The following is a 445,726-nucleotide window of genomic DNA, read 5'->3' as shown; positions in this document are numbered from 1 at the left end:
CGGCCGCGACCGCCGCCACGTACGCGTCGCCGCGCTGGACGCTGCGGCCCTCGGCCCGGGACGCGGCGACGGCGGCCGCGAGGTCGACATCGGCCGGGCTCGAGGACGACAGCACGCTGGGCGACGCGGCGGTGGCGAGGGTCCGGCCCTGCGCGTCGAGCACGAGGAGCAGGCCGTCGAGGATGTCGACCAGGTCGGCGGCCACGTCCTCGACGCCGCCGCCGCGCAGGACCAGGGCGGTCATCCGGTCGTGCGCGGCCGCGGCCCGCTCGACCGACGCGCTGTGGGCCTGGATCACCTCGTTGGCGGCGGACAGCTCGGCCAGCGCGGCCTGGGTCTCGGTGAGCAGGCGCGCGGTGTCGATGGCGATCGCGGCGTGGGCGGCCAGGGAGGCGAGCAGGGCCACCTCCTCGCGGGCGAACGGGCGCTCGGTGCGGTTCGCGGCGAACAGCACGCCGATCACCGTGGATCCGAGCAGCAGGGGCACCCCGAGGATGGCGACCAGCCCCTCGTCCCGTACGCCCGAATCGATCTCCTGGGTGTGGTGGAAGCGGGGATCCTTGCCGTAGGCGGCGGTGGAGTAGGGCGTGCCGGAGACGGCGACCAGGCCGCCCAGCCCGGCCCCGGCCGGCAGCCGCAGCGACTGGAAGCTGGCCGCGACCGAGCCGTCGGTGATCCGCATGTACGTGTCGCCGCGCTCGGGGTCGTCGAGCGTCATGTACGAGACGTCGGCGCCGAGCAGCGTGCGGGCCCGGTGCACGATCGCGCGCAGCACCGCGTCGAGGTCCCGGAGCCCGGCGAGGTCGCTCGCCGTGTCGTACAGCGCGGAAAGCTCCTCCTCGCGGCGCCGTCGCCGCTCCAGAAGCTCGCGCACCCGCAAGGCCGCGATCTTGATCTCGTCGATCGCGGCCAGCTCGGACGCGGGCGCGCCGGACTGCCGGGCGGCCAGCAGCGGCCGCTCGAACTCGACGGGCGCGGCCTCGCGGGCGAGGAGGGTGAGGAACTCGAGCATGAGGAGAAAACTAGTGTGCGGTCCACCCACCGTCGATCGTGATCGACGAGCCGGTGATCAGGCGGGCGGCGGGGGTGCAGAGGTAGGCGAGCAGCTCGGCCACCTCGTCGGGCTCGATGAGCTGCTTGATGGCGGCGCGGTCCAGCATGATCTTCTCGATGACCTCGGACTCGGGGATGCCGTTGATCGCCGCCTGGTCGGCGATCTGCTTGTCGACCAGCGGCGTGCGGACGAAGGCGGGGCAGATGCAGTTGGAGGTGACCCCGTGCGGGGCGCCTTCGAGGGCCGTCACCTTGGACAAGCCCTCCAGTCCGTGTTTTGCCGAGACATAAGCGGACTTGTACGGCGAGGCCAGCAGCCCGTGCACCGAGGAGATGTTCACGACGCGGCCCCAGCCCTGCTCGACCATGTGCGGCAGCACCCGCTTGGTGAGCAGGAACGGCGCGGTGACCATGACCTGCTGGATCAGCGCGAACTTGTCGTCGGGGAAGTCGGTCAGCGGCGCGACGACCTGCAGCCCGGCGTTGTTGACCAGCACGTCCGCCGCGGCCGGGATCGACGCGATCGCGCCCGGGTCGCTCAGGTCGGCGACCACGGCCTGCCCGCCGACCTCCTCGGCGACCGCCTCCGCCGCCGCGGCGTCCACGTCCACCACGATCACCGAGGCCTTCGCCGCGGCGAGCCGCACGGCGCAGGCCCGCCCGATCCCGCTGCCGCCGCCGGTCACCAGCGCGGTCCGGCCCGACAGATCCAGTTCGACCACAGTCGTCATGTCCGCGAACCTACGACCACGCGCGGGCCGCCGCACATGTGTGCGCGCCACACACCCGGACGGTTGCCCCTGTGCGGTAGTTTTCAGCCCGCGATGAAAGTCTCCCGACGCGCCCTGCTCGGCGCCGCGCTCGGCTCGCTGGCCGTCACGGCGGGCGGCTGCACCCGGCCGGTCGACCCGGCCACCGGCGGCGCCGACCCCGGCCGGACGCTCGACCTCGGCATCCTCTGGACCCAGAGCGGCGCGGACCGGCGGCCGATCAACGAGAGCATCCGGTTCGAGCAGGGGCTGCGCGTCGGCATGCTGTGGGTGACCAGCCGCACCAACCAGATCGGCGTCCGGACGATCACCGAGGTGAAGGCGGACGACCGGGGCGACCCCGCCGCCGCCGAGGCCGCCGCGGAGGACCTCGTCGACCGGGGTTGCCGGATCCTGGTGGGCGGCTTCACCGACGCGGTCGCGCTGCGGCTGGCCGGGGTCGCCGAGCGCCGCAAGGTCCTGTTCATCGCGGCCACGGCGACGGCCGACGAGCTGACCGGCAGGAACCGGTACACGTTCCGCTCCGGGCCGGAGATCACGCAGCTGCTGCTGGCCGCCAGGACGTACGTGAAACCGGGCGGCCGCCTCGTGGTGCTCGCCGCCGACCGGGCCCGCGCCGCCAAGGCCGCCTCGATGCTCGGGGCGGCCTCCACGATCGTGCTGCCCGCGACGACCAAGGACTTCGCGGCGGTCAGGCGGATCAGGGCCGGCCAGATCTACGTCGACTGGCCCAAACCGGAGCCGAAGCTGTGGGCGGCGATCCCGGCCGGGGTCCAGCCGATCACCATCCTCGGCGCCCGCAACACGTGGTTCCAGTACGGGACGCAGGCCCAGGCGCTGCGGTTCGTGACGCCGTACGTGGACGGCGCCTCGAACAACAACGCGTACCAGGCGCTGCGGCTCGCCGTGCTGAACCGGCGCAGCGACACCGGCCACGCCGAGGGGTTCGCGGCCGCCCAGATGGCCGTCCGCGCTTTCCAATACGGCGCGCAGAGCACCGATGACATGATCGAGTCGCTGGAGGCTCTCGAGTTCGCCGGCGTGAAGAGGGGCCTGACCGTCCGGCCGCGGGACCACCTGCTCGAGCAGGGCGTGTGGGGTGGCCGGCTGACCTGGGTGGGCGCCTCCAGCGCGCTCGCCGCCGTTCCGGAACGCGAGTTCACTCCCGACGAGACCACACCGGCGGTGTCATGAGCGACGACAACCGGCCCGCGACCGTCGCGGACGTGCACGAGATCGCCGAGGCGATGCCGCACGTCACGGTCGAGTGGGGCAGCGGCGACAACCCGGTCTACCAGGTCGGACGTAAGTCGTTCGTGTTCTTCCGCAACCCGCGGCCCGACGCGTTCGACCCGGAGACGGGCGAGCGCTACCCGGATGTGATCGTCTTCTGGGTGGAGTCGCAGGGCGACAAGGAGGCGCTCGTCCAGGACGAGTCGACGCCGTTCTTCACGACGCCGCACTTCAACGGCCACCCGTCGGTGCTGCTGCGGGCGAGCCGGATCCACGAGCTGACCCGGGGCGAGCTGGCCGAGATCATCCAGGACGCGTGGCTCTCCCGGGCGTCGGCCCGCCGGGCGGCCGACTGGCGCGCCGCTAACCAGGTGGAGCCGTGAGGTTGGCTCGTACCGCCTTGCGCAGGTCGTTGAGCAGCCGCCCGCGCTCGCCCGTCCTGGTCGCGAGGACGACGTGGGTGGGCTCGACCCCGTGCAGCGGGATCTCGGTGAGGTCGGGGCGGTAGGACGCGGACCCGGCGGGCACGATGGCCACCACCTCGCCCGACGCGATCAGCTCGGCCTTGTCCTCCAGCGAGGTCAGCACCGGCCCGGTGGCCATGCTGCCGGCCCGCCAGAAGTCGTTCCACGCCGGGTCGGCGGCCATCCGCGGCAGCGGCTCGCCGGCGATGTCGTCGAGGGTCACCGACTCCTTGCCGGCCAGCCGATGGCTCACCGGGATGAGCAGCACCCGCGGCTCGGCGTACAGGACCGTCACGTCGAGGCCGTCGGCGACCAGCGGCAGCCGGCACACCGCCGCGTCCACACGGCGTTCCAGCAGGGCCGTGCGCGGCTCGTTCCAGGCCAGATGCTGGGTGCGCACCTCGGCCTCCGGATGCCGGCGGCGGAGCTGGGCGACGGCCGGGGTGACGATGATGCCGTGCAGGTAGCCGACCGTCAGCCGGGCCGGTGAGGCGGCCGCCCGGGTGTCGGCGACCGCGACCGCGGCCGCCTTCAGCAGCGCGGTGGCGTGCGTCAGGAAGACCTGGCCGGCCTCGGTGAGCCGGGCGCCCTGCGGGGTGCGGTCGAACAGGCGCGCCCCGACCTGCTGCTCGAGGGACCGGATCTGCCGGCTGAGCGACGGCTGCGTGATGTGCAGCGCGAGCGCGGCCCGCCCGAAGTGCCGGTGCTCGGCGACCGCCGCGAAGTACCGCACGAGCCGCAGGTCCACGTCCATGCCTCAAGCGTATTGCGTGATGCGGAACAGGCGTTGGCGCGCACCGGGCCGGTCAAGCCACGCTGGGCGGCATGAACGAGATCTGGGTGCTGGGCGCGGCGGGCCGTACCGGGAGCGCGATCGCGGAGCTGCTCAAGGGCGAGGACCTGGTGCTGGTGGGCCGTTCCGCCGGCCGTCTCGCGGCGGCCACGGGAGGCCGCATCGTTGTCACCGGCAACATCGCGGCCACCCTGGCGGCGGCGAGGCCGAAGGTCGTGGTCAACACGATCGGCCGGCCGCTGCTCGACGGCGGCTACCACTACCTGGACCTGGCCAACGACGTGACGACGATCGGCGACGTGCTCTCCCGCGACGCCGCGGCCAAGAGCGCCGGGCGCACGCTGGTGACGGGCGCGGGCTTCGGGGTGGTCGCGGTCGAGTGCACGGTGTTGCGGCTCTGCGAGGGCAGATCACGGCCTTCACACGTACGCGTCGACGGTCTTGCCATGATCGAGCCCGTCCCCGGGAAGGTCGGTGAGGCGCTGGCCGGGACGCTGGTCGACGCCCTGTCCTCGGGTGGGCGTCGCTATGCCGGGGGCCGGATGGTCCGCAGCCGGCTGGGCGGCCACCACGCCCGCCTGACGCTTCCCGACGGCACAACCGCATCGGTCGTCTCGGTGCCGACCGGCGATCTGATCGCGGCCCATCGGGCGAGCGGCGCGCCGTCGGTCATCGCCGGCAACGCCGAGGTCCCTTCCGGTCTCGCGGCCCGCGCCCTGCTGCCCGCTGCGGCCGCGTTGCTGTCGATCCCGGCGGTCTCGCGGTTCGCCAAGCGCCGCCTGGCCGAGATGGACCCGCCATCCCGGCCTCCGGCCCGCACGCGCTCGTGGGCACGAGCCCAGGCGACCTGGCCCGACGGCGCCATCCGGGAGGCCTGGCTGGAGGCGCCCGAGGGCATGGTCTTCACCGCCGCCGTCGCGGCCGAGGTCGCCCGCCGCCTGGCCCACGACGAGGGCACGCCGGGCGCCTATACGCCGGGCGCGCTGTTCGGCGCTTCGCTGGCCGAGGCCGCAGGTGGCCGGTTCATCGTGTGACACGGGGCTGCAGGGAGCGATGGCGGTCGATACGATCCGTGACATGACTGCCGAAGCTGTGGCGACGCCGGTGGTGCGGGGGCTCCCCCTGGTGGGGAACGCGCTGCGGATGGGGAAAGATCCCGCACAGTTCTTCGTGGACTGCTATCGCGAGTACGGCCCGGTGTGCCGGGTCAAGGTCCTGGGCCGTGAGCACGCCATCCTCGCGGGCCCGGAGGCGGCCGAGTTCATGGGCACCAAGGAGGGGCGCGAGTGCCTGCGCTCGCGGGAGTTCTGGCGCGGGCTGGTCGACGAGTACGGAGCGACCCGCACGCTGCCGGGCGAGGACGGCGAGAGCCACAAGGAACTGCGCGACATCATGCGCCGGGGGTACTCGCGCGAGGCCATCGCGGACCGGCTCGACGAGGTCGTCGCCATCACCGATCGCAACATCGACCGTACGTGGCGGCCGGGCGCGACGGTGCCGGTCGTGCGCTCGATGCAGTTCCTGGTGACCGATCAGCTGGGCGAGCTGATGACCGGCGCCTCCCGGCCCGAGTACGTGAAGGACATCCGGCGCGCGACGGCGTACTTGTTGAACGTCCTTGTCACCCGGCAGCGGCCACGGCTGATGCTGCGCGACCCGCGCTACAAGCGGGCCAAGGCGCGGGTCGCCGAGCTCAGCCGCACGATGATCGACGACCGGTCGGACCCGGGCGAGGACGCGAAGCCGGCGATCCTGATCGACGACCTGGTGCGCGCCAACCGGGAGAACCCGGCGGCGATGCCCGACGAGGACCTGATGATCTGCGTGACCGGACCCTACGTGGCCGGGATCGACACGGTCGCGAACACGACGTCGGCCTTCGTCTACGCCGTACTGAAGCATCCTGAAGTCCTCGAACGGGTGCGCGCCGAGGCGGACCGGCTGTTCGCCAAGGAGAGCATCACCGAGAAGGATCTTCGTGGCATCCCGGCGATCCGCGGGGCGCTGATGGAGACGATGCGCCTCTACCCGACCGCGGTGGTGCAGATGCGCACGGCCACCCGGGACTTCACCTTCCAGGGCCACCGGATCGCGGAGGGCGAGGCCCTCTACGTGGCCACGACCGTGCCGCACTTCCTCGAAGAGTTCTTCCCCGAGCCGATGAGATTCGACATCGATCGGTACGAGAAACCGCGCGCCGAGCATTTGCAGGCCGGCGCCTATTCGCCGTACGGACGCGGGCAGCACGTGTGCCTCGGCAAGACGCTCGCCGACGTCCAGATGCTGGTGACGCTGGCGCGCATGTTCCACCGGCTCGACCTGCGCCTCGAGTCGCCCGATTACGTGCTCGCGCGCCGCACGACGCCGACGCCCGGGCCGGCGATGTCGTTTCGCGTGACGGTCGGCGGTCACCGCAACGGGTGACCCGCATGGACGGGTGTCGCTATGCTGCCGGGGATGTTCGACGATCAGTCCTTGGACGCGGCGCTCCAGCGGATCGACGAGTGGGAACGGTCCGCGACCCAGCGCGCCGAGCAGGCTCAGGAGCTCGCCCGGCGGGCCGCGCAGATCTCCGCGACCGCGCGCAGCCGGGACGGGCTGGTCGAGGTCACGGTCGGCGCCGAGGGCCAGATCCAGCGGCTGCACCTCGACGAGCGGATCCGGCAGCAACCGGCGTCCGAGACCGCCGACCAGATCATGGCGATGCTGCGCGACGCCCAGGGCCAGGTGATCCGGCAGTTCGGCGAGGTCACCGCCGAGACGGTCGGCGCCGAGAGCGAGACCGGGCGGATGCTCATGGAGTCGCTGCGCAAGCGCCTGGGCAGCGAGCCGCATGAGTGACCACTTCCAGGTCAACTCGGCCTCCCTCACCGCCCACGCCGGCGAGGTCGACGGCATCGGCGACGGGCTGAGCGAGGCCGCGTCGGCCGCGCACACCGTGCAGACCGGCACCGGCGCGTACGGGCAGCTGTGCCAGTTCGTGCCGGCCCTGCTCAACGGCCTGCAGCAGGCGATGGCCGACGGCATGACCACCGCCGCCGACTCGGCGCACGACACCGCCGACGCGCTGCGCGCCACGGCCGCCGACTACGACGGGAGCGACGCGGGCGCCGCCGAGAAGATCCGGAACACCCGATGATCCCGAGGCCGCCGCTGGTCGCCGTGGCGAACCCGGGCATCTCGGCCGACCCGTGGGCCGGCGTGTGGATCGCCGAGGACATCGAGACCATCCTCGCCGGGGTCAAGAGCGGCAGCTGGATCGACGTCACGCTGGGCGCGGTGTCGGCCGGCCTGGACGCGCTCGCGTTCGTCTCCGACCCGATCGGCAGCCTCCTGCAGTACGGCGTCGCCTGGATCATCGAGCACGTCAAGCCGCTTTCCGAGGCGCTCGACTGGCTCGCCGGCGACCCCGGTCAGATCTCCGCGCACGCGCAGACCTGGCGCAACATCGCGGGCTCGCTGCGCGACCGGGCCGCCGACCTCGACCGGGCCGTGCGCTGGGACACCGAGGAGTGGAAGGGCGCGGCGGCCGACGCGTACCGGACGTGGACCGGCCAGCAGAAGGACGCCGTCGGCGCCCTGGCCGGCGCGGCCGACACCATGGCGGCGATCACCGAGGGCGCCGGGATGCTGGTGGCCGGCGTACGCATGATGGTGCGCGACGCGATCGCGGTGCTGGTGTCGCGGCTGATCACGTACGCGGCCGAGGAGGTCTTCAGCCTGGGGCTGGCCACCCCGCTGGTGGTCGAGCAGGTCACCACCCTGTGCGCGTCGTGGGGCGCGCGCATCGCGAAATGGCTCAAGGGCCTGATCCGCAGCCTCGAGCACCTGCGCGGGCTCGGCGCCAAGATGGGCGAGGCGATCGAGGCCATCAAGAAGCTGCTCAGCAAGCTCCGGCGCGGCCGGGAGGGCGGCACCGTCCCGTCCGGCACGCCCAACCCGGGCAACAAGCCGCGTGGCCGCCGCACCGACGCCCACCCGACCCGCAAGAAGGATCAGCCGCTGCGCCGGGAGAACGAGTCGGCCGACACGCTCTCGCAACACGGCTACGACGTCGAGCAGAACCCGCCGCCGAAACCGAACGGCAAGGAACCCGATTACAAGATCGAAGGCGAGTACTTCGACAACTACGCCCCGCAGACCGGCAATCTCGACAACATCCGCGGAAAGATGAGCGAGAAAGTTTCCGAGGGCCAGGCCGACCGGCTCGTCCTGAACATGGACGACACGCCCGCCACCATGGACCAGGTCGCCGACATGTTGCGCCGCAAGCCGATCGCGGACCTCAAGGAGGTCCTGGTGGTCAAGGACGGTAAAGTCATCCCCTTCTTCCCGTTCAGTGAGTGACCGAGATGGCTACCGAATACACCTGGTACGGCGACGCCGACGTCGACACGGATTCCTTGCGCGCTTTCATCGCGACCACCACGGGCGGAGAGCAGCACGCCGACGGAACCGTGTTCTTCCCCGGCATGTATGTCTCGTCCGCCCGCGCCGAGGGCGACGACGTGAACCCGGCGGTGGAGCTGTTCGGCTTCAAGGAGCGCTTCAGCGCGACGTTCCGGCTCTCCAAGCAGGCCGACGAGCCGGCGCAGCAGCACGCCACCGCTCTGATGGCGCACACCCTGATCGCGTTCGCCACGCGGTTCGGGGGCCACGGCGTGCTGCTGTTCAACGGCGAGGACAACATCCTGCAGTACGGCGAGGGCACGGTCACCTTCGGCGCCGAGTGGGAGGACTGGGCGGAGAACCCGGAGACGGCGCCCCTGCTTACGCAGTTCCCGAGCCGGGTGCTTCCGCAGCCTCTGCTCTGAGCAGTGGCCGCACCAGGGCGGCGAAATCGTCGGGGCGCTCGATCTGGGGCATGTGGCCGGTGCGCTCGAAGAGGTGCCACTGGGCCTTGGGCAGCGCCACCCGCGCCGCCGCGAGGTGGGCGCACGGCAGGATGTGGTCGCGGTCGCCCCACACCAGCAGGGTGGGCTTGTCGTGGCGGGCCACCCGGGGGAGCAGCTCGGAGCGCCAGCCGGCGGCGATGCCGCGCAGGCCGCCCAGGGCCCTGGCGATCTCGAGGTAGACGGCGGCGAAATCGGGCTGGCGGGCGATCTTGATGGCCATCTCTATGCGTTCCGGGGTGACCATCGCGCGGTCGGCGAAGAGGTTGCGCTCGACGCGCGGGGCGGTGCGGCGGTCGATGTGCGACAGCAGGGTGCGGCCCATGCCAGGGATCGCCAGCATGCGCAAGGCGAAAGTCACCTCTTTGCCGAAGCCGGCGCTGTTGACCAGGGTCAGCGTCGACACCCGATCGGGCTCGTCGACCAGCATCTGCATCGACACCGCGCCGCCCAGGCTGTTGCCCATCAGGTGGATCGGGTGCGCCCGGTCGACGCCGAGCGCGTCGAGGGTCGCCCACACGCCGTCCGACAGGGTGACCAGCGTGGTCGAGTCGGGGTGGCGCTGGCTCAGGCCGAAGCCGGGCATGTCGATGCTGATCACCCGGTGGGACTCCGAGAGCAGCGGGTGCTGGGCCGACCAGTCCTCGAGGCTGCGGCCGATGCCGTGCAGCAGCACGATCGGCGGCGCGGACTCGTCGCCGGTGGCCTCGTAGCGGATCCGGGCGTGGCGCACGTCGACATAGCTCATCGGGCCACTCCCTGCGGCGTGGTGGTGCGGGAACCCCGGGACGCGCGGGCCGACGTCGCGGCGCGCACGATCCGCTCGTGGCCGACCGGCAGCAGCCGGGCCAGCAGGTCGGGAACTTTCGCGCTGGAGGCGATGAGCACGCGGGCCTTGCGCTTGGCGACGCCGTCCAGGATCTGCCGCGCGGCCTTGTCCGGCGGGTAGGTGAGAAGTTTCGCGAAAATCTTCCGGTTGGGCTCGACCTCCTCGGCCGGCACGCCGCTGCCGACCGGGGCGTTCTCGGCGATCCGGGTGCGGATGCCGCCGGGATGAACCGTGGTCACGCCGATCCCGTCGTCGGCGAGCTCGGAGTGCAGCACCTGGCTCAGGCCGCGCAGCGCGAACTTGCTCGCGCTGTAGGCGGACTGCCCGGCCGGCGCGATCAGCCCGAACAGGCTCGACACGTTCACCAGGTGCGCGCCGGGCGCGGCCTTCAACGCCGGGAGCAGCGCGTGGGTCAGCAGGAAGGGCGCGCGGAAGTTCACGTTCATGACCTTCTCGAACTCCTCGACCGTGACCTGGTCGAAGCGCCCGCCCAGCGCCATCCCGGCGTTGTTGATCAGCAGTCCGAGGGCGGGATGCTCGGCGAGGACCTGGGTCGCGACACCTTCGACGGCGGCGCGATCGGACAGGTCGGCGACGAGAGTCTGCACCGACCGGCCGGGGTGCACGCGGTCGATACGGCCGGCCACCTCGCGCAGGCGGACGGCGTCGACGTCGATCAGCACCAGATCGCTGCCGCGCGCGGCCAGGCCGTAGGCCAGCTGCTCGCCGATGCCGCTGGCCGCGCCGGTCAGCACCGCGGTGCGGCCGGGGAAGAGGTACGGGGTCATGAGGCGATCTCCTCCAAGGGGGCGGGGGCGGGCCGGCGGGTGAAGGTCATGTCGCGGGTGACGTCCGCGCGGGGCAGGCTGAGGGCGTCGCTGAGATAGTTCTGGCGAACCAGCCACGGGTCTTTCTCACCCTGCCGGGGAAACATGTCGAGCGCGCGCTGCACGTACCCGGAGGAAAGATCGAGCAAGGGACGGCCCTGACCACCGGTCTCGCGCGGCTCGGCCACCGCGTAGCCGTGCCGGTCCATGTGCTTGAGCAGGCGCATCACATAGCGGTGGACCAGGTCGGCGCGCAGCGTCCAGGAGGCGTTCACATAGCCGATGCAATAGGCGAGATTGGGTACGCCGCTGAGCATGATCCCGCGGTAGGCGGTGTGCTCGCCGATCGCGACCGGCGCGCCGTCGACGGTGACCCGCACGCCGCCGATCGGCACCAGCGACAGTCCGGTCGCCGAGACGACGATGTCCGCTTCGAGCACCTGCCCCGAGCGCAACCTGATCCCCTCGGGCACGAAACTTTCTATGTGGTCGGTGACGATCGACGCGCTGCCGTCCCGCAGGACCTCGTACAGGTCGCCGGACGGGATCACGCAGAGGCGCTGATCCCACGGCTCGTAGCGCGGGTTGAAGTGCTCGTCGACATAGGCCGGATCCTTCAGGGCGCGCACGGCGAAAGAGCGCAGGATTTTCCGTACGCGTGCCGGCCGTCGCCGGGCGAGCTGGTAGAAGCCTTGGGTGAGGAGGATGTTCTTGGCCCGCGCGATCCGGTTGGCCGCCCCGGCCGGCAGCACGCGGCGTAACCCGTTCGCGATGACGTCGCGTCCCGGCAGCACCGTCATGTAGGTGGGGGAGCGCTGCAGCATCGTCACGTGCCCGGCCTCGCCGGCCATCGCGGGGACGAGAGTGACCGCCGTGGCGCCGCTGCCGATGACCACGACCTTCTTGCCGGCGTAGTCGAGATCCTCGGGCCAGAACTGCGGGTGCACCAGCCGCCCGGCGAAGTCGGCCATGCCCGGGAAGTCGGGCTGAAAGCCGGTCGCGTAGTCGTAGTAGCCGGCGCAGGCGTACAGAAAATCGCAGGTCAGCGTCGAGCCGTCGGTCAGGCGCAGCGTCCAGCGGCCGCCGGCCCAGTCGGCGGTGACGACCCGCGAACCGAAGCGGATGTGCGGCATGATGCCGCCCTCGGCCGCGGTCTCCTCGATGTAGCGGCGGATCTTGTCGCCCGGCGCGATCGACTCCGGCTCCCGCCAGGGCCGGAACGGGTAGCTGAGCGTGAACATGTCCGAATCGGATCGGACGCCGGGGTAGCGGAACAGGTCCCACGTCCCGCCGATCGCGTCGCGGGCCTCGAGGATCGCGTACGTCTTGCCGGGCAGCCGCTCCTGCAGCCGCCACGCCGCGCCGATCCCGGACAGGCCGGCGCCGATGATCAGAACGTCGAAATGTTCGGCCATGGTGGGAGTCTCGTCAACCGCCCCGCTCCCGGACTTGCCTTCGCGCGACACTGATTTATCCTTTCGCGACATGGGATCGATGGTGCGGGCCGCCGGGCTGCGCGGACTGCCCGGCCTCATCGACGAGCTCGAGGGCGACGGCCGGGCCCTGCTGGCGCGCCACGGCGTCGACGCGGGCCTGCTCGACACCGACGACGCGGTGATCCCGTCGCTGTCGGCCGGCCGGATCCTCGAGGCGGCGGCCGCCGACCGCGACTGCCCCGACCTCGGCCTGCGGCTGGCGGCGCGGCAGGACATCGCGGTGCTGGGACCCCTGGCGATCGCGATCGAGAACTCGGCGACCCTCGGCGAGGCGCTCGACTGCGCGACCCGGTTCCTGTTCGTGCACTCGCCGGCCCTCACGATCACCCAGGTGCCGGACCCGTCGGGCCGCCCCGGCGTGGTCGCGCTGCGGTACGGCTCGACCGACCTCGACCCGCTGCCGCCGCAGGTGTGCGACAACGGGCTCGGTCTGCTGCACCGCATCACCGTGTTGCTCGCCGGTGGCCGTTACGGACTGCGATCGGTGCACCTCACGCACCGCCCGCTCGCACCGGTGGCCCGTTACACGGAGTTCTTCGGCTCGGACGTGCGCTTCGGTCAGGAGGCGGCCGTGCTGCGGGTGCCGGCCACCATCCGGGACGCCAAGGTGAGCGGCGCGAACCGGGTGCTGCGCGAGGTCGCCGTGGACTACATGCGCACCCATTTCAAGGCGCCCGAGCAGCCGCTCGCCGACCGGGTCCGGCGGCTGATCACGCAGTCGCTCGGCTCGTCGCCGGTCGACATCGCCGCGGTCGCCCGGCGCCTGCAGGTCCACCCGCGCACGCTGCAGCGCCGCTTGGCTGAGGACGGCACGACGTACGAGAAGCTCTTGGACGATGTGCGGCGCGTGACGGCCCATCGCTTGATCTCCACGACGGACATGCCCTTCACCCAGATCACCGCGATGGTGGGCCTGACCGAGCAGTCGGCGCTGACCCGCGCGGTGCGCCGCTGGTACGGCCGCAGCCCACGCGACCTGCGCCGGACTCAGTGAAACCACGGCGGCGTGCCCGTCCCGGAGAGCCGCACGCCGCCCCACGGGTCCGGTTCGCTCAGCCGCACCGAGGTCTCGGCCGAGCCGGGGATGGTCAGCAGGCCCTCGCGAAGGCCGCCGCCGACCCGCTCGTGCAGCGCGGCGTCCGGCGTCGTGCGGCCGGCCCACCGGAACCGGCCCTCCACCGGCTCGAAGTGCGCCGACATGCGGATCGAGACCGCCAGGGACTCGTCGCCGACGCGCAGGGTGGCCGGGCCGCGGTACTGCTCGTCGGGAAGGTCAGCTTCCATGCGTGGTCTCCTCCTGGTACGCGGCCAGGCCGCCCGGGATGTCGGCGGCGTGCTTGATGCCGGAGACGCCGCCCCACAGGAAGGTCGTCAGATAGTCGCCGAGGGCCTCGCGGCTGATCGGCTGCTGCTGGCGCAGCCACCAGTCGCCGACCGCCTGGACGTAGCCGACCACCCCGTACGCCCAGGGCAGCGCCGCCCCGGAGTCGAGGCCGCGCGCCCGCAGCCGGTCCCCGAAGATGCGGGCCAGGCCGCTGGCGACCGTGTCGACGACGTCCGCGACCACGTCCCGGTGCCGGGTCACGTCGGGCTGGTGCACGACGAACTGGTATAGGTTCGGGTCGGCGGCGATGTGCGCCAGGTACGCCTCGATCGCGGCGGCGATCACGTCGCGCTCCTCGCGCACCCGGGCCACGGCCGGGACGATCGCGTCGAGAACCATGCCCGCCGCCTCCTGGCCGACCGCGAGCCACAGCTCGGACTTGTCGGCGAAGTAGCGGTACAGCACCGGCTTGCTGACGCCCGCGTGTGCGGCGATCGCATCCATCCCGACCTCGGGGCCGAGCTCGCGGATCGCCTCGATCGCGGCCGCCGTCAGCTCGGCCCGCCGCTGCTCGCGGTGGCCCGCCCAGCGGCCCTTGCGCCCGTCGATGTCTCCCTGCATAGTACTAGGAGTAACTGTTACTTCGGGTAACGTCAAGTAGGTCACAAGGGGCTCTTATGACGACGACGGACCGCGACCGCACCGCCAGCCGCCTCCTGCGTTCCTCCGCCGAGCACTCGTACGACCCCGAGGTGGAGATCGACTGGGAGGCGCCGTTCGCGCCGGACCTGTACTTCGTGCCCCCGCACCGCTCGAGCCTCTACGGCACGCAGCTGTGGGAGGGGCTCACCGAGGAGCAGCGGATCACGCTCACCCGGCACGAGGTGGCGAGCATCGCCGGGCTCGGCGTCTGGTTCGAGACGATCCTCATGCAGCTGCTCATCCGCGGGTACTACAAGCAGGACCCGACCGCCGCGCACGCGCAGTACGCGCTCACCGAGGTCGCCGACGAGTGCCGCCACTCGGTGATGTTCGGCCGGATGATCGACCGCCTCGGCACGCCCGTCTACCGCCCCGAGGGTGTCGACGCGTTCCTCGGCAAGTGGATCGCCACCACCGGCACCGGCCCGCGCATGTTCGCCGCCATCCTGATCTGCGAGGAGATCCTGGACACCCTGCAGCGCGAGGCGATGGCCCACGAGCAGGTGCAGCCACTGGTGCGCATGGTCAGCCGGATCCACGTGGTCGAGGAGGCCCGCCACGTCCGCTACGCCCGCGAGGAGCTCGCCCGCCAGGTGCGCGCCGCCGGCAAGGGCCGGCTCGCCTTCGACCGGCTGGTGATCGGCCGCGCGGCGTACCTGTGCGGCACCCGGCTCATCCACCCCGGCGTCTACCGCTCGGTCGGCATCGATCCGCAGGCGGGCCACAAGGCGGCGATGGCCAACCCGCATTTCCGCGAGACCCTCCGCTGGTCGGGTGAGCGCGTCGTGGCGTACCTCGACGACCTCGATTTGATCGCCGGCGCGGGCAAGCAGCTCTGGCGTATGTCGGGCCTGCTGCCGGCGGCGTCCTGAGGGGAGGCCCGTCACACGTTTTTGTCCGGTAGGCGGGTTGACCTGGGATATTACTCAGAGTGACAGTGGTTCTCCTGACGCAGAGTAAGGAGAGCCCGGCATGGACGACGCACTGGCCGCGTACGGCACCGGTCACGCCGACGGGATGGCCGGCGTGCGGGACGCCACCCGGGCCGAGGACCCGCAGACCGGCCCCGACTACCTCGTCGGCGTCGGCGACGGGCAGATGGCCGCGTTCGAGGAGGCCCTGATCGCCGCCGTCCGCCGCGCGATGGGTGACAAGCTCGATGGATGACGAGTTCGAGGCGTACGAGGCGGGCCGCAAGGACGGGCTGGCCGCCCAGCGGGACCCCGCGCGCGCCGGCCACCCCGCCCTCGGCCGCGACTACCGGATGGGCTTCATCGACGGCCGCATGGAGATCTACCGCATGCACGCCGACGTCCGCAAAATCGTCGAGGACGGCCAGTAATCCCGTCATCTGGGAGCCTGGCGCGCCGATTTGGGATCTCACAAGCAGGTGGGCACCGTTGTGAAAGCGCGTTGACGCCGCCGAAACGCCGGCTCGACGAAGCGGTAACCGCAGGTAGCGACGCTTGCGGGAACAAAGGCGTGTGTGAGAGGGAGCGGATGACGACCGAGGGCGTGCTGACGGGCTTCACCGTCGCGGTGACCGCTGAGCGGCGCCGGGACGAGATGACGGCGCTGCTCGAGCGCCGCGGGGCCCGGGTGTTCACCGCCTCCGCGCTCACCATCGTCCCGCTCGCCGACGACGAGGCGCTGCGCGCGGCCACCGAGGCCTGCATCGGGCTCGCCCCCGACCTGGTCGTCGCCACCACCGGCTTCGGCTTCCGCGGCTGGATCGAGGCCGCCGAGGGGTGGGGTCTCGGCGACCGGCTGCGCGAGGTGCTCGGCCAGGCCCGCATCCTCGCCCGCGGCCCCAAGCCGTGCGGCGCGATCCGGGCGGCCGGGCTCACCGAGGAGTGGGCCGCCAAGACCGAGGCGTCCGAGGAGATCCTCGAGAAGCTCCTCGCGGAGGGCATCGCCGGGCACCGCATCGTCGTGCAGGAGCACGGCGAGCCGCAGACCGAGTTCGTGGCCGCGCTGCGGGCGGCCGGCGCGGCCGTGGTCGAGGTGCCGGTGTACCGCTGGGTGCCGCCGCCGGACACCGCGCCCGTGCGCCGCCTCGGCGAGCTGATCACGGCCGGTCAGATCGACGCGGTGACCTTCACCAGCGCGCCCGCCGTCAAATCGTTCTTCCAGCTGGCCGGCGACGGCGTCCTGCCCGCCCTCAAGGACGGGCCGCTCGTCGCGTGCGTCGGCCCGGTCACCGCGGCGCCGCTGATCGAGCGGGGCGTCCCGGTGGTGATGCCGGAGCGGTTCCGCCTCGGCGCCCTGATCAAAACCGTGACCGACGAGCTGCCCAAGCGGGCGGTCCGGCTGCGGGTCGCGGGCGGGACCCTGGAGGTACGGGGTCACGCGGTCCTCATCGACGACGAGCCGGCCCGCCCGCTCGCCCCCGCCGCGATGGCCATCCTCAGCGCGCTGACCGCCCGGCCCGGCGCGGTGGTCTCCAAGGAGCAGCTGATCGCCGCCCTGCCCCGCGGCAACGACGGCCACGCGGTCGACGTGGCGGTGGCCCGGCTGCGCACCGCGCTCGGGTCCGGCAAGCACATCGAGACGGTCATCAAGCGCGGGTACCGCCTGCGCGTGGACGAGCCCGCCTGAACAGGGCAAACCCCGGTCGACGCTGCCCGGACACCAGCACACGAGAGGCAGCGCCCATGAAACCCACCCTGCTCGCCGTCGCCCACGGCACCCGGTCGGCGGCCGGCCGGCGACAAATTCGCGACCTGGTCGCGAAAGTTGCGCGCCGCCGTCCCGACCTGGACGTCCGGCTTGCCTACGCCGACGTCCAGCGCCCGCACGTGAAAGAAGTGGTGGCGGGCGTCCGGGACGCGGTGGTGGTCCCGCTTCTGCTTTCGGCCGGTTATCACGTACGGGTCGACATCGCCGACGCCGTGGCGGGCACCGGTATCCCCGTCACCGCGACGCTCGGCCCCGACGACGTACTCGTGGAAAGCCTGGCCCATCACCTGCCCGCGGCCGACGCTGTGGTCCTGGCCGCCGCCGGTTCGTCGGATCCGGCCTGGCGGCAAAGCATTCACGAGATGGCCGCGGGGCTCGGGGCCTACGTCGCCTACGCGTCGGGCAGCGACCCGAAGGTGGCGGACGTCGTCGCCGATCTGCGCCGGCGCGGCGCCCGCCGGATCGCGATCGCCGCCTACCTGCTCGCCGACGGTCTCTTCTACCGCACTCTGCACCGCGCCGGGGCCGATTCCGTGACTCCACCGCTGTGTCTGGGCCCCGCGGCGGCCGCGCTGGTTCTGCGCCGATACGAGTCGGCGATTCTCACAACGGCGGACCGTCTCTTGTAGGGTTTTCCGAACGTTCGCGCAATCGCGACGGTCACGCCGTAAAACAATGGCCCGGAAACATCACCTTCGTGAACAGACAACGCCTGGTGGTCATTGGAAATGGCATGGCCGGCGCCCGGACGGTGGAGGAGATCCTCGCCCGGGGCGGCGATTTCGACATCACGATGTTCGGGGACGAGCCCTACGGCAACTACAACCGGATCATGCTCTCCAATGTGCTCGCGGGCGTGGAGGACGAGTCCGGGATCTTCCTGAACGACCTCTCCTGGTACGCCGACAACGGCATCACGCTGCACGCCGGGGTGCGGATCGACCGCATCGACCGGTCGAAGAAGACCGTGCACGGCTCCGACGGCAGCGTCACGCCGTACGACAAGCTCGTCGTCGCCACCGGCAGCTCCGCCTGGGTCCCGCCGATGAAGGGCGTGCACGTCCCCGGCCGCGGCTACCACCAGGGCGTCTTCGTCTTCCGCACGCTCGACGACACGCGCGCCATGATCCGGTACGCCCGGGAGCACGAGCGCGCGGTCGTCATCGGCGGCGGCCTGCTCGGCCTCGAGGCCGCCCGCGGCCTGCAGAACCACCTCGGCCACGTGACCCTCGTGCACGCCATGGGCCACCTGATGAACACGCAGCTCAACGAGCGCGCCGGGCGAACTCTGCAGGCCACCATCGAGAAGAAGCTCGGCATCGACGTGGTCGTCGACGGGATGACCACCGAGATCCTCGGCAAGCACGCGGTCACCGGGGTGAAGCTCGCCGACGGCCGGGTCATCGACTGCGACGTCGTGGTGGTCGCGGCCGGCATCCGCCCCAACTCGCAGGTCGCCGCCGACAGCGGGCTGACCGTCGAGCGCGGCATCGTGGTCGACGACCAGATGCGGGCGGCCGGCGAGGACGACATCTACGTCGTGGGGGAGTGCGCGCAGCACCGCGGCGAGGTCTACGGGTTGGTCGCGCCCCTGTGGGACCAGGCGAAGGTGCTCGCCGACCACGTCACCGGGGTGAACGCCGGCGTCGTCTACGAGGGATCGCAGGTGGCCACCAAGCTCAAGGTGGCCGGCGTGGACGTCGCCGCGATGGGCCTGCAGAGCCCCGAGCGCGAGGATGACGAGCTGCTCGAGTTCGCCGAGCCCAAGCGGGGCGTCTACAAGAACGTCATCATCCGCGACGACCGCCTCGTCGGCGCGACCCTGGTCGGCGACAACAGCAAGGCCCTGGCACTGATCAAGGCGTTCGAGAAGGGGCTGCCGCTGCCCGAGGACCGGGCCTCGCTGCTGTTCGACCTGGGCGGGCCGGCGGCCGAGGAGAGCGTCGCCGACATGCCCGACGACGAGCAGGTCTGCAACTGCAACGGCGTCTCCAAGGGCGCTATTTGCGGTGTCGTGCAGGACGGTTGCGGCACGGTCACCGGCGTCATGGACAAGACCCGGGCCGGCAAGGGCTGCGGCACCTGCAAGAGTCTCGTGCAGCGGATCGTCGAGTGGGCGAACGGCGGCGAGGCCGAGGAGGACCCGGCCGCCTCGTACTACGTGCCCGGCGTGCCGATGCCCAAGCCCGAGCTGATGGACGCGATCCGCCTCTACGAGCTGCGCAGCGTCTCGTCGGTGTTCGCGAAGCTCGGCGGCGAGGAGGACGCCAAGAGCAAGATGGGCCTGGCGTCGCTGCTCAAGATGATGTGGGGCGACCGGTACGTCGACGAGCGCGACGCCCGCTTCATCAACGACCGCGTGCACGCCAACATCCAGCGCGACGGCACGTTCTCGGTGGTGCCGCAGATGAAGGGCGGCGTCACCACCCCGTCCGACCTCAAGCGCATCGCCGAGGTCGCCGAGCGGCACGGGGTGCCGATGGTGAAGCTCACCGGCGGCCAGCGCATCGACCTGCTCGGCATTCCCAAGGAGAAGCTCCCGCAGATCTGGGCCGAGCTCGACATGCCTTCCGGATACGCGTACGCGAAAAGTTTCCGCACCGTGAAGACGTGCGTCGGTTCCGACTACTGCCGCTTCGGCGTCGGGGATTCCACGGCCCTCGGGATCGCGCTCGAGGAGCGCTATCAGGGCATCGAGGGGCCCGGCAAGATGAAGCTCGCGGTGACCGGCTGCCCGCGCAACTGCGCCGAGGCGTACGTGAAAGACCTGGGTGTTGTCGCTATTGACGGCGGCAAATGGGAAATCTATGTCGGCGGCGCGGCCGGCGCTCACGTGCGCAAGGGCGACCTGCTGGCGACCGTCGACTCGGCCGACGAGGTCATCCGGCTGACCGGCCGGTTCCTGCAGTACTACCGGGAGAACGGCAACTGGCTCGAGCGCACCTACGCCTGGGTGCCGCGCGTCGGCATCGAGAGGATTCGCGCGGTCGTCGTGGACGACGAGGACGGCATCGCCGCCGATCTGGACGCGCGGATGGACGCCACGGTCGGCGCCTACCGCGACCCGTGGAAGGAACGCGCCGAACCGGTGACGCCCGGACAGTTCCGTACCTCGCTGCCCCTGACCGTGCTGCCCCAGGTTCCGGTGCGCGCATGAGGACCCTCGGTTTCGTCCACGACATCCCCCTCGGGGAGGGCCGCACTTTCGCGGTCGACGGCGAAATGATCGCCGTGTTCCGGCTCCGCGACGGCTCCGTCCGGGCGCTCTCCGCCGTGTGCCCGCACAAGGGCGGCCCGCTCGCCGACGGGCAGATCGACCTCAAGCAGGTCGTCTGCCCCCTGCATCTGTACGCCTGGGACCTGACGACCGGCTGCTCGCTCAGCGGCCAGTCACCGGTGACCTCCTATCCCGTCCGTGTCGACAACGAACAGCTCATCCTGGAGATGTGAATGACAGCCACGCTGCCCGTTGCCCGCCCGGCATCTTCCTCTTTACGCGGACATTGGATCGACGACTGGAGGCCCGAGGACCCCGCCTTCTGGGCCTCGACCGGCGCACCCATCGCCCGCCGGAACCTGATTTTCTCCATCCTGTCGGAACACATCGGGTTCTCCGTGTGGTCGCTGTGGTCGGTGCTGGTGCTGTTCCTCGGCCCCGCGTACGGCATCGACCCGGCCGGAAAGTTTCTGCTCACGGCGGTGCCGACGCTGGTCGGCGCGGCGCTGCGCATTCCGTACAGTTTCGCGGTCGCCCGCTTCGGCGGCCGTAACTGGACCGTCTTCAGCGCGTCCCTGCTGCTGATCCCGGCCGTGCTGGCGGCCTTCCTGATCCGGCCGGGCGTCTCCTACACCACGCTGATCATCATCGCGGCCGTGGGCGGCGTCGGCGGCGGAAACTTCGCGTCCTCGATGACGAACATCAACGCGTTCTACCCCAACCGGCTCAAGGGATGGGCGCTCGGCATCAACGCCGGCGGCGGCAACCTCGGCGTCGCGGCGGTGCAGCTGGTCGGCCTGTTCGTGCTGGCCGTCTTCGGCGCCGGCCACCCCGGCATCGTGGCCGGCATCTACATCCCGCTGATCGTGATCGCCGCGGTCTGCTCGGCGCTCTACATGGACAACCTGACCCAGGCGCGCAGCGAGAAGCGGGCCATGCGCGACGCCCTTGCCGAGGGGCACACGTGGGTCATGTCGCTGCTCTACATCGGAACCTTCGGCTCGTTCATCGGCTTCGGCTTCGCGTTCGGCCAGGTGCTGCAGGTGCAGTTCCACGCCGAGTTCTCCACGCCGGTCAAGGCCGCCTACCTGACCTTCCTCGGGCCGCTGCTCGGCTCGCTGATCCGCCCGCTCGGCGGCGCGCTCGCCGACCGGCTCGGCGGCGCCCGGGTAACTTTCGCGAACTTTCTGGCAATGGCGGTGGGCGCCGGGATCGTGTTGCTCGCCGCCCAGCAGCAATCCCTGCCGCTCTACATCGTCGGCTTCATCGCCCTTTTCGTGCTCAGCGGCCTCGGGAACGGCTCGACCTACAAGATGATTCCGGCAATTTTCAAGGCCAAGCATCCGTACGACGAAAGCAAGGCGCGACGGCTCTCGGGCGCCGTCATCGGCATCGCCGGAGCGATCGGCGCCCTCGGCGGCGTGCTGGTCAACCTCGCCTTCCGGCAGTCCTTCCTGGAGACCAAGAGCGCGGACGCCGCCTACGTAGGGTTCATTGCCTTCTACGCGCTGTGCGTGCTGGTCACGTGGGCCGTCTATCTGCGGCCCGGTGCCCGCACCGCCGGCAAAGTTTGATCCGTCCGGAGGCCGTCCGGCCGGATTTCCGGCCGGGCGGAGGGCTACTGTGTGCGCCCATGGAACTGAACACGGATGTTCCGCACTCGGCCCGCATCTACGACTACCTGCTCGGCGGCAAGGACCATTTCGCCGCCGACCGTGATGCCGCGGCCGCGATCACCGCCGACTGGCCGCATCTGGCCATCTCGATGCGGGCGAACCGCAACTACATGGCCCGCCAGGCGCGTTTCATCGCCGCCGAGCTCGGCATCCGGCAGTTCCTCGACATCGGCGCCGGCCTGCCGACGTCCCCCAACCTGCACGAGGTCGTGCAGCAGGTGGACCCCACGTCCCGGGTGATGTACGTGGACAACGACCCGATCGTGCTGGTCCACGCGCGGGCGCTGCTGACCAGCGCGCCCGAGGGACAGACCACCTACCTCGACGCCAACCTGCGTGATCCGTCGGGGATCCTCGAGTCGGCCGAGTTCCGGGGGACGTTCGACCTGTCGCAGCCGGTCGCGCTGAGCCTGATCGCGATCCTGCAGTTCGTGGTGGACGACGACCTGGCCCACCGGATCATCGACACGCTCATGGAGCCGCTGCCGGCCGGCAGCGTCCTGGCGATGTCGACGGTGACGGCCGACAGCGCGCCCGACGAGGTCAACAAGGGCGTCGCGGCGTACGTCGCCCGGGGCATCAACGAGAAGGCGCGCGACCGGGCGGAGTGCGAGGATTTGTTCCGCGGCCTCGAGCTGATCGACCCGGGCGTGGTGCTGGTGAACCACTGGCGCCCGGACGACGCCGCCCGCGCCGTGCCCGACGAGCACGTGCACATGTACGGCGGCGTCGCCATCAAGCGCTGAGCTAGCTCGAGTACACCTCGAGCGTCGAGAGCTGGCCGGCCGGCCAGCCGGTGTTCCCGCTGACGGTGACCTTGACATAGCGGACGCTTGTCGGCGTCGCGGTGAGGGTCACCGTGTTGGCGCTGCCGGGATCGAAGACGCGGGCCGCGCCGGCGACCAGCGTCGTGAAGCTGGAACCGTTGGCGCTGCCCGAGATCGCGAGCGTCTGGGTGCGGGCGCCCCAGCCGGGCGGGAGCTTCAGGACGACGCGGCCCACCGTGGCGGCGGCGCCCAGGTCGACCTGGACCCACTGGGGAAAGGCGTTGTTCGTGCTCTCCCAGTAGGTGCCGGCGTCGCCGTCGACCACGTTGCCAGGGCCGTAGGACTGGGTGTAGCCGCTCGTGGACGTCGCCTTGCCGCGGGCCAGGTCGGTGACCGGCGGCTGCGGCGGTGCGCTGTTCGCGTACGCGCTGATCTGGGAAAGTTGCGCCGCCGGCCAGGCGGTGTTGGACGCGAAGCTCAGCCGCAGGTTTCGCACCGCCGTGCCGGGGAGCGTGACGGTGACCGCGTTGCCGGTGGCGGGGTCGAAGACGTAGCCGGTGGCGGCCTTGAGCGTCGCGCCGGTGCTGCCGTCCTGGACGGTGATGGTCTGGGTGCGTCTCTCCCAACCGGCGGGGAGTCTCAGCACGACGCTGGTCAGGGCGGCCGCCGCGCCGAGGTCGACCTGGAACCACTGCGGGAAAGCGTTGTTGGTGCTTTCCCAGTAGGTGCTGACGTTGCCGTCGGTCGCGTTGGCGGGCGCGAAACCGCCGTTGCTGCTGCTGGCGCCGGCCGGCTTGCCGGCCGCGAGATCGCCCGTGGCCGGGGGCGGCGTCGTGCCGGTGGTGGGCTGGGTCGGTCTCGTCGCGGTGAGGGCGATCTGTCCCTTGAGCATCTTGCCGCCGTCGGTGGTGATGCGCAGGTAGTAGTCGGCGTCGCAGCGGGTGCCGTCCTCGTCGAGCGCGCGGATGCCGGTGCCGGCCGGGATCGACGCCTGCGTCTCGGCGGTCTTCGCGATCTGGTTGCCCTCGTTGAACTCGTCGAACATGGAGACGTAGAGGCCCTGGGCGCCCAGCCGGACCATGTTGTAGATGCTGCGCCAGTAGTAGTCGCCGTGCCGGCGGTGGCCGGAGGACAGGTCGCCGGGGAGCACGCAGGGCTGGTAGTCGATGCCGTGCGCGTTGCAGTCGGCCTGGTCGGCGGTGTTCACGTTGGTGTAGAACCAGTCGAGCCCGTCGAGGTCGCCGGTGCGGCCCACCATCCACGGCGAGATCGCGTGGAAGGCGTGGTAGACGTCGAGGTATCCGGCGCGGCTGTCGTTCTTCCCCTCCCGCCAGTAGGTGGGCACGCCGCCGATCACGTAGCAGCCCTGGCCCTTCAGCCAGTTGATGACGTCGAGGCACGCGGCCGGCGAGAACGTGTGGTTCTCATCGTTGAAGCCGAAACCCCAGATACAGACGACGGGCTTGCCGTTCTGCCGGGCGTACGCGGAGGACGCGGTCAGCGCGGAAATTTTCGTGGACCAGTCGGTCTTGATCTCCGGCTGCATGTTCGGCCAGCCGCTGACGTCCCACATGATGTAGAACTTGCGGCCGGTCGCCTCGGCGGCGGTGCGGACCTTCTGGTACATCGCGTCGCGGGTCGGGCCCTCGTCGCCGAACGGGTTGAACCGCTGCAGGGCGGCGGTGTCGATGCCGTACGTGCGCATCCAGCCGAAATGGGTGTCGACCGTCTGCTGGTCGTAGGAGGAGAAGAGCGACGCGGGGCCGCCGCCGCCGAGATTCGGGTACGCCGTGGGGTAGGCGTGGGTGTAGTCGCGCATGTCGGGCCACGAAACGATCGTGGTGTTGCTGGGGGACGGCGGCTGGAAACGATCGCGGCTCCAATGCCACCAGCCGCCGATCGGGGCGCCGTCGCCCGGGCAGGAGAACCAGCCCTGGTAGCCGACGGTGACCTTCCCGACGACGTCGCCGGGCGGGGAGGCGGCCTCGGCCACGGTCGCTTCGGTGAGGACGGCGGCGGCTGGGGAAAGTGCCGCCGCCGAGAGCAGGGTGCGCCTGGAGAGAGGCATGGGGACTCCTGGCTCGTGGGGGGATATCGACGGTCATCGTGACAGCACGCGTCACAGGATTGCAATAGTTGGACTGGTTGTGGAAATTTCGTGGTAGCCCTCCTGTAATTGCCCGGCGTGATTGACTTCGGGCATGCTGCCATGGAGTTACGACCTCGCCGGCCGGTTGCATCACGAGACGATCGAGTCGGCGCTGCTACGCGACAACCCGCTGGGCGATCCCCACGTCCGCCCGCTGTGGGTGTACACCCCGCCGGGCTACACGGAATCCGGCACCGAGCGCTACCCGGCGATCTACGTGATCCAGGGGTACAGCGGCCACGTCGGCATGTGGTCCAACCGGTCGCCGTTCCGCCAGCCGTTCACCGAGACCGCCGACGCGGTGTTCGCCCAGGGCGAGGCGCCGGGCTGCATCGTGGTCTACGTCGACGCGTGGACCGCGTACGGGGGCTCGCAGTTCGTCGACTCGGCGGGCACCGGGAAGTACCACTCGTACCTGTGCGACGAGGTCGTCCCGTGGGTGGACGCGCGCTTCCGTACGATCGCGGCGCCGGCCTCCCGCGCGATCAGCGGAAAGTCCTCCGGCGGTTTCGGCGCGATGATCACCCCGATGCTGCGGCCCGACCTGTTCGGCGCGCTCGCCACCCACGCCGGCGATGCCCTGTACGAGTACTGCTACCTCAACGAGTTCGCGAAAGCCGCGCGGGGTTTGCGCGACTACGACCACGACATCCAGAAGTGGTGGGCCGACTTCCGCAGCCGCACGGCGTTCACCAAGGAGAGCGACATGCTGCTCCTGCTGGTGCTCGGGTGCTCGGCCGCGTTCAGCCCCGGCGCCGACGGCACCCCGCAGCTGCCGTTCGACGCGCGCACCGGCCAGATCATCCCTTCGCTCTGGGACAAGTGGCTGGAGTGGGACCCGATCCGGATGCTCGACCGGTACGCGGACGCGATGCGCTCCCAGCGCGCGATCTGGATCGACGCCGGCAAGAGCGACGAGTGGTTCCTGGACCTGGGCGCCGAGTCGTTCCGGGCCGGCCTCGAGCGCATCGGCGTGCCGGAGGACCGGATCCACTTCGAGCTGTTCCCGGGCGCCCACGGCGGGATGGACTATCGGTACCCGCAGGCCCTCGCCTGGCTGGCCAACCGCCTCGAGCGCGACTAGGAAACTTTCGCGGCGGCACCACCGGGCCCGGTGGTGCCGCTCCGGAGGCCCACGACGCGTGGGCGGAAGATCGTCGGGAGGTCAATGCCATTCTCCCGGTGAATGCTCCTTGGCGGACGTGCTTACTCGGCAAGCACCAGTCTCGTTGAGGGGTCGGCGATGGGCGAGTCGCAATCGATCAACCTGTTGGCTCTTATTGTCGCGCTGGCCGCCGTGGTGACGTCGTCGATCCTGGCTTGGCGCGCCCTTCGCCTGAATCACAACGCCAACCATCTCCCCGTCGTGCTCGAGGCGCTGAAGGCGCAGCGATCGGGCAAATTCACGCGCCAGGAAGCAGAACTCTGGGACGAGCTGCCCAAGCACGACGTCTCCCTCGGCTTCACCAATCTGCCCGAGCCGATTCGCGGCGACGCCTTCGAAATAAGCTGCTATTACCAGCACCTGGGCTGCCTCGCGGAGTACGGCGTCGCCGACTGGGATTTCATCGCCGTGCAGATCACCTATCGCATGCTGCGAACTTGGGACTGCATCAAGCCGTACGTCGACGCCGAGCGGCAGTATCGCGGGTCGCAGAACTCCTTCCTCAACTCCTACGAACGTTTCGCGGAGAAAGCGAGGGTGGCCGATATCGACGCCGCGACCGAGCGGCTCTACCGCCGGGGGAGGAGCTCTCCGCAAATCCGGCTGGCGTCGATTTCCCTCCGGCGGCGGAATGCGTCGCTCGGCGAATCCCCGTGAATCCCCGGCCGGGTTCGCTAGGCCTCCTCGAAATGCCGGATCAGGGTCCCCAGGCTGCGCAGCCATTCGCGCGCCCGCGTGTTCCACCCCTCGCCGCCGAGCAGGAAGACCGCCTCGCCGCCGAGGAAGGCCATGCCGATCAGGCCGGCCACGTCCTCGGCGCGCAGCGGGCCCAAGGAGCCGAATCTTTCCTCCGCCTCGCGGGCCACCCCGACGAGCACCTCGAACCAGGCCTCGAGCAACCCGAGCACCTTGGCCGCGACCGTCTCGTCCGACCAGCCGGCCGCGATCATCTCCTGCAGGACGCGCACGTAGCCGGACCGCAGGTCGTCGTCGAGGAAGTCGCATGCCTGCTCGTATCGCTTCCACAGCGGCATGTCGGTGCCGTACATCTGCCGCTGGCGCGAAAGTAGCGCGCGGTTCTCGTACTCGAGCAGCGCCAGCAGGACGCCCTGTTTCCCGCCGAAGTGGTAGTGGATCTGGCTGAGCGGGACGCCGGCCTTCTCGGCGAGGCTCCGGGTGGAGAACCCGGCGTAGCCGTGCGACTGCAGACGGACCTTGGCCGCCCGCACGATCTTCTCCGCTGTCGGATTCATGTCTCCCACCCCCTTTCCTCGGTCGGTCGACCGAATCATACTGACATCGGTTCGGTCGGTCGACCGACCGAATGAGTTGAGGGAGGAAACATGGTGCGCAAGATCTACGCCGTCGTGGTGTATGCCCTGTTCGCTGCCGCTTTCCTGTACACGGTGGGCTTTCTCGCCGACGCGGTGGTGCCGAAGGGCATCGACGACGGCACGGTCCGGCCCGCCTGGCAGGCGATCCTGGTGGACCTGGCCTTGCTGGGCGCCTTCGCGGGCCAGCACACGGTGATGGCGCGGCCCTGGTTCAAGAGCCGCTGGACGCGGATCATCCCGCCGTCCGTCGAGCGCAGCACGTTCGTCCTGGCCGCGACGGCCCTGCTGATCCTGCTGCTGTGGCTCTGGCAGCCGCTGCCCACCTCCGTCTGGACGGTCGGGCCGGGCTGGGCGCGCGCCCTGCTGTGGACGCTCTACCTGGCCGGCTGGGGCTTTCTTTTCTTCGCCACTTTCGCGCTCGGCCACTTCGACCTTTTCGGCGTGCGTCAGGCACTTTCGCGGAAATATTCGGAGCCCGAGTTTCGCGAGCCGTCGGTCTACCGCTACGTCCAGCACCCGATCATGGTCGGCTTCCTGATCGCGTTCTGGGCCGCGCCCGACATGAGCGCCGGCCGGCTGCTCTTCGCCGGTGCCTCCACCGCGTACATCATGGTGGGTGTGCGCTTCGAGGAGCATGACCTCAAGCAGCAGCTCGGCGCCCCCTACGCCGACTACGCCGCCCGGGTGCCGCGGTTCATCCCGCGCCCGCCGGCCAGGACTGTGCAGGGGACGGTGACCGATGACCGCGCTGCGGCCGAACGCTGACGGCTTCGTCGAGCACAAGGGCACAAAAATCAATTTCCACGTGTACGGCGAAAGCGGGCCGACCATCCTGCTGCTGCCGACGTGGACCCTGGTGCACAAGCGGATCTGGAAGATGCAGGTCCCGTATCTCTCGCGCCATTTCCGGGTCGTCACCTACGACGGCCCCGGCAACGGCGGCTCCGACCGGCCCCTGGAAACTTTCGCGTACAGCCAGGAAAGCCAGGTCGCCTACGCGCTCGCCGTGCTCGACGCGACCGGCACCGGCAAGGCGGTGGTCGTGGCGCTGTCCCGCGCCACCAACTGGGCGCTCGAGCTCGCCGCCGAGCATCCGGAACGCGTGCACGGCACCGTGACCATCGGCCCGGCGATCGCCCTCCCGCCGCAGGCCGCACGCTCGACCAACCTCGACATGGCGGCCTCGGCGCCGCAGCTGCCGCCCACCGCCGTGAACCGGCTCGGCACGGATCCGCAGGCGCACTGGGCGAAATACAACTGGCAGTACTGGCTGGACCACTACGAGGATTTCGCCTGGTTCTTCCTCGGCCAGTGCCTCCCCGAGCCGCACTCCACCAAGGCGATCGAGGACGGCGTCACCTGGGCCCTGGAAACCACGGGCGAGGTGCTGGTCGCCGAGAGCCGCGCCCGCCGCCCGAGCGAGGAGACGATCCGGGACTGGTGCTCGCGGATCGGCAGCCCGTTGCTTGCCCTGCACGGCACCGACGACCGGGTGTCCCCGCTCGCCCGCAGCGAGTTGCTGAGCGAGCTGACCGGCGGCGACCTGGTCACCATCGAAGGCGCCGGGCATGTTCCGCAGGTGCGCGATCCCGTACGCGTCAATCTCTTGATCGGTGAATTCGCCGCCCGTTTCCGGAAACTTTCGCCGAGCCGGCGCGTCTGGCCGCGGTGGAGCAGCCGGCCGAAGAAGGTGCTGTACCTGTCCTCGCCGATCGGGCTGGGCCACGCGCGGCGAGATCTGGCGATCACGCGACAGCTCCGCGCAAGGCATCCGGGCGTACGTGTCGACTGGCTCACCCAGGACCCGGTGACCCGGATGCTGGCGGAGGAGGGCGAGCGGGTCCATCCCGCGAGCCGTCACCTGTTCAGCGAGTCCGCGCACATCGAGGACGAGTCCGGCGAGCACGACCTGCACGCGTTCCAGGCGCTGCGCTCGATGGACGAGATCCTGATGAACAACTTCATGGTGTTCCACGACGTCGTCACCGAGGAGCAGTACGACCTGGTCATCGGCGACGAGGCCTGGGACGTCGACCACTTCCTGCACGAGAACCCGGAGCTCAAGCGGTTCCCGTACGCGTGGCTGACTGATTTTGTGGGTTTTCTTCCCATGCCCGGCGACGACGAGCGCGCGACCCGGGTCGCCGCCGACTACAACGCCGAGATGATCGAGCGCATCGCCCGCTTCCCCCGCCTGCGCGACCGCGCGATTTTCGTCGGCGACCCCGGCGACATCGTCCCCGATCGTTTCGGCCCCGACATGCCGTTCATTCGCGACTGGACGCAATCGCACTTCGAGTTCGCCGGCTACGTCACCGGCTTCGACGCCGTCGACCGTTCCGCGCTGCGCGACTCGCTGGGCTACCGCCCCGGCGAGCCGGTCTGCGTCGTCACCGTGGGCGGCTCCGGCGTGGGCGGCGACCTGCTCCGCCGTGTCGCCGACGCGTACCCCGAGGCCGCCCGGCGCGTACCCGGCCTGCGCATGATTCTCGTGACCGGCCCGCGCATCGACCCTTCCACCGTCCCTGCCCGCGACGGCTTGGAGGTGCACGGCTACCTGCCCGCCCTGCACCGTCACCTGGCCGCCGCCGACCTGGCCGTCGTGCAGGGCGGCCTGACCACTTGCATGGAGCTGACCGCGAGCAACAGGCCGTTCATCTACGTCCCGCTGCGGCGCCACTTCGAACAGAACCTCCACGTGGCGCATCGCCTCCGCCGCCACGGCGCCGGTCGCCGGATGGACTACGAGACCCTCGACCCGGATTCGCTGGCCGAGGCCATCGCCGAGGAGATCGGCCGCGAGGTCCGCTACCGCCCTGTCCCGGCGGACGGCGCCGACCGGGCGGCGGCGATGCTGGCCGACCTGCTGTGAGCCCGCGAACCTCTACGGTCGAAATCGTGATCCAGGAGGAGGAGCCGGGCGCAGCCGATCACCGGGACGTGGAGCGGGAGCTTCTCGCGGCCGGGTGGACCGCCTGCGGCGCCGGGGACTGGGCGATCGCGCTGCGCTCCCCGGACGGCACCGCGGCCGCCCGGATCAGCCCGTTCGACCCGACCGGGCCGTACACGGTCACGCTGTACCGGCTGGCGGCGCGGACCGGGCAGGTGCCGCGGCTCTTCGAGCACCGTCGCCTGGCAGGGGGTGGCGATCTGCAGGTGATGGAGTGGCTCGGCCCGGTGCCGGAGGACGAGGCCATGGCGTTCCAGCGGGCTCTCGCGGCGGGGGAAGCCTCCGTCGCGAGACTTGCCGGCATCGTGCGCGAGGTCCACGACCGGGCCCGGCGCGAGCTGCCGTGGTGCGGTCCGCTGGACCACAACCCGGCCAACGTCATGCGCGCCGCCGACGGCCGGCTCGTCGTCACTGACCTGTTCTACGCCGACGGCCCCGACCTGTACCGCACGGCGGCGAGCAATCCCGATCTGGTTGTCGCGCGAATACCCGAGGACGAGCGGCGTTTCATGACCGAGATTCCGCTCGCCTCCTCGGGCCCGTGGCAGCCTGGGGAGAAGGAGGCGATGCGGGCCGCCCTGGCGGCCGCCGACGAGCGGAGGCGGACCATGGACGTCAAGGCCATCAACAAGCGGGTGATCGAGCAGTTCCGGGCCGGCGGCGAGATCGAGGGCATGCACCGGGAGGGCCTGCTGCTGCTCACCACGACGGGCGTGCGCACCGGGCAGACCCACACGACGCCGATGATGTTCTTCCGCGACGGCGACCGCCTGCTGGTGATGGCGTCGAACGCGGGAGCGCCGGCCGACCCGGACTGGTACCGCAACCTGGTCGCGCATCCGGCGGTGAAGGTCGAGATCGGCGAGGACGCCTACCCGGCCACGGCCACCCCGCTGGCCGGTGGCGACCGCACCGAGGCCTGGGCCGCGATCAAAGAGGCGTACCCGTTCTTCGCCGACCACGAGGCCAAGGCCGGCCGCGAGATCCCGGTCGTCGAGCTCGCCCGCGCCTAGCGGCCGATCGCTTCCTCTCCGGTGCTGCCGTCGACCAGCCGGCGCGAGCCCAGCGGCGACGACAGGTCGATCGGGAAGAGACGCAGCGGCGGGTACGCGTGGTCGCGGTTCTTCTGGTCGCACATGATCGGCGGCGCCGACGGCGAGCACGCGCCGCGCAGCGTGACGGTGACCTGGTCGGCGGTCTCGTCGACGGTCATCGCGCCGGCGTCGAAGGCGCCGTCCACCGCGATGATCAGGTCGGCGCCGGCCGGGGTGCCGCCCAGGTCGGCGAGGAAGCGCCGGTCGGGCGTGGCGTACCGCCAGATCGCCACCGGCGTGCCGGTCTTGGCCGGCGGCGGCGCCGCGGTGAGCTTCGCCGACGAGATGCCGAAGAGCTGCTGCCGGGCTTTGCGGGCGTCGGCGGCGTCGTGCTCGGGCGAGTTGTCGTTGCGGATGATGACGAAACCGAGGACGATCACCAGCACGATCGTGCCGACGCCGGCCGCGCGGCCGAGGTTGTAGGAGAGGTCGCTCGGCTCGTTGGCGTCCGGGTCGCGGTAGCGCCAGGCGTTCAGGATGCGCCACTGCTGCCGCGGCGCGATGACGGTCCACAAGGCGAAAGCGATGAGCAGCACGCCGCCGATCAAGAGCCCCACAAGGTCACTCTCGCACGATCATGCAAGCCGGTCGCGGGGTCGGTGGCGGCGATCAGGGCGGTTCGCTGGTCGGGGAGAGGCGGTCGAACCAGGGCGGCGGCCACGTGCCCGCGGGGATGCCGCCGGCCAGGCCCAGGTCGGCGCGGGCGCAGCGGTAGAACTCGCGGCGCGCCTCCTCGAACTGGTCGAGGGCGTCGGCCCAGGCCTGCTCGCCGGTGAGGACGCCGTGGGCGAAGAACTCAAGCTGCCAGACGGACTGATGCCAGATCCGGGCGGCCGTCAGGGTGTCGGTGTGGCCGAGCAGGAGCACGGTCTCCCACTTGGCGGTGTGGTCGGCGACGGCCAGGAGCAGTTCGGCCTGGCCCTCGCCCTGGGGGATGGGCTCGGAGGCGTGCCGCAGTGGTCGCCGATGAGGGCGCCGATGAGGGCGCCGAAGAGGGCCGCGAACTGCTGCACGGGAACATCATCGGCAACTGCCGCAAGGGTGAAGATGCCAAGATCAACTGGTAGTTCACCTGTTTGAAACCGCGGCGGAGTCCGTAGTAAGTAGAGTGCCAGCATCCTCGACGACATCGACCCGTTCATCGGCACCGCCGCGACCGACCTGCCTCGTGCGCATGGTCTGGCCGCCAGCTGGTGGTGGCCGAAACCGCAGGTGGGCAACACGCATCCGGGAGCCACGTCGCCGTTCGGGATGGTTTCGGCGTGTGCGTACTCGGGGGCCTACCCGACGGGATACGGGCGGTATGCGAAGAATACCGAAGGCATGCCGGAGGAGATGTACGACCGGCTCGAAGCCTCGGGGTTCACGCATTTTCAGCAGTCGGGAACGGGGGCGATCCGGAAGTATTACAACTATGTCCGGGTGACCCCGATGGTCCAGCCGCTCGACTCGCTGGGCGAGTCGTGGGAGCTGCACGACGAGGTGGCGGAGGCCGGCTACTACGCGGCGACGCTGGACACCGGCGTGCGCTGCGAGATCACGGTCGGCGGCAAGGTGGCGGTGCACCGGTACACGTTCCCGGAGCACCGCTCGGCGCGGGTGGTCGTGGATCTGTCGTGCGGTGGGCTGAACATCGATCTCGGCCGCACGGTGCCGCTGCGCGCGCAGGTCGAGAGCATGGGCCGCGGCCGCGCGCAGGGCACCGTCGTGATGGAGGGCGTGCCGCTGTCGGTCGCCGTCGAGGCCGACTCGCCGGGGTGGCGGCAGATGCTCTGGTACGACCGGCGCCTGATCGACGGCGGCACCCGGCTCGACTTCGACAGCATCCGGCACACCAACCTGCGCCCGTTCGGCATGCTCTTCCTGGGTTCGGCGCGGGCCGGCCAGGTCGTCGAGGTGCGGATGGGCTTCTCGCTGCGCGGCTGCGACCAGGCCTGGCAAAACCTCGAACGCGAGTGCGGCAGCGACGCCCCGGCCTTCAATGTGGTGCGCTCCCGCACCCGGGTGAGCTGGCGCGAGCACGTCGACCGGGTCCAGGTCGAGGGCGGCACCAAGGCCCGCCGCCAGGTGTTCTCGACCGCGCTGTACCACTCGCTGATCAAGCCGTGCGTGGCCGACGACGAAAGCCCGTTCTGGCCGAACTCGGGGCCGTACGCGTTCGACGTCTGCACGATGTGGGACATCTACAAGACGCAGCTGCCGCTGGTCGCCGCGATCGCGCCGGACCGCTTCACCGACCTGCTCGAGTCGCTGATCCGGGTGTGCGAGGAAGAGGGCAACTTCCCGATCGGGTACCGCATGGCCCGCGGCGCCGACCGGTTCTTCCGGCAGGCCAGCGCGCTCGCCCACACCGCGCTCGCCGACGCGCACGTGCTCGCCCGGCCCGGCATCGACTGGAGCTGGGCGCTGGTGCACATGGTCGACGACCTGCGCCGGATGTACGGCGAGGACTTCTTCGAGCACGGCGTGGTGCACCCGATCACGCACACCCTCGATCTCGCGTACGCCCACCACTGCACCGCCCAGGTCGCGCGCGCCCTCAACGACCGCCGCCTCGCCGACGACCTGGAACGGCGCGGCCGGCAGTGGGTCAACGCCTTCGACCCGGCGACCGGGCTGCTGCGCGACAGCGAGTTCTACGAGGGCGGTAAATGGAACTACTCGTTCCGCCTGCTGCACGACATGGCCGGCCGGATCGCCCTGGCCGGCGGCGACAACGCGTTCGCCGGCATCCTCGACCGGTTCTTCGGCTACGGCGCCGACCCGGTCAAGCAGCCCGGACGCTGCCCGGCGCCCACCGAGATGGCGGCCGGCTACGCGCTGCACCGCTTCGAGGGCCTCAACAACGAGCCGGACATGGAAGCGCCCTGGGCCTACCACTACGCCGGCCGCCCCGACCGCACCGCCGAGGTCGTCCACTCCGCGCTGACCTGGCAGTTCGGCACCGGCCGCGGCGGCCTGCCCGGCAACGACGACTCGGGCGGGCTGAGCTCCTGGTACGTCTGGGCGTCGCTGGGCCTGTTCCCGGTCGCCGGCCAGAACCTCTTCCTGATCAACGCGCCCGCCTTCGACCGCGCGGTCCTGCAGGCCGGCGACGGCGAGTTCGTCATCGAGACGAGCGGGCACCGCGACACCCCGATCGGCGTCGACGGCCTCGACCACGACCCGCCGCCGCAGTACGTGCAGTCGGCGACCCTCGACGGCGAGCCGCTGCACGCCGCCCACCTGTCCGCCGCCCGGCTTCATCGGGGCGGCCGGCTGCACCTGAAACTGGGACCCGAGCCCAGCACCTGGGGAAGCGGCAAACGCCCGCCCTCCCTGTCCTGAGCCCCTCCACCCCCGAGGAACGACGATGAACCACCCCAGCCGCCGCCTCGTGATCGTGGTCCGAGCCGACCCGGTGATCTGCGGGCACTCCGGCGAGGCGCGCAACCTCGCCGAGGTCGCCCTGACCCGCGGCTTCGACGACGTCCGGTTGCTCACCTGGCCGATTCCCACCCTGGAGGCGGCCGGCCTGCCGCTCAAGCCGCTCGACCGGCTGCTGCCGTACAGTCCCGGGATCACGGTGGAGCGGCCGGAGGCGGTCGGCGACTACCGCGTACCGGACGGCCGTCACCTCGCGGGTCTCACCGGCCGGCTGGTCGAGCTGCTCAGCGAGCCGGTGCCGACCGTGTGCCTGTCGATGTACCTGGTGCCGCACACGACGGTGGTGGTCGACGCGGTCAGCGCGGCGCGGGCGGCCGGCTTCGACCCGCGGGTGCACACGATCGCGAAGGCGGTCGGCTCGGACGTCACCAACGTGATCCGCTCCTGCCTGCGGGAGGGGCGGTTCGGCGCGGCGACGGTGCTGTTCACGACGTTCCTCGCCAACGACGAGGTGGTCGCGGTCTCCGAGTACACCCGCGACGAGATCATCGCGTCGGCCGCCGAGGTCGACGCGCACTGCGGCACATCGTTTGCCGCGCAGTGCCGCGACCGGGTGCGGGTGAGCTATCCGCCGATCGACTCGTCGGCTTTCCTGGACGTCACCGACGCGGCCGTCGAGACGGCGCTGGCGCGCCGCGGCCTCTCCCGCGACGGCTACATCCTCTTCCTCTCGCGGGTGGCGCGGGCCAAGGGCATTTACGACCTGGTCATCGCGTACGGGCAGATGCGCTGCCGGGATGACGTGAAGCTCGTGGTCGCGGGCACCGGCCCGGCTCTCGAACACGTCCGCGCCATGGCGAAGGAGGACGACCGCATCATCTTCCTCACCGACGTCGACGACGAGGAGAAGCCGCTGCTGATGGCGGGCTGCGCGGCGTACGCGTTGCCGACCAAGCCCGAGCCGGACTTCGTGGAGACTTTCGGGATCGCGCTCGCCGAGAAGATGCTCGCCGGGGGCGGCCCGATCGTCACCACGCTGACCGGCGGCACCGGCGAGGCGGTCGGGAAAGCGGCGGTGATCGTCGAGCCCGGCGACATCAACGGCCTGGCCGACGCGCTCGACCGGGTGGTCCTCGACATGTCGACGGCGCAGCGCGCGGACTACGAGCTGCGGGCGCGGGCGACGGCGATGGCCTTCGACCGGGCGGCGGTCTTCGACGGACTGTTTCCGCAGGAGGCGGGCATCCACTGAGTACGATGCGCGCATGGCGCCGGCCGCGGGACCGCACTACCGCACGTGGGTGCGGATCTCCCGGCTGGCGCCGTTCGCCATCCTCAGCCTGGTGTCGCTGGCCGGGTGCCTGTTCGCCCTGCTGAGTCCATGGTTCCTCCTGTTCCTGGCGCCGCTGGGGATCTTCGGATACATCACGCTGATCCTCGGGCTGACGGTCTACCGGCTGGGTCCGGGCGGCTACCAGCGCCGCATTCATGAGCTGGTCGCCGCCACGGTCGCCGTGGCGCCGACCGGCCGGGTCCTCGACGTCGGGTGTGGCAGTGGCAGCCTCGCGGTGAAGCTGGCTCAGGCACACCCCAAGGCCGCGGTGACCGGCGTCGACTCGTGGGGCGGCGATTGGGAGTATTCGAGGGATTTGTGCGTCCGCAACGCGGCTGCCGAGGGCGTGGCGGTCGAGTTCGGGAAAGAGAACGCGGCGGCCCTTTCCTTTGCCGATTCTTCGTTCGACGCCGTGGTCAGCTGCATGACCTTCCACGAGATTCGCGATTTCCCGGACAAGTCGGATGGGGTGGCGGAGGCGTTGCGGGTCCTCCGGCCGGGCGGATCGTTCGTCTTCCTGGATCTCTTCGGGGACCGGGCGTTCTATCCGTCGCGGGATCGGCTGCTCTCGCTGACCGGCGTCCCGGGGCGGCCGCTCGCCGAGCTGATGCCGCTGCCGTTCCCGCTGCGGCATCCCAAGGTGCTCGGCCACGCCATGCTGCTGGCGGGGGAGTTGCCGCCCCTCAAGCGGGCGGCCTAGGCGTTATCGTCGGCCCATGTCCGACCCTGGAGACGTGCCACCGGAGATCCTCGACCGGCTGCGGCCGATCTGCCGGTCGCTGCCCGAGATCTACGAGGAACCGGCCTGGATCGGCGTGCGCTGGCGGATCCGCGCGCGGACGGTCGCCCACGTCTACACGCCGGACCCGGAACGGTTCCCGGTCTACGCCGAGCATGTGGTCGACGGCGAGGCGCCGACCGTGATGACGTTCCGCGTGCCGCTCGACGACCTGGCCGGCCTGACCGCCGCGGGCTTCCCGTTCTTCCGCGCCCCCTGGGGCAGCAACGTCGCCGCCGCCGTCCTCGGCGACCACACCGACTGGACCGAGATCGCCGAGCTGATCACCGACAGCTACCGCGAGATGGCCCCCAAGTTTCTTGCCGCCCAGGTGGGGTCAGAAGCCGCGCAGTAGGTGCTGCAGGCGCTGCAATTCGGCCGGCGACAGGTCGCTGCGCACGCGCCGGGGGTCGGACGGGCGGCGGCCCCACAGCAGGAGCAGGCGGGCGGCCGGGTCGGCTTCCAGGGCCGGGCTGTCGTCCGGGTCGACCAGCGCGAGGTGGCCCTTGCCGTCCCGCATCTCGACGAGGAGGTCGGGCTGCCGCGGCGAGCGGATGCGGGCGGAGAAGTCGTCGCCGTCCTTGGCCAGCAGCGAATCCTGGAGCATCCGCACGGAATGCCCGAGCAGCTCCGGCCGGGCCAGGACCTCGTCGGCCCGGGCGTCGTCGCCGGTGAGGTCCCAGCGGTGCACGGCGAACTCCTGGCGCATGTGCAGGACGATCTCGCCGACCGGCATGCCCCAGCCCAGGCCGGGGATCACGGCGGCGGGGTCGGCCGCGGCGAAATGGGCCAGCAGCTCGGTCATCTCGCGCTCGCCGGTCTCCAGCCGGCGCCGGAGCAAGCGATCGTCCATGGCCTGGTAGGGGAGGTCGCGCACCGCCCAGTCGTCGACCACCGGGGCGGGTGTGCCGTCGAGATGGGCCCGGGCCTGCTCGGCGAGCAGGTCGGCGCCGGACGCGAGGTGGGCCACGACCTCGTGGGCGGTCCAGCCGTCGCAGGCGGTCAGGCCGCGGGGCGGCACGCCGTGCAGCGCCTCCAGGAACACTTCGAACTCGGACGGCGGCGACGGGATGCGGTCCATGCGCTCTCCTCTGCTCCGGTGACTTGACAGCGCTCCCGCCGACTGAGCTGCGCGATCAACCGCGGGGACCGGACCGGCGGGGCGGGCGTGTCGCCCGATCGGAGGCAACCTTGTCGCCGGACTTGATCGCCGTTCCGGTCGGCCGGGTGTCCGTTGTCTCCCTCGGGTTCCCCCGGACAACCGCTGGTTCGCGTGCCGGACTCGTTGCGATGCTGTGGCCTGGCTATGAACCGTACTAAAGGGATCATGTGCGTGAGGGGACGCGGCCTTGTCATCGGTGCAATTCCAAGCCGGCTACGACCCCGCCAGTAACGAACCGGGCTATCCGGTGGTGGAATCGGCTCCCCTGAGCCCGCTTCCGCGGCGGCTGTTCCGGCGCACCCAGCGACGCGTCCAGGAGCTTCCGGAGCTGGTCGGCGGTTCGGTGCTCGTCTTCCAGTCGAACGAGCGGTTCGCGCTCGCCCCGGAGGGCAGCCGGCGGCTGTCGTCCGACATCGTCCTCAACGCGAGCATGGTGGCCGTCGTCCTGATCAAGAAGCAGCTGGTTCCGGCGGTGGCCACGCTGCCCACGATCACCCCGGGACGCCGGGTCGCGGTCCGGGCCAGCTACAGCTGCCAGGTGATCGACGCGGTCCGGGTGCTCGAGGAGGGCTGCTGGGACGTCCGCCCGGTCCTGGTCGAGTACCTGCTCGAGGACGCCAAGGTGCAGATGCTCGGCGCCCGCGTCGACATCTCGGACAACCCCGAGGTCCAGCAGAAGATCCTGGCCCGGGCGCTGGCCCGCAAGGCCCTGGAGCCGCCCGAGATCCCCGGCATGCGGGTGCAGCTCGTCGACGTCTCCCTCGACATCTACGCCGAGGACGGCCGCGTCCCGCTGGGCTCCGGCGGCGACTATCCGGAGGGCGGCTACGGCCACGACCGCTTCGACGACCGCCGCAACGGCTACCACGGGCCCGACGACCAGGACGACTCCTACCCGCCGGACGGTGACGGACGATGACGCACCCGCAGACGCCCGAGCTCGGCCTGATCCCGCCGGAACCCCCGCGGTGGGGACCCGGCCGCCTGTTGCGCATGGCCACCGGCGTACGGGAGGACCTGCTCGACCACGTGCCGAGCGAGCGGGCCCGCTACACCTCGATGGGCGGTGTCGTGGTCGGCACCGCCATGATGGCGATGCTGTCGATGGCCGCGGCGCTGTACTTCATCTTCGGCGGCTTCCAGCCGTTCATCGTCTTCGCCGTGCCGGTCTGGGGCATGTTCATCCTGAGCCTCGACCGCTGGCTGATGTCGTCGACGGTGAGCCGCAACGGCCGCATGATGACCAAGCTGCTGCCCCGGCTCGCCCTCTCGATCGCCCTCGGCGTGATCGTGGCCGAGCCGCTGCTGCTCGGCATCTACCACACCGCGATCGAGGAGAAAGTCGCCAAGGACCGCCAGCAGGAGCTGGTGTCCCGCGAGAGCGACCTGCGCACCTGCAACCCGATCCCGGGCACCGCGGCGGCGAGCGGCCCGGAGGCCAGGGACCCGCGCTGCGCGGAGCTGCGGCTGGCGGTGGGCGGCAAGTCGCCCGAGGCGCTGGTGATCCAGCAGCAGACGCTGAGCCAGCAGGCGGTCGACCTCAAGAAGATCGTCGACGCCGACGCGAAGGCGTACGCCGAGCTGCAGCGCAAGAGCCGGCTGGAGTGCAACGGCACCGACACCCCGGAGACCACCGGCAAGCCCGGCGTCGGCATCAACTGCGTACGCCTGCGCAACGAGGCCGACCAGTACCGGCGGGACCACAAGATCGACCAGAACGCCGCGAAGCTGACCGAGCTGAACAACAAGATCGCGGCGCTGACCGGCCAGGTCGGCGACTCGCGGATCTCCTACAGCGACGCGCTCAACGCCGAGATCCGCAAGGACCTCGACGAGGTGCGGCAGCGGCAGGGCGCGGTCGGGCTGCTGGAGCGGTTCCGGGCGCTCGACGAGCTGGTGGCCGCCAACACGTACGTCCTGGTGACCCTCTGGGCGATCCGGATCTTCTTCATCCTCGTCGACGCCCTGCCGGTGATCCTCAAGGCGCTCAGCGGCCGCGCCGCGTACGACCGGATCCTCGAGCTCTGGGTCACCCAGCAGGAAGGAGTGCAGGCCAAGCGGGCCGACGAGGAGACGGACAAGCACGCCCGCTACGGCGACGTGGTGCGCCGGCGCACCGAGACCTGGCTGCGCGGCAACCTCGACCTGGTCGAGGAGGAGAGCCGCATCCAGCGCGCGCACGTCGAGGAGCGGCGCGACGAGCTGATCGAATCCATGGAGAAACACCTGATGAACATCGCGATCGGTCCGGCCGGGCAGGGCTGGTCCGGCCACTCCCGGGTGCTGGACGCCGACAACGCCCCCCACGCGCACAACGCGGGCAACGCCGACAACGACGAGACCGCCGAGTTCCGGCCTGGGGCGAGCGGCTGGGAGCGCCGGTGACCACTTCCTTCGAGAACGTTCCGGCGCCGTCCGTGCAGGCGTACATGATCTATCTGGTCCTCGACACCTCGAAGTCGATGTGGCTGCCGCGGCCCCGCGGCGGCCCGGAGTCGGCGCCGCTGAAGCAGTTCGAGCGGCTGATCCCCCGGATGCTGCGGGTGCTCGCCGACCACCCGGTGACCAACAAGCTGGCCTCGATCAGCGTGGTGGCCTTCAACGACCGGCCCGAGATCCTGCGCCCGATCAGCTCGCTCGAGCAGGCGGCGACGATCGCGAAGCCGTCGAAGGGATACGGCACCGACTACGCGAGCATGCTCAAGTTCCTGGTCGGGCAGCATCGCAAGGACGTGCGCGAGGTCAAGAAGAGCCGGTCCCGCCAGGACTACGGCGTCGACATCGCGCGGCCGTGGATCTTCGTGATCACCGACGGCCGGGCCTACGCGCAGCGCCAGAACCAGGCCGACTCCGAGTGGCTGAAGGAACGGGACCGGCTGATCGCCCCGCCGATCGAGGCGCGGGTCGTCACGCTGGGCCTGCCCGGCGCCGACGACGACGCGCTGTGGCTGCTCGCGACCGGCGACGAGACGGGCAAGCGCAACGCGTTCATCGCGCGCGACACCGAGCACTCCGACGAGCTGTCGAAAAGCGTGATCGACGCGATCGGCAGCAGCATCTCCACCTCGGCCGGCTCGGGCACCCTGACCATCAAGACCCCGGTCGGGATGGACCGGGTGGAGGGGCCGCGCCATGCTCGCGACTGAGAGCGCCGCCGCGTCCTCGGGGCTGCTCTCGGCGGTCGTGGGGATCGGGATCGTGCTGGTCGTGGTCGCGGCGGGGCTGATCGTGGTCCGGCAGCGCAACGGCCGGGACCGCCAGCGCATCGCGGTCGGCAGCGACCTGCGCCCCGGGGAGTCGCGCCCCTCGGCGCATCCCGGAGCGCGGCCACGGTCGCGCGACCGGGTGCGGCAGGTGCTGCCGCGCAAGCGGGCGAAGACGCCGCCGGAACCGTGGCTGAACGACGAGGTGGTGCTGTACGGCCCGTGGTTCTCCACGGTCTGCCACGGCTACTGCGGACCGCGGGACGACAGCCGGCTGGCGGTGCGGGCGGCGACCCTGCGCGGGCTGAGCCACCGCTACGACGGGACCCCCGGGCAGGACGTGCTCGGGGTGGTGTGGAACCCGCGGCGGATGTCGCTGTTCGCGGTGGTCGCCGACGGGCTCGGATCGCTGCCCGAGTCCGGCGAGGCGGCCCGCTTCGCCGTGCAGGCGGCCCTGCGCACCGCGCGCCGGCTGCCCGACCGCGCGAACCCGGCGATCATCCTGGGCGAGGCGGGCGAGGCCGTGCGGCAGTACAACGGGCACGGCGAGATGAAGGGCACCGCGACGATGGTGGTCGCGGAGATCCGGCGTACGCGATCGGAAGCGCACGTCACGACCTGGGGCGTCGGCGATTCCGAGGCCTGGCTGCTGCGCGGTGGCCGGTGGGGAGCGCTGCACCACGAGCGCCGCGCCGGCCGGGAGAACGTGACCCGCCACCTCCCGCACGACGAGTCGAGCCGGACCGAGCGCCGGGTCCCGGCGGGGACGGTCGTGCTGCTCGCCACCGACGGCTTCGCGAGCGCGCTCGGCTCCGGCTCGCCGCTGGGCGCGGAGCTCGCCGAGAGCTGGCAGCGGCCGCCGGCGCCGCTCGACTTCCTCGCCCAGGTGGACTTCGAGGACGACCATTTCACCGACGACAGGGCGGCAGTGGCAGTGTGGATACGGTAACCGACTACTGGGTGGAGGCCGCCGAGCTCGAGCGACAGCACCCGCTGCACTGGGCCGACGCCGGGAACTCCCGCCTGTTCCGCGTCGACTTCGAGGGCCAGGAGTACCTCTACAAGGAGTACACCGAGGCCTTCCGGTCGGACGCCGACCAGCACGCGCTGGGCCGGCTGATCGCCTGGCGGGACACGCTCGCCGCGCACGATCGCGCCCACCTGGACGGCGTGGCCGCCTGGCCCCGCTTCCGGGTGCGGCACAACGGCCTGCTGCTGGGTGTCCTGCTGCCGTTCGCGCCGGAGCGGTTCTACGAGAAAGGCCGGGACGATCCGCGGCCCCGGATGCTCGCCCAGCTCATCCGGCTGAAGGCCGACGGCCGGATCCGGCCGGGCGCGGAGCCTGAGGTCAAGCACGCCGCGCTCGGCCACGCCGTCGAGGTGCTGCTCTGGTTCCACAGCCACCGGGTGGTGATCAACGACGTGCGCGAGCTGAACGTGCTCTGCGCGAAGTTCGGGACGGACGTCTTCTACGTCGACTGTGACGTGATGGCCGGCCCGTGGCGCGGCGTGGGCCCGGCGGCGGCGCCCGGCTACATGGCGAAGGCGATCCCGGGCCTCGACCGGCCGACCCGGGAGACCGACATCGCCCGGCTCGCCTGGATGGCGGCGGCGATCCTGCTGGACGATCTGGCGCTGCCCGAGGTGCGCGAGGACCAGCTCCGCAAGGTCACCGACCCGGCCGCGGCGCGGTTGCTCACCACCGCGAGCCGGCCCGGCGCGATCGACGAGGACGGGTGGCGCAAGCTGATCGACCGGTGGACCGCGCCGCGCTGGACCGCGACCGCCAAGGTCGGGGGAGCGGCCGAAGCCCCGCCGGCGCCCGCGCCACCGCTGCCGCCCACCCGCCCGGTGCCGATGTTCCAGGCGGAGTCCGTCGGCTCGACCTTCAAGGTGCCGCCCCGGTTCCGGCGGCCCGATCCGGTGTACGGGCTGCCGCCGGCCCCGATGCTGCCCGCCGTCGTCGCGCCACCCGGCCCCCTGGAATGGCTCCGCGGCCGCGGGCGGGTGCTGCTGGTCGGCACGGTGATCGCGGTGCTCGCGCTGTGCGGGCTGGTGACGCTGTCGATGTCGTTGCGAGGAAGGGCCCTTTGAGCTCGCTGCTGCTGATCCTCGACGACGGGGAACGCCGACTGCTCGAGCAGGACGCGCACTACATGTGGATCGAGGAGGACGCGCTGCGGGTCTCGGCGAACCCGCCCAGCCGGCCGTTCTGCATCGGCCACTTCGTCTCCCAGTTCGGCCTGTGGACGTTCTACGCCGGACCCGGCGACTGCCCGCCCGAGCTGCGGATCAACGGCCGGCCGGTGGAGGGCGGCGAGGTCGAGCTGCCGTCCGGGCGGGCCGAGGCCCGGCTGGCGGCGGAGCCGTTCAGCCAGAGCCCCGGTCAGCCGTCCGGCTCACCCCGGCGGACCCCGGCCGCCGCGCCGGAAAGCCCGCGCCAGCACGTCATCGGCCCGCCGGGCACGGGCGCCGACCTGGAGCTCGACGACCCGTCGGTGCGGCCGCGGCACGCCACCTTCGAGGTGGACTCCCGGGGGGCCTGGTGGATCACCGCGGTCAACGGCGACGTGCTGGTCGACGGGAACCCGGTCGCCTCGGTGACCCGCGAGCCGGGGACGCGGTTCGCCGTCGGCCGCCGGGTGGTCACCGTTCCCACCGGCGTACGGGGCCGGCGTGGCCTCCCGGTCGAGTTCCGCGACGTGACCGTGCGCCGGGGCGGCCGCCGGATCCTCGACCGGGTGAGCTTCACGCTGCCCGCCGGGGATCTCGTCGCGGTCACCGGGCCCGAGCCCGCCTCGACCCAGCTGCTGCTCGGCCTGATCGTCGGCGGCTACCGGGCGGACAGCGGCTCGGTCCGGGTCGCCGGGTCTAGCCGCCGGTCCGACCCCCTGGCCCGCTGGGTGCCGGCCACCGACGACCTGCACGGCACGCTGACCGTGGGCGAGACGCTGCAGTTCGCGGCGGCGCTGTGCCACGAGGCCGTCACGCCCGAGCGGATCGACGAGGTCCTGGCCTGGGTCGGGCTGGACGACCGCCGCGCCGCGTGGGTGCGGACCCTCGACGACGGCGACCGCAAGCGGCTGGCGATCGGCGTCGAGCTGCTCGGCCGGCCGGCGCTGCTGGTGATCCTGGAGTCGGCGACCTCGTTCGCGGTCGGTCAGGACCACGACCTGATGTCGCGGCTGCGCACGATCGCGCGGGACACGAACTGCACCATCGTGGTCGCGGCCGGCGCGATGTCGCAGCTGGAGGTGGCGGACACCGTCGTCGTGATCGACCGGGACGGCCGGCTGCGGCACGCCGGGCCGCCCGGCCGCCCGCCCGCGTCCGGGCGGCAGGGCACCTGGGCGGAGTTCCTCGCGACCCTCGAGTCGCCGGCCGGGGACCGGCCGGTCGCGGTGGCGACGCTGCCCCGCTGGGACCTGGTGATCGAGCCGGAGAGCCCCCTCGACGGGCTGCCCGCGTTGCTGCTCCGGCAGGCGAAGCTGTTCCAGCGGCGGGGGCCGGGCGCGCTGGCGGTGTTCGGGGTGGGGCCGCCGCTGGCCGCCGGGGTGGCCGTGCTCATCTCGGCGCGGGCGCCGATGCTGGTGCTGGTCGCCGTGCTCACCGGCCTGCTGGCCGGGCCGCTCGACCTGGTCACCGATCGCGGCCCGCTGACCCGGGACCGGCGCGCTACCGGGTACGGCACGGTGGTCGCGGCCCGATTGGCGGTGCTCGGCGCGGCCTGCGCGGCGCCGTTGCTGGTCGTGGCGTTGCTGGCGGAGCTGGCCGGCACGACGCTGCCGGTGGTGCCGGGCTTCGCCCCGTCGATGTCGCACTGGCTGGAACTGTGGCTGGTGGCCGTCGCCGGGATCGAGGCGGGAACCCTGGCGTGCGCGTACGGCCGGGTGTTGCGCCCTTCGCTTGTGCTTCTCGGCCTGTTCGGCCTCGCCGTGGTCCTGCTGGGTTCGGTGCTGCTGAGCCTCGGCGGGGTGCTCGGGCTGCTCGGGCTGACCGCCCTGATCGCGATCGGCGCGCCCCTGACGGCCTCGGTTCTCGACCAGCGCGCCGTCTACCCGGCGTCCGCCGCCCGATAGCCGGCCGGGGGCAGCACGTCCGGCGCCTCCACGCCGTCCGCCGCCGCCCGGCCGCAGGCGACCACGTGGTGCCGCAGGAAGTCGGAGAACTGGATGATCGCCTCCGCCGGATCGCCGTCGGCGACGAAGCCGAGGTCGGGATACGACGCGAAGTCCGCCATCTGCGCCGCCGTCGCGCCGCCCACGCCGATCGCGACGACCTCGGCCCGCCGCAGCTTGCGCAGGAACGCCCGGCGCGGCTCGGTCCACGCGTCGTCGCGGGCCGGCGCGGCGCACAGCAGGACGATCAACGGGTCGCGGACCGACCGGTGCTCGTCACGCAGGTCGGTCACCTCGCCGGGGATCTGCTCGGCCAGCTGCCGGAACAGCCCGGCGTGATCGGCCTCGCCCCGCGACAGCATCGGCGACAGCTTCTTGCCGGGTTCCGCGGCGGCGAGCGGCTGCCGCACCTGCACCGAGTCGGCGAACCCGAGCACCGACAACCGGACCGGCAGGCCCTGGACGGCGTCGTAGAGATCCTGGGCGGCGTCGCTGAGCTCGTCCGTCCACCGGGCCGCGGCCGGTGACTCGTCCACCACCAGGTACACCGGCAGCACGTTGACCGCGCCGGGCGGCTCGGCGACCTCCCCGGAGAGCGGGGCGTCCCAACCGAGCGCGGCGGCCGGCTCGGCCGGGGGCGGGGGAGCGGGCTGCTGCACGGTGGCGGTCGTGCGGACCACGCTGTCGGCCGAGCGCTCCAGCCGGCGCAGGTTCGCGTCCAGCAGCGCCTGCACGTCGGTGTGGGTGAGGTGCCCGGCCGCGGCGAGGCCGTTGATCAGCTCCTGCGCCTGCTCGTCCTTGCGAACCCGCTCGGCGCGCTCCGCCTCCTCCAGCTCGGCCGCCATCTTCGCCGCGCCCAGCGTGTCCCCCGGATTGCGCTCCAGATGCAGCGCGATCATCGTCGCGGTGTCCATCGCCCGGCCGGCCAGCCGCAGCCGCTCCCGGTCCTGCCGGGTGTGCTCGCCACCCTGGCGCAGCAGGCTGATCTCGTTCTCCCGGTTGACGTCGCGCACGCTGCTCTGGTGCTTGACGGTCTTGACCTGCTCGTCCCGGTCGACCTGCTGGATCTCCTGCAGCCACGCCCGCCCGGCCTCGTCCAGCGACAGCCGCGCGTTCACCGCGTGGATGGTGATCCCGCCGTAGATCAGCGCATCGTTGCGGAACCGCTCATGGACCGCGGCCTCGGCCTCCTCGGCCTCCTGGATCGAGTACATTCGGGTGATCGGCCGGCACGCGGTCAGCAGATGCCCGCGGACCAGCGCCGCCGCGTCGGTGACGTTGCGCCGCACCACCTCGGCCGGATTCGTCACCCGGAACGCCACGCTGATCTCGGCGTGGAAGTGGTAGATGTCGTCCTGCGTCGGCAACGGCTGCTCGTCGAACCGCACGGTCAGGTGGTGGTCGCTGATGTCCACCTCGTAGCGCCGCCGGTACTTCGTGAACATGCTGTCCGACCAGCGCATCGGCTTGCCGCCGTCGAGCACCTCGAGGTCACCGTCGCGGGTCGAGTAGACCACCGCGACCGACGGCGAGCGCCCCTTGCTCACGATCGCCACCCGCTTCACCGGCTCGGACCCGACGATCAACGGAATCACCTCGGCCAACGCGGTCAACTCCTTCGGCAGTCGAGCTGGGCGACGATCGCGTCGCGCGCGCGGGGCAGCGGCACCAGCCGGGCGGGATCGACCCAGTCCTCGGCGATGTCGAGCAGGATCCTGCAGACGCGGTCATTGGCCGAGCCGATCGCGCGCACCAGCCGGGTCAGCACCACCAGCTGCTCGCGGTCGTTCTCGGCGAGCCCGGCCCAGGCGGTGAGCACGCCGTGCGCCTGGTCGTTGAGGACGGTCTCGTTGAGCACCTTCCACCACAGGGTGATGAGCGGCGCGCGCAGGTCGTCGACGGTCCGCGCCAGGTGCAGCAGCGTCGGCCACCGGACGTCGCCGCCGGACGCGCTGGGCTCCCAGGTCACCAGGCTGCTGGCCAGGATCAGGAACGCCAGGTGGGCGGGCCGCCGGCGCAGGCCGTCGTCGAACCACGACATCAGCGCGCGGCAGGCGGCCGGCGCCGCCTCGGCCGGGGACTGCAGGATCAGGTCGGCGAGCGCGTCACCGATGGCGACGGCGACCGGGTACGAGTCGACGGTCGCGAGCCGGCCGAGGCGGTCCATCGCGGCGGCCCGGCCGAGGCCGCCCACCCCGACGCCGTACGCGCGGGCCGCCGTCGCCTGCGCGCGCGGCCGGTCCAGGCTCGCGAACCAGCCCGCGACGACCGTGCCGACGCTCCCGGACAGCTGGTCGTCGCCGGTCGGCTCGAGCATCGCGTACGCCACGGCCTCCCGTACGCGATAGTCCTTGCTGTCCGCCCACCGATGCAGAGCGCCGGTGCACAGGTAGTCGAACGAGTATCGGGCGAGCACGCCCAGCGTGCTCGCGGCGAAGAAGCGCACCGGCTCCGACGGCGAGAGGACCAGCTCGCCCAGCCAGTCCACCAGCGTCGGCTGCACCTGGTAGCCGCGCCAGATGCGCTCGATCACCTTCCGCGGGTAGGCGCTGTCCTTGTAGCCGACGGTGTGCACCGGCACCATGCCGTACGCGTATCGCACCAGCTCGTGCGACTGCTCGGCGCGCAACGTCTGCAGCAGCCGCGCGGTCGGCGTCCGCAGCCGGTCGTGCGGGGCCATCCGCAGCTCGTTGCCGTCGCCTCCGGCTCCCGGCGAAATCACCAGCGGGCGGCCGGTCTCGAGCTTGCCGCGCAGCCGCCGGGCCGCGGCCGAGACTTCCTCGTACGGCAGGCCGTCGAGCACCGCGAGGGCCACCGCGAAGCTCCGCTCGTCGGCGTCGCGCAGGCTGTCGAACCACAGATCGAAACTCGCGTCCTGCCGCCGCCGGAGTCGCTCGCGGACGCGGACGACGTTGACCTGCCCGTCGTCGGTGCACTCCGAGCTGATGATCCCGGCCAGGTCGGCGGCGGCCCGGCAGTTCAGCCCGTCCAGCAGCAGCTCCTCGTAGAGCTCGCGGACCGCCGGGTTCTGCTTCAGCGTGGCCGCGAGCGCGTCGGAGCAGCGCCAGCTCAGATGCCCGGCGACGATCTTCCAGCGGTCGACCGGGTGCGCGTCGAGGTCGACGATGTAGCTCTCCAGCTCGTCGTCGGCCGGGCGCACCTCGGGCGGCAGCGTGATGACCAGCCGGGCCCGCGCCGCGTACAGCACCTCCTCGAGGGTGTGCAGGGTGAACCCGCGCAGCTTGGCCGCCCCGGCCGGCTGGCAGAGCAGGAACCCGACGCGCCTGCCGTCGCCGCCGAGGGTCGTCACCTGATCGGCCACCGAATCGGCGAGCCCGGCCACGTCGACCTCGGGATCGATCTGGTAGATCACGTCGGTCTCGGTGCCGAGCAGCCGGATCGCGCAGGCGTCCTTGCCCTGGCCGGCCCGGCCGCGGACGATCGTGGACCGGCTGCGCCGGAACCGCTCGACGACCGCCGGCCAGCCCTCCGGGTTGACGAACGCGTGCTCCACCGGCTCGGCGAGGTCGATCGACAGCGGGCGCAGCGGGATGATGCGGTCGGCGATCCGCATCTCGAACTTGTCTCCGGCCACCTTGTCGCCGGAGACGTGGTCGCCGTGCGCGTGCTGCGCGGCCCGCCAGTGCTCGCTGCGGGCCGTGCCCTCGCCGGACCGGGCCGTCGCCTCGCCCGCCTCCGACCAGGAACCGCCGTCGCCCTCGCCGGCCTCGGCGGTGGTGGTCGTCGTGGCCGGCGGCGACTCGGGCGGCGCCGTGCCGGCCGGCGCCTCCGGGGTCACGATGGTGGTGGTGTCCGGGGCGGCGGCGTCGGTCATGGGCGCCAGACGATCTTGTCGCCGCTGACCTTGTCGCCCATCACGAGGTCGCCGTGCAGGTCATGGAAGTGGGCGCTGCGGCCCGCCGCCGGCGGCGCCGACGGGGCCGGAGCCGGCGCGCCGAGCACGCCCTCGACCGCGGTGAGGACCCCGTCGACATCGGCCTGGGCGCTGCGGGCGTGGATCCGGCGGTACTGCCGGCGCCGCAGCGGGCGGATGTCCTCGGGCAGGTCCTCGTCCATCGGCAGCGCGACGTCGCCGACCAGCACCGGCATGACGTCGATGCCGTGCGCCAGCGCGAAGGCGATCTCGCGGCGGACGTAGTCGGCCTCGCTGTGCAGCCGCTCGCTGAGCCACCGCGGGCCCATCACCACGATCATCAGCGAGCAGCCGGAGAGCTCGTCCCAGATCCGCCGGTCGAAGTCCTTGCCGGGCGGGATCGCCCGGCTGTCGCGGAAGACGTTCTCGGCGCCGAGCCGCTCGCACAGGCGGTCGTCGAGGTGCACCGCCGCGAAGCTCTCGTCGCCGGTGCGGTAGTTGATGAAGACTTTTGACATCGGCTCCAGATTCGCGGCTCCCGGGGTGGCGCGGCAAGCCGTTGTCCGTCTCCCGTGGAAGGGACAACCGGAGGCCGCGGATGGCCTGTCGGACTAACCCTTCCGGGGCTGACAAGTCGGATATCTGCCAGCATGCGGGGTGGCGAGGCCGGGCGGGGACCGGGCATGGTCGAGAAAGGATCGTGCGTGGATTCCACACGGGGGCCCGATGTCAGGGGAAGCGGACCCGCACGCTCCCGTGGCCCTGCGGCGGCTGGATCTGCTGATCGCCGGGGTGCGGGCCGGACGGGGCGGCGCGGTAGCGGTGACCGGCGAGCCGGGCGTCGGAAAGTCGGCGCTGCTGGCACGTCTGGCGGCACGTGCGCCCGGGATGACCGTGCTGACCGCCGCCGGAGCGCCGGGTGAGGCGGCTCTGCCGTACGCGGCCCTGGGTGATCTTCTGCGTCCCCTGCGCGACCGGATCGCCCAGCTTCCGCCACCGCAGGCCCGAGCAGTGGGTGCGGCCTTCGCTCTGCGTGCCGGCGACCTCAACCCGTACCATGTCTGCCTCTCGACCTTGAATTTGATCTGTGTCGCGGCGCCGGCGCTCGTGATCGTCGACGACGTGGATCTGATCGACCCGCCGTCGGCGACCGCGCTGTTCTTCGCCGCCCGCCGGATCCGCTCGGACGGGGTGGGCATGGTCTTCGCGGCCCGGCGGAAACCGGAGGTGCCCGGCGTCGGCGAGCTGCCGCTGTGCGCGCGGCCCGAGGTGCTCGACGGGCTGACCCAGCGCGAGACCGAGGTCGTTCGGGCGATCGCCGGCGGGCTCAGCAATCCCGAGGCGGCCACGGCGCTGCGGCTGTCCCGCAAGACCGTGGAGACGCATCTTTCCAGCGCCTACCGGAAACTTGGCGTGCGCTCCCGGACGCAACTTGTGCGGTACCTGGCCGCTTTTGTCGCTTTGCCGTCACCGAGGGAGTTCCCCGAGGCGGCCCCGCCCGGTCTGCGGCACATTGGCAACTTCCGAACGGGGGAGAAAACGTGAAACGAAACGGTCAGCCCAGCACGATCATCGCCCACATGGGACACGGCGCCCACGCGATCGCCGACAACGCGCCGGACGCCGAGGAGCTCAGCCACAAGGGCTGGACGAAGCTCAGCGACGCGGCGCAGAGTCTCGGCGCCGGCACCACCGATTTCGACTACCTCTTTCCGGACCTTGTCGGAAAGCCCGACGCGCATCTGCCCGCCGGCAGCGAGGACGAGGTGAACACGACGGTCGCCGCGCTCAACGCCCTGGGCAACGCGATGATCGACCAGGAGCCGCCGGCCGACGACCGCAGCTCGCCGATCCCGCCCGTCTACACGTACTGGGGCCAGTTCGTCGACCACGACCTGACCGCCGCGACCGACAACGACGCCGTGATCAGCATCCGCGACACCCCGCTGCCGCCGCTCGACCCCGACCAGGTCCGCGACCTGCTCAAGAACGCCCGCAACCCCGCGCTCAACCTGGACTCGGTCTACGGCGACGGTCCCTTCGCCCCGCCGCCCGCCGATCCCGCGCGGATCGCGGTGCCGTACCAGACCGAGGACCGCGCGAAGCTGCGGGTCGGCGCGCTGACGCCGGTCGAGATCGGGGTGCGCATCCCGCCGGTCGACGACCTGGCCCGGGACCTGCCGCGCCGCGACGACCGGGTGCCGCTGGTCGGCGACGCGCGCAACGACGAGAACCTCGTCGTCGCGCAACTGCATGTGGCTTTCCTGCGGTTCCACAACGCGGCGGTCGATTGGGTACGGGTCAACGAGCCGCAGCGCACCGGCCTCAGCGACGTGTTCCTGCGCGCCCGCGACCTGACCCGCTGGACCTATCAGTGGCTGTGCGTCCACGATTTCCTGCGCACCATCACGGTTCCGGACGTCGTCGACCTCGTCCTCGGCGGCGAGACCGGCCTGCTCGACCGGGTGTACATGCCGCTGGAGTTCTCGGTGGCGGCGTACCGGTTCGGCCACAGCATGGTCCGCGGCGCCTACGACTGGAACCGCAACTTCGGCCGCCCCGGCAACAACACCCTGGCGAACGCCTCGCTCGGCCTGCTGTTCCGCTTCACCGGCGTCGGCGGCCTCGGCGGCACCCCGACCCTGCCCAGCAACTGGCCGGTCGAGTGGAACCGGTTCGTCGACAAGGACAGCCTGTTCGCCGACCGTTTCGCCCGCCGCATCGACACGCACCTGTCGCTGCCGCTGAGCCAGATGGTCAACCAGTCGGCCGGCGAGACCGGCGACGAGCTGATCGCGCTGCTGCGCCACCTGGCCCGCCGCAACCTGCTGCGCGGCTACCGCCTCAACCTGCCGACCGGCCAGGCCGTCGCCGACGAGCTGGGCATCCCGCAGCTGACCGCCGACGAGATCGCCGGCGACGACCCGCTGGCGACGGCCGTGCGCGACGGGGGCTTCGACACGCGTACGCCGTTGTGGTTCTACATGCTGCGCGAGTCCGAGGTGCGGGCGCAGGGCAACACGCTGGGCGCGCTGGGCAGCCGCGTGGTCGCGGAGACCCTGATCGGCCAGCTGCGCCAGGACCCGGGCTCCTACCTGCGGCAGGGGAGCTGGTCGCCGAGCGAGGGCGTGCGCCTGCCGGACGGCTCGACGGTCGACACGATTCCCGCTTTCCTGCGGTTCGCCGGTGTTCTCTAGGCATTGATCGGCGTCACCCGAGGGTGAATAGTCGGGCCTCATGGACTTCCGGGTCATCAAGGTGCCGGGCCACGGCGCCGAGGACGTCGTCGTGGCCCCCGGCGGAGCGGTCTTCACCGGCACCGAGGACGGCGTCATCCATCGCGTCGACCCGTCCTCGGGCCAGGCGCGGGCGGTGGCGGACACCGGCGGCCGGCCGCTGGGCATCGAGCTGCTGCCCGGCGGCCGGCTCCTGGTCTGCGACGCCCGCCGCGGGCTGCTCTCGGTCGACCCGTCGGACGGGAGTGTCGAGGCCCTGGCCGGCGACATGCTCTTCTGCAACAACGCCGCCGTCGCGACGGACGGCACCTTCTACTTCTCGGACTCCTCGACGGTCCACCCGATCGACCGGTGGAAGGCCGAGGTGGTCGAGCAGACCCGCACGGGCCGCCTGCTGCGCCGCACCCCCGACGGCACGGTCACTGTCCTGCGCGACGGCCTCAACTTCGCCAACGGGGTGGCGCTGGCTTCCGACGAATCCTTCGTGGCCGTGGCGGAAACCGCCGCCCGCACCGTCGCGCGCCACTGGCTGGCCGACGGGCGCGACGATTTCCTGGTCGAGGACCTGCCCGGCTACCCCGACAACATCGCCCGCGGCAGCGACGGCCTGATCTGGGTGTCGATCGCCAGCCCGAAAGACCCGACGGTGGAGCGCATCCAGCGGGGTCCGATGTGGATCCGGCGCGGCGTCACCCGGATCCCGGACCCGCTGCAGCCGGCCCCGAAGCGGACGATCCGGGTGCAGGCGTACGACAACGAGGGCAAGCTGATCCACGACCTGTCGGTCGACAGCCCCGACTACCACATGGTCACCGGCGTCCGCGAGCACGAGGGCCGGGTGTGGGTCGGCAGCTTGCACGAGCCCGCGATCGCCGTGATAACCCCCTAGGCCTCAGGGCATGCGGTAACTGCCGGATTTCGCGCGCCAGGCCGGCGGCGGGTCCTCGCCCGTGCGGCCGTCGATCGCCTCGCGCAGCAGGTCGGCGTGGCCGGTGTGGCGGCCGTACTCCTCGAGCAGGTCGCACAGCAGCCGCCGGAGGTTGGCGTGGGTGCCGTCGGCGCGGGCCGCGTGGATCGGCTGGCCCAGGTCGCCCCTGGTCAAGGCATCGGCCAGGCGGGAGCGGGCCCGGTCGACGGCGCCGTCGTACAGCGAGTACAGGGTCTCCGGCGCGTCGGTGGCGGCCGACTCGAACTCCCAGTCGTCGTCGCCGGTCCAGCCCGTCGACTCCCACGGGTCGCCCATCGGGACGCCGTGAAGTTTCGTGGTCGAGTAGTAGTCCTCCATGGCGGCCAGGTGCTTCAGCAGGCCACCCAGGGTCAGGGTGGAGACGCCGAGCCGGGCGTTCAGACCCGCCGCGTCGAGGTCGTCGGCCTTGAAGCGGAACGTGGTGCGCAAGCGGTTCAGGGCGCCGACCAGCTGCTCCGCCTCGGTGCCGGCGAGCGGTGGCTCCCACGGGTAGTCGTCGGTCATCGGCACAACTTAGCGTCCCGGTTCAGAGTTGTGGCGACCGTCGCGAAAGCGTGCCCGTCCCCGGACCCCGGCCTACGGTGGGGGACGGGAGGTGTCGGGATGCTGGAGCTCATCGACCGGTTCGGCTATTTCGGCATCGGCGGCATCGTTCTCGTGGAAAGTTTCGGCGTTCCCGCGCCCGGCGAGACCGCGATCATCGCCGGCTCGGCCTACGCCGGCAGCGGGCACCTCAGCATCGTCGCCGTGGCGATCACGGCGTTCTGCGCCGCGGTGATCGGCGACAGCATCGGCTACTGGATCGGCCGGCGCGGCGGGCGGCCGCTGGCGCAGCGTTTCGGCCGCTACGTGCGGCTGACACCGGAGCGGTTCGATCGGGTCGAGGGCTTCATGTCCCGGCAGGGCCCCAAGATCGTGGTCGTGGCGCGGTTCGTCGAGGGCCTGCGCCAGTTCAACGGCATCGTCGCGGGCATCACCGGCATGCCGTTCCACAAGTTTCTCGGCTGGAACGCCCTCGGCGCCGCGCTCTGGGTCGGCGCGTGGTCGACGGGCGGCTACTTCGCCGGCGACCACATCGAGGAGATCTCCAAGGGGATCAGCAAATACCTGGTGGTTGCGGCGGGCGCCGCGGTCCTGCTGGTCATCGCGTACGTCTGGTGGCGGCGGCGCCGGAAGAAGCGGCTAACGGCGGCGTGAGGCGATCTTCGCGCGCACCCGGGCCAGCCGGATCGCCTCCTTGAGCGTGTCCACGTCGTAGGCGCCGTAGTGCCGCTGCCCGTTGATGAAGAACGTGGGCGTGCCGGAGACCCCGCTGAGGTCGGCCGACTCGAGATCGTCGGAGATCCGCTCGGCGGCCGTGCTGCGCATCATGTCGTCGTGGAACTGTTCCTCGTCGAGCGCGATCTGCCGGGCGTACGTGAGCAGGTCGGTGATGCGCAAGTTGTCCTGATGCGTCAGCAACAGATCGTGCATCTCCCAGAATTTGCCCTGGATTCCGGCCGCCTCGGCGGCCTCGGCCGCCAGACGGGCCTGCGGATGCACATCGGTGAGCGGCAAGTTTCGCCAGACGAAGCGCAAATCGGCGTCGGTGAACAGCTCGCGTACGATCGGCTCGGCGCGGCCGCAGTACGGGCACTGGAAGTCGCCGTACTCGACGATCGTGACCGACGCCTCGGCCGGCCCCCGCACGTGGTCGCGCTCCTCGTCGACCTCGGGGATCAGGTCGGTGAGCTGGTCGGCGTCGCCGAGCAGGGCGACCGCCCGCTTCGCCTTGGGCAGCATGAAGGTGATCCGGAACTCGGCCCAGGTCAGCACCGCCGCCGCGACGGCCGCGGCCAGCACGCCCAGTTTCGCCTCGGCCAGCGCCGGGCCTTCGAACGCAAGATTCGCGATCAGGAACGAAACCGTGAAGCCGATCCCGGCGATCGTGCCGGTGCCGAGCACCGATGCCCAGCCCGCGCCCGGCTGGACCCGGCGGCCGCTGAGCTTCGTGATGAGCCACGAGATGCCGGTGATCGCGATCGGCTTGCCGCAGACGTACGCGACGAAGACGCCGATCGTCACCGGCGACGTCACCGCCCGCCGCAGGAAACTCGCGTCGATCGCGATCCCGGCGTTGGCCAGGCCGAACAGCGGCACGATCAGATAGCTGCTCCAGCCCTGGTAGGTGCGCTGGAGCCGGTCGTTCCAGGAGAACGAGTTGACCACGCCGACCCGCAGGCCGCGGGCCAGCTCCGGCGTCGGCTGCTCGCGGAACAGCCGGAACAGGTCGCTGGCCTGCTCGAGGTCGCCGCGCGCCGGCGTGTAGGCGGCCGCGGCCAGGCCCAGCGCGAGGCCGGAGACGACCGGGTCGATGCCGCTGGCCAGCATCGCCCCCCAGATCGCGATGCCGAGCGGCACGTACGCGTACCCGCTGCGCACCTGCAGGCGCGCGAGCACGAAAGTTCCCAGGTACAGCACGATCGCGATCGCCAAGGGCATGATCTTGATCTCGTCGGTGTACGCCACCGCGATGACCAGCAGCGCGATCAGATCGTCGACCACCGAGACCGTCACCAGGAACAGTCGCGCCTGGTCGGGGACCCGCCGCCCGACCAGCGCCAGCAGCCCCAGCGCGAGCGCGGTGTCGGTCGACATCGCCACGCCCCAGCCGCCCGCGCCGGGCCCGCCGTGGTTGATCGCCAGGAAGATCGAGACCGGCAGGATCATCCCCGCGATCCCGGCCGCCGCCGGCAGGATGAACCGCCGCCGGTCCCGCAGGTCGCCCAGGTCGAACTCGCGCCGCGCCTCCAGGCCCACCACCAGGAAGAACAGCGTCATCAGGCCGCTGTTGACCCACTCCCGCAGGGTCAGCGAGACGCCCATGTCGCCGAGGTGGATCGACAGGTCGGTGTGCCAGAAATTCTCGTACGATCCGTCCGCGACGTTCGCCCAGATCATCGCGACGACGATCGCGGTGACGAGCACCGCCGCGCTGCCCGCCTCGGTCCGCAGCAGCAGGCGCACCGGGGTGGTCAGGCGGGTCTTCCAAGCGGTGGTGCCCTGCATCTGGGTGGCCTGCGAGTCGCTCACGGCCCTACCCAATCACCTCCGGCGCTGTCGATCTACGGTCTGTGACTCTCGTCCGAGCTTGCGCCCCGCCGCTCGGATCGCCGGTGCCGGGCTGTCGATCTCCGCCCATGCTCGCGACCCCAATCTTGGCGAACCTTTAAATCGACCCCCATGCATGGACTGTGACCGGGCGGCGACGTATCGTGCATCTGCCCACCCACTATCGGAGGTCCTCGATGCGTCGCGCCGTTTTCCCCCTGCTGCTCGGTGCCGTGCTCCTGTTGCCGGCAGCCTGCGGGACGGTGTCCGGCCCCACGCCCGGCGCGACGGCGGCGGCCATCCCGACCGCGGCCCCCGAGCTCAAGGCCGCCTGCGAGGCGATCGGTGAGGCGTACACGAAAGGCATGGCCCCGTTCGCCGAGGCCGTCGCCAAGGCCGCGGGCAGCGGCGCGCCGGCCGACCGGGCCCAGGCCCAGAAGAAGCTGGGCGAGCTGGCCACGTCGATCCGCACGGCAACCGCCGCCGCCAAGGACCCCCAGATCGTCGCCGACGGCAAGCAGGCCGCCGACCAGCTGCAGAAGAAGGCCGCCGACGCGAGCGTGTTCGCCGCCCTCAAGACCCCGGACGACGCCAGCAGGCTGCTCGGCCCGCAGCTGAAGGAGTGGCTCTCGCCGGTGACGAGCCACTGCTCCTGACGACGATCATCACTGCGCCGGTGTCTAGCCTGGCGGGATGTCGGCAAATCCGTTGACCTTCGGCGCCGAGTTGCGCCGGCGCAGACTGGCGGCCGGGCGCTCGCTCGCCGGCCTGGCGGCCGAGGTGCACTACAGCAAGAGCCACCTCAGCCGGGTGGAGTCGGGCGCCAAGCCGCCGAGCGCCGGCCTGGCCCGCCAGTGCGACACGGTGCTGGAGGCGCGGGGCGCGCTGATCGCTCTGCTGGCGTCACCCGGAAGGGACCCCGAAGGGGTGATTCCGCGGCACGCCGACCACTGGCGGCTGACGATGGCGCCCGACGGTGGCGGCGAGTTCGTGGCCACGGCGGGCGACGCCGGCGCGACCGTGCTGACGAAATGGGCGCGCAACTCGCGCCGCGCCGACGTCGCCGGGACCGTGGAAAGTTTCGACCGGATGTTCCGGGAGCTGCGGGTGCTCGGCCAGAATGCGGCGCCGTCGGCGATGGTGCCGCTGCTGATCGGCCACATCCACGTCCTGCGGGCCCAGGCGCTGTCGGCGCCGGCCAGGTCGCGCGGCCGGGTGCTGCTGACCGCGGCCCGCTACGCCGAATACACGGGCTGGATGTGCCAGGAGGCCGGCGACGAGCACTCGGCGCTGTGGTGGACCGGGACGGCGGCCGAGTGGGCGGAAGCCGCGGGCGACCGCGACCTCGGCCCGTACGCGCTGGTCCGGCAGGCGCTGGTCTCGCTGTACCGGGGCGACGCGGTCAGCACGGTGGAGCAGGCCCGCGCGGCGCAGCAGGCCGACTGCTCGGCCCGGGTCCGCGGGCTGGCGGCGCAGCGGGAGGCGCAGGGTCTCGCGCTCGCCGGCGACCACGACGGGTGCCGGCGGGCCCTCGACCACGCGGCGGTGCTGCTCACCGCGTCCGGGGACGCCCCGGAGACGATCGGCTCGTGGACGGTCGAGGATCCGGTGGCGCTGGCCCGCGGCTGGTGCCTCTACGACCTCGGACGGCCGGCGGCGGCAGCCGAGGTGATCCGGGGCGAGCTGAAGCGGATCCCGCTGAGGGCGACCCGGGCGCGGGCGCGGTTCGGTGCCTGGCTGGCGCTGGCGTACGCGGAGGCCGGAGCGGTCGACGAGGCGTGCGCGGCGGCCGATCCGGTGCTGGCGACGCTGCCCATCGTGGATTCGGCGACCGTGCGCAACGACGTCCGCGACCTGAGCCGGGTCCTCACCCGGCGGCACCGCAACAGTCGGGCGCGCGAGTTCCTGCCCCGCCTGAGCGCGGCCCTGAACGAGCGCCGCCGATTCACGCCGCCCGTCGGCACGCCGCGGTCGCCGGCGTAGTCGGCGTCGGCTCGCGGCCCGCGTTGGCTCGCGGCCCGCGTTGGGTCGCGCCCCGCGTTGGGTCGCGCCCCGCGTTGGGTCGCGCCCCGCGTTGGGTCGCGCCCCCGCGTTGGGTCGCGCCCCCGCGTTGGGTCGCGCCCCCGCGTTGGGTCGCGCCCCCGCGTCGGCTCGTGCCCGCGTCAGCTGGCGTCAGCACGCGCCGGCGAAGAAGGAGACCATCACTCGCGCGGGCGGGCGGCCGTTCTCGGAGATGTCGAAGGGCACGCACCGGCGGCCGGTCACGTGGAAGCCGCCGATGAAGGCCGTGTCGGAGTCGGCGCAGGCGTGGAACCTCACCGACTGCGCGGGGGAGTAGCCCCAGCCCTGCCCGTATTTGAGCCCTGCGATCGCGGCGAACGAATCGGGGATCGAGACCGTCACGATCGCGCCGGCCTTCACCTCGGCGCCGAGCTTGTAGTCGCCGGTGGCCGGGTCGCCGTTGGTGGTGGGGGAAGCGGTGGCCCAGGTGCGCAGGCCGGGCCAGCCGATCGAGCCGGCCACCAGGTCGCCCGCCGCCCGCGAAGAGGTGATTTTGATGTGGGCCTCGTGGGTGCCGCAGGCGATGTCACGGGGCGCGCCTGGGGAGGCATGGGCCGCCGGAGGAGAGGACGACGCGGAGGGCGCAGGTGAGACGGAGAGCGCGGAGGAGCCGGGGACGGCGGGGGCGGCCGGGCCGGCGGTGGCATCGGCGAGCGCTGTGGCATCGGCGAGCGCGGGGGAGGCCGTGAGCGCGGGGGGAGCCGTGAGCGCGGGGGAGGCCGTGAGCGCGGGGGAGGCCGGAGGCGCCGGGGAGGAACAGGCGCCGAGGGGAAGCGCGGCGGCCAGCGCCAGCGATGCGGTAGCGAGCGCGAGCGGTCGGGGCCGGCCGGGCAGCATGGGCTGATCATAGGCGGGTCGCGCGAAGTAGCAGGTGCGCAATGGCCGGACATGGGCCTGGGTCGTGGGCCTGGGAACCGGGGGCTCCTGGGCGGCGTCGAAGGCTTGTGCACACTTCACGAAGGCGTAGGGGAATCGTGGCTTTGATCGCCGCGGGGGCGATGCTGGTGAGCGGATGCGGCGGCGGGGTGCCGGGCGACGCGGGGCGGATCGACGCGAAACTTGTCAGCGAGCTCAAACCCGGGGACGCGCAGGCCGTGGCGCAGGGGATGAACGCGTTCGGCTTTGACCTCCTTCGCGAAATTTCCGACGGCAAGCAGAACACGATCACGTCGCCGCTGTCGGTCTCGGTGCTGCTGGCGATGATTCTTGCGGGCGCGGACGGCGACACCGCCACGAAAATGGCGAAAGTTCTGCACCTGGACGAGCGCCGCGATGTGCGGGTCGGGGCGCTGCTGCGGACGCTTGCCGACACCGATGAGGTGAAGTTGTCGGTCGCCGACGCGTTGTGGGCCGACGAGGGCGCGCCCCTCGAGCAGGACTATCTCGATTTCGTGCGCAAGACGTTCGGCGCGACGGTCGAGCAGGCCGATCTCGGGCAGGCCGAGGCGGCGAAGGCCATCGACGAATGGGCGAAGAAGAACACCGGCGGCCGCATCGACCAGATCGCCAGCGATCTCGGGCTGCCCGACCCGCAGGCGATGCTGGTCCTTCTGAACGCCGTCTACTTCCTCGGCGAGTGGACGACGAAATTCGAGGACACCTCGCCCGGCGCTTTCGCGGTGGGTGGCGCGAAAGTCGACGTCCCGATGATGCATCTGAGGAGCGAAACCTTCGGGTACGCGGAACGCGACGGTTTCCGCATGTTGCGGCTTCCCTACGGCGAGGACGGCCGCTACGCCATGGAGGTCATGCTCCCGGACGAGGGAAAGACGCTGAAACTCGACGCGGAAACGTGGCGCGACGCGGTCGCGAATCTCAGCGAGCAGGAGATCGACGAGGTGGCGCTGCCCCGCTTCGAGCTGCGCTGGTCGGGCGACCTGACCGGGCCGCTCGTCAAGATGGGCCTGCCGACGACCGGCTTCACGGCCATGTCGAAAGCCGATCCGGCGCTCGCGAAAGTTGTGCACAAGACCTACATCAAGGTTGACGAGGAGGGCACCGAGGCGGCTGCCGTCACGGGCGGCGTCATGGCCACCTCGGCCCGGGCCGGCCAGACCACTTTCGTGGTCGACCGGCCCTTCGCCTTCACCATCTCCGACCAGAAAACCGGCGCGATACTTTTCCTCGGCGAGGTGACCGATCCGCGCAGCTAGCGCCAGGTGTCATTTACCGATTGCGTGCAGGCGGCGCCCGTGGTGAGGGTCCGGTTCGCGCCGGACTCCCACGTCACCGCCGAACCGTTCTTCTTCACGTACTTGTACTCGACCGACGTGTTGACCGGCAGGTTGACGGTGCCCCGCCACACCGGGTAGGTCGCCGACGACAGGGCCACGCCGCCGCTGGTGTTCCAGTTGCTCAGCTCGGCGCGGTTGCCCAGCACGTAGATGTTCTCGCCCCAGACCGTCGTCGCGTTCACCGCGAAAGTGACTGCCACCGACGTACAGGAGCCGGGGGTTGAATTTGTGCGGGCATTGAGGTGCAAGGCGATCATCGAGTTCGCCGGAACCGACGCCGTGAACGTGCCCGACGCCGAGACGCTGTAGGTCGCGCCCGTGCAGGATCCGTTGCTGAAGTCGCCGTTGGCGACATCGCAATAGGTTCCGGCGGGCAGGCTGGTCGTGAAGGTCCGGCTCAGCGTGCCGCCATCACGATTGAAGACCGCGTACGCGGAGGAGCCGCGCCCGAAAGCGATCTGGCTCCCGCCGTTGGACCACCAGTTCGTGACCGGCGTGCCGTAGGCGGCGTTGTGGAAGCCCACCATGTTCGCCGTGGTCCGCCACCGGTGCTCGCAGGCCCAGCCGGATGAGCAGTTGACCGCCGACGTCGTCCCGTTGGAGGCGGCGGGCGGGCCCGCGTCCGCGTTGCTGAACGTGAAGCTCGACATCACCGACGGCGTCCCGTACGGATACGCCAGCATGAACGCCTCGGCCAGCCCGTACGTGTTTCCGTCCTTGTAGGTAAGTTTCGCGCGCCCGTTCCGCTGGGTGTCGTGGTTGTCGATGAAGGCCACCGCGTCCCCGCTCGCCATCAGCATCTGGCCGGGCAGGTTTTGCAGCCCGGAAAGATTCGCGCCGCGGAACGCGTTGCCGACCACGTCGCCGTACCGGAACTCGGTGACGTCGCCGAGCCCGGTGTACTCGGTCGGGCTGACCTCACCGGCCCCGCCCTCGATCGTCTCCTGGAAGATGTACGGCGATCCGCTGAGCTGCCCGTAGATGGCCTGCAGATCGGACGCGGGAATGTGCTTGGCCGCGTCGACGCGGAACCCGTCGACGCCCAGCGAGATCAGGTCGTTGAGGTACGCGACAAGTTTCCCGCGCACGTAGGAGGACTCCGTCGCGAGGTCGGACAGGTCGACCAGCTCGCAGTTCTGCACCTCCCATCGGTCGCCCCAGTTGACGATGTCGTCGTTGCCGTTGCGCCCGCAGTGGTGGAAATCGTTGTTCCCGTACGCGACGGCGGGGTACGAGTAGTGGCCGTACGTCGAGCCGCCGCTGCCGGTGCCCGTCGACGCGCCGCCGGCCATGTGGTTGATCACCGCGTCGACGTAGATCTTCACGCCGGCCGCGTGGCAGGTGCTGACCATCGACGCGAACGCCGCCCGGTTGCCGCGCCGCGTCGTCAGCTGGTAGCTGACCGGCTGGTAGTCCTGCCACCACGGATATCCGCTGCTCGGCAGCACCACGTGCTCCTGCGGTGGCGAGACTTGCACGCCGCCGAAGCCCTTGGGCCCGAGAACATTCGTGCACTCGGACGCGATCGACGCCCACGGCCATTCGAAGAGGTGGACGATGACGTCCCGTGGTCCCGGGTTCGCGTCGGCCTTGGCGTCGGCCTGGTGCGGGCGGCCGATCGCCACGGTGATCGCGGCGGTGAGCAGGACCAGGACGCCGGGGATCGCCCAGCGGCGGGTTTTCATCGGTGACCTCCTGACGGGCCCTGGCCGGGATGGGGCGGGGCCACGGACTTCGCGGACAGGGAATTCGGTGGCGCTTCGAAGGGACGTCTTTCCGGGCGGGGCAGCCGGAAATCAGCGGAGGTAGGGTCCATCGGTTCCGACCTTTCCGGGAGCGGGGTTGCCGGGCAGCGCGAGCACGTACACCCGCAGGTCGCCCTTGGCGCTGACACTCGCGGTCAGCGTGCCGTTCGTGACGGTCCGGACATCACCGGTGACGGCGTCGGTGTACGTGCCGTTGGGGATGCCGGAGAAGGTTGCGCTGCTCGAGACGGTCACCAGCGCGAAACTGTCGGTCGCGCCGGACGTGTAGCGGCGCTTGTAGGCCATGTCGCCGCTGACGCCGTCGGTCGAGTACTGGCCCATCTGCAGCGCCGGGACCGCTCGCCGGATCTGGTTGAGCCGCTGCACGTGCTTCACGAGCGGCTGGGTGAGGGTGGTCGCCACCGTGCCGCTGGCGCTGCTGACCACTCCGTAGTCGGAAGCCGTCACCGAACCCTCGACCTTGTCGCCGTAGTACGCACGCCCGGTAGTCGCGAGCGGGCAGGTCGGGCCGCAATCGATCTGCCTACCGGCCTGGAACTCGATCTCCGAGCCGTAATAGAGCGTCGGAATGCCGCGGAACGTCCACATCAGCGACATGTTCTCGGCCCACGCGTCGGTGCCGCCGGAATAGCGGGTCGACGACTTGTTCGGCCCGTAGTCGTGCGAGTCGACATAGACCGCGTTGTAGGTCGCGTCGTTCACCGAGTCGTCGGAGTCCTTGCCGTTGTGGAAGGCGTTCGGAGCGTCCGAGAAGTTCATGTGCATCCGCATGTCGATGATGTTCATGCCGGAGAACTGCGAACGGTCCGGCGCGTGGTAGAGGTTGCCGTTCAGGAAGGCGTTCGTGCTCGTCGGCTGCTGGCCAGTGCCGAGCTGCTCCTCGTAGTTGTACTGCTCGAGCGCGGCGGTCACGTCGTCGGCCGCATACTCGCGGCGCTCCTTCCAGGTGAAGAACTGCGCCGAGTGGTTCACCGAGCCGCGGTTCCACTTGTCGTTGACGAACGCGCCCACCTCGCCGAAAACGTAGAAGTCCTGCGCCTTCGCCGCCCCGTACTTCTGGGTGAGGTGTTGCTGGATCGCGGGGAGGAACCGGCGGTTCCAGGTGACGCGCGGAATGTGCACGGCGGTGTCGACGCGGAACCCGTCGACGCCCATGTCGATGTACTTGTTGTACGCGTCGATCAGGTATTTCTGGACGACCGGGTTCTCGGTGTTGAAATCGGCCAGGTCCTCGTGCAGCCAGCAGGACCGCGAGTCCTCGCCCTCCCAGTTCCCGATCCAGCACTGGTGGTACAACGTGGACGGGAACATGCCGCTCGTGGGCGAGGGCCATTGGCAGTTGTGAATCGCGTATCCCTGGGCGCTGTACTGCCCGGTCGGCGTACCCCAGCTGCGGCAGGTGTTGCCGGCCGGCTCGGTCGTGCTCCACAGGTCGCCGTTGTAGGGACGCCCCTGGGCGAGCGCGTTCTGCTGCGCGGTCAGGGCCGGATCGGTGCCGTGGAACTCGGTCAGCGGGTCGTATCGCTGCCCGTCCACCTTGGTGCTGTACAGCCCATCCCACTGACCGTCCTTCGCACCCCAGACCTTGGGTACGAAGAGCCCGTTCGCGCCCCACCGCGAGGAATGGTTGTAGACGACATCCTGGTAGATCTTCAGGCCCTTGGCGTGCGCCTTGTCGATCAGATCCTGGTAGGTCGAGCCGGGAGACTCGAGCCGCGGGTCGACCCGGAAGAAGTCCCAGCCGTGGTATCCGTGATAGTCGTAGTCCGATCGGTTCAGCACCACCGGCGTGATCCAGATGGCCGAGAAGCCGAGCCCCTTGATGTAGTCGAGCTTGTCGACGAGCCCCTTGAAATCGCCGCGAAACATCGGGTCGTGATTCGCCGCGTTCCCGGAGGCGATGTCCTGACTGCCGCCGCGGTCGTTCGAGGTGTCCCCGTCGTAGAAGCGCGCGGTCAAGACGAAATAGATGCTCTCCTTGCGCGGATCGCCGCCGAGCATCGCGCCGCCGGCCGCCTGCGGCGGGGCATCTCCGGTGGTCACGCTCTTGCTTTGGCTCACGGCCGATTGATTGCCGGCGGCGTCGACCGCGCGGACCGCGTACGTGTAAGTGGTCTTCGCCGCGAGACTGCCGTCGATGTACGTGTTGTAGCCGCTGGTCAGTACGACGGTCCCGCCGCTGCCGCCACTGCGCGTGATCTGGTAACCCGTCACTCCGCGGTCATCGGTCGACGCGGTCCAGCCGAGCGTGACCGTCACATGATCGACCGACGCGGTCAGCGCGCCCGGCGTGCTCGGCGCGGTGGTGTCGGCCGGCACGGCGCTGCACGGGTCGGTGGCGTCGGCGGTGACCACGCCGTCCTTCACGGTCGAGGTGCCCGCGCTCAGCCGATAGTTCGCGCCGTTGTTGTTGTCCCACGTGCCCGAGCCATTGTTGAAAGTGGCCTGCAACGAGGTGGCCGCCCCCAGCTCGACGGTCTTTTTCGCCCATCCGGTGCAGGCGTTCTCGTTCATCGCCACGCCCGGCACGGTCGTCCAGGCCTCGCCGTCCGGCGCGTAGTGCAGGTAGACGGTCGCCCATCGGCTCGGGTAGAAGACCGTCGCCGTGTTGTCGCCGGCCGGGGGCGTGGTGACGCTGCACGGATCGGCGCTGGTGACCACCCCGCCGGTGATCGTGACGACGCCGGCGCCGACGCTGTAGTTGCGGCCGGAGTTGTTGTCCCACGTGCCGCTGCCGTTGTTGAAGGTGGTCTGCATGCCGGTCGCGGCGCCGAGGTCGATGTCCTTGCGGTACCAGCCGGCGCACGAGGCGGCGCTCATCGGCATGCCCGGCACGGTGGTCCACGAGCCGCCGGTGGGCGCGTAATGGATGTTGACCCTGCTCCACGCGGACGGCGGCTTGTAATAGACGGTCACGGTGCTTGCGGCCGCGGCGGCGGGGCCGACCACCAGCAGGGGGATGGCGGCGAGCGCCGCGAGGACGGCGGTGAGCCACTTTCTGGGCACGGGGACTCCTCCAACGATCTTGGGGGCGTTGCGATCGCGGACGGATGCGTGGCAAAGCCTGTGACACGGGTGTAATCCCGCGTTCATATTGGTCGAGACGCTAGCAACGACTTGCATCGATTGGAAGACTTTCCATGGATTTTGCAAGGCCATGCTGAGACGTACGTCGATGCGCGCTCGCCGTCGCGTAGCCTGACGGATCATGCAGCTGTTCGGCCGCGACGACGAGCTGCGGACGGTCCTCGAGACGGTCCGCGCCGGCGGCAGCCTGCTGATCGCCGGCGACCCGGGCATCGGCAAGTCCGCTCTGCTGGACGCGGCCGCCGAGCACGGTCACGACGACGGGCGCCGGGTGCTGCGCGCGGCCGGCGTCGAGTTCGAGGCCGACATCAGCTTCGCCGGGCTCAACCAGCTGCTGATGCCGCTGGTGCGCGAGCGTGCGCCGGCCGATCCCGCGCCGGTCGATCCCGTGCCGCGAGATCACGCGCCGGTTGAACCCGCGCTGCGCGGGCGAACGCCCGTTGACCCCGCCCTGCGCGTCGCGCTGGGACTCGCCGACGGGCCGGCGCCCAGCTTCCTGGCCCTCGCCAACGCGATCCTGGCCGAACTCGCCGGTGCCGCTCCGGTTCTGCTCGTGGTCGACGACCTTCCTTGGCTCGACCGTTCCAGCGCGATCGTCCTCGGCATGGTCGCGCGCCGGCTCAGCGGCCTGCGCGCCGCCCTGATCGGCGGGCAGCGCACCGGCGACACCGGCTTCTTCGAACACGGCGGCCTGCCACGGGTGACGCTCCGCCCGCTCGACGACCGCGCCGGCGATTCGCTGCTCCGGACGCGCTTTCCCAGGCTGACCCCGCGCGCCCGGCAGCGCGTGCTCGGCGAGGCCCAGGGCAACCCGCTCGCGCTGACCGAGCTGCCCGCCGGGCGCCTCTCCGGGCCTGGACCCGCCGGCTCCTTCTCCAAGCCTGGACCCGCCGGCTCCGTCTCCGGGCCTGCGCCCGCCGGGCTCTTTTCCGGGGCCGTTCCCGCCGAGCTATCCGGTGCGTCGGCTGCGGCGTACCTGCCGATGAGCCGCAAGCTCCAGGACGTCTTCGCCGCCCGGATCGACGACCTGCCCGCCGCCTCGCGCGAGCTGCTGCTGCTGGCCGCCCTCTCCGGCCCCGCCGACCTGCGCTCGGTGGCGGGCGGCGACCTGGCCGGGCTCGATCCCGCCCTGCGCGAGGGGATCGTCATGGTCGACCCGCGCTCCGGCCGGCTCGGGTTCCGGCACCCGCTCAGCCGCCTCGCCGTCGTCGAGCTGGCCACGCCCGGCGAGCGGCACCGGGCCCACCGGCAGCTCGCCGACCGGGCGCCCGACCCGGTACGGCGCGCGTTCCACCTGGCCGAGTCCACGGTCGAGCCGGACGAACAGGTCGCCGGGATCCTCGAGCGGGCCGCCCACATCGTGCTCGCGCGCGGCGACGCGGTGGCCGGCGTCGAGACGCTGACCCGGGCGGCCGAGCTCAGCGCCGACCACGACGCCCGGCTGCGCCGGCTGGCCCAGGCGGCGACCATCGGCGCCGAGGTGGTCGGCGAGCTGGGAAGCGCCGAGGAGCTGGTGCGGACCGCCGGCCTGCCGAGCTCCACGGAGCGTTCCGCCGGGCCGCCGGGCGCGCCGGGGTTGTCCACCGGCTCGTCGAGCTCGCTGGAGCTGTCCGCTGGCCCACCGAGCTCGCTGGAGTTGTCCACCGCCGCGGCGAGCGTGCTGTTCAACCGGGACTCCGTGGTCGACACCCCGCACCGGCTGCTCACGCTCGCGTTGCGGGCGCACGCCGGGGACGCTTCCCCGGAGAGCCTGACCGAGGCGCTTCAACTGCTGCTGGTGGTCTGCTACTTCGGCGGCCGGGCCGAGCTTTGGCCGCCGTTCCACGAGGCGATGCGGTGGCTCGGCGACCAGGCGCCCGCTTCGCTGGTGGTGCTCAGCGCCATGCACGGCGACCCGGCCCGCCGCGGCGTGGACACGTTGCCGCTGCTCGAAGAGGAGCTGCGCCGCTTACCCGGTCTCGAGAACCCGGCCGAGATCATCCAGCTCGGCGTGGCGTCGGTCTTCGCCGACCGCATCGGCGACTGCCGGCCGGCTCTGCTGCGCGTTGTCGAGGACGGCCGCAAGGGCGGCGCGGCCGCGGCGGCGATCAACGCGATCGTGTCGCTCAGCGTCGACGCCTGGAAGCACGGCCGCTGGGACGAGGCCGCACGGCTCGTCGCGGAGGGGCAGGAGCTGGCGGCCGGGCTCGGCTACCTGCGGTACGTGTGGTGCTTCGAGGGCTACGTGCTCAACCTGATCAACGCGGCCCGCGGCGTGGCGGCGGCGGAGGCGGCCGCCGGCGAGCTCGACCAGTGGGCCCGTTCGCGCGGGGCGCTGGTCGTGCGGGCGATGGCCTTCGAGATCCACTGCATGGCGGCGCTGTCCCGGGGCGACTTCGAGGCTGCCTACCGGGCCGCGGCCGAGATCAGCCCGGCCGGGGTGCTGCGCTCGCACATGCCGCACGCGCTCTGGGTCGTCTTCGACCTGGTCGAGGCCGCGACGCGCACCGGCCGCCACGACGAGGCGCGGGCTCATGTGGAGGCGGCCCGGTCGGCGCGGCTCGAGCAGTTGTCCTCCCGGTTGGCGCTGGCGGTGCGCGGCGCCGAGGCGTTGGTGGCGGCGGACGACGACCGGGTCCGGTTGTTCGAGCGCGCGCTCGCCGTGCCGGGCGCCGACCAGTGGCCGTTCCTGCTGGCCCGGGTGCGGCTCTGCCACGGCGAGACGCTGCGCCGGCGCCGGCAGGTCACCGAGGCACGGCGACAGTTGCTGGCGGCGCAGGAAACTTTCGCGCGGCTGGAGGCCGAGCCGTGGTCACGGCGGGCGGAGAGCGAGCTGCGGGCGGCCGGCGTGGCAGGGGCCGAGCCGCGGAGTGCGCTAACCGCCCAGGAGCGGGAGATCGCCCAGCTGGCCGCGACCGGACTGACCAACAAAGAGATCGGCGAACGGCTTGCGCTGTCCCCGCGCACGGTGGCGGCCCACCTGTATCGCGTCTATCCCAAGCTGGGCATCACCTCCCGGGCGGCATTGAGGGACGCGCTGTCGTCGCGACATGAGGGGTAGCGCGGGTCAGGAGGGCGGCGTGAAGGGAGTCGGGGGCGCCGAGTGAGCGCGCCGCCAGCCAGGCTGCCGCGGCGGCGGGGTCGTGACTTGTTCCGACGGTGATGCCTCGGGCGTAGAGGGCGGCGAGTACGCCGGCGCGCATGGGTGTGTCCGCGATCAGGAGGCCGCCGCCAAGGACCACGGGACCGGAAGCCGCGACCGAGTCCAGGGTGGACAGCAGGCGGGTGACGCCGTCCGCGACGATCGTGGTGGCGACGGGATCTCCGTAGCGGGCCGCCGCGCAGACGATCGGGGCCAAGGCGTCGATGTCGGCCAGCGGCAGCGCCTGAGCCCAGCGGACCAGCGCGTCAGCTGACGACACCCCGGCGTGAGCGGCTACGGCTGCTGCGAAGGGAGAGGACCAGGCGCGGACGGCGTGTCGCAACGCTTGCAAGCCCATCCAGCGCCCCGACCCCTCGTCGCCGAGGAGCCAGCCCAGCCCGTCGGCCACGGAGACGATCTCGTGCTGCTCGATGCGGGCCGCCACCGCGCCCGTGCCGGCGATCAGGGCCTCCCCGGACGGTGACGGGGTGCCGGCGGCGAAGGCGGTGACCACGTCGCCGACGATGCGCATCGGGCAGGTCAGGCCCAATGACGCCCACATGCCGTCGAAGGCGGCGGCGATCGCCGGATCGGCGACCGCGCTGGTGCCGGCCACCCCGAGCACCCCGCCGGCCACCCGGTCGGGATCGCACCCGGCCAGGGCCTCCCGCAGCGCTTCCCCGATGGCCTCGACGGCGGCCGGACCGCGGGACAGCGGATTGCCCGGCCCGGCGACTGCCCGGCCGGCGACGACACCCCCGAGGGTGGCCACGACGGCCCGGGACGCGGTGCCGCCCGCGTCCACCCCCACCACCAGATCCATGGTCAGGATCGAAACATAGAAAGTTCTTATTGACTAGCGCCGTCCACGGTCGTAATTTTCATCGCCAACAGCATCTGATGAAAAGGACGACCACCGTGACGGGTGAGAGCGGCGGGCTGCTCGGGCGGCTCCGCATCGAGGGACCGCAGATGCCGGAGGCGCTGGCGAGGATCGCCGAGACGATCCTGGCCGATCCGGAGACGGCGGCGCACGCCAGCATCGTCGACCTGGCCGAGCGGTCGGGCACGTCGACGGCGACCGTGACCCGGTTCAGCCGCACGCTCGGCTTCAAGGGCTATGCGAACCTGCGCGTCGCCATCGCCACCGAGACCGGCCGGGCCGAGCAGGCCCGCTGGGAGACCGACATCAGCGGCGACATCGCCCCGGAGGACTCGCTCACCGACGTGCTCGGCGTGGTCACCGCGGCCGACACCAGGGCCATCCAGAGCACCGCGGCGGGGCTCGACGTCGCCGCGGTCGAGCGGGTCGCCGCCGCCATCGCCGAGGCGAAACGGGTCGAGATCTTCGGGCTCGGCTCCAGCGGCACCGCCGCCCGGGAGATGGCGTTCCGGCTCGAGCGCATCCGGGTCCCGGTCTGGCACCGCACCGACTCGCACACCGCGCTGACCAACGCCGCGCTGCTGCTGCCCGGCGACGTCGCGATCGGCCTTTCGCACTCCGGCCGCACCCGCGAGGTGATCGAGACCCTCGCCGAGGCCGCCGACCACGGCGCGCTGACCGTCGCGGTGACCAGCTTCAGCCGCTCGCCGCTGGCCGAGGTCGCCGACGTCGTCTTCACCACCAGCGTGCAGGAGACGACGTTCCGGCTGGCCGCCCTCTCCGCGCTGCACTCGCAGCTGCTGGTGCTCGACCTCATCTACGTGGCGGTCGCCCAGCGCACCTACGAGCGCACGGCCGAGGCGCTCGAGCTCACCGTCCGCGCCGTGGACGCCCACCGCCTCCCCGAGAAGATCCCGTCCCGCAAGCGCGGCCGCCCGAAAGGACAACCGTGAGCGTCACCCATGACCCACCCGAAGGCCAACTGGCGAAGATCCCGACCGGCAGCGAATACCTGACCGTCGTCCAAGCGGTGCTGGAGAAGGTCGGCACCGGCCAGGCCGCCGCCAAGCAGAAGGCCGCCGAGATCCTGGCCGAGAGCGTCCGCAACGGGGGAGTGATCCAGGCCTTCGGCTGCGGGCACTCCGAGGCCCTCGCGATGGAGATCGCCGGCCGGGCCGGCGGCCTGGTCCCCACCAACCGGATCGCGCTGCGGGACATCGTTCTCTACGGCGGCGAACCGCTCGACAAATTGAAGGACCCGATGGTCGAGCGAGGCACCGAGATCGCTCACCGCCTCTACGAACTGGCCCCGATCAAACCCGACGACGCTTTCGTCATCGCCTCCAACTCCGGCATCAACGGCGCGGTCGTCGAGATGGCGCTGCTGGTCAAGGAGCGCGGCCACCGGCTCGTGGCGATCACCTCGGCGCAGCACTCGGCCGGCGTCGAGTCGCGCCACCCGAGCGGCCGCAAGCTCGGCGACATCGCCGACGTGGTGCTCGACAACGGCGCGCCCTACGGCGACGCGGCGCTGGCGCTGCCCGGCGGGGGAGCGGTGGGTGCCGTCTCGTCGATCACGGCGGCGCTGCTGGCCCAGCAGATCGTCACCGAGGTCGTCGCCACCCTGATCGCGGACGGCGTCACGCCGCCCATCTACCTGTCGGACAACGTGCCCGGCGGCAAGGAACACAACGCACAGATTGAGGCGCGGTACGCCGGGCGCATCCGGCGCACCGCATAAGGGAAGAAGGCCCACGCGATGAACCTTGAACCCCAGCTCAGACCGTACCCCACCCGGAGAACCCTGCTCAGGACGGCCGCGGCCGCGGCGATCACCGTGCCCACCCTCGCCGCGTGTGTCACGTCCGGCAAGAAAGAAGCCGCGGAGATAAAGAGCGGCGACAAGACCGCCGACAACCCCCTGGGCGTCAAACAGGACGCGCCGCTCGAGGTGGTCGTCTTCAAGGGCGGGTACGGCGACGACTACGCGATCAAGGCCGAGACGCAGTACACGCAGCGCTACCCGAAGGCCAAGGTCGACCACAAGGGCCTGCAGAAGGTCGGCGAGGCGATGCAGCCCCGGTTCGTGGCCGGCAACCCGCCGGATGTCGTCGACAACACCGGCGCCGGGCGGCTCGACATCGCCACGCTGGTCGGCGCGGGCCAGGTGGCGGACCTCGCCGAGCTGCTGGACGCGCCCGCGTTCGACGTGCCGGGCAAGAAAGTTCGCGAAACTCTGCTTCCCGGTGTCGTGGAGGACGGAACCTTCGCCGAGAAAACGGTCGCGCTCAATTTCACGTACACGGTCTGGGGTCTCTGGTATTCCAAGCCTTTCTTCGAGCAGAAAGGGTGGAGCTATCCGAAGACGTGGGCGGACATGCTGGCCCTCTGCGAAACCATCAAGAAAGCCGGCGTGGCACCCTGGACCTACCAGGGCAAATATCCGGAGTACATCAACGACCCGCTGCTGAGCATGGCCGCGAAAACGGGCGGCAAGGACCTCATCAAGGCGGTCGACAACCTCGAGCCGGGGGCCTGGAAGCAGCCGGGCCTGGTGCAGGCGGCGACCGCTTTCGCGGAACTCGCCGGCAAAGGCTACATCATGAGCGGCTCGGAGGCGCTGTCGCACACCGAGGCGCAGGCCGCCTGGTGCCAGAAGAAGGCGGCGTTCATCCCCTGCGGCTCGTGGCTGGAAAGCGAGCAGAAAGAGGTCGCGCCGGCCGGTTTCGACATGGTGATGGGCGCGGTTCCCGCGAACAATTCCGACAACCTGCCCGGGACGGCGGTGCAGGCGGCCAGCAGCGAGTCGTTCATCGTGCCGTCGAAGGCGAAGAATCCCGCGGGCGGCCAGGAATACCTGCGGATCCTCTTCTCCAAGGCGTCGGCGACCGATTTCGCGAAAGCGAACAGCACGCTGCCGGCGGTGGCCGGGGCCACCGACGGTCTCACGCTTTCCAGCGGGCTGGGCTCGGTGCGCGACGCGGTGGTCGCGGCCGGCGACAACACCTTCACCTACCGATTCCGTACGTGGTACGCGCCGCTCGCGAAAGCAGTCGACGACGCCACCGGCGAGCTGGTGAACAAGCGCATCTCCCCGGCCGACTGGTCCACCCGGATCCAGAAGGCCGCGGACGCCCTCGCCAAGGACACGACCGTCACGAAGTACACACGCTGATGAGACACGGCCGGTGGCGGTTCCTGCTCGGCGCACTGGTGCCGGCGCTGGTCCTGCACGTCGTCTTCGTGCTCTCGCCGTACGCGCAGGCGTTCTACCTGTCGCTGACCGACTGGACCGGCGTGGCCGGCGAGGCGCGTTTCGTCGGGGCGGGCAACTATGCCCGCCTCGGCGGGGACTCCCTGTTTCTCGACGCGGTGCGCAACAACGCGGTGATGCTCGTCGTCGTCCCCCTGGCCACGATCGCGCTCGGCCTCGGACTCGCTTCCTTGTTGCGCACCCGGCGAGGCTCGTCCGGCTACCAGATCGTCTACTTCTTTCCGCAACTGCTGTCGCTGGTCGTGATCGGCGTGCTGTGGAGCTTCGTCTACAACCCCAACACGGGACTGCTCAACTCGGGGCTGCGGGCGGTGGGCCTGGGAACTTTCGCGAAATCCTGGCTCGCCGAGCCGAAATTCGCGCTCGCCGCCGTGATGGCGGTGCTCATCTGGTCGTCGGTCGGGTTCTACGTGGTGCTGTTCCGCGCGGCGATCGACGGCATCCCGGCCGAGCTGTACGAGGCGGCGCGGCTCGACGGCGCCGGCGAGTGGACGACGTTCCGGCGGCTCACCCTGCCGCTCGTCCGCGAAACCGTCCAGGTGGCTTTCGTGTACCTCGGGATCGCGGCGCTGGACGGATTCGCCGTCGTGCAGGTCATGACGGTGGGCCCGGGCGGGCCGGACGGCGCCACCGAGGTGATCGGGCTCTCGCTCTACCGCAACGCCTTCACGTACGGAAAGTTCGGCTACGCCTCGGCGATGGGGGTCGCGCTCTTCTTCGCGACGTTGACCCTCGCGGTCCTGGCTCTGCGGGCGGGCCGCAAGGAACGGCTGGAGCTGACATGACCCTCTTGCGAGAACGCCCGGCCACCAGATCCGAGCAAACGCCTTCCACAACGACAAAACGGGCCAACCCGCTCCCGCAGATCGCCATGCTCTGCTGGGCCGTCGTGACCGCGCTCCCGCTGCTGTGGGCGGTGGTCTCCTCGGTCAAGTCCGACGACGAGATCCTCAACGAGCCGTGGTCGCTGCCGTCGACGCCGCATTTCGACAACTGGGCCCGCGCCTGGACCTCCGCCAGCATCGGACGATATTTTCTGAACAGTCTTATCGTCGTGGGCGGGGCTCTGTTGCTCACGATGCTGCTGGGCGCTCTCGTGGCGTACGCCTTGGCGCGGTACGAATTCCGCGGCAACCGGCTTATCTACTACACCTTCGTCGCGGCGATGTTCTTCCCGGTTTTCCTCGCCCTGGTGCCGCTGTTCTTCGTGGTTCAGCAACTGGGACTGCTCGGCACGTACCCCGGCCTGATCCTCGTTTACGCCGCTTACGCCGTACCCTTCACGGTCTTCTTTCTTCATGCTTTCTTCCGCACTCTGCCGAGCGAGATCGCCGAGGCCGCGTTCCTCGACGGGTGCTCGCACGGCGCCGTCTTCTTCCGCGTGATGCTGCCGCTGGCCCGACCGGGCCTCACGGCGGTCGGCATCTTCAATTTCCTCGGGCTCTGGAACCAATATCTGCTTCCGCTGGTTCTCAATCCCGACCCGGACCGGTACGTCCTGGCGCAGGGTCTGGCCGCCCTGTCGGTCAGCCAGGGGTATCGCAGCGACTGGGGCGGACTGTTCGCCGGCCTGACCATCGCCATGCTGCCGGTGCTCATCGCCTACGTCGCTTTCCAGCGCCACATCCGAGCCGGAATGACCGCCGGCGCGGTCAAGTAGTTCCAGGAAACTTCGAGAACGGGAGGAGTATCCCCATGCTCATCGACAAGCGTCGATTGGCAGCACTTTCCGTCGCCTTCCTCGCGGCGACCACGGCGGTCGTCGTCTCATCGCAGACCGCGGCGACCGCCGCCGACTGTGGCTATCTGTTCGACGATTTCCATTACGCGAACTCGTCCGATTCGTCCCTCACCCAGCACGGCTGGACCCCGCGTACCTATTCCGGCGGCCCCGGCGTGCCCGGCGCGACGTGGTCGGCCAACAGCATCACGTTCCCGACGTCGGGCAGCGACAAGGTCATGCAATTGACCGCGTCGACCGACGGCACTTCGGGCGGCACCAACCAGGCCGAGCTCTACTCCACGCAGAAGCGGTTCCTGGACGGCACCTACGCCAGCCGCATCCGGTTCACCGACGCTCCGGTCAGCGGCAACGACGGCGACCACATCAACGAAACTTTCTTCACCATCAGCCCGCTCAACGGCGACCTCGACCCGACCTACTCGGAGCTGGACATCTCCGAGTACCTGCCGAACGGCGGCTGGGGCGAGACCGGGCCGATCAACTACCAGACCAGCTGGTACACCTATCGCAACGACCCGTGGTACGCCGACAACGTGCACTCGGAGGAGCGGCGCAGCTTCGACGGGTGGCACGACCTGGTCGTCCAGGTCGCCAACGGCCACATGATCTACTTCATCGACGGGGCGCAGGTCGGCGACCACTCCGGCAAGTTCTACCCGCGCCAGACGATGACCATCAACTGGAACCTGTGGTTCATCGACACCGCCGCGCACACCGGCGGCCTCTCGACCTACATCCAGCAGGTCGACTGGGTGCTGTTCGCCAAGAACCAGGTGCTGTCGCCGTCCCAGGCCACCTCGAAGGCGGCCGCCTACCGGACCTCGGGCAGCGCCTTCACCGACACGGTCGACTCGACCGGCGGCTGCTCGACGCCGACCACTCCGCCGACAACGGCACCGACGACGACTCCTCCGACAACAAATCCGACAACTCCGCCCGCGACGGATTGCTCGAACGCGCCCGAGTGGGCCTTCGGCACCGTCTACACCGGCGGCAACCTGGTGAAACACGAGAAGAGCAAGTACGGCGACCCCAGCGGGCCGCCGTCGGGCCAGGGCAAGCACCTGTGGAAGGCCAGATATTGGACGCAGGGTTCCGAGCCCGGATGGACCGAACAGTGGCAGGATCTGGGCCGCTGCTAAGCGTGACGTAAAAATGACCGGGGGACCGGGGCGGCCGAGCCCCGCCCCCGGTTATTCTGTCGCGCCGAAAAGATCAAAGAAGGAGGATGCGTGGGCGCCTCGGGGTGGGACTACTCAATGCCCTACCAGGAAGACCGGTACGTCGCCTTCGTGACCCTCCGGACCCTGGTCTTCGAGGCCGGTGAGTTCCTGTGGGCGGTCAGCGGCAAGATGGCCGTCGACGACCCCGGCCGGCCCACGACCGAGGACGAGCTGTGGGCCGACGAGACCGTACGGCTCAAGGGCACCCACTCGATCCTCGACATGTATCGCGTGCTCCCCGACGACGAGGCCCCGAACTACGGGTACCTGCCGTACTCATACGAGACCTTCGAGGAGTACATGGCGCTGGTCAAGGAGCACGGCAATCCCGAGTACGGCATCATCGTTCCGGTCGGCGAAGCCGAGGCGTACGAGACGGCCGGCGACACGAAACTCACCCGCGACCACGTCGAGGCGATCATCCCGCTCGCGAAATATCCGGGTATCGGCCGGATGGCCGTCCTGCACGACGAGCAGGGCGCCCCCGCCGAGCTGTATTTCTGGGGCTTCTCCGGCGACTGAGGTCACAAGCGCTGGCCTCCGGTTGACCATGTTTGTCAGGATCGCGGCGTGGCCCCTCTCAAGTCCGAGCCGCGGCCCGACGCCGCGCCGGTGACGCGACGTAGCCGGTGGCGGCGCCTGCGCCTGCCGCTGCTGTTCGCCGCGGGCCTCGGGCTGGCCGCGCTGGGCCTGTGGGGCCGCCTCCCCGACCCCCGCGAGTTCCTGCGTGCGCTCGCCGACGCCGACTACGGGTGGGTCACCCTGGCTGCCGCGCTGCAGGCCGTCTCGCTCGGCGCGTTCGGGTGGCAGCAGCGGGTCCTGTTGCGCGCTTTGGGCGTACGCCTGACGGCCCGGCGCGCCGCGGCGGTGACCCTCGCCCGCACCGCCATCTCCATCGCCATGCCGGCCGGCGCCGCCGTCTCGGCGGCCTATGCGGTCCGCGAGTACCAGCGCGGCGGCGTCAGCAAGGAGCACTCCGCCGCCTCGATGATCGTCTCCGGCCTCGCCTCCATCGGCGGCCTCACCCTGCTGTACGTGGCCGGCGGCGCGGCCGTGGTCGGGCGCGACCCCGCCCTGCTGCTGAGCCCCCGCCCGCTCGCCGTGGTCGGCGGCCTGGCCCTGCTGACCACCGCGGCCGTCGTCGCCGGCCGGCGCATCCCCGCGGTCAAGGCCACCGCCACCGGCAACGGCCGGGTCCTGACCTGGATCCGCAGGACCCTCGCCTCGGCCCACGAGGCCTGGCAGGCCGGCGCCGCCCTGCGCCCCCGCGACTGGACCGTCGCCGTGCTGTTCTTCGCCGTCAACTGGCTCACCGACCTGCTCTGCCTGGCCGCCGCCTGCCGTGCCGTGGGCCTGCCGGTGGGCATCACCACGCTGGCCGGCATCTACCTGGGCGTGCAGATCGTCCGCCAGGTGCCGCTGACCCCCGGCGGCGTGGGTGTGATCGACACCGCCCTGGTGGCGGGGCTGACCGCGGCCGGCGCCACCGCGGTGACGGCCGCGGCCGCCGTACTCATCTATCGTTTGATCTCCTGCTGGCTGCTGCTCCCGGCCGGCGGCGCGGCCGCCCTGGCGCTGCGACGCCGGATCACTGTTCCTCGACCGCGCTCCGGATGAACTCCCGCCACCGCACCACCGCGGCCGGGTCCGTGACGCCGTGCTCGCCCGGCCAGGCGATCAGCTCCTTCTGACCGCTGCCGATCAGCTCGAACAGCCGCTTCTGCCCGTCGAGCGGGAAGAGCGTGTCGTCGAGCTGCACGTGGTAGAGCACCTTCGCGGTGATCCGCCCGGCGTCGGCCGCCACCCGCTCCGGCACGTTCAGCCTGGGATCGATCTCGGCCGGGTCCAGCCCGAACTTGCCCAGCACCGCGCCCTTGGCTCGATCGCCCAGCGCCGCCAGCAGCGGCAGCCCGAACCGCGCGCCCATCGACATCCCGAGGTACCCGAGCCGGTCCCGGTCGACCGGCAGCGTGTCCAGCACCGCCAGCCAGTCGCCAGTCATCCGGTCGAGCACCACCTCGAGGCCCTCCGCGGCGATCAGCGCCTGATATTCCTCCGGCGGCATGGGCCGCTCGACCCGGTCCCCGTGGTACGGCCCGTCGATCGCCACCGCGGCGATGCCCTCGCCGGCGAACCAGCGGCCCAGCGCGACCACCCGTCCGGCTCGCTTGCTCCCGCTGCCGCCGTGCCCCAGCAGCACCAATGGCGAGCCGGTCGCGGGCGGCAGCCAGGCCAGCCCGGGCACCACGCCGGCGCTCCCGCGGCGCAGCCGGAAGGGCAGCTCGGTCGTGGCGCCGATCGTCCGGCACTCGCCCCACGAGACTTTCGGGTCCATGGATGGATCCCATCACGTCCGGCGACGTCAGGCAGCGCGGTGCGTCACGTGCCGGCTCGGTGGGGCGGACAGCAGGCCGGTCAGGGGCGCGGTGTCGCCGGCTCGGGCCGCGCGCAGGAAAGCGCCGAGCAGCCGATCCCGCTCGGCCGGATCGACCGGGTGGTGGCGTTCCTGCCGGACACGGTGGCGTGCCCGGAACGCCAGTTGCCGCGCGTTCGCCTCGCTGAGCCCGAGCTCCCCGGCGATCTCGCGGAACGAGTGGCCGAACGCCTCGCGCAGCAGGTACACGGCGCACTCGATCGGGGACAGCCGTTCCATCAGCAGCCGCACCGCCGCCGCGACGGCCTCGCCGCGCTCCGCCTCCCGGGCCGGCTCGTCGCCCGCGGGAGTGAGGTCCGGCAGCCAGCCGCCGGCACACACCTCGCGACGCGCGTAGGCCGAGGTCGCCGCGTTGAGCGCCAGCCTCCTCGTGACGGTCACCAGGAACGCGACCGGCGTCCGTACCTGCTCGCGGTCCGCGGTCTGCCAGCGGACCCAGGCGTCCTGCACGACGTCCTCGGCGTCGGCCGCCCGGCCCACGATGTGGCGCGCGACGCCGAGCAGCACGGAACGGACATCCTCGAACTCCGACAGCTCGTCTACGTCTTCGACAACTCCGACGACCATGGTGTTCAGCCCCTTCTTTTCTCTCCCAGGCCGAGAATCGCCGCTCGCGCGCGCGGTCGAGTCCGCCGATACGCCAGCCGGGGTCGCTAGCCGGTGCCGACAGTCACGACAAGGGAGCTGAGCAGCGGATTGCTCGCCCTGCTGGAGCTGCCGCGCGGCCTGACCCTCGGCCGGCGGCGCCGCGAGATTTACCATGTTCGACATGAAGCGCCCGATGACCAAGGCTCTACGAGCGGCCTGCGCCGCGTTGCTTGCGGTGCTGACGGCCGTGCCCACATTCGCGGCACCCGCGGCGGCACACCCCGGCCACCCCGTCCGGCACTGGACCGCGACCTGGTCGACAGCGAACATCGCCGCGGCCCCGGACCCCTTCGGGGGCACCAACTGGGCGGACGGCTTCGAGAACCAGTCCCTGCGCCAGCCGGTCCGCGTCAGCCGGGGCGGCTCCGAGGTGCGCATCCGGCTGTCCAACGTGTACGGCAGCGCGCCCTTGCGGCTGGCCGGCGCCTCGATCGCGCGGTCGGCCCAGGGGCCGTCGGTGGAGCCGGGCTCGCAGCGGGCGGTGCTCTTCGGGGGCAGGCGCTCGGCGGTCGTCCCGGCGGGCCGGCAGCTCAGCTCGGACGCGGTGGCCCTGCGCGTCGCCCCGCTGGAACGGCTGACCGTGACCCTGTACTTCGCCGGCCGCACCGGACCGGCCACGTTCCACCCGTTCGCGCTGGCGACCGCCTACCGGGCCGCCGGCAACCATCTGCGGGACGGGTCCGGCGGCGCGTACACGGAGACGTCGCAGTCCTGGTACTACCTGTCCGGCATCGACGTGTCGGGCGGCTACGGCGGGACGGTCGTGGCGTTCGGTGACTCGATCACCGACGGGGCGTTCTCGACGCCGGACGCGAACAACCGCTACCCCGACGAGCTGGCCGAACGACTGGTCGCGGCCGGCAGCGGCAAGGCCGTCGTCAACGCGGGGATCGGCGGCAACCGGGTCCTGACCGACAGCCCGGGCTTCGGCGACCGGGCCACCGCCCGGTTCGGCCGGGACGCGCTGGACCAGCCGGGGGTGCGGACGGTGATCGTGCTCGAGGGCATCAACGACATCGGGCTGGGTGTCGGCGCCGAAGCGCAGCCGGTCACCGCGGAACAGCTGATCGCCGGGCACCGGAAGCTGATCCGGGCCGCGCACGCCCGCGGGGTGCGGATGATCGGCGCGACCATCCTTCCGTTCGCGGGGGTGACGTACCCCGGCTACTACACCGAAGAAGGCGAGAAGGTGCGCGACGCGGTGAACCGCTGGATCCGCACCGGCGGCGAGTACGACGCGGTGGCCGACTTCGATCGCGCGCTCGCCGACCCGGCCGATCCGGACCGGTTGAACCCGGCCTACGACGGCGGGGACGGCCTGCACCCGAACGACGCCGGGATGCGAGCCATGGCCGAGGCGGTCGACCTGCACCGGCTGTAGCAAACGCGCCGGGCGGATCCTGATCCGCCCGGCGCGCTGCGGGCTTCACGGGCCGGACACAGGCTGCGAGAATGCCGGCATGGACGAGACGAGAGCCGATTCGGCGCAAGAGCGGAACACTCCCGAGGCGACGATGAGCCGGCGCGGACTCTTCGGGCGGGCACTTGTCATCGCCACGGCCGGGACCGGCCTGATGGCACTCGCGGGCTGCCCGGGCGGCGACGGCGACGATGACGATGATGACGACGACGATGACGATTAGCAGGACCGGCAGTACAGCGGGAAGGTCGCGAGAGATTTAACATTCTCGACATGAAGCGCCCGACGATCTACGACGTGGCGCGCGAGGCCGGGGTGTCCGCGTCGACGGTGTCGCGGGCCTACGCACGGCCGGGGCGGGTGAACGCGGACACCGCGCAGCGGATCTTCCAGGCCGCCGAGACGCTCGGGTACCGGGCCGGGAACGCCGGGCTGCCGTCGGCCGGCGAGCGGCGGCACGCGATCGCGCTGGTGGTCGCGGACGTCACGAACCCGTTCTACGGCGACATCATCAAGGGCGCGTACGAGGCGGCCCGCGAGGCCGGCTACCAGCTGATGCTGTCGCACACCAACGAGTCGCCCAAGGTGGAGCGGCAGACGATCGAGCAGGAGCTGGGCCAGGTCGACGGGCTCGTGATCGCGAGCTCGCGGATGACCGACTCGGCGCTGCGCATGGTGGCCAAGCAGAAGGCCGTCGTGCTGCTCAACCGCAGCATCCCCGAGGCGAACTGCGTGCTCAACGACGCCGAGCGCGGCATCCGGCGGTCGGTGGAGCACCTCGCGCAGCTGGGGCACGAGCGGATCGCGTACGTGGCGGGGCCGGAGACCAGCTGGTCGGACGGGGTGCGCTGGCGGGCGATGCGGCGGGTGGCGGCCGAGCTCGGCATCGAGGCCCGCCGGATCGGGCCGAACGAGCCGACCGTCCTGGCCGGGCTGAGCGCGGCGCTGCGGGTCGCGGAGCTGGACGCCACCGCCGTGCAGGCGTACAACGACCAGCTCGCGATCGGCATCGTCAAGGGGCTCGGCCGGCTGAGCATCACCGTGCCCGAGCAGGTCAGCGTGGTGGGCTTCGACAACATCATCTTCGACGAGCTGGTCGAGCCGCAGCTCACCACCATCGCGTCCCCGCTGTACCGGATGGGGTTCACCGGGGTGCGCAACTGCATCGCGGTGTCACAGGGCGCGCAGCCGAGCGGCGACCCGCTGATCCTGCCCGTGCGCCTGGTGGTGCGCGGCTCGACGGCTCAGCGCAGGCGGCCGGCCAGGGCTTTCACGGCCCAGTCGAAGGACATCCGGTGGGATTCCCGCTTGGAGTCGACGCTCGGCTCGTCCACTTCGATCATGAAGTCGCCGTCGTAGTCGGCGGGGATCGCGTCGAGGACGGCCGCGAAGTCGACGACGCCGAGCCCGGGCTCGGCCCACAGGCGCTTGGTGCGGGCGGCGTCATGGTACGAGAGATCGTTGCGCCCGAGGTGGTCGGGGAAGACGTCCTTGATGTGGATCCCGCCGAGCCGGTCGGCGTAGCGCCGGATGAACCCGGCCGGCTCGATCCCGGCCCAGCGCAGATGCCCGGTGTCCGGCCCGAAGCCGATCACCTCCGGCCCGAGGTCGTCGAGCAGTTTGGTGATCTCGTGCTCGGTCTCGAAGATCCCGCCGACGTGCGAGTGGTGCAGCGGCCGCAAGCCTTCGCTCCGCAGCACGCGGCACACCTCGCCGCACATCTCGATCGCCTGGTCCAGTCTCGCGGCGTCGAAGCCGGCGCCGGCGGCGGGTTGCGCCAGGCGTTCCGGTCTCGCCATCGACGAGATCATCGTACGGTCGAGCCCGAGCGCGACCTGATCGCCCGCAAACACGCGAGCGCGCTCGATCTCGGCGCCCAGCGCGACGGTTTCGTCGAACGGCGAGTTGAACAGGCTCAGCGACGGCGCCAGCCCGTAGCCGCCGATCCAGTCGCGATACTCGGAAGCGGTCATGCCCTCGGGCACATCGGCTTTCACGGCGGTGAACCCGATTCCCTGGAAATCCGCGAAAGCTTCCGCGAAAACCTCACGGGTCTTGCCGGCCGAGGCCCAGTAGGGAATCGGGTTGGCGGCGAGCAGGCTCATAGCGACACCGGCTTTCCCGTGCGCGCCGACTCGTAGGCGGCGGTGATGACGGCGATCGACTGCCGGTTGGTCTCCAGGTCGACGCGCAGCTTCTCGGTGCCGGCGAGCGCGCCGAGAAAGTTGAGGTACTGCAGGCGGTGCGCGTCGGAAAGTTGCCCGGGATTCGCGGCCGCCGCGGTGTCGCCGCTGCCGCCTGAAATGGACTGCGTCCCGCCCATCATCATTTCTGAAGGGGCGGCCCCTACCGGCGTGGAGTGGAAGAACGCCATCGTGTCGTTGTCGATGACGGCCGACCCGCGATCGCCGTGCACCTGCAGCCGCGCGCTCAGCCCCGGGTAGGCGGCCGTTGTCGCGTGCAGGATTCCCAGGGCCCCCGACTCGAACCGCACCACGCCGGTCGCGACGTCCTCGACCTCGATCCGCTCGTGCGCGAGGGTCCCGGTGTAGGCGAAGACCTCCACCGGCCGCCCGAGCGCCGCGACGAGCAGGTCGACCGTGTGGACGCCCTGGTTCATCAGCGCGCCGCCGCCGTCGAGCTCCCAGGTGCCGCGCCAGCCGCCCGAGTCGTAGTAACTCTGCCCGCGCCACCAGTCGATCGACGCGATCCCCGACGTGATCCGCCCGAGCTCGCCCTTCTCGATCGCCTCCAGGGTCCGCTCGGTGGCCGGGTCGAACCGGTGCTGCGAGATGACCGTGACCAGCGTGCCCGCCTTCTGCCGGGCGCGGATGATCTCGTCGGTGCGCGCGACGGTGATCTCGGCCGGCTTCTCGATGATCACGTGCTTGCCGGCCTGGAGCGCCGCGATCGCGATCTCGCCGTGTTTCCCGGTCGGCGTGCAGACGACCACCACGTCGACGTCCTGCCCGGCGAGGGCCTCGTCCAGCGACGAATAGGGGTGGCCGCCGCGCTCGGCCGTCAACGCCGAGGCCCGTTCGAGGTCCACATCGGCGACGGCGACCAGTTCCAGCCGGTCGGTGAGCTGGCTCATCACCATGCCGTGGTGCTTGCCGATGACTCCGGCGCCGACGAGGGCGAATTTGGGTGCTGTGCTCACGCGTACTCAATCTCCTCGGTCTGCAGAATCCCGGTGAAGGCGCGCCAGGCCGTGCGGAAGAGCTCGGGACCGCTGAATCCGCCGGTGGCGTGGCCCGCCGCGAGGTGCGGTTCGAGGGAGAAGAAACCGTCGAATCCGTCGTGTCGCAATGCGCGGATCGTCGCCGCCACCTCGCCGTCGCCCTCCCCGGCGGGCACCACCGTGCCGTCGGCGAGAAACGCGTCCTTGATCTGGATGTATTCGACGTGCGGGCGCAGCATCGCATAGGCGTCGGTGTAGGGCCGCACGCCGACCTGCACGAAATTCGCCGGGTCCCAGGCCAGCTTCAGATAGGGCGAGCCGACCGAGCGGATGAGGTCCAGGCATCGCGCCGGCACATCACCGTAAATCTGTTTCTCGTTCTCGTGCAGCAGGATCAGGTCGGCCTCCTCGGCGACCCGCACCAGCGCGCGCATCCGGTCGATGACTTCCTCGCGATGGTCCGCGGGATCGGCGCCGGGCCGCAGGAAGAACGAGAAGATGCGGATGTACGGGGCGTCCAGCTCGTGCGCCACCTCGGCCGCGTGCCGCATGCGGTCCAGATGCGGGCCGAAATCCTCGTCGATGAAGATCTTCCCGATCGGCGACCCGATGCTGGACACCTTCAACCCGTACGTGGAAAGCGTTTTTCGCATGGTCGCGAGCTGATCGGGGGACAGGTCGAGGATGTTGACGTCCCAGGCGCTGCGCACCTCGATGTGCTTGAGGCCGAGCCCGGCCGCGACCTCACATTGTTCGGTGAGATCGGGGGAGATCTCGTCGGCGAATCCGGAGAGAGTCCACATCGGCGGTGCCTTTCAATTGTTCCGGCGGTAGACGGCGTCGATGATCAGCTGCGACTTCAGGGCTTCCCCGGGACCGATCCAGAACGGCTCGGGATCGGCGAGGGAGCGGTAGAAGTCGGCGATGATGAGCTCGTGCGAGGCGCCCCAGTAACTGCGGCCGCCGCTGCTCGCGCGGCGCTCGGCGATCACCTCGACGGTGCCGTCCTGATGCGTGATGGTCAGGTCGCCGCGCAATAGCAGCGTGGCCTTGTCGGTGACTATCTCGATGGTGACGGGGGAATCGACGGCGTTGGTGACGGTGGCGAAAAGGACGCTGCGGGCGCCATTTTCGTGGTCGAGGATCAGGCTCGCGGTGTCCTCGACGTCGATGTCGTAACCGCTGTAGGTGCCGGCGTCACCGTTCACCGTGACGACCTCGCCGACCAGCCACTGCAGCAGGTCGACGGTGTGGATGGCCTGATTTATCAGGACACCGCCGCCGCTGCGCGCCTTCTGCCCGCGCCACGGCTTCGCCTGGTAGTACTCGGGCGTTCGGTGCCACATCACCGTGGCGGAGGCGCCCTTCACCGAGCCGAGACTCTTCAGCCTCTGCCGGGCCACCGAGGACGCCGTGTTGTAGCGGTTCTGCAGGCAGACCCCGACCTTCAGGTGCGGAAAGTCTTTCGCGGCCGCGACCAGGCGCTCGGCCTCCTCGACGGTGTGCGCCACCGGCTTCTCGAGGAAAACATGCGCGCCACTTTCCAGCGCTTCGATGGCGAGCGGCACGTGCTGGTCGTGCGGAGTGCAGATGTGCACGACATCGGGCTGCTGATCGGCGCCGACGAGCTCGGCGCCCAGCTTCTCGATCGCCGCGAGATGCACCACCGAAACGTCACCGCGGCCGACGACCGCCACCCGGGTCACTTGACACCGCCCGCCGTCAGCCCGCCGACCAGGTAGCGCTGGAACACCAGGTAGAGGATGACCACCGGGGCCGCGCAGACCAGGGCCGCGGCCATCATCTGCGAGTACACCGGCAGCGCGCCGCCCTCCTGCGACGACCCGAAGATCTGCAGCGCCACGGCGGCGGTGTGCGTCTCGGGCCGGGTCAGCACCGACGCGAACAGCACGTCGTTCCAGCCCAGCAGGAACGCGAAGATCGCCGCCACGACGATCGCGGGCAGGCTCAGCGGGAAGATGATCCGCCGCAGGATGACCAGCGTGGAGGCGCCCTCGGTGCGGGCCGCCTCCTCCAGCTCGCGGGGCAGCCCCCGCAGATAGGTGACCATCACCCAGGTCGAGAACGGCAGCGCGAAGGTCAGGTACGCCACGAACAGCCCCCACCTGGTGCCGACGACGGTCAGGCCCAGATAGTTGCCCGCCGAGGAGAACAGCACGAAAACCGGCAGCAGCATCAGGGTGCCCGGGATGCTCTGCAGGCCGACCAGCCCGCGCAGGATCGTCAGCCGGCCGCGGAACTGGTAGCGGACCAGCACGTACGCGGTGGTGGTGCCGAGCAGCGCCGAGAAGACCGCGGTGAACCCGCAGACGATCAGGCTGTTGACGATGCCGGTGGACAGGTCGGCCGTGGTCCAGATCTTCGAGTAGCTCTCCAGGCTGAACGAGCTGGGCCAGAACTCGCCGGCCGCAACGCCCACGTCGGTGTTCAGCGACGCGAGGACGATGTACGACAGCGGCACCAGCACCATCGCGCACAGCACCACGGTGATCGTCACCAGCAGCGGCCGGGGCAGCAGCCGCGTGGCCTCGGCGTGCGCGCTCATCGCCGTACCCCCTCTTCATGGACGTCGAGACGGACGGCCCGCAGATAGACGAAAAGCGGGATGAGCACCAGGATCAGCGACACCACGGCCATCGCCGCGCTGAGCCCGAACCGCAGGCTCTGGAAGCTGGTGACGTAGACCAGCATCGGCATCACGTTGACGTTGTCCGGGGCGGGCGCGCCGAACAATACGAACGGCAGTGTGAAGTTGTTGATGTGGTTGAGCGTCGCCAGCAGGCAGGCCAGCAGCACCGGCCCGCGCAGGTAGGGCAGGATCACCTTGATCAGCTTCGGCCACCAGGTCACGCCGTCCACCGCCGACGCCTCGTGCACCTCGTGGTCGACCGACTGCAGCCCGGCCAGCGACATCAGGTAGATGAACGGCCACGCGGCCCAGATCTCGACGAGGATCAGCGTCCAGTAGGAGTTCGGGCCGCTGAGCCAGAGCGTTCCGTCCTTGCCGAGGATGCTGTTCACGATGCCGTCCGGCTGCAGCATGGTTCGCCACACCGACGCGACGACGAACGACGGCAGCACGTACGGGATGAGAAAGACCGCCCGGATGATGCCGCGGCCCTTGTACGCGTTCTGCGTGACCAGCGCGGCCGCGATCCCGATCGGCACGGTCGCGACCGTGGAGATGACCGCGAACGACACGCTGATCCAGATCGAGTGCAGCAGCCCGGAGTCGAGCGACTCGGCGTAGTTCGCCAGGCCGATGAACGGGGCCTCGACCCAGCGGCGCAGCGTGTACTGGTCCAGGTCGATCAGCGAGATCCACAGCGCGAGCACGAGCGGGATCAGGATGACCACGACCATCAGCAGGCCGCCCGGCGTCAGCAGCCACAGCGGGCGCTGGCGCTCGGTCACACCCTTGCGCTTCGGTTCCTTGGGCGCCGCTTCCTTCCGCGGCGCCCTGGCAAGTGTCGTCATCTCACTGCGCCCTTTTTCACTTCGCCCTGTCCAGGGACGACTGGGCGGCCTTCTGGGCGTCGGCGACGCGGGCGGAGATCTGCGCCGGGGTGAGCGATCCCTTGGCCAGGTCGGGCAGCGACTGCACGGCCACGTTGGTGAGCGCGAGCTGGATGTCGCTCCAGGCGCCGGTGAACGGCGTGGCCACCGACTTCTTGGCCGCCTCGGTCACCGGGCCCAGCTTCGGGTCCGACGCCAGGGTCTGCAGCGCCGAGGCGTTCGCGGGCAGGTTGCCGAACTTCTTGTAGTAGTCGAGCTGCACGTCCGGGTCGGTGACCAGTTTGACGTACTCGAAAGCCAGGTCTTTGTTCTTCGAATAGTCCGCGACCAGGAGGTTGTCGCCGGAGAGGATGCTGGCCGCCTCGACGCCGTTGGCGGGCCTGCTCGTGGCGCCCGGGGGCACGGTCGGCAGCAGCGTGAACGCCCACTTGCCCTTCACCGCGCCCTGCTCGAGGGAGTTCGTCGCGGTCGTGGTGGTGAGCAGGAAGTAGCCGGTCTTGCCCTTCGCGAACGACGCCAGGGCCTGCGGGTTCGTCCAGCCGACGGCGGCGGGGTCGACCACCTTGTCGTTGGTCAGCCAGCCGAAGTACGTCTCGTACGCCTTCTGCACGGTCGGGTCCTGCAGCTTCGCCGTCTTACCGTCCACGAGGGGGTTGCCGGCCTGCACCGACATGCCCCAGACGAACTTCCACGGGTCGAAGTTGTCCTTGTACGCGACCGCGAGGCCGTACTGGCCGTCCTTGGTGAGCTGCTTGGCCTGCTGGGTCAGCTCGTCCCAGCTGGTCGCCGGCTTGTCGATGCCGGCCGCCTTGAGCAGCTCGGTGTTGTAGGCCATGACGAACGGGCGGCTCACCCACGGGATGCCGACCTGGTTGCTCTCGTCCGGGCCGGAGATGCCGAGCGTGGCGGGGTTGAACTTCTCCTTGCCGCCGATCTTCTTCCACTCCTCGTCGCCCAGCTTCACGAACGCGCCGGTCGAGTAGGCGGTGGGGGTGAAGGTGGTGCCGACGGCGTACACGTCGGGCCCGGAGCCGGACACCACCGAGGTCTGTATCTTGGTGAGCTCGTCGTTGGCGCTGGCGAACGTCTCGAACTTCACCGTCGCGCCGGTCTGCGCCTTGAACTTCTCGCTGATCGACTTCTGCCAGGCCTGGAACTCCTCGGGGTACTGCGTGTTCGCCCCGATCAGCACGTCGAGGGTCTTGCCCTCGCCGCCGCCGGCGCTGTCGTCGTCGCCCCCGCAAGCGGTGAGCGCGGCGGCCAGCACCGTCGCACCGACCAGCGCAATGATCTTTCCGGTACGCATGTTCGTCTCCTTCGGTGCGTGCCGCGGATGGAGTGATGACGGTCACTGTTCGCTCCGCTGCTCGCGGCAGGCAAGCGGTTGCCAGTTGTTGCCCCGCCGGTCAGGCAACAAGTGGCAACAGCTTGCTTGTCACAGCTCGCGCCGCTCACGCTCGGGCACATGGCTGCCCCGCACCCCGACCGCCTGCTGCCCGCCGACCCCGGGGTGCGCTCAATCGCGCGCCGCCTCTACGACGAGGTCCGGGAGTTGCCGATCGTCAGCCCGCACGGCCACGTCGACCCGCGGATCCTGCGCGACGACACACCGTTCGCCGATCCGACCAGCCTGTTCATCCAGCCCGATCACTACGTGACCCGGCTGCTGCACGCCGGCGGCGTGTCGATGCGCGATCTGGGCGTGGGGGAGGGGCCGCTGCCGGACGACCGCGCGCGGAAAGCCTGGCGGCTGCTCTGCGAGAACTGGCATCTGTTGCGGGGGACGCCGGTGCGGTACTGGTTCGAGAGCTCGCTCGCCGACGTCTTCGGGATCATCGCCCGGCCCTCCTCGTCCAATGCCGACGATCTCTACGACCGGATCGCGTCGCTGCTGGTCTCGCCCAGCCGGCGGCCGCGGGCGCTGCTGCGCCAGTTCGGCATCGACTTCCTGGCGACGACCGACGATCCCGCCGACGACCTGGCCGCGCATCAGGCTCTGCGCGACGACCCGCAAGTGGCGACGACGGTCGCGCCGACCTTCCGGCCCGACCGGTACTTCGCGGTCGACCGGCCCGGCTGGGTCTCCGACGTCAAGGAACTGGGCGGGGATGTCGGCGACTACGCCGGTTTCATCGCGGCCCTGGAGGAGCGGCGGCGCTACTTCATCGCGCACGGCGCGGTCTCGGCCGACCACGGCGCCGTCGACGCCGGCGCGGCGCCGCACGACCACCCTGACCGGCTCTATCGCGCGGCGCTGGCCGGCACGATCACGGCCGCCGAGGCGACCGCCTTCCGCCGCCACATGATCTTCGAGATGGCCCGCATGTCCTGCGACGACGGCCTCGTCATGACCCTGCATCCCGGCATCCACCGCAACCACCACCCGGCGACGCTGGCCGCCTTCGGCCCCGACACCGGGCACGACATCCCGGTCGCGGTCGAGTTCACCCGGGCGCTGCAGCCGCTGCTCGAGCGGTTCGGCACCCACCCCGGGTTCCACCTGGTGCTGTTCACCGTGGACGCGACCGTGTACAGCCGCGAGATCGCGCCGCTGGCCGGGTTCTATCCGTCCGTGTACGCCGGGGCGCCGTGGTGGTTCCTCGACAATCCGGCCGAGATCCGGCGCTACCAGCAGGCGGTCACCGAGATCGCGGGCTTCTCCCGCTTGTCGGGCTTCATCGACGACACCCGGGCGTTCTGCTCGATCCCGGCCCGCCACGAGATGTCCCGCCGCCTCGACGCCGGGTTCCTGGCCTCCCTGGTTGCCGAGCACCGGCTCGACGAGGAGGAGGCCGTCGACACGCTGACGGCCCTGGTGACCACGCAGCCCCGCACGGTCTTCAAGCTCTGAGCCGCGCCCGCCCTCGCGGTCTTCGCCGTCTTCAGTCTTTGAGCTCGTCCGGAACTGCGGCGCCCACCACGAGTCCCTCCGCGGCCGCGGCCGTCATTGCCTCCTGGAGCACGAGACGTTCCGGGCGGCCGGTGCGGCGGGCGAGCGCGGCCACGTCCCCGAACTCCGGCATCACCTGGACCAGCACACCCTCCCGGTGGCCGACTTTCACCGTCACCCGGTCCTCGCCTATCGGCACCTCGACGAAGCCGCGCTCCAGCGCCACCCGCCCGCGCGTGCTGTGACGGACGCCGAGCGTGCTCGTATCCCGAAATATCCGCTCACGGAGGGCATCGGCGTTGCCGGCGCGGCCGAGCACGCTCAGCAGATGCGCCGGCCGGCCCTTCTTCATCAGGATCGGCGTCAGCCACGCGTCGGCCGCGCCGAGTTCCAGCAGTCCCTCCAGGACTCCGGGCCACAGCCGCGGGTCGAGATCGTCCACGTTGGCCTCGAGCAGCACGAGCGTCTCGGCGGCCTCGTGCGCGGAGCCGGTCGTCCGCGCGCCGGTGGACATTTGCACGGCCGCCGCTTTCTCGACCCGGCTCCCGATCATCACCCGGACGACGTTGGCGTTCCCGGCCGGGTCGCGGCCGCCCGCACCCACGCCGACCGTGTCCAGGACCATCGGTGGCAGCGGCTCGCACACCCCGGCGAAGGTGCGCAGCAGCGCCATCCCGGTCGGCGTCGCCAGTTCGCCGTCGCCGCCCGCGGACACCTGCCAGCCCTTCGCCAGCTCGGCCACCGCGGGCGCCGGCACCGGCAGCCGCCCGTGCTGCGTGCGGACGCTCCCGGAGCCGAGCGCCACCGGCCCGGCCGACACCGTCGTGATCCCCAGGTCGTCGAGCGCGGCGCAGCACCCCACCACGTCGGCGATCGCGTCGAACGCCCCGACTTCATGGAAATGCACTTCGTCCGGTGACACGCCATGCACCCGGGCTTCAGCTTCGGCGAGCGTCTTGAACACCGCGACGGCGTTGCGGCGGACCGGCTCCGGCAGCGACGCGCGGCCGAGCATGGCGCGCACGTCCTGCCAGGTGCGCGCGGGCGGCTGTCCGGCCAGCGCTTGAACGTCCACCTTGAGGGCACGCAACCCGGCCCGGGTCACCGGCCGGAGGCTCACCCAGACGCTCGGGCCGGGGCCGGCCACGGCGGCCGCCGCCCGGTCCGCGTTCCGCGCGTCGGTGGTGTCGGCCGCGGTCTGGTCCGCGTCAGAGACGTCGGTGATGTCGGCCGCCGTCCGGTCGGCGACGGCGCTGACCGCGGCTCGCACCGCGGCGAGGCTTGCGCCGGCGTCCAGGAGGGCGCCGAGCAGCATGTCCCCGGCGACCCCGGCGGAGGCGTCGATCCAGGCGTGCCGTTCGGTCATGCGGGGGCGGCGATCTGGGCGGCGAGGTGGCCCGCGCCGTAGCCGTTGTCGATGTTCACGACCGCCACGCCGGGGGCGCAGGCGTTGAGCATCGTGAGCAGCGCCGCCAGTCCTTCGAAGGCGGCGCCGTAGCCGACCGACGTCGGCACCGCCACCACCGGCGCGGAGATCAGGCCGGCCACCACCCCGGGGAGCGCGCCGTCCATGCCGGCCACGACCACCACGGCGCGGGCGCGGCGCAGGAGGTCGAGGTGGCCCAGGATGCGGTGCAGGCCGGCGACCCCGACGTCCACCACCAGGTCGGCGTGGCGGCCGAGGTAGCGGGCGGTCAGCAGCGCCTCGCGGGCCACCGGCAGGTCGGAGGTGCCGGCGGCCACGACTGCCACCGGGCCGCCGGTCGGCGCGGGCGGCGTGGGTGGCCAGGCGAGCAGGCAGGCCTCCTCGTCGTGGAGGGCGTCGGGCAGCTCTTTCCGGACGGCGGCGGCGTGGGCCTCGGTCGCGCGGGTGAAGAGGGTGACGACCTCCGGGTGGGTGCGCATCTCGGCGGCGATCCCGGCGACCTGGGACTCGGTCTTGCCGGCACAGAAGACAGCCTCGGGGTAGCCGCGCCGCCGGGCGCGATCGAGGTCGAGATCGGCGAACGCGGAAAGGTCGGTCACCGGGTGGCTGCCCGGGTGAAGGCGCCCGACTGGATGCCGGCCAGGTCCAGCGTCACGTAGCGGAAGCCGGCGCCGGTTACCGCGGACACGACGGCCTCGCGCAGGGTGGTCGCCGCCCGGGCCAGGTCGTCGGGCGGGAGCTCCAGCCGGGCGATGTCGCCGTGGTGCCGTACGCGAAAATCGCCGAAACCCAGCCGGCGCAGCGCCGCCTCCGCGCGCTCCACCTGGCTCAGCTTGACCGCGTCGACCGGGATGAAATGCGGGATGCGGGACGCCAGGCACGGCGCGGCCGGCTTGTCGGCGCTCGGCAGGCCCAGCGAGCGGGCGATGCTGCGGACGTCGGCCTTGGTCAGCCCGGCGGTGGCAAGCGGGGTGAGCACGTTGTGGTCGGCCGCCGCGCGCGAACCGGGGCGGTCGGTGCGGCGCACGTCGTCGGCGTTCTCCCCGTAGGCGACCGCGTCCAGGCCGTACGATGCGGCCTCGATGCGGGTGAACAGCTCGTCCTTGCAGTGGAAGCAGCGGTCGGGGCCGTTCGCCCGGTACTCGGCGCGCTCGCCCTCGTGGGTCTCGACCTCGGCCAGCCGTACCCCGACGTGGCGGGCGACCTCGTGCGCCCCCTCGCGTTCGTCGGCGGCCAGGCTCGGCGAAACCCCGAGCAGAGCGACGACATGGGACGGGCCCAGGGCGCGGGCGGCGAGCGCCAGCAGCACCGACGAGTCGACGCCGCCGGAGAAGGCCACCCCCAGCCGTCGCACCCCGTCCAGTTGCGTCTCCAGGGAGGCGGTGGCGCGGTCGAGCAGGTCGCTGGTCATGATTGCCATTCCATGCCGTCCACCCTGCCACGCGCCAAGCGGTTGCCAGATGTTGCGCCGCGTCGCCACGCCCCGGGCGGCACCCCGAAGGCCTGCCGGAAACGGGCGGCGAACGCGCCCTCGGAGGCGTAGCCGACGCGGGCGGCCACCGCGGCGACGGTCAGCCGCTCGTCGCGCAGCAGGCGCCGGGCGTGGTGCAGCCGCAGCGACTGCAGGTAGCGCATCGGCGGCTCACCGACGGCGGCGGCGAACCGGGCCGCGAACGAGGTCCGGGACAGGCCCGCCGTGGCGGCCAGCGAGCGGAGGGTCCACGGGCGGGCGGGATCGGCGTGCAGCGCGCCCAGCGCGGCGGCCAGGTGCGGGTCGCGCAGGCCCGCCAGCCACCCGCTGTGGTCGGCGCTCTCGCCGTGCCAGCGCAGCGCCCGGGCGATCAGCGCGTCCGACAGCCGGGCCATGACCACGTCACCGGCCGGGCCGGGATCGAAGGCCTCCTGGCGCAGCGCTTCCACGTACGGCGTCAGCCAGCGCGGCGGGTCGCCGCCCACGCCGGGGATGTGCAGCACCCGGGGCAGGCCACGCAGCGCGGGATGCTCGGGATCGTCGGTGACGAACGCGCCACACACGATCGTCGCCGACACCCGCGCGCCCGGGCCGCCGCCCCGCAGCCGGGCGCCCGGCGTACGCGCCGCCAGCTCGAAGCCCGAGGTGGCCATCGCGCGGCCGGAGCGCAGCTCGTGGTCGTCGCCGCGCGGCAGGATCACGCTGTCCCCGGCGCTGAGCGGGACGACCTCGCCGTCCGGGAGCGCCAGCTCGCACGCGCCGGCCGCGATCAGGTGCACGCCGCGCAGCCCCGGCCGGTCGAAGACGAGCCGGAACGGCGCGGTCATCTCGATCCAGCGGTACGCGGCACTGGTGAACCGCAGTTCGCGCAGGATCGCGCCCAGGACGTCCGAGGTGGTTTGCGGGACGGACACGCCTGGATTGTCCCGCCGCGCGTTCCTAGCGTCGAGGTATGGACAAGGTGCTGGTGACGGGTTCGACGGGGATTGGTGGCGCGGTCGCGGCCGCCTTGGGGGAGCGGGCGGTGACGGTGGGCCGGAGCCGGGCCGACCTGAGTTTGCTGAGCGAGACCGTCCGCGCGGCCGCGGAGGCGCCGCGGCGGCTGGACGCCATCGTGTGCTGTGCCGGGGTGTTCTCGCTGCGCGCCGAGACGACTGCCGAAGGGCTGGAGCGGTCCTTCGTGCTCAACTACCTGTCGCGGTTCCTGCTGGTGCGGCTGCTGCTGCCCCGGCTGGCCCCGGACGGGCGGGTGGTGCTGGTCGCGGCGGCGGGCCGGTACCCGGACACGCTGGGAGACGCCCGGGCTCTTCGCGGCGGCCGGGGGCTGCGGATCTCGGGGCGTACGCAGTTCGCGAACGACCTGTTCGCGGTGGAGCTGGCGGCGCGGTATCCGGGCCTCGCGGTGAGTTGCGTGTATCCGGGTCTGGTGGCGACCCGGGTGTTCCGGGATGCCCACGGCGTGCCGGGGCCGCTGCGTGGGATCCTCGACGCGGCGCAGCGGAGGTTCGGCGCCGACCCGGCCGTCGCGGCGGAGGTGCCGGTGCGACTGGCGACCGGGCCGCGCCTGCCGTCGGGCTTCTACGGGCCGGGCGGCCGCCCGTTGCCGATCCCGGCCCGGGTCAGCGCCGCCCGGCGCGCGGAGTTGTGGGCGGCGAGCGAGGACCTGACCTCGGTCAGTCGTTGTGGTGTTTCTCGCTGATCCGCACGTCGATCTCGGCCACGGTCACGGCGTCGGCCCAGCCGTCCGGCAGGTTCGCCGGTCCGGAACGGGTGCGCTCGATCCGATCGCCGACGTGCAGCCGCATCCGGGTGGCAGCGAGGGCGCCGTCGCGGAAGGTGCGAGCCACCTCGATCCGGCGCACCTCGCCGAGCGGGTAGGTGACGGCGCCGCCGCCCACCCGGATCAGGGTCAGCTCCCCGCCGGCCAGCCGCATCTCCACCACCGTGCGCCGGTCGAGCAGGAACTCCCAGGCCGCGACGGCGATCGCAACCGGGACCAGCGCGCAGCAGAGCAGCAGCGGCAGGGCGGGCGCGCCGTTGGCGGCGCCGGCGCAGAGCACCAGCAGGGCCGGCAACAGGAAGCACGCCACGATCGGGCCGCCACTGTGGCGCAACGTGTAGTAGGGGTCGTCGCTGTTGGCGTACCAGATGATCGGTCGCTCGGCCTCGGCCACACCGCCGAGGCTACTTGAGCCCTTCACGGGCGCGGGCTTCCGTCGGCGCGAGGGCGGCGCCGAGGGTGCGGGCCGTGTCGATCAGGGGAACGTGGCTGAACGCCTGCGGAAAGTTTCCGACCAGCCGGTGCTCGGTCGTGTCGTACTCCTCGGCCAGCAACCCGACGTCGTTGCGCAACGACAGCAGGCGCGCGAAAGTTTCCCGCGCGTCGTCGCCGCGGCCCATCAGGGCGTAGTTGCTGGCCAGCCAGAACGTGCACGCCAGGAAAGCGCCCTCGCCCGGCGGCAGGCCGTCGACGTCGGTGCCGGGGTGCTGGGTGTAGCGCTGCACGAAACCGTCGGCCATCAGGTGCTGCTCGATGGCGGCGACCGTGCCGATCACACGCTCGTCGTCGCCCGGGAGAAAACCCACCAGCGGCACCATCAGCATCGCCGCGTCCAGCTCGTCGGAGCCGTAGAACTGGGTGAAGGTCTTGCGGGACGGGTCGTAGCCTTTCGCCAGGATCTCGTCGCGGATCTCGTCGCGCAGCGCGGTCCAGCGGTCGATCGGCCCGTCCAGATCGAACTCCTCGACCGCCTTCACCGCCCGGTCGGCCGCCACCCACGCCATCAGCTTCGAGTGGACGAACTGCTTCGGCCCGCCGCGCACCTCCCAGATCCCCTCGTCGGGGTCGCGCCAGTGCTCCTCGACGAACGACATCAGCTTCACCTGCAGGCCCCACGCCGGGTCGTCGGCCTTCAGACCCGCCCGGCGGCCCTGGTGCAGGGCGTCCATCACCTCGCCGTACACGTCCAGCTGGAACTGCTCGGCGGCGGCGTTGCCGATCCGTACGGGATTGCCGTCGTAACCGGTCAGCCAGTTCGCGACGTACTCGTCGAGGCGGCGCTCGCCCGCCACGCCGTACATGATCTGCAGTTCCGCCGGGTTTCCGGCGATCGCCCGCAGCAACCACTTGCGCCAGGCGATGGCCTCGCTCTGGAAACCGGAGTAGAGCAGCGACTGCAGCGTGATGGTGGCGTCGCGCAGCCAGCAGAACCGGTAGTCCCAGTTGCGCACGCCGCCGAGCTTCTCGGGCAGGCTGGTGGTGGCGGCCGCGACGATGCCCCCGGTGGGTGCGTAGGTCAGGGCTTTGAGGGTCAGCAGCGACCGTACGACGGCGTCGCGGTACTCGCCCTCGTAGGTGCACGCCGATACCCAGCCCCGCCAGTAGCCCTCGGTCACACCCAGCTCGTGCATCGCGTCGACCGGCTCCGGCGCCGGCAGGTGCGAGGGCCGCCAGGTCAGCACGAACGGCACCCGGTCGCCGGTCGTCACCTCGAACTCGGCCCGCGTCGCCAGGTTCTCCCCGCGCGTCCCGACCGGCGTGCGCAGCCAGGCCGCGTCCGGGCCGGCCACCGCCACCAGGTCGTCCTGCTCGCGATACACCCACGGCACCACGTGCCCGTAGTCAAAGCGCAACCGCAAGATCATTTCCATCCGTACGGCGCCGCGCACGCCCTCCACGATCCGGATGATGTCGGGCGCCTCCCCGCGCGGCGGCATGAAATCGATCAGCCGCGCGATGCCGTCCGCCGTCTCGAACTCCGTCTCCAGCACCAGCGTGTCGTCCCGGTAGCGCCGCCGGATGGCCACGACGTCGCCGGCCGGCCGGACCGTCCAGTGCCCGTTCTCCTCGTTGCCGAGCAGCGCCGCGAACACCGCCCCCGAGTCGAACCGCGGCGCGCAGAACCAGTCGATCGACCCGTCCCGCCCCACCAGGGCCGCGGTCTGCGTGTCCGCGATGATCGCGTAGTCCTCGATCCGAAGCGCCATGCCCCGGTTCTTACCCGGGCGGACGTGCGCTGATGCCTCAGGCCAGGTCGCAGAGTTTCGCCCCCGACCGCAGGCCGGCCAGGTGCTCCCTGAGCGCGGCGGTGCGGGCCTCGGCCTCCGCGATCAGGGTCTCGGCGACCCGGCCCCAGTCCTCCGGCTGCGGATCGTGCGGGAGCGCGGCGAAGACCCCGGCGATCTCCCGGACGGTCAGGCCCACCCGCTGGGCGACCTTGGCCACCCGGATGCGGCAGGCCGCGCTCTCGTCGAAGCGGCGCTGATCGCCCGAGGTGCGCACGGCGCCGATGATGCCGTGCTGCTCGTAGAAGCGCACCGCCGACGCCGCCACACCGGCCTCGGCGGCCACCTCGCCGACCGATTTCGTGAACATCACCGTCATGCCGCCATCCTGCACCGCCGCGCGGCTTGACTTCAACATATGTTGAAGTCCGAGGCTCGGGACATGACCGAAGCGAACTACGCGGTGATCGCCGCGAGCCTGCGCGGCGAGCGGATGGGCCGGGCCGTCGCGGACTGGGCCACCGGCCGGATCGCCGCCGTGGGCATGACCGCCGACCTGATCGACCTCGCCGAGATCAGCCTGCCGGACGACGAGCTGCTGCAGCCGGGCGGCGCCGGGCCGACCGAGATCGCGCCGCGGATCGATCGCGCCGACGCGTACGTGATCGTGACGCCCGAGTACAACCACAGCTATCCGGCCGGGCTCAAACGGGCGATCGACTGGCACTACCGGGAGTGGATGTTCAAGCCGGCCACTGTGCTCTCCTACGGCGTGCAGGGCGGGCTGCTCGCCACCGAGCACCTGCGCGGTGTCCTCGCCGAGCTGCACGTGGTCACCACCCGCCGCGGCGTCGGCCTCACCACGCCGTGGTACGACCTGGGGCCGGCCGGCTACGCGCCGCCGGACGGCGTGGCGAAGGCCTTCGACCTGGCCCTCGGCGAGCTGGCCTGGTGGGCCGAGACGCTACGCCACGCCCGCCGCGACCGGCCCTACATCCAGCGGTGAGGACCGGGCTGCTGCTGGCCCTGGGCGGCCTGATGGTCGTGGTCGACACGACCGTGACCGCGGTGGCGGTGCCGGCGATGGTGGCCGGGCTCGGCTCGACCCTGACCGCCGTCCAATGGGTCACCACCGCCTACCTGCTCGGCATCGTCGCCGTCATCCCGGCCGCGGGATGGCTGGTCGCCCGGTTCGGGGCCCGCCGCGTCTACGTGCTCGCGCTGCTCGGGTTCACGCTGTTCTCGGCCCTGGCCGGGCTGGCCCCCGGCGCCCTGTCGCTGGCCGTCTTCCGCGCGCTGCAGGGCCTCGGCGGCGGGCTGCTCAACCCGGTCGGGCAGACGATCGGGCTGCGGGCGGTGCCGCGGGAGCGGCGCGGCCGGCTGATGAGCCTGCTCGGACTGCCCCTGATCATCGGGCCGGTCCTCGGGCCGCCGCTGTCCGGCTGGCTGGTCGACACGGCGTCCTGGCGCTGGATCTTCCTGATCAACGTTCCGATCGGCTTGCCGGCGGCGGCGTTGTGCGCGCGGCTGCTCCCGCACCAGAGCCCCGAAGCGAACCCCGGCCGCCTCGACTGGGCCGGCTTGGCGCTGCTCTCGGCGGGCGCCGTCCTGCTGGTGCTGGGTTGCACGCTGACCGCGTGGCCGGTGCTAGTGGCGGGCCTGCTCCTGGCCGCGGTCGCGCTCCGGCGGCGGATCCTGGACCTGAGCCTGCTGCGGCACCACGAGTTCCGGAGCGCGCTGATGGTTCTCGCCGCGTTCGGGGCGGCCTACTTCGGGGCGCTGTCGATCCTGCCCATCGTCGTGCAGGTGGTCCGCGGCGACCCGGCAGCCGTCGCCGGCGCGATCGCCGTCCCGTCGGCGCTCGCGGTCGGCGCGACCGTCCAGATCGCCACCCGGCTGGTCGACCGGGTGCCGCCGCGCCGCATCGTGGCGACCGGCGTCCTGACCGCCTTGACCGGCGTCGCGACCTTGCTGGCGACCACCGCGACGAACACCGGCTATCCGGCGGTCGTCGCGGGGTCGGTGCTGCTCGGCGTCGGCTCCGGGGCGACCCTGATGCCGGCGATGACCGTGGCGCTGCGCGACCTCGACGGCCGCGAGACGCCGCGCGGGGCGACCATGCTCGCGCTCGTGCAGCAGCTGTCGGCCGCCCTCGGCGTCGCGCTGGTGGCCACGGTGATGACCGCTCAACTGAAACGCCCGATGGCCACCCTCGTCGCCGAGGCCGGGCCGCATCCGGACTCCGCGTGGCCGGTCGCCGTCCCGTACGTGTGCTGCTTGGTCTTGATCGCCTTTGCCGTCGCCGCGGCGACGCGGATGGGTCAGCGGGTCAGGACCGGCGCCAGCACCTCGTGGACGTAGGTGTTGGGGTGTTCGCCGGTGAAGCGGCCGGCGAGCGGGCCGTAGGCGGTGATCGGCACGTTCTGGCTGGTGTGCGAGCCCGTGGTCCAGTCGAGGTTGAAGCTCAGCGTGCTGCCGTGGACCGGGAACGGGCCGTCCTCGGCCGAGACGCCGTCGCCGGACTCGTCGGTGGTGGCGGTGTCCTCGACGGCCAGGCCGCCGGTCTCGTGGTCGCCGGTCACGATCACCAGGGTGCCGCGGTGGGTGGCGGCGTAGTCGCGGGCGACCGCGACGGCCTTCTCCAGTTCGCCCATCGCCTGCAGCACGCGCCCGCCGTTGTTGTCGTGCGCGAACTCGTCGACACCGTCCTCCTCGACGAACAGGAAGAACCCGTGGCGGCCGGTGTCGAGCGTGCCCAGCGCCTTGCGGGTCATGGTGGCGAGGCTGACCGGCGGGTCGTAGACGTCGCCCTCACCCTCGGGGTTCTGCTGGAACAGCTCCTCGTTGGCGAACAGGCCCAGAAGCTTCCCCCGGCGGGCGGCGGCGAGCTGCGCGGCGGTGGAGACGTACTGGTAGCCGTCGGCGCGGGCCCGGGCGATCAGGTCGCCCTTGGTGCCGCGGCTGCCCTCGGTGGGGTCCTCGGCCGGCTGGTCGGGGTACGCGCCGGGATCGCCGGCCGGCAGCCACCAGTCCTCGCCGCCGCCCAGGATCACGTCGGGGTGGCTGACCTCGAGGTACTGGCGGGCGATGTCGTCCTGCGCGGCCCGGTCGACGCTGTTGGCGAAGAACGCGGCCGGGCTCGCGTCGGTCACCTGCGCGGTGGTGACCAGGCCGGTGGCCTTCCCGGCCGCCTTGGCCTGGGCGCCGAGCGTGGGCAGCGGGTTGCGGTCGACATCGACGCTGATGGCGCCGTTGTAGGTGCGCACGCCGGTGGCCCAGGCGCTCGCCCCCGCGGCCGAGTCGGTCACCGCGGTCGCGGGGTCGTGCGGGCTGGTGGTGAGCTGTCCCGACACCGGCAGCGAGTCCATGATCAGCTGCCCGTCGAGGCCGGCGTAGTACAGGCGCGCCGCCTCGCGGTGCGCGGCGGCCATGCCGTCGCCGTTGATGAAGATGACATTGCGTACGGCGGTCCGGCCGTCGCTGTTTGCCCGGGCCGCGGCGACCCCGGCGGCCGAGACGGCGACGGCGACCACGGGGGCCAGCCACTTCACGGTACGGACGTACATGTCTCCTCCTCATCACCCGACGACGTTGTCGCGGAGATCGGCGGTCGCGAATCCTCCCAGTCCAGAGGCGAGCCGATGTCCTCGACCCCGAGTAAACGCCGGATGGCCGCCCGACAGGAGGCGCGCGCCGGAAATGCCGGATGCTCCCGAAATTCAAGAGGCGCGCCGAAGGCCGGATCGTCACAGCTGGACCGACTCGGTGAGGTCGATGACCGTGCTCGGTCCGTCCCGCTGTTCGCGGGGACGGCGGCGGCCGGCGGCAGCGGCGGCGACGGCTCCCAGCGCGGCCGCGACCAGCATCTGCGTGGCCTCGTCGCCGAAGTCGTCCACCGGCACTCTCACGGGCCGCTCGACCACTTCGACGGCGGGCCGCAACTGCTCGGCTCCCTCGCCGGCCGGCCGGTCCGGCACGGCCGCGGCGGGCGCCGGCAGGATCAGCGCGACGGCAGCGGTCCCGACGATCCCGGCGAGATAGAACTTGATGCGCTTCATGGTTGCCTCCGTGGCGTCGTGTGTCTTCGACGCTGCTCCGGTGGCCTCCACGGCACATGGGGGGCCGATCCTCAGATTTCCGGGCCGGACCCTCAGTTTTCCGGCTCGCCGGCCCAAGTACGGCGATGCGCGAGCTCGGCCAGCTCGACCCGGCCCGTCGTGCCGGTCTTGCGCAGCATGTTGGAGATGTGCGCGCTCACCGTCTTCTCGCTCAGCACGAGCGCGCGGGCGATCTCTCCGTAGGTGCGGCCGGCCACGACGTGCGCGAGGATCTCGCGCTCCCGCCGGGTAAGGCCGGGGATGGCGCCGGCCGGCGGCGGCGCGGCGTCGACCGCGACGAGGATGACGCGCGCGTTGCGCGCGAGCAGCTCGAGACTTCCGATCAGCGGGTCCGCTTCAAGATCAATGGCCATCCCGTACGCCTGACGAAGGGCGGCCACCCCCGGCCGGCGCGCCGACCGCTCCCGCAGCGCGGACTGCGCCTCCCGCCATCGGCAGTAGGTCTCCTCCCACGGCGTCCCGGCCTCCGCGCAGGCGTCCGCCGTGGCGTGCCAGCGCCCGGCTTCGTCGTGGTCGCGTCGGCACCGCGCGGTCTCGGCGCCGGTCAGCTCCCGCATGGCGCGAAACCAGAGCCGTTCGTGCCGGGTCGTTCCCGGGCCGTCCGCGACGATCGCGGGATACTTCGCCCGGAGCTCGCGCATCCGGGCGAGCTCCGACGCCGGTTCCTCGCCATTGTCCCGCCTGGCCTGGGCGAGATCGGCGATCGCCCGGGCCGCCAGCGGCAGCAGCACCTCGCAAGCCTGGGGCTGTGGGTCGAGTTCCAGGCCGTGCCGCGCGCAGCCGATCGCTCGCTCGGCGTCCCCCGCGGCCACCGCCAGTTCCGCGCGCACGGCATCGAACGGGAACAGCCAGAACTCGCCGTTTTCCATGATCAGCTCCTCTGCCCGGGTCGCGTGTGCCGCTGCCTCGGCGTGCCGCCCTTGCCGGCTCGCCAGCAACGCCGCGGTGTGGCGGGCACGCACGTCGGCCCGGATGCTGGGCCGGGCGCCCAGGGCCACCCACAGGCGCTCCCGGCACGCACGCCAGTCGCCGGCCCAGAGGAGGATGTCGGCCTCCACCGAGCAGAGCTCCGAGACCTGGCTGTGCGGGGCACCGATGCGCTCGAGGTCTTCGCGGCACCGGCGGACCTCCCCGGCGAGCACCGGCAGCGATGGCGCGTCCACGGTGTTCGACACCCAGTAGGCCGCGCTGAGCGCCAGGTCGGGATCGCGGGTCCGGACGCCGATCTCCTGCGCCTCACGGGCCGCCCCGGCCGCGCTGGCGAGATCACCGGTCGTCAGGTGCGCCATGGAGCTGGCGACCAGGGCGTACCCGGTCGCGTCCGGCCAGCCGCCGGCCCGGGCCAGTCGCAACGCCTCGCCGGCCTTCGCGACGCCCGACGCGTCCTCGTGCCAGAGCAGGTCCCGCGCTAGCTCGGCGGTCGCCAGCGCATGCTCCCGGCTGTCCGGCCGGCCGGCGGAGAGACGCTCGGCCTCCCGGGCGTCCGCGACGCCGGCGAACTCGATGCCGAGCGCGAAGCGCAGGAAGGTGCGCCGCGCCAGGAGCTCGGCCCGGGCGAGCGGATCGGCCTCGCGACCAAGGAGCTTCTCGATCGCGGACAGCTCGTCGGCGGCCCGGCCCGACCGACGGGCGGCTCGCCGGATGCGGTGCTGCAGCTCGACGGGCGACGCGTGGGCGCCGGCCGGGCGGAGCCGGTAGGCCCGGCGCAGTAGTTCCACCGCCTCGGCCGCGCCGCCGGTCGCCTCGGCCGCGTCGGCGGCGCGCAAGGCCCATCGATACGCCGGCCCGGGCATCCCCGCCCGGTGGTAGTGGTCGGCGCGGTCGATCGGATCGCCGGTGGATTCGGCGAGCTCGGCGTGCAGGGCGCGACGCTCGTCGGGGAGGAGGGTCTCCACCAGGACCTCGGCCAGCAGGGGATGGACGAACCAGTAGCGCTCGTCGCCCTGGACGCGCAGGACCCCCGCGTCGACCGCCTCGCGCAGCAGCGGCAGGCCGGCGCCGCTCGCCGGCTGGGGGCGTCCCGCCACCGCGATCCGGCTCGTCAGCGCCCGGGCGCCGGCGGAGAGGCCATGCCACGATCGGGCCAGCGCGTCGCGCAGCTCCGTCGGCAGATGCGGAGGCAGCGATCGCGCATCGGTGGGAAGGCCACGGACGAGCAGGCTGGTGAGGTACGGGTTGCCGCCGGAGCGGTCATGGACCTCATCGACCAGGGACTCGTGCGGCGGACGGCCGAGCAGGGCGCCGATCTGTTCCCCGGTCGACACGCGATCGAGCCGGCCGAGCCGCAGCTCGTGCACGCGGGGGAGCCGCCGGACGTCGGCGAGCCAGCGGTGCAACCGGTGCTCGTCGCCGGTGCGCAGAGACACGAGGACGGCCAGGCGTCGCTCCGGCCGGCCCGCGATGACGTACATGAGCACGTCCAGGGAGCTCTGGTCGGCCCACTGGACGTCGTCGACGGCCAGCACCACGAGCCGGTCCCGGGCCTGCCGGTCCAGCCAGGCGTCGAACTCGAGGACGGCGTCGGCTGCACCCATCGACGGCGGCTCGGCTACGTCGCGCAACGCGGTACGCAACGGGAGGAGCGGAGCCGCCAGGGACGTCAGCGGCAGGCACGGCGCCCACAGGACCAGCCCGCGAGACTCGGTGCAGATCTCGCGCAGCAGCGAGGTCTGCCGATGCCGGCCTCGCCGGACGCCATCACGGTGGCAGCCCGGCCCGTCGCGGCGTCATGTACCAACGCCAGCATCGGCGCGACCTCGTCAGCACGGATCGCCATGTCCCGAGCATTCCCGCTCGCCCCTGCGGGCGGAACCGGGCGACGGTGCCGACAATCCGCAAGGGTGAGGCCGCGCCCGCGGAGAGCGGAACGCGGCCTCGCGAAACGCGCGAGCTATCCCTTGACGCTGCCGGCCAGCAGGCCGCGGACGAAGTACCGCTGCAGCAGCAGGAACACCAGCACCGGCACGGCGATGGAGACGAAGGCGCCGGCCGACAGCAGCTGCCAGGCGGTGCCGCGGGTGCCGCTGAGGTTGGCCAGGGCCAGGGTGATCGGGGCGACCTCGTTGCCGCCGCCCGCGAAGACCAGGGCCACCAGCAGGTCGTTCCAGACCCACAGGAACTGGAAGATGCCGAACGCCGCCAGCGCGGGGGTGAGCAGCGGCAGCATCACCTTGAAGAAGATCGACACGTGCCCGGCGCCGTCGACCCGCGCGGCCTCGATCAGGCCGGCGGGCACCTCCCGCATGAAGTTGTGCAGCAGATAGATGGCCAGGGGCAGGGCGAACGTCGAGTGGGCGATCCACAGCGTCCAGAACGTGCCGGTCAGGTGGATGTCGACGAAGATCTTCAGCAACGGGAGCAGGGTGACCTGCAGGGGAACGATCTGCAGCGCGAAGATCGCGATGAACAGGAAGTTCTTGCCCTTGAAGTCGATCCAGGCGAAGGCGTACGCGGCCAGCGACGCCAGCGCCAGCGGGATCAGCACCGAGGGGATGCAGATGACCAGCGAGTTGACGAAGAAGTCGGCCATGTTGACGCCACCGTCGGCGCCGAAGACCGACCGGTAGTTGTCCAGCGTGACCTGCGGGTCGGAGAAGAACGTCCACCAGCCGGTCCGCTTGATCGCCCGCTCCGGCCGGAACGAGGAGATCAGCAGGCCGAACGTCGGGATCGTCCACAGCACCGCGATGACGATCGCGAACAGCGACGCCCACGGGGAGCTGAGCTTCTTCTTGGCGACCTCGGCCGCCGACACCTGCTTCGGGGTGACCTCGGGACCGGTCGTCAGAGGAGTTACGGCGGTCATCGTGCCTCCGATTGACGAACCTGGCGGATGTTGTAGGCGACCACCGGGATGACCAGGATGAACAGCAGCACCGCGAGCGCGGCGCCGAGGCCCTGGTTGTCGGCCCGGAACGTCTGGCTGTAGAACTCGTTGGCCACGACGCTGGTCTTGAAGTTACCGCCGGTCATGGTGCGGACGATGTCGAAGACCTTCAGCGTGCCGATGCCGATGGTGGTCAGCACGACCACGATGGTCGGCCGGACGCTGGGCACCGTGATGTTGCGGAACATCGTCCAGGCGTTGACGCCGTCGAGCCGGGCGGCCTCGACGATGTCGTCCGGGATCGCCTTGATGGCCGCCGACAGCACGGTCATGGCGAAGCCGGCCTGGATCCAGATCATCACGATGATCAGCAGAAGCGTGTTGAGCGGCGACTCGATCAGCAGCTGGACCGGCTTGCCGCCGAGCCAGACGATGATCTGGTTGATCAGGCCGATCTGCTTCACGTTGCCCTGATCGGGGCGGTACTCGTACATGAACTTCCAGATGACCGACGCCGCCACGAAGGAGATCGACATCGGCAGGAAGATCAGCGCCTTGGCGAACGACTCGAAGCGGGACTTGTCCACCAGGATCGCGTAGACCAGGCCGATCGCGGTCGCCAGGAACGGCGTGATGACCACCCAGATGACCGTGTTGCGCAGGACCGTGAGCTGGTCCTTGTCGGTGAAGATGGTCTTGTAGTTGTCGACGCCGACGAACGCCTTGCCGGCGGCGTCGAAGAACGACTCGTAGATGGTGCGGAGGCCGGGGTAGACCAGGCCGACCAGCAGCAGCAGGACGACCGGGAGCAGGTAGAGATACCCGACCCACTTGTCGCCCTTACGGCCGCCGAGCCGCCCGGCGAAGAACAGGACGATGCCCATGACCGCTGCGAACAGCAGCAGCGCCGCGAGCATCTGCAGGAGCTTTTCAGGGGTGGTGGAGGCGGTGTTGAACACGCGACCCGTACCTCCTTCACTTCTTGGAGAGGAAGAGGCTGAGGGCCGGCCAGGAAGGGGATGCCTTCCCGACCGGCCCCGATGGAGCTAATCAGATCACTTGGGCCAAGACTTTTCGATGTTGTCCACGGTCGTCTTGGTGTCCTGACCGGTGATCCACGCGGTCGCCTGCTTCCAGAACGAGTCCGAGCCGACCGCGGCGGGCATCTGGTCGGAGCCGTCGAACCGGAACTGCGAGGCCGGGTCGAGCAGGATCTTCGCCGACAGCTGGTCGATCGGGTTCGTCAGGTTGTTCGGGTCGAGACCCTTGTTGGCGCTGACCCAGCCGCTCGACAGCTTGGCCTTGGTGTTGGCCCAGGTGTCGGAGGACAGGTAGGTCTGGAACGCCTTGACCTCGGGCCGGTCCGCGAAGGCGAGGGTGAACTCGCCGGCGCCGAGCACGGGCTTGGCCGAGGCGTCCTTGCCGGGCAGGTAGAACGCGAAGACGTCGCCGTCCTCGGCCACCTTGGTGCCCTTGGGCCAGTTGGCCGCGTAGAAGCTGGCCTGGCGGTGCATCTCGCACTGGTCGTCGAGGATCGGGAGACCGGCGTCCTGGAAGGTCGTGGTCGCGATGCTCTTGACGTCGCCGAGACCGCCGTTGACGTACTTGTCGTTCTTCAGGTACCCGCCGACCGCGTCGAAGGCCGCGGTGGACTCGGGGCCGTTGAACGGGATCTGGTGGTTGACCCACTTGTCGTACGTCTCCGGGCCGTAGAGCCGGAGCATGAAGTCCTCGACCCAGTCGGTGACCGGCCAGCCGGTGGCGTCACCGGAGTTGATGCCCGCGCACCACGGCTTCTTGCCGTCGGCGACCATCTTGTCGGTGAGCGTCTTGAGCTCGTCGAGCGTGGTCGGGACCGCGTAGCCGGAGTCCTTGAACTCGCCCGGCGAGTACCAGACCAGCGACTTCACGTTCGCGCCGAGCGGAGCGGCGTAGAACTTGCCGTCGACCGTGCCGTACGACTTCCAGTCCTTGGACCAGAACTTGTCGACGTTGGCCTCGGTCTCGGGCGGCGCGGCGACCGCCTTGCCGGTGGCGACCAGCTGCTTGAGCAGGCCGGGCTGCGGCACGTACGCGATGTCCGGCGGGTTGCCGGCCTTGGCGCGCACCAGGACCTGCGTCTCGAAGGACTTGTCGCCCTCGTACTTGATCGTGACGCCGGTGCACTGCTCGAAAGGCTTGTACGAATTGATCTGCGGGGTGTCCTCGGGGGTCACGATGCTCGTGTAGACCGAGACCGTCTTGCCCTTGAGATCACCGAATTTCGTGTATGGCGAACAGTCGATAGCCGAAGCCGACGCGTCCGTCGACGCGCTGTCGCCGTCGTCGCCGCTGTCACCGCAGGCTGCCACGCTGAAGACCAGCCCGGCGCTCAGCGTGCCGGCGAGCACGGCCCGAAAACGCGGGCTCGTAGGTTGACCGAACATACCGCTCCCTATGTCAAATCGCGCCTCCGACGTCCAAAGACGTCGCCGTCCGAAGCGCTACTTGGCTCACAGTCAAGAGGTAACCGGGACGTTGCGCAATGATTTCCGCTTGATCGACTCGGTAACGATACGGCTGCGGCCCCATATCGGGCTTAACCGGTTAAGGAAGAAGTGCTGGTCAGGCCCTCAAAGCACCCTAGTCGCAAAGCGGCCGCCCCGCAGGGATATCTGGGATATCCCGGGGACGGCCGGTGTGTCGGGTCGAAAGCGGACTATCCGGGCCTACGTCTCAGGCGGGCGCCGCCGAATCTTGATGACCTGCCGTTCATGGCGAACGCCAGGTCATCAACGCCGGCGCGGGCGCGGCGCCACGCCCGACATAAACGGATATTTCCGGGCGGGAGCGGGCGCGAGGGGCGCGGGGCAAGGGGCGGGCCGCGACGGGCCGCACGCAGCCTGGCCACGCACGGGCCCGGGCCATGGCGCCGCAGCCCAGCCATCGACCTGCCGCGACGGGCCGCACGCAGCCTGGCCACGCACGGGCCCGGGCCATGGCGCCTCAGCCCGGCCGCGCGCCGGGCCGTGGCGATCCAGCTCAGCCGGCGATGGCGAGGTACTTGTAGCCGAGGCGGCCCATGCGGTCGGCGTCCAGCACGTGGCGGCCGTCCAGCAGGATCGGGGTGCGCATCAGGCCGACGAACTTGCCCCAGTCGAGCTCGAGGTACTGCGCCCACTCGGTCACCAGCACCACGGCGTCGCAGTCGTCGAAGAGGCCGTCGAGGGTCTCCGACAGGTACGGCGCCAGCTCCGGCTGCTCGCGGCGGAACCGCTCGGCCGCGATCGGGTCGTGCAGGCGGACCCGGGCGCCGCGCGCCAGCAGCAGGTTGGCGATGTCGAGGGCGGGGGAGTCGCGCAGGTCGTCGGTGTTGGGCTTGAAGGCCAGGCCGAGCAGGCCGATCTTGCGGCCCTTGAGGATGCGCAGCTCGTCCTGCAGGCGCTCGACGGCGACCAGGCGCTGCCGCTCGTTGACCTCGCGGGCGGCCCGCACGATCGGCATCTCGTAGTTGTACTCGCTGGCGGTGGCGATCAGCGCCTTGGTGTCCTTGCCGAAGCAGGAGCCGCCCCAGCCGACGCCGGCCTGCAGGAAGCGCGAGCCGATCCGCTGGTCGAGGCCCATGCCGCGAGTCACCTCGGTGATGTCGGCGCCGACCTTGGCGGCCAGCTGGCCGATCTCGTTCGCGTAGCTGATCTTCAGGGCGAGGAAGGCGTTGGCCGCGTACTTGATCAGTTCAGCGGAGGCCAGATCGGTGGAGACCAGCGGAACCGCGCCGATGTCGTCGGGGCGCGGCGAGAAACTGGGCGCCGTGAACGTCTGGTTGATGATCGGCCGGTAGAGCTGGTTGAGCACCTCGAGAGCGCGCGGATTGTCGGAGCCGATCACGATCCGGTCGGGGAAGAGCGTGTCGTGGATGGCGTTGCCCTCGCGCAGGAACTCGGGATTGGAGGCGACCGAGAATTCGCAGCCCTCGGGCCGGTCCTCCCGCTGCGCGAACGACTCGCGCAGAATCGCGTCCACCCAGTTGCCGCTGCCGATCGGCACTGTCGACTTGTTGACGACCACGGTGAAGTCGTGGTCGAGGTGCTGCGCGACGCTCTCCGCGGCCGAGTTCAGGTAGCGCAGGTCGGGGCTGCCGTCGGCGGCCGACGGGGTCTGCACCGCGACGAACACCACGTCGGCGCCGGGCACCGCCTCGGCGTAGCTGGTGGTGAAGGTCAGGTTGGCCGTCGCCTCGGCGAGCAGGTCCTCCATCCCCGGCTCGTAGATGGGGCAGCGGCCCGCGTTGAGCATGTCGACCTTGCGCTGATCGAGGTCGACGCAGGTCACGTGGTGGCCGAGGAAAGCGAGGCTGACCCCGGTCGTGAGCCCGACATAGCCCGTCCCGACAACGCAAACCCTCATAAAACGCTCCTCAGCCGACACCAATCAACGGCACATCGTACACAGCTGTGGAAACGCTACCCCGGCACTTAAGCGTCCGCCCGGTTGACGGTAAGTGTTCACCCCATTTCGGGGCGTTGCTGAACGTTTTTAAGCAATTTACGGCCGCCAATTAGTAAATAGGCACCATTGTCAACGGCCGGTTTCAGGGTCTTGACAGGAACGTGACGCGGGGCCGACGCTTCTGGGAGCGCTCCCATGTGAACGCCCATCGATGGAAGGTGCCGGATGAGGAGTAAAGCCATCGGGGCGGCCGTCTTCGCCCTGTTAGCCGGGGCGATGGCGGTCGCCCTGGCGGAGCCGACCACAGCGTCGGCGGCGGCCGCCGACCCGTACAACTGGAAGAACGTCCGCATCGACGGCGGCGGCTTCGTCCCGGCCGTCGTCTTCAACCCGGGCGAGAAGAACCTGATCTACGCGCGCACCGACATCGGCGGCGCGTACCGGTGGAACGAGACCGACCAGAGCTGGACGCCGCTGCTCGACTGGGTGGGCCAGAACAACTGGGGCTACAACGGCGTGCTGTCGATCGCGCCCGACCCCGTCGACACCAAGCGGGTGTACGCCGCGGTCGGCATGTACACCAACGACTGGGACCCGAACAACGGCGCCATCCTGCGCTCGTCCGACAAGGGCGCGACGTGGCAGGTCACCACGCTGCCGTTCAAGAACGGCGGCAACATGCCGGGCCGGGGCGTCGGCGAGCGCCTCGCGGTCGACCCGAACAACAACAAGAACGTGTGGTTCGCGGCCGAAGGCGGCAACGGCCTCTACAAGAGCTCGGACTACGGCGCCACCTTCAGCAAGGTCACCAGCTTCCCGAACGCCGGCGACTACGTGCAGGACCCGGCCGACACCAACAACTACCTGAACCAGAACCAGGGCATCGGGTGGGTCACCTTCGGCGCGGCCAACCGCATCTTCGTCGGCGTCATGGACAAGGCCAACCCGGTCTACACGTCGGCCGACGGCGGCGCCACCTGGACCCGGATCGCCGGGCAGCCGACCGGATACCTCCCGCACAAGGGCGTCGTACAGGGAAATTTCCTTTATATCGCGACAAGTGATACCGGTGGCCCCTACGACGGCGCGAACGGCGGCGTCTGGAAGTACGACATCACCACGGGGGCCTGGACCAACATCACGCCGACGGCGGCCGCCGACCAGTACTACGGCTACTCCGGGCTCACCGTCGATCCGCAGAAACCCGGCACGCTGATGGTCGCCACCCAGATCTCCTGGTGGCCGGACGCCATTTTCTTCCGCAGCACCGACTACGGCGCCACGTGGACGCGAGCCTGGGACTGGACGAGCTACCCGAGCATGTCCAAGCGCTACACCATGGACATCTCCGCCAACCCGTGGCTCGACTTCAACACCAACCCGCAACCGCCCGAATCCACGCCGAAGCTCGGCTGGATGAACGAGACCCTGGCGATCGACCCGTTCAACTCCAACCGGATGATGTACGGCACCGGCGCCACCGTCTACGGCACCACGAACCTGACGAACTGGGACGCCGGCAGCACCATCACGATCAAGCCGGTGGCCAAGGGCCTCGAAGAGACCGCGGTTCTCGATCTCGCGAGCCCGCCGAGCGGCGCGCCCCTGGTCAGCGCGCTCGGCGACATCGGCGGCTTCTACCACGCGAGCCTCGACGCCGTGCAGGCAAGCTTCCACGACACCCCCGCGCTGGGCAGCAACACCAGCCTCGACTTCGCCGAACTCACGCCCACGGTGTTCGCGCGAGTCGGGAACGCGGACGCGGCCCCGCACATCGGCATCTCCTCCGACGGCGGCAAGAACTGGTACCAGGGCCAGGAGCCGTCCGGCGTCACCGGCGGCGGCACCATCGCGGTCGGCGCCGACGCCGGATCCATGGTCTGGTCGCCCCAGGGCACCGGCGTCTACTACTCCACCACGCGCGGCAGCTCGTGGACGGCGTCCTCCGGCCTTCCGGCCGGCGCCGTCGTCGAGTCCGACCGGGTCAACCCCAAGACCTTCTACGCGTACGCCGCCGGCAAGTTCTACACGAGCAAGGACGGAGGCGCCTCGTTCACGGCATCCTCCGCCGCCATGCCGAGCTCGGGCCGGCTCCATTTCCACGCGGTTCCGGGCGTCGAGGGCGAGGTCTGGTTCGCCGGCGAGTCCGGGCTGCTGAAGTCCACCGACTCCGGCGCCACCTTCACCAAGGTCGCCTCGGTGACCAGCGGCATCAACGTGGCCTTCGGCAAGGCCGCGCCCGGCCAGTCGCATCTGGCCGTTTTCCTGGTCGGCACGGTCGACGGCGTCACCGGTGTCTTCCGTTCCGACAACGCCGGCACCTCCTGGGTGCGGATCAACGACGACGCCCACCAGTACGGCAACATGGGCGACGCCCTCGCCGGCGACCCGCGCGTCTTCGGCCGCGTCTACCTGGGCACCAACGGCCGCGGCATCCTCTACGCCGACCGCACCACCACGGCGACCACACCCACCGGCGGCACGTCGTCGCCCACACCGAGCCCGACCACGCCGTCCCCGTCGCCGACGACCCCGAGCCCGAGCCCGACGACGCCGAGCCCGAGCCCGACGACGCCGAATCCGACCGGCGGCTGCACGGCCACCTACAAGATCACCGGCTCGTGGAGCGGTGGCTTCCAGGGCGAGGTCACGGTCGCCAACACCGGCAGCGCGGCCACCAGGAGCTGGGCCGTCGGCTGGACCTACACCGCCGGGCAGACCGTCACGCAGCTCTGGAGCGGAACGGTCACCCAGACCGGAACGACCGTGCGCGTGACCAATGCCAGTTACAACGGCGCGCTGTCCGCCGGAGGCACCACCACCTTCGGATTCCTCGGCAGCACGACCGGCACCACCAACCCGGTTCCCTCCCCGATCACCTGCTCGGCATCGAGCTGAGCGGGGCAGCTCCCCGTCCCCACCCCTCGGAAAGGAAACCCCGTGCGACCACACAAGCATCGCCTCCGCCGCGGATTGGCGGTGGCCGGCACCGTAGTCCTCGGTGCCGGCATCGCCCTCGCGGCCGGCGTGCCGGCCCAAGCAGCGGCCGGCTGCACCGTCGTGTACAAGGTGGCCAGCCAATGGCCCGGCGGCTTCACCGGCGACATCCAGATCACCAACTCCGGTGACCCGGTGAGCAGCTGGAAGCTCGAGTACGACTTCCCCGACGCCTCGCAGAAGGTGTCCCAGGGGTGGAACGGCACCTACTCGCAGAGCGGCCAGCACGTCACCGTCACCAGCGCGAGCTGGAACGGCGGCATCCCCACCAACGGCACGGTCGGCACCGGCTTCAACGGCACCTTCGGGTCGGCCAACCCGGTTCCCACGGCGTTCAGCGTCAACGGCACCGCGTGCAACGGCGCGGTGGCCGGGCCTACGGTCGCGATCTCCGCGCCGGCGGCGAACACGCGCTACACCGCGCCGGCGTCGATCCCGATCACGGCCACCGCCACCGCGGCCACCGGGCGGACGATCAGCAAGGTCGAGTTCTACCACGACGGCCTGCTGCTCAACACCGACACCGCCGCGCCGTACACCTACACCTGGGGCGGGGTGCCGCAGCAGACCGCGGCCTACCACCTGCAGGCCATCTCGTACGACAGCACCGGCGCCAAGAGCAGCACCGCCGACGTGCCCGTCTTCGTCGACGCCAGCACCTCGCCGGCGATCGTCGCGGACGCCACCTCGGTGACCGTCTCGCCCGGCGAGAGCTCGACGTTCAAGCTGGCTCTCTCGGCGGCGCCGACCGCCAACGTGACGGTCGCGATCGCCCGCAGCGCCGGCTCCACCGCGGTCTCCGCGACGCCGGCCTCGCTGACGTTCACGCCGTCCAACTGGAGCACCGGGCAGACCGTCACGGTCGCCGCAACCAGCGCGGCCACCGCCGGTTCCACCGCCACCTTCGCGGCCACCGCCAGCGGCTACACCGCCGCTTCAGTCCAGGCGAACGTGGTCGTCCAGGGCGCGGTCGACGCCCGGTTCACCCAGCTCTACAACGACATCAAGAACCCGTCCAACGGCTACTTCAGCCCCGAGGGCGTGCCGTACCACTCGATCGAGACGCTGATCGACGAGGCGCCGGACCAGGGTCACGAGACCACGTCCGAGGCGTTCAGCTACTGGCTGTGGCTGGAAGCCGAGCACGGGGCCGCGACCGAGGACTGGGCGCCGTTCAACTCGGCCTGGTCGACGATGGAGAAGTACATCATCCCGTCGCACGCCGACCAGCCGACCAACGCCAACTACAACGCGTCCAAGCCGGCGACCTATGCGGCGGAGTACCCGCTGCCGTCGTCGTACCCGTCGCAGCTGGACACCAGCGTGTCGGTCGGGTCGGATCCGCTCGCGTCGGAGCTCAAGAGCGCGTACGGCACCGACGACATCTACGGCATGCACTGGCTGCTCGACGTCGACAACACGTACGGCTTCGGGCACTGCGGTGACAAGACCACCCGGGTCGCCTACATCAACACCTTCCAGCGCGGGCCGCAGGAGTCGACGTGGGAGACCGTCCCGCAGCCGTCCTGCGACACCTTCACCGCCGGCGGGCCGAACGGCTACCTGGACCTGTTCACCAAGGACGCCAGCTACGCCAAGCAGTGGAAGTACACCAACGCGCCGGACGCGGACTCGCGCGCGGTGCAGGCGGCGTACTGGGCGTACACCTGGGCCACCCAGCAGGGCAAGGCCTCGCAGATCTCCACCGCGGTGTCCAACGCCGCCAAGATGGGTGACTACCTGCGGTACTCCTTCTACGACAAGTACTTCAAGCAGCCCGGCTGCACCAGCACCTCGTGCGCGGCCGGCACCGGCAAGAACGCCTCCAACAACCTGATGTCGTGGTACTACGCCTGGGGTGGCGCCTACGACACCAGCGCCGGATGGGCGTGGCGCATCGGCTCCAGCACGAGCCATTTCGGCTACCAGAACCCGATGGCCGCGTACGTGCTGAGCAACGTCAGCGCGTTCGCCCCCAAGGGCGCCACCGCGAAGGCGGACTGGCAGGCCAGCCTGAACCGGCAGCTCGAGTTCTACCAGTGGCTGCAGTCGTCCGAGGGCGCCATCGCCGGCGGCGCGACCAACAGCTGGAACGGCAACTACTCGGCGCCGCCGGCCGGCACGCCGACCTTCTACGGCCTGTCCTACGTCGTGGCCCCGGTCTACGCCGACCCGCCGTCCAACCAGTGGTTCGGCATGCAGACCTGGTCGCTGGAGCGGCTGGCCGAGTACTACTACACGACCGGTGACACCAAGGCCAAGGCGGTTCTGGACAAGTGGGTCCCGTGGGCCCTCGGCCAGAGCACCATCACCGCTACGAGCTTCTCCATCCCGTCGGACATGTCGTGGTCGGGCGCTCCCGCCACGTGGAACCCGTCGAGCCCGGCCGCCAACACCAACCTGCACGTCACCGTGACGAGCAAGGGCCAGGACCTCGGCGTGGCGGGCTCGTTCGCCAAGCTGCTCACCTACTACGCCGCCAAGTCGGGCAACGCCGCGGCCAAGACGGCGGCCAAGAACCTGCTCGACGCGATCTGGACGAAGAAGGACGCCAAGGGCGTCTCGGTGACCGAGACCCGCGCCGACTACAACCGGTTCGACGACGTCTACAACGCCTCGACCGGCCAGGGTCTCTACATCCCGCAGGGCTGGAGCGGCAAGATGCCGAACGGCGACGTGATCGCCCCCGGCAAGTCCTTCCTGGACATCCGCTCCTGGTACAAGAACGACCCGGACTGGCCGAAGGTCCAGGCCTACCTGAACGGCGGCGCGGCGCCGACATTCAACTACCACCGCTTCTGGGCGCAGGTCGACGTCGCCACCGGCTACGCCGACTTCGCCCGCCTGTTCCCGAACGGATGAGGGGAGGAGACATGAGAAAGAAACTGCTCGCGTACGCCGCGGCGGCCGTGATGGCCGCCGGGCTGGGGGCGGTGGTTCTGCCCGGTATCGCCGAGGCGCACGGCGCCATGATGATGCCCGGCAGCCGCACGTTCCTCTGCTACAAGGACGGCCGTAACCCGAACACGGGTGCGATCGAGCCGAAGAACGCGGCCTGCGCGGCCGCGGTCGCGCAGAGCGGGGCCACCTCTCTGTACAACTGGTTCGCCGTGCTCCGCTCGGACGGGGCGGGCCGGATGGACGGGTTCATCCCGAACGGCCAGCTGTGCAGCGGCGGAACCGGTGGGCCGTACGACTTCACCGGCTACAACCTGGCCCGCAACGACTGGCCGGTCACGCACCTCACGTCCGGCCGGACCATCGAGATCGACTACAACGACTGGGCCAAGCACCCGGGAACGTTCTCGTTGTACATCACCAAGGACTCGTGGAGCCCGACCCGCGCCCTCGCGTGGAGCGACCTCGAGTCGACGCCGTTCTCGCAGGTGACCAACCCGCCGGCGAACGGCGGGCCGGGCACCGACGACGGTCACTACTGGTGGAACGCGACGCTGCCCTCGGGCAAGTCGGGACGCCACCTGATCTACTCGGTGTGGTCGCGGTCGGACTCGACCGAGACGTTCTACGGCTGCTCCGACGTGGTCTTCGACGGCGGCAACGGCGAGGTCACCGGTGTCGGTGGCGGCGGGACAACCACCCCGCCGACCACCCCGCCGACGACGCCGCCCACCACGCCACCGACGACGCCGCCCACCACTGCGCCCACCACGCCGCCGACCGGCAACCCGGGCTCGGGCTGCACGGCCATGTACAACGTGACCGGATCCTGGACCGGCGGCTTCCAGGGGCAGATCATGGTGCACGCGCCGAGCAACGCCGCGATCGGCAAGTGGACGGTCACCTGGACCTGGCCGGGGTCGCAGACCCTGACGCAGCTCTGGAGCGGCACGGCCACCAGCAGCGGCTCGCTGGTGACGGTCAAGAACGCCAGCTGGAACGGATCCATACCGGCCGCCGGCGACACCACGTTCGGGTTCCTCGGGTCGGGCACGACGCCGACCACGGTGAACAACCTGACGTGTAGCACCGCATAAAAGAGAACCGGGCGGCGGCGCTTTCCGCGCCGCCGCCCGGCCTTTCCCGGTTCAGAGGAAAGCTCTAGCCGGCCAGTTGGAACGTCTCTTTCAAGGTGTCGTAAGCGGGTTTCGGCTGCAGTTGCTCGTCCATCGGCGTCGCCGAACCCTCACCGGCGAAGACGCCCGGAACCCAGTTGTACTTGTCGGTGAAGCCCCACACGGTGTAGGAGATGCAGTTCTTGACCAGCAGGCACGCCCGCAGCATGAGACCGAAACCCTCGGCCTGGGCCTGCGTCCGGTACACGTCGGTCGGCAGGATCATGCGCACGTCCACCTCGGTGAACGCGGTCTTGACGCCGAGCGCGTCGAAGCGCCGCACGTTCTGCAGGACGTCGCCCGGCAGGCCGTACTGGATCCCCAGGTGACCCTGCATGCCGAAGCCCTGCACCGGCACGCCCTGGCGGCGCAGGTCCTTGACCATCTGGTAGTACGCGTCGGTCTTCGGGCTGAGCCACTCGGCGTTGTAGTCGTTGAGGAACAGGATCGCCGACGGGTCGGCCTGGTGCGCCCAGCGGAACGCGTCGGCGATGTAGCCCGGGCCGAGCGCCCGCAGCCAGATCGTGTCGCGCAGGGTGCCGTCCTCGTTCAGCGGCTCGTTGACCACGTCCCAGGCCCAGATCTTGCCCTTGAAGTGACCGGCCTCGGCGAAGATGTGCCGCCGCAGCAGGTCGCGCAGCTGAGCCTTGGTGAAGTCGGTCTCGTTTATCCATGACGGCAGCTGGCTGTGCCAGACCAGGGTGTGGCCGCGCACCGCCTGGCCGTTCTGCCGGGCGAATTTGATCAGGTCGTCGGCCGGCCCCCAGTTGTACGTGCCCTGGGTGGGTTCGACCTCCGACCACTTCATGACGTTCTCGGGGGTGACGGTGTTGAACTCGCGGGCGACGGCCTCCCGGTAGGCGGCGTCGTTCGCAAGGGCGTTCATGTCCACGGCCGTGCCGATCTTGGTGCCGGTGCCGCGGGCCGCGCCGCGCAGCCCGGTGTCATGCGCGACCGCTGCGGCGTTGGGCAGCACGGTCACGCCCAGAACTGTGATCGCGGCTAGAGCCGCCGCGCCCAGTCCTGTTCGGAATCGAATCATCAGACGTTCCCTCCGGTGGTGGATCCGAAAGTTCCGGTAACTTGCGGAAAGCTTCGTTGTCCGCGCGCCCCTAGTCAATGGGTCTTTCTCATTGAAGATCAACAGCGCAGTGTCTTGACGGCATAGATCGGCCCCTCTACGTTCGGGGTGTTCCACCGACATGTTTCCGAAACTTCCGATCCACCACGGAGGATTCCGCGTGTCCCGCTTCTTGTCCTTGGCTGCCGCTCTCACCGTGGCCGGCACCCTGCTCGCGGCCAGTCCCGCGCAGGCTTCCGGCCGCGCCACCCCCGTCATCGTCGACACCGCCCGCGGCCACGGGAACGTCGTGAGCTTCACCTTCGACGACGGCCCCAACCCGCCCGACACGTACAACCTGCTCAAGGTGCTGCGCAAGCACCACGTCAAGGCCGTCTTCTGCCTCTGGGGCGATCACGTGCGCGAGCACCCCGAGGTGGCCCGCGCGATCGCCCGCGAGGGTCACGTGCTCTGCAACCACTCGCTGCACCACGACGACATGTCGGCGTGGACGCCCGAGCAGATCCGGGCCGACCTCGAGGCGACCAGCGCGCTCATCCGCGACGCCGTCCCGCACGCGCGGATCGCGTACTTCCGCGCCCCGTACGGCGCCTGGGGGCAGAGCCCGCAGGTCGCCGCCGATCTGGGCATGCAGCCGCTGGGCTGGAGGTTCGACATCGAGGACTGGGTCCCGCCCGGCACCGACGTCCTCGTCCAGCGCATCCACGACCGGATCACTCCCGGCGCGGTCGTGCTCATGCACGACGGCGGCGGCGACCGCAGCCAGACCGTAGCGGCCGTCGACCAGGTCATTCCCGAGCTGCGCGCCGACTGCTGGCGCCTGACCCTGCCGAAGGCCCGCGGCTGACCACCGCGGTCCCCGGCCGGCCCGCCGCGAGGCGGGCCGGCCGCGGCTGAGAGGAGAAGCAATGTCCACCACCAGACGTGAACTGCTCGCCCTCGGCGCCGGCGCGGCCGTCGGCGCCGCGACCGCGGGCACGCCCGCTTTCGCGCATGGGCCGAGTTCGGAACAATGGGTCGCCACCTGGGCGGCCGTGCCCACGACCATCCCGTCGCGGGGCGCGCCGGCCGTGCTGGAGAACCAGACCGTGCGGCACGTCGTGCACTGCTCGACCGGCGGCGACGAGCTGCGGATCCGGCTCACCAACGAGTTCGGCGCCGAGGCGCTGCACGTCGACGCGGTGCACGTCGCGCTGCGTGACGGCAGCGGCGCCGGCACGGCGATCGTGCCCGGCACCGATCGGCGGGTCACCTTCAGCGGGCGGCCCGACCCCACCATCCCGGCCGGAGCGCCCGCGGTCAGCGACCCGGTCCGGCTGCGGCTGCCGGCCGGGGGAGACCTCGCGATCAGCCTCTACTTCCGGCAACGCACCACGGTGACGACGCTCGCCGCGTTCGCGTTCCAGGACAACGTGATCGCGGCCGGGGACGTGACCTCCGCCCGTACGGTGACGGCCACCGCGACCCTCGCGCAGGACCTGTTCCTGTCCGGCGTCGCCGTCCGCAAGGGCGGCGCGTCCGCGATCGTGACGCTCGGCGATTCCATCACCAACGGCGCGAACACGCAGAACAACCTGAACCACCGCTGGCCGGACCTTCTCGCCGCGCGGCTGCGGGCCGCCCACCTCGACCGGGGCATCGCGAACCTGGGCGTGTCGGGCAACCGGCTGCTGCACGACCCGAACCCGCCGGCCGGCAGCGACGCCGAGACGTTCGCCAACTATTTCGGCGTCAGCGGGCTCAAGCGCTTCGACCGCGACGTCCTCGCTCAGCCCGGCCGGCGGTTCCTGGTCGTGCTGCTCGGCGTGAACGACCTCGGGCACCCCGGAACGGTCGCGCCGCCCAGCGAGGTGGTCAGCGCCGACGACCTGATCGCGGGACACCGGCAGTTGATCGCCCGCGCGCACGAGGCGGGCGTCGTGGCGTACGGCGGGACGATCCTGCCCTTCAAGGACGACACGCTGGGCTTCTACTCGATCGAGAACGAGCGGAAACGGCACCGGCTCAACCGGTGGATCCGGACGAGCGGCGAGTACGACGGGGTGGTCGACTTCGACCGGGCCATGGGTGACCCGGCCGATCCGATCCGGCTCAACCCCGCGTACGACAGCGGGGACCACCTGCATCCCAATGACGTCGGCATGGCGGCCATGGCCGCGGCGGTGAATCTGAGGTTCTTCCGATGAAGGCGGCACTCGCACTCGTCCTGATCGCCCCGCTGCTGGCGATCCCGTCCTCGGCCGCCGCGCACGGCGCCGAGACCACCAACGACTACATCTCCACGCACCCCGGGCCGGGTCGTTTCGCGTTGGCCGGAGCGCCGGTCATGGTCGACAGCGCCGACTACGCGGGTGTCATCCGCGTCGCCGACGACCTGCGCAACGACATCCACAACGTCACCAACGCCGGGGCCAAGGCGAAGAACGACCCGATCATCGTCGGGACGGTCGGGCACAGCCCGATCCTCGACAAGATCATCGCGCGCGGCAAGCTCGACGTCTCGTCGATCCGCGGCAAGTGGGAGACGACGATCGAGCAGGTCGTCGACAACCCGCTGCCCGGCATCAGGCGCGCCTTCGTCATCGCCGGAAGCGACCAGCGCGGCACCATCTACGGCGCCTACGACGTCTCGCGCAACATCGGCGTCTCGCCGTGGTACTTCTGGGACGACGTCCCGGTCGAGCACCACGACAACCTGTACGTGCTGCCGGGCCGCCACAGCCAGGGCACCCCGGCGGTGAAGTACCGCGGCTTCTTCATCAACGACGAGAACCCGGACACCGGCACCTGGGCGCCCGAGCACTTCGGCCCCGGCAAGGCGCCCGGCTATCCCGGCGGCCTCAACGCGGACTACTTCGCCAAGGTCTTCGAGACCATGCTGCGGCTCAAGGCCAACTACCTGTGGCCGGCGGTGTGGGGCCGGGCGTTCGCCGAGGACGACCCGCTGAACCACGCGACCGCCACCAAGTACGGCGTGGTCATGGGCACGTCGCACGAGGCGCCGATGATGCGCGGCATCGAGGAGTGGAACCGGCACGCGGTCAACGGCACCGACCCCTACGGCGGCAACGGCGTCTGGAGCTACCGGCAGAACCAGGCCGCGATCGAGGCGTACTGGCAGGACGGCGCCGAGCGGATGCGCGATCAGAACATCGAGGGCGTCATCACGCTCGGCATGCGCGGCAACGGCGACGTGTCGCTGCCCGACGGCGACGGCATCGACCTGATGAGCTCCATCATCGACAGCCAGCGGGAGATCCTGCGCGACACCGGCCTGATCGACCGGCCCCAGGTGCAGACCCTCTACAAGGAGGTCCAGCGCTACTGGGACAAGGGCTACCGGCCGCCGGACGACGTGACGGTCGTGTTCTGCGACGACAACTGGGGCAACATGCGGAAGCTGCCCGATCCGTCGCTTCCCCCGCGCAGCGGTGGTTACGGCATGTACTACCACTTCGACTATGTCGGCGATGGCCGCAACTACAAGTGGGCCGACACCGCGAATCTCACGAACACCTGGGAGCAGCTGCATCGGGCGTACGCGTCGGGTGTCGATCGCCTTTGGGTGGCGAACGTGGGCGACCTCAAGAACGAGGAGCTGCCCACCCAGTTCTTCCTCGACTACGCGTGGAACCCGGCGGCCTGGCCGGTGGAGAAGCTGGGGGAGTGGACGCGGCGTTACGCGGCGCAGAGCTTCGGGGAGCGACTCGCGCCGGCGATCGCTTCGATTCTTGACACGTACGGGCATCTGCAGTCCCGCCGCAAGCCCGAGCTGCTGAACCGTCGCATCACCGTGGACCCGGCCAAGGACATCACGACCGACCCGAGCGCCGTGGTGTACGACGACCAGCAGACGCCGTTCAGCCTCACCGATTACGCCGAGATGGACCGCGTCACGAACCAATGGCTCGACCTGGCCCGTCGCGCCTCGGTCGTGAAGAGCCGCGTGCCGGCCGCCTGGCAGGACGCGTTCTACCAGCTCGTGTACTACCAGGTGAAAGACACGGCGATCGTCTACGACCTGCGGCGCGCGGAGTTCACCAACATCGCGTACGCGGCGCAGGGCCGGGCGGCCACCAACGCGCTCGCCGACCGGGCCGAGGCGCTGTTCGCCGAGGACCAGGCGATGAGCGACTACTACAACAACACCCTGGCCGGCGGGAAGTGGCACAACTGGCAGCTGCAACCCAAGATCGGGTACGGGAACGTGGCCCGCTACGGGCCGAACGCGCCCTGGCAGCAACCGGAGCTCAACAACGTGGCGCTGCCGGACGAGATCTTCCCGTACCTCAAGCGGGTCGAGATCCCGGCGGGCTCGTCGATGGGCGTCGCGCTCGACGGGGGATCGGCCACCACGCTGCCCGCGTTCAGCCCGTGGCAGAGCCAGTCGCAGCAGTACATCGAGGTCTACAACAAGGGCGCCACGCCGTTCCCCTACAAGATCAGTAGTGGCGCGCCGTGGCTGTCCGTGACCCACGCCTCGGGCACCGTCACCGACCAGATCCGCTCCTACGTGACGGTCGACTGGCGGCGTGCGCCCGCCGGGACGACCAGCGTGCCGATCACCATCACCGGCGCCGGCTCGTCGGTCGTCGTGCAGGCGCCGGTCACCCGCCCGGCCTTGAGGCCCAGCGGGTTCCTCGAGGCCAACGGATATGTCGCGATCGAGGCCGACCATTACACCCGCAAGACCGGGCAGTGGCAGCTGCTGCCGGGGATCGGGAAGACGGGCAATGGGCTCACCCCGCTCTCGGCATCCGCCAGCCTCGAATATCCGATGACACTCACGTCGTCCGGGCCGGTGCAGGTGACGGCGTACCTGTCGCCGCGCAACAACGTGCTGCCGACCGACGGCCTCAAGTACGCGGTCTCGATCGACGGCGCGACCCCGCAGGTGGTCAACGTGACCACGGCGACCGGCGCCAACGACACCACGATGAACCGGCAGTGGGCCCGCAACACCAGCGACAACATCAACCGCACCACGACCACCCACACGATCGCCGCGCCCGGCAAGCACACGCTGACCTTCTGGGCCGTCGACCCGACCGTCATCGTCCAGCGGCTCGTCGTGGACACCGGTGGCGTCAAGTACAGCTACCTCGGACCGCCCGAGAGCCGGAGGGCCTGACATGCGACGTCGTTCCGTTTTCGGCCTGGGCGGCGCCGCCCTGGGAGGGGCCGTCCTCGGCGGTCCCGTCCCGGCCGGCGCGCACGGCCGCTCCCGGTGGATGCACACCTGGGTCGCCATGCCCCAGCTGACCGAGCCGGGCAACCTGCCGCCGGCGCCGTTCACCGGCGCCTCGTCCACGCTGGTGGACACCACGCTCCGGCAGACGGTGCACGTCACCGTCGGGGGCGGGCGGCTGCGGGTGCGCTTCTCCAACGCCTTCGGCGGCGCCGCGTTGCCGATCACCGCGGCGGCTGTCGCCCTGCCGGCCGGGGGCAAGGCCGGTGTATCGGCGATCGTCCCCGGCTCGTCGCGCCCGCTGACCTTCGGCGGGCGTCCATCGGTGGTCGTCCCGGTCGGCGCCAACGTGGTGTCCGACCCGGTCGACCTGCCGGTGGGGCCTGGCGTCAACCTGACCATCAGTACCTACCTGGCGGCCGGGCAGCAGACGCTGAACCTCACCTCGCATCCGGGCTCGCGCACGACGACCTACCTGGTGAACGGAAATTTCGTGTCCTCACCTGATTTGTCGGGCGCGGCCTCGGTGGCCCACTGGTACCTGATCAGTGGGGTCGAGGTGCTCGGCAACGCGCCGGCCATCGCGATCGTGGGTGACTCCCTGACCGACGGCCGGGGGTCCACCACCGACGGCAACGACCGCTGGCCCGACCAGCTGTTCGCCCGCCGCCCGCGCACCGCGATCCTGAACCAGGCGGCCGGCGGCAACCGGGTCCTCAACGACGGGCTCGGCCCGAACGTCCTGGCCCGGCTCGACCGGGACGTCCTCGCCACCAGCGGCGTCGACCGGATGCTGATCTTCGAGGGCGTCAACGACATCGGCACCGCGCCGGCCACGGCCGCCGACCAGAAACAGGTGACCGACGACCTGCTGTTCGCCTTCGAACAGGTGGTGCTGCGCGCCCACGCCCGCGACATCACCGTCTACGGCTCGACGATCACCCCGTTCGGCGGCAACACCGGCTACGACGACCCCGACGGCCTGCGTGAGCAGTCCCGCCAGGCCGTCAACGCGGTCCTCCGCCGCGGCCGGCTCTTCGACGAGATCGCCGATTTCGACGTGGCCGCCCGCGACCCGGCCGCGCCGCGCCAGCTCAACCCCGCCTACGACACCGGCGACCACCTGCACCTGAACCCGGCGGGTTACGGAGCCCTCGCCGCGGCGGTCCCGTTGCGCTGGCTCTCCTGAAACGTCCCGCGCGCTCCTGGGCTTACGCGGACCCGGGGGCGCGCGGGACCCTCATTCGAAGCGGGAGACGTCGCCGGCGCCGACTCGGATGATCTCGGGCTCGCCGTCGGAGAGGTCGATGACCGTGGTCGGCTCGACGCCGCACTCGCCGGAGTCGACCACCGCGTCGAGCACGTGGTCGAGCTCCTCCTTGATCTCCCAGCCGACCGTCTCCGGCTCCTCCTTGCCCGGCAGCAGCAGCGTGCTGGAGAGCAGCGGCTCGCCGAGCTCCGCGAGCAGCGCCTGCGCCACCACGTCCTCGGTGATGCGCACGCCGACGGTCTTCTTCCTCGGGTGCAGCAGCCGCCGCGGCACCTCCTTGGTGGCCGGGAGGATGAACGTGTACGGGCCCGGGGTCGACGCCTTCACCAGGCGGAACGACGCGTTGTTGATCTGCACGAACTGGCCGAGCTGGGCGAAGTCGTGGCACATCAGCGTGAAGTGGTGCCGGTCGTCGAGGTGCCGGATCTCCCGGATCCGGTCGAGCCCGTCCTTGTTGCCCATCCGGCACCCGAGCGCGAAGCATGAGTCGGTCGGGTAGGCGATCAGCCCGTCGTCCCGCACGATGTCCACGATCTGGCGGATCGCCCTCGGCTGCGGATTGACCGGATGTACGTCGAAATACTTCGCCACTCCGGGCAGCCTATTGCAAGCCACGCCCCGCCAAGTGGCCATCCCCCGGGCGCGTCACCGCTGGCAGGCTCGAAGTCGTGCGGAACGTTGCCGTGTTGACGACGTCTACGGTTCTCCCGTTCGAGCTGGCCGTCTACTGCGAGGTCTTCGGGATCGACCGGACCCATCGGGGTGTGCCGGCTTTCGACTTCGCGATCTGCTCCGAGCACCCCGGCGTGCCCGTGCCTATCCCGGGCGGCCTGCACGTCACGCCGACCGAGGGGCTGGAGCGGCTCGCGGCGGCCGACCTCGTCGCGGTCGCGCCGCCGATCTCGCCCACCCGGGAGGTCAGCCCGGCGGTCGCGGAGGCGCTGCACGCCGCCGCCGCCCGCGGCGCCCGGGTGGTTCCGGTGTCCGCGGCCGGAATCGAGCTGTGCCTGCGTCTGATCCGCGAGGATCACGGTTCGGTGGTCGCCGAAGCGGTCACCTGCGGCATGGTGCTCGGCCCGCGTCCGGCCCGTCCGGCGCCCCCGCCGCTGCGCCGCCCCGACGACGGCATCGACAAGCTGCTCGACTGGGCCCTCGGCAACCTGCACGAGGACCTGTCGATCGACGTCCTGGCCCGCCGGGCGTTCCTGTCCACGAGGTCGTTCGCCCGCCGGTTCCGGGCCGCGACCGGCACCACCCCGTACGCGTGGATCCTCGAGCAGCGCGTCCGCCTGGCCCAGCAGTTGCTCGAGACCGACCCGCGCGTCGGCGTCGAGGAGGCCGCGGGCCGCGCCGGCTTCAGCTCGGCGGCCCTGCTGCGGCAACACTTCCAGCGTCGTTTCGGCTGCTCCCCGTCGGAGTACCGAGCCCGCTTCGCGACCACATCGCCCGGATGACCGCGGCCATGTCCTCCCCGCCGAAGCCCTGCTGCTCGGTCTCGGCGTAAAGCTCGCGGCACACGTCCAGCAGCGGCGCCTCGATCCCGCGCTTGGCCGCGGCCTCCACGATGAGCCGGTTGTTGTAGTGCACGTCCCGGATCGAGGCCTGCGCCGCGAAGTCCCCGTCCACGATCTTCCCCGCCTTGCCCCGCGACACGTAGCTGGCCATCGGCCCGGCGTCGAGCACGCTGCGCAGCGTGCCCAGGTCGAGCCCGTGCCCCTCGGCGAAGTGGAACGCCTCGGCCAGCCCGGTGACCATGCTGATCAGGAAGGTGTTGACCGCCAGCTTCATGAGCAGCCCGTTCGGCGCCGTCCCGCAGTCGACCACTTCCCGGCACATGGGCGCCAGCAGCGGGCGCACCTGCTCCCGATCCTCGGGCTCGCCGGCCAGCATGGCGACGAGTTGTCCCGCCTCGGCCGGTCCCCGCGATCCCGACACCGGCGCCTCGACATATCGCCCGCCGGCAGCGACAACCCGCTCGCCGAGATCCGCGGAGTACTCCGGCGCGGTGGTGCCCATGTGCACCACAGTGCGCCCTTCGACGTACGGCCCGATCACGCTGTCGATGGCCTCGGCGTTGGCGAGCATGAGAAAGACGACTCCGGCCTGTTCGAAGACCTTTTGCGGGCTCTCCGCGAAGCGCGCGCCGTCCAGCGGCACGCCGGACCGCGTCCAGACGACCAGATCGTGGCCGGCCGCCACCAGGTTCGCGGCCATCGGCCGCCCCATCACCCCGAGCCCCAGAAATCCCAGCACCATGCCCACAAGATAGGGCGGCGGACGTCGGCCGACCGCCGCGATCGTGCGCAATGATCCCGCCATTCGCGGGGGAGTCCTCAGACGGCGTTCCGCAGGCCGCGGTCGGTGAGGGCGAGGAGGCCGGCGAGCGCGCAGGCCGCCGCGCTGCCGGCCAGCACCAGCTGGGGCGCGGCCACCGAGGCGAGCAGCGCGCCGGCGGCCGCTCCCAGCGGGGCGGCGGTCGCCAGCAGGCCGCGTTGCAGGCCGAAGACGGCGCCGTGTGCCGACGGGTCGGTCCAGCGTTGCAGGGCCGAGGTCTCGATCGTCGTGTACGGACCCCAGATCGCCCCGCTCACCAGGAACAACCCCGCCGCCACCGTGGAGTCGCCGACGACCAGCAACGGCAGCATGCTCGCGCCCCACAGCGCGGCCCCGGCGGCGTTGACCCGGCCCGGCCGGTCGCGGGCCAGGCGAGGCGCGGCGGCCAGCGAAAGGATCGCCCCGAGGCCGAACGCGGCCCAGATCATGCCGTAGGCGCCGGCGTCGCCGCCCAGCCGCTCCCGCACGAACGCGGGCGTGACCGTCTCGAACGGCCCGTACAGGAAGTAGTAGGCCGTCGACAGCGCGATAAGCGCGACCACCCGGCGGGGCATCCGGCGTGACCCGCGTGCCGGCACGCCGGCGGCGCGGGCGCCCGTGCCGGGCAGCGATCGCACCACGAACAGCGCGGCGAGCAGCAGGCCGGCCGGCACCACGACGGCGTACACCGGGCCGAGCAGGGCGAACGACGGCCCGACCAGGACGCCGGCGGCGAGCAGCGGCAACTGCTCGCTCAGCCCGATCACGGTGTTGGCCCGGCCGAGCAGGGGCGCGCCGACCAGGCGGGGGATCGCCCACCGGGTGGCGGCGTACGTGCCGGGGCTGGTCGCGCCGCACAGACCTCCGGCCACGAGGACGGCGGCGATCGGCAAGTTGCCCGCGACCGCTCCGCACGCGATCAGCGCGAGGAGCGCCGCACAGCGCACGGCGAGGTCGCCGGCGGCGACCCGGCGCGCACCCCATCGGTCGACCGCGCGCCCGGCCGGCCGCCCGGTCAGCAGCGTGGGCAGCCGCATCGCCAGCACGACCAGGGCGGTCTCGAGGCCGGTCCAGCCCTGCGGGCCGGCGATCCAGAGCACCAGCAGCAGCACGATGTTGTCGGCCGCGGCGGCCAGGAAGCCGAGCGCGCCCACCGCCCAGACCGGTGCGGGGATCCGGAGGGCGGGCGCGATCGTCACGGCGTCACGCTGCGGTCGACGGGGCAGTCCGCGCCGCAGGCCGGCCACGTGCAGACCCGGCAGGCGGTGTCGGCGTGGCGGCGCTCGCGGGGCTGGGTGAGCAGCGCCTGGGCCATGCCGTCGACGAGACCGGTCCGGACGTCCGGAGCCAGCGCGTCCAGCATCGCCGTGATCGCCGCGTCGCGCCGCGCGCCCCACGAGGCCAGCAGTTCCTGGCCGCCCGGTGCGAGGTGCAGCGGCACGCCCCGGCCGGTGGAGGCGCCGCGCGTGAGCAGCCCGCGGGCGGTGAGCCGGTCGACGAGCCGCACCGTGCCGGACTGGGTCAGCTCGACGCGCGGGCGCAGCCAGTCCTGGGAGCAGCCGTCGTAGGCGGCGACCAGCGTGAGGGCGGCCAGGTCACGCGCCTCGACGCCGAGGTCGCGCATCTCCGCGCGCAGCCGGTCCTGCATCGCGTTGAGCCAGGCGACCACCACGTTCGCGGTATGCATGACTCATTCATACCGGAACTCTGGCGGGAGCGCCTCCGCAGGACGATGCTGGGGCTTGTGGAAACTGAACTCTTCATCGGTGGCAAGTGGGTCCCCGCGTCCTCCGGGGATCGTTTCGACGTGCTCGACCCGGCGACCGGGGACGTGATCGCCTCGGTGGCCGACGGGAGCGAGGCCGACGCGGCCGCGGCGGTGGATGCGGCGGCCGCGGCGGGCAAGGCCTGGGCGGCGACACCCCCACGCGTACGCGGTGAGGCGCTGCGCAAGGCGTTCGAGCTGATGACCGAGCGGGCCGGCGAGCTGGCCAAGCTGATCAGCCTGGAGAACGGCAAGGCCCTCGTCGACGCGAAGGGCGAGGTCACCTACGCGGCCGAGTTCTTCCGGTGGTTCGCGGAGGAAGCCGTCCGCGGGGAAGGCCTGGTGAGCACCGCGCCCAGCGGGGCCAACCGGATCCTGGTGGTGCGGCAGCCGGTCGGTGTCTGCGTCCTCGTCACGCCCTGGAACTTCCCGGCGGCGATGGCCACCCGCAAGATCGGGCCGGCCCTCGCGGCGGGTTGCACGGTGATCCTCAAACCGGCCAGCGACACGCCGCTGACGGCCCTGGCCATGGCCGCGATCCTGGCCGAGGCCGGCGTCCCGGACGGGGTCGTCAACGTGCTGCCGTCGCGCAGCTCGGGCAAGGTCGTCTCCAAGATGCTCAAGGACCCGCGGGTACGGAAAGTGTCGTTCACCGGCTCGACCGAGGTGGGCCGCATCCTGCTCGCCCAGGCGGCCGACAACGTCGTGAACACGTCGATGGAGCTGGGCGGCAACGCGCCGTTCCTGGTCTTCGCCGACGCCGACCTCGACGCCGCCCTGGACGGCGCGATGATCGCGAAGATGCGCAACGGCGGCGAGGCGTGCACCGCCGCCAACCGCTTCTACGTCGAGGCGTCGGTGGCCGGCGAGTTCTCCCGGCGGCTCGCCGAGCGGATGGCCGGCCTGGTCGTCGGCCCGGGCACCGACGAGAAGACGCAGGTCGGCCCCCTGGTCAACGAAGACACCGTGAGCAAGGTCGACGGCCTGGTCAAGGGCGCGCTCGAGGGCGGCGCCACCGCGGTGACCGGCGGCAAGCGGCCGGACGGGAAGGGCTTCTACTACCCGCCGACCGTGCTGACCGGCATCCCGGGGGACGCGCCGATCCTGCGGGAGGAGATCTTCGGCCCGGTCGCGCCGATCGTCACCTTCGACACCGAGGACGAGGCCGTGCGGTACGCCAACGACACCGAGTTCGGCCTGGTCGCGTACGTGTTCACCAAGGATCTCGCCCGCGGCCTGAGGGTGAGCGAGGCGATCGAGGCCGGGATGGTCGGCCTGAACCGGGGCCTGGTGAGCGACCCGGCCGCGCCGTTCGGCGGGGTGAAGCAGAGCGGTATCGGGCGCGAGGGCGGACACGAGGGCCTGCTCGAGTACCTGGAGTCGAAATACATCGCGGTCAACTGGTAAGTACCTGAGAGACAGGCCGGGGTCATTGACTCCGGCCTCTCTCGTACCGCTATTGTGCTAGTTATCTAGTGGAATAGGGGTATCAATGATTGAGTTCCACCTGGACGCCCGCTCGGGCGTCGCGCCCTACATGCAGCTCATCCAGCAGGTGCGCCACGCCATGCGGCTCGGCCTGCTCAAGGAGGGCGACAAGCTCCCCACCGTCAAGGACGTCGTCGCCCGCATCGCGATCAACCCGAACACGGTGCTCAAGGCCTACCGCGAGCTGGAGTACGAGGGTCTCGTGCAGCCCCGCCCCGGCCTCGGCACCTTCGTGACCCGCACCCTCGGCGGCGAGGCCGACCTGGCCGCGTACGAGCCGCTGCGCCGCGACCTCGAGGGCTGGCTCGCCAAGGCGCGCGACGCCGGCCTCGACGACGAGAGCATCGAGGCGCTGTTCGTGAACACATTTCGTCACTTTTCGGCAGCAAGAGCGGGCTATTCCACCGGAAGACCAGGGCGGGGATGAAAGATGACCAGCGCTGTCGTCACTGAAGGACTCACCAAGCGGTACGGCCGGCGGCCGGCCCTGTCCGACTGCACCCTCGACATCCCGGCGGGCCACGTGGTCGGCCTGGTCGGGCCGAACGGCGCCGGCAAGTCGACGCTGCTGCAGCTGGTCTGCGGCCTGCTGCGCCCGACCGCCGGCCGGTTGACCGTGCTCGGCGGCGACGTGGTCAGCGGCTCGCCGCGGGTCGGGTTCGTGGCCCAGGACACCCCGGTCTACGGCGGTTTCACCGTCGAGGACCACCTGCGTCTCGGCCGCCACCTCAACCCGTCCTGGGACGACGCGCTCGCCCACGAGCGCGTCGAGCGGCTCGGCCTCGACCCGGCGCAGAAGGCCGGCAAGCTCTCCGGCGGCCAGCGCGCCCAGCTCGCCCTGACCGTGGCCATCGCCAAGCGGCCCGACCTGCTGCTGCTCGACGAGCCGGTGGCCGCGCTCGACCCGCTCGCCCGCCGCGAGTTCCTGCAGGGCCTGATGGAGTACGTCGCCGAGTCCGGCACCAGCGTGGTGATGTCCTCGCACCTGGTCGCCGACCTCGAGCGTGTCTGCGACTACCTGATCGTCCTGGTCAAGTCCCGGGTGCGGGTCACCGGCGAGGTGGAGGAGCTGCTCGCCTCCCATCACCGGATCACCGGCGCGCGCATCGATCCGGCCACGCTCGGGGGCGGCCGGCAGGTGGTGCACGCCCGGCACACCGACGTGCAGTCGACGCTGGTCGTGCGCAGCTCCGCCCCGATCGACGACCCGGCGTTCACGGTCGACGGCATCGACCTCGAAGACCTGGTCCTCGCCTACATGTCCGAGGCCGCGGAGGGCGGCCGCGATCGCGTACTGGAGAAGCAGCGATGATCTGGCTCACCTGGCGTCAGTTCCGTACCCAGGCCGTCGTCGGCTTCGCGGCCGCGGCCGCGATCGTCGTGGTCTTCTGGGCCACCCGCGGAGCACTGCTCGACCTGGCCCGGGACATGGGGTACACGGGCTGCACCACCGACTGCGCGACCCTCGCCGACCAGTTCCTGCGGCGGGCCCAGGAGGACTACTTCGGGCGGATGCTGTTCACCGGCAGCATCCTGCTGTTCGGGCTGCCGGTGCTGATCGGCCTGTTCTGGGGCGCCCCGCTGGTGGCCCGTGAGCTCGAGTCCGGCACTCATCGCCTGGTCTGGAACCAGACCGTCAGCCGCAACCGGTGGCTGGCCGTCAAGCTCGGCGGCGTCGCCCTGGCCACCGCCCTCATCGCCGGCCTGGTCAGCTGGGCCTTCACCGCCTGGGCCAGCCCGATCGACCGGGCCGGCGGCTGGATGACCCCGGACACCTTCACCGTCCGCGGGGTGGTGCCGATCGGGTACGCGCTGTTCGGCTTCCTGGCCGGGGTCACGATCGGGATGCTGCTGCGGCGCACGGTCGCCGCGATGGCGGTCACGCTGGTCGTCGTCGGGGCGATGATGTTCCTGATGATCGGGGTTCTCCGGCCGCACCTGGTGGGGCAGAGCACGTACCGGCAGACGCTGACGGCCGAGAGCGTCGGCGGCATCAGTCTCAGCATGGACGATCCCCGGCGGGACATCCGGGTCGAGGCCGAGGTGCCGGTGCGCGGCGCCTGGATCCTCAGCAACGACGTGGTGACCTCGTCGGGTGTGCCCTGGCGCGGGCCGTACGACCCCCAATACTGCGGACCGAACGCGCCCGGTGACGGTCCGCAGGGTTGCGCCCGGTGGATCGCTTCGCAGAATCTGCAACAAAAGGTGATCTACCTGGGTCCCGATAAGTTCTGGACACTCCAGTGGCGCGAACTGGGTGTTTTGGTGGTAGTTTCTGCGCTTCTCGCGATCTTCTGCTTCTGGTGGATACGACGCCGGGTGGCGTAGGGTCCGAGGGCACTTTGGGTAGTCGGCCGATGCTTACGCACCGGTAGTGAACTATTTTTCACTCCGGCGCCGTACCCCTTGTCGAGCGCATCGTGTGCTGCTCGATACTGGGGAACGTTTTTCGGCGGACCACACAGGTCGGGATCCACCTGAGAGGAATTCTCGGAAATGCGCAAGAAGCTGCTGGCGCTCGCGACGGTCGGGCTGCTGGCTACCGCCACGATGACGGCGTGTGACGACTCCGATGATTCGAGTAACGCCGGTAGTGGCAGCGGGTCCGGCAGTGGCTCGGGCAAGGCTCGGGTCGGTGTGATCCTTCCGGACACCAAGAGCTCGACGCGCTGGGGCAACGACGACCCGAAGTACCTGGAGGCCGAGTTCAAGAAGGCCGGGGTGCCGGTCGAGATCGTGAACGCCCAGGGCGACCGGGCGAACTTCGTGAAGATCGGCACCGACATGGTGAACAGCGGCGTGAAGGTGCTGATCATCGCGAACCTTGACTCGGACACCGGCAAAGAGGTGCTCGACAAGGCCAAGGAAAAGAAGATCCCGACGATCGACTACGACCGTCTGACGCTCAACGGCAGCGCCGACTTCTACGTCAGCTTCAAGAACGAAGTGGTCGGCAAGTACCAGGCTCAGGGCCTGATCGAATGCCTGCGGGTCAAGGGCGTCGTCAACCCGATCGTCGCCGAGCTCAACGGCTCGCCCACCGACAACAACGCCACGCTGTTCAAGGCCGGGTACGACTCGCTGCTGAACCCGAAGTACGACCAGGCGGTCTACACCAAGGGTCCCGACCAGTCCGTGCCCGACTGGGACAACGAGGAGGGCGGCAAGATCTTCGCGCAGATGCTCTCGCAGCAGCCGAAGATCGCCGGCGTCCTCGCCGCGAACGACGGCCTCGCCGGCGCGGTGATCAAGGTGCTGAAGGCGAAGGGCATGGCCGGCAAGGTTCCGGTCACCGGCCAGGACGCCACGCTCGAGGGTCTGCAGGCCGTGCTCTCCGGCGAGCAGTGCGTCACGATCTACAAGCCGCTGAAGCCCGAGGCGATCACCGCGGCCGACCTGGCGGTCAAGCTGTTCAAGGGCAGCAAGCCGACCACCCGCGAGCAGATCAAGGACCCCGAGTCGGGCGGTTACGTCCCGTTCGTCGGCCTCGAGCCGCAGCTGATCACCGCGGCGAAGGTCAAGGACGTGGTCGCGGACGGCTTCGTCGACAAGGCCAAGCTGTGCGCCGGCAAGTACGCCGCGCTCTGCGCGGAGTACGAGGTCAAGTAGTCATCGAGGAGCAGGGGCCAGGCGGATCCGCACGCGGCGGTTCTGCCGGCCCTTGCTCTCGACCTTGACCACCTCGACCCGGCCCACCTGAGCGGTGGAGGCCACGTGGGTGCCGCCGTCGGCCTGCACGTCCAGCCCGACGATGTCGATGACCCGGATCTCCGGCTCCTCCAAGGGCGGCAGCGCGTCCTGGGTCCGCACCAGCGTCGGGATCCGCAGCGCCTCCTCGCGCGGCAGGATCCGCGCCACGATCTTGCGGTCGGCCGCGATCTCCGCGTTGACCGCGTCCTCCAGGGACTGCTTGAACCCCGGCGGCACCTCGGGCAGGTTGAAGTCCATCCGCGCCTCGCCCGGCTGCATGTTGCCGCCGGTGACCAGCGCCCCGAAGTCGCGGAACACCGTCCCGCACAGAATGTGCAGGCCGGAGTGGGTGCGCATGAGCGTGCTGCGGCGCTCGTCGTCGATCGCGCCGCGCACCGTTGTTCCCACCGGGGGCACCGGGTCGCCGGGCGCCGGGATGAGATAGAAGTCGTCTCCCTTGCGGGTGTCGACGATCCGCGTCCGCACGCCCTGCCACAGCAGCACCCCGTGGTCCGGCGGCTGCCCGCCGCCGCCCGGATAGAAGGCGGAGCGGTCGAGGACGATCCCCGCCTCCGGGTCGGAGGCGAGCACGGTGCAGTCCCACTCCCGCAGCGTGGGGTCTTCCCAGTCCAGGCGCGCGCTCATGCCAGCAGCTCCTTCACTCGGGGGATGACCTTGGTGGCGTACAGCTCGATGCCGGTCATCAGGCGCTCGTGGGGCAGCGTGCCGGCCGAGTACTTCAGGTCGAAGCGCTGGACGCCCAGGTCCTTGACGGTCTTGGCGATCTTCTGAGCGACGGTCTCGGGCGACCCGGCGTGCCAGGCGCCCTCGTCGATGTCGGCCTGGAAGCGGTCCCGGGCGAGCGGCGGCCATCCCCGCTCGCGGCCGATGCGATTCATCATGACGCGTACGTGCGGCCAGAGGAGCTCGGCGGCCTGGTCGTCGGTCTCCGCGACGAAACCGGGGCAGTGCACCGCCACCGGGGTGTCCTCGGGCCGGCCGAACTCCTTGAGGGCCCGCCGGTACAGGTCGACGTACGGCGCGAACCGGGCCGGCGCGCCCCCGATGATCGCGAGGACCAGCGGGAAGCCGTACTCGGCGGCGCGGACCACCGACTCGGGGCTGCCGCCGACGCCGATCCACGTACGGATGCGGCCGTTCTCCGTCTTCGGGTAGACCTGCTGCTCCTTGAGGCCGGGGCGGACCGTGCCCTCCCAGGTCACCGGGCCCTCGGTGAGCAGCTTGGACATCAGGTCGGCCTTCTCGGCGAACAGCTTGTCGTAGTCGGCGAGGTCGTAGCCGAACAGCGGGAACGACTCGGTGAACGAGCCGCGGCCGAGAGTGATCTCGGCCCGCCCGTTCGAGACCGCGTCGAGCGTGGCGAACCGCTCGTAGACGCGGACCGGGTCGTCGGAGCTGAGCACGGTGACCGCGGTGCCCAGGGCGATCCGCTCGGTGCGGCTCGCGATCGCCGCCAGGACGACCTCGGGGGAGGAGACCGCGAAGTCGTCGCGGTGGTGCTCGCCCAGGCCGAAGGCGTCGACGCCGAGCCGGTCGGCGAGCACGGCCTGCTCGATCACGTTGCGGATGACCTGCGCGTAGCTCAAGCGGGACCCGTGGGCGTCGGCGGTGACGTCGCCGAAGGTGTCCAGACCGAATTCGACCATGATCACACGCTACCCCCCGCCCCTTTCGTCAGACGCGGCCCTTCAGGCGGCGGCCCATCTCGCGGGCGATCTCCTTCTGGGCGTCGCGCTCGGCCATGACCTGCCGCTTGTCGTACGACTTCAGGCCCCGCGCCATGCCGAGCTCGACCTTCGCCCAGCCGTTGCTGAAGTACATCGACAACGGGACGAGGGTCAGGCCGTTCCCGTCGCGCAGCTGGCTCAGGATCTTCGCGATCTCCACCCGGTGCAGCAGCAGCTTGCGGGTGCGGCGCGGGACGTGGTTGGTCCAGCTGCCGTAGCCGTACTCGGCGATGTGCAGGCCGTACAGCATGATCTCGCCCTCGTGCTCCTGGGCGAACGCGTCGACCAGGGAGGCGCGGCCCTCCCGCAGGGATTTCACCTCGGTGCCGGCCAGCACCAGACCCGCCTCGTACGTCTTGAGGATCGCGTAGTCGTGCCGCGCCTTCTTGTTCGAGGCGATCAGCTTCCGGCCCTGTTCCTTTGCCACCGGCTCACGGTACCGGGCGCCTCATCGCGTAGGACACGCTGCTCAGGCGGTGCGGCTCGCCCTGGACGTGGATCGCGGCCCGCGCGTAGGCCTGCCACCCGGCGGCGCCGGCCCGGTTGAGGTGGCGCAGGTCGTCGAAGCGCTCGTCGGTGCCCCAGCGCAGCACGCCGCCCGGGTGGTGGAAGGTGGCCGTCCAGTCCATGAACTTGTCGGTGCCGAGCGTGCCGGCGGCGCGGTACTCGAGCCGCGCGTATTCCCAGTTGGTCACCCGTTCGATTATGCCAATACCCCTTTCGGTGCGCTGTCCGATCTCGACACCCGTCCGACCACCCCGCCCGCCACCCCTGACCCGATTGAAGGCCAGCCTTCCGCCGACCTTCCGACAGTGACGTGGCTGACTCTTCCCTGAGATAACCCTGAGCTTGGGCTTTATCGGGTTGGGCGGCCCGGCGGGTCCGGCATACCCTTCGGCCGTCAGACGAGGAATGACGTCTCGGGGGGAGACGGCGATGGCTACGGGTGGGATAGCGAGACTGGTCTGCGGGCGATGGTCGAAGTGGATCGTCCTCGGGCTGTGGGTGGTGGTGCTGGCGATCGCGGGACCGCTCGCCGGCAAGCTCTCCGGCGTCGAGAAGAACGACAACTCGGCCTGGCTGCCCGGCGGCGCGGAGTCGACCGCGGTGATGGACCTGCAGAAGCAGTTCCAGCCGGACGACATCGTCCCGGCGATCATCGTCTACGAGCGCGCGAGCGGCATCACCGAGGCCGACCAGGCCAAGGCCGCCGCCGACGCGAAGGCGTTCGCCGGGGTGCAGGGCGTCGTGGGCCAGATCCAGGGACCGGTGCCGTCGCAGGACAAGCAGGCCCTGTCGACGCTGGTGAACGTCAAGGTCGACGAGGACGGCTGGGACAAGATCGTCGACGTCGTCGATGACATCAAAGCCATTTCGGGTACGGGTGAGAACGGGCTCGCCATTTATCTGACCGGTCCGGCCGGCAACGCGGCGGACTCGGCGGGCGCGTTCGAGGGCATCGACGGCACCCTGCTGTACACCACGCTGATCGTGGTGGCGGTCATTCTGCTGATCACGTATCGGAGTCCGATCCTCTGGCTCTTCCCGATCATCAGCGCGGGCGTGGCGCTGACCACCGCGCAGGCGGTGATCTACCTGCTGGCCGAGCACGCCGGCCTGGTGGTGAACGCGCAGAGCGCCGGCATCCTCACGGTGCTGGTCTTCGGCGCCGGCACCGACTACGCGCTGCTGCTGGTCGCGCGGTACCGCGAGGAGCTGCGCAAGCACGAGGACCGGCACGAGGCGATGGCGATGGCCCTGCACCGCGCCGGGCCCGCGATCATCGCGAGCGCCGCGACCGTGGCGATCGGCATGTCGATCCTCACGCTCGCCGAGCTCAACTCGACCTCCGGCCTCGGGCCGGTCGCCGCGCTGGGCATCGTGGTCGGCCTGCTCGCCATGATCACGCTGCTGCCGGCCATGCTGGTCATCTGCGGCCGCTGGCTGTTCTGGCCGGCCCGCCCGAAGTTCGGCACCGCCGAGCCGACCGCCACCGGCTTCTACGCCCGGCTCGGCGCCGGCATCGGCCGCCGCCCGCGCGCCGTCTGGATCGGCACGTCCCTCGCGCTGGGCGTCATGGCGCTCGGCCTGCTGCAGCTCAACGCCAACGGCCTGTCCACCGCCGACAGCTTCACCACCAAGCAGCCGTCGGTCACCGGTGAGGAGGCGCTCGGCCGGCACTTCCCGGCGGGCGGTGGACAGCCGGTCACCGTGATCGCCAACGCGGCCCGGGCCGACCAGGTCCGCCAGGCCCTCGCCGGGGTGGCGGGGATCAGCTCGGTCGCCGACCCGGTGGTCAAGAACGGCCTGGTCCAGCTGGACGGCACGCTGACCGACGCGCCGGACAGCACAGCCGCCCAGGACACGGTGGTCCGGGTGCGCGACGCCGTGCACGCGGTGCCGGGGGCGAACGCCCAGGTCGGCGGCGCGACCGCGATGGTGGTCGACATCAACGACGCCAACCGGCACGACAACCAGCTGATCATCCCGCTGGTGCTGCTGGTCGTGCTGGTCATCCTCGGCCTGCTGCTGCGGGCGATCGTGGCGCCGGTGATCCTGATCCTCACCGTGGTGCTGTCGTTCGCGGCGGCGCTGGGCGTCAGCGCGCTGGTCTTCCGGCACGTGTTCGGCTGGTCCGGTGAGGACACGTCGTTCCCGCTGTTCGTCTTCGTGTTCCTGGTCGCGCTCGGCATCGACTACAACATCTTCCTGATGACCCGGGTGCGGGAGGAGGCGCGGGCGCACGGCACCCGGCGCGGCGCGGTCATCGGCCTCGCCGCGACCGGCGGCGTGATCACGTCGGCCGGCATCGTGCTCGCGGGCACGTTCGCGGCGCTCGGCAGCCTGCCGCTGGTCGCGTTCGCCGAGATCGGGTTCGCGGTCGCGTTCGGCGTCCTGCTCGACACGCTGATCGTGCGTTCGGTGCTGGTGACCGCGCTCAACCTCGACGTCGGCCGGTGGATGTGGTGGCCGTCGAAGCTCACCCAGGTGCGCGACAAGCCCGCCGAGGTCGACGGGCCGGCCGAGCCGTTGTCAGCATCTGAACCCGAACTTACGCACTGACCTACGCGCCTTGCAGGGTCGGGGGACCACCGACCCTGCAAGGAGGCGAGGCCATGAAGGCCGTCCGGGTTCACTCCTACGGCAAGCGACCGTCGATCGACGAGGTGCCCGAGCCCGTGATCTCGGGACCGCTCGACGTTCTGGTCCAGGTGGGCGCGGCCGGGCTCTGCCGCACCGATCTGCACATCATCGAGGGACAGTGGGCCGAGAAGTCCGGCGTGCAATTGCCGTACACGATCGGTCATGAGAACGCCGGATGGGTGCGTGAGATAGGCAGCGCCGTCACCAATGTCGCCGTAGGCGACGCGGTGATCCTGCATCCGCTGGTCACCTGCGGACTGTGCCGGCCCTGCCGCTCCGGCGACGACGTGCATTGCGAGAACTCGCGCTTCCCCGGCATCGACTCCGACGGCGGGATGGCCGAACTGCTGCTCACCACCGCCCGCTCGGTGGTCAAGCTGGCCGGCGGGCTGGAGCCGGCGGCCGTCGCGGCGCTCGCCGACGCCGGGCTGACCGCCTACCACGCCGTCCGCAAGGCGGTGCCGCTGCTGTATCCGGGCACGACCTGCGTGGTGATCGGGGCCGGCGGCCTCGGGCACATCGGCGTCCAGTGCCTGCTCGCGATGACCGCCACCCGCGTCGTGGTGGTCGACCCCAACCCGGCGGCCCGGGCCCTCGCCCAGGAACTGGGCGCGCACGAGGTGTTCGACTCCACCGCCGACCTGCACGACAGCGCGCACGTGGTGCTCGACTTCGTCGGCGAGCAGGGCGCGGAGAAGGAAGGGCTCGCGGTGACGCGGCGGGCCGGCAGCTACTTCGTGATCGGCTACGGCGGCACCATCGACATCCCGACCATCGACCTGATCTCCACCGAGCGCAACATCGTCGGCAACCTCGTCGGCTCCTACAACGACCTCGACGAGCTGATGACGCTCGCCGCGCAGGGCAAGGTCACCCTGCACACCCGGCAGTACCCGCTCGCCGCGGTCAACGAGGCCATGGACGATCTGGAGGCCGGGCGCCTGCAGGGCCGCGGGATCCTGGTGCCCTGATGTACCACAAGGATGGCCACGACTACGTCGTCGTCGACGGTAACGCGCGCTTCTGGGACGGCGGCCCCGCCAACCAGCGCAACCGCTACGGCGAGGGGTACGTCAACTGCCTGTTCGACTACCACACCCACCTGTCGCCCCCGGACCGGCGCTGGACGCTCGAGGAGTTCGAGCGCTGCGCCGAGGACCGGATGATCCACGACCTGTTCGAGGTGGGGCACGCCGACGTGGCCATCCTGCAGTCCACCTGCCTGACCGACTGGTTCGTCAACGGCTTCACCACCACCGCCGAGAGCGGCTCGCTCGCCGAGCGCCACCCGGGCCGGTTCCTCGTCAACGGGCGGTTCGACCCGCGCGACGGCGAGGCCGGCCTGGAGGAGCTCGAGCGGCTGCACGAGCGGTGGCAGCTGCAGGGCGTCACGCTCTGCACCGGCGAGTGGAAGGGCAACAGCAAGGGGTGGAAGCTCAGCGACCCGTGGGCCTACCGGTATCTGGAGGCCTGCCGGTCGCTGGGCATCCGCAACATCCACGTCTACAAGGGCCCGACGGTGTACCCGATGAACCGGGACGCCTTCGACGTGGCGGACGTCGACGACGCCGCCACGGCCTTCCCGGAGCTCCGCTTCGTGGTCGAGCACGTGGGGCTGCCCCGGCTCGACGAGTTCTGCTGGATCGCCACGCAGGAGCCCAACGTGTACGGCGGGCTCGCGCTCGCCCTGCCCTTCCTGCACACGCGGCCCCGGTACTTCGCGCAGATCATCGGGGAGCTGCTGTACTGGCTCGGCGAGGACCGTCTGCTGTTCGGCAGCGACTACGCGATCTGGCAGCCCGGGTGGCTGGTCGAGCGGTTCGTCGACTTCCAGATCCCGGAGGACATGCAGGGGGAGTACGGCGTTCTCACCCCTGCCGCGAAGCAGAAGATCCTGGGGCTGAACGCCGCCCTCCTGTACGACCTGAAAGATTTATTTGACCGCTAGCTCTCCCAGCTCCGACCAGTCGTCCTGGTCGATGGTCTGGCTGATGATCTTCGGGGTCGCCACCAGGTACTGCGGGAGGTCCTGCTGGGCCTGCTTGAAGTGCGCCGACCCGACGTGCGCGGCGCCCGCGTCCCCGTCCCGGAACGCCTCGATGAGCACGTACTCCTGCGGGTTGTCGAGGCTGCGCGACCAGTCGAACCACATGCACCCCGGCTCGCCCCGCGTCGCCCGGGTGAACGGCCCCGAGATCTCCGGCCACTGCTCGGCGTGCTCCGGCTTGATGAGGAACTTGGCGGTAATGAAGATCATGACAGTTCACCTTTCGCGCGATCAGCCATCGGGGTTCCCTCCCCGGCGGCGCGGACGGACGCTGGGTGCATGAGCGGCAAAGGCGCTGGTCTTCTCCAGTCCGTGGAACGGGCGATGCGCGTGCTCGACCACATCGCAGCCTCCCCCTGTCCCGTCGCCGCACGGGATGTCGCCAGTGCGCTCGGCTTGACCCTCCCTACCACCTACCACCTGCTCACCACTTTGGTCACGGGTGGATACCTGGTTCATCTCCCCGAGGAAAAGGCGTACGCCCTCGGCCACCGCGTCGACGACCTGGCCCGGGGCCTGCACCGCCAGATCGCGGTCCCGCCGTCGGTGCAGCGCGTGGCCGAGGTGGTCCACCAGCAGGCCCAGGCGGCGGCCTACTACGCCGCGTTACGCGACGCCGAGATGATCGTCGCGCACGTGGCCGAGTGCTCCGAGCACCCCCGGATCCGGCCGCTGGACGTCGGGTTCCACCAGGCGCCGCACGCCACGGCCTTCGGCAAGCTGATGCTGGCCACGCTGCCCGCCGAGACCCGCGAGTCCCTGCTGGACCACACCGGCACGCCCCCGGTGACCCGGTCGACGGTGACCAGCCGGGCGCTGCTGACCAGCCAGCTGCACCAGGTGCGGGGGACCGGCCTGGCGGTCGAGGTGGACGAGTTCCAGGCCGGGCTGAGCTGCATGGCCGCCCCCGTGACCGACGCGGCCGGCCGCTTCGTCGGGGCGGTGGCAATCTCGATGCCGACGTCCCGGCTGCGGGCGGACCGCTGGACCGCCGAGCGCGCCGTCCGCCTCGGCGCCGTCCGCGCGACCCGGGCCGTGGCGCTGAGCACGGCCGTCCGCTCGGGCCGCCTCACCTGACCGCCTTGTCCGCGATCCGACTGGGCCCTGCCCGGATCGCGGCTGTAGTCCCCGGCGATCGACCCGGCAGCAGCCGTGGCGTGCGTGCGGTCGCGACGGCCCGGACGGGCGCTGCCGGGCGGCTGCCCCGCGAGTGCGGGCCGGATGGGCGCAGCGGCTGGTCGGCGGCGGGTCGAGCCTGGCGGTGGCCGTGGCCTGCGCGCGAGTGCGGGCCGGATGGGCGCAGCGGCTGGACGGCGGCGGGTCGAGCCTGGCGGCGGCTGTGGCGTTACGGGCGGGCGCGGCGGCAGGCGGGCCCGGCAGACGACGGCTTGCCGGCGTGAGCGCGCGTCGCGGCAGCCGTGCGGGCCGGGCGAGCACTGCGGTGCGCGGAGGGGCCGGACGGCCGTGACGGTGGCCGCGGCCTGGGGTTGGGCCCGTCGGCGCCGCTTGGCGCCGACGAGCGAACGGTGGTCAGGGGCGTTTGTCCTCCACGTGGATGACCGTCAGGTCGTGGGCGTCGCGGTCGCGGTTGGCGCGGCCGATCAGGCCCACGGCGAGCGGGGTGTTGTCGTCGTCCTGGGTTATGTCGTCCTGATCCGCGTCGTCCGGGGCGACGTAGGTCAGGATGTCGGGGTGGTGGCTGGTGACGATCCAGCCGGGGACCGACTCCAGGGGGACCGTGCCGAAGTCCGCCGAGGCCGAGCCGGCCTGGACCGGCCCGTGCTCGCGGAGGATCGTTACGGCCTGGGCTGCCAGATCGTCCGCGGGACTGACCAGGACGACGCAGGTGCCGTGCTCGAACAGCACCCACGACTTCTCGTCACCCACGATGATCTGCCGCCAGGTGTCTACCAACGGATCCTTGTCCGCCATGCGGCCCGCCTTCCTCAAGTTCCGAGTTGCGGTCCGAAGTATGCCCCCCGGGTACGACACTTTCCGCACCTAGCGCCCTGACCTGCGACAACACCGGGTCCACAGTGGCGCCGCCGCCCGGTGACGGCGTCGGAGGGCCGCGATCAGCCCATATTCGATCGCGGTCGCCGCGCCGGCCGCGGATGGCCGCGCCCGAGCCGGGCGCGGCCAAGCGCAGGCGGCTAGGAGATGGCGGCGGAGACGGCCGGGTACCAGCGGTCGGCGATCTTCACGTCGCCGGCGTTGCTCGGGTGTACGCCGTCGTAGGTGTCGGTGGCCGTGTTGAAACCGGTCCACTGGTCGACGACCGTGATGGGGGAGGCCGAAGTCGACAGCGACGACGCCCACGCGGGGATCGCGGCGTTGAGGTTGACGACCCGGGCCGCGCACTCGGTGCAGTTGGCCGGGTTCATCGGGATGATCTGGGCGACGAGGATCTTCATGGTCGGCTTGGAGGCGCGCATCTGGCCCACGAGCCTCGTGAAGGCGGCGAGGATCGTCGGCGTCGGGATGTTGTTCCACACGTCGTTGGTGCCGAAGTGCATCATCACGACATCGGGGTGGGTGGCGGCCAGCCAGCCGACGAGCTGGTCCTGGTTGGCGACGCTGGTGGCGAGGAAGCCGCCGTGGCCCTCGTTCTCGCCGTCGTAGGTGAAGCCGCAACCCTGGGGTGGCAGGGTGCCGACGAAGTCGACCCGGGCGGCGGGCAGCTTCTGCCACAGCAGCGCCCGCCAGCAGCCGGGGGAGCCGGTGATCGAGTCACCCAGCGCCATGATCTTCACCGGCGAGCCGGCCGGGGGAGTGGTAGGGGGAGTCGTCGGCGGTGTGGTGGGCGGCGTTGTAGGAGGAGTTGTCGGTGGCGTGGTCGGTGGCGTCGTCGGGGTCACGCCGCCCGTGCAGGTCACACCGTTGAGGGCGAAAGCAGCGGGCACCGGATTGCTGCCCGTCCACGACCCGTTGAAGCCGAAGGAAGCCGTGCCACCGGTGGCGATGGCGTTGTTCCAGGCGGCGTTGCGCACGGTGACCGCGGATCCGGACTGGGTCACGGATCCGTTCCACAGTTGCGTCACGGTCTGTCCGCCGCCGAAGGCGAACGCCAGCGACCAGCCGTTGATCGGGTCGCCGAGGTTGGTGACGTCCACGGCGGCGCCGAAGCCGCCCGGCCACTGGCTCGAGACCGTGTACTTGACCTGACAGCCGGCGGCGGCCGAGGCCTGGCCGGCGGTGACGACGGCGGCGGCCGTCAGGGCGGTGGTGGCGACGGCGAGGATCGCCAGTCTTCGTCGGTGCATGGGGGTCCTCCCGGAGGACGCGGGATGTGGGTGGGGACCTTGACTACGAACGCGGAAGCCCTCAATCTGGGAGCGCTCCCATCCATGACTTTAAATCTAAGGGGCTTCGCGTGGCCACCAGGAGAAAGATCGCCGCCGTCTTCGCGGTCGCGACCGTCGGCACGGGGCTGCTGGCGGTCGCGGCCCGTGCGGACGCCGCGGCGGGATGTCAGGTGAAATACACGGTCACGAATACGTGGCCCGGCGGCTTCGGGGTGGCGGTCGACGTGACCAACCTCGGCGACCCGATCAACGGCTGGACCCTCGGCTTCGCCTTCCCGGGCTCGCAGACGATCAGTCAACTGTGGAACGGTGTGGTCACGCAGACCGGCGCGAGCGTCCAGGTCAAGGACGCCGGCTACAACGCCGCCCTGGCGACGAACGCGACGACGAGCTTCGGCTTCAACGGGAACGGCACGGCCGCGACCCCGGCAGCTTTCACCCTCAACGGTACGGCGTGCACCGGCGCGACAAATCCGACAAGTCCCCCGACGACCGGACCGACCACGACGCCGCCCACCACGCCGCCCACCACGCCGCCGACGACCCCGCCCACCACGCCGCCCACCCCACCGCCGACCGGGCCGGTCACGGTCAACGGCAAGCAGGCCGAGCGCCTCGACCGCGGCGTGGTCAGCGTCCATTCCAGCAGCGGCAACCTGATCAGCTGGCGCTTGCTCGGCACCGACCCGGGCGGCATAGCGTTCAACGTCTACCGCGGCGCCACCAAACTGAATGCCGGCCCGATAACCGGCTCCACCAATTACCTCGATTCCGGGGCCGCCGCCGGGCAGACGTACACGATAAAGGCCGTTGTCAATGGCGCCGAGCAGGCCGCCGAAGGCCCGGCGCTGAACTTCGCGAACGGCTATCTGGATGTGCCGATCCAGAATCCGAACAGCTCGCTCTACACCGCCAACGACGCGAGCGTCGGCGACCTCGACGGCGACGGCAAACTCGACATCGTCCTCAAATGGGATCCGACGAACGCCAAGGACAACTCGCAGTCGGGGGTGACCGATCCCGTCTACGTGGACGGTTACAAGCTCGACGGCACCCGTTTGTGGCGGGTCAACCTCGGCCGGAACATCCGGGCCGGCGCGCATTACACCCAATTCCAGGTGTACGACTACGACGGCGACGGCGATGCGGAAGTGGCCATGAAGACCGCCGACGCCACCGTCGACGGCACCGGCCGGGTCATCGGCGACGCGAACGCCGACTACCGCAATTCCAGCGGCTACATTCTTTCCGGCCCCGAGTTCCTGACGATGTTCGACGGACGCACCGGCGCCGCCCTGTCGACGGTGAACTACGAACCGCCGCGCGGCACCGTTTCCAGCTGGGGCGACTCGTACGGCAATCGGGTCGACCGCTTCCTGGCCGGAACCGCTTACCTGGACGGCAGCCGCCCGAGCGTCATCATGGCGCGCGGCTATTACACCCGGTCGGTGATCGTGGCCTGGGACTTCCGGAACGGGACGCTGACCCGGCGCTGGACCTTCGACTCGAATTCGTCGGGAAACAGCGCCTACGCCGGGCAGGGCAACCACCAGTTGTCCATTGCGGACGTGGACGCCGACGGCCGCGACGAGATCATCTACGGCTCGATGGCGGTCGACGACAACGGCGGGCGGCTGTGGAACAACGGCAACGGGCACGGCGACGCCATGCACGTCGGCGACCTCGACCCGTCGCGACCCGGCCTGGAGGAGTTCAAGGTCGACGAGGACGGCAGCAAGCCGTCGTCCTGGTTCGCCGACGCCCGCACCGGCCAGGTCATCTGGTCGACCGCGGCGAACGGCGACAACGGGCGCGGCGTCTCGGCCGACATCTGGTCCGGCAGCCCGGGCGCCGAGTCGTGGTCGTCGGCGGCGGACGGCGTGCGCAGCCCGTCGGGCACGGTGGTTTCCTCGCGCAAGCCCGGCTCGACGAACTTCGTGATCTGGTGGGACGGCGACGCGACGCGGGAGCTGCTCGACGCCACGCACATCGACAAGTACGGCACGTCGGGCGACACCCGGCTGCTGACCGGCGCCGACGTGCACTCGAACAACGGCACCAAGTCGACCCCGTCGCTGTCCGGCGACATCCTCGGCGACTGGCGCGAGGAGGTCATCTGGCCGACGAGCGCCAACAACGCGCTGCGCATCTACAGCACCCCGACCCAGACCAGCCGGCGGATCGTGACGCTGCTGCACGACGCGCAGTACCGCGAGGCCATCGCCTGGCAGAACACGGCGTACAACCAGCCGCCGCATCCGAGTTTCGCGATTCAGTAGATCGTTTCTCGTAAGGACGGGATCCCCGGTTCGCCAATTCGCGCGAGCCGGGGATCTCGGCCATTTGCCGTGAATGGGCACGGCCGCTCTACCGGCGGTCTGGTTGGATGGTGAGGCCGATCACATTTGCGGGCGGAAGGCGGACGCGGCGCATGGCGATGCGGGAAGAGGGATTCGTGGCGGTCCGCGAAAGGCTGGAACGCCGGGTTCTGCCCTATGTGCTCTGGCTCAGCGCCGGCATCTATTCGCTGCTGAAATTCGTCGACAGCGACCTCAAGCTGGAGGGCTGGGAGTTTCCGCTGATCCTGGTCACGCTGGCGGTCGTGCTGCACCTGGCCGACCTGACCCGGACGGATCTGCTGGCCGAGTTCGGCACGTCGCGCCGGGCCGGCGACGGCGTGGCGAAGCGGTTGGACGACATGGCGCTCGCCTTGCGCAACGCCGAACGCGACCTGGACGACATCAAGGGCCTGATGTCCGACGGGAGCAACCTGCGGGTCTTCGACTCCGCCGACGAGTACTTCAAAAGCCTGCGGATCGCGGTCGAGCAGGCGAATTCCCGGCTCTGGGTCTGTTACGTGCGCGAGCGCCCGCCGGAACAGCAGGGCGACGCGGCCCGGGAGTATTTCTCCTACTGCGACCAATGGGTCAAACAACCCGGCCACAGCATGCGGCGGGTCGTCTTCGTCCGGCCCGACAACCACGAGATGAAGAAGTGGCTGCTGGGCGAGCGCCGCAAGACGGCGAATCCGGCCGCCCACTATCAGATCCGCATGCGGCCGGAAACGCCGAAGGACAAGATCAGCGTGGGGCTCATCGACGACAAGCTCATTTTCTGCTCGTTTGCCGGCGACCGCGACGACATCCAGGGGTTCAGCCTTGAGAACGCGCGCCTCGTGCAGCATTTCCGGGCGTATTTCTCGCGCATGTGGGACATGGCGGAGGTGCCCGGCGAGGGCCGCACCCGCTAGAGCCGGTCGGCGGGCACCTGCTCGATGCGGGTCCAGCCTTTCCAGCCGCGTTCCTCCAGGATCGCCATGAGCCGCTTGGCGCCCGGCGAGGACTCGAGCATGGTCGTGTCCATCAGGTCGGCGAACGCGTCGTCGAAGGGGCCGTCCCCGGTCTCGCCGGCCTTGACCGCGCGGATCAGGACCTTCTCCATGACGTCGGCGATCTCGACGATCCGGGGGTCGTCGGGCGGCCAGTCGAGCGCGTCGCTCACCAGGTGGTAGAAGCGCACCATGTCGGGGTTGTCGAGGTCCTTGTGCTTCTGGGCGATCACGAAGTCGATCAGGTCCGGCACCCGGGCGGCCACCATGATCCAGCCGTCGCGTTCCAGCTCGATGTAGCGCTCCTGCAGGCCGAGGCCGCGCAGCCGGTCGAGGTAGCCGACGACGCTGGGCGGGAGCGTGAGCTGTTCGCCGGCGGCGAGCCGGGCCAGCCGTACGCGTGTGGCCTGAAGCCGGCGGATCTCGGCGCGCAAATCCTTGTCGATCTCCTGCACGCCGTCGGCGAAGGCCGCAGGGCCGGCGTCCAGGAGCTGCTGCACCCGCGACAGCGGCACGCCGGCGTCGGTCAGCGTCCGGATGCGGATCAGCCGCACGATCGCGGAGGCGTCGTAGATCCGGTACCCCGAGCGGTCGCGCCCGGGCTCCGGCAGCAGCCCGACGTCGTGGTAGTGCCGGACCGCCCGCACCGTCACGCCCGCGTACGACGCCAGCTGGCCGATGGTGAGCATGACTCTCAGCCTGCCTCAGGCGATCTTCCGGCGGTAGGCGGCCATCGCGAACGCGTACGCCACGACGAGCAGCCCCGCGCACCAGCCGAGGGCGATCCAGACGTCACCGCCGACCGGCTCGCCGGCGAACAGCGCACGGATCGTGTTGACGATCGGCGTCACCGGCTGGTGCTCGGCGAACCAGCGGACCGGGCCGGGCATGGTCTCGGTGGGCACGAACGCCGAGCTGACGAACGGAAGGAAGAGCAGCGGGTAGGCGAACGCCCCCGCGCCCTCGACCGTCGACGCGGTGAGGCCCGGGATCACGGCGACCCACGTGAGCATCAGCGTGAACAGCAGCAGGATGCCGGCGACCGCCAGCCACGCGAGCGCGCCGGCCCCGGTGCGGAAGCCCATGAGCAGGGCGACCCCCACCACGATCACCAGCGAGATCAGGTTGGCGGCAAGCGAGGTCAGCACGTGCGCCCACAGCACGCCCGAGCGGGCGATCGGCATCGACTGGAAGCGCTCGAAGATGCCGCTCTTGAGATCCATGAACAGCCGGAACGCGGTGTACGAGATGCCCGACGCGACCGTGATCAGCAGGATGCCGGGCAGCATGTAGTCGATGTAGCTGACCGGGCCGGTGTCGATCGCGCCGCCGAACACGTACACGAACATCAGCATGAGGGCGATCGGCATGATCGCGGTGGTGATGATGGTGTCGAGGCTGCGCGTGATGTGGCGCAGGGTCCGCCCGGTCAGCACGGCGCTGTCGCCGAGGAAGGTGGTGGCGCTCATGCCTGCTCCCTGCCGTCGTTGATGATCGCGAGGAAGATCTCCTCGAGAGTGGGCTGCTTCTCGACGTACTCGACGGTGGCGGGCGGCAGCAGCTGCTTGAGCTCGTCGAGGGTGCCGTTCGCGATGATCCGTCCCTGGTGGAGGATCGCGATCCGGCCGGCCAGCTGCTCGGCCTCGTCCAGGTACTGCGTGGTGAGCAGCACCGTCGTGCCCCGCCCGGCGAGGTCCTTGATCGTCTCCCACACCTCGAGGCGGGCCTCGGGGTCGAGGCCGGTGGTCGGCTCGTCCAGGAAGATCACCGGTGGGTTCCCGATGAGGCTCATCGCGATGTCGAGGCGGCGGCGCATGCCACCCGAATAGGTCGACACCCGGCGGCCGCCGGCTTCGGTCAGCGAGAAGCGGCCGAGCAGATCGTCCGCGATCGCGCCCGGATCCGGCAGGTGCCGCAGCCGTGCGACGAGCACCAGGTTCTCCCGGCCGGTGAGGATCTCGTCGACGGCGGCGAACTGCCCGGTGAGGCTGAACGACTCCCGCACCCGCGCCGGGTGGGTGGCGACGTCGAAGCCGTTGACGCTCGCCGTCCCGGCATCGGCTCTCAGCAGCGTGGCGAGGATCCGGATGAGCGTGGTCTTGCCGGCCCCGTTGGAGCCGAGCAGGGCGAAGATGCTGCCCCGCCCCACGTCGAGGTCCACACCCCGCAGCACTTCGAGTTTCCCGTACGACTTCTCGATGCCCCGTACCTGAATCATCGTCACAGGATGCGGGGTTGACGCAGCGTCAGGGTCAAGCGTCGACGCGCTCGGGTTCGGAACGGGCCGCCAGCCGCGGCTCGAGCAGGAACGTGACCACCCCGCCGAGGGCGAAGGCCGCGGCGACGAAGGGCGCGCCCCGCAGGGCGGTGGACAGCATGAGGCTGCCGATCAGCGCGCCCGCGGTGATGCCGACGTTGAAGGCGGTCGACACGGCGGCCGAGGCCATGTCGGTGCCGGCCGGCGCCACCTGCAACACGCGGGTGCCGTTGACCGTGACGATCCCGGACAGGGCGAAGCTGCCGGCCGCGACGGCGACCACCGCCGCGCCCGCGTGGGCCGCCCACAGGCCCTGCAGTGCCAGGGCGACCGTCTCCAGCGCGGTCAGCGCGACCAAGGCCCGCCAGGTGTGGCGCTCGGGCACGAAGCCCGCGACGACCACGCCCGACATGCCGGCCACGCCCCGGATCAGCAGGACTCCGGCGATCAGCGACGACGAGATGCCGCTGACGTCGGTGAGGAACGGCGTGATGACGGTGATCGCGGTGAACACGCCGGTCACCGTCACCGCGGTGGCGACGACCAGGGTGCGGTAGCGGGCGCGGTTCGGCTCGCTGCCCCGGTCGGCGTGACCCTCGCCGGGCGGGATGTCGGGCATGAGGCTGACGATGATCCCGGCGATGACCAGGCCCGCCACCGACAGCGCCAGGAACGGCGCGCGCCACCCGAGCTGCTGACCCAGCCAGGTTCCGGCGGGCACCCCGATCAGCGGGCCGGCGGAGCTCCCCGCGTACAGGACGGCTATGGCGCGACCCCGCGCCCGCGGAGGAAAAAGGCCGGCGGCGGCGGGTGTCACGACCGCCCAGAAGACGGCCTGACTCAGTGCCGTCACGACCCGGCCGGCCAGCAGGAAAGGGTAGGACGGCGCGATCGCGGAGAGGGCGGTCGCGCCGGCCGCGATGAGCAGCAGGGCGGTGAGCAGGCGCCGGCGCGGCCATCGGTGGGTGAGGCGGGTGAGGGGGATCGTCGCGACCACGACGACCAGACCGTACGCGGTGACGAGCAGCCCGACCGACGACGGGGAGACGTGCACGCCGCCGGCGATCTGCGGAAGCAGGCCGATCGGGAGCGTTTCGACGGTGACGAAGAAGAAGGTCGACAGGGCCAGGGCGACCAGGACGATCCGCGCGCGCATCCCTCAGCGGCCGCCCGCAATCGCGCCGGCGCCCAGATCTCGGATCGACGCGTCGAGCACCTGGGCGGTGTGCGCGAGCGCGATCTCGCCACCCTGGCGCTGGATCGCCGCCGCCACCTGCATGAGACAACCGGGATTCGCGGTGACCAGCACGGACGCGCCGGTGGCGAGGACGTTGGCGGCCTTGCGATCGCCGAGCTGGGCGGCCGGTTCCGGGTTGAGCACGTTCCAGATGCCGGCCGAGCCGCAGCAGATCTCCGGGTCGGCGATCTCCTTGACGGTCAGGCCGGGGATGCCCCGAAGCAGGGCGCGCGGCTGGGCGCGGATGCCCTGCGCGTGCCCGAGGTGACACGCGTCGTGGTAGGCGACGGTCACGTCGAGCCGATGCCGGGTGGCGACCGGTCCCAGCTCGGCGAGCAGCTCGGCCAGGTCGCGCACCTTCGCGGTGAAGGCCGCCGCCCGTGACGCATAGGCGGGATCGTCTGAGAGCAACTCGTCGTACTCCTTGAGCGACGACCCGCACCCGGCGGCGTTCACCACGAAATAATCCATCCCGGTCTTCTCGAAGGTGGCGATGAGCCGCCGGGCGAAACGCTGCGCTTCTTCCTTGCGTCCGTTGTGGACGCTGAGCGCGCCGCAGCAGCCCTGCGACGGCGGGATCAGCACCTCGCAGCCCTCGGCGGCCAGCACCCGGACGGTCGCCGAGTTGACGTCGGGGAAGAACGCGCTCTGCACGCACCCGGTGAGCATGCCGACAACCGCGCGGCGCGGGCCGCGCGCCGGGATCCGCCGCGGCGGCCGCGGCACGCTTCGCAGCCGCGGCGCCAGCGATTCGAGGGTCGCGAGGGTGGGTGCGAGCCGGGGGAGGAGGCCGGTGCGGGCCACGAGCTTTTGCAAACCGGAGCTCTGGTACGCGCGCAGCGGCCCCCGCAGCAGCCGGAGGCGCCGCGGATAGGGGAACAGGGCGAAGATCGCCGCGCGCAGGGCACGGTCTTTCGGCGTACGCGTGTGGCGGCGCTCGATCTGAGCGCGAGTGTCCTCGATGAGCCGGTCGTATCGCACGCCCGACGGGCAGGCGGTAACGCACGACATGCAGCCGAGGCAGGCGTCGAAGTGCCCGACCATCGAGTCGCTGAGCGGCTCGCCGCCGACGCCCTGGTTCATCAGGTAGATCCGGCCGCGCGGCGAGTCGGCCTCGGCGCCCCACAGCACGTAGGTCGGGCAGGTGGGCAGGCAGAACCCGCAGTGCACGCAGTCGGCGATCAGGTCCTTGCGCGGCGGGTGGTCGCCGTCGAAGGCCGGTTCCGCCCTCACCGGCCCGAGCACGTCCCGGGGCGCCTCGCCGGTGCCCCACGTGGCGTCGACCATCAGATCCCTCCCACGAAGCGGCCGGGCGCGAACCGATGCCCCGGATCGAACTGTTCCTTGATCCGGCGCATCACCGGGAGCCCCTGCACCGGCCCCCACATGTCGAGGATCTCCCGCACCTCCGGGGGCGCGGTGAGCACGACCGCGTGCCCGCCCAGCCGCACGCACAGGCCGCGCAGCCGTTCGACCTCGGTGATGCCGGCCGGGCTCGCGTAGAGCACGCCCGTTCCCGCCGATCCCCGCACCGGGTCGCCGCCGCCGGCCAGCTCGGGCACCTTCGACAGCGGCACCGACAGCTTCATCCCGATCCCGCCCGCCGGCCACGGGTCCACACCCCACCAGCCGGGTGGGTCGTCGCGCACGTCGCCGCCGATCAGCTTCGCGATCGTCGCGGTCCTTTCCCGTACGCCCTCGGCGGTGCCCTCGATCAGGACGGCCAACTCGCCGGTCTGCGAGTCGTACTCGACCGCGGCCGGCGCCACCCGTGCCTCCCGGACCCGGGCCGCGTCGGTCGCGGGGGCCTTGGCCACCACGTAGGAGGCGGCGCGGGGGCGGGGGTGCAGGCGGAACGCGCACTCGGTGATCAGGCCCAGGGTGCCGTAGGCGCCGGTGAACAGCTTGCCCAGGTCGTACCCGGCGACGTTCTTGACGACCTTGCCGCCGGACTTGGCGACCTTGCCGTCCGGGCGCACCACGGTGATGCCGATGAGCAGGTCGCGGACGCTGCCGTAATGCAGGCGCCGCGGCCCGCTGGTGTTGGTGGCGACCGTTCCGCCGACCGTCGCGTCCTCGGGGCCGTCGAGGGCGAGCACCTGGTCGCCGAGGTCGATGTCCCTCAGCGGTGTCCCGGCCTTGACGACCGTGATGAGGTCGCCGGCCGCGTGCTCCACGACGCCCGTTATCCGGTGCGTGTCGATGATCAGGTCGAGCTCGCGGGGTGGCACGCCCCAGTCGATCTTCGTGCCGGCGCCGCGGATGACGACGGCGAGATCCTGGGCGGCCTTGATCAGCGCGGCCGCCTCCTCGGTGGTTTTCGGCGCGGCTATCTTGCGGGCGGGCACGCCGCCGACGACGTCATCGTCTTTGGCCGGCCGCGCGAGGTCATCCAGGACCGACATCAGAAGACCTCCGCGCCGTGCCAGTCCGGTTTGGCGGCCTCCTGCGAGGGGTGCGCCCCCTGGTGGCGGCCCGGGCGCTCGCCGCACAGCCGCGGGGTCGGGAAGATCTTGCCCGGGTTGGCGAGGCCCGACGGGTCGAAGGCGCAGCGGACCAGCTGCATCGTGTCGAGGTCGTCGTCGGTGAACATGCGCGGCATGTACTTCGCCTTGTCGGCGCCCACCCCGTGCTCGCCGGTGATCGACCCGCCGTACTCGATGCAGAGGTCGATGATCGCGCCGGACGCCGCCTCGGCCCGCTCGGCCTCTCCCTCCACCCCGTCGTCGAAGAGCACCAGTGGATGCAGGTTGCCGTCGCCGGCGTGGAAGACATTCGCCACCCGCACCCCGTGCGAGGTGGCGAGGTCGTCGATGCGGCGCAGCACCTCGGGCAGCGCGGTCCGCGGGATCACGCCGTCCTGCACGATGTAGTCCGGGCTGATCCGCCCCACCGCCGCGAACGCCGACTTGCGCCCCTTCCAGAACAGCGCCCGCTCGGCGTCGTCGGCCGCGATCCGGATCTCGAAGGCCCCGTTCTCCTCGCAGAGCCGGGTCACCTCGTCGAACTGCGCCGCCACCTCGGCGGCCGGCCCGTCCAGCTCGACGATCAGCACCGCGCCCGCGCCCTCCGGGTAGCCGCAGGCCACCGCGGCCTCGGCGGCCTCGATCGCGAGCGCGTCCATCATCTCGATCGCGGCCGGCACCACCCCCGCGCCGATGATCGCCGAGGTGGCCGCCCCCGCCTGATCGGTGCCGCGGAACGCGGCGAGCAGCGTGCGCACCGCCTCGGGCAGCCGGGTGAGCTTGACGGTCACCTCGGTGGCGACGCCGAGCGTCCCCTCCGACCCGACGAACGCCCCGAGCAGGTCGTACCCGGGCGGGTCGAGCGCCCGCCCGCCGCCGAGCCGCGTGATCTCCCCGTCCGGCGTGACCACCTGCAGGCCGGTGACGTGATTGGTCGTGAACCCGTACTTCAGGCAGTGCGCCCCACCCGAGTTCTCCGCGACGTTGCCACCGATCGAGCAGATCTGCTGACTCGACGGATCCGGCGCGTAGTAATAACCCTGCGGCGTGGCGGCCCTCGTCACCTGCAGGTTGATCACCCCCGGCTCGACGACGGCCCGCTCGTCCGCCGGATCGACGTCGAGGATCCGCCGCATCTGCGCCGTCACGATCAGCACCCCGTCGGCGTGGGGAAGCGCTCCACCCGACAGCCCCGTCCCCGACCCCCGCGCGACGAACGGCACGCCGGCGTCGGCACAGGCCCGCACCACGGCCGCGGTCTGCGCCGCGTCCTGGGGCAGCGCCACCAGCGCCGGAATGACTTTGTAGTGTGCCAGCCCGTCGCACTCGTACGTGCGCAGCTCCTGGCGGTCGGTGATCACCCGCTCGGCCCCGAGCGCGGCCCGCAGCCGCCCGGCCAGCCCTTCGACATCAGCCACGACCGACCTCCTCACCGACGGGTCGGGCTCAACGTAACCCGCCACCCGCGCCCCGCGCGACAGCTCAGCGCCTCCGGCCGCGAGAGCAACGCCCCTGCGCTCGGCCTCTGGGGCATCTTGGGCCGGCCCATGCTCCCGTCCGGGTTAGCGTGGGCGTTCATCAAGGCAGACTTATTGCGCAGGACCCCGTGTGCATTCTTCTGCCGATGAGGGTGCGCCGCTTCGGCTTCGTTTGCAGAGCACATCAACAGCGCTTGCCAATAGTCGCGGACCTGCTCGCCTGTATGGCGATCGGTGCGGGCGCTGTTGGGCGCGTCGCCGGAACCGGACGAACCATTGCCGTCTTAGAGTGCTCTTCATGCCCGTGGGACCTGCCGGCCATGAAGGCCGTGCCGCCGGCAAGATGGCAGTGTCGCACGGGAGCTGTCTAAGCGGTCTGGCGGTCAACCTGGAACGTTTTACCGCTGGTACGACGAGCAGGCCGGCCAAATTCGGCTTTCGCTGTCGTCGCGGCCTGCCGATCAGCTGCCCTTCGGCGGTCGGTGCAGGTGTGTGCTGGACGCGGATGAGGTACTCCAGCCAGCGCCGTCATTCGCGGCTCATGGAATTTCCCGAAGACACAACCATGGGCGAGGCGCCGGTCGGTGTCGCCATATCAGAATCCTGGAACTCGACCCTTGGAGCACACGATGAGCGAACAGCTCGAGGACATCTATCGCGATTATATCGCCGCGTTGAATGGCCGACGTTTCGACGACCTTGACCGGTTTGTGCATGATCGACTCACCTACAACGGCGAGGAGTGGGCACGCGACAAGTACAAGGCGCTACTCGCCGACGATGTGCAGAAAATCCCTGATCTACACTACGAGATCAAGCTGCTCGTCGTTCGCTCAGACTATGTCGCCTGCCGGCTGTGGTTCGATTGCACGCCCCAGCAGGTCTTTCTCGGCATAGATGCGGACGGTCGCAGGGTTTCGTTCGCCGAGCACGTGTTTTACCAGTTTCGCGAGAACCGGATCGAAAACGTGTGGTCGTTGATAGACACCGACAACATACGACGCCAGTTGTTGACGCCAGAGAAACAGTGAAGGCGGGCTCGACGAACTGATCTGCTGCTGTCCATGTGCGCGCGGCGGCAACATGCGAGAATCGAACTGCCCACACACGTGCATTCTTCGGACGAAGCTGGCCCTCGACACACAGCCGAGGGCCAGACGGGTTCGGCCAGCGCGGGGCAACAGGTCGAAACCTCTCCGTGCCTGAGCAATTTCAGGCAGTCCTGAGCAGGGCTAGCGAACGATGCGATGAAGCAAACCGACCGTCGCGACGCCCACCGTCACACCTGCCGCGGGACCAGCCGTAAAGCCGATCAGAAGTCCCACGCCGGTGCCGACAGCCAGAATCACAACCCACCGCAACGGGAGGTGACTCTGCTCAGGCTTTTCAGTTGTGCCACGTGGATCGATCATCGAACCACCTTCCAATCACCTGGGGGGTGTGGGCGACCCGGAAGCTCGGTCGGCCCCGCTGCGGCACGGCCGAAATTTCGAGGCCGCCCCCGGCCGGCCCGGCATCAGCCGAGCCAGCATGTGGAGTGCGTGGCTTGCCACGGCCTCCGTTTCCCAGGCGGATCGGAAGGAGTTGCGGCTCCAATCGATTCACGTGCGCATCACGGTACCCGCTGGGTGCCAGCTCGGCGACTGTCACCGTGTGACGTCGAGCTGCCGCTCACACACTGACCCGGCCGGCAATCGCGCCGACGGGCGGCTTTTCGCGTGGCTGCTACAGCAGGCCGGCGAGCTTGTACAGCACCAGCGACCCGGCGACGGCGACGTTGAGGCTGGACCCGGTGCCCACCATCGGGATCTCCACGGCATCGTCGAGAAGGTCGAGCGCCTCGGGCGGGATGCCGGTTGCCTCGTGCCCGAGCACCATGACGGTCCGGTGCCGGGCCGGGGGCAGGTCGGCGAGCCGGATCGCTTCGTCGGCCAGTTCGACTCCGAGGATGTGCGCCCCGGTTCGGTGCTCGTCGGCAAGCCAGCGCAGTGGATTGCCGACGCGGTGCACGCAGGTGGGCTGCCGCAGCGTGTTGCCGCGGGCGAGGGCAGCGTCCACCCAGCCGAACGGTGGGACCGCTAGACAGGCTCCGACCGCGTCACAGGTGCGCAGCAGCGTGCCGAGGTTCGTGCCGTGCAAGGGCCACAGGGGTGCCGCGATGAGGTGTCCCCAGCATTGGTGCCGGCGAGGACGCCGGGCCGACCGGATCTCCCGGGAAGTCCGGACCCGGATCGCGGCCTTCACCAAAGGGGAGCAGACGCGCTCCAGCATTCGAAGATCATGTGAGACGTGCTTCTCGGCGCACGCGAGCCATCGATAAGAGATGTTTGCCTTCGATCAACAGGATACAGGCCCTCAACCGAGATCAGGGGTCCGGATCTGCGGCCGGCCACGCGGGGCGGCCGACCCTGAGCCGTCACGCGGCATGACACACGGCGGAGCGGCTCGACAGACTCTTGTGCCGATGAGCGGGAATGCAGACGCTCTGATCTGCTTGCGCAGGCTCACGGTTTGTCATTTCGTGGTGCCGGCAGCTGCCGTCATCACGCGCGACAATGCGGGCATGGTGCACGGCTCTGCGGACACCGTCGCGTTCCGGCTTTGGCCGCCGGTCGCGATCGGCGCGCCCCTGCTCGTCGGCTGGCTTGCCACGCTGCGCTGGGGAGAGCCGGTCGACCTCGGCGTGTGGCGGATTCCGCTCGGCTGGGCACTGGTGCTGTTCTTCGCCGGGTGGAACGGCTGGTCCCTGTGGCTGTTCGGCCGACATCAGACCGGACTGTTGCCGGGACAGCCGACCGCCGCGATGATCGAGGAGGGTCCGTACCGCCTCTCTCGCAATCCGTTGTACGTCGGCCTGCTCGCGCTCTACCTCGGGCTGGCGCTGCTCGCACCCACGTTCTGGGGGCTCGTGCTGTTGCCAGCCGCGGTGCTGCTCGTCCGCTGGGGCGCGATCCGGCCCGAGGAGCGATTCCTGCACGAGCGGTTCGGTGCGCAGTACGACGACTACACGCGACGCGTGCGTCGCTGGCTGTGACAAGACTAGATGTGCTGTCCAGGCAGCCTGGTCGAGGTTGTGTGACGACTTGATCTGAGGCTGGACGGGGCCTCGCCGAACCCGCGAACGCTTGGTTACCGGCGAGGAATGAAACAAACAGAGGGCGCCCAGCTGGGCATGCTTGGATTGGCCATGGCCAAACCTTTGCAGCGCCGCGCCGGTCACCCCGGGTCGCGCATCCTGAGCGTCGCCACGTACCGCCCCCGCACCGAGGTGGGCAACGAGACGATCGCCGCCCTGATCGACTCGAGCGACGAATGGATCCGCCGCCGCTGCGGCATCGAGTCGCGCCGGCGCGCCGCACCCGACGAGGACCTGGTCACGATGGCCGCGGCGGCCGCCTCCAAGGCCCTGGCCGGCGCCGGCGTCGATCCGCAGGACGTCTCGGCCGTCCTGGTGGCGACGATGTCCCACCGCGGCCGCGCGACCACCGCGGCGCCCCTGGTGGCCGACGCGCTGGGCGCCACCTCGGCCGCCGCGATGGATCTGGGAGCGGCGTGCGCCGGTTTCCCGTACGCGCTGGCGACCGCCGACGCGCTCGTCCGCAACGGCTCGGCCGGCCACGTGGTCCTGGTCGGCGCCGAGCGCATGACCGACATCATCGACGAGCGCGACCGCGGCACAGCGTTCCTCTTCGGGGACGGCGCGGGCGCGGTGGTCGTCGGCCCGGCACAGACGTGCGGCATCGGCCCGGTGGTGTGGGGCGCCGACGGCTCCGGGAGCGAGCTGCTGCGGTACGACGAGGCGGGCATCCTGCGCATGGCCGGCCCCGAGGTCTTCCGCTGGGCGACCTCCGTGATTCCCGGCCTGGCCAGGCGCGCGCTGGACGCGGCGGGCATCTCCGCGGCCGACCTCGCGGCCTTCATCCCGCACCAGGCCAACCTGCGCATCACCTCGGTCGTCGCCAAGGCCCTGGGGCTCGGCCCGCACGTCCGGGTGGCCACCGACATCACCACCAACGGCAACACCGGCGCGGCCTCCATCCCCCAGGCGATGGCGGCCCTGCCCGACACGACGGGTCCCGCGCTGCTGGTGGGCTTCGGCGCCGGCCTCGCGTACGCGGCTCAGGTCGTCACCCTGCCCTGACCTACCCGGCCCGGCACAAAGATCAATCCCTTACGGGGCGTGGCGCCGCGGAATTCAGGGTGACGTCGGAGCTGATGCCGGATGGCGCGGCGAGCGTGAACGACCAGGCTCCGAAGCATGTCAATGATCACGGGGACAAGACGGCCGGGACCGCAGGGAAACACCGCCGAGCGGGTGCGCCTGCTGCCACAACTGGCCGTCATGGTCGCGGCCGTCGCGGCGTACTTCCTGGTCCGCGGCGCTACCCAGGCGGCCACCGCCGAGGCCGTGCGCAACGCGCATTCCGTGGTCGGCCTGGAACGCGCGCTGGGGCTCTTCCACGAACCCGGATGGCAGGCGTCGGCGATGAGCGTGCCGTTTCTGCGTACGGTGCTGAACGGCATCTACATCTGGGGTCATTGGCCGGTCATCGCGATAACGCTGATCTGGCTGGCACGGCGGCATCCCGCGGTCTACCTGCGGGCCCGCAACACGATGCTGTTGTCCGGCGGGATCGGGCTGATCATCTTCGCGACGTTCCCGGTGGCGCCGCCGCGGCTGGCCGGTCTCGGCATGACCGACACCGTCACGGCCGGGGCGCACGCCTACCGGGTGTTGCAGCCGGCGATGTTCACCAACCAGTACGCCGCCATGCCGAGTCTGCACGTCGGCTGGGACTTGGTCATCGGGCTGGCCATCGCCGCCGCGTCCCGGCATGTGCTGCTGCGCCTTGTCGCGGTCACCCTGCCGGTGGCCATGGTGATCACCGTGCTGTGCACCGCGAACCACTACCTCGTCGACGCGCTCGCCGGAGCCACCCTGACCACGCTGTGCTGGCTGCTGGCCGGATCGATCCGGCCACGGCGCGCCGCCACGATGACACCGTCGCCGCGGGAGGATGTCGACCGGCTGCCGGCGCTGGCAGGTCAGCGGTGATAGGTCGCGGCCGGTAGCGCGGATCGGTCGGTCGCCTGGTTGAGGACTTTGCCGCCGCAGCAGCAGAAGACCAGCCCGGCCACCACCGCCGCCGTGATCAGGCGGCCCTTCGTCCACCATGCCCACGCCGGAGCCTCGTGCGGCTCCGCCTTGGCCGCCGGTCCTGGGCGGTGCGTCTGATGCCATCCGATGAACTGGTCGATCTGAGCGACCACGCCGGCCCGGTTGCCGGCGGTGTCGGCGATCGCCAGGCGAAGATGCAAGCGGAACCTGTTCGCGGCGGCCGCCGGAACCAGCACGCCGGACGGTCCGGCGCCGGCGACCTGCAGCAGCGTGATCGGCGCCCGGTCATCGTCCTTCAGCCCGGTCAGGACGTCGTACGGCCATTCCCGGGCGAATCCCGGCCCGAGGAACCGCAACCGCCGGCTGGTCACGATGGCAACACCCTCGACGCCGACCGAGACGCCGGACGGCGGATTACCGGCCGGCATCACCGGCGGCGGAAGGACGGCCGTGACCGGCGGCATGTCGACGACCCGCGGCGCCTCGACAAGGCGCGTCCCGGGGATCGTCAGATGGACGAGCTCGTCCGGAAACGCGGGATCCGGCTGCCCGCGGAAGGACGCGGCAATCGATCGCATGACTTGCAGTTCGTCTCCCTGGTAGGCCCAGGATTGCAGGACGGCACCGCCGGCCTGCTCGCGACGAATGTTCTCCCGCGCGACCCAGTCGACCCGCCATTGGGGAATCATGCGTTGCCTCTCGACATGTCCAGAGCCCAAGGTGGACCTGCGGGCCGCCGGGCAACATAACGTGCCGGCCCGAATAAGATCAACTAATGGGCGCCGCCTGCCCAGCGGTCCAGGGTCCGGGCTGCCGCGTGGCCCAGTCCGGCATCGCCGGCCAAGCGGCGCAGGAGGTCGGCGTGGCGGTCGGCGGGGCCGGCCTCGGCGACCGCGGCCAGCGCGTTGTGCCGAACGTCGAGGTCGTCGTCGTGCAGCACGGCGACCGTCAGTGCCTCGAAGACCAGCGGGTCGTCCAGGTAAGGCCCGAGCGACATCGCGGCGTACTGGCGGAGAAGCTCGTCGTCCTCCCGCAGCGCCGCCGCGAGGGCTCGCCCGGCGTCGCGGCGCGCGTCCGGCGCCGGCGGTGGCCATAACCGCAGGATCTTCATGCACTCGATGCGGGCAAGGTCGTACTCGTCAGAGTCGGCGGTCACCGCGGTGAGGAACGCGATCACTTGCGGATCCGCGACATGCTCGTCGAGCGCCTCGAGCGCCTCGACCTTGACGTCATCGTCGGGCGTCGACCGGAACAGCTCGATGAGACGGTTCTCCAGCACCCCGGACCTTCCGCTCACGGACCCTGCGATCGACGATGATAGGTCACGGGCCGAGCAGCCAGTGCCGCCGCACGGTCCAGCCGGTGAACGGGCGGGCCTCGCGGCCGTCGAGCACCTCGCGCAGGCCGGTGACGACCGGCGCGAGGCGGCCCTCGGCCGGGAGGCCGGCGACGAATGAGCTCGCGTCCCCGCTCAGCGACGCGAAGAACAGCATTTGGCGCCAGGCGTAGGCGATGTCCTTGACCTGGCGGTTCGCGTGCGGGCCGCCCAGGCCGCGCGCTAGCCGGGAAGCCTTTGCGAAGCACTGTGCGGCCGCGTCGCCCGGCGCCGGCGTGCCGGCGCCACGGATCAGCGTCGCGAGGTTGTGGGTGGTGAGGATCTGCGCCTGCTCGATGACCATGCCGTTGGCCGCGACGTTGCCGCGCGGGTCGCCGGCCCGCCGCCGGCACAGCTCGCCGAACGGCGTCGCCACCTTGCCGTCCGCGGTCAGCCGGGCGATCGCCGGGTAGTCGATGCCGTAGTAGCGCTCGTACAGCGTCCCGGCCAGCAGCTCGCCGGCCAGCTGGGCCGCCTTGAGGTATTTCGTGACGAAGCGGCCGTCGAAGATGTCGGCGGCCAGCTCCTCGACCCAGGGCAGGCCGAGCTCCGCCTCCCGGCTCAGCGTCGCCAGCTCGCGCACGAACGGGTTGGGCAGCAGCGTCGCCGGGAACGACGAGAGCGCGAGCCCGCCGAGGTGGCGCAGCGTGCCGGCGGCGTCCCGGCGGGCGTCGGCGCCGGTGGACCGCTGCGGGGCGACGGCGCGCACCCACGGCAGCTCCTCCATCCGCACCTGCGACGCCAGGCCGGTGAGCAGCAGTGTGCGCCGCTTGCGGAAGGCGAGGTAGGTCGCCGCCATCACCCCGCGCAGGTCCGCCGACGGGTACGCCGCCGCGACCGCCCGGGCCGTCATCCGGGGCACGAACGACGCCAGAACCTCGGCCGACGGCACCAGCCCGGCCGCGAGCAGCTCCTCGACCGTCCCGGCCGTCGCCCGCCGGGCCACCCGCTCGATCGATGCCGGCACGTCGGCCTCGGGCGGCCAAACCGCGTCGATCTCGGTGACGCCCGCATCGGCCGGCAGCTCGGCGAACCGCGCGGCCACCGCTACGGCGATCTCGCAGTGCCCCGGCTGGGATGCCACCTGCTCCTGCCAGGACCGCAGGGCCGCGTGCGAGGCGCTGCCGGGCACGCCACGCTTGCGGACCATGGCGTCGACCGCCGTCCGCACGAGCCCACCCCGCCACGGCCGCCCGTGCAGCAGGTCGTCGAGGGCGGTCACCAGGACCGTCACGTTCGCCTTCGGTCCACCGTGGCGCTTGCTCGGCGGGTGCGCCACGGTCAGCGCTCGGTGCTCGGCAACCGCAGCCTCGGCACGACGGGCCCACGGCTCATCGCGGCCGACGGATGCCGTGCCCTCCCGCGGGGCATCCGCGAACGCGCCGAGGCGGCCGTCCACCTCGGTCTCCCGCCACAAACCGAGCAGCTTGTCGGCGAAGCCGTTCCACACCTGCAGCGTCGTCCGCTGCGTCTCGACCCGCGCGTTCGGCCGGCGGCTGCGCAACGCCGCCGCGGTCTCGCCGGCCGTCCGCCGCCAGACCAGCGACGGATCAGCGGCCGGAAGGGCGGGCGCGGGCGTGGGGGAGAAGCGCAACCGATCCGCGTACGGCCGGAGCACCTCGAGCAGGTCGAGCGCCTCCGCCCCCAAGCCGGCCCGGGCCAGCCACGCCACCACCAGCAGCGCCGACTCCTCGGGCACCTCCACCCGGAAGCCGCCGCTGTCGAGCATGCCGGTCAGGGCCGCCAGGCCCTCCTCGCCGACATAGTGGACGAACACCGCCTGGCGGGAGAGCGGCAGCCCGTTGCGCCGGGAGACGGCCATCTCGTGCCGGGTGAGCGGCCCGGACGCGACCGCCGCGCCGGTGGCGAAACCGCCGTGGACCACCTCGGGAGTCACCCACGCGGGCAGGCCTGCCACCGGCGTACGCGAACCGATCGCCAGCCTGCCCCGCAGCATGCCGGACAGGACCGCCCGCCATTTCTCCGCCCGCAGGGCGGCGCGTGAGCGCGCCGCCTCGTCCTCGTGCGTCGCCGCCGTCGTCAGTGCCCTGGCCAGCTGCCCGGCCGCATAGTTCGTGCCCATGCCGACGTGGCGGGTGCCGCCCCCGCGCCCTCCCGGTCCCTAGCCGGGTGCTCTCCTGCTGAGCTACACGTCGTCTCGTTCAGGGCGCCCACGGTAGTCCGGTCCGAACGCTCGGTGTAAGCCATTTTTCCAGCGCGCCGGAGCCGTCCGGTCACCCTCGGTACGGCAGTCGGCGACGGCGGGAACTTCTGCAAAGATGGCCCGATGTTCGCGACCGCCCGAGCCGCCCGCATCGCCGTCACCGCCCTCTGCGCCCTCGCCGTGACGGCCGCCTGCAGCGACTCCGACGACGACGGCAAGCAGCCCGACAGGGGCCTCATCACGGCCACCACCATGCGCGGCGCGCTGCTGCAGGCCGCCGAGGTCGGGCCGACGTGGAGCGCGCCGGAGCAGAGCGCCGACCCCGGCCAGCTGGTGAGCATCTGCGGCGGCACCACCGCGCCGCCGAGCGTGCCCCCGGGCGGCCAGGTCGTCGCGGCGCCGCTGGTCGACGAGGGGGAGAAGGGCGCGCAGACCCTCGAGCAGATCGCCCTGGTCTACGGCAACAAGTCGGGCGCCGACGCCGCCCTCGCCGGGCTGCGCGGGGTGGCCGACGGCTGCCAGAAGAGTTTGTCGGTGCCGGGCGTCAAGACCAGCGACCGCAACGAGCCGGCCTACACCGAGACCGTCGAGATGCAGCCGCTCAACGAGGGCGGATGGGCCGGGTTCGTGGTGATCCGGCACAAGAAGTACGAGCCCAGCCACCCGGGCACGGCCGACACCGCCGTCGTGGTCGCGCAGACGTCGAACGTGGTGCTCGTCGACGCGTACGCGCTCTACCAGCTCAACAACGCGAGTACCGGGCCGAGCTTCGACCAGGACTGGAAGAAGCTGGTCGGCACGGTCGTGCAGCGGGTGGGATAGACAGACCCGCCCGGGGTCGTCTAATGTTCGGCGTGCGCCGTTGCGAGTTCTTCCCCCGTGGAATTCGCAGCGGCGTCTAACTTTTCCGGCGGAAATCGACCGGCAGGCTGGTGTATCCCCGGATCGTCAGGCTGTCCCGTCGCGCCGGCGCGCCGTCCAAGCTGATCCCGGGGAAGCGATCGAAGAGGGCCGGGAAGGCGACCTGCGCCTCCAGACGGGCGAGCGGCGCCCCCAGGCAGTAGTGGATGCCCCCGCCGAAGGACAGCGGCGCGTTGTCCGACCTGGACAGATCGAGCCGCGACGGCGTGTCGAACCGCGCCGGGTCGTGATTGCCCGCCCCGAGATAAGCGACAAGTCGGTCGCCGGGTGAGATGTCGACCCCGGCGATCACGGTCGGTTCCCAAGCGACCCGCGAGACGATCTGCACCGGCGAGTCGAAGCGCAGCAGCTCCTCGACCGCGGCGGCGGGATCGGCCCGCAGCAGTGGGATCTGCGCGGGGTGGGACAGCAGCGCGACCAGCCCGTTGGCCAGCAGATTCGTCGTGGTCTCGAACCCGGCGGCGAAGAGCAGCCCCGCCATCGTCAGCAGCTCGTCCTCGGTGAGCCGATCACCCTCCTCCTCGACGGCGACGAGGGCGCTGAGAAGGTCGTCCTGCGGCTGGCGACGCCGCAACGCGACCAGCGATGCCAGATAGGTTCGCATTGTCGCGGCCGCGGGGTCGGCGCGAGCGATCACCGCGGGCGTGATCGTGTCCAGCAACTGCGACCAATCCCGTACGAGAGACTGGAACTGCCCCCGATCGGCCGCCGGCACCCCGAGCAGCTCGCCGATCACGCCGACCGGCAGCGGAAACGCGAACGCCTGGATGAAGTCGCCCGGCCCGTCAACCTCAGCAAGCAGATCTTCGGCCATCCGCTCGATCGCCGGCCGCAGCGACTGCACCCGCCGGGCCGTGAACGCCGAGCTGACGAGCCGCCGCAGCCGCGTGTGATCCGGCGGGTTGCTGGCCAGCATGCTCGTGAACAGCTGGCGGAGCGCCGGATGGTCCTCCCAGTCGGGCAGTCCGACAAACGCCAGCATGTGCGCCGGCATATGGCCGAGCCGGGCATCTCGGGTGACGGCCGAGCAATCGGCATGATGGGTGACAACCAGGGCGCCGTCGTCGGCCCGAAGCACCGGCGAGATCTCCCGCAGGCGGGCATACCGCGGGTACGGATCCTCCCGTCCGGCCGGCGTTGTCAGCTCACCGAGCAGGGCTGATACCTCAGGTCCTTCCACAATGTCCACCACTCGGCCGACCCTACTTGAGCGGCGGGACCCGGTGGCCTAGGCTCGTGACGGTCTCATCAACCACAGTTTATGACGTCCTACATCGGGGGATGTGCATGGACGCGGCAAGCGTCCCTGCTCATGGACGTCTGGGCTCTGACATAGGGCACCCGGGAGGGAGGGGCGTGGTGGGCGCCTTCTCCATCGCCGAGAAGCTCGACCGGTTGTTCCGTCAGGTCCGCGCCGCGGGCCAGGCGGAGCCGAGCTACATGGCGGTCGCCGAGGCGATCCGCCGCGAGCAGGACGTGCCGATCTCGCACACCTACATCTGGCAGCTGCGCACCGGCCGCCGTGACAATCCGACGGTCCAGCACCTGACCGCGCTGGCGACGTATTTCGGCGTACCCGTCTCGTATTTTCTCGACGACGAGCAGACCCGGCGGGTCGACGCTCAGCTCGAGTTGCTCCGGACGATCCGCGACGCGGGCGTCACCGAGATCGCGTTGCGCGCGGCCGACGTCTCGCCGCGCGGCCGCGAGACGATCAGCGAGCTGATCCGGAAGGTCTGGGAGTCCGAGCAGCGGGAGCAGTGAATCCGCCCTGGCGATAGGCGCGGCTCACCCGGCTCAGCCAGGCCACCTCGTCGGACATCTCCGGTCCGACCGGGGCGAACCCCCGCGTGTCGTCCGCCGGAGGGACGCCGTCGGCGCGACGCCGCAGGGCGAGAGCGATTGCCGCGGCTTCCGCTTCCGGAGTTTCATGATCAAGACCAGGGAGGTACGGCCGGAGCGCCAGCATCCCGTCCCTGATCTCGATGACCCTCCGGTAGAGCCGCAGGTGGACATCGTCGACGCCGGCCATCTCGATCACCGCGCGCCGCGGCGTGAACAGGATGACCTCGGGGAACGCGTCCCGCACGGCGGTCCACAGCGGCCGCAGGACCAGCAGGTCGCGATACGTGCCGAAGACCGACCGCGCCCGCCGCCCGGCCGGCACCAGCGCCCCGGCCACCGCGAACAGCGTGCCCGCACCCTGCAGCAGCCGGCCGCCCGGCGCCACGTCCTCGAAGTCGATCGGCACCCCGGCGCCGCGCAGCACGATGAGGACGGTCTTGGCCGCCGCGTACACGGCGATCATCCCGGTGCCGAGCGCGATCGTCCGCAATCCGAGCCGGGGCAGCCCGGCCGGCGCGTCCCGGGCCACCGACCAGAACAGCAGCGTCGTGGTGACGAGCACCGCGCCCAGGTAGCCCTCGAGCACCACCCAGTAGGCGACGGTGGCCGGCGAGAGGTGGCCGCTCAGTCGCGCCGGGCTGGGGTCGATCCCGCCCGCGACGGTGTCCAGCGCGAGCAGCGTGACCAGCACGGCCGAGGTGAGCGCGAGCTGCCAGCGCAGGCCGCCGGTGCCGGCGAGCAGGGCCAGGAAGCGCAGCAGCACGAACGCGGCGACCGCGCCCAGCAGGTGCGGCAGGATCGGCCAGTCGACGGCCCGCGCCACCGGCGGGAACGTCGCGGTCTCGGTCAGCGTCCCGGCGAACAGCGTCGCCCACATCACCTGCTGCCGCCGGTCGCGCCAGAGGGTCGGCAGCCGCGCGAGCGTGGCGCCCCAGAGGAGCACCATGAGCGCGACGTCCAGGCTCACTCGACGAAGCCGAAGGCGTCGGCCACCCGGCCGATCGTGCCGGGCTGCGGGACCGCCCGGCCGCGGATCAGCGAGGCCACCATCTCGGCCTCGCGCTCCTGCTCGCAGGTGTAGCTGACCCGGCCCAGCACGCGGCTGACCGTGGCCGGGTCGAGGTCGGGGAAGAGCTTGGCCAGCGCGTCGTCGGCGCCGGAGTGCCCGCAGAGGATGTGCGCGAGCTCGTGCAGCACGATGTGCTCGGCGTGCAGCGGCGACGTGCCGGGGTCGTAGAAGACGTGGTCGGCCTTGTCGGTCGCGATCCACATGCCGCAGGGCGCCTCGGCGGACAGGCCGGGAACCGGGCGGCGGATCAGCGGGCGGCCGCGGAACGCTGCGACCTCGGCGCAGAACGCGTCGAGGTCGAACGGCCGGGGGACCCTGATGCCCCGCAGGCGCCGCTCGCTCCGCCACCGCAGACCTTTCACCGTCGAAAGGCTACCCGCAGGTCGGGATGCACGGAACTGCGCGAAGAGAGCGCTTCCCGAACAGCGGCATGCGGGAGCCTGTGGAAAACCCCACGTGCCGGTTAACTATTCGGCCAAGGTCTGCTTAGCCTTACGAATCTCGGGGCAGAAACCAGTTCGGCCGCGGAATCGTTAACCGGAGGTGGTCGGCATGGAGAAGTACGTCTACGACTTCGCCGAGGGCAACAAGGACATGAAGGATCTGCTCGGCGGCAAAGGGGCCAACCTCGCCGAGATGACCAACCTCGGCCTGCCCGTGCCGGCCGGCTTCACCATCACCTCCCAAGCGTGCCAGCGCTACCTCGCCCAGGGCACCCACGTCGACGGTCTCGACGAGGAGATCGACCGGCATCTCGCGGCGCTGGAGGAGGCGATGGGCCGCAAGCTCGGCGACCCGGCCGACCCGCTGCTGGTGTCCGTACGGTCCGGGGCCAAGTTCTCGATGCCCGGCATGATGGAGACCGTCCTCAACGTGGGGCTCAACGACGAGTCGGTGGCCGGCCTGTCCCGCCAGGCCGGTGACAACGACCGGTTCGCGTGGGACTCGTACCGCCGGCTCATCCAGATGTTCGGCAAGACCGTGTGCGACGTGCCCGGCGACGAGTTCGAGGACGCGCTGCACAAGGCCAAGGTCGCCAAGGGCGTCAAGGACGACGTGCAGCTCGACGCCGACGATCTGCGGGCGCTCGTCTCGGCGTACAAGAAAGTCTTTGCCAAGCACGTCGGCCACGACTTCCCGCAGGACCCGCGCCATCAGCTCGATCTTGCAATCGAGGCCGTGTTCCGCTCGTGGAACGCGGACCGCGCCGTCCTCTACCGCCGGCAGGAGCGCATCCCGGCCGACCTGGGCACCGCCGTCAACGTCGTGGCCATGGTCTTCGGCAACCTCGGGCCGGACTCGGGCACCGGCGTCGCGTTCACCCGCGACCCCGCGACCGGCGAGAGCGGCATCTACGGCGATTACCTGCAGAACGCGCAGGGCGAGGACGTCGTGGCCGGCATCCGCAACACGCTTCCGCTCGCCGACCTCGAGAAGATCGACAAGAAATCGTACGACGAGCTGCTCGGCATCATGGCGACGCTCGAAGGCCACTACCACGACCTGTGCGACATCGAATTCACCATCGAGCGCGGCAAGCTGTGGATGCTGCAGACGCGGGTCGGCAAGCGGACCGCGGCGGCCGCCTTCACGATCGCCGCGCAGCTCGTCGACGAGGGCATGATCGACCTGGACGAGGCGGTCACCCGCGTGTCCGGGGCGCAGCTCGCCCAGCTGATGTTCCCGCGCTTCGACCTCTCCGCCGACCCGTCGCCGCTCACCCGGGGCGTGGGGGCGTCGCCGGGCGCGGCCTTCGGCGAGGTGGTCCTCACTTCGGCCGACGCCGTCGCGCGGGCCGGGGCCGGGAAGAACGTCATTCTCGTACGGCGGGAGACGAACCCCGACGACCTGCCCGGCATGATCGCGGCCCAGGGCATCCTGACCTCGCGCGGCGGCAAGACGTCGCACGCGGCGGTGGTGGCGCGCGGCATGGGCAAGACCTGCGTCTGCGGCGCCGACGGGATCGAGGTCGGGCGCGACCGGTTCACGGTCGGCGGGCAGGTCGTCCACGAGGGCGACATGATCTCGGTCGACGGCACGACCGGGCGCGTCTACCTCGGCGAGGTGCCGGTGCGGCCGTCCGAGGTGGTGCAGTACTTCGAAGGGGACCTCGATCCGGCCCTGGCCAATGAGCCGCTCGTGTCGGCCGTACATCTGCTCATGACGCATGCGGATGAAAAGGCCAAGCTGAAGGTACGCACCAACGCCGACACCGGGGTTGATGCCGCGCGTGCGCGGCGGTTCGGCGCGCACGGGATCGGACTCTGCCGCACCGAGCACATGTTCCTCGGCGACCGCCGCGAACTGGTCGAACGGCTGATCCTGGCGCGCACCGAGACCGAGCGCAACGACGCGCTCAGCGCCCTGCAGCCGTTGCAGCGGGCGGACTTCCTGGACATCTTCCGCGAGATGAACGGCCTGCCGGTCACGGTGCGGCTGATCGACCCGCCGCTGCACGAGTTCCTGCCGTCCCTCGAGGAGCTCGCGGTGCAGGTGGCGGTGGCGAAGGAGCGCGGCGAGGACTCCCCGCGCGGCGAGCGGATGCTGGCGGCGGTGCGGCGCATGCACGAGCAGAACCCGATGCTGGGCCTGCGCGGCGTCCGTCTCGGCCTGGTGATCCCCGGCCTGTTCGGCATGCAGGTCCGTGCGATCGCGGAGGCGGCCGTCGCGCTGGCCGCCGAGGGCGGCCACCCCCGGCCGGAGATCATGGTTCCGCTGGTCGGCGCCGTTCAGGAGCTCGAGACCGTACGCGCGGAGGCGGAGAAGATCATCGCGGAAGTGGTCGGTGACTCCGGGGTGGAGGTGCTGATCGGCACGATGATCGAGGTGCCCCGGGCGGCGCTCACCGCCGGGCAGATCGCCGAGGCGGCCGAGTTCTTCTCGTTCGGCACCAACGACCTGACCCAGATGGCCTGGGGCTTCTCCCGCGACGACGTGGAGGGGGCGTTCTTCTGGCGCTACCTGGAGCTGGGCATCTTCGGCATCAGCCCGTTCGAGTCGATCGACCGTGACGGCGTCGGCCGCCTGGTGCGCATCGCCGCCGACGAGGGCCGCGCGGCCCGCCCCGGCCTGAAGCTGGGCGTCTGCGGCGAGCACGGCGGCGACCCCGAGTCGGTGCACTTCTTCCACGAGGTGGGGCTCGACTACGTGTCCTGCTCGCCGTTCCGGGTGCCGGTGGCCCGCCTGGAGGCCGGCCGCGCCGCGATCGAGTCCACGGGCTCCGACCACCGCTGAGATTCGCTGAGCCCTCCGGGGGAAGTCTCCCCCGGAGGGCTCTTTTTGTCGGTGGGTAGGTCTAGCGTCGCCGGTGACAGCTCATATCAGCCAAAGGAGCCTGCGATGGCGTCACAGCTCAACCCCTACCTGACCTTCGGCGGCAACGCCCGCGAGGCCATGGAGTTCTACCAGTCCGTCTTCGGCGGCGAGCTGAAAGTGAACACATTCGGCGAGTTCGGCAGCCCCGACCCCGCCGTGAAAGATCTCGTCATGCACGCCAACCTCGACACCCCGAGGGGCTACCGCCTGATGGCCTCCGACACCGCCCCCGGCATGACGCTGAACCCCGGCAACAACGTCACCTGCAGCCTCAGCGGCGACCCCGGCGAGGGCCTCGAGGAGGTCTGGGCCAAGCTGTCCGACGGCGGCGAGGTGGGCGTCCCCTTCGAGAAGCAGATGTGGGGCGACACGTTCGGCCAGTGCAAGGACAAGTACGGCATCCAGTGGATGGTCGACGTGGTCGGTTCCTGACGGCCCGCTCGCCGCGACTTCCCAGTCTCCCGAGGCGGGGGCGCACCTCCCGGGCGGCCCTTGTCCGGCGGGGCCGAGCGCGCCCGCACGCGGCCTCGTCTCGCTGGGCCGGGGCAGCCCGCGCGCGGCCTCGTCCCGCTCGGCCGGGGCAACCCGCGCGCGGCCTCGTCCCACTGGGCCGGGGCAGCCCGCGCGCGGCTTGTCGCTCAGGGCCGGGGTGGCCCCGCGCGCGGCCCGGTCCTCAGGGGAGCGGCGTGTTCTGGTCGTGCAGGAGGAGCCAGGGGCCGGCGTCGCGGGTGAAGGTGAGGCTCAGGACATAACGGGTTGAGTAGGGCTCGCCGTGCTGGTCGCGATCGTCGTAGTCGACGGTGAAGACGGCTACCGCGGTGTCGCCCGCGATCGCGGTGTGGGAGGGGGAGAGGCGCCAGCTCCAGTCCGGATCGTCGAACCACTCGCGGTGGAAGTCGGCGATCGCCTCCCGGCCCTGCAGGAGGCGGCCGTTCGGCATGATCAGCGAGACGTCGTCGCGGACGGTGGCCAGATATGCCTTCAGGTCGCGCGCCTCGATGGTTGCCAGGTGCCCGTCGAGGGCTTCAGTGAAATCCACGCGCCCAGCATGGCTGCGGGCCGTCGCGCCCGCACCGCATTTAGCCCGCTCGCGCGCTGCGCTGCGCGGGCGGGCGGGCGCTGCGCGGGCGGGCGCTGCGCGGGCGGGCGCTGCGCGGGCGGGCGCTGCGCGGGCGGGCGCTGCGCGGGCGGGCGCTGCGCGGGCAGGCGGCGCGTGGCGCGGGCAGGCGGCGCGTGGCGCGGGCAGGCGGCGCGTGGCGCGGGCAGGCGGCGCGTGGCGCGGGCAGGCGGCGCGTGGCGCGGGCAGGCGGCGCGTGGCGCGGGCGGTGTGACGTCGGGTCTTTCAGCGGGCGGCTGTGTCGGCTGCTGACTTGGCGGTGGGGGCGTCGAGCGGGTCGGACATGAGGGCGCCGAAGCCGAGGTCTGCCGCGCCGATCAAGGTGGCGTCGTCGGCCAGGGCCGAGACTCGCAACTGGGCGCGCTCGCGGGAGACCGGCATGGCGTGCTGGCCTATGCGGGCGGCCACCTGCGGAGCGGCGGCCGCGTAGACGTCGCGCAGAGTGCCGCCGAAGATGACCACGCCCGGGTTGAAGAGGTTGATGAGGTTGGCTACGCCGATGCCCAGCCAGTCGCCGATCTCGGCCACGGCAGACGCAGCTATGCGGTCACCGGCGGTCGCGTCGCGGACGACTGCGCGGACAGCGTCTCGGCCGAACTCGCCTGACTCGCGGCCGGCGGCGTCGAGCAGGGCGCACTCGCCGGTCTCGGCCTCCAGGCAACCCCGGGAGCCGCACAGGCAGGGGCGGCCGTCGACCGGGTTGACGAGCATGTGACCCACCTCGGAGCCGTAGCCGCCCTCGCCGCCCAGGAGCTGGCCGCCGACCAGGATGCCGCCTCCGACGCCCACGTCGCCGTGCAGGTAGATCAGGTCGGGGGAGCCGATGCCGGCGCCGCGCTGGAACTCGGCCAGCGCGCCCAGGTGGGCCTCGTTGCCGACGGCTACGGGCAGGCCGATGCCGAGCGCCCGCGACAGCTCCGCGCCGAACGCCTGGTCGACCCAGCCCATCTCGGGGCCGTAGCGGACCATCCCGTCGCCGGGGCGGATCATGCCGCAGTAGGAGGCGCCGACGCCGACGCAGAGGGAGCCGGGCTCGATCAGCTCCCGGCCCAGCGCCGCCAGCTTGCGCACCACCGTGTCGAGGTCGACGCCGGCGCGTGGCCGGGCCGCCTCCCGCCGGTCCAGGACGCGGCCACCCAGGCCGACCCGGGCCGCCACGAGCCGGTCGACCGCGACGTCGAAGGCGAGCACCCACACCCGCTCGGACTCGGGCACCACCACCAGCGACGGCCGGCCCGCCCCGGTCGTACCCGATGGATGCTCCTCACGCACCAACCCGGCGGCCACCAGCTCGGCGGTCCACCCGAGGATCGTGCTGCGGTTGACGCCCATCCGCTCGGCGAGCGCGGCACGCGACAGCGGCCCGCTCACATGGATGTGGTGGAGCAGGTCCCCCAGGCTGGATCGGTGGCGGTGCATCTGACCAACAACCTAACCGGTCCGGCGACAATTGGCCCGTGATCAAAGGGTTGCTGCTCGACTTCTACGGCACGGTCGTCGAGGACGACGATTCCACCATGCTGGCCATCGCCGGGCGGGTCGCCGCCGGCTCCCCGGGCCGGCCGACCGGCGAGGAGGTTCTGGCCGGCTGGGAGCGGGAGTACGCGGCGGTCGCGGACGGGACGCCGTTCCGGAACCTGCGCGACTGCGCCGTGCACAGCCTGGCCACGGTCATGGCCGCGTACGGGTGCCCGGGCGACCCGGCCGAGTTCGGCGCCGGCCAGTTCAGCGGGCGGGTGCTGCCGCTGCGCCGGGGCACGCTGGAGTTCCTGTCGCGGGTCACTGTGCCGATCTGTGTGGTGTCCGACGCCGACCACGCGGTGCTGTCGGCGGCGATCGCGCACCACGGGCTGCGCTTCGACGCGGTGGTGTGCAGCGAGCGGGTCGGCGCCTACAAGCCGCACGCCGCCATGTTCCGGCACGGGCTGGCCGCGCTGGGCCTGGAGGCCGGCGACGTCATGCACGTGGGGGACTCGCTGCGGGCCGACGTGGCGGGCGCCAACGCGGCCGGGATCCGCTCGGTGTGGGTCAATCGCCGAGGGCTGCCGGCGGCCGAGGGCGCGGCCGCCACGTACGTCATCGCCGATCTCTCGGAGCTGAGCGGCCACCTCTAACGGCCGGCCAGCCGCTCGATGAGGCCGACCTGGGCGACGATCAGCTTCTCGATCTCGCTCGGGTCGACGCTCTCGTCGGACGCGTGGATGCGGGAGCGCGCGACGTCCTCCGGTCCCCAGAGGATGAACTCGGCGTCCGGCGCGACCTCGTGCAGGGTTCCCAGCAGCGGGATCGACGCGCCGTTTCCCGCTTCCTCGACCGGCTTGCCGAAGGCGTCCTCGAGGGCCAGCCGGGCGGCGGCGTAGCCGGGACCGTCGGTGCGGCAGGCGAACGGCGGCGCGGTCTTGGTGCGCTCCACCGAGACCTGGGCGCCCCACGGCGCGTGCGCCACGAGGTGCGCGGCCAGCGCATCGAGTTCCTTCTCCGGCGATGAGCCCGGGACGATGCGCATGGAGAGTTTGGCGCGGGCCTGCGGGATGAGCACGTTGGACGACCCGGCCACGCTGGTCATGTCGATGCCGATCGCGTTGATCGACGGCTCGGCCCACAGCCGCTTGGCGAGGCCGCCGGTGCCCATCAGCCCGACGCCGTCGAGCAGGTCGGCGCTCGAGCGGAACTCGTCCTCGTCGAGGTCGCCGCCGTGCCACGGGTTGCGCGACACCCCGGCCACCGCGACGTTGCCGTCCGCGTCGTGCAGGGTGGTCAGCAGGCGGGCGAGGGCCATCATCGCGTCCGGCGCCGGTCCGCCGAAGACACCGGAGTGCAGCGGGTGCTGCAGGGTGCTGACCGTTACCACGCAGGCAACGTCGCCGCGCAGCGTGGTGGTGAGCACCGGGTCGCCGACCCGCAGGTTTCCCATGTCGCAGACGATGAAGACGTCGCAGGCGAACAGATCCGGGTGGGCGAGGACGAACTCCGGCAGGTTGCTCTCGGTCTCCTCCATGCCCTCGACGACCAGGCGCACGGTGCACGGCGGCTCGCCGTCGAAGACCTTCATCGTGCCGAGGTGCGCGACCAGGCCGCCCTTGTCGTCGGCGGCGCCGCGGCCGTAGATGCGGCCGTCGTCCTTGCGGGTCGGCGTCCAGGGGTCGCTGGTCCAGCCCTGCTCGGGTGGGGCCGGCTGCACGTCGTAGTGGGCGTACAGCATCACGACGGGGGAGCCGGGCGGGCCGGGCACCTCCGCGTAGATGGGCGGGTAACCGTGCGGGACGGGCATCAGTTCCGCGTTGGTGAAGCCTGCCGCCCGTACGAGATCAAGGGTTTGATGTCCCATGAGCTCGACCGGCTCGGCCGGGTAACCGGGAAACGCGACCGACGGAATCGCGACCAGCCTTTCCAGGCTCTCCAGCAACGACGGCATCAGCGCCGCTACTCGATCTTTCGTCTGCATGAGTCCATTTCCGCAGCGAGCGGACCGGTTCACCTCATCCTTTGTGGATGACGCCCCGGATGAGGGCCGGATGCGAACCTCCTGACCATCGGCGGGCGCGCGGGAAAGGGCGACCGGACATGGACATTGTCTTCGTACTCGAGGCGCTGGTGGTCCTCGGCTGCATCGTCATGGGCACCCGCTCCAGCGGAGTCGGTGTCGGCGTGTGGGGCGGCGTCGGCGTCGCCGTTCTCGTCTTCATCTTCCGGGAGCCGCCCGGCGAGCCGCCGGCCGGCGCGATCGCCATCATCCTGGCCGTGGTGACCGCGGCCGCGATGATGCAGGCCGCCGGGGGCATCGACTGGATGGTCCAGGTCGCCGCGAAAATCATCGAGGCGCATCCCCGGCAGATCACGCTGATCGCCCCGATCACCGCGTTCGCGTTCACCATCGGGGCCGGCACCAGCAACATCCTCTATCCGCTGCTGCCGGTCATCTACGACGTGTCGTACCGCAACGGCATCCGGCCGTCGCGGCCGCTCTCGGTCAGCGTCGTGCAGTCCGGCGTGGCCCTCGCCGCGTCGCCGGTCTCGGCCGCCATGGCCGCGATGCTCACGCTGACCGACACCGCGCCGTACAACTTCGGCCTCACCCAGATCCTCGCCGTCACCATCCCCGCCTGCCTGGCCGGCATCGTCGTGACGGCCCTGGTCGTCAACCGGATGGGCAAGGAGCTGGCCGAGGACCCCGAGGTGCAGGAGCGCGTGGCGGCCGGGCTGATCCCGGCGCCCGGTGGCGTCCGCACCATCACCAAGCAGCCGTCGGTCACCGGCGGCGGCGGAACAGCCGACGCCGACCTCGACGACGACCCGGTGCCCGCTTCCGCCGCGCTCACCGCGACCAAACAGGGACGCAACGCCGCGATCGCCTTCCTCGTCGGTGTGCTTCTGATCGTCATGTTCGGACTGTTCCCCGCGCTGCGCCCGCATTTCCCGGTCGAGGGCGGCGGTTCCGAGCCGATCGACATGACCAGCACCATCGTCATGGTGATGTTCGTGGCCGCGGTCGCGATCATCTTCGTCGGCCGCCCGCAGGTGAAGACGGTCCCGGAGATGTCGGTGTTCAAGGCCGGCATGATGTCGGCGATCGCCCTGTTCGGTATCGCCTGGATGACGTCGACCTTCATCGAGGCGCACGAGGAGTTCATCGTCGACACGGTCGGCGGCTGGGTGAACGACTACCGCTTCATCTTCGCGCTGGCCGTCTTCATCGTCGCCGCGCTCACCACCAGCCAGTCGACGGCCACCCGCACGATCGTCCCGATCGGTCTCGCGGCCGGCCTGTCGCCGGGCCTGCTGGCCGGCATGTGGGCCGGTGGCATCGGCGGCGTGTACGCGCTCCCGACCGGCGGCCCGCAGATCGCCGCCGCGAACTTCGACCTCTCCGGCACCACCAAGCTGGGCACCAAGCTCTTCGACCACAGCTACTTCGTCCCGATGCTGGTGCTCTCGTTCACGACCGTCGTGGTGGGCGCGGCGATCGGCGCCATCTTCTTCTGACCCCTGGGGGCGCACGCCATGGAGATCCCGCACAAGGTCGCGGCGCTGATGCCGTCGCTGCTGACCGATCTGGAACACCTGGTCACCATTCCGTCGGTCGCTTTCCCCGGTTACCCGGCCGAGCCGGTCGAGCTCATGGGACATCAAACCCTTGATCTCGTACGGGCGGCAGGCTTCACCAACGCGGAACTGATGCCCGTCCCGCACGGTTACCCGCCCATCTACGCGGAGGTGCCCGGTCCGCCCGGCTCCCCGGTCGTGATGTTGTACGCCCACTACGACGTGCAGCCCGCGTTGCCGTCGCAGGGCTGGACCAGCGACCCCTGGACGCCGACCCGCAAGGACGACGGCCGCATCTACGGGCGCGGCGCCGCCGACGACAAGGGCGGCATCGTCGCGCACCTCGGCACCCTGCGTGCCTTCGACGGCCGGCCGCCCTGCACGGTCCGGCTGATCCTCGAAGGGATGGAGGAGACCGAGAGCAACCTGCCGGGGTTCGTGCGGGCCCACCCGGATCTGTTCGCCTGCGACGTCTTCGTCATCTGCGACACCGGCAACCTGCGCGTGGCGGAGCCGGTCTTCACCACCGCCCTGCGCGGCGACGTGGCGTGCGTGGTAACGGTCAGCACCCTGCAGCACCCGCTGCACTCCGGCGTCTTCGGCGGCCCCGCGCCGGACGCGATGATGGCCCTGGCCCGCCTGCTGTCCACCCTGCACGACGACGACGGCAACGTGGCGGTCGACGGCGTGACCACCGGGGTGTGGGAGGGCGCCGACTTCAGCGAGGCGGAGTTCCGGGCGAGCGCCGACCTCCTGGACGGCGTCCAGCTGACCGGCACCGGCCCGGTCAGCCACCGCCTGTGGGGGAAGCCGTCGGTCAACGCGATCGGCATCGACATGACCAGCGTGGCCGGGTCGTCGAACGTGCTGATCCCGCAGGCGCGCGCCAAGCTTTCGATGCGCATCGTCCCGGGCTCTACACCGGAGAAGGAACTCGACGCGCTGGCCGCGCACCTCGTGGCGCACGCGCCGTGGGGCGCGCAGGTCTCGGTGGAGCGCACCAAGGCCGCGCCGCCGTTCGCCTGCCGCACCGACGGTCCCGGCTACGCCGCCGCCCGGCTGGCCCTCGAAGAGGCGTTCGGCAAGGCGCCGGGCGAGGCGGCCAACGGGGGTTCCATTCCGCTGTTGCGGTACCTGCAGGACGCGTCGCCCGAGGGCGAGTTCCTGCTGTGGGGAGTGTCGGACATCGCGGCGGCGCGCATCCACGGGTCGGACGAGAGCGTCGATCCGGCCGAGCTTCAGCGGATGATCGTCGCTCAAGCTCTGCTCCTGCGGAACCTGGCTTCCTCAGCGGGTTCGTGACGGTGACAGGTGGGCGCGCTCGCCCTGGGACCCGAAAGAGGGTGAGCAACTCGGCGGGCTGCTCGCCGGCGCTGGCAATCCGGTGGGGCGTGCGGGTATCGAACTCCGCCGCCTCACAAGGGCCCAGTTCGTACTCGAGCTGCAGTCGCACTGCCCATTGAGCACGTAGACCCACTCGTACCGGTCATGGGTTTGAAGTGGCAGGTAGATCACCTTGTAGCCTGATCCCGCCGGGCCGTCTGGTCAGCGGCACGACCGTGTGGCCGGATTGCCGCACCGCCCGCAGATGGATGCTGATGCCGCCACAGCGACGGAAGGACACCGGGCCCGCCTGGACCGCGCCCGACGAGAGGGCGACGCTGGTGGGCTTCCTCGACTACCTGCGTGATGCCGTCGCCGCGAAGGTCGCCGGCGCGCCCGAGCCGGCGGTCCGCACCGCCGGGGTGCCCTCCGGCACCAGCCTCCTGGGCCTGATCAAGCATCTGACGGCAGTGGAGCGGTTCTACTTCCTGGAGGAGCCGATCACCAACATGCGCCGCACCTTCCGGCCGACCGCGTCGGAAACCGCGGACGCTCTGCTTGCCGCCTACCGGGAGACCACCGCGCTCGCCAACCAAGTGATCGGGACCTGGAGTGACCTGACCGAGGCGGCGCCCCGGCCGCCGGGGAGGGCGCTGCCCCCGTCCCGGCGGTGGGTCCTGGTCCACATGATCGAGGAGACCGGCCGGCACGCCGGCCACGCCGACATCCTCCGCGAGCAGATCGACGGCGCCACCGGCCGCTGACCGGCGCGCCGCCCCTGGGGCCGCGTGCTGTCAGCTGTAGGCGCCGCCCGGGCGGCGGCGTGCTGTCAGCTGTAGGCGCCGCCCCCCAGGCCGGCGGCTGTCAGCTGTAGGCGCCGCCCCCAGGCCGGCGGCTGTCAGCTTTAGGCGCCGCCCCCAGGCCGGCGGCTGTCAGCTTTAGGCGCCGCCCCCAGGCCGGCGGCTGTCAGCTGTAGGCGCCGTCGTCGTAGTCGTCGTAAGGCGGCTCTTCGTCGGGTGGTTCCTCGCCGAAGAAGAACGGCTCGGGCTCCGCGGCGCGTTGCTGCGGCGCGGCGGATGAACGCCGGCCGGCGCCGGATCCGGTGGCCGAGCGCGGCCCGGCGCCGGTGGGCTGCGGCCTGCCGGTGGCCGAGCCGCCGGCCGCCGCCGACGTCGGGGACGCCGACGTCGGGGACGCCGACGTCGGGGACGCCGACGACGGAGGTGGCGGTGACATGGACGGTGCCGACGAGGACGAGGACGAGGACGAGGACGATGACGGGGACGGGGACGGGGACGGGGACGGCGCGTCGGGTGTGGCGGCGAGGGTGTCGAGGACCTGCTGACCGAATTTGGTCAGCTTGGCCTGGCCGACGCCGGACACCGTGCCCAGCTGGGCCAGCGAGCTCGGGCGCAGTGTGGCGATCGCCTTCAGCGTGGCGTCGTGGAAGATGACGTAGGCGGGGACGCCCTGCTCCTTGGCCGTGGCCGCACGCCAGGCGCGCAAGAGCTCGAAGACCGGCGCGGCCTCGGCGGGGAAGTCGGGCGCCGCGGACCCGCCCGCCAGGCCGCCGGAGGAGCCCGCGGCGGCCTGGCGGGCGCGGGGTGCGCGCGGTGGCTTGGGGGCCTCGCGCCGCATCATCACCTTGACCTCGCCGCGCAGCACCGAGGCGCTCGCGGGCGTCAGCACCAGCGTGCCGTACTCGCCCTCGACCGCCAGATATCCCGCCGCCAGCAGCTTGCGCACCACGCCCCGCCACTCCTGGTCGCGCAGGTCGGCGCCGATGCCGAAGACCGACAGCTCCTGGTGGCGGAACTGCAGGACCTTCTCCGTCTCCTTGCCGAGCAGGATGTCGATCGACTGGCCGGCGCCGAACTTCTGCCCCCGCTCGCGCTGCAGCCGCAACACCGTGGACAGCATCTTCTGCGCGGGGACCGTGCCGTCCCAGGAGGACGGGGGCGTCAGGCACGTGTCGCAGTTGCCGCAGCTTTCCGTTTCGGCGGTCTGCCCGAAATAGTTCAGCAGCTGGCCGCGCCGGCAGGAGACCGTCTCGCACAGGGCCAGCATCGCGTCGAGGTGCTGGGAGAGGTTGCGGCGGTGGGCCGTGTCGCCCTCGGAGCTCTCGATCATCTTGCGCTGCTGGACGACGTCCTGCAGACCGTACGCCAGCCAGGCGGTGGACGGCAGGCCGTCGCGGCCGGCGCGGCCCGTCTCCTGGTAGTAGCCCTCCACCGACTTGGGCAGGTCGAGGTGGGCCACGAAGCGGACGTCGGGCTTGTCGATGCCCATGCCGAAGGCGATCGTCGCGACCATGACCAGGCCGTCCTCGCGGAGGAAGCGGGACTGGTTGGCCGCCCGGACCCGGCTGTCCAAGCCCGCGTGGTAAGGCAACGCCGGGATCCCCTGCTGGGAAAGGAACTCGGCCGTCTTCTCCACCGACGCGCGGGACAAGCAGTACACGATGCCGGAGTCGCCGGCGTGCTCCGTCCTCAGCAGGTCGAGCAGCTGGCGGCGGGGTTCGTTCTTGGGCACGATGCGGTACTGGATGTTGGGGCGGTCGAAGCTCGCGGTGAAGTGGCGCGCGTCGGTCAGCTGCAGGCGAGTGGCGATCTCGGTGCGGGTGGCGCTGGTCGCCGTCGCGGTCAGCGCGATGCGCGGCACCTCGGGCCAGCGCTCGTGCAGCATCGACAGGCCGAGGTAGTCGGGCCGGAAGTCGTGGCCCCACTGGGAGACGCAGTGCGCCTCGTCGATCGCGAACAGCGAGATCTTGCCGCGGTCGAGCAGCCGCTGGGTCGCGGGGACGCCCAGGCCCTCGGGCGCGACGTAGAGCAGGTCGAGCTCGCCGTTGACGAACTCGGCCTCGACGATGCGGCGCTCCTCGTAGTCCTGCGAGGAATTCAGGAAATTCGCCCGGACGCCGAGCGTGCGCAGCGCGTCGACCTGATCTTGCATGAGGGCGATCAGCGGCGAGATGACGATGCCGGTGCCGGGGCGGACCAGGGCGGGAATCTGATAGCACAACGACTTGCCGCCGCCGGTCGGCATCAGCACCAGCGCGTCGCCGCCGCCGGCCACGTGGTCGATGATCTCGGCCTGCGCCCCGCGGAACGACGGGTAGCCGAAGACGCGGTTGAGTACCCCAAGGGCGGCGGATTCGGAAGTCACCCCGCGATAGTAGAGAGGTCGACCGACATTTCGCGGAGGCCTGTGGATAACACCGGGCCGCGCGCCAGCCCGACAAGATCGAGGATCACCTGCGCCGGAGAGCCTTCCGAGGCCACGAGCGTGATCGGCGCGCTCTGCGACAGATGCACAGCCGCCACGTGATGTAACGCCGACACCCCGGCGCTGGACAGATGCGTCACCCCGGAGAGGTCCACCAGCAGTGGCACCGTCCCGCCCCGGCTGCGCCGCAGCAGCTCCTGCCGGGCGGATCCGGCGGTCACCGCGTCCACCGCGCCCTCGATCCGCACCCGGGTCTCGTCCCCGCCCGGCTCCTCGGCGATGAGGAACGGGGAGCTCACCGCCGGGGCGGAGGTGACCGGCAGGTCGAGCATCCGGGCCGGCCTGGTCAGCGTGTGCCGCACCCACGCGGTCGTGCCGGAGGCCGACGGCTCGACCTTGAGCCCGTCGACCAGTTGGGCCGCCATCGCGAGCCCGCGCCCGCGGGTGGGGGAGACCGTCGGCGTCCGCCAGGCGCCCTGGTCGCGCACCGAGAACCTGACCTCCCCGGCCGGCGTCAGCCAGCCGCTGACGGCCACCAGGCTGGCGGCGTGCTCGATCGAGTTGGTCATCAGCTCGCCGAGCGCGTGCTGGATCATGAAGGTGTCCTGCGACGTGGCCCCGGCCGAGGCCAGCCACTCGCCGATCGTCTCGCGGGCGCCGCGCAGCGCCGTCGGTTCCGGCGGCAGATCAAGATCAAGATCGGTGAGCACGGGTACGCGCTGGGCCGCGAGCAACGTGATGTCGTCGTGGTGGCCGGTGGCCCGGACCAGCATCTCCACCGTCTGCACGCAGACCCGCTCGGCCGCCGTCAGGCCGGGGTCGGAGAACGCCCGGCCGGCCGCGCAGGAGGCCGCGACCGTGGCCAGCTCCGCCGAGCCGCTCGGGTGGGTGCGCCCGGGCCGCTCCAGAATCCCGTCCGAATAGAGCAGCAGCAGCTCACCGGGGGCCAGCCGCGCCGTGCCGACCGGGAACGACCCACCCGTGGCCAGCGGCGCCCCGCCCGTACCCGGCAAAAAGCGTGTCTCCCCGGACGGTGACACCACCAGCGGGGCCGGATGGCCCGCCGTGCAGTAGGTGAGATCGCCCGAGACCGGATCGAGCGACACCATGCAGATGGTCGTCGCGTGCGCCGCCGGCGACCGCGACGCGAACCGGTCGGCCGCGCCCAGCGCCTCCAGGATCCCGGCGCCGTCGTCGAGCCGGTCCCGCAGCACCGCCCGCAGCTGGCCCATCACCCCGGAGGCGGTCACGCCGTGCCCGACCACGTCGCCGACGATCAGCGCGACCCGCCCGTCGCGCTGCGCCACCGCGTCGAACCAGTCCCCGCCGGCGGCCGTGTCCGCGTCGGCCAGCAGGTAGCTCGCCCCGACCTGCAGGCCGGGCAGCACCGGCAACCCGGCCGGCAGCAACGAGAGCTGCAGCGACGTGATGACCTGCAGGCTCTCCTCGTACTTGCGCCGCACCAGCGCCGCGGCCTGCCGCTCGCGCACCAGCTCGGTCACGTCGAACCCCACCGCGGTCACACCGCGGATCTCACCCGAGGGGGAGCGCCAGGGCGTGATGGTGAAGTTCGCGAACATCTCGTGGACGGACCCATCCGGCATATCCAGATTTGCGCGCCACTCCTTGCCGTTGACCGGCTCACCCGTGCGGTAGACCTCGTAGTACGCGTCGACGAACTGCTGCCCGATCAGGTCGCTGATCACGTCCCGGATCGGCACGCCCCGCCACGCCCGGCCGGGCAGCACCGCCCTGGTCGCCGCGCTGAGGCTGAGCACCCGCAGGTCGGGCCCCTCGCACACGACCAGGATGAACGGCACCTGGTCGAGCGCGAGGAGAAGCGGATCGTCCATCCTCACATCGTGCCGGACGTCGCGGGAAGAACCTACTCGGCCAGCGGTAGCTCGATCGTGTGAGACGTGTGCGAGGCCTTCGTCGCCAGATAGCGCACGTTCGCCGCCGACATGTGCACCCCGGTCGGGATCCGCTGCGCCACCTCGATGCCGCACGCCTCGAGCTGCGTCGCCTTGTCGGGGTTGTTGCTGAGCAGCCGTACGCGATCGGCGCCCAGCGCAAGCAGCATCTGCGCCGCCGCCGTGTAATCGCGCTCGTCCTCGCCGTGCCCGAGCGCCACGTTCGCCTCGTAGGTGTCCAGCCCCGCGTCCTGCAGCGCGTACGCGTCCAGCTTGGCGTACAGCCCGATACCGCGGCCCTCCTGGCGCAGGTACAGCAGGAAGCCGCCCTGGTCGGTGATCCGCTCGGCGGCCTCGCGCAGCTGCGGCCCGCAGTCGCAGCGCTGGCTGCCGAACACGTCCCCGGTCAGGCACTCGCTGTGCGGCCGCACCAGCGGCGCCCGCCCGCCGGCCGCCGACTTGGTCAGCGCCCGCTGCCAGTCACCGAGCCCGAGGGCGATGTGCTCCTTGCCGTCGACCAGGCCGTCGAAGGTCATCACTCGCGCCGTGGTGGTGTAGCCGTCCGAGAAGCGCAGCGGAACAGTGACCTGCTGACGCACCGTGGCCTTGTTCATCGGTATCGGTCCTCCTCGTTGGTTCCCCGCTGGTCTTTGCCCACCGACAAGGTCTTCCGAACGCAACAGATTGCGAACGTGCCTGTCATCGTCGCGCGGTTTATCTTGTACGCAACTGTTCGACCGGGGTGACGATCGTCGCTCTACTGGAGGCGTCATCGGTGGTTGAGCGTCCTTACACGCTGTTGAGTTGCGGCATGTCGATCGATGGATATCTCGACGATGCCGCACAGGACAGATTGCTGCTGTCCAACGACGCCGATTTCGACCGGGTCGACGAGGTCCGGGCCGGTTGCGACGCGATCCTCGTCGGCGCGGCCACCATCCGGCAGGACGACCCGCGCCTGCTGGTGCGCTCGGCCGAACGCCGGGCCGCCCGCGTGGCGCGCGGCGAGCGCCCACACCCGGTGAAGGTCACCGTCACCGGCAGTTGCGACATCGACCCTACCGCGCGGTTCTTCACGCTCGGTGAGGTCGACAAGCTCGTCTACTGTGCCACGGCCACCGTCGACGACGCCCGCAAGCGGCTCGGCGACGTGGCGACCGTGATAGACGGCGGCGACCCCGTCGACCTGCACACCGTCGCCGCCGACCTGGCCGCGCGCGGCGTGCGCCGGCTGATGGTCGAGGGCGGCGGCACCATGCACACGCAGTTCCTCACCGCCGGGCTCGCCGACGAGCTCCAGCTGGTGGTCGCGCCGTTCTTCGTCGGCGACTCCCGGGCCCCGCGCTTCGTCAGCGACGGCGATTTCCCGTGGGGGCCCGGCCACCGGGCCCGGCTGGCCGGGGTGCGCCAGATCGGCGACGTGGTGCTGCTGCGGTACGCCCTCTCCGATCGGTTCGGTGAGAAGGACTGACATCAGGCGCCTGTGCGGGCCAGCTCACGCTGCGGCGAGCTGACGTACATCGCCGGCGCGGGCGAGACCGGCGCTGCCACCCGTACGGAATGATCCACCGAAAGCGGGCGGACGGCCCGGGCCACCACGACGAACGCGCCCGGCATCGCCGCCACGAAGGCGAAGACGCCGTAGACGACTGCCGTGGTCAGGCCCTGCGTCGCGCTGAGACCGGCCGCGCCGAACGCCCACGCCGTCACCGCCTCGCGCGGACCCCAGCCACCGATGTTGAGCGGCAGCGACATGGCCAGCAGCGCCAGCAGCATCAGCGGCGCGAGCCGCAGCAGCGAGGCGCTCGAACCGGCCGCGCGGGCCGCGACCACGAACGTCGCGAGATGTCCGAGAAGGACGACCGTCGACGCGAGCGTGATGCCCGGCCAGTTGCGGCGGGCCAGCAGGCCGGTCCGGATCTCGGCGAGACCCGTGCGCACGCCGGCCGCCACCTTGGAACCGCCCTGCCGCAGCTTGCGGCAGGCGAGAAGGACCAGGACCGCGGCTGCGGCGATGCCCGCGCAGACGACGGCGGCAACGGCTCCGTGCTGCTCGAGCAGGGTCAGGACCGGCGAGGGTACGGACAGGAGCACCGCGACGCCCACGCCGATGAGCACGATCTGCCCGGCCGTGCGCTCCAGCACCACCGCGCGGACGCTGCGCCCGACATCGCCCTCGTCGCGGCCGTGCTTGACGGCCCGGTCCACGTCGCCGAGCACGCCGCCCGGCAGCGCCGCGTTGAGGAACAGCGCCTTGTAGTAGTCGGCGATCGCGCCGCGCAGCCCGAGCCGCAGCCCCAGCCCGCGCGCCACCAGGCACCACCGCCACGCGCTGAACACCGTGGTGACGACCCCGATGGTGAACGCGACGAACAGGGCGGGCAGGTCGAGCACCCGCAGGCCGTCCAGGAAGGCGCCGGTGCCGAGCCGCCACAGCAGCACCGCGAGGATGCCGGCCCCGCCCAGCAGCCGCAGCCATGGCCAGATCGATCGCGTCACGTCGCCGTCCCCTCCGTTGTGCCCGTCTTCCCCTAGTACGCCGGGACGGGCACAAAGGGTTCAGCCGAAGATCGCCAAAAGATCAACATGCCCGATCGTGGCGTTCGGGACGTTTGCCAGGCGCGTGTCCAGATATGTGTCGAACCGCAGGTCAGGGCGCTGCTCGGCGGCGGCGCCGACCCAGCCGCGCAGCCATTCGGCGGTCAGGGCCCGATTCTGGTCACCCAGCCGCCACGGGCTCGGACGGGTGACGACGGTGGCCCCGGCCTTCTCGAACGCATCCTTGGCGGCGGCCGGAGCGTCCGGCCCGAGCAGCCTGCGACCGGCGACGACGCGGCGCTGGTGGGCGTTGAAGGCATCCTCGATCGTCGCGTCCTCGGGCAGCGGCGGGTCGAGAGTCGCCTCGCCGGCCACCGAAAGCGTGAACAGCGCCGGAGTCCTGGACGCGGCCAGCACGTCGGCCAGGTCCTGCACCTCCTCGGCGGTCAGCAGGTCGAGCAGGGCCGAGCAGGTGACGAGGTCGGTGCCGGTCAGATCGCCGGCGGTGAGCGCGGTGACATCGCTCAGCGCGGTCTCGACGGTCACGGCCGGGAAGGGCATGTTCGCGGCGGCGTGCTCGAGCAGCGCGGGGTCACGGTCCGCCATGATCCAGTGCTGCGGGCCGTCGAGCTGCGGCGCCAGCCAGCGCCCGAGCGAGCCGGTCCCGCAGCCGAGGTCACGAATCGTGCGAATCGGACCCGGCAGCAGCGCGACGAGCTCTTTGCTGCGCGCGGCGGCGTCGGCGGGCTCGCGAAGCCCCAGCCAGGATTCGCTGAACTCTCCGGTCATGCGTCAAGCACCTCACTGAGTCGTCGTGCTGTGTCATCCCAGGTCGGGAGGGTTTCGCGGCGCTTGGCGGCGGAGGCGCGCAGGGTGGCGCGCAGCTCGGGGTCGGTGAGCCATGCCCGCAAGGCGGTGGCCAGGGCTCGGGGGTCGCCGGGCGGGACGAGGATGCCGGGGAGGGTCCCGTCGGGCGCCCTGCCGAGGGCCTCGGGAACGCCGCCGACCCTGGTGGCGATCACGGGCAGGCCGCGGGCCAGGGCTTCGGTGATCACCATGCCGTAGGTTTCGGCACGCGAGGGAAGAACAAAAAGATCGGCGTTCCCGTACGCGGCGTCCAGCGCGGTCCCTTGCAACGGCCCGACGAAGTGGATGTTCTCACTCGCGTGCGGGACAGCCCGGCCGACAGCCCCGGCGAAGGTGCAGCTCCACCGCAGGTCACCGAGGCTTCGCTCGAGGGCCGCGACGAGGAGGTCCTGCCCTTTCCTGGGGGTGACCGAGGCCACGCACAGCAGCCTATAGCCCGATTTATCAGGGCTTGTCAGTTCGGAGGGCGACACGCCGGGCTCCATCACGGCGACGTCACCGGGCAAGTCGTGCATTTCCGAAATGCGGTGGGCGGCTGCCTGGCTGGTGGCGATCACCAGCGACGCCAGGTGGAGGGTGGTGCGCTCGCGAGATCTGCGCTCGGTCTGCTGCTGGGGGGTCAGGCCGGTCTCGTCGCTCAGGGGGAGGTGGACCAGGACGATCAGGCGGAGGCGCTTCTTGTGGGGCGCGAGGATCTCGGGGACGCCGCAGGCCACCAAGCCGTCGAGGAGCACATCGGACTTATCGGGAATATCTGATAGGGCGTGGGCGAGGGACTCTCGGGCCTCGTCGTCGGGAGTCGGCCACGTGCCGTCGACGGCGATCTCGTAGACCGGGCGGGTGGGCAGGTCGCCGCCGGTCTGCGGGCTGGTCGCGCCGGAGAGGAGGTTGAGGACTATGCGGTCGAAGCGGTTTCCGCCGCTGGGGGCTGCCGGGTCGTCGATCGAACCCGGCAGCACGGCCCACAGCGGGTTGCTCACAGATCTCGCTCGTAGGAGGCCCAGGCGATGTGCGACTCGTGCAGCGTCACCGCGATCCCGGTGAGGCCGGCGGCGCCGGGGCCTAGCTCGCCGGCGGTGGCCTTCGCGGCGAGGCGATCGGCGATGACCTTCGCGAGGTACTCCGTGGACGTGTTCACGCCCTTGAAGCCGGGCTCGTCGTCGAGGTTGCGGTAGCTCAGGCCGCCGCAGATCGCGTGCAGTTGCTCGCTCGCCAGGCCGATGTCGACCACGATGTTGTCGTCGTCGAGCTGCGGCCGGCGGAACGTGGCGTCCACGACGAAGGTGGCGCCGTGCAACTTCTGGGCCGGTCCGAAGACGTCGCCCTGGAAGCTGTGCGCGATCATGATGTGGTCGCGGACGGTGACGCTGAACAAGTGCCTACTCCTCGGGATAGTCGATCACGTGGCAGAGGGCCGGAAGGCTACCCGCCGCGAGACGTGGCAACACCTCGGGCAGCTCAGCGAAGGGCGAGCGGCCGGTGATCAGCGCCTCGAAGGCGGGGTTCCTGAGCAGGTCGAGCGCGAGCGCCAGTCGCTCCGGGTAACCGCGGCGGCGGCCGGGGACGATGCCGCCGACCTGGCTCGAGCGGACGGTAAGGCGGCGGGAGTGGAAGAACTCGCCGAGCGGGACCGTGACCTGCTTGTCGCCGTACCAGCTCAGCTCCACGACGGTGGCCTCGGGCGCGACGAGCTCCAGCGACCGGGCCAGGCCCGCCGACGTGGCGCTGGCGTGCACGACGATGTCACAGCCGTCCCGGGCCTGCTCTGGCGTGGCGAAGGCGGCGCCGATCCGGGCCGCGAGCTCGGCGCGCGAGGCGTCGATGTCGACGAGCTCCACCCGTACGCCAGGAATTTGCGCGGCGATGGCCGCGACCGACGCACCCACCATGCCCGCACCCACCACCGCGATCTTGTCGCCGATCATCGGGGCGGCGTCCCACAGCGCGTTGACCGCCGTCTCCACGGTGCCCGCGAGGACCGCCCGATGTGGGGGAACGCCGTCCGGCACCACCGTGACCGCCGAAGCGGGGACGGTATAGCGGGTCTGATGGGGGTACAGGCAGAAAATGACGCGATCCCGCAGCTCCGCCGGGCCCTCCTCGACGACGCCCACGTTGAGGTAGCCGTATTTGACCGGGGCCGGGAAGTCGCCCTCCTGGAACGGCGCCCGCATCAGCGGCCACTGGCTCTCGGGGACACGCCCGGTGAAGACCGTGGTCTCGGTGCCGCGGCTCACCCCGGTGTGCAGGGTGCGCACGAGGACCTCGTCGCGGGCCGGACGCCTGACCTGTTCGGGGCGGATCTCGCCCCGTCCGGGGGAGGCGAGCCAGAACGCCCGGGCGTCACCCGACATGGGCTGTCTCCTCAACTGCTGAACCGAACTTCGCTACCGCACGTGTTAAGCGCTGACAGCGGCAACCATACGCAGCCGATCTTGCTCTGGAGGAACGGTGACACTCGCAGCCACCCCGTCGGCCCCCGCTCGCGGACCGATGATCGGCCTCGGGGCGCAGGCCGCCCTGCTCGGCGCGCTCGCCGCGACGCTCGGGCTCACCGCGGCCGGCCTGCTCGCGGGGGCCGTGTACGGGCTGGCGCTGTGCGGTCTGCTGGGCGCCGGGCTGCAGCGGCACGGGATGCGGGCGATGGGCCCGGCGAACGTCGTCACGTTCTCCCGCGCGATCCTGGTCGGCGGGGTGACGGCCCTGGTGGTGACGTCCTTCACCCATCCGGTGAGCACTCCGGCGCTGGTGGCGGTGGCCGGGGTGGCGCTGGCGCTCGACGGTGTGGACGGTCAGGTGGCCCGCCGCACGGGCAACACGACGGCGCTGGGCGCCCGCTTCGACATGGAGATCGACGCGTTCCTGATCCTGGTGCTCAGCGTCTACGCCGGCGACCGGTTCGGCTGGTGGACGGTGGCGCTCGGGGCGTACCGGTACCTGTTCGTGGCGGCCTCGTGGGCCCTGCCCTGGCTGACCGCGGCGCTGCCGCACCGGTTCTCCCGCAAGGTCGTGGCGGCCCTGCAGGGCATCGTGCTGGCGCTGGTGACGGCCAACCTGCTGCCGCCGGTGCTGTCGCAGGTCGCCCTCGCCGTGGCGCTGGCGTCGCTGACCTGGTCGTTCGGCCGGGACGCGATCTGGCTCTACAAGGCCTCGCAGGTGCGGGCGGCGGCCCGGGTGCGGTGGTCGGCGCCGCGGCCCGCGCTGGTCGGCTAGGACACTCGGGCGATCGCCCCGGGGGGCGGCGCGGGGACGGCATCGGGGTGGAGGATGGCGGCGATCGCCTCGACGCCCTCCACCAGGCGCGGGCCGGGGCGCACGACCAGACCGTCGCCGTCGATCGCCCAGACCTGAGCGTGGGGGAAGTGCGGGACCACCGCTGCGGCCTGCTTGATCGCGCCGTCCAGGTGGAAGCCGCACGGGGTGACGATGACGACCTCGGGCTCCGGGGCGGCCAGGTCGGCGTACGAGATCTCGATGGAGCGTGACCCACCACGCGCCGCGACCGGATCGCCTCCCGCGGCCGTGACCAGGTCGGGGACCCAGTGGCCGGCGGTGAACGGCGGGTCCACCCACTCGACGACCGCGACCCTCGGCCTGCGCCTTGCCGCGACTGCCTCGCTGACCTGGTGGAGACGCTGGTGCAGGGCCGCCAGCAGGGCGTCGGCTTTTTCGGGTACGCCCGCGGCGGCGCCCACCCGGCGGAATGTGTCGAGGACCTCATCCAGCGAGTAGGGATCCAGGGAGAGGACGTCTGCCCGGCAGCCCAGGTGATCGAGGGCTTCGTCGACGTGGTCGGAGGGCAGCGCGCAGACCCGGCACAGATCCTGCGTGAGGATCAGATCTGGTTGTAACGCCGCAAGCGCGCCGGCGTGCAGCGTGTACAGGTCCGCTTTCGCCGACATTTGCTGTTTTACATAGGCGTCGATCTCGGCCGGGGTCATGCCGCTGGTGTCGCGACCACCGACCACGACGGTTTTCTCCTGGCGGGCGTGCGGGGGCTCGTCGCACTCGAAGGTCACGCCGACCAGATCGTCGCCGAGACCCAGGGCGTAGACGATCTCGGTGGCGGAGGGGAGCAGGGAGACCAGGCGCATCTCTCCAGGGTGGCATCGGCCGAAAGGCGTAGGCACGGCGGGGGATTCGGTCCGGGGAGGGATGTGGCCGCCGGGCGCATGCGCGGATGCTTTCTGTCACCCGCCGGACCAGCATGGGGGAGACACATGAGCACGGCACCGCTCGCGCACACCGATGTGATCGTTCTCGACTATCTCGCGGCGCTGTGGGCGCAGAGCGAAGACCTGTCGCCGCAACTGCGGGACGAGCTGATGACCACGGTGGCCGACTACATCGCGGCGCGCCGGGCCGCGGCCTCGTCGCCACTCGACGACGCCGCGGCGATCGTGCAGCGGTTAGGACCGCCCGAGGCGCTCGTCGACGCGGTGCGGAGGGGGCAGTTGCCGCCGCACGTACGGTTGCCGGCCCTGGTGCCGCCGCCCCCGCCGCCCTCGCGGCTGCCGGCGCAGCAGGGCGGGGTCGCGGAGTACACGGCGGTCGGGATGCTGACCGCCGGAGCGTTCTTCCTGCCGGTGGTGTCGCCGGTGGCCGGCATGCTGCTGGCGAGCGCGTCGCCGCACTTCACACCGGCGGACAAGGCTGTCGGGTGGACCCTGACGGCCGGGTCGGCCGCGATGGGCGCGGTGCTGACGCTGTTCTTCGCGACGCTGCCGTTCCACACCGGCGCGGCGCTGCTGCTGATCTATCTGGCCATGTGCACGGGCGCCTTCGCGGCCGGGATGACGCTGCTCAACTCGCTGCGGCGCCGCTGATTGTCCGCCCCTTTGTTCTCCCCTTTGTTCTCCCTGCGGAAACCGTCCGGTCGTTCGCGCTGTGTTCGCTGTCGGAGCAGACACGAAACGGTCACGGAGGGTCGCATGCCGGGCAAAATCGAGGCGTACGTGCAGGATGGGCTGGTGGAGACGGATCTTCAACTGGCCCTGCGCGCGGTGATCACGGGGGCCGCGGTCGCGATGCCGCACTTCAGCGCGCTCGCCGACCTGCCACGTGAGCTGAAGGCCGACGGGTCCGTGGTGACGGCGGCCGACCGGGCCGTCGAGGCCGCCATCCGCGAGGTGCTGACCGACGCCCGGCCGGACGACGCGATCCTGGGCGAGGAGGAGGGCGGCGCCACGGCGGGCGCCGCGCGGCGGTGGATCATCGACCCGATCGACGGGACCCGGCTGTTCGTCGAGGGGGACGACCGGTGGCTGGTGCTGCTCGGCCTCGAAGAGGACGGGGAGATCGTCGCGGGGGTGGCGGCGCACCCGGCCCAGGGGAGCATCTGGTGGGCGTCGCGCGGTGGTGGGACTTTCGAGGGCCGCATCGTCGGCGGGCGCGCCGTGGCGGCCACGCCGGTGCGGGTCACCGAGGGCGGGCCGGACACGCTCGAGGAGAGCCGGCTCGGGGTGGTGCCGGAGGAGTGGGCGCCTCACCTGGTCGCGCCGCTCAAGGCGATCACGCCGCCGCTGCCGTGGCGGATCCACCCCGGGCTGATGGTGGCCCGCGGTGAGCTGGACCTCGCCATCCAGACCGGTGGGCAGATCTGGGACTTCGCGGCGACGTCGTTGATCCTGACCGAGGCGGGTGGGTCGTTCAGCGGGCTCAACGGGCGGACCCGGCCGGGGCCGGGGGCTTCGCTGTATGCGCGCAGTGAGGCGTTGCGGGAGGCGGCGCTGGAGGTGCTCGCGGACGCTCGGCATTCCGCCTAGTGCTGTTGTTTCAGCAGCCGGGGCCGGCGGCCACTCCGTCGACGATGCGGTAGGCGGTGATGTCGCCCTTCACGAAGCCCTTCAGGTCGGCGATCGTGGCCGGGGGCTCGTCGTGCAGGCCCACGTAGGCGATGATCGCCGCGTCGACCGTGCGGCAGCTGGCGCGGTCGGCGACGGCCTGGGCCTGCTTCTCGAGACGGTCCGGGTTCAACGCTGCGTAAGAGACGCCGGCCGCACTTACGGTGACGGCTGCGGCCATCGCTACGTGGGTGAGGTGCACCGGAGCAGCCTAGGCAAGATCACCGTGCGTGCAGGACCGGCCGAACGGTCGAGGTCTTCCGGCCGTCCGCATCACTCTGGGTAAAAGTGCTAAACCTTGGCGTCCGGCGCGCGGAGGAAGGCGAGGATCGTCGCCTGTGCCCGGGGATAGTCGGGGTTGCCCGGGTTGAGGTAGCCGCCGTGCCGGCCGCCGGGAATCGTCACGAAGGTCTTGGCGGGCCAGGGCAGGGCGGCGAAGGCGGCCCGGCCCGCCGCGATGGGCACGGTGGGGTCCTGGTCGCCGTGGAGGAACAGCACGGGTACGGGAGTGCCGCCGAACTTGGCGGGAGGACGGCGGCCCGCTATCGAGACGGCGGCGCGCAGGCCGGGCAGATGGCCGGGATGCAGGAGGCCGAGCGTGGTGGTGCCACCCGCCGAGAAGCCGACAGCTGTGACGTGGCCGAGGTCCAGGTGCGGGTCCTCCGCGAGGGAGCGCAGCACGAATTCGGCGTCGGCTGGCTGATTCCGTACGTCATGGGCGTCGACTTTGACCTTGCCGTTGGTGTGCGGATAGGCCGGGGCCACGACGGCGAACCCGGCGGCGACCCAGGTGGCGGCGATCGGCGCGAACTGGGCCGGAAGCCCGCCGAGGCCATGGCTGAACAGGACGACCGGGTGCCGGTGATCGTCCGCCGGCGACCAGATCGTGGTGAGCAGGGGCCGGTCGCCGCGCATCAGACGGAGTTGGCGGTAGGTGGGCTGCGGGGCGCCGGTGTTGGCGCGTGCGGCGCTGCCACCGCAGCCGGCCAGCAGCGCGACCAGCACGACGACCGCCCCCAGCCTGCCCATGCCGTGAGCCTAGAAACGTCACGCCATCGGACATATCGCCGTTGTGGGGGACGATGAGACGACGAATTGTGCTCGCCGGCGCCGCAGCGCTTGCCGCGTATGTCGGAGTGGCGGGATATCGCACCCGAATGGCCGAATCGCGCCCCGTCATCCCGTCGGCTCCGCCCGGCGAGGAGCGCCTGGAACACCGCTGGTCAGCGGCCCGAGGCCGGATGGTCGGCTTCTACACGGCGGTGCCGGCCGGCTTCGGCGACGGGCGGGGGCTCCCGGTCTGCCTCGTGATGCACGGCGCTTCGAAGACCCCCGACGACTATGCCGCGCTGGGCCTGGGGCGATTCTTGACCGATCTGGTACGGCGTGGGCTGCCGCCCTTCGTGCTCGCCGGCGCGGACGGCGGGCAGCTCGCCTGGCGCCCCTCCGCCGGCGACGACCCGCAGCGGATGGTGCACGAGGAGATCCCCATGTGGTGCCGGCAGCGGGGTTTCGACACGACCCGGCTGGCCGCCTGGGGCTGGTCGATGGGCGGTTATGGCGCGTTGTTGCTGGCCGAGGCGTTCCCCGGTTTCGTGAAGGGGGTGGCCGCCTTCTCGCCCGCCGTGCGCCCCGACGACGACGTGGCCGGCGCGGCGCGGCTGCTGCGCGGCACGCCGGTCGGTTTGTGGTGCGGGAAGCAGGACAGCCTGTACGAGGAAGTGCTCGAGCTGCGCCGCCGCTTGCCGGAGCCGCCGGTGGCCGGTTCGTTCGCGGACGGCCGGCACAATTTCGGGTACTGGTCGCGGTGCCTGCCGTCGGCTTTCGACTTCCTAGCCGGAGTCCTCCGGTCGTAGCCGGGGGATAAATCCGATATCGGCGGTGTATCGGGCCACTTCGGAGGACGGTGATCGAGTTTTAACCCGGCCGTCAAGTGTGATGCCGGACAATGACGAGATGGTGGCCTCCACCCTGCCGGTCAACGGTATCGAGCTCTGCACAGAGACGTTCGGCGAATCGACCGACCCCCCGCTCCTGCTCATCGCCGGCGCGGCCAGCTCCATGGACTGGTGGGAGGACGAGTTCTGCCGCCGCCTGGCCGCTTGCGGCCGCTTCGTGATCCGCTACGACCACCGCGACACCGGCCGCTCGACGTCGTTCCCGCCCGGCCACCCACCGTATTCCGCTGTGGACCTGGCCCACGACGCGCTCGGCGTCCTGGACGCGCTGAACGTGCACCGCGTCCACCTGGTAGGCCTGTCGATGGGCGGCGCCCTGGCCCAGCGGATCGCCGTGGAGCGCCGGCACCGCGTGCTGTCCCTGACCCTGATGTCCACCAGCCCAGGTCTGGGATCCCCCGACGCGATGCCATTGACCGAGCAGTCCGAGCCCGCATCGTCGCCGCAGCCCTCTCCGCCGGGGGAGGCCTCTCCGCCGTCTCAGCCTGCTCAGCCCGCTCCGTCCGCGGAGTCCACGCCGCCGGTGGAGTCTCCGGATGAGCCCGACTGGTCCGACCGCCGCACGTGCGTCAATCGCCTCGTCGAGAGCACCCAGGAACTGGGCGGCCCCTTCACCGCCGACGAGCCCCACCTGCGCCGCCTGGCCGAGCGGATCTTCGACCGCACCATCGACATGGCAGCCACCCAGACCAACCATTTCTGCTGCGCCGACGGCACCCCCTACCGCCACCTGCTCGGCACGATCACCGCCCCGACGCTGATCCTCCACGGCACCCAGGACCCGTTCTTCCCGGCCGCGCACGCCTACGCCCTGGAGTCGGAGATCCCCGGCGCCCGCCTGGTCTGGCTGGAGGGCGTAGGCCACGAGTTCCCGCCCATGGCCGTCTGGTCCCAGGTGATCGACGAGATCATCGGCCAGGCCGCGCGGGGACGGCAGCCCGCCTGACCCGCCCGTCATGCGGGCTCGTCCGGCAGGTTGGGGCCGCCCTCGCTCGGCCCACCCGGGCGGAGCTCGCGGAGCAGTCGCGGCCCGTCCGCCCGGGCAGGCGGCCCGCGCCCGGCCCACCCGGGCGGAGCCCGCGGAGCAGGCGCGGCCCGTTCGCCGCTGCAGGGACGGCCCGCGCCCGGCCCACCGGCGTAGCGCGTGGAGCAGGTGCGGCCCGTCCGCCCGGGCTTGCGCGGCCTCCGCCCGCTGCCCCGGGCGGAGCGCGGCGACCGGTGAGCGGCGACCGGTGAGCGGCGACCGGTGAGCGGCGACCGGTGAGTGGAGACCGGTGAGTGGAGACTGGTGAGTGGAGACCGGTGAGCGGAGACCGGCGAGCGGAGACCGGTCAGCCTGCGCGGCGGAGGGCTCGCTCCCGGCGGTGGGCCAGCGCCGACCCCGACTCGCGGCGGGCCATGCGGCGTAGGACCAGCGGGGCCAGGAGCAGGCCGGCCACCGCCCACGCGCCCAGCACCCCGGCCGTCTCCAAGTGGCGCCACGACTGGCCTATCTCGGCCGCCACGGCGTCGGGTGGGAGGAGGGCCGAGCGCATGCCCAGGCCCATCCAGTAGACCGGGAACGCCTGGGCGACGCCCTGCAGCCAGCCGGGCAGGGCCGTGATCGGGTAGAAGACGCCGGAGATGGCGATCACGGCGAGGATCGGCAAGGTCAGGACGCCCTGGCCCCGGGTGCTGGTGATGACCGAGCCGAGCACCGCGCCCGCCGGCAGGGTGGCCAGCAGGCCCAGCGCCAGCAGGGCCACCAGGGCCGGCCAGGCGGTGGGGCGGCCGGCGGCCACGCCGTTCACCAGGAACAGCGCGGGTATCAGGAAGATGGCCAGGTCGAGCAGCAGGCCGCCGGAGATCGAGATCAGCTTGCCAGTCAGGTAGCCGGGGACGCCGTGCGGGGTGGCGCGCGCCCGCAGGAGCGTGCCGTCCTCGCGGTCGGCGGTCAGGTGCTGGCTCATGCTGACCATGGCCATGGCCGCGTTCATGCCGAGGATGCTGGGCACCAGCATGGCGCCCAAGGGGACGCCGCCGGCGCTGCGGTCGCGCAGGAACCACAGCGCGACCAGCATCAGAACCGGCCAGAAGAAGTGGTTGAACAGGTCGCCGCCGTTGGTGACCGACTGCCGTAGCTCGATCAGCCCCCGTGACCGCCCGGCCCGCAACGCGCGTCTCATCGGCCGGCCTCCGCGGCGTGCACCAGCGCCAGATAGGTGTCTTCCAGCGAGGACCGGCGAACCTCCAGGTCGCGTAGCTCGTCGCCGTGGCGGCCGTACAACTCGTACACCAAACGGGCCGGGTGCTCGGCGGGCCGGGCGAAGCGCTCGCCCCGCAGCGTCCAGCGCACCTCGTCGCCGGCGGCGATGCGGCCGGCCAGCTGGGCGGGTGTGCCGTCGCCGACTATGCGGCCGCCGTCGAGGACCAGGATGCGGCCGGCGAGCCGCTCGGCCTCGTCGAGGTCGTGGGTGGTGAGCAGGACCGTCGTGCCGGCGGTGGCGACGATCTCGCGCACCAGGCCGTGGAAGTCACGCCTCGCCGACGGGTCGAAGCCGGCGGTCGGCTCGTCGAGGAAGAGCAGCTCGGGCCGCCCGGCGAGGCCGATCGCCACGTCGAGCCGGCGGCGCTGGCCGCCGGAGAGGGTCGCGACCCTCTGCCGGGCGTGGCCGGCCAGGCCCACCGCGGCGATCAGGTCGTCGGGGTCCCAAGGGGTGGGGTAGTACGCCGCCAGCTGTGCGAGCAGCTCGCGCACCCGCCACTTGCCGTGGTCGCGCCACGACTGCAGGACCACGCCGACCCGGGCGCGCCACTGCTCGCCGGCCGACGACGGATCCTGGCCGAGCACCTTGACGTCGCCGGCCGAGCGGGCGCGGAAGCCCTCGAGGATCTCGATCGTCGTGGTCTTGCCGGCGCCGTTGGGGCCGAGCAGCGCCACCACCTCGCCCGGCTCGACGCGGAAGGCCACGTCGTGCAGGACGTCGCGGTCGCCGTAACGCATGTGGAGGCCGGAGACCTCGATAGCGGCGCTCATTGGTGCACCCTTGTTCCACTCGAGCTGATGTTGGTTCGAGTGCACCGGTGACCCTCGGGCCATCGCCCTGCTCGCTCGACCTTCGAGGTCCAGCATGAGTTCTGCGAGGCCCGACGGCCCGGGACACCCCGATCGGCCACAGGGCTATGCGTCTGCGAACGCCGCTCAATGAGCAACCGGCTGCGGTGTCCCGGAACCGCCAGGTGCTTCCCCACTGGTAGCGCAGCGGAGAGGCAACAATGAGTGTGCAGGACACCCCCGGCGTGAGGCGAGCGGTCACGGCCGGTATCGACTGGGCGAAGGACAACCACGCCGTCTGCATCATCGACAGTGACGGCGAGCCGATCGAACGATTCACCGTGGCTCACAGCAAGGCCGGCCTGGCCCGGCTCAACGCGGTCCTGGACCGCCATGGTGTGGACGCGATCGGTATCGAACGCGGTGACGGACCCGTGGTCGACGCGTTGCTCGCTGCCGGCCGCACCGTCTTCGTGGTCCCGCCGTCGCAGGTCAAGGCCTTGCGGCAGCGTTACGGCTCGGCCGGTAACAAGGACGACCGGTTCGACGCCTACGTCCTGGCCGACACCGTGCGCACCGACCAGCGCCGGTTGACACCACTGCTGCTCGACAGCCCGGCCACGACCACGCTGCGCAAACTGGTCCGGACACGCAAAGACCTCGTCGCCCACCGCGTCGCCGTCACCAACCAGCTGCGCGCCCATCTGCAGACCGCGCTGCCCGCGGTCATCGACCTGTTCCGCGACCTCGACTCCGCGATCAGCCTGCAGTTCGTGACCCGCTTCGACACCCAGGACGCCCTCGACTGGCTCTCGCCGAAACGCCTGACCGCCTGGCTGAGCAGCGTCGGCTACTGCGGACGCGTCGATCCCGCCGTGCTGCACCAGCGCATCACCGCCGCGCCGGCCGGCGTCGCCGGTGAGCACGGCCGCGCCCTGGCCGGCATCACCCACGCCTACCTCAGCACGCTGCACACGATCACTACTCAGATCGAGGCCCTGGCGCAGCAGATCAGCGAAGCCCTCGCCCTGCACCCCGACCGGCGAATCTTCACCAGCCTGCCCCGCTCGGGCACGGTCCGCGCCGCCCGGCTGCTCGCCGAGATCGGTGACGCCCGCGGCAGATTCCCCACCGCGGCCTCGCTGGCCTGCCTCGCCGGAGTCGCACCCTCCACCCGGCAATCCGGCAAAGCCCGCGTCGTCGCGTTCCGCTGGGCTGTCGACAAACAACTGCGCGACGCCGTCTGCGACTTCGCCGGCGACAGCCGCCGCGCCAACCCCTGGGCCGCCGACCTCTACAACCGCGCCCGCAACCGCGGCCACGACCATCCCCACGCCGTCCGCATCCTGGCCAAAGCCTGGCTCGACATCATCTGGAAATGCTGGACCACCAACACCACCTACGACCCCGACCAGCACCGAGCCCTCCAACGCCTCCTCAACCAAGACCAAACCGCGACGGGTTGACACAGGGCTACTCATGCGCGCACCTCCCGCAGGGCGAGCTCGCGGAGGGCGGCGCGGTCGACGCCGGCCAGGGCGAGCGCCCGTGGCACCGTGCCGAGGTCGGCCTGGAGGACGCCGAGCAGCAGATGGCCCGGCCGGGCGTCGCGCTTGCGCTCCACCAGGTCGAAGCCGCGCTCGATCGCCACCTTGGCCGAGGCGCCGAGGGAGTGGGAGCGCCCCGGGTCGGGGGTGGCGCGCGGCAGGCCGCCGGGCACGGTCACGCCGGCGGTGGCGAGGCTGCGCGTGAACTCCTGGTCGAGGGCCCGCCGCAGCGCCGGCTGGTCGAGCCCGGCCGCTGCCAGCGGGGGCGACCCCTCCCCGGCGATCGCCAGCAGGAGATGCTGCGCCTCGACGGCGGCCGAGCCGTCGGCGGTCGCCTCGGCGGCCGCGGCGTCGAGGATGCGATTGAAGTAATGATCGAAGGTGCTCATCCGTTACGCCTCCGCAGCGAGACGCCGGCGGCGATGAGCCGCTTGGCGTGCTTTTTGTAGACGGCCTGCCGGGTGACGCCCAGCGCCTCGGCCACCTGCGGCCAGCTCCACTCGCCGCGCATGGCCTCCTCGACGGCGGCGTCCTCGAGCCGGTCGGCCAGCCGTCGCAGGGCGCCGACCGCGGCCAGGCGGTCGGCCACCTCGGATGCGGAAATCTCCACGTCGGGCATGGGAGCAACCTTAGTTGCTTATTCGGTTGGTAGTCAACCCTGGTTGCTTAAGGAGCTGACCGCCACGCGAGAAAGGCAGCACTCAGCGCCGCCAGCGACAATGCGATCCCGATGACCCCGCAGACACGCCCGATCAGCGCCGCGGAGACGCCACGGCGCCGGCCGGGGGAGCGGCTCGCGATCACCGCGAGCACGCCGAGGATCAGACCGATCCCGCAGATCGACAGAGGCAGCGAGGCGATGCCGAGAATCAGGGCAATCCGTCCGGCCCCGGCGGGCGGCTCGCTCACGGCCGAAGGGGAGGACACACCCCACGCGTACGCCGGTGGCAGGTCGGAGATCTGAAGCCGCAACTGCGACGCGTGCGTGGCCGTTCCGACCGCCGCCACCCGGGCGTCGTACTCGCCGACGGGCAGCACTCCGGCCTCGAAGGCGTTGCCGAGCAGCCCGAGCACCTGGGTGCGCTCGGCCTGCCCGACGCGTTGGTCCTTGGACACGCTCGGCAAGGTAACGCGCCCGCCCGGGACGGCGCGGGCGTTCGGGGCGAAATGCGGCCGAAAGAGGGTTACGCCGCCGGCGCGTGCAGGGTGATCGTCGTCCAGGCGCCCACGTGCACCTGGTCACCGTCCTTGAGCGCCCGCGTCTGCCCGGCCGTCAGCGCCTGCTGTTCGTCGTTGAGGTACGTCCCGTTCGTCGACCCGAGGTCCGAGACCAGCCAGGCCCCGTCCACGCTCAGCGTCAGAAGCGCGTGGCTGTGCGACACCCCCGGGTCCGAGTCGGCGAGGTCGATCTCCGGGTTGGTGCCCTTCGACGTGCTCCGCCGCCCGATCCGCACCTGCGGCGCGGGCAGGTCGACCTCCCGCGACGGCGCGTCCGCCGGGAACTCGACCCCTTCGATCGCGTTGTCCTCGAAGTACTTGCGGTCCACCTCGATCGTCGCCGTCCACTGCCCGGCCACCGGCGCCGAGATCACCGGCGGCGGCGCCAGCGCCGGCACCTTCCCGGTGCTGTGGTCGTACCCGCAGTCCTCGCAGAAGCGGGTGCCGCCGGCCCGGGGCGCCCCGCAGTTGGGGCAGGGCTCGGCGGCGGGCGCCGCGGCGGCGGGGGCGGCGGATGGCGGCACCGGAACGGTCCCGGTCCCGGCCCCGGCGATCTTGGCGCCGCACTCGTCGCAGAAGTCGTCCGTGCTGGACGCGTGCCCCTTCGGGCAGGTGTACGTGCTCACTGCGCCCGCCCGACCCGCACCGTCTTGGTGGAGCGGGTGTCGAGGGCCATCTCGTCGGCCGCCTCGACCTTGCGCCGCAGCCGGACCGTCCCGGTGGCCGCGTCCTCGATGTCGACGACGGTGGCCAGCAGTTCCTCGGTGGCCTTGTTGCCGCTGGCGTGCGCGAGCTGCGCCGCCCGGCCGAACTTGATCGTCGCGGTCCGGTCGTCGCCGGCCTTGCGGGCCTCGATGCCGGCCTGGATCGCCTCGGCCAGCTCGGCCTGCCCGGTGTAGTGCGCCACCTGCCGGTTGATCTTCGTGGACAGCACGGTGTCCTCGGTCCACACCGCGCGCACCAGCGACTGGGCGTGCACGGTGTCGCCCTCGACCACCGACACCCGGGCCGCCAGCATCTCGTCGCCGGCCGCGCCGGACGGCACGTCGATGCAGACGTGGTAGTCGCGGCTCTCGGCGCCCCACGCGCCCAGCGGGTAGCGGCCGGCCCGCGGCCCGTCCTCGATGCGCTTGCCGGTCAGGTCCATCACCTCGGGCTCGACCTGCTTGACGAAGCGGACCGTCGCGTTGACCGGCGTCCACACCTTGAGCTGCACGTCCGCGCTGGTCTTGCCCATCGCCTTGACCATCATCTGCTCGAAGGCGGCGGTCAGGCCGGACGGCTGGGCGACGATGTCGACGGTGCCCAGCATCGCCTCGGCGATCTTGCGGAGCTCGGAGACCTTCCAGTTCACCCCGACACCGCGGCAGTCGCAGGCGAACCGGCCGGCGATCGAGTCGAGCACCTGCTCGAGGTAGCCGGCGCGCTCGCCGTTGTCGCCGTCGGTCAGCAGGATGGCGTGCGCGATGTCGCCGGGCCGCTGGCTGAACAGCTGGGCGGCGAGCAGCAGCCAAGCGCCCATCGCGGTGCCGCCACTGGCCTGGAGCCGGTCGATCGAGCGGATCGCCTCGGCCCGGGACTGCGGCGAGGAGACCGCGAGCTGGCCGGGCGCGGGGAAGAGCTGCTGGGCGGTGCTGACCCCGGCGATGATCGCGAAGTTGACGCCGTCGTCGATGCATTCGACGGCGGCCTTCGCGGCCTGCCGGGCGGCGCTGATCCGGCCCTCGGCCTGCATCGACCCGGACGCGTCGACGATGATGATCTCGGTCGCGCCGGAGGTGCGCCGGCCGCCCTCGGCCCCGGACGAGGTGACCGTGACGATCGCGTTGACCTCGGTCGCGCCCAGGGCGAGGAACTCGTTCTGGAAGGCCTCGGCGGTGTACGGCATTCCTACTCCTTGGCGGTAGCGGTAGGGGCGGTAGCGGTAGGGGCGGTGGGGGTGGGGTCGGACGAGACGGGGACGATGGCCACGGTGATGTTGTCGGCGCCACCGGCGGCGTTGGCGAACTCGGCGAGACCACGGGCGGCTTCGATCAGAGTGCCGCCCGTGCGCAAGTGCTCCCGCACCGCCGCCGCGAACTCGGCCGGATCGGTCAGGTAGTTCCACAATCCGTCGCTGCACAGCACCAGGTGACCGGCCCCGACCACGGTGAACGCCCCGGTCCGCGGCAGCACCGGCGCGGCGTCGGCGCCCAGCCACGCCGTGATCGCGTGGGCCTTGGGATCGCGCATCGCGTCCGCCGGGTCGGCGCCCATCGCGATCGCGTGGGTGGCCCAGGAGTCGTCCTCGGTGAGCTGCTCGGCCGGCCCCTCGGGCGGGAGCCAGTAGGCGCGGCTGTCGCCCACCCAGCCGATGTTGATCTCGGCGCCCCGGACGGCCGCGGTCACGATCGTGCAGGCCGGGTTGGAGGAGATCCGGCGCGGGTCGCCGGAGGAGACGAGCGCGGCCACCGCCTCCTTGGCGCCGAGGATCGCCGCCGACACGTCCGGCGACGACGCGAGCAGGCCGCCGGCGGTGGTGGCCGCGGTTTCCGACGCGACATCGGGGTCGAACGAGGCCGACACGCCATCGCACACCACCACGTCCACCGCGTCGTCGCGCACGGCCAGCCACATGTGGTCCTCGTTGCGGTGGTGCCGCCGCCCCCGGTCGGTCACCGCCGCCGCGACCGGGCCGCAGTCGGCCTCGATGTGGTCGCGTGGCCGGCCGGCGAGCATCCCGCAGTTCTCGCAGTACCCGTCGGCGCCGACGCCGCCGGGCGTGCCGCAGTTCGGGCACGGCTCACCGATTTCCGCGAGGGAGGAGGCCAGCGGCCGCCCGCACGCCTCGCAGAAGGCCGCCCCGGCGGCGCGCTCGTCAGCGCACGAGGCGCAGTCGGTCATCGTCATCGTGCCTCGTTCCTCAGGTGCCATTTCATGTACGGGTCCGCGGGCGGGACGCGTTCGCGAGATCCACCAGCCGGATCTTCTCGGGGCCGTGGGCGGCCTGAGCCATCTCGCGGTACGCGTCCTCGAGCGCGAACCGGATGTCCCGCTCCCGGATCTCGCCCGTGCGGGCCGATCCGAGCACCGTAGCGGGTAGCGGCTTGCCGCCGTTCACCGTCCGCAGGGCCTGCTCCAGCAGCTCGGCTCGCAGCGCGGCCAGCTGCGCCGCCTCGATCTCGAGCCGCTCGATCAGCGCGGCCGCCGCGGACAGCGAGGTGACGTCGGCCGCCGCCGACGGGTGTGCCCGCACCAACGCCCGCACCGCGCCGACCTGCGAGCTCCGGTACGCCGACGACGTGCCCGGCACCCGGTTGTACGCCTCGACCGCCCCGCTGCGGTCGCCCGCGCCGAGCCGGCAGCGCGCCAGCCCGGCCGCCGCCGTCGTGTACGCCGGATCGGTGCGGCTCACCACGTCGTAGTAGCCGGCCGCGCCCGGATCCCCGGCCAGCTCCAGCGCGAGGCCGACCGCCAGCTGCGGCGCCAGCTCCCCGGGAAGGGCCGAGTACACCGCGTCGAACCGCTGCCGGGCGTACTCGAAATGCTCTGTCGCAAGCGCGAGCAAGCCGTCGTACCAGGCCACCCGCCAGTCCGCGCCGTCGCTGGCCATCAGCGCGTCGCGCGCGTCGCGCGCGCCCTTGAAGTCGCCGCCCAGGTCGATGTGCGCGCGCAGAGCCCGCAGCCGCACCTCGACCGTGTTCTCCGGGGCGTTGGCCAGCAGCGTGAGCACCTCGGAGGGCTCGGTGACGGTGACCGACGCCAGGAACGGAGCCGCCGGGTCGGTCAGGTCGATCATCGGGCTCGGCAGGTCCTGCCAGCGCGGGACGTCGGACTTGAGATCGGTGCGCAGCTCGCCGGTGAACAGCCGCGACGGCGCCGGCCGGGGCTCGCCGCCGGCGGCGAGGATCTGGCGCAGCACGCCGAGCATCTGGCCGCTCATCTCGTCGGCGTCGACGAAGCGCTCGGCGGGATCGGTGCGGGTGGCGCGCAGCAGCAGCCGGTAGAAGGACTCGTGCTGCTGGTAGACCTTGAACTCGCCGCGGTCGGGCAGGCTGTCCTTGAACGTGCTCTGGTAGCCGCGGAAGTCGGTGGTGAGCACCGCGAGCGTGCGCCCGATGGTGTAGAGGTCCGACGCGATCGACGGGCCGGCGGTGGCCATCTCGGGCGCCTGGTAGCCGACGGTGCCGTAGATCGCGGCGTCCATGTCGTCGATGTGCACGACGCCGCCGAGGTCGATCAGCTTCATCTGGTCGCCGGACTGGATCACGTTGTCCGGCTTGAAGTCGCAGAAGATCAGGCCCCGGTCGTGCAGGTAGGCGAAGGCCGGCATGATCTCGAGGACGAACGCGAGCGCCTGGTCGGCCGGGATCGGGTCGGCGTTGCCGGCGTTCGCGACGCGGCGCTTCTTGAGCATGTCCTTGAGCGACTGCCCGCCGACGTACTCCATGACGATGTAGCCGGCGCCGTCGTGCTCGACGAAGTTGTAGATCTTGACGATGTTCGGGTGCTCGACCTCGGCCAGGAACCGCCGCTCGGCCACCGCGGCCGCGAGGGCGTCCTCGTCGCCGGAGTTGAGCAGGCCCTTGAGCACGACCCAGCGGTCCGAGACGTTCTTGTCGACGGCCAGGTAGATCCAGCCGAGGCCGCCGTGCGCGAGCGCGCCGACCACCTCGTACTGCCCGCCGACCAGGTCGCCCTTGACCAGTTTCGGGGTGAAGTTGAACGGCTCGCCGCAGGACGGGCAGAAGCCGGAGGCGCGTCCGTCGCGCTCGCCCCGGGACCGGCCGACCGGTTTGCCGCACTTCGGGCAGTACCGCTTCTCCTCGGGCACCTCGGCCCGCGACATCACGGCGGTGGCCGGGTCGGCCTGCACGATCGGCGTGACGTCGACGAGGCCGCCGCCGAAACGGCGGCGCCGGGATCCGGTGCGGGAGCTGCCGGTGCGGCCGCTTGATCCGGTACGCGTGGAGAGCGCGCCCGTCCGGGAGGAGGGGGACGTCGCGGCCGTGCCGCCGGTCCGCTGCCGTGGCGTGGTCGCGCTAGCGGCGGCCGCCGCAGGGGTGGCGGCCGCGGTGGAGCCGGCCGCCGGCGCCATCCCGCACGTGTCGCAGTACCCGTCCTCGATCGTCCCGGGGCAGTTGCGTTCGCACTTCATCGTCCGTCCCTCGCGATCGTGCCGGTGAGCGCATCCTGATAGGCGTTGACGGCCACGCGGGCCGCGTCGAGGTCGCACGGCGCCGTGTACAGCGCCGTGTGTGCCGCGTCGGCGAGCGGCGTCAGCCGGCCGTCCTCGCCGAGCCCGCGGCGCAGCGCCTTGGCCCGGTAGGCGTCGAGCCGCCCGCGCAGCTCGTTGCGGGTGACGAGCAGCCCGTCGTTGTGCGCGGTGGCGTGCCGCAGCGCGGCCACCCTCTCCCGCGCCCGCCTGGTCCAGTCGGCCAGGCGCGGGCTGATCAGCGCCCACTGCCCGGCGGCGGCGAGCGCGTCGACGGCCGCCAGATCCGGGCGCAGGTCGCCGCCGCGTACCCGGATGATGTCCTGCTCGCGGAACCTGTCCGCGGCCTTCTCCCGCGCCGCCTCCGCGGCCCCTTGGGCCTCGGCCAGCTCCCCGGCCAGCGCGTGCGCTTCGGCGAGGCGATGGGTGAGCGTTTCCTTCAGCTCGGCGGCCGACGTGCGCTCCGCGTCGGCCCGGGCAACCAGATCCCGTACGGCGTTGAGCTCGCGCTCCTCGACGCCCAGGGGATCGGTCGCCAGCGCCGCGGTGAACCGGCCCAGGCGCCGGTCGGCCTCGTCGATCGTGGCCTGGTTGCCGCCGTGCAGCCGGATCAGCACCCGTACGTTGTCGACCGACGCGGTCGCGTCGGCCGCCGCCGGGAACAGCCGCTGCCACACCTCGCCGGCCCGCGTGGCGACCGACACCGCCGTCTGGAACGCGGCCTCCATCGCCGACAGCAGCTCGGCCGGCGTGCAGGTGGTGTGCACCTGGCCGGCGCCGAGCAGCCCGCGCTGGGCGAGCGGCACGGTCGTGGTGGACAGCGTGATCGACTTGCCGAGCACCCGGTGCACGAACGTCGCCCGGTCGGCGTCGCTGAGCTTGCGCTGGTCGCGGAGCGAGCGGGCCTGCGCGATCGCGTCGGTCAGCATGCGGTAGCCGTCCCACAGCTGGGCCAGCGCGTCGGTGGCGTCCGCCCAGGCCTCGGCCGTCTTTCCGGTCAGCTTGGTCTTGTCGAGGTCCTTGCGGGCCGGGTTGTCGTCGAGGTCGACGAGGTTGGCGGCGATCGCGGTCATCGCGGTCTCGAGGCGGAGCAGCTCGGCGTCGGCCGGCGCGATCGACGGTGCGGTCATCGGTACACGGCCGCGGGCGGGGTCGGCGCCGGGCCGAACGCGCCCAGCCACCGCTTGTACGTCTCGGTCCAGGTGCCGTCGGCCCGGTTCTTCGCCAGCACCGCGTTGACGAACCGGGTGAACTCGGGATGCTTGTTCGACATCGCCATCCCGTACGGCTCCTCGGTGAACTTGGAGCCGACCACCTTCGCGTACGGGTCCTGGGCGGCCATCCCGGCCAGGATCGTGTCGTCGGTCGAGATCGCGTCGACCTCGTTCTGCTGGAACGCGACCAGGCAGTCGCCGAAGGCCGCCTTGGCCACCGCGACCGGCTTGCTCCTGGCCTTGGCGATGTTGTCGTACGAGGTCGAGCCGGACGCGGCGCAGACCCGCTTGCCGCCGAGGTCCTCCAGGCCCTTGGCGGGGGAGTCGCTGGACACCAGGACCTTCTGGCCCGCCTCGTAGTAGATGCTGGAGAAGTTGACGTCCTTCCAGCGCGCACAGTTGGCCGTCATCGTGTCGGCGACGATATCGACACTGCCGTCGGCCGCGGAACTGACCCTCTTGTCGTACCCGATGACTTTGATCTGAATTTTGTCGGGACTGCCGAAGATCGCCGCGGCGATCTGCCGGCCCTGGTCCACGTCGAAGCCCTCCACCTTGCCGGTGAACGGGTTGCGCGAGCTGAACAGCAGCGTGTCCTGGCTGGTGCCGAGGATGAGCCGGCCACGCTTCTGGATCTCGGCCATGTAGCTGCCGGCCGGCATGTGCCCCGGCTGGGGGAGCGCGCCCTCGGGCTTGAGGCTGGCGCGCGGGTTGCACGACTTGTCGGGCGCGGTGGCTTTGGCGGGTGCCTGGTCGGGCGGCTGGACCGCGGTGGTGGCCCGGCCGCTGGCCGAGGGCAGCGGCGAGGAATCGCCGGCACAACCGGCGAGGGCGAGAAGGATCGCGCCGGTCGCGACGACAGCAAGCCCCATGCGCGTACGTGTCATCGGTACTCCTCGAGCCGGGCGCGGATGCCCACGAACACCAGCGCGCAGATCAGCAGCGCGAGCAGCGGGCCGAACACGGTCAGCAGGCCCAGGCCCCGGCCCGCCGCGTTGATCTCCCGGGTGAAGTCGGCCTTGTGGTCCTTGATCACGGTGTTGAGGCCGGCCGTGAACGACTCGAACGATTGCGTGGTCTCCGGGCCGATGGCCAGCTTGACCGCGCGGTCGTAGTCGCCGTTGTCGTCGAGCGAGCGCACCTTCCGGTGGGCGTCGAGGTAGGCCTGGTGCTGGTCGCGCAGGTAGGTGGAGAAGTTCTCGTTGCCGAGCAGGGAGTTGAGCTGGTCGGTCGACTGTGCGAAGTCGTCGGTGTAGCTGCTGCCGCTGCCGCGCGCCGCGAGGGTCAGCGCCTCGTCGCCGCGCTCCCGCAGCGCCAGGATGCGGGCCTCGGCGAGTTTCGCCACCGGCGTCGAGCCGTCGTCGTCGGCGCGGCCCAGATGCGAGTGCTGCCCGGCCAGCACGATCTGGACGCCGAGCGCGAGCACCACGGTGAGCACGGACGCGGCGACCAGCGGCACGTTGAACGTGCGGTGGGTGGCGCGGCTCAGATAGCGCTGGGTCAGCACCAGCACGGCGAGCAGCGCGAGGAGCAGGACCACCAGCAGCAGCACCCAGCCGATGCTGGAGGCGCTGGAGTAGCCGTCGTCGACCTCGCGCTGGGCGATGCGGAAGAGATTTTGCGCCTGGGGGAGCAGCGTGTCCCGGTTGAGCTGGGACGCGGCGGACAGATAGGACGCCCCGATCGGAAGGCCCTGCCGGTTGTCGGCCCGGGCAGTCGCGACCAAGGCCGCATACCGGGCGACGCCCGAGGAGAGCGTGCTCACCGCGGCCGCGGCCGCGCCGCCCTCGGGCGTGCGCCGGGCGGCCGAGGTGATCGCCGTGGTGGCCCGCTCCAGGTCGTCGTTGTAGCGCTGGGTCAGGCCGGCCGGTTCGAGGCCGCCGGCCAGGAACGCCTGCGCGGCGGTGGTGTCGGCGTCGGCGAGCGCCGAGTAGATGGTCTCCGCCTCGGCCAGCAGCGGTTGCGCCCGGTTGCCCAGGTCGCTGGTGCCGCTCGCGGCGGCGTTGCCGGTGAGTCCGGCGACCAGGCCGGTGAGGACGCCGAGGGTGAGCAGCGCGCCGAGCAGCAGCTGGAGCCGCCCGGGCGCGGTGTGCCGCAGGCCGCCCAGGCGCCGGAGAACGCCTCGTCGCCGCCGCGGGGCGGGCATGCCGCCCGCCGGTCCGACGGGTCCTGCCGGTACCTGCGCGCCCGGCGCTGGCCGGGCCACCAAGGCTGTGCTCAAGCTTCCTCCGTCGGGCCGTGTCACCGCGCGTCCCACTGTGCGATATCGGCGCAAGTGATCATCCCACCCGCCCCGCCACGCCCTCGCGGCCGGTCACCGGTCGGCAACGCCCGGCGATCGGCCGAGTCTACGGACGAGCCGCGCCCCGCGGTGTCCCCCACCGGGCCAAGTTTCGGCCCACGGGGGTCATCGGCCGGCTTGCGCCACCGCCTCGGTCAGCACCCGCTCGAAGTCCTGGTACAGCAGATCGCGATCGAAGCGATCGCGGGCGAGGCCGGACGCCGCCGCCCGCGCGGCCGTCACCGCGGCCGGGTCCCGCAGGAAGGTGGAAACAGTGCCGGCCGCACCCTCGGGATCATCCGGCGGCAGCACCAGGCCGGCGCCGCTCTCGGCGAGCAACTCGGCGATCCACCCGCCGTGGTTCACGGCGACCGGCCGCGCGGCGGCGAAGGCGTCGAACACTTTGTTCGGCGAGTTGTCGCCGAGCTCGCGAATGTTGACGAACATGGAGGTCGCCAGGTCGCAGGCGCTGAAGAAGGCCACCACCTCCGCCTTGGAGACCGGGCCCAGCATGAAGAAGTTCCGGTCCAGCACGCCCAGACCGGCGGCGAGGTTCCGGATCTCGTCGCGCATCCGCCCGTCGCCGAGGATCGCTATCCGCACGTCCGGGTCGGTGCCGGCGAGCCGGGCCGCCATCCGGGCGAGGTAGTCCACGCCGTTGGCCAGGCCGAGAGACCCGGCGTAGAGGACCAGCGGGCGGTCCTGCAGCCAGGGCGTGGCCCGGCGCAACGACTCGCCGGCCCGGTCGGCGTCGGCGAACCGGTCCCGGTCGGAGCTGTTGGGCACGACGGTGACCGGGACCTGCGGGAACCGGCGCCGGATGCTGGCGGCCATGCCCGGGGAGAGCGCGATGACGTGCGCCGCCCGGCGGTAGGCCCACGCCTCGAGCCGGTGGGCGGCCCAGCGGCTGACCGGCGAGCGGAGGGCGCCGACCGCGATCGGCAGTTCCGGCCACACGTCGCGCACCTCCAGCACCATCGGCACCCGCCGCCGCCACGCCGCGTAGGCGCCGGGGATCGCCACCGTCAAGGGCGTGCTGCTGGCGAGGACGAGATCGTGCCGCAGGCGTCCGGCCACGATCGCCGACCGGCAGACGAAAGTCAGGAACGACCAGAGCCGGCGCCGGTAGCTCATGGCGTTGTCGTAGGGCACCGGAAGCCAGTGCACGACGATGCCGGATTCCGTGCTGATCCGCGGCCGGACCCCGTCCCGGTCGCCGGTGACCATGTGCACCTGGTGGCCGTGCTCGACCAGGCGCCGGGCGAACTCGAAGGAACGCGTCCCGCCGGCCATGTCCGGCGTGGTGAAATACTGATGCAAATACGTTATGTGCACGCCAAAATCCTAGATTCGGCAAATAACATTACATTGCGTACTACGATTTTTTACGTATGATTTGGGCTGGTACGTCAAACTGCTGGGACGATACGTTGAAGCTCTCCGTCGCGTCCTGGATCCTCGACGACTCCAACTGCCCCGACGTCTATTTCACCGCCGGGTACGGGATGGCCGACGCCTCCACGAAGCACGGCCGCTGGGAGGCGCTGCACTACGAGGACCGCCTGCTGCTGCCGTATGTCGTCACCGAGATCGAGGACGGCTACCTCGATGCGGCGAGCCCGTACGGGTACGCGGGCATCCACGTCGCGCCGGGTGGTACCGAGCGCGATCTGGCCCGGTTCTGGCGCCTCGTCCAGGAGCAGTGGCGGGACATGGGCCTGGTGGCGATGTTCTTCCGCTTCTCGCCGTTCGAGCCGCTCGTCGCCCTGGAGGGCGTGCGCACCACCCACTCCGGCGACACCGTGACCGTTCCGATCGACGGCGACGCCGACGCGCTCTGGGCGGGCATGGAAGGCCGGTCCCGCACCGCCGTCCGGAAGGCCCGCAGGCTCGGCTACACGGCGACCGTCCGGCCCGCCCGCGCGGCGGACCTGCACGGCGGTTCGCCGTTCCGCACTCTGTACGAGCAGACGATGCGGCGGGTCGGCAGCCGGCCCGAGTACATCTTCGACGATGTGTACTACACCGAGCTCCTCAACGGTCTCGGCCCGTCCCTGCTCATCGCCGAGGTCTTCGGCGAGGACGGCGGCGTGTGCGCTGCCGCGCTCGTCCTGCGCCACCGCGACCGCGTCCACTACCACCTCGCCGGCACCGACCCGGTGGCGGCGAAAGGCGGCGTGAACAACCTTCTGCTGTGGACGGTCTTGCATTGGGCGGTGCGCACCGGAGCGCGCCTGTTCCACCTCGGCGGTGGGCTCCGGGCCGACGACAGCCTGTTCAAGTTCAAGCGTTCCTTCGGCGGCCGGCGCACGCAGTTCTGGACCGGCGCCGTGATCGTCGACGAACGCGCGTACGAGAAGCTCGTCGAGCGCCGCGCTTCGATGGTAGGGCGGTCGCCCAGCGAGCTGATCGGCGCCGGGTACTTCCCGGCCTACCGGACGAGGGGCGAGCTGACATGATCCTCAAGCGTCTGACGGACCTCGTGCTCGGGTCGGCCCTGCTGATCGTGACCGGCCCGTTCATGCTCGCGATCGGACTGGTCATCCGCCTGTCCGACGGGCCGCCGGTGTTCTTCACGCAGACGCGCCCGGGGCTGCACGGCGAGCCGTTCCGCTGCCGGAAGTTCCGCACGATGCGCCCGCCGGCGCCGGGGCAGGACATGTGGACCACCGACGCGGAGCGGATGACGAAGCTCGGGAGGTTCCTGCGCCGCACCAGCCTGGACGAACTGCCGGAGCTCTGCCATGTGCTGTCCGGCCGGATGAGCCTCGTCGGGCCGCGGCCGCTGCTGATGGAATACCTCCCGCTGTACAACGAGGTCCACCGCAGGCGGCACGACGTGCGGCCGGGGATCACCGGCCTGGCCCAGATCAACGGCCGGCGCTCGCTGACCCTCAGCCAGCGCCTCGACCTCGACGTGGAGTACGTCCGGACCCGGAACCTGAGGATGGACCTGGGCATCCTCGTGCGTACGCTGGTCGCGCCGTTCCGGCCGGGCGACGTGGCGGGGCAGACCCTCGACGACATCGACGACCTCGGTTTTCACAGCGCCCGGAAGGCCGCCGACGGTGACCGCTGACGACCGATGGGAGAGCGGCTCCGCGTTCCCTCTGGTCCTGGGCAGCGAGCACAAGCGCCCGTTCGACGGAGGCCGGTTCTTCGGATCGGGCCGTCAGGCGCTGATGGCGCTGCTCGCACACGGCCGCGACACCCTCGGCTGGACCGCCGTGCATTTTCCCACCTACTACTGCCCGGACGTGGTGGACGACGTCGCCTCCGTGCTGGACGTCAAGCGCTATGCCGCCGCACCGGAGGGTGACCGGGAGGAGCCGGCGCCGAGCGACACCGAGGTCGTGGTCACCGTCTCGTACTTCGGGCAGCCGCCCATCGTGCCGCGAGCCGCGGGCCGGGTCCTCATCGTCGATGCGACCCACGATCCGCTCGCGCCCTGGCTGTCCACAGTGGGCGCCGGTTTCGTCTTCGCCTCACTCCGGAAGACCCTCCCGCTCCCGGACGGCGGCGTGCTCTGGTCGCCGGCCCGGCAGGCAATGCCCGTTCCGGCCCCGGCGACCGAGCGCCACCTGGCCGGCGTCGGGCAGATCCTGGCCGCGATGAACCTCAAGGCCGCCTATCTGGAGCGGGGGACCGGCGACAAACAGACCTACCTGGACCTGTTCGCCGCGGGCGAGGAGTGCTTCCGGCACGGCGCCCCGGGCGAGATGTCCGCGTACTCGAGCGCCGCTTTGCGGACGTTCCCGATCGAGCGCTGGCGCGCTCAGCGGATCGCGAACATCGCCACGCTGACCGCGTCACTGTCCGGGCTGGACACCCTGCCGTCCACGTTCGGGGTCGTGCTCAGGTTCCCGAGCGCCGGGGTGCGCGATGTCGTCCGAGCCGGCCTCATCGCCCGCCGCATCTACCCGGCCGTTCTGTGGGACGTGGCCGAGCCGCGGCGCGACCGCGAGCTCGCCCAGCGGTTGCTGTTCCTGCATACCGACTTCCGCTCGGACCCGGCCGACCTCCAGCTGGTGGCGCAGGCGGTCCGCGAGCTGTCCGCACTGGAGGTCCCATGCTGAAGGGCAACCTGGTCGGCATCCGCCCGATCGTTTCGGACGACCTCGGCTTCCTCGCCGACATGGACGCCGATCCCGAGGTGCGCGGCAACGTCGTCGGCTGGGACTGGCCGGTCAGCCGGGACGCGCAGGCCGACTGGCACAAGGCGTCGCACGGCAACCCGCGCACCCGCCGGTTCACGGTCGTCGAGCTGGAGACCGGCGCGCCGATCGGCCTGACCGGGCTGTGGGAGATCGACTGGCACAACCGGTCGGCGCTCACCGCCGTGAAGCTCATGCCGGGCCGCGCGCCCAAGGGCGCCGGCAGCGACTCCATCATGCTCATGATGGCGTGGAGCTTCTACGAGGTCGGCCTGCGCCGGCTGCACGGCGCCATCCTCGATTTCAACGCCGCGAGCCAGGGCGCGTACGTGCGCCGCTGCGGCTGGCGCGTCGAGGGCCGGGAGCGGGAGGCCGTGTTCCGCAACGGCGGCTGGCACGACCTGCTCCGCGTGGCCATCCTGCGTCGCGAGTTCGACGATCTGGCCAACGCCGAGGCGTACGTCCGGCGGGTCTGCCCGGTGGACACCAGTCCCGCCGCCGACTCCGCGGCGCCTATCGCCGGCGGTCCAGGAACTCGGTGACGTCGTCGAGGACCTGCCGGACCTGGCTGTCGCCGAGGGCGGAACCACTGGGCAGGGAGAGGCCGTCGCGATACAGGCGCTCCGCGGCGCCGCTCAGGGCGGTGCGGGCTCCCGCGAAGACCGGCTGGAGGTGCATCGGCTTGAAGAGCGGCCGGGTCTCCACGTTCCGCTCGGCCAGGTGCGCGGCCAGGTCGCGGGCCCGCCAGCCGGCCCGTTCCGGATCGACGACGATGCTGGTGAGCCAGCAGTTCGCCGCCGGGTCGTCGCCGCCCAGCAGGCGCACGCCCCCGACGTGGGCGAAGACCTTGGCGTACCCGTCGCGCAGGACCCGGCGGCGTTCGATCATCTCGTCCAGGCGGCGCAGCTGGGCCCGCCCCAGCGCGGCCAGCAGATTGCTCAGCCGGTAGTTGTAGCCGATCTCGTCGTGCTCGTAGTGCTCGGCCGGCAGCCGCGCCTGGTTCGCCAGGTGCCGCGCCCGGCTCGCGAGGCGGGGGTCGTCGGTCAGCAGCATGCCGCCGCCGGACGTCGTCATGATCTTGTTGCCGTTGAACGACAACGCGGCCGCCCGGCCGAACGAGCCGGCCGGCTGGCCGCGGTGCCGGGAGCCGAGCGCCTCCGCGGCGTCCTCGACGAGCGGCACGCCGTAGCGGTCGCATATGGGGAATATCCGCTCGTAGTCGGCGCAGAACCCGTACAGGTCGACGGTCAGTACCGCGCGTACGCGCACACCCTCGGCGCTCAGCACGGCGAGCAGGCCGGACAGCAGGGCGGGATCGAGGTTGCCGGTCGCCGGGTCGCAGTCGGCGAAGACCGGCGTCGCGCCGGTGTAGGCGACCGCGTTCGCCGTGGCCACGAACGTGAGGGTCGGCACGACGACGACATCGCCGGGGACGGCGCCGATGCCCGCCAGGGCCAGGTGCAGCGCGGCGGTGCCCGAGCTGAGGGCGACCGCGTGCGCCACACCCACCCGGGCGGCGATCTCCCGCTCGAACAGGTCGACCTCGGGCCCCAGCGGGGCGACCCACCCCGACCGGAGGGCCGCCATGACGTACTCCTGCTCCAGATGCCCGACGTCGGGGGCGGACAGCAGTACGGCCTGACGTTCGCCGATCATCCCCGACCTTAACTCGGGTTCAGGTGGTCAGGGGTGCATATGGTCAGCTCAGCGCACGTTTGAGCAGCTTGCCGGTGGCGGTCATCGGGAGCGAGTCGACGATCGCGACGACGCGCGGGTACTTGTACGCCGCCATCTGCTCCTTGCCCCAGGCGATCAGCTCGTCCTCGGTGACCGTGGCGCCGTCCTTGAGGATCACGAACGCCTTGACCTCCTCGCCATGACTGGGGTGCGGGACGCCGATCACCGCGGCCAGCGAGACCGCCTCGTGCGTGATCAGCACCTCCTCGATCTCCCGCGGGTAGACGTTGAAGCCACCCCGGATGATCATGTCCTTCGCCCGGTCGACGATGTAGTAGAAGCCGTCCTTGTCGCGCCGCCCCAGGTCGCCGCTGCGGAACCAGCCGTCCCGCATCACCTCGGCGGTCGCCTCGGGCCGGTTGTAGTAGCCGCGCATGATGTTGTGGCCGCGGATCGCGATCTCGCCGATCTCGTCGGTCCCCTCGATCGTGTTCCAGGACTCGTCGATCAGCTTCACCTCGACGCCCCAGATCGGGATGCCGATCGAGCCGGGCCGCGGATCGCTGCCGGGATCGCTGAACGTCGCGACCGGCGAGGTCTCGCTCAGCCCGTACCCCTCGAGGATCGTCACCCCGAAGCGCTCCCGGACCTCCTTGATGATCTCGACGGGCAGGCTGGAGCCGCCGGCGACGGCCACCCGCATGTTGCGGGCGATCCGCGCGACGTCCACGTCGTCGGTCAGCGCGTTGAGCAGCCCCCAGTACATCGTCGGGACGCCTGCGAAGAAGGTCACGTTCTCGTTCTCCAGCAGTTTCACCGCCGCGGGCGCGTCGAAGCGGGGCAGCAGCACCAGCGTCGCCGCCGTCGCGAAGCCCGCGTTCATGTTCACGGTCGAGCCGAACGAGTGGAACAGCGGCAGCACGAGCAGGTGCGTGTCGGTGCCCGGCACGCTGCTGAACAGGCGGTTGCAGGTCAGCGCGTTGAGAATCAGGTTCGAGTGGGAGAGCTCGGCGCCCTTGGCCTGCCCGGTCGTCCCGCTCGTGTACAGGATGACGGCCGGGTCGGTCTCCGGCAGCAGCACCGCCTCGAACTTCGTCGACTTCCCGGCCAACGCGGCCCCGAGCGTCTCGGTCCCCTCGATCGGCGTCGGGGCGGCCGGGTCCGCGGTGATCAGGAAGAACTGCTCGCACCCCTCGGCCTGGCCGAACCCGGCGTAGCCCTCGGCGCCCATCGGCAGCTCCGCCGTCCCCTGGAAGCAGAGGTAGGCCTTCGCCTGGGAGTCGCCGAGGTGGTAGGCGATCTCCCGCCCCTTGAGCAGCACGTTCAGCGGGACGACCACGGCGCCCGCCTTGAGGATGCCGTAGTAGACCACCGGGAAGTACGGCAAGTTCGGGCACGAGAGCGCGACCTTGTCGCCGGGCCGGATACCCCGCTCCACCAGCAGGTTGGCAACCTGGTTGGCCGCCGCGTCCACCTGGGCGTAGGTCAGGCGCGTGTCGCCCAGCACGACCGCCGCGCGCTCCGGGTAGTGGCGGGCGCTGTCCTCCAGCAGTACCGAGAGGTTGAGCATGCGGTCGTTCCCTTCCTGGAAACCGTGCGGCAAGCTCCCATTCGAGCATGCGGGACGGTGGTGAGGAAACCTCCGTTCAGTGGTCACGGCGGGCGGCGGGTCCGGGCCAGGCCCGCCTCGCCCGCCTCGGCCACGTGCGGCGGCAGCGTGGGAGAGCCGGGCACCGCCGCGAGGAGCAGGAAGATCCAGAGGAACCGGGCGTCGTAGTAGTCGCCGGAGAAGAAGCTCGCACCCAGGATGAAAACGGCGGCGTAGGCCGACACCCGCGCCTCCAGCGGGCGCCGCGCCCTCGGGATCGCCGCGTACTCGTGCCGCAGTGCCCAGAAGGCCAGCAGCAGCAACAGCAGGCCCACGGCGCCGCCCTCGACGGCCACCGCCAGCGGGAGGTTGTGGACGTATTTCTCACCGGGGCCGAGGTTGGTGACGGCATAGAAGCCGTGCACGCCGACGCCCACGATCGGGCGCTCGAGGAAGAGCCAGAAGCCCTTCGTGTACAGGACGTCGCGGTCGGAGGTGTACCCCTGCTGGACCGTGGCGGCGAGGAAGCGGTTGTTGATCAGCATCATGATCGCGTCGCCCTCCAGGAACCAGACCAGGCCGCCGAACAGGGGGATCATGGCCAGGGGCTTGAGCGCGCCGTAGCGGCGCCCGAAACGCACCAGGCTCGGGAAGGCCGCCGCCGTGGTCACACTCAGCGCGATCAGGCCGCCCCGGGAGCCCGAGGCCACCGCGCCGAGCAGGAACGCGGGCGCCCCGATCAGCCAGACCAGGCGGCGCGTGCGGAAGTAGAAGTACGCGGCGGCGAACAGGCCGAGCGCCTCGACCCGGACGAAGACGTTCGGGCCGCCGCCGAAGGCCGTCCACCGGCCCCCCTGGACGCGGCCCTGGCCCGACGCCGCGTACAGGAAATAGAGCCAGCCGGCCACGTACAGGCAGACCATGGTCAGGCGGACGACACGGTCGCGGTCCCATTCCGCGAGGACCGCGTAGACGAGGACCAGGACGACCATCGACAGCAGGTCGCCGATGACGTCACCGACCACGGCGTTGTGCGGCACCCACGCCGCGGAGAGGATCTGGTACCCGAACAGCAACAGGATCGGCTGCAGCGAGCGCCGGGCCGGGGCGGAGTGCAACGGGCGGACCCCGGCGTGGTTCACCTCGAGCACGAACACCGCCAGCACGGCCGGGAAGAGCAGCACCCGTACGTCGTCGAGGACCGGGATCGCGAACCCGGCACGGGACAGGGTGAAGTGCCCGGCGAGCGTCGCCACGAAGATGACGACCACCAGGAACGGGCTGGGCCGCGGCGCCGTCACCGCGGCGGTTTCCGCGCCGCCCGCGGGATCGCCCGCAGCATCGTCAGGTAGGAGAGAACGGCGAGCAGCACGGCCGCCGCCGCGAACCCGGACAACGCGGCCGGCCAGGCCGGCATGACCAGCGCGGCGAGGCAGGTCGCCACGACCTCGGCCACGAGAGCGCCCACCAGCAACTCCGTGGCGACCGGCGCCTCGTGCAGCGCGTCGATCGCCGGCCGGGCCGCGTAGAACACGGCGAGCGGAACCGACACCGGCACCCCGAACCGGACCACCGCGACCGCCTCATGGAAGCCGGCGCCGAGAAACCAGTGCACCACCGGCACGGCGGTGACGACAACCACCACGCTCGCCAGGGCCGCGACCCCGGCCGCGGCGAACGGCAGGATCCGTAGCCCATGGGCCAGATCCGCGTCGAGACCGCGGCCCGCGGCCGCCGCCTCGTGGGCATGCCCGCTGAGCCGGGGGAGCAGGACCGGGGTCAGCATCCCGAAGATCGAGCAGACCAGGGTGATGGCCGACGTGGTGAACCCGACGTATCCGGCGTCGGCCGAGTTGCTCGCCGTCCCGGCCACGAAGAACGTGGGAAACGCGAACAGGCCCGGCAGCGCGATGTCGCCGGGCGCGCGGCGGATCCCGTACCGGAGAAGGGTGCGCAAGCCGGGCGCCGGCCGCGGGCCGGCAGGCGACCTCTCGGCGCCGCGCCGCCCGGCCCTCGCGATCGCCCACCCGGCCACCGCCGCCAGCGCCGCTCCCTGCAGCCCGAGGAAGACGTCGATCCTGCTGGTCAGCACGAACGCCGCGAGCGGCGCCAGCGCGAACCCGATCAGCGAGGCGAGAATCGACGCCCGTACGTCCCCGCAGCCCCGCAGCGCCGCCACCGCCAGGGTGCACAGGCAGTTGCCCGCGGTCAGCAGAGCCACCGCGCGGACCTGCGCCGCCGCGCCGATCCCGAACAGCCGGCCGACGTCCCCGGCGAACAGCAGCGTGATCAGGCCGAGCACGTTCAGCACGACGAGCTCGAAGAGGAACGCCTGCCGGGCCAGCACCGGCATCCGGCGCCCGGCCCGGGGCAGGTAGCGGTGCAGCGCCGGCACCAGCCCAGCCAGCGCGAGCGGCTGAACCGTGGCGACCGCCCCGCGCGCGATCTGGTAATAGGTGAATCCGGCCACCCCCGACCGCTGTGCGACCAGGTGGAACAGCAACAACCCGGAGGCGAGCGTCAGCCAGGACGATCCGGCCGTGGCGACGTAGTCCCGCCGCACCACGGCCGGCACGCGGGCCAGGAACCGGATCGCCGGCACGGCGTCACGCCGCGCTGCTCAACGCGACCGAGTTCCACCAGCCCGGCCGGTGTGCCGGCGGCGACTCCGGGCCGGGCGGGCCGCAGTCGGCCGGCAGGCCGGGGCGCCGGCGCGGCGCGCTCACCATGTTGAACACGGTGCCCAGCACCCGGGCGTCAACCGCGGCGAGCGCCCGCACGGCCTCGGCCGCCTGCGCGGCCGTCGTCTTGCGGGCGCGCACGATCAGCAGCGCGCCGTCGGCGCGGGCCGCCACCACCGCGCCGTCGGTGACCGGCAGCAGCGGCGGCGAGTCGAAGATGATTTTGTCGAACCGGTCGCGCAGCTCGTCGATCAGGTCGCCCATCTGCGGCGAGCCGAGCAGCTCGCTCGGATTCGGCGGCCGGTGCCCGCCGGCCAGCAGCCACAGCCCCGCCCCCCACGGCTGCAGCACCTGGTCGAGCGAGGCCGCGCCGACCAGCACGGTGGTCAGCCCGGCCGAGCCCTCCCGGCCCAGGAAGGCGGCGAGCCGGGGGCGGCGCAGCTCGGCGTCGACGATCAGCACCCGCTGGCCGGCCTCGGCGAACAGGATCGCCAGCCCGCACGCCGTCGACGAGCGGCCCTCGCCCGGCATCGCGCTGGTCACGGCCAGGATCTTCACCGGGTGCTCGCGGTCGGCGTACTGGACGTTGGTGCGCAGCTGGCGCAGCGCCTCGGCCCGCGGCGAGCGGCTGTCCGAGACGAACGGCCCGGACTTGCGGGGGCGCTTGCGGTCGACCGGGATCAGCGCCAGCACCGGCGTGCCGGTCAGGCCGGGCAGCGCGGACGCGAGGCGGACCGAGTTGTCGCAGACTTCGCGGACCACGCCGAGCGCCGCGCCGATCAGCAGGCCCAGTGCGACCGCGAGGGCGTCGTTGTGCAGCGGGCGCGGCGAAACCGGCTCGGAATGAAGCCGGGCGGCCTCGACCGTGAAGACGGTGGCGGCGGGGCTCTCATCCTTGGCCGGGCGCGCCTCCAGGGCGCGCACCATCGGCGGGAACCGGGCGACGATCGTCTCCGCGATCGTCCGGGCCCGGGCCGGAACGGTATCCGTCACCGTTACCGTCATCAATGCGCTATCACCCGCGTATGCCACCGAAATGCTTTCATGGACCTGCTCGGTATTCAGTCCCGCCTTCGTCGTCGTGGCGATTTCCCGCGCCATCCGCTCGCTGGACAGCAACTCCGAGTACGTTTTGAGCCGGGCCTGGACGAACATCGAGCCCTCGAGCGCCGAGGCACCTTCGTTGCCGTTGGCGGAGAGGAAGAAGACCGCGGTCGCCGCGTACTCGGTCGGCATCCGCTTGTTGAGCACCTGGGTCGCGCCCAGCGCGACCAGCACGGTGACCACGACGACCCACCACTGCCTCTGCACCACCCGGAGGTAGTCGCGTAGCTCCACGCTTCCCCTCCCGAATGCCCGCGCTCAACGATCAAACTAAGCGGCCGGGAACCGCCCCGAGGCGATATCCCGAACTTCCGCTGCGGGACACGAGGTCGAATTACGCTGCAAAATACGGCAGCGGCCGACCGAATGTGACGGATGAGCCGGGAGGTGCAGCCGTGGCCCGTGGGAACAGCATTGTTCCGCTATTCGTCGACGCGCTCGCCTGGGCCGCCGGACTCAATCTCGCCGTGCTCACCCGGTACGAGTTCGGCCTCGACGCCCGCCATTCGGCCGGCACCGTCCCGATGATCGCGCTCGCGGTTCTGCTGCAGGCCGCCCTCGGCCACGCCCGGCATCTCTACCGGGGCCGCTACCCGTTCGGCACGCTCGAGGACGTCCGCACCGTCTGGCAGACCGTCCTGGTCACCACGATCGCGCTGCTCGTGCTCGACCTGCTGCTGCCGGGCTCGCGGGTGCCGCCCGGCGCGCCGCTGGTCGGCGGGCTGCTGGCGCTGGTCTTCATGCTCGCGGCCCGGCTCGTGTGGCGGCTGCGGCTGGACGTCCGCTCCCGTCCCGACGAGCGGGTCGCCACCCGGGTGCTGCTGTTCGGCGCCGGCTCGGCGGGACGCAACCTGCTGCAGTCGATGCGCTACGACCCCAACGGGCGGTACCTGCCGGTCGGGGTGATCGACGACGATCCCCGCAAACGGCGGATGGTCTTCTACGGCGTACCCGTCATCGGGAACCGCAACGACATCGCCGCGCAAGTGCACCGCACCGGCGCGACCACCGTGGTCCTCGCCGTGGCGAACGCCGCGGCCGAGCTGGTGCGCGACATCCGCGACCTGGCGACCGACGCCGGCGCGGGCTTCCTCGTGGTGCCGTCGGTGACCGAGCTGATGGACCGCCAGATCAACGTGCGGGACCTGCGCGAGCCGGAGGTGACCGACCTGCTCGGCCGCCACCAGATCGACACCGACCTCGACTCGATCGCCGGCTATCTGACCGGCAAGCGGGTGCTGGTCACCGGGGCGGGCGGCTCGATCGGGTCGGAGCTGTGCCGGCAGATCCACCGGTTCTCCCCGGCCGAGCTGATGATGCTCGACCGCGACGAGACCTCGCTGCAGGCCGTCCAGCTGTCGCTGGACCCGCAGGCCGCGCTCACCGATCCGTCGCTGCTGCTGGCCTCGCTGCGTGACGTGGACCGGGTGCGCGAGATCTTCCGTACGCGTCGCCCGCAGGTGGTTTTCCATGCGGCCGCGCTCAAGCACCTGCCGCTGCTCGAGCGCTACCCGGGGGAGGCGGTGAAGACCAACATCTGGGGGACGCTCGCCGTGCTGTCGGCGGCCTCCGAAGTGGAGCGGTTCGTCAACATCTCCACCGACAAGGCGGCCGATCCGGTCAGCGTGCTGGGCTACTCCAAGCGGATCACCGAGCGGCTGACGGCGTACGTGGCGCGGCGCAGTCCTGGCACGTTCCTGAGCGTCCGTTTCGGCAACGTGCTCGGCAGCCGCGGCTCGGTGTTCACCACGTTCAGCGCGCAGATCGCCGCCGGCGGCCCGGTGACGGTGACGCACCCCGACGTGACGCGCTACTTCATGACCACCCAGGAAGCCGTCCACCTGGTGATTCAGGCCGCGGCGATCGGGCGCGACGGCGAGGCCCTGGTGCTCGAGATGGGCGAGCCGGTGCGGATCGCCGAGGTGGCGCGGCAGATGGTCGACCTGGCGCCGTCCGAGGTGGAGATCCGCTACACGGGCCTGCGTCCCGGCGAGAAGCTCGATGAGGTGTTGTTCGGCGAGGGCGAGATCGACGTGCGCCCGCTCCACCCGATGATCTCCCACGTCCAGGTGCCGCCGCTCGACCCGGGCGAGGTGCGGGGCATCGACGCGAACGCCGACCCGGCGCTGCTGGTGGCGGAGCTTTACCGGCTGTGCGCGCTGCCGGCCGAGGCTTCACGCCCGGCCGCGTGACGCCTTTGCGATGGCCGCCTTCGTCACGGCCGCCTTGCCTTTGCCGTGGCCGCCTTCGTCACGGCGGCCTTGCCTTTGCCGCGGCCGGCGGCGAGCTAGGACGCCTGGCGGACGGGGGCGTCGGCCAGCCAGACGTCGGCCAGCTCGGTGAGGGGGATCTCGAGAGCACGGCTGAGGCCGACCACGGTGCCGAACGCCGGCGCGGGCAGCCGGCCCGCCTCGATCTTGCGCAGCGTCTCGGGGGAGATGCCGGCGGCCAGAGCCACCTCGACGAGGCCCCGGCCGGCCCGCGCGGCCCGCAGGGCGGCCCCGAGGCGCTGGCCCGCGGCGATCTGTTCGGGGGTCAGGGGTTGGCGAACCATGCCCGCAGGATAGTCCCCCTCCGGGCGTGGTATAAAAATACCGCCACGGAGAGGGAGGCTGTCGTGATCGAGCTCAAGTCCGCCGCGGAGATCGGCCGGATGGCGGTGACCGGCCAGTTCGTCGGCGAGCTGCTGGCCGAGCTGAGCGGGGTCGCCGCGGTCGGGGTCAACCTGATGGACCTCGAACACCACGCCCGCCGTCGCATCAAGGAGCGCGGCGCCGACTCCTGCTACTGGGACTACGCCCCCTCGTTCGGCCGCGGCCCGTTCCGCAACGTGCTGTGCCTGTCGGTCAACGACGCGGTGCTGCACGGCCTGCCGCACGACTACCTGCTGCGCGACGGCGACCTGCTCAGCATCGACATGGCGGTCGGCATCGACGGCTGGGTCGCCGACTCGGCGCTCTCGGTCGTCGTCGGCGCCCCCGACCCGTCGGACCTCAAGCTGATCGAGGCCACCCAGGTCGCCCTGGAGGCCGCCATCGCCGCCGCCCGCCCCGGCGGCCGTCTCGGCGACATCTCCGCCGCGATCGGCGAGGTGGCGCACTCGTACGGCTACGGCGTCAACGGCGAGTTCGGCGGCCACGGCATCGGCCGCCTCATGCACGAGTCCCCGCACGTGCCCAACAGCGGCCGCGCCCGCCGCGGCATCAAGCTCGAGCCCGGCCTCACCCTCGCGATCGAGCCCTGGTTCTGCAAGACCACCGACAAGATCCGCTACGACGAGGACGGCTGGACGATCCGCTCCGCCGACGGCTCCCGCACCGCCCACTCCGAGCACACGGTCGCCATCACCGCCGCCGGCCCCCAGGTCCTGACCCGCCGCCCCGCTCCGGGCGCGACCGCCGCCGACCCGGCCAAGAATCCCGCAGCGGCCTCCTGACCAGCGTCGGCCAGCGGCTCCTGACCAGTGCCGGCCGGCGGCCTCCTGACCAGTGCCGGCCGCACGTCTCGTCCGGCACGGCAGCTGGGCCCGCCAGTGGATGCCGTAGCTCAGCGGCGGGAGCTTGTCGTGGCGGCTTTCTAGGGCATGGCGACGGCCGGTCGCGGTGTAATGATGGCCGGGCTGGGGTCCGCCATGGCCCGGGGGGTGCGTGGTAGCGGCGGGTGCGGCCGCTCGCGGTCGCTGCCAGATCTCGCTATGTGGCGGCCGCTACCGGTTCTTGGGACCGTGTCCCACATTCCGGCGGGCCGTCCCGACGTCTGAATGCACCAGCCGCATGCTGGGATCAGTCGATGTCAGTCACCGGAAATAATGGGATATATCCGGTGGTGGCTTGTGCCGGCCGACGAAGGATGACGAATTCCTGCGCGCGCTGAACAGCAGTTCTCCAAGATTGCGGGGGGCCGGGCGGCGGTTCGCGCCATCGGCGCGGACCGAAGTTCGTTGATCTCCGCGGCGCCCACAAGCCGCCCCCCGCCCCGGCACTGGGTGGGGCCGAGTAGAACAGGCGGGTACGACATTTCCGAGGCGGCCGTCCACAGGCGGCGGGGGTCAGGCGACCGGGACGGGCTCGGCCGTCCGAGGGGCGGGCGTGGGGCGGGTCGACAGCCAGCAACCGGCGGCGACCAGGGCGAAGCCGGCCACCGTGCTCCAGCGCAGCGACTCGTTCAGCAGCAGGACGCCGAGCAGGACCGCGACCACCGGGTTCACGTAGGTGACCAGCCCGGCCCGGTTGGAGCCGGCCTCGGCGACCAGCGCGTAGAAGGCCAGCAGCGCGACCGCGGTGCAGAACACGCCGAGGGCCGCGAGGGAGGCCCAGGCGTTCGCGTGCACCGGCTCGGTGGGCCAGGTCCAGATGGCGAACGGCGCCAGCACGACCGCCGTGATCGCGGTGGTGCCGCCGGCCAGGGTCTCGGCCGGGATGTCGGCGGCGCGGCGCTGCACGAAGATGGTGGCTACGCCGTAGCTGACCGCGGCCAGCAGCACCATGCCGGCGCCGAGCAGGCCGAGGCGGTCGCCGGAGACGTCCAGGCCCACCAGGACGGCCACCCCGGCGAAGCCCAGGACCAGGCCGATCACGCGGATCCGGGTGAGGGGCTCGGCGCGCGAGAGCAGCAGGGCGATGACGACCGGCTCGACGGCGATCAGCAGGCCGGTCAGCGAGCTGGTGATGTGCACCTCGCCGTACGTGATCAGAAGAAACGGCCCGATGATGTGCACCACCGCTAGCACCGACACGGTTCCCAGGCGTGCGCGAAGCGCGCCGAGGGTCCCGCGCGCCGCGGCGACCGGCAGCAGCACCAGGGCGGCGATCAGGCCGCGCCCGGCGACCACGAAGACGGGGGAGAGGTCGTCGATGGCGACCTTGATGAGGAAGTACGGGATCCCCCACAGCACCGAGACGAGGAGGAACAGCAGCCAGGCACGTCGATTCACACCTCGACTCTTTCGTCCTAGAGTCATAAGCGGTAGTGGTGACTTGCTGATGCCGTGTTAAGGGGAGCTGATGATCGACGTACGCCGGCTGGCCGTGCTCCGCGAGGTGGCGCGGCAGGGCAGCTTCAACCGGGCGGCCGCGTCCCTGCGGCTGACGCCCTCGGCCGTCTCCCAGCAGATCAGCGCGCTCGAGCGCGGCCTCGGCGTGGCCGTGGTGCGGCGCAGCACCCGCGGCGTCGAGCTGACCGAGGCCGGACGGGTGCTGGCCGAGGCGAGCGACGCGATCACCGCCGAGCTCGCCAACGCCGAGGAGGAGATCTCCCGGCTCGCCACCCGGCGCACCGAGCGGCTGACCGTGGCCACCTTCACCAGCGGCGGCCAGCGGCTGTTGCCCCCGGCGCTGCTGCGCTTCACCGCCGAGCACCCGGGCGTCGACCTGACCGTGCTGGAGGTCGAGCCGGACGACAGCCTGCCGCTGGTGCGCTCGGGCGCTGCCGACCTCGCGCTCGCCTACCATTTCGACGGGCCGCCGCCGATCCGGCCGGGCGACCGGTCGGGACTGACCTGGACGCCGCTGCTCGACGATCCGATGTGGATCGTCCTGCCGGCCGGGCACCGCCTCGCCGGGCGCGAGTCGGTCTCGCTGGCCGACCTGGCCGGCGAGCGGTGGGTGCACGGCTGCCTGTCGGTCGGCGACCTGCTCGACCACTACTCGGCGATGGCCGGCTTCGAGGTGATCACGGCCTGCCGGGGCACCGACTACATCTTCGCCCAGTCCCTCGTGCGGGCCGGGGTCGGCGTGAGCATGATCCCGCAGGTGGCGCTCACCGCCGACCTGGGCGGGCTGGCGACCGTGCCGCTCGACCAGCCCTGCCCGTCCCGCTTCGTCGGCATCGTCACCGCGCAGCGCCGCCTCCGGCCGCTGGCCGCCGCGCTCGCGGAAGCCCTGCACGCGACCGTGGCCGGCCTGCCGCTACCGGCCGCGTAGGACCTCCAGGACCAGCGGGTCGATGGCGCCGGCGACCAGGCGCTCCTCGAGGTTCTCGACGCCGGCCCAGTCCGCGAGGGCCTCGTCGAGGTCGGGCTGGGTGTGGCCCTTGGCCCCGAGCAGCTTGCGCACCTCCTCCGCGGTGACGCCGGTGAGCGGCAGCAGATCCGCGGGGTCCGGGCGCTCGAAGTACAGCGTGTGCAGCTCCAGCAGGCGCGACAGCTCCGCCACCGGATCCGGGTGGTCGTCGACCCGCAGGTCCACCCAGACGTCGCTCGTACCGCCGTACCCCATGCCCTTGGCGACCACCAGAAGCGCCGCACTCTGCCGGCCACGACGATCACCTCCGGCGAGATCGCCGGCGCGCAGCGCCGCGAGCAGCCGGTACGCCAGCCGCGCCTCGGCCGCCGACGCCTGCCACGCCACCCCCATGGCGTCGACCACCTGCGGTCCCGCCAGCATGTTGCCCTGGATCGCGAACCCGTCGCCGGCCGTGCCGCCCGCCCACGGATGGCAGTCGCGCCCGGTGAACGTGCTGCCCTCCCCGTCCGGGCCGACCACCCCGACCTGCCGCTGCGCGACCGGCCCCGAATCGCCGGCGACCAGTGCCTGCACGGTGTGCGCCGCGCTCACCCCGGTCTGCAGCAGCGTCAGGGTCTGCGGGCGGTAGGCGAGATTCGCGTACGACTGGGTGGCCACCGCGCCGACCCCGGCGAGAGCGGCGGGCACGGCCGCGCCGACCCCGAGGAACTTGCTGGCCACCGCGACACCGTGGGCGAGGCCGTCGGCGGAGCGCGCGACGATCGAGAATGTCATGCGCAGTATTTAACATCCCGGACCCATCCGGCCTATGTGTACGGACAATCCGGGGGCATATGCTCCGCTCTGGAGACGTGATCCCCGTCAGTGCCCGCCGCCGCCCTTGGCGGGCCGACGCTGGACTGAACGCCTGACGGCGCCCGGTCCGAAGTGCTGCGGGCGCGCATGGTGGTTGCCGCGACCGGTACGCCCGCAGCACCTCTATGACTGCGGCGTCAGCTGCTCCCGGAGGTAGGTCCACACCGTCGCCAGCACGGCCGCCACCGGCACCGCGAGCAGGCTGCCGACGATGCCGGCCAGGCTGCCGCCCAGCGTCACCGCGAGCAGCACGACCGCCGCGTGCAGGCCCAGGCCGCGGCTCTGCAGGATGGGCTGGAAGACGTTGCCCTCGAGCTGCTGCACCAGCACGATGATGCCGAGCACGATCAGCGCGTCGGTCGGGCCGTTGGAGACCAGCGCGATCAGCACCGCCACGAAGCCGGCGAACAGCGCCCCGACGATCGGGATGAACGCCGTGACGAAGGTCAGCACGGCCAGGGGCAGCACCAGCGGCACGCCCACTATCCACAGGCCGAGGCCGATGAACACGGCGTCGAGCAGGCCGACGAGCGCCTGACCCCGTACGAAAGAACCCAGGGTGTCCCAGCTGCGCGCCGTCACCTGCGGCACGTCCGTGGCGAGACGGCCCGGCATCTGCCGGGCCAGCCACGGCAGGAACCGGGGACCGTCCTTGAGGAAGAAGAACATCAGGAACAGCGCCAGCACCGTGGTGACCACGCCGTCGACGATCGTGCTGACGCCCGAGACCGTGTACGTGACGATGCTGCCCACGCTCTCCTGGAGCTTCTCGACCGCGGTGTCGAGCGCCTTGGTGACCTGATCGTCACCGATGTTCAGCGGCGGACCGGCCGCCCACGTGCGCAACTTCTGGATGCCGTCCTCGACGCCGGTGGCGAGCTGCGGCGACTGCGACGCCACCGGCACCGCGATGCCCACGATCGTGCCGCACGCGGCCAGCAGGAACGCCACCATCACCGCCGAGGCGGCCAGGGCCGGCCGCCAGCCGTGCCGGCGCAGGAACCGCACCGGCGGCCAGGTCAGCGTCGTGAGCAGCAGGGCCACGGTCAGCGGCCACACCACCGACCACATCTTGCCGAGGATCCACAGCGCCACCGCCGTCATCAGCAAGACCAGCAGGGTCTGGCCGGACAGGCGCGCGGAGGTGCGCAACGCGTCGCGGGTCTTCGGGGCGCTCAACGGCATGAAGATCACCTTGCCACGATCGGGGGTGTACACACGACCGGTCCGATTCCTCTGACCCTTTCGCGGCGACGGTGCGAAGGTGACTCAACACGTGTTGCCGGAGTTGCGCCCGATGTGGTGGGAGCACGGCATGCGCGCCCGCGCCGAATGCGGGCTGCGCGGCGTCTTCGCCCAGCTGCCCCGGCTGATCGGCGAGGCGCTGCGGATCGGCTGGCGCGCCGACCGGCTGCGCACATGCCTGGTGGCGGTGGCGACGGTGGCGTCCGGGGCGATGGCGACGTTCGGGCTGCTGGCCACGCAGCGGGTGCTCGTGGAGCTGTTCAGCGGCGGGCCGACGCCGGAGCGGGTGCGCGCGGCGCTGCCGGCGCTCACCCTGCTTGCCGCGGCGATAGCGGCGCGCGGGGCTGCGAGCATGGTGACCGGGTACGCGTTGAACGGGCTCACGCCGCAGGTCAACCGGGAGGTCGAGCGCCGTCTTTTCGAGACCACTTCCGCCGTACGCCTGGAGGCCTTCGACGAGGACAGTTTCGCCGACGACATGGAGCGCGCCGCCCGCGGCACCGAGTCGGCGATAGTGCTTGTCAACGAGGTGTTCAACCTGCTGGCCGGGGTGGTGGGGCTGCTCGCCGTGGCGGTCGCGGTGGTGGTGATCCACCCGCTGCTGCTGGCGGCGCTGCTGGTGGCGACGGTGCCCAGCGCGTACGCGTCATTGCGGGCCGGACACTCACGCTTCCGCACGTTTCTCGCGGGCTCGGCGCGACGGCGCCGCCTCTGGGTCCTGCAACGGCTCATGGCCGAGCGGATCTCGGCGCCGGAACTGCGCTCCTACGGCCTGCGTGATTTCGTACTCGGGCTCTACGACCAGGTGATGGGGGCGCAGACCCGGATCGAGATGGGCCTGGCGCGGCGTGTCACGGCCACGACCGCGGTGGGCGCGGTGATCGGCGGGGTCGCGCTGTCCGGGGTGTACGCGTTGCTGGGCGCGCTCCTGGTGAACGGCTCGATACCCCTGGCCGCGGCCGCCACTTGCGTCGTCGCCGTGCAGACCGCTCAGCGTTCGCTGTTCGTGGTGACGTTCCAGGTGGACCGCGTCTTCGCCAACGGCCAGCACTTCAACGAGTACGTCGGATTCATCCGGACGGCTGCCCGTCATCTGCCGCCTGTCGCTCCCGCCGCGCCGCCACCGTCGCGGCTCCGGGAGATCACCCTCGCGGGCGTCAGCCTGCGCTACCCCGACCGGGACGCGCCGGCCGTCGACAATGTCACGCTCACCATCCGGGCCGGCGAGACGGTGGCGCTCGTCGGCGAGAACGGCTCGGGTAAGACCACCCTCGCCGCGATGATCGCCGGCCTGCGCGCGCCGTCGGCGGGGAGCATCCACTGGAACGGCCGCCCGCTCGGCGACTGGGACCCGTCGCTGCTGCGCCGGCGCGTCTCGGTGGCGCTGCAGGACCACCACCGCTGGCCGTTCACCGCCGCGACCAACATCGCGCTCGGCGACCTCACCGGCGACCCGCACCGTCCCCGCATCGAGTCGGCCGCCGCGATGGCCGCCGCCCACGACATGATCAAGGAGCTCCCGTACGGGTACGACACGCTGCTCGACCGCACCTTCGCCGACGGCCAGGACCTCTCCGGCGGCCAGTGGCAGCGCATCACGGCGGCCCGCGCCTTCTACCGCGACGCCGACCTGCTCATCATGGACGAGCCGTCGTCGGCGCTCGACCCGCGCGCCGAGGACACCCTGTTCCAGGCCATCCGCGGGCGCCAGGGCCGCCGCACCACCATCCTGATCACCCACCGCCTGGCCAACGTCATCCACGCCGACCGCATCTTCGTGCTCCACGACGGCGCCCTGACCGAGCAGGGCACCCACCGCGAGCTGGTGCGCGCCGGAGGCCGATATGCCCAGCTCTTCACCCTCCAGGCGGCGGGATATCGACTCTGAATGCCTCCCGGCCCGGCGGCTCGGGAATCATGTCGGTATGCAGACTTTTGATGTGGTGGTCGTCGGGGCCGGGCCGGGGGGCGAGGTCGCCGCCGGGCGGCTGGCCGAGGCGGGGCTGTCGGTGGCGATCGTCGAGGCCGACAAGGTCGGCGGCGAATGCTCCTACTATGCGTGCATACCGTCGAAGTCGCTGCTGCGCCCGGGTGAGCTGCTCGCCGAGGCGCGGCGGGTGCCCGGCGTCCGCGAGGCGGTCACCGGGAAGCTCGACGTGGCCGCGGTGCTCGGCAAGCGGGACGACAACATCGGGCACCTCGACGACGCCGGGCAGGTGCCGTGGCTGACCGACCGGGGGATCACGCTGGTGCGCGGCTGGGGGCGGATCGCGGGGGAGAAGCAGGTCGCTGTCGGCTCCCAGGTCCTCACGGCCCGCAAGGCGGTGATCCTCGCCGGCGGGACGGTGGCCAACATTCCGGACATCGACGGGCTCCGGGACGCCTCGCCGTGGACGAATCGTGAGGCGACGACGGCATCCGACATTCCGGGCTCGCTGATCGTGATCGGCGGCGGGGTGGTCGGGGCGGAGATGACCCAGGCGTACGCGTCGCTCGGGTGTCAGGTGACGCTGGTCGAGGGGGAGCACCGGCTGCTGTCGCGGGAGGAGGAGTTCGCCTGCGTGCAGGTCACCGAGGCGCTGACCGAGCAGGGCGTGGACATCCGCACCGGTCAGTGGGCGACCGCCGTGCGGCGTGACGGCGACAAGATCACGGTGACGCTCTCGGACGGGAGCACCGCCACCGCCGACCAGCTGCTGGTCGCGGCCGGGCGGACGCCGCAGTCGCGTGACCTGGGCCTGGAGGCCGACGGCTACATCGAGGTCGACGAGCGAATGCGGGTGCCGGGCAAGGACTGGCTGTACGTGGTGGGCGACCTGAACGGGCGGTCGCTGTTCACCCACATGGCGAAGTACCAGGCGGCGATCGCGGCCGCCGACATCCAGGGCCAGGACATGGTCGTCGACCACATCGCCGACGGCCCCCGCGCCCCGCGCGTGATCTTCACCGAGCCGGAGGTGGCGGCGGTGGGCTACACGGCAGCCGCCGCGGCCGCCGCCGGGATCAAGGTGCGCGTGGTCGACATCGGGACCGAGGCCAACGCGGGTGGCGCGTTCACCGGCGGCGGCCAGGGCACGTGCCGGTTCTTGGTCGACGAGGACCGGCAGGTGCTGGTCGGCGTCACCTTCACCGGCTCGGAGGTGGCCGACTTCCTGCAGGCAGCGACCATCGCCATCGTGGGCGAGGTGCCGCTGAAGCGGCTGCGGCACGCGATCCCCGCGTTCCCGACGCGCAGCGAGATCTGGCTCTACCTGTTCAACTCCCTGGGACTCTGACGCCTCTGGCCAGGGACCGCCCCAGGGTCCGACCTGGGGCGGTCCTGGTGCGCCGACTACATGGCCTGAAGCTCCCACCCTCCGTCGTCGTTGGTGGCGCCGAGGCCGAGCAGGATCTGATCGAACGTGTTCCCGTCGTTGTCGTCGGTGTAGGCCACCGCCACCTCACCCCAGGCCGACACGGCGAGCACCAGCTGATCCTGCCGGCCGGTGGTGGTCTGCGTCAGCGCCTGAGCCGGAAGCCGCCCGGTGACGGTCCCGTCCGGGTTGTACCCGCGCGCCCACCCGTCGACCCCGCCGACGGTCCAGCCCACCGCCACATCGGCCTGGTCGTCGATCCCGATCGCCGGCGCCGCGCCGCCGCTCGCCACCTCGACGTCGGCGTGCCGCGCGGTGCCGTTCGCCGTGAACGACCGCTCCCACACGCCCGAGGTCCCGGTGTGGTCGGAAACCCAGGCCACGGTGAAGTCGCCGTTGTGGTTCGCCGCGATCGCCGGGCGGTTCTGCTGCCCGCCGCCGTTCAGGTTCGCCACCCGGGCGCTCAGCAGCACCGCGCCGTTCGCGCGGGCCAGCCGGGTGAGGCCGATGTTGTCGTACGCGTTCGCATCAGCGTCCTCCTCCCACACGATCGTCGCGTCGCCCGAGGCGCCCACGGCCACGTCCGGCCGGTGGTGCGCCCCCGCGGTCTGCGAGGCCGTCTTCTCGTACGCCTTGGTCGTCGTCCCCGTGTAGCCGGCGGCCTTGACCGTCACCGCCGAGGTCTGCACGTCCTCCCACACGACCGTGAACGCCACCGCGGTCGCACTCCCCGAAGCGCCGTCCGGGTCCACCGCGACCCGGGGCCGGATCTGGTCGCCGGTCGCGTCCGCGTTGGCCTGCCCCGACCCGAGGATCGTCCCGGTCGGCGACACCACCCGGTAGGGGATGTTGAAGTACCCGTTCCCGTCCGGGTCGTCCGCCCACACCACGACGGCGTTGCCGCGGTCGTCGAGCCCCACGTCCGGCGTGATGTGCTTCCAATTGGTGCCGCTGGTCCCGCCCGGGGACAGCTTGATCTCGTACGCGGCGGCGCCGTTGACGAAATAGCGCAGGTAGATCTCGGAGTGGTTGTCGTTCTCCGGGGCGGTCGTGTCGCGGTCGTCCTCCCAGACGACCGCCACCCCGCCGTTGCGGTTGGCGGCGATGGCCGGCCCGTCCTGGTCCCCGGTGGCGACGCTGTTGGCGGGCGACCAGGTGACGCTGGCGCCGGCGAGCAGCAGAGACAGCAGTGCCTGCATCGTGAACTCCCTAAACGGCCTGGAGGCCGGGGCGGCCGTCGAGGATGACGAAGGACTTGAGCGTGCTGACCGCCGCGCCGTGCTGGGTCACCAGCGGCACCGACCGGAAGTCGGCCCGGACCTGGCTCTGCCCGATCGTGGCCAGCGTGTAGCCGCGGCGCGCCGAGTAGAACTTCAGGTGCGGGTTGGTCGACGCGTTGGGGATCGTCGTGGTGGCCGAGCCGTCGCCGCCCGAGGCGATCGAGGTGCAGACCAGCTCGGTGCCGATGGTCGCCGAGCCCGAGCTCGCGTAGTCGGCCTTGAGGTCGTTGGCCCAGGCCGCGTGCACGTCCCCGGTGAGCACGAGCGGGTTGCGGACGCTCCGGTCGAGCCACCCCTGCTGGATGCGGCTCCGCGAGGCCCGGTACCCGTCCCAGGCGTCCATGTTCGCCGCGCCGCTCGCGTCGAACTGCCGGGCGAAGAACACCTGCTGGCCCAGGATGTCCCAGGTCCCGAGGTGCTGCCCGAGACCGTCGAGCAGCCACGCCTCCTGGGTCGCGCCGGTCAGCGTACGCGTGGAGAGGTCGGCGTCCCCGCACGCCTTCCACCCGTCGCCGCAGGCCTGATCGTCGCGGAACTGCCGGGTGTCGAGCATGTGGAACGTCGCGAGCTTGCCCCACCGCACCCGCCGGAACAGCGGGATGCTGTTGCCCGACGGCGCCTGCGCGGGCCGCAGCGGCATGTTCTCGTAGTACGCGCGGTACGCCGCCGTGCGCCGCGCGGTCCATTGCGCCGCGGTCAGCGCCGGGCTGCTGTCGGCGCGCACGTTGGTCGCGTAGTTGTTCTCCACCTCGTGGTCGTCCGGCACCACCAGCCACGGCGCGATCGCGTGCGCCGCCTGCAGGTCCGGGTCCGACTTGTACTGCGCGTACCGGCGGCGATAGTCGGCCAGCGACACGATCTCGGCCGTACCCGCGTGCTCGCGCACCGACCCGCTGGTCGCGCCGTCCTCGTAGATGTAGTCGCCCAGGTGCAGGATCAGGTCGGGCCGGTCCTCGGCCATCCGGCGATACGCGGTGAAGTAGCCCGACTCGTAGTGCGCGCAGGACGCAAAGGCCATCTTCAGGTCGCGGCCGAAGGTGCCAGTCGCCGGCGCCGTGCGGGTGCGGCCCACCGCCGAGACGTGGCCCTGGGCCCGGAAGCGGTAGAAGTACTCCGCGTCCGGCGACAGCCCGCCGGCCACCACGTGCACCGAATGGGCGTCGGCGTACCGGGCCGTCACCGTGCCGCTCGCGACCAAGGTGGCGAAGGACTCGGTCGCCGACACCTGCCAGTCGACGGCGACGTCGGCGTTGGCCATCCCGCCCTGGCCGTCGGCGTTCAGCGGGGAAGGCGCCAGGCGGGTCCAGAGCACCACACTGTCGGCCGCCGGCTCGCCGGAGGCGACGCCGAGCTTGAAGGGAAAGGGCGCCGCCGCCAGTGCCGTGCGGGCCGGGAGGACGAGAGCTCCGGCGGCGGCGACGCCGCCGAGGATGAACGTTCGTCGATGCAGCGAGGTCATGCCGGTCACCCTGGGTGGGCCCGATGAAGACCAAGGGCAACCACGGGTACGGCCGGATGACCGCATCGATGTGTACGAATGAAGGAGATCCTGACCCGCGGCGAACGACGGACGACCACGAGTTGTCCGGCCGGCCGAGCCGCAGGTGAGCCAGGTGCCGCATAAGGTGAACGACATGGGTCAGCGGATTTTGATCACGGGCGCCCGCCGGGGAATCGGCGCCGCTCTCGCCGTGGGCCTGGCCCGCCCCGGAAACTCGTTGCTGCTGCATCACCTCGACGCCGCGTCGGAGGCCGAGACGGTGGCCGGCCTGTGCCGCGACCTGGGCGCGAAGGCCGAGCTCCTCGACGCCGACCTCGCCGACCCGGCCGCCGCGCAGTCCCTCGCCCGGGCCGCGGGCCCGATCGACGTCCTCATCAACAACGCCGCCAAGGCTTCGAACGTCGACATCGGCGTGCTCCCGCTCGACGAGTGGCAGAAGACCTTCGCCGTCAACGTGACCGCGCCGATGCTCCTGGCCCAGGCCCTCAGCGTGGGGATGGCGGAGCGGGGCTGGGGCCGCGTCATCAACGTCGTCTCGCCGACCGTGCGCATGGGCGGCCCGTCGGGCCCGGCCTATGTCTCGAGCAAGGCCGCCCTGATCGGGCTGACCCGCTCCCTGGCGCGCTCTCTCGGCCCCGCCGGCATCACCGTCAACGCCCTCTCGCCCGGCGCCATCCGCACCGAGGGCGAGGCGGAACTGGCGGACGGCCGCGACGCCGAGACCCACGCCCCGCTCGTGGCCACCCAGGCCATACCGCGGTCGCTGGTGCCGGAGGACCTGGTCGCCACGGTCCGCCTCCTGGTCTCGGACGGCTCGGGTGCCCTCACCGGCCAGGTGATCGAGGTAGGCGGCGGTTTGATCTTCCGCTGATCCGGGCCTGTTCGTCGCGACGCTCTGCTGCATGGCGGCCATGGTGGCCTTGATCGCCAGTCAGGCGAGTGCCAATTCCGCGGCCTGTGGACAATCGCGGTTATCCACAGGCCGCCAAGATTTTTCCCCGGCCCCGCCCGGACCTGCCTAACGTGCTGCCCATCCCCGCAAGGGGCCCGCACAAGCCGAAGGGCTCAGGTCGATGGACAACCTCACGTCGTATCCCGTTGCCGCCATGCTCAGGCACGCCTTCACCGCCCGCGTCCCTGGCGCCTCGTTCGCGCCTAACGCCTCGATCGTGCTGCGCGCCTTGACCGTGCCTCGCGGCCGGTCCGTGTCCGCGGCCGCCGGGCGAGGTTCGCTCCGGCGGCCACCGGCCGGGTGTCATTCCTGGGTGGCGTGGTCCCGCAGGTCGCGAGTGGCTTCCTCGCCCGGCGTGCGCGCCGACAGGTGGTCGGCCAGCGTGGCGGGCCGCCGCACCGGCGCCGGCGGCTCGTCGACCGGCCGCCGCATACGCGGAACCTTCCCCGACGTGTAATCGCTCAGATCCGCCGGCCGCGACTCCCGCAGGTGGTCCGCCAGATCGGCGGGCCGCCGCACAACCGCCGGCGCGACGTTGGACGCCTTTGCCACCGGCGCCTTGGCCGCGGACGTGCCGATGGCAGGCGCGTTCGCCGTGGGTGTGCCGATCGCAGGCGCGTTCGCTGTGGGTGCGCCGATGGCAGGCGCGTTGGCCGCGGGTGCGCTGACCGGAGGCGCGTCGACCACAGGCGCGTCGACCACAGGCGCGTCGACCACAGGCGCGTCGGCCGTAGGTGCGCCGGCCACCGACGCATCGGCCGGCGTGCTGGGTGCTCCGGCGGAGACGGGTGCGTCTGGCACGGACGCCGACGCGGCAACCGGCTTCGGCGCCTCCGTGATCGGCTCGGACGTGAGCGGCTCGGGCGTGAATGGCGCGGGCGTAACCGTATCGATCGCCGCGTGCTGGATCGGCGCGTCCGCGGTCGGCAGCGTGCCCGAAGTTTCGCGCTCGGGCGCCGTGTCTGGCGCCAGCGCCGCCGCCGTGGACAGCGGTGCAACAGGCGTCTGCTCGGCGTCAGGTGCCCGTTCTACGTCGGATCCGTGCGGCGCGTCGGGTGCCTGCTCTACGTCGGATACCTGCGGCGCGTCGGGTGCCGGCTCGACGGCGGGTGCCTGCGCCGCGCTGGGTGCCGGCTCCGTGCCAGGCGTCCGCGCCGGGTCAGGTGTCCGCGCCGGGTCAGGTGTCCGCGCCGGGTCAGGTGTCCGCGCCGGGTCAGGTGCTTGCCCGGCGGCGGTCATCGGCGTGGGCGGCGTGGGTATGTCGGCCGGCGCTGAGGCAGCCGGCCCGGCAGCGGCTTGCGGCTGCGGCTGTGGCTCGGTCATGGACTGCTGCTCCGGAAGGGAGGGAATAGGCCGCCGGGGGAGCGGCTGATCGCCGAGCGTAGCTGGGCGGCGGGCCGATGTCTGCCCATCGAGGCCGGTCGGTTGCGGCGGCGGGTTCCCTACCAGGTCGGAGGTGCGGGCTTGCGTGTACGCATCGAGGTCGGAGGGCCTACTCCCCGTGTTCGCGGGCCGCCGCGAGGGGAACCGGTCGGCCAGCGACGAGGGCCGCCGCGCCCCGCGACCGGCCTGGTCGGTGGCTGCCGCGAGCCCGGTGGTTGCGGTGGGCGACGTGAACTCGCTTGCGGCGGGTTCGTCCGCGGCGGGCGTCGCGGAGTCGCCGGCCGCCGCGACGGGTTCGTCGACGGCAGGCGTGGCGGAGTTGCCGGCTGCGTTGACGGGCTCGTCGACGGTCGGCCCTGCGAACTCGTCGACAGCGGTGGGCTCGTGCGTCGCGAATGGCACAGGCTCGTGCGCGGCGCCTGGCTCGTGCGCGGTCTCTGGCTCGTGCGCGGCGGCTGGCACTGGCTCGTCTGTTGCGGCTGGCACCGGCTCGTCTGTCGCGGCTGGTGTCGGCTCGTCGGCGGTCGTGGGCGGGTGGGCGGCGGGCTCGGTCACGAACGGCCGGTAGATGACGGGATTGCTTGCCGACTCGAAGCTCTCGGCCGGAGGAACCGAGGAGGAGGGCTCGGCGGGGTTAAAGGGCTCCGCCAGAGGCGATGCGTCCGACGCGGGTGTGGGGTCCTCCGGCGTCGTGGCCGCTGTGGGGGTGTAGGTGTCCGTGGACGGCTCGGGCAGGTCGGGGACGAAAGGCTGGTAGGAGGTGGTCTCGGCGGCGGTGTTGGCGAAGTCGGCCGCGTACCTCTCGTAGCTGCCGGCGTCGTAAGGCTCGGGGGCGAACGGCTCGTAGCCGGACTGCGCGCTGGGCTCTGCCGGGAGCGGTTCGTGCGTGACTTCCGGCTCGGCGGGAGTCGACTCCTCATGGGCGGCTTGCGTGAAGTCCGGGAAGCCGGCGTCGTGGAGGGCGGCGTCCGGGACGGCGGCGCCCGGGAGGGCGGCGTCGGGGAAGGAGGCGTCGGCGAGGGGGGCGTCTGGGAGGGAGGCGTCCGGGAACGAGGCGTCGGCAACCGCGGTGTCTGGGAACGGGCTGAGGTCCGGGTCTTGGGTGTCGGCTCGGTCGAAGGGGGAGCTGGCCGGTTCGGGAGTGTCCTCGAGCGGGGGGACGTAGGAGGAGGGAGGGATGTAGGAGGACGGGGGAGTCCAGGGGCTGTCGTAGGGGGCCAAGTCCGAGGAGGTCGCCGGTGGGAGGGGCGCCGGGGTCACCGTGGGGGTGCTTGGTGGGCTGAAGAAGAAGCCGTCGTCGTCGGCTACGGTCCAGTCCGCGCGGGGGGACTCGTGGGGCGAGACCGTGGGTAGCCATGTGGTGGGCTCGGACAAGGTTGGGTTGCCGGGGACATACGGCGTGCTGGACTGGCCTGTCGGGGAGTCCCACGGGCGGGCCTCCGCCGCCTGGGCGAAGGCTGGGGTCTCGTCGTCGGCTGCTTCTTCGAACGCTGGGGCGTCCCCGGACGGATCGAACGAAGGGCCGTCGGCGAACGAGTCGCGGTCGGCGAAAGGGAGGGCTTCGGCGGATGAGTCGCGGTCGGCGAAGGGGAGGGCTTCGGCGGATGAGTCGCGGGCCGTGAACGAGAGGGCTTCGGCGGACGTGTCGCGGGGTGTGAACGAGAAGTCGTCGTCGGCGGTGGGCGAAATGTCCGCGTGGGTGCCGGTCAGGGCCGGACGGTCGGCGTCCCCATCGGCGTCGGTGTAGGGAGGCTCGTCGTCGAGGATGAGGGCGTCGACGATGGAGTCGTCGTCGGCTGAGGACGAGGTTGTGGGGGTGTCGTCGGGGACTGTTTCGGCCTCCACCTCCTCCAGCGGCGGGGAGCCGGCCAGGTTGATGATGGCCGTGTCCTCGAAGCGGGCGAAGACCTGGGTCGCGTCGTCCGCGGAGAGGGAACCCGCGGGGAGGGCGAAAGGCGAGGAAGCGGCCGGCAGCGCGTGACGGTCCGGGTCGGCGGCCGAGGAGGAGAGGCCGGCCGAGGAGGAGGCTGCCAGCGAGGAGGTGCCGGCCGAGGAGGAGGCTGCCAGCGAGGAGGTGCCGGCCGAGGAGGAGGCTGCCAGCGAGGAGGTGCCGGCCGAGGAGGAGGCGGCGAGGGAAGACGAAGAGTGTGTGGCTGACGACGAGGCGCCCACCGGGAGGGCCTGGGTGCCGGCGCCGTACGGCGCGTACCGGATGATCTGGGTGTCGTCGGGGGCGGCGTGCCGGCCCGACGATGCCGGTAGCGCGGGCGCCTCCTCGTACTCGGAAAGGCCTGCCCGCCGCTGAAGCCGCCGCAGGGGCCCGGGCGCCCACCACGCCGCGTCGCCCAGCAAACGCAGGACCGCGGGGACCAGGAGCATGCGGACGACCGTGGCGTCCAGGAGCAGGGCGATGATCATGCCGACGCCGACGAAGCGCATCGTCGTGACGGCCGACAGTGCGAAGGCGCCGGTCACGACGATCAGCAGCAATGCCGCCGCGCTGATCACGCGGCCGGTCCGGGACAGGCCGGTGGTCACCGCCTCGTCGGTGGACGCGCCGCGGGTGCGGGCCTCCACCATTCGGGACAGCAGGAAGACCTCATAGTCCGTGGACAGGCCGAACACCACCGCGGCCATCAGGACCACGATCCCGACCTCCAGCGGGGCGGGGCTGACGTCCAGCAGGCCCGAGCCGTGGCCCTCCTGGAAGATCCAGATGAGCAGGCCGAAGGTGGCGCTCAGGCTCAGGGCGCTCACCAGCACCGCCTTGATGGGCAGCAGCACCGAGCCGAACGCCAGGAACATCAGGACCAGCGTGGCGCCGACCAGCAGGGCGACCATCCACGGGAGGCGGTCGGCGGTGGCGTCGAGGCTGTCGACGTTGCGGGCCGTCGTGCCGCCTACCAGCAGTTCCGCGCCGGCGGGCACGGGGATGGCGCGGATCGCCTCGACGACGTCGCGCGCCTCGTTGCTGAAGGCGTCCTGCGTCTTCAGCGTGGCCGTGAAGAACGTGACGCCCTTGTCCTTGCGGGCCGCGCTGATCTGGGAGATGCCGGGGATCTGCCGCATCTGCACGGCGAAGTCGGCGGACGTGTCGGCGTTGCGCAGCACGATCTGCACGCTGTCGCCGGTGAACTGGGGATAGTCGGCCTTCAGCGTCTCGACGGCCACGCGGGCGGGGTCGCCGGCCGGGAGGATCCTCTCGTCGCTCTCGCCGAAGTGCACGTGCCGGATCGGGAACGCCAGCAGCAGCAGGAACGCGAGGATCGGCACGGCCACGGCGAGCGGGCGGCGCAGCACGAAACCGGCGACCCGGGCCCAGCCGCTGCCGGGCGCCTTGGACGAGGTGAAGGGAAGCCGCACCGGGATCTTGTCGACGCGCGGGCCGAGGACGGCCAGCATCGCGGGCAGCAGCGTCAGGGAGAGCACCGCGGCGAGGAAGACCGAGGCCAGGCCGCCGTAGGCCAGGGAGTTCAGGAAGCCCTGCGGGAACAGCAGAAGGCCGGCGAGGGCGATCATCAGGAGGGTGGCGGAGAAGACCACCGTACGGCCGGCGGTCCCGACCGTGCGGGCGACGGCTTCCGCGGGCGTACGCCCCTGGGCCTGCTCCTCCCGGAACCGGCCGACCATGAACAGGCCGTAGTCGATCGCCATGCCGAGGCCGAGCAGGCTGGCCACGTTGACCGCGAACGAGTTCACGTCGTGGTGGGCCGCGATCGCGTGCAGGATGCCCAGCGAGCCCAGCACCGCCGCGCCGCCGACCAGGACGGGCAGCGACGCCGCCACCAGCGAGCCGAAGATCAGCACCAGCAGGACCAGCGTGATCGGGACCGAGATCGCCTCGGCGGTGCCGAGATCCGCGGTGGAGCGCGACGAGGACGCGTCGGCCAGCGTGGTGGCGCCGGAGAGCTGGACGGTGGCTCCCTCGACGGCGAACTTGTCGTCGACCTCGCGGTACGCGTCGAGCTTCGCCGAGTCGTCGTCGCCGGCCAGGGTGATCACCGCGATGGCGCTGGACTTGTTCTTGGCCGCGTACTGGGCGGACTTGCTCGACCAGTACGAGGTGGCGCCCGTGACCGCCGACTTCGGCAGCTTCGCGAGCGACTCCTTGACCCGCTTGGCCAGCGCGGCGTCGTCGATCTTGCCTTTGGTCGGGGTGTAGATGACGACGAGGTCGCCGCCCTGCGCGCCGAACGTATCCCGCACGGTCTCCGCGGCCTGGGTGGACTCGCTGTTCGGGTCGTTGTACCCGCCCTCGGTCAGCTCCCCGAAAACACCCAGCCCCCAGACGCCGGCGCTGATCACCGCGACGAGCGCGACGGACAGTACCGGCCACCGGAAGCGGGCGACCCACGATCCCCAGCCCGCGAACACTATTTCCCCTTTTTCCCTAAAAACCTAAAAAAGCGTGGCGGCCGAAAGGGCCACCCCACCGCAACCGGACCCGAAGGCCTGCGCCGTCGTCCAGGTGAGATTGATCTTCGCGGCCTTGGGCGCGCGGTACGTGATCGTGTAGACCACCCCGCGGAACTGGCCGTCGCGCTGCTCCGCCGTGGCCGAGGCGGTCGCGGTGCCCGCCGACAATCGAGCCTGCAACACCCCCTTCGCCGACACGACGCCGAGGTAGAGCCGCAGGGTCCGGCTGGAAGTGGAGGCCGGCGCCGAGAGCGTGAACGCGTTCCCGGCCCCGCAGGTGCGGATCCCCGTCGGCGTCCCGTCGCTGTGGTCCACCGGGTCCCCGCCGGTCCACGCGAACCGCGTCGGGCTCAGCGCGTGCCGGAACCGGGGCGCGGTCGGCGTCCCCTCGAGGATCGCGAACCCGCCGTTCTTGTTCCGCTCGAGCGAGAACGTCCCGTCCTCACCCCAGTGCACCCAGTCCCGCTTGCCCTCGGCGGTCAGGTCGACCGTCGACGGCGCCCCGCCGGCCGCGATCGAGATGGCGCCCTGGTCCACCGGCTTCTTGCTCGGCGGCGGCGACGTGGACGGCGACAGCGAGGGGGACGGCGACGGGGACGACGGGGTGGGTGACGGCGACGCCGGCTCCAGCGGGATCAGCCCGCCCGGGCTCGCGCTGGGCACGGAGACTCCGCCGAGCGCGGCGGTGGGCGGCGGGTCCGGCAGCGGATTGCCGTGATCCGAGCGCATGGCCCGCGAGGCCACGATGCCGAAGCCGATCACGACGATCACGCCGGCCAGGATCACCAGGCCGGACGAGAGCAGCTCGTTCCACCCGCGCCGGTCGCGGGACTCCAGCTCGGGGGAGTCCGCGGCACGCCGGAGTCCGATGTGAGCGGTCCGTCGGTCCGGACCGCCGCGGCGCGCGGGAAAGCGACCATTACCGGTCGACGGCAAACCGACCCTCCCCTGGTCGTTCGCACGGCCCCGCCCGGCCGTGAATTTTCTTCGTTTGGTCTCGCTCAGTGAGCTGGCGCTGTGAGCCGGTAAACGATCTCATCTCACGCAGTGACGGTGAAGAACTATTTCAGTGACGATCCGAAAGGTCGATCACCCGCATTGGCGGTTCGGTGGAGGTTTCCCGCGGGGTTGGTCACGGCTACGGGTACCGTGTCCGAAGTTTCCCCAGCGTCCCCTACAGGAGAGTCGACAGCATATGAGCACCCAGACCGTGCGGCCGAACGGCGGGGAGTCGGCGAAAAGCCGCGCGCAGGCGTACGCGGGCGCGATCGCGGGGGTGGCGGTCCTCGTCGTCCTGGCCATCGTTTTCTTCGCGGTCCGGCATGATAATTCCGACAAGTCGCCCGCGGCCGCGCCCGCCGCGACGCAGCCGGCCGGCGAGCAGCAGGCCCAGCCTTCCGAAGCCGCTCCCCAGGCCACCGCGCCCGCGCAGGCCCAGGTGAACACCCCGCCCGCGCTGGCCAAGGAGCCGGAGGTGAAGGCGGGCACCGGCACGCTCACCAAGGTCGTCGTCACCCCGCTGGTCCAGGGCACCGGCCCGGTCGTCCAGAAGGGCCAGACGATCACCGCCAACTACAAGCTGGTGACCTACAAGACCGGCGAGGTCAAGGACTCTTCATGGTCCCGTGGCGAGCCGTTCACCACCCAGATCGGCGTCGGCGCCGTGATCAAGGGCTGGGACGAGGGCATCCCGGGCCAGAAGGTCGGCAGCCGCATCCAGCTCGACGTCCCCGCCGCGGACGCCTACGGCCCGTCCGAGGGCGACCTGCGCTTCGTCGTCGACATCCTCGCCGCGCAGTAGGAGCACCTACAGATCACGCACGATCACGTCGAGCTGGCGGGGCTTCCCCGCCGGCATCGGCGTCTCCTCGATCTGATAGCCGAGGTCCTTCAGCGCGGTCACGACCTCATCCAGCGAAGCGAAAGAAGAGGCGTTGGTGGCCAGGGCGCGGACCAGGCGCCCCTTGGTGGCCTTGTTGAAGTGACTCACCACCGACCGCAGCGGCGACCCGTCCACCACGCGCTCGTGCAGAACCCGCATGGTGGCCGAGGTGCCGGCGGGCGGCGTCCACATCGCCGCGTAGGCGCCGGACCTGAGGTCCAGCACCGGGCCGTCCGCGGCCGCCGGGTCCAGAGCCGGTTTCAAGACCTTCTTCCAGTACGCCGTGAGCCCGCCGACGGGCGGCGGCAGCGTCACGCCCACCGACAGCCGGTAGGCCGGGATCCGGTCGGCCAGCCGGACCACGCCCCACAGGCCGGAGAACACCACCGCCGTGCGGTCGAGCCACTCCCGCGCATCGCTTTGCAGGCTCGACGGGTCGAGGGCCTCGTACAGGACGCCGGTGTAGACGCGGTCGGCCCGGTCGGCGGGCGCCTCCGGCAGCGCGGCGTTGCGGGCCAGCTCGGGCTTCTGGCCGTCGGTCAGGCCGAGCACCCGCAGGGTCTCCGTCACCGCGCGGGCGCTCGTGCGCCGGCTCAGCGCCACCAGCCGGGTCTGCACCCGTTTGCGGGCCGTGGCCAGGCGAGGTAGCCACAGCTCGTCGTGGTCGAACGGGTCGCCGGTGGTGGCGGGGGTCTTGCCCTCGGACGGCGGAAGCAGGATCAGCACGTCGCGAGAGTAGACAACGGGTCAGCCGGCGGGAGCGGCCAGGGCGTCGGCGACCGTGGGGTAGACCCCGATGCGCGGGGCCAGCCCGACGGTCTCCAGGAGGTCGGCCAGGAACGCGGTGGGCGCGGCGAGCCGGAGCCAGCCGCCGGTCGCGGTGGCCCGGTTGTGGCCCACGACGAACGCCGAGAGCCCGGTGGAATCGCAGAACTCGACCTCGGACAGGTCGACCACGACGCGCGGGGACGGACGGTCGAGGACCTGGTCGAGGGTGGTGGTCAGGACGGCGGCGCTGTCGAGGTCCAAGTTCCCTCGGACGGCGACCACGACCGACGAGTCGGGGTTGCCGACAACGGAGACGTGCACGGCTATCAACCTCCGGGCGGGAGCGGGCGGGTGTCAGGCCCTCTCTCTGCCCAGAAGGTGACCGAAAGTCACCTCGTGGAGGTATCGGCCGGCACCGAGATCACGGTCTTGACGGTCGCCTGGTTCAGCTCGCCGATGCGCACCGTGAACTTGATCTCGTAGCGGCCCGCGAAGGGGAACGTGATCGCGCCGGCCGCGTGGTGCCGGGGCCGCAGCGGGAGCAGTGGCTCGGTGACCGGCTCGAGGTCGCGGCCGAGCAGCTGCGAGGTCACCGTCCACTCGTCGGCCGGCAACGGCGCGCCGGCCGGGGTGTAGACGAACGCGTGGATGGTGTTGTTGTCGCCGACCTGGGTCGGGAAGATGTTGAACTGCAGCGTGTACAGCGGGCAGGTCAGCGTCTGCGACACCCCGTCGTCGCGCACCGCGCCCTGGTCGACCGAGGCGCTGCGGCCGGGGTTGACCTGCACCAACACCGCGCTCAGCCCGAGGATCACCGCGGTGGCGAGCACCTCGATCCCGACCGCGCGGCGCATCCGGGCCGGCCCGCCGGTCACGACCTGCCGCCGGTCGACCATGCGCCGGGCGAAGAAGGCGGTGCCGAGCACCACCGCCAGCACCGCGACCTTGGCGATCAGCAGCCGGCCGTAGTCGGTGCGCCAGAGCGCCGCGACCGAGCCGACCTGCACGACCGCCTGCACCACGCCGCCGGCCACCAGCCAGACGACCGCCAGGGCTGCCCAGCGTGACCAGGCCGGCAGCACGACGCCGAGCACGCGCGGGTCGGTGCGGCGCAGCAGGAACACACTCAGGGTGATCAAGCCGCCGATCCAGACCGCCATCGCCGCGATGTGCACGACGTCGGAGGCGACGATCGCGGGGGAGAGCGGCGAGGCGGCGGCGTGCCCGGTCAGCGGCCACGTGACCAGTCCGCCGAGCGCGAGGACGGTCAGGGCGATCCCGCGCGGGCGGGACGTGCCGCGGCGCAGCAGCGGCGGCAGGAGGCCCGCGATGATCGCGAGCACGGCGGTCCGGGCGATCAGGGTGAGGCCGTAGGCGCTGGTCAGGACCTGCCCGAGCTCGGTGCCCGAGACGTCCCAGAGGGCCGACCCGCTGCTGGCCGGCGCCTGCGTCCAGAGCGACGCGAGCGTCGCCACCAAGATCAGACCCAGGCCGCCGTACGCGAGGCGCGCCGCGCCCACGCGGGATCGGCGCCGCGGCCACAGGAACGCCAGGAACAGCACCGGCCCGGCGGCGAGCGTGAGCCCGGCGTACCCCAGGAAACGCGTGACCGGCGTCGCCACCGCGACCGAACGATGGGTCTTCTCGTCGGCCGGCGCCGGCGGCGAGGCCGAGGGGGCGCCGACCGAGAACGTGATCGCGCCGCCGACCGGATGGCTGTCGGCGGAGATCACCCGGTAGCTGACCAGGTAGGTGCCGAGCGGCTGCCCGGCCCGCCGGACCGGGATGCGCAGGACGGCGCCGGTGACCGTGGGAGTGCCGGAGATCCGCTTGCCGTCGGGGTCGAGGACCTGCACGCGGCCGCTGACCGGGGTGACCGCCTCGCTGAAGGTCACCACGATCTCGGTGGGCGAGCTGCCGATGATGCTGCCGGGCGCCGGGGTCGAGCCGAGAAGCGCGGCGTGGGCGCTGGCCGGCCCGGCCGGGACGGCGAAAAGCGCGCCGAGCGCGACAAAAAGAACTAAAAGTACGCGCACGGCCCTTGTCACACCTCGTAGTTCGGATCCCGTATCGGAAAGGTTCAACCGGGTATCGATAGGCTGCCAGGCAGCGTACTGAGGAGGCCAGCATGTCCGTGAATCCCCGCGCCGGGACCCCCGCCGAGGCCCGCGATCTCATCGACGTGCCGAGGGTGATCTCCCGCTACTACACCGAGCACCCCGACCCGGGCGAGGTCGCCCAGCGGGTGGCGTTCGGGACGTCCGGGCACCGCGGGTCGAGCCTGAACACGGCCTTCAACGAGGACCACATCGCCGCCACCAGCCAGGCGATAGTCGAGTACAGGCGGGCCCAGGGCACCGACGGCCCGCTGTTCCTCGGCCGCGACACGCACGCGCTCAGCGAGCCCGCCATGATCACGGCGATCGAGGTGTTCGCGGCCAACGACGTGACCACCCTGATCGACAGCCGCGACGGCTACACCCCGACCCCGGCGGTCTCCCGGGCGATCCTGGCCTACAACCGCGGCCGCACCACCGGGCTGGCCGACGGCGTCGTGGTGACCCCCTCGCACAACCCGCCCGCGGACGGCGGCTTCAAGTACAACCCGCCCAACGGCGGCCCCGCCGACACCGACGCCACCAAATGGATCCAGGACCGGGCCAACGCCCTGATCGCCGCGGGCCTCAAGGAGGTGCGCCGGGTGCCGGCCGCCCGGGCGCGCACGTCGGCGCTGGTCACCGGCTACGACTTCCTGGGGGAGTACGTCGCCGACCTGCCCTCGGTGATCGACCTCGACGCGATCCGCGAGGCCGGGGTGCGCATCGGCGCCGACCCGCTCGGCGGGGCCAGCGTCGCCTACTGGGGCGAGATCGCCGAGCGGCACGGCCTCGACCTGACCGTGGTGAACCCGCGCGTCGACCCGACGTTCGGCTTCATGACCCTCGACTGGGACGGCAAGATCAGGATGGACTGCTCCTCGCCGTACGCGATGGCGTCCTTGATCCATCAGAAGGACAAGTTCCAGGTCGCCACCGGCAACGACGCGGACGCCGACCGCCACGGCATCGTCACGCCCGACGCCGGCCTGATGAACCCCAACCACTACCTCGCCGTCGCGATCAGCTACCTGTTCGGGCACCGGCCGCAGTGGCCGTCGGGCGCGGCCATCGGCAAGACCCTGGTCTCCTCCTCGATGATCGACCGGGTGGCCGGCGAGCTGGGCCGCCGCCTCGACGAGGTGCCGGTGGGGTTCAAGTGGTTCGTGCCCGGCCTGCTGACCGGTGAGGTCGGCTTCGGCGGCGAGGAGAGCGCGGGCGGCTCGTTCCTGCGCCGCGACGGCTCGGCCTGGAGCACCGACAAGGACGGCATCATCCTCGACCTGCTCGCCTCCGAGATCATCGCGGTCACCGGGCGCACGCCCAGCGAGCACTACCGCGACCTGACCGCGAAATTCGGCGAGCCCGCGTACGCCCGGATCGACGCCCCCGCCACCCGCGAGGAGAAGGCGGTGCTCGCCAAGCTGTCCCCGGCCCAGGTCAGCGCCAAGGAGCTCGACGGCGAGCCGATCACCGCGGTGCTCACGACCGCGCCCGGCAACGGCGCCGCCATCGGCGGCCTCAAGGTCGCCACCGACTCCGGCTGGTTCGCGGCCCGCCCGTCCGGCACCGAGGACGTCTACAAGATCTACGCCGAGTCGTTCAAGGGCGCCGACGCGCTGGCCCGCATCCAGGAGGAGGCACGCGGCGTGGTCTCCGCCGCCCTGAAGGGATAAACCTCAGTTCTCCCCGCTCCCCGCCGACAGGTATGCCGCACAGACCTGCCGAAATGAGGAGCCGAGGGAGCGCATGTCAAGTCCCGTGGTGCGCGCCGCGCGGATCCGGCTCGGTGGCGGGCTCGGACCCGTGCTCGTGGCGATCGCCTGCGTAGCGTACGTGTCGGTGTGGCTGGTCGTGCACGACTCCGGCAACCTCGTGCCCGGTTATCTGGGCGCGCCGGTGGCCATGATCGCCTCGTTCTACGCGTGCCAGCGGATCGGCTCCCAGATCAAGATCTCCCGCCCGGTGCGGGCGTTCTGGCGGCAGATCTCGCACGCCTCGATCCTGCTGCTGTTCGCCTCCGGCGCCGCGGTGGTGCTCGCCAACAACGACGTCGGCATGTCGCTGTACACGGCCGTGCCGAACGTCGTCGGCATCTTCTGGGGCATGTTCGCGCTCGGCCGGCTGCCGCTGAACGACAAGGCCCCGCTCTCCTGGCTGCGCACCCTGCTCGACGCGGTCACCGTCGCCGTCGCCGGCACCCTGATCTTCTGGTACGTCGTGCTCAGCTTCGCCCCGGCCGGCACCGAGCTCAGCGCCCGGGTCGCGGCCGGCTCGGTCGGCGTGGCCGGCCTCATCGGTTTGGTGATCATCGGCAAGGCCGCGTCCGTGCCCGGCGCCCCGGTCGACTCCCTGGCCCTGCGGCTGCTGGCGATGGCCCCGGTCGTCGCCGTGCTCACCGCGGTCATGCTGATCGCCGGGCCGCCCGGACCCCGCCTGGCCCTGGCGGTGCTCGGCGGACCCCTGGTCGCGGTCGCGTTCACCGCCTCCGCGTACCGGCAGCGCACCGCGCTCGCCGCTTCGGCCCCGCAGGGGCCCGGGTTCTCCGCGCCGTCCGGAGGACCAGGCGCCGGTAGTGGCATCGGCGCGCCTCGCTCCCGCCGTACGCTATGGGACTTCTTGCCCTTCTTGGCAGTGACCACCACCGCGGGTCTGGTGATCAGCGTGTCGGCCCGCGACATGAACGGCCGCGAGCGGGCGGTGATCGTCGGCGCGGTGCTGATCGTGGTGTGCGTCGTGGCGCGGCAGCTGCTCGGGCTGCGCGAGAACAAGCGGCTGCTCGCGGGCATCCGCACCCAGCAGAACGAGCTCGAGCGCCTGGCGATGACCGACCCGCTCACCGGGCTGGCCAACCGCACCCGGTTCGCGAACGCGCTCGCCGAGCGCCTCGGCGGGCACCGGCCGGTCACCGTGCTGCTGATCGACATCGACGACTTCAAGACGATCAACGACACGATGGGTCCCGCGTTCGGCGACCAGCTGCTCTACCAGGTCGCCCAGCGGCTGCGGCTGTCCAGCGCCGCCCAGGACCTGCCGGCCCGGCTCGGCGGCGACGAGTTCGCCGTGCTGCTCGACGCCGACGAGGTGCCGACCGCCGAGGAGGCCGCCACCCGCGTCCTGCAGGCCCTGGCCGAGCCGTTCCGGGTGGGCGAGGACCACCTGCTCGCGCACGCCAGCGTCGGCGTCGCGATCGCCGGCGCGGGCGACAGCGCCGACGAGGTGCTGCGCAACGCCGACATCGCCATGTACCAGGCCAAGGCCGGCGGCAAGGCGGCGTGGGTGCGCTTCGAGCCGCGGATGCGCCAGGACGTGGTCAACCACGCCCGGCTCGGCAGCGAGCTGCACAACGCCATCATCCGGCACGAGCTGTACCTGCTGTACCAGCCCGTCTTCGACATCGTCACCGGCCGGCTGCACGGCGCCGAGGCCCTGGTGCGCTGGAAGCACCCGGTGCGCGGGTTCGTCTCGCCCGGCGACTTCATCCCGGTCGCCGAGCGCTCCGGGCTGATCGTGCCGCTCGGCTCGTGGGTCCTGCGCGAGGCGTGCTCCCAGCTGGCCCGCTGGAAGGCCGCGCACGGCGACGGCGCGATCAAGGCGATCAACGTCAACGTGGCGGTCCGGCAGCTGCGCGAGCCCGGCTTCGTGGACGAGGTCGCGGCCGTGCTGTCGGAGACCGGCCTGCTGCCGGCCAACCTGGTCATCGAGATCACCGAGTCGTCGGTGGCCGACGGCCGGCAGGTGCGCGAGACGCTGAACGCGCTGCACGAGATGGGCGTCCGCCTCGCGCTGGACGACTTCGGCACGGGCCAGTCGTCGCTGTCGCTGCTGCGGGCGTTCCCGGTGGACGTGCTCAAGCTGGACAAGTCGTTCGTCGACGGCATCGCCGACGGCGAGGACCGTGGCCGCCTCGCGGTGGCCGCCGCGGTTGCTCAGCTGGCCGAGTATCTCCAGCTGTCGGCCGTGGCCGAGGGCATCGAGTCGGAGGCCCAGCTGGACCGCCTGCGGGACATGGGTTACCGCTTGGGACAGGGCTTCTTCATGGCGAAGCCCCTGCCCGCGGAAGAGGCCGGCAATCTCATGGCGGCAAACCCCATCGCCGTGGTTTAGGGCCTGTCCGAGCTACGTATTTCAGCGAGCGCGGCACCAGGGGACCACCCGCGATCGCCCCGGAGGGGCGATCGCGGGGGAGCGAAGCGGAGCCAGCTAGCTCAAGCGTCGATTTCCTTGCGGTCGTCGGTGGCCCAGAGGGTGTGGAACGAGCCGTCCTTGTCGACGCGGCGGTAGGTGTGAGCGCCGAAGAAGTCGCGCTGGCCCTGGATCAGCGCGGCCGGCAGGCGCTTGGCCCGCAGCCCGTCGTAGTAGGCGAGAGCCGACGAGAAGCCCGGCGACGGGATGCCGTGGGCCGCCGAGGTGGCCACCACCCGGCGCCACGCGTCCTGGGCACCGCTGACGGCGTCCAGGAAGTAGTCGTCGACCAGCAGGGTCGCGAGCTGCGGCTGCTTGTCGTACGCCTGCTTGATGAAGTCGAGGAACTTCGCCCGGATGATGCAGCCGGCCCGCCAGATCTTGGCCATCGCGCCCGGGTCGATCTCCCAGCTGTACTCCACGCTGGCCGCCTGGATCTGCTGGAAGCCCTGCGCGTAAGCGACGATCTTCGAGGCGAACAGCGCCTGCTCGACGTCGGCCTGCAGGTCACCCACGTGGTCCGCCTTGGTGGTGGGACCGGGCAGGCCGGCGTCGGCCGCGGCCTTGCGCACGTCGGCGCCGCCGGAGAGGGCCCGCGCGAACACCGACTCGGCGATGCCGCTGACCGGGACCCCCAGGTCGAGGGCGGCCTGCACGGTCCAGCGGCCGGTGCCCTTCTGCTCGGCCTGGTCGAGCACGACGTCGACGAACGGCTTGCCGCTGCCCGCGTCGACCTGCTTGAGCACCTCGGCGGTGATCTCGATCAGGTACGAGCCGAGCCGCCCCTCGTTCCAGCCCTTGAAGATCCCGGCGATCTCGGCGGGCGAGTGGCCGCCGACCTGGCGCAGCAGGTCGTACGCCTCGGCGATGAGCTGCATGTCGGCGTACTCGATGCCGTTGTGCACCATCTTCACGAAATGACCGGCGCCGTCCGGGCCGACGTGCACGCAGCACGGCTCCCCGTCCACCTTGGCCGCGATGTCCTCGAGCAGCGGGCCCAGCGCGTCGTAGGACTCCTTCGGGCCGCCCGGCATGATGCTCGGGCCGTGCAGCGCGCCCTCCTCGCCGCCGGAGACGCCCGCGCCCACGAAGTGCAGGCCCTTCTCCTTCAGCGCGGCCTCGCGGCGGCGGGTGTCCAGGTAGTGGGCATTGCCCGCGTCGATCAGCATGTCGCCCGGCTCGAGCAGCGGCGCGAACTCGTCGATCACGGCGTCGGTCGGGCCGCCGGCCTTCACCATGATCACCACGCGGCGGGGGCGCTCGAGGCTGGCCACGAACTCCTCGGCGGTCTCGGCCGGGATGAACGTGCCCTCGTGGCCGAACTGCTCGACCAGCTCCTTGGTGCGGCCGTAGGAGCGGTTGTGCAGGGCCACGGTGTGACCGTGCCGGGCGAAGTTGCGCGCCAGGTTGCGCCCCATCACCGCCAGACCGGTGACACCGATCTGTGCCTTCTCCGACATCATTGCGTCCTTCCGTAGCTTGCTTCAACGCCCTCATTCTTACCTACGGGAATGGGCCGATCTTGGTTCGATCCCGGTCTGCCCCTCCCGCCAAGGAAGATCCGCGCGGCGGTACTCTCTTGCCCATGCCGAGCGGGACTCCCTGACATGCGGCGTGGCGAGATCTGGACCATCGGCAGCCGCACCGATCTTCGCTACCGCGTCCTCGTGCTCTCCGGCGACAGCTACAACGACCGGAAGAACGCGGCGCCCTTCTGCGCCCCGATCGTCCGCCAGCGCGGCGCGACCGAGCTCCCGCCGTACGCGGTCGCCCTCACCGAGCAGGACCCGATCACCGGCGTCGTGGTGGTCAACCGCATGCGCCGGCTCCCCGCGTCGACCGGCGCCGAGCGGATCGGCATGGTGACCGGCGCCAGCATGGTCCGCCTCACCGAGGCCATGCGTGCCCTCTTCGATATGTGATCCGCGTATGTGAGTCCCCTTCGGGTGATCTGTGCGGACCCGCGCCGCAGGTGGGGTGCCGACCCGGATGAACGGACGATGACGTTCATGAGCCGCTTGCCGTACGAAGGAGACCGATTCTTCTTCGACCCGGGAGGCGCGGTGGCACAGGCGTACGCGGAAGCCGTCGGCAGCCTGCGCCCGAACCCCGCCGAAGCGGAACGCGCCATCGTGGAGCGCGCCGTGGGGCTGCTCGCCGGGCGGGCCCGCTGCCGGGTCGCCGAGGCGCACCGCCACCTGTTGCGGATGGCCGCCGACCAGCGCCGCGAGCCGCTCGACGTGGCGCACGGCGTGATCCGCCAGCTCGATGTCGCCGAGACCGTCGCCGAGCGGTCCATCCCGCCGCTGGTCAACGGGTTCCCGGCGCCCACCCAGCGGTTCGAGCCGTGGCTCGCCGTGGTGCAGCGGGTGCTCGACGTGAACCCCGGCATGTGCGGCTACCTGACCGCCGAGCGCGACGCCACCGGCCGGATCACCGACCTGGTCTGGGCCGCCGCCACCCCCGAGGCGTCCACCCCGGACGGCCTGCGCGGCTCCCAGCTCATCGGCCGGCGCGCCAGCCAGCAGTTCCCGGCCGCCGCCGGCAGCGGCCGCTGGGACGTCTACCAGGGCGTCCTCGACACCGGCTGCCCGGCCGCGGTCGGCCCGTTCCGGTACGGCGACGGCCACTACACGGTCCGCGCCCACCGCCTCGGCCAGGGCCTGCTGCTCCACTGGACCCGCCACGACCAGGCCGGCCCGTCCGCCGCGCGCGTCCAGGGCACCGAGCGCCTGGCCAACCTCGGCTGGGGCGAGTGGGATCTGATCACCGGCGACATCTTCTGGTCCGAGCACCTGTACCGGATCTACGAGCGCGACCCCGGCCTCGGCCCGCTGAGCCGCGACGAGTCCGACGCGCTCGCCGTCGCCGAGGACGCGCCGCTGATCCGGGCCGCGCTCGAGGCCTTCGACCGCTCGGCCCAGGTCGACGTCACCACCCGCGTGCGGATCGGCGGCCGGGTCAAGTTCCTGCGCACCGTCGCCGACGCGGTGCGCGACACGGCCGGTCGCCCGCTGCGGATCTACGGCATCGTGCAGGACGTCACCGACCGCGAGAACGACTCCCGCCGCCTGGCCGAGGTGGAGCGCCAGCTGGCCGACGAGCACGAGCTGGCCGGCCGCCTGCAACGCATCATCCTGCCGATCCCGGACGGCCCGATCGAGTTCCCCGGCCTCAAGGTCGCGCTGCGCTACCTGCCGGCCGGCCGCGAGAGCCTGGTCGGCGGCGACTGGTACCAAGCGACCCGCATGCGCGACGGCTCGGTGCTGCTCGCCGTCGGCGACGTGGCCGGCCACGGCACCCCGGCGGCCACCACCATGGCCCAGCTGCGGCACGCCCTGCGCGCCCTCGCGGTGGCCACCTCCGACCCCGGCGTCCTGCTCGGCCAGCTCAACCGGCTGACCTGCGAGCTGGAACGCGAGAACCCCGAGCTGTCGGCCACCGCGGTGGTCGCCCGCTTCGACCCGCATCGCCAGGAGATCGTCTGGGCCCAGGCCGGCCACCCGCCGCCCCTGCTCAGCCGGGCCGGCCACACGTCACCGCTGGAACGCCCGCCGGGCCCGATGCTGGGCGTGGTCGACGACGCCGTCTACCCGACGTCGCGGCTGCCGTTCCACATCGGCGACGTGCTGCTGCTCTACACCGACGGCCTGGTCGAGCACCGCCGCCGCGGCCTCGACGACGGCCTCGCCCAGGTCATGCGCACGGTCGACGAGGCCGTCCGCGCGTCGCCGCAGCAGCCCCTCGCCCAGCTGCTGGCCCGCCTGCGCCGGGCCAACCCCGACGACGACACCTGCATCCTGGCCGCCCGCCCGGTGACCGGCGAGACCCGCGACCTGCGCCACCACCTGCTGCGCGGCCTCTGAGCAAGCGCATAAATCGATATCGCCGGCGGGATCCGGCCGGTACGAAGATCACGTGCCCTTTCTCGTGCTCTTCGCCGCTGTCCTGCTGCTCGGCATCGCCGACTCGATGGCCAACACGTACATCGTGCTGTTCGGCGCCGACGCGGTGGGCCTGACGCCGATCCAGATCGGCGTGTGGTCGTCGGTGTTCGCCGTCGGCGGGATCACGATCGGCTGGTGGCTGGGGCGGCGGTTCGACCGCCGGCCCACCCGGACGTACGCGATCGCGGTGATCCTGCTCGGCGCGGCGGGCTACGCGCTGCTGCCCCGGGTGACGAACTTCCTGGTGCTGCTCCTGATGGCGGGAACCGTGCTCGGAGCGATGGGCGCGGCTTTCCCACAGGTGTTCTCCCTGGGCCGCGCGGTGCTCGGGGAGGGCGCCGCCGGGCAGCGGTCCGCGCCGCTGCTGCGCTCGGCATGGTCCCTCGCCTGGGCCGTCGGGCCGTTGCTGGGCGCGCTCGTGCTGTCGCGGGGCGGCTATTCCTGGCTGATGTGGACGGCGGCCGCGGTGTTCCTGGCCGCCGCGCTGACCCTCTTCCTGGTGCCGCGGCCCGGAACGGTCGAGGTGACGGCCTCGTCGGCGGGCGGGACGCCGGTGCTGCTCACGGTCAGCGTCACCCTGTTCTTCGCGGCGATGTTCGCGGGCGGCCTGGCGCTGCCGTTGTTCGTCACGCGCGGCCTGCACCAGCAGCCCGCGTCGGTCGGCGTGCTCTTCAGCGTCTGCGCCGCGGTCGAGGTGGTCGCCACGCTGGGGCTGGCCGCCGTGCCCGCCCGGGTCAGCCAGCGGGCCCTGATCCTCGGCGGTTTCGGGACCTTCGTCGGCTACTACGCCCTGACCGTCGTGTCCTCGGGCATGCTGATGCTCGTGGCCGGCCAGGTGCTGCGCGGCGTGGGGATCGCGATCGTCGGCGCGGCCGGCATCCGCTACTTCCAGGACCTCCTCGCCCCGGCGACCGGGCGGGCCACCACGCTGTTCGCCAACGCCGCCACCGCCGGGCTGCTGGTCTCCGGCATCGTCTCCGGCGCGACGGTGGAGCACTTCGGTTACCAGGCGACGCTGCTGCTCTGCGCGGTGGTGGCGGCGGTGGGCGGGGTCGCTTTCGCCGCCGGCTCCCGCAGCCGTCTCGCCCTCGAGCCGGTGCCGCAAGGCTGAGCCGGGGTCAGACGCCGCTGGGGAAGGTCTCCGGCTCCCGGGTGTCGATGCGCAGCGGGTGCAGGGGCCGGAGCGCCTTCGTCTCGTCGATCCACAGGAAAGCGTCGTAGCGGTCGCCCAGCGCCGACGGCACGTAGTTCGACCAGCGGTCGCGTTCGGGGCGGTAGACGACGCCGATCGCGCGGTGCGGCACCTCGTCGACGAGCAGGTCGGGCCGCGAACCGAGCGGCGGGAAGACGAACAGCGCTTCCGAGGGCGCGGCCGCGTGCAGCACGTCCTCGAGCGACCCGGGACGCGCGGCCGGGACACTCATGACCTCCATGGGCGCGCCCCACGCGTACCCGGCGATCACCGTGCCGCGATAGGAGCCGAAGCCGACGAGTACGACGTCGCCGGCGCCGAAACGTTCGCGGGCCAGCTCGCCGAGCGTGACCTCGCCGTGCCGGGACTGATCGGTCGCCCGGCCGTCGCCGACGTGGGTGTTGTGCGCCCACACCACGGCCCGCGCCGACGGGCCGTAGTGGTCCATCAAGCGGCCGAGGGTCGCGTCCATGTGGCGATCCCGGACGTTCCAGGACCGCGCGCCGCCCTCCATCATCGCCCGGTAGTAGTGCTCGGCCCCGGCCACCACCTCGGCGTTCTGCCGGACACCCAGCTCGTGGCCGCGCAGCTCGATCAGCATCCGGACGACCTGATCCTCGCAGCTGTGGGGCACGAACCTCGTCGCGTACGCGTAAGCCTGTGGATCTTCGTTGTAGGGCTCGAAGCACTGGTACGCGCGCAGAGCGACCGGCACCCGATCGGGCTGGTGCTCGCGCAGCCAGACGAGGATCTCCCGCAGGGACTCCCACAGCGAGTACACGTCGAGGCCGTGGAAGCCGACCGTCGCGCCGGCGCGCTCGTTGTGGCCGCGCAGCCATTCCGCGAAGTCGACGGTCTCCTCGTTGGCCCACATCCAGGTCGGCCACCGGTCGTAGCCGAGAAGCGCCTCCCGCGGTGGCGGCCCGCCGCGCAACGTGGCGTCGACCCGGGCGCAGTCCGGCCAGTCGCCCTCGACCGCGACGAAGGAGAAGCCGCGCTCCTCGATCAACCGGCGGGTCAGCGCGGCCCGCCACGCGTAGAACTCGTGCGTGCCGTGGCTGGCCTCGCCGATCAGCACCACCCGCGCGTCCCCGGCCCGGTCGAGCAGCACCTCCAGGTCGCCCGGGTCGCGCAGGGGCCGTGCGATCGCCGCGACCTCGTCCCCGTACCGGTGCATGACCTGCGATTACCCGGCGTGCCATCCGGCATACGTCCGACCTCAGCCGTTCCGGGAAGTTGAACTTCATGACATTATCGTTACTTGCCAGTAACGTGGGTCACTCCGAGGAGGCCGCGGTGCTCTACGGTGCTCAGCCGGCCCGCCGCCGGGACGCGCAGCGCAATCGCACGGCCATCCTGCTGGCCGCCTGCGAGGTGATGACCAGCCAGAAGCCCGTGGTCGGCATGCCGGAGATCGCCCGGCGGGCCGGGATCGGGCAGGCGACCCTCTACCGCCACTTCCCCGATCGGGTGGCCCTCGCGGGCGCGGTGATCGGGTATCTGATCGAGCGTCTGGAGAGCTGCGTGGCGGCCGGGCGGGAGCAGCCGGCCACCTTCCGCAAGGCCCTCGACGCCATCCTGCGGGTGCAAGTGACCATGCGTCCGCTGGTCCAGTTGACCCGGCGTCTCGACTCCGCGACCCGGGGCCGATATCTTCGGCGGGTGATCACTGTGCTGGCCGACCCGCTGCGGCGGGCACAGGAGGACGGCCGGGTGCGCGCCGACCTCGTCCCCGACGACCTCGTGCTGCTGTTCGGGATGGTCGAGGGGGTGGTGGAAAGCGCTCCGACGGCGGGTGCGGCCGTGATCGCGGCCGGTCGTTCGATCGATCTGGCCCTCGACGGCGTTTTCCGACCGGTTTCGGCTCCTTCCGAGGCGAGCATGCGGATTGGTAAGCTCTGATGTTCGACGACAAAGGTGGAATGTCGATGAGCTCGCCCGATTCCGTTGTCCCTTCTCCCGCTGAGCCCACCGCTGTTCCCGCGGCACCCGCTGAGCCCACCCCTGAGCCCGAGCTCGCAGCCGCCGAGCCCGCGCCCGCTGAGGCCGCTGGTGAGCCCGCGCCCGCTGAGGCCGCTGGTGAGCCCGCGCCCGCTGAGGCCGCTGGTGAGCCCGCGCCCGCTGAGGCCGCTGGTGAGCCCGCGCCCGCTGAGGCCGCTGGTGAGCCCGCGCCCGCCGAGGCCGCTGGTGAGCCCGCGCCCGCTGAGGCCGCTGGTGAGCCCGCGCCCGCTGAGGCCGCTGGTGAGCCGGTGCTCGATGAGCCGGTGCTCGGTGAGGCCGCGCCCGCTGACGCCGCCGGTGAGCCCGCGCCCGCCGAGCCGTCCGCTGTTCCGGCGCCCCCGGTGGCGCCCGCGCCGCCCGCTCCCGATCCCGCTCAGATCCTGCGCGAGCAGGCCTGGGCGCGCATCGAGGCGATCAAACAGGAGGACGGGTACGTCCGGGGCCCGGTCACCGAGGTCGTCAAGGGCGGCCTGATCCTCGACATCGGGGTGCGCGGCTTCCTGCCCGCGTCGCTGGTCGAGATGCGCCGGGTGCGCGACCTGCAGCCGTACGTGGGTCGCGAGCTCGACGCGAAGATCATCGAGCTGGACAAGAACCGCAACAACGTGGTCCTGTCCCGCCGCGCCTGGCTCGAGCAGCACCAGACCGCCAACCGCGGCGAGCTGCTGACCAAGCTGCAGAAGGGGCAGGTCCGCAAGGGCATCGTCTCCAGCGTGGTCAACTTCGGGGCGTTCGTCGACCTCGGCGGCGTCGACGGGCTGGTGCACGTCTCCGAGCTGTCCTGGCGGCACATCAACCACCCGTCCGACGTGGTGCAGGTCGGCCAGGAGGTCGAGGTCGAGGTGCTCGACGTCGACCAGGCGAAAAAGCGCGTCTCGCTGTCGATCAAGGCGACCCAGGAAGACCCGTGGCGCCACTTCGCCCGTACGCATGCCTTGAACCAGATCGTCCCCGGCACGGTGACCAAGCTCGTGCCGTTCGGCGCGTTCGTGCGGGTCGACGAGGGCATCGAGGGGCTCGTGCACATCTCCGAGCTGGCCGAGGGCCACATCGAGCGCCCCGAGCAGATCGTCCAGGTCGGCGACGAGGTGCTCGTCAAGGTGATCGACATCGACCTGGAGCGCCGGCGCATCTCGCTGTCGCTGCGCCAGGCCAACGAGGTGTTCGTCGACAGCGAGGAGCTGTTCGACCCGACGCTGTACGGCATGGCCGCCAACTACGACAACGACGGCAACTACATCTACCCCGAGGGCTTCGACTCCGAGACCGGCGAGTGGCTCGAGGGCTTCGAGGAGCAGCGCGACTCGTGGGAGCAGCAGTACGCGCTGGCTCACGAGCGGTGGGAGGCACACGCCCGGCAGGTCCTGGCCAGCCGCTCCGCCGGCCAGTGATCACGCCTGGGGCGATACGCCGAAATCCGGCACGGTGACGGAGCCGTCTTCCGCGAGGGGGAAGCCGGGGTTGCAGGCGACCTCCCAGACGTGCCCGTCCGGGTCGGCGAAGGCGCTGGAGTAGAACCCGACCGCGTTGACGGCCGCGGGCTTGGTGACCGTGCCGCCGGCGCGCTCGACCGCCGCGAGCAGCTCGTCGACCTCCGCGTCGGAGCGCACGTTGTGGGCCAGCACGATCCCGCTGAACCGGACCGGCGGCTCCGGCTCGAGGCCGCAGTCGCGGGCGAGCTTCTCCCGGCCCCACAGGACCAGCGCCAGGCCGCCCGCCTGGAAGAAGACCGTCTCCTCGACCTCCTGGCCGCGCCAGCCCAGAGCCTCGTAGAAGCGCCGGGCGCGAGGCAGATCCGACACCCCCAGCGTGACCAGGGTGATGCGTTGCTCCATGCGGGCCACGCTACCGCCTTACGACGGCAGGGGCTGGGTGGGCCAGTCGAGGGCTCGTGCGCCCAGCACCGCCGCCTGCAGGGTGAACCGGTGGGCCGGGTCGGCCGGGTCGTAGCCGGTCAGGGCACGGACCCGGGCCAGGCGATAGGTAACCGTGCGCACCGACACGTGGATGTGTTTCGCGGTCTCGGTGGCCACGCCGCCGGTGTCGAAATAGGCCTGCAGGGTGGCGACCAGGGGCTCCGCGCCGCCGCGCGCCTCGGCGAGCGGGCTGAGCACGGCCTGGACCAGCTCGACCATGGCCTGCTGGTCGCGCAGCAGGACCCGGTAGATCAGCAGGTCGCGCGCGCTCACCACCGGGGCCGCCAGGCGGAGCCGGCGGGCCATGGTGAGCGCCTCGCGGGCCTCCTCGTAGGAGCGGGCGATCCCGTACAGGCCGGGATGGGGACGGCCGACGGCGATCTGCCAGGGCCCGCCGCGCGGCAGCCGGCGAAGCTCGCCGTGCATCAGATGTCCCAGCTCGCCGGCGGCCTCGGCGGGGGCCAGCACCACCAGGAGCCCGTCCTTGGTGGCGACCAGGACGTCGCGGTCGCCGAGCCGGTCGAAGATCACCGCCTCCAGGGCGGTTATCGCGGCGTCGGTGTCCGGCAGCCGCCGGCTGGGCGCGGCCAGGGCGACCTGGTGGCCGCGGGCGAGGTCGAGGCCGAACGGCTCGGCCCGGTCGACCAGGGCGCCCAGGTCGGAGTCGCCGCGCAGGAGGTCGTCGACGAGCTCGCGGCGCAGGGTCTCCTCGTGGCGGACCAGGTCGCGGCGGGCGACCGCGTACCCCTCGGCCAGGGTGGCGACGGCGTCGTCGATCACCTGGAGCACGGCCGCGGCGGCGGCCCGCACAGCCTCGCGGTCGCGGCTGCGGACGACCTCCGGCAGGTCCTCCCACAGCCGGCGGGCGGCCGACAGGTAGAGCTGCACCGCCCGCCCGGCCGAGATGCCCTGCTCGGCGGCGCGGCGCCCGAGCGCTTCGACGGCGTCGAGCTCGGCGCGCCGGGGTTTGCGCCCGGCGATGGCGGCGTCGGCCAGCAGCGGCAGGTAGTCGCCCAGCAGCGCCACGGGCACGCCGCCCGCGTCGCGACTGGCGGCGGCGGCCACTTCGGCGAGCCAGGCGTCGTCGGTCACCAGAGCATCGTCCGTTGTTTGCCGGTCGTCGGCAACGAACACGGCGGACAGTTCGCCGGTTACTGCCCGTGCCCGGCCGCCGATCGGCGGCGAGGATGGGTACCGGACCGGCGAAAGGAATGGACGTGGTCACTCCCGCTCCGACCGCTCTCGCGGTCGACCTGGGCAGCGGCGCCGTGGGCGTGTGGGCGGCCCGGCGCGGCACCGTCAGCGGACCCTGCGGCGAGGAGCTCGCGTCGGCGGGCACGCTCGTACGGCGTGGCCGCGTCGTCGACACCGAAGGCTGCGCCGAGGTGCTGCGCCGGCTCGTCCGCCGCTATCCCGACCCGGTGCCGGCCGGTGGCGTCGTCGCCGTCTGCCGCCCGGTCCTGGCCGGCGCGCCGGATCAGGCCGCGATGCGGCGGGTGCTCGACGAGGTCTTCCAGCCTTCGCGGGTGGTCTTCATCGACACGGTCCGCGCCGCCGCGATCGGCTCCGGCGCGGCCGCGGGCACGCTGCTGGTGGCCGACCTCGGCGCGCAGCTGACCGAGCTGGCCCTGCTCGACCGGGGCCGGGTCGTGACCGCCCGCCGGGCCGACATCGGCACCCGCGACCTGGCCCGTGGCGCCACTGTGGATCTGCTCGCCGGCACCGTCGCGCGGCAGTTCGAGGACCTGCGCGCCCCGGATTCCGCCGTCCGTCGCGGCATGCTGCTGGTCGGTGACGGCGCCACCCACCCGGAGCTTCCCGCCGCCCTTTCCGCGGCCCTGCGCGTGCGCGTGCATCGCGCCGCGTCCCCGCACACGGCGGCGCTGAACGGCGCGGGCCTCGCCGCGATGTCGTTGCTGCGCCACCCCGCCCAGACCTGAAGGCCGGAGGAACCGATGACCCTCGCACCTCAGACGCCCGAGACCCCGGCGGCGGAGCCCCTCGAACTGCTCCGCACCATGCTGGAGGAACAGTTCGCGCTGCACACGAACCGGCTCACCGACCTGACCGTGTACGGGCGGCTTCCCGGGCACGGCGGCTACGACCCGCGCACCCTCGAGGCGCTCGCCGCCGCCTCCCGCCAGGCCATCGCCGAGACCGCGGGCGCGCTGCGGCGGATGTCGGAGGGCACCTACGGCGTCTGCGAGGACTGCTACCGGACGATCCCGCTCGGCCGCCTCCGGGTCGTGCCGCACGCCCGCCACTGCACCCAGTGCCGCCAGCACCGGCCCGACTGAGCCTTGAGTGGGCGAGCTCTGGCCGCCCGGGGGTCAGCCGGGCTCACGGGCGAAGGCGGCGATCTCGTCGAGGCCGGGGGAGTAGCCGTCGGTCGTGTCCACGATCAGGGTGGGCAGAGGCGAGGAGATCGGGACCCATTCCCGTACGCCGAGGGGCGTGCCCGGCAGCGACGGCCGCCGGACCACCCGGTCGTGGGCCACGGACGGTGAGGTCACGCAGCGCACGATGCGTGCCGGGCGCAGGGTGAGCAGTGGCTGCCAGTTGTGGTCCTGGAACGCGGCCTCGGCGATCGCCGACGCCCCGCCCCGCGCGAGCCCACCCACGATTTCCGTAAATATCCGGTATGTCGTCAGGTAGCCGTCGTCGGGCGTGCCGGCGTGGACCACGCCCTCGCGGATCTCGTCGCGGCTGATCACCGGCCAGCCGAGGAGGCGGCCGAGGGCGTGCGCGAGCGTGCTCTTCCCGGTGCCGGGCGCGCCGCTGACGATGATCAGCAAGAGCCGATCACCACCCCTGGCGTGCCGTTGACGATGATCAGCATGTGCCGATCACGATCCGGACGCGCGTCTCGAACTCGATGGGATCCTCCAGTTCGGACGCCAGCGTGGCGATGGCGGCCGCGCGCCGCGCCGGCGGGATGTGGGAGACGAGCTGCCGCCCGCCGTGGGACGCGATCCACTCGTACACGTGGGCGGCGTCGCGGAAATCGCTGCGAATGACCACCTCGGACACCGCCGCCCCGGCGAAGCCGGCGGCGAGCACGGCCGACCGGAGGCTCTCGGCGGATTCGAAGATCGGGTGCAACTTGCGCGGTGGCGGCGCATCCTGTGCGAAACGCGCGACCGTCCGCATCGCCCGGGGATATCGCGGGTCGTACCGGGCGAAACTGCTCACGGCCACGCGGCCGGAAGGCTTCAGGAGTTTCCGGTACGCCGTGAGCGCGGCCGGCGGGTCGGGCAGGAAGAACAGCACCAGCCCGGAGATGATCAGGTCGAACGTGCCGTCCTCGAAGGCGGGCGCCTGGGCATCGCCGGCCTCGACCGTCACCTGCGGCAGCCCGGTCGCCGCCGCCGAGGCGCGCGCGACCATGCCGGGGGCCAGATCAATTCCGGTCACGTGCCCGGTGAGCCCGACCGCCTCGGCGAGCGGCAGCAGCACCGCCCCGGTGCCGCAGCCCGCGTCGAGGACCCGCTCGCCGGGCCGCGCCCGGGCCGCCGCGACCAGCGCTTCGCCGATCGGCTTGAAGAACGGGACGCCGACGTTCTCGTAGGCCTCCGCGGCTTCGTCGAAGACTTGGACGATCGCGCTCATCGGCTAAGCATGTCAGCCTCGCGCACCCCGGAGATCGACGGCGGTCGCCATTGCGCGCCCCAGACCGCGACCGGCAGGAACGCGCCCAGGTAGTCGGCGGCGATGGCGAGCGTGCGCGGGTTGCCGAGGGGGAGCACCGCCCGCACCGGCGCGGCCAGCCAATATGCCCCGTAGTCGGTGAAGTCGTAGGACCGCGCGCCCGCGATCGTGTACGCCCACGCCGAGTCACCGCTGGCAGCCAGCAGCGACTGCCCGGTCGGCGGGAGCGACGAGCCCAGCATCAGCAGCGGCCGCCGCAACCCGGCGCTGACCACCTTGCCGCTGGGCGCCCCCTCGAGATCCGCCGCCCCCGCGCACGCCGAGTCCCCACGGCACGCCTCGAGCGCCACGGCCCCGCCGAGCCCGTGCCCGACATAGACGATCTGTGCCCGGTTGACATGTGTCCCGAGCAGCACCCCCACCTGCCGGGCCGCGAACTGGGCATCGGCCGCCCACACCGCCGTGAGCCGGGCCTCACCCGGGCCGGTGAGCACCGAACCGGCGGCCGACGCCCGCACGGGCTGAGCGGCGATCACCGACAACGCGGCGCTGTAGGTAGGCGTGACCCCGGCCACCACGTAACCCCGGGACGCGATCGAAGCGGCGAGCGCCTGATACTGCGGCGCCGACAGCCCCATCCCGGGCAGGAGCACCACCAGCGGGAAGGTCCCGCTCGCGAACGGCACGTCGTCGAAGGTCCCGGTGGCGATCCGCGCGAAGGCCGTCTGCCCCCACCCGTAGCGCCGCAGCCCGGCCCACGCCCCGGGCGCGTAGGTCGCCGCCGATCCCGTCGACGCCGCCGGATACCAGAGCCACACCGACAGCACCCGCGGATTGCCGCCCACCGGCGCCAGCTCGTCGGTGCGCGACCGGTCGGCGATCTCCTGGGCGGCCCGACCGACCGGGTACCGCCCGTCCGGCGCCACCGACACCGGGTGGCGCGACCGGTGACCGAGGAATCCGCCGTACGCGGCAAGAAGCAGCACCACGACGGCAGCCGCCGCCGCGCCGATCCGCTTGAGACTCACCGGGCCATTCTTGCCGCCACCGGCGGCTCCATGTGCGGCGCGACGCGCTCGGTCGTGCCGCGCGCCCACTTGCCGGTCGTGACCAGGCCGAGGACCAGCACCACCACGCCCAGCCCCACGATGATCCACCAGCCGATGCGGCTGCGGGCCGCGAAATCCGCGCCGCCGGCCGAGGCGACCGCCGCGCCGAGCACCGCCACGCCGAGCGCGCCGCCCACCTGCCGGCTGGTCGACGCGATCGCCGCCGCCACCCCGGCCTGCTCGCGGGGCATGCCCGAGACGGCCGTGTTGGTGATCGGCGAGTTCACCATCGCGAACCCGAAACCGAACAGCACATAACTCACCGTGAGCACCCAGAACGGTGTGGTCGCGGAGAGTTCCGTCAGCGGCAGGATCCCGGCGATGAAGCCGGCGCCGGCCAGGGTGAGCGGCAGCCGCGTGCCGGCCGACGCGACGAGCCGGCCCGACAGCGGCGAGAACACCACGGTCATCGCCGCCATCGGCAGCGTCCACAGGCCCGCGTGCAGCGGCGACAGGCCCCGCACGTCCTGCAGGTAGATCGAGTTCAGGAACAGGAAGCCGGCCAGCGACGCGAACGCCGACACCGCGATCAGGGTGGCGCCGCTGAACGGCGCGCTGCGGAAGAAGCGCAGGTCGAGCAGGGGATCCTCGCGCCGCGGCTCGTAGATCAGCAGCGCGGCCAGGGCGAGGGCGCCGAGGACGAAGCAACCCCCGATCTCGTACGAGGTCCAGCCGGCGCCCGGCCCCTCGATGATCCCGTACGTGATCGTGGCGAGCACCAGGAACACCAGCACCTGGCCGATCGGGTCGATCCGCCGCGGCCGGCTCGCCCGGGACTCGGGCACGAACCTGGCCGCCAGTAGGAACGCCGCCACCCCGACCGGCACGTTGACCCAGAAGATCGACCGCCAGCCCAGCGAGTCGACCAGCGCGCCGCCGACCACCGGCCCGAGCGCGAGGCTGAAGCCGACCACCGCGCCCCACACGCCGATCGCCCGGGCCCGCTCGCGGGGCTCGGTGAACACGTTCGTGATGATCGACATGGCCACCGGGTTGAGCATCGAGCCGCCGATCGCCTGCATCGCCCGGAACGCGATCAGCCAGCCCAGCCCCGGCGCCATGCTGCACAGCAGCGACCCGATCGTGAACAGCGCCAGCCCGGTCTGGAACACCCGGCGGCGGCCGATCCGGTCGGCGGTCGACCCCGAGAGCACCAGCAGGCTCGCCAGCACCAGCGTGTACGCGTCGATCGTCCACTGCAGGCCGGCCACCGACGCGTTCAGGTCGGTCCGCAGCGACGGGAGCGCGATGTTCACGATCGTGGTGTCGAGACCGACGATGAACAGGCTCATGCAACAGATGGCGAGGATCAGGTACGGGCGGCGCACGGCTCCAGTTCTACCCGCCGTGAATCTGCATGATGCAGCAGCGTCGGTCACAGCGACGAGCGTCACCGGGCCGGAATTCGGCGAATCGGCCATCTCCACCGTTCGGATCCCGCTCGGCAACAACAACCAGCTCGAGCGGGCTAGTCGCCACCTTCCGGATCTGGCGCCAGCTTCTCCTTCAGGCTCTCGTCGCGGGCCAGGCCGGTCAGCACCTGCACGGCCAGCTTGAGGTGGGTGCCCTGGAAGTCGTGGCCGAACACCGGCACCGACGCCCACACCGTGCCGCCGGCCCAGTACAGCCGGCCCACCGGCATGCCCGCGGTCAGCTCGGAAAGTTTCGCGCACAACTGCTCGCCGGACTCCACTCCCTCGAGCAGCGGCGAGCGGACGTCCACCATCGGCGGGTTCGCTCTGACCCGTACGAGAACAGGGCCTTTGATCTTGAAATCGCCCTCGTCGGTGGTCTCGACGCGGGCCCGGGACATCGTGGCGACGACCGCGCGGACCCGCTCGGCCAGCGGCGGCATGGCCGGACTCTCGGGAATCTCGACCCGGACCGGCGCCGGCTCGGCCGACTCCGCCGTCGCGGCGATCAGGCGTGCCGGCAGCGAGACCTCGGCGATCGTGCCCGGCTCCTGCGGCTTCAGCTCCACGCGCAGGCCGTGCCGCCGGGCAAGACGGGCGACCACCGCCAGCCCCAGCGTCCCCTCGACTTTCGCGCTCCGGCCGGAAAGCCGCTCGTTGAGCTCTTTCCGGCGGCCGTCGTCGAGGCCCACGCCCTCGTCCACGATCTCGACGAGCACACCACCGTCGCGACGACGCGCTTTCGCGATCACGACGGAATCCGGCGAGGAGAATTTCGTGCCGTTGTCGAGCAGCTCCGCGACCAGATGGACGAGGTCGTGCGCCGCGCCCGCCGCGACCTTGAGGTCTGGCTCGTCCACCTCGACCTCGACCCGGGTGTACTGCTCCACTTCGGACTGCGCGGCGCGGAGCACGTCGAGCAGGCTCTCCGCGTCCCGGTGCCCGTTGGGCTGCTCGGCGCCGGCCAGCACCAGCAGGCTCTTCTGGTTGCGCCGCAGCTGGGTGGCGAGGTGGTCCAGCTCGAACAGGTCGGCCAGCCGGCCCGGGTCCTGCTCGGCGAACTCGAGCCGGTCCAGCCGTGAGATGAGCCGCTCGGTCAGGGCGAGCGACCGTCGTGCGGAAGTGGCGGGGACATCACTGCCGGCCCGCCGGCGAAACAACCGCAGCCTCATCCGTCCGATTGTCCGCCTTCAATGTCAACTTTGCACGGCCAGCGACGCCATCATCGCGGCGGGATAGCGCTCTCCCCGGGCCGATCCGCGCGGCACCGCCTTCTCGATCTCCGCCAGGTCGCCCGCCGTCAGCGTCAGCTCGGCCGCCGGCAGCGCCTCGGCCAGCCGCTCGCGGGTGCGCGCGCCGATGAGCGGCACGATGTCGTCGCCCTGCGCGGCCACCCACGCGATCGCCAGCTGCGCGACCGTGCACCCTTTCGCGCCGGCGACCCGCCGCAGCGCGTCCACCAGGGCGAGGTTGTGCGCGGCGTTCTCGTCCGAGAAGCGCGGCATGTGGCGGCGGTTGTCGCCCGCCCTCGCCTCGGCCGGGTTCCAGTGGCCCGAGATCAAACCACGGCTCAGGACACCGTACGCGGTGAGCCCGATGCCCAGTTCGCGCAACGTCGGCAGCACTTCGTCCTCCACGCCGCGCGAAACCAGGGAGTACTCGATCTGCAGATCCGCCACCGGGTGCACCGCGTGCGCCCGCCGGATCGTCTCGGCGCCGACCTCGGAGAGCCCGAGCTGCCGCACGTACCCGGCTTCGATCATCTCTTTGATCGCGCCCGCCGTGTCCTCGATCGGCACCGCCGGGTCCAGCCGGGCCGGCCGGTAGATGTCGATGTAGTCGGTGCCCAGCCGGGTCAGCGAATGATTCAGGAAGTTCTTCACCGCCGCCGGCCGCGCGTCCGCACCGAGGAACTGGTTACCGGGCCCGCGCAGCATGCCGAACTTCACGCTCAGCACGTAACTTTCCCGGTCCCGCCCGTGCAACGCCTCGGCCAGCAACAGCTCGTTGTGGCCGTTGGCATAGAAGTCGCCCGTGTCGATCAGCGTGATGCCCGCGTCCAGAGCGGCGTGCACGGTGGCGATGCTTTCCGCCCGGCTCGTCGGCCCGTACGCGTCGGACATGCCCATCGCCCCGAGGCCCAATTTGTGCTTGGTCATGTCTTCCACCCTGCGCCCGATCCGCGGCGCCCGACAGGGACCGTCGCTCCCTGTCTACGCCCACCCGCACGAGGCAGCATGGAGGCATGCAGCGTGACCAGCTCGCCGACTTCCTGCGCCGCCGCCGCGAGGCCATCCGTCCCGCCGAGGTGGGCATCGCCGAGGGGCCGCGCCGCCGCACGGCCGGGCTGCGGCGCGAGGAGGTCGCGATGCTGGCCGGCATGTCGGTCGACTACGTCGTACGCCTCGAGCAGGGCCGCTCCAGCCAGCCGTCCACCCAGCTGCTCGGCGCCCTGGCCCGCGCGCTGCGGCTGACCGACGACGAGCGCGACCACCTGTTCCACCTGGCCGGCCACCAGCCCCCGCCCGCCGACGGCGTGGCCCGCCTCGCCCGCGCCGGCCTGGTGCGGATGCTCGACCTGCTCGGCGACACGGCCGCGCTGGTCGTCTCGGACCTGGGGGAGGTGCTCGCCCAGAACCGCACCTCGCTGCTGCTGATGGGCGACCACGGCCGTTTCACCGGCGATCAGCGGTACCTCGCGTACCGCTGGTTCACCTCGCCCGAGGCCCGGCTGATCCACCCGCCGTCGGAGACCGCGCGGCACGCCCGCCAGTTGGTGGCCGACCTGCGCGCGGTGGCCGGCCGCCGCGCCGGCGATCCCGTGGTGACCGGCCTGATCGACCGTTTGTCGGCGGCGAGCGCGGAGTTCCGCTCGCTGTGGGCCTCGCACGAGGTGGGAGTCAAGCGGGCCGACCGCAAGACGCTGGTGCACCCGCGGGTCGGGCCGATCCTGCTGGACTGCGAAACGCTCGTCACCCCCGACCTGGGCCAGCAGCTGCTCGTGCTGACGCCCGCCGACGCCGAGTCCCGCGAGCGCCTCGACCTGCTGCGCGTGCTGGGCACCGAAGAGTTCCCGGCGGGCGCGCCCGTGCGGTGACCCGTCAGCCGGGCACCTTCGTCCGGACGTACGCGGTCACGGCCGCCGCTTCCTCCTCGGGCAGATCGCCGAGCGGCACCGCGCAGAACCCGCCGCGCTCGCCCAGCACCACGAGGAAAAGGCCGAACGGCCACTCGTCCGACGGAAGCAGCAGAGCGCCGAGAACGACCATCAGCGCCCCGCAGACCCGGTAGACGCGGAACGCCCGGCCGTAGAAGTGCCGCAGCGAGGCGGCGATCTGCGTCTCGGACGGGTGCGTGGCGAAGGCGAAGGCCCTGTCGGGCGTCATGAGCGGGAGATCATAATGCCGGCGCATACATTTTCAGGCCGGCTTGCCGTCCTCGAACAGCCCGCCGGTCGGGCCACCGGCGGGCAGCGTGGCCGCCCAGGCCACCCAGCGCGCGCTCTCCTCGGTCGGCCGCCCGTCGTTCTCGTCGCCCAGCTCCGGGTGGCTGGCGAACTGACCAGGGTCCACCGAGTTGACCAGGATCCCGGTGTCGCGCAGCTCAACGGCCAGCGAGGCGGTCAGGGCATCGGCGGTGAACTTGGCCATCGAATACCCCGGCGCGCCGACCGGCCGCGGGAGCCCGGCGCCCGCCCGCACCTGCACGGCCGCGCCGCTGGAGACGGTGACCACCCGGGCCGCGGGCGCCGCCTTCAACAGCGGCAGGCAGGCCTGGGTGAGCGCCCACGGCCCGAAGACACACACCTCGAAGGCGGCCCGCACGCCGTCGAGATCGGCCCCCAACAGGCTGAACGTGTCCCAGTCGGGCATCAGCGAGGCGTTGTGCACCAGCGCGTCGAGCCGCCCGAACTCGTCACCGAGCCACGCCGCCGCCGCGGCGATCGTCGCGGGCTCGCTCAGATCGACGCGCACCGCCGTGGCGGCCAGCCCGTCGGCCGAAAGCTCCTCGGCCCGCTGCCTGGTCCGGCCGAGGTCGCGGCCGGCCAGCACGGCATGGAAACCGTTGGTCGCGAGCTCGCGGGCGACCGCGACCCCGAGACCGTGGGGCCGGCTCGCCCCCGTGACGAGGGCGATCTTGCTGGTGGTCATGGAACACATTGTGATGGCCGGTGGATCACGTCTCCCGCCCGGGCCGCTCGCCGGCCCGGGCCCGCAGCCCCAGGTCGCTGACCTCGCCCAGGTGCCGCAGCTTGTCGGGATTGGCGATCGAGTGGATCGTCCGGATCCGCCCGTCGGCGAGGCCGAGCCCGAGGACGCCGACGAGCCGGTCCCGCGCGTCGTACGCCATCGCGCCCGGCTCGCCGTTCACCTCGGCCGGCTCGAGGCGGACGCCGAAGCGCGCCATCGCCGTCATCCCGGCCGCGATGGTCCGCGCCACCCGCTCGCGGCCGGTGACCGGCCGGCCCAGCGCCGGCACCTTGCCGCCGCCGTCGGCGTGCAACGCCACATCCTGCGCCAGCAGCGCCTCCAGCGTCCGCAGGTCACCCTGCCCGGCGGCCGCGAAGAAGCTGCGCGCCAGCTCCTCCCGATGCTCCCGGGAGGCGTGATAGCGCGGCCGGCGGTCCCGCAGGCGGGTGCGTGCCCGGGCGACGAGGTGCCGCGCGCTGTCCACGTCGGTGCCGACGAACTCGGCGACCTCCCGGTACGGGTAGTCGAACACCTCGCGCAGCAGGAACGCGGCCCGCTGCCGCGGCGAGAGGCTCTCCAGCAGCACCAGGAACGCCAGCGACAGCGAGTCGGCGAGCTCGGCCCGCTCGGCCGGCGTCGGGCCGGTGACCAGCGGCTCGGGCAGCCACTCGCCGACGTACCGTTCCCGGCGCGCCCGCGCCGAGCGCAACTGGTCGATCGCCAGCCGGGTCACGAGCGTGGCGACGTACGCCCGCGGCGAGGCGATCGGCTCGCCGCCGCGCAGCGTCTGATGCATGCGCAGGAACGCCTCCTGCACCACGTCCTCGGCCTCGCCGACGCTGCCGAGCATCCGGTAGGCGATCGCGAACGCCCGGCCCCGCAACTCCCCGTACTGCTCCGAGACGATCATCCGGCCGACTATCGCAAGCCCTCGGCGAAACCGGTGCGCCAGCTCGGGTACCGCGGCGTCCAGCCCAGCTCGCGTTTGGCCTTCTCGCTCGAGATCCCACGCGCCCGGGTCATCATGTCGACCGGCCCGCCGCCCGCCACCAGGCGAACCAGCCAGGCCGGCAGCCGCCGCGGCGGCTTCGCGCCGAGCGCCCGCGCCAGCTCCGGCAACCAGACCCGCACCGGCGCCGGTTCGTCGTCGGCGACGTGGTAGATCCCGGCCCGGCCGCGCTCGGCGACCGCGACCGTGGCCGACACCGCGTCGTCGATGTGCACCAGCGACCACACCCCATCACCGCCGCCGACGATCGGGAACTTCCGGTCACGGATCAGCCGGGCCATGACGCCGTCCGGCGCGTCCTCCATGCCGGTCCCGGGCCCGTAGAAGCCACCGTAGCGGACCGCGATGCCCTCGGCCCAGGTCGCGCCGGTCACCGCGCTCTCCAGGTGGCGCAGCGCGGCCACCCCCTCCACCGCGTTCGCCGGCGGGTCGGGTTCGATCCCGCAGCTCTCGTCCGCGACCGCCATGCTGGTCCGTTCCATCCAGGAGCCGTTGCTCTGCGCCACGAACCGCCGCACGCCGGCGGCACGCGCGGCCGCCAGCAGGTGATCCGTGCCCTCGGTGCGCAGCCGGTTGGTGGCGGCCGCCATCCGCTTCACATGCCGGAAGTCGGGCGGCCCGGAGAGTGCGGTCAGCTGGTGGACGATCACCTCAGGTTCCGCCTTGGCCACGGCGTCGGCGACCGCTTCGGGATCGAGCGCGTCGACCACCACCGCCTCGGCCCCGAGCGCGCGCAGCGCATCCACTTTGGCGGCCGACCGAGTCGTGCCGACTACTTCATGCCCACGCGCGACAAGCTGCACGACGAGCGGCCGCCCGATCGCCCCGGACGCGCCCGCGATGAAGATCTTCATGACGTCTCCGTTCGTTGATGCCCTCCCACGAAGACGAGATGGCCTGGCTGTCCATGAACGGCAGTTACCCAGCTCACACCTCTACCGCCCGCCGCCCGCGCGTCGTTGATCCGACGGCTGCGCCGCTCGCGCGGACGGACAATGCCTGACATGGCAGCGCCCGCGCCGGAGCCGCAGCCGACCACGGAGACGACCGTGGCCCGGCTCCTCGCGGACATCGGCGTGGTGGTCGGCGCGGCCACCGCGGTCCTGTACTACTTCGGCTGGGTTCGCACCCGCTTCCAGGCGCGCGAGCTGGGATTCGACGTCTCGGCGCTGAACCTGACGACCGCCGACTACCTGCTGAAGAGCCTCAACGTCCTCTTCCTGCCCCTCATCCTTCTGGTGATCGGCGTCCTGGCCGGGGTGCAGGCCCATCGACGGTTCGTCGCGCCGCGGTTGGCGCCCGGCCGGTCGGCACGTGCCCTGCGAGCGGCGCGCGGCCTCAGCCTGGCCTGGATCCCGCTGGCGCTTGCCGGGCTCGGGCTGCTCTTCTCCCCGCTCAACGGCTACGTGATCCCGCTGACGCTGACCCTTGCGGTGCTGCTCGCCGGGTACAGCCGGGTGATCCGCCGGGCCGTCACGGGCGTCGACCCCTGGCCGCCGGCCGTGCGGATCGCCGTGGCCGCGCTGCTCACCCTGGCGGTCTTCTGGAGCACGGAACGGGTCGCCCGCACGATGGGAACGGCCTTCGGCGCCGACTTCGCGGCCGACCCGGGCCAGCTGCCTGCCGTCGTGGTGTACAGCGACGAGGATCTGCGGCTGGATGGCGACGGCGTCGCGACCACCCGGATGCCGGGGACTGACGCGGCCTACCAGTTCCGCTACGCCGGCCTGTTCCTGTTGGAACGCTCGGGTGACCGGTACTTCTTCATCACTGTTCATCCCGGCCGAGTGGTGATTCTCCGAGAGACCGACAGCGTCCGGATGGAGTTCGTGAAGACCGACGGAGGTGATGGCCGATGACGCCGTCACGATGGATCATTCTCACTCTGGTGGCCGCAGCCAGCCTCAGCGCCTGCAACCGAGCGCAGCCTCCCACGAGTTCGCCGGCTTCGGCGCCGTCCCTCAACGCTCCGGCCCAGTCCGCACCGTCATCCCGCCGCACGGACCCGGCTCCCTGGTCGTCTCGCCGGGAACCGGCCAGGTCCAGCGCAAGCCAAGATCGGACCGGCGCGACCTCGCCCAAGGAGAGACACACGTCGCGATTCGTGCGCTGGCTCCAGAAGTTCGCGCCCACCGGCGGGAACGGGAGCACCGTCGAGGCCGCCTACGTCGCCTTCATGCACGGGGATTGCTGGACCACACTCGAGCTGTCCCGCGTGTCCCAGGCTGTCGATGGAGCCGAGCCGATGCAGGAACCCCTGCGCAGCACGTACGAGGGAGCGGCGTTGGCCTGCCTGGCCGCTCTGCACGGCCGAGCCGATCTGTGGGAGTTGGCGGAGAAGCGTCACGACCGGGTGACGCCTTCCGCCCTGGATTGCTGGGATCGCTCGGTTTACACCATCTTGCATGAGTTGGTCGACGTCCACCGGGAAAACCCTGACGCGATCTTCGCGCTTGCGACGGGCACGGCCTCGGCCTGCCCGGAGCTCGAGCCCTTCGTGTTCCCGGGGCACGGGCCACTCGCCGGCGGATACACGGTCGAGATCCGCGGCCGGAACCTGCCGATGGAGCTGGAGCTGCTCTGGAACTTCGACCGGACAGTGACCGCCACCCGTAAGGACACGGACAGCCCGATGTTGCTGGTGGTGCCTGCCGCCCGGCCGGATGACAAGGACGTACTGATCAAGATTTCCGGCGCGCCACGGATCGAGGCGATCTACACCGGCTTCACCTACGACGACAAGTAGCGCCTGGCGCGGCTTGCGACGGTCGACAACACTGCAGGCGGGTCGCTTGTGGAGTGTCTGGGGGATGGCCGTGATCGGACGCCGGCTTCGGCGGAGGCTGACGACGCCGGAGCTGTATCGGCTGGTCGTGGTGGGGCTTGTCGTGATCGGCGTGGCCGCCGGCCTGGCCGGGATCGCGGCCGAACGGCGGCGATCCTCCTTGCTGGCGGACATCGGCGGGGTGAGCGGGCCGCTCAGCGTGGGCGCGCAGGATCTCTACCGCTCGCTGTCGGACGCGGACGCTGCGGCGGCCAACGCGTTCCTGGCGGGCGGGACCGAGCCGGCCAAGCCGCGGCAGCGGTATCTCGACGACATCGCGGTGGCCTCGGCGGCGCTGTCGGTCGCGCTGCGCGGGGCGAACGCGGGAGACACGGCGCTCTTGCGAGTGGTGGCGGATCGGCTGCCGGTCTACACGGGGCTGGTGGAGACGGCGCGGTCGTACAACCGGATCGGGGTGCCGCTCGGCGGGGCGTATCTGCAGGAGGCCTCGGCGCTGATGCGGCAGACGCTGCTGCCGGCGGCGCGCGAATTGTTCGAGTCGGCGCAGCGGCGGCTGATGGCGGCGCAGCGGGACGCGGCGGGGCTGCCCTGGGTGGGGCTGGTCCTGGGGCTGGTGACGGTGGGGTGCCTGGTGGGGGCGCAGGTGATGCTGCGGCGCCGCACCAACCGGATGTTCAATACCGGACTGCTCGTGGCCACCGGGATCGCGGTGCTCGCCCTGGTGTGGTCGGCGGGGGCGATAGGGCTGGCGGGGCAGCGGGTCGAGCAAGGACAGCGCGAAGGGTCAGCCGTGGTCGGGGAGCTGGCGCCGGCGCGGCGGGCGGCGTTGCAGGCGCGGGCTGACGAGGCCCTCGCGTTGATCGCGCGCGGGGGCGGCGCGGCGTTCGAGGCCGACTTCGGGGAGCAGACGAAGGGGCTGCCGGACGCGGGACGGTGGCGGGCGGAGCACGCGCGGGTCCGGGAGCTCGACGATGGCGGCGAGCACGAGACGGCGGTGGCGCTGGCGGCCGGGTCGACGGCGTTCGCGGAGGTGGACGCCGCGATCGGGCGAGGGCTCGAGGCAGCGAACGCGCGGGTGAGCGAGCAGGCCTCAGATGCGCGCGCGGCACTGACGGGGCTGTGGGTGGGGCTGGTGCTGTTGACCGGCGGGCTGGTGGCGGCGGTCGTGCTGGGGTTCCGGCCGCGGATCGGGGAGTACCGATGAGGGCTCGTCTGGCAGCGGCGGCGGCACTGATGCTGGTCCTCGCAGGATGCGCGGGGACCGGGGAGGCGCCGGGCGCGGTGGTGGCCAGCGGCGCGGTGCCGCTGCCGCTGAACGTGCAGGACCCGGCGGCGGTCCCGAGCGCGGCGCCGACGCCGAAATGCGATCCGCGCGCGAGCCTGCCGCCGTCGGCGCAGGTCGGCCCGACGGTCGCGTGGATCAAGAAGCGCGGGCGGCTGATCGTGGGGATCGACCAGAACGCGTACCTGTTCGGGTTCCGCGATCCGAACACGGGTGAGCTGGCCGGCTTCGAGATCGACATGGCGCGGGCGGTGGCGCGGGCGATCTTCGGGGATCCGGAAGCGGTGCAGTTCCGGGCGATCACCACGGCCGACCGGGTCCCGGTGCTGCAGCGGCACGAGGTGGATCTGGTGATCCGGACCATGACGATGACCTGCGAGCGGTGGCAGCAGGTGTCGTTCTCGACCGAATACCTGCACTCGGTGCAGAAGCTGCTCGTGCGCAAGGGCGAGAAGATCCGCTCGTTCGCCCAGCTCGGCGGGCGCAAGGTCTGCGCGACCAGGGGCAGCACCAGCATCCGTACGATCGCCGCGCAGCCCTCGAAGCCGGTGCCGGTCAGCACCGACAGCACCCTCGACTGCCTGGTGATGTTGCAGCAGCGGCAGGTCGACGCGGTCTCGACGATCGACGTGCTGCTCGCGGGCCTGGCCGCGCAGGACCCGGGCACCGAGGTGGTCGGGCCGGCCGTCTCGAACGAGCCGGCCGGCATCGGGATCGCCCGGGAACAGCCCGACCTGGTGCGCTTCGTCAACAGCGCGCTCGAGCGGATCCGGGCGGACGGCACCTGGCAGCGCAGCTACGACCGCTGGCTCGCGCCGCGCCTGGGACCGGCCGGTCCGCCCGCCGCCGTCTATCGGGACTAACCTGTCTGCGTGCTGCGCTACGAGCAGGTCAAGTCCGAGGCGGCGCTGCGGGACTGGCGGGAGATCCACAACCTGATCATCCCGACCGCGCCGCTGTCGGCCGAGGAGGTCGAGGAGCGGGCCGTCCGCAACCACCTCGAGGTGGCGTACCTCGGCGAGGTGGCGGTGGGCAACTCGACGGTCCGGCCGCCGTCCGAGGGGACGAGCGTGGTGATCGCCCGGGTGCTCCCGGAGTACCGGCGGCGCGGCTTCGGCGAGCAGCTCTACCGGCGGGCGGTCGAGCACGCGACGGCGTGGGGCGCGACGACGATCGAGACCATCGTGCTCGAGTCCAACGACGACGGGCTGCGGTTCGCGCTGCGGCACGGCTTCGTGGAGATCGAAAGGTACCTGCTGCCCGGGGACACTGTGCCGTTCATCGAGCTGCGCCGGGAACCCGATCCAGCGTGATGCCGAAACTTTCCCGGTAAGCGGCGAGCAGCGCGTCGTCCGTCGGCAGTGCTTCCTCCGTACGCGAATCGCCCTTGGTCCTGATGAATTTGCGGCCGCTGATGGTGAGCCGGGCGTCGCCGTCGAGGCGGGTGCAGATGGTGTTCCGGGTGAAATGCGAGTCCGGGGACGTTTGCTGCCACCAGCACGTCGGCACGAAGTCCGACAGGTCCCGCTTTTTCGTCTCGATGCGGTAGGAGAGGCGCCCGTCCTTGAGGACGTCGACGTCGCCTTCCGGCGACGGCTTGATCGTGAAGAGGCCGCCGGGGTCCGGTTGCGGTTCGCGCGTCTCAAAATTCAGCGGGTACGTGCTGTGCGCGCCGAAACCTACGTCGACGAGCCACTGACCGTCGACGAGCAGGGTCAGGTGATCGAAGGGCGGGCCCAGGTGATCGCCGCCGTTGACGCGGCAGGCCAGGCGGGTGACGTCGTGGCCCAGTTGCTCGAGGACCAGGGCGAACGCGCCGTTGAGCTCATAGCAGAAACCACCGCGCCGATTTTCCACGATCTTTCGCGAAAGGTCGTCCGGCTCGAGGCTGATGCGTTCGCCGAGGTGGATGCTCAGGTTCTCGAACGGGATCGTCTCCTGGTGGAGACGGTGCAGGTCGCGCAGGCCGGTCGTGCGGTCCGCGCCGATACGCTCCAGATAGGCGTCGACGTTCATGGGGTTAGCGTCGGACCTGAACCGGGGTTGAGGTCAAGGGATCGGGGGGAATCATGGCCGGCATGACTGTGTGGCCGGGGAATCCGTATCCGCTCGGCGCCACCTACGACGGTGGCGGCACGAATTTCGCTGTCTTCTCCGAGGTGGCCGAGCGGGTCGAGCTGTGCCTGTTCGACGACGACGGGAACGAGACGAGGGTCGATCTGCCCGAGCGGGAGGCCCTGGTGTGGCACGGTTACCTGCCACGCATCGTGCCGGGGCAGCGGTACGGCTACCGGGTGCACGGGCCCTACGACCCGCACAACGGGCTGCGCTGCAACCCCTCGAAACTGCTGCTCGACCCGTACGCGAAAGCCATCGACGGCCGGAACGTCTGGAGCGAGGCCCTCTTCGCCTACCGTTTCGGCGACCCGCTGTCGCGCAACGACGCCGATTCGGGGCCGTTCGCGCAGAAGTCCGTGGTGGTGAACCCGTTCTTCGACTGGGCCAACGACCGGCCGCTGCGCATCCCGATGTGGGAGACGGTGATCTACGAGACGCACGTCAAAGGCATCACCATGCGGCACCCGGGGATCCCTGAAGACGTCCGGGGCACGTACTCGGGGCTGGCACACCCGGTGATGATCAAGCATTTCCAGGAGCTCGGGGTCACCGCGGTCGAGCTGATGCCGGTCCACCAGTTCGTGCACGACTCGGTGCTGCTCGACCGCGGGCTCACCAACTACTGGGGCTACAACACCATCGGCTTCTTCGCGCCGCACAACGACTACGCCTCGTTCGGCGGGCACGGCGGGCAGGTGCAGGAGTTCAAGACCATGGTGAAATCCCTGCACCAGGCCGGCATCGAGGTCATCCTCGACGTCGTCTACAACCACACGGCGGAAGGCAACCACCTCGGGCCGACACTTTCGTTCCGCGGCATCGACAATCCCGCCTACTACCGGCTGGTCGACGCCGACAAGCAGTACTACTACGACACGACGGGCACCGGGAACAGCCTGAACGTGCGCCACCACGAGTCGCTGCGGCTCATCATGGACTCGCTGCGGTACTGGGTGACCGAGATGCACGTGGACGGATTCCGCTTCGACCTGGCCGCCGCGCTGGCCCGCGAGTTCCACGAGGTCGACCGGCTGGCGGCCTTCTTCGACCTGGTCAACCAGGATCCGGTGGTGTCGCAGGTCAAGCTGATCGCCGAGCCGTGGGACGTCGGCGACGGCGGGTACCAGGTCGGCGGCTTCCCGCCGCTGTGGACCGAATGGAACGGCAAATACCGCGATTCCGTACGCGATTTCTGGCGCGGCGAACCGGCCAGCCTCGGCGAGTTCGCGTCCCGCTTCACCGGCAGCTCCGACCTGTACGAGGACGACGGCCGCCGCCCGGTCGCGTCGATCAACTTCGTGACGGCCCACGACGGGTTCACCCTCGAGGACCTGGTCTCGTACAACGAGAAGCACAACGACGCCAACGGCGAGCAGAACCGCGACGGCGAGTCGTACAACCGTTCCTGGAACTGCGGGGTCGAGGGCCCGACCGAGGACCCCGACATCGTGGCGCTGCGCGAAAGGCAGAAGCGAAACTTCCTGGCCACGCTCCTGCTGTCCCAGGGCGTGCCGATGATCGCGCACGGCGACGAGCTGGGCCGCACCCAGGGCGGCAACAACAACGTCTACTGCCAGGACAACGAGATCAGCTGGGTCGACTGGCCCGCCGCCCGCGAGGCCGACGTGCTGACCGGTTTCGTGCGCCGCCTGACCAGGCTGCGCGCCGACCACCCGATCTTCCGGCGCCGCCGCTTCTTCACCGGCGACCTGGTCGGCGAGACGAAGGTGCCCGACATAGCCTGGCTGCGCCGCGACGGCGAGCCGATGACCGAGGCCGACTGGAACACGCAGAGCGGCATGACGATGACGGTCTTCCTGAACGGCCACGGCATCCCCGAGCGGGACGCCCTCGGCGAGGCGATCGCCGACGACTCGTTCCTGCTGCTGTTCAACCCCCTCGGCGACCCGGTGTCGTTCACGCTGCCGCCCAAGGAGTTCGGGCGCACCTGGGAGGTCGTCGTGAACACGGCGGACCCGCTGCTGGCCCAGCGCAGGAAGACGGCCCGGGCCGGCGGGCAGGTCCAGGTGCCGGGGCACACGCTCGAGGTGCTGCGCTGCCGCTACTGACCCGACCCGGGGGGTGTGCGTGGCGACGGCCGCTCTCGGCATCGCCGTCGCTGTGCTCGGGGTGGCGTGGCTGCGGGGTTCGGTAGTGTTGGCGATGCCGGCAACTTCCGGCAATCCACGACGCTAGGCAGATGCCACGGAACCCAAGCCCGAGTCCGAGGTGTCGCCTTTCCGGTGGTCATTCCGGGTTGTAGTTCCTCGTCCTCGATCGCGGCTTCATCGGCCGAAGTCGTGAGCTGATGAACCACGAGTCGCGAGCGGCGACCTGCGAACGCCTCTCTCAACGCCCGAACCGCGCGGCCTTTCCGAGAGAACAAACCCGCTCGATCGACGTGGACGACAACCGCATCGTGGCGATCAACGAGATCCGAAATACTCTCCACCTGAACGGTGTCACACCAAGCTCCCACATTTCGCCCAAACCAGTCCGGGAGCTCACATGGACCGGACACGGCATCCCAAAAGTCGTCGAGCGTTTCGATCTGCCTGCCGCGCAAGTCGACGATGAGATCCTCAGCCACGCCACCGCCTCAATTGCCTGTGGGTTGCGGGCCGCCGCGCCCGCACGGGGGCGTTGCCCTCTCGGCGTTCCGGAACGATGGATTCATGACCACGCGCGCGGCTCCGGCACTCATCGCCGTACTCCTGAACGGCGACGCCCGGGAGGACGAGCGGGACGACGCCGCCATGGACCTCGCGGGCTTCGACGACCCGGAAGTGCACATGGCGCCGGCCCGGGCCGGGACCGATCCGGGCGGGAGCGAGATGGTGGCAGCGTCCGCCGGAGAGTCACTCGCGGAGCGGTCGATCGCGCGGTGTTCCAAGGGCTCGTGCCGGCAGCCCGCGCGGAGGCGGCCGCCGTTAAGTTGCCTCAGCCGAGGAGCTGAGGCAGCTTCTCGAACAGCTGCTGCGTGTACGTCACCATCTCGTGCAGCATCCAGTTGCCCGAGAACAGCAGCGCCGCCCCCACCGCCCCGGCCTTCGGGACGAACGACAGCGTCGCCTCCTGGATCTGGGTGACCGACTGGAACAGGGAGATCGCGAAGCCCACCGCCAGCGCCGTCAGCAGCACGGGCGCGGCCATCTTGGCGGCGATGGTCATGGCCTGCAGGCCCAGCTCGACGATCATCGTGTCGGTCATGCCCTCCCGTTCGGCCCGGTGGGGGTGGCCCGGAGTGCAGAACGGTTGCATCGGCCGGGAATTCTCAGGTCGACAGCACGGTGAATTTCGGCGGCAGCTCGGCGCGGCCGGTCAGCGCCCGCAGCAGCGCGTCGCCCTCGCCGAGGGCGACGGCCAGGCGCGTGGCCAGCATGGTCGCGTCGGCGACGGCTTCGAGGGCCAGATTGTGGGGTACGCCCGCGGCGGCGGCCGCGTCCAGGCCGTGCACGACCAGCTCGAAGGTGCGGGTGGGCAGCCAGTCGCGCACGCGCATGCCCCCGGCGGGGGTGGTCACGATGTCGTCGTCGGCCGCCGCGGCGAGGGCGTGGGTTGCCCGGGCGGCCATCTGCCCCACCAGCGCGGCCGGGTCGTCGCCGAGCTCGGCGGCGGTGGCGCGGGCGTCGTCGTCCGAGGCGGCCACGGCGGCCTCCAGCACCGGGCCGGGCACGCCCCGGCCGTACGCGAAATATCCCTCGGCGGTGGCCACCTCCACCATCGTCGCGGGCGCGCCGAGCACGTCGGCCACCTGCCGCAGCGCCGAGCTCGCCGTGTGCCCGACCAGCTCGCGCAGCGTCCAGTCGCCGAGGCCGGGGGAGTCCCAGCGGTCGGCGGGGATGCGGGCGACGATGTCGGCGTACGCGACGGCGGCCGATCGATAGGTGCGGCGGTAGTCCATGCCGCCACCCTGCCACGCCCGCGCTCAAGGCCGGTAGGGCCGCCGTTCCTCGGGCGGTTCTTCCTCCTCGGGGTCGGAGGCGCGGTGCCGGCCCCCGGCGGCCGGGCGCGGATACGACTCGAGGTAGGCGGGCCGCCGCAGCCGGCTGCTCGTCTCCTGGGCGGCCGAGGTGTCATGCCCGGCGGGGCGCCCCGGGTTCGTGCCCCATTCCGGCCGGTCGCGATCCACCCCTTCCCAGCTGGGCGGGGCGGGGGCGGCGCGAGGCAGGCCCGACGGCAGCGGCTGGTAGGTCGTCCGCTGGGGTGGTTCCGGTTCGGTTTCCGGGGCGGCCCCGAGCGGCGGCGGGGGAGCGGGGAAGGGCGTCAGCGGCGTGGCCGCGGGCGGCGCCACGTACATCTGCGGAATCAAGCCGGCGGCGAGCCGCCTGCGCCGGCCCCGCCGCTCCCGGAACACCAGCGCCACCAGCGGCACCAGCGCCAGGAACACCAGCCAATAGGGCCGCTTCAGGTCGAAGACGGTGATGGCGAGATAGCCCGTGCCGCCGAGGAAGCCGGCCCCGAACAGCCCATCGAGAACCCGCGCGTACGCCCGCTGGTCGAATCCGAGGACGGCCATCGTCAGCAGCCCGAGCCCGCAGAGCGCGAGCAGGCCGAGGAAGGCGTCCGACATAGCTCCACTCTCGGCCGGAAACCGTGCAAATGGAGCGCGAATGACAGAATGACCGGGTGGCTGATCTGGAACGGTTCGTGGCGGCGCAGGACGGCGTGTACGAGCGCGCGCTCGCCGAGATCGTCGCGGGGGACAAGCGCTCGCACTGGATGTGGTTCATCTTCCCGCAGATCGCCGGCCTGGGCCGGAGCGCGACGGCCGAGCGTTACGCGATCAGCGGCCGCGAGGAGGCCGTCGCCTACCTCGCCCATCCCGTCCTCGGGCCGCGGCTGAAACAGTGCACGGAGTCTGTTCTGTCGCACCGGACGCAGTTCTTCCCGTTCCCCGACGACCTCAAGCTCCGCTCGTGCATGACCCTGTTCGCCCAGGTGGCCGACGATCCGGCGCCGTTCCGGGCGGTGATCGCCCGCTTCTACGACGGTGACGACCAGCGCACTCTGGACCTTCTGGACAAATCCAACCAAGCCGGGTGATACGGTCATCCGCGTGCCGGGTATCGACATCCCCAGAATGGGCCTGCCGGACCGACTCGCCGCGCGGCTGAGCATGGCCGAGCAGCACGAGTTGCTGATCAGCCGCCGTACGCTGATAACCGGTGCCGCCGCCGCGGCCGCCTCGATGGCGATCGGCAGCCCGGCCGCCGCCTTCCTGCGGCGGTCCCCGGTCCCGCCCGGGCGGATGGTCGTTCCGTTCGGCCGGCATCTCGCGTGGGGCGCCAACCCGCGCACCCGCGTGAACGTCGCCTGGCAGGTCCCGCACCGCGTCACGCGGCCGTTCCTGCGGGTCGGCGACTCGCCCGACACGCTCGGCGACAAGATCGACGCCGACATCCGCGCGCTGCACTCGGAGCTCGACGACGTCATCGCGCCGACGAACCAGTACTACGTGCATGCCACCGCGGGAAACTTGCGGCCCGGCAAGACGTACTACTATGCGGTCGGTCACCACGGCTACGACCCCACCGACCTCACCGACTTCGGGCGCATCGACTCGTTCACCACCGCGCCGAGCCGCCGCACGCTCGCCGAGCCGTTCACCTTCACCGCCTTCGGCGACCAGGGCGTCAGCTCGCACGCCCTCGGCAACGACGGCATGCTGATCGCCCAGCGGCCCGCCTTCCACCTGCACGCCGGCGACCTCTGCTACGCCGACGCCAGCGGCAAGGGCCAGAAGGACGACCTGTACAACCCGCGCACCTGGGACCAGTTCCTCGCCCAGAACGAGCCGGTCGCGTCGGCCGTCCCGTGGATGGCCTGCATGGGGAACCACGACATGGAGGCGATCTACTCGCACGACGGGTACGGCGGGCAGCGCTCCCGGTGGGCCTTTCCCGAGAACGGCCCGGAGAAGGCCACCGGCGTCTACTCCTTCATCTACGGCAATGTCGGCGTGGTCGCGCTCGACGCCAACGACGTCATCTTCGAGCTGTCCGGCAACCGCGGCTACACCGGCGGCGCCCAGACGGCATGGCTCGACCAGCGGCTGCGGTTCCTGCGCGAGCAACCCGACGTGGACTTCGTCGTCGTGTTCTTCCACCACTGCGCCTACTCGACGACGCCCGCCCACGCCTCCGACGGCGGGGTGCGCAACCAGTGGGTGCCGCTGTTCGACAAGCATGAGGTCGATCTCGTGATCAACGGCCACAATCACGTGTACGAGCGGGCCGACGTGCTCAAGGGCGGCGTCGCGAAGAGGACCCCGATCGGCGACACCGTCCACCCCGAGCGCGACGGCACGGTCTACGTCACCGCCGGCGCGGGCGGCCGCGGCCTGTACGAGTTCGACGCCCCCGACTCGTACGCCGGCCACCTGCGCGAGGTCGACGAGGTGAAGTCGTACGTCTGGGCGCACGGCCGCGAGCGGGTCCCGGAGAAGGTCACCTGGTCCCGCGTCCGCTACACCGGCTACTCGTTCCTCGCGGTCGACGTCGAGCCCGCCGACGAGGGCCACACCACCACGATGACGATGCGCGGCGTGACCGAGGACGGCGACGAGATCGACCGCGTCGTCATAGCCCGCAAGGCCGGCGGCGGCTCACGCCTGACCCTCAGCGACGAGGTTGCCTAGAAACCCGTGTAATTTGAGACATATCAAGTCGTGTGCATTGCTAACTAAGTTCAGGCCGCGTTCACCGTTCGCACCGGTAAAGGTCCCGATCGCGGGTCGAGTATGCGGGCATGGACATCCCACGCATGGGCCTGCCCGACCATCTCACCGCCCGGTTGAGCATGGCGGAGCAGCACGAACTCCTCACCCGCGGCCGGGGCCACCGGCGCCGCACGGTGCTCGCGACGGGCGCCGGGGTCGCCGCCGCGCTCGCGGTCGGTGCGCCCGCGAACGCCGCGTCGGCCGTGGTGTGGCAGCAGCCCGCCAAGGTTCCCGGCAAGCTGGTCGTCCCCTTCGGACGCCACCTGATGTGGGGCCCCAACCCCCGCGAGCAGGTCCGCGTCGGCTGGCAGGTGCCGCACAACGTCACCAAGCCGTTCGTGCGTCTCGGCGACTCCCCGTGGAACCTCGGCCACAAGATCCCCGCCGAGATCCGCCACCTGCACTCCGAGGTCCCCAAGGCGATCGCCCCGGTGGACCAGTACTACGTGCACGCCGCGATCGACGACCTGCTGCCCGGCAAGACGTACTTCTACGCGGTCGGCCACGACGGCTTCGACCCCGCCGACCTGTCCACTTTCGGTCGCGTCGACTCGTTCACCACCGCGCCCAGCCGCCGCCGTGTCGCCGGCCGGTTCACCTTCACCGCCTTCGGCGACCAGGGCGTCAGCTACCACGCCTTGAGCAACGACGGCCAGATCGCCGCCCAGAACCCGGTGTTCCACCTGCACGCCGGCGACCTCTGCTACGCCGACTCCAGCGGCTCCGGCTCCCCGGTCAGCGCCGACGGCTCCAACGGCACCGACGTCTACGACCCGCGCACCTGGGACCAGTTCCTCGCGCAGACCGAGCCGATCGCCGCGAGCGTCCCGTGGATGGCCGGCCTCGGCAACCACGACATGGAGGCGCTGTATTCGCCGAACGGCTACGGCGGTCAGCTCGCCCGCTGGGATTTTCCCGAGAACGGCCCCACCCATTCCGAGGGCGTCTACTCCTTCATCTACGGCAATGTCGGCGTCATCTCGCTCGACCCGAACGACGTCTCTTTCGAGATTCCCGCCAACTTCGGTTACACCGGCGGCGCCCAGACCAAATGGCTCGACCAGCGCCTGAAATTCCTGCGCGCCCAGTCCGACGTCGACTTCATCGTGGTCTTCTTCCACCACTGCGCCTATTCGACGACGGTTGCCCACGCTTCCGAGGGTGGCGTCCGCAACCAGTGGGTCCCGCTTTTCGACAAGTACAAGGTGGATCTGGTCATCAACGGCCACAACCACATCTACGAGCGGGCCGATGTGCTGCGCGGCGGCGTCTCCAAGAAGACCCCCATCGGGTCGACCGTCCATTCCGACACGGACGGCACCACCTATGTCACCGCGGGCGCGGCCGGTCGCAGCCTCTACAATTTCGCCGTTCCCGACTCGTACGCGGGCCATGTCAACGACGTCGACGAGGTCCCCTCCTACGTCTGGGCTTCCGGCGGCGTCAAGGTGACCGAAAACGTTACCTGGTCGCGCGTTCGCTACACCGGTTATTCATTCCTTGCCGTCGATGTTCTTCCGGCCGACGAGGGCCGCACGACCAGTCTCACTCTGCGCGCGCTCACCGAGGACGGCACCGAGATCGACCGCGTCGTCATCGCGCGCAAGGCCGGCGGTTCCAACCGTAAGAACCTCAACGACAAAACCGCTTAGATCGTACGGCTGGACGCCTTTCCCGACCGCAGTCGTGACGGCCGGACCGGGCCGGGGGCCGCGAGCACCCATGCCGGGCCGGCCGTCACGCGACTCACGCGATTTCGTGGTTGGCGCGCAACACGCCCGCCGGGTCGACGCGCTTGCGCAGCGCGACGAGGCGCTCCCACGCCGACGGCTCGAACGCCCGCGACGTGTCCGTTTGCTTCTGCTGGAAGTTCGTGTAGATCCGCCCCCGCGAGTAGTCCTTCGTCAGCGACGCCGCGACCGTTTCCGCGTCCGCCCGCACCGCTTCCTGCAGCGCCGGATCCGGCACGATCCCCACCACCGACATCAAGTACGCCGCGTCCAGGTAGGACAACGCCCCACCCTCGGCCGCCGGCCGCCCGAGCGCCCCGCCCAGCTGCCGCAGCTCGGTGGAGAAGATCTGTGTCGGCGCCTCCGGCCCGGCCGCCTCGATCAGCTTGGCCACCGCCGCCGGCGGCAGCGCGTCCAGCAGCTCCGCCGTGCCGTCGCCCGGCGTCGGCTCCTCCGGGTCCAGGTGGATCCGCGACACCACCGGCGCCGGCACCCGCCCGAAGGTGTCCAGCTCCGGCTTCAGCTCCCGCAGCGGCGCCAGGATCCGCGCCGCCGCCTCGTCGTCGGCCAGCACCGCCCCGTCGACCATGACCCAGTTCCGGCCCGCGAACGGCTCCGGCAGCCCCGGGATCGGCGGGAACCGCAGGTGCCGGTAGGCCGTCGTGACGGACTCCGGCGCGTCGGCGGTCCACTCCAGCCACCGCGACAGCACCTCCTCGGCCCGCGACAGGTCCCACGCCAGCCACCCCGCGTACGCGGAGTCGAACTCCTGAAGCCCGAACTCCAGCGCCGTGATCACGCCGAAGTTGCCGCCGCCCCCGCGGACCGCCCAGAACAGCTCGCTGTCGTTCCCGGCGTCGACCCGGACCTGCGTTCCGTCGGCCAGCACCAGCTCGGCGGCGGTCACGTGGTTGGCCGCCAGCCCGTACCGCCGCCCGTAACAGCTGAGGCCGCCGCCCGCGGCGTATCCCACGACGCTCACGTCCGGCGCCGACCCGTGCAGCCCCGCCAGCCCGTACTCCGCCGCCTGCTGCACCACCGGCAGCCACAACGTGCCCGCCGACACCCGCGCCGCCTTGCGCTCCGGCGAGACCACGAACGACCGCAGCCGCTCCATCCGCAGCATCACCGTGTCGCTCAGATCCCGGAACGGGTGCGCGTTGTGCCCCGTCCCTACCGGCGTCACCCGCAGCCCCGCGTCCGCCGCGGCCCGCAACACCGCGCTGACCTCCTCCTCGCTGGTGGGATAGACCACCGCCGCGGGCCGTAGATCGGCAGCGAGCGACCACGTGGTCCGCGCCCCGTCGTATCCCGTTTCCCCCGGCAGACAGACACTCCCCGCCGCATTCCGCAGCCCGGAAACCTCGCCCATGGCGACACCCCATTCGCACTCCCGGGCGTCACCTCATGGCGCCGCCCAACGCCGGTACGAACGGACCACCCCGCACGAAGTTCAAACGGTGTAACGATGATCGCCAGAGCCTGCGGGGAGGGAAGCATGAACCAGGGCACCCGTCCCGAAGAGCTGCCGGCCGAAGTCCTGGCCGACGTGGCGAGCGTGGTCGGGGCAGAGGTCACTCCTTTCGGTCGCCTACCCGGAGGCGGCAATGCGGGCGCCATGCGCGTCCAGGTGGCCGGAAGGGCATACGCAGTGCTCAAAGCGGAGCCTCGGGCACACCCCGGCCACCTGGACGAGACGTTGCGAGCCCAGCGAGTGGTCGAGCACATGCGCAAGCGCGGCTATCCCACCCCGGCCTGGCTCGGAGTGGGGGCCACCGCCACTCATGTCTGGCATCTGATGGACTTCGTCGACGCGGCCCCCGTGCCCGAGCTGACCCCATCCATCGTCGAGCAGCTGATGGAGATCATCGAACTCCAGGCCGGCCAAGCCTCCGAGCCCTACGACCACTGGTCGTACGCCTGGCGGGTCGCCACCGGTCAGGAATCGGCGGTCGCCGGCGTCTCGGGGTATTTCTCCGGGGTGTCGGCCCTGGTCGAGCGCCTGCGGCTCGCGTGTGCCGGCACCCCACCGCCTCGAGAGGCGCCGGACATGGTCCACGCCGATCTCAACCCCAGCAATGTCCTGGTCCGTGACGGAGCGGTGGTGGCGGTCGTGGACATCGGGAACGCAGGCAGCGGCACGCGGGCGACCGATCTCACCACCCTGCAGTGGCACACTTTCCAGGATCCGCTGGACGGTGTCCGACGGCGGTTGTGGACGAGAATCCTTGCCCTGGTCGGCTGGGAGGGGGCGGCGGTGCTTGCCGCGACACACATCCTCCTGCAGCTCGAGTGGCCCATCCGCCTCGGGCGGCACGATGTCGTTGCCGAGGTGGTCGAGCGCGGCCATCGCGCCCTCGACGAGCTGAACGCGCTTCGCTGACCCCGATTACTGTCGGCGGGTGACCAACGAGCGACGAGGCCGCGTCATCCTGCTCAACGGCGCTTCCAGCTCCGGCAAGAGCAGCATCGGCCGCGCACTTCTCCCGCTGCTGCCCGACCCCTGGTTCTTCGTTCCGGCCGACGCGATCGGCGCCATGCGCTCCACCGTCCACACCCGCGTCCTCGACGGCACCGAGATCGACGAGATGCTCCACCGCACCCGGCTCGGCTACCACCGCGCCGTGGCCGCCCTCGCCTCCGCCGGGAACGACGTCGTCATGGACTACCCGCTCAGCGAGCAATGGCGCCTCGACGACCTCCTCGAGACCCTGCGGGGTTATGACGTGACCCTCGTCGAGGTGCGCTGTTCCCCGGACGAGCTGGACCGCCGCGAACGTGCCCGCGGCGACCGCCCGGCCGGACTGGCCGGGTCGCAGGCCTTGGTCTACGCCCACGGCGACCACGACATCGCCGTCGACACGACGAGCAGCGATCCGCACGAGTGCGCCGTCACCATCGCGGACGCGCTCGGCGACCTCCCCGAGCCCAAGGCGTTCGACCGGCTTCGCCGGCGGCGCGCCCCGTCGCCGGTCAGCCGCTGACGTGCCCCGTCGCCGGTCAGCCGCTGACGAGCGTCGGCGGCGGTCTCCCGCTGACGTGGGCCGTGCCGGTCAGCCGCTGACGAGCGTCGGCGGCGGTCTCCCGCTGACGTGGGCCGTGCCGGTCAGCCGCTGACGTGGGCGGTGTTGGCGATCCAATGCTCGGCGAGGCCGATGTCGCCGTCGACGCTGATGCCGGTGGCCTCCCGGTCGGCGAGGGGGAGTCGCCGGGTCAAAGTCAGCAGCAGCGATCGTGCCGGGCCGGTCACCGTCACGTCGGCCGGCCCGGTTCCCGGCTGCCACGTCGCGCCCTCGGGCCGCCGCACGACGAGCCAGGCGTCCGCGGTGTCGGTGGCCCGCCACTGCAGGGCCTGCCCGGTGCCCCGGATCGCGTGGGCCGACTCGGACCGCAGCATCTCCCAGGTCGGGGCGGTGAGCATCGCCAGGTGGTTGCTGATGAGCGCGGCCGCGACATCGGCGTCGACCTCGGCCGGCTGTCCCGCCGCGGCCGCGGCGTCGAAGCCGTGCACGACCGCCTCGTTGAGCTGGCCGGACAGCCAGAACCGCGTCCCGGTCCGCCCGTCCGCCGCGGGGTTGAACACCGGCGCGTCGAGCGCGTCATCGGAGCACGCGCCCGCGACCCGCCGCGCCGACTCCGCCAGCCATGCCGGCCATTCGCCGTGGCCGGCGGGGAGCGCGGCCATTGTGGTGGGCAACTGGGTGGGGTCGGTGATGCGCCGCTCGATGATCTCCGCGACCCAGTGCTGGGTCTGGCCCACGTGCGCGACCAGATCGGTGACGGTCCACTCCGGCGCGGTCGGCACGGCGGCGTCCGGCCCGGCCGCGGCGGCCGACTCCGCCAGCCGCCGGGTGTGTTCGACGATCGCCTGCCGGGCACGTTCCGGGTTCAGCTCGGTCATGGGATTGATCCTTCCGTATTTCGTCGTGCCGGGTATGACCGGGCGTGCCGCCGCGACTCATCGCCGGTGCGGCGATGAGTTCGGCCCGCCGCGCCGGTCTTAAGACCATGACCGACACCGCACCGCAGACCGCCGCCGGGAAAGTTCTCTGGCACTTCACGATGTCCCTCGATGGCTTCGTCGCCGGACCCGATCACGACATGTCCTGGATGACGGGCTTCACTTTCCGGCCGGGCCTGGTCGGCGAATACGTCCGCACGACCGGCGCCATCCTCGGCGGCCGCACGGGCTGGGACGCCGCCGTGGACAAGGCCCGCCCCTACGGCGGCGCCTGGGAGGGACCGCTGTTCGTGCTGACCAGCCACCCCGAGGACGCCACCCCCGCCGCCGGGGTGACCTTCCTGAACTGCTCCGCGGCCGAGGCCGTACGCGTCGGATTGAAAGCGGCGAACGGCAAGAACCTGGAAGTCTTCTCGCCGGCCATCGGCAAGCAGCTGCTCGAGGAAGGCCTGATCGACGAGGTCGACCTGCACATCGCCCCGGTCCTGCTCGGCGACGGCATCCGGCTCTACGACCACCCCGGGGCCAGGCCGGTCCGCTTCGCCGAGACTTCCGTGCTGAACGTCCGATACCACCCGGCCGATCTCGGCGGTTAGCGTCAGCGATCGTGACCTCAGTCGATGAACCGGCGGCCCGGCGCCGGGCCACGGCCGCCGCTCTGATCGGCACCACCCTCGAGTGGTACGACTTCGGCCTCTACAACCAGGCCGCCGCCCTGGTCCTCGCGCCGGTCTTCTTCCCGGCCGTCTCGCCCGCGTCGGGCGCGATCGCCGCGTTCGCGACCCAGTTCGTCGGCTTCGCGGCCCGCCCGCTGGGCGCGATCGTCTTCGGTCACGTCGGCGACCGCTTCGGCCGGCGCGCCGCCCTGGTCGGCACCGTGACCGCCATGGGCATCGCCACCACCGCGATCGGCCTGCTGCCGGGCTACGCCACGATCGGTCTCGCCGCGCCCCTGCTGCTGGTGCTGTTCCGCCTCGTCCAGGGCATAGCGGTCGGCGGCGAGGCCCCGGGCGCCGTCATCATGGCGATGGAGTGGGCCGGCCCGAAGCGGCGCGGCCTGTTCGCGAGCCTGCCCACCCTCGGCATGCCGCTCGCGCTGATCCTGGCCACGCTCGCCCTGCGCCTGACCACCGGACCCGGCAGCCCCGCGTGGGCCTGGCGCATCCCGTTCCTGCTCAGCGTCGTTCTCCTCGCCGCGGCGCTGCTGATCCGGCTGACCGTCCCGGAGACCCCGGGCTTCGCCGGCGTGCGCCGCGAGGGCGCCCTGCGGCGGCGCCCGGTCCGGGAGGCGATCCGCACCCACCCCCGCGCCGTCGTGACGTCCGCGCTGGTCCGCACCGCCGAGCAGGCCCCGCAGACGCTGTTCACCACCTTCGTGCTCAGCTACGGCACCATCGCCCTGCACCTGCCGCGCGCCCGGCTGCTCGAGTTCACCCTGATCGCCGGCCTGGTCAGCCTGCTCACCATTCCCCTTTTCGCGCATCTGTCGGACCTCTGGGGCAGGCGGCGCGTCGTGGCGGCCGGGATCATCGCCCTGGCGCTCTACGCCTTCCCGTACTTCGCCCTGCTCAACCGGGGGACCGAGGGGAGCGTCCTGATCGCGATCGTGCTGTCGCTGGTCATTCACGACGTCATGTTCGGCCCGCAGCCCGCGATGATCGCCGAGCGTTTCCCGCCGGCCGTCCGGTTCAGCGGCGCCGGCCTCGGCTCCCAGGCGGCCTCGGCGTTCGCGGGCGGCCCGGCCCCGCTGATCGCCGCCTCGATCTTCGCCGCCACCGGCTCCTCGACCGGCATTTCCTGGTACCTCATCGGCACCGCCGTGGTCTCGATGATCGCGCTCGTATTCTTGCCCCCGCAGGCAAGGGAAATGGCTGTCGTGCGCTCCGGCACAATGGCGGGCACCGGCAATTAGCCCGCAATAACATGATCGAAATGAACACCACGGATTCTTCGGCCGCCGCATTCCGCGACGGCATGGAAATGATCGCCGCCGCGGTCCCCGGCTCGTACCACCTGCGCGGCGAGCACGGCACGCTGCTCGCCCTCACGCATGCCGCCGTCCCCGCCCTGAACCCGATCCTGAGCCCGGCGGCGACCCCCGACCCGGTCGAGATCGCGACCCTGGCCGGCGTCGCGGCGCAGCAGTCGGGCGGCGCGCCGTGGAGCATCCGCCTGCGCGGCGAGCCCACCGGCGAGGTCGTCGAGGTGGCCGATCGGCACGGCCTCACCAGCACGGTGAGCCAGCCGTTCATGACCCGGGCGCTGACCGGCGACGTGCCCGAGACCAAGCCGGTCGTCCGCCGCCTGGCCGCGAGCGAGTACGAGACGTTCGCCGCGGTCCTGGCCGGCGGTTTCGGCGCCCCGCCGCAGATCATCTCGGCGGTCTACGGCCCGCAGGTCCTGGCGCACCCCGCCGTCGCGGCCTACGTCGCCGAGGACGACTCCGGCATGGCGGTCGCGGCGGGCGTCTCGATCCGCACCGACGGCCACCTCGGCATCGGCAACGTGGCCACGCTCGAGCCGTTCCGGCGGCAGGGATACGCGTACGCGCTGACCGCGACCCTCCTCAACGACGGCCGCGCCTCCGGCGCCCACACCGCCTACCTGCACGCCACCGACGACGTGGTCCCGTTCTTCGAGCGCCTCGGCTTCGAGACCCGCGAGAACTGGACGATGATCTTTTGACGGGCGCGCCCTGGCCACCGGAGGTCGCCGCCGCCTTCGCCCTCCACCTGGTCGCCGGCGACGAGGGCGAGCCGGTCGAGCTGGGCATGGTCTTCGTCGACGGCGCCCTCTACGTCCGGGCCTTCCGGGGTCCGCGCTCGCAGTGGTTCCAGGCCGCGGTGGCGCTCGGGAGAGGCCACGTCCGGATCGGACCGCTCGAAAGGGACGTGTTCCTGAGCCACCACACCGGCGACTCCGCCGCCATCGACGCCGCCTACCACGCGAAATACGGCGGCGACAGCACGCTGATCGACAACCCCCGCGCCAGGTCCGCGACCCTCCGCATCGACCCGGCGTAGCCGGCCTATCGCGACTCCGCCGCCCTCGCGACCGCTTGCGCCGCGACGTCGGCGCGTTTGTCGATGCCGGTGCCGAAGTCGGGGTGGCTGCCCCGGATGTGCACCCCGTACTCGGTGACGTCCGCCCGGTAGAGCCGCAACTCGCCGGTCAGCTCCTCGGGCGCGAACGGGCGGGCCCCGCCCGGCGTCGACCGGAACGCCGCCGCGCACTCCTCGGCGAGCCGCGACGCCGGCACCTCGTGCGCCGTGGCGCCGAGATAGGTGGCGTCCGACTTGCCCGGCAGCGTCGTCGAGTCGAAGATGACCAGCCGGATCGCCGGCTGCCGCCCGATGTTGGCCGAGTGCCGGGCGTCCGGGGAGGAGACCCAGTAGAACGTCCGGTACGCGTCGTGCGTGTAGTAGACCGGCGTCAGGCGGGGCAGTCCGTCCTCCTCGACGGTCCCCAGCGTCATGTACCGGTTGTTGTCGACAACCCACAGCACCATGGCCGCCAGCGCGGCCTCCCGCTCAGAACTGTCCATGATGACGCGATGGTAGCCGTGATCAGCGTCGCTGTCCCGGGTGTTCCTCCGGCGCCCGATCAGGGGTAGAGAGGAACCATGCAGCCCGAGAAGATCTCCCAGGACGAGTACGAGGCCGAGCTCAACCGCCTCCACGAGCGCCGCGAGGAGCTGGAGGAGCAGGAGACGACCCTGGCGAGCCACGACCACGGCGGCGGCCTGCCCGCCGACCAGCAGAACCGCCTGGCCAAGGTGCGCGGCGAACTGGCCGACCTCCTCCAGGAGATCGGTGACCTGCAGGACCGCTACGCCGACGCCGGCGGCGCGCCGCCCCAGCCGGACGGCGCCCTCGGCGAGTAGCCCGGCCGCTCAGCGCGCCGCCCGCCGTGACCTGGGCTCAGCCGACGCGGCGGAACTGGGCGAAGATGACGTCGTGGCTGGGCTCGAAGCCGAGCCGCTCGTACAGCCGCAGGGCGCGGTCGTTGTCGGCCGCCGCGTGCAGGAACGGCAGCTCGCCGCGGCCGAGGATGCCGGCCGCCACGGCCAGCGTGAGCCGAGCGCCGAGACCGCGGCCCTGGAAGTCGGGATCGGTCGCCACGGCGCTGATCTCCGTCCAGCCCGGGATCCGGAACCGCTCGCCCGCCATCGCCACCAGGCGGCCGCCGGAGCGGATGCCGAGGTAGCGGCCGAGCGCGATCGTGCGCTTGCGGAACGGCCCCGGCTTGGCCCGCTCGACCAGCTCGAGGATCTCGGGCACGTCGGTCTCGGTGAGCACGACGGCCTCGGGATCCTCCACCCCGGTCATGCTCTGGCCGATCATCTGCACCCCGGGCAGCCACATGGCGACCTCCCACCCGGGCCCGGGCGTCAGCGACGGCCCGGTCAGCAGCACGTTGTCGGTCAGCGAGGCCAGGTCGCGCCAGCCGGCCGGGTCGCCCGGCTCGGCGAGCGCCCCGAAGGGGGAGATGTCGGACTGGTAGCAGGCGGCGTTGCCGGCCGCCTCGGCGAAGCAGGCCTGCGGCCCGGAGAGGGCGGCCCACACTGGGTTCTCCAACACAACCAGAACCCTGCCCCCGCCGGACCGCCGCCGCTAGTGAATATCCGTCAGAAACCCTCAGACGAGTTCCGGCACGCTGTGCGTGAGCGCGAGGATCTCGGCCGGCCAGACCGGCTTCGAGAACAGGTATCCCTGTCCATATGGGCAGCCCATGCGGGCCAGGGCGGCCCGCTGGCCGGCGTCCTCGATGCCCTCGGCGACGACCGCGAGATCGAGATTGCGCGCCAAGGTGACGATCGCGTCAACCATAGTGTGCTGCTGCTCGCTGCTCAGGATGTCGTCGATGAACGACTTGTCGAGCTTGAGGACGTCGACCGGCATCTGCCGCAGATAGCTCAGCGAAGAGTAGCCAGTTCCAAAATCGTCGATGGCGATCCGTACGCCCATGGCCCGCAGCACCCGCAGGTCGGCCCACACCTGGTCGGCGTCGCGCAGCACCAGGCTCTCGGTGATCTCCAGGAGGAGCCACTCGGGCCGGGCTCCGGCGGAGACCAGAGCCTCCCGTACCTGGTCGACGAAGCCGGGCGTGCGGAACTGCCGCGCCGAAACGTTGACGCTGACATACCGCAACGAGATATCGGGGTCGTCGGCCTTCCACTGCGCGAACTGCGCCAGCGCCTGACGCAGCACCGACATGCCGATCGCGACGATCGCGCCGCTCTCCTCGGCCACCTCGATGAAGTGGAACGGGCCGAGCAGCCCGCGGGTGGGGTGCTCCCAGCGCACCAGCGACTCGACCCCGGTGATCAGGCCGGTGTGCAGGTCGACGATGGGCTGGTACATCGGGCGGAACTGCTCGCCCTCGATGGCGTCGTGCAGGGCGGCCCGGATCTCCAGGCGCTGCACCATCGCGGTGTGCAGCTCCGGCTGGTACCGCTGCCAGGTGCCCTTGTCCCCGCCCTTGGCCTGGTACAGGGCCAGGTCGGCGTGGCGCAGCAGCTCGGTGGCGCTGGTCGCGTCGGTGCTCGCGGCGACGCCCACGCTGGCCGCGCCGCTGACGATGTGCGAGCCGCCGATGCCGTCGGAGACCTCGACCGCCACGGCCAGGGCCTCGACGATCGCGGCCGCGACCTGTTCGGCGGTGCCGGCCGGGTGGCCGTCCTCGATCAGGATGGCGAACTCGTCGCCGCCCATCCGGGCCGCGGTGCTGCCGGCCCCGATGATCTCGGCGATCCGCTGGCCGACGGTGACCAGCAGCTCGTCGCCGACGGCGTGCCCGAGGGTGTCGTTGACCTCCTTGAAGTCGTCGAGGTCGACGAAGAGCACGCTCAGCGTGCGGCACTGCCGCTCACACTCGGCGAACGCCTGCTCGAGCCGGTTGCGGAACAGCACCCGGTTGGCGAGCCCGGTGAGCCCGTCGTGGAAGGCCAGGTGGGACAGGTCGTCCTCGAGTCGGCGGCGCTCGGTGACGTCGCCGATGGTGAGCACCAGCCCGCGCACGGTCGGGTCCTCGCGCAGGTCGCGGCCGTCGACCTCGGCCTGCAGGAGCCGGCCGTCGGCGCAGAGCACGGTCAGGTCGGGCGCGTTCTGGGTGCCGCGCCCGGAGCGGACGGCGTCGAGGATCTCCCGCATGGCCCGGTGGTGGCTGACCGCGACCAGCGCGGACAGCGGGGTGCCGGCCAGGTCCTCGTGCCCGAGGACGGTGGCCGCCGACGGCGAGGCGTACCGGATCTCGTCGTCGTCGGTGACGATGAGGATCACGTCGGAGGCGTTCTGGATCAGCGTCCGGAACCACGCCTCGCTGTCGCGCCGGTTGACCTCGCTGGTCAGCGTGATCCGCTGGAGCACGACCTCGACCTGCGCGAACAGCGCCTCGAGGGTGTCGGACAGATCGGCGAGGATCACGGAGTCGGCGGCGACCACGCCCAGCGACTGCCGCGGCGTCTCGCCGGGCAGCGGGAGCTGGCCGGCGAAGAACGAGTCGTACCCGTGGGTGGGCACGCCCGGCGGCAGCTCCGCGGCGGTCATCAGGCGCGCCCCGATCCGGGTGGGTGCCGCGGCCGGGAAGTCGGTGATCAGCAGCTCGTACGGCTTGTCCTTGGGCATCAGCCTGCGGATGGCCTGGCGGGCCGCCTCGAGCACGTCCTCGACGCCGGCGGCGGCGAACAGCGCGGCGCCGGCCTGGCGCAGCGCGCGCTCGCGGGCCCGGGCCCGGCGCTGGGCCAGCGCGAGCCCGTTGACCCGGGCCAGCACCAGCAGGAACATCAGCGCCGCGGCGCCGGCGATGACCGGCGCGTCGACGACGCCGTCGCGGGCCTTCTCGACCTCGGCGCCGCCGATCCACTCGATGTACAGCACGGCCGGGGCGATCAGGGCGGCCGTGGCCATCCAGACGATGCGGTGGGTGCCCATGTCGTGGCCGCCGGCGGTGTGCACCGGCTCGGAGAGCTTGCGCATCGACGGCATCAGCGCCGCGTAGCCCATCACCGCGTAGAAGGCGATCCAGCCGAGGTCGACCGGCCCGCCGAGCGCCCAGTCGCTGTTGAGCTGCGACTGGCCGTAGAAGATGTCGGAGATCAGCAGGCCGACCATGGCGATGCCGATCGCGGTGAGCGCGCGCGGGCGGCGGCCCGGCGTGGAGATCATGCGCAGCGTCATGGCGAGCACGAGCACGTCGCCGAGCGGGTAGCCGACCGAGACCAGCTTCTCGAGCAGGGACAGCTCGTGGGCGCGGGTGAACGGCGCGATCCAGTAGATCCAGGCGAGCAGGCCGAGGCCGACCGTGGGCACCAGCGCGTCGAGCAGCGCGGCGCGGTTGCTGACCCCGCCCGAGCGGTACCGCACGAGCAGCAGGAAACCGCCGGTGAGCAGCGGATACACCAGCAGGTACAGGACGTCGGCGGGCCCGGGGAAGTTCGGGGTGACGCCGAACGCGAGGATCAGGTTGTAGAGGTTGTCGCCGGTGTTGAAGAACACCAGCGCCGCCGCGACCAGGTACCAGGGCAGCTTGCGGGCCGGCTGGTTGAGGCGTACGCCGACCAGGATCATCGCCGCGCTCGAGTAGCCGAGCGCCGCCCACGTGTACAGATGGCTGCCGGGAAAGGCGTAGTAGACGGCGCTGAGCACGGCGATCCAGGCGCCGAAGCACGCTCTCGCGGCTCGCGTCGTCATGCGCTCTCCGTTCCGTTCACGCCGTCGGCGGGGTTGCCTCCGTTGCCCCAATCGGGCGTCCCGCCCCGGGCTTGAGCGCTTTGCCGTGGGCAGCGCCGTAGTATTCGTCGGAACTTTTCGCCTCCGGGGGACGACTGTGACCTCGTGGCTTACTCAGGAAAGGCAGGTCGCGGAGTGCGATTCGGGTCGCGGGTGACGACGGTCGGCGCCGTCGCGGGGTTCGCGGTGCTGGGCCTGGCGGGTCCGGCCCTCGCGCACGTGGAGGTCAGCGCGGACAAGACGACCGCCGGGGCGGAGAACGTGACGCTCACCTTCACCGGCGAGGCCGAGAGCGACAGCGCCGGCATCAAGAGCGAACGGGTCGTGCTGCCCGAGGGGATCGAGCCGTCGAGCGTGACGCTGGTCAAGGCGCCGGCGGGCTGGAAGTTCGCGCCGTCCGCCGACGGCTTCACGGTCGGCGGCGAGGCGCTCAAGGTCGGTCAGGACGCGGTCTGGAAGATCAAGATCGCGAAATTGCCCGACGGTCAGACGCGCTTGAGCTTCAAGACATTGGAGACGTACGGGGACGGCGAGGTGGTCCGCTGGATCGAGATCCAGGAGGCCGGCCAGGACGAGCCCGACCATCCCGCCCCGCTGGTCACGCTGAAGCCCGGACCGTCGACGGCGCCGGCCACCACGTCGGCCACTCCGAGCGCCGCGCCCACCACCGAGTCGCCCGCGCCGGCCGTGACCTCGGTGACTCCGGTGGCCGCGACCCCCGCGGACGACGACGGTGGCAGCAGCACCTGGTGGATCTGGGTGGTCATCGTCGTCGTGGTGGCCGCCGTGGCCGGCTTCTTCCTGGTCAGGCGAAGGAACAACGCACCGTCCGAGTGAATCCGGCATTCACGCGTTCCCGATCGACGGTTCTCAATTCTTAATCTGCCGTCAACGTCCCGTGCGGGCGTGCTTGTCCGGCTCTGCCGACGATGCGAGACATGTCAGTTCGGCGTGTATCGGTCGCTGTCGCGACCCTCGCACTCGTCGGGGCCGGGCTCACCGCCGCGGCCCCGACCGCCCAGGCCGCCACCAGCGTGCCCCGCTTCGACCACATCGTCCTGGTGATGTTCGAGAACAAGGCGAGTTCTCAGATCACCGCCTCCAGCGCCCCCTACTTCAAGTCCCTGGCATCGCAGGGCGCGAGCTTCTCGCAGTCCTACGCGATCACCCACCCCAGCCAGCCCAACTACATCGCCCTGTTCTCCGGCGCCACCCAGGGCGTGACGAACGACGACTGCCCCAAGACGTTCAGCGGCAACAACCTCGGCAACCAGCTGATCACCGCGGGCCTGACGTTCAAGGGCTACTCCGAGTCGATGCCGTCCAACGGCTACACCGGCTGCTCCAGCGGCACGTACCGGCGCAAGCACAACAGCTGGGTCGACTTCAGCAACGTGCCGGCGGCCAGCAACCTCACCTACGCGAGCTTCCCGTCGAGCAGCAACTACGCGTCGCTGCCCACGGTCGCGTTCGTGACCCCCAACATGTGCAACGACATGCACGACTGCAGCATCGGCACCGGCAACACCTGGCTGCAGAACAACCTCGACGCGTACGCCCAATGGGCCAAGACGCACAACAGCCTGCTCATCGTCAACTTCGACGAGGACAACTCGCTGTCGCTGAACCACATCTACACCACGTTCGTGGGCGCCCGCGTCAAGCCCGGCACCTACTCCGAGAAGATCACCCACTACACGGTGCTGCGGACCATCGAATCCGCGTACGGCCTGTCCGCGCTGGGCGGCGCCGCGAGCGTCTCGCCGATCACCGACGTGTGGAGCTGATTACCGATGTACCTGGCCTCGGTGGAGCGGCCCGCGGTCGCTGAGCGGACAAAAGCCGCGAAAGTGGCCGCGAACGTCCTGGCCTTGGGCACGGTCAGCCTGGTCACCGACGTGTCCAGCGAGATGGTCACGGCGATCCTCCCGCTGTACCTGGTGGTCGGCCTCGGCCTGGGCCCGGCCGTCTACGGCCTGGTCGACGGCCTCTACACCGGGGCGACCGCGCTGCTGCGCCTGGCCGGCGGATACATCGCCGACCGGGTGCGGAAGCGCAAGCTCGTCGCCGGCCTCGGCTACGGTATCTCCGCCGTGGCCAAGGCCGGCTTCCTGCTGGCCGGCGGCTCCCTGCCCGGCATCGGCGCCGCGATCGTCGCCGACCGCGCCGGCAAGGGCCTGCGCACCGCCCCGCGCGACGCCCTGATCACCCTCTCCACGCCCGCCGAGGGCCTGGGCCGGGCGTTCGGCGTGCACCGCGCCATGGACAGCGCCGGCGCCTTCGCCGGCCCGCTCGTCGCGATCGGGGTCCTGGCCGCCTCCGCCCAAGCTTTCGACGCCGTGTTTGTGGTCAGCGGCTGCATAGCCACGATCGGCGTCCTGATCCTCGTCCTGTTCGTGCGCGAACGCCCCTTCCCGCCTCCCGCCGCCCGCCTGGCGCCGCCGTCCAGCGACGAAGCGGGTTCGCCGCCGGCCGGGTCGCCGACAGCGGGTTCGCCGCCGGCCGCGAAAGTTTCGCTGTCCGGCGACGAAGCGGTTTCGCCGCGGGCGGTCAGCCTGCGCGAGGCGGCCATGCTGTTGCGCCGGAGCCGGGTGCGGGCGCTGCTTTTCGGCGCGATGCTGCTGGGCCTGAGCACGATCGGCGACGGTTTCGTCTACCTGTTGCTCCAGCGCCGGGAAAGTTTCGCGGCCGGATGGTTCCCGCTGCTCGCGGTCGGCACCAGCCTCGTCTACCTGATCCTGGCCGTGCCGCTCGGCGCGCTCGCCGATCGCGCCGGCCGCACCCGAGTCTTCCTCGGCGGCTACGCCGCGTTGCTGGCCGTCTATCTCATCCTGGCGACGTCGTGGTCCGGCTTGGGCGCGCTGGTCACGGTCCTTTTCCTGTACGGGTTGTTCTACGCGGCCACCGACGGGGTCCTGATGGCCGTCGCCGGTCCGCTGCTGCCGGAGCACTTGCGCACCACCGGCCTCGCTCTGATCCAGACCGGTCAGGCCGTCGCCTACCTCGTGTCGTCGGTGCTGTTCGGCCTGGCCTGGCAGTGGTGGGGCGCCGCCGGCGCGATCCGGGCCGTCGTGGCCGCCGCGACCTTGACCCTGGCCGGCTCGGCCACCCTGCTCCTGCGCTCCCGGGCGGCGTCGTGACTCTTCGGGGGCGGGCGTTGCTGGCGGCCGGGCTTTCGTTCGTGCTGGTCGTGGCGGCCGTGGTGTATGTGGTTGTCGCCGGTCGCCGTGTCGGTGCCCCGGCCGCGACGTCTGGTGCGGTAGAGGTCAGCCCGGGGGAGAAGTTGCTGTTCCGGAGTACCGCTGACGACTCGTATGGGCGGGTCGCGACCGTATTCCGTGCGGCCGCGGCCGGTCCGCGTACGATATCGGGCCTTGCTTGTGATCGGGTCTACGCGGCCGGCGGCAAAGCGATCTGCCTGCGCCCCGACGGCCCTCTCGCGACCTATCAGCTCGCCGTGCTCGATTCGCACCTGGGCGTCAAGGACACTTATCCGCTGGTTGGCGTGCCGAATCGGGCGCGAGTTTCGCCGAGCGGCAACGTTCTTGCGTGGACGGTTTTCGTGACCGGCGACAGCTACAACGGCGGGAAGTTCTCCACCCGCGTCGGCATGCTCAACACCTCGACCGGCGAGACCGTCGACACCCTGGAAACTTTCGCGGTGACCCTTTCCGGTCACCCTTATCGTGCGGTCGACCTCAACTTCTGGGGCGTCACCTTCGTCGACGACGACCACTTCTACGCCACCATGTCGACCGCCGGCCGGCGCTACCTGGTCTTCGGCGACGTGGCCGCCCAGACGGTCCGCACCCTGGCCGAGAACGTCGAATGCCCCTCGCTTTCGCCCGACGGCACGAAAGTTGCCTTCAAGGAGGCCCGCGGCGGCGACCCCACGAAGGGCTGGCGCCTCTCCGTCCTCGACCTGGCCACCCTGACCCGCACGAAACTTGCCGAAACCCGCAGCGTCGACGACCAGGCAGCCTGGTACGACAACCACACCGTCATGTACGCCCTGCGCCGCGATGCCAGGGCCGCCGACGTCTGGTCCGTCCCCGCCGACGGCGCCGGGAAGCCTGCCCTGCTCATCCCCGACGCCGAATCGCCGGCGGCGCTATGGAACTGACGGCCCCGGGGAGCTGACGGCGCGTGTATCTGACGGCCCAGGGGAGCTGACGGCGCCTGTAACTGACGGCCCACGGGGGAGCTGACGGCGCGTGTAAGTGACGGCCCACGGGGGAGCTGACGGCGCGTGTAAGTGACGGCCCTGGGGGACCGATCAGCGGGCGCGTCTGAGCACGGTCAGCGCCGTCACGTCGAGGGGCTCGACCGACGTGAAGCGGAACTCGGCGGGCACGCCCCCGGCGAACAGGCGCTCGCCCTCGCCGACGACCACCGGGAAGGTGATCAGCCGGTACTCGTCGATCAGGTCGGCGGCGGCGAGGGCGTGCACCAGGCTCAGACTGCCGATCACCATGATGTCGCGGCGCTCGCGCTCCTGCTTCACCCAGGCGACCGGGTCGCCGTCGACGGCGGCCGAGTTCTCCCACTTGCCGGCGTCGATGCCGGTGCGGGTGGCGACCCGCTTGGTCGCGGCGTTCATGCGCCGGGAGAAATTGTCGTCGCGGGTGGGCCAGAACGTCGCGAAACTTTCCCAGGTCCGCCGTCCGTAGAGCAGCACGCCGTCCTCCATCTTCGCGCCGAGGCGGAACTTGTCGTCGGCGACCGGCCCGGGGCCGTAGCGGAACGCCCAGCCGCCGTACCCGGTGCCGCCGCGCCCGTCGGGGTCGGAGACCACACCGTCGAGCGTGGCGAACTGGATAACGATGACGTCTCCCATGGCGGGATCCCTCCTGCTGTGGCGGCTCGTCCGGCCGCCCTCACCCACCACATACCGGCGTCGGGTGCCAGACTCATCGCCGTGGCGGAGACGAATGTGCACGAAACTTTCCGTGGCGACCTGCTGGCGCACTGTTACCGGATGGTCGGGTCGGTCGAGGAGGCCGAGGACCTGGTGCAGGAGACGATGGTGCGGGCCTGGCGGGCGGCCGACCGCTACGACCCGTCGCTCGCCTCGCTGCGGACGTGGCTGCACCGGATCGCCACCAACGTCTGCCTCACCGCCCTCGACGGCAAGGCCCGCCGCCCGTTGCCGAGCGGGCTGGTGCCGGCCGGCGACGACCCCTACGCGCCGCTGACGCCGAGCCTGGACGTCCCCTGGCTGCAGCCGTTCCCCGACGTGCGGCTCGGCGACCCCGCCGTCGCGGCCCAGCAGCGGGCCGGGCTGCGGCTGGCCCTCGTCGCGGCGCTGCAGCTGCTGCCCGCCCGGCAGCGCGCGGCCCTGGTGCTGCGCGACGTCCTGCAGTTCTCGGCCGCCGAGGTGGCGCGGGCCTTGGACACGAGCGTCGCGTCGGTGAACAGCAGCCTGCAACGGGCCCGGGCCACCCTTCAGGAGGCCGCGCCGGAGCTCGAGGAGCTCAGCGAGCCCGCCGACCCGGACGAGCGGGCCGTGGTGGACCGGTACCTCGCGGCGTTCGAAGCGGCCGACGTGGCGGGCCTGACCAAGCTGCTCGCCGACGACGTCGTGCTGGAGATGCCGCCGGTGGCGCTGTGGCTGGAGGGACGGGCCCACTACAGCACGTTCATGGAGCGGGTGTTCGCCATGCGCGGGCCCGGTTGGCGCATGCTGCCGGTCGCCGCCAACGGCAGCACCGGCCTGGCCACGTACGCCCCGGCGGACGGCGGCCTCCGGGCGCACTCGGTGCAGGTGCTCGCGATCTCGGGCGGGCTCGTCCGGCGCTGCGTGACGTTCGCCGACCCGGCGGTGTTCGGCCTGTTCGGGCTGCCCGCCACGCTCAACGACGGCGGGGAGTGATCAGGCCCGACTCGTACGCCCAGACCACGAGCTGGGCGCGGTCGCGGCAGTGCAGCTTGGTCATCGCCCGGTTGATGTGCGTCTTCGCGGTCAGCGGGCTGATCACCATGCTCGCGGCGATCTCGTCGTTGCTCAGGCCCTGCGCGACCAGCTCGACGATCTCCTGCTCGCGGGCGGTCAGCCGGTCCCGGCCCGCCGCCGGGTCGGCCGGGGCGGGGGCGGTGACGAACTCGCTGATCAGGGTCCGGGTGACCGCCGGGGCCAGCAGCGCCTCGCCGCGGGCGACGACGGCCACGGCCCGCAGCAGGTCGGCCGGGTCGGCGTCCTTGAGCAGGAAGCCGCTCGCGCCGGCCCGGAGCGCGCCGAACACGTACTCGTCGAGGCCGTAGTTGGTCAGGATCAGCACGCGGACGCCGCCCAGGCCCGGCTCGGCCGCGATGCGCCGGGTGGCCTCGATCCCGTCCAGGCCCGGCATCTGGACGTCCATCAGCACCACGTCGGGCTTCAGCCGGCGCGCCAGCTGGACCGCGGCGGCGCCGTCGGCGGCCTCGCCGACCACCTCGAGGTCGTCCTCGGCGTCGAGCAGCGCCCGGAAACCGGCCCGCATCAGCGCCTGGTCGTCGACCAGCAGCACCCGGATCACGCCGGGCCGTCCAGCGGGAAGGTGGCCCGTACGGCGAACCCGCCGCCGTCGCGGTGATCGGCGTGCAGGGTGCCGCCCAGCCCGGTGACGCGTTCCCGCATGCCGCGCAGGCCGACCCCGGGCGTCACCGGCCCGGCCGCCGTCCCGTCGTCGGTCACCTCGATCGTCAGCCACGCGGGCTGGTAGTCGAGGCGGACCTCGGCGCTGGCCGGCCCGGCGTGCCGGGCCACATTGGTCAGCGCCTCCTGGACGACGCGATATCCCGCCTGGTCCACTTCGGACGGCAGGCCGTCGGCCGCCCCGGTGACGGTGAGCTCCACCGGGACGCCGGCGGCGCGGGTCCGGTCGGTGAGCTCGCCCAGGTTGCCCAGGCCCGGCAGGTCGCCGTCCGAGGGCGAGCGCAGCACCTCCAGCGTCGCCCGCAGCTCGCGCATCGCGGCGCCGCTCGCCTCCTGGATCGCCAGCAGCGCGGCGGACGGCTCCTCGCCCTGCTTGCGGGCCAGGTGCACGGCGATCCCGGCCTGCACCTTGACCACCGAGATGCTGTGGGTCAGCGAGTCGTGCAGGTCCCGGGCGATGCGCAGGCGTTCCTCCCCGGCGCGGCGCAGGGCCATCTCGTCGCGGGTCCGCTCGGCCTCGAAGGCCCGCTGCTCGGCCTGTTCCAGGTACGCCCGGCGCTGCCGCGCGACCAGCCCCGCGACGTTCGCCGCCACGAACCAGCCCAGCAGCAGCGAGGTGCGCTCGACGATCTCCTGACCGGGCCGGCCGGCCGGGGCGACGGCGACGTCCCGGGCCAGGAAACCGGTCAGGAAGACCACGCTCGCCAGCGCCGCGGTCGCCCGGTGACCGCGCCAGGCGGCGACGTAGACGACGCCGAGCACCGGGAACGCGGCGGACACGCCCGCGTGCACCCGGACGTGCAGGGCCAGCATGGCCGCGGTCACCACGATCAGGGCCGGCACCGGGAACCGCCGGCACAGCGCGACGGCCGCCGCCGCGGCCAGGATCAGGGCGACGTCGAGCACCCGTATCGGGCCGGCGTCGGGCGCGATGGCCGCGTCGGCGAGCAGGAGCACGCCGATGCCGGCGCCGCCCAGGACGTAGGGGAGATCCGGTCGCATGGTCGCACTGTAGGACGGCCGCCCGGCCCGGTCATCCTGCATTCGCAGTACGTGGGAGTACCGCGAAGGTCGTGCCGTCCCGCGGCCAGGTGCCTGCGCCGGCGGGACGCTTTCCGGGGGCGCTCGGCCGAGCATCGATTCCCATGACGTACCGATTCCTCACCCCACCTCCGCCTCCGGCCGACGGCCTCGTCGCCGGCGTCTACCGGCAGCTGCGGGAGGACTTCCTCGGGCCGCTGCCGACCTTCAAGGTGCTCTCGGCCGCGCCCGAGATCCTGGCCGCGACCTGGGCGCTGATGCGCGAAGCCCTGCTGGTCCCACCCGAGGGCCGCGTCGACCGCGAGGTCGTGGCGGCGGCGGTGTCGGTGGCCAACCGCTGCCGGTTCTGCGTCGACGCCCACGTGACGCTGCTGCACTCGCTCGGGGAGCACGCCCTCGCCGAGGTCATCGCGGGCGGCGGCCGGCCCGCCGGGGCGCGGCACGCCGAGCTTGTCGACTGGGCGGCGGCCAGCCGCAGCCCCCGGGCGTCGCGCTGGAACAGCCCGTACGGGCCGGAGGTCTCCGGGACGCTGCTGGCGTTCCACTTCATCAACCGGGTCGTCTCGGCGCTGCTCGACCCCGATCTGCTGCCGGGCGGGCTGCAGCGCTTCCCGGCGGTGCGGTCGGCCGGCGGGCGGTTCTACGCCCGGACCACCCGGTCGCGATCGGCGTTGGAGCCGGGCCGAAGCCTCGCGGTTCTTTCCGCCGGGACGCCGCCCGCGTGGGCCGGGGACAGCCCGGTCGGGGTCGCGTACGCGGCGTTGCGGGACGCGACCGGGGGAGACCTGCTGAGCGAGGCCGTCCGCGAGACCGTGGTGGGCACCGTGCGCTGGGAGGACGGCACGCATCCGGCCCGGCCGGCCGACTGGGCCACCGACCTGGTTCGTGACCTGCCTCCGGCCGACCGCGTGGGCGCCCGGATCGCGCTGCTGACCGCCTTCGCGCCCGCCGCGATCAGCCGGGGCGACGTCGAGCTGTGGCGACTCACGCATCCGTCCGACGCCGATCTCGTACGCCTCATCGCATACGGCGCCATGACCGCCACCGACCACGTCGCCCGGTCCCTCGACCCGGCCCACCGATAGGAGCCCGCCATGCGCAAGGCTTTCGTCGTCGCGAGCAGCCTGCTGCTGGTCGCGTTCGCGCTGCAGTTCGTGTTCGCGGCCGTGGGCGCGTTCACCAAGCCCGCCGGGGGCGACGGCTCCTACGCGTTGCACAGCATCACCGGGATGGCGGTGATCCCCGCCCTCACCGTGCTCTGCACCGCGCTCGCCCTGCTGTCCCGGGCGCCGGGCAAGGTCGTCGGCCTGGCGATCCTGCCGCTCGGTGTGGTGCTGCTGCAGGTGCTGCTGGCCGCCCTCGCGAACGCGCTCACCGACGACGCGGGCGCCACCACGCCGGTCGGGCTGGTCGTCGGCGGCCTGCACGCGGTCAACGGCATCGTGGCCGTGCACCTCGTGGTCGGCCTGGTGCGAGCGGCCCGCCGCCTGGCCGCGCCGGCCGCGGCCGCCTCACCGGCCGCGCCCGCCGGACCCGCCTCATCCGCCGGACCCGCCTCACCGGCCGTGCCTGCCGGACCCGCCTCATCCACCGCGTCGGCCTCATCCGCCTCGCCCACCGCGTCGGCCTCACCTGCTGCGCCTGCCTCGTCCGGCGAGCTGGGGCGGGCATGAGCACGGCCTCGATGATCATCCTGGACCTCCTGGCGGGAGTGCTCGCCGCCGGTGGGTGGCTGGGCGCGGGCGCGGCGGCGACCACGGGGCGCCGCCGGCTCACGCTCGGCCTGATCGCCGCGGCGACCCTCGCCACGCTGGCGCGGGCGGGCACCACGGTCGCGCTCGCCCGCGCGGGCTGGTGGTTCGCGGGGGAGAAGGTCCTGATCGGCGCGCCGTTGTCGCTTGCCGCCCTCGTCGCCGGACTGCTGCTGCGAGGGCCGGTCCCGCTGCTGTTCGCCGGTTACGCGTCGAGCGCCGCCGTGCTGGTCACCGTGCTGCACGGCTATCCCGCGTCGGTGAGCGCCGGGCTCCTGGCCATTGCCGGGGTGGCCGGGGCGACCCTGGTGTCGTGGCGGCTGCTCGGCGGCCGGCGACTCCCGCGGACGGCCGTGGCGGCGACCCTGGCCGCGCTGGTGACCGGTCTGGGACTTGCGGTCGCTCCCGGCGCTGCTCCCGCCGTACCCCATCATCATGCTTTTGCGGCGGCCCCGGCCGCCGGCGAACCCGCCGAGCGTTTCACCCTCACGGCCGCGACCGCCACCGTGCGGGTGGGCGGCCACGACGTCGATGCGTGGGCGTTCAACGGGCAGGTGCCCGGCCCGCAGCTCACCGCCACCGTCGGTGACGTCCTGCAGGTGACCCTGCGCAACCGCGACATCAAACGGGGTGTCACGCTGCACTGGCACGGCTACGACGTCCCGAACAGCCAGGACGGCGTGCCCGGCGTGACCCAGGACGCGGTCCTGCCGGGGCAGGAGTTCGTGTACCGCTTCCGGGCCGAGCAGCCCGGGACCTACTGGTACCACACCCACGAGGCCTCCGACGTGGGCGTGCGGATGGGCCTCTACGGAGTCCTCGTCGTCCACCCGGCGCCGGTGACGGGAGTGGACGTGACCATTCCGGTGCACACGCTGGCCGGGCGCCCGCTGCCCGCACCCACCACGTCGCCGGCCCGCGCCGGGACGCCAATCCGGCTGCGTCTGATCAACACCGACAGCACGACCCATCGGTACGCCCTCGCCGGCGCCCCCTTCGAGGTGGCCGCCATCGACGGCAACGATCTGCAGGGACCGGCCCCGCTCTCGCGGACCGCCATCCTGATCCCCGCCGGAGGCCGGTACGACCTGACCCTCACCGCGCCCGCCACCCCGGTTGCCCTGTTCGTGGACGGCCGCGCGGTCTACTCCACCGGCCCGCTCGACGCCGAGACCGCCGGCTGGCCGGTGCTGGATCCGCTCACCTACGGCTCCGGCGCGGCCCCGCCGCCCGATGCCGACCGCTCGTTCACCTTGGTGCTCGACCGGGGTCTCGACCTGCGCGGCCTGCTTCCCCGGTACGCCCACACGGTCAACGGCGCGGCCTATCCCGACATCCCCGACGAGGTCGTCCACCTGGGCGAGACGGTCGAGTTCACCGTCGTCAACCGCTCGCCGGCGATCCACCCGTGGCACCTGCACGGCCACCACGTGCTCGTGCTTTCCCGCAACGGCGTTCCGGCGACGGGAAGTCCGCTGTGGCTGGACTCGTTCGACGTCCGCCCCGGCGAGGTGTGGAAGGTCGTCTTCCACGCCGACAACCCCGGGATGTGGGCCAACCACTGCCACAACCTCCCGCACGCCGACGCGGGGATGATGCTGCACCTGCGCTATGCCTGATCGGGGGTTGCATCCGGTACCCAGGTACAGCCTTACCTTCGGGTGGACGACGCGAAAGCTTGAGGAGGCTACGCATGTCCGACACCCCGAAATCGCAGCTCGGCGATCTGGCCGGGCTGGACCCCGGCGCCCTTGCCGGGCTGGGCCTGGACGCCGGCGCTCTCGCCGGGCTGGGCGGCGACTGTGCTGTCACCCGGCAGAGCTTGAGCGGCGCTTTGACCGCCCGGCTCGACCAGGTGCAGGCCGAGATCGCCGAGCGGAACCGCGCGGCCGTGGCGGCCGGAGCCGGAACGCCCGGCTGGGCGACCGAGATCAGCGCCAGCGCCTCACTCTCCGAGACGGCGGCCCGGCTCCAGGCCGCGACCGCCGCCCTGGCCGGCACGGCCCACACCGGACCGTGCACAGCGGACTGCGGCTGCGGCGCCGCACTTTCCGCGGCCGCCACGACCTACCATTTCCCGGCCGAGAGCCCTCTCGCCTGCGACCTGGCCGCCGACGACGGCGACATCCACGACCGGATCGGCGAATGGCAGCGCGTCCTCACCCGCGTCGACCGCCGGGACGCGTTGCCCGACACCGCCGACGGGATCGCGTTGCGGTTCCCGTTCGACGTCGAGCTGGCGGCCTCGCTGGGCCGGCTCGCCGCCGCGGAGTACCGCTGCTGCTCCTTCGGCAGCTACACCCTCGTCATCGACGGCGACGGCCTCCGCGTCGAGATCCGCATGCCCGCCGGCGCTGCCGGCACCATGGCCGCGGTCGTCGGCCGCCCCGACACGTCGCCGGCCGGGGGTCGCGCATGACCCGGCCCGTCCCGCCCGTCCCCGACATCGATCCGCACGGCGGCGCCGGGGTCGCGGGTGATCCGAACCGGCCTGTCCCCGGCCCGCCCGGCGGCGCCAGGGTCGATCCGAGCCGGCCCGTCCTACCGATGGCCGACCTGAGCCCGCCGCGCCGGAGCCGGATCGCCGGCGGGCTGGCCGCGCTCGCCTGCCTGGCCTGCTGCGCCCTGCCGCTGCTCATCGCCGCCGGCGTGCTCACCGGCGCCGGCGCCGCCCTGCTCCAGCGGACCCTTGTCGCGGTCGCCGCGGGCCTGGCCACCCTGGCCCTGGGCATGTGGTGGCTGCACCGCCGCCGCTCCACCCGCCGGGCCGCGGCGTCCGCGGGTTGCGGCTGCGGCGGCGCCGGCTGCGGCTGCTGATCCGGGTCGGCTCAAGCGGTCAGGGACCGGCTGATCACCATCCGCTGGATCTGGTTGGTGCCCTCGACGATCTGCAGGACCTTCGCCTCGCGGAACCAGCGCTCCACCGGATAGTCGCCGGTGTACCCGTACCCGCCGAGCACCTGCACCGCGTCGGTCGTCACCTTCATCGCGACGTCGGTGGCGAACAGCTTCGCCTTGGCGGCCTCGATCGAGAACGGCCGGCCGGCGTCCTTGAGCCGGGCCGCGGCCAGAACCAGCGCCCGCGCCGCCGAGACCTGGGTCGCCATGTCGGCCAGCATGAAACCGATGCCCTGGAAGGAGGCGATCGGCTTGCCGAACTGGATGCGCTCCTTCGCGTACGCCGCCGCGTAGTCGACCGCCGCCTGGGCCAGCCCCACCGCGCAGGCGCCGATGCCGAGCCGCCCGGCGTCGAGGGCCTCCATCGCGATGCGGAAGCCGCTGTTTTCCCCGCCGATCAGGCGCTCGCCGTCGAGGTGCATGTTCTCGAAGACGAGCTGCGCCGGCGCGGACGAGCGCAGGCCCATCGTGCGCTCGGGTTTCTGCGGGTGCAGGCCGGGCGTTCCGGCGTCGGCGAGCAGGCAGGAGATGCCGCCGGCGCCGGGGCCGCCGGTGCGGCAGAAGACGTTGTAGAAGTCGGCCTGGCCGGCGTGCGTGATCCACGCCTTGGTGCCGTCGACGACCCACCCCGTGCCGTCGTGGGTCGCCCTGGTGGTGAGGGCCGCGGCGTCCGAGCCGCCTTGCGGTTCCGAGAGCGCGTACGCCCCGAGCAGATCGCCGCCGAGCATGTCGGGCAGGAGTTTGCGCTGGCGTTCGCTGCCGTGCGCATAGACCGGGTAGCACGCGAGCGTGTGCACGCTGACCGCCTCGGCGACGGCCAGCCACCGGCCCGCGAGGATCTCGAGAACCTGCAGGTACACCTCGTAGGGCTGCCCGGCACCGCCGTCGGCCTCGGGGTAGGGCAAACCGAGCAGGCCGGCCCGCCCGAGCGTGCGGATGATCTCGCGGGGGAACTGGCCGCGCCGCTCGAAGTCGTCGGCCTGGGCCAGCTCGCCGTCGGCGAGCTCACGGGTCAGGTCGAGGAGCTCGCAGGCTTCCTCGGTGGGGAGGATCCGGTCAACCGTCACCCCCTCATCTTAACGACCGTTCAGGTGACCGTCAGCATCGGCGCCGCGAACTGTCGCTAAGGTGTCGGGGTGACCGCACAGCCGTTGCTCGCCGTCGACGCGCCCAGCCTCTACTTCCGTGCCTTCCACGGCATCCCGGAGAAGGCGGCGCAGACCGCCGCCGGCGAGCCGGTGAACGCGGTGCGCGGGTTCCTCGACATGATCGCTCAACTCGTTCGCACCCGGCGGCCCGACCGGCTGGTCTGCGCGCTCGACGCGAGCTGGCGGCCCGAGTGGCGGGTCGCGCTGGTCCCCTCGTACAAGAAGCATCGGGTTGCCCACGGCGATGTGGAGGTGGTGCCGCCGTCGCTGGAGCGCCAGATCCCGATCCTTCTAGAGGTGCTCGCCGCGGTGGGGATCCCCGCGTTCGGTGTCGACGGCTACGAGGCGGACGACGTGCTCGGCACCCTGGCCGCGACCCAGCCGGCGCCGGTCGAAGTGGTCTCCGGTGATCGTGACCTGTTCCAGCTGGTCGACGACGAGCGGCAGACCCGCCTGCTGTACTGCGGGCGCGGTGTCGCGAAACTCGAGGACGCCGACAACGCGCTGGTCGAGGCGAAATACGGCGTGCCGGCGAGGTGGTACGCGGATTTCGCGGCGATGCGCGGCGACGCGAGCGACGGCCTGCCGGGAGTGCCGGGCGTGGGGGAGAAGACGGCGGCCCGGCTGGTCACGCGCTACGGCGGGGTCACCGAGATCCTGGCGGCGCTCGACGATCCCGACGCCGGCTTCGCCCCGGGCGTCCGCGCGAAACTTGCCGCCTCGAAGGAGTACCTCGAGAAGGCGCTGCCGGTCTGCAAGGTGGCCCTCGACGTGAAGCTGCCCGCTTTCGACCCGGCGCTGCCCCGGGCCCCGAAGAACCCGGACGCGCTGCTGGCGCTGGCCGAGCGGTGGAATCTCGCGAGCTCCGCGAAAAGGCTGATCGACGCCCTCGCCGGCTAGCTAGTCGTCGGCCGGTTTCGACGCGAAGAGGGTGAGACCGAGGCGGCGCGACAGGAAACTTGCCGCCAACTGGCCGCGCACGCTGTTGCCGTAAGCGTCGAGCGGTGGCGAAAAAGCGGCCAGCCCGCCCTTGCCCGGCGACACCACGATGATGCCGCCACCGATGCCGCTCTTGCCCGGGACGCCGACGTCGTAGAGCCAGTCCCCGGAGGTCTCGTAGAGCCCGGCGGTCGCCATCACCGCGAGGGTGTGATGGCAGGCGGCCGGGCCGACCAGGCGCTCGCCGGTGCGCGGGTTGACCCCGCCGTTCGCGAGCGTCGCGCCCATGACGGCCAGATCGGTCGCGGTGACGCGCAGGCAGCTCTGCCGGGTGTAGAGATCGACCGCGTCGACCGGATCACAACCGAGAAATCCGTACGTCTGCAGGAGGTTGGCCAGGGCGCGGTTGCGGTGGTTGGTGGCCGCCGCCGACGGGAAGACCTCCTCGTCGAGCGGCAGGTCCCGGCCGGCGAACCGGGACAGTCCTTCCTGGACGAAGCGCCATTTGGCCTCGACGTCGCCGCCGGGCGCGAGGCTCACCGTGCCGATCGCGCCCGCGTTGACCATCGGGTTGGTGCGGCCGTCGTGCGAGCGCTCGACGGCCGCGGCCGAGTTGAACGGCAGGCCGGTCGCGTTCGCCCCGAGTTTGCGCCGCATCTCGCCGGCGCCGAAGGTTTCGCAGACCAGCGCGAAAACGAACGGCTTGGCGACGCTCATCATCGCGAAACCCTGCTCGGCGTCCCCGGCCGCGTAGACGCCGCCGCCGACGCCGGCCGCGCACAGGCCGTACAGATGCGCGGGCACCCGGGCGAGGGCGGGATAGAGGGCGGAGGGTGCGCCGCTGTTCTCGTCGCGGTAACGCTCGTAGGCCTCGTCGAGACCCTTGCGAACCATGTCGGCGGAGGGAAGCTTGCCGGTCGAAACGTACGCCGCGTCGTCGTACTCGGCATCCATGCGATCAGCGTAGGGCCAGCTCATAAGTCTGGCCCACCAGGTCCGCGCCGAAGCTGTGGTGCTTTTCCTCGCCGGTGAGCCGGAAGCCCCGCCGCAGATAGATGTGCCGCGCCGCGACGAGCGGATCGTTGGTCCACAACCGCATCCGCGCGTAGCCCGCTTGTTTCGCGAAACTCACGCAAGTGTCGACCAGTTGCCCGCCGACGCCGTGCCCGCGCGCCTCCGGCGTCACGAGCAGGATCCGCAGCACCGCCGTGTCGTCCTCGCGGGCGTCGACGCAGAAGATCGACCCGGCGCGCTTGCCGTCGATCTCGGCGATCCACGCGTTCTCCCGCGCCGGGTCGCGCCCGGTCGCATAGTCGGCCACGATCCGCGCGACGAGCGCCTCGAAGCTCGCGTCCCAGCCGTACTCCTTGGTGTAGATCTCGCCGTGCGCCTTGACCACCCAGCCGAGGTCGCCCGGCTCGCCCAGCTCCCTGATCATCTCGACCCCTCCTCACTGAAACAGTCGTTTCAGTGAGATGCTAGCGGTCGTGACGTCGGGCAGGCGAGAGGAATTGCTGGAGCTGGCATACGCGTACGTCCGCGAGCACGGCCTCTCCGATCTCTCGCTCCGCCCGCTCGCCGCCGCGATCGGCTCCAGCCCTCGCGTCCTGCTGTTCCTCTTCGAGAGCAAGGACGGCCTGGTCAAGGCGCTGCTGGCCCGGGCACGGGCCGAGGAGCTCGCGCTGCTGGAGGGTCTTCCGGCGTCCGCCGGCCTCACGGCCGCGTCCGAGGCCGTCTGGCGATGGCTTTCCGCCGACGCTCACCGTCCGTTGCTGCGCCTCTGGGTCGAGGCGTACGCCCGGAGCCTGCTCTCGCCGGAGTCCGGGCCGTGGTCCGGCTTCGCGGCCGCCACGGTGGCCGACTGGCTGGCCGTGCTCGCCGCCTCGGAGCCCGCGGCCACGCGCGACACGCCCGGCGCGGTGGCGCGGCGGACCGCCGCCCTCGCCGTCCTGCGCGGCGCCCTGCTCGACCTACTGGCCACCGGGGACGTCGAGCGCATCACGGCCGCCGTCGACCGTCAGCTCGAGTCCCTTCGCGTCTAGCCACTCGTCGAAGCGCAACTTTCCTCGCGGGCCGGCGCCGGTCGGCAGCAGCCCGCCGGTGGCCATCTTCCAGCCCGCCGACGACGGCCACGGCGTGCTCAGCACGAGCTTGTGCAGGCCGCGGGCCTTGGCCGCCCGGCGCGACGCGGTCGACATCAGCATCTGCTCGGGTCCCGCCAGCTCCGGGACGCGTCCCGACGGCGGTCCCTCGGCGAGGCGTACCAGCTCGTCCGCCACATCGGCGGCCGCGACCGGCTGGGTGCGCATCCGCGGCACGAACGCCACCGGTCCCGGCACCAGCGTCAGCGACTGCAGCGTGAGCTCGAAGAACTGGGTCGCCCGCAGCAGGGTCGCCGGCACCGGGCCGTCGAGCACGATTTCCTCCTGGCGCAGCTTGCCCAGGTAGTAGCCCCAGCGCACCCGGTCGATCCCGACGATCGACAGCAGCACGTGATGCCGGACCCCGTGCCGGGCAGACTGCCTCCCTGTGACAGACGTTTTCTGGCGCGCCCACGAGGGCCTGCCGCGTGAGGCGCCCGGCTCGGCCGAAACGACCGCCCTGCTGCTGCGGCTGGCCGGCCCGTTGCCCGATCGTCCGCGGATCGCCGACATCGGCTGCGGCACCGGCCCGGCCACCGTCGCCCTGGCCCGGCTCACCGGCGGCGACGTGACGGGCGTGGACCTGCACGAGCCGTTCCTCCACGCCCTGACGGCGCGGGCGCGCGCGGCGGGGGTCGGGGACCGGGTCACCGCGCTGCGGGCCTCGATGGACGACCTGCCGCTGCCGCCCGGCTCGGTGGACCTGCTCTGGGCCGAGGGGTCGGCCTACATCATGGGCTTCGACGCGGCCCTGGCCGCCTGGCGGCCGCTGCTCGCGCCGGGTGGCGTCCTGGTGCTTACCGAGGCGGAATGGCTGACCCCTTCGCCGTCGGCCGGTGCGCGGGCCTTCTGGGACCCCGGTTATCCCGCGATGCGCACGACGGCCGGCAACGTGGAGGCGGCGCAGCGGGCCGGCTGGACCGTGCGGGCCGTCTACGTGCTGCCCGACTCCGACTGGGACGAGTACTACGGGCCGCTGGCCGCCCGGATCGAGGAGCTGCGGCGCGAGGGAATCGCGGAGGACCTGCTGGGCCCGGTCGCCGAGGAGATCGAGATCCGCGCGCGGTACGGCGACGACTACTCGTACACGGGATACGTGCTGCGTCCCCGTCCCTGACCTCCGATCGCCGGAGATGTGGGCATTGTGCGGAAATCGAGCGGTTCGGACCTTGGGAAGCCTATAACAAAAGGTGCGCAATGGTTCCGCACGCGCGACATCCGAGGAGCTCCGCATGACGCAAGTCGCCCCGCGCCCGGTCGCCACCCGGCCGTACCCGGTCCGGCGCCAGGTGAAGGGATCGGCGTTCACGCGGATCCTGCGCACCACGGACGCGAAGCAGATCGGGATCATGTATATGGTCACGTCGATCGTGTTCTACACGCTCGGCGGGTTCATGGCGCTGCTGATGCGTACGGAGCTGGCCCGCCCCGGCATGCAGATCCTCTCCCCGGAGCAGTTCAACCAGCTGTTCACCATGCACGGCACGATCATGTTGCTGTTCTTCGCGACGCCGATCGTGTTCGCCTTCGCCAACTTCGTCGTGCCGATCCAGATCGGCGCCCCCGACGTCTCCTTCCCCCGCCTCAACGCGTTCGCCTACTGGCTGTACCTGTTCGGCGGCACGATCACGATGAGCGGCTTCCTCACTCCGGGCGGGGCCGCCGACTTCGGCTGGTTCGCCTACGCCCCGCTGAGCGACTCGCTGCACTCGCCCGGCATCGGCGGCAACATGTGGGTGGTCGGCCTCGCCATCAGCGGTCTGGGCACCATCCTCGGTGGCGTCAACATGATCACCACGATCCTGACCCTGCGCGCCCCCGGCATGACCATGTTCCGCATGCCGATCATGACGTGGAACATCCTGGTCACCAGCCTGCTGATCATCCTGGTCTTCCCGTTCCTGGCCGCCGCGCTCTTCGCGCTCGCCGCCGACCGGGTGATCGGCGCCCACGTCTTCGACGTGGACACCGGGGGGCCCATGCTCTGGCAGCATCTGTTCTGGTTCTTCGGCCACCCCGAGGTGTACGTCGTCGCGCTGCCGTTCTTCGGCATCATCACCGAGGTCATCCCGGTCTTCAGCCGTAAGCCGGTGTTCGGCTACAAGGGCCTGGTCTCCGCGACCCTGCTGATCGGCGCGCTGTCGATGTCGGTGTGGGCGCACCACATGTTCGTGACCGGCCAGGTGCTGCTGCCGTTCTTCAGCTTCCTGAGCTTCCTCATCGCGGTGCCGACGGGCATGAAGTTCTTCGTGTGGATCGGCACGATGTGGCGCGGCCAGATCAGCTTCGAGACACCGATGATGTTCGCGATCGGCTTCCTCGTGACCTTCCTCTTCGGCGGATTGTCGGGTGTGCTGCTGGCGTCGCCGCCCATCGACTTCCACGTGTCCGACTCGTACTTCGTGATCGCGCATTTCCACTACGTGCTGTTCGGCACGATCGTGTTCGCGGTGTTCGCCGGCATCTATTTCTGGTTCCCCAAGATGTTCGGCCGCATGCTCGACGACCGCCTCGGCAAGGTCCACTTCTGGCTGACCTTCCTCGGCTTCCACGCCACGTTCCTGGTGCAGCACTGGCTCGGCACCGAGGGCATGCCCCGCCGCTACGCGGACTACCTGGCCAGCGACGGCTTCACTTTCCTCAACACGTTCTCGACTCTCGGCTCCTTCGTCCTCGGCTGCGCCACTCTGCCGTTCATCTACAACGTCTGGCACTCCTACAAGGTCGGCCAGCTCGTGACCGTCGACGACCCCTGGGGCCACGGCAACTCCCTCGAGTGGGCGACCACCAGCCCGCCGCCGCTGCGCAACTTCGACCACATGCCGCGCATCCGCTCCGAGCGCCCCGCCTTCGACGCGAAGTTCCCGCACCTGGCCGCCGGCGAGATGTCCCTGGCCGGCCCGCCCGAGGGCGGCGCGAAGCCGCTGACCAAGCAGGCCGACGGCGGCGCCACGTACCAGGAGGACATCGGCACCGACCGCGACCGCTGACCGAATATCGCTGGCCGGGCCAAGTAGGGTTTGCGCCGTGGAAGAGATCGATCGCGCGATCGTGGGCGCCCTGACCGCCGACGGGCGCTTGTCGTACACCGACCTGGCCGAGCGCGTGGGCCTGAGCGTCTCCGCGGTTCACCAGCGCGTACGCCGCCTGGAGCAGCGCGGCGTGATCGCTGGTTACACCGCGCGGGTCTCGTACGAGGCGCTCGAATTGCCGCTGACCGCCTTCGTGGCAATCCGGCCCTTCGATCCCTCCCAGCCGGACGACGCGCCTGAGCGCCTGGCCCACCTCTCCGAGATCGACTCCTGCTACTCGGTGGCGGGGGAGGACTTCTACATGCTCCTGGTCCGGGTGGCCAGCCCCGCCGACCTGGAACGCCTCCTGCAGGAGATCCGCACCGCCGCGAACGTCACGACCCGCACGACGGTGGTGCTGTCCACGCCGTACGAGAATCGGCCGCCACGCCTCGAAGCGCCGGTCGCCGCCACCAGCACTGACCTAGAATCCTAGGATGCCTTAGGGAGTGTGTCTCCGATGACGGCAACCGTACGAGCTCTCGCCGACGGCACCGAGATTCCGGTTCTGGGGCTGGGCGTCTGGCAGATCCGGGATGGGCGCGAGTGTGAGGACGCGGTGCGGTGGGCGCTGGAGGCGGGCTACCGTCACATCGACACCGCGCAGAACTACGGGAACGAGCGCAGCGTCGGCCGGGCCCTTCGCGACAGCGGCCTGGCCCGCGACGAAGTCTTCGTCACGACCAAGTTCGACCCGGGACCCCGCGACCCCGCCGCCGAGCTGGAGCGAAGCCTCGAACGGCTCGGTCTCGACGCCGTCGACCTGTACCTGGTGCACTGGCCGGCCGGCGGCCCGACGCGGGCCTGGGACGGCATGCAGCGCGCTCACGAGCGCGGCCACGCCCGCGCGATCGGTGTCTCGAACTTCGGCGCGGCCGACATCGAGTCGTTGCTCGGCGTCGCCGCCGTGCCGCCAATGGTCAACCAGGTCCAGTTCAGCCCGTTCGAGTTCCGCCGGGGGTTGCAGGAAGCGTGCGAGCGGCGGGGCGTGGCGCTGGAGGCCTACAGCCCGCTGGGAACCGGCCGGCATTTGCGCGATCGGGAGGTCGCGGCGATCGCCGACCGCCTCGGGCGTACGCCGGCGCAGGTTCTGGTCCGCTGGTCGCTGCAGCGGGGCCTGATCGTGCTGCCGAAGTCCAGCCACCACGACCGCATCGTGCAGAACGCCGCCGTCTTCGACTTCGAGCTCACCGGCGACGACCTGACCGTCCTGGACAAGCTGGACCGCACCCACGGCACCGACCGGGCCCTCGAGCACCCTTGGTGGTAAGCCGTCAGCGGTAAGCCTGCTCCTGCAGCCGGTACAGCTCGGCGTAACCCCCGTCCGCCGCCATCAGCTCCTCGTGGCTGCCCTGCTCCGCGATCCGCCCGTCCTCGAGCACCACGATGTGGTCGGCCATCCGGACCGTGGTGAAGCGGTGTGAGACCAGCACGGTGACCGCGCCCTGCATGCGGGCTGTGCGGACCTGGTCGATGAAGTGCTGGAACAGCTCGTGCTCGGCCATCGGGTCGAGCGCCGCCGTCGGCTCGTCGAGCACCACGCACAGTGGAGGATTGTCGCCGGCCACCTCGCGCATCAGTGAACGGGCGAGAGCGAGGCGCTGCCACTGGCCCAGCGAGGGCTCGACCCCACCGAAGGCAGCGCCCAGCTGGCCTTCGAGGCCGTTCAGCGAAGGGGCGCCTGCCCGCGACATGGCCGACGTCACCGACGGCGGGTGACGGATAAAGGGGATATTTCCGATCCCGACCGTCTCCCGGACCCGCAGCCGCAGCCGGGCGAAATCCTGGTACACGCCGGCCAGCCGCGAACGCCACCCCACCGGCGAGAGCGAGGCGAGCGGCACCCCGTCCACGGCGATCGCACCGGCGGTGGGGACGTACAGGCCGGTCAACAGCTTGATCAGGGTGGTCTTGCCGGCGCCGTTGGGGCCGACGACGGCCACGGTGCTCCCGGCCGGCAGCGAGAGCGAGACGTCCCGAAGCGCGTCCGAGGAAGACCCCGAATAGCGGAACGAAACGCCCGACAGCGTGATCCCCGCGCTCAGCCGGGCCGGCGCCACACCGGACGCAGCGTCGAAGGAGTCCGCGTAGCCGCGCAGCCACCAGTAGTGCGAGACCGCGTGCCCGGCCTCGGCGGCGATCCGCACGCTTTCGAGGACATCCCGCAGCTGGCTCTGCAACTGCGTCACGAGCGAGACGACCAGCACGGCCGTGCCGACCGTGGCGCGGTCCGAGTGGATCAGATCGGCGACGACCATCATGGCGACGGCGAAGCCGGCCGCGTAGAGGACCCAGGTCAGCGACCGCCACAGGGTGCCGTGCCACTGCGCGCGGGCCTCCAGCGCGGAGGCCTGGTCCCAGAAGGCGCGGGCCGAGCGGTTCAGGGCGACGCCGCCGTCGGTCAGCATGACCTCCTTGGCCGGCTCAGGGGAGACGCAGAGCTCGTGCAGGCGTTGCTCGCGCAGCAGCAGCGAGGTGCCGGCGTCGCGGGCGTCGCGCAGCAGGCGGTCGGCGTGGCGGTTGGCCAGCACCAGCGGGACGGCCAGCACGAGCAGCAGGCACAGCCAGGGGCTGACGGTGACGAGCAGCGCAACCGTCACGACGAGGCCGAGCGCGGCGACGATCGAGTCCAGAGTGGACCACGGCATGGAGGCGAGGGCCTGCGAGCTGTCGAAGATGCGGTTCCACCGGTCGATGTAGGGCGCGTGTTCGAGGTGGGTGATCGTGGGGATCGACGAGACGCGCCGCTGGAGCTCTTCGTTCAAGCGGCCCCGGGTGCGGGCGACGACATAGATCCAGAGGTTGGTGCGGACGCGTCCGGTCGCGGCGCTGATCGCGTACGCGAAAGCACCGACCACGACCGCAAGAACGACGCCGGCGGTGAGTCCCGCCGCGCTGTCGTCGACGAGTTTGCGCTGGCTGAGCGCCATGGCGGCGATGACGCCGGCCTGCCCGACCGTGAGCGTGGCGAGGATCAGCCCTTGGCGGCGCGCGGAACGCCAGGTGAGCCCGGTGACGTGGGAGAGCAGGCGGGTCCAGTCCTTCATCGGAAGGCCTCCGCCTGCGTGGTGAAGAAACGCGCGTAGCGGCCGCCGAGCGCCAGCAACTCGTCGTGGGTGCCGTCCTCGGCGACGCGGCCGTCGTGCAGCACGATGATCCGGTCGGCGGCGCGCACGGTCGAGAGCCGGTGCGAGATCAGAATGGTGGTCGTGTCCCGCACCTGCGCGACGACCTGGTCGTAGAAGGACGCTTCGGCCCGCACGTCGAGGTTGGCCGTCGGCTCGTCCAGCACCAGCAGCCGCCGCCCGGCCGCGACGCCGTGCAGAGCCCGCGCGAGCGCCACCCGCTGCCACTGCCCACCGGAGAGATCCGTGCCGTCCGGGCCCTCGCGCCACAGCAGCGTGTCGAGCGAGGCCGGCAGGTCCGCCGCGCCCGCCCGTTCGAGCGCGGACAGCACCGCGTTGTCGTCCCCGTCAAGCCCGCCTGTCACGTTTTCGCGCAGGGATGCCGGGTATTTCACGAAATCCTGAAAGAGCGCCGTCATGGCGGGCCGGGCGGTGCTCCCGCCGACCGTGATCGTCCCCGACTCCGGCCGGTACAGCCCGGCGAGAAGCTTCACGAACGTCGTCTTGCCGGCCCCGTTCTCGCCGACGACCGCCACGACCTGCCCGGCCGGGATGGTCAGCGTCAGGCCGTCCAGCACCGGCCGCCGCGCGCCCGGATAACTGAAGACGACGTCGTCGAAGACAACTTCCGGCGGTGAGGGCTGCGGCTGGGTGACGGGTTGCGCTTCCTTCATCCCGTACGCGTCGACAAGCGCGTCCGCGTCGGCGATGCCCCGCAGCCCGTACTCGATGTCGTAGGCCTCCATGCCCATGCCGCTGATCGCCAGCACCCCGAACCCGGCGAGCACATAGGTGATGAGCCGCCCCGGCTCGAGCCGCCCGTCGAGCACCGCCCACGCCGGCGCGCCGAGGACGACCGCCCCCGCGAGCAGCGAGCCGGCCACGATCGGCCACTGCCGGCGCAGCACCCCGAGCATCTCCCGCCACACCGGGCCGTACGTGCGCACGGCCGCGGCCCGGAACCGCCCGGCGAACCAGTCGCTGAGCCCGAACAGGCGCACATCCTTGGCCGCGAAGTAGACCGCCTGGGAGGAGACGTAGTGCTCGTAGCGCTGGCCGGCGGTCTCGGCGTCGAGCTTGTCGATGATCTTCATCCACTGCCGGCGGACGACCGCGCGCATGGCGAGAGCGGCCACGAACAGCAGCACGGCGAGCGGCACCGAGAACATCGCCACCACGACGGCCGCGGCCACCGCGCTGACCATCCGCAGGATGAGCACGAGCTGCCCGACCGCCGCGTTGCCGGCCGACCGCTCCTGGGCGATGCCCATGCCCTTGTCGACCGCGCGGGAGATGCGGTCCTGGAACTCTTCGCTCTCCAGAATGTCCAGTCGCGGCAGTCCGGTGGCGATCGCGCGCATGCGGGCCCGCAGATCCCCGTCGATCCGCCGCACGACCAGGGTCCGCAACGGCTGGAAGATCAGCCACGCGACCTGGTCGAGGAGGAACAGCCCCGCCACCGCGATCGCGGCGACGGCGGCCGCGCGTACTCCCCGGTCTTGGAAAAGGACGGTGACCAGGCGCCCCACCGCGATCGCCATCAGCGCCGGAACCACCGCCCGCGCTGCTTGCAGCAGCGCGAGAAGCGCGCCGCCCCCGCGCGGCAGTAGCCGCAACAACCGCATCCGCGCGGCGATCATCGACACCCCCCGAAGTCGAGCGGGATCGATCCTATGGCCGCAGGACCACCTTGCCGAGGTTTTTTCGCTCCTCGATGATCCGGTGCGCCGCGGCGGCCTCGGAGAGGGGAAGCTCGGCGTGGATCGCGGGCCGCAACTGGTCCGTGCGGGCGAGCTCCCAGAGCTCGGCGGTGTGCGCCTGGTAGCGCCCGGGATCGTCGGCGGCGAACCGGGCGATGGTCAGCCCCGTGACGGTCTTGCCGCCCGCCATCAGCGCCGGGACGGGGATCTCGCCGCGGCCCGACCCGAAGGCGACAAGTCTTCCGCCGGGCCGCGCGGCTTCCAGGACCCACGGGATGAGGTCGCCGCCCGCCGCGTCGAGCACGACGTCTACCTCCACCGGGTCGCCGTAAATCTTGACGTCGTCGGCGCCGAGCCCGCGCAGGAAGTCCGCCTTCGCCGGCGAGGACGTGGCGGCTATGACGCGGTCGGCGCCGCGCAGCTTGGCGAGCTGCACGAGGAGGTGGCCGACGCCGCTGGCCGCCGCGGTGATCAGGACTGACTCGCCCGGCCGGAGCGCGGCGGCGGTGAGAGCGGCGAGGGCTACGTGGCCGCCGCGGATCAGGGCTACGGCGAGGGTGTCGCTCGCCCAGTCGGGGATGGGGGTGGCGAGCGCGGCGGGAATGGTGACGATCTCCGCGTAGGAGCCGGTGAACGACAGCCCAGTGACGCGGCTGCCGATGCTCGCCGCCGCGTCGCCGTTTCTCCGCGGCCTTTCCGCCTCGCCGTCTCGCCTGGGCCCCTCCGCGTCGCCACTTCGCCCGGGCCTGGTGGCCTCGCCGCCGATGACGGTGCCGGCCACCTCGCCGCCGATCGGTGCGGGCAGGGCGGTGGGATCCCCGGCGCGCACGCGGCGCACCGCCGGAAGCGTCACCCCGATCGCCGCGGTGCGCACCAGTAGCTCGCCCGGGCCGGCGGTGGGCTCGCCGGCCTCTTCGAGGCGCAGCACCTCGGGTCCGCCGTAGGAGTAATGACGCACGCGCCGCATGGCAACCTCCGGAATCGTTGGGGATCCCCCACGATAGTGAAGAACGGTGGGTATCCCCAACGGTTTTCGGTAGGGTGATCCGCATGCCGGAGCCCTACGCGCCCGAACGCATCCGTGGATTGCCGAGCTGGCTGCTGGGCCGGGCCGCCGCGCGCGGGCACCGGCTGGTGGCCGAGGCCCTGGCCACCGAGGGCGTCCGGATGATGCACCACGCCGTCCTCGCTTCGGTGGCCGACCTCGAGCCGGTCTCCCAGGCGACACTGAGCCGCACCCTGGGCGTCGACCCCAAGGAGATGGTCGCCATCGTCCAGGACCTCCACCGCGACGGCCTGGTCGACCGCGCCTCCGATCCGTCCGACCGCCGCAAGCACGCCATCTCGATCTCGCCGCGAGGCCGCGACCTGCTCACCCGCACCGAGCGCCTGGGCGCCGCGGCGAACGACGAGCTCACCGCCGCCCTGACCCCCGACGAGCGGGCCCAGCTGATCGCCCTGCTGACCCGCCTGATCACCCCGCCGGTGGTGCGCTGAAGGCGGGTCCGGCCCCGCACGCCGGCCGCACGTCCCGGTATACGAACGGCCGGTCCCGAGTCGCGAGACAAGCGCCGGATATATCCGCTTAAGTGCACCGCAGGCTGATCACGTAGCCCAGAGCCTGATGATTTCCCGCTCGCGCCGGACAGCAAATCATCAAGATCGGCCCGCCCCGCGCTGGCCCGCCCCGCGCTGGCCCGCCCCGCGCTGGCCCGCCCCGCGCTGGCCCGCCCCGCGCTGGCCCGCCCCGCGCTGGCCCGCCCCGCGCTGGCCCGCCCCGCGCCGGCCCGCCCCGCGCCGGCCCGCCCCGCGCCGGCCCGCCCCGCGCCGGCCCGCGCGGGGCTGGCCTGATGATTTTCCGTTCGTGCCGGGCAGCACATCATCAAGATTGTGCCGCGCCGTGCCGCCGTGCCGCGCCACGCCGCCTTGCCGCGCTCGGCCACGCTGCGGCGGGGCCGGACCCGCCTTCAGCGCACCACCGGCGGGGTGATCAGGCGGGTCAGCAGGGCGATCAGCTGCGCCCACTCGTGGGTTGCCGCCGGGGCGGGTGAGCCGAGCCGGGCCTGGCCCGGGTGAGGTGGGCCGGGTGGGGTGAGCGGGGATGGGGTGAGGGTCAGGTGGGGAGGTCGGCTCGGGCGCACTCGGTGACGTAGGGGAGCTCGAACTCGGTGCGCCCCACCAGGTCGGGGTGGGTGGCGACCAGCTTGCGGACCTCGTTGAGCAACGCCGCGCGCTCGGCGGCGGGCAGCAGGATGATCGCGCTGCGGGACGCGACCAGGTCGATCAGGCGCTCCGGGCCCAGGGTGGTGGACCAGCGGAAGTGGGTGACCTCGACGGGGCCGAAGGGCGGGCCGACGGTGGTCTGGCGTTCGCGTTCCTGGTTGCCGATGATCTCGCCGAGGCGGTGGACCCAGGGCACCGACTCGTCGCGCAGGTTCCAGATCAGCCCCAAGCGGCCGCCGGGGGAGAGGACCCGGGCCACCTCGGGGACGGCGCGTGCCACGTCGACCCAGTGCCAGGCCTGGGCCACCAGCACGACGTCGGCGGAGGCGGCCGGCAGGGGGATGGCCTCGGCGGAGCCGATCAGGGCCGGCACGCCGGGCACGGCCATGGCGAGCTGGCCGAGCATGCCCTCGGAGGGGTCGACGGCGGTCACCTCGAGGCCGCGGTCGGTGATCTGCCGGGTGAGCTTGCCGGTGCCGGCGCCCAGGTCGAGCACGCGGGGGCGGCCGGCGGGCAGCAGCCAGTCGAGGGCGGCGCCGGGGTAGCCGGGGCGGCCGCGCTCGTAGATCTCGGCGGCGGGCCCGAACGAGTTGGCGTGTGCGGCGTGATCATTCACGGCGAAGATCCTATATCGCAGTGTCCTAGGACGCTTCAGGCGATGTGTCCCGGAGCGCACGGTTTCAGAACCGGGCGGCGGGGGCAAATTCTTGTTGGACGACAATCAAGAAGGGGCGAACCGATGAGCTTCTCCGACAAGGTCAAGAACGAGGCCGACGAGCTGGCCGGCAAGGCGAAGCAGGCCGTCGGCCGCGCCACCGACAACGAGAGCCTGGTGGCCAAGGGCGAGGCCCAGGAGGCTTCGGCCGAGGCCCGCAAGGCGGCCGAGCACGTCAAGGACGCGGGCAAGAACGTCAAGGACGTGTTCGAGTAGACCCAACCCGCACGGTTAGGGATGTCGGGCCCCGGGACAACGAAGTCCCGGGGCCCGACACACCCCCAGAGGAGAAACGCTCAGTCGGTGGCCATCTGCTTGCGCCACCAGTCCTGCCCGGACTCGGGCAGCGTGTCGATCGGGTCGTAGTACGCGTACAGCTTCGACAAGGCCTCGGCGTCGTCCTTCTCGATCGAGGTGCGGTAGTTCTTGGTCCAGTACGAGATGCCGTGCTCGCGGTCGTACTCGTTGAGCATGTGCACCCACCGCTTGCCGACGAACGGCACGTCGCAGACGATCCGCGGGGTGGCGTAACCGGGCAGGTAGCCCATCATGTCGTGCTGCAGCTGCTGGGCGACCCCGACCGGGACCCGCCAGTGCTCGGCGTTGGGGATCATGTCGCACATGTAGAAGTAGTACGGCAGGATGCCGGTCTCGCCCTGCAGCCCGAAGCACAGATCCAGCAGGTCCGCCGTGGTGGCGTTGACGCCGCGCATCAGCACGCCCTGGTTGCGCACGTCGCGCACGCCGACCTCGAGCAGCGTCTGCGCCGCCTTCGCGACCAGCGGGGTCAGCGAGTTCACGTGGTTGACGTGGGTGTGCACGGCCAGGTTGACGCCGCGCCGGGACGCGGTGATCGCGACCCGCTGCATGCCCTCGACGACGTCGGCCTGCAGCCAGTGCTGGGGCAGGCCCATGAGGGCCTTGGTGGCGAGCCGGATGTCGCGCACCGTCGGCACCGACAAAAGCCCCATCAGGTACGTCTCGAGCTGCTTCCACGGCACGTTGGCCACGTCGCCGCCGGAGACGACCACGTCCCGTACGCCGGGATGGGCCTTGAGATAGGCCAGGTGCGCGTCGTAGCGGTCGACCGGCTTGAGGGACAGCTTGAGTTTGTCGACCGTGGGGGTGCTGTTGCCGACCAGGTCCATGCGGGTGCAGTGGCCGCAGTACTGCGGGCAGGTGGAGAGCAGCTCGGCCAGGACCTTCGTGGGGTACCGGTGGGTCAGGCCCTCGGCGACCCACATGTCGTGCTCGTGCAGCGAGTCGCGGGTGGCGTGCGGGTGTGACGGCCAGACCGGGTCGCGGTCGGAGGCCACCGGGAGCATGTAACGCCGTACGGGATCGGCGTAGAACGACTCCGTGCCGGGCGTCCCGGCCGGGACCATGGTGTTGAGCATCTGCGGCGGGATCAGCATCGACATGGTGGCGTGCTGCTGCTGGTCGGCCTCGAGGTCGGCGTAGAAGCGCTCGTCGAGCAGGTCGCCCATGACGGCGCGCAGCTGCTTGATGTTCTTGACGCAGTTGACCCGCTGCCACTGGGCCGACTCCCACTGGGCGGCGGTGACGTCACGCCAGCCGGGGAATCTGGTCCAGTCCGGCTCGACCAGGGGGCGGCGCTGGTAGTCGTAAGGCTGACCCGTTGCTGCGGTCATGGCTGCCTCCCTGGCGCGACGTTGCGGACCCCGACCAACGTACTGGATATTCTTTCGTCTAGAAACACTATGCCCGGAGGATTTACGGTAAGACCGCTGTTCAACGTCCTTGATTTCTTGGTAGAGGTGGTGCGCATGTCGGCTTCTGTGGGGCTTGCCCGGGTTCTGGAGCCCGAGGGGGTGCTGCCGCAGGCGGCGTGGCGGCTCGACGCGCGTCCCGAGATCGCGGCCGACGAGGTGCGCATCGCGGTGGAGCGGCTCAACCTCGACGCCGCGAGCTTCCGGCAGCTGGCCGAGAAGCACGGCGGTGACGGCGACGCGGTCCGGGCCGAGGTCCTCGAGATCGTCGGGACGCGCGGCAAGATGCACAACCCGGTCACCGGCTCGGGCGGCATGCTGATCGGCGTGGTCGAGGAGGCCGGCCCGCAGTCGCCGCTGGGCCTGAAGCCCGGCGACCGGGTGGCCACGCTCGTCTCGCTGACGCTGACCCCGCTGCGGATCACCGACGGCCTGGCCGGCTGGGACGGGAAGAGCGAGCAGGTTCCGGCACAGGGGACGGCGATCCTGTTCGGCCGTTCGGTCGCCGCGGTGCTGCCCGACGACCTGCGGCCGGAGCTGGCCCTGGCCGTCTACGACGTGTGCGGCGCGCCCGCGCTGACCGACCGCGTGGTCCGCGACTACGAGACCCCGGTGACCGTCGCGGTGCTCGGCGGCGCCGGCAAGAGCGGCTCCCTGTCGCTGACAGCGGCCCGCCTGGCGGGGGCGCGGACCGTTGCGGTCGTGATCAACGAGCGCGAGGCGCAAATTGTCCGAGACGCGGAACTCGCCGACGCCATTGCCATCGCCGACGCCCGCAACCCCGTCGAGGTGTCGAAGGCGGTCACCGAAGCGCTGGGCGCCCCGGCCACGGTCACGGTGGTCTGCGTGGACGTCCCCGGCTGTGAGCACGGCGCGATCCTGGCCACCGCCGCCGGCGGCACGGTGATCTTCTTCTCGATGGCGACCAGCTTCCCGGCCGCCGCGCTCGGCGCCGAGGGCCTGGCCGCCGACGTGACGATGCTGATCGGCAACGGCTACCTGCCCGGCCACGCGGAGTTCGCCGTCGACCTACTGCGCCGTGTCCCGGCGGTGCGGCGGTTGTTCGAGGAACGCGTCGCGGGACACTGAGGCCTATGACGAAGCACCCCTCGGTTCTGTTCACCCACGGCCGCTTCTACTCCGCCGCCGACCCGCGGGCCACCGCCATGCTGGTCCGCGACGGCGTGATCGCCTGGCTGGGCGACGCCGCCGACGCTCCGTCCGCCGACCGGCGGGTGGATCTCGGCGGTCTGCTGGTCACCCCGGCGTTCGTCGACGCGCACCTGCACGCGACCGACACCGGCCTGGCCTTCGACGGCCTCGACCTGTCCGGCGTGCGTTCCGCCGCCGAGCTCCTCGACCAGGTCGCCGCCTTCGCGCAGACGCGGCCGGCCGACGGCGTGGTGCACGGGCACGGCTGGGACGAGTCGACCTGGGCCGACCAGACGCCGCCGGCCGCGGCGGAGCTCGATCGGGCGGCCGCCGGCCGCCGCGTCTATCTGTCGCAGGCATCGGTGCACTCGGCCCTCGCGTCGACGTCGCTGCTGGTCGCGGCGGAGGGCATCGACGGGTACGACGAGTCCGGCTGGGTGCGGGAGCACGCTCACCACGCCGTACGGGCGGTGGCGCTCGGATCCCTGACACCGGCGCAGCGGACCGCGGCGCAGCGCACCGCCCTGACCCGGGCGGCGTCGATGGGCATCGCCGCGGTGCACGAGTGCGGCGGCCCGGGCACGTCCAGCGAGGAAGACTTGCTGTCGGTGCTCGCGCTCTCCGGGCAGGGACTGCCGCTCGTGTACGGCTACTGGGGCGAGCTGGGCGGGGCCGAGCGGGCGCGGGAGCTGGGTGCGGTCGGCGCGGCCGGCGACCTGTACGCCGACGGCGCGCTGGGATCGCGGACGGCGTCGCTGCGGCACGCGTACCACGACGGCGACCAGGGCCTGGGCGAGGCGTTCGTGACCGCCGAGCAGGCCGCCGCGCACCTTCTCGACTGCATGCGGGCCGGCGTGCAGGGTGGCTTCCACGCGATCGGCGACGCCGCGATCGAGGCGGTTCTCGACGGCTTCGCGCTCGCCGCCAAGCAGGTCGGCGTCGACGAGGTGCGCGCGGCCGGGCACCGGGTCGAGCACGTCGAGCTGATCGACAAGCCGATGATCGCGCGGATGGTGGAGTTCGGGGTGACAGCGTCGGTGCAGCCGGTCTTCGACGCGCTGTGGGGCGGCACCGACCGCATGTACGCGCAGCGCCTCGGCCGGGCCCGGGCCCTCGCCAGCAACCCGATCGGCACGATGCACGCGACCGGGGTGCCCCTCGCCTTCGGCTCGGACTCGCCGGTGACCGCGCTCGACCCGTGGTCGGTGGTGGTCGCCGCGGCGGCCCCGACCAACCCGGTGCACCGGATGGGCGTGCGGTCCGCGTTCGCCGCCTCCTCGCGGGGCGGCTGGCGGGCGGCCGGGGTCGCCGACGCGGGCGTGCTCGCGCCAGGCAAGCAGGCGACGTTCGCGGTGTGGGAGACGCCGGCCGGCACCACCGAAGGCCTGCCCACGCTGCTGCCCGACGTCGAGGGCGTGGTCCCGGCCCGGCCGTCCTGCGCCCGCACGGTCCTGGCCGGCGAAACGATCTTCGAACGGTGACATCCCCGGCCGGCAACGGCGCCGGCCGGGCCCGAAATCAGGAGGAACGCAGCGTGGCCGGGAAGCTGAATCTGGACCCGCGGGTCGTGCGCAAGGCGCGGCGGCTCGCCGCGAAGGCGGGCCGGCCCGTCGTCGACCTGGCCCGGTCGCACACGACGGTGTCGGTGGAGCGGGCGGTGCTGCGGCTGGCCGGGGTCCGCGGCGCCGACTCTGACGGCATCCCCTGGGTGAACCGGCTCGTCGACGCGGTGCGCGCCGACGTCGGGCTCGGGCACGGCGTCGCGGTGCCGGTGTTCCACGCGATGCGGGCCACCGGCGTCGACGACATCACGGTCCTCGCGCAGAAGGCAGCCGCGGGGGCCGTGCGGTTCGCCGTACCGGAAAAGAAAGCGGAAGCAACGACGGCCCGGCGGGCCGCGAAAAGGGCGACCGGCGACGGCCTGCGGCTGGTCGATCGCCGCCGGGCCGAGCGGGACCGGCTGATCAAACGGTACGGGGATCCGCCGCAGCGCCCCTGGATCTACCTGATCGTGGCGACCGGCGACATCTACGAGGACATCCCCCAGGCCCAGGCCGCGGCGCGGGCCGGCGCCGACGTGATCGCGGTGATCCGGTCGACGGGGCAGTCGCTGCTCGACTACGTGCCCGAGGGCGCGACGCGTGAGGGCTTCGCCGGCACCTACGCGACCCAGGAGAACTTCCGGCTCATGCGGGCGGCGCTCGACGAGACGTCGAAGGAGCTCGGCCGGTACGTGCGCCTGACCAACTACGCGTCCGGGCTGTGCATGCCGGAGATGGCCGCGATGGCCGGCATGGAACGCCTCGACATGATGCTCAACGACTCGATGTACGGCATCCTGTTCCGCGACATCAACCCGATCCGCACCTTCGTCGACCAGCGCTTCAGCCGCCAGGTCCACGCCCGCGCCGGCATCATCATCAACACCGGCGAGGACAACTACCTGACGACGGCCGACGCGGTCGAGGCCGCCCACACGGTCACGGTGTCGCAGCTGCTGAACGAGTTCTTCGCCCATGAAGCGGGCCTGGCCGACTGGCAGCTGGGCCTCGGCCACGCCTTCGAGATCAACCCCGATCTGCCGGAGTCGTTCCGCCTGGAGCTGGCGCACGCGCTGCTGGCCCGCGAGCTGTTCCCCGACGCGCCGCTGAAGTGGATGCCGCCGACCAAGCACATGACCGGTGACGTTTTCCGCGGCAACCTTCTGGACGGCTTCTTCAACCTGGTCGGCGCGCTGACCGGCCAGGGCATCCTGCTCGTCGGCATGATGACCGAGGCCGTCGTGACGCCGTGGCTGTCGGACCGCGACGTGGCCCTGCAGAACGTCCGCTACGTCCTGAACGGCGCCGGCAACCTGCACGAGGATTTCGTCCCGGCCCCCGGCGGCTTCATCCAGCAGCGCGCCCACGCCGTCCTCGCGGAGGCTGTCGACCTCCTCGAGAAGATCGTCGACGACACCCTGCTGGAAGCGATCGCCGACGGCACCTTCGGCATCATGAAGCGCCCGGCCGACCGCGGTAAGGGCCTCGACGGCGTCGCGAGGCACGAGGAGGACTACTACAACCCGGTGACCGAGGCCCTGGAGACCCGTTGACGGCAGACAGGATCCCCATTTCGCGATTTACTTGCAAGGTGGGGCGAGTAAATCGCTTGGAGGCCGCCGGTGCTTCGTAGTTTTCGGGTGTCCAACCATCGATCGCTGCGCGATGAGCAGGAACTGCTGCTGATGCCGCAGTACGCGGGCGCAGGCTCGGTCGTGCCGGTCATCGCCGTCTACGGCGCCAACGCGTCCGGGAAGTCGAATCTTCTTGACGCGATGCGCTGGATGCAGACAGCCGTACACGACTCCTTCCGGGTCTGGGAGGCGGACTCCGGCGTCCCGCGCGCCCGCTTCCGGCTGGACGCCGACGAGACACGTCCGTCCGTGTACGTCGTGGACCTTCTCATCGACGATGTGCAATGGGTCTACGGCTTCTCGGTCACGAGCGAGGTTGTTCAGGAGGAATGGCTGCATACCTATCCCCACGGCCGCGAGCGGGTCGTGTTCGAACGCCGTGGCAAGGAGATCGAGCTCGGGTCCACCCTGCCGGAGCGCCGGGGACGCGCGGATCTGCTGCGTGGACTGCTGCGTGACAACGCGCTGTTGCTGAGCACCGCGTCGCAGGCCAACCAGGCCGAAGTCAAGCCGGTCTACCACTGGTTCCGCAGGAGACTCGTCCACCCTGCCAAGGTCCGCGAGATGCTGCCGCTGCTGATGTCCACGACCCATCACTCGCATCGGGAGTTCCTGGAGCTGTTGCGGGTCGCGGACCTCGGTATCAAGGCCATCGCCTTCGAGAAGACCGTTGCGGGGCGCCATTGGGTCCGGGTGCTGCACGGGCCCGACGGCGTGCCGCTCGACCTGGCGGACGAGTCCGAGGGCACACTGGCCTGGGCCGAGCTGCTGATCTACACCCTGGATGTGCTCGCTCTGGGTTCGGTGCTCGTCGTCGACGAGATCGATGCCAGCCTGCATCCGCGGCTGACGGCCCGACTCATCGAGCTGTTCCGGAACCCAGGGACCAACGCCAAGGGCGCACAACTGGTCTTCACGACGCACGACGCCACACTTTTGGGCACCAATCTCGGCGGAGAGGTGCTCCAACGCGACGAGATCTGGTTCGTGGAGAAGCAGGACGGGGCGTCTCGCCTCTTCCCGCTGTCGGACTTCCACCCTCGCAAGGGCGAGAACCGCGAGCGTCGCTATCTGGCCGGCAGCTACGGGGCGGTTCCGGTGGTCTTCGAGGACTCGCTCGTCAAATCGGTCCTGGCTGCCCGTGGGGACGGCGCCGATGGTCCGCCGTGAGCCCCCTCGCGGCCGGCGCGGGCCGATCCGGGATCCCCGGCGCACGTTCCTCATCGTGATCGGCGCCGGCAGCACCGAGCTGGCCTACCTCGAGGGCCTGCGTGATCATCGCAGGCTCGCGACCATGGAGATCGTCACCAAGCCGTCGGCGCCGGATCAGCTGGTCGCGTACGCGCGCAAACGGCGGGACCTCGCGGAATTCGACGAGGTGTGGTGCGTGACCGACGTCGACCATTACGAGAGCGAAGGCCGCAAGGTCACCGTGGCGGCGGCCGCGGCGAAACAGACCGGCATCAGCATCGCCGTCTCCAACCCGTGTTTCGAGCTCTGGCTCCTTCTGCACCACGAGGACCGCACGGCGTTCCTCTCCGACTGCGGCGCGGTGACGGGACAGCTCAGGAAGCACGTACGCAACTACGACAAAGCGCGCCTGCGGTTCAGCGACTTCGCCGGCGGCGTCGACCGGGCGATCGAGCGCGCCAGGAAGCTCGACCCCACCGGGAACGACCACACCCGCAATCCCTCGACGAGCGTCTGGCGGCTGGTCGGCGCGGTACTGGAGAACCAATGACGATCATTCGGCCCTACGGGGACACCACCGGGGACGGGATGGTGCAGCTGTCGTTCACGCTGCCGATCCCGCATGACAAGCGCGCCGAGGGCGCCGCCCTGCAACTCGCCGGGAAGATGGGGATGGACCCGGCGATGCTGGTGCACGCCAAGCAGATGGGCGACGCGTACACGTTCTTCGTCGTCTACGGCAAGGTGAACCATCTGGTCGACACCGACAAGGTGCAGGTCGTGGAGCGGGACTATCCGCTGCTGTCGGCCAAGGAGGTCAACGCGGTCATCAAGCGGAAGCTGCGCCGCCGGCTCAACGTGGTGGGGGCGTGCATCGGGACCGACGCGCACACCGTGGGCATCGACGCGATCCTCAACCTCAAGGGGATCGCCGGTGAGAAGGGCCTCGAGTACTACCGGGAGCTGTCGGTGACCAACATGGGCGCGCAGGTCTCCGTGCCCGACCTGGTGGAGACGGCCCGCGAGCAGAAGGCCGACGCCGTGCTCGTCTCGCAGGTGGTCACCCAGCGCGACGCGCACCTGCAGAACACCCGGGCCATGTCGGCGGCGTTCCGGGAGGCGCTGCCGGAGGGCAAGCGACCGCTTCTGATCGTGGGCGGGCCGCGTTTCGACGAGCTGATGGCCGGTGAGCTCGGCGTCGACCGGATCTTCGGCCGCGGCACCACGCCCCGGGAAGTCGCCTCCTTCCTCGTTCACGCCCTCGCCGGCCCGTCCAACCACCCCACCACCACCCCTGACCGGACTGAAGGCCCTCTCTGATGATCACCGTGACGCATCGCCGCTACGTGCCCTACTCGCACGCTCACTACGCCGGGAACCTGGTCGACGGCGCCTATTCGCTCGGCCTGTTCGGTGACGTCGCGACCGAGGTGTGCATCCAGCTCGACGGGGACGAGGGGCTGTTCGCCTCTTACGACGACGTCCAGTTCAAGGCGCCCGTGCAGGCCGGCGACGTCCTCGAGATCACCGCGACCGTGGTCAAGATGGGCACCCGGTCCCGGAAGATCGCGTTCGAGTCGAAGGTCGTCTGCCGGGGCACCGGGGGATCGTCGGCCGCGGTGCTCGACGAGCCGATCGTGGCCGTGACCGCAACGGGCACGGTTGTCGTGCCGCCCAAGGGATGACGGCCGCCGTCTGCGTCGACGTCGGCTCCACGTACACGAAAGCCTGCCGTGTCTCTTTGACCACGGGGGAGATGACCGGCCGGGCGGAGGTGCCGACAACGGCCGCGAGCGACGTCCTGGCCGGTCTGGATCAGGCGGTCGCGGCGGTGGGGTTTGCCAAGACCGATCATCTGTACGTCTGCAGCTCGGCGGGCGGGGGTCTGCGGCTCGCGGTGGTGGGCTACGAGGCCCTGGTGACCGCGGAGGCGGGGCACCGGGTGGGCCTGTCGGCCGGTGCCCAAGTCGTACACGTCGCGTCTGGTCTTCTGGACGGCCGGGCCGTGACCGCTCTGCGCGCGTCCCGCCCGGATGTGATCCTCCTGGTCGGCGGCACCGATGGGGGTGACTCGTCGGTGCTGCTGCACAACGCCGGGCGGCTGGCCACCTCTCGGCTGCGCGTGCCGGTCGTCGTGGCGGGCAATTCCGACTTTTCCGATGACGCCGCCTCCCTGCTGGCCGCTCGGGACATTTCGGTCACCGTGACCTCCAATGTGCTACCGAAGATCGGCGTGCTCGACCCCGGGCCGGCGCGTGCGGCGATTCGCGACGTCTTTCTGCGGCATGTGATCGGCGGCAAGCGACTCTCGAAAGGCGGCCGCTTCGCCTCGCTGGTGCGGGCCGCCACCCCCGACGCCGTGCTCGCCGGAGTGGAGTTGCTCGCCGACCTGACCGGCACCGGCGTCCTCGTGGTCGACGTGGGCGGCGCGACCACCGACGTGTACTCGGCGCTGGTGCCCGACGCGGAGCTGACGGCTGGGCCGCGGCGTGACGTCGCGGGCACGCTGTGGCGCTCCCGGACCGTCGAGGGTGACCTCGGTGTTGCAGTCGGTGCCCCCGGAACTGTGGCGGCTGCCACAGCCGAGAAATTGGCACTTCCGGAAACCGGACAGCCGCCGACGCCGGAGAGTGATCGATCTCTGGCCGCCGCGGCCGCGATCGTGGCCCTGCGGCGGCACGCCCGCGGTCACTCTCCGGGTGCGGGGCAACCACGCACGGGAGGCCGCGACCTGCGGGAGGTCCGCCTGGTGGTCGGATCCGGCGGGGTGCTGCGGCACGGCGGCGGGCAGTATGTGCTGCAAGCGGTCCTGGCCGACACCGCCGGCGGGTGGGCCTCGCCGGCCGGGGCCCGTACCGTGGTCGACGAGCGGTACGTGCTCGCCGCGGCCGGCCTGCTGGCCATCGATCACCGTGACGCCGCCGTCGCCTTGTTGAACACGCTGTAACTCGATCGGGTACGGGACATGACACGCCGAGGAACGCGACACGCCCGGGAGCGGGGGAGGCTGTTGACAGGCGGGCGGGGGCCGGACGTACCGTCTTCAGGTCCTGAGCACGGCAAGCGATCGTTGTCTACTTCGTTCCTCCTCCCACTGGCCGCAGTCCTCGCAGGGGTCGCGCGTTCAGCCAGGTCCAGTGGGCGGGGGTCGGCGGGGCGGCTGTTGACCGATTGCAGCGTCGGTGGGGCAGGGGAACGGAGCGGCGCCAGTAGACAACGGCACGACGTGGGCAGCCAGTCCTCGGCGCGTCGGTCCGAAGGCGTACGCGACGTCCTGCTGACCCACCGGCCGTGCCCGGGAGACAAGGGAGCAGAAAAGGCGTGGCCGGAACTTCGCGGCCGCGCCTTTTCCTGTTGTTCCCGTGTTCCGGGTTCCCAGCTCGGACCGGTAGCCTCTCGCGCGTGGAAATGACGCTCCAGCCGCCGGTCGCGCCCCAGGTCACGGCGCACCCCGAGCCGCCCGCGCCGGTGCCGCTGCGCCCGGCCCTGATCCTCTCGGTCGCCGCCGGGCTGGCGCTGCTGCTGGCGCTTCCGCCGTTCGATCTCTGGCCGCTCGCGCCGGTCGGCGTGGCGCTGCTGGCGGTGGCCACCCACCGGCGGCGGCTGCGGGCCGGGTTCGGGCTCGGGTTCCTGGCCGGGGTGGTGCTGTTCTTCCCGCTGCTGCGCTGGACGAGCTTCGCGGCGGGCTGGCTGCCCTGGGCGCTTCTCTCCACCGCCGAGGCGGTGTTCTTCGGCCTCACCGGCCTGGCCACGGCCTGGCTGCGGCCGCTGCTCGACCGCTACCGGGGGCTGCTGTGGCCGCTGCTGCTCGGCCTGCTGTGGGTGACCCAGGAGGCGGCGCGCGACCGGGCCCCGTTCGGCGGGTTCCCGTGGGGGCGGCTCGCGTTCAGCCAGGCCGATGCCCCGGCGCTGCGGCTGGCGGCGTACGGCGGCGCTCCCGCCGTCACGTTCGCGGTGGCCGCGGCCGGCGGCGCCCTGGTCGGGCTGTTCTTCCTGCGCCCTTCCCTCGCCTCTCTCAAGACTCTGGAATGGCGCAAACCGTGGCGTGAGCCGGTCCTCGTGCTGCTGCTGATCGCGTTCGTGTTCGTGGCGCTGCCGCGGGCCCTGCCGGTCGGCGACGCGGGCGGTCCCACCAAGGTCGTCGCGATCGTGCAGGGCAACGTGCCGCGCCTCGGCCTCGACTTCAACGCCCAGCGCCGGGCCGTGCTCGACAACCACGTCAAGGCGACCCTCGCGCTGGCCGCCGACGTCCGGGACGGCAAGCAGAAACAACCCGACCTGGTGGTCTGGCCCGAGAACTCGAGCGACATCGACCCGCTGCGCAACCAGGACGCCGCCTCCGAGATCTCGGCGGCCACCGACGAGATCGGCGCGCCCATCCTGGTCGGCGCGGTGCTGCGCACCGGCAACCCCAACAACATCAAGAACGCCGGGTTGCTGTGGGTGCCGGGCGCCGGCCCCGACCCGACCCAGCGGTACGTGAAACGCCACCCGGTCCCGTTCGCCGAGTACATGCCGCTGCGCTCGATCGCCCGGCTCGTCACCGACAAGGTCGACCTGGTCAAGAACATGCTGCCCGGCTCCAAGCCCGGCGTGCTGCACACCGGCCCGCTGACCCTGGGCGACGTGATCTGCTTCGAGGTCGCCTACGACGGCATCGTGCGCGACACCGTCACCGGCGGCGCGCAGGTCCTCGCGGTGCAGACCAACAACGCCACCTTCAACGAGGCCGAGGCGCGCCAGCAGATGGCGATGGTGCGGCTGCGGGCGGTCGAGCACGGCCGCGACTCATTGATGGTTTCCACGGTGGGCGTATCGGGCTTTGTCGACGTTTACGGCAGCGTTCACAAGGAGACAGGATTCAACACCAAGTCGGTGCAGGTGCGTGCGATGCATCTGGGGTCGTCGCGTACGCTGGCGACTCGCTTGGGCGTGCTGCCCGAGCTCGCGGCTGTCGCCTTGGCGGCAGCCGCTCTGGTCGGCGCGTTCGTGCTGCGGCGCGGCCGGCGTGACATCACCGACGAGGGTGCGGAGAAGGCGGAGGCACGGTGAGCGACGCGGAAGGCTACCCGGGAGTGGGACGGGTCCTCGTGGTCATCCCGACCTACAACGAGGCGGACAACATCCGCATGATCACCGGGCGGGTCCGGGCCGCGGTGCCCGAGGTCGACATCCTCGTCGCCGACGACAACTCTCCCGACGGCACCGGCGCGATCGCCGACGAGCTGGCCGTCGCGGACGACCACATCTTCGTGCTGCACCGGGCCGGCAAGGAGGGCCTCGGCGCGGCGTACAAGGCCGGCTTCGCCTGGGCCAAGGACAAGGGGTACGACGCGGTCGTCGAGATGGACGCGGACGGCTCGCACGCCCCCGAGGAGCTGCCGAAGCTGCTCGACGCGCTCGCCGACCACGACGCGGTGCTCGGCACCCGCTACATCGCCGGCGGCAGCGTGCACAACTGGCCGATGCACCGGCTGCTGCTCTCCCGCGGCGGCAACATCTACATCCGGATGGCGCTGGGCATGCCGTTCCGCGACGCGACCGGCGGCTACCGGGCGTACCGGATGCCGGTCCTCGACGCGATCAACGTCGAGACGGTCGCCTCCACCGGGTACTCCTTCCAGGTGGAGCTCGCCTGGCGGTCGTACCGCAACGGTTTCCGGATGACCGAGGTGCCCATCACGTTCACTGAGCGCGAACACGGCGTCAGCAAGATGAGCGGCAACATTTTCAAGGAACAGCTGCTCAGGGTCACCGTGTGGGGGGTGCGGGCGCGCCGCGACGGCGCCCTCAAGCTGCTCGGGCGCAAGCCCCGCCAGGGTTCGACCTGGCCGTGACCGGGCCGGTGCGTGTCATGCTTGACCGACTGGCGTGACACCGGAGGCTCCCATGCAGCGTCGAGGATTTGCCCTGCTGCCCCTTGCCCTGGCCGTGCTCGCGGTCGCCGAGGTGGCGGTGTTCCTGACGGTCGTGCACGCCCTGGGCGGCGGCTGGGCCCTGCTCCTGCTGGCCGTCTTCACCGTTGCCGGCATGGCGTTGCTGCGCCGCGAGGGCATCCGCGGCTGGCGCGCGTTCCAGGCCGCCGCGGTCGAGGGCCGCCCGCCCGGCCCGCAGGTGAGCAACTCCCTCGCCGGTCTCGGCGGCGCGCTGCTGCTGGCCGTGCCCGGCTTCATCACCTCGGTGGCCGGTCTGTTCCTGCTGGTGCCGCCCGGGCGGATCCTGGCCCGGCGGGGCATCGAGCGGTTCGCCGAGCGCCGCGTCGACCCGCTCGTGGCCGGCGACCTGTTCGGCCCGCGCCGGGTGAAGGTGCGCCGCGGCGAGCCTGTCACCGTGGTGGTGCCCGAGCAGACCCCGGTCGCGGCCCCGACGGCGGCGATCGAGGGTGAGGTCATCGAGGGCGAGGTCTTGCGGTAAGCCTCAGTTCCGGTGTCCGCCGGACGAATATCTCCGGACGACGAGCAGAACCACTCATCGGATTGCCGGGTAACCGGACGAGTGACCGACATCGCACCACCCGCAGAACACCCATAACCCCGTAAAGTGGACCAAGGTCCACTTCGGCGAGGGTCCGCCCTGACGGGAACGGGCCGGGTCCGGTTACGCTCGTAGCGTTAACACCGCCGTCACAACGGTGGGACCAGAGCCTTGGCGACCGTGGAATCCCGCGGCCGCCCCTTTCGTTACACCAACGAGAGCAGCACCACGAGCGAGGGGAAAGCCGATCATGGGCGAACGCATGCTGCGCGGCAGCCGTCTTGGCGCAGTCAGCTACGAGTCCGACCGCAACACCGAGCTGGCTCCCCGGCAGACCCGAGAGTACCTCTGCGTCAAGGGTCACCAGTTCGAGGTGCCGTTCGCCGTCGACGCCGAGGTGCCCACCACCTGGGAGTGCAAGTTCGACGGCAGCGTCGCCCGTCTGGTGGACGGCAGCGAGCCCGAGCAGAAGAAGGCGAAGCCGCCGCGCACCCACTGGGACATGCTCCTGGAGCGGCGGTCGATCTCGGAGCTGGAGGACATCCTCAACGAACGGCTCCAGGAGGTCCGCACCCGCCGGGGCCGCTGACCCGGGTAGTCAACCGAAGACGAAAATGGCCGTCCCGCGCCGGGACGGCCATTTCGCGTATTCAGGACAAAGCCATCATCCTAGGATGCTCTAGGCGGGGTGCGCTTCGTCACGCTCGTCGCGCAGGCGAAAACCCAAAAACGAATCAACGGCAGCTGGTCTCCAACCCCACCCCGTTCACTGGGTGGGGTGAGTAAAGCAGAGGCCTACGACATTTTTCGCCGTCGTCCACAGGGGCGCCTCAGGACGACGTGCGGGCCTGCTGGGGTGGCGCCGGGCGGGTGCCGAGGGAAGCCAGGGCCGACGCGAGGTCGCTCACCTGGGCGGAGAGCTGGGCGGCGCGGGCCTGGGCGGACTCGGCGTCGGCCAGGGCGGCGGTCAGGCGGCGTTCCAGGTCGGCCCGGTCCTGGGTGGCCCGGTCGGCGGTGCGGGTGAGGTCGTCCTGGGCGCGGCGCAGAGTGTCCCGTTCGGTGACGGCGGCTGACAGGTCCTGGCGGGCCTGGGTGAGCTCGGCGGTGGTGGTGGCGTGCTCACGGCGTACGGAATCGGTGGTTTTCTGTGCGGCCGTGAGTTGATCGCTCAGCGTCTCGGCGCGGGTTGTGGCCTGCTGCGCTTGCTGGATGCTCGTGGCCAGGTCGCGTTCCAGGGCGTCGCGTTCGCGGCGGGTCTCCTGGAGCTGGGCGTGGGCGGCGGCCAACTCGTCGCGAGCTGCCTCCCGTGCGGCCGTCAGCTCCTGGCGGGCCTCTTCCCGGGCGGCGGTCAGTTCTTGGCGGCCCTGGTCGCGGAGGTCGGCGAGCTCGTTGCGGGCGGTGTCGCGTTCGGACTCGGCGCGCTCGCGGAGGGCGGCGGCCGCGGTGGCCTCGCGGCGGGCCTCGTCGCGGTCGGCCTGGGCCTGGCCGGTGGTTTCGGCGGCGGCGGTGGCCTTGCGGTCGGATTCGTCGGCGCGGTGGCGGGCCTCGTCGCGTTCGGCCACGGCGGCGGCGGTGAGTTGCTGGGCGTTGGCGGCGGCGGTTTCGGCGCGTTCGGCGTCGCGGCGGGCTTCGTCGCGCTCGGTGTGGGCGGCGGCCACCTGGGTGGAAGTCTCGGCTCGCAGCTCGGCGAGCTGGCGTTCCACGCCGGCGGGGGAGAGCTCGGAGTGCAGGGCGTCGGTGAGGGTTTCGACGAGCTGGTCGAGGCGGTCGACGACTTCCCAGGTGCGCGCCACCTGGCCGGCGAGGCCGGGGGAGGAGCGGTGCCGCATCCGGTTGTTGCGGGAGGCGCGCTGGCATTCGCCGTCGTTGTCCCGGCAGTAGCGGAAGGGCCGGCCGGCCGAGGCGCGCTGCGGGACGGGGCGTCCACAGTGGGCGCAGGGGCGGGTCTCGGTGTCCAGGGTGTCGTTGTCGCTCATTGCCTGATCACCCTAGGCGGGCCGGCGGGGCGATCAGCGTCACCACACCGGCGGCACTTCGCGCTCCACCGCCCTGGCCGTTCCATCCTAGGATGCCTTACGCGTAGTGCGCCGTCGCACAGACGCGCTCACCCCCAAACCAAAAAGGAATCAACGACGACCCACCTTCCGGATTTGACGTCGCCGGACGGTTCGGGGCCGGAGTAGCGTTTCGGCCGAGAGCGCGTGGAGGCAGCCATGGATCCGCATCGGGTGGGTGCGACGCTGGGGCTGGCCACGGCGATGCTGCTGGTGATCGCCGCGGTGGTGGTGGTCTACCGGTTCCTGCGGCTCTGCCTGGTGGATCTCGAGCGCGCGCCGGTGGTGGCGGTGCTGCCGCGGGAGGCGTGGCGGCTGCTGATCCTGTTTCTCATTCCGCTCGGCGGCCTGTTGTATTGGCGGTTCGGCCGGCCGCGCTGACCCGGGGCTCAGTGGGTGTTGGCGGCGGTGAGGAAGTCCTTGACGACCGGGGCGAGGGCGGCGGCTTTGACGATGTGGGTCTGGCCGGGGATGGTGCGGTAGCGGGCGTCGGGGAGGGCCTCGCTGAAGGCCTTGGCGGCGTTGCGCATGTACTGGGGGCTCTTGCCGCCGTCCATGACCAGGGCGGGGGCGGTGACGGCGTGCCAGCGGGCCGGGTCGAGGGGTGCGCCGCGGCCGGTGTCGCCGAGGATGCGCAGGTCGTAGGGGAGGGTGTGGGCGACGGACTTGAGCCTCTTCCAGGGTGGGGTGAAGGCCATGATGTGGACGATCGCCGCGGGTACGCCTACGTGCTTCATGAATTTCTTGATGGCGCCGGAGCGGTCGCCTTTCGCGATGAGGTCTTCGGTGTCGGCGATGAAGGTGGCTTCGCGTGGTGCGCGGGTGTTGTCGACGATGAAGGGCGGCTCGTAGAGGGCGAGTCTGGTGATGCCGGGGAGCTTGGCGGCGGCGTCGGCGGCGAGGACGGCGCCGGAGGAGGTGCCGAGCACGGAGGCCTGGCCGCCGGCGGCGGTGAGGACGGCTTGGAGGTCGTCGATTTCGCGGTCTTCGGTCCAGGGTTCGGTGTCGCCGCTTTCGCCTCGGCCGCGGCGGTCGTAGAGGTAGACCGTGAAGGTGTCGGCGAGGGCGGTGGCGAGGCCGCGGTTGGGTCCGTTGTCGCGGTAGCACATGGCGCCGTCGACGAGGATGAGGGCGGGGCCGGCGCCGTGGGTCTCGTAGGTGATGGTGGTGCCGTCGGCTGAGGTGACGGTGGGCATGGCGGGGTCCTTTACAGGGTGTGGAGGAACGCGGTCCAGTCGGTGTCGTCGGGGGTGTAGAGGGCGTGGTCGGCGACGAGGGCGCCGTGGAAGCCGCGGATGTAGCGGTGCAGGCCGGTGGGGGTGCGCAGGCCGAGGGTGTGGGGGTTGCTGTAGTAGACGGTGGCGTCGCCGAGTTTTTCGTGGAGGGCTTTCCAGGTGGCGTCCCAGTCGGTGACGGGCGGGCCGAAGGCGGTGACCGGGGTGGCGGTCTGGCCGGGGTAGTGGCGCAGGTGTTCGACGAGGGTGGCGAAGAAGAGCTGGGTGCCGTATTGCATGGCTTCGTATTCGTCGGCCCAGTCGTCGCCGGGGAGGAAGCCGCTGGTGACGCTCTTGAGGACGGTGGCGGAGTGGTCGCGGCCCTCGATGAGGAATTCGTAGGCGCTGAATCGGCCGTCGGGTGCGCGCTCCGACTCGTACGCGAAATGCTGTGGTTGATCTTTGGTTTTGATCGTGCCGGTGGGGATCCAGTTGTCGCCGAAGGCGGTGCGGACGGTGTTGCCGTCGATGTCGGTGCGGCCGATGAACCAGGTGGTCATGCCGGGGCCGGTGGCGATGGCGTCCCAGATCTGGGCGGGGGTGGCGTCGACGGTGGCGTCGAGGTTGATCTCGTAGTCCTTGCCCATCAGTGGTCTTCCTTCGAGTCGAGCGCCGGGTGGACCGCGACGACGAGGCGGTGCTTGCGGCCGGTTTCGCTGTGGTACTTGCTGATGAGTTTGGTGACGTTGTCGGTGAGCTCGGCGGCGAAGGCGGCGCGGTCGTCGGGGGTGGCGAAGCGGATCTCGCCGTCGAGCGCGAAAGTTGCCACGCGTTGTTTCGCTTGGGTGGCGCCGGTGATGAGGGCGCCGACGTCGCGGACGAGGCGGCCGGCGAGGGCGAGGAGCCAGCGTGCGGAGAGGCGGTCGGGGGCGCGGCCGGGGTCGGGGGCGACGGCGGCCATGGCGGCGGGGGAGATGACGTAGGAGGCGGCGGTGGCTTGCATCATGCGTTCGGTGACGTTGCCTTTGCGGCGTTCCTCGACGAGGTGGATGAGGCCGTGGTGTTCGAGGGTGCGCAGGTGGTAGTTGACTTTTTGGCGGGGCAGGCCGATTTTGCCGGCGAGCATGGTGGCGCTGCCGGGCTGGGCGAGCTCGGCGAGGAGCCGGCTGCGGATGGGGTCGAGGGAGACCTCGGCGGCGGCGGGGTCCTCGATGACGGCGATGTCGTGCATGGGTCGACCCTCTCACCGAAAACAAAAGTTGTCCAGCCTTGTTTTGTGGTCGGCTGTAGGCTGCGACATGTGGATCACTTGCTGCGGCCGGGCTGGGCGGCCACGGAGCTCACTCACAGCACGGCGAACGAGGTCACGGGCGGCGTGTGGCGGGTGCGCCGCGACGAGGACACCGTGATCCTTAAGGTGGCGACACCGCGGCGGCCGGGCGCCGCCGCACACCTTTCCGCGAGCACCGACCCGGGGCACTTCAACTACTGGCGTCGAGAGATTGACGCGTACGGGTCGGGGCTGGCATCAACCGCATTTCCGCTGTTCTCGGCGCCGTCGTTGCTCGGGGTCTCGGAGTTGGCGGACGGGTCGGCGGCTTTGTGGCTGGAGGACGTCGGCGGCGCGTCGCAGGTTTCGCTGGACGCGGCGTCGCTCGGTGACATCGCCTTCCGGCTCGGGGCCGGGCACGCGAGATGGCTGGGTTCTTTGCCGGCGGATCCATGGCTGGCGCGGGATTTCCTGCGGGATTACACGCTCGCCCAGCCGGTCGTGGCGGAGGACTTCGACTGGGATCATCCGGTCGCGGTGGCGGCCTGGCCGGCGTCGCTGCGCGACGGCCTGCGCCGCGTGTGGGAGCGGCGGCACGACTTGCTGGCGGCTGCCGACGACTTTCCGCGTACGTTGTGCCACCACGATGTGTGGCCGATGAACCTGGTCGTGGCGGAGCGTGGTCCGGTGTTGCTGGACTGGGCCTTCGTGGGGCCGGGCGCGATCGGCGAGGACGCGGCGAACCTGGCCCTCGACACGTTCTGGGACGGCCTCGTCGACATCGGGTTGCTGGCGCCGGTGCTGAAGGCGGTGAGCGACGGGTACGTGCGGGGGCTGGACGGCGCGGTCGCGACGCCGGTGGTGGAGCGGGCGATCAAGACGACGGGCGCGGCGAAGTACTTCTGGATCGCGCCGCGGATGCTGATGATGCCGGCGTCGTTCTCGTACGACCGGCGTGATCTCGCCGGTGTGTTCGCCGGCCGGGCGCCGTTGCTGGAGGTCGTGGTGCGGTGGGCGGACGAGGTCCTCGGATGAGTTCGCCGCGGCCGCCACTCCCCCCAGGCGTGGCGGCCGCGGCTTCAGGCGACCGCGACGGTCTCCTTGTCGGTGGCGGGCTTGCCGGCCGGGCGGGTGGCCAGGGCGGCGAAGCCGAGGCCGAGCGCTGACCACAGCACCGCCTGGGTGCCGAGCGAGGCGATCCGGAAGTTCCACAGCAGCGTGGCGGGGAACGTGTCGGGGACCTCGTTGACCGTGGGCAGCAGGGCGTACCCGATGGTGACGACGACCAGGAAGCCGGCCACGCCGGCGAGGGCCTGGCGCCACTCGGCCGGCTGGGTGCGGGCGGCGATCACCCCGGCCCAGATCGCGACCAGGCCGAGCACGACGATCGCGAGGTAGCTGATCGTGCGCTGGTTGATCGTGGCCGGGTTGCCGACGGCCGGCGGGTTCGGCGGATATTTCAGGTAGGGCACGACGACGATGCCGAGCAGGGCCGCGCCGGCGAGGCCGAGCGCGGCGCGGGTGTCGCTGCGGGTGCGCAGGCGGCGGCGCAGCACCGTGTACGCGGTGGCGAGGATCCCGCCCATGGCGACGCCGTAGAGGCCGGTGGCCAGGAACAGCCCGCCCTTCTGGCCGTCGCGGCTGACGAGCTCCTCGTCGTGGTGGCCGTCGTCGCCGGTGGCGTGGGCGTTGGCCTCCTCGATCGCGATGGCGGCGTCGACCTTGGGTTCACCCGCCGCGTACGCGAAGATGCCGGCCAGCAGCCCGGCGATCAGGCCCGCGAGAAGGCCCCGCAGCAGCAGCGTGCCGTAGGTGGGCGCGGTCGTGCGGGCGCTCAGTGGCACGGGACGCCGAGCAGGTGCCGGCCGTCGTGCATGAGCTCGTGCAGGAACATCCCGCTGCGCGAGACGGCGCCCTGGTCGAAGGCGACCAGGTAGGTGATCAGCAGCATGAGCGACACCACGGCGACGGCCGTGACCAGCACGCGCGGGGAGACAGCGGGGTTGGCCGCTTGAGCCTGGGGCATGGGGGCAGAACCTCCTTGCGGGATGACGCGTCCCGTTCGACAGGCTGCGACGTGTGAGCGTCCTGACTCACGGGACTCGTCGTCCCGTTCACAGTGGCGCGACCGCACCGGACTCTCACCGGTTTCCCTCACGACGCCGCAGATTTGGTGCCCTCAACCTAACGGCGGCCGGTGCCCGCGCACAACCGGCGCCCCGCCGAATCTGTCGCACCCCCTCGGTACCATCCATCGCAATCGTTGTAGACGGGGGTGTGATCCGATGCTGGGGCGTCGCCTGGCGGCCGCGACGGTGGCGCTGTGCGCCGTGCTCGTGGCGCCCGCCCCCGCGCAGGCGGTGGTGTGCGAGCAGGCGCCGCCGAAGCTGCCGGTCTTCAAGGGCACCCCGCCCGAGGACGAGGTGTATGCCCCGAAGCGCCTGGCCCCCATCGCCACCGGCAAGGGCGTGCGGGTCGCGGTCGTCGACTCCGGTGTGGACGCCACCCACCCGCAGCTCAGGGACAACGTCGAGCGCGGCGCCGACTTCCTGCACGGCGACGACAACGCCGACCAGGACTGCGTCGGCCACGGCACCGAGGTCGCCAGCATCATCGCCGCCCGGCCCGCCTCGGACACCGGTTTCCAGGGCCTGGCGCCCGGCGCGACCATCGTGCCGGTCCGCATCAGCGAGCAGAAGGAGATCGACGGCAAGGCGGTCGGTGACCGCGGCACCCCGCGCCAGTTCGCGCAGGCGATCGACTGGGCCGTCGACCAGGGCGACGCCCAGGTGATCAATCTCTCGCTGGTGATGACCGCCGACAACGCCGAGGTGGCCGCCGCGGTCCAGCGTGCCCTGGACGCCGGCGTCGTGGTGGTCGCGGCGGCCGGCAACAACGGCGCCGGCCAGACGGAGGCCGACACCCCGTATCCCGCCGACTTCCCCGGCGTGATCGGGGTCGGCGCCGTCACCCTGGATGGCACCAGGGCCGACTTCTCGCAGAAGGGCGACTACGTCGACCTGGTCGCCTACGGCAAGGACGTGACCGCCGCCGCCCGCGGCTCCGGCCACTTGACCGACCAGGGCACCAGCTTCTCGACCCCGTTCGTGACGGCGACGGTCGCCTTGATGCTCGAGCGTTTCCCCGGCCTGACTCCCGCCCAGGTCCTGCAGCGCCTGAAAGCCACCGCCGACCCGCCGCCGGGCGGCACGAAGGAGTACGGCGCCGGCCTGCTCAACCCCTACCGTGCCATCACCGAGTCGCTGGGCCCCGACACCCGCAACGTGGCGGCCCCGCAGGTGATGCACCCCGACGATCCCGCGGTCGCGGCCCTGGCCGCCCGCCGTGCCCACTCCCAGCAGATGGCCTTGCTGTTCGCCGCCATCGGCGCCGGCCTGGTGGTCTTGCTGGCCGCCGCCGCCCTGATCGTCCGCCGCGGCCGGGCCCGAGGCTGGCGCCCGGCAGGCCCCGGCCACCGCTGACGGCCGCCCCGCCCTGACCGTTCGCCGAAACCGAACGCTCGGCCGGTGCCCCGCAGGCCCGGCCACCACTGCGGTCGGCCCTGCCCTGACCGTTCGATGAGGCCGAATCCGCCGGCGGCGGGTGGCCGGTGACGTGCGCGGGCGCGACCTTGATGTGTTCCGGTGCGGGGCGTGCGGCAAATCATCACGGCTGCGGGCGTCGTGCTCGCTGCGGCGCCGGCGTTGGCGACCTTGATGAGCTCTGGTGCGGGGTGCGCGGCAAGTTGTCAACGCTGCGGTGCGGTGCTCGGCGGGGCGTTGGCGACCTTGATGAGCTCTGGTGCTTGGCGCGCCGCAAGTTATCAAGGCTGCGGTTCTGGGGCGCGGCGTTGGCGACCTTGATGAACTTCGGTGCGGAGCGCGCGGCAAGACATCAAGGCTGCGGGGCGGGAGCGCCCTGGGCGCCCAAGCGGTGGCGATCGGGTGGGGCTCCGGCGCGGGTGGCAGGGCGGCGTCAGTGGGCAGGGGGCTGCGGGGTGCGCGGGTGGGCGGGGCCGTGCAGTCGAGGCGGCGATGGGGTGCGAGCGGGCAGGGCGGCGGTTGCGCGGCAGCGACGAGTGGCAGGGGCTTTGGTGCTGTGTGGGTGCGGGGAGCCATGCAGTCCCGTCGGCGGTCGGGTGCGGGCGGGCAGGGGCGGCGGTGACGGTGGGTGCGGGTGGGGTGGGTGTTGGTGGGGTTTTGGGGGAAATTGCTGATGGTGAATCTGTGAAAGGCTCGAGTTTCGGGGGGTTTGCGGGCGGGTTACGGTCCGGCCATGGCGATGAAAGCGCTTTCAAAGGCGACGATCTATCAGGTCGCTCAGGTCGCGGGAGTGTCCATCGCCACGGTGTCTCGGGCTCTGCGCGGGTCGGAGCTGGTCACTGAGCAGACGCGGGAGAGGGTTCTCGCGGCCGCGAGGGAGTTGCAGTTCACGCCTAGCCGGCTGGGGCGGTCGCTGGCTGAGGGGCGGCACGCGGCGAACGGGATCGTGTTCCCGGATCTGGTGGGGCCGTACTACGCGGAAGTGGTCCTCGGGTACGAGGCGGCGGCTGCGGGTTTCGGCAGCAGCGTGCTGATTCTGGCCACCAGCGGGCGGCCGGACGCGGAGGCCGCGGTGCGGGACATGGCGTCGCGGGTGGACGGGCTGACCGTGATGGGGCAGACGGTCAGCGACGAGGTGATCGGGAAGCTGGCGGCGACCGGGCTGCCGATGGTGCTGCTCGCGCGGGATCCGGTGCCGGGGGTGGACACCGTGCGCGCGGAGAACCGGAGGACGGCCGAGGCGCTGGTGGCGCATCTCCTGGAGCACGGGCACGAGAGGTTCGTGTTCCTGGGGGACCCGGACGGGTCGCCGGACGTGAAAGGGCGCTGGGTGGGCGTGCAGAAAGGGCTGGCCACGGCCGGCGCGGCGCCCGCGGAACTCGTACGGATAACTGGTCTTGATGTTGAGGCGGGCCGGGCCGCGGCGCGTGCGCTGGGCGATCAAGCGCAAGCGGTGATCTGCGCCAACGACGAGGTGGCGCTGGGGGTGCTGCTGGAGCGGCCGCGACAGACCGTGACGGGCTGGGACGACCTGATGGCGGCGCAGTTCGCGGGGCTGACCACGGTGCGTCAGCCGATGCGGGAACTGGGCGCCACCGCGGCCCGGTGGCTGAACCGGCGCATCACCGAGAGCAACGACACCGCCGCCGCGGCCCGGCGGCGGATTCTGCCTACCCGGCTGGTCGTCCGGACCAGCTGCGGAACCCACTCCCCGGAGGTTCACCGATGAGGCAACGATTCGTCGCCGCCGCCGCGTGTGCGGCGCTGGCGTTGAGCGTCGCGGCCGGTTGCGGTCGTGACTCGAGCGGAGGGTCCGAGACCGCCAAGGCGGTCGGCGAGGGCAAGGCCAGCGGGGAGATAACCGTCTGGGCGATGGGTACGGAGGGGGAGAAGCTCGCCGAGTTCGCGAAGGGCTTCACCGCCGAGAACCCGGACGCGAAGGTGACCGTGACGGCGGTGCCGTGGGAGTCGGCGGGTCAGAAACTGTCGGCGGCGATCGCGGCGAAGCAGACCCCGGACGTGTCGATGATCGGGACGACGATGGAGGGCGGGCTCGCGAAGACGGGCGCGCTCGACCCGACGCCGACCGACCTGTTCCAGAAGAGCACATTCTTCCCGGGCGCCTGGGACACGACGGTTGTCGACGGCACGTCATACGGGGTGCCGTGGTATGTGGAGACCCGCGGCATCTACTACCGCACCGATCTGGCCGCCAAGGCGGGTTTCCCGGACGGGCCGAAGACGTGGGACGACCTGACCGCGATGGCCAAGGCGATGCAGACGAAAGCCGGCGCGAAATGGGGCTTCAACATTCAGCCCGGCAAGACCGGCAGCTGGCAGTCGGTCCTGCCGTTCGGCTGGTCCAACGGCGCGGACATCGCGGCGGACGGGAAATACACGTTCGACACCCCGGAGATGACCGAGGCCCTCAAGTACTACCAGTCGTTCTTCACCAATGGGCTGTCGCCTAAGGACCTGCCGCAGGGGGCGCTCGAGCCCGCGTTCGTGAAGGGTCAGATCGGCGCGTTCATGTCGGGGCCGTGGCACGTCGGCATCCTGAAGGACCAGGGCGGCAAGGACTTCTCGGTGGCGCCGATGCCGACCGGGAAATCGTCGACGTCGTTCATCGGCGGCAGCAACCTCGCCGTGTTCAAGGACGCGAAGAACCGGGACTCGGCGTGGAAGTTCATCGCCTGGCTGAGCAAGCCCGACGTGCAGGTGAAGTGGTATCAGACGGTCAGCGACCTGCCGGCCGTGCAGTCCGCGTGGACCAATTCCGCATTGACCGGAGACAAGATCCTGCAGGTGTTCGGCGAGCAGCTGAAGTCCGCGAAGGCGCCGCCGGCGTATCCGACGTGGGATCAGGTCGCCGCGGTGTTCGACACCGAGGTGGAAAAGGTGTGCGTCGGCGGCGAGGACCCGGCCGCCGCGTTGAAGGCGGTGCAGCAGCAGGCCGACACGATCGGGACCGGGGTCTGACGTGGCCGTCGTGACCACGGTCGGCACGACCGCGACCGACCAGCCCACCGCCGCCGGGAACACCGCCGGACGACGGAAATGGCGCAGGGCGGTGACGGGCTGGTCGTTCGCGGCGCCGTTCACCGTCCTGTTCGTGGTGTTCGCGTTGCTGCCGGTGGTGGCGTCGCTTCTGATGAGCGTCACCGACATGCGCTCCACCGATCTGCGGCACCCCCTTTCCGTGAACTTCGTCGGGCTGGACAACTACACGAAACTTTTCGCCGACACGTTGTTCCAGAAAGCCGCAGTTAACACGGCGGTGTTCGTCCTGTTCGGCGTGCCGTTGACGATCGTCGCGGCGATGGCGGCGGCGAACGCGCTGAACTCGGGGCTGATCCGGCTCCGCGGCCTGTTCCGAGTCGGTTTCTACCTGCCCGTGGTCACCAGCATCGTGGCGATCGCGGTGGTGTGGCGGTTCCTGCTCGACCCGGGCGCCGGCCTGGTCAACAACCTGCTCGCCCAGGTCGGCATCACCGGCCCCAACTGGCTCGGCGACCCCAGCACGTCCCTGGCGTCGATCACCGTGATGGCCGCGTGGCGGAACTTCGGGTCGCTCATGGTGATTTTCCTCGCCGCTCTGCAAGGCATTCCGATTCACCTGTACGAGGCGGCGACGCTGGACGGCGCGGGGCGATGGCAGCAGTTCCGCCACGTGACGCTGCCGTTGATGCGCCCGGCTCTGCTGTTCGGCGCGGTCATCACCGGCATCGGGTATCTGCAGCTGTTCGAGGAGCCGCTCGTGATGACGCAAGGCGGACCGTTGTCGTCGACGCTGTCGGTTTCGTACCACATCTACAACCAGTTCGGGTTCGGCAATTACGGCTACGCGGCCGCGGCGGCGTACGTGCTGTTCGTCGCGATCGTGGCGCTGTCGGTGCTGCAGTTCCGGCTGCTGGGGGCGCGCGATGCTGACTAGACGCGACGTGATCGCCCGGATCGTTCTCTACACGCTGCTGTTCGGCGGGCTGCTGGTCGTCGTCGGGCCGTTCCTGTGGATGCTGCTGTCCTCGTTCAAACCGGAAGGGGAGATCCGCGCGGACCCGCCGACCTGGTGGCCGCAGCATTGGACGCTCACCCACTATCACGAGCTGTTCGCGCGGCTCGACTTCCCGCGGTACTTCCTGAACTCGGCCGTCGTCGCGGTGCTCGTGACGCTGGGGAACCTGCTGTTCTGCTCGCTGCTCGGCTACGCCCTGGCGAAGCTGAACTTCCCCGGCCGCAAAGCCTTGTTCCTCACGGTGCTCGGCATGCTCATGGTGCCCGGCATGGTGACGTTCGTGCCGCAATTCGTGCTCGTCAGCAATTTGGGGCTGGCCAACTCGTACGCGGGACTGGTGTTGCCGTTTCTCGCCGGCCCGTTCGGGGTGTTCCTGATGAGACAGTTCCTGCTGTCGATCCCCGACGACCTGATCGAAGCGGCCCGCGTCGACGGGGCCGGGGAATGGCGGATCTTCTGGCGGATCGTGCTGCCGCTGTGCAAACCGGCCCTGGCGACCCTCGGCATCTTGACGTTCCTCGCCTCGTGGAACAACTTCCTGTGGCCGCTCGTGGTGGCCACCACCGATGACATGTACACGCTGCCGGTCGCGCTCGCGCTCTACAGCATCGGGCAGAACCGCATCTATTTCGGGCTGCTTCTCGCCGGCGCTGTCGTCGTCGTGCTGCCCGTCCTCATCGTCTTCCTGGTGCTGCAGCGGCAATTCCTGCGCGGCATCGCCACGACCGGTCTCAAGTGAGGGGTGTATTCGTGGTGAGACGTCTGCTCGGCTCTTTGCTCGCTTCCGTCCTCGTGCTCGGTTCTCTCGTGGGCGCCGGGACCGCCGATCCGCTGCGCGGCTATGCGCGGGACACCTGGCGCTCCCTGACCGCCATGACCGACCTGGCGACCGGCCTGGTCGCCGACAACCTCAGCGGCGACTTGTCCGTCAAATCGTCCTATACGTCACCCACCAACATCGGCGGCTACATGTGGTCGGCCGTGGTCGCGCGAGACCTTGGGTTGATCTCCGGCCGGGAGGCGACCGCCAGAGTGTCGAAAACCCTCGATACCCTGGCTACCCTGAAACACCATGAAAAATCGGGCATGTTCTACAACTGGTACGACCCGCGCACGGGAGCGGTGGTGACGGTCTGGCCCGAGGACGGCTCGACGGTCACGCCGTTCCTGTCGAGCGTCGACAACGGCTGGCTGGCGGCGTCACTGCGAGTGGTCGAGGGTGCGATGCCATCACTGCGCGGAAAGGCCGGCCGGATCCTGTCCGCGATGAACTTCGGTTACTTCTACAACCCGGCCGCGCAGACCCCGATCGGCACGCGCGGGCTGATTCGCGGCGGTTTCTGGGACACGCAGCCGCCCGGCTGCTCGGTCACCGACGCGGACAAGGGCGTCTGGTTCACCTGCAACCACTACGACATCACCGTGACCGAGCCGCGGATCGCCACCTACCTGGGCATCGGCGCCGGGCAGATCCCGCCGGCCGCGTACTACGACACCATGCGCACCCTGCCCGACAACTGCGACTACTCCTGGCAGGAGATGCAGCCGCGAGGCTTCACGACCACGCACCTCGGGGTGCAGGTCTACGAGGGCTCCTACCGGTACCGGGGCATCACGTTCGTGCCGAGCTGGGGCGGCGACATGTTCGAGGCGCTCATGCCCGACCTGTTCGTCCCCGAGGCCGCGTGGGGCCCGAACAGCTGGGGACGCAACCATCCGGCGACCGTGGCGGCGCAGATCGAGCACGGCCTCAACGACGCCCGGTACGGCTACTGGGGGTTCTCCCCGGCGTCGAACCCGTTCGGCGGTTACTCCGCGTGGGGTGTCGACGCGATGGGCATGGACACCGACGGTTACCCGTCGGATGTGCAGGGCGGCAAGTACGACGCCGGGTTCGGTGACTGCCGGCCGGCCGGTCCGCCCGCCGTCTACGGCGACGGCGTGGTGACTCCGCACGCGGCGTTCCTCGCGCTGCCCTACGCGAAACAGCCCGCCCTCCGCAACCTTTCCAAGATCAAGAGCGATTTCGACGCGTACGGGCCGGGCGGCTTCTACGACGCGGTGGCGGTGCGCAGCAAGACCGTGGCCAAGCGGTACCTGTCCCTCGACCAGTCGATGATCATGGGGGCGATCGGGAACGTGTCCGCGAACAACGTGCTGAAGCGGGCGTTCGTGACCCCGTCGTTCGAACGGGCGGTCCGGCCGCTGCTGGCCGCGGAGACGTTCAACGTGCCGGCCCGGCAGCCGCTGCCGCAGCTGGGCAGGGGGCGCTGATGACGATCGAGGACCAGGCCCGGGCCCGGTGGGCGGAGCTGATGGGCGGCGGCGGCGCCCAGGACCGCACCCCGGGCGACCCGGTCGTGGCGGACCTGCCCGCGCCGGCGGGGGTGAAGGCTGTCGCCGGGCGCGGGCAGGTGACCGTGAGCTGGGAACCCGTCGACGGCGCCATCGGCTACGCCGTCCACCGGGCCGTATCCGAGTCGGGGCCGTTCGAGGTCGTCGACCACGGCGGCGGGGACGTCCTGGCGGTTCCGCACGGGCCGTACGCGGACACGACCGGCGGGCGCGGCGGCTGGTACGCGATCGCGGCGCTGTCGACGGTCAACGCGATCGGGCCGCTGTCGGCGCCGGTGCCCACCCACGATGCCGACGGGCCGGCCACGGTCACGGTCAAGATCGGCGGCCCGGCCAAGGAACAGCTGCACCGCGTCTGGCAGGAGATGGTCGGGTCGGAGCACCTCAGCCATCTGCTGTGCACGGACACCACCGGCGGGCAGGTCATCGGGGACGAAGTGCGGGAAGCGCTGCGGCGGGTCCACGACGAGCTCGGCGTGCGAACCGTGCGGGCGCACGGGATCCTCGCCGACGTCTACCGCGGCGGCACGTTCGACTTCAGCACCGTGGACCAGGTGTACGACACCGTCCGCGACCTGGGGATGACGCCGGTCGTCGAATTCGGGTACATGCCGCGGGAGCTCGCCGCCGATCCGTCGCGCACGGTTTTCGCGTACGAGGGAATCATCTCGCCGCCGAAGGACTGGGATCTCTGGCACGAGCTGATCCGGGCCTTCACCACGCACCTGGTGGAGCGGTACGGGATCGAGGAACTGCGCGAGCGGTGGCGGTTCGAGGTGTGGAACGAGCCGAACCTGTCGGTGTTCTGGTCCGGCACCCCCGAGGAGTACTGGCGCCTCTACGCGTCCACGGCGGCCGCGGTGAAATCGGTGGACCCGGCGCTGGCGGTCGGCGGCCCGGCCACCGCGGCGGTCGGGTGGATCGACGACCAGCTGAAAGTGGACGCGCCCGTCGATTTCCTTTCCACGCACGTGTACGGCACCTTGCCGCTGGACCTGAGGCCATGGGCCCAGGGCCGGCCGATCCTGTGGACCGAATGGGGGGTCACCGCCACCCACGGCAGCTCCATCAACGACTCGGTGTTCGCCGCCGCGTTCCTGCTCAAAGGCATGCGGTCGGCGGCCGGCCGGCTCGACGCCCTGGCGCCCTGGGTGGCCTCCGACCACTTCGAGGAGCTCGGCCGGCCGCAGCGGCTGATGCACGGCGGCTTCGGGCTGCTGACCGTCGGGAACCTGGCCAAGCCGAAGTTCTGGGCACTGTGGCTGGCGCAGAAGCTCGGACCCGCGGAACTGCCGATGTCGTTGTCGGGCGACGGCGCCGGCAGCCTGGTCGAAGCCTGGGGATCGGCGTACGAGGACGGCGGGATCGGGGTCCTGCTGTGGAACAGCACCCTCGACCACAGCCGCGGCGACGGGGAGGCCGCGCTGGCCCGGCTGGTGCGGTTCGCCCCGCAACTGGCGGGCCCGCACACGTTGCGGGTGTGGCGGGTGGACGCCGACCACGGGAACCTGCGCTGGGAGGGCACCTGGCCCAGCGACGCCGAATGGGCCGGGCTCAAGGCCCGCGACGTCCTGCGGGAGGCCCAGCCGGCGCGGCGGGTCACGCCCGGGGAGGAACTGGTGTTCGCGCTGCCCAATCCCGGGATCGTCTTCCTGGAAGTTCGGCCGGTGTAGCGGCCTGCACCAGCGGCAGGCGCACGTTCGCGGAGGGGATGCGGCCCTCGTCGTACAGGATGGCCTTGATGATCGTGGGGTTGGGCTCGGCGAACAGGGCGGCCGACAGCGTGGCCAGCCGGTGGCCCAGCGCGCGGGCCTCGGCGAGGTCGCCCTGCCGCCAGGCGGTGATCAGCCGCGCGTAGGACGCGGTGTCGACGTGGGCGGAGGCGAGGATGCCACCGTGCGCGCCCATCGCGAGCAACGGGGAGAGCAGGACGTCGTCGCCGGCCAGGATCGTGAAGTCGGGCGGCGGCGACGCGAGGAACGCGACCACCTCCGGGTCGATCGCGCCGGGCGCGAACTTGATCGCGGTGACGTTCGGGATCGCGGCCAGCCGGTGCAGGGACGCCGCGGTCAACGGCTGGGCGGTGCGGTAGGGCACGTGGTAGACGACCAGCGGCACCGGGGAGAGGGCGGCCAGGTGCTCGAAATGCGCGCGGACGCCCTCCGGGCCGGGCCGCAGGAACGGCGGGACCAGGCTCAGCGCGCCGGTGACGGCCGGCCGGTCGGCGAGGATGCGCAGCTGGTCCGGGTCGTTGGCGCCCACGATCAGCGGGGAGCCGTGCTCGCGGCACACCGCGGCCAGAAGGTCCAGGACGTCGCGGCGCTCGGCGGCGGTCAGCGACGACGGCTCGGCGGTGGTGCCCAGCGCCACCAGGCCGGTCGCGCCGTCCTCGAGCAGCTCGTGGGCCAGGGCCTCCAGGGACTGCCAGGCCACGTCGCCCTGCTCGTCGAACGGGGTGATCACGGGAACGTAGAGCATGCGTTCCACCGTGCCCGCGCCCAGCAGTTAGGTCCAGTTAATTCTGCTGCCGGATGTTTAAGCAATGCTTATTTGTACCGGGCGGTGTCGTGGACACCGGCCCCCGACGAGGCGCTCGCCGAGCAGCTGCCGGCCTTCGTCCAGGGCATGCTGGACAACGGCCCGCGCCAGCGAGCGCCTCGCCGTCAGCGGATCAGGCGCGCGTCCACTTCTGGTTGGAGCCGCCGGTGCAGTCCCACAGCTGAAGCTGGGCGCCGTTGGCGGTGTTGCGGTCCTTCACGTCCACACACCGGTTCGCCGACACGTTCACCAGGTCGCCGGCCGCCGTCAAGGTGAAACGCTGAACCGGGTTGCCGTTGCAGGTGACCAGCTGGATCGGGGTGCCGTTGGCGAGCGCCCCGCCCGCCGGGTCCATGCATTTGCCGAGCGCGCGCAGCGTGCCGTCGCTGTTCGCCGTCCACTGCTGGGCGCCGGTGCCGTTGCAGTCGTAGGTCTGCAGCCGGGCGCCGTCGACCGGGTTGGCGCCGGGGATGTCGATGCAGCGCCCGCTCAGGCTGGACTTCAGCGCGCCGCCGCCGCTCGGCGGCGGAGTCGTGCTAGACGTGCTGACGTGCACGTAGTCGATCAGCATCCGGCTCTCGGCGGGCAGGCCGGCCGGGTTGCCCTGGCCGAAGTTACCGCCGACGGCCAGGTTGAGGATGATGAAGAACGGGTGGTTGTAGACCCAGCTGACGTTGCCCTTGGCGGCCTGCAGCGAGGCCGGGGTGGCCCGGAAGAACTCCTGGCCGTCCACGGTCCAGACGATCTGGTTGGCCGACCAGTCCACGGCGAAGTTGTGGAACGCCTGGTACCAGGGCGAGCCGGCCACGATGCTCGCGCCGTAGCCGTTGCCGCCGGAGTAGCCCGGGCCGTGCAGCGTGCCGTACAGCCGGTTGGGGTCCCGGCCGACGACCTCCATGATGTCGATCTCGCCGTCGGTCGGCCAGTTGCCGCCGCCGAGCATCCAGAAGGCGGGCCAGAGGCCGGAGCCGTTGGGGACCTGGATGCGGGCCTCGATGTGGCCGTACTGCTGGGTGAACTTGCCGGAGGTCTGGATCCGGCCCGAGGTGAACTGGCAGGCGCCGTTCCAGCAGTCGTTGTGGCCGCCGCTGCCCTTGCGGGCGGTGATGACCAGGTGGCCCTGGCCGTCCATCGCGACGTTGCTGGTGCCGCTGGTGTAGTACTGCAGCTCCTGGTTGCCCCAGCCGCTGCCGCCGACGTCGAAGTTCCACTTCGACGTGTCGACGCCGGAGCCGGCGGCGCCGTTGAACTCTTCGTTCCAGACAACGGCGGCTTCGGCCGTGTCACTTCGGGAGGCGACGGTCAGCCCGGCGCCCAGGGCGACCATGACCACCGCCGCCGCGGTGAAGAACCTGGACAAACGCATGGGGGATTCCTCCGGGGAAGAGGCGTGCAATTTTGCAACAGTGTTAAGAGATCGACCCCCATCAGTCAAGCCGGAAACCCACTTATCGCAAAGCCTTAAACAAAGCCACGTACGGCAGCGTTGGATAATTACTGGATTACTGTTACCGGCAATCCAATAAACACGAAACGGACATAACGCTGCGTACACCATAATGACTGTTATGTGATCACCTCGAAGTTGCCGGTCGGGGATACGACCGTCGTCGTGCTGCCCTCGGCGACGTGGACCTCGTGGCCGTCGAGGCGGATCGTGACCGAGCCGCGGAACTGCACCGTCCGGGACGGCCGTCCGTCCGGGACCGTGTCGAGGATGCGCAGGCGCGCCAGCTGCGGCCTCGGGGCGGGCTCGGCGTCGCGGCTGAGGTACGCGGCCGCGGCGAGGAGGATCTCGGGCGAGTCGGCCGCGTTGCCGATCATCACGTTGCAGCCGGCGCAGAGCAGGCCGCGCACCCGGCCGGTGCGGTGGCAGTGGTCCACGACGAGGCGGACTCCCTCGGTGGCGGGGCTGCCGTCCGATCGCGGGCGGCCGGTGCGCGGCGCCTCGATGTCGTCCTCGTGGACGCCGCAGATCTGACAGCGATACTCCTGGGCCGCCCGCAGCGCGTCGTATTCCTCCGGGAGCAGGCCGTACTTGTGCCGCAGGTTGTCGGCACGGCGACCCGCGGGCCCGAGGCCGGCGCGGCGGACGCGGTTGGTCAGGCGGCTGCGCTCCAGGCATGCCGAGCAGCTCTGGGTGGGGCGGCCCGACGCGGAGCGGAACGCCGTGCCGGGTCTGTTCTGATGGCAGCGAGGGCACCGCCGGACGTCCGGTTCGAACATGTGTCCACGCTAGGTGGGGGCTCTGACAATTTCTGGCGCGCCGATGTCGAGAAAGCGCAACCGGCTCCGTCCCTCGGGCAGCAATGGACGACGACCAGGAGGAACGGACATGCAACCGCACGAGGTCGCTGCAGTGCTGGACCGGCCGTACAGCCGGGAACTGCTGGCGCAGGATCTGACCCGGCTCGCCTACGTCGCCAAGGACGGCACGCCGCGTAACGTCCCGATCGCGTTCACCTGGAACGGGACGAACGTGGTCATGTGCACGTCGACGAACGCGCCGAAGCTGCATGCGCTGCGCGCGAACCCGATGGTGGCGCTCACCATCGACACCGAGGTGCATCCGCCGAAGATCCTTCTGATCCGGGGGCGCGCGGAGCTCGACGTGGTCGAGGGCATCCCGCAGGAGTACCTGACGATGAACGGCAGCTACCAGATGACCCCGGAGCAGCGTGTCGAGTGGGAGGCGGAGGTGCGTTCGCTGTACGACGGCATGGTGCGGATCGTGGTGACGCCGACGTGGGCGAAGCTGATCGACTTCGAGACGACGCTGCCGAGCGCGGTCGAGGAACTGGTCCGGGAACGCGAAGCGAGGAGTGCCCGATGAAGTACCTGCTGCTCAAGCACTACCGGGGCGCACCGGCGCCGGTCAACGACGTGCCGATGGATCAGTGGACGCCGCAGGAGGTGTCCGAGCACGTGCGGTACATGGAGGATTTCGCCGCGCGGCTGCAGGCCGGCGGCGAGTTCGTCGACAGCCAGTCGCTGTCGCCGGAGGGCACGTTCGTGCGTTCCGGCGGGGCCGGCCGGCCGCCGGTCACCGACGGCCCGTTCGCGGAGACCAAGGATCTGATCGCCGGGTGGATGGTGATCGACGTGGACAGCTACGAGCGGGCGCTGGAACTGGCCGCCGAGTTGTCCGCGGCGCCGGGCGCGGGCGGCAAGCCGATCCACGAGTGGCTCGAGGTGCGGCCGATGATGACCTCGCACGCGCCCACCACCGAGTGACCATGAGGGACGACGTCCTGCTGCGGAACCTCACCCCCACGGTGATCGCCGTCCTCGTGCGCCGCGGAGCCGATTTCGCGGCGGCCGAGGACGCCGTGCAGGAAGCCCTGATCGAGGCGATGCGGGTGTGGCCGCAGGACCGGCCGCGCGACCCGCAGGGCTGGCTGATCACGGTGGCGTGGCGCAAGTTCCTCGACGCCGCCCGGGCCGAGGCGTCCCGGCGGCAGCGTGAGGAGCTGGCCGGGGCCGAGCCGCCGGCCGAACTGGGCGCGGCGGTGGACGACACGCTGCGGCTGTATTTCCTGTGCGCGCATCCGTCGCTGAGCCCGGCGTCGGCGGTCGCGCTCACGCTGCGCGCGGTCGGCGGGCTGACCACGCGTCAGATCGCCGAGGCGTATCTGGTGCCGGAGGCGACGATGGCGCAGCGGATCAGCCGGGCCAAGCGGACCGTGTCGGGGGTCCGGTTCAACCAGCCCGGTGACCTCGCCACCGTGCTGCGGGTGCTGTATCTGGTCTTCAACGAGGGTTACTCGGGTGAGGTCGACCTGGCGGCCGAGGCGATCCGGCTGGCCCGTCAGGTGGCGGCGATGACCAGGGACGAGGAGGCGGCGGGGCTGCTGGCGCTGATGCTGCTGCACCACGCGCGCCGGCCGGCGCGTACCCGCCCGGACGGGAGCTTGGTGCCGCTCGCCGAGCAGGACCGCGGCTTGTGGGACACCAAGCTGATCGCCGAAGGCGTCGGCGTGCTGCAGGCGGCGCTGGCCCGCGACCGGCTGGGCGAGTTCCAGGCGCAGGCGGCCGTCGCCGCGCTGCACGCGGACGCCAGGACGGCCGCGGAGACCGACTGGGTGCAGATCGTCGAGTGGTACGACGAGCTGGTGCGCCTGACCGGCAGCCCGGTGGCCCGGCTCAACCGGGCCGTCGCGGTCGGGGAGGCCGACGGCCCGCGCGCCGGGCTGGCGGCCCTGGCCGAGCTCGACCCGGCCCTGCCCCGCCACACGGCGGCCGTGGCATATCTGCACGAGCGTGACGGTGACCCGGTGACCGCGGCGCGGCTGTACGCCGAGGCGGCCCGGGCGGCGTCCAACCTGGCCGAACGCGACCACCTGACCCGGCAGGCCGCCCGGCTCAACGAGCGCCTGCGTGGAGCACCCGAGCGGCGCCCCACGCAGTGACCGCTCAGTTCAGGCTGCCCCGCACCAGGCCGTGCGGGTCGAGCACGTACTTCTTCGCGGCGCCCTGGTCGAAGTCCTGGTAGCCCTGCGGGGCCTGGTCCAGGGGGATCGCCACGGCGTTCACGTTCTTCGCGATCTGCACCCGGTCGTGCAGGATCGCCATCATCAAGTTGCGGTTGTACTTCATCACCGGGCACTGGCCGGTCACGAACGAGTGCGACTTCGCCCAGCCCAGGCCCAGCCGCAGCGACAGCGAGCCGACCTTGGCCGCCTCGTCGACGCCGCCCGGGTCGCCGGTCACGTACAGGCCGGGGATGCCGATGGCGCCGCCCGCGCGGGTGATCTCCATCAGCGAGTTCAGCACCGTCGCCGGCATCTCGGTCTGCGCGTCCGCGCCGTGCCCGCGGGCCTCGAACCCGACGGCGTCGACCGCGGAGTCGACCAGCGGCTGGCCGATCGCGGGGGCGTCGCGGCCGAGGATCTGCTGCACCTGCTCGGCCGGGTCGCCCTCGGACACGTTCACCGTTTCGCAGCCGAAGCTGCGGGCCTGCGCCAGGCGCTCCTCGTTGAGGTCGCCGACGATGACGACGGCGGCGCCCAGCAGCCACGCGGAGGTGGCCGCGGCCAGCCCGACCGGTCCGGCGCCGGCGACGTACACGGTGGAGCCGGTGGTCACCCCGGCGCTGACGCAGCCGTGGTAGCCGGTGGGGAAGATGTCGGTGAGCATGGCCAGGTCGAGGATCTTCTCCATCGCCTGGTCGCGGTCCGGGAATTTCAGCAGATTCCAGTCCGCGTACGGCACGAGCACGTACTCGGCCTGCCCGCCGATCCAGCCGCCCATGTCGACGTACCCGTACGCCGAGCCGGGCCGGTCGGGGTTGACGTTCAGGCAGACGCCGGTCTTGCCCTCCTTGCAGTTGCGGCACCGCCCGCAGGCGATGTTGAACGGCACCGAGCACACGTCGCCGACCTTGATGTACTCGACGTCCGGCCCGACGTCGATGACCTCACCGGTGATCTCGTGGCCGAGCACGAGGCCCTCGGGGGCGGTGGTGCGCCCGCGGACCATGTGCTGGTCGCTGCCGCAGATGTTGCTCGCCACGGTCCGCAGGATCGCACCGTGCGGGGTGCGGCGGCCGATGTTGGCCTTGTTGACGCCGGGGCCGTCCTTCATCTCGTACGTCGGGTAGGAGATCTCCTGGATCTCGACCTGGCCCGGGCCCTGGTAGATCACTGCGCGATTGGCTGGCATCGTTGCCTCCCATCGTCGTTTCTTGGCAACTGATAGTCACGTCGCCATCACGGCCATGGTTAAACGGGTCCCGCGGAAAGAAAACCCATCGATACTGACAAAAGCTGCTCACTCGGGCATCCGCGGCGAGTGGGCCGGGTCACACCGGCCGGATGTCACAGGCTCCGGCTGCTGTCTCGTCCAGGGGCGAAACAGCGAAAGGAGCTCACGATGAACATCGCGTTGTGGATCGCGGCCGGGCTGCTCGCCGCGGTGGCGCTGACCGGTGGCATCACCAAGACGTTCGTCCCCAAGGAGAAGCTCGCGGCGGCGCACGGCGGCGGCTGGACCGGCGACGCCAGTGCCGGTTTCGTCAAGACGCTGGGAGTGCTCGAGATCCTGGCCGCGGCGGGGCTGATCCTGTCGGCGGCGCTGGACGTCGCGCCGATCCTGGTGCCGGTGACCGCGGCCTGCTGGATCGCGCTCATGGTGGGCGCGATGATCACGCACGGGCGGCGCGGCGAGACCGGGCTGGTGCTGCTGAACGTGGTCTACCTCGCCCTGGCGGCGTTCATCGCGTGGGGCCGGTTCGGGCCAGAATCGTTCACGTGACGAAGATCGACGAGTTCCAGGAGCTGCGGCCGCTGCTGTTCTCCATCGCCTACCGCATCCTCGGCAGCGTCAGCGAAGCCGAGGACGCGGTGCAGGAGACGTGGCTGCGGTTCGAGGCGTCGCCGGTCGAGCCGCGGTCGGCGCGGGCGTTCCTGTCGACCGCCGTGTCCCGGGTCGCGATCGACGTGCTGCGCTCGGCCCGGGTCCGGCGGGAACGGTACGTCGGGCCCTGGTTCCCGGAGCCGCTGCTCGCCGACCCGTACGCGGACCCGGCCCGGGCGGTGGAGCTGGCCGACTCGGTGTCGATGGCGGCGCTGCTGCTGCTCGAGCGGCTCAGCCCGCTCGAGCGGGCCGTGTTCGTGCTGCGGGACGTCTTCGACTTCGACTACCCGGACGTCGCGTCGGCGGTGGGCCGGTCCGGGGCGGCCTGCCGGCAGCTCGCGGCGCGGGCCCGGCGGCACATGGCCGAGGGCCGGCCGCGGTTCGACGCCGACCGCCACGACCGGGAAGCCCTCGCCGCCCGGTTCTTCGGCGCGCTCCGCGAGGGCGACCTCGAAGGCCTGCGCGACCTGCTCGCCGCAGACGTGTCGCTGGCCGGCGACGGCGGCGGAAAGGCGCCGCAGCTGGCCCGCGCGGTCGCCGGCGCCGAGAATGTTGCCCGGCTGCTGGCCTCGATCTATCCGCGGATGGCCCGCGCCGGTGTGGGCTTCGACCGGCACGAGGTCAACGGCCAGCCCGGCGCGATCTTCCGGGACGGCGACGGCCGGGTCCTGCACACCCTGGCCCTGGAGGTCGTGGACGGCCGGATCGAGGCGATCCGCGTCGTGATCAACCCGGACAAGCTCGGCCACCTCGGCCCGGTCGCCGACGCCTGGGCGATCAACCGGCGGGTGCGGCACCCGGGCCGGTGACCGGCCAGCCGATCTCGTCGAGGAACTCGGCCGTCGCCTCCACCACCTGCGCCAGCACGGCGATCGACGCGGTCAGCGGGCCTGGCACGTACATGCCGTGGTCGGCGCCTTGGACCTGGAAGACGTGCGGCGTCAGCCGGCGGGCCACCTGCGCGTCCCAGGAGTCGTCGCGGGTGCCGCCGATCAGCAGGAACGCGGCCGTGGCCCGGGACATCGCGTCCACCACGGCCGGCAGGTGCAGCAGCGGGGTCAGCCACACCGCGGGCAGGTCACGCTCGGCGGCCACCGCCGCCGCGTACGTGCCCAGCGATTTGCCGATCAGCAGCGGCCGCCCGCCCAGCTTGTCGAGCAGCGGGGTCACCTGCGCCCGCACCCACGGGCCCGCGTCGGACTGCGGCGTGGACGTCCACTCGTGGCGGTGCACCGTGGCGCGGGACTCGGCCAGGTCGCCGGTGTACATCGGCAGGGGAGCGCCGGGGCCGAACAGCCGGCCCGGAATCACGACAGCGTCGGCCATGCCGTGACATTACGGCAACCGTCGATGGAACTCAGGGCGAACGAACAAAGTGGAACGCCACGCCCGGCGCGCCCGGCAGCTCCACCAGCCCGTCCACGTCGGTGAACTCGCCCAGCCGGGCCAGCGCGGCCGCGGGTGTATCGGCGTCGCCGAGCTGCACACGGATACCGGCGAAGTCGAGCCACGCCTCCGCCTCAAGCGAAGCGGGACCCAGCGCGTCGAGGTCGCCGCCGACGGTCACCGCGACCTGGATCAGCGGGCCGTCCTGGGCGAGGACCCGCACGGACACGCGGTCGTAGCGGTGATGGCCGTGATGGTGGACGCTGGCCTCGGCCGGCTCGGCGAACGACGCGCTCTCGCAGGCCGCGCCCCGCATGGCTCGCCAGCTGGTGGTCTCCAGCGGCAGCCACTCCACGTCCAGCGCGGCCGGGTCGCCGCCGACCGGCTCGAACGGGATCCGCAGCGTCCAGGTCAGCGCCGGCGGCAAGCCGACGGCCTGGTTGTCGAACAGCAGCCCGTGCCACTCGCCGCCCGCGGCGGGCACGAGATCCCGGGCCGTCAGCCCACCCTCGTCGTCACCCACGGCGGCGAGTCTCCCACAACGCCCTCCACTACAGACCGGGCAGGTGGGCGTTGACCGCCCGGGCCTGCGCCGCGAACGCCGCAAGCTCGACGACCTCGACCCCGGCGGCGGTCAGCAGGGCCACGCCCTCGCAGGTCACGAAGATGTCCGGCTCCCGCCAGGCGATCACCACCCGCGGGATCCGGGCGGCCAGGATCAGCGCGGTGCAGGTGGCGTGCGGCCGGTGCGCGCGTTTCGAGCAGGGCTCGAGCGTCGAATACAGCGTCGCCTCCGACAGGTCGAACCCGGCCGCCGAGAGCAGCGCGGACTCCTCCGCGTGCACGAGCTGGTCGGTGTCGCGGGACCAGCCGCGGGAGATCTCGGCGTCGCCCGGGCCGACGATCACCGAACCGACCGCGAACGCGCTGGCCGAGCGGGGCGATCGGGCGGCGAGGCCGACGGCCAGGGCCATCCACCGGGCGTCGTCGGGTGCGTGCATCGCGCCAGACTAGTCAGCACCACTCGTAGTGATAACCGGCGGTGCCCGCCGGGACGACCGAACGGTCGCGCAGGACGATGGAGATCTTGCTGCCGATGCTCGCGCAGCTTTTCCCGTACGCGTCCGCGCCGCTGTCCGTGTATTCGATCTCGAAGACCTGATTCCCGTACGCGTCGACGAAGTCCCCGCATTCGTCGTACACCGCACATTCCTCGACGATCGCGAAGTCGAACCCGATCGGGGCACCGAGCAGGTCGGCGGTGTTCTTCTGCGCGATCGCGAGCCCGTACGTGTGCGCCGCCGCGACCAGCAGCTTCGCGTACGCCGCGGCGTCGTCCCGGGTGAGCAGCCCGTGCGAGCGGGTCCACGAGTCCAGGTTGTCCGGCTCGACCGCCCGGAAGCCTTTCGCGGCGCACTGCGCGAACCATTCCCCGACGATCTTCGCCGCCGCCGAGCGCTGGGCCGGCGTGGAGACGTCGAGCAGGCGCTCGCCCGGCCAGTCCGGGTCCTCCACGTAGCCGTCCTTGGTGCGCAGCAGCAGCGTCTCGTGGTTCCGCTCCCACCAGGCGTTCTCGCCCGGCTGCGTCTGGAACGCGTTGACGTAGCAGATCGAATACAGCCCGGTCACCGTCGCCGCGCCGCGGTCCCGGTCGACGATCCGCACCCCCGCCGCCGGCGGATACGCGCCGCCGATCTGATAGTCGAAGCGCCCATTCGCCGGCGGTTTCTCCCACGTCGGCGGGCTCACCGTCGTTTCCTTCGTGCAGCCGGCGGACAACCCCGCGGCGAGCAGGATCACGGCGACCGGCTGGATCTTCACCTCAGAACAAGGTCAAGGGCTCGACGGGTACGGGAACCGGCAGCGCTTCCAGCTCGGGCACCAGCACGCGCACCTCGTCGTGGAACCGGCGGGCCAGCGCGGGAGCGTCCGCGTTGTCGGGCGTGTGCACGAACACCGTCGGCGACCGGCCCTCCCGCAGCCACCCCGCGACGATCGGCACCCATTTCCGCCAGCCCGCCACCGTCTCGGACGTGGCGTCGCGCCCCAGGTACCGCACTATCGGCTGCCCGGTCAGCGCCACCGTGCGCAGCGGCATCCGCGGCTTCTTCGTCCACGCGTCCCGTTCCGCGTCGCTGGTCGGCGGCGCGGCGAAGAACGCGGTGGTGTCGAACGGCACCCACTCGGCGCCCGCCCTTTCGAGGACGGCCTCCAGCGCGGCCGGGGCCTCGAAGAAACCCGGGTGACGCACCTCCACGGCGTACGGGAAAGAGACCGGAAGCTTGCGCAGAAAGCTCTCCAGAACCCCCAGGTCGCCGGGGCCGAAGGACCCCGGCAGCTGAATCCAGTACGCGTGCGCGCGCGGACCCAGCGGCTCCATCGCATGCCAGAAGTCGCGCAGCTCCGCGTCGCCCAGCCGCCGCTCGTGGGTCACGGCGCGGGGCAGTTTCGGCACGAACCGGAACGACGGGTCGGTCTGCTCCGCCCACGACGCCACGGTCTCCCGCGAAGGTGTCGCGTAGAAGGTGGTGTTGCCCTCGACCGCATCGCACCATCCCGCGTACGCCCGCAGCCGCTCACCCGCCGGCAGGCCCGGCTCGACGAACCGGCCCTGCCACGCCTTGAGCGACCACATCGCGCATCCCACCCGCAGCCGCATCCGGCCAGGCTATCGGATGAGCTGCCACTCCAATCCCTGCCAGGGCACCGGGGTCGTGGGCGGGTTGCCGCCGAGCGGGTCGCCGTCCTCGGGCCACAGCCCGGTCACCGCGATCTCCGCGATCGTCGCCGTCCGCGTCGTGTCCGCGTCGCCCAGCAGCGCCGACGTCACGCCCGCCGCCGTGAGCACCGTCCGGGTCAGGTCCAGCCGCGGCGCCGGCACCCCCGCCCGCGCGGCCGCCGCGCCGGTCGCCTCGTCGAACGCCCGCTGCGCGGCGAGATCCACCGGCGACGCCAGCATCCGGGCGAGGGCCGCGGCCAGGTGCCGGTCACCCGGCAACAGAGAAGCCAGATCGGGTACGCGGTTCGCGTCGTCCCCCGACGCGTCGAAGGTCGCGACCCACAGCAACCCGGAGGTCTGCGTGCGCACCGGCGCCGCGGTCGCCGCCCACACAGCGGCTCGGAACAGCCCGTTGTGCAGCCGGCTCCCCGGGTTCACGATGAGCCGGTCCAGCGCGTGCCGGGCGATCAGCGCCAGGTCCCGGTCCACCTCCACGGAGCCCGCGCCCCGTTCGACCTGGTACTCGAGCTTGCCGTCGTCGTCGACCAGCACGCAGAACGCGTCCCGGAAGCCGGCCTGCTCGATCTCCCCGAACACGCAGGCCCGCGGCGCGCCCGGCGGCGCGTCGAGGATCCCGCTGCTGATGTCGTCACGCATCCACCGGTCATGCCCGGTGACCGGCGCCGGGGCAAGCCCGGTGAACGAGGCCCGCGGCTGCGGCGGGCGGTAGGTAGAGGTCTGACGCGGTCTGTCCGCGTATTCACGGAAGCGCATGTCCGCATGGTGGCAGCGGGTGAGCTGGGCTAGTCGCACCCCGAGTCCGTGTCAGGACGGTCATCGGTCCTTCCGCGGCGGTGGTCACCGGGCCGACGAGCTGCCAGCCGCAGCGCAGGTAGAAGCCGGTGGCGGTGGTGGTGGCCACCCAGAGCCGGTGGTGGCCCAGGGCGGCGGCATGGAGTTCGAGGGCTTCGAGCAAGGCCTGGCCGATGCCCTGGGCCCGGCGGGCGGGGGAGACGAGCATGCCCATGACCCACGGGGTGTGGTCGCGGAGGTCGTCCTGGTCGAAGTCGCCCAGGCCGACTACGCCGACGGGGGTGCCGGCGGGGTCGAGGGCGATCAAGGTGAAGGGGAGCGAGTCGCGGCCGGCCTCGCGGCGGGCGTTGTCGATCCAGAAGGCGGGGGCGGTGGGCTCGGGTGGGTGTCCCCATTCGCGCCAGCGGAGGAGGCCTACGGGCTCGATCAGGTGAAGCCCCCGCAGGCCATTGTCCATGAAAAATGGCGAGATCGTGCGGCGTGGGACCGTCGCCTGTGGATAACCGCGAATGTGGACAACGCCACTCGTGGTGCTTGCGAGGACAGCGGCCCCGTCGCGGTGAGCGGGTGGCCGGGCCGGGATGCCACGCGCGGGAGGTGGTGGGCTGAGGTGGGTAGTGCGCCTCGCTCCCGAGGATGGCAGATCCCGCGATGTGGCAGCGGCGCTCAGATCGTGGGCGCCGCTCCCGCATGCTGGCTGAGCGTCGCGGCTATTGGGCAGGCGTTCCACTGAATGGACGCCGTGCCGGGAAAATCCGTTTATATCCGTCGAGCGTTGATCAAGGGTGGCTGCGGATGATGAATTGCTGCGCGCGCTTAACCGCAGATCATCAAGATCGGCCGGGGTGAGGGCTGGGCGGGCAGGACGGGCGCTGCGACGTGTCGCGCACCGCGGTCGCGCCGGGCTGCCGGGTCGAGGGTGGTCGGGCAGGGCGGCCGGATTGAGGGCTTGGCACGCAGACGGGGTGCCGGGCGATCAGCGCGCCGCGGGCGGGTAGGTGCAGCCGGGATGAGGCCGAGCACGAGGCACGCTGCGCAATCGTGCGTCTCGGACGGTCGCAACCGGTGCAGTCGGGCGTCGACGGGCCTGGAGGTGGCGGATTATCGTCGCGGGCTGCCCACAACGGATGGCCGTGACCGGCCGCCCACACCGGATGGCCGTCGCGGGCCGCGTGCGACGGATGGTCGTGACCAGCCACGCAGCGGAGGACCCGGGCTGCGCACAGCGGATGGCCGCGTGCGGGGGCGGCCGGAAGCGTCCCGGACCTCTCAGCCCGGCTCAACCCCGGCGAGGGCTGCAGAGGGTGGCTGGGCCGGCGGAAATCGGTGTCGGGGAGGGGCGGGGGGCCGGATACTGGCCGGCGGTAGTGGTGACGGGAAAGGTGGGGACATGAGCCGGACTATCCGGGTGACGGTGCGTGGGGCCTTTGACGGGCTCAGTGAGCCGCAAATGGGTGAGCTGGTCGCGGCGCAGGCTGAGCACGACTTCATGAACACGCAGTACACCCCGGAGGGCTACCTCGCCTATGACCTGCCGGCCCGGCCGTTCTTCACGTTCCGGTTCGTAGCTCAGGCCGAGGAGCAGGAAGAAATTCCGGCCATCACGGCGGGGGCGGAACGCAAGGCGGCGGCGTGGATGGCGGAGCGCGGGTATCCGATCAAGAACGTGACGTCGCAGACCGTTGATCTGTCGGAGGTGCCGCTCGGTAAGCGGGGCAAGCGGGAAGCCCGGCGGTAAATCGGTTGCCGCGTCGGCGCGGGCTGCGTCGAATAGGGGTACAAGGAAGCCGAGCGAAGAGAGACCACGATGCGAGCTGCGTTCATGTCCGACCTGGAAGGAATCCGGCTCACCGTGAGGGACATGACGCTTGGCTACGCTCAATCTCGGCATTCTGGCGCACGTCGACGCCGGTAAGACCAGTCTCACCGAGCGGCTGCTCTACGCCGCCGGAGTCATCGACGAACTGGGCAGTGTGGACGCGGGCAGCACCCGCACCGACACGCTCGAGCTGGAACGCCGCCGCGGCATCACCATCAAGTCGGCGGTGGTGTCGTTCCGGCTGCGCGGCATGACGGTGAACCTGATCGACACCCCGGGCCACCCGGACTTCATCGCCGAGGTGGAACGGGTCCTCGGCGTGCTCGACGGCGCCGTGCTGGTGATCTCGGCGGTCGAAGGGGTGCAGGCGCAGACCCGGGTCCTGGCCCGCACGCTGCACCGGCTGGGCATCCCGACGCTGATCTTCGTGAACAAGGTCGACCGGACCGGCGCTCGCTTCGACGATCTGCTGGACGAGATCGCGGCCCGGGTCGCGCCGGCGATCGTGCCGATGAGCCGGGTCGACAGTCTCGGCACCCGGCAGGCCGCCGTCCAGGCGGAGATCGACTGGCTGCGGCTGGCCGATCACGACGACGCGGTGCTCGCCGCGCTGGTCGAGGAACGCCCGCCACCGCCGCCGAGGGCGCACGACGAGGTGCATCCGGTGTTCTTCGGCTCGGCCATCACCGGCGCCGGCATCGACGAGCTGATCGACGGCATCACCGCCCTTCTCCCCACCAAAGGGGAAAATAGCGAGGTCAGCGGCACGGTGTTCAAGGTTGACCGCGGGCCGGCCGGCGAGAAGATCGCCTATCTGCGCATGTTCGGCGGCGCGCTGCAGGTGCGGGACATGGTCGGGGCGGATCGCGTCACCGGGATCAGGGTGTTCGCGGACGGCGGCACGGTCACACGTCCCCAGATCGGGGCGGGACAGATCGGGACCGTCCGAGGACTTACAAAGATCAAAATCGGCGACACCATTGGCGTACGGGATGGAAAAGCGCAGAAAGCGCAATTCGCCCCTCCCAGCCTGGAGACCGCCGTGGTCGCGAAACCCCAGCACAAGGGCGACCTTCATGTGGCGCTGGCGGAACTCGCCGAACAGGATCCGCTGATCAACCTGCGGCAGGACGACGAGCGGCGCGAGGTGTACGTGTCGCTCTACGGCGAGGTGCAGAAGGAAGTCATCCAGGCGACCCTGGCCGAGCAGTACGGGCTGCAGGTGTCGTTCCGGGAGACGACCACGCTGCATGTCGAGCGGCTCGCGGGTGAGGGGAGCGCGGTCGAGTTCAACAAGGTCGACCCGAACCCGTTCCTCGCGACCGTCGGGCTGCGGGTGCGGCCGGGCGACGGCGTGACCTTCGACCTGGCGGTGGAGCCGGGGTCGATGCCGGCGGCGTTCTTCGCGGCGGTCGAGCAGACCGTGCGGGAGACGCTGCGGCAGGGGCTGCGCGGCTGGCCGGTCCCGGACTGCGCGGTCACGATGACGCACTCGGGGTACTCGGCGCGGCAGAGTCACGCGCACGCGGTGTTCGACAAGAGCATGTCCAGCACGGCCGGAGATTTCCGGCAGCTCACGCCGCTGGTGCTGATGGCGGCGCTGCGGCGGGCGGGAACCGTGGTGCACGAGCCGATCCACTCGTTCACCGCCGAGATGCCGCCGGACACGGTGCCGGCGGTGCTGCCGCTGCTGGCCCGGCTCGGCGCGGTCCCCCTGGCGACCGGCGTGCACGGGATCGACGGGGAGATCCCGGCGGCCAAGGTGCACGAGCTGCAGCGGCGGCTGCCGGCGCTGACCCGCGGCGAAGGCGTGCTCGACAGCGCCTTCGCCCATTACGCGCCGGTCCGCGGGCGGCGGCCGGCGCGGGAGCGGACCGGGCCGGATCCGCTCGACCGCAAGGAATACCTGCTGCGCGTCGTGCGGAGGACCCTGTGACGCCGCGTCAACCACAGGTTGACGAAGGCGCGATCGTCAACCTAAGGTTGACGGCATGACGGAGCAAATGCACACCATGCCGCCGGTGCGGCTCGACGACCTCATCACGGCGATCAACCGGGCCCGCCCGGACGAGCCGCTGCAGCAGCTGCAGGACGCGGTGCTGCTCGGCGACCACCTGGGCGATCTCGCCGACCACCTGATCGGGCACTTCGTCGACCAGGCCCGGCGCTCCGGCGCGTCCTGGACCGACATCGGCCGCAGCATGGGCGTCACCAAGCAGGCCGCCCAGAAGCGGTTCGTGGCCAAGGGCGACCAGGGCTTCGAGCGGTTCTCGGCCCCGGCGCGGATGGCGGTGGTCGCGTCGATGAACGAGGCCAAGGCGGGCGGCCACGCCGAGATCGTCGCGGGTCACCTGCTGCTGGGCGTACTCGATGTGCCGCAAGGTCTGGGGGCGGGAGCGCTCGTGGCCCAGGGGTTCGATCTCGATGCCGTGCGCGGCGCGGCGAACGCCGGCCTGCCCGCGCCGGCCGGGGAGGCGCCCGATCTGGTCCCCTACGACGCGGGGGCGCGCAAGGTTCTCGAGCTGACCTTCCGGGAGGCGCTGCGCCTCGGCGACCAGGCGGTGGGTACCGGGCACATCCTGCTCGCCCTGCTGGAGGAGCAGGAGCCCACCCTGACCGGGCTCGGCGTCCTCAAGGCGAAGGTGGACGAGTTCCTGAGCTCAGCCGAGGGGGAACAGTCCGCGGGTCAGCCATGACTCGCCGGCCTCCCGGCGGCCGGTGATCAGGCGCAGCGCGTCGACGCGGGCATGGATGGGCAGCTGGGGCGCGACCTGCTCGGCGGCGGCGGTGAGCTCGCGGGCCGGGTGGTCGTGTCCCAGGGTCAGGTGCGGGATCACCTCGTCGAAGGCGCCCTCGTAGGGCCGCGCCGCCGGGAAACGGGCGCTGATGGCGGCGGTGAGCTGCTGGAACGGCTCGGCGGGGCTGGGCGCGAGCCAGACGACGCGCTCGCCGAACCAGCCCAGCTTGTCGAGCGTCAGGAAGAACGCGGGCACGCCGGCGGCGACGCGGCCCAGCACTTCCAGGACGTGCTCGTCGATCTCGGCGGGCGGCAGGAACGGGAACAGGACCGTGATGTGCGCGGGCACTCCCCACGACGCGGCCCGGTCGAGGCGCTCGCGGTGCCGGGCCACGACCGGCTCGGCCTCGGGAACGGTGATGATCAACGCGCTGTGGGTCGGTTCCATCGATACATTCTGACCCCCTGACGTATGTCATGGGCGCGAGATGACGCGTGGCCCCTCGGCGCGGGGTCCGCCGGGATCACGATGAGCACATGACGCTCACCGCCTCAACCGACATGACGGCCCGCGGCGCCGCGGCGCCGGCCGTCGACCTGGACGGCGTGGTCAAGCGCTTCGGCGCGGTGACCGCCGTCGACGGCATCAGCCTGCGGATCCGACCCGGCGAGGTGGTGGCTTTGCTCGGCCCGAACGGGGCCGGCAAGACCACCACCGTCGACATGCTTCTCGGCCTGGCCCAGCCCACGGAGGGCACGGTTCAGGTGTACGGCCGTAAGCCGCACGACGCGGTCGCTCTCGGCCTGGTCTCGGCGGTCATGCAGACCGGCGGGCTGCTCAAGGACTACACGGTAGAGGAGACGGTCCGGCTGACGGCGGTGCTGTTCGGCCGCAAGGAGAAGGACGCGGCCCAGGCCCTGGAGCGGGCCGGGATCGCCGACATCGGCAAGCGCCTGGTCGGCAAGTGCTCGGGCGGGCAGCAGCAGCGGCTGCGGTTCGCGATGGCGCTGCTGCCCGACCCGGAGCTGCTGATCCTCGACGAGCCGACGACCGGGATGGACGTCGGCGGCCGGCACGACTTCTGGCAGGCGATCCGCCGTGACGCCCAGGGCGGGCGCACGGTCATCTTCGCCACCCACTATCTGGAGGAGGCCGACGCGTACGCGGACCGGGTGGTCTTCGTGCGCCGCGGCCGGATCGTCGCCGACGGCACCGCGGCCGAGGTCAAAGCCCTCGCGTCCGGCCGCACGGTGCGGGCCACCCTCCCCGGCGCGACTGAGCCCGAGTTGCAGTCCATCGCGGGGGTGGACACGGCGGAGATCCGTGGCGACACCGTCTACCTGCACGGGCGCGACACCGACACGATCGCCCGGTACCTGCTCAACGAGACGTCCGCGCGGGACCTGGAGATCACCTCGCGCAACCTCGAAGAGGCCTTCCTGACCCTCACGGCGGACGAGGAGCCGGCGAAATGACCGTTATTGCCGAAAGAAGTCTCCCGCGCTTCGGTGGCTTCAACCTTGGGATGATCAAGCTCGAGCTGCGGCGCATGATGCGCAACCGCCGCACCGTCATCTTCACCCTCGTCATGCCGGCGGCGTTCTTCCTGCTGTTCGGCACCAACTCGGCCAGCAAGACCGAGGCCGCCGGCGGCGGCAACGTCACCGGGTACATCCTGGTCAGCATGGCCGTGTACGGCGCGATGCTGGCCACCACCAGCGGCGGCGCGATGGTCTCCATCGAGCGGGCCGCCGGGTGGAGCCGGCAGCTGCGGCTGACCCCGCTCAAGCCGGTCGCCTACATCGCCGTGAAGCTCGTCCTCGCGATGATCATCGGGTTGGTGTCGGTGGCCGTGGCGTTCGCGGTCGGCAGCGTCTCGGGGGCGAAGCTGCCGGCTCACGCCTGGATCTGGTGCGGCCTGCTGGCCTGGGTCTGCGCGCTGGTGTTCGCCGCGTTCGGCCTGTTCATGGGCTACCTGCTGCCCAGCGAGAACGTGATGCAGATCCTCGGCCCGGTGCTCGCGGTGCTGTCGTTCGCCGGTGGGCTGTTCGTGCCGGTCGACAACCTCGGCCACACGTTCGCGACGATCGCGAAGTTCACCCCGGTGTACGGGGTCGGCGAGATCGCCCGCTACCCGCTCGTGCAGGACGGCAACTTGTGGCTGGCCACCCTGAACGTGGTGGTCTGGACCACGCTGTTCGCCTTGGGCGCGATGTGGCGGTTCCGCCGCGACACCGCCCGCGTCTGAGGCCGGTATAGGTTCATGGCCATGGTGGCGCCGGCGACCGGGCCCGACTGGGGCCGCAAGTACGGGTGGATCTTCGCCTCGGTCTGGCTGTTCTACCTCGGGGAGACCGTCAACGCCCTGACCAAGCAGCCGAACATGCTCTGGCGCACGGTCGGCCTGGTCGCCGTGGTCGTCTTCGCCGCCGCCTATCTCTACTCGGTCCGGCTCGCGAGCCTGGTACGCCGCTCGCCGAGCCGGGCCAAGCCCTTCGTCCTGCGGGCCTCGATCGGCATCGTGGTCATGCTGGTGCTGTTCGGCCTGCAGATCCCCGGCGCCGGCGCGCACGCGCTGACCTGCCTGGTGTACATCGCGGCGTTCGGCATGGTCGCGCTGCCGCTGAACATGGCGGTCCCGCTGGCGGCGCTGTTGACCGCGGCCGCCGAGTCGCTGCCGGCCACGGTGCCGGGCTGGGACGACAACGGCTACGGCCTGGCCGTCCTGCTCGGCTCGCTGGCCACCTGGGGGATCCGGCTGGCGTCCGAGCGGCAGAGCCGGCTGCTCGTGGCGCAGCAGGAGATCTCGGATCTGGCGGTGCAGAACGAGCGGGCCCGCATCGCCAACGACCTGCACGACATCCTCGGCCACTCGCTGACCGTGGTGACCGTGAAGGCGGAGCTGGCGCAGCGGCTGCTCGACATCGACCTCGAGCGGGCCCGCAAGGAGCTCGCCGACCTCGAAGGCCTCGCCCGCGACGCCCTCTCCGACGTGCGGTCGACGGCGATGGGGATGCGCGGGATCTCGCTGCCGGGCGAGATCGCCGCCGCCAAGGAGGCCCTGGCGGCGGCGAACGTCCAGGCTTCGCTGCCGGGCGCGGCCGACGAGATCCCGAGCCGCAACCGGGAACTGTTCGCCTGGACGATCCGGGAGGCGGTCACCAACATCGTGCGGCACAGCAAGGCCCGTCACGCCTCGGTGGTGCTGGCCCCGGGCAGCGTGGAGATCACCGACGACGGGATCTTCGAGGGGCAGATCGGGCTCGGCGGGCAAGGTCTCGCCGGGCTGCGCCGGCGGGCGGAAGCGCTGGGCGGTCACCTCACGGCGGGTGGCCGTGACGGCGAGGCGGGTTTTCGGGTACGCGTGGAGGTCCCCACATGATCAAGTTGTTGCTCGCCGATGATCAGGCGCTGGTGCGCGGCGCCATGGCGGCCCTGCTCGACCTCGAGCCCGACATCAAGGTCGTCGCCGAGGTCGGCCGCGGCGACGAGGTCCTGACCGCCGCCCGCGACCACGAGATCGACGTGGCCCTGCTGGATGTGGAGATGCCCGGCCTCGACGGGGTCGCGGCCGCCCGTGAGCTGCACAAACACCTTCCTTCCGTACGGGTGCTGATGGTCACCACGTTCGGCCGGGCCGGTTATCTGCGCCAGGCCATGGCGGCCGGCGCGTCCGGGTTCGTCGTCAAGGACACCCCGGCCCGGCAGCTCGCCGACGCCGTCCGCCGCGTCCACGAGGGTCTGCGGGTGGTCGACCCGGAGCTGGCGGCCCAGTCGCTGGCTCAGGGCGAGTCGCCGCTGACCGAACGGGAGAGCGACGTGCTGCGCGCCGCCCGCGACGGCGGCACGGTCGCCGACATCGCCCGGGCGCTGCACCTGTCCGAGGGCACCGTGCGCAACCACCTGTCGTCGGCGATCGGCAAGACCGGCGCCCGCACCCGCGCCGAGGCCGTGCGCCTGGCCCTGGACAACGGCTGGCTGCTTTCTTGAGGTTTTGAAAACCGATGCAACCGGCCCGCAACCGTGAGTGACCGTTCGTTGCACCCGGCGCCGCGAAAAGTTCACCCCGCAACCACACAGGGGGGAACCGAACATGAGCGCCGCAACGAAGACCGTCACCCGCGAGCAGGAGACACTGATCCGCGAGAACATGGCTCTGGTCGGCCACATGGTCCGCGAGATGCTGTTCAAGGTCCCGCCCCACGTGCACCGTGACGACCTCGCCTCGGCCGGCTACACCGCCCTGGTCACCGCCGCGCAGGCGTACGACGCCGAGCGCGGCATCCCGTTCGGCCGGTTCGCCGCCGTCCGGGTCCGCGGCGCCCTGCTCGACGAGCTGCGCAGCATGGACTGGGCGACCCGCTCGGTCCGGGCCCGCGCCCGCCGCGCCGACGTCGCCCGGCAGGAGCTGACCACCCAGCTCGGCCGCACCCCGACCCCGACCGAGCTGGCCGAGCTGCTCGGTGTCGCGGTCTCCGAGCTCGCCAACGTCGACGAGGACGTGCAGCGCGCCTCCGTGCTGTCGCTGCAGGGCTTCGCGGTCGGCACCGCCGAGGACATGGTCACCGAGACCTCGATGAACCCGGAGGAGCTGCTGCTGCACCGCGAGCGCATCGGCTACCTGCACGACGCGGTCGCCGTGCTGCCGCAGCGGCTGCGGTTCGTCGTCGAGGCGTCGTTCCTGCAGGAGCGGCCGCTCTCGGAGGTCGCCGCCGAGCTCGGCGTCACCGAGTCCCGCGTCTCGCAGCTGCGCACGGAGGCCCTGGCCCTGCTCAAGGACGGCCTGGCCACCCACATGGAGCAGCAGGAGACCGGCAACGCCAAGGACGGCTGCGTCGCCCGCCGCCGCGCCGTCTACGCCGCGCAGATCGCCGCCCGCAGCACCCTGTCCACCCGGCTGGCCGCCACCGACGCCCACGGGTTGCGCAAGGTTGCCTAGTATCGAGTGGTGACCGATACAGTCGTTACCCTGCAGGACATCCGGGACGCCGCGAAGCGGATCACGGGGGCCGCGCACCGCACCCCCGTGATCCGCTCCCGCACCCTCGACGCCCTGACCGGCGCCGAGATCCACCTCAAGGCGGAGAACCTCCAGCGCGGCGGGGCGTTCAAGTTCCGCGGCGCGTACAACGCGATCTCGCGACTGTCGCCCGACCAGCTGGCCCGCGGCATCGCCGCGTACTCGTCCGGCAACCACGCCCAGGCGGTGGCGCTGGCCGCCAAGGAGCTGGGCAGCACCGCGGTGATCGTGATGCCGGCCGACACCCCGGCCGCCAAGCTCGACGCGGTCGCCGGCTACGGCGCCGAGATCATCACGTACGACCGGTACACCGGCAACCGCGAGGAGCTCGGCGAGCGCCTCGCCGCCGAGCGCGGGCTCGCCCTGATCCCGCCGTACGAGCACCCCGACGTGATCGCCGGGCAGGGCACCGCCGCGCTCGAGCTGCTCGAAGACGTCCCCGACCTCGACGCGATCGTCGTGCCGGTCGGTGGCGGCGGGCTGATCGCCGGCAGCGCCACCGCCGCCAAGGGCGTCAAGCCCGGCATCCGCGTGATCGGCGTCGAGCCGGCCGCCGGCGACGACACCCGGCAGTCCCTCGCCGCGGGGGAGCGGGTGCGGATCCCGGTGCCGCGCACCATCGCCGACGGGCAGGCCGCCCCCATCCCCGGCGAGCTCACCTTCTCGATCAACAAGCGGCTCGTCGACGAGATCGTGCTGGTCACCGACGACGAGATCCGCGACGCCCTGCGCTTCGCCGTCGACCGCCTCAAGCTGGTGATGGAGCCGTCCGGCGCCACCGGCGTCGCCGCGCTGCTGGCCGGGCACGTCAGCCCGGTGCCCGCCCGGATCGGCGTGATCATCTCCGGCGGCAACGTCGGCGCCGCCCGGCTAGCGGAACTGCTCGCCTAGGATCTTCGCCTCCAGGGCCGCGTCCAGGCCCACATCGCCGCGGTCGGTGCGCCGCGGCGCGTCCCCGGCCAGCGAGCGCAGCCACTGCCACGTGTCGGCGACCGTGTCGTACACCGGCCGGGGCCGCAACCCCGCCGACAGCGCCTTCGACACGTCACCGCGGTGCAGGAAGTCGTGATCCGGCCCCGGCGGCAGCCAGATCGGCAGCTGCGTCCACGCCTGGATCCCGTACGCGTCAATGATCTTGGGATCCACCCAGCGCAACTGCGCCCGCCCGCCGGTCACCTGGTTGCCGATGTCGAGCAGCTCACCCATCGTGGTGTGCCCGGCCTCGCTCACCACGTTGTACGCCCCGGTCAGCCGGGACGCGCCCGCGTCCAGGATGAAGATCGCCAGGTCGCGGGCGTCGATGTACTGCAGCGGCAGGATCCGCGGACCCGGCGCCAGCGTCGGGCCGCCGCGGGCCAGCCGGTGCAGCCACCACGGCAGCCGGCCGACATCCTCGTGCGGTCCCAGGATCAGCCCGGCCCGGGCCAGCAGCAGCGGCCCGCCGAAATCCGCCGCCGCCAGCTCGCCGCGCACCTTGTCGCCCGCATACCCGGGCTCGCGCGGGTCGGCGAGCGGCGCCCGCTCGGTCAGCGGGACCGGGGTGCCCCACTTGTAGACCGAGCGGCTCGACACGTACGTGTAATGCCCTGCTCTGCCCGACAGCACCCGGGCGGTGCGCCCGACCGCACCGGCGCCCGCCGACCAGGTGTCCACCACCGCGTCCCAGGTCTGGTCGATCTGCAGCGCGGCCAGCCCGTCCGCCGCCAGCCGGTCACCGGTCAGCACCCGCACCCCGGGCGGGGAGCCACGTAAGCCGCGGTTGAAGACCGTCACGTCGTCACCGCGCGCGACCGCCTCACCGGCCAGCGCCCGGCCGACGAAACCCGTCCCACCCAGTATCAGCAGCTTCATGGCGATCGACGATGCCCGATGCTTGCGGTTCCGGGAAGGGCTATCGCTCAGAGCGCAACCGGGTCAGCGCCTCCACCACGAGGGCGTGGTCCTCGGCCTGGGGGAGACCGGAGACGGTCACCACCGCGACAATCCCGACATTTGCCACCCGTACCGGGAAAGCGCCGCCGTGAGCGGCGTAGTCGGCGGGATCGAGGCCCATGCCGGGGTTGAGGTCCTTGTTGTCGCGGGCCAGACGCCGGCCGAACAAGTAGGACGAGACGCCGAAGCGCTCGACAACCCGGACTTTCCGCTCGATCCACCGGTCGTTGTCGGCCACGGCGCCGGGGAGGGCCACATGGAAAAGCTGCTGCGCGCCACGCCGGATGTCGATCGCGACCGGCTTGCCTGTTGCTTTCTCGACGAGAATCTGGCCCAGCTTCCAGGCGTCGTTCTCGTCGAACCGGTCGAACACCAGCTCCCGCTCCTGGCGCTCGATCTCCGCGATCAGCTCCGCACTCATTTACGCCTCGCTTTTTGCAACCACAGGCCGATCGCCGCGACGGCCACGAAGACCATCATCGAACAGCACAGGAACTTGATGAACACCGGCGCCTCCCGGTTCGTTAGGGTCGGTACTCGTGCGACTGGCGACCTTCAACCTGCTGCACGGCCGGTCGCTGTCCGACGGCACGGTACACGCCGACCGTGTCCACGCCGCGATCGCCGACCTCGACGCCGACGTCCTCGGCCTGCAGGAGGTCGACCGGGCCCAGCCCCGCAGCGGCCTGCTCGACCTCACCGCCATCGCCGCCGACGCGCTCGGCGCACCCACCCACCGCTTCGCCGCCGCCGTGGCCGGCACGCCGGGGGAGACCTGGAAAGCGTGGGCCTCCGAGGACGACAACATCCATCCGCTGTACGGGATCGCCCTGGTCAGCCGCTACCCGGTGGTCCGCTGGCAGATCACCGCCCTGCCCGGCGCGCCGGTCCGCTCGCCCGTCTACACCGGCGACGACGGGTTCCGGCTGCTCAAGGACGAGCCCCGGGTGCTGCTCGCCGCCGTCCTCGACACCCCGCTCGGGCAGCTCACCGTCGCCACCACCCACCTGTCGTTCGTCCCCGGCTGGAACCTGCGGCAACTTCGCCACGCCGTCCGCGCGCTGCGCGGCATGCCCGGCCCGCGGGTGCTGCTCGGCGACCTCAACATGCCCACCGGCCCGGTCCGCGCCGTCACCGGCTGGAAACCCCTGGGCAAGGCCCCCACCTTTCCCAGCCCGTCCCCGCGCGCCCAGCTCGACCACATCCTCGCGGACCCGCGCGGCGGCGACCGCCTCGGCCGGGTCGTTCAGGTGTGCACCCCGCACCCGCCCGTCTCCGACCACCGGCCGCTCATTGTGCAGCTGGACGCAGATACACGTCCTCCAGGCCGTCCTCCGGGTCCCACTGCTCACCGATCTTCTTGAACCCGAAGCCGGCGATCGTGGCCCGCGACCCCAGGTTGTCGGGCCGGATGCTCGCCCGTACCGCCGTCACCGCCGGGTCGGCGTCGGCCCGCTCGAGCAGCGCCCGCAGCATCGCCTTCGCGTATCCCTTGCGCCGGTGCTCCGGGTCCACCGAATAGGCGACCTCGACCACCCCCTCCGCGTCCGGCGGGCCGTGAAAACCCCCGTGGCCCACGACCACGCCGCCGGCCACCGCCGCCCGGGCGATCCAGTCAGCGGCCTCGGGGTTGAGCTCGATGTCCTCCAGGCGGATCTCCCACAGCCAGCTCTCCTCCACCAGGTATTGACTCAACGTGATGCCCGCGCCCGCGCTCGCGGCCGCCAGGTCGCCCTCGACCAGCGCGGTCAGCACCGCGGGGGAGAGCTTCACAAATCGGATCTCCGGCACGCCACGCATGCTCACACAGAGTGGTGATCATCGCCACACCGGTTGCACACAACTAAGTTGTGCACAATCATTGTCGGCATGGAGGCAACCACCGGACTCGAGCAGATGATCTGCTTCGAGCTCTACGCCGCCAGCCGCGCCATGACCGCCCTCTACCGGCCGGCCCTCGACGCCGCCGGCCTCACCTACCCGCAATACCTCGTCATGCGCGTCCTCTGGCACCGCGAGCCCATCACCGTCCGTGATCTCGGCGCGGCCCTGCGTCTCGACAGCGGCACCCTCTCCCCCCTGCTCAAACGCCTCGAAACGGCCGGCCGCATCCGCCGTTCGCGCGGCACCGCCGACGAGCGCACCGTCCTCGTCCACCTCACCCCGTCCGGCTCCTCCCTCGAAGGTCAACTCGCCGCGCTGCCCGAGCAGATCGCCTGCGCCGCCGGCCTCACCCTCGACGAATTCGGCCAGCTCCACACCCTGCTCAACCGCATCACCGCACACTGAAAGGGCATCCATGGAAGCCATCTACACCGCCTCCGCCACCGCAACCGGCGACGGCCGCAACGGCCACGTCCGCTCCGCCGACGGCGTCCTCGACCTCGACCTCGCCGTCCCCAAGGCGATGGGCGGCCCCGGCGGCCACCTCACCAACCCCGAAGAGCTCTTCGCCGCCGGCTACGCCGCCTGCTTCCACAGCGCCCTCAAAGCCGCCGCCCGCCTCGCCAAAGTCACCCTCACCGACACCGCCGTCACCATCGACATCGGCGTCGGCCCCAACGACCAGGGCGGCTTCCAGCTCCAAGCCACCATCGAAGCCGAGATCAACGGCGTCGACGAGACCACCGCACGCCAGCTCCTCGACACCGCCCACCAGCTGTGCCCGTACTCCAACGCCACCCGCGGCAACATCGACGTCCAGCTGGCACTCGCCTGAGCCGGTGACCTTCACACCCCGGGCCGCCTGGGCCGACACCCCCGAACCCGTACGGACGGCTGTCGCCCGGGCGCTCGGCGCCCCCATCGCCGGCCACACCGACCTGCACGGCGGCATGTCACCCGGCCCGGCCGCCGGCCTCCGGCTCGCCGACGGCCGGCAAGTCTTCGTCAAAGCCGTCTCCGCCGACACCCGCGTCCACAACCACGCCATGATCCGGCAGGAAGCCGCGATCCTCGACATCCTCCCGGCAACAGTGCCCGCGCCACGACGCCTCGCCACCGTCGAACACGGGCCCTGGATCGCCATGGCCACCACCTGGGCCCCCGGCACCACCGGCGGAGCGTGGACCGACACCTCGATCGCGGCCGTCGCCGAGGCATGCCGCACGGCAAGCCGGCACCGAGCGCCGAAGGCCCTGCCCCCGGTCGCCTCGCGCATCTTCTACTTCGACGGCTGGAACAGCCTGCCCAAGCTCGACACCAGCGACGACTGGGAGAAGAGCCACGCCGGACCGGCCGCCGAAGTCGTAGCCGGATGGGAACGATGGACCGCCGGCGACGCCCTCGTCCACCGCGACATCCGCCTCGACAACACCGCGGTCTCCGACACCGCGGTGCTGCTCGACTGGGCCTACGCCGCCGCCGGCGCCCCCTGGATCGACCTCGCCCAACTCGCCGCCGACATCGTCGCCACCGGACACACCCTCGGCCCCGAGGCGGCCAACGACCGCGCCTACCGACTGTTGAAAACGCTGCCAACCGACGCGTCGCGCTTCGTCGTGGGGCTCGCCGGAATGTGGACCATCCGCGCCGCCACGGTTGCGGACACACCCGTCATGCCACGCATCTCCGCGTGGCGCCGGGCACGAGCTCACGCCTTGCGGCCCCTGGTGAGCCGCCTGATCACCCACCTGGGCTAGAGGCCCCGCAGGGCACGATTCGTCCGGTTCGCGCGGACGGCCGCCCGCTGCTGCTCGGCGGTCACCTCGATGTAGCCCTGCGACGTCGTCAACGACGCGTGACCCAGCAACCGCATGATCTCCGAAGCGTTCGCGCCGTCCTCCGCCAAGCGGGTCGCGAACGTGTGACGCAACGCGTGCAACTGAGCGCCACGCGGGACACGATCGGTGATGCCGGCCCGGCGGTAACAGGACTCCACCAGATACTGCAGGCCACCCCGCTTCAGCGGGACACCGGCGCGATCCACCAGCAGGGCATCCCTCGGGTCGTAACGGCCGAAACGAGCGCGGCGGGTCTGCTGGTAACGCTCGATCAACTCGTCCAGCTCGGGCTCGATCGGGACGGTGCGCGGACGACCGCCCTTGCCGGCAACCTCCACGCGGCGCTCACCGGGGCGGCCGAGGATGTCGCCGGAACGCAGGGCCAGCATCTCGGAAAGCCGCAGACCCGCGCAGAGCGCCAAGGCCAGGACCGCCAGGTCGCGCTCGGGCCACGGGTCGCGCTGGCGCTCATCCCGCTGGCTGACAGCGGAGAGTAACTGCTCGGGGGTGTCCTCGCCTCGCAAGGGTTTGGGGGAGTAGGCGGGCATTCTCGGCTTGTCGATCGCGGACATGGGGTTGCCCGGGAGCAGCTGCTCGGTGACCAGGAAGGTGAAGAAGGCATTCCAGGAGGACCAGGCCCGGGAGACCGAAGCGGGAGCCCTGTTTGCGGCAAAACGGGCGAAGGCCGCGCGTAGGGAGCGGGGGGAGAGGTCACTCAAGGTGATCGGGGCGGGGCCGATCAGCTCCAGGACCGCGTGGAGGTCTCGCCGGTAGGCGTCGAGGGTGTGCGCTGACGGCTTGCGGGTGGTGCGGGCCGCCAGGAAGTCGTCCACCAGCGCCGGTACGTCAACATCCTGTCCGTCCTGCATAAGCACTATTATGCAGCATTCCGACGTATTTGCGTAGATCTGGGCGGGCGGCGTCGATCAGGCAGTTTGCGTGGGTGATCGGGCTGTGGTGATTCCCGTGCCGGCGCCACGTCGAAGTTGGGTGCTGGGTCAGCCGCCGGCGGTTTGGTGGTGTGCGGCGCTGCGGGCGTCGAGCACGTGCCCGATAGCCGCCGCGGGCGGGGCTCGGGCGTGCTGTGGTGGGGTCAGGGCCCGTACTCGTACGTGTGATGGATTTCTTCTTCTGGTTTACATAATGTCAATTATCGACCTGACAGATGATCGATGCGTTTTTGTCGGTGGGGGTCGCTAGGGTGCGCGGCATGAGTGACTTTGTGGGCGCCCGCTTCGAGCGGGCCGACTTCACCGGCGCGCGGTTCGTGGCGTGCGATCTCAACGATCTGGAGATGCGCGGTGTCGACCTGTTCCGGGTGCGGATCAGGGGCGCGACGCTCAGCGATGTGGACATCAGCGGGGAGATCGGGCGGGTGACCGTCAACGGGGTGGAGATCGGGCCACTGGTGGAGGCGGAGCTGAATCGGCGTCATCCGGAGCGGGCGCTGATGCGTCCGGCGGATGCGGCGGGGTTCCGGGAGGCGTGGGCGCTGCTGGAGCGGTTGTGGGCGGGGACGGTGGATCGGGCGCGGGGGCTGGATCCGGCGTTGCTGCACGAGTCGGTGGGTGGCGAGTGGTCGTTCGTGGAGACGTTGCGGCATCTGGTGTTCGCGACGGACGCGTGGGTGCGGCGGGCGATTCTGGGTGATCCGGCGCCGTGGGATCCGCTGGATCTGCCGTGGGACGAGATGGCGGAGACGCCGGGTGTCCCCCGTGACCGGGCGGTGCGGCCTTCGCTGGATGAGGTGGTGGCTCTGCGTGCCGACCGGGTTGCGGGGGTGCGTGATTTTCTGGCGTCGCTGACCGATGAGGGGCTGCAGGCGGAGACCGTGCCGGTGGCGGGTGACGCGTGGCCGCCGGCGCGGAGTTTCCCGGTGCGGGAGTGTCTGCTGACGGTTGTGAACGAGGAGTGGGAGCACCGGTTGTATGCGGAGCGGGATCTGGCGGTGCTGTCGGAGCCGTGAGTCAGTCGTCGGGGAGACTCAGGATGGCCTTGAGGTCGCCGACCGGCATTTCGAGCGCCGCGGCCAGGGCGGCCACACGGTCCGGCTGTTGGGGCACGAGGACCCCGGCCCGCATCTTGGCTACGGACGACTGGGCGATTTTGCAGCGGTAAGCCATTTCCTCCCGGGAGATCCCCCGGCGGTCCATCAGCGCGCTGAAGATCGGGCCGAACGGGTGCGGGTCGCTGTAGCGGATCGGGGGCCCGATCAGCGTGTCTGCTACCCCGCACCTCGAACCGGTCGAGCCGTGACCCCAGCAGGCGTATGTAGCCCGACAGCGGCAGTTCCTCTCCCCCGTCCCGGCTGATCGTCCCGTCGACGGTGACGGTGCGTTGCCATTCGCTGTACGGCCGGAGTTGCACATCCTGGATCTTGATTACCTGCCAGGCGCTGTCCCACCACGGCCATCGTCCGATGCGCTCGCGCAGCAGCGATACCAGGACCTCGCGGTCGCCGGTTTCCGTGTTCTGCAGTGCGTCAAGCTGGGCGGGGGTCAGCTCATCATCCACTCACGACAGTCTACGGTCGGTGTGTGGTGTCGGGGCGGGTGATGCGGCGGTTCGGGCTCGGGGATCCGGTGGGGGCGCCGGTGCGGGTGCCGGGTGGGTTGTCGAACGAGTTGTGGCGGGTGACGACCGCAGAGGGTGTTTTTGCGGTCAAGCGGATGGTGGTGAACGCTGACCGGCCCGATTTTGTGGGCAACGTCGAGGCGTCGTTCGGGGTGGAGTGGCGGGCGTGGCGGTCGGGGGTGCCGATGCCGGAGCCGCTGTCGGAGGGTGGGCGGGCTTTGGTGGCGGTGGACGGGTCGTTGTACCGCGCTCACCGGTGGGTGGAGTCGCGGGAAGGGGCGGCTTCGGTGCGGGACGCCGCGGGGCTGCTGGCGCGGATTCATGCGGCGGGTGAGCCCCGATGGGCGCCGGCGGTGGATGGCGGGTGGGACGGGCGGCGGTGGGGTGCGGAGGTGGCGGGGCTGGCTCGGCGGGTGGCGGAGCAGCCTGCGCGGGTGCTGGTGGTGGACAGTCATCGGGATCTGGATCGGAAAAACACGCTGCTGGGCGTGGATGGGGTGCTGATGGCGGTGGACTGGGACGCGGCCGGGCCGGTCAGTGCGGTCCAGGAGGTGGTGGCGGTGGCGTTGGACTGGTCGGGTGGTGATCCGGGGGCGTTCGCCGAAGGGGTCGGGGCCTACGGGCGGGTGGTGCCGGCGGAGCCGTGGGTGTTCGGAGGCTGGGTGGCGGCGCAGGGTGGGTGGCTGGACTACGTGGCGGAGCATCAGCCCGGCGAGGCGGAACGCACGCTCGCGGAGTTGCGAGGGCTTGCTGCCGGCCTTGATGTGCTGCTCTCGGTACTCCCCTCTCCCCCGGGCCGGTAGCGGCGGGCGGCTATCCGGGTCGGCGGGGGGATCGTCGGAGTCGGCACCGGGCTGACGGCGCCAGGGCCGGAGTGTCTCGGCTAAGGTCGGCCGATGCTGGTTCGCTGGATCACCGGGTTCCTGGATTCGCCAACCGCTGACGTTGAGGCGTCCGCTGACGTTGAGGCGTCCGCTGACGTCGAGGCGTTCTGGGTGGCGGTGACGGGGACGACGTTGTCGGCGCGGCGTGAGGGCGGGGTGTTCGCGACGCTGGTGCCGGCGGACGGGGATGCGTGTCTGCGGGTGCAGGTGGTCGGGGACGGTCCGGCGCGGGCGCATCTGGATCTGCATGTGGACGACGTGCCGGCGGGTGTCGCGGAGGCGGTGGCGCTGGGCGCGTCGGTCGTGCACGTTGCCGAGAGCCATACCGTGGTGCGCTCCCCCGCCGGGATCGTGTTCTGCGTGGTGCCGTGGCATGGGGAGAGCGTGCGTCCGGCGGCGGTGCGGTGGCCGGGTGGGCAGGCGAGCGTGGTGGATCAGGTGGCGCTCGACATTCCGGCTGCCGGGTATGACGCGGAGGTGGAGTTCTGGGCGGCGCTGACCGGGTGGGAGCACCGGGCGTCGGATCTGCCGGAGTTCCGGTTCCTGCAGGGTGGGCCGGCGTTGCCGTTGCGCTTGCTGTTGCAGCGGACTGGGGGCCGTGCTGCGGGCGTACACCTGGATCTGGCTTGTGATGGGCATGAGGCCGAGGTCGAGCGGCATGCCGAACTGGGTGCCACGGTGGTGCGGCGGGTGCCCGGGGACTGGACGACGCTGCGGGATCCGGCCGGGCGGGAGTACTGCGTCACTCGTCGAGCGCCGGTGTCCCGTACGCGTGAATGATCTGGCGGTTGGTTGTGATCTTGGCTTTCAGGCGCCAGCCGAGGGTGGCCTCGAGCTCGGCGGGCTGCCAGTAGCGCTTGATCACCTGGAACTGGCGGCCGTCGTTGAGGCGGCGTTGCTGCAGGTCGCCGGGGAGGCGCTCGTGGTGGTAGCTGTCGATGAGGAAGACGCGGCCGCCGGGGCGCAGGGCTCGCCGGACGTTGCCCCAAAAGGTCAAGAGCAGGTTTTCGGGTACGTGTGAGAGCCAGTACGCGAAGAAGACCGTGTCGAACGCTGCCTCGGGCGGGGTCCAGGCGAAGATGTCGGCGGTGAGGTACGTGACGTTGCCGCTTGCCCGCCGGCGGTTGATCTGGAGGGTCTCGGCGTTCGCGTCGACGGCGGTCACGTGGCGGGCGTGGCGGGTCAGGCGCTCGGTCCACCAGCCGGTGCCGGCCGCGTACTCCAGGACGTCGCCGGCCGGGGCGAACTGGTCGAGGGCCTGCTCGACCTCGGCGATGTCGGCGAACCAGCTTTTCTCCGCCTCGGGGTCCAGACTGTACTGGCCCTGGCGCTGCCACCACTGGTCGTACTCGGGGGCACGGTGGCGGTAGTAGTCGCGTTGCTCGGCGAGGACGTCCATGGCGGGGACCGTATCGGGGTGGCCGGTGTGGCGGCGAGCGAATTGTCGGTGGGTCCTGATAGAAAGATTCGCACAAACGTACGAGTGAGGCAGGTGGGTTGATGGCCCGGGGGTTGAGCACCGACGAGCTTTCCACTATCCGTGACGGGCTGGCCGCCGGGCGCAAGCCGCGGGTGCAGTTCACCGAGACGGCCGGGCAGATCGCCGGGCAGATCGGGCAGGTCGTGGCGCTGGAGGATCCGGCGGCCGACGAGTGGGTGGTGGTGCGGTTCGGCAAGGACGAGCTGCCCTTCTCCCCCGCCGATCTGCGGGTCGCGCCGCGCGGGGCGGCGGCGAAGAAGGCCCCTGCTCCCCCACCGCCGCCTCCGCCCGCCCCGACACCCGAGTTCGTGATCGACAAGCCGATCGAGAAACCGCCGGCCGCCGCGCCGGCGCCACGCAAGAGTGGAGAAGTCATGGAGGCAGCGCCGCCCCCGGCCCCCCGCAAGGCGTCCCGGCCGGCCAAATCCAAACCCGGGCCGGCGTTGACCGTGACCCTGGGCTACGGCGAGGGCGAGTGGACCGTGTCCGCGTCGCAGGGGTCGAAGGTGCTGGCGAAGCCGTATGTGGTGCGGCCCGCCGAGGCGTTGCGGATGGTGTCGCTGGTCGACGTGCCCGGGGTGCAGGAGGCGGTCGAGCAGATCCTGGCGGCCGAGCGCTCCGAGGCGGAGCAGCAGGCGCAGCGGTTACGGGCCGAGCTGGCCGAGGTGGAGGCGCGGCTGGCGGAGCTCGGGGAGGCGGGCGGCAAGGGGTAACCGGTCGCTGCGGGGCTGGGAGGCGGCTCGACAGGCTGGGCCGTCTGGTCGGGTCCGCCGGGTCGGGCCCTCGGGCGGCTGGCGGTTCGACCCGGCGGCCCCTTGGATCGGCGCGGTCGGGCCGGGCGTGGGCGTGCCATGATTGGCGGCCTTATGGGGAGAGCTTCGTTGCGGGCGCCGCTGATGTGGCGGTTCATGCTGGTGTTGTCGCGGATCCTGGTGTTGCCGCTGTGCCGGTTGCGGGTGTCCGGGCGGGTGCCGGCCGAGCTGCGGGGGCGGGCGCTGATCCTGGCGGCGAACCATGTCAGCCCGTTCGACCCGATCGTGATGACGGCGGCCTGTCACAAGGTGGGCATCGCGCCGCGGTTCATGGCCACCGGCGGGATCTTCGACGCGCCCGTGGCCGGGGCCGCGATGCGGGCGGCCGGGCACATCCGGGTCGACCGGAACACGTCGCACGTGGCGGAGGCGCTGCCCACCGCGGTGCAGGCCCTGCACGAGGGGGCGATGGTGCTGGTCTACCCGGAGGGGCGGATCGGTCTCGACCCGTGGATGTGGCCCGAGCGCGGCAAGACCGGCGTGGCGCGGATGGCCGACGCCGGGGGCGCGCCGGTGCTGCCGGTCGCGCAGTGGAACACGCACACGGTCCTGCCGTACACGACTCCGGTGGGGCTGGGCCGCTCGTTGCTGCGGGCGTTGCGGCGCCGGCCGGTGGTGTACGTGCGGTTCGGCGACACGCCGGTCGACCTGTCGCAGGTGACCGGGACGCCGGGGGCGCGGGCCATGAAGGCGACCCGGCTCATCATGGAGGGCATCGACGAGACGCTCGCCCACCTGCGGGCCGGCGAGATGGAGACGCCCCGCTTCGTCGACCACACGAGGGCGGTCGACAACTCGCGGGTGCGTCCCCGGCCGGGGCGCACGCTCAGCCGGGGGCGGGATGCGCCGTCTGTCCAGGGGCAGCGCACGGATGCGTCGCCGGCCACGGAATCCCCGGCCGTGCGGTCCGCCGACCACCCGGTCTCGCCGGCGGCGGAGGCCGGGCCGGCCTAGGCGACGGCTCGACGGCCCGCGATCGCCTCGGCGGCGCCGGCCACCATCGGATGTGGGCCGGCGTGGGGTTTGGGCCGCGTGGGGTTTGGGCCGTGTGGAGGCTCGCGGAGGTCGCGCAGGCGGGCTGCGAGGGCTGGATAGCATGCGCGGCATGCTCAGGGGCTGGCACGGCTGGTTCGGCACGGTCAATGGGGTCGTCGTCCTCACGGTGGCCGCGCTGCCCTTGGCGGCGCTGGCTGTCTGGACTCTGGCCCGGGTCCGTAGCGTCCGCGGTCGCGATGCCCCAGGCGGTAACGGGCCGGCCGGCGACGGCCGCTCGGCGTGGCGGAGGTCGCTGGCCGAGGTGGGGATCGTCTACGGGACGCTGCCGTGGGTGTGGATGATTCTGTTGCCGAATCGCGGGGCCGGCCAGCAGCGGGTCAACCTGGTCCCGCTGCGGGATCTGGTCACGGTCGTGGCCGGCGGGCCGCTGACCGCGACCGTACAGATCGCCGGGAATCTGCTGGTGTTCGCGGCGTTCGGGTTCTTCGCCCCGATGCGGTTCGTGGTGTCGGTGCCGCGGATTCTCGCGTTCGCGGCGGCCGGCTCGGTCACGGTCGAGACCTTGCAGTACGTGCTGCCTCTGGACCGGGTGTCCTCGGTGGACGATGTGCTGCTCAACGCGGCAGGTGCGGGACTGGCAGCGCTGGCTTCGCGCCGATGGTGGCGCGGTAGTACAGAGCGGGATATCTCGTTGCGGGGCAGCGGCGCCGGGGCTTAGCTGGATGCCATGTCACCGGTCTTCGTGGCGGGCACGGGCCGGTCGGGAACGTCGCGGCTCGCCGACATCATCGGTGAGCATCCGCGGATCCACCGGATCCCGATGGAGACCCGGTTCATCGTCGATCCGGGTGGCCTGCGTGACCTGGCCGAAGCCCTCACGACGCGCTTCGACCCCATCGTCGGCGAGGACGCCCTGCGCCGGCTGACCGACTTCCTGACCGTACGCGTGCCGGGGCGGCGCGACGACCGCGGCAAGACCGTCCCGGAGCTTGTCGGCGAGCCGCGCTACGGGGAGACCGTGGGCCGGCTGTGGCCGCAGCTCATCGCGTGCACCTACGACGAGCGGGTGATCCCGCGGTATTTCCGGGATCGGGGCGAGCTGCTTGCGATCCTCCGGGGCACGGTCGACGCGTTGTTCGGCGGGGCGGCCGCCGATGCGGGCAAGCCCATCTGGTGTGAGAAGACCCCGTTCAACCTGCTGTGCATGGATTTTCTCTGGGAGCTGTTCCCGGAGGCGACCATCGTCCACATCAAGCGCCACCCGGTCGCGGTGGTCGCATCCCACGTAGAGCAGCCCTGGGCGCCGCCCACCGTCGAGGGCGCGCTCGCCTGGGTCAGACCGGTCTACGAGCGCTGGCTCGCCTGGAAGGCCACCGCCGATCTGACCGGCCGCCGCTACGTGGAGGTGCGGGCCGAGGACCTCGCCGCCGACTGGCCGGGGCAGCGCCGCGCCCTGTTCGGGCGGCTCGGCGTCGACGACTTCGCGACCGCCTCCACCTTCCAGGCGCACAAGCTGCAGAAGCGCGTCGACCGGGCGACCCGCGAGCTCGTCGAGCGCGAGCTCGGCGACATCATCCCGGCTATGGGATATCGGCGGGGATGAGGCTGTAGGAGGCCAGGTCGGCGCGGCCCGAGCGGGTCAGGGCGGCGTTGCGCAGGATGCCCTCGAACTGGAAACCGGCCGCGTCCGCCACCTTCCGCGACGCGGTGTTCTCGACGACGGCGTACAGCGACACCCGGGCGAAGCCGAGCTCGCGCAGCGCCCAGGCCGACGCGGCGTGGGCCGCTTCGCCGGCGTAGCCGTGCCCGCGTCCCCACGGCGCGATCCAGTAATGGATCTCGCAGGTCATGGCGTCCCAGTCGGCGTTGAACAGCAGCACGTGCCCGCACAGGCGATCGGAGGCGGCGGTGACCGCGAACGACGCGGGTGTCTCGGCGGCGCACCAGCGGCGGGCCGTCTCCAGCGACGCCGCGGCGATCGGCAGGCCGGCGGGCGCGTATCGCAGATAGTCCTCGTCGTGCCACACCGCGTGCACGTCGGCGGCGTCCGCGGGCCGGAACGGGCGCAGCCGCAGCCGGCCGGTCTCCAAAGTGGTGATGGGGAATGCCATGCCGGTAAGCGTAGGTGGGAGCATGGTCCGCCATGAGAGCCCAAGCGGCGGTCGAGCGCACCGTGACCCTGACAGACGGCCGGCGGGTCGCGGTCCGGGAGGGCGGCGACCTCGACGGCGTACCCGTGCTCTTCCACCACGGCACCCCGGCGTCGCGGCACCAGGCCGGCCTGGTGGAGGCGGCCGCGCGCCGGCACGGGGTGCGGCTGATCTCGGTGAACCGGCCCGGCTACGGCGCGGCCGCCGACACCCCGCCGAGCCTGGCGTCGGTGGGCGCCGACACGCTCGCGGTGGCCGGCGCGGTGGGTGTGGACCGGTTCGCGACCGCGGGCCTGTCCGGCGGCGGCCCCTACGCGCTGGCGACCGCGCTGGCCGGGCCGCAGCGGGTGACGGCGGTCGCGGTGGTGGCCGGCATCGGGCCGTGGCGGATCATCCAGGCGGCGGTGCCGGGCGACCCCGAGCGGGAGTTGCTCACCCTCACCGACACCGGGCAGAGCGAGGCGGCGCTGACCGGGTTCCGGGCTCTCGCGGCCGCCGATCATCGGGGGCTGCTGCAGATCGAGGACGACGAGGCGCTGGTCGACGCGTACCTCGACGGCGCGCCCGCCGACGACCTGCGCTGGCTCGACCGGGAGAAGAAGCGCAGCTGGGCGGCGGACCTGCGGGAGGCGCTGTCCCGCTTCGACGGGTACGCCCGCGACAACGTGGCCTGGGGCGGCGCCTGGGACATCGACGTGACCGCGATCGGCTGCCCGGTCCGGCTGTACTACGGCGACCGGGACCGGCTTGTCCCGCTCGCGCACGGCCGGTGGCTCGCCGAGCGGATCCCCGGCGCCGTCCTGGTCCCGCTGCTGGACGCGGGACACGGGACGGCCAGCTTCGCCTACTGGGACGAGGTCTTCGAAAGCCTGCGGTAAAGGCGTAATCCGGTGGACCCGGCGGCCGGTGATCGGCGATCGTGGGCCGGGTGGAGATGTCCGATGCCGAGCGGCGGGTCTGGAGCCGCATGCCCGCCGGCGCCGCCGAGGCGATCGCCGGCCTGTCCGGCAGCCAGCTGCAGACCCTGTTGATGCCGGTGATGCGGGAACGCGCCGGCCGGGCCCGGCCGGCGGACCTGCTGCGCCGCTGGCGCGAGGATCGTTTCGTGCGGCCGGCGGCCGCCGACCCGCGGCAGGTGAGCCGGGTCGAGGCGCGTCTGTGGGAGCTGTTGGGCGATGACGTGTACGGGGTGCAGCTGTCCCCCGTGACGCCGCTGGGCACCTGCACGGTGGTCTCCCCCACCAGCCAGAACCGGATCGTCTCCGCGACCCGTCCGGTCGAGGTCCTCTCCGACCCCACCAACGCCTTGGCGATCGAGGCCGCCGCCCGCCGCGACCAGCACGACGAGGTGCACGTCGCCGCGACCCATCAGGTGCTGCGCGCCCAGGTGTTCGGCCCGGGGATGGGTGCGCATTTCCGGCTGTTCGCGCTGGTCTCGTCGGCCCGCGACACCGGTTCCGGCCGCACCGAGACCCGCCTGCTCGAGCGGCACCTCGCCTACTGGCAGCGGGTCCTGGCGCCGCTGGAGAACGCCGCCGTGCGGTACACGATCTTCGACAGCCCACTGCTGCGGGAACGCCTCGCGGCCGTCCCGCAGCTGGTGGAGGAGCCCGGCCGGGAACGCGGCCGCGGCTACTACACCGGCGCGGCCCTGCGCATCACCGCCGGCGACGCCGAGCTCGGCGACGGCGGGTTCACCACGTGGACGGCCCAGCTGCGCGGCGACGCGAAGGAACGCTGCCTGATCTCGTGCGTCTCGGTCGAGCGCCTCGCGTCCCTGATCTGAGACCGGTCAGGCGTCCGGGTGCAGGGGCGTGGCCTGATGGTCGATGACGCGGCGGCACTCGGCCAGCCGGCGCGCGAGCTCGGGCGCGACGCTCTCCAGCCGTGACAGGTCGGTGCGCAGCTCGAGCACCTGGTTCCAGAGGACCGCGCGGCCCTGCTCGAGCCGGGACAATGCCTCGCCGGGGCGGCCGGCCGCGAGGGTGCACGAGGCGCCGTCGCGGGCCAGCGCGCCGGCGTGCGTCCGCAGCTGGTACAGCTGGTCTTCGCGGCCGACGCCACGCCAGGCCAGCAGCGGCAGCAGTTCCGCGATCGTCCAGCCGTACCGGTCGGCGGCCGCGCCGGGATCGGAGGTGGCCGCGACGACCGCCGCGCAGGTGGAGGCGGCGGTGATGCGGACCGCGACCGGGGTCGCGGTGATCCGGGCGCCGTGGTCCCAGGCCGCGATCGCGTCGGACAGGTCCGCGCCGTGGTCGAGGTGGGTGAAGCGGGCGTGCAGGCGGTGGCCGAGGTTCGTCCAGTGCGGCCCCGCCCGCCCGTGGCCGGGTGGCAGGCCGGCGATCGCCTGCCGTTCCAGCGCGATGGCTTCGTCGATGTGGGCGTGCTCCCCGGTGGCGGCGAAGAGCACGGCGACCGCGGTGGACAGGTTCGACAGCAGCAGCGTGTAGTCGGCGTCGCCGGGTGCCCCGGAGTCGAGCGCCTCGCGCTGCACTTCGACGTACTCGGCGAGGTGGGCCGGGTCCCGGTCGCCCGACTCGTACTGGGCGTGCAGCGTCAGGCCGAGGTTGGTCAGGTAGATCGGGCGCCGGGGGTGTCCGGCCGGCGTGGCGTCCACCGCCGCGCGGGCGAGGCGGACCGCGTCGGTGAGGTCCTCGGGGTTCTCGGTGCGGCGGAACCGTTCCCAGTGCGCGATGCTCAGGTTCGACAGGAGCCGGTGCCGGATCGGCGAGCCGGCCGGCAGCTTGTCGAGGGCTTGCGCGGCGTAGGAGATCGCCTCGTTCAGGTCGGCCAGGGCGCCCGCGTACTCGTAGCGGGTGTGCAGGGCGAGCCCCAGGTTGGAGAGCGCGCCGCTACCGGGAGCGCGGCCGTCCGGCGCCACCGCGATCCGGCCGAGGCGGACGGCCTCTTCCAGGTCGGCCTGCTCGCCGGTGCGGTCGAAGCGCAGGCGCAGCGCGAAGCCCAGGGTGTTGGCGGCGTCGGCCGGATCGGCGGCCGCCGCCACGGCCCGGGCGCCGGCCGCGATGGCGTCCTGCAGATCGTGGAACCGGCTGGTGGCGTCGTACCGGGTTCGCAACGCCCCGCACAACGCCGACAGGGCGGCTTCGTACCGTTCGTGGCCGGGCGGGGCGAGACCGGCCGCTTCCTGCAGCACCGCGATGCTCTCGTCGATGTCGGCGAGGCCGCCGCCCGTGTGCTCGAAGCGCATCCGCAGGGCGGTGCCGAGGCCGGCGAGCAGAAACCATCGTGGCGGCTCCGGCTCCTCGGCGCCGAGCGCCTGCCGCTGCAGCGCGACCGCCTCGTCGAGGTCGCCGAGCCGGCCGAACCAGGCGAACCGCATGCGCAGCGCGCTGGCGAGGTCGGCCAGCAGCACCGGGTCGTCGGGGGCGCCGTCGTGGGCGGCGCGCAACGTGCCGGCCATGAGCTCGACGTCGTCGGCTCGTGGCGCCAGGTCGAGGCGTCGCCGCAGATCGGCCACCAGATCGGTGGCGACCTCGCGGTGCCGGGGGTGCCGGGGCGGCACGAGCGTCAGCGCCTGCCGGCGGGCGGCGATGGCCTCGTCCAGGTCGGGGACCGTCCCCCGCCGGCGCAGCCCGGTGGCGAGGTTGCTGACGTGCTTGAACCGGTCGGGGTCGTCCTCGGGGCCGTCGCGCAGCGCCTCGCGGGCCGCGGCGATCGCCTCCTCCAGGTCCGGGGGTGGCGTCGGGTCCGCGGAGAGCAGCGCCGAGCTGAGGTTGGACAGGTAGGCGCGACGCTGGTCGTCGTCGTCCGGCGCGGTCCGCAGCGCCGCGCGCAGCACGTCGGTGGCCTCGGCCCGGTCCGCCGGTGACGAGGCGGCCCCGGCCCGTGCGAGCAGGGCGATGCCGAGGTTGGACAGGCATCCCGCGCGCTCGCGTGGGGTGCCGGCGAGGGCGGCCGCCTCCCGGGCCAGCGCCACGGCCCGGCCGAGGTCGGCGACGGAACGCACGCGCTCGCCCCGGGACCGCAGCACGAGGCTCTGGTTGGTGAGATACCGGGCCAGGTCGTGGCCGCCCGCCGCGGCGACTTCGGCGGCGCGCTCGGCGGCCGCCACCGCCCGGTCGAGGTCGGCGACGGCCCCGGTGCGCTCGTAGCGCAGATAGAGCGCGCCCGCCAGGTGGTCGCACCAGGACGGCTCGGGCGCCGGGTCGCCGGGCCCGGTCGCGGCGCCGAGAAGGTCGGCGGCCTGGTCGAGCAGGGTGGTGTCGGTCGTCCGGGAACCGGCGGAGACCAGCGCGCCGCCGAGCGTCGCCTGTGCGGGCCGGTCGGCGCCGTTCAGGACGGCGTCGACAATCGTGGCGCGCACGTCCTCCGGAACGGCCTCCGGCGTCGTGTCGATGACCAGCCGGAAGTGGCGCAGGGTCTCGGCGGCGCTGCGCTGGGCGTCCGGTCCCGGAGCGGTCAGGTGGTAGCGGCACCAGTGCAGCCAGCCCAGCGCGGTCGCCGCCGCCACCTCGCCGACCGGCCCGCCCGGATCCCGTGCCGCGGCCGCCAGCGCCGCCGCGTCGGCGAGGGCCCCGGGGGCCAGCACGGCGTCCTGCTCCCCGGCCAGGGCGGCCTCGACGCGGGTGTGCACGGCGGCCAGCTCCGGTGGCACGGTCACGGCGGGCACACGTCCACGGCCTTGAGCGCGTCGGCCGTGGCGAGGTCCACCGTCACCTCGCCGGCGAGCGACTTGAGGACGAGGTCGCCCTGGACGAGCCGGACCGGGGTCCCGCAGCGGACCCCGCCGGGCGTGGTGACCTGGACCGGCCGGGTGCGGGGTGGTCCGTACCAGGTGACACCGACGGCTCCGGCGAGCAGCACCGTGCACGCGAGCAGCAGGGCCCGTCCCCGGTAGAGCGCTTTGGCCGACGCCGCGGCCTCGGCGTGATCCGCCTCGTCCTTACCGCCGAGCCCGCGGGCGGGCACGATCTTCGGGTTGCCGTTCGCGGCCCGGATCAGCAGCAGCGCGGCGACGACGCCGACCAGCGTCGCGGCGCCCAGCAGCACGCCGACGGCGACCGCCCACCCGGCCCGGAGCTGGCTGATGTCGCTGCGGCCCTTGATCAGGCTGAACCCGGCGAGCGCGGTGAGCAGCCCGGCCAGGCCGTTGCGCCAGGCGGTCGCGGCCTCGCGGATCCGGCTCAGTTCCGTGCGGGTCAGCTCGGTCCGGTACGCGGCCTCGGCCGGGCCGCCTTCGGCGTCCGGGCCGGGACGGAGCTTGCGCGTCATCAGGGTCCCTCGGTGAGCAGGAGCTTCCAGTAGGCCCCGCAGCCGCGCTCGCCCTCGGGCCGGTTGGCGTGGGTGAGCTCGCACAGGCAGGTCATCGGCACGAGGTCGTCGGTCGGCTGCGCCGTACGCCGGAACGGGTTGCCGATCGCCCGGGTGCCCTTGACCAGGGTGGCCGGCAGGAAGTCGCGGAACACGCCCCGGCACCGCGGGCAGGGACCGAACAGCACCTCGGCGTGCCGGTCCGTGCTGACGACGGCGAACTCGGTGGCGGCGAGCTGCGCGTACTGCGGGTCGGTGACCGGCTGGTACGCGACCGCCTTGTGGGTTGCCTTGGCCATTGCGCCCTTTCAGAGACCGGTGTGGGTGAACGGGGTCCAGAGACTCAGCGGCAGGTGCCGCAGTTTGAGCAGCGCGGCGTGCAGCGCGTGCGCGCTGCGTTCGGGCCGGAACCGGCCGGACTCGAACAGCGTCGCGTAGACCTGTTCGGCGACGTCGGCGGCGGTCGCGTCGTAGACGGACCACTGGGTGGCGATCACGTGCCGGAAGCCGGTGTAGTGCATGGCCGCGGCCAGCGTGATCGCCTCGTCGGGCAGGGCCACCCCACCGGTCATCGTCTTGCAGGCGGACAGGAACGCGAACTCGCCGTGGTACTCCCCGGCGCCGATGCCGGTGACCGTGAGAACGCCGTCGTGCAGGACGAGCCCGCCGTGCGAGGGATCGTCGAGCATCTGGGTGGCGTGACAGCTGAAGTGCACCCACCGGTGGCCCGGCAACTGCCCGCGTACGCCCGCGACGGTCGCGTCGCCGGAGTGCAACGGCGTCACCGCGTCGCCGAAGCGGCGCGACAGCATCCGGCGCTCGCGTTCGACGTTGGGCAACGGCAACTGATCGTGGACGTCGGGTGCGGTGACGAGCAGGAGGCGGTCCTCGGCCCGGTCCCGGTCGAGGGGCCGCCGTGCCTCCGCCAGCGCCCGCACCGTGGGTGTGTAGGAGCAGACGACCCGATCCAGCAGGGTCTTGCCGGCGGCGACGCCGTCCGCCGTGTGGTGGCCGGCGGCGTGCAGGGGCAGCAGGGTCAGCAGGCCCGTCGGGCACCACCACAGGCGTGGCTCGGCCGGATCGCCCGGCCAGGGCCGGCGGGAGAGCGCCTGCCACACGGGCTCCACGACGGCGTCCCACAGCCACGCGGTGACTTCGGCCAGTTGCTTCTCGACGTCGTCGCGCGCCTGCGCGAAATCGACGCGGGCGTGGCTGACCCGCCGGAAGGAGGCCGGCGTCTCGTCGCCGTCGTCGAAGGCCTTCTGGGCCTGGTGGTACCGCCGTGCCGCGTCCTCCACCGCGTGCAGGGCCGCCAGGTACGCCACCGTGCGCCGGCCGACGTCCTCGATGTCCAGCCCGGTCAGCGGCACCGGCTCGACCGCCGCAGCGTCCCCGCGCCCGTCCTCGGGCCGGATGATCAGGGCGTCGCACCGCCACCGGCTGACGTTCACCACGATCACCGGGCCGTCCACGGCGGCCGGCAGCAACCGCTCGAGCGGCGGCGGTTTGAGGAAGTCCCGGAACTCGCCGCCCAGATCGCGGACCTGAGTCACCAGGTCGTCCCACTCGCGGGCCAGGGCCCACCGGCGGTCGGTCAGCTCGTTGCCGGTCTCGCCGTCGAACACGGTCATCTCGTCCCCGGGGAGGTGGGTGGCCTGGTCGGTGGACAGCCGGGCGAACGCGGCGGCCAGCGCGGGGTGCCCGGCGCCGAGGGCGGCGACGTCGGAACGCATCTCCAAGGCCCGGCCCAACAGTACGCCACGGCCCTGCTCCCAGACCTCGGCGGCGCGGCCGGGCCGCCCGGCCCGCAGGTGGCTCGCCGCGGCGTCGGCGCCGAGGCCGGACGACTCGGCGAGCCAGTACTCCTGGTCCGTGCGGCCCAGGCCACGGGCGGCCAGCCGGTCGAGCAGCCCGACCGCCGTGGTGTAGCCGTCGGCCGCGTCCGGCCACCGCCCGGCGGACGCGGCGATGTCGCCCCAGGCGCGGGCGGCGGAGACTCTCAGGTGGACCGGCGCCGTCGTCAGCGTCGCCGCTTCCCGCGCGGCCGCCAGCGCCTTCTGGCGGTCCTCGCCGGCGCCGGTCGTGTTGTACAACCCCATCAGGTTGATCAGGTGCACCGCGCGGACGGGATGGCCGGGCGGCACGAGGCCGAGGGCCTCGGTCTGCGCATCGATGGCCTCGCCGTGCCCGGGAAGATGGAGGGTCCGCAACGCGGAACTCAGCGTGGAGAGGTAGCGGTGCCGGTCCGCGTGCCCGGGCGGAAGCAGCCCGAGGGCCCGCCGGGCGGCGTCGACGGCGGCCTGCGCGTCGTCCGGATCGGCCAGCCGCCGGGAGCGGACCTGCAGCGCGTTGCTCAGGCTCACCTCGCGCCGGGCGACGTCCGGGTGATCCGGTGGCGTGCCGTCCACCGCCTGCCGGTCGACCAGGACCGCCTCGTCGATGTCGGCCTTCTGCCGGGTGCGGTCGAAGCGCGTCATCAGGGCGATCCCGAGCGCGTTGAGGAGCCGGGGCCGGTCGGGATGGCCCGGGGGCCGGGCCTCGACGGCCTGGCGGGCGCAGCCGACGGCCTCGTCGATGTCGGCCAGGGCGCCGGCCCGCTCGAACCGCCGCAGCAGCACGCCGCCGAGGTCGGACCGGGCCATGGCCACGCTCGCGTGGTGTGCCGGCGCCTTATCCACGGCCCGCCGTAACTCGTCGACCGCCCGGTCCAGGTCCGGCTGGGCGCCGGTCCGCTCGTACCGGCGGCGCAGCGCGTTGCCGAGGCTGAGATGGTCGGCGTACCGCTCGGGGTCCAGCGGATCGGCCGGGATGCTCACCGCTTCCTCGCCCGCGGTGATCGCCGCGTCGAGGTCGGCCGGGTCGCCGGCGTGTTCGTAGCGGGCCCGCAGCACCGTGGCCAGCGCCGACAGGGCGGTCGACCGCATCGGGGATCCCGGCGGCACCCGGTCGGCGGCCTGGCGGAGGTGATCGAGGGATTCGTCCAGGTCGGCCAGCTGCCCGGCACGGCGGTGGCGGGCGTGCAGCGCGACCGCGAGCGCGTGCCGCGCGGCCACCCCCGCACCCGCGTAGTTTCTGTCCCGCACGAGGTCGAGCGCCTGCCGCGCGGTGGCGACCGCCTCGTCGACGTCCACCCGGGCGTCGGAGTGCGCGAGCCGGTCGTTGAGCACGTGGCTGAGCTTCGCGACCAGGCCCGGCCGGTCGGGGTGGTCGGTGGCCAGCTCCGCGACCACTTGGCGCCAGGCGCCGACGGCGGCGTCGGCGTCGGCGAGCTCGTCCGTGCGGGCGAACCGGTCGGCCAGACCGCTGCTCAGGGCGATCAACCCGGCCGTTCGCACGTCGGTGCCGATCGTGCTGCCCGCCAGCAGCCGGCGGCCGATCGTGATCGCTTCGTCGAGGTCCGGGAGGGACCCGCTGTGCGCGGCGCGGAGACGAAGCGTTTCGGCCAGGTTGACGAGGACCCCGAGCCGGCGTGGATGAGCGGCCGGCAGCGAGTCCACCATTCGCCGCAGAACATCGACGGCCGCGTCCAGATCGGCCGGTTGCCCGGTGTGGCCGAACCGCTTCTTGAGGGCGAGGCCGAGGTTCGACATGACGCCGATCTGCTCCCAGCTCCCCGCACGGCACAGGGCCGCCGCCCGGCGCAACAGGCCGATGGCCTCGTCGTCGTGGCCCGACCGGCTCAGCAGCAAGGCCGCGAGGTTCATGATGATCGACGCGCGCTGGGGGTGGTCGCCGGGGACGCGCCCGGCCGCCTCGCGGGTCAGCGCGATCGACTCGTCGAGGTCGTCGGGGTTGCGCAGGCGCTCGTACCGGGTGCCGAGGGAGTTGCCCAGGTTGGACAGCACCGCGACGCGATTGACGTGCCCGGGCGGGGTGGCGGCCAGGGCCTGCCGGCCCACGTCGACGGACTCGTGGAGGTCCTTGAGCGCACCGGTGCGCTCGTAGCGGCGCTGCAGCGCCCCGTCCAGCGTCGACAGGACGTGGCCCTGGTCCGGGTGTCCGGGGGGAAGGGCGGCGGCGACCCGGCGGAGCAGGTCCACCGCCTGGCTCACGGCCAGCGGGTCGTCGACCGTGTCGGTGTACCGCATGAGGTGGCCGGCGCGCGCGAGCAACGCCTCCAGCAGCTGCTGTTGCCGGGCGTCGTCCATCTCACCCTCCCGTCAGGCGGTCGGTGGCACGTCACCGCGGGGGTGGCTGCCGGACAGCTCCGGCGCCTCCCGCCCGGTCACGATCTCCTGGGCGATCAGCCGCCCGGCCGCCGGCGCCAGGCAGATCCCCGAGTGCATGACGGCCACGTAGACGCCCTCCGACACGTACCCGATCACCGGCCCGTCCGGCGGCATCGGCCGGTCGCCAATACTCCATCCGGTCAGCCGCAGCCCCGGCCCGAACGCGTCCCGCAGCGACTCCAGGGTCTGCCCGGCGAGGGACCGCAGCCCCGTCCACGAGCGGTCGGCGCCCAGCGGCGCGGTCGCGAGCAGGTGGCCGGGTGCTGCCTCCCGTACCTCGAAGGCCTTTGTCGCCACGACGGTCCGGACCAGACCGCTCTGCGCTCGCATCCGCATGAGGAAGGCCGGCGAAGCCGGGGCCGTGACCATCGGGCACAGCTCGGCCGTACCTACCCCGGCGGCGACCACCACCGTGGATGCGGGATGCCGGCCGGCCGTCGACTCGACCTCCCCGTCGCGTACGGCGGTGACGGTGGCCCCGGAGACGATCCGGGCGCCCAGGGCACGGGCCGCGACCAGCAGCGCCCGGGTCGCCGCGACCGGGTCGACCCCACCGTCGCTGAGCTCGAAACGCGCCGACGGAGGAACCGTGCGCAGGTGCGGCTCGAGCCGGGCGATCTCCGACGATGAGACTCCGGGGGCAGGCCAGCGCAACGACCCGGACCACCGCACCGACACGCCCGGCACCGTCGCGGCGAGGGTCTCCCAGGACGGCACGACGAGGGGCCGCAATAGCGAAGCCCCGCCGGGCCAAGCTTAGCCGTTGCCGCCGATCCAGGCGAAGGACCGGGCGGTCACCCCGCCGTCCCGGAAGATGACCGTGACCGGCGCGCCGGCCCGCGCCAGCTCGTAGGCGACGCAGGCGCCGACGATGCCGCCGCCGACCACCACCGTGTTCACAGCGAGGCCATGCCGCCCTCGGCGACGTCGAGCCACCGGTCGACGGTCGCCGTGTCGTGGTGCCGGATCGACCAGTCGACCTGCCGCAGGCTCATGTGCGCCCAGTAGGCGCGCAGCCGCCGCGACGGCAGGAACGCGAGCCGTTCCTGCACGGCCGGGGCCAGCGCGGGCGCCTGACCGCGCAGGTAGAACAGCAGGGTGACCAGGTCGAAGTGCCGGTCCCCGCGGACCGCGCCGTCCCAGTCGACGACCCCGGTGAGCCGCCCCCGCTCGACCAGCACGTTGCCGGGGTGGAAGTCCATGTGGACGAGGTCGTCGCCGACCATGTGCGACCCGTCCGCCCCGACCGACCGCACCCATTCGAGCAGCTTCGCCGTGCGGGCGTTGTGCCCTGCCAGGGGTTCGTGCAGGCAGAATCCCGGCCCGTCGGAGGTGAGATACAGCTCGGCCGGCCGCGGGTCGGGTTCGGCGGCGAGGACCCCGGCGAGCTGGTCGTTGACGGCGAGCATCTGCCGCACGACCGTGGGGTCGAGGTCGTCCGGCGGGGTGCCGGGCAGTCGCTGCTGCACCACGACCCGCACTCCGTCGACGCGGGCGGTCAGCTCGTGCCGCGGTGTCGGGACTCCGGCGGCGCGGGCCCGGTCGACCAGGACCGCGCTGCGGGTGCGGGAGGCGGTCAGCACCGACCGGCGCCCGTCCGGCCACCGCACGTAGGCGGCGCCGACCTCCCCGCCGGGCGCGGGTCCTTCCAGGACGAGCCGTACTCCCGTGATCGAGGCGATCCGCTCGAGCACGCGCGGCGCGTCGAGCCGGGCGGCGGTGGGCCATGCCTCGGTCGTCACGTCGGTTCCCCCGTACCCCGGTCCGTCTCTTACCGACCGGTCACCCTAGTCGATCTATGTCATGGTTGTGGGCCGCGCTGCCGCAGGTAGGCGAGCACGGCCTCGCGTGTGGTGCGCACCCCGAACATCTGCCGGGCCTCGGCGATGCGCCGGTTCGCGGTGCGCAGCGACAGGAACTCCGCCGCCGCGGCCGCCGCGATCGTGTCGCCCGCCGCCAGCCGGTCGAGCAGGGCCCGCTGCTCGGGCACCAGGTCGGCGACCGGGCTCGCATCGTCGGCCACCTCCACCGCCGCGCCCTGGCGGACCGGGCCGAGCCGGGCCAGGTCGTCGATCAGCGCCCGGCCCAGCGCCGACTCGGCGTCGCAGATCGCCACGATCCCCGCCCCCCGCGCGGCGGCGAGGACTGCCAGCTGCAGCGTCTCCGGGTCCGCGATCCGGCCGTGCAGCACCAGCCGGTTGCCGGTCACGTCCCAGCCCGGGTCGGGCAGGGCGAAACCGTCGCGGGCCACCCAGCCGTCGCGGATCAGGCGGCGCAGCACGGTGTCGGCGTCACCGGGTGTGGCGACGACATGGCGGGGGGCGTCGGGCTGTCTGGTCACCGGCCATCCTTGGGTGTCTCAGAGGGGAAGGTGGCGAAGGCGAGGGCGGCGGCTTCCGTTCTGGTGCGGGCGCCGAGCTTGCGCATGCCGGCGCGGATGTGGGTGTCGACCGTCTCGGCGGAGATGCCGAGCTGCCCGGCTATGCGCCGGGTAGGTTCCCCCGCGGCGACCAGCCGTAACACGTCGGTCTCCCGGCGTGTCAGCTGGTCACCCGATCGGGGGCTGCGGGTGTCGCGGTGCACGTGGTGCCGCCGCAGTCCGCGCCGGGCGCGTCCGGCGAGGACAGTCAGTCCCGCCGCGTCGGCGAGACGTTCGGCGTCGAGCAGCGCGGCGACCGCGCGTGCCGGGTCACCGTCGGTGAGCCCGGCGGCGAGCAGGCACCGGATCTGCTCCCGCAACGCGACGGGCCGCCACCCGTCCGCCGCGGCGGTGAAGCCGGTGCCGGTGGCCCAGGCGGTCAGCGTCCGCCGGGCCGCTTGCGGGAGCCCCGCCGGGATCGGCGGTGCCCCCTTCTCTCCGAGATCGTAGGAGGCCCACCGCGCGGTGATCGCGTGCAGCCCGGTCAGCAGCCCGTGCGCGCCGGCGTCGTCGGCGTGCACGGCCCGTTCCGGTTGCCCGTCCAGCCACGCCGTCTCCCGCGCCACCCACGCCGCGGCCGGATGCGCCACCCCGCCGTCGAGCCGCGCCCGCGCCGCACCGAGCAGGCCGGTGTCCGCTTCGATCAGCGCAGCGGCCGCTGTCGCATAACCCCGGGCTTCGTCGGGGAGAGCCCGGTCGGTCAGATTCAGGCTCCTTTTGAGTACGGCGTCGGGCCCTTCCCCGAAAACACTGTCCGTCCCCGCGGGAGCGCCACGCTCGCTGCCGGGTTCCGGCCGCACGCGGCTTCCGGCCATGTGGGTGGTTCCGCCGTCGGCGTGCCCGGCGTTGGGTGCGCCGTGGCCCGGCTCACCGGGCGTGGGCGAGGGTGCGGGTGCGCCGTGCAGGGCGAGAGCCCAGTCGGCGGCCGCGGCGAAGCGGGTCTGCCAGCCGTAGGCGAGCTCGGCCGCGCATTCGCGGGCCGCGGTCAGCGCCGCCCCGGCGGCCTCGACGAGCCGGCCGTCGGCGACCAGCTCCTCGACGAGCAGCCAGGCGCTCCACCGGGCCACCACCGGATCCCCGCCGGCGGTCGCGGCCGCGGTCAGCTCGCGGTCCCAGCCCGGGCTCCGGTGGCGGGCGTGCACGACGGCGAGGGCCGCCGCCACCGGGGCCGGCGGATTCGGGTACCTCGCCGTGATCTTGTCGGCGAGGTCGAGGGCGTTCGACGGGTCGGTGGCCAGCTCGGCGAGCAGCAGCACCCGGTCGCGGGCGGCGAGGACCGGGGCGGGCGCCGCGTCCGGCACCGGCGCCACCGTGGCGCGGGCGGCGGCCGGCGATCCGGCCTGCAGCAGCGCCTCGCCGCGCAGCACGTCCGCTTCCACGCCCAGCGGGGTCTCGGTGGTCAGCGCCCGCGCCGCCGCGCCCGGCCGGCCGGCCGCCAGGGCCGCGTCGGCCGCGGCGATCCGCACCCGCGGGTCGATCGGCGTGTCCAGGTCACACGCGAACAGCAGCAGCGCCGCCCGGTCGCCGCCGGTGACCTGGTCGGCCGCGGCCAGGGCCATCCGGTGCGCGCCGGCCGGGTCGCCGGCCGCCGCGAGGTGCCGGGCCGCCTCGGCGGGCGGGGTGAGCTCGGCGAGGCGGGTGTGCAGCTCGACCCGGCCGGCCGCGTCCAGCAGGCCCGCCGCGGTCTCCGCCACATACGTCGACACGGGCACCAGGTCACCGCCCGGCCCGGCCGTGATCAGGCCCGCGGCGTGCAGGTCGGTCGCGCCCGCGCCCAGCAGCGCCGCCGGGGCCGGCCGGCCGAGCAGGCCGAGCGCCGCCAGGGCCGTGCGGGCGGGACGGGGCAGGTCGGCGAGGGCGGTCGCGATCGCGTACGCCACCTGGTCCATGCCGGAACCACCCGGCGCCTTGCCCGCGGCAGCCTGCCGGGCCAGCGCCGTGATCGCGAGGGGGTTGCCACCGGCCCGGTCCACCACCGCTTGCACGACGGCCGGGTCCAGCTGCGCCGCCGTGCGCCGGGCCAGGTCGGTCGCGGCGTCCCGGGTCAGCGGCGGCACCGTCAGCCACGCCGCCGCCGCGCCCTTCAACGCCGTGGCCACCGCCTCCGGCAGCCGGTGCGGCGTGCGCAACGCCACCAGGACCCGGCAGTGCTCGGCCAGCAGCGGCAGCGCGGCCAGGGTCGCGGGGTCGGTGTACTGCAGGTCGTCGAGGACCAGCAGCCCGCCGCGCACCCGGGAGCGCACGGCCTCGGCGAGCAGGTGCACGTCGTGCGCGGGGAGCCGGGCCCGCACCGCCCGCGACAACGCCAGCGCCGGGTTGGCGCGCAGCATCGCCAGGCCGCCACCGGAATACACCGGCCCGGGCACGGTGTCGGTGATGCGGCGCAGCAGGGTCGTGCGGCCGCAGCCGGGTGGTCCGGCCAGCACGACGAGGGCGGGGCGGTGCAGCAGGGCAGCGGCGGTGGAGACCGGGTCCTGATCTTCCGCCACCTGCTCCCCTCCCTGTGTCCCCGCTCGTCCTGGCCCTGCTCTGCCTCTGGCACGAACACGGGATCCCGTGTCCCGCGCCTGTCCGTAGGCTGTCTGCTGCGGGCACCCGGCCCGCCCATGTGTGGGAGGGTCCGTGGTCAGCCCATTCTCGCTGACAGTGTGCATGGCTGACGAGTCGTCGTGAGCGGCCCGCTGAGCGCCAGCGTAGCGACGCTGTGTGACCAGATCGCGGGACGGCTGGGCCCGGAGGCCGGTGGCCAGGTCAGACAGATCGGTGATCGGCTCGGCGAGCCGTTACGCGTTGCTATCGCGGGTCGATTGAAAGCCGGAAAGTCGACACTCGTCAACGCCCTGATCGGGCGGCGGGTGGCCCCCACGGCGGTGGGTGAGTGCACGCGGGTGGTCACCCGGTTCCGGTACGGGCCCGCCGACCGGGTCGATGTGGTGTGCCGCGACGGCGAGCGGCGCAGCCTGCCGCTGGACGACGACGGCATGATCCCCCAGCGCCTCGGCGTGCCCCTCGGCCGGGTTGCGTATGTGGATGTGACCCTGACCAGCGAGAAGCTTCGCGACCTGACCGTGGTCGACACCCCCGGCCTGGCCTCCACCGACACGATGGTCTCGGCCCGCGCGGAGGAGGCGGTCGGGGTGTCGACGGCGCCGTTCGACGCGGACATCGACGCCGACTCGGCTTCCGAGGTCGCCGCCGCCGAGGCCGTGGTCTACGTGTTCACCCAGGCGGTGCGCTCCGACGACGTGCGGGCGCTGGACGCGTTCCGGGCCGCGTCGGCGCGGCTCGCGTCGTCGCCGATCAACGCGCTCGGCGTGTTCGGCAAGGCCGACACGCTGGTCGGCGGGGCCGGCGACCCGTGGCCGGTCGCGAGCCCGCTGGCCGAGCAGCAGGCGGGGCTGCTCGCCCGTACGGTGTCGGATGTCGTCCCGGTGATCGGGCTGCTCGCCGAGACCGGGGAGGCCGGGCGGCTGACCGCGGCCGACGGCGCCGCGCTGCGGCAGCTGGCCGCGCTACCCGCCGGTGAGCTGCGGCTGCTGCTGGCCTCGGTCGACCTGTTCCGCACCCGGCCCGTCCCGGTCCCGGCCGAGCGGCGGGAACGGCTGCTCACCCTGCTCGACCTGTACGGGATCGGCTACGCGGTCGCGCAGCTGGCCGCCGACCCGCAGCTGGGCACCGGCGAGCTGGTGCGGCGGCTGGTCGCGGCGTCCGGGTTCCCGCGGCTGCGGGAAACCCTCGACCAGGCGTTCCGCTGGCGCGCCGACGCGATCAAGGCGGGCTGGGCGCTGGGCCGCCTCGAGCGGATGGCCGGGCACGCCCGCGACGAGCAGGACCGCGACGCCCTGCAAGACGCCGTGGAAGGGCTGCTGCGCGACCCGGCGTACCACCGGCTGCGGCTGCTCGACGCGGCGCAGCGGGTCGCGACCGGCGCGGTGCCGCTGCCGGCCGACTGGGAGGCCGAGCTGACCCGCCTGGCCACCTCGGACGACCCGCGCTGGATCCTGCGGCTGCCGGACGCCGGGGCCGACGAGCTGGCCGCGGCGGCGCGGGAGGCGGCGAACCGGTGGCGGGTGTACGCGGTGGCGGGGGCCGGGCCGGCGCAGTCGCGGGTCGCGCAGGTCGCGCACCGCGGGTTCCACATCCTCGCGCAGCGGGTGCGCCCATGAACCCCTTCTTTGCCGGGCGGGTGCGCTCGTGACCGTCGATCTCACGAAGACTCTCGACGCCGCGGTGCGCGACGCTCTCGCGTACGTGCGCGGGGTCGACGCCGATGCCGGCGCCGACCTCGCGGAGCTGCGCCGACGCCAGCTGGTCCGGCCCTCGGTGGTAGTTGTCGGTGAGACCAAGCGCGGCAAGAGCTCCCTGGTCAACGCCCTGCTCGGGGTGCCGGGCCTGTCGCCGGTCGACGCCGCCGTGGCCACCGCCACCTACCTGCAGTTCGTGCCCGGCGAGCCCGGCATGCTGGCGTGGGTGCCGGGGGCTTCCGAGCCGATCGAGGTCGACGACCTGCGGCGGTGGGCGACCGGGGAGCAGAAGGCCCGCCGGATCGAGGTCAGCCACCCCGCGCCGCTGCTGCAATATCTGAGCCTGCTCGACACGCCCGGCGTCGGCGGCCTCGACCCGGCCCACGCGACCGTCGCCCTCGCGGCCGTCGACCAGGCGACCGCGCTGCTGTTCGTGGCCGACGCGTCGGCGCCGCTGTCCGCCCCGGAGCTCGAGTTCCTGGTCGCCGCCAGCGAGCGCGTCGACGCCGTGGTGTTCGCGCTCACCAAGATCGACGCGTACCCGGGATGGCGGCGCATCGCCGACGACAACCGTGCCCTGCTGCGCGCACACGCCCCGCGCTTCGCGGAAGCGCCCTGGTTCCCGGTCTCCGCCACCCTCGCCACCCTCGCGCTCGAAGCGCCGGCGGAGGAGCAGGCGACGCTGGTGGACGCCTCGAAGATCGCCGGCCTGCAGCACGCCCTCGTCGATCTCGCCGGCCGCGGACACCAGCTGCAGCTGGCGAACGTGCTGCGCGCCGCCCGCGGGGAACTGACCCGGCTGGTCGGCGCGGCCACCGCCCGCGTGGAGGCGGCCTCGGCGGACCCGGCGCGCAACGCGTCGGTGCGGGCCGAGCGATCGGCGCTGGCAGCCCGCAAACGCACCGAGGCCCGGCAGTGGACACTGCTGCTGAGCACCGAGACGCAGCGGGCCCGGGTGGAGACGGTCGGGCAGCTGCGCACCCGGGTCGCGGCCCTGCAGCAGGAGTTCTCCGAGCGCATCGACACCGGCCGCGGGCAGGAGCTGGCCAAGCTGCCCGACGCGGTCGACGCCGAGCTGCAGGCCCTGGCAGTGAGCCTGTCGCAGCAGCTCGAGCACACCTTCCAGCAGGTGGCCGAGAAGGTCCTGGCCGAGGTGTTCGACGAGTCGGAACGCGCCGGCATGCTGGGCCGGCTCAACGCGACCCTGCGGCACGCGCTGTCGGCCGCGCCGCCGCGCGACGGCTCCGGCGAGAACATGCTGATCGCGCTGTCCGCGGGCGGGATCGCGTTCATGGCCGGCCGCGGCGCCATCCTCGGCGCGTCGGTGTTCGCCGCCGGCGGCCTGCTGGTTCCCGTCGCCGGAATCGGTTTGGGGCTGGCCGCCGGCGGATACGTGCTGTGGCGGCGGCGCGTGCAGACCGACCGGCAGCAGGCGCGGATCTGGCTGCGCGACGTGCTCGGCGAGGCCCGCGCGGCCCTCGCCGACGAGATCGTGAACAGGTTCACCGACCTGCAGTACGCGCTGTCGGTCGCCGTGGACGACGCGGTCGAGCGGCGGCTGCGCGACCTGGACGCGCACATCGCCGAGATCGACGCGGCGGCCGCCGAGGACGCCGCCGGCCGCGCCAAGCGACGGACCGCCGCGCAGGCCGAGCTCGATCAGGCCAAGGCGCGGCTCAAGCAGGTGGACGACGTGCTGATCCGGGCGCGGGCACTGACGCCCGTCCCGTACGACGAGGAGAACCGATGACGGATCACCACGACTTTTCCTTCGAGGACGAGCATTCGCCCCCGCCCGACGACCATCTGGCGTGGGACTCGCACGACCCCGCTCACGACCCCTCCCACGACTTCGACGCTCACGACTTCGAGTCCCACGACACCGACGCCGACGGCCCGCACGAGGACGGCTCTGCCTCCTTCCCCGCCGACTCCCCCAGCTTCGATGACGCGCACCTTGAGGCCTCCCACGTCGCCGACGCCGACCATCCTGGCGAGACCGCTTCCTCGGACGACGCCGCCCTCGTCGCCGACACCCACGGCCTTTCGGATATTTCGGATTTGCCGGGCGAGGAGATGTTTCCGCCATCGGTCGACGTCGGCGAGCTGCCCGAACCGGTGGACGGCATGCCGTGGATCGACACCGGCAGCCTGGGGCTGGCCGACATCTCCGCCGCGCTCCACGATCAAGATCACACCGATCCCGTACGCCCGGAGGAGCTCGCCGAGTACGCCGGCACCGACCTGCCGCCCGGCGCCGACCCGTGGGCCGTGCTCGCCGACTCCGACGACCCGGCCACCGCCGCCCTCGCGAAGTGGTGGCAGCAGAACTGAGGCTCGCAAATCTGAGTACGTGGCACCTCCCCGTCACCGGCCCGCGGATGGCATAGTGTCCGCGCACCGGAAAAGACGACCAGGAGCCGCCACGATGGCCGCAACCACCGGCACCCCCACCGACGTCCCCGCGGCCGGCCGCCGGGAACGCACCGGCTGGTACTTCTACGACTGGGCCAACTCGGCGTTCTCCACCACGGTCCTGACCGTCTTCCTCGGACCGTTCCTCACCAGCGTCACCAAGGTCGCCGCCGGCTGCCAGCTCAGCACCGACGTCGACGACTGCGCCGGGCGTGTGCACCCGCTCGGCATCTCCGTGGCGGCCGGCTCGTTCTACCCGTACGTCGTCTCGCTCTCGGTCTTTCTCACGGTTTTCGTGCTTCCCGTGATGGGCGCCGTCGCCGACCGCACCCCGCGCAAGAAGCTCCTGCTCGCCGTCACCGCGTTCATCGCCTCGGCCGCCACCATGGGCTTCGCCTTCGTCACCGGCGACCGGTACATGCTCGGCGGCATCCTGTTCCTGATCGCGAACATCTCCGGCGGCGCCTCGATCGTCGTCTACAACAGCTTCCTGCCGCAGCTGGCCGGCCCCGACGAACGCGACAAGGTCTCCTCCCGCGGCTGGGCCCTCGGCTACCTCGGCGGCGGCCTGCTGCTGGCGTTCAACCTGGTCGCCGTCACGATCCTCTCGATCGAGGACAACGACCAGCGCACCCTCGACATCGCCCGATGGTGCATCGTCTCCGCCGGCGTCTGGTGGGCCCTGTTCACCCTCATCCCGCTGGCCTGGCTGCGCGAGCACCCCGGCGCCGCGGCCACCACCGCGAGAGGCAACATCCTGCTCGACGGCTTCCGCCAGCTCGGGCACACCATCAAGGGCATCCGCGCGTACCCCCTGACCCTGTTCTTCCTGCTCGCCTACCTGATCTACAACGACGGCATCCAGACCGTCATCGCCCTGGCCAGCCAGTACGGCACCGAAGAGCTCGACCTGGAACAGTCCACCCTGATCATCACGATCCTGCTGGTCCAGTTCCTGGCCTTCGGCGGCGCCCTGCTGCTGGGCGCCATGGCCGCCCGCATCGGCGCCCGCAAGACGGTCCTGTTCAGCCTGGCCCTGTGGCTGGGCGTGGTCATCGCCGCGTACTGGCTCCCCGCCGGCGAGCCCCTCCCCTTCATGCTCCTCGGCGTCGCCATCGGCCTGGTCCTGGGCGGCAGCCAGGCCTTGAGCCGCTCGCTGTTCTCCCAGCTGATCCCCCAGGGCCGCGAAGGCGAGTACTACGGCTTCTACGAGATCAGCGACAAGGGCACCAGCTGGCTCGGCCCCCTGCTGTTCGGGCTCGTCTTCCAGATCACCAACAGCTACCGCGTGGGCATCGTCTCCCTGGTCATCTTCTTCCTGGTAGGCGGCATCCTGCTGGCCCTGGTCCCGATCCGCCAGGCCATCCAGGCCGCCGGCAACACACCCCCCAGGCTCCTCTGACCCACCCGCCCCGGACTACAGACTGCTCCCATGGACATCCGCATCGACCCCGCTTCGCCGGTCCCGCCCTACGACCAGGTCCGCCAGCGCATAGCGGCCCTGGCCGCCGACGGGACCCTGCCCGCGGGCACCAAGCTCCCGCCCGTCCGCACCCTCGCCACGACGCTGAACCTCGCGGTCAACACGGTCGCCCGCGCCTACCGCGAGCTGGAGTCCGCGGGCCTGGTGGAGACCCGGGGCCGCCTGGGCACCGTCATCACCTCCCGAGCTACCGGCACGTCGGTACAGGCCCAGCACGCGGCCGAGTCGTATGCCGCCACCACGCGCGCCCTGGGCATCCCGCCCGACCAGGCCCTGGCCCTGGTGCGAGCAGCTTTGTCCCTCTGACCAGCCGTCCCTCTGACCAGCCGTCCCTCTGACCAGCCGTCCCTCTGACCAGCCGTCCCTCGCCCGCCGGACGTCTGCGGCAACACCGCCACCTCATTGCCGCCCGGCCTCCGCCATTTCGGCGCGGCTCTCCTCGTCAGCACTCTCCCGGAACGGGGCAGCGCCCACCGCGATCACCCAGTACCCTGACGCGGCTCCCGCCCCTTCCGTCCCCCGAGGTGCCCCATGTCCCAGCCCTACCAGCCCCAGTCCCCTTGGCCGCAGCCCGCTCAGCCGCAGAGCACTCCAGGCGCCCCGGGAACGCCGGCGGCATCAGGCGGGCCTTGGGCACCAGGAGCACCAAGCGCGCCGGTCACGCCACCGCCATACGGCCCGCCGCCGGGCTGGGCCACCCACCCGCCGGCCGCTCCGTCCCACGCGGCCTACCCGCCGGCCGCTTTGGCTCCCACGGCCTACCCGCCGGCCGCGCCGGCCCCCGCCCCCTACCCGCAGCCGCACCCCGGTCAACCCGCGCCCGGTCCCCACCGCGCCTATCCCACCACCGCGCCTGGCGCCCACGGCTACCCCACCTCCGCGACCTACGGCGCGCCGACCGGCCATCCACCCATGCCATCGGCGCCGTTCCACCCTGGCGCGCAGGGCACTCCCGGTGGCTACGCCGGGCAGCAGGCTCCCGGCGGGTCCTTCGCCCACGGTGGAGCACCCGTTCCCGGCGTCCCGATGGAGTTCACGGCCTGCCGGTTCTGCGGGAGCGTCCCCGCGGTCAACACGACTTTCCGCGGGCATCGGGGATTGCTGGTCCTGATGCAGTTCCTCAGCACCGAGGGACCGTTCTGCCGCGACTGCGGGCTAGGCGTCTTCCGGCACATGACCACACGCACCCTGGTGCAGGGCTGGTACGGCTACGCCTCGATGATCATCACCCCGGTCACGGTCGTCATCAACCTCATCCGCCGCGGCAAGGTAGCCCGGCTCACGCCGCCGCAGCCCCACCCGTACCTGCCGAGCCGCCAGCCCATGGACCCCGGCCCGCGGCTGGCGCAGCGCCCGATGACCTGGATCGGCGTGGGCATCCCCGTCGCCCTGGTCATCCTGATCATCGCGATTGCCTCCAGCGGCAGCTGACCCGGCCGGCCCCACCTGCCCCACCAGCACCGTCGGTCGCCACCGAGTCGCCGCCTAGAGAAAGCGGTGTCCCGGCGGCGCAGCCGGCTCGAGCTTCGGCCTGGGGCCGAGCGCAAAGCCGCCGGCGGACGCGTCACTCGCCTTGCGGGGTCGCGGTCGAGCGGTGCCGGCCCGGCAGGCAGGGCGGCGGCCGGGACGCCGCCGCAAGACCGGGCAGGGTGGGCGGTGGCCGGGACGCCGCCGCAAGACCGGGCAGAGTGGGCACCGACGGCCGGCGGGCCGAGCTGCCGGCGCAACAGGGCGCCACTAGCGGATTGAGCCGTAGGTCCGTCATGTGTCCGTCCTCCTCGGATGGTGGGAGCTTTCCGCCTCACCAGCCTGGGGTCTCCCCCAAGGGGAGAGTCAAGCCGCTCATAGAGTGGGCCGCATGGCCGCCTCCCCGTACGTGAAAAGCCTCCGCACCCACATCGGGCATGACCTGCTCCTGCTGCCGGGCGCCAGCGCCGTGGTCCGCGACGCCGAAGGCCGGATCCTGTTCCTGCGGCGCGGCGACGACGGGACGTGGGGGCTGCCGGCCGGGATGATCGAGCCGGGTGAGCAGCCGGCCGACGCGGCGCTGCGGGAGATCTTCGAGGAGACCGGGATCCGGGCCGAGGTGCAGCGCATCGGCGGGATCGACAACCACGAGGCGGTCTACCCGAACGGGGACCACTGCCAATACCTGGTGGTGTGGTTCCAGTGCCGCGCCGTCGGCGGTGCGGCCCGCCCGGACGGCGAGGAGTCGCTCGAGGTCGGCTGGTTCCCGCCGGACGCGCTGCCCCCGGGCCTGAGCGACCGGACCATGCTGCGGATCGCGACAACGGGCGCGCCGCCCTGGTTCCCGCCACCCCGGCAAGACAACGACCTATATCGTACGTCCATGCCGGTTCCCCCCTACGTCAGCACCATGCGCGCTCACATCGGCCACGACCTGCTCCTGCTGCCCGGCGCCAGCGCGATCGTCCACGACGACAACGACCGCCTCCTGCTGGTCCGGCGCGGCGACAACGGCAAATGGTCCCTGCCGGCCGGGATGATCGACCCCGGCGAGCAGCCCTCCGACGCCGTCGTGCGGGAGGTCCGCGAGGAGACCGGCGTCGAGGTCGCGATCGAGAGCCTCGGCGGCGTCGCCACCCACCCGGTGACCTACCCGAACGGGGACCGCTGCGACTATATGCACGTCTGGTTCCGCTGCCGCCCCACCGGCGGCCAGGCCCGCCCCGACGGCGACGAGTCCCTGGAGGTCGGCTGGTTCGCCCCGGACGAGCTGCCCGAGCTCGACGAGTGGGCCAAGCTGCGCCTCTCGGCGAGGGACGGCTGGTTCGCCCGCCCCGGCGCCGACCCCCATCCCGGCCTCAGCGACCCGCGAGCGCTCTAGGAGTTCGCCACCTTCAGCAGGATGTCGGCGTGACACGGCCCGTCCAGCGGGCACCAGCACGCCAGATCATGCCCGGCCAGGTGTTCGCGGATCTCGTCCGCGGTCACGGCGAGCTTCCCCGCCTCGAACGCTTTCCGATATTCGTCGACCGCCGCCGCCCGCGACCCGTACTCCTTGATGCCGAACGGGTTGCCCCAGCGCGTCGACCGGTCCACCCGGATCGCGTCGGGGTGATCGGCCCGCCACGGATGCTGCCGGCTCATCTGCACACGATGAAACGCCACACTGTCAGAGGGTAGCCGTCGTGAAAATCCAGTCGAGCCCGTCCGCGCCCTCGGTGTCCAGATGCTCGGCCCGGTGCAGCCCGGCCCGCATCGCCACCCGCGCCGACGCGACGTTCCCCGGCCGCACCCGGGCGATCACCGGCAACCCCTCCGGAGCGGCCTCGACGACGGCGGTCGCCGCCTCCGAGGCCAGCCCCGCACCCCAGACGGCGGGTTCGAGACGGTAGAACAGGTTCAGCACCGGCGCGTCGTGTAGCCGCATCGTCTTCAGCCCGCAGAACCCGATCACCCGCTCCGACCCCCGCCGGCGCAGCACCCAGTAGCCGAAGCCGTGCCGCTCCCAGTGCGCCCGCCACCGCCGGCACCGGTCCACCGCCTCCGACCGGATCGTGATCATGTCGGAGGGGTTGTGCTCGCACGCGAGGGGGTCGCTGTGGATGCGCAGGATCGCATCGACGTCCGCCTCGGTGGGCCGCCGCAGCTCGAGCCGCCCGGTCAGCACGCCGGCCGCCCGAGCAGCACCAGGATGTGCCACAAATACTTGATCAGCTGCAGCGGCGCGCCGGGCTCCCGGGCCGCCCGCCCGATCACCTCCGCGTCGAGCTCCGCCACCCCGTAGCGCTCCGCGATCTCCCGGGCCAGCGGCGGAACCTCCGGCCCCCGCAGCTCGGCGGGAAATTCGGCCGGGTGCAGGGTGAAGCCCGGCGACCAGGTCACGCTTCCGGTCACAGACGCGAGATGCCTCTCGTACGGCGTACCGCGAAATGACGGGTCGGCAACGACGGCCGCGACGTCATCTCTCAGCGTGAGGCCCCCATGGATCTGGGCCTCGATGTAGTCGTCGAGGGCCCGCCCGGCCGCGCGACGCGGGGCCGGCAGCGACGCCACCCACGCGCCGGGAGAGTCGGCCGCCAGGTTCAACGCCCGCCCCGAAGCCGCCACCTCGTCGAGCAGAGCCGCCCACACCGCACCGAACGTCGCCGCCGTCCCCACCACCGCCGGTGACGTCACGCTGTCCCCGTGACTGAACGTGGCCCGCTCGGCAACAGCGGACCGCAACACCAGATGACAACTACCGAACCGCGGCGACGCCCCATCCGGATACCCCGCCAGGTTCAACCCGCCATAAACCGGACGCCCGAGCGGCCCGTCATACACCCCCGGGAACATCCGCTCCTCCCACGACAGCCGCGGTCCGCCCAGCCCGCCGTTGGAGATCCCCGTCTCGAACTGCGACCGGTAGACCCCCTCGACCGCCAGGGCCTCCGCCACCGCCAAACCCGACGCCGCCAGCCGATCCGGGTGGAAACTCACCGTGATCGCCGCCCGCTCGAACAGCCCCGCCGGCCCGGGCGCCGGAAACAACGCCCGCACATGCGCCAGGGCCGGGAAACTCATTTCGCCGCGATCGTGTCCGTCGCCAGCAGCACGATCAGCAACAACCCCAGCACCACCCGGTAGAAGATGAAGATCGCGTACGAATGCTTCGCGATGTACCGCAGCAGCCACGTCACCGCGCCCAGCGCCACCACGAAACTCACGATCGTCGCGGTCAGCGTGTTCACCCACCCGACGCCCTCCGCGATGTTGCCGGCCTCGTCGTGGATCTGCAGGATCGTCGCCCCGAACAACGCCGGGATCGACAGGAAGAACGACAACTTCGTCACCGTCACCCGGTCGAAGTCCCGCAACAGACCAGCCGACATCGTCGCCCCCGACCGCGACACCCCCGGAATCAGCGCCAGGCACTGCGCCGTACCGATGATCAGCGTGTCCTTCCACGTCGTGTCGTCCTCGTGCCGCACCTGCGTCGCCGCGTGATCCGCGAACGCCATCACCCCCGACCACACGATCAGCGCGCCCGCCACGAACCACAGGCTCCGCAGCGTCGTCTCGATCGTGTCCTGGAACGCCAGCCCGATGATGCCGATCGGGATCGACCCGAGAATCACCGCCCAGCCGAACCGCCAGTCCGGGTCCTTCCGGGCCTCCTTGCTGAACAAGCCCTTCACCCACGCCGGCACGATCCGCGCGATGTCCTTACGCAGGAACCACACCGTCGCGAACACCGCACCCGACTGGATGATCGCCGTGAACGCGGTGATGTCCGGCGAGTCGATCTCGTACCCGAGCAGCTTCTCCATGATCGTCAAGTGACCGGTACTCGAGATCGGCAGGAACTCGGTGACCCCCTCCACCGCACCCAGCAGCACCGCCTCGAGAATGTTCACAACCGACCGCCTTTGACCCGAACCCCTGACCGACGGTTGAGCATAGGGGGAGGTGTCACGCCCCGGCGCGGCGGGCACGCGCCGCCGCGAGGGTGTACGCCGGGTCACGATCCAGGTTGTGCCGGTCACGGTCGTAGCGGCGCGTGGTACGCGGATCCGCGTGTCCCATCGCGTCCTGCACGTCCTCCAGGGGCACACCCTCGTCGCGGGCGGCCGTGGCGAAAGCGTGCCGCAGGGAGTGCGGCGACAGCCGGTCGGCGGCCGGGATGCCGGCCTCCCGCGCCAGCCGCCGGACCAGCCGGAACACGCCGTGCCGGTCGATCCGCGCACCCGTCGACGTCACGAACAACGGACCGTCATCGACGCCCCGCGACGCCAGGTAGTCGTCCAGCGCCGCCGACGCGCCATCGGTGAGCGCCCGCCGACGCGCCCGGCCCCCCTTACCGACGAAACGGACCGTCCGATGCCCCCGCTCCCAGCCCACATCGCCCAGATCCAGACCCACCAGCTCCCCCACCCGCAGCCCAAGATCCGCCAGGAGGGTGACCACCGCGCGATGCCGCGGACCGGCCCTGCCCGCCGCGGCCAGCAGGGCATCCACCTCCTGGGGCGTCAGGCCCACGGTCGCCGAGTGGTCCCGCGACACGTACGGCCGATCCGCCCCGCCGACCGGATTAGCATCTATCGCCCGAATTTTTACGAGAAAGTCATACCAACTCGACAAACCGGACAGCTTACGGGCGACGGTGGCGGCCGCCAGATCCTGCGACTCGAGCCCCCGCGCATAAGCGTTGACATCGAGGAACGACGCACGCAACGGCTCAATGCCCGCGGACGAGCAAAAAGCCAGCCACCCCGCCACATCACGCCGATACGCCGCCCGCGTGTGCTCCGACAACCGCCGATTCGCCAGCCACGCCTCCGTGACCTGCTCCGCAGCCCGAACATCCGCGACCGCGCCGCCACCCTGCCGAGGCACCACCTGCATGGCGCCCATCGTCTCAGCTCTCGGCCACACCACCACCCGCGACATGCCAGCGCCGCGAATACCCGACCGCCTCCGCGAAATACCGATCATGCGAAACCGTCAGCAGAGTCCCCCGGAACCGCCGCAACGCCTCCTCCACCACATCCAAGGCGTCGAAATCCAGAAAATTCGTCGGCTCATCCAGCACCAGCACCCGCGCCGGACTGTTCACCAACACCGCCAGCACAAGCCGCCGCAACTCCCCCGCCGACAAACTCCGCGTCCGCACATCCCACTGATCCGGACCGAACTGATGCCCCTCCAACAGCCGCTCCGCATCATCCACATACACCGGAACCCGCGCCCGGAAAAACTCCATCACCGTCGCGTCCGACCGCAACTCATCAGACGTCTGCGGCAACACCGCCACCTCATCGCCCCCGGCCTCCGCCAGAGCACGCATCAGAGTCGTCTTCCCCGCACCGTTCCGCCCCGTCACCAAAATCCGGTCACCACGGCGCACATCCACATCCACCGCATCCAGCAGCACCCGATCACCGAAAGCCACCGACAGCTCCCGGACCTTCAACACCACCTCCCCGGCCTCCTCATCATCAGCCGGAAAAGCCAAAGTCAACGGCGGACGCGTACGAGGCCGGGCAATCCACCGCGTCGACTCCATCTGCCGCCGCAACCGCCGCTCCCGAACCTTCGCCTTACGCGCCACCAACCGCGCCACCCGCTTCAGATGCGGCGCCGCCGCACCTATCCCCGTCGTCAGCTCCACCCCGCGCGCATGCTGCTTCGTCCGCTCGATATCCGCCTCCCACCGGCGGCGATCCTTCTCCTGAGCCTCGAAATCCAGCAGCAACCGCTCCCACCGCCGCTGCTTCTCCACCCGATAAGCCGTGTAACCCCCACCCGGAAAGTCCTGCGGCTCGTCGTGAATCCCGTCCAACTCCACGATCCGCGACACCACGGCATCCAGGAACGCACGGTCATGACTCACCACCAGCACCCCACCCGCGAACCCGCGCAGCCACTCCTGCAGCCACGCCGCCCCCTCGGCATCCAGATGGTTCGTCGGCTCATCCAGCAACATCACATCCGGCTCGTCCAGCAACGCCCGCGCCAGCAACAACCGCGCCTGCTCACCACCACTCACCGCCCGCAACGCCAGCTCATCAGGCAGATGCGCGATGTCCAGCCGCTGCCGGATCTCCGCCAGCCGCGACTCCGCCGTCCAGCCCTCCAGAGCCGTCCACCGCTCCTGCACCACACCGAACTCGGCGAGCACGTCATCGCCGGCCGCCAGCCGGCGCTCCAGCACACGCAGCCGCCCGGTCACCTCGGCCAGCTCACCGAGCCCACCGATCAGGAAGTCGCCGACGGTCCCGTCCGGATCCGGCATCTGCTGAGGCACATAGCCCACCCGCGTGCCCGGCCCGTAGGCGACGGACCCGTCCGCCGGCCTCAGCTCACCCGCGAGCAGCCGCAACAGCGTCGTCTTGCCGGTGCCGTTCGGACCGACCACACCGATCCGGTCGCCGTCCCCCAGGACCAGGTCAAGACCTTCGAAAAGCAGATCGCCGTCGTGGGTCGCGGCAAGGGAAACAACTTTCAGCAAGGAGATCTCCAAGGGCATCAACCGACATGGGTACGCCCGGAGCACCGTCCCCGGACGTCTTGTTTGTCAGCCGGCTCTCACATGGAGATGGTCACTCCCCTGGCCTAGGAATCAGATGCGGCTCCACCCTGCCCCCGCCCCAAGGCCCACCGCAACCGAATTTCGAGCAGGGGATGCCGTTGATTCCTTTTTGTTTTTGGTTCTCGTGGTGCGCTGGCGCACCACCTGTAGAGCGTCCTAGGATGCAGTTCCACTGTCGGCTCTCGGCTCTTGACTCTCCCCTTAGGGGAGACACCAACCTTGTGGCAGACCCCGCCGTCACTACGAGGAGGCTCCGATGCAGCCACCACCGCTGCCCGGAAACGAGGCGGGATGCCGTTGATTCCTTCTCGGTTTTAAGCGCGCGGACTGCGGCCAGGCGCACACTCTGTAGGGCATCCTAGGATGGAGGTTTGGTTATTGCGTCGTCGCTCACGTGCGGGCATGGGCGGGACATGACCGGCGCACCCAGGAGCGCACAATAAACGGCGTGCCGCCACCCCCGCCGAACTCCCCAGTAATCCGGCACACCGCCGATGCCGCGCAGACGCGCGAAGAGCTCGCCAAGCTGCGGCCCGAGCTGGTCGAACGCTACGACGCCGCGCTCCCGGGAGCGCGGGCCGCGGTCCTGAGCCGGCTGCTGGGGGCGTTCGCGCGCGAGCCGCTGCCGGGCCTGCGCGACCGCCGGACGGGGGAAGTGTCCTTCCCAGGGGTGACAATGCGCTTTCCCCGGCGGGCCGCGGTTGCGTTCGCGCGGGCCGACGACGGGCTGACGGCGACCGTCCGGGCCGAGACAGCGCCCGAGGACGAATGGGCCGGGCTGACAGCGACAGGCTGGGCCGGGCCGGGGCTGCCCGGAGGGCCGGAGACGGCAACGGAGCCCGGAGCGGAGTGGGCCGCGAGCTGGCACGACAGCGATGCCTGGGTGGGTGAGCTGTCGCCGGGGGCGTTCGTCAGCGATCCGGGAACGCTCGTGCGGATCCTCTGGCCGGGCAGCGACCTCGCGGCCGAGGTCGACAACAGCGTCGCCAACATGGCGCTCGCACGAGCCAGCCACCTCGCGCGGGCTGAACAACTCGCGCGCGCGGGGCAGCTGCCGCGCGATGACCAACGAGCGCGGGCCGAGCAACTGGCCCGAGCAGCGCAGCTGCCGCGCGACGAGCAACGCGCGCTGCAGGAAGAACTAGCCCGGGCTGAGCAACTCGCGCGGGCAGGGCAGCTCCCGCGCGACGAGCAACGCGCGCTGGACGAGCAACTGGCGCGAGCGGCGCAACTCGCGCGGGCGGAGCACGGCGGCCGGGCGGGGCTCGGGGAATGGGCGGGGCTCGGGGAGTGGGCGCGGCTTGGGGCATGGCCTCTGTCCACGGCCGGGGACCCGGATGGGCTGGCGATCGCGGAGCAGTCCATCACGGACGGGCATCCGCTGCATCCTTGTTGCCGCACGCGGGGCGGGATGAGTGTTGCTGACGTGCTTGCCTATGCGCCTGAGCACTCCCCCGCGATCCGGCTGCGGCGGCTTCGGGTGCCGGCCGAGCGGTGGCATGGGACGGCGGAGCCGGTTCTGCTGGCGCATCCTTGGCAGGCGGCGCGGATCCGGGAACGGTATCCGTGGCTGGTCGACGACGGGGAGACCGCGGCGGTGCTGCCGTTGATGTCGCTGCGTACGGTCGCGCTCCAAGGGGGCGGGCCGCACGTCAAGACGGCGGTGGACGTGCAGATGACCTCGGCGGTGCGCACCGTGTCGCCGGCCGCCGTCGAGAACGGGCCGGTGCTGTCTCGGCTGCTCAAGGCGGTCACCAAAGACCTGCCGATCGACGTGCTGGAGGAGACGGCGGCGGGGGCGGTGCTGGTGGACGGTGTGCCGCAGCGGCATCTTGCGCATCTGGTTCGGGAGGCGCCGCGACTCGCGGAGGGCGAGACTATCGTGCCGCTCGCGTTGTACGGGGCCAATGACTCGCTGGTGGGGGCGGTGCCCGACCCGTACGAGATGATGGGTTTGCTGGGGGCGGTGTTGTTCGCGCCGTTGGTGCGCGTGCTCGAACGCGGGATCGCGCTGGAAGCCCACGGGCAGAACACGCTCGTGGTGCTGCGCGACCAGAGGCCGGTGCGGATCGTCTACCGGGATCTCGGCGGGGTGCGGGTGAGCGCGCGACGGCTGGAGCGGGCCGGCTTCGAGGCGCCGCGGCTGCTCGGGGACCTGCCGACCGACGACCCGCAGGTGTTGCGCACGAAGCTCGCGGCGGCCGCCCTGGGAACCGTTGCGGCGGAGATCATCGCGGCGCTGAGCCGGCACGGCGCGGACACGCAGCGGCTGTGGGCGATCGTGGCGGCGGCGCTGCGCGAGACCGGCACCAGCGATGTGCGGCACTTGCTGCGCGACCCGCTGCCGGTCAAGGCGACCACGGCGATGCGGCTGGCGGCGGACCCGCTCGATGACATCTGGGCCTATCTGGACAACCCCCTGGCGGCACAATGACGCGCAGTATCTCCCCGGAACGCCTCGCGCACACCGAAGCCGCCCTCGCGGTGCACGCCCCGGAGTTGCTGGACGACTTCGTCGTGGCGCTGCCCGAGGCCGCGGACACGGTCGGCCGCCGGCTGCGGGGGGCGCTGACCCGCGAAGGCATCCGCGACATGGGCCCGGGGCCGCTGCACGCCTTCAACCGGGTCGAATACCCGGCCTCCGGCGTCGGCGACCCGGTCGAGCTGCTCGACGGGATCGACGCGCCCGGGTTCGCCGCCGAGCTGCGCAACGCGGTCATCAACCTGGCGATCGCGATGGTCCGGCCGGCGGCGCCCGTCGGCGAAGGGCCCGACTGGCAGGCGATCGGGCTCGAACGACTCGCGGTCGCGGGCCACAACCTGCACCCCTGCGGGCGCACGCGGCTCGGGTGGGACCCCAGCGACGTGCTCGCCCACGACCTCGAGGCGCCGATGACCCGGCTCGGCTTCGTGGCCGTGCGCGACGAGCTGCACCTCGGCGACGACGTCTTCCCCGAGATCGAGGCGCCGGGCGGGTACCGCGTGCAGCCCATGCACGTCTGGCAGCGCGACATGGTGCTGCCCGCCCGTTACGGCGACCTGCTGCGCGACGGCTCCCTGAGGATCCTCGGCGAGGAGATCGACGCGGTGCCGACGGCGGCGCTGCGCACGCTGCTGCTGCCGTCGCTCGGCGAATATCTCAAGGTCTCTCTCGACATCCAGGTCACCTCCACCAGGCGGAGCATCAGCGTCGCCAGCACGCGGAACGGGCCGGCGGTTTCGACCCTCCTGCACCGGCTCGTGGAAGACCAAAGGATTCTGCTGCTGGCAGAGACCGCGGGTTCGGCCGTTCCGATCGGCTCCGGGCGCGACCTGTCGGCCATCCGCCGTGACGGGCTGGGCGGCCGCCTGCACGAGGGCGAGCAGGTCGTGCCGGGCGGCGCGCTGCCGTTCCTGCTCGACGACCTGGTCACCGGCGACCCGGAGAGCTGGCTCCAGGCGTACGCGGAAATGCTCTTGCCGCCTTTGATGCGTCTGACCGCGCAAGGCGTCGCGCTCGAGGCGCACCTGCAGAACTGCCTGCCCACCTTCGTCGACGGCCGTCCGCACCGCCTGGCGCTGCGCGACTTCGCCGGCCTGCGGCTGCATCTGCCCCGGCTGGCCGCGGCCGGCCACGACATCGCGCTGTGGCCGGGCTCGGTGGTCGGCACCGACGACCTCACCGTGTTCCGCGCGAAGATCGGCTACACCCTCTTCCAGGCCCACCTCGGCGAGATCATCCTGCGGCTCGACATCGAAGAGGACCGCGCCTGGCGCATCGTCCGCTCGGTGCTCGACACATGCTGCACCGGCGACGACCACGCCGCTTTCACCGCGCCGCTCGTCCCGCACAAAGCGCTGGTCCGGATGCGCCTGCAAGGCGACGGCGACGTCTACATCCCGGTCCGGAACCCGCTGCATGCACGATGAGCTCCTGCGCGCCCTGCCCGCTCCGGCGTGCGCCTACGTCTATGACACGGCTGCGCTGCGCGCGCGGGCCGCGATGGTCCGGCAGGCGTTGCCGTCCGGCGCTTCTTTCCTGTACGCGGTGAAGGCCAACGGAAATCCGGCGGTCATCGCCGCACTGGCATCGGTCTGCGACGGCCTCGAAGTGGCATCCGGCGGCGAGCTCGCCCTGGCCGTCGCCGCGGGGGCGGAGCGCATCGCGTTCGGCGGCCCGGCCAAGACCGACGCCGAGCTGGCCGCCGCGGTAGCCGCCGGTGCCCTGATCAACGTGGAGAGCGTGCACGAGCTGCGCCGCCTCGCCGCGATCGCGCCCACCCCGCCGGCGGTCTGCCTGCGGGTCAACCGCCCGGGCGGCGGCCTTCAAGGCAGTCACACGATGACCGGCACACCGACCCCGTTCGGCATCGAGGAGTCGCAGCTCGGCGAGGCCATGCGGATTCACGGCGTCACCGTGATCGGCTTCCACCTGCACGCCGTCTCCAACAACCTCGACGGCGTCGCGCACGCGGCCTTCGTCCGCGACTCCCTGGCCTGGTCGCTCCGGACCGCGCGGGATCTCGGCATCGCGTTGCAGGTGGTCAACGTGGGCGGCGGCTTCGGCGTCGACTACCTCGGCGACGCCTCGATGGATCTCTCCCCCTTGAGCGACATTGTCGTGCCGCCAGGCGTCGACCTGGTCTTCGAGCCGGGTCGCTTCCTCGCGGCCGACGCCGGCGCCTACGCGGCGACCGTGATCGACATCAAGACCACCCACGGGCGTACGTTTGCTGTCCTGCGCGGCGGCACGCATCATTTCCGCCTGCCGGCCGCCTGGGGGTACAGCCACCCGTTCACCGTCGTGCCGGTCGACGAGTGGCCGCACCCCTACCCCCGCCCGTCCGTCGAGGACTGCCTCGTCGACGCGGTGGGCGAGCTGTGCACGCCGCGCGACGTGCTGACCCGCGGCCAGCACGTGGAGGCGCTGCGAGCCGGAGACATCCTCGTGTTCGGGAGGGCCGGCGCCTACGGCTGGGACATCTCGCATCACGAGTTCCTCCGCCATGAGCCGCCGGCCTTCCTCGTCATCTAGCCCCCGGCGATCACCGTGAGGGCTCTAGTCCCCGGCGATCACCGTGAAGGCGAAGCCGGCGCTGGTGTGACGCCGCAACGGAATCTCGCACTTGACCCGGCGCAGCACCTCGCTCCGGCTGAACCCGAGCCCGTGCGCGATGAGCCGGTCCGGACGCACCGGCACCGGATCCTCGAACGCGACCTCCACCCGCACCGGCCAAGCCTCGTCGAGCGAGGCCGCACGGGTATCCACGACGCGGTCCGGCGCCGCGGCGAGGCGCCGCTGGCCCGGCGGAATGTCCAGCCGCCACGCCCCCGTCCAGTCCAGAGCGAAGTGGTTACGCCGCGCCAGCAGCGGATCCAGCAGCCGCGCGGCCACGAGAACCGGATCGTTGACGTGATAGCCGTGCAGCGTCGCCGGATCGAGCGAGGCGACCGTCGCCCGCTCGTGCACGGTGAGCTTGCTCGTCCGGTCGCAGGACACGCAGCGCACCAGCAGCCACACGTCCAGCAGTTTGCCGTTGGCGTTGACCCGGAACCGGCCGTCGCCCGTGGTGGCCGACTCCGACCGGCAGTCCACGCACCGCAGCGACAGCAGGGGCAGCCTGGTCCGGCGGACGACCCAGGGCAGCACGATATGAGGTTGTGAAGACATGATCTCGAGACCTGATCTCTTTAGACCCGACACGAGGCTGTTTGCGCGCAGCCTCGAACGCTGAAAGTCCGGGCGCGCGAAAGCAGCCCGGCTGTGATGAGCGCGGAAGTGTCAGGTCTACAGATCAGGCGTGGTCACGCGGTGGTGTCCTCTGTCCTCACGACAACGGGTCGCCCGCAACCTACGAGACCGCGGACGGTTGACTCAAACGATTTTCCCGCCGGACGCCCACCGCCACGATCAGGATCGCCACGCCCGCCAGGGCCATCACCGGCGCCGGTCCGAGCGCTTCGGCGGCGAGACCGCCCAGCAGCGGCCCGATGCCCTGCAACGTCATCATGCCGGTCGACAGCAGCGTGAACGCTTGCCCGCGCCCCTCCTCCGGCACCGCGTCGAGGAACGGCCGCTGCAGCCCCAGCAGGTAGGACAGCCCGAACCCGGCAACCACCAGCAGCCCGACGGCCACCACGGGCGAGGGCCGGACCGCCAGCAGCGTCAGCGGCACCCCGATCACCGCGATCAGCAGCGGCACCAGACGCTCCCGGGTCGCGGGCCGCACCAGCCGGCTGACCAGAAGGTCACCCACAAGCATCCCGAGGGGCACGGCAGCGAGCATGATTCCGGCCGTCGTGGCCGGCCAACCACGACTTGACGCGTACGGGACGAGCAGCGCTTCCCCGCCCGTGGAGAAGGCCGGCGGCAACCATTGCGCGAACAGCAACCGCCGCACCGGCGGATCGGCGAGCAGCCGCCGAGCCCCGCTCCAGCTCTCTCGAAGCACCGTCCCGCTCCGGGCCTCCACAGGGGGATCACCGCGTCCAGCGGTCAGGCGGAAGATCAGCACGGCCAGCAGATGACCGGCGCAGGCGGCGAGCAGAGCATTGCGCGGACCGAGCGCCGCCACCGCGACTCCCCCGGCGGCGAGCCCGACGAGCTGCGCCCCGGAGGACGACATGCTGATCGCCGCCCGTCCCAGCACATACGCATCGCCGGTCAGCGCGTCGGCGACCAGGCGGCCGGTGGCGCCGTTGCTGAGCGGCGCCAGCAGCCCGACCGCCGCGATCAGGGCCAGCGCGAGCCCCACCGGCGGATGCAGCAGCGCGAGCGTCGCCGCCACGCACGCCTCGACCAGGTAGCCCCCGAGGATCAGACGGCGCGGCGGAAACCGGTCGGCGCTCGCCCCCAGCAGCAGCCCGCTGACCACCTGCGGCAGGAAACCGGCCCCGAACGCCAGCGCCCCCAGCAGCGGCGACCCGGTCTCGCGGTAGACGACCACCGACATGGTGAGGATCTGCAGCGTCCCGGCGGCCATCCATACCGTACGGGCGGCGAACAGCCCCCGGAATCGCGGCTCGGCGAACACGTCCCGATAGGTGGCGGCGCTCATGCCGACCAGCCTGGTCGGAGTCGCCACAACACTCGAATGTTTCACGCACCGCTGTAAGGTCGGCGATGTGATCCGGTTCCTGGCGGGCGCGGAAGACCTCGTGCACAGCCGCTTCGCGCTGTCACCGATTTTCGAGCTGAACAACCTGATCCAGGACCTCGGCCGCCCCCGCCTGCAGCGCCGCCTCCCAGCCGCGTGGTTCGCCCGCCTGCAGCCGCGATTCGAAGCCCTCCGCGCCGAGACGGCCATCGACGGCCTCCTCGCCCTGTCGACCCCTCACCACGGCCCCAACTTCATCGCCCCACCCCCGACTCGCGGCCTGACCCAGACCATCGACGACGACTTGGCCGCCGTCCGCGCCGCCGATCCCGCCGCCGCCCGCGCCGAGATCGACTACTGCCTGAGCCTGCGTCCCACTGTCGGTGCCCGTGTCCGAGGCATGCTGACCGGCAGCGACGTCCTGGACCGCCTCGCCGACACGCAGGAGCGGGCGTGGCATGAGCTGCTCGCCCCCGACTGGCTGCAGGTGCGGATGATCTGCGAACGCGACGTGGTCCACCGAGCTGGCGAACTCGGCCGACACGGCTGGGCCGCCGCCCTCGCCGGCATTCATCCGTCGGTCCGCTGGCGCGACGGCGCGATCGAGATCCTGCGCCTGGAGGATCACCAGGTAGCGCTCAGCGGCGCCGGGCTACTCCTGGTGCCGACCGCCTTCGTATGGCCGCGCATCGCCGCCCACGTGGAAGACCCGTGGCCGCGCACTTTGATCTACCCGGCCCGCGGCATCGGCGCCCTGCTCGAGCCGCCCGCCCGCCGAGCGCCGCCGCAGGCCCTGACCCGCTTGCTGGGCCGCTCCCGAGCCCGCCTGCTGATCGCCCTCGCCGACCCGGCGAGCACCAGCCAATTGGCCCAAGCCCTGAGCATGACGGTCAGCGCGGTCGGCAACCACCTCGCGGTCCTGCGCGAGGCCGGCCTGCTGGACCGGGCCCGAGCCGGCCGCTCGGTCATCTACCGCCGCACACCGCTTGGCGACGCGCTCGTCTCAGACTGATGAGAAGGTCGCCCGCCAGCGCACCGTCAGCGGATCGTCCGGGGTTTCGATCTCCTCGACGGCCTCGGCGCGCAAGCCGTCGCGGGCGAAGGCGTCGACCTCCTCGCGGGTCAGCGGCCACGGCGGCCCGTCGTCGGACGGCTCCTTCGCTGCGGCGGCCAGCACCAGCAGCGTGCCTCCGGGCGCGACAAACCCCGCGACGCTCGCCGTCGCCCTCTCGCGCAGGTCTCGCGGGAGGGCCTGCACGTTGTTGCTCTCCACGACGAGGTCGAAGCCGTGCCGCCACTCCCCCGGCGGCGCGAGCAGGTCGGCGACCCGATAGTCGACGGGCGAGTCCGGGTGGCGCGAACGGGCCGTACGGATCGCCGTCTCGGAGATGTCGAACGCCGTCGTCGCGTAGCCCAGGGCGGCGACATACTCCGAATCCCGCCCGAGGCCGCACCCGACCACGAGCGCCCGCCGGCCCTCGCCGCGGGGCAGGCCCGCCGACAGCAGGTTGGCGCTCGGCTCCGCCCGGTCCCACGGCACATCCGCCCGGCCATCGCCGGCCTCGACGTAGAGCTTCTCGAACCAGCCCGTCGCATCGCCCTGCGCCAGCGACGCGGCCGCCAGCCTGCGGGTGTCGGCGCGGCCGGGCTCGTCGACGACCAGGTCGTGCCGCTGGGCCCGGGTGACTCCCCAGTCGTGCATGGCCTGCAGGACCGGCGCGAGGGTGCGCCCCTCCTCGGTCAGGTCGAACTCCACCTCGTGGCCGGGCAGCTCCCGGCGCTGGACGAGGCCCTCGACCTCGAGCTCGCGCAGCAGCTGGACCAGGCTCATCTCGCCCACGTCGGGCATCCGCCGCCGCAGGTCCGCGTCACGCCGCACCCCGTGGTGCAGGTGCGCCAGGACCACGACCCGGCTCTTCCCGCCGATCAGGTCGGCGGTCACCTCGACCGCGCTGTGGTACCGCTTCTGCACGGAGAACCCCCGTCCTCGCCGAAAATCCGAGCGCCTCTGCCCGACCGTACGCGATGGGGGTCGTGAATTTGCCCGGCGCGACCCGAGAGCGCGCCGGGCAGAACTCAGATCAACTGCGTGCGGTCGCGACGAACGACGCCGACGCGATCGCGTGCTGCCCGATCACGTAGCCGGCGACCGCGCCACGTGTGTCGGAGGTGAGCTCGAGGCTCGGCACGTCCAGGGCGACCACCGTGAACGTGTACCGGTGGGTGATGTCGCCGGCCGGCGGGCACGGGCCCGTGTAGCCGACCGTGCCGCCGTCGTTGGTGCCGTTGACGCCGGGCAGGACGACGCCGGTCGGCAGCGACGTCGTCGTGGCCGGCACGTCCCACGCCGTCCAGTGCCAGAAGCCGCTGCCGGTGGGGGCGTCGGCGTCGAAGACCGTGACGGCGTAGCTCTTGGTCGCGGCGGGCGCGCCACGCCAGGCGAGCGCGGGTGATACGCCGGCGTCCTCACAGCCCCAGAACCGGTCCGGGATGGGCTTGCCGGCCCGGACGTCGCTGCTGGTCAGGTGGAAATGTTTGATGCCGGTCGGCAGGCCGCTGCGGACCTTGTGGTAGCCGAAGTGCGGGAACCCCGTGGCGGCGGACGCGCCGACCGCGCCGCCGAGGATCAGGAGCACGACGGATGCCACCACGGCGAAGCGGCGGGATATGCGATGCATGATCAACCTCCTTCGATGCGCTGAACGCTGATGATTCTGCGATCTACGACCGCCCGTGTCGACCCGGCTTCGGTCCGTACCGAAGCGTCGAAGGGACATGATCGGGGCATGGACAACGCCGAGTCGCTCGCCGGATGGGCCGCGCTGCTGGCCGACCGCACCCGGGCCGCCTTTTGCCTCGCGCTGCTGGACGGCCGCGCCTGGACCGTCGGCGAGCTGGCCAAACACGCCGGAGTGGCGATCTCGACGGCCTCCGAGCACGCCGACCGGCTCGTCGCCGGTGGCCTGCTCGCGCAGCGCAAGCAGGGCCGGCATCGCTATCTGCAGCTGGCCGGGCCGGAGGTGGCCGCGCTGATCGAGACGGTCGCGGCGGCGGGCGCGCCGGGGCCGCCTCGGCCGGTCGTGTCACTGTCGGCGGCGCATCGCAGGCGGAACCTCGCCTTCGCCCGCACGTGCTATGACCACCTGGCCGGGTTTGTCGGGGTCGCGCTGGCCGACGGGCTGATCGCCAACGGTCTTGTCAGCCGGTCGCACGGTTTGGCGGTGACACCACGGGGTGTCACGTGGCTCGGATTTAACGCGATTTCATGGGACAAATCTGGCAAGCGGCCCGTATTGCGGGAGTGCCTCGACTGGACCGAGCGCCGATCACACCTGGCGGGGTCGGTGGGGGCGGCCATCTGCGCGCACGCCTTCGACGCCGGGTGGATCGTGCGGATCGGCAGCGGGCGGGCGGTGAAGGTGACCGATGTCGGCGCCCGCGCCCTGGAGGATCAACTGGGCGTGGTCATCGGCCCGGGGCGGGACTCACCCGGCGCAGCTCCCGCAGCGCCTGCCGTCGCGCGTCGCCGGTGAGGGTGTCGATGTACAGCGTGCCATCGAGGTGGTCGGTCTCGTGCTGGAGGGCGCGCGCGAGGAAACCCGTGCCCTGGATCACGAGCGGTTCGCCGTACGCGTCGAAGCCTCTTGCCGTCACCGACATGGACCTCTTCGTCGGATATGCCAGGCCCGGCAGGGAAAGGCAGCCTTCCTCGTCGTCCTGTTCGCCCTCGAAGTCGGACAGCACCGGGTTGACCAGGTGGCCCACCTGGCCGGCCACGTTGTAGGAGAAAACCCGCAGGCTCACGCCGATCTGCGGCGCGGCGACCCCGGCCCGGCCCGGCACGCGGACGGTGTCCTCGAGGTCGGCGACAAGCTCACGCAGCTGTGCGTCGAAGGCGGTGACCGGGTCGGCCTCGGTGCGCAGAACCGGGTCGCCGAAGATCCGGATGGGCCTGACTGTCATGCGCCCATGTTGTCACGCGAACAGTGCCAGCTGATCAGCGGACAGCACCTCGCGCAGCTTGGTGAGGGAACGGCGGGTCTGGCTCTTGACCACGCTCGCCGGGATCTCGAGGACGTCGGCGACCTGCTCGACGCTGTAGTCCTCGAAGTACCGCAGGATCACGATGGCGCGGTCGCGGGCGGGCAGGCGGCCCAGCGCGTCGAGCATGGTCAGGCGCAGCTCGGGGCTCTCGCGGTAGGCCGGCTCGTGCAGCACCCCCGGTGTCGACTCCGTCGACGAGCGGCGACGACGATGGTCCAGGTAGGCGCGCAGGAGGATCTTCTGGGCGTACGCGTAGAGGTTGTCGGCCTGCACGGCCCGGCGCCAGCTCAGGAACAGCTTGGTCAGCGCGGTCTGGGTGAGGTCCTGGGCCAGATGCCAGTCGTGGCACAGCATGAACGCGGTGGTGCGCAGGCGCTCGGCATGGGCGTTCGCGAACTCCGCGAACTCGTCGTCCTCCGTCATGTCAGCCGAACACCGCGGGGTCGGGGAACTCACTCGCGCCGACCGTCACCAGCCTGGGGTCCATGGTCACGCCCCAGCGCGGGTCGGCGGCGACCCGGACGGCCTCGTCGGCGGTGAGGGCGGGCGGCGCCGGCGGCATCCGCGGGTCGTCCAGGCAGGTGGGCACCTCGACCTGAACGACCGTGCCGTCCGGCCAGGCCGCGTCCACCACCATACTTTCCAGGCAATTGTCCGGCATGTGCCTGATTGTCACGCTGGCGGTGACACCGCGGGGCGGCTCCGCGCCTTTCTCCGGAGCGTTCTTGTCGACCTCGACCCGCACCAGGCCCGGGCCGTCGCCGCCGTCCAGGTACAACTGCACCTGGAGATCATCCTCGGGCGCCACCGCGAAGTGGCTCGTCCGTCCGGGCGGTAAAAGTTGCGTCAGAAGATGAAGCATCGCCGCTGAGGTCGCTTTCTCCCGCGTCTGGCCGGCACGCTCGGTGCCGCTGCGGAGGGAAAACGTACGCGCTTCGATGCTCGTCATGGGGGCGGGCGGCAGGGGTGGCACGGTTTGGGGAGAAGATCCACCGGCCGCCTCGAGGGGTTCACTTCGACGGCCGGCTACGCCGCCGTCACCCACAAGCACGATGAGGGTCAAGGCTGCGACAACCGCCAGCAATCCTGTGGTTAATGTCCGGATTCTTCGCGTACGGCGGATTCGCCGCCCATCGCGGATCGCGGCGTCGACGATGTCCCCCAGCGGCGGCGGCCGCTCGGCGCTCAGGTCGGCTCGCAGCAACGCCCGCAGATCTTCCGTCACCAGCGACCCTCTTCCCGCACCCTCTTACCGCAAAGACGGGCTGAACGTGCCATCAGGTGACAGCGGTCCGCGCCCGGATTTTGTCGTACCCCCGTGGCAGGGTCACCCCATGCCGAAGACGCAGTACTACACCGCCACCACGATCGACGGGTTCATCGCCGACGAGGCCAATTCACTCGACTGGCTGTTCGAGGTCGGTTCCGACCGCGCGGACGAGACCGGTTCCAACCCGTTCGGGGAGTTCTTCGCGGACGTGGGGGCGTTCGCCATGGGCGCCACAACCTACCAGTGGGTTCTCGGCCACGAGAATTTGCTGGACAATCCGGGCAAATGGCAGGAGTCCTATGGCGACGTGCCGGCCTGGGTGTTCACCCACCGGTCGCTGCCGCCCATCCCCGGAGCATCGCTCCACTTCGTGCAGGGCGACGTGCGCCCCGTCCACGAGGCGATGACCGCGGCCGCCGGCGGCAAGAACGTCTGGGTGGTCGGGGGCGGCGAGCTGGCGGGCCTGTTCGCCGACGCGGGCCTGCTCGACGAGCTGATCCTGGGCGTCGCTCCCGTGACGCTGGGGTCCGGTGCACCGCTCCTGCCGCGGCGGCTGAGCTCCAAACGGCTCGCGCTGTCGGAGGTCGTGCGGAGGGGCGAGTTCGCGTACCTGACATATGCGCTCAGGGCAGGCGCCTGACGGCAGCGCGGCCCCGATCGCCCTCGCTCAGGCCGGCAGACGCCTGACCGCAGCCCAGCCCCGATCGCCCTCGATCAAGCCGGGAGGCGCCTGACCGCAGCCCAGCCCCGATCGCCCTTGCTCAGCCCGGCAGACGCCTGACCGCAGCGCAGGCCCGATCGCCCTCGATCAAGCCGGGAGGCGCCGGACCGACTTGCGACGGGGATCGACCTCGACCACGTCGGGAAAGCGGAGGGAGGCCCAGAAAGCGCCCGGACTCGGTCGAAGGCCGACCCTGGCGGCCAGCCAGAGCGTCGGGGCGAGCCCGTGCGTGCCGACGACGAGCGTGACGCCTGAGGCGGCCGCGCGCCCGGCGTGCCGGGCAACCGCAGCGTCGAAGCGACCGACGACCTCGTCACGCGCCTCCCAGCCGTCGCGGCTCGCGGTGTCGCCTTCGATGTAGGCGCGGGCTGCGGCGCGGTAGGTGACGTCGTCGGTCCAGGCTCGGGGGCGGCGGACCTCGGCGAAGCCGGCATCGGTCGCGATGGGCGCGTGCGGGGCGATCTCGCGCAGCGTCTCGACGGCCTTGGGCTCGGTGCTCGCTACGTAGTGGCCGGCGCGCGGCTCGGCGATCAGGCGGGCCAGGGCGCGGGCGGCGGCGCGGCCCTCGGGGCCGAGGTGCCACTGCTCGGGCGGGGTGTCCGGGTCGGTCTCCGGCATGGCGTGCCGCACGAGGAGCAGCCGCGCGCCGACGCCGAAGGTCATGGCGCGACGGTAGCCGGACGCCACACGCGGAGGGTCGACGGCCGAGCGGGGATGCGCGGCGCGTGCCGCGCGGGGATGGCCAGGCGAGACGCCGTGGGTGCCGCGCGCTCGTGCCACGCCGGGATGGCCGGACGAGACGCCGTGAGTGCCGCGCGCTCGTGCCACGCCGGGATGGCCGGACGAGACGTCGCGCCTGCCGCGTGCTCGTGCCCGCGGGGAAAGGGCCAAGCGAGACGCCGCGAGTGCCGCGCGCTGGTCTGCGCGGGGACGGGCGGTCGGGCGGCCGCGGGGAACCGGTGTGGGGCGCGCGGGGGCCGCGTCCGCCGCGGGTCGTCGTTGCTCGCGGGGAACGGGGGTGGCTGCTAGGGGTGGCCTTGCTAAGGGCTTGGCTTTGCTAGGGCTCGGCGGTGAGCTTGGGGTCGCTCGGCTACTCAGCGTAGCTGCGAAGGGCTCGTGCCGGGTGGCGGCGCTGCCTGCCTGGCGTGGACGGCGGGACCCGGGTGGGTCAGGCCGCGAGGGCGTGGCGGGCGGGGCCCCGGTGCGGCTCGATCATGGTGCCGTCGGGGAGGATCTCGCCGGTGTCCTCGAAGACGATCACGCCGTTGCAGAGCAGGCTCCAGCCCTGCTCGGGGAAGGCCGCCAGAATGCGGGCCGCCTCACGGTCGATGGCGTCTGCGCTGGGACACTGCGTTTGGTGCTGGCACATCGTGTGGTCTCCGGTCGGGGGGCTGTGTGTGACGATTCACAACGACGGTGACGGACGTTACCTCAATCCGAACGACGACGGACGAACGCGGTAACGGCGCTCCATTGCCAGAATCCTCGGTTCTTATGGTCCACGGAAGCGTGCTTGTCGACCACTTCCCGACACCTCGGCAAGGGCCGTCGCCGGGCTCTCCGGCGTCCTGCCAGGGCCGTCACGGTGCGTGAACACGAATCATTTCCATTTTCTGTGACGGCGCCTACCCCCGAAGACTGCCGCGACGGGCGAGCCACCCGACGGACTGCCGGTGCGAAACATTGGCCGAACGGCCACCCAGGTTCACCCGATCGGCGATGGCAGGTCCGGCGAAATACCACTCTGCGTATGCGGAGTTGTCGCTTCCGTAATGATCAGCTTTGCCTACCCTCAGTTCCCGAACGACATCGCGAATGCCTACATATACCCGTAATTTGGCACGACGCGATATACAGCGAGTGCACAGGAACAACAAAGGGCGCGGATCCGAAGATCCGCGCCCTTAAGCGAAACCTCAGTCTTCGAACGCCTCCGGTGAGGGGCACGAACAGACGAGGTTCCGGTCGCCGTAGGCGCCGTCGATGCGCCGGACCGGCGGCCAATACTTGGCCGTGCGGTCGACCCCGGCCGGGTACGCGGCGAGCGACCGTGAGTACGGGTGGTCCCATTCGTCGGCGGTGACCGACGAGGCCGTGTGCGGGGCGTTGGACAGCGGGCTGTCCGCGACCGGCCACACGCCGGCGGCCACCTGGTCGATCTCCGCCTTGATGGCGATCATCGCCTCGACGAAGCGGTCGAGCTCGGCGAGGTCCTCGCTCTCGGTCGGCTCGACCATCAGCGTGCCGGCCACCGGGAACGACATGGTCGGCGCGTGGAAGCCGTAGTCGATCAGGCGCTTGGCCACGTCGTCGACCGAGACGCCGGTCGCCTTGGTGATGGGCCGCAGGTCGAGGATGCACTCGTGGGCGACCAGGCCGTTGTTGCCGGCGTACAGCACCGGGTAGTGCTCGCGCAGCCGCGACGCCACGTAGTTGGCCGCCAGCACCGCCGCGCCGGTCGCCGCGGCGAGGCCGTCGGGGCCCATCATCCGCAGGTAGGCCCACGAGATCGGCAGGATCCCGGCCGAGCCGTGCGGGGCCGCCGACACCGCGTGGTGCTCGCCGGGCAGCAGCGGGTTCCCCGGCAGGAACGCCGACAGGTGCGCGCGCACCGCCACCGGGCCGACGCCGGGACCGCCGCCGCCGTGCGGGATGCAGAAGGTCTTGTGCAGGTTCAGGTGGGACACGTCGGCGCCGAACTTGCCGGGCCGGGAGTATCCGACCAGCGCGTTGAGGTTCGCGCCGTCGACGTAGACCTGGCCGCCGGCCTCGTGCACCTGGGCGCACAGGTCGGCGATCGACGTCTCGTAGACGCCGTGGGTCGACGGGTAGGTCACCATGATCGCGGCGAGCGAAGCGGCGTGCGTTTCGATTTTAAGAGAAAGGTCCGACATGTCCACGTTGCCGAGGTCGTCGCAGGCCACGACCACCACCCGCATGCCGGCCATGACCGCGCTGGCCGCATTGGTGCCGTGCGCGCTGGACGGGATCAGGCACACGTCGCGGTGCGCCTCGCCGCGGGAGCGGTGGTAGCCGCGGATGGCGAGCAGGCCGGCCAGCTCACCCTGCGAGCCGGCGTTGGGCTGCACGCTGACCGCGTCGTACCCGGTGATCTCCGCCAGCCAGGTCTCGAGCTGGCTGACCAGGTGCTCGTAGCCGACCGTCTGCGACGCCGGGGCGTACGGGTGGATGTCGGCGAAAGCGGGCCAGGTCACCGCTTCCATCTCGGTGGTGGCATTGAGCTTCATCGTGCACGAGCCGAGCGGGATCATGCCCCGGTCGAGCGCGTAGTCGCGGTCGGAGAGCTTGCGCAGGTAGCGCAGCATGCTCGTCTCGGAGTGGTGGGTGTTGAACACCGGGTGGGTCAGGTAGGTGCTGGTCCGGCCCAGCGGCACGGCGCCGCACGCGGCCGGGGCCGACACCGGCACTCCGAAGGCCGACAGCACGCCCGCGATGTGCGAAGGGGTCGTCGTCTCGTCGCAGGAGATCGACACCCGGTCCGAGGAGACCAGCCGCAGGTCGATCCCCGAAGCCGCGGCGGCCTCCACGATCTCAAAAGCTCGCCCGGGGACGACGGCCGTCACCGTGTCGAAGAAGGCGTCGTGAGCGACCTCGACGCCACCGGCGGCAAGGCTGCCGGCCAGGGTCAAAGCATGATCGTGTACGCGTTTGGCGATCCGCCGAAGCCCGTCCGGCCCGTGGTACACGGCGTACATGCTGGCCATCACGGCGAGCAGCACCTGAGCCGTACAGATGTTGCTGGTCGCCTTCTCCCGCCGGATGTGCTGCTCGCGGGTCTGCAGGGCCAGCCGGTACGCGGGAGCGCCGTCCGCGTCCTTGGACACACCCACGAGTCTTCCGGGAAGCGACCGCTCCAGCCCGGCCCGCACCGCGAGGTAGCCGGCGTGCGGCCCGCCGAAGCCGAGCGGCACCCCGAAGCGCTGCGTGGTCCCGGCCGCGATGTCGGCCCCGATCTCCCCCGGCGCCCGCAGCAGCGTCAGCGCCAGCAGGTCGGCCGCCACCGTGACCAGCGCACCGACGGAGTGGGCGGCGGAGATCAACGCCGAGTGGTCCCGAACCGCGCCGGAAACACCCGGGTACTGCAAGTGAAGTCCGAAATATTCCGCCGGCAACGGCGAGTCGCCGTCCAGGTCCACCAGCTCGAGCGTGATCCCGAGCGGCTCGGCCCGAGTGCGCAGCACGGCCAGCGTCTGCGGAAGCGTGTCGGCGTCCACGACGTACACGGAAGACTTGGATTTTGAAGCTCGTCGCGCCAAAGTCATCGCCTCGGCGACCGCGGTGCCCTCGTCGAGCATCGAGGCGTTGGCCGTGGTCAGCCCGGTGAGGTCGGTGACCATGGTCTGGAAGTTGAGCAGCGCCTCGAGCCGGCCCTGGCTGATCTCCGGCTGGTACGGCGTGTAGGCCGTGTACCAGGCCGGGTTCTCCAGCACGTTCCGCTTGATCACCGCGGGGGTGAAGGTGCCGTGGTAGCCGAGCCCGATCATCGGGGTCGCCACCGTGTTCTTCGCCGCGATCGACCGCAGCTCGGCGATCGTCTCCTCCTCGGAGGCGGCCGGGGGCAGGTCGAGCTCGCCGTGCCACCGGATCACCTCCGGGATGGCGGCGTCCATCAGCGCGTCCAGCGACGGATAGCCGATGGTCTTGAGCATGTGGGTCTGCTCGTCGGGGTCCGGGCCGATGTGCCGGGCTGCGAACGTCATGACGGCGGCTCCTAGCGAAGCGGGAGGTCGACAATGCGGCCTCCCCCTCTGTCATACCCACACGGGTACTTCAGAGTCGCTTGCCCACGCGGTCCGTTTGCCTGAGAGGTTCCGGGGAGGATTTGCCCCTTCGGCGCCACCAAGGCTTTAAGAAAAGCCCGTGAACTCTCCCGCGTGGCTGCCGACCAAGCTACCAGTGATCACGTTTCAACCGCGTATCCCTAGGGTGTGCATGTGACCTACACCCCCGCGGACACCCGCTACGACTCCATGACTTACCGGCGGACCGGCCGCAGCGGCCTCAAACTGCCGGCGGTCTCGCTCGGCCTGTGGCACAACTTCGGCGACGGCCGCCCGCTCGACCGGCAGCGCGACATCGTCCGCCGCGCCTTCGACCTGGGCGTCACGCACTTCGACCTCGCCAACAACTACGGTCCCCCGCCGGGCAGCGCGGAGAGCAACTTCGGCCGGCTGTTGAAAAGCGACCTCAAGCCTTACCGCGACGAGATCATCATCTCGACCAAGGCCGGCTACCACATGTGGGAAGGCCCCTACGGCGAGTGGGGCAGCCGGAAATACCTGGTCAGCTCCCTCGACCAGTCGCTGAAGCGGCTCGGCCTCGACTACGTCGACATCTTCTACCACCACCGGCCCGACCCGGACACCCCGCTCGAGGAGACCGCCTCCGCGCTGGACGCCGTGGTCCGCGCCGGCAAGGCGCTGTACGCCGGCATCAGCAACTACAACGCGGAGCAGACCGCCCGCATCGCCGCGATCCTGCGCGAGCTGGGCACGCCGCTGCTGATCCACCAGCCGTCGTACTCGATCCTGAACCGCTGGATCGAGCGCGACAACCTGCTCGACACCCTGGAGGAGGCCGGCGCCGGCTGCATCGCCTACAGCCCGCTGCAGCAGGGCCTGCTCACCGACCGCTACCTGGGCGGGGTGCCGGACGACTCGCGGGTGCGCACCAGCGTCTTCCTCAACGAGAGCGACCTCGACAACAAGACGATGGCCCGCATCCACTCGCTCAACGACATCGCCAAGCGCCGCGGCCAGTCCCTGGCGCAGATGGCCCTGGCGTGGGCGCTGCGCGACGAGCGGATGACCAGCCTCATCATCGGCGCGAGCAGCGTCGAGCAGCTGGAGAACAACATCGCCGCCACCAGGAACCTCGTGCTCACCGCCGAGGAGCTGGGCGAGATCGACGCGACGGTGCTCGATCTCTGACCTCGTGCCGGACCACACGATCCTCGGCGTCGTGGTCGGATCCCGCGCCTACGGCCTCGACGGCCCGGGCTCCGACCACGACCGCCGGGGCGTGTTCGCCGCGCCCACCCGCCTGTTCTGGAGCCTCTCGAAGCCGCCCACCCACCTCGACGGCCCGCTTCCCGAGCAGTTCTCGTGGGAGATCGAGCGGTTCTGCGTGCTCGCGCTGCAGGCCAACCCGACGGTCCTGGAAGTGCTGTGGTCCCCGCTGATCGAGCGGATCACCCCCGACGGCGAGGAGTTGCGCGGGTTGCGCCAGGCGTTCCTGTCACGCCGGGTGGCGACGACCTATGGCGCGTACGCCCGGGACCAGCTCGCCCGGGTCGACACGCGCCGCGACCGCACCGGCGAGACCAACCACAAGCAGGCCATGCACATGATCCGCTTGCTGATGGCCGGCTCGCACGTGCTGCGCACCGGCGAGATCCTGCTCGACGTGAGCGACCATCGCGAGCGCCTGCTGGCGGTCAAGCGCGGCGAGGTCCCGTGGCCCGAGGTCACCGCCTGGTCCGAGGATCTCCAGCGCGACCTGGCCGCGGCCGCGGCGGAAACCCGGCTGCGCGAGCTTCCCGACACCGCCAAAATAGATCAACTGCTTCATCGCGTACGGGAAAGGGGGTTGGAATGACCATCGACGTGTCGGAGTGGGCCGCGGAGATCGCCCATTCCCTGGCCTATCCCCTGGTCTTCGCCACGGTCAGCGGCGCGCACCTCTACGGGTTCGCGTCGGTCGACTCCGACCTCGACCTGCGGGCGAGCCACCTGCTGCCGGCCGCCGAAGTGCTCGGGCTGGTCAACGGCCCCCAGACCGTGCAGTCCGGCGGTGTGCGCGACGGCGTCGAGCTCGACGTGGTGAGCCACGACCTGGCCAAGTTCGCGCGCCTGCTGAACAGCCGCAACGGGTACGTGCTGGAGCAGCTGCTCTCGCCGCTCGTCGTGGTCAGCTCGCCGACGCACGCCGCGCTGGTCGACCTCGCGCCCGGGCTGGTCACGAGCGGGCACGCCCACCACTACCTGGGGTTCGCGGCCGGCCAGGAACGGCTCTACACGCAGAACGGCGAGCTGAAGCCGGCGCTGTACACGCTGCGGGTGCTGCTCACCGGCATCCACCTGATGCGCACCGGCGAGGTGGTCGCCGACCTGCGCGTGCTCGGCGACGAGCTGCCTTACGTCCGCGATCTGATCGCGGCCAAGCGGTCGGCGGAGCACGCACCGCTGCCCGATGGGGTGGCCGAGTTGCTCGATCGGGAGGTGCCGCGGCTGCGCGCCGAGCTGGAGGAGGCCCGGGACGCGTCGCCGCTGCCCGCGTCACCCTCGCCCGACGCCGTCGCGGCCCTGCACGACCTGGTCGTCACCTCGCGTCTGGCCACGGTCTGATGACGCTGCGGGCGGCACGGGCCGACGATTTCGAGGCGGTTCTGGAGCTTGCGGTCGCCTTCTACGCCGAGGACGGCTTCGCCACGCCGCGCTCGCGTCTGGCGAAGCACCTCAGGCATCTGCTGGTCAGCGACGCCGCGCATGCCGCCGTGGTCGAGGAGGACGGCGAGATCGTCGCGTTCGGGATCTCGACGTCCTCCTACGGCCTGGAGAACGGGCTGATCGCCGAGCTGGAGGATCTCTACGTCGTGCCGGCGGCCCGGCGGCGCGGGCTGGCCGGCGACCTGATCGAGGACGCCGCCCGGTGGGCCACCGGGATCGGGGCCGCGCAGCTGGAGATCGTCATCGCGCCGAACGGGGCGGACGTTTCGCATCTGTTCGAGATCTACCGTGGGCGCGGCTTCATCGACGAGGGGCGGCGGCTGATCACGCGCGAACTGCCCTCGGGGTAGCGTCGCGCACCGTCTCGCGGACGATGTCGCCGGCCGGCCGCACCTCGTGGATCAACCCGACGCTCTGCCCGGCGAACGGAACATACTCGTGGCCGCCGCCTCCGAGCACCTCGCGCACGAGGACCGGGGCCAGCTCCGCGGCCCGGTCGGCGAGCTCGGCGGGGCGGCCCGACCACTCGTCCAGGAACGGGGTGCGTAGCACCCGGCCGAGCGCCGGATAGTGCGGCCGGTTGTACGGCGGCAGCAGCACTTCGAGCTCCTCGGCCTGGACGGCGTCGCCCGCGTCGGCCTCGACGATCATCCGCTTCCACGCGGGACTGATCCGCATCTCGGGCGTCGCGAGGAAACGCGTGCCCATGGCGACCCCCTGCGCGCCGAGGGCCAGCGCGGCGGCGAGGCCGCGCCCGTCGGCGATGCCACCGGCGGCGGCCACCGGGATGTCGCCGGCCACGTCCACCACCTGCGGCACCAGGACCATCGTGCCGATGAAGCCGCTGTGGCCGCCCGCCTCGCCGCCCTGCGCCACGATGACGTCGACCCGCCGGCGGACCGCCTGGCGGGCCTGCTCGACGTCCATGACCTGCTGGATCCAGCGGATCCCGGCGTCGTGCGCGCGGGCCACCAGGTCGCCGGGATCGCCGAGGTGGAACGAGATCGCCGCCGGGCGCGCGGCCAGGGTGGCCGCGAACGCGCTCTCGTCGAACGGGCGGGTGACGTGGTTGATCGCGAAGGGGCGGTCGGTCAGCTCGCGCAGGCGGGCCCATTGCCGCTGGAGGTCGGGCACCGGCCGCACCGCCGTGCCGAGGCTGCCCAGCCCGCCGGCGGCGCAGATCGCCGCGGCCAGCTCGACCGAATCCCAGGGTCCGAAGGGTGCCCCGATGATGGGCGCCTCGATGCCGAGAACGTCGCAGAGTGTGGTGTGCATGGCCCACAGGGTGGGCGCGCGGGCTCGCAGGCACATCGGGCGAACACCCCATCAGCCCAGCAGGCCGTGCTGCATCGCGAAGAGCGCGGCGGCGGCGCGGGTCGACACCCCCATCTTGGCGTAGCTGCTCTCCAGATGCCGGTTCACCGTCTTGGCCGAGATGCCCAGCCGGTCGGCGACGCCCTGCTTGGTCTGGCCGCGGCAGGCCAGCCGCAGCACGTCGACCTCCCGGTCGGTGAGCCCGGCGGGCCATCGCGGGGGCGGCGGCACGGGCTCGCCGGCGGCGGCGAGCACGGCGTCGGCGCACTGCCGGTCGAACCGGCCGGCGCGGGCCTCGGCGAGAAGGGTGCCGGTCGCGTACGCGTCCGCCGTCGCCACCACCTGCTGGGTCAGGGTCAGCTCGCCGGCGCCGACCCCGCGGTAGTAGCCGGAGCCGTCGAGCCGCTCGTGGTGCGCGCCCGCCGGTGCGGCCAGCGGCCGGAGGCCCGGGGAGCGGGACAGGATCCGCTCCGAGAGGTACGGGTGCAGCCGTACCTGCTCCCACTCCGGCAGCGACAGGCGGCCCTGGCCGGCCCACACCGCGGTGCTGACGCCGGCCCGTCCCAGGTCGGCGACCAGCCCGGCGTGGGCCGCGGTCGGGCCGTCCAGGCCCAGGTATCCGCCGGCCCGTCCGGCCAGCCGGGACACCAAGCGGGACCGGCCGAGCTCGGCCGGCACCTTCGCGTCGGCGAAGTCGGCCAGCACCTCGAGCAGCTCACCCAGGTGCGCGGGCGCGACGCGTAGCGGGAACGGCTCGGCCGCCAGCAGCTCGTCCCACCCGGCGGCGCCGGCCCGCGCCAGCAACGGTGGCGCGGCGGCGCAGAAGGCGTCCACGACCCGAGGGTCGTACGCCCGTCCCCGTCGTTCGCGGGCCACCTCCACGGCGGCCGCCGGGCCGCCGGTACGCGACCACAGCTCGACGTCGCGGGCGACGATCGCGATCCGCGCGGGCAGCGGGATCTCCTCCCCGGCCAGGCCCGGCGGATAGCCGGCGCCGTCCCAGCGGGCGAAGCCGCCGCGGACCGCCGCCACCATCTCCGGCCCCAGCGGCAGCCGCGCCACCAGCAGCCCGGCGGCCTCGCAGTGTGCGGCCATCGCGGCGGCCTTCGCGGCCGGCGTGCCCGGCACACCGGCGGCCCGCTCCTCCTGCTCCGCGTCGCCCATCACCCACGGCGCGACCGCCGCCGCCAGCGCGATCTCGTCACCGGCGAACCGGGCCACCTCGGCCGCGTCGCTCGTGCACCCCACGTAGCGCACCAGCGCGGTGTAGCACGTGGCGGCCCGGTCGGCCGCCGGCCGGCTCAGCTCGTCGGCGATCCCGCCGGCGATGAGCGCGCACCGCAGCGCGTGCCCGAGCGGCTGCCCCATGCCCAGATCGGTGGCGAGCGACAGCGCCGCCAGCACCTCGAGCAGGCGCACCTCCCCGGGTTCGTGCGGCGGCGTCGACCGGGACATCAGAGAGTGGAGAAGCGCCTGGTCCGCTCGGACTCGCGGCATCGCCGGCACGTGTGGACCTGCGCCGTGACCATTTCGTCGTCGAGATAGAGCCACGGGCCCCACTCGTGCCGGAGCCGCGACTCGGCCGAGCCGCACCGCTCGCAGCGGCGCATCTGGTCGCACCGGCCCTCGCTGACGTAACCGAACGGGCTCCAGGTGTGGCGCGTCTGCTCCTCGCGCTTCCCGCAGGAGTCGCAGATCCTGACGATCTCGCAGCGGCTCCCGGGAAGCGACCACGCCCCGGAATGCCGTCCCACCTTGCACAGGACGCTCATGTCGGCCCCTCCTCCCCCGAGGGTAGGAGGGCGCCCCCGGACTGGCGAGGGGCGAAAGTCCCGAAACCTCCGGTTGACTTTGTCGCATGTTTTGCCTCATGGTGTTGAGACAAAGTTTGCGACACATGGGGAGGCGGCGACATGCGCGAAGCGGATCGCACGGAGGCCGGGCGGTGGCTGGCAAGCAACGGCCTGGCCGACGCCGAGCCGACCCCGCTGATCGCGGCGCGGCTCGCGGTGCGCCGGCTGGCGAAGCTGTACGGCAGTGTCCTGCTGGCCCTGTTCCTGCTCGGCGCGGCCGGCATGCACGCCTGGCGCCTGGGCAAGCCCTCCCCCTCCTGGCTGCCCCTGCTGGCGCTGACGGTGCTGGTGGCCGCGCTGCTGGCCGGGCAGTGGCAGCTCGGCTGGTGGGTGCGCCGGGCCGACCGGCGGGCCGGTGAGCAGCTGTCCCGGCGGGTCGCCCACCCGGCCGAGCTGGGCTGGCGGCAGGTGCTGGGCCGGCCGTACGCGATCTTCACCGCCGTCAGCTACGCCGCCGCGCTGCTGCTAGCCGTGAGCGTGCTGCCCTTCGCCGACCCCAGCCTGCGCAACGGCGCGATCGTGGTGCTGATCGGCCTCGCGGGCGCCGGCGCCGGCCTGGTCATGCAGCTGCGCCAGGTGCTGGCAAGCCCCGCCGTGGCCGAGGACGAGGTGTCGCTGACGGCCGACGTCGTGATGCGGGTCGAGGACGCCCGCGCCCTGGTCACCCCCAGCCTGGTCTGGTCGCTGCCGGCGATCTTCCTGTACGGCGACTCGCTCGGCTGGTGGAACGCGGTCGCGATAGCCCTCGTGGTGGCCGGCGTCATCGCCTTCTGCGTGATCCAGCTCCGCGCCGGCGCCGTCGGCACGGCCGCACGCCGAGCCATGGCCGCCCGATGATCGTCATCGACGCGGCCTCCCCCACGCCGCCGTACGAACAGCTCCGCGCCCAGCTCGCGACCCAGATCCACGACCGCGCCCTGCCCGTCGGCACCAGACTCCCGACGATCCGCCGCCTGGCCGCCGACCTCGGCCTGGCTGTGAACACCGTCGGCCGCGCCTACCGCGAGCTGGAGGAGGCCGGCCTGATCGAAACCCGCGGCCGGGCCGGCTCCTTCGTCTCGGCCGCCGGCGAGCAGGCCCTCGAACAGGCCCACCGCGCCGCCCGCGACTACGCGGCGGTCATCGCCAGCGTCGGCATCGGCCCCACCGAGGCCATCCGCATCATCGAGGCCGCCCTGGGCCAGGCCGCGACGCCATAGACTCCGAGCCCATGGATTGGCGGACGGCAGGTACGGGCCTCACCGGACTGACCCCACCCGCCGACGAGACCAAGGCCGCCGCCAACCGCATGGTGACGTGGTGGTGCGTCGCAAGGGTCGGTCGTGACCGCGCCCATCTTCTACGCCCGGCCGACGGACGTGGGCAACGCGCTTCCCGTCGCGCCCGCCCTCGCCAGCTGGGACAAGGCCGGGTCGCCCGGCCAGGTTCGTTCCGCCGCGTTCATCGGCGGGGTTCACAAGGCCGTGGACGAAATGGCACTGGCCACGCCTGACCCGCTGGCGCTGCGTCTCTCTCAGCTCGCGTTCGTTGTCGGGCCTCGTCGCGCTTGGCCGAACCTCTGGAAAGCCACGATCGACTCGCTGGGCTCGATACAGGTCCCACCGCCGGCTCAGGGGTGATTCTGGAGGTCGTCACCGTCCTCGACCGAACTCCCCACTCCACCGATCGGTTGATGGTCTCCGCCGGGTGAGTGAGCGGGCGAATCCACCCCTCACCCCGGAGATCGGGCGATCCGCGCGAGGGGCCCTGATTGCGACTCTTCTCTCCGTCAAGGGAAACGACACGGAGGCAAAGAGATGCGCAATGTTGTGTGGCTGATCGGCGGGTATGCCGCGGTCAGCGTGCTGACTCTGGTGACGGTGATTCTGTTCCGGCACGACGCGGCCATGGTCACCTCGGGGGTCTGGGTGCGCGGGACGATCGTGGCGGCGGCCTCGCTGCTCACGCTCTTCTTCGCGGTGCGGGCCCGGCGGGGCGACCGGCGGATGCTGCTGCGGCTGCGGATCGTCACCGCGATCATGCTGGTCGCGATCGTGGTGATCGTGGCGCTGCCGGGGGCGTTCCCGGTGTGGTTCCGGCTCGAACAGGCCATCTGCGGGCTGCTCCTGCTGCCGGTCGTGGTACAGGTCAACCGGCGGTCGGCGGTGCGGCGATGACCGGCGTGATCGAGGTCGAGCACCTGCACAAGAGCTACGGCGGCACGGTGGCGGTCGACGACGTCTCGTTCACGGTCGACCAGGGGGAGATCTTCGGGATCCTCGGGCGCAACGGCGCGGGCAAGACCACCACCGTCGAGTGCCTGGTCGGGCTGCGCAAGCCGGACCGGGGCACGATCCGGGTGCTGGGCCGCGACCCGCAGCGCGACCACGCCGAGCTGACCCGGCGGGTGGGCGTGCAGTTGCAGGACAGCCAGCTGCCCGAGCGGCTGCGCGTCGGCGAGGCGATGCGGCTCTACCAGTCCTTCTACCCGGATCCGGCCGACATCAAGGACCTGCTCGGGCAGCTGGGGCTCACCAACAAGGAGAAGACGCCGTACGGGAAGCTGTCCGGCGGCCAGAAGCAGCGGCTGTCGATCGCGCTCGCCCTCGTCGGTCGGCCGCGGATCGCCGTACTCGATGAATTGACCACGGGCCTGGACCCGCACGCCCGCCGTGACACCTGGGATCTGATCTCGGACGTCCGCGACAGCGGCGTCACGATCGTGCTGGTCACCCACTTCATGCCGGAGGCCGAGCGCCTCTGCGACCGGATCGCCGTGATCGACGCCGGGCGCGTGCTCGTCACCGCCAGTCCCGCCGAGCTCATCTCCGAGGCCGGCGAACCCACCCTCGAAGACGCGTTCGTCAGCCTCACCGGGAGGACCGCATGACCACGCTGACCCTGACCGAGCTCAAGCTGTTCCTGCGCGACAAGTCGGGGCCCGCGTTCGGCGTCGGACTGCCGCTGCTCCTGCTGATCATCTTCGGCAACCTGCCGTTCTACCGGGAGCATCGGGCCGACCTGGGCGGGCTCACCCTGCTCGACATCTACGTGCCGATCCTGGTGGCGTTCGTGCTGGCCATGCTCGCCCTCAACGTGCTGCCGCCGATCCTGGCCGGTTACCGCGAGCGCGGCGTGCTGCGCCGGCTGCGGACCACCCCGGTCGGGCCGGTCCGGGTCCTCGCCGCCCAGCTGATCATCATGCAGCTGACCGCCATGGTCGCGGTGACCGCGTTGCTGCTGGTCGCCCGGCTCGCCTTCGGCGTGGAGCTGCCCCGGCAACTGGCCGGATTCCTGCTCACCACGGTGCTGGCGACGCTCGCGCTGATCGCGATCGGCCTTCTCGTCACCGCCGCCGCGCCGGGCGGGCGGGCCGCCAACGCGATCGGCGCCGCCACCTTCTACCCCATGGTCTTCCTCGGCGGGCTGTTCCTGCCGATCCCGGCCATGCCCACCATGCTGCAGCACATCGCCCACGCCAGCCCGATGGGCGCCGCGGTCACCGCCATGCAGGACGCCACGAACGGGCACTGGCCGCACTGGCTCGCCCTCGTCACACTGCTCGCCTGGGCCAGCGCGGCGGCCGTGGCGGCGGCTAGATTGTTCCGCTGGGAGTAGGTGCGCGATGGAGTCTTGGCAGACGGCCTGGGAACGCCGGCAACGGCCGATGGTCACCGTGGTGCCGTACGTGTTGCTGGCCTTCCTGGCCGCCCTGACCGTCGCCTACAAGCACGACCAGCCCGGCTCGCTCGCCATCGACCTCGCGCTCTGCGCGGCGGCCGCGGTCTGGAACCTGGTCTTCTTCACCGTGCATCCGCCGTGGCGCGAGCGGCGCGGCATCATGAGCGTCTTCCTGGCCGGTCTGATCCTCTTCGGGCTGATCATGGTGATCCGCAACCCCTGGTTCGGTTTCTACTCGGTGGCGCTGTACTTCTACGCGTTCCGGATCATCGGCTGGCCGCGCGAGCTGTTCTTCATCGCCGGCACCGCCGTGGTGGCCGGCACCGCGCAGGCCACCGGCCTGGACTACCACTCGTGGTTCGGGTGGGTCCAGTGGGCCACGGTCGTCGTCGCAAACGTGGTGCCATTGTGCCTGCTCGCCTGGTTCGGCGAGATCGTGTTCCGGCACCAGGACAGCCGGGAGGCCGCGCTGCGCGAGGCCCAGGAGGCCAACGCCCGGCTGGCGGCGGCCCTCGCCGACAACGCGGCATTGCAGGAAAAGCTCGTCGAGCAGGCCCGCACGGCCGGTGTCCTCGA

General features: G+C 71.5%; 424 protein-coding genes, 1 tRNA gene, 2 pseudogenes and 2 riboswitches (2 of these 429 running past the window's edge). Of the genes and pseudogenes, 221 read left to right on the top strand and 206 right to left on the bottom strand.

Annotation, left to right across the window (positions count from 1 at the left end):
* Together ACQPZX_RS26370 and ACQPZX_RS26365 are read right to left on the bottom strand one after the other, a co-directional pair.
* Positions 1-1,012: the 5' portion of a helix-turn-helix domain-containing protein gene (locus tag ACQPZX_RS26370; protein WP_433360239.1), read on the bottom strand. 884 nt of this gene lie to the left of the window's left edge; 1,012 of the gene's 1,896 nt are visible here — the first part of the coding sequence; the start codon lies at positions 1,010-1,012; its stop codon lies off the left edge, out of view.
* A gap of 10 nt (positions 1,013-1,022) precedes the next feature.
* Entirely contained in the window at positions 1,023-1,784 is a 762-nt protein-coding gene (locus ACQPZX_RS26365; protein ID WP_433360236.1) for a 3-hydroxybutyrate dehydrogenase, read from the bottom strand.
* Positions 1,785-1,877: 93 nt separating this feature from the next.
* Between ACQPZX_RS26365 and ACQPZX_RS26360 the strand changes: the two genes are divergently transcribed.
* Positions 1,878-3,017, top strand: a complete 1,140-nt coding sequence (locus ACQPZX_RS26360) for an ABC transporter substrate-binding protein (protein WP_433360233.1) — start codon at positions 1,878-1,880, stop codon at positions 3,015-3,017.
* Positions 3,014-3,439 (top strand): MmcQ/YjbR family DNA-binding protein, encoded by a 426-nt coding sequence (locus ACQPZX_RS26355; protein ID WP_433360230.1) that lies wholly within the window; start codon positions 3,014-3,016, stop codon positions 3,437-3,439. Before ACQPZX_RS26360 ends, ACQPZX_RS26355 begins: the two co-directional genes overlap by 4 nt.
* On the opposite strand, the gene ACQPZX_RS26350 is transcribed toward ACQPZX_RS26355, so the two are convergent.
* Positions 3,420-4,274, bottom strand: a complete 855-nt coding sequence (locus ACQPZX_RS26350) for a LysR family transcriptional regulator (RefSeq protein ID WP_433360227.1) — start codon at positions 4,272-4,274, stop codon at positions 3,420-3,422. The two genes, ACQPZX_RS26355 and ACQPZX_RS26350, sit on opposite strands and share 20 nt — an antisense overlap.
* Positions 4,275-4,345: 71 nt before the next feature.
* Here ACQPZX_RS26350 and ACQPZX_RS26345 point away from each other — a divergent pair, with 71 nt between their 5' ends.
* From ACQPZX_RS26345 to ACQPZX_RS26320, 6 genes are read left to right on the top strand one after another with little or no spacing between them, the layout of a single operon-like run.
* A complete protein-coding gene (locus tag ACQPZX_RS26345; RefSeq protein ID WP_433360225.1) occupies positions 4,346-5,347 on the top strand; it encodes a hypothetical protein in 1,002 nt (333 codons plus the stop codon).
* A gap of 43 nt (positions 5,348-5,390) precedes the next feature.
* Positions 5,391-6,737 carry a cytochrome P450 gene (locus ACQPZX_RS26340; protein WP_433360222.1) on the top strand — a complete coding sequence of 449 codons (1,347 nt, stop codon included), beginning with the start codon at positions 5,391-5,393 and terminating at the stop codon, positions 6,735-6,737.
* A gap of 33 nt (positions 6,738-6,770) precedes the next feature.
* Positions 6,771-7,154 (top strand): YbaB/EbfC family nucleoid-associated protein, encoded by a 384-nt coding sequence (locus tag ACQPZX_RS26335; protein ID WP_433360219.1) that lies wholly within the window; start codon positions 6,771-6,773, stop codon positions 7,152-7,154.
* Positions 7,147-7,452 carry a type VII secretion target gene (locus tag ACQPZX_RS26330; RefSeq protein WP_433360216.1) on the top strand — a complete coding sequence of 102 codons (306 nt, stop codon included), beginning with the start codon at positions 7,147-7,149 and terminating at the stop codon, positions 7,450-7,452. Before ACQPZX_RS26335 ends, ACQPZX_RS26330 begins: the two co-directional genes overlap by 8 nt.
* Positions 7,449-8,660 (top strand): hypothetical protein, encoded by a 1,212-nt coding sequence (locus ACQPZX_RS26325; RefSeq protein WP_433360213.1) that lies wholly within the window; start codon positions 7,449-7,451, stop codon positions 8,658-8,660. The genes ACQPZX_RS26330 and ACQPZX_RS26325 overlap by 4 nt, the downstream gene beginning before the upstream one ends.
* Before the next feature lie 5 nt (positions 8,661-8,665).
* Entirely contained in the window at positions 8,666-9,127 is a 462-nt protein-coding gene (locus tag ACQPZX_RS26320) for a SitI3 family protein (protein ID WP_433385443.1), read from the top strand.
* On the opposite strand, the gene ACQPZX_RS26315 is transcribed toward ACQPZX_RS26320, so the two are convergent.
* Genes ACQPZX_RS26315 through ACQPZX_RS26305 form a run of 3 tightly spaced genes read right to left on the bottom strand, consistent with a single transcriptional unit; the run spans position 9,084 to position 12,276 of the window.
* Entirely contained in the window at positions 9,084-9,953 is an 870-nt protein-coding gene (locus ACQPZX_RS26315) for an alpha/beta fold hydrolase (protein ID WP_433360210.1), read from the bottom strand. The genes ACQPZX_RS26320 and ACQPZX_RS26315 overlap by 44 nt on opposite strands.
* Positions 9,950-10,822, bottom strand: a complete 873-nt coding sequence (locus tag ACQPZX_RS26310; RefSeq protein WP_433360207.1) for an SDR family NAD(P)-dependent oxidoreductase — start codon at positions 10,820-10,822, stop codon at positions 9,950-9,952. The genes ACQPZX_RS26315 and ACQPZX_RS26310 overlap by 4 nt, the downstream gene beginning before the upstream one ends.
* On the bottom strand, positions 10,819-12,276 hold the full coding sequence (locus ACQPZX_RS26305) for a flavin-containing monooxygenase (protein WP_433360204.1): 1,458 nt from the start codon (positions 12,274-12,276) through the stop codon (positions 10,819-10,821). The genes ACQPZX_RS26310 and ACQPZX_RS26305 overlap by 4 nt, the downstream gene beginning before the upstream one ends.
* Positions 12,277-12,346: 70 nt before the next feature.
* Here ACQPZX_RS26305 and ACQPZX_RS26300 point away from each other — a divergent pair, with 70 nt between their 5' ends.
* Positions 12,347-13,351 (top strand): AraC family transcriptional regulator, encoded by a 1,005-nt coding sequence (locus ACQPZX_RS26300; RefSeq protein WP_433360201.1) that lies wholly within the window; start codon positions 12,347-12,349, stop codon positions 13,349-13,351.
* On the opposite strand, the gene ACQPZX_RS26295 is transcribed toward ACQPZX_RS26300, so the two are convergent.
* Together ACQPZX_RS26295 and ACQPZX_RS26290 are read right to left on the bottom strand one after the other, a co-directional pair.
* Positions 13,345-13,641 (bottom strand): DUF4873 domain-containing protein, encoded by a 297-nt coding sequence (locus ACQPZX_RS26295; protein WP_433360198.1) that lies wholly within the window; start codon positions 13,639-13,641, stop codon positions 13,345-13,347. The genes ACQPZX_RS26300 and ACQPZX_RS26295 overlap by 7 nt on opposite strands.
* Positions 13,631-14,302: a TetR/AcrR family transcriptional regulator gene (locus tag ACQPZX_RS26290; RefSeq protein ID WP_433360195.1), complete on the bottom strand. Its 672-nt coding sequence runs from the start codon at positions 14,300-14,302 to the stop codon at positions 13,631-13,633. Before ACQPZX_RS26290 ends, ACQPZX_RS26295 begins: the two co-directional genes overlap by 11 nt.
* Before the next feature lie 56 nt (positions 14,303-14,358).
* Here ACQPZX_RS26290 and ACQPZX_RS26285 point away from each other — a divergent pair, with 56 nt between their 5' ends.
* The 9 genes from ACQPZX_RS26285 (at position 14,359) to ACQPZX_RS26245 (ending at position 22,701) form a co-directional block, all read left to right on the top strand.
* The gene (locus ACQPZX_RS26285) at positions 14,359-15,255 is read left to right on the top strand and encodes an AurF N-oxygenase family protein (protein WP_433360192.1); all 897 of its coding nucleotides are present in this window, start codon (positions 14,359-14,361) and stop codon (positions 15,253-15,255) included.
* 100 nt (positions 15,256-15,355) lie between these two features.
* Entirely contained in the window at positions 15,356-15,550 is a 195-nt protein-coding gene (locus tag ACQPZX_RS26280; RefSeq protein WP_433360189.1) for a hypothetical protein, read from the top strand.
* Positions 15,543-15,725: a hypothetical protein gene (locus ACQPZX_RS26275; protein WP_433360186.1), complete on the top strand. Its 183-nt coding sequence runs from the start codon at positions 15,543-15,545 to the stop codon at positions 15,723-15,725. The genes ACQPZX_RS26280 and ACQPZX_RS26275 overlap by 8 nt, the downstream gene beginning before the upstream one ends.
* Positions 15,726-15,883: 158 nt before the next feature.
* Positions 15,884-16,981, top strand: coding sequence for a uroporphyrinogen-III synthase (locus tag ACQPZX_RS26270; RefSeq protein ID WP_433360184.1), 1,098 nt, complete (start codon positions 15,884-15,886; stop codon positions 16,979-16,981).
* 56 nt (positions 16,982-17,037) lie between these two features.
* Positions 17,038-17,691, top strand: coding sequence for a sirohydrochlorin chelatase (locus tag ACQPZX_RS26265; RefSeq protein WP_433360177.1), 654 nt, complete (start codon positions 17,038-17,040; stop codon positions 17,689-17,691).
* A gap of 68 nt (positions 17,692-17,759) precedes the next feature.
* Positions 17,760-20,219, top strand: coding sequence for a nitrite reductase large subunit NirB (gene nirB, locus ACQPZX_RS26260; RefSeq protein WP_433360174.1), 2,460 nt, complete (start codon positions 17,760-17,762; stop codon positions 20,217-20,219).
* Complete coding sequence (locus ACQPZX_RS26255) at positions 20,216-20,512, top strand: Rieske (2Fe-2S) protein (RefSeq protein WP_433360171.1); 297 nt, start codon at positions 20,216-20,218, stop codon at positions 20,510-20,512. The genes nirB and ACQPZX_RS26255 overlap by 4 nt, the downstream gene beginning before the upstream one ends.
* Complete coding sequence (locus ACQPZX_RS26250; RefSeq protein WP_433360169.1) at positions 20,513-21,853, top strand: nitrate/nitrite transporter; 1,341 nt, start codon at positions 20,513-20,515, stop codon at positions 21,851-21,853.
* Between the two features lie 59 nt (positions 21,854-21,912).
* Positions 21,913-22,701 carry an SAM-dependent methyltransferase gene (locus tag ACQPZX_RS26245; protein ID WP_433360166.1) on the top strand — a complete coding sequence of 263 codons (789 nt, stop codon included), beginning with the start codon at positions 21,913-21,915 and terminating at the stop codon, positions 22,699-22,701.
* Between the two features lies 1 nt (position 22,702).
* Here ACQPZX_RS26245 and ACQPZX_RS26240 read toward each other — a convergent pair whose 3' ends face one another.
* On the bottom strand, positions 22,703-24,790 hold the full coding sequence (locus tag ACQPZX_RS26240) for a galactose-binding domain-containing protein (protein ID WP_433360163.1): 2,088 nt from the start codon (positions 24,788-24,790) through the stop codon (positions 22,703-22,705).
* Between the two features lie 133 nt (positions 24,791-24,923).
* On the opposite strand from ACQPZX_RS26240, the gene ACQPZX_RS26235 reads away from it, so the two are divergent.
* Positions 24,924-25,955 carry an alpha/beta hydrolase gene (locus ACQPZX_RS26235; protein WP_433360160.1) on the top strand — a complete coding sequence of 344 codons (1,032 nt, stop codon included), beginning with the start codon at positions 24,924-24,926 and terminating at the stop codon, positions 25,953-25,955.
* 159 nt (positions 25,956-26,114) lie between these two features.
* The gene (locus tag ACQPZX_RS26230) at positions 26,115-26,693 is read left to right on the top strand and encodes a hypothetical protein (protein WP_433360157.1); all 579 of its coding nucleotides are present in this window, start codon (positions 26,115-26,117) and stop codon (positions 26,691-26,693) included.
* Between the two features lie 17 nt (positions 26,694-26,710).
* Here ACQPZX_RS26230 and ACQPZX_RS26225 read toward each other — a convergent pair whose 3' ends face one another.
* Entirely contained in the window at positions 26,711-27,289 is a 579-nt protein-coding gene (locus tag ACQPZX_RS26225) for a TetR/AcrR family transcriptional regulator (protein ID WP_433360154.1), read from the bottom strand.
* Between the two features lie 90 nt (positions 27,290-27,379).
* Between ACQPZX_RS26225 and mddA the strand changes: the two genes are divergently transcribed.
* Genes mddA through ACQPZX_RS26210 form a run of 3 tightly spaced genes read left to right on the top strand, consistent with a single transcriptional unit; the run spans position 27,380 to position 31,333 of the window.
* Positions 27,380-28,135 (top strand): methanethiol S-methyltransferase, encoded by a 756-nt coding sequence (gene mddA, locus ACQPZX_RS26220; protein WP_433360151.1) that lies wholly within the window; start codon positions 27,380-27,382, stop codon positions 28,133-28,135.
* Positions 28,110-30,242 carry an alpha/beta fold hydrolase gene (locus tag ACQPZX_RS26215; RefSeq protein WP_433360148.1) on the top strand — a complete coding sequence of 711 codons (2,133 nt, stop codon included), beginning with the start codon at positions 28,110-28,112 and terminating at the stop codon, positions 30,240-30,242. Before mddA ends, ACQPZX_RS26215 begins: the two co-directional genes overlap by 26 nt.
* A 26-nt stretch (positions 30,243-30,268) precedes the next feature.
* Positions 30,269-31,333, top strand: coding sequence for a nitroreductase/quinone reductase family protein (locus ACQPZX_RS26210; RefSeq protein ID WP_433360145.1), 1,065 nt, complete (start codon positions 30,269-30,271; stop codon positions 31,331-31,333).
* Here ACQPZX_RS26210 and ACQPZX_RS26205 read toward each other — a convergent pair.
* Both ACQPZX_RS26205 and ACQPZX_RS26200 read right to left on the bottom strand, forming a co-directional pair.
* Entirely contained in the window at positions 31,330-31,971 is a 642-nt protein-coding gene (locus ACQPZX_RS26205; RefSeq protein ID WP_433360142.1) for a DUF6199 family natural product biosynthesis protein, read from the bottom strand. The genes ACQPZX_RS26210 and ACQPZX_RS26205 overlap by 4 nt on opposite strands.
* Positions 31,972-32,023: 52 nt before the next feature.
* The gene (locus ACQPZX_RS26200) at positions 32,024-32,281 is read right to left on the bottom strand and encodes a hypothetical protein (protein ID WP_433360139.1); all 258 of its coding nucleotides are present in this window, start codon (positions 32,279-32,281) and stop codon (positions 32,024-32,026) included.
* Between the two features lie 249 nt (positions 32,282-32,530).
* Here ACQPZX_RS26200 and ACQPZX_RS26195 point away from each other — a divergent pair, with 249 nt between their 5' ends.
* From ACQPZX_RS26195 to ACQPZX_RS26180, 4 genes are read left to right on the top strand one after another with little or no spacing between them, the layout of a single operon-like run.
* Complete coding sequence (locus ACQPZX_RS26195) at positions 32,531-34,741, top strand: glycoside hydrolase domain-containing protein (protein WP_433385440.1); 2,211 nt, start codon at positions 32,531-32,533, stop codon at positions 34,739-34,741.
* Between the two features lie 25 nt (positions 34,742-34,766).
* On the top strand, positions 34,767-36,032 hold the full coding sequence (locus ACQPZX_RS26190) for a glycosyltransferase (protein WP_433360136.1): 1,266 nt from the start codon (positions 34,767-34,769) through the stop codon (positions 36,030-36,032).
* 13 nt (positions 36,033-36,045) lie between these two features.
* Positions 36,046-36,813, top strand: coding sequence for a class I SAM-dependent methyltransferase (locus tag ACQPZX_RS26185; protein ID WP_433360133.1), 768 nt, complete (start codon positions 36,046-36,048; stop codon positions 36,811-36,813).
* Positions 36,814-36,829: 16 nt separating this feature from the next.
* Positions 36,830-37,246: an MmcQ/YjbR family DNA-binding protein gene (locus tag ACQPZX_RS26180; RefSeq protein WP_433360131.1), complete on the top strand. Its 417-nt coding sequence runs from the start codon at positions 36,830-36,832 to the stop codon at positions 37,244-37,246.
* Here ACQPZX_RS26180 and ACQPZX_RS26175 read toward each other — a convergent pair.
* Complete coding sequence (locus ACQPZX_RS26175) at positions 37,229-37,972, bottom strand: maleylpyruvate isomerase N-terminal domain-containing protein (RefSeq protein ID WP_433360128.1); 744 nt, start codon at positions 37,970-37,972, stop codon at positions 37,229-37,231. The two genes, ACQPZX_RS26180 and ACQPZX_RS26175, sit on opposite strands and share 18 nt — an antisense overlap.
* 268 nt (positions 37,973-38,240) lie before the next feature.
* Here ACQPZX_RS26175 and ACQPZX_RS26170 point away from each other — a divergent pair, with 268 nt between their 5' ends.
* From ACQPZX_RS26170 to ACQPZX_RS26145, 6 genes are read left to right on the top strand one after another with little or no spacing between them, the layout of a single operon-like run.
* A complete protein-coding gene (locus ACQPZX_RS26170) occupies positions 38,241-38,972 on the top strand; it encodes a hypothetical protein (protein WP_433360125.1) in 732 nt (243 codons plus the stop codon).
* The gene (locus ACQPZX_RS26165) at positions 38,969-40,438 is read left to right on the top strand and encodes a DUF4407 domain-containing protein (protein ID WP_433360122.1); all 1,470 of its coding nucleotides are present in this window, start codon (positions 38,969-38,971) and stop codon (positions 40,436-40,438) included. Before ACQPZX_RS26170 ends, ACQPZX_RS26165 begins: the two co-directional genes overlap by 4 nt.
* Positions 40,435-41,199 carry a vWA domain-containing protein gene (locus ACQPZX_RS26160; protein ID WP_433360119.1) on the top strand — a complete coding sequence of 255 codons (765 nt, stop codon included), beginning with the start codon at positions 40,435-40,437 and terminating at the stop codon, positions 41,197-41,199. The genes ACQPZX_RS26165 and ACQPZX_RS26160 overlap by 4 nt, the downstream gene beginning before the upstream one ends.
* Positions 41,186-42,205, top strand: a complete 1,020-nt coding sequence (locus tag ACQPZX_RS26155) for a protein phosphatase 2C domain-containing protein (protein ID WP_433360116.1) — start codon at positions 41,186-41,188, stop codon at positions 42,203-42,205. Before ACQPZX_RS26160 ends, ACQPZX_RS26155 begins: the two co-directional genes overlap by 14 nt.
* The gene (locus tag ACQPZX_RS26150; RefSeq protein ID WP_433360113.1) at positions 42,193-43,350 is read left to right on the top strand and encodes a hypothetical protein; all 1,158 of its coding nucleotides are present in this window, start codon (positions 42,193-42,195) and stop codon (positions 43,348-43,350) included. Before ACQPZX_RS26155 ends, ACQPZX_RS26150 begins: the two co-directional genes overlap by 13 nt.
* Entirely contained in the window at positions 43,347-45,335 is a 1,989-nt protein-coding gene (locus tag ACQPZX_RS26145; RefSeq protein ID WP_433360110.1) for an FHA domain-containing protein, read from the top strand. The genes ACQPZX_RS26150 and ACQPZX_RS26145 overlap by 4 nt, the downstream gene beginning before the upstream one ends.
* Here ACQPZX_RS26145 and ACQPZX_RS26140 read toward each other — a convergent pair.
* The 3 genes from ACQPZX_RS26140 to ACQPZX_RS26130 are packed head-to-tail and all read right to left on the bottom strand — an operon-like array spanning position 45,311 to position 49,766.
* Entirely contained in the window at positions 45,311-46,960 is a 1,650-nt protein-coding gene (locus tag ACQPZX_RS26140) for a hypothetical protein (protein ID WP_433360107.1), read from the bottom strand. The two genes, ACQPZX_RS26145 and ACQPZX_RS26140, sit on opposite strands and share 25 nt — an antisense overlap.
* A gap of 23 nt (positions 46,961-46,983) precedes the next feature.
* On the bottom strand, positions 46,984-49,209 hold the full coding sequence (locus ACQPZX_RS26135; RefSeq protein ID WP_433360104.1) for a hypothetical protein: 2,226 nt from the start codon (positions 49,207-49,209) through the stop codon (positions 46,984-46,986).
* Positions 49,206-49,766 carry a toll/interleukin-1 receptor domain-containing protein gene (locus ACQPZX_RS26130; protein ID WP_433360101.1) on the bottom strand — a complete coding sequence of 187 codons (561 nt, stop codon included), beginning with the start codon at positions 49,764-49,766 and terminating at the stop codon, positions 49,206-49,208. Before ACQPZX_RS26130 ends, ACQPZX_RS26135 begins: the two co-directional genes overlap by 4 nt.
* A 208-nt stretch (positions 49,767-49,974) precedes the next feature.
* Between ACQPZX_RS26130 and ACQPZX_RS26125 the strand changes: the two genes are divergently transcribed.
* Genes ACQPZX_RS26125 through ACQPZX_RS26115 form a run of 3 tightly spaced genes read left to right on the top strand, consistent with a single transcriptional unit; the run spans position 49,975 to position 53,373 of the window.
* Positions 49,975-50,793, top strand: coding sequence for a helix-turn-helix transcriptional regulator (locus ACQPZX_RS26125; protein ID WP_433360098.1), 819 nt, complete (start codon positions 49,975-49,977; stop codon positions 50,791-50,793).
* A complete protein-coding gene (locus tag ACQPZX_RS26120) occupies positions 50,790-52,445 on the top strand; it encodes a peroxidase family protein (protein WP_433360096.1) in 1,656 nt (551 codons plus the stop codon). Before ACQPZX_RS26125 ends, ACQPZX_RS26120 begins: the two co-directional genes overlap by 4 nt.
* Positions 52,446-52,485: 40 nt before the next feature.
* Positions 52,486-53,373 (top strand): SMP-30/gluconolactonase/LRE family protein, encoded by an 888-nt coding sequence (locus ACQPZX_RS26115; RefSeq protein ID WP_433360093.1) that lies wholly within the window; start codon positions 52,486-52,488, stop codon positions 53,371-53,373.
* A gap of 3 nt (positions 53,374-53,376) precedes the next feature.
* On the opposite strand, the gene ACQPZX_RS26110 is transcribed toward ACQPZX_RS26115, so the two are convergent.
* Positions 53,377-53,955, bottom strand: a complete 579-nt coding sequence (locus ACQPZX_RS26110) for a DUF664 domain-containing protein (RefSeq protein WP_433360090.1) — start codon at positions 53,953-53,955, stop codon at positions 53,377-53,379.
* A gap of 99 nt (positions 53,956-54,054) precedes the next feature.
* On the opposite strand from ACQPZX_RS26110, the gene ACQPZX_RS26105 reads away from it, so the two are divergent.
* Positions 54,055-54,648 (top strand): DedA family protein, encoded by a 594-nt coding sequence (locus ACQPZX_RS26105; protein ID WP_433360087.1) that lies wholly within the window; start codon positions 54,055-54,057, stop codon positions 54,646-54,648.
* Here ACQPZX_RS26105 and nhaA read toward each other — a convergent pair.
* Positions 54,634-56,523, bottom strand: a complete 1,890-nt coding sequence (gene nhaA, locus ACQPZX_RS26100; protein ID WP_433360084.1) for a Na+/H+ antiporter NhaA — start codon at positions 56,521-56,523, stop codon at positions 54,634-54,636. The two genes, ACQPZX_RS26105 and nhaA, sit on opposite strands and share 15 nt — an antisense overlap.
* A gap of 215 nt (positions 56,524-56,738) precedes the next feature.
* Between nhaA and ACQPZX_RS26095 the strand changes: the two genes are divergently transcribed.
* Both ACQPZX_RS26095 and ACQPZX_RS26090 read left to right on the top strand, forming a co-directional pair.
* Positions 56,739-57,197 carry a hypothetical protein gene (locus ACQPZX_RS26095; protein WP_433360081.1) on the top strand — a complete coding sequence of 153 codons (459 nt, stop codon included), beginning with the start codon at positions 56,739-56,741 and terminating at the stop codon, positions 57,195-57,197.
* Between the two features lie 37 nt (positions 57,198-57,234).
* Positions 57,235-58,524 (top strand): helix-turn-helix domain-containing protein, encoded by a 1,290-nt coding sequence (locus ACQPZX_RS26090; RefSeq protein ID WP_433360078.1) that lies wholly within the window; start codon positions 57,235-57,237, stop codon positions 58,522-58,524.
* Positions 58,525-58,713: 189 nt separating this feature from the next.
* Here ACQPZX_RS26090 and ACQPZX_RS26085 read toward each other — a convergent pair whose 3' ends face one another.
* On the bottom strand, positions 58,714-59,439 hold the full coding sequence (locus tag ACQPZX_RS26085) for a hypothetical protein (RefSeq protein ID WP_433360075.1): 726 nt from the start codon (positions 59,437-59,439) through the stop codon (positions 58,714-58,716).
* Between the two features lie 137 nt (positions 59,440-59,576).
* Here ACQPZX_RS26085 and ACQPZX_RS26080 point away from each other — a divergent pair, with 137 nt between their 5' ends.
* On the top strand, positions 59,577-60,755 hold the full coding sequence (locus tag ACQPZX_RS26080; RefSeq protein WP_433360072.1) for a serpin family protein: 1,179 nt from the start codon (positions 59,577-59,579) through the stop codon (positions 60,753-60,755).
* On the opposite strand, the gene ACQPZX_RS26075 is transcribed toward ACQPZX_RS26080, so the two are convergent.
* Complete coding sequence (locus tag ACQPZX_RS26075; protein ID WP_433360069.1) at positions 60,752-62,521, bottom strand: carbohydrate-binding module family 20 domain-containing protein; 1,770 nt, start codon at positions 62,519-62,521, stop codon at positions 60,752-60,754. The genes ACQPZX_RS26080 and ACQPZX_RS26075 overlap by 4 nt on opposite strands.
* A 111-nt stretch (positions 62,522-62,632) precedes the next feature.
* Complete coding sequence (locus ACQPZX_RS26070; protein ID WP_433360066.1) at positions 62,633-65,608, bottom strand: carbohydrate binding domain-containing protein; 2,976 nt, start codon at positions 65,606-65,608, stop codon at positions 62,633-62,635.
* A 202-nt stretch (positions 65,609-65,810) separates the two neighbouring features.
* Here ACQPZX_RS26070 and ACQPZX_RS26065 point away from each other — a divergent pair, with 202 nt between their 5' ends.
* A complete protein-coding gene (locus ACQPZX_RS26065; protein ID WP_433360063.1) occupies positions 65,811-68,729 on the top strand; it encodes a helix-turn-helix transcriptional regulator in 2,919 nt (972 codons plus the stop codon).
* On the opposite strand, the gene ACQPZX_RS26060 is transcribed toward ACQPZX_RS26065, so the two are convergent.
* Positions 68,677-69,633, bottom strand: a complete 957-nt coding sequence (locus ACQPZX_RS26060; protein ID WP_433360060.1) for an N-acetylglucosamine kinase — start codon at positions 69,631-69,633, stop codon at positions 68,677-68,679. The two genes, ACQPZX_RS26065 and ACQPZX_RS26060, sit on opposite strands and share 53 nt — an antisense overlap.
* Positions 69,634-69,728: 95 nt before the next feature.
* Between ACQPZX_RS26060 and ACQPZX_RS26055 the strand changes: the two genes are divergently transcribed.
* The 8 genes from ACQPZX_RS26055 (at position 69,729) to ACQPZX_RS26020 (ending at position 77,551) form a co-directional block, all read left to right on the top strand.
* Positions 69,729-70,646 carry a MurR/RpiR family transcriptional regulator gene (locus ACQPZX_RS26055; protein WP_433360056.1) on the top strand — a complete coding sequence of 306 codons (918 nt, stop codon included), beginning with the start codon at positions 69,729-69,731 and terminating at the stop codon, positions 70,644-70,646.
* 38 nt (positions 70,647-70,684) lie between these two features.
* Entirely contained in the window at positions 70,685-71,434 is a 750-nt protein-coding gene (locus ACQPZX_RS26050; protein WP_433385437.1) for a sugar isomerase domain-containing protein, read from the top strand.
* A gap of 18 nt (positions 71,435-71,452) precedes the next feature.
* Positions 71,453-72,868: an N-acetylglucosamine/diacetylchitobiose ABC transporter substrate-binding protein gene (gene ngcE, locus ACQPZX_RS26045; protein ID WP_433360053.1), complete on the top strand. Its 1,416-nt coding sequence runs from the start codon at positions 71,453-71,455 to the stop codon at positions 72,866-72,868.
* On the top strand, positions 72,868-73,752 hold the full coding sequence (locus ACQPZX_RS26040; RefSeq protein ID WP_433360050.1) for a carbohydrate ABC transporter permease: 885 nt from the start codon (positions 72,868-72,870) through the stop codon (positions 73,750-73,752). The genes ngcE and ACQPZX_RS26040 overlap by 1 nt, the downstream gene beginning before the upstream one ends.
* The gene (locus tag ACQPZX_RS26035) at positions 73,749-74,627 is read left to right on the top strand and encodes a carbohydrate ABC transporter permease (protein WP_433360047.1); all 879 of its coding nucleotides are present in this window, start codon (positions 73,749-73,751) and stop codon (positions 74,625-74,627) included. Before ACQPZX_RS26040 ends, ACQPZX_RS26035 begins: the two co-directional genes overlap by 4 nt.
* Before the next feature lie 35 nt (positions 74,628-74,662).
* Complete coding sequence (locus tag ACQPZX_RS26030) at positions 74,663-75,853, top strand: glycosyl hydrolase (RefSeq protein WP_433360044.1); 1,191 nt, start codon at positions 74,663-74,665, stop codon at positions 75,851-75,853.
* Between the two features lie 90 nt (positions 75,854-75,943).
* Positions 75,944-76,456, top strand: coding sequence for a hypothetical protein (locus tag ACQPZX_RS26025; RefSeq protein ID WP_433360041.1), 513 nt, complete (start codon positions 75,944-75,946; stop codon positions 76,454-76,456).
* 48 nt (positions 76,457-76,504) lie between these two features.
* A complete protein-coding gene (locus ACQPZX_RS26020) occupies positions 76,505-77,551 on the top strand; it encodes a lysylphosphatidylglycerol synthase transmembrane domain-containing protein (protein WP_433360038.1) in 1,047 nt (348 codons plus the stop codon).
* Here the strand turns inward: ACQPZX_RS26020 and ACQPZX_RS26015 are convergent.
* Positions 77,523-78,269, bottom strand: a complete 747-nt coding sequence (locus ACQPZX_RS26015; protein WP_433360035.1) for a dienelactone hydrolase family protein — start codon at positions 78,267-78,269, stop codon at positions 77,523-77,525. The genes ACQPZX_RS26020 and ACQPZX_RS26015 overlap by 29 nt on opposite strands.
* Positions 78,270-78,296: 27 nt before the next feature.
* Positions 78,297-78,935 carry a sigma-70 family RNA polymerase sigma factor gene (locus ACQPZX_RS26010; protein ID WP_433360032.1) on the bottom strand — a complete coding sequence of 213 codons (639 nt, stop codon included), beginning with the start codon at positions 78,933-78,935 and terminating at the stop codon, positions 78,297-78,299.
* Positions 78,936-79,137: 202 nt separating this feature from the next.
* Here ACQPZX_RS26010 and ACQPZX_RS26005 point away from each other — a divergent pair, with 202 nt between their 5' ends.
* The 3 genes from ACQPZX_RS26005 to ACQPZX_RS25995 all read left to right on the top strand — a co-directional run bounded on the left by ACQPZX_RS26005 (position 79,138) and on the right by ACQPZX_RS25995 (position 81,795).
* On the top strand, positions 79,138-80,397 hold the full coding sequence (locus ACQPZX_RS26005) for an SGNH/GDSL hydrolase family protein (RefSeq protein WP_433360029.1): 1,260 nt from the start codon (positions 79,138-79,140) through the stop codon (positions 80,395-80,397).
* 79 nt (positions 80,398-80,476) lie between these two features.
* On the top strand, positions 80,477-80,659 hold the full coding sequence (locus ACQPZX_RS26000; RefSeq protein WP_433360026.1) for a hypothetical protein: 183 nt from the start codon (positions 80,477-80,479) through the stop codon (positions 80,657-80,659).
* Positions 80,660-80,709: 50 nt separating this feature from the next.
* The gene (locus ACQPZX_RS25995) at positions 80,710-81,795 is read left to right on the top strand and encodes a LacI family DNA-binding transcriptional regulator (RefSeq protein WP_433360023.1); all 1,086 of its coding nucleotides are present in this window, start codon (positions 80,710-80,712) and stop codon (positions 81,793-81,795) included.
* Here the strand turns inward: ACQPZX_RS25995 and ACQPZX_RS25990 are convergent.
* Genes ACQPZX_RS25990 through ACQPZX_RS25960 form a run of 7 tightly spaced genes read right to left on the bottom strand, consistent with a single transcriptional unit; the run spans position 81,681 to position 88,460 of the window.
* On the bottom strand, positions 81,681-82,541 hold the full coding sequence (locus ACQPZX_RS25990) for a sugar phosphate isomerase/epimerase family protein (RefSeq protein ID WP_433360020.1): 861 nt from the start codon (positions 82,539-82,541) through the stop codon (positions 81,681-81,683). The genes ACQPZX_RS25995 and ACQPZX_RS25990 overlap by 115 nt on opposite strands.
* Entirely contained in the window at positions 82,538-83,596 is a 1,059-nt protein-coding gene (locus tag ACQPZX_RS25985) for a Gfo/Idh/MocA family protein (RefSeq protein ID WP_433360017.1), read from the bottom strand. Before ACQPZX_RS25985 ends, ACQPZX_RS25990 begins: the two co-directional genes overlap by 4 nt.
* Complete coding sequence (locus tag ACQPZX_RS25980; RefSeq protein WP_433360014.1) at positions 83,593-84,420, bottom strand: sugar phosphate isomerase/epimerase family protein; 828 nt, start codon at positions 84,418-84,420, stop codon at positions 83,593-83,595. Before ACQPZX_RS25980 ends, ACQPZX_RS25985 begins: the two co-directional genes overlap by 4 nt.
* Positions 84,421-84,432: 12 nt before the next feature.
* Complete coding sequence (locus tag ACQPZX_RS25975; RefSeq protein WP_433360011.1) at positions 84,433-85,323, bottom strand: Gfo/Idh/MocA family protein; 891 nt, start codon at positions 85,321-85,323, stop codon at positions 84,433-84,435.
* A complete protein-coding gene (locus tag ACQPZX_RS25970) occupies positions 85,320-86,183 on the bottom strand; it encodes a carbohydrate ABC transporter permease (RefSeq protein ID WP_433360008.1) in 864 nt (287 codons plus the stop codon). Before ACQPZX_RS25970 ends, ACQPZX_RS25975 begins: the two co-directional genes overlap by 4 nt.
* Positions 86,180-87,115: a carbohydrate ABC transporter permease gene (locus ACQPZX_RS25965; RefSeq protein WP_433360005.1), complete on the bottom strand. Its 936-nt coding sequence runs from the start codon at positions 87,113-87,115 to the stop codon at positions 86,180-86,182. Before ACQPZX_RS25965 ends, ACQPZX_RS25970 begins: the two co-directional genes overlap by 4 nt.
* Before the next feature lie 16 nt (positions 87,116-87,131).
* Positions 87,132-88,460, bottom strand: a complete 1,329-nt coding sequence (locus ACQPZX_RS25960) for an ABC transporter substrate-binding protein (RefSeq protein WP_433360002.1) — start codon at positions 88,458-88,460, stop codon at positions 87,132-87,134.
* A gap of 159 nt (positions 88,461-88,619) precedes the next feature.
* Between ACQPZX_RS25960 and uxaC the strand changes: the two genes are divergently transcribed.
* Positions 88,620-90,005, top strand: a complete 1,386-nt coding sequence (gene uxaC / locus ACQPZX_RS25955) for a glucuronate isomerase (RefSeq protein WP_433359999.1) — start codon at positions 88,620-88,622, stop codon at positions 90,003-90,005.
* A gap of 31 nt (positions 90,006-90,036) precedes the next feature.
* Here uxaC and larC read toward each other — a convergent pair whose 3' ends face one another.
* From larC to ACQPZX_RS25935, 4 genes are read right to left on the bottom strand one after another with little or no spacing between them, the layout of a single operon-like run.
* Positions 90,037-91,410, bottom strand: a complete 1,374-nt coding sequence (gene larC / locus ACQPZX_RS25950; RefSeq protein WP_433359996.1) for a nickel pincer cofactor biosynthesis protein LarC — start codon at positions 91,408-91,410, stop codon at positions 90,037-90,039.
* Complete coding sequence (gene larB, locus ACQPZX_RS25945; protein ID WP_433359993.1) at positions 91,407-92,069, bottom strand: nickel pincer cofactor biosynthesis protein LarB; 663 nt, start codon at positions 92,067-92,069, stop codon at positions 91,407-91,409. The genes larC and larB overlap by 4 nt, the downstream gene beginning before the upstream one ends.
* On the bottom strand, positions 92,066-92,881 hold the full coding sequence (larE, locus tag ACQPZX_RS25940; RefSeq protein WP_433359990.1) for an ATP-dependent sacrificial sulfur transferase LarE: 816 nt from the start codon (positions 92,879-92,881) through the stop codon (positions 92,066-92,068). Before larE ends, larB begins: the two co-directional genes overlap by 4 nt.
* A complete protein-coding gene (locus ACQPZX_RS25935; protein WP_433359987.1) occupies positions 92,878-93,855 on the bottom strand; it encodes an AraC family transcriptional regulator in 978 nt (325 codons plus the stop codon). The genes larE and ACQPZX_RS25935 overlap by 4 nt, the downstream gene beginning before the upstream one ends.
* Positions 93,856-93,893: 38 nt before the next feature.
* On the opposite strand from ACQPZX_RS25935, the gene ACQPZX_RS25930 reads away from it, so the two are divergent.
* The gene (locus tag ACQPZX_RS25930) at positions 93,894-94,640 is read left to right on the top strand and encodes a hypothetical protein (RefSeq protein WP_433359984.1); all 747 of its coding nucleotides are present in this window, start codon (positions 93,894-93,896) and stop codon (positions 94,638-94,640) included.
* Here the strand turns inward: ACQPZX_RS25930 and ACQPZX_RS25925 are convergent.
* From ACQPZX_RS25925 to ACQPZX_RS25915, 3 genes are read right to left on the bottom strand one after another with little or no spacing between them, the layout of a single operon-like run.
* Complete coding sequence (locus tag ACQPZX_RS25925) at positions 94,615-95,115, bottom strand: hypothetical protein (RefSeq protein ID WP_433359981.1); 501 nt, start codon at positions 95,113-95,115, stop codon at positions 94,615-94,617. The genes ACQPZX_RS25930 and ACQPZX_RS25925 overlap by 26 nt on opposite strands.
* A gap of 10 nt (positions 95,116-95,125) precedes the next feature.
* Positions 95,126-96,928, bottom strand: coding sequence for a glycoside hydrolase family 15 protein (locus tag ACQPZX_RS25920; RefSeq protein WP_433359978.1), 1,803 nt, complete (start codon positions 96,926-96,928; stop codon positions 95,126-95,128).
* Positions 96,929-96,965: 37 nt separating this feature from the next.
* The gene (locus ACQPZX_RS25915; RefSeq protein ID WP_433359975.1) at positions 96,966-97,325 is read right to left on the bottom strand and encodes a MerR family transcriptional regulator; all 360 of its coding nucleotides are present in this window, start codon (positions 97,323-97,325) and stop codon (positions 96,966-96,968) included.
* Between the two features lie 63 nt (positions 97,326-97,388).
* Here ACQPZX_RS25915 and ACQPZX_RS25910 point away from each other — a divergent pair, with 63 nt between their 5' ends.
* A complete protein-coding gene (locus ACQPZX_RS25910; protein ID WP_433359972.1) occupies positions 97,389-97,952 on the top strand; it encodes an NADPH-dependent FMN reductase in 564 nt (187 codons plus the stop codon).
* Positions 97,949-99,307 carry a DHA2 family efflux MFS transporter permease subunit gene (locus tag ACQPZX_RS25905; protein ID WP_433359969.1) on the top strand — a complete coding sequence of 453 codons (1,359 nt, stop codon included), beginning with the start codon at positions 97,949-97,951 and terminating at the stop codon, positions 99,305-99,307. Before ACQPZX_RS25910 ends, ACQPZX_RS25905 begins: the two co-directional genes overlap by 4 nt.
* On the opposite strand, the gene ACQPZX_RS25900 is transcribed toward ACQPZX_RS25905, so the two are convergent.
* From ACQPZX_RS25900 to ACQPZX_RS25870, 7 genes are all read right to left on the bottom strand, one after another.
* Positions 99,268-100,512, bottom strand: coding sequence for an alkaline phosphatase (locus ACQPZX_RS25900; protein ID WP_433359966.1), 1,245 nt, complete (start codon positions 100,510-100,512; stop codon positions 99,268-99,270). The two genes, ACQPZX_RS25905 and ACQPZX_RS25900, sit on opposite strands and share 40 nt — an antisense overlap.
* Positions 100,513-100,692: 180 nt before the next feature.
* Positions 100,693-101,004, bottom strand: a complete 312-nt coding sequence (locus ACQPZX_RS25895) for a hypothetical protein (protein WP_433359963.1) — start codon at positions 101,002-101,004, stop codon at positions 100,693-100,695.
* Between the two features lie 92 nt (positions 101,005-101,096).
* Positions 101,097-103,625 (bottom strand): LuxR C-terminal-related transcriptional regulator, encoded by a 2,529-nt coding sequence (locus ACQPZX_RS25890; protein WP_433359960.1) that lies wholly within the window; start codon positions 103,623-103,625, stop codon positions 101,097-101,099.
* 329 nt (positions 103,626-103,954) lie between these two features.
* Positions 103,955-104,869, bottom strand: a complete 915-nt coding sequence (locus ACQPZX_RS25885; protein WP_433359957.1) for a carbohydrate ABC transporter permease — start codon at positions 104,867-104,869, stop codon at positions 103,955-103,957.
* Positions 104,866-105,849, bottom strand: a complete 984-nt coding sequence (locus ACQPZX_RS25880; RefSeq protein WP_433359954.1) for a carbohydrate ABC transporter permease — start codon at positions 105,847-105,849, stop codon at positions 104,866-104,868. Before ACQPZX_RS25880 ends, ACQPZX_RS25885 begins: the two co-directional genes overlap by 4 nt.
* Before the next feature lie 96 nt (positions 105,850-105,945).
* On the bottom strand, positions 105,946-107,316 hold the full coding sequence (locus tag ACQPZX_RS25875; RefSeq protein WP_433359951.1) for an ABC transporter substrate-binding protein: 1,371 nt from the start codon (positions 107,314-107,316) through the stop codon (positions 105,946-105,948).
* Positions 107,317-107,911: 595 nt separating this feature from the next.
* Positions 107,912-109,276, bottom strand: coding sequence for a UDP-glucose dehydrogenase family protein (locus ACQPZX_RS25870; RefSeq protein ID WP_433359948.1), 1,365 nt, complete (start codon positions 109,274-109,276; stop codon positions 107,912-107,914).
* A 267-nt stretch (positions 109,277-109,543) separates the two neighbouring features.
* Between ACQPZX_RS25870 and ACQPZX_RS25865 the strand changes: the two genes are divergently transcribed.
* From ACQPZX_RS25865 to ACQPZX_RS25855, 3 genes are all read left to right on the top strand, one after another.
* Positions 109,544-112,216: a cellulose binding domain-containing protein gene (locus ACQPZX_RS25865; protein WP_433359945.1), complete on the top strand. Its 2,673-nt coding sequence runs from the start codon at positions 109,544-109,546 to the stop codon at positions 112,214-112,216.
* Between the two features lie 75 nt (positions 112,217-112,291).
* Positions 112,292-115,177 (top strand): glycoside hydrolase family 48 protein, encoded by a 2,886-nt coding sequence (locus ACQPZX_RS25860; protein ID WP_433385435.1) that lies wholly within the window; start codon positions 112,292-112,294, stop codon positions 115,175-115,177.
* A gap of 11 nt (positions 115,178-115,188) precedes the next feature.
* Positions 115,189-116,310 carry a lytic polysaccharide monooxygenase auxiliary activity family 9 protein gene (locus ACQPZX_RS25855; protein WP_433359942.1) on the top strand — a complete coding sequence of 374 codons (1,122 nt, stop codon included), beginning with the start codon at positions 115,189-115,191 and terminating at the stop codon, positions 116,308-116,310.
* 64 nt (positions 116,311-116,374) lie between these two features.
* Here the strand turns inward: ACQPZX_RS25855 and ACQPZX_RS25850 are convergent, their stop codons facing one another.
* On the bottom strand, positions 116,375-117,430 hold the full coding sequence (locus ACQPZX_RS25850) for an endo-1,4-beta-xylanase (protein WP_433359940.1): 1,056 nt from the start codon (positions 117,428-117,430) through the stop codon (positions 116,375-116,377).
* 199 nt (positions 117,431-117,629) lie between these two features.
* On the opposite strand from ACQPZX_RS25850, the gene ACQPZX_RS25845 reads away from it, so the two are divergent.
* The 4 genes from ACQPZX_RS25845 to ACQPZX_RS25830 all read left to right on the top strand — a co-directional run bounded on the left by ACQPZX_RS25845 (position 117,630) and on the right by ACQPZX_RS25830 (position 123,846).
* A complete protein-coding gene (locus ACQPZX_RS25845) occupies positions 117,630-118,316 on the top strand; it encodes a polysaccharide deacetylase family protein (RefSeq protein ID WP_433359937.1) in 687 nt (228 codons plus the stop codon).
* Between the two features lie 61 nt (positions 118,317-118,377).
* Entirely contained in the window at positions 118,378-119,655 is a 1,278-nt protein-coding gene (locus tag ACQPZX_RS25840) for an SGNH/GDSL hydrolase family protein (protein ID WP_433359934.1), read from the top strand.
* Positions 119,652-122,600 (top strand): glycosyl hydrolase 115 family protein, encoded by a 2,949-nt coding sequence (locus tag ACQPZX_RS25835; RefSeq protein WP_433359931.1) that lies wholly within the window; start codon positions 119,652-119,654, stop codon positions 122,598-122,600. The genes ACQPZX_RS25840 and ACQPZX_RS25835 overlap by 4 nt, the downstream gene beginning before the upstream one ends.
* Before the next feature lies 1 nt (position 122,601).
* Entirely contained in the window at positions 122,602-123,846 is a 1,245-nt protein-coding gene (locus ACQPZX_RS25830; protein WP_433359929.1) for an SGNH/GDSL hydrolase family protein, read from the top strand.
* Between the two features lie 51 nt (positions 123,847-123,897).
* Here the strand turns inward: ACQPZX_RS25830 and ACQPZX_RS25825 are convergent, their stop codons facing one another.
* Positions 123,898-124,518 carry an L-threonylcarbamoyladenylate synthase gene (locus ACQPZX_RS25825; RefSeq protein ID WP_433359926.1) on the bottom strand — a complete coding sequence of 207 codons (621 nt, stop codon included), beginning with the start codon at positions 124,516-124,518 and terminating at the stop codon, positions 123,898-123,900.
* A gap of 77 nt (positions 124,519-124,595) precedes the next feature.
* Between ACQPZX_RS25825 and ACQPZX_RS25820 the strand changes: the two genes are divergently transcribed.
* Positions 124,596-125,381, top strand: coding sequence for a GlxA family transcriptional regulator (locus ACQPZX_RS25820; protein ID WP_433359924.1), 786 nt, complete (start codon positions 124,596-124,598; stop codon positions 125,379-125,381).
* Here the strand turns inward: ACQPZX_RS25820 and ACQPZX_RS25815 are convergent.
* The 3 genes from ACQPZX_RS25815 to ACQPZX_RS25805 form a co-directional block, all read right to left on the bottom strand.
* Entirely contained in the window at positions 125,284-126,183 is a 900-nt protein-coding gene (locus tag ACQPZX_RS25815; protein ID WP_433359921.1) for an NAD(P)-dependent oxidoreductase, read from the bottom strand. The two genes, ACQPZX_RS25820 and ACQPZX_RS25815, sit on opposite strands and share 98 nt — an antisense overlap.
* Before the next feature lie 77 nt (positions 126,184-126,260).
* A complete protein-coding gene (locus tag ACQPZX_RS25810) occupies positions 126,261-127,439 on the bottom strand; it encodes an MFS transporter (protein WP_433359919.1) in 1,179 nt (392 codons plus the stop codon).
* Positions 127,436-127,927, bottom strand: a complete 492-nt coding sequence (locus ACQPZX_RS25805) for a MarR family winged helix-turn-helix transcriptional regulator (RefSeq protein ID WP_433359916.1) — start codon at positions 127,925-127,927, stop codon at positions 127,436-127,438. Before ACQPZX_RS25805 ends, ACQPZX_RS25810 begins: the two co-directional genes overlap by 4 nt.
* Positions 127,928-127,972: 45 nt before the next feature.
* On the opposite strand from ACQPZX_RS25805, the gene ACQPZX_RS25800 reads away from it, so the two are divergent.
* The 5 genes from ACQPZX_RS25800 (at position 127,973) to ACQPZX_RS25780 (ending at position 133,102) form a co-directional block, all read left to right on the top strand.
* A complete protein-coding gene (locus ACQPZX_RS25800) occupies positions 127,973-129,412 on the top strand; it encodes an NAD-dependent succinate-semialdehyde dehydrogenase (RefSeq protein ID WP_433385432.1) in 1,440 nt (479 codons plus the stop codon).
* Positions 129,413-129,497: 85 nt separating this feature from the next.
* Positions 129,498-129,920, top strand: a complete 423-nt coding sequence (locus ACQPZX_RS25795) for a GntR family transcriptional regulator (RefSeq protein WP_433359913.1) — start codon at positions 129,498-129,500, stop codon at positions 129,918-129,920.
* A 3-nt stretch (positions 129,921-129,923) separates the two neighbouring features.
* A complete protein-coding gene (locus ACQPZX_RS25790) occupies positions 129,924-130,805 on the top strand; it encodes an ABC transporter ATP-binding protein (protein WP_433359910.1) in 882 nt (293 codons plus the stop codon).
* Complete coding sequence (locus ACQPZX_RS25785; RefSeq protein WP_433359907.1) at positions 130,802-131,821, top strand: ABC transporter permease subunit; 1,020 nt, start codon at positions 130,802-130,804, stop codon at positions 131,819-131,821. The genes ACQPZX_RS25790 and ACQPZX_RS25785 overlap by 4 nt, the downstream gene beginning before the upstream one ends.
* 168 nt (positions 131,822-131,989) lie before the next feature.
* The gene (locus ACQPZX_RS25780; RefSeq protein ID WP_433359903.1) at positions 131,990-133,102 is read left to right on the top strand and encodes a sugar ABC transporter substrate-binding protein; all 1,113 of its coding nucleotides are present in this window, start codon (positions 131,990-131,992) and stop codon (positions 133,100-133,102) included.
* Here the strand turns inward: ACQPZX_RS25780 and ACQPZX_RS25775 are convergent, their stop codons facing one another.
* From ACQPZX_RS25775 to ACQPZX_RS25760, 4 genes are read right to left on the bottom strand one after another with little or no spacing between them, the layout of a single operon-like run.
* Positions 133,103-133,828 carry an alanyl-tRNA editing protein gene (locus ACQPZX_RS25775; protein WP_433359900.1) on the bottom strand — a complete coding sequence of 242 codons (726 nt, stop codon included), beginning with the start codon at positions 133,826-133,828 and terminating at the stop codon, positions 133,103-133,105.
* A complete protein-coding gene (locus ACQPZX_RS25770; RefSeq protein ID WP_433359897.1) occupies positions 133,825-134,850 on the bottom strand; it encodes an LLM class flavin-dependent oxidoreductase in 1,026 nt (341 codons plus the stop codon). Before ACQPZX_RS25770 ends, ACQPZX_RS25775 begins: the two co-directional genes overlap by 4 nt.
* 28 nt (positions 134,851-134,878) lie before the next feature.
* Positions 134,879-135,358, bottom strand: coding sequence for an SsrA-binding protein SmpB (gene smpB, locus ACQPZX_RS25765; protein WP_433359894.1), 480 nt, complete (start codon positions 135,356-135,358; stop codon positions 134,879-134,881).
* Positions 135,359-135,362: 4 nt separating this feature from the next.
* The gene (locus ACQPZX_RS25760; RefSeq protein ID WP_433359891.1) at positions 135,363-135,626 is read right to left on the bottom strand and encodes a hypothetical protein; all 264 of its coding nucleotides are present in this window, start codon (positions 135,624-135,626) and stop codon (positions 135,363-135,365) included.
* A 241-nt stretch (positions 135,627-135,867) separates the two neighbouring features.
* On the opposite strand from ACQPZX_RS25760, the gene ACQPZX_RS25755 reads away from it, so the two are divergent.
* From ACQPZX_RS25755 to ACQPZX_RS25745, 3 genes are read left to right on the top strand one after another with little or no spacing between them, the layout of a single operon-like run.
* Entirely contained in the window at positions 135,868-137,994 is a 2,127-nt protein-coding gene (locus tag ACQPZX_RS25755; protein ID WP_433359888.1) for an MMPL family transporter, read from the top strand.
* Between the two features lie 53 nt (positions 137,995-138,047).
* Entirely contained in the window at positions 138,048-139,046 is a 999-nt protein-coding gene (locus ACQPZX_RS25750; RefSeq protein WP_433359885.1) for an NAD(P)-dependent alcohol dehydrogenase, read from the top strand.
* Entirely contained in the window at positions 139,046-140,023 is a 978-nt protein-coding gene (locus ACQPZX_RS25745) for an amidohydrolase family protein (protein ID WP_433359882.1), read from the top strand. Before ACQPZX_RS25750 ends, ACQPZX_RS25745 begins: the two co-directional genes overlap by 1 nt.
* Here the strand turns inward: ACQPZX_RS25745 and ACQPZX_RS25740 are convergent.
* Positions 140,009-140,332, bottom strand: a complete 324-nt coding sequence (locus ACQPZX_RS25740) for a putative quinol monooxygenase (protein ID WP_433359879.1) — start codon at positions 140,330-140,332, stop codon at positions 140,009-140,011. The two genes, ACQPZX_RS25745 and ACQPZX_RS25740, sit on opposite strands and share 15 nt — an antisense overlap.
* Before the next feature lie 69 nt (positions 140,333-140,401).
* Between ACQPZX_RS25740 and ACQPZX_RS25735 the strand changes: the two genes are divergently transcribed.
* Positions 140,402-141,199 (top strand): IclR family transcriptional regulator, encoded by a 798-nt coding sequence (locus ACQPZX_RS25735; RefSeq protein WP_433359876.1) that lies wholly within the window; start codon positions 140,402-140,404, stop codon positions 141,197-141,199.
* A 453-nt stretch (positions 141,200-141,652) separates the two neighbouring features.
* Here the strand turns inward: ACQPZX_RS25735 and ACQPZX_RS25730 are convergent, their stop codons facing one another.
* Both ACQPZX_RS25730 and ACQPZX_RS25725 read right to left on the bottom strand, forming a co-directional pair.
* Positions 141,653-142,054, bottom strand: coding sequence for a hypothetical protein (locus ACQPZX_RS25730; RefSeq protein WP_433359873.1), 402 nt, complete (start codon positions 142,052-142,054; stop codon positions 141,653-141,655).
* A 221-nt stretch (positions 142,055-142,275) separates the two neighbouring features.
* On the bottom strand, positions 142,276-143,385 hold the full coding sequence (locus ACQPZX_RS25725) for a cellulose binding domain-containing protein (RefSeq protein ID WP_433359870.1): 1,110 nt from the start codon (positions 143,383-143,385) through the stop codon (positions 142,276-142,278).
* Between the two features lie 110 nt (positions 143,386-143,495).
* Between ACQPZX_RS25725 and ACQPZX_RS25720 the strand changes: the two genes are divergently transcribed.
* A complete protein-coding gene (locus tag ACQPZX_RS25720) occupies positions 143,496-145,706 on the top strand; it encodes a cellulose binding domain-containing protein (protein WP_433359868.1) in 2,211 nt (736 codons plus the stop codon).
* Between the two features lie 152 nt (positions 145,707-145,858).
* Positions 145,859-146,677 (top strand): hypothetical protein, encoded by an 819-nt coding sequence (locus ACQPZX_RS25715; RefSeq protein ID WP_433359865.1) that lies wholly within the window; start codon positions 145,859-145,861, stop codon positions 146,675-146,677.
* On the opposite strand, the gene ACQPZX_RS25710 is transcribed toward ACQPZX_RS25715, so the two are convergent.
* The 7 genes from ACQPZX_RS25710 to ACQPZX_RS25680 are packed head-to-tail and all read right to left on the bottom strand — an operon-like array spanning position 146,674 to position 154,132.
* Positions 146,674-147,444, bottom strand: a complete 771-nt coding sequence (locus ACQPZX_RS25710) for a MerR family transcriptional regulator (protein WP_433359862.1) — start codon at positions 147,442-147,444, stop codon at positions 146,674-146,676. The two genes, ACQPZX_RS25715 and ACQPZX_RS25710, sit on opposite strands and share 4 nt — an antisense overlap.
* 15 nt (positions 147,445-147,459) lie before the next feature.
* Entirely contained in the window at positions 147,460-148,224 is a 765-nt protein-coding gene (locus tag ACQPZX_RS25705; protein ID WP_433359859.1) for an ABC transporter permease, read from the bottom strand.
* Positions 148,221-148,973, bottom strand: a complete 753-nt coding sequence (locus ACQPZX_RS25700) for an ABC transporter ATP-binding protein (RefSeq protein WP_433359856.1) — start codon at positions 148,971-148,973, stop codon at positions 148,221-148,223. The genes ACQPZX_RS25705 and ACQPZX_RS25700 overlap by 4 nt, the downstream gene beginning before the upstream one ends.
* A gap of 34 nt (positions 148,974-149,007) precedes the next feature.
* The gene (locus ACQPZX_RS25695; protein WP_433359853.1) at positions 149,008-150,168 is read right to left on the bottom strand and encodes an MFS transporter; all 1,161 of its coding nucleotides are present in this window, start codon (positions 150,166-150,168) and stop codon (positions 149,008-149,010) included.
* A 3-nt stretch (positions 150,169-150,171) separates the two neighbouring features.
* Positions 150,172-151,536, bottom strand: a complete 1,365-nt coding sequence (locus ACQPZX_RS25690; protein ID WP_433359850.1) for a (Fe-S)-binding protein — start codon at positions 151,534-151,536, stop codon at positions 150,172-150,174.
* Positions 151,536-152,654, bottom strand: coding sequence for an FAD-binding oxidoreductase (locus ACQPZX_RS25685; RefSeq protein WP_433359847.1), 1,119 nt, complete (start codon positions 152,652-152,654; stop codon positions 151,536-151,538). The genes ACQPZX_RS25690 and ACQPZX_RS25685 overlap by 1 nt, the downstream gene beginning before the upstream one ends.
* Entirely contained in the window at positions 152,654-154,132 is a 1,479-nt protein-coding gene (locus ACQPZX_RS25680; RefSeq protein ID WP_433359844.1) for an FAD-linked oxidase C-terminal domain-containing protein, read from the bottom strand. Before ACQPZX_RS25680 ends, ACQPZX_RS25685 begins: the two co-directional genes overlap by 1 nt.
* A gap of 689 nt (positions 154,133-154,821) precedes the next feature.
* Between ACQPZX_RS25680 and ACQPZX_RS25675 the strand changes: the two genes are divergently transcribed.
* The gene (locus ACQPZX_RS25675; protein ID WP_433359841.1) at positions 154,822-155,223 is read left to right on the top strand and encodes an ester cyclase; all 402 of its coding nucleotides are present in this window, start codon (positions 154,822-154,824) and stop codon (positions 155,221-155,223) included.
* Positions 155,224-155,424: 201 nt separating this feature from the next.
* On the opposite strand, the gene ACQPZX_RS25670 is transcribed toward ACQPZX_RS25675, so the two are convergent.
* Complete coding sequence (locus ACQPZX_RS25670) at positions 155,425-155,604, bottom strand: hypothetical protein (protein ID WP_396027604.1); 180 nt, start codon at positions 155,602-155,604, stop codon at positions 155,425-155,427.
* Positions 155,605-155,917: 313 nt separating this feature from the next.
* On the bottom strand, positions 155,918-156,463 hold the full coding sequence (locus tag ACQPZX_RS25665) for a TrmH family RNA methyltransferase (RefSeq protein WP_433359837.1): 546 nt from the start codon (positions 156,461-156,463) through the stop codon (positions 155,918-155,920).
* 292 nt (positions 156,464-156,755) lie between these two features.
* Between ACQPZX_RS25665 and ACQPZX_RS25660 the strand changes: the two genes are divergently transcribed.
* From ACQPZX_RS25660 to ACQPZX_RS25650, 3 genes are all read left to right on the top strand, one after another.
* Positions 156,756-157,226, top strand: coding sequence for a methyltransferase family protein (locus tag ACQPZX_RS25660; protein ID WP_433359834.1), 471 nt, complete (start codon positions 156,756-156,758; stop codon positions 157,224-157,226).
* A 153-nt stretch (positions 157,227-157,379) separates the two neighbouring features.
* Entirely contained in the window at positions 157,380-158,333 is a 954-nt protein-coding gene (locus tag ACQPZX_RS25655; protein WP_433359831.1) for a beta-ketoacyl-ACP synthase 3, read from the top strand.
* A 117-nt stretch (positions 158,334-158,450) separates the two neighbouring features.
* The gene (locus ACQPZX_RS25650) at positions 158,451-159,248 is read left to right on the top strand and encodes a phosphatase PAP2 family protein (RefSeq protein ID WP_433359828.1); all 798 of its coding nucleotides are present in this window, start codon (positions 158,451-158,453) and stop codon (positions 159,246-159,248) included.
* Here ACQPZX_RS25650 and ACQPZX_RS25645 read toward each other — a convergent pair.
* The 4 genes from ACQPZX_RS25645 to ACQPZX_RS25630 all read right to left on the bottom strand — a co-directional run bounded on the left by ACQPZX_RS25645 (position 159,239) and on the right by ACQPZX_RS25630 (position 162,842).
* On the bottom strand, positions 159,239-159,889 hold the full coding sequence (locus tag ACQPZX_RS25645) for a hypothetical protein (RefSeq protein WP_433359825.1): 651 nt from the start codon (positions 159,887-159,889) through the stop codon (positions 159,239-159,241). The genes ACQPZX_RS25650 and ACQPZX_RS25645 overlap by 10 nt on opposite strands.
* A 194-nt stretch (positions 159,890-160,083) precedes the next feature.
* The gene (locus tag ACQPZX_RS25640; RefSeq protein WP_433359822.1) at positions 160,084-160,608 is read right to left on the bottom strand and encodes a HEAT repeat domain-containing protein; all 525 of its coding nucleotides are present in this window, start codon (positions 160,606-160,608) and stop codon (positions 160,084-160,086) included.
* A gap of 25 nt (positions 160,609-160,633) precedes the next feature.
* A complete protein-coding gene (locus ACQPZX_RS25635; protein WP_433359819.1) occupies positions 160,634-162,769 on the bottom strand; it encodes a hypothetical protein in 2,136 nt (711 codons plus the stop codon).
* A 1-nt stretch (position 162,770) separates the two neighbouring features.
* Positions 162,771-162,842 (bottom strand) — tRNA-Pro (locus ACQPZX_RS25630).
* A 131-nt stretch (positions 162,843-162,973) separates the two neighbouring features.
* On the opposite strand from ACQPZX_RS25630, the gene ACQPZX_RS25625 reads away from it, so the two are divergent.
* A complete protein-coding gene (locus tag ACQPZX_RS25625) occupies positions 162,974-163,672 on the top strand; it encodes a hypothetical protein (RefSeq protein ID WP_433359816.1) in 699 nt (232 codons plus the stop codon).
* Between the two features lie 76 nt (positions 163,673-163,748).
* Here ACQPZX_RS25625 and ACQPZX_RS25620 read toward each other — a convergent pair whose 3' ends face one another.
* Positions 163,749-164,963: a cytochrome P450 gene (locus tag ACQPZX_RS25620; RefSeq protein WP_433359813.1), complete on the bottom strand. Its 1,215-nt coding sequence runs from the start codon at positions 164,961-164,963 to the stop codon at positions 163,749-163,751.
* Positions 164,964-165,130: 167 nt separating this feature from the next.
* Between ACQPZX_RS25620 and ACQPZX_RS25615 the strand changes: the two genes are divergently transcribed.
* Positions 165,131-165,535 (top strand): helix-turn-helix domain-containing protein, encoded by a 405-nt coding sequence (locus ACQPZX_RS25615; RefSeq protein ID WP_433359810.1) that lies wholly within the window; start codon positions 165,131-165,133, stop codon positions 165,533-165,535.
* Here ACQPZX_RS25615 and ACQPZX_RS25610 read toward each other — a convergent pair.
* Positions 165,486-166,583 (bottom strand): MAB_1171c family putative transporter, encoded by a 1,098-nt coding sequence (locus ACQPZX_RS25610; RefSeq protein WP_433359807.1) that lies wholly within the window; start codon positions 166,581-166,583, stop codon positions 165,486-165,488. The two genes, ACQPZX_RS25615 and ACQPZX_RS25610, sit on opposite strands and share 50 nt — an antisense overlap.
* Complete coding sequence (locus ACQPZX_RS25605) at positions 166,580-167,047, bottom strand: hypothetical protein (RefSeq protein WP_433359804.1); 468 nt, start codon at positions 167,045-167,047, stop codon at positions 166,580-166,582. The genes ACQPZX_RS25610 and ACQPZX_RS25605 overlap by 4 nt, the downstream gene beginning before the upstream one ends.
* 190 nt (positions 167,048-167,237) lie before the next feature.
* On the opposite strand from ACQPZX_RS25605, the gene ppdK reads away from it, so the two are divergent.
* The gene (gene ppdK, locus ACQPZX_RS25600) at positions 167,238-169,919 is read left to right on the top strand and encodes a pyruvate, phosphate dikinase (protein WP_433359801.1); all 2,682 of its coding nucleotides are present in this window, start codon (positions 167,238-167,240) and stop codon (positions 169,917-169,919) included.
* 105 nt (positions 169,920-170,024) lie between these two features.
* Entirely contained in the window at positions 170,025-170,432 is a 408-nt protein-coding gene (locus ACQPZX_RS25595) for a VOC family protein (RefSeq protein WP_433359798.1), read from the top strand.
* A gap of 241 nt (positions 170,433-170,673) precedes the next feature.
* Here the strand turns inward: ACQPZX_RS25595 and ACQPZX_RS25590 are convergent, their stop codons facing one another.
* Entirely contained in the window at positions 170,674-171,039 is a 366-nt protein-coding gene (locus ACQPZX_RS25590; RefSeq protein ID WP_433359795.1) for a YybH family protein, read from the bottom strand.
* A 303-nt stretch (positions 171,040-171,342) separates the two neighbouring features.
* On the bottom strand, positions 171,343-172,536 hold the full coding sequence (locus ACQPZX_RS25585) for an ROK family protein (protein WP_433359792.1): 1,194 nt from the start codon (positions 172,534-172,536) through the stop codon (positions 171,343-171,345).
* 38 nt (positions 172,537-172,574) lie between these two features.
* Here ACQPZX_RS25585 and ACQPZX_RS25580 point away from each other — a divergent pair, with 38 nt between their 5' ends.
* On the top strand, positions 172,575-173,231 hold the full coding sequence (locus ACQPZX_RS25580) for an HAD family hydrolase (RefSeq protein ID WP_433359789.1): 657 nt from the start codon (positions 172,575-172,577) through the stop codon (positions 173,229-173,231).
* Here the strand turns inward: ACQPZX_RS25580 and ACQPZX_RS25575 are convergent.
* The gene (locus ACQPZX_RS25575; protein ID WP_433359786.1) at positions 173,228-174,562 is read right to left on the bottom strand and encodes a M20/M25/M40 family metallo-hydrolase; all 1,335 of its coding nucleotides are present in this window, start codon (positions 174,560-174,562) and stop codon (positions 173,228-173,230) included. The genes ACQPZX_RS25580 and ACQPZX_RS25575 overlap by 4 nt on opposite strands.
* Positions 174,563-174,681: 119 nt before the next feature.
* Here ACQPZX_RS25575 and ACQPZX_RS25570 point away from each other — a divergent pair, with 119 nt between their 5' ends.
* The 3 genes from ACQPZX_RS25570 (at position 174,682) to ACQPZX_RS25560 (ending at position 178,247) form a co-directional block, all read left to right on the top strand.
* Positions 174,682-176,100, top strand: a complete 1,419-nt coding sequence (locus tag ACQPZX_RS25570; RefSeq protein WP_433359783.1) for an anaerobic C4-dicarboxylate transporter — start codon at positions 174,682-174,684, stop codon at positions 176,098-176,100.
* A gap of 18 nt (positions 176,101-176,118) precedes the next feature.
* The gene (locus ACQPZX_RS25565) at positions 176,119-177,462 is read left to right on the top strand and encodes a M20/M25/M40 family metallo-hydrolase (RefSeq protein ID WP_433359780.1); all 1,344 of its coding nucleotides are present in this window, start codon (positions 176,119-176,121) and stop codon (positions 177,460-177,462) included.
* Between the two features lie 296 nt (positions 177,463-177,758).
* On the top strand, positions 177,759-178,247 hold the full coding sequence (locus tag ACQPZX_RS25560; protein ID WP_433359778.1) for a DinB family protein: 489 nt from the start codon (positions 177,759-177,761) through the stop codon (positions 178,245-178,247).
* 202 nt (positions 178,248-178,449) lie between these two features.
* Here the strand turns inward: ACQPZX_RS25560 and recQ are convergent, their stop codons facing one another.
* The 3 genes from recQ to ACQPZX_RS25545 are packed head-to-tail and all read right to left on the bottom strand — an operon-like array spanning position 178,450 to position 183,235.
* Positions 178,450-180,648: a DNA helicase RecQ gene (gene recQ, locus ACQPZX_RS25555; protein ID WP_433359775.1), complete on the bottom strand. Its 2,199-nt coding sequence runs from the start codon at positions 180,646-180,648 to the stop codon at positions 178,450-178,452.
* Positions 180,645-182,561, bottom strand: coding sequence for a SpoIIE family protein phosphatase (locus ACQPZX_RS25550; RefSeq protein ID WP_433359772.1), 1,917 nt, complete (start codon positions 182,559-182,561; stop codon positions 180,645-180,647). Before ACQPZX_RS25550 ends, recQ begins: the two co-directional genes overlap by 4 nt.
* Positions 182,562-182,593: 32 nt before the next feature.
* Positions 182,594-183,235 (bottom strand): GTP cyclohydrolase II, encoded by a 642-nt coding sequence (locus ACQPZX_RS25545; protein ID WP_433359769.1) that lies wholly within the window; start codon positions 183,233-183,235, stop codon positions 182,594-182,596.
* Positions 183,236-183,396: 161 nt separating this feature from the next.
* Between ACQPZX_RS25545 and ACQPZX_RS25540 the strand changes: the two genes are divergently transcribed.
* A complete protein-coding gene (locus ACQPZX_RS25540) occupies positions 183,397-184,092 on the top strand; it encodes a RibD family protein (protein WP_433359767.1) in 696 nt (231 codons plus the stop codon).
* 2 nt (positions 184,093-184,094) lie between these two features.
* Here ACQPZX_RS25540 and ACQPZX_RS25535 read toward each other — a convergent pair whose 3' ends face one another.
* From ACQPZX_RS25535 to ACQPZX_RS25515, 5 genes are read right to left on the bottom strand one after another with little or no spacing between them, the layout of a single operon-like run.
* A complete protein-coding gene (locus ACQPZX_RS25535) occupies positions 184,095-185,120 on the bottom strand; it encodes a lysylphosphatidylglycerol synthase transmembrane domain-containing protein (RefSeq protein WP_433359764.1) in 1,026 nt (341 codons plus the stop codon).
* A 60-nt stretch (positions 185,121-185,180) separates the two neighbouring features.
* The gene (locus ACQPZX_RS25530) at positions 185,181-185,948 is read right to left on the bottom strand and encodes a class I SAM-dependent methyltransferase (RefSeq protein WP_433359761.1); all 768 of its coding nucleotides are present in this window, start codon (positions 185,946-185,948) and stop codon (positions 185,181-185,183) included.
* Positions 185,945-187,006 (bottom strand): glycosyltransferase family 4 protein, encoded by a 1,062-nt coding sequence (locus tag ACQPZX_RS25525; protein ID WP_433359758.1) that lies wholly within the window; start codon positions 187,004-187,006, stop codon positions 185,945-185,947. Before ACQPZX_RS25525 ends, ACQPZX_RS25530 begins: the two co-directional genes overlap by 4 nt.
* The gene (locus ACQPZX_RS25520; protein ID WP_433359755.1) at positions 187,003-187,401 is read right to left on the bottom strand and encodes a 6-pyruvoyl trahydropterin synthase family protein; all 399 of its coding nucleotides are present in this window, start codon (positions 187,399-187,401) and stop codon (positions 187,003-187,005) included. Before ACQPZX_RS25520 ends, ACQPZX_RS25525 begins: the two co-directional genes overlap by 4 nt.
* Before the next feature lie 4 nt (positions 187,402-187,405).
* Positions 187,406-188,380, bottom strand: coding sequence for a zinc-dependent alcohol dehydrogenase (locus ACQPZX_RS25515; RefSeq protein WP_433359752.1), 975 nt, complete (start codon positions 188,378-188,380; stop codon positions 187,406-187,408).
* A 97-nt stretch (positions 188,381-188,477) separates the two neighbouring features.
* Here ACQPZX_RS25515 and ACQPZX_RS25510 point away from each other — a divergent pair, with 97 nt between their 5' ends.
* Complete coding sequence (locus tag ACQPZX_RS25510) at positions 188,478-189,239, top strand: CDP-alcohol phosphatidyltransferase family protein (protein ID WP_433359749.1); 762 nt, start codon at positions 188,478-188,480, stop codon at positions 189,237-189,239.
* Here ACQPZX_RS25510 and ACQPZX_RS25505 read toward each other — a convergent pair.
* Positions 189,236-190,120, bottom strand: a complete 885-nt coding sequence (locus ACQPZX_RS25505; RefSeq protein WP_433359747.1) for an ABC transporter substrate-binding protein — start codon at positions 190,118-190,120, stop codon at positions 189,236-189,238. The genes ACQPZX_RS25510 and ACQPZX_RS25505 overlap by 4 nt on opposite strands.
* A gap of 126 nt (positions 190,121-190,246) precedes the next feature.
* Between ACQPZX_RS25505 and ACQPZX_RS25500 the strand changes: the two genes are divergently transcribed.
* Both ACQPZX_RS25500 and ACQPZX_RS25495 read left to right on the top strand, forming a co-directional pair.
* Positions 190,247-190,852, top strand: a complete 606-nt coding sequence (locus tag ACQPZX_RS25500) for an HAAS signaling domain-containing protein (protein ID WP_433359744.1) — start codon at positions 190,247-190,249, stop codon at positions 190,850-190,852.
* A 105-nt stretch (positions 190,853-190,957) separates the two neighbouring features.
* Positions 190,958-191,791, top strand: coding sequence for an inositol monophosphatase family protein (locus ACQPZX_RS25495; RefSeq protein WP_433359741.1), 834 nt, complete (start codon positions 190,958-190,960; stop codon positions 191,789-191,791).
* Positions 191,792-191,801: 10 nt separating this feature from the next.
* On the opposite strand, the gene ACQPZX_RS25490 is transcribed toward ACQPZX_RS25495, so the two are convergent.
* Both ACQPZX_RS25490 and ACQPZX_RS25485 read right to left on the bottom strand, forming a co-directional pair.
* The gene (locus tag ACQPZX_RS25490) at positions 191,802-192,071 is read right to left on the bottom strand and encodes a hypothetical protein (protein ID WP_433359738.1); all 270 of its coding nucleotides are present in this window, start codon (positions 192,069-192,071) and stop codon (positions 191,802-191,804) included.
* A gap of 89 nt (positions 192,072-192,160) precedes the next feature.
* A complete protein-coding gene (locus tag ACQPZX_RS25485) occupies positions 192,161-192,898 on the bottom strand; it encodes an alpha/beta hydrolase family protein (protein WP_433359735.1) in 738 nt (245 codons plus the stop codon).
* 128 nt (positions 192,899-193,026) lie between these two features.
* Between ACQPZX_RS25485 and ACQPZX_RS25480 the strand changes: the two genes are divergently transcribed.
* Together ACQPZX_RS25480 and ACQPZX_RS25475 are read left to right on the top strand one after the other, a co-directional pair.
* The gene (locus ACQPZX_RS25480) at positions 193,027-193,725 is read left to right on the top strand and encodes an alpha/beta hydrolase (RefSeq protein ID WP_433359732.1); all 699 of its coding nucleotides are present in this window, start codon (positions 193,027-193,029) and stop codon (positions 193,723-193,725) included.
* A 100-nt stretch (positions 193,726-193,825) separates the two neighbouring features.
* The gene (locus ACQPZX_RS25475) at positions 193,826-194,773 is read left to right on the top strand and encodes an alpha/beta fold hydrolase (protein WP_433359730.1); all 948 of its coding nucleotides are present in this window, start codon (positions 193,826-193,828) and stop codon (positions 194,771-194,773) included.
* 385 nt (positions 194,774-195,158) lie between these two features.
* On the opposite strand, the gene ACQPZX_RS25470 is transcribed toward ACQPZX_RS25475, so the two are convergent.
* Positions 195,159-195,992: an ABC transporter permease gene (locus ACQPZX_RS25470; protein WP_433359727.1), complete on the bottom strand. Its 834-nt coding sequence runs from the start codon at positions 195,990-195,992 to the stop codon at positions 195,159-195,161.
* Positions 195,989-196,843: an ABC transporter ATP-binding protein gene (locus ACQPZX_RS25465; RefSeq protein WP_433359724.1), complete on the bottom strand. Its 855-nt coding sequence runs from the start codon at positions 196,841-196,843 to the stop codon at positions 195,989-195,991. The genes ACQPZX_RS25470 and ACQPZX_RS25465 overlap by 4 nt, the downstream gene beginning before the upstream one ends.
* Positions 196,844-197,082: 239 nt before the next feature.
* Between ACQPZX_RS25465 and ACQPZX_RS25460 the strand changes: the two genes are divergently transcribed.
* Positions 197,083-198,327 carry an IS110 family transposase gene (locus ACQPZX_RS25460; protein WP_433359721.1) on the top strand — a complete coding sequence of 415 codons (1,245 nt, stop codon included), beginning with the start codon at positions 197,083-197,085 and terminating at the stop codon, positions 198,325-198,327.
* Between the two features lie 11 nt (positions 198,328-198,338).
* Here ACQPZX_RS25460 and ACQPZX_RS25455 read toward each other — a convergent pair whose 3' ends face one another.
* From ACQPZX_RS25455 to ACQPZX_RS25405, 11 genes are all read right to left on the bottom strand, one after another.
* Positions 198,339-198,797, bottom strand: a complete 459-nt coding sequence (locus tag ACQPZX_RS25455; protein WP_433359718.1) for a Clp protease N-terminal domain-containing protein — start codon at positions 198,795-198,797, stop codon at positions 198,339-198,341.
* A complete protein-coding gene (locus ACQPZX_RS25450; protein ID WP_433359715.1) occupies positions 198,794-199,027 on the bottom strand; it encodes a hypothetical protein in 234 nt (77 codons plus the stop codon). The genes ACQPZX_RS25455 and ACQPZX_RS25450 overlap by 4 nt, the downstream gene beginning before the upstream one ends.
* 47 nt (positions 199,028-199,074) lie before the next feature.
* On the bottom strand, positions 199,075-199,524 hold the full coding sequence (locus tag ACQPZX_RS25445) for a DUF1707 SHOCT-like domain-containing protein (RefSeq protein ID WP_433359712.1): 450 nt from the start codon (positions 199,522-199,524) through the stop codon (positions 199,075-199,077).
* Positions 199,525-199,592: 68 nt separating this feature from the next.
* Entirely contained in the window at positions 199,593-200,252 is a 660-nt protein-coding gene (locus tag ACQPZX_RS25440; RefSeq protein WP_433359710.1) for an FHA domain-containing protein, read from the bottom strand.
* Positions 200,249-201,514, bottom strand: a complete 1,266-nt coding sequence (locus ACQPZX_RS25435) for a VWA domain-containing protein (protein ID WP_433359707.1) — start codon at positions 201,512-201,514, stop codon at positions 200,249-200,251. The genes ACQPZX_RS25440 and ACQPZX_RS25435 overlap by 4 nt, the downstream gene beginning before the upstream one ends.
* Before the next feature lie 2 nt (positions 201,515-201,516).
* Positions 201,517-202,515, bottom strand: a complete 999-nt coding sequence (locus ACQPZX_RS25430) for a PP2C family serine/threonine-protein phosphatase (protein ID WP_433359704.1) — start codon at positions 202,513-202,515, stop codon at positions 201,517-201,519.
* Between the two features lie 25 nt (positions 202,516-202,540).
* On the bottom strand, positions 202,541-204,763 hold the full coding sequence (locus ACQPZX_RS25425) for a tetratricopeptide repeat protein (protein WP_433359701.1): 2,223 nt from the start codon (positions 204,761-204,763) through the stop codon (positions 202,541-202,543).
* Positions 204,760-205,950 carry a hypothetical protein gene (locus ACQPZX_RS25420; protein WP_433359698.1) on the bottom strand — a complete coding sequence of 397 codons (1,191 nt, stop codon included), beginning with the start codon at positions 205,948-205,950 and terminating at the stop codon, positions 204,760-204,762. Before ACQPZX_RS25420 ends, ACQPZX_RS25425 begins: the two co-directional genes overlap by 4 nt.
* The gene (locus tag ACQPZX_RS25415; RefSeq protein WP_433359695.1) at positions 205,947-206,921 is read right to left on the bottom strand and encodes a glutamate ABC transporter substrate-binding protein; all 975 of its coding nucleotides are present in this window, start codon (positions 206,919-206,921) and stop codon (positions 205,947-205,949) included. Before ACQPZX_RS25415 ends, ACQPZX_RS25420 begins: the two co-directional genes overlap by 4 nt.
* On the bottom strand, positions 206,918-208,180 hold the full coding sequence (locus ACQPZX_RS25410) for a hypothetical protein (RefSeq protein WP_433359692.1): 1,263 nt from the start codon (positions 208,178-208,180) through the stop codon (positions 206,918-206,920). Before ACQPZX_RS25410 ends, ACQPZX_RS25415 begins: the two co-directional genes overlap by 4 nt.
* A 261-nt stretch (positions 208,181-208,441) precedes the next feature.
* On the bottom strand, positions 208,442-209,650 hold the full coding sequence (locus ACQPZX_RS25405) for a glycosyltransferase family 4 protein (protein ID WP_433359689.1): 1,209 nt from the start codon (positions 209,648-209,650) through the stop codon (positions 208,442-208,444).
* Between the two features lie 95 nt (positions 209,651-209,745).
* Here ACQPZX_RS25405 and ACQPZX_RS25400 point away from each other — a divergent pair, with 95 nt between their 5' ends.
* From ACQPZX_RS25400 to ACQPZX_RS25385, 4 genes are read left to right on the top strand one after another with little or no spacing between them, the layout of a single operon-like run.
* Complete coding sequence (locus ACQPZX_RS25400; protein WP_433359686.1) at positions 209,746-210,774, top strand: GNAT family N-acetyltransferase; 1,029 nt, start codon at positions 209,746-209,748, stop codon at positions 210,772-210,774.
* Complete coding sequence (locus ACQPZX_RS25395) at positions 210,771-211,394, top strand: sugar transferase (protein ID WP_433359683.1); 624 nt, start codon at positions 210,771-210,773, stop codon at positions 211,392-211,394. Before ACQPZX_RS25400 ends, ACQPZX_RS25395 begins: the two co-directional genes overlap by 4 nt.
* The gene (locus ACQPZX_RS25390) at positions 211,384-212,391 is read left to right on the top strand and encodes a hypothetical protein (protein WP_433359680.1); all 1,008 of its coding nucleotides are present in this window, start codon (positions 211,384-211,386) and stop codon (positions 212,389-212,391) included. The genes ACQPZX_RS25395 and ACQPZX_RS25390 overlap by 11 nt, the downstream gene beginning before the upstream one ends.
* A complete protein-coding gene (locus ACQPZX_RS25385; protein WP_433359677.1) occupies positions 212,385-213,011 on the top strand; it encodes a GNAT family N-acetyltransferase in 627 nt (208 codons plus the stop codon). Before ACQPZX_RS25390 ends, ACQPZX_RS25385 begins: the two co-directional genes overlap by 7 nt.
* Here ACQPZX_RS25385 and ACQPZX_RS25380 read toward each other — a convergent pair.
* The 5 genes from ACQPZX_RS25380 to ACQPZX_RS25360 all read right to left on the bottom strand — a co-directional run bounded on the left by ACQPZX_RS25380 (position 212,983) and on the right by ACQPZX_RS25360 (position 219,753).
* A complete protein-coding gene (locus ACQPZX_RS25380) occupies positions 212,983-214,125 on the bottom strand; it encodes a DegT/DnrJ/EryC1/StrS family aminotransferase (RefSeq protein WP_433359674.1) in 1,143 nt (380 codons plus the stop codon). The genes ACQPZX_RS25385 and ACQPZX_RS25380 overlap by 29 nt on opposite strands.
* Positions 214,126-214,168: 43 nt before the next feature.
* Positions 214,169-215,716, bottom strand: coding sequence for a long-chain-fatty-acid--CoA ligase (locus ACQPZX_RS25375; RefSeq protein WP_433359671.1), 1,548 nt, complete (start codon positions 215,714-215,716; stop codon positions 214,169-214,171).
* An 83-nt stretch (positions 215,717-215,799) separates the two neighbouring features.
* Positions 215,800-217,035, bottom strand: coding sequence for an O-antigen ligase family protein (locus ACQPZX_RS25370; protein WP_433359668.1), 1,236 nt, complete (start codon positions 217,033-217,035; stop codon positions 215,800-215,802).
* Positions 217,032-218,336 carry a hypothetical protein gene (locus tag ACQPZX_RS25365; protein WP_433359666.1) on the bottom strand — a complete coding sequence of 435 codons (1,305 nt, stop codon included), beginning with the start codon at positions 218,334-218,336 and terminating at the stop codon, positions 217,032-217,034. The genes ACQPZX_RS25370 and ACQPZX_RS25365 overlap by 4 nt, the downstream gene beginning before the upstream one ends.
* A 4-nt stretch (positions 218,337-218,340) precedes the next feature.
* Positions 218,341-219,753, bottom strand: coding sequence for a polysaccharide biosynthesis tyrosine autokinase (locus ACQPZX_RS25360; protein ID WP_433359663.1), 1,413 nt, complete (start codon positions 219,751-219,753; stop codon positions 218,341-218,343).
* A 161-nt stretch (positions 219,754-219,914) separates the two neighbouring features.
* Between ACQPZX_RS25360 and ACQPZX_RS25355 the strand changes: the two genes are divergently transcribed.
* A complete protein-coding gene (locus tag ACQPZX_RS25355; protein ID WP_433359660.1) occupies positions 219,915-221,711 on the top strand; it encodes a polysaccharide biosynthesis protein in 1,797 nt (598 codons plus the stop codon).
* Positions 221,712-221,806: 95 nt separating this feature from the next.
* Here the strand turns inward: ACQPZX_RS25355 and ACQPZX_RS25350 are convergent, their stop codons facing one another.
* Positions 221,807-222,073 (bottom strand): helix-turn-helix domain-containing protein, encoded by a 267-nt coding sequence (locus ACQPZX_RS25350; protein WP_433359657.1) that lies wholly within the window; start codon positions 222,071-222,073, stop codon positions 221,807-221,809.
* Positions 222,074-222,136: 63 nt separating this feature from the next.
* On the opposite strand from ACQPZX_RS25350, the gene map reads away from it, so the two are divergent.
* Positions 222,137-222,955 carry a type I methionyl aminopeptidase gene (gene map, locus ACQPZX_RS25345; RefSeq protein ID WP_433359654.1) on the top strand — a complete coding sequence of 273 codons (819 nt, stop codon included), beginning with the start codon at positions 222,137-222,139 and terminating at the stop codon, positions 222,953-222,955.
* Positions 222,956-223,567: 612 nt separating this feature from the next.
* Here map and ACQPZX_RS25340 read toward each other — a convergent pair.
* Positions 223,568-224,452 (bottom strand): DMT family transporter, encoded by an 885-nt coding sequence (locus ACQPZX_RS25340; protein WP_433359651.1) that lies wholly within the window; start codon positions 224,450-224,452, stop codon positions 223,568-223,570.
* A 70-nt stretch (positions 224,453-224,522) separates the two neighbouring features.
* Here ACQPZX_RS25340 and ACQPZX_RS25335 point away from each other — a divergent pair, with 70 nt between their 5' ends.
* Positions 224,523-225,440, top strand: coding sequence for a LysR family transcriptional regulator (locus ACQPZX_RS25335; RefSeq protein WP_433359648.1), 918 nt, complete (start codon positions 224,523-224,525; stop codon positions 225,438-225,440).
* Here ACQPZX_RS25335 and ACQPZX_RS25330 read toward each other — a convergent pair.
* Complete coding sequence (locus ACQPZX_RS25330) at positions 225,426-226,256, bottom strand: DUF1028 domain-containing protein (protein WP_433359645.1); 831 nt, start codon at positions 226,254-226,256, stop codon at positions 225,426-225,428. The two genes, ACQPZX_RS25335 and ACQPZX_RS25330, sit on opposite strands and share 15 nt — an antisense overlap.
* Positions 226,257-226,460: 204 nt before the next feature.
* Positions 226,461-227,522, bottom strand: coding sequence for an AI-2E family transporter (locus ACQPZX_RS25325; RefSeq protein ID WP_433359642.1), 1,062 nt, complete (start codon positions 227,520-227,522; stop codon positions 226,461-226,463).
* Positions 227,523-227,601: 79 nt separating this feature from the next.
* Between ACQPZX_RS25325 and ACQPZX_RS25320 the strand changes: the two genes are divergently transcribed.
* Entirely contained in the window at positions 227,602-229,470 is a 1,869-nt protein-coding gene (locus ACQPZX_RS25320; RefSeq protein ID WP_433359639.1) for an ABC transporter ATP-binding protein, read from the top strand.
* Positions 229,471-229,507: 37 nt separating this feature from the next.
* Entirely contained in the window at positions 229,508-230,857 is a 1,350-nt protein-coding gene (locus ACQPZX_RS25315) for a dihydrolipoyl dehydrogenase family protein (protein ID WP_433359636.1), read from the top strand.
* A gap of 56 nt (positions 230,858-230,913) precedes the next feature.
* Here ACQPZX_RS25315 and ACQPZX_RS25310 read toward each other — a convergent pair whose 3' ends face one another.
* Together ACQPZX_RS25310 and ACQPZX_RS25305 are read right to left on the bottom strand one after the other, a co-directional pair.
* Positions 230,914-232,134: a hypothetical protein gene (locus ACQPZX_RS25310; protein WP_433359633.1), complete on the bottom strand. Its 1,221-nt coding sequence runs from the start codon at positions 232,132-232,134 to the stop codon at positions 230,914-230,916.
* Positions 232,135-232,144: 10 nt separating this feature from the next.
* Positions 232,145-233,674: an alkaline phosphatase D family protein gene (locus ACQPZX_RS25305; protein WP_433359630.1), complete on the bottom strand. Its 1,530-nt coding sequence runs from the start codon at positions 233,672-233,674 to the stop codon at positions 232,145-232,147.
* A 175-nt stretch (positions 233,675-233,849) separates the two neighbouring features.
* Here ACQPZX_RS25305 and ACQPZX_RS25300 point away from each other — a divergent pair, with 175 nt between their 5' ends.
* Positions 233,850-234,587 (top strand): SDR family NAD(P)-dependent oxidoreductase, encoded by a 738-nt coding sequence (locus ACQPZX_RS25300; protein ID WP_433359627.1) that lies wholly within the window; start codon positions 233,850-233,852, stop codon positions 234,585-234,587.
* A 384-nt stretch (positions 234,588-234,971) separates the two neighbouring features.
* Here the strand turns inward: ACQPZX_RS25300 and ACQPZX_RS25295 are convergent, their stop codons facing one another.
* Entirely contained in the window at positions 234,972-240,425 is a 5,454-nt protein-coding gene (locus ACQPZX_RS25295; RefSeq protein WP_433359624.1) for an MMPL family transporter, read from the bottom strand.
* A gap of 24 nt (positions 240,426-240,449) precedes the next feature.
* Positions 240,450-241,403: a hypothetical protein gene (locus ACQPZX_RS25290; protein ID WP_433359621.1), complete on the bottom strand. Its 954-nt coding sequence runs from the start codon at positions 241,401-241,403 to the stop codon at positions 240,450-240,452.
* A 259-nt stretch (positions 241,404-241,662) separates the two neighbouring features.
* Here ACQPZX_RS25290 and ACQPZX_RS25285 point away from each other — a divergent pair, with 259 nt between their 5' ends.
* Entirely contained in the window at positions 241,663-242,268 is a 606-nt protein-coding gene (locus ACQPZX_RS25285) for an FKBP-type peptidyl-prolyl cis-trans isomerase (RefSeq protein WP_433359618.1), read from the top strand.
* Between the two features lie 6 nt (positions 242,269-242,274).
* Here ACQPZX_RS25285 and ACQPZX_RS25280 read toward each other — a convergent pair whose 3' ends face one another.
* The 3 genes from ACQPZX_RS25280 to ACQPZX_RS25270 form a co-directional block, all read right to left on the bottom strand.
* Complete coding sequence (locus tag ACQPZX_RS25280; RefSeq protein ID WP_433359615.1) at positions 242,275-243,075, bottom strand: YaaA family protein; 801 nt, start codon at positions 243,073-243,075, stop codon at positions 242,275-242,277.
* A 21-nt stretch (positions 243,076-243,096) separates the two neighbouring features.
* Positions 243,097-243,438, bottom strand: a complete 342-nt coding sequence (locus ACQPZX_RS25275) for an STAS domain-containing protein (RefSeq protein WP_433359612.1) — start codon at positions 243,436-243,438, stop codon at positions 243,097-243,099.
* Positions 243,439-243,506: 68 nt separating this feature from the next.
* Positions 243,507-245,153, bottom strand: coding sequence for a copper resistance CopC/CopD family protein (locus ACQPZX_RS25270; protein WP_433359609.1), 1,647 nt, complete (start codon positions 245,151-245,153; stop codon positions 243,507-243,509).
* A gap of 92 nt (positions 245,154-245,245) precedes the next feature.
* Here ACQPZX_RS25270 and pgm point away from each other — a divergent pair, with 92 nt between their 5' ends.
* Both pgm and ACQPZX_RS25260 read left to right on the top strand, forming a co-directional pair.
* Entirely contained in the window at positions 245,246-246,889 is a 1,644-nt protein-coding gene (gene pgm, locus ACQPZX_RS25265) for a phosphoglucomutase (alpha-D-glucose-1,6-bisphosphate-dependent) (protein ID WP_433359606.1), read from the top strand.
* Between the two features lie 73 nt (positions 246,890-246,962).
* Positions 246,963-249,320 carry a putative bifunctional diguanylate cyclase/phosphodiesterase gene (locus ACQPZX_RS25260; protein ID WP_433359603.1) on the top strand — a complete coding sequence of 786 codons (2,358 nt, stop codon included), beginning with the start codon at positions 246,963-246,965 and terminating at the stop codon, positions 249,318-249,320.
* 101 nt (positions 249,321-249,421) lie between these two features.
* Here the strand turns inward: ACQPZX_RS25260 and gndA are convergent, their stop codons facing one another.
* A complete protein-coding gene (gene gndA, locus ACQPZX_RS25255; protein ID WP_433359600.1) occupies positions 249,422-250,858 on the bottom strand; it encodes an NADP-dependent phosphogluconate dehydrogenase in 1,437 nt (478 codons plus the stop codon).
* A 147-nt stretch (positions 250,859-251,005) separates the two neighbouring features.
* Here gndA and ACQPZX_RS25250 point away from each other — a divergent pair, with 147 nt between their 5' ends.
* The 3 genes from ACQPZX_RS25250 (at position 251,006) to ACQPZX_RS25240 (ending at position 254,456) form a co-directional block, all read left to right on the top strand.
* Positions 251,006-251,320, top strand: coding sequence for a type II toxin-antitoxin system PemK/MazF family toxin (locus tag ACQPZX_RS25250; protein ID WP_433359597.1), 315 nt, complete (start codon positions 251,006-251,008; stop codon positions 251,318-251,320).
* Positions 251,321-251,407: 87 nt separating this feature from the next.
* Complete coding sequence (locus ACQPZX_RS25245; RefSeq protein WP_433359595.1) at positions 251,408-253,264, top strand: SpoIIE family protein phosphatase; 1,857 nt, start codon at positions 251,408-251,410, stop codon at positions 253,262-253,264.
* Positions 253,265-253,316: 52 nt separating this feature from the next.
* Entirely contained in the window at positions 253,317-254,456 is a 1,140-nt protein-coding gene (locus ACQPZX_RS25240) for an MFS transporter (RefSeq protein WP_433359592.1), read from the top strand.
* 7 nt (positions 254,457-254,463) lie between these two features.
* Here the strand turns inward: ACQPZX_RS25240 and ACQPZX_RS25235 are convergent, their stop codons facing one another.
* Positions 254,464-255,714 (bottom strand): erythromycin esterase family protein, encoded by a 1,251-nt coding sequence (locus ACQPZX_RS25235; RefSeq protein WP_433359589.1) that lies wholly within the window; start codon positions 255,712-255,714, stop codon positions 254,464-254,466.
* Between the two features lie 68 nt (positions 255,715-255,782).
* Between ACQPZX_RS25235 and ACQPZX_RS25230 the strand changes: the two genes are divergently transcribed.
* Together ACQPZX_RS25230 and ACQPZX_RS25225 are read left to right on the top strand one after the other, a co-directional pair.
* Entirely contained in the window at positions 255,783-256,439 is a 657-nt protein-coding gene (locus tag ACQPZX_RS25230) for a TetR/AcrR family transcriptional regulator (RefSeq protein ID WP_433359587.1), read from the top strand.
* Positions 256,440-256,924: 485 nt separating this feature from the next.
* Positions 256,925-257,929: pseudogene (locus tag ACQPZX_RS25225) on the top strand (S1 RNA-binding domain-containing protein); the annotation flags it as partial.
* Here the strand turns inward: ACQPZX_RS25225 and ACQPZX_RS25220 are convergent.
* Together ACQPZX_RS25220 and ACQPZX_RS25215 are read right to left on the bottom strand one after the other, a co-directional pair.
* Positions 257,930-258,373, bottom strand: a complete 444-nt coding sequence (locus ACQPZX_RS25220; protein WP_433359585.1) for a VOC family protein — start codon at positions 258,371-258,373, stop codon at positions 257,930-257,932.
* Between the two features lie 18 nt (positions 258,374-258,391).
* Positions 258,392-259,546: a PucR family transcriptional regulator gene (locus ACQPZX_RS25215; RefSeq protein WP_433359582.1), complete on the bottom strand. Its 1,155-nt coding sequence runs from the start codon at positions 259,544-259,546 to the stop codon at positions 258,392-258,394.
* Between the two features lie 125 nt (positions 259,547-259,671).
* Between ACQPZX_RS25215 and ACQPZX_RS25210 the strand changes: the two genes are divergently transcribed.
* On the top strand, positions 259,672-260,394 hold the full coding sequence (locus ACQPZX_RS25210; RefSeq protein WP_433359579.1) for a cell shape-determining protein MreB: 723 nt from the start codon (positions 259,672-259,674) through the stop codon (positions 260,392-260,394).
* Between the two features lie 15 nt (positions 260,395-260,409).
* A complete protein-coding gene (locus ACQPZX_RS25205; protein ID WP_433359576.1) occupies positions 260,410-260,751 on the top strand; it encodes a TraR/DksA family transcriptional regulator in 342 nt (113 codons plus the stop codon).
* Between the two features lie 33 nt (positions 260,752-260,784).
* Here the strand turns inward: ACQPZX_RS25205 and ACQPZX_RS25200 are convergent, their stop codons facing one another.
* The 6 genes from ACQPZX_RS25200 to ACQPZX_RS25175 form a co-directional block, all read right to left on the bottom strand.
* Positions 260,785-261,249 (bottom strand): AAA family ATPase, encoded by a 465-nt coding sequence (locus tag ACQPZX_RS25200; protein WP_433359573.1) that lies wholly within the window; start codon positions 261,247-261,249, stop codon positions 260,785-260,787.
* A 37-nt stretch (positions 261,250-261,286) separates the two neighbouring features.
* Positions 261,287-262,063 carry a class I SAM-dependent methyltransferase gene (locus ACQPZX_RS25195; RefSeq protein ID WP_433359570.1) on the bottom strand — a complete coding sequence of 259 codons (777 nt, stop codon included), beginning with the start codon at positions 262,061-262,063 and terminating at the stop codon, positions 261,287-261,289.
* A complete protein-coding gene (locus ACQPZX_RS25190) occupies positions 262,060-263,130 on the bottom strand; it encodes a hypothetical protein (protein WP_433359567.1) in 1,071 nt (356 codons plus the stop codon). Before ACQPZX_RS25190 ends, ACQPZX_RS25195 begins: the two co-directional genes overlap by 4 nt.
* Positions 263,127-264,539 carry an MFS transporter gene (locus ACQPZX_RS25185; protein WP_433359564.1) on the bottom strand — a complete coding sequence of 471 codons (1,413 nt, stop codon included), beginning with the start codon at positions 264,537-264,539 and terminating at the stop codon, positions 263,127-263,129. Before ACQPZX_RS25185 ends, ACQPZX_RS25190 begins: the two co-directional genes overlap by 4 nt.
* Before the next feature lie 140 nt (positions 264,540-264,679).
* Positions 264,680-265,795: a sensor histidine kinase gene (locus tag ACQPZX_RS25180; RefSeq protein WP_433359561.1), complete on the bottom strand. Its 1,116-nt coding sequence runs from the start codon at positions 265,793-265,795 to the stop codon at positions 264,680-264,682.
* A gap of 24 nt (positions 265,796-265,819) precedes the next feature.
* Positions 265,820-266,782: an aldo/keto reductase gene (locus ACQPZX_RS25175; protein ID WP_433359558.1), complete on the bottom strand. Its 963-nt coding sequence runs from the start codon at positions 266,780-266,782 to the stop codon at positions 265,820-265,822.
* A gap of 86 nt (positions 266,783-266,868) precedes the next feature.
* Here ACQPZX_RS25175 and ACQPZX_RS25170 point away from each other — a divergent pair, with 86 nt between their 5' ends.
* Complete coding sequence (locus ACQPZX_RS25170) at positions 266,869-267,720, top strand: helix-turn-helix transcriptional regulator (RefSeq protein ID WP_433359555.1); 852 nt, start codon at positions 266,869-266,871, stop codon at positions 267,718-267,720.
* A 4-nt stretch (positions 267,721-267,724) separates the two neighbouring features.
* Here ACQPZX_RS25170 and ACQPZX_RS25165 read toward each other — a convergent pair whose 3' ends face one another.
* Genes ACQPZX_RS25165 through ACQPZX_RS25150 form a run of 4 tightly spaced genes read right to left on the bottom strand, consistent with a single transcriptional unit; the run spans position 267,725 to position 270,676 of the window.
* Positions 267,725-268,009 (bottom strand): hypothetical protein, encoded by a 285-nt coding sequence (locus ACQPZX_RS25165; protein ID WP_433359552.1) that lies wholly within the window; start codon positions 268,007-268,009, stop codon positions 267,725-267,727.
* 33 nt (positions 268,010-268,042) lie between these two features.
* The gene (locus tag ACQPZX_RS25160) at positions 268,043-268,774 is read right to left on the bottom strand and encodes an SDR family NAD(P)-dependent oxidoreductase (protein WP_433359549.1); all 732 of its coding nucleotides are present in this window, start codon (positions 268,772-268,774) and stop codon (positions 268,043-268,045) included.
* A 25-nt stretch (positions 268,775-268,799) separates the two neighbouring features.
* The gene (locus ACQPZX_RS25155) at positions 268,800-269,723 is read right to left on the bottom strand and encodes an RNA polymerase sigma-70 factor (protein WP_433359546.1); all 924 of its coding nucleotides are present in this window, start codon (positions 269,721-269,723) and stop codon (positions 268,800-268,802) included.
* A gap of 8 nt (positions 269,724-269,731) precedes the next feature.
* Positions 269,732-270,676 (bottom strand): NAD-dependent epimerase/dehydratase family protein, encoded by a 945-nt coding sequence (locus tag ACQPZX_RS25150; protein WP_433359543.1) that lies wholly within the window; start codon positions 270,674-270,676, stop codon positions 269,732-269,734.
* Positions 270,677-270,826: 150 nt separating this feature from the next.
* Between ACQPZX_RS25150 and ACQPZX_RS25145 the strand changes: the two genes are divergently transcribed.
* The 5 genes from ACQPZX_RS25145 to ACQPZX_RS25125 all read left to right on the top strand — a co-directional run bounded on the left by ACQPZX_RS25145 (position 270,827) and on the right by ACQPZX_RS25125 (position 275,202).
* Positions 270,827-271,681 carry a hypothetical protein gene (locus ACQPZX_RS25145; protein ID WP_433359540.1) on the top strand — a complete coding sequence of 285 codons (855 nt, stop codon included), beginning with the start codon at positions 270,827-270,829 and terminating at the stop codon, positions 271,679-271,681.
* A gap of 356 nt (positions 271,682-272,037) precedes the next feature.
* Positions 272,038-272,568, top strand: a complete 531-nt coding sequence (locus ACQPZX_RS25140) for a hypothetical protein (RefSeq protein WP_433359538.1) — start codon at positions 272,038-272,040, stop codon at positions 272,566-272,568.
* A gap of 64 nt (positions 272,569-272,632) precedes the next feature.
* A complete protein-coding gene (locus ACQPZX_RS25135) occupies positions 272,633-273,811 on the top strand; it encodes a hypothetical protein (protein ID WP_433359535.1) in 1,179 nt (392 codons plus the stop codon).
* On the top strand, positions 273,808-274,752 hold the full coding sequence (locus ACQPZX_RS25130; RefSeq protein ID WP_433359532.1) for a glutamate ABC transporter substrate-binding protein: 945 nt from the start codon (positions 273,808-273,810) through the stop codon (positions 274,750-274,752). The genes ACQPZX_RS25135 and ACQPZX_RS25130 overlap by 4 nt, the downstream gene beginning before the upstream one ends.
* 9 nt (positions 274,753-274,761) lie before the next feature.
* Positions 274,762-275,202, top strand: a complete 441-nt coding sequence (locus ACQPZX_RS25125; RefSeq protein WP_433359529.1) for an N-acetyltransferase family protein — start codon at positions 274,762-274,764, stop codon at positions 275,200-275,202.
* Here ACQPZX_RS25125 and ACQPZX_RS25120 read toward each other — a convergent pair.
* Positions 275,168-275,905: an arylamine N-acetyltransferase family protein gene (locus ACQPZX_RS25120; RefSeq protein ID WP_433359526.1), complete on the bottom strand. Its 738-nt coding sequence runs from the start codon at positions 275,903-275,905 to the stop codon at positions 275,168-275,170. The two genes, ACQPZX_RS25125 and ACQPZX_RS25120, sit on opposite strands and share 35 nt — an antisense overlap.
* A gap of 62 nt (positions 275,906-275,967) precedes the next feature.
* Between ACQPZX_RS25120 and glgX the strand changes: the two genes are divergently transcribed.
* On the top strand, positions 275,968-278,076 hold the full coding sequence (glgX, locus tag ACQPZX_RS25115; RefSeq protein ID WP_433359523.1) for a glycogen debranching protein GlgX: 2,109 nt from the start codon (positions 275,968-275,970) through the stop codon (positions 278,074-278,076).
* Here glgX and ACQPZX_RS25110 read toward each other — a convergent pair.
* From ACQPZX_RS25110 to ACQPZX_RS25095, 4 genes are all read right to left on the bottom strand, one after another.
* Positions 278,070-278,528 carry a hypothetical protein gene (locus ACQPZX_RS25110; protein WP_433385430.1) on the bottom strand — a complete coding sequence of 153 codons (459 nt, stop codon included), beginning with the start codon at positions 278,526-278,528 and terminating at the stop codon, positions 278,070-278,072. The genes glgX and ACQPZX_RS25110 overlap by 7 nt on opposite strands.
* A 419-nt stretch (positions 278,529-278,947) precedes the next feature.
* The gene (gene fliQ, locus ACQPZX_RS25105) at positions 278,948-279,217 is read right to left on the bottom strand and encodes a flagellar biosynthesis protein FliQ (RefSeq protein WP_433359520.1); all 270 of its coding nucleotides are present in this window, start codon (positions 279,215-279,217) and stop codon (positions 278,948-278,950) included.
* Between the two features lie 64 nt (positions 279,218-279,281).
* Positions 279,282-279,911, bottom strand: a complete 630-nt coding sequence (locus ACQPZX_RS25100) for a maleylpyruvate isomerase N-terminal domain-containing protein (protein ID WP_433359517.1) — start codon at positions 279,909-279,911, stop codon at positions 279,282-279,284.
* Positions 279,912-279,935: 24 nt separating this feature from the next.
* Positions 279,936-280,580, bottom strand: a complete 645-nt coding sequence (locus ACQPZX_RS25095) for a hypothetical protein (protein WP_433359514.1) — start codon at positions 280,578-280,580, stop codon at positions 279,936-279,938.
* Positions 280,581-280,636: 56 nt separating this feature from the next.
* On the opposite strand from ACQPZX_RS25095, the gene ACQPZX_RS25090 reads away from it, so the two are divergent.
* The 3 genes from ACQPZX_RS25090 to ACQPZX_RS25080 all read left to right on the top strand — a co-directional run bounded on the left by ACQPZX_RS25090 (position 280,637) and on the right by ACQPZX_RS25080 (position 284,380).
* Complete coding sequence (locus ACQPZX_RS25090; RefSeq protein WP_433359511.1) at positions 280,637-281,053, top strand: DUF1810 domain-containing protein; 417 nt, start codon at positions 280,637-280,639, stop codon at positions 281,051-281,053.
* Between the two features lie 13 nt (positions 281,054-281,066).
* The gene (locus ACQPZX_RS25085; RefSeq protein ID WP_433359508.1) at positions 281,067-282,647 is read left to right on the top strand and encodes a purple acid phosphatase family protein; all 1,581 of its coding nucleotides are present in this window, start codon (positions 281,067-281,069) and stop codon (positions 282,645-282,647) included.
* A gap of 110 nt (positions 282,648-282,757) precedes the next feature.
* Entirely contained in the window at positions 282,758-284,380 is a 1,623-nt protein-coding gene (locus ACQPZX_RS25080; RefSeq protein ID WP_433359505.1) for a purple acid phosphatase family protein, read from the top strand.
* A 94-nt stretch (positions 284,381-284,474) separates the two neighbouring features.
* On the opposite strand, the gene ACQPZX_RS25075 is transcribed toward ACQPZX_RS25080, so the two are convergent.
* The gene (locus ACQPZX_RS25075) at positions 284,475-285,830 is read right to left on the bottom strand and encodes an FAD-binding oxidoreductase (protein ID WP_433359502.1); all 1,356 of its coding nucleotides are present in this window, start codon (positions 285,828-285,830) and stop codon (positions 284,475-284,477) included.
* A 126-nt stretch (positions 285,831-285,956) separates the two neighbouring features.
* Between ACQPZX_RS25075 and ACQPZX_RS25070 the strand changes: the two genes are divergently transcribed.
* Both ACQPZX_RS25070 and ACQPZX_RS25065 read left to right on the top strand, forming a co-directional pair.
* On the top strand, positions 285,957-286,841 hold the full coding sequence (locus ACQPZX_RS25070; RefSeq protein ID WP_433359499.1) for a phosphotransferase family protein: 885 nt from the start codon (positions 285,957-285,959) through the stop codon (positions 286,839-286,841).
* A 19-nt stretch (positions 286,842-286,860) separates the two neighbouring features.
* On the top strand, positions 286,861-287,442 hold the full coding sequence (locus tag ACQPZX_RS25065; protein ID WP_433359496.1) for a chloramphenicol phosphotransferase CPT family protein: 582 nt from the start codon (positions 286,861-286,863) through the stop codon (positions 287,440-287,442).
* Positions 287,443-287,564: 122 nt separating this feature from the next.
* Here the strand turns inward: ACQPZX_RS25065 and ACQPZX_RS25060 are convergent, their stop codons facing one another.
* Positions 287,565-288,359: a maleylpyruvate isomerase family mycothiol-dependent enzyme gene (locus ACQPZX_RS25060; RefSeq protein WP_433359493.1), complete on the bottom strand. Its 795-nt coding sequence runs from the start codon at positions 288,357-288,359 to the stop codon at positions 287,565-287,567.
* 107 nt (positions 288,360-288,466) lie between these two features.
* On the opposite strand from ACQPZX_RS25060, the gene ACQPZX_RS25055 reads away from it, so the two are divergent.
* Genes ACQPZX_RS25055 through ACQPZX_RS25040 form a run of 4 tightly spaced genes read left to right on the top strand, consistent with a single transcriptional unit; the run spans position 288,467 to position 291,442 of the window.
* The gene (locus ACQPZX_RS25055) at positions 288,467-289,015 is read left to right on the top strand and encodes a dihydrofolate reductase family protein (RefSeq protein ID WP_433359490.1); all 549 of its coding nucleotides are present in this window, start codon (positions 288,467-288,469) and stop codon (positions 289,013-289,015) included.
* Between the two features lie 11 nt (positions 289,016-289,026).
* A complete protein-coding gene (locus ACQPZX_RS25050) occupies positions 289,027-290,331 on the top strand; it encodes an MFS transporter (protein WP_433359487.1) in 1,305 nt (434 codons plus the stop codon).
* A 20-nt stretch (positions 290,332-290,351) separates the two neighbouring features.
* Positions 290,352-291,104, top strand: coding sequence for a GNAT family N-acetyltransferase (locus ACQPZX_RS25045; RefSeq protein WP_433359484.1), 753 nt, complete (start codon positions 290,352-290,354; stop codon positions 291,102-291,104).
* A complete protein-coding gene (locus ACQPZX_RS25040) occupies positions 291,101-291,442 on the top strand; it encodes a DUF2255 family protein (RefSeq protein ID WP_433359481.1) in 342 nt (113 codons plus the stop codon). The genes ACQPZX_RS25045 and ACQPZX_RS25040 overlap by 4 nt, the downstream gene beginning before the upstream one ends.
* 5 nt (positions 291,443-291,447) lie before the next feature.
* Here ACQPZX_RS25040 and ACQPZX_RS25035 read toward each other — a convergent pair whose 3' ends face one another.
* Entirely contained in the window at positions 291,448-291,963 is a 516-nt protein-coding gene (locus ACQPZX_RS25035) for a pyridoxamine 5'-phosphate oxidase family protein (protein WP_433359478.1), read from the bottom strand.
* A gap of 78 nt (positions 291,964-292,041) precedes the next feature.
* On the opposite strand from ACQPZX_RS25035, the gene ACQPZX_RS25030 reads away from it, so the two are divergent.
* Complete coding sequence (locus ACQPZX_RS25030; protein WP_433359475.1) at positions 292,042-292,302, top strand: hypothetical protein; 261 nt, start codon at positions 292,042-292,044, stop codon at positions 292,300-292,302.
* Positions 292,303-292,339: 37 nt separating this feature from the next.
* Here the strand turns inward: ACQPZX_RS25030 and ACQPZX_RS25025 are convergent, their stop codons facing one another.
* Positions 292,340-292,999: a GNAT family N-acetyltransferase gene (locus tag ACQPZX_RS25025; RefSeq protein WP_433359472.1), complete on the bottom strand. Its 660-nt coding sequence runs from the start codon at positions 292,997-292,999 to the stop codon at positions 292,340-292,342.
* Between the two features lie 57 nt (positions 293,000-293,056).
* On the bottom strand, positions 293,057-296,110 hold the full coding sequence (locus ACQPZX_RS25020) for a putative bifunctional diguanylate cyclase/phosphodiesterase (RefSeq protein WP_433359469.1): 3,054 nt from the start codon (positions 296,108-296,110) through the stop codon (positions 293,057-293,059).
* A 174-nt stretch (positions 296,111-296,284) separates the two neighbouring features.
* On the opposite strand from ACQPZX_RS25020, the gene ACQPZX_RS25015 reads away from it, so the two are divergent.
* The 4 genes from ACQPZX_RS25015 (at position 296,285) to ACQPZX_RS25000 (ending at position 300,272) form a co-directional block, all read left to right on the top strand.
* A complete protein-coding gene (locus ACQPZX_RS25015; protein WP_433359466.1) occupies positions 296,285-296,986 on the top strand; it encodes a DUF1775 domain-containing protein in 702 nt (233 codons plus the stop codon).
* A gap of 101 nt (positions 296,987-297,087) precedes the next feature.
* Positions 297,088-297,936 carry an alkaline phosphatase family protein gene (locus ACQPZX_RS25010; protein WP_433359463.1) on the top strand — a complete coding sequence of 283 codons (849 nt, stop codon included), beginning with the start codon at positions 297,088-297,090 and terminating at the stop codon, positions 297,934-297,936.
* A 6-nt stretch (positions 297,937-297,942) separates the two neighbouring features.
* Positions 297,943-299,289: an MFS transporter gene (locus ACQPZX_RS25005; protein WP_433359460.1), complete on the top strand. Its 1,347-nt coding sequence runs from the start codon at positions 297,943-297,945 to the stop codon at positions 299,287-299,289.
* Positions 299,286-300,272 (top strand): hypothetical protein, encoded by a 987-nt coding sequence (locus ACQPZX_RS25000; RefSeq protein WP_433359457.1) that lies wholly within the window; start codon positions 299,286-299,288, stop codon positions 300,270-300,272. Before ACQPZX_RS25005 ends, ACQPZX_RS25000 begins: the two co-directional genes overlap by 4 nt.
* A 153-nt stretch (positions 300,273-300,425) precedes the next feature.
* Here the strand turns inward: ACQPZX_RS25000 and ACQPZX_RS24995 are convergent, their stop codons facing one another.
* Positions 300,426-300,986 carry a dihydrofolate reductase family protein gene (locus tag ACQPZX_RS24995; RefSeq protein ID WP_433359454.1) on the bottom strand — a complete coding sequence of 187 codons (561 nt, stop codon included), beginning with the start codon at positions 300,984-300,986 and terminating at the stop codon, positions 300,426-300,428.
* Positions 300,987-301,067: 81 nt separating this feature from the next.
* On the opposite strand from ACQPZX_RS24995, the gene ACQPZX_RS24990 reads away from it, so the two are divergent.
* On the top strand, positions 301,068-302,021 hold the full coding sequence (locus ACQPZX_RS24990; RefSeq protein ID WP_433359451.1) for an RNA polymerase subunit sigma-70: 954 nt from the start codon (positions 301,068-301,070) through the stop codon (positions 302,019-302,021).
* Here the strand turns inward: ACQPZX_RS24990 and ACQPZX_RS24985 are convergent.
* Together ACQPZX_RS24985 and ACQPZX_RS24980 are read right to left on the bottom strand one after the other, a co-directional pair.
* A complete protein-coding gene (locus ACQPZX_RS24985; RefSeq protein ID WP_433359448.1) occupies positions 302,002-302,664 on the bottom strand; it encodes a response regulator in 663 nt (220 codons plus the stop codon). The two genes, ACQPZX_RS24990 and ACQPZX_RS24985, sit on opposite strands and share 20 nt — an antisense overlap.
* The gene (locus ACQPZX_RS24980) at positions 302,661-303,785 is read right to left on the bottom strand and encodes a sensor histidine kinase (RefSeq protein WP_433359445.1); all 1,125 of its coding nucleotides are present in this window, start codon (positions 303,783-303,785) and stop codon (positions 302,661-302,663) included. The genes ACQPZX_RS24985 and ACQPZX_RS24980 overlap by 4 nt, the downstream gene beginning before the upstream one ends.
* A 143-nt stretch (positions 303,786-303,928) precedes the next feature.
* Here ACQPZX_RS24980 and ACQPZX_RS24975 point away from each other — a divergent pair, with 143 nt between their 5' ends.
* The 5 genes from ACQPZX_RS24975 to ACQPZX_RS24955 all read left to right on the top strand — a co-directional run bounded on the left by ACQPZX_RS24975 (position 303,929) and on the right by ACQPZX_RS24955 (position 308,392).
* Complete coding sequence (locus tag ACQPZX_RS24975) at positions 303,929-304,909, top strand: carboxymuconolactone decarboxylase family protein (protein WP_433359442.1); 981 nt, start codon at positions 303,929-303,931, stop codon at positions 304,907-304,909.
* 9 nt (positions 304,910-304,918) lie between these two features.
* Entirely contained in the window at positions 304,919-305,497 is a 579-nt protein-coding gene (locus ACQPZX_RS24970) for a DUF6220 domain-containing protein (protein ID WP_433359439.1), read from the top strand.
* Entirely contained in the window at positions 305,494-307,194 is a 1,701-nt protein-coding gene (locus ACQPZX_RS24965) for a multicopper oxidase family protein (RefSeq protein WP_433359436.1), read from the top strand. The genes ACQPZX_RS24970 and ACQPZX_RS24965 overlap by 4 nt, the downstream gene beginning before the upstream one ends.
* 74 nt (positions 307,195-307,268) lie before the next feature.
* A complete protein-coding gene (locus ACQPZX_RS24960; RefSeq protein WP_433359433.1) occupies positions 307,269-307,994 on the top strand; it encodes a hypothetical protein in 726 nt (241 codons plus the stop codon).
* A complete protein-coding gene (locus ACQPZX_RS24955) occupies positions 307,991-308,392 on the top strand; it encodes a hypothetical protein (protein WP_433359430.1) in 402 nt (133 codons plus the stop codon). Before ACQPZX_RS24960 ends, ACQPZX_RS24955 begins: the two co-directional genes overlap by 4 nt.
* Before the next feature lie 11 nt (positions 308,393-308,403).
* Here ACQPZX_RS24955 and ACQPZX_RS24950 read toward each other — a convergent pair whose 3' ends face one another.
* The gene (locus ACQPZX_RS24950; RefSeq protein ID WP_433359427.1) at positions 308,404-309,540 is read right to left on the bottom strand and encodes an acyl-CoA dehydrogenase family protein; all 1,137 of its coding nucleotides are present in this window, start codon (positions 309,538-309,540) and stop codon (positions 308,404-308,406) included.
* Positions 309,541-309,609: 69 nt separating this feature from the next.
* On the opposite strand from ACQPZX_RS24950, the gene ACQPZX_RS24945 reads away from it, so the two are divergent.
* Positions 309,610-310,521 carry a 5'-3' exonuclease gene (locus tag ACQPZX_RS24945; protein ID WP_433359424.1) on the top strand — a complete coding sequence of 304 codons (912 nt, stop codon included), beginning with the start codon at positions 309,610-309,612 and terminating at the stop codon, positions 310,519-310,521.
* Here the strand turns inward: ACQPZX_RS24945 and glsA are convergent, their stop codons facing one another.
* Positions 310,522-311,514: a glutaminase A gene (glsA, locus tag ACQPZX_RS24940; RefSeq protein ID WP_433359421.1), complete on the bottom strand. Its 993-nt coding sequence runs from the start codon at positions 311,512-311,514 to the stop codon at positions 310,522-310,524. It lies immediately after the preceding gene.
* Between the two features lie 4 nt (positions 311,515-311,518).
* A complete protein-coding gene (locus ACQPZX_RS24935) occupies positions 311,519-311,998 on the bottom strand; it encodes a GNAT family N-acetyltransferase (RefSeq protein ID WP_433359418.1) in 480 nt (159 codons plus the stop codon).
* Between the two features lie 49 nt (positions 311,999-312,047).
* Here ACQPZX_RS24935 and ACQPZX_RS24930 point away from each other — a divergent pair, with 49 nt between their 5' ends.
* A complete protein-coding gene (locus ACQPZX_RS24930) occupies positions 312,048-312,602 on the top strand; it encodes a TetR/AcrR family transcriptional regulator (RefSeq protein ID WP_433359415.1) in 555 nt (184 codons plus the stop codon).
* Here ACQPZX_RS24930 and ACQPZX_RS24925 read toward each other — a convergent pair.
* Positions 312,531-313,052: an SDR family oxidoreductase gene (locus tag ACQPZX_RS24925; protein ID WP_433359412.1), complete on the bottom strand. Its 522-nt coding sequence runs from the start codon at positions 313,050-313,052 to the stop codon at positions 312,531-312,533. The genes ACQPZX_RS24930 and ACQPZX_RS24925 overlap by 72 nt on opposite strands.
* 37 nt (positions 313,053-313,089) lie before the next feature.
* Here ACQPZX_RS24925 and ACQPZX_RS24920 point away from each other — a divergent pair, with 37 nt between their 5' ends.
* From ACQPZX_RS24920 to ACQPZX_RS24905, 4 genes are all read left to right on the top strand, one after another.
* On the top strand, positions 313,090-313,818 hold the full coding sequence (locus tag ACQPZX_RS24920; protein ID WP_433359410.1) for an SAM-dependent methyltransferase: 729 nt from the start codon (positions 313,090-313,092) through the stop codon (positions 313,816-313,818).
* A gap of 115 nt (positions 313,819-313,933) precedes the next feature.
* Positions 313,934-315,691, top strand: a complete 1,758-nt coding sequence (gene ctaD, locus ACQPZX_RS24915; RefSeq protein ID WP_433359408.1) for an aa3-type cytochrome oxidase subunit I — start codon at positions 313,934-313,936, stop codon at positions 315,689-315,691.
* A 37-nt stretch (positions 315,692-315,728) separates the two neighbouring features.
* The gene (locus ACQPZX_RS24910) at positions 315,729-316,208 is read left to right on the top strand and encodes an Lrp/AsnC family transcriptional regulator (protein WP_433359406.1); all 480 of its coding nucleotides are present in this window, start codon (positions 315,729-315,731) and stop codon (positions 316,206-316,208) included.
* Between the two features lie 24 nt (positions 316,209-316,232).
* Positions 316,233-317,042 (top strand): aldo/keto reductase, encoded by an 810-nt coding sequence (locus ACQPZX_RS24905; RefSeq protein ID WP_433359404.1) that lies wholly within the window; start codon positions 316,233-316,235, stop codon positions 317,040-317,042.
* Between the two features lie 4 nt (positions 317,043-317,046).
* On the opposite strand, the gene ACQPZX_RS24900 is transcribed toward ACQPZX_RS24905, so the two are convergent.
* From ACQPZX_RS24900 to ACQPZX_RS24890, 3 genes are read right to left on the bottom strand one after another with little or no spacing between them, the layout of a single operon-like run.
* Positions 317,047-318,819: an ATP-binding cassette domain-containing protein gene (locus ACQPZX_RS24900; RefSeq protein ID WP_433359402.1), complete on the bottom strand. Its 1,773-nt coding sequence runs from the start codon at positions 318,817-318,819 to the stop codon at positions 317,047-317,049.
* Positions 318,816-320,537, bottom strand: a complete 1,722-nt coding sequence (locus ACQPZX_RS24895) for an ABC transporter ATP-binding protein (RefSeq protein ID WP_433385427.1) — start codon at positions 320,535-320,537, stop codon at positions 318,816-318,818. Before ACQPZX_RS24895 ends, ACQPZX_RS24900 begins: the two co-directional genes overlap by 4 nt.
* A gap of 31 nt (positions 320,538-320,568) precedes the next feature.
* Positions 320,569-321,564, bottom strand: coding sequence for a quinone oxidoreductase family protein (locus tag ACQPZX_RS24890; protein WP_433359400.1), 996 nt, complete (start codon positions 321,562-321,564; stop codon positions 320,569-320,571).
* A gap of 83 nt (positions 321,565-321,647) precedes the next feature.
* On the opposite strand from ACQPZX_RS24890, the gene ACQPZX_RS24885 reads away from it, so the two are divergent.
* Positions 321,648-322,094, top strand: a complete 447-nt coding sequence (locus tag ACQPZX_RS24885; RefSeq protein ID WP_433359398.1) for a MarR family winged helix-turn-helix transcriptional regulator — start codon at positions 321,648-321,650, stop codon at positions 322,092-322,094.
* Positions 322,095-322,710: 616 nt separating this feature from the next.
* Here the strand turns inward: ACQPZX_RS24885 and ACQPZX_RS24880 are convergent.
* Positions 322,711-323,436, bottom strand: coding sequence for a class I SAM-dependent methyltransferase (locus ACQPZX_RS24880; protein WP_433359396.1), 726 nt, complete (start codon positions 323,434-323,436; stop codon positions 322,711-322,713).
* 123 nt (positions 323,437-323,559) lie between these two features.
* Here ACQPZX_RS24880 and ACQPZX_RS24875 point away from each other — a divergent pair, with 123 nt between their 5' ends.
* Entirely contained in the window at positions 323,560-323,751 is a 192-nt protein-coding gene (locus ACQPZX_RS24875) for a CsbD family protein (protein WP_433359394.1), read from the top strand.
* A gap of 80 nt (positions 323,752-323,831) precedes the next feature.
* Here ACQPZX_RS24875 and ACQPZX_RS24870 read toward each other — a convergent pair whose 3' ends face one another.
* On the bottom strand, positions 323,832-325,187 hold the full coding sequence (locus ACQPZX_RS24870) for a KamA family radical SAM protein (RefSeq protein WP_433359392.1): 1,356 nt from the start codon (positions 325,185-325,187) through the stop codon (positions 323,832-323,834).
* Between the two features lie 135 nt (positions 325,188-325,322).
* Between ACQPZX_RS24870 and ACQPZX_RS24865 the strand changes: the two genes are divergently transcribed.
* The 12 genes from ACQPZX_RS24865 to ACQPZX_RS24810 all read left to right on the top strand — a co-directional run bounded on the left by ACQPZX_RS24865 (position 325,323) and on the right by ACQPZX_RS24810 (position 337,846).
* A complete protein-coding gene (locus ACQPZX_RS24865) occupies positions 325,323-326,354 on the top strand; it encodes an L-erythro-3,5-diaminohexanoate dehydrogenase (RefSeq protein ID WP_433359390.1) in 1,032 nt (343 codons plus the stop codon).
* A 5-nt stretch (positions 326,355-326,359) separates the two neighbouring features.
* Positions 326,360-327,898, top strand: coding sequence for an amidohydrolase (locus ACQPZX_RS24860; protein WP_433359388.1), 1,539 nt, complete (start codon positions 326,360-326,362; stop codon positions 327,896-327,898).
* 53 nt (positions 327,899-327,951) lie between these two features.
* Positions 327,952-329,511 (top strand): lysine 5,6-aminomutase subunit alpha, encoded by a 1,560-nt coding sequence (locus ACQPZX_RS24855; protein WP_433385424.1) that lies wholly within the window; start codon positions 327,952-327,954, stop codon positions 329,509-329,511.
* 132 nt (positions 329,512-329,643) lie between these two features.
* A complete protein-coding gene (locus ACQPZX_RS24850; protein ID WP_433359386.1) occupies positions 329,644-330,762 on the top strand; it encodes an AAA family ATPase in 1,119 nt (372 codons plus the stop codon).
* A complete protein-coding gene (locus tag ACQPZX_RS24845; RefSeq protein ID WP_433359384.1) occupies positions 330,749-331,333 on the top strand; it encodes an RloB family protein in 585 nt (194 codons plus the stop codon). Before ACQPZX_RS24850 ends, ACQPZX_RS24845 begins: the two co-directional genes overlap by 14 nt.
* Entirely contained in the window at positions 331,330-332,103 is a 774-nt protein-coding gene (locus tag ACQPZX_RS24840) for an OAM dimerization domain-containing protein (protein ID WP_433359382.1), read from the top strand. Before ACQPZX_RS24845 ends, ACQPZX_RS24840 begins: the two co-directional genes overlap by 4 nt.
* A complete protein-coding gene (locus ACQPZX_RS24835; RefSeq protein WP_433359380.1) occupies positions 332,103-332,468 on the top strand; it encodes a hotdog domain-containing protein in 366 nt (121 codons plus the stop codon). The genes ACQPZX_RS24840 and ACQPZX_RS24835 overlap by 1 nt, the downstream gene beginning before the upstream one ends.
* A complete protein-coding gene (locus ACQPZX_RS24830) occupies positions 332,465-333,730 on the top strand; it encodes a glutamate mutase L (protein ID WP_433359378.1) in 1,266 nt (421 codons plus the stop codon). The genes ACQPZX_RS24835 and ACQPZX_RS24830 overlap by 4 nt, the downstream gene beginning before the upstream one ends.
* Before the next feature lie 461 nt (positions 333,731-334,191).
* Positions 334,192-335,835 (top strand): apolipoprotein N-acyltransferase, encoded by a 1,644-nt coding sequence (gene lnt, locus ACQPZX_RS24825; RefSeq protein WP_433385421.1) that lies wholly within the window; start codon positions 334,192-334,194, stop codon positions 335,833-335,835.
* Complete coding sequence (locus ACQPZX_RS24820; protein ID WP_433359376.1) at positions 335,832-336,620, top strand: polyprenol monophosphomannose synthase; 789 nt, start codon at positions 335,832-335,834, stop codon at positions 336,618-336,620. The genes lnt and ACQPZX_RS24820 overlap by 4 nt, the downstream gene beginning before the upstream one ends.
* A 52-nt stretch (positions 336,621-336,672) precedes the next feature.
* Positions 336,673-337,197, top strand: a complete 525-nt coding sequence (locus ACQPZX_RS24815) for an FxsA family protein (RefSeq protein ID WP_433359374.1) — start codon at positions 336,673-336,675, stop codon at positions 337,195-337,197.
* A gap of 310 nt (positions 337,198-337,507) precedes the next feature.
* Positions 337,508-337,846, top strand: a complete 339-nt coding sequence (locus ACQPZX_RS24810) for an RNA polymerase-binding protein RbpA (RefSeq protein ID WP_020517072.1) — start codon at positions 337,508-337,510, stop codon at positions 337,844-337,846.
* A gap of 241 nt (positions 337,847-338,087) precedes the next feature.
* Here the strand turns inward: ACQPZX_RS24810 and ACQPZX_RS24805 are convergent, their stop codons facing one another.
* A complete protein-coding gene (locus ACQPZX_RS24805; RefSeq protein ID WP_433359372.1) occupies positions 338,088-339,233 on the bottom strand; it encodes a serine/threonine protein kinase in 1,146 nt (381 codons plus the stop codon).
* A 237-nt stretch (positions 339,234-339,470) separates the two neighbouring features.
* Between ACQPZX_RS24805 and ACQPZX_RS24800 the strand changes: the two genes are divergently transcribed.
* Positions 339,471-339,692 carry a hypothetical protein gene (locus ACQPZX_RS24800; protein ID WP_433359370.1) on the top strand — a complete coding sequence of 74 codons (222 nt, stop codon included), beginning with the start codon at positions 339,471-339,473 and terminating at the stop codon, positions 339,690-339,692.
* An 8-nt stretch (positions 339,693-339,700) separates the two neighbouring features.
* Here ACQPZX_RS24800 and ACQPZX_RS24795 read toward each other — a convergent pair whose 3' ends face one another.
* The 3 genes from ACQPZX_RS24795 to ACQPZX_RS24785 are packed head-to-tail and all read right to left on the bottom strand — an operon-like array spanning position 339,701 to position 341,756.
* Positions 339,701-340,507, bottom strand: a complete 807-nt coding sequence (locus ACQPZX_RS24795; RefSeq protein ID WP_433359368.1) for an alpha/beta fold hydrolase — start codon at positions 340,505-340,507, stop codon at positions 339,701-339,703.
* An 11-nt stretch (positions 340,508-340,518) separates the two neighbouring features.
* Positions 340,519-341,172: an SRPBCC domain-containing protein gene (locus tag ACQPZX_RS24790; RefSeq protein WP_433359366.1), complete on the bottom strand. Its 654-nt coding sequence runs from the start codon at positions 341,170-341,172 to the stop codon at positions 340,519-340,521.
* Entirely contained in the window at positions 341,172-341,756 is a 585-nt protein-coding gene (locus ACQPZX_RS24785; RefSeq protein WP_433359364.1) for a winged helix-turn-helix domain-containing protein, read from the bottom strand. The genes ACQPZX_RS24790 and ACQPZX_RS24785 overlap by 1 nt, the downstream gene beginning before the upstream one ends.
* A 69-nt stretch (positions 341,757-341,825) precedes the next feature.
* On the opposite strand from ACQPZX_RS24785, the gene ACQPZX_RS24780 reads away from it, so the two are divergent.
* Complete coding sequence (locus ACQPZX_RS24780; RefSeq protein ID WP_433359362.1) at positions 341,826-342,830, top strand: phosphotransferase; 1,005 nt, start codon at positions 341,826-341,828, stop codon at positions 342,828-342,830.
* A 44-nt stretch (positions 342,831-342,874) separates the two neighbouring features.
* On the opposite strand, the gene ACQPZX_RS24775 is transcribed toward ACQPZX_RS24780, so the two are convergent.
* Together ACQPZX_RS24775 and ACQPZX_RS24770 are read right to left on the bottom strand one after the other, a co-directional pair.
* Positions 342,875-343,639: a CbtA family protein gene (locus tag ACQPZX_RS24775; protein ID WP_433359360.1), complete on the bottom strand. Its 765-nt coding sequence runs from the start codon at positions 343,637-343,639 to the stop codon at positions 342,875-342,877.
* The gene (locus ACQPZX_RS24770) at positions 343,630-343,821 is read right to left on the bottom strand and encodes a CbtB domain-containing protein (protein ID WP_433359358.1); all 192 of its coding nucleotides are present in this window, start codon (positions 343,819-343,821) and stop codon (positions 343,630-343,632) included. Before ACQPZX_RS24770 ends, ACQPZX_RS24775 begins: the two co-directional genes overlap by 10 nt.
* A gap of 7 nt (positions 343,822-343,828) precedes the next feature.
* Positions 343,829-343,975: riboswitch (adenosylcobalamin (AdoCbl) riboswitch) on the bottom strand.
* 105 nt (positions 343,976-344,080) lie between these two features.
* On the opposite strand from ACQPZX_RS24770, the gene mycP reads away from it, so the two are divergent.
* The 7 genes from mycP to ACQPZX_RS24735 all read left to right on the top strand — a co-directional run bounded on the left by mycP (position 344,081) and on the right by ACQPZX_RS24735 (position 353,380).
* The gene (mycP, locus tag ACQPZX_RS24765) at positions 344,081-345,277 is read left to right on the top strand and encodes a type VII secretion-associated serine protease mycosin (RefSeq protein WP_433359356.1); all 1,197 of its coding nucleotides are present in this window, start codon (positions 344,081-344,083) and stop codon (positions 345,275-345,277) included.
* Between the two features lie 793 nt (positions 345,278-346,070).
* On the top strand, positions 346,071-347,066 hold the full coding sequence (locus ACQPZX_RS24760; RefSeq protein WP_433359354.1) for a LacI family DNA-binding transcriptional regulator: 996 nt from the start codon (positions 346,071-346,073) through the stop codon (positions 347,064-347,066).
* Positions 347,063-348,316, top strand: coding sequence for a sugar ABC transporter substrate-binding protein (locus ACQPZX_RS24755; protein ID WP_433359352.1), 1,254 nt, complete (start codon positions 347,063-347,065; stop codon positions 348,314-348,316). The genes ACQPZX_RS24760 and ACQPZX_RS24755 overlap by 4 nt, the downstream gene beginning before the upstream one ends.
* Positions 348,317-348,326: 10 nt before the next feature.
* Positions 348,327-349,271, top strand: coding sequence for a carbohydrate ABC transporter permease (locus tag ACQPZX_RS24750; RefSeq protein ID WP_433359350.1), 945 nt, complete (start codon positions 348,327-348,329; stop codon positions 349,269-349,271).
* Complete coding sequence (locus ACQPZX_RS24745; RefSeq protein WP_433359348.1) at positions 349,261-350,091, top strand: carbohydrate ABC transporter permease; 831 nt, start codon at positions 349,261-349,263, stop codon at positions 350,089-350,091. Before ACQPZX_RS24750 ends, ACQPZX_RS24745 begins: the two co-directional genes overlap by 11 nt.
* A gap of 11 nt (positions 350,092-350,102) precedes the next feature.
* Positions 350,103-351,626, top strand: a complete 1,524-nt coding sequence (locus tag ACQPZX_RS24740) for a glucoamylase family protein (protein WP_433359346.1) — start codon at positions 350,103-350,105, stop codon at positions 351,624-351,626.
* Positions 351,626-353,380: a GH39 family glycosyl hydrolase gene (locus ACQPZX_RS24735; protein WP_433359344.1), complete on the top strand. Its 1,755-nt coding sequence runs from the start codon at positions 351,626-351,628 to the stop codon at positions 353,378-353,380. Before ACQPZX_RS24740 ends, ACQPZX_RS24735 begins: the two co-directional genes overlap by 1 nt.
* Here the strand turns inward: ACQPZX_RS24735 and ACQPZX_RS24730 are convergent.
* From ACQPZX_RS24730 to ACQPZX_RS24720, 3 genes are all read right to left on the bottom strand, one after another.
* Positions 353,307-354,185: a dihydrodipicolinate synthase family protein gene (locus tag ACQPZX_RS24730; protein ID WP_433359342.1), complete on the bottom strand. Its 879-nt coding sequence runs from the start codon at positions 354,183-354,185 to the stop codon at positions 353,307-353,309. The genes ACQPZX_RS24735 and ACQPZX_RS24730 overlap by 74 nt on opposite strands.
* A gap of 193 nt (positions 354,186-354,378) precedes the next feature.
* Positions 354,379-355,611 (bottom strand): ricin-type beta-trefoil lectin domain protein, encoded by a 1,233-nt coding sequence (locus ACQPZX_RS24725; RefSeq protein ID WP_433359340.1) that lies wholly within the window; start codon positions 355,609-355,611, stop codon positions 354,379-354,381.
* A 200-nt stretch (positions 355,612-355,811) separates the two neighbouring features.
* Positions 355,812-356,471, bottom strand: a complete 660-nt coding sequence (locus ACQPZX_RS24720) for an endonuclease VII domain-containing protein (RefSeq protein WP_433359338.1) — start codon at positions 356,469-356,471, stop codon at positions 355,812-355,814.
* 109 nt (positions 356,472-356,580) lie between these two features.
* Here ACQPZX_RS24720 and ACQPZX_RS24715 point away from each other — a divergent pair, with 109 nt between their 5' ends.
* The 3 genes from ACQPZX_RS24715 to ACQPZX_RS24705 are packed head-to-tail and all read left to right on the top strand — an operon-like array spanning position 356,581 to position 358,654.
* Entirely contained in the window at positions 356,581-357,078 is a 498-nt protein-coding gene (locus tag ACQPZX_RS24715) for a pyridoxamine 5'-phosphate oxidase family protein (protein WP_433359337.1), read from the top strand.
* Entirely contained in the window at positions 357,075-357,479 is a 405-nt protein-coding gene (locus ACQPZX_RS24710) for a YciI family protein (protein WP_433359335.1), read from the top strand. The genes ACQPZX_RS24715 and ACQPZX_RS24710 overlap by 4 nt, the downstream gene beginning before the upstream one ends.
* Before the next feature lie 2 nt (positions 357,480-357,481).
* On the top strand, positions 357,482-358,654 hold the full coding sequence (locus ACQPZX_RS24705) for an RNA polymerase sigma factor (RefSeq protein ID WP_433359333.1): 1,173 nt from the start codon (positions 357,482-357,484) through the stop codon (positions 358,652-358,654).
* A gap of 4 nt (positions 358,655-358,658) precedes the next feature.
* On the opposite strand, the gene fdhA is transcribed toward ACQPZX_RS24705, so the two are convergent.
* Positions 358,659-359,906, bottom strand: a complete 1,248-nt coding sequence (gene fdhA / locus ACQPZX_RS24700) for a formaldehyde dehydrogenase, glutathione-independent (RefSeq protein WP_433359331.1) — start codon at positions 359,904-359,906, stop codon at positions 358,659-358,661.
* Between the two features lie 210 nt (positions 359,907-360,116).
* Here fdhA and ACQPZX_RS24695 point away from each other — a divergent pair, with 210 nt between their 5' ends.
* Together ACQPZX_RS24695 and ACQPZX_RS24690 are read left to right on the top strand one after the other, a co-directional pair.
* Entirely contained in the window at positions 360,117-360,497 is a 381-nt protein-coding gene (locus ACQPZX_RS24695) for a DoxX family protein (RefSeq protein WP_433359329.1), read from the top strand.
* Positions 360,494-361,408, top strand: coding sequence for an RNA polymerase sigma-70 factor (locus ACQPZX_RS24690; protein WP_433359327.1), 915 nt, complete (start codon positions 360,494-360,496; stop codon positions 361,406-361,408). The genes ACQPZX_RS24695 and ACQPZX_RS24690 overlap by 4 nt, the downstream gene beginning before the upstream one ends.
* Here ACQPZX_RS24690 and ACQPZX_RS24685 read toward each other — a convergent pair.
* The 7 genes from ACQPZX_RS24685 to ACQPZX_RS24655 form a co-directional block, all read right to left on the bottom strand.
* Entirely contained in the window at positions 361,377-361,925 is a 549-nt protein-coding gene (locus tag ACQPZX_RS24685; RefSeq protein WP_433359325.1) for an alpha/beta hydrolase, read from the bottom strand. The genes ACQPZX_RS24690 and ACQPZX_RS24685 overlap by 32 nt on opposite strands.
* A gap of 31 nt (positions 361,926-361,956) precedes the next feature.
* Entirely contained in the window at positions 361,957-362,508 is a 552-nt protein-coding gene (locus ACQPZX_RS24680) for a hypothetical protein (protein WP_433359324.1), read from the bottom strand.
* A 28-nt stretch (positions 362,509-362,536) separates the two neighbouring features.
* On the bottom strand, positions 362,537-362,986 hold the full coding sequence (locus ACQPZX_RS24675; protein WP_433359322.1) for a dCMP deaminase: 450 nt from the start codon (positions 362,984-362,986) through the stop codon (positions 362,537-362,539).
* 13 nt (positions 362,987-362,999) lie between these two features.
* Positions 363,000-363,806 carry an endo alpha-1,4 polygalactosaminidase gene (locus tag ACQPZX_RS24670; protein WP_433359320.1) on the bottom strand — a complete coding sequence of 269 codons (807 nt, stop codon included), beginning with the start codon at positions 363,804-363,806 and terminating at the stop codon, positions 363,000-363,002.
* A gap of 1 nt (position 363,807) precedes the next feature.
* Positions 363,808-364,620, bottom strand: coding sequence for a DUF72 domain-containing protein (locus tag ACQPZX_RS24665; RefSeq protein WP_433385418.1), 813 nt, complete (start codon positions 364,618-364,620; stop codon positions 363,808-363,810).
* Between the two features lie 33 nt (positions 364,621-364,653).
* Positions 364,654-365,361: a hypothetical protein gene (locus tag ACQPZX_RS24660; protein ID WP_433359318.1), complete on the bottom strand. Its 708-nt coding sequence runs from the start codon at positions 365,359-365,361 to the stop codon at positions 364,654-364,656.
* A 103-nt stretch (positions 365,362-365,464) separates the two neighbouring features.
* Positions 365,465-365,974, bottom strand: coding sequence for a GNAT family N-acetyltransferase (locus ACQPZX_RS24655; RefSeq protein ID WP_433359316.1), 510 nt, complete (start codon positions 365,972-365,974; stop codon positions 365,465-365,467).
* 933 nt (positions 365,975-366,907) lie between these two features.
* Here ACQPZX_RS24655 and ACQPZX_RS24650 point away from each other — a divergent pair.
* The 3 genes from ACQPZX_RS24650 (at position 366,908) to ACQPZX_RS24640 (ending at position 370,032) form a co-directional block, all read left to right on the top strand.
* Positions 366,908-367,255, top strand: a complete 348-nt coding sequence (locus ACQPZX_RS24650; RefSeq protein ID WP_433359314.1) for a DUF6204 family protein — start codon at positions 366,908-366,910, stop codon at positions 367,253-367,255.
* Positions 367,256-367,385: 130 nt separating this feature from the next.
* Positions 367,386-369,272 carry a GTP-binding protein gene (locus ACQPZX_RS24645; protein ID WP_433359312.1) on the top strand — a complete coding sequence of 629 codons (1,887 nt, stop codon included), beginning with the start codon at positions 367,386-367,388 and terminating at the stop codon, positions 369,270-369,272.
* A 55-nt stretch (positions 369,273-369,327) separates the two neighbouring features.
* Entirely contained in the window at positions 369,328-370,032 is a 705-nt protein-coding gene (locus tag ACQPZX_RS24640; RefSeq protein ID WP_433359311.1) for a Clp protease N-terminal domain-containing protein, read from the top strand.
* On the opposite strand, the gene ACQPZX_RS24635 is transcribed toward ACQPZX_RS24640, so the two are convergent.
* Positions 369,997-370,521 carry a 2'-5' RNA ligase family protein gene (locus ACQPZX_RS24635; protein ID WP_433359310.1) on the bottom strand — a complete coding sequence of 175 codons (525 nt, stop codon included), beginning with the start codon at positions 370,519-370,521 and terminating at the stop codon, positions 369,997-369,999. The two genes, ACQPZX_RS24640 and ACQPZX_RS24635, sit on opposite strands and share 36 nt — an antisense overlap.
* A gap of 89 nt (positions 370,522-370,610) precedes the next feature.
* On the opposite strand from ACQPZX_RS24635, the gene ACQPZX_RS24630 reads away from it, so the two are divergent.
* From ACQPZX_RS24630 to ACQPZX_RS24605, 6 genes are all read left to right on the top strand, one after another.
* Complete coding sequence (locus tag ACQPZX_RS24630) at positions 370,611-371,549, top strand: ABC transporter ATP-binding protein (protein WP_433359309.1); 939 nt, start codon at positions 370,611-370,613, stop codon at positions 371,547-371,549.
* Between the two features lie 50 nt (positions 371,550-371,599).
* A complete protein-coding gene (locus tag ACQPZX_RS24625; protein WP_433384895.1) occupies positions 371,600-372,322 on the top strand; it encodes an ABC transporter permease in 723 nt (240 codons plus the stop codon).
* Between the two features lie 21 nt (positions 372,323-372,343).
* Entirely contained in the window at positions 372,344-373,456 is a 1,113-nt protein-coding gene (locus ACQPZX_RS24620) for a sensor histidine kinase (RefSeq protein WP_433384892.1), read from the top strand.
* Positions 373,453-374,064, top strand: a complete 612-nt coding sequence (locus ACQPZX_RS24615) for a response regulator (RefSeq protein ID WP_433384889.1) — start codon at positions 373,453-373,455, stop codon at positions 374,062-374,064. The genes ACQPZX_RS24620 and ACQPZX_RS24615 overlap by 4 nt, the downstream gene beginning before the upstream one ends.
* A 103-nt stretch (positions 374,065-374,167) precedes the next feature.
* Positions 374,168-375,013 carry a sigma-70 family RNA polymerase sigma factor gene (locus ACQPZX_RS24610; RefSeq protein WP_433384887.1) on the top strand — a complete coding sequence of 282 codons (846 nt, stop codon included), beginning with the start codon at positions 374,168-374,170 and terminating at the stop codon, positions 375,011-375,013.
* A 9-nt stretch (positions 375,014-375,022) separates the two neighbouring features.
* Positions 375,023-375,985 (top strand): threonine ammonia-lyase, encoded by a 963-nt coding sequence (locus ACQPZX_RS24605; protein ID WP_433384884.1) that lies wholly within the window; start codon positions 375,023-375,025, stop codon positions 375,983-375,985.
* On the opposite strand, the gene ACQPZX_RS24600 is transcribed toward ACQPZX_RS24605, so the two are convergent.
* Both ACQPZX_RS24600 and ACQPZX_RS24595 read right to left on the bottom strand, forming a co-directional pair.
* On the bottom strand, positions 375,965-376,945 hold the full coding sequence (locus tag ACQPZX_RS24600; RefSeq protein ID WP_433384881.1) for an NAD-dependent epimerase/dehydratase family protein: 981 nt from the start codon (positions 376,943-376,945) through the stop codon (positions 375,965-375,967). The two genes, ACQPZX_RS24605 and ACQPZX_RS24600, sit on opposite strands and share 21 nt — an antisense overlap.
* 40 nt (positions 376,946-376,985) lie before the next feature.
* Complete coding sequence (locus tag ACQPZX_RS24595) at positions 376,986-377,447, bottom strand: heme-degrading domain-containing protein (protein ID WP_433384878.1); 462 nt, start codon at positions 377,445-377,447, stop codon at positions 376,986-376,988.
* A gap of 118 nt (positions 377,448-377,565) precedes the next feature.
* Between ACQPZX_RS24595 and ACQPZX_RS24590 the strand changes: the two genes are divergently transcribed.
* Positions 377,566-378,390 (top strand): endonuclease/exonuclease/phosphatase family protein, encoded by an 825-nt coding sequence (locus ACQPZX_RS24590; protein WP_433384875.1) that lies wholly within the window; start codon positions 377,566-377,568, stop codon positions 378,388-378,390.
* On the opposite strand, the gene ACQPZX_RS24585 is transcribed toward ACQPZX_RS24590, so the two are convergent.
* Positions 378,317-378,826 carry a GNAT family N-acetyltransferase gene (locus ACQPZX_RS24585; RefSeq protein WP_433384872.1) on the bottom strand — a complete coding sequence of 170 codons (510 nt, stop codon included), beginning with the start codon at positions 378,824-378,826 and terminating at the stop codon, positions 378,317-378,319. The genes ACQPZX_RS24590 and ACQPZX_RS24585 overlap by 74 nt on opposite strands.
* Before the next feature lie 69 nt (positions 378,827-378,895).
* On the opposite strand from ACQPZX_RS24585, the gene ACQPZX_RS24580 reads away from it, so the two are divergent.
* From ACQPZX_RS24580 to ACQPZX_RS24570, 3 genes are read left to right on the top strand one after another with little or no spacing between them, the layout of a single operon-like run.
* On the top strand, positions 378,896-379,315 hold the full coding sequence (locus ACQPZX_RS24580; RefSeq protein ID WP_433384869.1) for a MarR family winged helix-turn-helix transcriptional regulator: 420 nt from the start codon (positions 378,896-378,898) through the stop codon (positions 379,313-379,315).
* 10 nt (positions 379,316-379,325) lie between these two features.
* Positions 379,326-379,745 carry an organic hydroperoxide resistance protein gene (locus ACQPZX_RS24575; protein WP_433384866.1) on the top strand — a complete coding sequence of 140 codons (420 nt, stop codon included), beginning with the start codon at positions 379,326-379,328 and terminating at the stop codon, positions 379,743-379,745.
* 4 nt (positions 379,746-379,749) lie between these two features.
* Positions 379,750-380,667, top strand: coding sequence for a phosphotransferase (locus tag ACQPZX_RS24570; RefSeq protein WP_433384863.1), 918 nt, complete (start codon positions 379,750-379,752; stop codon positions 380,665-380,667).
* Here the strand turns inward: ACQPZX_RS24570 and ACQPZX_RS24565 are convergent.
* The gene (locus ACQPZX_RS24565; RefSeq protein ID WP_433384860.1) at positions 380,664-381,617 is read right to left on the bottom strand and encodes a tyrosine-type recombinase/integrase; all 954 of its coding nucleotides are present in this window, start codon (positions 381,615-381,617) and stop codon (positions 380,664-380,666) included. The two genes, ACQPZX_RS24570 and ACQPZX_RS24565, sit on opposite strands and share 4 nt — an antisense overlap.
* A gap of 341 nt (positions 381,618-381,958) precedes the next feature.
* Between ACQPZX_RS24565 and ACQPZX_RS24560 the strand changes: the two genes are divergently transcribed.
* On the top strand, positions 381,959-382,714 hold the full coding sequence (locus ACQPZX_RS24560; protein ID WP_433384858.1) for a DinB family protein: 756 nt from the start codon (positions 381,959-381,961) through the stop codon (positions 382,712-382,714).
* A gap of 1 nt (position 382,715) precedes the next feature.
* Here the strand turns inward: ACQPZX_RS24560 and ACQPZX_RS24555 are convergent, their stop codons facing one another.
* Entirely contained in the window at positions 382,716-382,871 is a 156-nt protein-coding gene (locus tag ACQPZX_RS24555; RefSeq protein ID WP_433384856.1) for a hypothetical protein, read from the bottom strand.
* Positions 382,872-383,285: 414 nt separating this feature from the next.
* Here ACQPZX_RS24555 and ACQPZX_RS24550 point away from each other — a divergent pair, with 414 nt between their 5' ends.
* Both ACQPZX_RS24550 and ACQPZX_RS24545 read left to right on the top strand, forming a co-directional pair.
* Positions 383,286-384,125 carry a phosphotransferase gene (locus ACQPZX_RS24550; protein WP_433384853.1) on the top strand — a complete coding sequence of 280 codons (840 nt, stop codon included), beginning with the start codon at positions 383,286-383,288 and terminating at the stop codon, positions 384,123-384,125.
* Positions 384,126-384,218: 93 nt separating this feature from the next.
* A complete protein-coding gene (locus tag ACQPZX_RS24545; protein WP_433384850.1) occupies positions 384,219-384,986 on the top strand; it encodes a VOC family protein in 768 nt (255 codons plus the stop codon).
* Here ACQPZX_RS24545 and ACQPZX_RS24540 read toward each other — a convergent pair.
* A complete protein-coding gene (locus ACQPZX_RS24540; protein ID WP_433384847.1) occupies positions 384,949-385,605 on the bottom strand; it encodes a class I SAM-dependent methyltransferase in 657 nt (218 codons plus the stop codon). The genes ACQPZX_RS24545 and ACQPZX_RS24540 overlap by 38 nt on opposite strands.
* Before the next feature lie 101 nt (positions 385,606-385,706).
* On the opposite strand from ACQPZX_RS24540, the gene ACQPZX_RS24535 reads away from it, so the two are divergent.
* The 4 genes and pseudogenes from ACQPZX_RS24535 to ACQPZX_RS24520 all read left to right on the top strand — a co-directional run bounded on the left by ACQPZX_RS24535 (position 385,707) and on the right by ACQPZX_RS24520 (position 389,097).
* Positions 385,707-386,399 carry a hypothetical protein gene (locus tag ACQPZX_RS24535; protein ID WP_433384845.1) on the top strand — a complete coding sequence of 231 codons (693 nt, stop codon included), beginning with the start codon at positions 385,707-385,709 and terminating at the stop codon, positions 386,397-386,399.
* 153 nt (positions 386,400-386,552) lie between these two features.
* Positions 386,553-387,311, top strand: a pseudogene (locus tag ACQPZX_RS24530) (lysophospholipid acyltransferase family protein); the annotation flags it as partial.
* Positions 387,312-387,603: 292 nt separating this feature from the next.
* Positions 387,604-388,212 (top strand): VanZ family protein, encoded by a 609-nt coding sequence (locus ACQPZX_RS24525; protein WP_433384842.1) that lies wholly within the window; start codon positions 387,604-387,606, stop codon positions 388,210-388,212.
* Between the two features lie 9 nt (positions 388,213-388,221).
* Complete coding sequence (locus ACQPZX_RS24520) at positions 388,222-389,097, top strand: sulfotransferase family protein (protein ID WP_433384839.1); 876 nt, start codon at positions 388,222-388,224, stop codon at positions 389,095-389,097.
* On the opposite strand, the gene ACQPZX_RS24515 is transcribed toward ACQPZX_RS24520, so the two are convergent.
* Positions 389,075-389,605: a GNAT family N-acetyltransferase gene (locus ACQPZX_RS24515; RefSeq protein ID WP_433384837.1), complete on the bottom strand. Its 531-nt coding sequence runs from the start codon at positions 389,603-389,605 to the stop codon at positions 389,075-389,077. The genes ACQPZX_RS24520 and ACQPZX_RS24515 overlap by 23 nt on opposite strands.
* A gap of 32 nt (positions 389,606-389,637) precedes the next feature.
* On the opposite strand from ACQPZX_RS24515, the gene ACQPZX_RS24510 reads away from it, so the two are divergent.
* Positions 389,638-390,522 carry an alpha/beta fold hydrolase gene (locus ACQPZX_RS24510; protein WP_433384833.1) on the top strand — a complete coding sequence of 295 codons (885 nt, stop codon included), beginning with the start codon at positions 389,638-389,640 and terminating at the stop codon, positions 390,520-390,522.
* A gap of 56 nt (positions 390,523-390,578) precedes the next feature.
* Positions 390,579-391,430: a hypothetical protein gene (locus tag ACQPZX_RS24505; protein WP_433385415.1), complete on the top strand. Its 852-nt coding sequence runs from the start codon at positions 390,579-390,581 to the stop codon at positions 391,428-391,430.
* 6 nt (positions 391,431-391,436) lie between these two features.
* Here ACQPZX_RS24505 and ACQPZX_RS24500 read toward each other — a convergent pair whose 3' ends face one another.
* From ACQPZX_RS24500 to ACQPZX_RS24460, 9 genes are read right to left on the bottom strand one after another with little or no spacing between them, the layout of a single operon-like run.
* Positions 391,437-394,265, bottom strand: coding sequence for a hypothetical protein (locus ACQPZX_RS24500; protein WP_433384830.1), 2,829 nt, complete (start codon positions 394,263-394,265; stop codon positions 391,437-391,439).
* Positions 394,262-394,876, bottom strand: coding sequence for a hypothetical protein (locus ACQPZX_RS24495; protein ID WP_433384827.1), 615 nt, complete (start codon positions 394,874-394,876; stop codon positions 394,262-394,264). Before ACQPZX_RS24495 ends, ACQPZX_RS24500 begins: the two co-directional genes overlap by 4 nt.
* On the bottom strand, positions 394,876-395,214 hold the full coding sequence (locus ACQPZX_RS24490) for a hypothetical protein (RefSeq protein ID WP_433384823.1): 339 nt from the start codon (positions 395,212-395,214) through the stop codon (positions 394,876-394,878). The genes ACQPZX_RS24495 and ACQPZX_RS24490 overlap by 1 nt, the downstream gene beginning before the upstream one ends.
* Before the next feature lie 9 nt (positions 395,215-395,223).
* Positions 395,224-399,063, bottom strand: coding sequence for a CHAT domain-containing protein (locus ACQPZX_RS24485; protein ID WP_433384820.1), 3,840 nt, complete (start codon positions 399,061-399,063; stop codon positions 395,224-395,226).
* 12 nt (positions 399,064-399,075) lie between these two features.
* Positions 399,076-399,876 (bottom strand): NAD(P)/FAD-dependent oxidoreductase, encoded by an 801-nt coding sequence (locus tag ACQPZX_RS24480; protein WP_433384817.1) that lies wholly within the window; start codon positions 399,874-399,876, stop codon positions 399,076-399,078.
* 24 nt (positions 399,877-399,900) lie between these two features.
* Positions 399,901-400,044, bottom strand: coding sequence for an FAD-dependent oxidoreductase (locus ACQPZX_RS24475; RefSeq protein ID WP_433384814.1), 144 nt, complete (start codon positions 400,042-400,044; stop codon positions 399,901-399,903).
* A complete protein-coding gene (locus tag ACQPZX_RS24470; RefSeq protein ID WP_433384811.1) occupies positions 400,041-400,886 on the bottom strand; it encodes a phosphotransferase enzyme family protein in 846 nt (281 codons plus the stop codon). The genes ACQPZX_RS24475 and ACQPZX_RS24470 overlap by 4 nt, the downstream gene beginning before the upstream one ends.
* Before the next feature lie 59 nt (positions 400,887-400,945).
* Positions 400,946-401,485, bottom strand: coding sequence for a LuxR family transcriptional regulator (locus ACQPZX_RS24465; RefSeq protein ID WP_433384808.1), 540 nt, complete (start codon positions 401,483-401,485; stop codon positions 400,946-400,948).
* Entirely contained in the window at positions 401,482-404,052 is a 2,571-nt protein-coding gene (locus ACQPZX_RS24460) for a LuxR C-terminal-related transcriptional regulator (RefSeq protein ID WP_433384805.1), read from the bottom strand. Before ACQPZX_RS24460 ends, ACQPZX_RS24465 begins: the two co-directional genes overlap by 4 nt.
* A 318-nt stretch (positions 404,053-404,370) precedes the next feature.
* Here ACQPZX_RS24460 and ACQPZX_RS24455 point away from each other — a divergent pair, with 318 nt between their 5' ends.
* From ACQPZX_RS24455 to ACQPZX_RS24430, 6 genes are all read left to right on the top strand, one after another.
* Complete coding sequence (locus ACQPZX_RS24455; protein WP_433384802.1) at positions 404,371-405,729, top strand: dynamin family protein; 1,359 nt, start codon at positions 404,371-404,373, stop codon at positions 405,727-405,729.
* Positions 405,730-405,757: 28 nt separating this feature from the next.
* Positions 405,758-407,557, top strand: coding sequence for a dynamin family protein (locus ACQPZX_RS24450; protein WP_433384799.1), 1,800 nt, complete (start codon positions 405,758-405,760; stop codon positions 407,555-407,557).
* On the top strand, positions 407,554-408,141 hold the full coding sequence (locus ACQPZX_RS24445) for a hypothetical protein (RefSeq protein ID WP_433384796.1): 588 nt from the start codon (positions 407,554-407,556) through the stop codon (positions 408,139-408,141). Before ACQPZX_RS24450 ends, ACQPZX_RS24445 begins: the two co-directional genes overlap by 4 nt.
* Before the next feature lie 94 nt (positions 408,142-408,235).
* Entirely contained in the window at positions 408,236-409,624 is a 1,389-nt protein-coding gene (locus tag ACQPZX_RS24440) for an MFS transporter (protein WP_433384793.1), read from the top strand.
* A gap of 30 nt (positions 409,625-409,654) precedes the next feature.
* Entirely contained in the window at positions 409,655-410,011 is a 357-nt protein-coding gene (locus ACQPZX_RS24435; RefSeq protein ID WP_433384791.1) for a GntR family transcriptional regulator, read from the top strand.
* A 606-nt stretch (positions 410,012-410,617) separates the two neighbouring features.
* Positions 410,618-411,136, top strand: coding sequence for a hypothetical protein (locus ACQPZX_RS24430; protein ID WP_433384788.1), 519 nt, complete (start codon positions 410,618-410,620; stop codon positions 411,134-411,136).
* Between the two features lie 133 nt (positions 411,137-411,269).
* On the opposite strand, the gene ACQPZX_RS24425 is transcribed toward ACQPZX_RS24430, so the two are convergent.
* Positions 411,270-411,470, bottom strand: a complete 201-nt coding sequence (locus ACQPZX_RS24425) for a hypothetical protein (protein ID WP_433384785.1) — start codon at positions 411,468-411,470, stop codon at positions 411,270-411,272.
* Positions 411,471-411,563: 93 nt separating this feature from the next.
* On the opposite strand from ACQPZX_RS24425, the gene ACQPZX_RS24420 reads away from it, so the two are divergent.
* Positions 411,564-412,553: an NUDIX hydrolase gene (locus ACQPZX_RS24420; protein ID WP_433384782.1), complete on the top strand. Its 990-nt coding sequence runs from the start codon at positions 411,564-411,566 to the stop codon at positions 412,551-412,553.
* Here the strand turns inward: ACQPZX_RS24420 and ACQPZX_RS24415 are convergent.
* The 6 genes from ACQPZX_RS24415 to ACQPZX_RS24390 are packed head-to-tail and all read right to left on the bottom strand — an operon-like array spanning position 412,550 to position 417,680.
* The gene (locus ACQPZX_RS24415; protein ID WP_433384779.1) at positions 412,550-412,816 is read right to left on the bottom strand and encodes a DUF4326 domain-containing protein; all 267 of its coding nucleotides are present in this window, start codon (positions 412,814-412,816) and stop codon (positions 412,550-412,552) included. The two genes, ACQPZX_RS24420 and ACQPZX_RS24415, sit on opposite strands and share 4 nt — an antisense overlap.
* Before the next feature lie 25 nt (positions 412,817-412,841).
* Positions 412,842-413,339: a GNAT family N-acetyltransferase gene (locus ACQPZX_RS24410; protein ID WP_433384776.1), complete on the bottom strand. Its 498-nt coding sequence runs from the start codon at positions 413,337-413,339 to the stop codon at positions 412,842-412,844.
* The gene (locus tag ACQPZX_RS24405; RefSeq protein ID WP_433384773.1) at positions 413,333-414,235 is read right to left on the bottom strand and encodes a DUF3626 domain-containing protein; all 903 of its coding nucleotides are present in this window, start codon (positions 414,233-414,235) and stop codon (positions 413,333-413,335) included. The genes ACQPZX_RS24410 and ACQPZX_RS24405 overlap by 7 nt, the downstream gene beginning before the upstream one ends.
* On the bottom strand, positions 414,232-415,068 hold the full coding sequence (locus tag ACQPZX_RS24400) for an undecaprenyl-diphosphate phosphatase (RefSeq protein ID WP_433384770.1): 837 nt from the start codon (positions 415,066-415,068) through the stop codon (positions 414,232-414,234). The genes ACQPZX_RS24405 and ACQPZX_RS24400 overlap by 4 nt, the downstream gene beginning before the upstream one ends.
* A gap of 55 nt (positions 415,069-415,123) precedes the next feature.
* Positions 415,124-416,065 carry a tyrosine-type recombinase/integrase gene (locus ACQPZX_RS24395; protein ID WP_433384767.1) on the bottom strand — a complete coding sequence of 314 codons (942 nt, stop codon included), beginning with the start codon at positions 416,063-416,065 and terminating at the stop codon, positions 415,124-415,126.
* A gap of 4 nt (positions 416,066-416,069) precedes the next feature.
* Entirely contained in the window at positions 416,070-417,680 is a 1,611-nt protein-coding gene (locus tag ACQPZX_RS24390; protein WP_433385412.1) for an ABC-F family ATP-binding cassette domain-containing protein, read from the bottom strand.
* A 511-nt stretch (positions 417,681-418,191) separates the two neighbouring features.
* On the opposite strand from ACQPZX_RS24390, the gene ACQPZX_RS24385 reads away from it, so the two are divergent.
* Genes ACQPZX_RS24385 through ACQPZX_RS24375 form a run of 3 tightly spaced genes read left to right on the top strand, consistent with a single transcriptional unit; the run spans position 418,192 to position 422,757 of the window.
* Positions 418,192-420,177, top strand: a complete 1,986-nt coding sequence (locus ACQPZX_RS24385) for an IucA/IucC family protein (RefSeq protein ID WP_433384764.1) — start codon at positions 418,192-418,194, stop codon at positions 420,175-420,177.
* Positions 420,174-421,652, top strand: a complete 1,479-nt coding sequence (locus tag ACQPZX_RS24380; RefSeq protein ID WP_433384761.1) for an IucA/IucC family protein — start codon at positions 420,174-420,176, stop codon at positions 421,650-421,652. The genes ACQPZX_RS24385 and ACQPZX_RS24380 overlap by 4 nt, the downstream gene beginning before the upstream one ends.
* Positions 421,642-422,757 carry an alanine racemase gene (locus tag ACQPZX_RS24375; protein ID WP_433384759.1) on the top strand — a complete coding sequence of 372 codons (1,116 nt, stop codon included), beginning with the start codon at positions 421,642-421,644 and terminating at the stop codon, positions 422,755-422,757. Before ACQPZX_RS24380 ends, ACQPZX_RS24375 begins: the two co-directional genes overlap by 11 nt.
* A gap of 24 nt (positions 422,758-422,781) precedes the next feature.
* Here ACQPZX_RS24375 and ACQPZX_RS24370 read toward each other — a convergent pair whose 3' ends face one another.
* Entirely contained in the window at positions 422,782-423,372 is a 591-nt protein-coding gene (locus tag ACQPZX_RS24370) for a DUF1062 domain-containing protein (protein ID WP_433384756.1), read from the bottom strand.
* 202 nt (positions 423,373-423,574) lie between these two features.
* Positions 423,575-424,780 (bottom strand): MFS transporter, encoded by a 1,206-nt coding sequence (locus tag ACQPZX_RS24365; RefSeq protein WP_433384753.1) that lies wholly within the window; start codon positions 424,778-424,780, stop codon positions 423,575-423,577.
* A 67-nt stretch (positions 424,781-424,847) separates the two neighbouring features.
* On the opposite strand from ACQPZX_RS24365, the gene ACQPZX_RS24360 reads away from it, so the two are divergent.
* Positions 424,848-425,831, top strand: coding sequence for a DUF5937 family protein (locus ACQPZX_RS24360; protein WP_433384750.1), 984 nt, complete (start codon positions 424,848-424,850; stop codon positions 425,829-425,831).
* Here the strand turns inward: ACQPZX_RS24360 and ACQPZX_RS24355 are convergent.
* Positions 425,823-426,791, bottom strand: coding sequence for a winged helix-turn-helix transcriptional regulator (locus ACQPZX_RS24355; RefSeq protein WP_433384747.1), 969 nt, complete (start codon positions 426,789-426,791; stop codon positions 425,823-425,825). The two genes, ACQPZX_RS24360 and ACQPZX_RS24355, sit on opposite strands and share 9 nt — an antisense overlap.
* A 109-nt stretch (positions 426,792-426,900) precedes the next feature.
* Positions 426,901-427,497, bottom strand: coding sequence for a YbhB/YbcL family Raf kinase inhibitor-like protein (locus ACQPZX_RS24350; RefSeq protein WP_433384744.1), 597 nt, complete (start codon positions 427,495-427,497; stop codon positions 426,901-426,903).
* Positions 427,498-427,605: 108 nt separating this feature from the next.
* Between ACQPZX_RS24350 and ACQPZX_RS24345 the strand changes: the two genes are divergently transcribed.
* Complete coding sequence (locus ACQPZX_RS24345; protein WP_433384741.1) at positions 427,606-428,352, top strand: ArsR/SmtB family transcription factor; 747 nt, start codon at positions 427,606-427,608, stop codon at positions 428,350-428,352.
* Here ACQPZX_RS24345 and ACQPZX_RS24340 read toward each other — a convergent pair.
* The 3 genes from ACQPZX_RS24340 to ACQPZX_RS24330 are packed head-to-tail and all read right to left on the bottom strand — an operon-like array spanning position 428,285 to position 429,647.
* On the bottom strand, positions 428,285-428,782 hold the full coding sequence (locus ACQPZX_RS24340; protein WP_433384738.1) for a peptide deformylase: 498 nt from the start codon (positions 428,780-428,782) through the stop codon (positions 428,285-428,287). The genes ACQPZX_RS24345 and ACQPZX_RS24340 overlap by 68 nt on opposite strands.
* Positions 428,783-428,794: 12 nt before the next feature.
* Positions 428,795-429,286, bottom strand: coding sequence for a SigE family RNA polymerase sigma factor (locus ACQPZX_RS24335; RefSeq protein ID WP_433384735.1), 492 nt, complete (start codon positions 429,284-429,286; stop codon positions 428,795-428,797).
* Position 429,287: 1 nt separating this feature from the next.
* The gene (locus ACQPZX_RS24330) at positions 429,288-429,647 is read right to left on the bottom strand and encodes a hypothetical protein (protein WP_433384732.1); all 360 of its coding nucleotides are present in this window, start codon (positions 429,645-429,647) and stop codon (positions 429,288-429,290) included.
* Positions 429,648-430,197: 550 nt separating this feature from the next.
* Between ACQPZX_RS24330 and ACQPZX_RS24325 the strand changes: the two genes are divergently transcribed.
* Complete coding sequence (locus tag ACQPZX_RS24325) at positions 430,198-430,773, top strand: dihydrofolate reductase family protein (protein ID WP_433384729.1); 576 nt, start codon at positions 430,198-430,200, stop codon at positions 430,771-430,773.
* A gap of 168 nt (positions 430,774-430,941) precedes the next feature.
* On the opposite strand, the gene ACQPZX_RS24320 is transcribed toward ACQPZX_RS24325, so the two are convergent.
* From ACQPZX_RS24320 to gcvP, 3 genes are all read right to left on the bottom strand, one after another.
* Positions 430,942-431,517, bottom strand: coding sequence for a histidine phosphatase family protein (locus tag ACQPZX_RS24320; RefSeq protein ID WP_433384727.1), 576 nt, complete (start codon positions 431,515-431,517; stop codon positions 430,942-430,944).
* 505 nt (positions 431,518-432,022) lie between these two features.
* Positions 432,023-432,223, bottom strand: a complete 201-nt coding sequence (locus ACQPZX_RS24315) for a DUF5999 family protein (RefSeq protein WP_396031196.1) — start codon at positions 432,221-432,223, stop codon at positions 432,023-432,025.
* 547 nt (positions 432,224-432,770) lie between these two features.
* Positions 432,771-435,575, bottom strand: coding sequence for an aminomethyl-transferring glycine dehydrogenase (gene gcvP / locus ACQPZX_RS24310; protein ID WP_433384724.1), 2,805 nt, complete (start codon positions 435,573-435,575; stop codon positions 432,771-432,773).
* A gap of 79 nt (positions 435,576-435,654) precedes the next feature.
* A riboswitch (glycine riboswitch) is annotated at positions 435,655-435,758 on the bottom strand.
* A gap of 87 nt (positions 435,759-435,845) precedes the next feature.
* Here gcvP and mgrA point away from each other — a divergent pair.
* Genes mgrA through ACQPZX_RS24290 form a run of 4 tightly spaced genes read left to right on the top strand, consistent with a single transcriptional unit; the run spans position 435,846 to position 438,673 of the window.
* The gene (gene mgrA / locus ACQPZX_RS24305) at positions 435,846-436,805 is read left to right on the top strand and encodes an L-glyceraldehyde 3-phosphate reductase (RefSeq protein WP_433385409.1); all 960 of its coding nucleotides are present in this window, start codon (positions 435,846-435,848) and stop codon (positions 436,803-436,805) included.
* Positions 436,798-437,472 carry a nucleotidyltransferase domain-containing protein gene (locus tag ACQPZX_RS24300; RefSeq protein ID WP_433385406.1) on the top strand — a complete coding sequence of 225 codons (675 nt, stop codon included), beginning with the start codon at positions 436,798-436,800 and terminating at the stop codon, positions 437,470-437,472. The genes mgrA and ACQPZX_RS24300 overlap by 8 nt, the downstream gene beginning before the upstream one ends.
* On the top strand, positions 437,469-438,221 hold the full coding sequence (locus ACQPZX_RS24295; RefSeq protein WP_433384721.1) for a nucleotidyltransferase domain-containing protein: 753 nt from the start codon (positions 437,469-437,471) through the stop codon (positions 438,219-438,221). Before ACQPZX_RS24300 ends, ACQPZX_RS24295 begins: the two co-directional genes overlap by 4 nt.
* Positions 438,221-438,673 (top strand): GNAT family N-acetyltransferase, encoded by a 453-nt coding sequence (locus tag ACQPZX_RS24290; RefSeq protein ID WP_433384718.1) that lies wholly within the window; start codon positions 438,221-438,223, stop codon positions 438,671-438,673. Before ACQPZX_RS24295 ends, ACQPZX_RS24290 begins: the two co-directional genes overlap by 1 nt.
* Here ACQPZX_RS24290 and ACQPZX_RS24285 read toward each other — a convergent pair.
* Genes ACQPZX_RS24285 through ACQPZX_RS24275 form a run of 3 tightly spaced genes read right to left on the bottom strand, consistent with a single transcriptional unit; the run spans position 438,648 to position 441,409 of the window.
* Complete coding sequence (locus tag ACQPZX_RS24285) at positions 438,648-439,598, bottom strand: NAD(P)H-dependent flavin oxidoreductase (RefSeq protein ID WP_433384710.1); 951 nt, start codon at positions 439,596-439,598, stop codon at positions 438,648-438,650. The two genes, ACQPZX_RS24290 and ACQPZX_RS24285, sit on opposite strands and share 26 nt — an antisense overlap.
* 51 nt (positions 439,599-439,649) lie before the next feature.
* Positions 439,650-441,092, bottom strand: coding sequence for an HD domain-containing phosphohydrolase (locus ACQPZX_RS24280; RefSeq protein WP_433384706.1), 1,443 nt, complete (start codon positions 441,090-441,092; stop codon positions 439,650-439,652).
* Positions 441,092-441,409, bottom strand: a complete 318-nt coding sequence (locus ACQPZX_RS24275; protein ID WP_433384703.1) for a hypothetical protein — start codon at positions 441,407-441,409, stop codon at positions 441,092-441,094. Before ACQPZX_RS24275 ends, ACQPZX_RS24280 begins: the two co-directional genes overlap by 1 nt.
* Before the next feature lie 141 nt (positions 441,410-441,550).
* Here ACQPZX_RS24275 and ACQPZX_RS24270 point away from each other — a divergent pair, with 141 nt between their 5' ends.
* The 7 genes from ACQPZX_RS24270 to ACQPZX_RS24240 all read left to right on the top strand — a co-directional run.
* Complete coding sequence (locus ACQPZX_RS24270; protein WP_433384700.1) at positions 441,551-442,327, top strand: hypothetical protein; 777 nt, start codon at positions 441,551-441,553, stop codon at positions 442,325-442,327.
* The gene (locus tag ACQPZX_RS24265; protein ID WP_433384697.1) at positions 442,324-442,689 is read left to right on the top strand and encodes a GntR family transcriptional regulator; all 366 of its coding nucleotides are present in this window, start codon (positions 442,324-442,326) and stop codon (positions 442,687-442,689) included. The genes ACQPZX_RS24270 and ACQPZX_RS24265 overlap by 4 nt, the downstream gene beginning before the upstream one ends.
* Before the next feature lie 123 nt (positions 442,690-442,812).
* Positions 442,813-443,109, top strand: coding sequence for a hypothetical protein (locus tag ACQPZX_RS24260; RefSeq protein ID WP_433384694.1), 297 nt, complete (start codon positions 442,813-442,815; stop codon positions 443,107-443,109).
* Positions 443,110-443,286: 177 nt separating this feature from the next.
* Positions 443,287-443,646 (top strand): hypothetical protein, encoded by a 360-nt coding sequence (locus ACQPZX_RS24255; protein ID WP_433384691.1) that lies wholly within the window; start codon positions 443,287-443,289, stop codon positions 443,644-443,646.
* Complete coding sequence (locus ACQPZX_RS24250; protein WP_433384688.1) at positions 443,643-444,359, top strand: ABC transporter ATP-binding protein; 717 nt, start codon at positions 443,643-443,645, stop codon at positions 444,357-444,359. The genes ACQPZX_RS24255 and ACQPZX_RS24250 overlap by 4 nt, the downstream gene beginning before the upstream one ends.
* Complete coding sequence (locus ACQPZX_RS24245) at positions 444,356-445,087, top strand: ABC transporter permease (RefSeq protein WP_433384685.1); 732 nt, start codon at positions 444,356-444,358, stop codon at positions 445,085-445,087. The genes ACQPZX_RS24250 and ACQPZX_RS24245 overlap by 4 nt, the downstream gene beginning before the upstream one ends.
* Before the next feature lie 7 nt (positions 445,088-445,094).
* Positions 445,095-445,726: the 5' portion of a sensor histidine kinase gene (locus ACQPZX_RS24240; RefSeq protein ID WP_433384682.1), read on the top strand. 592 nt of this gene lie beyond the right edge of the window; 632 of the gene's 1,224 nt are visible here — the first part of the coding sequence; it begins with the start codon at positions 445,095-445,097; its stop codon lies off the right edge, out of view.

It is taken from the genome of Actinoplanes sp. CA-142083 (genome assembly GCF_050942195.1).
Classification (GTDB): domain Bacteria; phylum Actinomycetota; class Actinomycetes; order Mycobacteriales; family Micromonosporaceae; genus Actinoplanes.
This window is presented reverse-complemented; position numbering and strand designations above follow the sequence as displayed.

Excerpts from the sequence above, each read along its gene's own strand:
- ACQPZX_RS26190 (WP_433360136.1), top strand. The coding sequence starts at position 34,767 with ATGAACCACCCCAGCCGCCGCCTCGTGATCGTGGTCCGAGCCGACCCG.
- ACQPZX_RS24555 (WP_433384856.1), bottom strand. The coding sequence starts at position 382,871 with ATGGCTTACCGCTGCAAAATCGCCCAGTCGTCCGTAGCCAAGATGCGG.
- ACQPZX_RS26085 (WP_433360075.1), bottom strand. The coding sequence starts at position 59,439 with ATGCTGCCCGGCCGGCCCCGACCGCTCGCGCTCGCTACCGCATCGCTG.
- ACQPZX_RS25980 (WP_433360014.1), bottom strand. The coding sequence starts at position 84,420 with ATGTGGACTCTCTCCGGATTCGCCGACGAGATCTCCCCCGATCTCACC.
- ACQPZX_RS26090 (WP_433360078.1), top strand. The coding sequence starts at position 57,235 with ATGTCGGCAAATCCGTTGACCTTCGGCGCCGAGTTGCGCCGGCGCAGA.
- ACQPZX_RS25045 (WP_433359484.1), top strand. The coding sequence starts at position 290,352 with ATGAACACCACGGATTCTTCGGCCGCCGCATTCCGCGACGGCATGGAA.
- ACQPZX_RS25735 (WP_433359876.1), top strand. The coding sequence starts at position 140,402 with ATGAGCGGCAAAGGCGCTGGTCTTCTCCAGTCCGTGGAACGGGCGATG.
- ACQPZX_RS25530 (WP_433359761.1), bottom strand. The coding sequence starts at position 185,948 with ATGACCGGAGAGTTCAGCGAATCCTGGCTGGGGCTTCGCGAGCCCGCC.
- ACQPZX_RS24395 (WP_433384767.1), bottom strand. The coding sequence starts at position 416,065 with ATGGGCGCCATGCAGGTGGTGCCTCGGCAGGGTGGCGGCGCGGTCGCG.
- ACQPZX_RS25170 (WP_433359555.1), top strand. The coding sequence starts at position 266,869 with ATGCAGCGTGACCAGCTCGCCGACTTCCTGCGCCGCCGCCGCGAGGCC.
- ACQPZX_RS24860 (WP_433359388.1), top strand. The coding sequence starts at position 326,360 with ATGACGAAGCACCCCTCGGTTCTGTTCACCCACGGCCGCTTCTACTCC.
- ACQPZX_RS26230 (WP_433360157.1), top strand. The coding sequence starts at position 26,115 with ATGGGCGAGTCGCAATCGATCAACCTGTTGGCTCTTATTGTCGCGCTG.
- ACQPZX_RS26285 (WP_433360192.1), top strand. The coding sequence starts at position 14,359 with ATGACGACGACGGACCGCGACCGCACCGCCAGCCGCCTCCTGCGTTCC.
- ACQPZX_RS24625 (WP_433384895.1), top strand. The coding sequence starts at position 371,600 with ATGATCAAGCTCGAGCTGCGGCGCATGATGCGCAACCGCCGCACCGTC.
- ACQPZX_RS24660 (WP_433359318.1), bottom strand. The coding sequence starts at position 365,361 with ATGCGTGACGACATCAGCAGCGGGATCCTCGACGCGCCGCCGGGCGCG.
- ACQPZX_RS26125 (WP_433360098.1), top strand. The coding sequence starts at position 49,975 with ATGTCAGGGGAAGCGGACCCGCACGCTCCCGTGGCCCTGCGGCGGCTG.
- ACQPZX_RS26130 (WP_433360101.1), bottom strand. The coding sequence starts at position 49,766 with ATGTCAAAAGTCTTCATCAACTACCGCACCGGCGACGAGAGCTTCGCG.
- ACQPZX_RS25670 (WP_396027604.1), bottom strand. The coding sequence starts at position 155,604 with ATGATCGATCCACGTGGCACAACTGAAAAGCCTGAGCAGAGTCACCTC.
- ACQPZX_RS25910 (WP_433359972.1), top strand. The coding sequence starts at position 97,389 with ATGACCGAAGCGAACTACGCGGTGATCGCCGCGAGCCTGCGCGGCGAG.
- ACQPZX_RS25430 (WP_433359704.1), bottom strand. The coding sequence starts at position 202,515 with ATGACGATGACCGACTGCGCCTCGTGCGCTGACGAGCGCGCCGCCGGG.
- ACQPZX_RS26240 (WP_433360163.1), bottom strand. The coding sequence starts at position 24,790 with ATGCCTCTCTCCAGGCGCACCCTGCTCTCGGCGGCGGCACTTTCCCCA.
- ACQPZX_RS26105 (WP_433360087.1), top strand. The coding sequence starts at position 54,055 with ATGCTGGAGCTCATCGACCGGTTCGGCTATTTCGGCATCGGCGGCATC.
- ACQPZX_RS24630 (WP_433359309.1), top strand. The coding sequence starts at position 370,611 with ATGACGCTCACCGCCTCAACCGACATGACGGCCCGCGGCGCCGCGGCG.
- ACQPZX_RS24435 (WP_433384791.1), top strand. The coding sequence starts at position 409,655 with ATGGACATCCGCATCGACCCCGCTTCGCCGGTCCCGCCCTACGACCAG.
- ACQPZX_RS24995 (WP_433359454.1), bottom strand. The coding sequence starts at position 300,986 with ATGGGAGACGTCATCGTTATCCAGTTCGCCACGCTCGACGGTGTGGTC.
- ACQPZX_RS24245 (WP_433384685.1), top strand. The coding sequence starts at position 444,356 with ATGACCACGCTGACCCTGACCGAGCTCAAGCTGTTCCTGCGCGACAAG.
- ACQPZX_RS24375 (WP_433384759.1), top strand. The coding sequence starts at position 421,642 with ATGCACGATGAGCTCCTGCGCGCCCTGCCCGCTCCGGCGTGCGCCTAC.
- ACQPZX_RS26005 (WP_433360029.1), top strand. The coding sequence starts at position 79,138 with ATGAAGCGCCCGATGACCAAGGCTCTACGAGCGGCCTGCGCCGCGTTG.
- ACQPZX_RS26310 (WP_433360207.1), bottom strand. The coding sequence starts at position 10,822 with ATGACCCCGTACCTCTTCCCCGGCCGCACCGCGGTGCTGACCGGCGCG.
- ACQPZX_RS25965 (WP_433360005.1), bottom strand. The coding sequence starts at position 87,115 with ATGACGACACTTGCCAGGGCGCCGCGGAAGGAAGCGGCGCCCAAGGAA.
- ACQPZX_RS26110 (WP_433360090.1), bottom strand. The coding sequence starts at position 53,955 with ATGACCGACGACTACCCGTGGGAGCCACCGCTCGCCGGCACCGAGGCG.
- ACQPZX_RS24755 (WP_433359352.1), top strand. The coding sequence starts at position 347,063 with ATGAGGCAACGATTCGTCGCCGCCGCCGCGTGTGCGGCGCTGGCGTTG.
- ACQPZX_RS25585 (WP_433359792.1), bottom strand. The coding sequence starts at position 172,536 with ATGCACCGCCACCGATCCAGCCTGGGGGACCTGCTCCACCACATCCAT.
- ACQPZX_RS24655 (WP_433359316.1), bottom strand. The coding sequence starts at position 365,974 with ATGGACAATGGCCTGCGGGGGCTTCACCTGATCGAGCCCGTAGGCCTC.
- ACQPZX_RS26280 (WP_433360189.1), top strand. The coding sequence starts at position 15,356 with ATGGACGACGCACTGGCCGCGTACGGCACCGGTCACGCCGACGGGATG.
- ACQPZX_RS25435 (WP_433359707.1), bottom strand. The coding sequence starts at position 201,514 with ATGCCGTACACCGCCGAGGCCTTCCAGAACGAGTTCCTCGCCCTGGGC.
- ACQPZX_RS25650 (WP_433359828.1), top strand. The coding sequence starts at position 158,451 with ATGTCAATGATCACGGGGACAAGACGGCCGGGACCGCAGGGAAACACC.
- ACQPZX_RS26365 (WP_433360236.1), bottom strand. The coding sequence starts at position 1,784 with ATGACGACTGTGGTCGAACTGGATCTGTCGGGCCGGACCGCGCTGGTG.
- ACQPZX_RS26245 (WP_433360166.1), top strand. The coding sequence starts at position 21,913 with ATGGAACTGAACACGGATGTTCCGCACTCGGCCCGCATCTACGACTAC.
- ACQPZX_RS25665 (WP_433359837.1), bottom strand. The coding sequence starts at position 156,463 with ATGCTGGAGCGCGTCTGCTCCCCTTTGGTGAAGGCCGCGATCCGGGTC.
- ACQPZX_RS26335 (WP_433360219.1), top strand. The coding sequence starts at position 6,771 with ATGTTCGACGATCAGTCCTTGGACGCGGCGCTCCAGCGGATCGACGAG.
- ACQPZX_RS26075 (WP_433360069.1), bottom strand. The coding sequence starts at position 62,521 with ATGAAAACCCGCCGCTGGGCGATCCCCGGCGTCCTGGTCCTGCTCACC.
- ACQPZX_RS25100 (WP_433359517.1), bottom strand. The coding sequence starts at position 279,911 with ATGGACTACCGCCGCACCTATCGATCGGCCGCCGTCGCGTACGCCGAC.
- ACQPZX_RS24445 (WP_433384796.1), top strand. The coding sequence starts at position 407,554 with ATGACGGATCACCACGACTTTTCCTTCGAGGACGAGCATTCGCCCCCG.
- ACQPZX_RS24505 (WP_433385415.1), top strand. The coding sequence starts at position 390,579 with ATGTCCGATGCCGAGCGGCGGGTCTGGAGCCGCATGCCCGCCGGCGCC.
- ACQPZX_RS26345 (WP_433360225.1), top strand. The coding sequence starts at position 4,346 with ATGAACGAGATCTGGGTGCTGGGCGCGGCGGGCCGTACCGGGAGCGCG.
- ACQPZX_RS25235 (WP_433359589.1), bottom strand. The coding sequence starts at position 255,714 with ATGCACCGGTACGGGGACGAGGTCGCGGCGATCGCACGGCCCCTGCGC.
- ACQPZX_RS24440 (WP_433384793.1), top strand. The coding sequence starts at position 408,236 with ATGGCCGCAACCACCGGCACCCCCACCGACGTCCCCGCGGCCGGCCGC.
- ACQPZX_RS25705 (WP_433359859.1), bottom strand. The coding sequence starts at position 148,224 with ATGAGCGCCACCACCTTCCTCGGCGACAGCGCCGTGCTGACCGGGCGG.
- ACQPZX_RS25060 (WP_433359493.1), bottom strand. The coding sequence starts at position 288,359 with ATGACCGAGCTGAACCCGGAACGTGCCCGGCAGGCGATCGTCGAACAC.
- ACQPZX_RS26290 (WP_433360195.1), bottom strand. The coding sequence starts at position 14,302 with ATGCAGGGAGACATCGACGGGCGCAAGGGCCGCTGGGCGGGCCACCGC.
- ACQPZX_RS24790 (WP_433359366.1), bottom strand. The coding sequence starts at position 341,172 with ATGGGCAAGGACTACGAGATCAACCTCGACGCCACCGTCGACGCCACC.
- ACQPZX_RS25515 (WP_433359752.1), bottom strand. The coding sequence starts at position 188,380 with ATGTCGGGTGACGCCCGGGCGTTCTGGCTCGCCTCCCCCGGACGGGGC.
- ACQPZX_RS24255 (WP_433384691.1), top strand. The coding sequence starts at position 443,287 with ATGCGCAATGTTGTGTGGCTGATCGGCGGGTATGCCGCGGTCAGCGTG.
- ACQPZX_RS25180 (WP_433359561.1), bottom strand. The coding sequence starts at position 265,795 with ATGAGGCTGCGGTTGTTTCGCCGGCGGGCCGGCAGTGATGTCCCCGCC.
- ACQPZX_RS25570 (WP_433359783.1), top strand. The coding sequence starts at position 174,682 with ATGGACATTGTCTTCGTACTCGAGGCGCTGGTGGTCCTCGGCTGCATC.
- ACQPZX_RS25120 (WP_433359526.1), bottom strand. The coding sequence starts at position 275,905 with ATGAACGTCGACGCCTATCTGGAGCGTATCGGCGCGGACCGCACGACC.
- ACQPZX_RS25545 (WP_433359769.1), bottom strand. The coding sequence starts at position 183,235 with ATGAACAAGGCCACGGTGCGTCAGCAGGTCACTGTTCCGCTGCGCTTC.
- ACQPZX_RS24745 (WP_433359348.1), top strand. The coding sequence starts at position 349,261 with ATGCTGACTAGACGCGACGTGATCGCCCGGATCGTTCTCTACACGCTG.
- ACQPZX_RS24540 (WP_433384847.1), bottom strand. The coding sequence starts at position 385,605 with ATGGACGTCCTCGCCGAGCAACGCGACTACTACCGCCACCGTGCCCCC.
- ACQPZX_RS24970 (WP_433359439.1), top strand. The coding sequence starts at position 304,919 with ATGCGCAAGGCTTTCGTCGTCGCGAGCAGCCTGCTGCTGGTCGCGTTC.
- ppdK (WP_433359801.1), top strand. The coding sequence starts at position 167,238 with ATGGAGAAGTACGTCTACGACTTCGCCGAGGGCAACAAGGACATGAAG.
- uxaC (WP_433359999.1), top strand. The coding sequence starts at position 88,620 with ATGGCTGCCCCGCACCCCGACCGCCTGCTGCCCGCCGACCCCGGGGTG.
- ACQPZX_RS25330 (WP_433359645.1), bottom strand. The coding sequence starts at position 226,256 with ATGACATTCTCGATCGTCGCGCGCTCCGCCGACGGCCTCGCCCACGGT.
- ACQPZX_RS26060 (WP_433360060.1), bottom strand. The coding sequence starts at position 69,633 with ATGGATCTGGTGGTGGGGGTGGACGCGGGCGGCACCGCGTCCCGGGCC.
- ACQPZX_RS24870 (WP_433359392.1), bottom strand. The coding sequence starts at position 325,187 with ATGACCGCAGCAACGGGTCAGCCTTACGACTACCAGCGCCGCCCCCTG.
- ACQPZX_RS25145 (WP_433359540.1), top strand. The coding sequence starts at position 270,827 with ATGGCAGCGCCCGCGCCGGAGCCGCAGCCGACCACGGAGACGACCGTG.
- ACQPZX_RS25835 (WP_433359931.1), top strand. The coding sequence starts at position 119,652 with ATGAAGGCGGCACTCGCACTCGTCCTGATCGCCCCGCTGCTGGCGATC.
- ACQPZX_RS24705 (WP_433359333.1), top strand. The coding sequence starts at position 357,482 with ATGAGGGACGACGTCCTGCTGCGGAACCTCACCCCCACGGTGATCGCC.
- ACQPZX_RS25455 (WP_433359718.1), bottom strand. The coding sequence starts at position 198,797 with ATGAGCACCTTCGATCATTACTTCAATCGCATCCTCGACGCCGCGGCC.
- ACQPZX_RS25575 (WP_433359786.1), bottom strand. The coding sequence starts at position 174,562 with ATGCAGACGAAAGATCGAGTAGCGGCGCTGATGCCGTCGTTGCTGGAG.
- ACQPZX_RS24805 (WP_433359372.1), bottom strand. The coding sequence starts at position 339,233 with ATGAGCGACAACGACACCCTGGACACCGAGACCCGCCCCTGCGCCCAC.
- ACQPZX_RS25690 (WP_433359850.1), bottom strand. The coding sequence starts at position 151,536 with ATGGTCGACGCCACGTGGGGCACCGGCGAGGCGCCCCGGGACGTGCTC.
- ACQPZX_RS25460 (WP_433359721.1), top strand. The coding sequence starts at position 197,083 with ATGAGTGTGCAGGACACCCCCGGCGTGAGGCGAGCGGTCACGGCCGGT.
- ACQPZX_RS25740 (WP_433359879.1), bottom strand. The coding sequence starts at position 140,332 with ATGATCTTCATTACCGCCAAGTTCCTCATCAAGCCGGAGCACGCCGAG.
- larC (WP_433359996.1), bottom strand. The coding sequence starts at position 91,410 with ATGACCGAACGGCACGCCTGGATCGACGCCTCCGCCGGGGTCGCCGGG.
- ACQPZX_RS24295 (WP_433384721.1), top strand. The coding sequence starts at position 437,469 with ATGACCATCGACGTGTCGGAGTGGGCCGCGGAGATCGCCCATTCCCTG.
- gndA (WP_433359600.1), bottom strand. The coding sequence starts at position 250,858 with ATGTCGGAGAAGGCACAGATCGGTGTCACCGGTCTGGCGGTGATGGGG.
- ACQPZX_RS24795 (WP_433359368.1), bottom strand. The coding sequence starts at position 340,507 with ATGCCCACCGTCACCTCAGCCGACGGCACCACCATCACCTACGAGACC.
- ACQPZX_RS24270 (WP_433384700.1), top strand. The coding sequence starts at position 441,551 with ATGCGCGAAGCGGATCGCACGGAGGCCGGGCGGTGGCTGGCAAGCAAC.
- ACQPZX_RS24325 (WP_433384729.1), top strand. The coding sequence starts at position 430,198 with ATGCCGAAGACGCAGTACTACACCGCCACCACGATCGACGGGTTCATC.
- ACQPZX_RS25475 (WP_433359730.1), top strand. The coding sequence starts at position 193,826 with ATGGTGGCCTCCACCCTGCCGGTCAACGGTATCGAGCTCTGCACAGAG.
- ACQPZX_RS24695 (WP_433359329.1), top strand. The coding sequence starts at position 360,117 with ATGAACATCGCGTTGTGGATCGCGGCCGGGCTGCTCGCCGCGGTGGCG.
- ACQPZX_RS25380 (WP_433359674.1), bottom strand. The coding sequence starts at position 214,125 with ATGATCGGCGAACGTCAGGCCGTACTGCTGTCCGCCCCCGACGTCGGG.
- ACQPZX_RS24905 (WP_433359404.1), top strand. The coding sequence starts at position 316,233 with ATGACGGCAACCGTACGAGCTCTCGCCGACGGCACCGAGATTCCGGTT.
- ACQPZX_RS26040 (WP_433360050.1), top strand. The coding sequence starts at position 72,868 with ATGAGACACGGCCGGTGGCGGTTCCTGCTCGGCGCACTGGTGCCGGCG.
- ACQPZX_RS24850 (WP_433359386.1), top strand. The coding sequence starts at position 329,644 with ATGCCGCAGTACGCGGGCGCAGGCTCGGTCGTGCCGGTCATCGCCGTC.
- ngcE (WP_433360053.1), top strand. The coding sequence starts at position 71,453 with ATGAACCTTGAACCCCAGCTCAGACCGTACCCCACCCGGAGAACCCTG.
- ACQPZX_RS24290 (WP_433384718.1), top strand. The coding sequence starts at position 438,221 with ATGACGCTGCGGGCGGCACGGGCCGACGATTTCGAGGCGGTTCTGGAG.
- ACQPZX_RS25780 (WP_433359903.1), top strand. The coding sequence starts at position 131,990 with ATGCGCAAGAAGCTGCTGGCGCTCGCGACGGTCGGGCTGCTGGCTACC.
- ACQPZX_RS26340 (WP_433360222.1), top strand. The coding sequence starts at position 5,391 with ATGACTGCCGAAGCTGTGGCGACGCCGGTGGTGCGGGGGCTCCCCCTG.
- ACQPZX_RS24935 (WP_433359418.1), bottom strand. The coding sequence starts at position 311,998 with ATGATCAGGGAGCTGGGCGAGCCGGGCGACCTCGGCTGGGTGGTCAAG.
- ACQPZX_RS25655 (WP_433359831.1), top strand. The coding sequence starts at position 157,380 with ATGGCCAAACCTTTGCAGCGCCGCGCCGGTCACCCCGGGTCGCGCATC.
- ACQPZX_RS26165 (WP_433360122.1), top strand. The coding sequence starts at position 38,969 with ATGACGCACCCGCAGACGCCCGAGCTCGGCCTGATCCCGCCGGAACCC.
- ACQPZX_RS25900 (WP_433359966.1), bottom strand. The coding sequence starts at position 100,512 with ATGTACGTCCGTACCGTGAAGTGGCTGGCCCCCGTGGTCGCCGTCGCC.
- ACQPZX_RS24715 (WP_433359337.1), top strand. The coding sequence starts at position 356,581 with ATGCAACCGCACGAGGTCGCTGCAGTGCTGGACCGGCCGTACAGCCGG.
- ACQPZX_RS25815 (WP_433359921.1), bottom strand. The coding sequence starts at position 126,183 with ATGGTGCTGGGATTTCTGGGGCTCGGGGTGATGGGGCGGCCGATGGCC.
- ACQPZX_RS26180 (WP_433360131.1), top strand. The coding sequence starts at position 36,830 with ATGTCCGACCCTGGAGACGTGCCACCGGAGATCCTCGACCGGCTGCGG.
- ACQPZX_RS25505 (WP_433359747.1), bottom strand. The coding sequence starts at position 190,120 with ATGCGCCTGGTCTCCCTGCTCCCCTCCGCCACCGAGATCGTCTACGCC.
- ACQPZX_RS25080 (WP_433359505.1), top strand. The coding sequence starts at position 282,758 with ATGGACATCCCACGCATGGGCCTGCCCGACCATCTCACCGCCCGGTTG.
- ACQPZX_RS25675 (WP_433359841.1), top strand. The coding sequence starts at position 154,822 with ATGAGCGAACAGCTCGAGGACATCTATCGCGATTATATCGCCGCGTTG.
- ACQPZX_RS24800 (WP_433359370.1), top strand. The coding sequence starts at position 339,471 with ATGGATCCGCATCGGGTGGGTGCGACGCTGGGGCTGGCCACGGCGATG.
- ACQPZX_RS24900 (WP_433359402.1), bottom strand. The coding sequence starts at position 318,819 with ATGAAGGACTGGACCCGCCTGCTCTCCCACGTCACCGGGCTCACCTGG.
- ACQPZX_RS26320 (WP_433385443.1), top strand. The coding sequence starts at position 8,666 with ATGGCTACCGAATACACCTGGTACGGCGACGCCGACGTCGACACGGAT.
- ACQPZX_RS24610 (WP_433384887.1), top strand. The coding sequence starts at position 374,168 with ATGAGCGCCGCAACGAAGACCGTCACCCGCGAGCAGGAGACACTGATC.
- ACQPZX_RS25020 (WP_433359469.1), bottom strand. The coding sequence starts at position 296,110 with ATGACGACGCGAGCCGCGAGAGCGTGCTTCGGCGCCTGGATCGCCGTG.
- ACQPZX_RS26010 (WP_433360032.1), bottom strand. The coding sequence starts at position 78,935 with ATGGTCGTCGGAGTTGTCGAAGACGTAGACGAGCTGTCGGAGTTCGAG.
- ACQPZX_RS25230 (WP_433359587.1), top strand. The coding sequence starts at position 255,783 with ATGACATTATCGTTACTTGCCAGTAACGTGGGTCACTCCGAGGAGGCC.
- mddA (WP_433360151.1), top strand. The coding sequence starts at position 27,380 with ATGGTGCGCAAGATCTACGCCGTCGTGGTGTATGCCCTGTTCGCTGCC.
- ACQPZX_RS24285 (WP_433384710.1), bottom strand. The coding sequence starts at position 439,598 with ATGCACACCACACTCTGCGACGTTCTCGGCATCGAGGCGCCCATCATC.
- ACQPZX_RS26330 (WP_433360216.1), top strand. The coding sequence starts at position 7,147 with ATGAGTGACCACTTCCAGGTCAACTCGGCCTCCCTCACCGCCCACGCC.
- pgm (WP_433359606.1), top strand. The coding sequence starts at position 245,246 with ATGTCCGTGAATCCCCGCGCCGGGACCCCCGCCGAGGCCCGCGATCTC.
- ACQPZX_RS25730 (WP_433359873.1), bottom strand. The coding sequence starts at position 142,054 with ATGGCGGACAAGGATCCGTTGGTAGACACCTGGCGGCAGATCATCGTG.
- ACQPZX_RS24810 (WP_020517072.1), top strand. The coding sequence starts at position 337,508 with ATGGGCGAACGCATGCTGCGCGGCAGCCGTCTTGGCGCAGTCAGCTAC.
- ACQPZX_RS25715 (WP_433359865.1), top strand. The coding sequence starts at position 145,859 with ATGGCGATGCGGGAAGAGGGATTCGTGGCGGTCCGCGAAAGGCTGGAA.
- ACQPZX_RS25495 (WP_433359741.1), top strand. The coding sequence starts at position 190,958 with ATGCCGGGCAAAATCGAGGCGTACGTGCAGGATGGGCTGGTGGAGACG.
- glgX (WP_433359523.1), top strand. The coding sequence starts at position 275,968 with ATGACTGTGTGGCCGGGGAATCCGTATCCGCTCGGCGCCACCTACGAC.
- ACQPZX_RS24345 (WP_433384741.1), top strand. The coding sequence starts at position 427,606 with ATGGACAACGCCGAGTCGCTCGCCGGATGGGCCGCGCTGCTGGCCGAC.
- ACQPZX_RS24275 (WP_433384703.1), bottom strand. The coding sequence starts at position 441,409 with ATGAGCGTCCTGTGCAAGGTGGGACGGCATTCCGGGGCGTGGTCGCTT.
- larE (WP_433359990.1), bottom strand. The coding sequence starts at position 92,881 with ATGACCAGCGACCTGCTCGACCGCGCCACCGCCTCCCTGGAGACGCAA.
- ACQPZX_RS24490 (WP_433384823.1), bottom strand. The coding sequence starts at position 395,214 with ATGGCCAAGGCAACCCACAAGGCGGTCGCGTACCAGCCGGTCACCGAC.
- ACQPZX_RS24525 (WP_433384842.1), top strand. The coding sequence starts at position 387,604 with ATGCTCAGGGGCTGGCACGGCTGGTTCGGCACGGTCAATGGGGTCGTC.
- ACQPZX_RS25305 (WP_433359630.1), bottom strand. The coding sequence starts at position 233,674 with ATGACCTCGCTGCATCGACGAACGTTCATCCTCGGCGGCGTCGCCGCC.
- ACQPZX_RS25375 (WP_433359671.1), bottom strand. The coding sequence starts at position 215,716 with ATGCTCAACCTCTCGGTACTGCTGGAGGACAGCGCCCGCCACTACCCG.
- ACQPZX_RS25790 (WP_433359910.1), top strand. The coding sequence starts at position 129,924 with ATGACCAGCGCTGTCGTCACTGAAGGACTCACCAAGCGGTACGGCCGG.
- ACQPZX_RS25175 (WP_433359558.1), bottom strand. The coding sequence starts at position 266,782 with ATGACCAAGCACAAATTGGGCCTCGGGGCGATGGGCATGTCCGACGCG.
- ACQPZX_RS25035 (WP_433359478.1), bottom strand. The coding sequence starts at position 291,963 with ATGGACAGTTCTGAGCGGGAGGCCGCGCTGGCGGCCATGGTGCTGTGG.
- ACQPZX_RS25660 (WP_433359834.1), top strand. The coding sequence starts at position 156,756 with ATGGTGCACGGCTCTGCGGACACCGTCGCGTTCCGGCTTTGGCCGCCG.
- ACQPZX_RS25055 (WP_433359490.1), top strand. The coding sequence starts at position 288,467 with ATGACCGACACCGCACCGCAGACCGCCGCCGGGAAAGTTCTCTGGCAC.
- ACQPZX_RS24420 (WP_433384782.1), top strand. The coding sequence starts at position 411,564 with ATGGCCGCCTCCCCGTACGTGAAAAGCCTCCGCACCCACATCGGGCAT.
- ACQPZX_RS25260 (WP_433359603.1), top strand. The coding sequence starts at position 246,963 with ATGTCAAGTCCCGTGGTGCGCGCCGCGCGGATCCGGCTCGGTGGCGGG.
- ACQPZX_RS24615 (WP_433384889.1), top strand. The coding sequence starts at position 373,453 with ATGATCAAGTTGTTGCTCGCCGATGATCAGGCGCTGGTGCGCGGCGCC.
- ACQPZX_RS25970 (WP_433360008.1), bottom strand. The coding sequence starts at position 86,183 with ATGAGCGCGCACGCCGAGGCCACGCGGCTGCTGCCCCGGCCGCTGCTG.
- ACQPZX_RS24315 (WP_396031196.1), bottom strand. The coding sequence starts at position 432,223 with ATGTGCCAGCACCAAACGCAGTGTCCCAGCGCAGACGCCATCGACCGT.
- ACQPZX_RS24840 (WP_433359382.1), top strand. The coding sequence starts at position 331,330 with ATGACGATCATTCGGCCCTACGGGGACACCACCGGGGACGGGATGGTG.
- ACQPZX_RS25070 (WP_433359499.1), top strand. The coding sequence starts at position 285,957 with ATGAACCAGGGCACCCGTCCCGAAGAGCTGCCGGCCGAAGTCCTGGCC.
- ACQPZX_RS25750 (WP_433359885.1), top strand. The coding sequence starts at position 138,048 with ATGAAGGCCGTCCGGGTTCACTCCTACGGCAAGCGACCGTCGATCGAC.
- ACQPZX_RS25470 (WP_433359727.1), bottom strand. The coding sequence starts at position 195,992 with ATGAGACGCGCGTTGCGGGCCGGGCGGTCACGGGGGCTGATCGAGCTA.
- ACQPZX_RS25745 (WP_433359882.1), top strand. The coding sequence starts at position 139,046 with ATGTACCACAAGGATGGCCACGACTACGTCGTCGTCGACGGTAACGCG.
- ACQPZX_RS24560 (WP_433384858.1), top strand. The coding sequence starts at position 381,959 with ATGAGTGACTTTGTGGGCGCCCGCTTCGAGCGGGCCGACTTCACCGGC.
- ACQPZX_RS25855 (WP_433359942.1), top strand. The coding sequence starts at position 115,189 with ATGAGAAAGAAACTGCTCGCGTACGCCGCGGCGGCCGTGATGGCCGCC.
- ACQPZX_RS24965 (WP_433359436.1), top strand. The coding sequence starts at position 305,494 with ATGAGCACGGCCTCGATGATCATCCTGGACCTCCTGGCGGGAGTGCTC.
- ACQPZX_RS24430 (WP_433384788.1), top strand. The coding sequence starts at position 410,618 with ATGCCATCGGCGCCGTTCCACCCTGGCGCGCAGGGCACTCCCGGTGGC.
- ACQPZX_RS24580 (WP_433384869.1), top strand. The coding sequence starts at position 378,896 with ATGGAGGCAACCACCGGACTCGAGCAGATGATCTGCTTCGAGCTCTAC.
- ACQPZX_RS25420 (WP_433359698.1), bottom strand. The coding sequence starts at position 205,950 with ATGACCGCACCGTCGATCGCGCCGGCCGACGCCGAGCTGCTCCGCCTC.
- ACQPZX_RS24510 (WP_433384833.1), top strand. The coding sequence starts at position 389,638 with ATGAGAGCCCAAGCGGCGGTCGAGCGCACCGTGACCCTGACAGACGGC.
- ACQPZX_RS24975 (WP_433359442.1), top strand. The coding sequence starts at position 303,929 with ATGACGTACCGATTCCTCACCCCACCTCCGCCTCCGGCCGACGGCCTC.
- ACQPZX_RS24865 (WP_433359390.1), top strand. The coding sequence starts at position 325,323 with ATGTCGGCTTCTGTGGGGCTTGCCCGGGTTCTGGAGCCCGAGGGGGTG.
- gcvP (WP_433384724.1), bottom strand. The coding sequence starts at position 435,575 with ATGACGTTCGCAGCCCGGCACATCGGCCCGGACCCCGACGAGCAGACC.
- ACQPZX_RS24640 (WP_433359311.1), top strand. The coding sequence starts at position 369,328 with ATGACGGAGCAAATGCACACCATGCCGCCGGTGCGGCTCGACGACCTC.
- ACQPZX_RS25250 (WP_433359597.1), top strand. The coding sequence starts at position 251,006 with ATGCGGCGTGGCGAGATCTGGACCATCGGCAGCCGCACCGATCTTCGC.
- ACQPZX_RS24620 (WP_433384892.1), top strand. The coding sequence starts at position 372,344 with ATGGTGGCGCCGGCGACCGGGCCCGACTGGGGCCGCAAGTACGGGTGG.
- ACQPZX_RS25220 (WP_433359585.1), bottom strand. The coding sequence starts at position 258,373 with ATGGAGCAACGCATCACCCTGGTCACGCTGGGGGTGTCGGATCTGCCT.
- ACQPZX_RS24335 (WP_433384735.1), bottom strand. The coding sequence starts at position 429,286 with ATGACGGAGGACGACGAGTTCGCGGAGTTCGCGAACGCCCATGCCGAG.
- ACQPZX_RS24380 (WP_433384761.1), top strand. The coding sequence starts at position 420,174 with ATGACGCGCAGTATCTCCCCGGAACGCCTCGCGCACACCGAAGCCGCC.
- ACQPZX_RS24350 (WP_433384744.1), bottom strand. The coding sequence starts at position 427,497 with ATGCATCGCATATCCCGCCGCTTCGCCGTGGTGGCATCCGTCGTGCTC.
- ACQPZX_RS25205 (WP_433359576.1), top strand. The coding sequence starts at position 260,410 with ATGACCCTCGCACCTCAGACGCCCGAGACCCCGGCGGCGGAGCCCCTC.
- ACQPZX_RS25335 (WP_433359648.1), top strand. The coding sequence starts at position 224,523 with ATGATCGACGTACGCCGGCTGGCCGTGCTCCGCGAGGTGGCGCGGCAG.
- ACQPZX_RS25840 (WP_433359934.1), top strand. The coding sequence starts at position 118,378 with ATGTCCACCACCAGACGTGAACTGCTCGCCCTCGGCGCCGGCGCGGCC.
- fliQ (WP_433359520.1), bottom strand. The coding sequence starts at position 279,217 with ATGACCGACACGATGATCGTCGAGCTGGGCCTGCAGGCCATGACCATC.
- ACQPZX_RS26000 (WP_433360026.1), top strand. The coding sequence starts at position 80,477 with ATGGACGAGACGAGAGCCGATTCGGCGCAAGAGCGGAACACTCCCGAG.
- ACQPZX_RS24770 (WP_433359358.1), bottom strand. The coding sequence starts at position 343,821 with ATGCCCCAGGCTCAAGCGGCCAACCCCGCTGTCTCCCCGCGCGTGCTG.
- ACQPZX_RS25700 (WP_433359856.1), bottom strand. The coding sequence starts at position 148,973 with ATGATTCAGGTACGGGGCATCGAGAAGTCGTACGGGAAACTCGAAGTG.
- ACQPZX_RS26300 (WP_433360201.1), top strand. The coding sequence starts at position 12,347 with ATGGGATCGATGGTGCGGGCCGCCGGGCTGCGCGGACTGCCCGGCCTC.
- ACQPZX_RS25300 (WP_433359627.1), top strand. The coding sequence starts at position 233,850 with ATGGGTCAGCGGATTTTGATCACGGGCGCCCGCCGGGGAATCGGCGCC.
- ACQPZX_RS26095 (WP_433360081.1), top strand. The coding sequence starts at position 56,739 with ATGCGTCGCGCCGTTTTCCCCCTGCTGCTCGGTGCCGTGCTCCTGTTG.
- ACQPZX_RS26115 (WP_433360093.1), top strand. The coding sequence starts at position 52,486 with ATGGACTTCCGGGTCATCAAGGTGCCGGGCCACGGCGCCGAGGACGTC.
- ACQPZX_RS24815 (WP_433359374.1), top strand. The coding sequence starts at position 336,673 with ATGCAGCGTCGAGGATTTGCCCTGCTGCCCCTTGCCCTGGCCGTGCTC.
- ACQPZX_RS25830 (WP_433359929.1), top strand. The coding sequence starts at position 122,602 with ATGCGACGTCGTTCCGTTTTCGGCCTGGGCGGCGCCGCCCTGGGAGGG.
- ACQPZX_RS26355 (WP_433360230.1), top strand. The coding sequence starts at position 3,014 with ATGAGCGACGACAACCGGCCCGCGACCGTCGCGGACGTGCACGAGATC.
- ACQPZX_RS25920 (WP_433359978.1), bottom strand. The coding sequence starts at position 96,928 with ATGGCGCTTCGGATCGAGGACTACGCGATCATCGCGGACACGCAGACC.
- ACQPZX_RS24425 (WP_433384785.1), bottom strand. The coding sequence starts at position 411,470 with ATGACGGACCTACGGCTCAATCCGCTAGTGGCGCCCTGTTGCGCCGGC.
- ACQPZX_RS25710 (WP_433359862.1), bottom strand. The coding sequence starts at position 147,444 with ATGCTCACCATCGGCCAGCTGGCGTCGTACGCGGGCGTGACGGTGCGG.
- ACQPZX_RS25645 (WP_433359825.1), bottom strand. The coding sequence starts at position 159,889 with ATGCGATCGATTGCCGCGTCCTTCCGCGGGCAGCCGGATCCCGCGTTT.
- ACQPZX_RS24760 (WP_433359354.1), top strand. The coding sequence starts at position 346,071 with ATGGCGATGAAAGCGCTTTCAAAGGCGACGATCTATCAGGTCGCTCAG.
- ACQPZX_RS24650 (WP_433359314.1), top strand. The coding sequence starts at position 366,908 with ATGAGCCGGACTATCCGGGTGACGGTGCGTGGGGCCTTTGACGGGCTC.
- lnt (WP_433385421.1), top strand. The coding sequence starts at position 334,192 with ATGACGCTCCAGCCGCCGGTCGCGCCCCAGGTCACGGCGCACCCCGAG.
- ACQPZX_RS24885 (WP_433359398.1), top strand. The coding sequence starts at position 321,648 with ATGCCGGAGCCCTACGCGCCCGAACGCATCCGTGGATTGCCGAGCTGG.
- ACQPZX_RS24895 (WP_433385427.1), bottom strand. The coding sequence starts at position 320,537 with ATGATCGCCGCGCGGATGCGGTTGTTGCGGCTACTGCCGCGCGGGGGC.
- ACQPZX_RS26270 (WP_433360184.1), top strand. The coding sequence starts at position 15,884 with ATGACGACCGAGGGCGTGCTGACGGGCTTCACCGTCGCGGTGACCGCT.
- ACQPZX_RS26175 (WP_433360128.1), bottom strand. The coding sequence starts at position 37,972 with ATGGACCGCATCCCGTCGCCGCCGTCCGAGTTCGAAGTGTTCCTGGAG.
- ACQPZX_RS24390 (WP_433385412.1), bottom strand. The coding sequence starts at position 417,680 with ATGCCCTTGGAGATCTCCTTGCTGAAAGTTGTTTCCCTTGCCGCGACC.
- ACQPZX_RS24565 (WP_433384860.1), bottom strand. The coding sequence starts at position 381,617 with ATGCAGGACGGACAGGATGTTGACGTACCGGCGCTGGTGGACGACTTC.
- ACQPZX_RS25770 (WP_433359897.1), bottom strand. The coding sequence starts at position 134,850 with ATGGTCGAATTCGGTCTGGACACCTTCGGCGACGTCACCGCCGACGCC.
- ACQPZX_RS25990 (WP_433360020.1), bottom strand. The coding sequence starts at position 82,541 with ATGAGCCTGCTCGCCGCCAACCCGATTCCCTACTGGGCCTCGGCCGGC.
- ACQPZX_RS24785 (WP_433359364.1), bottom strand. The coding sequence starts at position 341,756 with ATGCACGACATCGCCGTCATCGAGGACCCCGCCGCCGCCGAGGTCTCC.
- ACQPZX_RS25865 (WP_433359945.1), top strand. The coding sequence starts at position 109,544 with ATGAGGAGTAAAGCCATCGGGGCGGCCGTCTTCGCCCTGTTAGCCGGG.
- ACQPZX_RS26235 (WP_433360160.1), top strand. The coding sequence starts at position 24,924 with ATGCTGCCATGGAGTTACGACCTCGCCGGCCGGTTGCATCACGAGACG.
- ACQPZX_RS25450 (WP_433359715.1), bottom strand. The coding sequence starts at position 199,027 with ATGCCCGACGTGGAGATTTCCGCATCCGAGGTGGCCGACCGCCTGGCC.
- fdhA (WP_433359331.1), bottom strand. The coding sequence starts at position 359,906 with ATGCCAGCCAATCGCGCAGTGATCTACCAGGGCCCGGGCCAGGTCGAG.
- ACQPZX_RS25805 (WP_433359916.1), bottom strand. The coding sequence starts at position 127,927 with ATGCATACCGCGAACGTGGTGGTCGCCTGGCTCAACGCGATGCAGGAC.
- ACQPZX_RS25465 (WP_433359724.1), bottom strand. The coding sequence starts at position 196,843 with ATGAGCGCCGCTATCGAGGTCTCCGGCCTCCACATGCGTTACGGCGAC.
- ACQPZX_RS25195 (WP_433359570.1), bottom strand. The coding sequence starts at position 262,063 with ATGAGCGCGATCGTCCAAGTCTTCGACGAAGCCGCGGAGGCCTACGAG.
- ACQPZX_RS24600 (WP_433384881.1), bottom strand. The coding sequence starts at position 376,945 with ATGAAGCTGCTGATACTGGGTGGGACGGGTTTCGTCGGCCGGGCGCTG.
- ACQPZX_RS24265 (WP_433384697.1), top strand. The coding sequence starts at position 442,324 with ATGATCGTCATCGACGCGGCCTCCCCCACGCCGCCGTACGAACAGCTC.
- ACQPZX_RS24845 (WP_433359384.1), top strand. The coding sequence starts at position 330,749 with ATGGTCCGCCGTGAGCCCCCTCGCGGCCGGCGCGGGCCGATCCGGGAT.
- ctaD (WP_433359408.1), top strand. The coding sequence starts at position 313,934 with ATGACGCAAGTCGCCCCGCGCCCGGTCGCCACCCGGCCGTACCCGGTC.
- ACQPZX_RS25135 (WP_433359535.1), top strand. The coding sequence starts at position 272,633 with ATGGCCGTGATCGGACGCCGGCTTCGGCGGAGGCTGACGACGCCGGAG.
- ACQPZX_RS24495 (WP_433384827.1), bottom strand. The coding sequence starts at position 394,876 with ATGACGCGCAAGCTCCGTCCCGGCCCGGACGCCGAAGGCGGCCCGGCC.
- ACQPZX_RS25075 (WP_433359502.1), bottom strand. The coding sequence starts at position 285,830 with ATGGGCGAGGTTTCCGGGCTGCGGAATGCGGCGGGGAGTGTCTGTCTG.
- mgrA (WP_433385409.1), top strand. The coding sequence starts at position 435,846 with ATGACTTACCGGCGGACCGGCCGCAGCGGCCTCAAACTGCCGGCGGTC.
- ACQPZX_RS26185 (WP_433360133.1), top strand. The coding sequence starts at position 36,046 with ATGGCGCCGGCCGCGGGACCGCACTACCGCACGTGGGTGCGGATCTCC.
- ACQPZX_RS25870 (WP_433359948.1), bottom strand. The coding sequence starts at position 109,276 with ATGAGGGTTTGCGTTGTCGGGACGGGCTATGTCGGGCTCACGACCGGG.
- ACQPZX_RS25995 (WP_433360023.1), top strand. The coding sequence starts at position 80,710 with ATGAAGCGCCCGACGATCTACGACGTGGCGCGCGAGGCCGGGGTGTCC.
- ACQPZX_RS25410 (WP_433359692.1), bottom strand. The coding sequence starts at position 208,180 with ATGCCCGCCCCGCGGCGGCGACGAGGCGTTCTCCGGCGCCTGGGCGGC.
- ACQPZX_RS25800 (WP_433385432.1), top strand. The coding sequence starts at position 127,973 with ATGCTGGGGCTTGTGGAAACTGAACTCTTCATCGGTGGCAAGTGGGTC.
- ACQPZX_RS25875 (WP_433359951.1), bottom strand. The coding sequence starts at position 107,316 with ATGTTCGGTCAACCTACGAGCCCGCGTTTTCGGGCCGTGCTCGCCGGC.
- ACQPZX_RS25625 (WP_433359816.1), top strand. The coding sequence starts at position 162,974 with ATGTTCGCGACCGCCCGAGCCGCCCGCATCGCCGTCACCGCCCTCTGC.
- ACQPZX_RS25885 (WP_433359957.1), bottom strand. The coding sequence starts at position 104,869 with ATGACCGCCGTAACTCCTCTGACGACCGGTCCCGAGGTCACCCCGAAG.
- ACQPZX_RS24720 (WP_433359338.1), bottom strand. The coding sequence starts at position 356,471 with ATGTTCGAACCGGACGTCCGGCGGTGCCCTCGCTGCCATCAGAACAGA.
- ACQPZX_RS25635 (WP_433359819.1), bottom strand. The coding sequence starts at position 162,769 with ATGGGCACGAACTATGCGGCCGGGCAGCTGGCCAGGGCACTGACGACG.
- ACQPZX_RS26135 (WP_433360104.1), bottom strand. The coding sequence starts at position 49,209 with ATGACCGACGCCGCCGCCCCGGACACCACCACCATCGTGACCCCGGAG.
- ACQPZX_RS25500 (WP_433359744.1), top strand. The coding sequence starts at position 190,247 with ATGAGCACGGCACCGCTCGCGCACACCGATGTGATCGTTCTCGACTAT.
- ACQPZX_RS25010 (WP_433359463.1), top strand. The coding sequence starts at position 297,088 with ATGTCAGTTCGGCGTGTATCGGTCGCTGTCGCGACCCTCGCACTCGTC.
- ACQPZX_RS25160 (WP_433359549.1), bottom strand. The coding sequence starts at position 268,774 with ATGACCACCAGCAAGATCGCCCTCGTCACGGGGGCGAGCCGGCCCCAC.
- ACQPZX_RS24250 (WP_433384688.1), top strand. The coding sequence starts at position 443,643 with ATGACCGGCGTGATCGAGGTCGAGCACCTGCACAAGAGCTACGGCGGC.
- ACQPZX_RS24725 (WP_433359340.1), bottom strand. The coding sequence starts at position 355,611 with ATGCGTTTGTCCAGGTTCTTCACCGCGGCGGCGGTGGTCATGGTCGCC.
- ACQPZX_RS25245 (WP_433359595.1), top strand. The coding sequence starts at position 251,408 with ATGAGCCGCTTGCCGTACGAAGGAGACCGATTCTTCTTCGACCCGGGA.
- ACQPZX_RS26275 (WP_433360186.1), top strand. The coding sequence starts at position 15,543 with ATGGATGACGAGTTCGAGGCGTACGAGGCGGGCCGCAAGGACGGGCTG.
- ACQPZX_RS24735 (WP_433359344.1), top strand. The coding sequence starts at position 351,626 with ATGACGATCGAGGACCAGGCCCGGGCCCGGTGGGCGGAGCTGATGGGC.
- ACQPZX_RS24960 (WP_433359433.1), top strand. The coding sequence starts at position 307,269 with ATGTCCGACACCCCGAAATCGCAGCTCGGCGATCTGGCCGGGCTGGAC.
- ACQPZX_RS26360 (WP_433360233.1), top strand. The coding sequence starts at position 1,878 with ATGAAAGTCTCCCGACGCGCCCTGCTCGGCGCCGCGCTCGGCTCGCTG.
- ACQPZX_RS25385 (WP_433359677.1), top strand. The coding sequence starts at position 212,385 with ATGCTGAAGGGCAACCTGGTCGGCATCCGCCCGATCGTTTCGGACGAC.
- ACQPZX_RS25325 (WP_433359642.1), bottom strand. The coding sequence starts at position 227,522 with ATGCCGTTGAGCGCCCCGAAGACCCGCGACGCGTTGCGCACCTCCGCG.
- ACQPZX_RS24955 (WP_433359430.1), top strand. The coding sequence starts at position 307,991 with ATGACCCGGCCCGTCCCGCCCGTCCCCGACATCGATCCGCACGGCGGC.
- ACQPZX_RS24675 (WP_433359322.1), bottom strand. The coding sequence starts at position 362,986 with ATGCACGCACCCGACGACGCCCGGTGGATGGCCCTGGCCGTCGGCCTC.
- ACQPZX_RS26155 (WP_433360116.1), top strand. The coding sequence starts at position 41,186 with ATGCTCGCGACTGAGAGCGCCGCCGCGTCCTCGGGGCTGCTCTCGGCG.
- ACQPZX_RS25485 (WP_433359735.1), bottom strand. The coding sequence starts at position 192,898 with ATGGGCAGGCTGGGGGCGGTCGTCGTGCTGGTCGCGCTGCTGGCCGGC.
- ACQPZX_RS26305 (WP_433360204.1), bottom strand. The coding sequence starts at position 12,276 with ATGGCCGAACATTTCGACGTTCTGATCATCGGCGCCGGCCTGTCCGGG.
- ACQPZX_RS25425 (WP_433359701.1), bottom strand. The coding sequence starts at position 204,763 with ATGAAGTGCGAACGCAACTGCCCCGGGACGATCGAGGACGGGTACTGC.
- ACQPZX_RS24365 (WP_433384753.1), bottom strand. The coding sequence starts at position 424,780 with ATGAGCGCCGCCACCTATCGGGACGTGTTCGCCGAGCCGCGATTCCGG.
- ACQPZX_RS25130 (WP_433359532.1), top strand. The coding sequence starts at position 273,808 with ATGAGGGCTCGTCTGGCAGCGGCGGCGGCACTGATGCTGGTCCTCGCA.
- ACQPZX_RS26295 (WP_433360198.1), bottom strand. The coding sequence starts at position 13,641 with ATGGAAGCTGACCTTCCCGACGAGCAGTACCGCGGCCCGGCCACCCTG.
- ACQPZX_RS25285 (WP_433359618.1), top strand. The coding sequence starts at position 241,663 with ATGAGCACCCAGACCGTGCGGCCGAACGGCGGGGAGTCGGCGAAAAGC.
- ACQPZX_RS26325 (WP_433360213.1), top strand. The coding sequence starts at position 7,449 with ATGATCCCGAGGCCGCCGCTGGTCGCCGTGGCGAACCCGGGCATCTCG.
- ACQPZX_RS25560 (WP_433359778.1), top strand. The coding sequence starts at position 177,759 with ATGCCGCCACAGCGACGGAAGGACACCGGGCCCGCCTGGACCGCGCCC.
- ACQPZX_RS24320 (WP_433384727.1), bottom strand. The coding sequence starts at position 431,517 with ATGACCTTCGGCGTCGGCGCGCGGCTGCTCCTCGTGCGGCACGCCATG.
- ACQPZX_RS25415 (WP_433359695.1), bottom strand. The coding sequence starts at position 206,921 with ATGACACGTACGCGCATGGGGCTTGCTGTCGTCGCGACCGGCGCGATC.
- ACQPZX_RS25095 (WP_433359514.1), bottom strand. The coding sequence starts at position 280,580 with ATGTCGGACGCCTTCCTCGGCCTGCTCGCGCTCTGCGGGCTCGGGCTG.
- ACQPZX_RS24890 (WP_433359400.1), bottom strand. The coding sequence starts at position 321,564 with ATGCGGCGCGTGCGTCATTACTCCTACGGCGGACCCGAGGTGCTGCGC.
- ACQPZX_RS25775 (WP_433359900.1), bottom strand. The coding sequence starts at position 133,828 with ATGAGCGCGCGCCTGGACTGGGAAGACCCCACGCTGCGGGAGTGGGAC.
- ACQPZX_RS26225 (WP_433360154.1), bottom strand. The coding sequence starts at position 27,289 with ATGAATCCGACAGCGGAGAAGATCGTGCGGGCGGCCAAGGTCCGTCTG.
- ACQPZX_RS24830 (WP_433359378.1), top strand. The coding sequence starts at position 332,465 with ATGACGGCCGCCGTCTGCGTCGACGTCGGCTCCACGTACACGAAAGCC.
- ACQPZX_RS25565 (WP_433359780.1), top strand. The coding sequence starts at position 176,119 with ATGGAGATCCCGCACAAGGTCGCGGCGCTGATGCCGTCGCTGCTGACC.
- ACQPZX_RS24415 (WP_433384779.1), bottom strand. The coding sequence starts at position 412,816 with ATGAGCCGGCAGCATCCGTGGCGGGCCGATCACCCCGACGCGATCCGG.
- ACQPZX_RS26315 (WP_433360210.1), bottom strand. The coding sequence starts at position 9,953 with ATGAGCTATGTCGACGTGCGCCACGCCCGGATCCGCTACGAGGCCACC.
- ACQPZX_RS25915 (WP_433359975.1), bottom strand. The coding sequence starts at position 97,325 with ATGACGGTGATGTTCACGAAATCGGTCGGCGAGGTGGCCGCCGAGGCC.
- ACQPZX_RS24520 (WP_433384839.1), top strand. The coding sequence starts at position 388,222 with ATGTCACCGGTCTTCGTGGCGGGCACGGGCCGGTCGGGAACGTCGCGG.
- ACQPZX_RS26215 (WP_433360148.1), top strand. The coding sequence starts at position 28,110 with ATGACCGCGCTGCGGCCGAACGCTGACGGCTTCGTCGAGCACAAGGGC.
- ACQPZX_RS25725 (WP_433359870.1), bottom strand. The coding sequence starts at position 143,385 with ATGCACCGACGAAGACTGGCGATCCTCGCCGTCGCCACCACCGCCCTG.
- ACQPZX_RS26255 (WP_433360171.1), top strand. The coding sequence starts at position 20,216 with ATGAGGACCCTCGGTTTCGTCCACGACATCCCCCTCGGGGAGGGCCGC.
- ACQPZX_RS25315 (WP_433359636.1), top strand. The coding sequence starts at position 229,508 with ATGCAGACTTTTGATGTGGTGGTCGTCGGGGCCGGGCCGGGGGGCGAG.
- ACQPZX_RS24980 (WP_433359445.1), bottom strand. The coding sequence starts at position 303,785 with ATGCGACCGGATCTCCCCTACGTCCTGGGCGGCGCCGGCATCGGCGTG.
- mycP (WP_433359356.1), top strand. The coding sequence starts at position 344,081 with ATGCTGGGGCGTCGCCTGGCGGCCGCGACGGTGGCGCTGTGCGCCGTG.
- ACQPZX_RS26015 (WP_433360035.1), bottom strand. The coding sequence starts at position 78,269 with ATGGACCCGAAAGTCTCGTGGGGCGAGTGCCGGACGATCGGCGCCACG.
- ACQPZX_RS24710 (WP_433359335.1), top strand. The coding sequence starts at position 357,075 with ATGAAGTACCTGCTGCTCAAGCACTACCGGGGCGCACCGGCGCCGGTC.
- ACQPZX_RS25960 (WP_433360002.1), bottom strand. The coding sequence starts at position 88,460 with ATGCGTACCGGAAAGATCATTGCGCTGGTCGGTGCGACGGTGCTGGCC.
- ACQPZX_RS26250 (WP_433360169.1), top strand. The coding sequence starts at position 20,513 with ATGACAGCCACGCTGCCCGTTGCCCGCCCGGCATCTTCCTCTTTACGC.
- ACQPZX_RS24485 (WP_433384820.1), bottom strand. The coding sequence starts at position 399,063 with ATGGACGACGCCCGGCAACAGCAGCTGCTGGAGGCGTTGCTCGCGCGC.
- ACQPZX_RS26350 (WP_433360227.1), bottom strand. The coding sequence starts at position 4,274 with ATGGACGTGGACCTGCGGCTCGTGCGGTACTTCGCGGCGGTCGCCGAG.
- ACQPZX_RS25005 (WP_433359460.1), top strand. The coding sequence starts at position 297,943 with ATGTACCTGGCCTCGGTGGAGCGGCCCGCGGTCGCTGAGCGGACAAAA.
- ACQPZX_RS24585 (WP_433384872.1), bottom strand. The coding sequence starts at position 378,826 with ATGCGTGGCGTGCCGGAGATCCGATTTGTGAAGCTCTCCCCCGCGGTG.
- ACQPZX_RS26035 (WP_433360047.1), top strand. The coding sequence starts at position 73,749 with ATGACCCTCTTGCGAGAACGCCCGGCCACCAGATCCGAGCAAACGCCT.
- ACQPZX_RS24835 (WP_433359380.1), top strand. The coding sequence starts at position 332,103 with ATGATCACCGTGACGCATCGCCGCTACGTGCCCTACTCGCACGCTCAC.
- ACQPZX_RS25480 (WP_433359732.1), top strand. The coding sequence starts at position 193,027 with ATGGCCGAATCGCGCCCCGTCATCCCGTCGGCTCCGCCCGGCGAGGAG.
- ACQPZX_RS25850 (WP_433359940.1), bottom strand. The coding sequence starts at position 117,430 with ATGATTCGATTCCGAACAGGACTGGGCGCGGCGGCTCTAGCCGCGATC.
- ACQPZX_RS24875 (WP_433359394.1), top strand. The coding sequence starts at position 323,560 with ATGAGCTTCTCCGACAAGGTCAAGAACGAGGCCGACGAGCTGGCCGGC.
- ACQPZX_RS25155 (WP_433359546.1), bottom strand. The coding sequence starts at position 269,723 with ATGATCGTCTCGGAGCAGTACGGGGAGTTGCGGGGCCGGGCGTTCGCG.
- ACQPZX_RS24340 (WP_433384738.1), bottom strand. The coding sequence starts at position 428,782 with ATGACAGTCAGGCCCATCCGGATCTTCGGCGACCCGGTTCTGCGCACC.
- ACQPZX_RS26265 (WP_433360177.1), top strand. The coding sequence starts at position 17,038 with ATGAAACCCACCCTGCTCGCCGTCGCCCACGGCACCCGGTCGGCGGCC.
- ACQPZX_RS25165 (WP_433359552.1), bottom strand. The coding sequence starts at position 268,009 with ATGACGCCCGACAGGGCCTTCGCCTTCGCCACGCACCCGTCCGAGACG.
- ACQPZX_RS25755 (WP_433359888.1), top strand. The coding sequence starts at position 135,868 with ATGGCTACGGGTGGGATAGCGAGACTGGTCTGCGGGCGATGGTCGAAG.
- ACQPZX_RS25795 (WP_433359913.1), top strand. The coding sequence starts at position 129,498 with ATGATTGAGTTCCACCTGGACGCCCGCTCGGGCGTCGCGCCCTACATG.
- ACQPZX_RS24515 (WP_433384837.1), bottom strand. The coding sequence starts at position 389,605 with ATGGCATTCCCCATCACCACTTTGGAGACCGGCCGGCTGCGGCTGCGC.
- ACQPZX_RS24595 (WP_433384878.1), bottom strand. The coding sequence starts at position 377,447 with ATGAGTGCGGAGCTGATCGCGGAGATCGAGCGCCAGGAGCGGGAGCTG.
- ACQPZX_RS25550 (WP_433359772.1), bottom strand. The coding sequence starts at position 182,561 with ATGGACGATCCGCTTCTCCTCGCGCTCGACCAGGTGCCGTTCATCCTG.
- ACQPZX_RS25785 (WP_433359907.1), top strand. The coding sequence starts at position 130,802 with ATGATCTGGCTCACCTGGCGTCAGTTCCGTACCCAGGCCGTCGTCGGC.
- ACQPZX_RS24575 (WP_433384866.1), top strand. The coding sequence starts at position 379,326 with ATGGAAGCCATCTACACCGCCTCCGCCACCGCAACCGGCGACGGCCGC.
- ACQPZX_RS25695 (WP_433359853.1), bottom strand. The coding sequence starts at position 150,168 with ATGCGCGCGCGGATCGTCCTGGTCGCCCTGGCCCTGTCGACCTTCTTC.
- ACQPZX_RS25150 (WP_433359543.1), bottom strand. The coding sequence starts at position 270,676 with ATGAAGATCTTCATCGCGGGCGCGTCCGGGGCGATCGGGCGGCCGCTC.
- ACQPZX_RS25895 (WP_433359963.1), bottom strand. The coding sequence starts at position 101,004 with ATGAAGCGCATCAAGTTCTATCTCGCCGGGATCGTCGGGACCGCTGCC.
- ACQPZX_RS24545 (WP_433384850.1), top strand. The coding sequence starts at position 384,219 with ATGCTGGTTCGCTGGATCACCGGGTTCCTGGATTCGCCAACCGCTGAC.
- ACQPZX_RS25930 (WP_433359984.1), top strand. The coding sequence starts at position 93,894 with ATGGACAAGGTGCTGGTGACGGGTTCGACGGGGATTGGTGGCGCGGTC.
- ACQPZX_RS24685 (WP_433359325.1), bottom strand. The coding sequence starts at position 361,925 with ATGGCCGACGCTGTCGTGATTCCGGGCCGGCTGTTCGGCCCCGGCGCT.
- ACQPZX_RS25395 (WP_433359683.1), top strand. The coding sequence starts at position 210,771 with ATGATCCTCAAGCGTCTGACGGACCTCGTGCTCGGGTCGGCCCTGCTG.
- ACQPZX_RS24535 (WP_433384845.1), top strand. The coding sequence starts at position 385,707 with ATGGCCCGGGGGTTGAGCACCGACGAGCTTTCCACTATCCGTGACGGG.
- ACQPZX_RS25310 (WP_433359633.1), bottom strand. The coding sequence starts at position 232,134 with ATGCAGGCACTGCTGTCTCTGCTGCTCGCCGGCGCCAGCGTCACCTGG.
- ACQPZX_RS26065 (WP_433360063.1), top strand. The coding sequence starts at position 65,811 with ATGCAGCTGTTCGGCCGCGACGACGAGCTGCGGACGGTCCTCGAGACG.
- ACQPZX_RS24405 (WP_433384773.1), bottom strand. The coding sequence starts at position 414,235 with ATGAGTTTCCCGGCCCTGGCGCATGTGCGGGCGTTGTTTCCGGCGCCC.
- ACQPZX_RS25595 (WP_433359798.1), top strand. The coding sequence starts at position 170,025 with ATGGCGTCACAGCTCAACCCCTACCTGACCTTCGGCGGCAACGCCCGC.
- ACQPZX_RS25685 (WP_433359847.1), bottom strand. The coding sequence starts at position 152,654 with ATGTCGGTCCTGGATGACCTCGCGCGGCCGGCCAAAGACGATGACGTC.
- ACQPZX_RS24730 (WP_433359342.1), bottom strand. The coding sequence starts at position 354,185 with ATGCTCTACGTTCCCGTGATCACCCCGTTCGACGAGCAGGGCGACGTG.
- ACQPZX_RS25350 (WP_433359657.1), bottom strand. The coding sequence starts at position 222,073 with ATGGTTCGCCAACCCCTGACCCCCGAACAGATCGCCGCGGGCCAGCGC.
- ACQPZX_RS24665 (WP_433385418.1), bottom strand. The coding sequence starts at position 364,620 with ATGTGGTCGCTCAAGGCGTGGCAGGGCCGGTTCGTCGAGCCGGGCCTG.
- ACQPZX_RS24635 (WP_433359310.1), bottom strand. The coding sequence starts at position 370,521 with ATGGAACCGACCCACAGCGCGTTGATCATCACCGTTCCCGAGGCCGAG.
- ACQPZX_RS26030 (WP_433360044.1), top strand. The coding sequence starts at position 74,663 with ATGCTCATCGACAAGCGTCGATTGGCAGCACTTTCCGTCGCCTTCCTC.
- glsA (WP_433359421.1), bottom strand. The coding sequence starts at position 311,514 with ATGGATGCCGAGTACGACGACGCGGCGTACGTTTCGACCGGCAAGCTT.
- ACQPZX_RS25030 (WP_433359475.1), top strand. The coding sequence starts at position 292,042 with ATGCAGCCCGAGAAGATCTCCCAGGACGAGTACGAGGCCGAGCTCAAC.
- ACQPZX_RS24280 (WP_433384706.1), bottom strand. The coding sequence starts at position 441,092 with ATGTCCCGGTCGACGCCGCCGCACGAACCCGGGGAGGTGCGCCTGCTC.